The sequence below is a fragment of the Cupriavidus metallidurans CH34 genome (assembly GCF_000196015.1).
Taxonomy (GTDB): Bacteria; Pseudomonadota; Gammaproteobacteria; order Burkholderiales; family Burkholderiaceae; genus Cupriavidus; species Cupriavidus metallidurans.
Map to the genome: position 1 here is coordinate 397414 of NC_007973.1, position 461373 is coordinate 858786.

Sequence of the window (461373 nt, forward strand, 5' to 3'; positions counted from 1 at the left end):
AAATGTTTGCCGAGATCAAGATGGACCTGTCCGAGCGCGGCAGCGAGGTCAACAAGACCGACGTCGTGACGCTGGACGCCCAGTTGCTCGGTATCGAGTCGACCCCGGCCCAGCACATCGCCAGCGTGCGTTTCTCGGGCATGATCCGCGAGAAGGCAGGCGAACCGGCTCAGCCGTTCGGTGAGGTCTGGAACCTGGCAAAGGCGACGTCGGGCAACGGTGGCTGGCTGCTCGCCGGCATCCAGCAGGAATCCTGAGCGCCGCATGAATCCTCCGCCGCATCGGTGACATGATGCGGCGGGCGAGTAGCTTAGAATGGAGGCCCGCGCATTGCGTGGGCCTTTTTATTTGGGCTGTCTGCCCGAGCACCGGATGCCATGAACGCATTGCCGACCCCGCTGGCCGCACCGATCGTTGCCGCGCTGAATCACCTGATCGAACAGGAGCCGTGGGCTTGCAGCCTGCTCACGCCGTTTGCCGGACGCGTGATCCGGTTCGACGCGTCAGCGTTCGCGCTGTCGCTCAAGGTCACGGAGCAGGGCGGCATCGACCAGGCACCCGAGGCCGAGGCGGCCGCCGTCACGCTGATCGTGCCGTTGCAGCAGTGGCCGCTGGTCGTGGCCGATGTTGCCGAAGGCGGTCAGGCAGCCGCGATGCGTCACGTGCGCATCGACGGTGACGCGGAACTGGCCAATGTGGTGTCGACGCTCGCACGCAACCTGCGTTGGGATGCGGCCGAGGATCTGTCCCGCGCGCTGCGTGGCGTGATGGGCGGGCCGGTCAGCGACAGCGTGGCGCAGCGCGTGGTGGAAGGCGCGCGTCAGGTGCACGAAAGCGCGACGCGAGCCGGCCGCGCCCTGCTCGACAATGTCACCGAGTACCTGCTGGATGAACAGCCGACGCTGGTACGGCACGCAGCGCTGGAGGGCTTCGGCGACGACCTGGCGCGGCTGCGCGACGATCTGGCCCGCCTGGAAAAACGGCTCGAACGGCTGGAGCGTGCTCCGGGCGCGGGCTCCCCGGATGCCTTACCCTCGGCCCATCGCTGACCTGCCCTGACCCGCCACGTGTCGTTTCCTGAAGATTTCGCATGACCCGCCTGCTGCGTCTCTGCAAGATACTGTTTGTCATCCTGTACTACGGGCTCGATGAACTCGTGCTGTCCGGCTTCAAGAACCGGCGCATCAAGTTCCTCGTCCGAGTCATCACCATCGGCCGCAAGCTCGATCAGCCGCGCGGCGAACGCCTGCGTATGGCGCTGACTGCGCTGGGCCCGATCTTCGTCAAGTTCGGCCAGGTGCTGTCCACGCGCCGTGACCTGATGCCGCCCGATATCGCCGACGAACTGGCCAAGCTGCAGGACCAGGTGCCGCCGTTCGAGTCAGCGGTGGCGGTGAAGATCATCGAGAAATCGCTGGGCCGCCGGCTGACGGAACTGTTCGAGACATTCGAGCACGAGCCCGTGGCCAGCGCGTCGATCGCCCAGGTTCACTTCGCCACGCTGCGCGGCGGTCCGAGCCATGGCCGCGAGGTGGCCGTGAAGGTGCTGCGTCCGGGCATGTTGCCGGTAATCGATAGCGACCTGGCGCTGATGCGCGACATGGCCACGTGGCTCGAGCGCGTCTGGGTGGACGGTCGCCGGCTCAAGCCCCGCGAGGTGGTGGCGGAGTTCGACAAGTACCTGCACGACGAACTCGACCTGATGATCGAGGCCGCCAATGCCAGCCAGTTGCGCCGCAACTTTGCCGAAAGCGACCTGCTTTGCGTGCCCGAGGTGTTCTGGGACTGGTGCACGAGCAGCGTCTTCACGATGGAGCGGATGCATGGCATTCCGATCTCCCGCACCGAATCGCTGAAGGCGGCGGGCGTCGACATGCACAAGCTGGCCGAAGAGGGCGTCGAGATCTTCTTCACGCAGGTGTTCCGCGACGGGTTCTTCCACGCGGACATGCACCCCGGCAACATCCTGGTGTCGGTCAGACCCGAGACGTTCGGCCGGTATATCGCGCTGGACTTCGGCATCGTCGGCGCGCTGTCCGAGTTCGACAAAAACTACCTGGCGCAGAACTTCATCGCGTTTTTCCGCCGCGACTACCATCGTGTGGCGCTCCTGCACGTGGAGTCGGGCTGGGTGCCGCCGGAGACCCGGGTCGAGGAACTCGAATCCGCCGTGCGTGCCTGCTGCGAACCGTACTTCGACAAACCGCTGCGCGAGATTTCGCTCGGCATGGTGCTGATGCGGTTGTTCCAGACCTCGCGCCGCTTCAACGTCGAGATCCAGCCGCAACTTGTGCTGCTGCAGAAGACGCTGCTCAATATCGAAGGCCTGGGCCGCCAGCTTGACCCGGACCTCGACCTCTGGAAGACCGCCAAGCCCTTCCTGGAACGCTGGATGTACGAGCAGGTGGGCTGGCAGGGCGCCTGGGAGCGGATCAAGATCGAGGCGCCGCAATGGGCGAAGATGTTGCCCGACTTTCCCCGGCTGGCCCACCAGTTCCTGGAGCGCCGCGCGCTGCAGAACAACGAAGGGCAGGAGCGTCTGCTTACCCAACTGGTGGCCGAGCAGCGCCGCACGAACCGCCGGCTGTCCACGGCCCTGCTGCTGATGGGCGGGTTCCTGGCCGGCATCGTGATCGTCCAGGCACTGGCCTGGGCGGGATACTGGTAGTCACCGCGCCTGAAGCGTCGCTGGTTTCCCCTTTCTCCCGCAGGCGGTGGGAGGGGAGAACCACCATACAACACCCAAGTGAACCAAGATGGGGATTTGCCCGCCCTCGGGGGAATTTTTGCCCCCCGGATGGGGGCGCGTCGCTATAATCCGCGTTTTGATTCGGCTACGACCGCCAAATGCCCGCCCGGGCGCCCGCGGCCCCGACCGATGAATTGGACTCCGGCTGGCCCCAACCCTTGACCCGGTCAAGGGCGTCAGGTGCCCCGCCGGCATTCGGTTTTTCGCCGCCAGGGCACATCAATTCTGGCCATTCTGGGATAAGGGCAGCGGTATGCTGATCTGGTTCGTCATCATCTATTGGATCATCTCGGTCGGTATCGGCCTGTGGGCGGCGCTTCGCGTCAAGGGAACCGCCGACTTCGCCGTGGCCGGCCGCAGCCTGCCGTTCTATATCGTCACCGCCACGGTCTTTGCCACCTGGTTTGGCTCTGAAACCGTGCTCGGCATCCCGGCCGTGTTCCTCAAGGAAGGCCTGTCCGGGGTGGTTTCGGATCCCTTCGGTTCCTCGCTCTGCCTGATCCTGGTTGGCCTGTTCTTCGCCCGGCCGCTGTACCGGATGAACCTGCTGACGATCGGCGACTACTATCACAACCGCTATGGCCGGCTGGCCGAAGTGCTGACCACGCTATGTATCGTGGTCTCGTATCTGGGCTGGGTGGCTGCGCAGATCAAGGCGCTGGGGCTGGTGTTCTATACGGTGTCGGACGGCGCGCTGTCCCAGGATGCCGGGATGATGATCGGCGCGGCCAGCGTGCTGGTCTATACGCTGTTCGGCGGCATGTGGTCGGTGGCCGTGACCGACTTCATCCAGATGATCATCATCGTGATCGGCATGCTCTATATCGGTTACGAAGTCAGCGGCCAGGCGGGTGGCGTGACGGCCGTGGTGTCACACGCGGCGGCGGCCGGCAAGTTCGAGTTCCTGCCGTCGCTGGACCTGGTGCAGATCATCGGGTTTGCCGCGGCGCTGTTCACGATGATGCTCGGCTCGATTCCCCAGCAGGACGTGTTCCAGCGGGTCACCTCCTCGCGCACCGAGCAGATCGCCGGTCGTGCGTCGGTGCTGGGTGGTGTGCTGTATTTTTTCTTCGCCTTCATTCCGATGTTCCTGGCCTATTCGGCCACACTGATCGACCCGGCGATGGTCGAGAAGTACATCAACTCGGATTCGCAACTGATTCTTCCGCAGCTGATCCTGACGCACGCGCCGATGTTCGCCCAGGTGATGTTCTTCGGTGCGCTGCTTTCCGCCATCAAGAGCTGCGCCTCGGCCACGCTGCTGGCGCCGTCGGTAACCTTCGCCGAGAACATCCTGCGCCCGTACTTCCGCCATCTCGCGGACAAGCAGTTCCTGCGCGTGATGCAGGTGGTGGTGCTCGTCTTCACGTCGCTGGTCACGCTGTTCGCGCTGAACTCGCACCTGTCGATCTTCCACATGGTCGAGAACGCCTACAAGGTGACGCTGGTGTCGTCGTTCGTGCCGCTGGCCTTCGGCATGTTCTGGAAGCCGGCCACCCGCCAGGGCGGTCTGGCCGCGATCCTGCTTGGCCTGGCCTCGTGGCTGACCTGCGAGATCGCCTTTGCCGATGCCACGGTGCCACCGCAAATGGTAGGGTTGCTGTTCTCGATCAGCGGGATGGTATTCGGGTCGCTGCTGCCTCAATGGATCAGCGATCGGCCGCCCGTTCGTGAAGTGCATATTGCATAACTTTATGCCTTCAAGGCCTTATCCGGGCTGCTTGTGGACGTTTGCGGCCCCGAATGTCCCCTTTTCCGGTCGGTAGCCGGTCCGGCAACGGTTTATAATCAACGGCTTTGCATCGCCGAGCGCCCCCGATCTCGCGCAATTCGCCTTGATCGACGCCCTTGTCATTTGGCGTGGCGCTGCCATCTATCAGTTTTACGTTTCAGTTTTCCGCGAAAGAACCACCATGCCGATCTATGCCTACCGTTGCGACGCCTGCGGATACGGGCGCGATGTGCTGCAGAAGATGAGCGATGCCCCGCTCACGGACTGCCCATCCTGCGGCGCCGCCGGAACCTACAAGAAGCAGCTGACCGCCGCCGGCTTCCAGCTCAAGGGATCTGGCTGGTACGTCACGGACTTCCGCGGTGGCAGCGGCGGCACCAGTGCCCCGGCCACCTCGGGCAACGCCACCGCGCCTGCCGCCCCGGCAGCATCCGCCGAATCGTCTACCGCATCGACAACTTCCGCGGCTCCGGCCGCCGGTGGATGCGGCGATTCGTGCGCCTGCCACTGACGCCCAGGCAAGCCGTGGTCACCAAGAAAACCTCCGCCTTGAAGACCTGGTTCCTGACCGGGCTGCTCGTGCTGGTGCCGCTGGGCATCACCCTGTGGGTGCTCAACGCCGTCATCAGCACGATGGATCAGAGCATGGCGCTGCTGCCGCTGGCATGGCAGCCCGAAAATCTGTTCGGGCTCCGCATTCCGGGCTTGGGCGCCATCCTGACGCTGCTGTTCATCCTGGTGGTGGGCGTGCTGGCCCATAACTTCATCGGCCAGCGGCTGGTGAAGTGGTGGGAAGCGCTGCTCCGTCATATCCCCGTGGTCGGTCCGATCTATACCAGCGTCAAGCAGGTCTCGGACACGCTGCTGTCGTCGTCGGGCAACGCGTTCCGCAAGGCGCTGCTGGTGCAGTACCCGCGCGAGGGATCGTGGACCATCGCGTTCCTGACCGGCCGGCCCGGCGGTGACGTGCAGAATCACCTGCAGGGCGATTACGTCAGCGTCTACGTGCCGACCACGCCGAACCCGACCTCGGGCTTCTTCCTGATGATGCCCAGGGCCGATACGATCGAACTCGACATGACCGTCGACGCCGCGCTGAAGTACATCGTGTCGATGGGCGTCGTGGCCCCGGCGGACCTGCCGCGCAAGTCCGGTGCCGACACGCGCCCGGCGCATGGCGCAGTGGCCGATGCCGATGCCGACGACGCCGTAGCCGATACTCATACCAATTGATTGCGCGCGGCCGTTCATCGCGGCCGCGCATTACAGGGAATCTCTCCTATGTCCTCCATGCGTACTCACTACTGCGGTCTGGTGACCGAACAACTGATCGGCCAGGAAGTGGCCCTGACCGGCTGGGTGCAGCGCCGCCGCGATCACGGTGGCGTGATCTTCATCGACCTGCGCGATCGCGAGGGCCTGGTGCAGGTGGTGTGCGACCCGGATCGTCCGGAGATGTTCAAGGCCGCGGAAGAAATCCGCAACGAGTTCTGCATCCGCATCACCGGCAAGGTGCGCCCGCGTCCGGCCGGCACCGAGAACGCCAACCTGACCTCGGGCAAGATCGAGGTGCTGTGCCATGAGCTGACCGTGCTGAACCCGTCGGTCACGCCTCCGTTCCAGCTCGATGACGACAACCTGTCGGAAACCACCCGCCTGACGCACCGCGTGCTGGATCTGCGCCGTCCGCAGATGCAATACAACCTGCGCCTGCGCTACAAGGTGGCGATGGAAGTGCGCAAGTACCTGGACGCACAGGGCTTCATCGACATCGAGACGCCGATGCTCGGCAAGAGCACGCCCGAAGGCGCCCGCGACTATCTCGTGCCGTCGCGCGTGAACCCGGGTCACTTCTTCGCGCTGCCGCAGTCGCCGCAGATCTTCAAGCAGATGCTGATGGTCTCGGGCTTCGACCGTTACTACCAGATCACCAAGTGCTTCCGTGACGAGGACCTGCGCGCCGACCGCCAGCCCGAATTCACGCAGATCGACTGCGAAACGTCGTTCCTGACCGAACAGGAAATCCGTGACCTGTTCGAGGACATGATGCGCACCGTGTTCAAGAACGCGATCGACGTGGACCTGGACGCCAAGTTCCCGGTGATGGAGTTCCGCGAGGCGATGGCCCGCTTCGGCTCGGACAAGCCGGACCTGCGCGTCAAGCTCGAATTCACCGAACTGACCGAGGTGATGAAGGACGTCGACTTCAAGGTGTTCTCGGGCCCGGCCAACAGCGACAACGGTCGCGTGGTCGGCCTGCGCGTGCCGGGTGGCGGCGCGATCTCGCGTGGCGAAATCGATGCCTACACGCAGTTCGTGGCGATCTATGGCGCCAAGGGCCTGGCGTGGATCAAGGTCAATGAAGTGGCCAAGGGCCGCGACGGCCTGCAATCGCCGATCGTGAAGAACCTGCATGACGCCGCGATTGCCGAGATCCTGAAGCGCACTGGCGCCCAGGACGGCGACATCATCTTCTTCGGCGCCGACAAGGCCAAGATCGTCAACGACGCGATCGGCGCGCTGCGCCTGAAGGTCGGCCATTCGGAGTTCGGCAAGAGCACGGGCCTGTTCGAAGACACCTGGAAGCCGCTGTGGGTGATCGACTTCCCGATGTTCGAGTACGACGAGGAAGATGCCCGCTGGGTGGCCATGCACCACCCGTTCACGAGCCCGAAGGACGAGCACCTGCAGTACCTGGAAACCGATCCGGGCAAGTGCATCGCCAAGGCCTACGACATGGTGCTGAACGGCTGGGAAATGGGCGGCGGCTCGGTGCGTATCTACCGCGAGGACGTGCAGAGCAAGGTGTTCCGCGCCCTGAAGATCAACGACGAGGAAGCTCGCGCCAAGTTCGGTTACCTGCTCGACGCGCTGCAGTACGGCGCGCCGCCGCACGGTGGCCTGGCCTTCGGCCTGGACCGTATCGTGACGATGATGGCCGGCGCTGACTCGATCCGTGACGTGATCGCGTTCCCGAAGACGCAACGTGCGCAGGATCTGCTGACGCAGGCCCCGAGCACGGTCGACGAGAAGCAGTTGCGAGAACTGCACATTCGTCTGCGTGCCCAGGAGCCGAAGACCACGGCCTGATCGTTGTTCAGACCCGCAAAAAAGCCGCGCCGATGCGCGGCTTTTTTGTTCTTGGTGCAAGGATGCGTTTCCATTTGTTACTACCCGGAACGAAGCCGCCGGGGAGAATGTCTTTCTGCGTTGATACGCGTGATGCAGGCCCGCCTCGAAGGCCGCCGCGACGTGGGAGGACCAAGGCGTGAATCTAGATACCGAACTGATCCGTGCGTTCCTGCAAGTTCATGCGGAAACGATCTTGACCTGGCTGGCAGCCGGGTTGCTCATGATGCTGTTGGCCCGCTTCGAACTGCGCCGCGCGGTACGCAAGTCGGCGCAGGCGATGTCCCAATCGGTGGCCGCCACGGTGGCCGCTTGTGTACCGGATATCGCGCACGCCGCGCAGCAAGGACATACGGTGCCGGGCGAACTGGCTGCTACCGGCACCGAACCGGTGGCCACCCAGCGCGCGGACGCACTGCGCAAGCTCGCGCTCGATACCGTGGCTACCGTCATGACGCGTGGCCGCTGGCTCGAAGACGTTGGCAACCTGCGCCTGGGCGAGGATGCGCTGTTGTCCGGCCGGCGTGCCGGTGGCGCGGATCCGCTGCTCGTGGTGGCGCCGCAACCCGTGGTGCAGGCGTACCTGAACGCCCAGCGCACCTTCGACGATGAAGCGACCACACTGCAGAACCATCGGCGCGAGGCGCTTCGGCTTCAGGAGGCGTTGCAGGCACTTAATGCCGAGGCAGCGCATGTCGAGCAGGAAACGGCAAGCATTGTGATGCGCTTCGAGCAGGTCAATGCGCAGGTTGCCCAAGGCGTGGAAGCAGGCGACTATCAGCGGTTCCTGATCCAGAAATACAACCAACTCGGCGTGCGCGAGAAGGAAATCGGGCAGGAACGCGCGTCCATGGCAGCACAGGCACGCGAGGCCGCCGATGCACTGGCCAGCCTTGCGCATACGGCCTCGCAGCGCTATACGCAGGCGCTGGCGCCACTGATGCAGCAGCTTCGCTCAGCATGGGGGCATGGCGATTCGCCCGAGGTGTTCGATACTTGGCTCCGAGCCGCGCCGGCCGCGCAGCCGGGTGACCGTCAGGCGACGATCCGCCCCGGCGAACATACATTGGCCTGAGTAGGAGGGCAGCGGCCGGAGCGCGCCATTGGCGTCCGGCTGCGCTATGCTTTGGTTTGTCCCTGCCGCCCTTCCCATGCGCTACAAGATTCCCGAATCGGTACTGGTCGTGATCCACACACCAGACCTGCAAGTCCTCCTGATCGAGCGCGCCGACCGGCCCGGCTATTGGCAGTCGGTGACCGGCAGCCTCGATGCCGAGGACGAGCCGCTACCCATGACCGCCGCGCGCGAGGTGGCCGAGGAAACCGGACTTATCGCCAGCCGCTATTCGCTGACCGACTGGCAACACACCATCGACTACGAGATCTATCCGCAATGGCGCCACCGCTATGCGCCGGGCATCACTCGCAATACCGAGCACTGGTTCGGGTTGTGCGTACCCGCGCCGATGCCGGTGACGCTGGCGCCGCGTGAGCACCTGCGCTTCGAATGGCTGCCCTGGCAGGCGGCCGCGGCGCGTTGCTTCTCCAGCAGCAATGCCGAAGCAGTGCGCCAGCTTGCCTGGCGCGTGGCAGGCGGTCAGGGCGCCGGGCTCGACGTCACGAACGGAGCCGCCGCACCATGAAGTTGCGCGTTGTCACCTACAACATTCACAAGGGTGTAAAGGGATTCACCGGCAAGCCACGAATCCAGAGCGTGCGAACCGGCCTGCAGTCGATGGACGCGGATATTGTGTTCCTGCAGGAAGTGCAGGACCGCAATGATCGCCTGATCGCGGCCGAGTTGTTCGACCCCGATCACACCCAGCTCAACTACCTGGCGACGGATGCCTATCCGCATTCGGTCTATGGCCGCAATGCAGTGTATGACCATGGCCATCATGGCAATGCAATCCTGTCGCGCCATCCGATCCTGATGTCGGAAAACCTCGATATCTCCGATCACCGCTTCGAGCAGCGCGGGCTGTTGCACGCGGTGGCCGATATCAACGGCGTCGAGGCACACCTGATCTGCGTGCACTTCGGCCTGTTCGCGGGTAGCCGCGTGCGTCAGACCACCGCGCTGGTGGAGCGCGTGCGTAGCGTGGTGCCGGCCGATGCGCCGCTGGTGATCGCGGGCGACTTCAACGACTGGAACCACAAGCTCGACTCGAAGATCTGCAACACGCTCAATGCCGTGGAGTCGGCGAATGCGAAGAACGGACGCATCCATACGTTCCCGAGCCATATGCCATGGTGGCAGCTCGACCGTATCTACGCGCGGGGCTTCGAGTTCGAGCGCACGCAAGCGCTGACCGGCCGCGAATGGGCGCAGCGCTCGGACCATGTCCCGCTGATGGCGGAACTGGCCCGGCGGGTGGCAATTCCGGAGGTCTGATGTCTGGCGATCGGATTCAGCGATCGAGATAACCGCGGATCCACGCGTAGATCGCGTCGACATCCGAGAGGTTCAGAACGGGCAGGGTCGTCTGTCGGGAGACCTCTTCCGGGACGTCGGTCGCCACCGCGACCACACCCGGCACATCCGTCCATAGCGGCGCCTTGCCGTTGGCAGGGCGATAGATTTCCAGCTTCGGGAAATCGCTCCACTTGTAGCCTTCCACCATCACCAAGTCGGTGTCAGGCGGCAGTACCGACAATGCCTCGCCGATCTCGGGCGACGGCTTTTCTTCGGGGTAGTGCCGCATCAACGTCAGGTGACGGGCGCCCACAAGCACCACGTTCTGGCAGCCGCCCTCGCGCATCCGCCATGAATCCTTGCCCGGCGTGTCTGGGTCGAACCCGTGGTGAGTGTGCTTGATGCCCGCGACGCGTAGGCCATCGGCTACGAAACGGGGGATCAACTGGTCCAGTAGCGTGCTCTTGCCGCTGCCCGACGAGCCGGCGATACCGAATACCTTCACAATGCTTTCCCTGTTGGGCGTCACAATGCTCCGACAATATCAGACTTCGCCAGGGCCATGTGCAGGAGCCGCCCGTTCGCCGATAATCGAGCCATGTCACGGATCAACGATCGGGTATCGCCCCCAACGTCGAGTGCGCCAGGCACGCCGGAATCGCCATCGAGCGCATTGCATCAAGAGGTTGGCGATCCCGCTGCCACCACCGTTGCCAACGCCACTGCGCCATTGATGCGCTGGGTGCGCCGGCGCGGCAGCCCGGTCCAGGGCAACCTGGTCGATCTGCTGAGCAACGGCCAGGAGTATTTTCCCGCCCTGATCGAGGCGATTGATGCCGCGCGCGTGCACGTCGTGCTCGAGACCTATATTTATGCCGACGATGATGTCGGCGCCCTTGTTACTGATGCGTTGATCCGGGCGGCGCAACGCGGTGTGGATGTCAGGCTGGTCGTCGACGGATTCGGCGCGGGGGATCTGCCTGCGACGCTCGCCAGCCGGCTGCGCGATGGAGGTGTGCGCCTCGAGGTTTTTCGTCCGGTGCGTGGATTCAGGCTGGCGCGCCGGCATCTGCGGCGGTTGCATCGCAAGATGGCGGTGATCGACGACAGCGTGGCCTTCGTCGGTGGTATCAATATCATCGACGACCACAACTACGGCCCGCTGGAATTGCCCGAAGTCGGCCCACGCTACGACTTTGCCGTGCGCGTGCGCGGCCCGCTGGTGGCGCAGATCGCGCTCGCTTCGGCGCGGCTGTGGTTCCGGATGGCACAGCAACGCGGGCTGCGCGAAACCGCAACGGCTTTCACCGAAGTGGAAACGCTGACCACCGCCGCGCGGCAGGCCCGGCGCGAGCATCACGCGGGCGGCGTGGCTGCGGCATTGCTGCTGCGCGACAACCTGCGCAATCGCCGCACGATCGAGCGCGAATATCTCTACGCGCTGGGCGCCGCGCGTCATGACGTGATCATCGCCAACGCCTATTTTCTGCCTGGCACGAAGATGCGGCGCGCGTTGCTGGCGTGCCGTGAGCGCGGGGTGCGTGTGCGACTGCTGCTGCAGGGGATGGTCGAGTACCGGCTGCAACATTTCGCGACGCACGCGCTCTATGCGCGGCTGCTCGAGGCCGGCATCGAAATCTACGAATACGAGGCGAGCTTCCTGCACGCGAAGGTCGCCGTCATCGACAACTCGTGGGCGACGGTCGGCTCGAGCAACCTGGATCCGTTCAGCCTGCTGCTGGCACGAGAGGCCAATGTCGCGGTGTATGACCCGAGCTTTGCCGGCGTGCTGCGCGCGCGTCTGGAGCGGGCCATGGCGCAGCGCAGCGCGCGCGTGGTGCCCGAGGTTCACGCACGCCTGCCGCGACTGCGCCGGTTTGCCAATTGGGCGGCGTACTACGTGTTGCGTCTCGGCGTCGTGATCGCGGGTGTCACAGGCCGTTACTGACGCCGCGCAAGCCGGGCACGGTAACATGCTGCCCTGCCGCAAGCCGCGCCTTCCGCGCAAACGTGCCCCGGCCATTTCAAGCCGGTTTTAAGCCGATGCTGCATTGCGCCGCAAGTTACCAGCGCGATGCCGTCCGTTTAGAAACACGGGTCTAATTAAAAGCTTGATGCCAATCGGCCTCGCCAGAATAATCTGAACGACCGTTCTTTTTTGGCTTAGACTTCGTGCATTCGCGGCCGCCCCTATTGAAAATCAGCGACCGAAGTGCCTGCCGACCGCAACGTCAGGTCAAGAACAGTGCTCCTGAGAGCACTGCAAAGAACGGAGAAAAAACATGCGCCACCAGTCAGTTCGCCTTGAATCCGCCGCCGCGCCCGCGCCCTTGCGCAAGGGCGAGATGACGCGCGTGGCGATTCTCGATGCGGCACTGGAACTGTCGTCTCGCGACGGGCTCGAAGGGCTGACCATCGGCCTGCTCGCGGAACGTATGCAGATGAGCAAGAGCGGCGTCTTCGCGCATTTCGGTTCGCGCGAGGACCTGCAGGTTGAAGTGGTGCGCGAGTATCACCGGCGGTTCGAGCAGGAGGTGTTCTACCCCTCGCTGCAAGAGCCGCGTGGGTTGCCTCGCCTGTGGTCGATGGTGCGACGCTGGATGGAAAAGCGCATCCAGGAAGTGACCACGGGGTGCATCTACATCAGCGGTGCGGTCGAGTACGACGATCGCGCGGAAAGCCCGGTGCGTGACGAGCTCGTCAAGAGCGTCACGATCTGGCGTGCCGCGCTGATGCGTGCGATCGATCAGGCCAAGGAAGAGGGGCACCTGCGCGCGGATTGCGATCCGCGCCTGATGCTGTTCGAAATGTACAGTCTTGAACTAGGCTTGCATCACGACGCCCGTTTCCTTCGCCTGCCGGACAGCGCCGAGCTTGCCATGGTTGCGCTCAACAAACTGATTCAGTCTTACCGAACCTGAGCCGCCCCACGGGCAGCGCTCGCGCAATCCCACTTCAGGGTGCGCGGCTCGCGCGTGTGGTGGCACTAGCAAACCTCCAAGGAGTCTTTGATGGGCCAGTACACCGCACCGTTGCGCGACATGCAGTTCGTGCTCCATGAACTGCTCGGCGCCGAAGCCGAACTCAAGGCGATGCCGCAGCACGCGGACATCGACGTGGACACCATCAACCAGGTGCTTGAGGAAGCCGGCAAGTTCTGCTCCGACGTGGTCTTCCCGCTGAACCAGCCTGGTGACCGTGAAGGCTGCACCTACGTCGGCGACGGCGTGGTGCGCGCGCCCAAGGGCTTCAAGGAGGCCTATCAGCAGTTCGTGGAAGCCGGCTGGCCCGCACTGGCGTGCGATCCGGAGTTTGGCGGCCAGGGTTTGCCGATCATGATCAACAACGCGCTGTACGAGATGCTGAACTCGGCCGGCCAGGCATGGACGATGTATCCGGGCCTGTCGCACGGTGCCTATGAAGCGCTGCACGCGCACGGCACGCCGGAACTGAAGCAGACGTATCTGCCGAAGCTGGTGTCGGGTGTCTGGACGGGCACGATGTGCCTGACCGAGCCGCACTGCGGCACCGATCTCGGCATCCTGCGCAGCAAGGCCGAACCGCAGGCCGATGGCTCGTACTCGATCACCGGCACCAAGATCTTTATCTCGGCCGGCGAGCATGACATGGCCGAGAACATCATCCACCTCGTGCTGGCACGCCTGCCGGACGCACCTGGCGGTACCAAGGGCATTTCGCTGTTCGTCGTGCCGAAGTTCATCCCCGACGCCAACGGCAACCCGGGCGAGCGCAACGGCATCAAGTGCGGCTCGATCGAACACAAGATGGGCATTCACGGCAACGCCACCTGCGTGATGAACCTCGACGGCGCGCGCGGCTGGATGGTGGGCGAGCCCAACAAGGGCCTGAACGCGATGTTCGTGATGATGAACGCCGCGCGCCTCGGCGTTGGCGCCCAGGGTCTGGGCTTGACCGAGGTGGCCTATCAGAACTCGCTGGCCTACGCGAAGGACCGTCTGCAGATGCGCTCGCTGACTGGCCCGAAGGCACCGGACAAGCCCGCCGACCCGATCATCGTGCACCCGGACGTGCGTCGCATGTTGCTGACGCAAAAGGCCTACGCCGAAGGTGGCCGCGCGTTCGCCTACTGGACCGCGCTGCAGATCGACCGTGAACTGTCGCACCCCGACGAAAGCGTGCGCAAGGAAGCCGGCGACCTCGTGGCGCTGCTGACCCCGGTCATCAAGGCCTTCCTGACCGACAACGCCTTCACCTCGACCAACGAGGGCATGCAGGTGTTCGGCGGCCACGGCTACATCTCCGAGTGGGGCATGGAGCAATACGTGCGCGACGCGCGTATCAACATGATCTACGAAGGCACCAACACGGTTCAGTCGCTGGACCTGCTGGGCCGCAAGGTGCTGGGCGACATGGGCGCCAAGCTGAAGGCCTTCGGCAAGATCGTGCAGACGTTTGTCGAGGAAGAAGGCACGAGCGAGGCGATGCAGGAGTTCGTCAACCCGCTGGCCGACATCGGCGACAAGGTGCAGAAGCTGACGATGGAGATCGGCATGAAGGCGATGGGCAATGCCGACGAAGTGGGTGCTGCCGCCGTGCCGTACTTGCGCGTGGTGGGACACCTCGTGTTCTCGTACTTCTGGGCCCGCATGGCCAAGATCGCCCTGGACAAGCAGGATAGCGGCGACAAGTTCTACACGACCAAGCTGGCCACGGCGCGCTTCTACTTCGCCAAGCTGCTGCCGGAAACCGCGGGCGAGATTCGCAAGGCTCGCGCTGGCGCATCCACGCTGATGGCGCTGGACGCAGATCTGTTCTGATTGGGGTTGCTCCCCTGAGGGTTGTCTCCCTTCTCCCCTGATACGGGAGAAGGGGAGAATCCACCCGCAGCATATTCATCTCTCCTCAAACGCTCACTAGCCAAGGAGCGCGCATGTCCAATTTCATCGTCAAGAAGGTCGCTGTGCTCGGTGCCGGCGTCATGGGGGCGCAGATTGCCGCCCATCTGATCAACGCCCGCGTTCCCGTGATCCTGTTCGACCTGCCGGCCAAGGAAGGCCCGAAGAACGGTATCGCCGATCGCGCGATCGAGAACCTGAAGAAGCTCTCGCCCGCGCCGCTCGGCATCAAGGAAGAGGCCGGCCTGATTCGCGCCGCCAACTACGAGGACGACATCGCCCTGCTCAAGGAGTGCGACGTGGTGATCGAGGCGATCGCCGAGCGCATGGACTGGAAGCATGACCTCTACAAGAAGGTGTCGCCGCATCTCGCGCCGAACGCAATCTTCGCCACGAACACGTCTGGCCTGTCGATCACGGCGCTGTCCGATGGCTTCGATGCCGACCTGAAGTCGCGCTTCTGCGGTGTGCACTTCTTCAATCCGCCGCGCTACATGCACCTGGTGGAGCTGATCCCGACCGCGACGACCAAGCCGGAGATTCTCGACCGTCTGGAATCGTTCCTGACCACGTCGCTGGGCAAGGGTGTCGTGCGCGCCAAGGACACGTCGAACTTCATCGCCAACCGTGTCGGCATCTTCTCGATCCTGGCCGTGTTCGCCGAAGCCGAGAAGTTCGGCATTCCGTTCGATATCGTCGACGACCTGACCGGTACCAAGCTGGGCCGCGCCAAGTCGGCCACGTTCCGCACCGCCGACGTGGTAGGCCTGGACACGATGGCGCACGTCATCAAGACGATGCAGGACAACCTGACCGATGACCCGTTCGCGCCGGTGTACAAGACGCCGGCCGTGCTGAAGGGGCTGGTGGATGCCGGCGCGCTGGGCCAGAAGACCGGCGCCGGTTTCTACAAGAAGGAAGGCAAGGCGATCAAGGTGCTGGACGCCAAGTCTGGCCAGTACGTCGAGTCCGGCAAGAAGGCCGACGAGATCGTCGTGCGCATCCTGAAGAAGGAACCGGCCGAACGTATCAAGCTGCTGCGTGAATCGACCAATCCGCAGGCCCAGTTCCTGTGGGGCGTGTTCCGTGACGTGTTCCACTACATCGCCGTCTATCTGGAACAGATCGCTGGCTCGGCGGCCGATATCGACCTGGCCATTCGCTGGGGCTTCGGCTGGAACTCGGGTCCGTTCGAAGATTGGCAGGCCGCTGGCTGGAAGCAGGTGGCCGAGTGGGTCAAGGAAGATGTCGAGGCAGGCAAGGCGCTCTCGAACGCTCCGCTGCCGGCATGGGTGCTGAACGGCGCCGTGGCCGAGAACGGTGGCGTGCATGGCGCGCAGGGTTCGTGGTCGCCGGCGGCCAGTGCATTCGTCAAGCGTGCCGAATTGCCGGTGTACCAGCGCCAGGTGTTCCGTGCCGCGCTGAAGGGTACCGACTCGCCCGATCCGCGCCGTGCCGGCAAAACGATCGAGGAGAACGATGGCGCGCGCATCTGGACCACTGATGGTGCCGACGATGTGCTCGTGATCTCGTTCAAGAGCAAGATGAACACGGTTGGCCCAGATGTGCTCGATACCATCGTGCGCGCCGTGGAACTGGCCGAAGCCAGCTACAAGGGTCTGGTGGTGTGGCAACCGACGTCGCTGCAACTGGGCGCGCCGGGTGGTCCATTCTCGGCGGGCGCCAACCTGGAAGCCGCGATGCCGGCCTTCATGATGGGCGGTGCCAAGGGCATCGAGCCGTTCGTCAAGAAGTTCCAGGACACGATGATGCGCGTGAAGTACGCGGCGGTGCCGGTGGTGCCGGCCGTGTCGGGCATCGCGCTCGGCGGTGGCTGCGAACTGATGCTGCATTCCGCGAAGCGGGTGGTGGCGCTGGAAAGCTATGTCGGTCTCGTCGAGGTGGGCGTGGGTCTGGTGCCGGCCGGCGGTGGCCTCAAGGAAGCCGCGATCGCAGCAGCCAAGGCCGCGCAGGCAGCGGGCAGCACGAACTACCTGAACTTCATCACCAATCGCTTCCAGGCAGCGGCGATGGCCAAGGTGTCGTCGTCGGCGCTCGACGCGCAGAAGATCGGCTACGTCCAGCCGACCGACACGATCGTCTATAACGTCCATGAACTGCTGTACGTGGCGCAGAACGAAGTGCGCGCGCTGGCCAACGCCGGCTATCGCGCACCGCTGCCCGGCCAGCTGATTCCGGTGGCTGGCCGCTCGGGCATCGCCACGATCAAGGCATCGCTGGTCAACATGCGCGACGGCAACTTCATCTCGGCGCACGACTTCCTGATTGCCTCGCGCATCGCGGAAGTGGTTTGCGGCGGCGATGTGGAGGCCGGCTCGCTGGTCAGCGAAGACTGGCTGCTGGCGCTGGAGCGTCGCGCATTCATCGACCTGCTGGGCAACGGCAAGACCCAGGAGCGGATCATGGGAATGCTGCAGACGGGCAAGCCGGTGCGCAACTAATCAGGCCAACGAGGAACCGACATCATGAAACAACTGCAAGACGCATACATTGTCGCGGCTACCCGTTCGCCGATCGGCAAGGCCCCGAAGGGCGCTTTCAAGAACACCCGTCCCGATGACCTGCTGGCGACGATCCTGCAAGCGGCCGTGGCCCAGGTGCCGAGCCTGGACCCCGCGCTGATCGAGGACGCCATCGTCGGCTGCGCGATTCCCGAAGCGCAGCAGGGCCTGAACGTGGCGCGTATCGGCGCGCTGCTGGCAGGCCTGCCCAACACCGTGGGCGGCATCACCGTGAACCGCTTCTGCGCGTCGGGCCTGTCGGCCGTGGCAATGGCTGCGGACCGTATCCGCGTGGGCGAATCGGATGTAATGATCGCCGCCGGCGTGGAGTCGATGAGCATGGTGCCGATGATGGGCAACTCGCCGTCGATGTCGCCGTCGATCTTCGAACGCGACGAGAATATCGGCATTGCCTACGGCATGGGTCTGACGGCCGAGAAGGTGGCCACGCAGTGGAAGGTCAGCCGCGAGGACCAGGATGCGTTCTCGCTGGCATCGCACCAGAAGGCCATCGCCGCGCAGCAGGCTGGCGAATTCAAGGACGAAATTACCCCGATTGAGGTAGTTGAGCGGTTCCCGGATCTCGCGTCTGGTCAGATCAACGTCAAGACGCGTACTATTTCGCTGGACGAGGGACCGCGTCCCGATACGTCGGTGGAAGGGCTTGGCAAGCTGCGCGCGGTGTTCGCCAACAAGGGCAGCGTGACGGCCGGCAATAGCTCGCAGACGTCCGATGGCGCCGGCGCGCTGATCCTGGTTTCGGAGAAGATCCTCAAGCAGTTCAACCTGGTGCCGCGGGCCCGTTTCGTATCGTTCGCGGTGCGTGGCGTGCCGCCGGAGATCATGGGGATCGGTCCGAAGGCAGCGATTCCGGCTGCGCTGAAGGCCGCTGGCCTGACGCAGGACCAGATCGACTGGATCGAGCTGAACGAAGCGTTTGCCGCGCAATCGCTGGCGGTGATGCGTGACCTGGAACTTGATCCGGCCAAGGTCAACCGGATGGGCGGCGCCATCGCGCTGGGCCACCCGCTCGGTGCGACCGGAGCGATCCGTTCGGCCACTGTGGTGCACGCACTGCGTCGCCACAACATGAAGTACGGCATGGTGACCATGTGCGTGGGCACGGGCATGGGCGCAGCCGGAATCTTCGAGCGCGTATAAATAAAGCGCGCCAGGGACAGCCCGACGGGTGGGCTGTCCCGACCTTCGATCAGGTGAGGAAATGCATGGACACGGAGATGCCAACACACTGAAACCGAGGGGAGAACAACAATATGCAGGAGACCGCCATTCTGGCCGACGCGGCGTGTGACATGCCGCGCGCGATGATGGACGCGCTAGGCGTCCGCACGATTCCATTCCGCATCCGGGCCGGCGACCGCTTCGTGGTCGACACCCGCGACGAAGCCGAGCTTCCAAACCTGTACCAGAAGTATCTGGTCGGCAAGCAGGACCACTACGCGGAATCGATCCCGCTGCTCGAACGCGAGCTGGAAGACCATTTGCTCAAGAACGTGGTGGCCGGTTGTGACCGGGCCATTTTGCTGACCATCGCCAGCAGCCGTAGCAAGCTGTATTCGAATGCCACCGGCGCGGTGGTCGGTACTGTCGCGCGCAGTTTCAAGCTGCGCAAGGATGCCGGCCGCAGCGGGCTGTTCGACCTGACCGTGATCGACACCGGTGCCATTGGCCCGGGCCAGGCGCTGATCGTGCGCGAGGCTGCGCGAATGCTCGCCGACGGCGCCAGTGCGGCATCCGTGGTCGACGCGGTCGAGAACCGCCTGCGCGATGCGGCCCACATGTTCCTGATTCCCGACGAACTGCTCTACATGTACACGCGTGCCAAGCTCAAGGGCGAGAACAGCATCACGTGGAGCCGCTACATGCTTGGCAGCGCGTTCAACATCCGCCCGGTAATCCATATGCACCGGGGCGTCACCCAGGCCATTGCCAAGGCGCGTGGCAACGAAGAGGGCGTTCGCCGGCTGCTCTCCCACGTCGAAGCCTGCATTCGCGCCGACAGCCTGCTGACGCCGGCCGTGGCCGCGTGCTATGCGGGCGATATCGATGAGGTGGAATCGCTGCCGGCCTGGCAATCCTTGAAGCACATCGCCGCATCGCGCAACGTGGAGCTGATGCTGGCGCCGATGAGCCTGACCGTCGCGCTGAACGTGGGAGCGGGCGCGTTCGGCTTGAGTTATCTTTCCGAAGCGCCGCCACCGTTCGTGTGATCGGCTTCCTTCTCAAAACGGAGACGAGGTAGAAATGAGCATTGCAACCAGCATCGACCAGGGCGTACTGACCATTGGCTTCGATCGCATCGACAAGAAGAACGCGATCACCGCGGCGATGTACCAGACCATGGCCGACGCGCTGCGCGCCGCCGAGACCGACGCCGCGGTTCGCGTCATCGTGATCGAAGGCAAGCCGGAAGTCTTCACGGCGGGCAACGACATCGAGGACTTCCTGAAGCGCCCGCCGACCAACGGCGCCGATGGCGCGCCGGCACCGGTGTTCCAGTTCCTCCAGGCAATCAGCCGGGCGACCAAGCCCATCGTGGCATCGGTCAGCGGCGCAGCCGTTGGCATCGGCACCACGCTGCTGCTGCATTGCGATCTCGTCTACGCATCCGAGACGGCAAAGCTGGCGCTGCCGTTCGCCCAACTCGGCCTCTGCCCGGAGGCGGCGTCGAGCCTGCTGTTGCCGCGCATGGTCGGCTATCAGCGCGCCGCCGAAAAGCTGCTTCTTGGCGAGGCATTCAGCGCCCAGGAAGCCTTCGAAATCGGTCTGGTGACGAAGGTACTGTCGGTGGCGGAACTGCAGGGTTATGTGCGTCAGCAGGCGGCCAAGCTGGCGGTGCTGCCCGCGTCGTCGCTGCGCGAAACCAAGCGCCTGATGAAGGGCGATGACGCGGCGGCCGTGGAAAAGAAGATGCTTGAGGAGGGCGAGGTGTTCCGCCGCATGCTGGTCGCGCCGGAAGCGAAGGAGGCCTTTACGGCATTCTTCGAGAAGCGCAAGCCGGATTTCTCGAAGTTCAGCTAAGGCGAAGCAAGCTGTAGCTTGTTTGCGCCCCTCTCCCATGCGATGGGAGAGGGGCTGCGGAGAGGAGAGAACTCCCTGCGATCAAGCCGCCGGCAACACCCTTGGTTGCCGGCTCTCGTCGGTGGCCACGTACGTCAGCGTGGCCTCCGTCACTTTCACGATCTCGTTGGCGTGGCGCATCCGTTGCGCGTAGACCTCCACGGAGACCGTGATCGACGTGCGGCCCGTCTTGACGATGTCGGCATAGAAGCTGACCAGATCGCCGACGAACACCGGATTCTTGAACAGGAACGAATTCACCGCCACGGTGGCCACGCGGCCTTGGGCGCGCTCCACGGCGGGGATCGATCCGGCCATGTCCACCTGCGACATGATCCACCCGCCGAACACATCGCCGTGTACGTTGGCGTCGGCCGGCATCGGCACCACGCGCAGCGCGGGATTCTTGCCGGAGGGGAGTTCGGGAACAAAGCTGGAAGTGGTCATGGCGGGTCTTTCGGGGCGGATGAAGCGGAGGCCAGCCGGGTTGTCGGATCTCTGCGACAATCGCGGCATTGGCCCGAATTCTAACGTATGCGCCGCTATTCCACGACCGCCGAGCCCGCCCCCGCCGAGCCGGCAAATTCGCTGTTCCAGGGCGGCGGCGCGCGCCGCAGTGACTGGCAGACCGTTCGCAACCTGCTCCCCTACGTCTGGCACTACAAGTGGCGCGTGATGCTGGCGCTTACCTGCCTGGTCGCCGCCAAGGTGGCCAACCTGGGCGTGCCGGTGCTGATGAAGAAGCTGGTCGACAGCATGAACATCGCGCCTGGCGATCCGGCGGCGTTGCTGGCCGTGCCAGTGGGATTGATTGTTGGCTACGGCCTGTTGCGCCTATCGAGCACGCTGTTCACCGAGTTGCGTGAAATCCTCTTCTCGAAGGTCACGCAGAGCGCGGTGCGAGAGATCGCGCTGCAGGTGTTCCGCCATTTGCACGCGCTGTCGCTGCGCTTCCATCTGGATCGGCAGACCGGGGGGATGAGCCGGGACATCGAGCGCGGGACGCGCGGCATCCAGTCACTGATCTCGTACTCGTTGTACAGCATCCTGCCCACGCTGGTCGAGATGTCGCTAGTGATCGGCTTCTTCGTTGTGCGCTACGACATCTGGTTCGCCGCGATCACGATCTGCGCGCTGGCTGGCTACATCGTGTTCACGATCGTCGTGACCGAATGGCGCACGCATTTCCGGCGCAAGATGAACGAGCTCGACTCGCGCGCCAACCAGAAGGCAATCGACTCGCTGCTGAACTTCGAGACCGTGAAATATTTCGGGAACGAGGAGTACGAGGCACGCCGCTACGACGAGAACCTGCGTACCTATCGCACGGCGGCGATCCGCTCGCAGAACTCGCTGTCGTTCCTGAATTTCGGCCAGCAGGCGATCATCGCCCTGGGCCTGATCCTGATCCTGTGGCGTGCCACGGTGGGCGTTGCCGCCGGCAAGCTCACGCTTGGTGACCTCGTGCTGGTCAACACGCTGATGATCCAGCTCTATATCCCGCTCAACTTCCTGGGCGTGATCTATCGCGAGATCAAGCAGGCCACCACCGATATGGACCGCATGTTCGTGCTGCTCGGCACGCAACAGGAGGTGGCCGACACGCCCGGCGCGCCGGTGCTCGCCGTCAACGGCGCCGAGGTGCGCTTCCGCCATGTCGGCTTTGGCTACGAGAAGAACCGCGTGATTCTCGACGACGTCGATTTCACGATCGCGGCGGGGACGACAACGGCCGTGGTTGGCCACAGCGGCTCGGGCAAGTCCACGCTCGCGCGGCTGCTGTTCCGCTTCTACGACGTCACGCGGGGCAGCATCGAGGTCGATGGGCAGGACATCCGCAAGGTGCGGCAGGTCAGCCTGCGCGCGTCGATCGGCATCGTGCCGCAGGACACCGTGCTGTTTAACGACAGCATCTACTACAACATCGCCTATGGCCGCCCGGAGGCCACGCGCGAGGAAGTCATCGAGGCAGCGCGCGCCGCGCAGATCGACACCTTTATCAGCGAATTGCCGCAGGGCTACGACACGCCGGTGGGCGAGCGGGGCCTGAAGCTGTCCGGCGGCGAGAAGCAACGGGTGGCCATCGCGCGCACGCTGCTGAAGAACCCACCGATCCTGGTATTCGACGAAGCCACGTCGGCGCTCGACTCTCGCACCGAACAGGCGATCCAGTCGGAACTGATGCGGCTGGCGCAGAATCGCACCACGCTGCTGATCGCGCACCGGCTATCGACCGTGGTGCACGCCGACCAGATTCTTGTGATGGACCGTGGACGCATCATCGAGCGCGGCACCCATGCCGAGCTGATGCGGGCCAATGGCCACTACGCCGAGATGTGGCAGATCCAGGCGCGCAACGCGGCGGAGGGCTCGCCCGATGCCGACGCGCTGGCGATCGATGTGGGCGACGCCACGCAGGATGCATAGCGCAAGGCATCGATTGTCGACAATCGATGCCAGCAACCGCGGCTGAGAACTGTCCGCGCACAATCCTGGTTCGTCATTGCGCCACCGGCACGCCTTGCCCCGGTGCATGAGAGACGCCTGAAAAGCTGGCACGCCACTTGCGAAAAGCCCTCTCCAGAGAGATCAACTACTGGAGAAGGTCCATGCCGCAATCCCCTCTGCGCCGTCATCTGCTGAAGCTGTGCACCGCCATGGGCACCACCATGGTGCTGTCGACACTCTGCGCGGGCACCGCGCAGGCGCAGACCGCGACGAAGATCCGCTTTCAGCTCGACTGGCGCTTTGAAGGGCCATCCGCGCTGTTCCTGCTTGGCGAGCAGAAGGGCTACTACAAGGCCGAGAAGCTCGACGTGTCGATCGACGCCGGCAATGGATCGGGCAACGTGGTCAATCGCGTGGCCTCCGGCACGTACGACATGGGTTTTGCCGATCTGGCATCGGTAATGGAGTTCTACGGCAACAACCCGGACGCGAAGAACAAGCCGGTGGCCGTGATGATGGTCTACAACAACACGCCGGCCGCCGTGCTGGCGCTGAAGAAGTCCGGCATTCGCGCGCCGAAGGACCTGACCGGCAAGAAGCTCGGCGCCCCGGTATTCGATGCCGGCCGCCGCGCGTTCCCGATCTTCGCCAAGGCCAACGGCCTGCAGGCGGCGTCGTTCAACTGGCAGGCGATGGACCCGACGCTGCGCGAGACCATGCTGACGCGTGGCGATCTCGATGCGATCACCGGCTTCTCGTTCACGTCGATCCTGAATCTCAATGCGCGCGGCGTGAAGGATGAGGACATCGTCGTGCTCCCCTATCCGCAGTACGGCGTGAAGCTGTATGGCAACGCGATCATTGCGTCGGAGCAGTTTCTGAAGGCCCACCCTGAAGCGGTCAAGGCCTTCCTGCGGGCGTTCGCGAAATCGGCGAAGGACGTGATCGCGAACCCGGAAGAGGGGATCAAGGCCGTGAAGGCGCGCGACGGGATCATCGACGAGAAGCTTGAAGTTCGCCGGCTGAAGATGGCGCTCGACGCGGTGGTCAAGTCGCCCGACGCGAAGGCGGAGGGTTTCGGGCGCGTCAACAAGCCGCGACTGTCGCTGATGGCATCCCAGGTGGCCGACGCCTTCGCCACGAAGGGGCGCATCAATCCCGATGCGCTGTGGACCGATGCCTACCTGCCGTCGGCAGCCGAACTGGATGTCCTGCGATGATGGCCCGGCAAGCGCTTCACCCCGCCACTGGCGGAGCCTCCAACGCAACCCGGCCGTTCGTCGATTTCAATCGCGTCTGGCTGGCCTACGACGACGATCTGGCGCGGCGCGGGGAGTTCGCGGTCGAGGACATCTCGCTGCAGGCAGCCGAAGGCGAGTTCATCGCCATCGTCGGCCCCTCTGGATGCGGCAAGTCGACGTTCATGAAACTGGCTACCGGCCTGCGGCAGGCCACGCGTGGTGCGGTCAGCATCAACGGCGAGAAGGTCAGCGGGCCGCTCAAGCAGGTGGGCATGGCTTTCCAGGCGCCGACGCTGCTGCCATGGCGCACCACGCTCGACAACGTGATGCTGCCGCTCGAGATCGTCGAGCCGTACCGCTCGACCATGCGCGCGAAGCGCGACGAGTATGTGGCGCGTGCCCGCGATCTGCTGAAGACGGTCGGGCTTGCTGGTTACGAGGACAAGTATCCGTGGCAGCTTTCGGGCGGCATGCAGCAGCGGGCATCGATTTGCCGGGCGCTGATCCATCAGCCGCGAATGCTGCTGCTGGATGAGCCGTTCGGCGCGCTCGACGCGTTCACGCGCGAGGAACTCTGGTGCGTGCTGCGGGACCTCTGGCAGGCGCAGCGCTTCAACGTGATCCTCGTCACGCACGATCTGCGCGAGGCCGTGTTCCTGGCCGATACCGTGTACGTCATGAGCGCGCGGCCGGGGCGCATCCTGCTGCGCCGGGAGATCGACCTGCCGCGCCCGCGTCCGCTCGATGTCACCTATTCCGAACCCTTCGCCGAACGCGTGCACGAGTTGCGCGAGAAGATCGGCCACGTCAGGCAGCAATGATCATGAACACGATGTCTTCGATTCAGGCAAAGCGCGTGCAGCGCGTGGCCCCGTGGCTGTTGCTGGGTGCGTTCCTGTTGCTGTGGCAGGTGGCGTGTCTCGCGTTCAACGTGTCGGACTTCATCTTGCCGAGCCCGTCTTCGATTGTCGCTTCGATGGCCGAGTATGGCGATGTGATCGCCGCTCACGCGTGGCGCACCTTCTGGACCACGATGGTCGGCTTCGGCCTGGCCATCGCGGTGGGCGTGGTGCTCGGCATGCTGATGGGATCGTCGAAACTGGCGTACGCGGCGACCTATCCGCTGATGACGGCCTTCAACGCGCTGCCGAAGGCGGCGTTCGTGCCGATCCTGGTGGTGTGGTTTGGGCTTGGCGCCGGGCCGGCGATCCTGACCGCGTTCCTGATCTCGTTCTTCCCGATCATGGTCAATATCGCGACGGGGCTGGCGACACTCGAACCCGAACTCGAGGACGTACTGCGCGTGCTCGGCGCCAAGCGTCGCGACGTGCTGCTGAAGGTGGGCCTGCCCCGCGCGATGCCGTTCTTCTTCGCCTCGCTGAAGGTGGCGATCACGCTTGCGTTCGTCGGCACCACGGTGTCGGAGATGAACGCCGCCAACGAAGGAATCGGCTATCTGCTCGTGTCCGCAGGATCGGCCATGAAGATGCCGCTGGCGTTCGCCGGTCTCGTCGTCATCGCCATCATGGCGATGGGCATGTATGAGCTGTTCTCGGTGCTGGAGAAACGGATGACGGGCTGGGCGCATCGAGGGTGAGGCTTCGGTGTTTCTCCGCTTTCCCGCTCCGGGGGAGAGCGGACCGGCTTCTCTGAAGCCTGACCCGCTACGCGTAATCCAGCGGCAGCGCCGTCGTGTACTTGATCTGCTCCATCGCGAAGCTGGAACTGACGTCAGCAAGCTCGGTGCCCTGGATCAGCTTCTTGTACACGGCGTCATAGGCGGCGATATCGGGCACCACCACGCGCAGCAGGTAGTCGGTATCGCCCGCCATGCGATAGAACTCGGTGACTTCCGGGATCGACGCCACCAGCCCGTGGAAGGTCTTGAGCCATTTTTCGCTGTGCTGGTTGGTGCGGACCGAGACGAAGACGGTCACGCCGACGTTCAGCTTGGCGGGGTCGAGCAGCGCCACGCGCTTGCGGATGATGCCGGACTCTTCCAGCTTTTGGACTCGGCGCCAGCAGGGCGTCGATGTCAGGCCGACCTGTTCGCCGATCTCGGCGACGGGCACGGTGGCGTCCTCCTGCAAAATGCTGAGGATCTGGCGGTCATAACGGTCCATGGGGTCTCGCAATCAAGGGGGCGAAAGGGGTGCCGGGCACCCGCCGCCCTTGCGGTGCGAGTGTCAGCTGACGACGGTGTCTACCAGCAGGTTGACGCCGGTGGAGATGCGGCTCTGTTCCACGCCGTAGATGTGCAGCGAGACGGTGACGTCGTCGCTGGCATTGCCGAGGGCGTGGATGTGTTGCAGGCCGGCCGGCACGCTGAACGTATCGCCGGCTTCGCGCGTCACGGCGCCGACCTGCGACGCCGTGCGGCTTTCCGGATCCCAGCGGTAGTGCCGTTCGTACATGGTGCCGCGCAGCACGCGATAGGCGCACCACGTGCGATGGCCGTGCACCGGGCTGAACTGGCCAGGACGCCAGACCAGCAGCATCACGGAAAAGCGTTCGAAGGGGTCGGCGTGGACCAGATGGCGGGTGTAGGTGTCCGGGCTGCCTTCCCGCGCGCCCGGCGGCAGGCTGGCCAGCAGCGTTTCCGCATCGGGCAGGCTCGCGGCGACCTGTTCGGCGACCATGCGGGCGTTCTTGGCCAGGGTGGCTTCGATTCCGCTGGTGAACGGCGTCAGTGGCGACGGTTCTGGGGCGCCGGAGCTGGCGCAAGGGGCGGAGGTTTGCATGGCGAGCTCTTCTTGGTGGTGTTATGGCTTCCATCATAGGAGGACCCTCCGAGCACAATGATGCAAAATTCAGTCTGGAATGGATTGGAATTGTAATCCTGTTCTACTGGTTGCGCATTTTTGGGAATGATCTTGCGCGCCGTGCGTCCGGGCGGGCGCCGGGTGATAATCCGCGCCATGGAAATCAAATGGCTTGAAGACTTCGTCAGCCTGGCCGAGACGCACAGCTTCTCTCGCTCGGCGGAACTGCGGCATGTCACGCAGCCGGCATTCTCGCGTCGGATCCAGTCGCTCGAGGCGTGGGTCGGCACCGAACTGATCGACCGTTCGAGTTACCCCACCAGCCTGACTGCCGCCGGCAAGGTGTTCTATGAACAGGCGCTGGCGATGCTGGCGCAGGTCAGCGAGACGCGGGCGCTAATGCGCGGCCAGCGCTCGGCCAACGCGCAGGTGCTGGAATTCGCGGTGCCGCACACGCTGTCGCTGACGTTTTTCCCGGAGTGGCTCAAGGGGGTCGAGCGCAAGGTCGGCACGCTGCCATGCCGGCTGCGGGCGCTGAACGTGCACGACGCGGTGCTGATGCTCGTCGAAGGTGGGTGCGACCTCGTCATGGTCTATCACCACTCGCGCCAGGCCATCCAGCTCGACCCGGCGCACTACGACATGCTGGTGCTCGGCACCGAGCGCCTGTCTCCCTATAGCGTCCCCGATGCGTCCGGCCGCCCGCTGTTCCGGATGCCCGGCACCGACAAGAAGCCGGTGCCGTACCTGAGCTACACGCCCAATGCCTTCCTTGGCCGCATGGTGGACATGCTGCTGGCCGAATCGCCGGAAACGCTCAAGCTCGACAAATGCTACGAGACTGATATGGCCGAGGCGCTCAAGGTCATGGCGCTGGCCGGGCATGGCATGGCCTTCCTGCCCGAGAGCGCGGTACGCGAGGACGTTGCCGCCGGCCGGCTGGTGCGCGCCGATGCCGCGAAGGGCTTGCCCCAGTCGATCGACATGGAAATCCGGCTCTATCGCGAACGGCCGCCGGAACACGCCAACGAGCGGCGCGGCAGCCAGCAGCGCCGCAAGCGCCAGCTCGTGGACAAGATCTGGGCGGCGCTGACCTCGTAAAAAACCCATTTCGGGGAGGGGGTAATGATTATGCGTGTCTTGCATAACCCTGCATGGGCGGATAATCAAACGGCATTGGATTCGGGAGTGGGGCCGCCGATATGCTCCGTGTCACCTTTACTCGGGACCCAACGATGTCTTCCGCAGCACCGACGCAAAACGTCTCCAATGGTCATACCCTGCCTTCGTACCTGAACGCCGACAACCTCGGCCCGTGGGGGATCTACCTGCAGCAAGTCGACCGTGTCACGCCCTACCTGGGCTCGCTGGCACGCTGGGTGGAAACCCTGAAGCGCCCGAAGCGCGCGATGATCGTCGACGTACCCATCGAACTCGACAACGGCACGATCGCCCACTTCGAGGGCTATCGCGTGCAGCACAACCTGTCGCGCGGCCCGGGCAAGGGCGGCGTCCGCTTCCACCAGGACGTGACGTTGTCCGAGGTGATGGCGCTGTCGGCCTGGATGTCGGTCAAGAATGCGGCCGTGAACGTGCCGTACGGCGGCGCCAAGGGCGGTATCCGCGTTGATCCGCGCACCCTGTCGCACGGCGAACTGGAACGCCTGACCCGCCGGTACACGAGCGAAATCAACATCATCATCGGACCGAGCAAGGACATTCCCGCCCCGGACGTGAACACCAACGCCCAGGTCATGGCCTGGATGATGGATACCTACTCGATGAACTCGGGCAGCACGGCCACCGGCGTGGTGACCGGCAAGCCGATCTCGCTGGGCGGTTCGCTGGGTCGTCATGAAGCCACGGGCCGCGGTGTGTTCGTCGTCGGTTCCGAGGCGGCCCGCAACCTGGGCATGGACGTCAAGGGCGCGCGCGTGGCGGTGCAGGGCTTCGGCAACGTGGGTGCCGTGGCAGCCAAGCTGTTCCATGAGGCGGGCGCCACGGTGGTGGCGGTGCAGGACCATCGCACCACGCTGTTCGACCCGGCCGGTCTGGACGTGCCGAAGATGATGGAGTACGCGTCGCACAGCGGCACGATCGAAGGCTACCGCGCCGAGGTCATCTCCACCGAGCAGTTCTGGGAAGTCGATTGCGACATCCTGATCCCGGCCGCGCTGGAAGGGCAACTGACCGCCAGCAATGCGCCGAAGATCAAGGCGAAGCTGGTGATCGAGGGCGCCAACGGCCCGACCACGCCCGAGGCCGACGATATTCTTCGCGAGCGCAATATCCTGGTTTGCCCGGACGTGATCGCCAACGCCGGCGGCGTGACCGTGTCCTACTTTGAATGGGTGCAGGATTTCTCGAGCTTCTTCTGGACCGAAGAGGAGATCAACGAGCGCCTGGTACGGATCATGCAAGAGGCCTTCCGGGCAATCTGGCAGGTTGCCCAGGACAACAAGGTCACGTTGCGGACGGCTGCGTTTATCGTTGCCTGTACGCGTATTCTGCAGGCGCGCGAAATGCGCGGCCTGTATCCCTGATGAGGCAGGGTTCCCGGTGGGCGGCTGGTGCTGCGACGCAGCAAGGTTGCCCATTGCCTGGATGACACCGAAACGCGGCGACTGGTTTGTTCCAGTCGCCGCTTTTTTATTTCCGGGGCTTGCGGGGGAGCGAGGCCATGTGGGCAGTTGTGTCTCGATTTGGCGCATCGCCGCGAATCTGTGCTCTAACTTGCCCCAATTAGGGGAATACCCGTTGTGCTGGGTGGCGAGCTAAGCAATACTGTTTCGTCGGTGGGACATTTGATACAGTCCCGCCTTTCTCTTCATGGTCAAGGAGATGTTATGAATGTAGCCAAGCTGGCTGGCCTGATGATCGCCGCAGGCGTCCTGTGCGGTAACGCGCAGGCCGCAGAGCAGCTCACGGGCACGCTGCAGAAGATCAAGGATACGGGTGTCATCACGCTGGGCGTGCGCGATTCGTCGATTCCTTTCAATTACAACCTGGGCGGCGTGCGTCAGGTGGGCTATTCCTACGATATCAATATGAAGATCGTGGAAGCCATCAAGGACCAGCTCAAGCTGCCGAACCTGCAGGTCAAGGAAATCCCGATCACGTCGCAGAACCGCATCACGCTGCTGCAGAACGGCACGATCGACATCGAGTGCGGCTCCACGACCAATAATCTGGAACGCCAGAAGCAGGTCTCCTTCACCGACACCATCTTCATTATTGGCACGCGCATCATGGTGAAGAAGGACGGCGGCATCAAGGATTGGGCCGACCTGAAGGGCAAGAACGTGGTGACCACCGCCGGCACGACGTCCGAGCGCCTGCTGCGCAAGATGAACGATGACCAGAAGCTGGGCATGAACATTATCAGCACCAAGGATCATGGCCAGTCGTTCCTGACGCTGGAATCGGGCCGTGCCGTGGCATTCATGATGGACGACGCGCTGCTCTACGGCGAGCGCGCCAAGGCCAAGAACCCGAACGACTGGATCGTGGTGGGCAAGCCGCAATCGCGCGAAGCCTATGGTTGCATGATCCGCAAGGATGATGCACCGTTCAAGAAGGTGTCCGATCAGGTGATCGCCGGCCTGATGAAGGATGGCTCGATCAACACGATGTACACCAAGTGGTTCATGCAGCCGGTGCCGCCGAAGGGCCTGAACCTGGACTTCCCGCTGTCCGACGACATGAAGGCGCTCTTCAAGACTCCGAACGACAAGGCACTCGACTGATCCCCACGATTGGAGCAGTGCGAAACGGAAGGAGCAGTCCTTCCGTTTCTTTTTGAGGACGCATCATGGATTACGCTTTTCATTGGGGAGTCTTCCTCGAGCAGGCGGCGGCGAACGAGACCTACCTGGACTGGATGATTTCCGGTCTCAAGGTGACGATCGCGCTTGGCCTGTCCTCGTGGATCATCGCTCTCGCCATCGGATCGGTGCTGGGCGTGCTGCGCACCGTGCCGAACAAGTGGCTGTCGGGGATCGCCGCCACCTACGTCGAGATCTTCCGGAACATTCCGCTGCTGGTGCAGCTTTTCATCTGGTACTTCGTCGGCCCCGAACTGCTGCCCGGCGGCGAGGCGATCAAGCAGATGAATCCGTTCACCCAGCAGTTCCTGGCCGCCATGCTCTGTCTGGGCACCTTCACGGCCGCCCGGGTTTGCGAACAGGTGCGCTCGGGTATCAATTCGCTGCCGCGCGGCCAGAAGAACGCCGGCCTGGCGATGGGTTTCACGCTGCCGCAGACGTATCGCTACGTGCTGCTGCCGATGGCATTCCGCGTTATCGTGCCGCCGCTGACTTCCGAGTTTCTGAATATCTTCAAGAACTCGGCCGTGGCGTCGACGATCGGTCTGCTGGAACTGGCCGCGCAGGGGCGCCAGCTGGTGGACTACACCGCGCGCCCGTATGAGTCGTTCATCGCCGTCACGGTGCTGTACGCGCTCATCAACTTCACCGTGATGCTGATCATGCGCTGGGTGGAACGTCGCACCCGCGTGCCCGGCTTCATCGGTGGCAAGTAAGGAGCTGGAACATGGCATACGAATTTGATTTCAGCTCGATCAACCCCTCCACGCTGCATGTGCTGGGCGAAGGGATGCTCGTGTCGGCCAAGATCACCGTGACCGCGGTGATCGTCGGCATCGTCTGGGGCACGATTCTGGCGATGATGCGCCTGTCGTCGAACAAGCTGCTGAACTGGTTCGCGCAGGGGTATGTGACCCTCTTCCGCTCCATCCCGCTGGTGATGGTGCTGTTGTGGTTCTTCCTGATCATTCCGCAGTTGCTGCAGAAGACGTTCAACCTGTCGGCGGCATCGGACCTGCGCATGACTTCGGCGCTGATCGCGTTCTCGCTGTTCGAGGCCGCGTATTACTCGGAGATCATCCGCGCCGGTATCCAGAGCGTGTCGCGCGGGCAGATGTTCGCCGCGCAGGCGATGGGCATGACCTATGGCCAGAGCATGCGGCTGGTGATCCTGCCGCAGGCGTTCCGCAACATGGTGCCGCTGCTGCTGACGCAGGGCATCATCCTGTTCCAGGATACGTCGCTGGTCTACGTGAGCGCGCTGGCGGACTTCTTCGGCCAGGCGTACGGCATTGGCGAACGTGATGGCCGCATCGTCGAGATGCTGCTTTTCGCCGGCCTCATCTACTTCATCATTTGTTTCTCCGCTTCGCTGCTGGTCAAGCGTTACCAGAAAAAGGTGGCTGTATGATCGAAATCAATAACGTTTCCAAGTGGTACGGCGCCTTCCAGGTGCTGACCGACTGCACCACCAAGGTTGCCAAGGGTGAAGTGGTGGTGGTGTGCGGTCCGTCCGGTTCGGGCAAGTCCACGCTGATCAAGACCGTCAATGCGCTGGAGCCGTTCCAGAAGGGCGACATCCTCGTCGACGGCACGTCGGTGGGCAATCCGAAGACCAACCTGCCCAAACTGCGTTCGCGCGTGGGCATGGTGTTCCAGAACTTCGAACTGTTCCCGCACCTGTCGATCACCGAGAACCTGACCATCGCGCAGATGAAGGTGCTGGGCCGCTCGAAGGACGAGGCGATGGCAAAGGGCCTGAAGTATCTGGAGCGCGTGGGCCTGAAGAGCCAGGCGGAAAAGTACCCGGGCCAGCTTTCCGGTGGTCAGCAGCAGCGCGTGGCGATTGCCCGCGCGCTGTCGATGGACCCGATCTGCATGTTGTTCGACGAACCGACCTCGGCGCTCGACCCGGAAATGGTCAACGAGGTGCTGGACGTGATGGTGCAGCTCGCGCAGGAAGGCATGACCATGATGTGCGTGACCCACGAAATGGGCTTCGCGCGCAAGGTGGCCAACCGCGTGATCTTCATGGATGCCGGCAAGATCGTGGAAGACTGCGCGAAGGAAGAGTTCTTCGGCAACATCGACGCCCGCTCGGACCGCGCCAAGCAGTTCCTGTCGAAGATCCTGCACCACTGAGCGCAGGCAACCAGACGGACGCAAGCGCCGAGTGCCCCTTCCCGCCACGCCGGAAGGGGCATTTTCATTTGGTCAGGGTCGGACTCAGGGTCGGACTCAGTGGCGGGCTCAGGGTCGGACTCAGGTGCAGGCCGTATTTGCCGCGTTCTTCGCCTGGACTTCCGGTGGGATGGGCACGCTCCACGTCATGGTGGGCCGACCGTCCTCGAACATGATCAACTCGCCCGGCGCGAACTGGGTCCAGGTCTCGTTGTCCGTCAGCGGCGCGGTGGCGATCACGGCCACGCGGTCATCGGGCGTGGTCACCTGCGCGAAGTCGATCGACAGGTCGGCATCGATCAGATGCGCCTTCGAGAATGGCCACTGGCGCACGATGTAGTACAGGCGCGTGGAGCAGTGGGCGAACAGCGCCTGCCCGTTGCAGAGCAGGAAGTTGAACACCCCATGCAGCGTGATGTCGCGCGTGATGTCGGCCAGCGCATGGCCGAGTTCGTTGAGCGGCGGCTGAGATCCGGGAAAGCGCTTGCGCAGGCCCTGCATCAGCGCGCAGAACGCCAGCTCGCTGTCGGTGTCTCCCACCGGCTGGTAGACGCCGGACAGGAACGGCGCAAAGCCGTGCAAGTCGCCGTTGTGGGCAAAGATCCAGTGCCGTCCCCAGAGTTCTCGCATGAACGGATGGCAGTTCTCGAGCAGTACAGTGCCCTGCGTGGCCTTGCGGATATGCGAGATCACGTTCTTCGACTTGATCGGGTAGCGCTTGATCAGGTCGGCCACCGGCGAGGTACCCGCCGACTGGTTGTCGATGAACAGCCGGCAGGCCTTGTCCTCGAAGAATGCGACGCCGAATCCATCGGAATGATGGTCGGTCACACCGCCGCGGGCGGCGAAGCCGGTAAAGGAAAACGTCACGTCCGTGGGCGTGGCGCAATTCATGCCTAGAAGCTGGCACATGGCGAAGGCACCGTGCGGCAGGGGGCTGCCGCTTTGCAATAGAATGCAGGCATTATCCTGCGCGTGCCCGGCGCTGCCAAGCACGGCGGCGGTACGCGCCTCCCCCGCAGTCACCCCTCCTTCCCAGCCATGAGTCAATACAGGATCGCTGTCATTCCCGGAGACGGAATCGGAACGGAAGTGATGCCCGAAGGCATCCGCGTCATGGATGCCACCGCACGACGTTTCGGCATCGATTTTCAGTGGGACCACTTCGACTTTTCCAGTTACGCGTACTACGAGCGCCACGGCAAGATGCTGCCGGACGACTGGTTTGACACCCTGGTCAAGTACGACGCCATCTACTTTGGCGCGGTTGGCTGGCCGGCGAAGATTGCCGATCACGTGTCGCTGTGGGGCTCCCTGCTGCAGTTCCGGCGCTCGTTCGACCAGTATGTGAACCTGCGCCCGGTCCGGCTGATGCCCGGCATCAAGAGCCCGCTGGCCGACCGCAAGCCGGGCGACATCGATTTCTACGTGGTGCGCGAGAACACCGAGGGTGAGTATTCGAGTATCGGTGGGCGCATGTTCCCGGGTACCGAGCGCGAGATCGTGATGCAGGAGACGGTGATGAGCCGGCACGGCGTCGACCGCATCCTGAAATTCGCGTTCGAACTGGCGCAGAAACGCCCGAAGAAGCACCTGACGTCGGCCACCAAGTCCAACGGGATCTCGATCACGATGCCGTACTGGGACGAACGGGTGGAGGCGATGGCCGCCAACTATCCAGGCATGAAGGTCGACAAGTACCACATCGACATCCTGACCGCCCACTTCGTACAGCACCCGGACTGGTTCGACGTAGTGGTGGCCAGCAACCTGTTCGGCGACATCCTGTCCGATCTCGGCCCGGCCTGTACCGGCACGATCGGCGTGGCGCCATCGGGCAACATCAATCCTGATAAGGTCTATCCCAGCTTGTTCGAGCCCGTGCATGGCTCGGCGCCCGACATCGCTGGCCAGGGCATCGCCAATCCGATCGGCCAGATCTGGTGCGGTGCAATGATGCTCGAACACCTGGGCCACGCCGAGGCTGGCGCGGCCGTGCTGGCGGCCATCGAGCAGGTGCTGGCCGCGGGACCGGGTCATGCGCCGCTGACGCGTGATATTGGCGGTACCGCCTCCACGGCCGATCTCGGCCAGGCCATCGCGGAGGCGCTGTGAATCCACAGGTCGATCCCCGTACATTGCTGCTGGAGAGCTTCCGCGCCGCCGTGGCGGCAGCCGATCCGCTCGAAATCGTGGCCGCGCACCTGCCGCCACCGCACGCGGGCGGCCGCACGCTGGTCGTTGGGGCAGGCAAGGCCGCGGCGTCAATGGCGCTGGCCGTCGAACGCGCGTACCAGGGCAAGGCCAAACTGGAAGGCATCGTCGTCACGCGCTATGCGCACGGCCTGCCGACCGAACATATCCGCGTGATCGAAGCCGGCCATCCCGTGCCGGACGAGGCCGGCGAGCAGGCCGCCGCCGACATCCTTGCCCGCGTGCAGGCGCTGGGCCCGGATGACCGGCTGATCGTGCTGGTCTCCGGCGGCGGGTCGAGCCTGCTGTCGTTGCCGGCCGAAGGCATTCCCATGGCCGACCTCAAGGCCACCACGCGCGAGCTGCTGCGGTGCGGGGCGCCGATCACGGACATGAATATCGTGCGCAAGCACACCTCGCGCATCCAGGGCGGCCGTCTGGCGCAGGCCAGCCGCGCCCCAGTCACCACGCTGATCGTCTCGGACGTGGCCGGCGACGACCCGAGCGCGATTGCATCGGGTCCGACCGTGCCGGACGCAAGCACGTACGCCGATGCGCTGGCGATCCTCAAGCGCTATGGCGCGGCGGTGCCGGCAACCGTGCAGGCGCATCTGGAGCGCGGCGCGCGTGGCGAGGTCGAGGAAACGCCGAAGCCGGGCGATCCGCTGTTCATGAACGTGGACAATCGCATGATCGCCACGGCACACGACAGCCTGGAAGCCGCGGCGGCTGAGTTCCGTCGCCAGGGCGTCAATGCGGTAGTGCTCGGCGATACCGTGACTGGCGAGGCGCAGGAGGTGGCCCGCGTCTACGCGGCGCTGGTGCGCGAGATTCGAGCGTACAATGCGCCGTTCGCAGCGCCGGTTGCGCTGATTTCTGGCGGTGAATGCACGGTCACATTGCCAAGCGGCGCGTCCGAATCGGCGCGCGGCGGGCGGTGCTCTGAATTCCTGCTGTCTCTGGCGATCGAATTGGCAGGCACGCCGAATGTCCACGCGATCGCGGCCGATACCGACGGTATCGACGGGTCCGAAGACAATGCCGGCGCGTTGCTGGCGCCCGATTCGCTGGCCCGCGCGGAAGGCAGCGGCACTTCGGCCCGGCAGAAGCTCGACGCACACGACGCGTGGGGCTTTTTCGATGCGATCGGCGACCTGGTCGTGACCGGCCCGACGCGTACCAATGTGAATGACTACCGCGCCATTCTGATTCTCTAGATTTCCCCGTCTTACTCGTTTCGCTCGTCCCCATGACCCAGAAACTCACCATCACCCGCCCGGACGACTGGCACCTGCACCTGCGCGATGGCGCGGCGCTGGCGGCCGTACTGCCCGACACGGCACGCCAGTTCGCACGTGCCATCATCATGCCGAACCTGAAGCCGCCCGTGACCACGGTGGATCAGGCCAGTGCCTACCGCGCGCGCATTCTGGCCGCGCTGCCGGCCGGCATGGCGTTCGAGCCGCTGATGACGCTGTACCTGACCGACAACACGCCGCCGGAGGAAATCGTCGCGGCCCGTGCCAGCGGTTTCGTCCACGGCGTCAAGCTGTATCCGGCCGGCGCCACCACCAACAGCGATGCCGGCGTGACCGATATCCGCCGCTGCGCCGCCACGCTTGAGGCGATGCAGCGTGAAGGTGTGCCGCTGCTGGTCCACGGCGAGGTCACTGATGGCGACATCGACATCTTCGATCGCGAGGCCGTGTTCATCGACCGCGTGATGAAGCCGCTGCGCCGCGACTTCCCGGAGCTCAAGGTGGTGTTCGAACACATCACCACCCGCGATGCGGCCCAGTACGTGGCCGAGGCCGAAGGCCCGGTCGGCGCGACGATTACCGCGCACCACCTGCTGTACAACCGTAATGCGATCTTCACGGGCGGGATTCGTCCGCACTACTACTGCCTGCCGGTGCTCAAGCGCGAGATCCACCGCGAGGCGCTGGTCAAGGCCGCGACGTCGGGCAGCCCGCGTTTCTTCCTTGGCACTGACAGCGCACCCCACGCACGCGGCCTCAAGGAGCACGCATGCGGCTGCGCCGGCTGCTACACGGCGCTCCATGCGATGGAGCTCTATGCCGAAGCGTTCGACGCTGCCGGCGCGCTGGACAAGCTCGAGGCATTCTCCAGCTTCAACGGCCCGGCCTTCTACGGCCTGCCGCGCAATAGCGGCACGCTGACGCTGACGCGCGAAGACTGGGAACTGCCGGCCGAGCTGCCGTACGGTGATACCACGCTGGTGCCGCTGCGCGCCGGCGAAACGCTGCGCTGGAAGGCGAGCTGAGTCGGTTGCTGTCGACGATCGACTGGACGCGGCCGTGGTTCCTGCCATTCGCCGCGTCCGCATCCTGCCTCGATGGCAGTGACCTGCGCGAGGCTTTCAACGCGGCGGCATTGGGCAGCCTCAACGCCCAGGGTTTGCCGCTGCGCTTCGTGCCCCAGGACAGTCTGCCCGAAGGTGTGGCCTACGAGTCCCACATCTTCGCCACCGGGCAGGTGCCAACGCGCGACAACCTGCACGACACATTCAACGCGCTAATTTGGCTGCATTTCCCTGAGACCAAGCGACTGCTCAACCGGCTGCAAGCCGAGGCCATCGAGCGGGACGGCGTGCAAGCCGTGCGCGGGGGCCTGCGTGACGCGGCGACGTTGTTCGACGAGAACGCCGTGATTCTGGTCAGCGAAGATGCAACGATTGCCAATGCGCTGCGCGGATTTGCCTGGCGCAAACTGTTTGTCTCACGTCGTGATGCCTGGCGCGATACCTGCGCGGTAGTGCCGTTCGGTCATGCGCTGCTGGAAAAATTGGTACAGCCCTACAAGTCCGTGACCGCCCATGCATGGTGGATTCCGGCGTCGCCGACGACGCCGATCGCCAGGCTCGACGGCATGCTGGCGGCGTCACTGGCCGAGGCTGCGGAGCAGGGGCGTCTCAAGGGTGGCCGCAGTTTCGCGCCGCTGCCGGTGATGGGCATTCCGGGTTGGTGTGGCGAGAGCGCTGCCCCTGGTTTCTACGACGATGCCAGCGTGTTTCGGCCCGGACGCCGCGGCGCGGCCGCCAATGCCGAGGCGGGCTGACCGGCACCGCGCATCGGTGTTAGACTGCGGGCCGCAAAGCAGGCCAGACAATCGCTGCTTGCATCGCAAGGTGCAAGGGGAGGAAAGTCCGGACTCCACAGGGCAGGGTGTTGGCTAACAGCCATCCACGGTAACGTGCGGAATAGGGCCACAGAGACGAGTCTTGCCGCTGGCTTCGGCTGGCGGGAAGGGTGAAACGCGGTAACCTCCACCTGGAGCAATCCCAAATAGGCAGACGATGAAGCGGCCCGCCGAGTCTGCGGGTAGGGAGCTGGAGCCGGCCGGTAACGGTCGGCCTAGAGGAATGGTTGTCACGTTCCGGGCGCCGCAAGGCGTGCGGGGCGCACAGAATCCGGCTTATCGGCCTGCTTTGCTTCAGATACGCGAACGCCCGGCACAATGCCGGGCGTTTTTGTTTGGCCGGGACGGATGCTTCCGCCTGGCTTGGACGAAGACGGTCAGCCTTCGACGATTTCCGTCGTGTGCGTGATCTCGGCCGTCTTGGCCAGCATGATCGAGGCTGAGCAGTACTTCTCGTGCGACAGCTCGATCGCGCGTTCGACCTTGCCCGGATCCAGGTTGCGACCGGTCACGGTGAAGTGGAAATTGATCTTCGTGAACACCTTCGGGTCGGTCTCGGCGCGCTCGGCTTCCAGCTTGACGCTGCAACCGCGCACGTCCTGGCGGCCACGCTTGAGGATCAGCACCACGTCATATGCCGTGCAGCCGCCGGTGCCCAGCAACACCATTTCCATGGGCCGGGGCGCCAGATTGTTGCCGCCGCCGTCAGGCGCGCCATCCATCGCCACGATGTGACCGCTGCCGGTCTGGGCTACGAAGCTCATGCCCTCCGGGCCCATCCATGTCACTTTGCATTCCATTTTTTTCGTTCCTCGGTTCTAGTTTGTGTGTTTGCGCGCTTCGCCGCGCGATCACGCATCTTGCATTTCGTGAGTATATGACATGCGGGAATTGGCCTCCGGCCACGCCATTCCCCACGAAATTCTGAGGGTTTCTTCTAATGCGATGCCTGCGAGACCTCGCGGATTCTTGTCCAACTCATTGTTTAATAAGGAATGTGAGGCATTCGATATGATTTATTCGCAATTTCATATTGCGGTATCGCATTTCGCACTGCAAATTTTCTTGCAACGGCTGTGCCGATATGTATAATTCAATCCATCGAACGACGGCGCATGAGAGCGCGCCAGAGTGCGAAAGCGAAAGTCGGTAACGTACCCAAATCGCTCGTCGCACCGCCCGCCAAGACCGGCCCCGTCGATCGCCCGGTGTCTCCTCCACCCTCCTCCTTTGGTGGATTCGAACCCAAGTCCAACCGACTTGGGTTTTTTTTCGTCTTTTGCAAGGGCGGCCCAGCGAAATCGTGACGCGGGCTGCCCATCCAGTTCTATGGCCCTTTGCTGGCCACCGGCCATCTTGACGAAAAGCCACAACTTTGCTTGTGCGATCGACTCGACAGCCCGTATAATGGCCGACTTTTCCGGTCATTGCCCCCGGAAAGAAGTCAGGGAGAGCCTGCAGATACAAGCAGGAAGGTCAGGTCCAAAGGACCGGCCGATTGACAGGACGCTAAAACGGCGACCGTCACCTCGGGCAGTTTTCAAAATTCAGGAAAAATCATGAAGACCTTTTCCGCCAAGCCTGCAGAGGTAAAGCGCGACTGGTACGTGATTGACGCGACGGACAAAGTCCTCGGCCGTGTTGCCAGCGAAGTGGCACGCCGACTGCGCGGCAAGCACAAGCCGGAATTCACTCCTCACGTCGATACTGGTGATTTCATCATCATCGTCAATGCGGCCAAGCTGCGCGTGACGGGTACCAAGGAACAGGACAAGAAGTACTACCGTCACTCGGGTTACCCGGGCGGTATCTACGAAACCACGTTCGGCAAGATGCAGCAGCGTTTCCCGGGTCGCGCCCTGGAAAAGGCTGTTAAGGGCATGCTGCCTAAGGGTCCGCTGGGCTACGCGATGATCAAGAAGCTGAAGGTTTATGCCGAAGCCGAACATCCGCATAGCGCACAGCAGCCCAAGGTGCTGGAAATCTAAAGGGGCCAATATCCATGATCGGTAACTGGAATTACGGTACTGGCCGCCGCAAGAGCGCCGTGGCTCGTGTCTTCATCAAGTCGGGCAAGGGCGATATCATCGTCAATGGCAAGCCCATCAAAGAGTACTTCGCTCGCGAAACCTCGCTGATGATCGTGCGCCAGCCGCTGGAGCTGACCGCTCACGCCGAAACGTTCGACATCAAGGTCAATGTGACCGGTGGTGGCGAAACCGGCCAGGCCGGTGCTGTCCGTCACGGCATCACCCGTGCCCTGATCGACTACGATGCCACGCTGAAGCCGACCCTGTCGAAGGCAGGCTACGTTACGCGTGACGCCCGTGAAGTCGAGCGTAAGAAGGTCGGTCTGCACAAGGCACGTCGCCGCAAGCAGTTCTCGAAGCGCTAATGCGCATTTGCCAGGTTCCGCCAAGCGGAGCCGGCAAATCCAGAAAAACCGCACGCCCTGGCGTGCGGTTTTTTTTCGTCCAAAGCAAGCCCAGGTCAAATGCCGGCACGGCCCATGTATGCCGATTGCTACAATTTTCATTCGCGCGATGACCAGCCAGCGATACAATCACCGGCCTGCGGAATGAGGGGGCGAACAATGGGTCGAGGGATGGCACGATGGGCGTGACGTACCGGCCGCTGCGGCCGCGCCGCGGCTTGCGCTCGCATGCGGCGGTGATCCGCCAGCAACGGCCTTGGCGCGTCTGGGTACTTGTGGTCGCGCTGCTTCTGGTCGGGGGTGCGTTGGCGGCCTGGATGTATGAAATGGGCCGCCGCGCCGGCAAGCCGGCTGTCGAGTCGTTCACGGATGGCTCCGAAAAGATCGCGCAGCTGCAGCAGCAACTGGTCGATGTCACTGGAGAGCGTGATCGATTGCGGGCTACTGCGAATACTGCCGGAGCGGAGTTGCAGATGGCCCGTGCGGCACAGGAGCGGCTGGCCCAGCAGCTCAAGACCGCCGAAGCCGACGTCGGGCAGCTCAAGGAGGATCTTGGATTCTTCGAATCGTTGCTCCCGGCCACCGGGGACACCTCGGGCATCCACGTGCGGAGTTTCCGAGTCGCGTTGGACGAGGCCCAGCCGCGTGCCGTGCACTATCGGCTGCTTGCGATGCAAGGTGGGTCGAAGGCCTTCGTCGAGCAGCCGGATTTCATGGGTGAGCTACAGTTCACTATCTCGGCGGTTCGCGACGGCAAGCCGTTGACATTGACCTTGCCGCAGCCGGGAGATCCGCCGTTGCCAAAAGTGAGGCTTACGCATTACCAGCGCATCGAAGGCGATCTGATGGTTCCGCAGGGCGCTGAAGTACGTGCCGTCATGGTCCGCATCGTCCAGAACGGCCAAGTCCGTGCAACGCAGTCGGCTACGCCCTAGTCTGCGCGAAAAGGAGAGAAAGCATGCTGTTTTCGAAGAAGAAAGGCCTGTCCATCGACACCCTGATCGGGCTGGGTGCCACGATCGAGGGCGATGTTACGTTTTCCGGGGGGCTTCGTCTCGATGGTCGGGTGCGTGGCAACGTGATAGCTGCCGAAGGCAAGTCGAGCATGCTCGTGATCAGCGAGAAGGGGCTTGTCGAGGGCGAGATCCGTGTGGACCACCTGATCCTGAACGGCACCGTGACCGGTCCGGTGCATGCTGCGGAGTTGCTCGAACTGCAGCCGCACGCGCGGGTGTATGGAGAGGTGCGCTACGCAGCGCTCGAAATGCATCAGGGCGCAATCGTCGAAGGTCGTCTTGTGCCGCTGACGCAAACCGAGGTGAGGGCGCTGCCGAACCTCGCTCCGTCCGCGGAAGCCAAGACTGACGCGCCGGCCAATGATGGCGAGGCGACGGCGTCGGACCAGGCAGCCGATAACGACAAGGCGCCGGAAGGCGCGGGCGTGCCGGCCTGAGTGGAGCAAGCGGTACCCCGAGGGCCCAGAGCCCCTTGAAAACAAGGGGTTTCGGCACGATTTGCCAGTAACGCTTAGAATACGGGCGTATCTAACCAGGAGATTCCCATGAACGCAGTCGCAGAGGCACCCGCAACCGAGGACGTGCCGGCACCGTTCGTCTTTACCGACAGCGCAGCCGACAAGGTCAAGCAGTTGATCGAGGAAGAGGGCAATGCCGAACTGAAGCTGCGCGTGTTTGTGCAGGGTGGCGGCTGCTCGGGCTTCCAGTACGGCTTCACCTTCGATGAAGATGTGAACGAAGACGACACCACGATGGTCAAGAACGGCGTCACGCTGTTGATTGACTCGATGAGCTACCAGTATCTGGTGGGCGCCGAGATCGACTACAAGGAAGACATCAACGGTGCGCAGTTCGTGATCAAGAACCCGAACGCATCGACCACCTGCGGTTGCGGTTCGTCGTTCTCGGTCTGAGCCGGGTTCGTCCCCCAAAGAAAAAGCGCACCAGTCGGTGCGCTTTTTTTGTTTTCGGGCCGTCGAAAATCCGACCGGATCAGCGTGCAGCCTATCTCGGATAGATGGCGCCAAGCACGCGCGGCCCCGCCGCACCGGTGACGGTGGCCACGTTGCCAGGTGCGCGGCGCGTGCACTGCCGTGCCAGCCATGCGAACGCAATGGCTTCCACTTGCGACACTGGCACGCCGAAATCGCCCGTCGTCTGCACCAACACACCCGGTAACTGATTTGCCATCGTCGTCATGACGAAGTCGTTGTGCGCACCGCCGCCACATACGATCAACCGTCGCGCCTCGGGCGCATACCGTTGCACGTCCTGGGCGATCGCCGTGGCTGTCAGCGTGGCCAGTGTGGCCTGGATGTCTACCGGCTGCGGCTGGGCATTGCCATATGTGTCAAGCAGCGATTGCAGCCAGCCCGGATGAAACAGGTCGCGCCCGGTGCTCTTGGGCGGCAACGCGCGAAAGTAGGGCTCGGCGAGCATCTGGTCCAACAGGCTTTCGTCGACTTTGCCACTGGCCGCCCACGCGCCACCATCATCGTATGGCGTGCCACGGTGGCGATGAATCCAGTCGTCGAGCAGCGCATTGCCCGGGCCGCAGTCGAACCCCGTCACCGGGCGCCCGGTGCCAGCCGCAGGCAGGATGCTGATGTTCGAAATTCCGCCGATGTTGCAGACCACACGCGTTTCGTCGGCAGCGCCGAACAGCGCGGCGTGTACTGCGGGCACCAGCGGCGCGCCTTGCCCGCCGGCGGCGACATCGCGGCTGCGGAAGTCAGCCACCACGTCTATGCCCGTCAGTTCGGCCAGCAGCGCCGGGTGCTGGCTCTGCCGGGTATATCCAGTGCCATCGTACTGGCCCGGCCGGTGACGGATCGTCTGGCCGTGCGCGCCGATGGCCGCCACGCGGTCGGCCGTCACACTGGCCGTCCGGAGCAACGTTGCCACGCAATCGGCGTAGACGCGCGCCAGGCCGTTCGATGCCAGTGCTTCGCGATGGATCTCGTCGTCGCCGGGCTGCTGCAGGGCGCCAAACGCCTCGCGCAGCGGCGCGGGGAACGGTGTATGGGCGGCCGCCAGCACCGCCGGCTGTGCACCGGAGAAGTCGACGAGCACGCCGTCCGCGCCGTCCATGGAGGTGCCGGACATCAGGCCGATAAACATCTCGCTGGACTGCGGGGAGGCGGGCATGGTCAGTTACTGGCCGTCAGGACGTTGTAGGTGCGCAGCATGTTGATCCGGCTCAGCATGGCGCTCGTGTAGTTCAGGAACTCCGAGCGCGACTTGCCGGTCAGCGTGGGCGCTTCCATCAGTGTCGTCGTCAGCGGATTCTGAGGCACGTCGTTGTAGCGGAATTCGTAATGCAGGTGCGGCCCGGTAGCCCAGCCGGTGGACCCGACGTAGCCGATTACCTCGCCCTGGCCGACGTGCTGGCCGTCACGCAGGCCGGCAAAACCGGACAGGTGGGCGTAGTAAGTCGAATAGCCACCGGCATGTCGCAGGATGATCAAGTTGCCGTAGCCGTTTTGCTGGCCCACGAACTCTACCGTGCCTTCGCCCGAGGCGAACACCTTGGTGCCCGTGGGGGCGGCGAAGTCGACGCCCTTGTGCTGCGCCCACTTGTGATGCAACGGATGGTCGCGGCCGCCGAAGCCCGACGAGACGCGCGAGAACTCCACCGGCGAACGCAGGAACGGGCGCTTCATGCTGCGGCCGTCGAACGTGTAGTAGGCCCCGGGCTCGCCGTCCGTGGGCGAATACCAGAGCGCCTGGTACAGCGTGTTCCGGTTGATCAGTTCGATCGCCACCACGCGGCCGTTGCGCACGAAGGCGCCGTCGCGGAAGCCGGCTTCGTAGACGATGCGGAAACGGTCGCCACGGGTAATGTCATGGTGGAAGTCGATGACCCCCGAGAAGATCGAGATCATCTGGCTGACGATCTCGTCCGGTACGTTCGCCGCGTCCATCGACTTGAAGAAGCCGTTGTTCTCGATGGCGCCAGAGGCCATCTCGTAGTGCACGTCGTTGTCCACCGACGCGATACGCGCCCTGTACGTGTAGTCGCCGCCGTCTTTCTGCGGGGCCACGCGCTCGACCACGAGTTCGCGAGAGCTCGCGGCGTCGCCGCCCAGGTTGGCCTGTAGCGCGACCAGCAGATTGCTGTCGTCGATCTCGGCCTGCACCGTCTGGCCGGGATTCAGGCCGAACAGGCCACGAGCGGTCGGGTTCTTGAGGATGAACGATTGCGCATCAGGATCGTCGACGCCGAGCCGGCGCAGCAGCGTGGCGATGGTGTCGCCGCGCTGCATTCGTTCCTGACGCACGTAGACACTCTGCTCGTCCGTTTCGGTGAGCAGTTCGAGTTGCTGGCGCACATCCGGCATCCGCAGGGCCTGCTCGACGCGCGGGGCCAGCGGATCATCGAAGGCGTTGCGCGGGGCAACGCCCATGGCTGCAGCCATGCCAAGGGTGAAAACCGTGCCAACGGCGACGGTCAATTGTTTGCGGCGACGCGCGTGCTGGGGATTGGTAGGGTCGACGAGTACCACCAGCTCGCGCGCGAAAACTTCGCGGAGACTAGACCACATCACGTAGAATTCAAGCTTTCCGTATTACCTAGGGCCGCTGCCGCGACGATATGTGTCGTCTGCCTTCCTCCCCCGAGGTGCGGTGCGGGCGTTGTTTGTATGCCGCCTAGAATGACGGTTGGCCGACGGTTTATCCCGTCTGGCGCAAAGCGCGGATTATACCAGAACGAATCTGATTGTCCGTCGCAAATTCTTTATAGATTTCAAAGACTTACGTCATGAGTGAAGTGTCCCCGGCCGCCGCGGCCAACTATCCACTTACGCCGTCGGTGATGCGCGCACTGGAGATCACCAAGCGCGGCTGCGACGAGCTCCTGGTTGAATCCGAATGGTTGCAGAAGCTGGCCCGCAGCGAGGCCACTGGCGTGCCGCTGCGGATCAAGCTTGGCCTGGACCCGACCGCGCCCGACATCCATCTGGGCCACACCGTGGTCCTGAACAAGCTGCGCCAGCTCCAGGATCTGGGCCACCAGGTGATCTTCCTGATCGGCGATTTCACGTCGACGATCGGCGATCCCTCCGGCCGCAACTCCACTCGTCCGCCGCTGACCCGGGAGCAGATCGAGGCCAACGCCCAGACCTACTACCGCCAGGCCAGCCTGGTGCTCGATCCGGCACGTACCGAAATCCGCTACAACAGCGAGTGGTGTGACCCATTGGGCGCCCGCGGCATGATCCAGCTCGCGGCCAAGTACACCGTGGCCCGGATGATGGAGCGCGATGACTTCACCAAACGGTTTCGGTCTGGGATTCCGATTTCGGTCCATGAGTTCCTTTATCCGCTCATGCAGGGCTACGATTCCGTGGCGCTGAAGTCGGATCTGGAGCTGGGCGGCACCGACCAGAAGTTCAATCTGCTGGTGGGCCGCGAGCTGCAGAAGGAGTACGGCCAGGAATCGCAGTGCATCCTGACGATGCCGCTGCTGGTGGGTCTGGACGGCGTTGAGAAGATGTCAAAGTCCAAGAACAACTACATCGGCGTGACCGAGGCCCCGAACGACATGTTCGGCAAGCTGATGAGCATCTCGGACGAACTGATGTGGCAGTACTACACGCTGCTGTCGTTCCGCCCGATGAGCGAGATCGACCTGATGAAGAGTGAAGTGGCACTGGGCCGCAACCCGCGCGACTGCAAGGTGGCTCTGGCCCAGGAGATCGTCACGCGTTTCCACAGCCAGGCCGATGCCGAGAAGGCGCTCGAGGACTTCAATCACCGCGCTCGTGGCGGCGTGCCCGACGACATCCCGGCCGTGAGCCTCGAAGGCGCGCCGCTGGGCATTGCCCAATTGCTCAAGCAGGCCAATCTCGTGCCGTCGACGTCCGAGGCCAACCGCAATATCGAGCAGGGTGGCGTGAAGATCGATGGCGCCGTGGTCAGCGACAAGTCGACCAAGGTGGTCGCCGGCACGTACGTGGTGCAGGTGGGCAAGCGCCGCTTCGCGCGCGTGACGCTTTCCTGAGCCCGGGTCCGCGATGATCGCCCTGATCCAGCGCGTTTCGCAGGCGCGCGTGACCGTGGATGGCCGCACCACCGGCGAGATCGGTGCGGGCCTGCTGGCGCTGGTCTGTGCCGAGCGCGGCGACACCGAGGCGCAGGCCGAGCGATTGCTGGCCAAGCTGCTGTCGTACCGTGTGTTTTCCGACGCGGAAGGGCGGATGAACCTGCCGGTGCAGAACATGGACGGCCAGGGCAACGCAGGCGGGCTGCTCGTGGTGTCCCAGTTCACGCTGGCTGCCGATACCAACAGCGGCACCCGGCCGAGCTTCACCCCGGCTGCCGCGCCCGAGGACGGCCGCCGCCTTTACGATCATTTCGTGACCCGCGCCCGCGCCGCGCATCCGTCGGTGCAGACCGGCGAGTTCGGCGCGATGATGCAGGTCAGCCTGACCAACGATGGTCCCGTGACGTTCTGGCTGCGCGTGCCACCGGCAGCGAATGCCTGACGTCGCCCGAGATCGACACCCAAGGAGATCCCCATGAAACTCTGGAGCAAGGCCTTTGCCGACAATGCGCCGATTCCCGGCGAGTTTGCGTTTTGCGTGCCCGACTCGGCCAGTCATGTCGCGCTGTCGAGCAACCGCAACCCGGATCTGCATTGGGATGACGTGCCCGCCGCCACCCGTTCGTTCGTGCTGATCTGCCACGACCGCGATGTGCCGAGCAAGGGCGACGACGTCAATCAGGAGGGCCGCGAGGTTCCGGAATCGCTGCCGCGCGTGGACTTTTTCCACTGGGTGCTGATCGACGTTCCGCCCGGTCTGCACACGATCTCAGCCGGCTCGCACAGCGACGGCGTGATCGCGCGAGGCAAGCCGGGCCCCGAGGCGCTGGTGGGTACCGCCACGGCTGGCGGCCTGCGCCACGGCCTGAACGACTACACGGGCTGGTTCGCCGGTGACGCGGACATGAAGGGCGACTACTTCGGCTATGACGGCCCGTGCCCTCCGTGGAACGATTCGATCATTCACCACTACGTGTTCACCGTGTACGCGCTCGATATCGACCGCGTTCCGGTCGAAGGCAAGTTCACCGGTGCCGACGTGCGCCGCGCGATCCAGGGCCATGTTCTGGCCGAGGCCAGCCTGACCGGCACATACACCCTTAACCCGAGGCTCGTGAAGTAACCTCGTTCGCCCCGCCGGGCGTCAGATCCGGCCCGAACCGTCGCCCCCCGAGGAATCGGCAATGTCGCAAAGCACCGGCCCGCAATCGCTGGCCTACACCCACCTGATCGTGATTCGCCATGGCGAGACGGCCTGGAACCGCGAACGGCGGCTGCAGGGCCAGCTCGACATCCCACTGAATGACACGGGCCGCGCCCAGGCGCGCGCGCTGGCCGAGGCGCTGGCCGGCGAGCCGATCGACGCGGTCTATTCGAGTGACCTGGGCCGTGCCATGCAGACGGCGGCGCCGTTGGCCGAGACGCTGGGTTTGCAAGTGCGGCCCGAGCGTCGACTGCGGGAGCGTTGCTATGGCGATCTGGAGGGGATGACCTACGCTGAAGTGGCGGAGAAGCGCCCTGAGGATTTCGCGCGCTGGCAGGCGCGCGTGCCCGACTACGCGCCGCCCGAGGGCGAATCGCTGCGCGAGTTTCACGATCGGGCGGTCGAGGTGGCGCTGTATCTGTCGCGGCGCCATCCTGGCGAGCGGATCGCGCTGGTGGCACACGGAGGCGTCCTCGACTGCCTCTACCGCGAGGCTGCCGGCATGACCCTCGAAGCGCCGCGCGAGCACGAACTGCTCAATGCCAGCGTCAACCGCCTGCGGTGCGACACCGCCCACCTCACGCTGCTGCAGTGGGCCGACGTCAGCCACCTCGAGGCGCTGGCGCTGGACGAAGTCGATCGACGCGTCCCCTGATACTCCTGATCCCCCTGATCCGATTCTCCGGGTCACGCCCTGGCGTCCTGCCGCGAGCGTCGGTGCAATAAAAAACTCCCGGCCACGGCCGGGAGTTGTCCAATCGCAGAGGAGGAGAGACCCTGCGAATTACAGGTCCAGCTTGCTGATCTTGGACCCGTCCAGTGAAACGTCGAACATCAGGCCGGCATTGGTCTGGACGAAGCCGATCACCGGCTGCTGGCCAGTAACCGTATCCACCTTGCCGTTCGCGCCGACCTTGGCCAGTGCCACGCTGGCATCGACGCCAGCAGTCCAGCCCTTGGCCTGCAAGAACTTGTTGTAGGCTTCCGGCGTCATGAACATGATGATCACCGAGCGCGACTGGCCGCCAGCCGTCAGGCCGAACGACGCGGCGAGCGTGCGGTAGTAACCCACATTCGCGCCCTTGCTGCGCAGCACGCCGTCGCCGTACTCGCCGCCAATCACCAGGCCACCGGCCAGCACGCGCGGGAACACCAGAATGCCCTGTGCCTTGTCGGCTAGTTCGCGCGAGCCATTGACCGACGTGAACAGCCGGTTCAGCGCGCCGTCGGCGCCGGCATCGATTTCCTGGCGCCGCGCGGCCGCGTCTTTCGAATCGCTGGAGCCCGTGGTCGTGCAACCTGCAGCCATGGCGGTAGCGACGAGCAGGCCGGAACCTGCCATACGGGTGACAAAGTTGCGTCGATTCATTGTTGTTCTCCTGATTGGGATGGCAGGTGGATTCTCCGGCTGAAAATCAGCCGGCATTCGGCGACTTGACGGTGATGGCCACCACTTCGCGCACAACAATCTTGGCCATTTGGCCCTGCTTAATGCTCGCCAGGTCGATATTCGGGTCCTGCACCTTCACGGTACGCAGGGTTTCACGCGGGCCGCGGAAGGTCACCATACGTTTTGCCACGTCTACCTTGGTGATCTGAGCGGTGATCGTGGTCGTGATTTCACGCATCACGCCAGGCTTGCCGCCCTCGGCGGCGTGGGAAACGCGTTCCACCTGCTCCAGCAGCGGGGTGTCCTTGCTGTCCACCGGCTGGAGCGCTGCCACCACCGCCGCGCCGCGCGTGAGCGTCACGATATCGCCCTTGTGCACGTTGCCGATGTTCTTGGCTTCATCGCCAGCCACGAGTTCGACCAGATTGCCGCGCGGGCCCTGGACGAGTACGGCCTTCGACTGCGGATCGACATCGACCACCTTGCCACTGACCACGGCTTCCTCGGCCACGCCGATCGGCGCCGGCGTCTTTGCCTGCGGCTTTTGCGCGTGCGCCACGCCCGTCGCGCCGATCGCCAGGGCCGCCGCCGCGGCAAGTACGGAGATCAGGGAAGTTGGTTTGGCTCGCAAATTCATTTCTGATCCTTATGGCGCAAACGCGCACCTGTAATTAAAGGGGATGCAGCCATTGTGGACAAGCGGCCAGAGGCCAGCAATCCACTTCGAAAAAATTTGCGACGGGGTGCTAAAACGTTTAAATGGCGCGCCTGGCGGTCGCCGGGGCATCTGGAGGCGCAAAAAAAAGGCCGTGGAACGGCCTTGGGCGGGATGCGGAAAATCAGAGCCCTTCGGCGAGATCGGCGCCACCGTCGCGGGGCGATGCCAGCCCGAAATGGCGGTAGGCGGCGGCTGTCGCCATACGTCCTCGCGGCGTCCGCTGCAGGTAGCCCTGTTGGATCATGTAGGGCTCCAGCACGTCCTCGATCGTGTCGCGGGCTTCGCCGATCGCTGCGGCCAGATTGTCCACGCCGACCGGGCCACCGTCGAATTTATGCAACACGGCTTCCAGCAGCTTGCGGTCCATCAGGTCGAAGCCAACGCTATCCACGTCGAGCATCTCCAGTGCGGCATCGGCCAGCTCTCTAGTGATCGTTCCGTCGCTTTTCACTTCAGCAAAGTCACGCACGCGACGTAGCAGCCGATTGGCGATCCGGGGCGTGCCGCGCGCGCGGCGGGCAATTTCCAATGCGCCGGCCGGGTCAATGGCGGCATTCAGCAACAGCGCCGAGCGAGCGACGATGCGTGCGAGCTCGTCCGGGGTGTAGAACTCGAGCCGCGCCACGATGCCGAAACGGTCGCGCAGCGGATTGGTCAGCATCCCCGCGCGCGTGGTGGCGCCCACCAGCGTGAAGGGTTGCAGGTCGAGCTTGACCGAGCGGGCCGCCGGACCTTCGCCGATCATGATGTCGATCTGGTAGTCCTCCAGCGCCGGGTACAGGATTTCCTCGACCACCGGCGACAAACGGTGAATTTCGTCGATGAAGAGGACGTCGTGGGCTTCGAGGTTGGTCAGCAGGGCGGCCAGATCGCCCGGGCGCTCGAGCACCGGCCCCGATGTCTGGCGCAGATTGACGCCCATCTCGCGCGCGATGATGTGGGCCAGCGTGGTCTTGCCCAAGCCGGGCGGCCCGAACAGCAGCACGTGGTCCAGTGCCTCGCGGCGCTTGCGGGCCGCGTGCATGAAGATGTCGAGCTGGCCGCGCACCTTCTCCTGACCGACGTACTCGTCGAGCAGCTTGGGCCGTAGCGCCCGCTCGAACGCTTCTTCCTGCGTGGAAGCGGGCGTGGCCGAGATCACGCGGTCGGGCAGGCGGTCGGCGCCGGTCAGCTTGTCGGTTTCAATCATGGCAGTCAGAAGCAATTTGCCGCCATTCTACGCTGCGCCCCCCCGCCCCGAGCCGTTCGCGATGCGTCCTCAGCCTTTCGACAGCGCCTTCAGCGCAAGCTTGATACCGTCGGACACGCCAGTGCCGGCCGGCACCTGCTTGATGGCCTGCGCGGCCTCCTTCTCCGAGTAGCCGAGCGCGAGCAGCGCGTTGAGGATGTCGACGGCGCTATCGGCCAGCGGTGTGGCGCCGGGAGCATGGCCAAGATCCGCGCCGAGTTTGCCCTTGAGCTCCAGTAGCAGCCGCTCTGCTGTCTTTTTGCCGATGCCCGGGATCTTGGTCAGTCGGCCCGCTTCCTGCATCGTCACGGCCTGCGCCAGTTCCGGCACCGACAGCCCAGACAGCACGGCCAGCGCCATGCGCGCGCCGACGCCGGTGATCTTGATCAGCTCCCGGAATGTATTGCGTTCGGTGGCCGTGGCAAAGCCGAAGAGCAGGTGCGCGTCCTCCCGCACGATCTGCTGGGTCAGCAGCGTTACGGGATGGCCGATCGCCGGCAGGTTGTAGAACGTGCTCATCGGCACATCGATCTCGTAGCCGACGCCATGGCAGTCGACCAGCAGATGCGGGGGATTCTTTTCGAGCAGGGTGCCAGCGATACGTCCGATCATGGTGGGTGCGATGGAGAAGCGAAATTGGCCGCAAGTGTAGCGCGGCCAGCGTGCTTAATGGCCGCCGTTGGCGGGGGGATCCACGGCGCGGCGACCCAGCGCCGGGTCGTCGGTGAAGACGCCGTCGACACCCGCGGCTGCGAAGGTCTGGATCTCGCTGATCATGCCGGCCGGGTTGCGTGTGGCATCGTCACCGGGCGCACGCAGCGATTTCGGCAGGAACGCGTTCTCGGGCCGGAATGTGTAAGGGTGCACTACCAGGCCCGCCGCGTGGGCGTTGGCGAGTAGCGCGGTCGGCGAGGCGAGATTGCCGCTGGCGTCGCGCGGGATCACGCTGTTCTTCTCGGGGCCGATGCCGTTGGCGTAGGTGGCCACTTCGCGAAGGCCGATCGGCTTCAACATGTCGGCGTACGTGCGCGTATCACCTGCCAGTCGCCAGTCCGCGGGACGGCTGCGCGGATTGCCGATAAGCTGGACGATCATCACGTTGGGCATCGAGTTACCCAGCAATCGCTTGACGGTGCGCAACGGCGCGGCTTCGAACGACTGCACATACACCGGCACGGTCTTCGCATAGGCGCTGCCCTGCAGCGCAGTCACGAGTCGCTCCTCCAGCGGCAGACCGATACCGCGGAAGTAAGTGGGATGCTTGAGTTCGGGATAGATCCCAACCGGGCGTCCACGCTTCATGGCGGCCAGCTCGGCGAGCTTCAGGATTTCGTCGAATGTCGGGATCTCGAACTGGTCATTGAGCTTTGCATTGGCGGGACGCAGCTTCGGAATCCGCTCCCGGGCGCGCAGCGTCTTCAGTTCGGCCAGCGTGAAGTCCTCGGTGAACCAGCCGGTCAGCCGCTCGCCGTCGATGACCTTCACACGCTTGCGGTCGGCGAACTCCGGCATCTCGGCCACATTGGTGGTACCCGTGATGTCGTTTTCGTGCCGCGCCACCAGTACGCCGTCCTTCGTTGCCACGAGATCGGGCTCGATGATGTCGGCGCCGTCGTCGATCGCCTTCTGATAGGACGCCAGCGTGTGTTCTGGCCGCAGCGCGCTAGCGCCGCGATGGCCGATGATCAGCACGGGCTTCGGCGCAGCGCTGGTGGTAGCGTATGCCGTGGATGGCGCCTCCCGCGCAGCAGTGGACGTGGGCGCACGAGGCGGCGCCGCGCAGCCGGCAATGAGGCCAGCGGTCAGCGCGGCAAGCGTGAATCGGGTGATGAACGGATGATGCATCGGTGCAGTCCTGACGGTGTCACGAACGACGATTGTAAACGCCGGCTGTAGCGGGCATCCGTAGGCGCTGCTCTGAAAATGGCAATCGATCGGCATCGATTCGCCGGCGACGAATCAGCCGACCAGCCGGCCGCGCCGCACGCGCATTCCCTTGCGCGCCAGCTCAGGCGCCAGCCCGGCCAGCGTGCCGAGGGTGTCGCCGCCATTGGCATGGCAGATCGCCACGCCAAGCGCATCGGCCGCATCGGAACTCGGACGGCCGGACAGCGACAGCAGCCGCATCACCATTTCCTGAACCTGCTCCTTGTTGGCCCGGCCGTATCCGACCACGGCCACCTTGAGCTGCAGCGCGGTGTATTCGAATACAGGCAGCCCTTGTCCGACCAGCCCGCAGATCGCCGCGCCGCGTGCCTGGCCGAGCAACAGGGTCGATTGCGGATTGACGTTGACGAAGACCTTTTCAATTGCTGCGCAGTCTGGCGCGTAGGTCCGCGCGACTTCGGAGATGCCGTCGTAGAGCGTCTTCAGGCGTTCGGGAAGGCTGGTCTCGCCATTGCTGCGGATCGTGCCCGACGCGACATAGGCGAGCTTGTTGCCGTGCTTTTCGAGCACGCCAAAGCCAGTGGTTCGCAAACCGGGGTCGATGCCGAGAATACGCATGAAGCAAGGGCAGGGGGAGATGGGCGTAGTGTAGAGGATTACGCCGCAGGGGAGGGGGTTGCGCGCCTCTCCCGTAGCGCGGGAGAGGCGTCGGGGCGAGGGCAGCGATGTGCCCTCGCTACCGTTTTAGTGGCGGAAGTGGCGCGTGCCGGTCAACACCATGGCGATGCCGCGCTCGTCGGCGGCGGCGATCACTTCATCGTCGCGCATCGAGCCGCCCGGCTGGATCACGCAAGTCGCGCCAGCGTCGACCACCACGTCCAGACCATCGCGGAACGGGAAGAACGCGTCCGATGCCACGGCCGAACCCGCCAGCGTGAGGCCGGCGTTCTGGGCCTTGATGCTGGCGATGCGTGCCGAGTCCACGCGGCTCATCTGACCCGCGCCCACGCCCAGCGTCATGCCGTTGCCGCAGAACACGATGGCGTTCGACTTGACGAACTTGGCCACGCGCCAGGCAAACATCAGATCGTCCATTTCCTTCGGCGTCGGATGACGGCGCGTCACCACGCGCAGTTCGGACGGCTGCACGTTGCGCGCATCCGGGCCCTGCACCAGCAGGCCGCCGCCCACGCGCTTCAGGTCGTACTGATTCACGCCCTTGCCCAGCGGAATCTCCAGCAGACGCACGTTCTGCTTGGCGGCGAACACGTTGCGCGCGGCCGCGCTGAACGACGGGGCGATCAGCACTTCCACGAACTGCTTGGCCACGGCTTGCGCGGCGGCTTCATCCAGTTCGACGTTGAAGGCAATGATGCCGCCGAAGGCCGAGGTCGAGTCGGTCTTGAAGGCCTTGTCGTAGGCTTCCAGCGCGTTCGCGCCAACCGCCACGCCGCACGGATTGGCGTGCTTGATGATCACGCATGCGGCGCTGTTGGCGGCGTCGAACGACTTGACGCATTCCCACGCGGCGTCGGCATCGGCGATGTTGTTGTAGGACAGTTCCTTGCCCTGCAACTGCACGTAGTTGGCCAGCGCGCCGTCAAAGGCCTTGAGGTCGCGGTAGAACGCGGCCGACTGGTGCGGGTTTTCGCCGTAGCGCATTTCCTGGACCTTCTCGAAGGCCAGGTTCAGCGTCTGCGGGTAGGCGCTGCGGGCCTGGTGCGACTTGTCGGCGCCGAGGCTGGTCAGGTAGTTCGTGATTGCGCCGTCGTATTGGGCGGTGTGGGCGAACACCTTGGTAGCCAGCCGGAAGTTCGTGTCGTAGCCGACGCTGTTGCCATTGGCGCGCATCTCGCCGAGTACCACCGCGTAATCGGCCGGATCGACGATCACGGTCACGTCGCGGTGATTCTTGGCCGCCGAGCGCAGCATGGTCGGGCCGCCGATGTCGATGTTCTCGATGGCGTCCGGCAGCGTGCAGTCATCCTTGGCCACGGTCTGCTGGAACGGGTACAGGTTCACCACCAGCAGGTCGATCGTCGGAATGTTGTGCTCGGCCAGGGCTGCCATGTGCTCCGGCAGGTCGCGACGGGCCAGAATGCCGCCGTGAACCTTCGGGTGCAGCGTCTTCACGCGGCCGTCGAGCATCTCGGGGAAGCCCGTGTAATCGGCCACCTCCGTGACAGGCAGGCCGGCCTCGGCCAGCAATTTGGCGGTACCGCCGGTGGAAAGCAGCGTGACGCCAAGCGCATTGAGTTCGCGCGCGAAGTCGACGATGCCGGTTTTGTCTGAAACGGAGAGAAGAGCTTGCTTGATCATGGCTGTGGGGAACGCGTCAAATTCAAAGTAAACCGTGTTGCTGCAGCTTCTTGCGAAGGGTGTTGCGGTTGATGCCGAGATACGCGGCTGCCAGTGACTGGTTGCGCTCGGCGCGCGTCATCACGGCTTCCAGCAGGGGCCGCTCGACGGCCTCCAGCACCATGTTGTACATGTTGGACGGCACTTCGCCGTCCAGATCGCGAAAGTAAGTATCCAGGCTGTCCCGGATGCATTGGTCGATAGCGTTGCGGCTCATGCGGCAAGCAATTCCCGTTTCTTGTTGTTGTCGAGCGCGTCGTCGTCCGGCGCGGCATTCTCGTCGACATAGACCAGGCGGTCGGAAATTGCAGCCTGTTCGTCGAAGAATGCGTTGACGGCCGCGAGTTGCGCGTCGGTGGATTCCAGTGTGTTCATGCGATGCCGGAACAGGTTCGCGCCCTTGAGGCCGCGCGTGTACCAGGCAATATGCTTGCGGGCGGTGCGCACTCCGGTGAACTCGCCGTAGAACGCGTAGTGGTCCGCCAGGTGATGGTTCATGATCGCGCGGATCTCGGCCACTTCTGGCGAGGGCAGCAGCTCGCCCGTCTTCAGGTAGTGCTCGATCTCGCGGAACAGCCAGGGGCGGCCCTGCGCGGCCCGGCCGATCATGATCGCGTCGGCGCCGGTCACGGCCAGCACATGTCGGGCCTTCTGCGGCGTGGTGATGTCGCCGTTGGCTACCACGGGGATGCGGATCGACGACTTGACGGCGGCAATCGTCTCGTACTCGGCTTCGCCATGATAGAGATCGGCGCGCGTGCGGCCGTGGATCGTCAGCATGCTGATGCCGGCGTCTTCCACCATGCGCGCCACGCGCAGCGCATTCTTGTGCTCGCGGTCCCAGCCGGTGCGGATCTTCAGCGTGACGGGCACGCGGTCGCCCACGGCGGCCACCACGGCTTCGACGATGCGCACGACCAGCGGCTCGTTCTGCAGCAGCGCCGAACCGGCGGCCACGTTGCAGACCTTCTTGGCCGGGCAGCCCATGTTGATGTCGATGATCTGGGCGCCGCGGTCCACGTTGTAGCGGGCCGCCTCGGCCATCATCGACGGCTCCGCGCCTGCGATCTGCACCGAGATCGGTTCCACCTCGCCGGCGTGGTTGGCGCGGCGCATGGTCTTTTCGCTTTTCCAGAGCTGGGCGTTCGACGCAACCATCTCGGACACCGCGTAGCCCGCGCCAAGCTGCTTGCAGAGCTGGCGGAAGGGCCGGTCGGTCACCCCGGCCATGGGGGCGACGAACAGGTTGTTGCGAAGTTGGTGCGGACCGATCTGCACGATGGAACGGTGTTGGGTGCGTTCAGGCGAAGCTGGCGATATGCAAAAACATGCCCCTGCCAAGCCTTGGGGCCGGCGCAAGTCGGGTCATGTGCGAGGGCGGGATTTTACCGCCAATCCGGTACGGTTGCTCAAGAAATGAGCAAATATCATGAAGACGGCCCCGTAAGGGGGCCGTCGGGGAACTGCCTGGCAAATATCGACTAGCCGCGTGCGCCGTACATCATTTGCCGCGCCAGCGCGTGCTTGAGCGGCGCCACGCAGGCCAGTGCTGCGAGCGACGCGCCGCGTGCGTGGGCCGCCATCGGGCCGCCCACGGCGAACACACGCGGCAGCAGGTCGGTGATGCCGATTGTCATCGCGCGGTCGACCCGGTGCCGGCTCGCGAACGCCTCCAGCGCTTGTGGTGTGCAGCCTGCGCGCAGCGAATCGGCCAGCGCGAACGCGTCGCGAAGGCCCAGGTTCAGCCCCTGTCCGGCTACCGGATGTAGCGTCTGCGCGGCATTGCCGACCGCGGCAACGCGCCCGTCGACCGTGACCGGCGCGGCATTGAGCCCGAGCGGGAATGCGTGGCGCTTGCCAACCAGCGTGAACTGCCCCATTCGCGTACCGAACGCCTGGCCCAGTTCATATGCGAACTCGTCCTCGGTGAGCGCGAGCCGGCGCATGGCCTGCTCGGGCGGGCAGCACCAGACCAGCGCGTAGCCCTGCACGCCATGTTCCTCATGTGGCAGCAGCGCCAGCGGCCCTTCCTCGGTAAAGCGTTCCCACGCCCAGCCGGGCTGCGGTTGCGTGCACGTCACATGGCCGATGATCGCGGTCTGTTGATAGTCGCGCCGCCGCACGGCCTCGGTGCCATGCGACAGGCGCTGGATTTGCTGGTGGAACAGGCCGCCTTCGGCCTGCACAGCGATGCGGGCCGCAAACGCAACCGGTAATCCCTCGTGCTCTGCGTGCGAGGTGCCGGTCAGCCGGACCAGGGCGGCGTCGCTCCGGTCGCTCCGGTCGCCCTGGTCGATGTTGTCGATACGCGTCTCGAAGGCGCGTTCAAGCCGGCCCGGGGCGGCGTCGGCGGCGCGGGCGAGCGCGCGTTCGAGGGTCTGGCAAAGGTCGCCATACCTGACCACATAGCCCAGCGCGGGCACGCCATAGTCATCGCCATGGAGCTTCACATGGCCGAAGCGGCCGCGCTGCGATACATGGATATGCTCGATCGCCTGCGCCGGCACCGGCCATGCGCCGATCTGCTCGAGCAACTGGCGGCTGCCGTGCGACAGGGCAATGGCGCGCGGGTCACGCGCGGCGCGCGCCGGCGTGGCCGCGTCGATCAGCGTGATGCGCCACGAGGTGGTGCGTAGCAACTGCGCCGCCAGCGCCAGGCCGACCGGCCCGCCGCCGACAATGGCGATGTCGCGCGGCTCAACCGCGAGCGCGTCAGTGCTGGCTGGCAGCGTCATGGCTGGCTTCCTCGTCCTTGCGCGCTTGGGCTTCGGCTTCGGATCGCTTCCACAGATTCGCGTCGGTGCGTGACTTGCCAGAGGTGGCGTCGCGCATCGCGTTGTCGAGTTTCTGCTGATGGAAGCCGGGCAGCTCCTGCAGGCGTCGCACCAGCGCCTCGTGGTTGGCCGCGGTCATCGGCACCACGCAGCCTTGCTGACTTGCGGCGTCGCCGGCCAGGATCAGCCATGCCGTACCAGCCCACGGCGCGCGGTCGGACACGCGCACCACGACTTTCTCCAGCGCGTCCCAGGCCAGTTCTTCGCGCTGGCCGTCGGGGCGGTGCACCACGACGCGGTCGTCATAAATATTGATCACGAATGGTTCGTTCGGATCGACTGCTCGTGTCGTGTGGGTCTTCGTGACGCCGGTTCCGAACAGTTTGCTCAACAATGCCTTCATCGCGACATGCCTCCGTTGTCGCGCATCAGTGCCTCGATCTCGTCGGCCTTCACAGGCACGCCGCGCGTGATCAGTTCGCAATCTCCCGAAGTCACCACGGCGTCGTCCTCGATGCGGATGCCGATGTGCCAGTAGCGTTCGGGTACGTCTTCGGCCGGGCGCACGTAGATGCCCGGCTCGATGGTTACCACCATGCCCGCCTCAAGCGGACGCCATGCCCGCTCGCCCTCGTGGCCTGCCGGCAGCGGGCCGGGCACGCGGTATTCACCCACGTCGTGCACGTCCATGCCGAGCCAGTGGCCCGTGCGGTGCATGTAGAAGCGGCGATAGCTGCCGCTGGCCAGCACGTCGTCGAGCGTGCCTTCCTTGTTGCGGTCGAGCAGGCCGGTGTCCAGCATGCCTTGCGCCAGCACACGCACCGCCGCGTCGTGCGGGACGTTGTATGGCACGCCCGCGCGTGTCTCGGCGATGGCGGCGTCCTGCGCGGCCTGCACGAGGTCATAGAGCTCGCGCTGCGCCGGCGTGAATCGGCCGTTGACCGGGAATGTGCGCGTAATGTCCGACGCGTAGCCGTCGAGTTCGCAACCCGCGTCGATCAGGCACAGGTCGCCGTCGCGCAGTTCGGCCGGACCAGCCCGGTAGTGCAGCACGCAAGCGTTGGGGCCCGTGGCGACGATCGAGTTGTAGGCCACGCTCTGGGCGCCGTGGCGGCGGAATTCGTAGAGCAGTTCGGCTTCGAGGTGGTACTCGCGCAAGCCGTGGCGCGACGTGCGCATCGCACGAACATGCGCCTGGGCCGAGATCTCGGCGGCACGGCGCATCGTGACCAGTTCGCCCGCATCCTTGAACAGGCGCATCTCGTCGAGTAGTGCGCGAACGTCGAGCGCGGCCGACGGGGAGGACACCCCGGCGCGGCCCTGCATCCGTACCGCGTCCAGCCAGCCACGCACGCGGGCGTCGAAGTCTGCGGTGGCGGCCAGCGGGTAGGCCAGCGTGGCGCGATTGGCCAGCATCGGCGGCAGCAGCTTGTCGATGTCTTCGACCGAATGCGCCTCGTCGAAGCCGAACATCGCGCGCGCGCCTTCTGGGCCATAGCGGAAGCCATCCCAGATCTCGCGTTCTTCGTGCTTGGGTCGGCAGAACAGGATGCTGCTGTTGGTGTCGTCGCCCGGGCCGCCCGCCACCAGCACGAGCACTGCTTCTGGCTCGGTGAATCCGGTCAGGTAATAGAAATAGCTGTCGTGCCGGTACGGATAGTCGCTGTCGCGATTGCGCATGGCCTCCGGCGCGGTTGGCACGATGGCCACGCCGCCGCCGTTGGCGCGCAGATGTTTCAGCACACGGGCGCGGCGATCGCTGCACGCGCCGAGGAGGGCGGAGTCGGGTGCGGACATGGATGAAAGACGGTGAGGGGAATGCCCCGATTCTAAACCCGTCGGCGGGGAAAGCGGGCCGCGCGTGCGCACGATGCGGCGCAAAAGTGGGCGCGTCCGGGGCTTTGGTAACGTTCGGGAACGCGCCGCTATGCCCGCAGCGAGCGATCAAGCGCCGCCAGTTGCGCAGGAGTGCCAACGTTTTCCCAGCGGCCGTCGAAGCGCTCGCCCGTGGCCAGGCCTGCGGCGATGGACTCCCGATAGTAGGGCGACATCGCCACCTTCGCTCCGCGTTCGATTTCGCGGAACAGGCGGGTGTCGTACAGGCCGATATTGCCGAACGTCAGCGCGTGGGCGTCGGCGCTGGGCATCCGCAGCAGCCCGGCCGTATCCAGCACGAAATCGCCGCGCGGATGGAAGGGCGGGTTCGGCACCATCACCAGATGCATGTGCGGTCGCGGGGCCATGGCCATGGCGCGGGCGCGTGGCAACAGGGTGCGGTAGTCGAAGTCGCAGAAGATGTCGCCCGATACGGCCAGGAACACGTCGTCGGCGTCGGTCTTGCCGGTCAGCAGGGGCAGCGCGTGGGCGATGCCGCCGGCCGTTTCCAGCGCCGTGCCTTCGGCCGACCAATGGATGCGCGCGCCGAATTGCGAGCCATCGCCCAGTGCCGACTCGAGCTGCTCGCCGAGCCAGGCGTGATTGATGACGATATCGGTGAGGCCAGCGCGCACCAGCGCCTCGACCTGCCACACGATCAGCGGCTTGCCCCCCACGGCCAGCAACGGCTTTGGGCAGGCATCGGTCAACGGTCGCATACGATCGCCGCGGCCGGCGGCGAAGATCATCGCTTTCAAATCAGGGCCTCCAGGGCAATCAGGGCGGCCATGCCTCCGGCGATGGTCCAGCCAACGCTGCGCGTGCGCGCGGCGATGACGATGGCCACCACGCCGGCGATCAGGCGTGCATTGTGCGGGCTGACGAACACGGCGCCGTCGCGCATCAGCAGGTCCGGCGCGATCAGGGCCGACAGCATGGCCGCCGGCACGAACTGCAGCGCCGTGCGAAACCATGCCGGAAGGCGCACGCGGCCCTCGACGGCGATGAATGACAGCCGGATCAGGAACGTGGCCAGTCCCGCGCCGATGAATACCCACAGCAGGGTCATCTGGCTCATGCTGCGTGCTCCTTGCCATCGGTGCGGCCCGATGCGTCCGACGAGCGCCGCCCGGTACCGTCCCGGTCGCGCCCGCGCAGCAACATGCCTGCGGCAATGCCGCCCAGCGCCGCCACCATGATGCCGAGCTTGTGCGGCATGGCGAAGCACGCTACGGCCAGTACCGAGGCCACCAGCGCAGCGGCGGTCTGCGAGCGGTGCTTCAGGTTCGGGACGATGATCCCGATGAAGGTCAGCGGCAGGAAGAAATCGAGCGGCCAGTCACGCGGCACCTGCGCGCCAACCAGCACGCCGGCCAGCGTGGAGACCTGCCAGCTCGCCCAGAGCGCAAAGCCCGCGCCAAAGTAGAACCAGTGCCGGTAGCGCGCGCGGGGGCCGGTGTCTCCCAGACGGCGGGTCATGGCCGCGAACGCCTCGTCGGTCAGCAGATAGGCAATCAGCGCCTTCCAGCGGCGTGGCAGCGGCGCCAGGGATGCGGCAATCGTCGCGGAATAGAGCGCGTGTCGCAGATTGACCATCGCCACCGTGAACGCAACCACCAGCGCCGGCGTGCCGGCTGCCCAGAGTTGCGTCAGGATCATCTGCGATGCCCCGCCGAAGACGATCGCGCTCATCGCGCAGGCCAGCCAGGCCGGCATGCCGGCATTGACTGCCAGCACGCCGTAGATCAGGCCGAACGGCATCACGCCGAGCAGCATCGGCGCCAGCGCGCGGGCGCCAGCCCACCACTCGCCGCTGCGGGTGATGGCCTCGGGGGCCAGGGGGGTGTCAGGGGTGTCGGACGGGACCTCCACGTTGCATCCGCCTAGAACGTGAAGCCGGTGGGCCGCTCGGTGCCTTCGATCGCATCGAGCAGGCGCACGAGCTTGCGCATCTCGCTATACCGGCCTGCCACGTTGCGGGTGTATCGGAGCACGAGCGGCAGGTTGGCCAGATAGCCGTCCTTGCCGTCACGGTGATACAGGCGCGCGAAGATGCCGAGCACCTTGAGGTGACGTTGCAGGCCCATCCATTCGAAGTCGCGATAGAACTCGCCGAAATCGGCCGCCACGGGCAGCCCGGTCTTGCGGGCGCGTTCCCAGTAGCGGATCAGCCAGTCGAGCTGCTGCTCTTCTTCCCATTCGATATAAGCGTCGCGCCAGAGCGACACGGCGTCGTAGGTGATCGGGCCGATCACCGCATCCTGGAAGTCCAGGACACCGGGGTTGCCGGCTTCGGGCAGCACCATCAGGTTGCGCGAATGGTAGTCGCGATGCACGTAGACCTGCGGCTGCGCCAGGTTGTTGGTCAGGATGGTCTCGAACACCTCACGCAGGTCGGCCTGCTGACGGTCGTCGAGCGTCACGCCGAGGTGCTTGGCGATGTACCACTGCGGGAACAGGTCCAGTTCGCGCTGCAGCAGCGCGCGGTCGTACGCCGGCAGTTCGCCTGGGCGGGTGGCGGCCTGGATCTTGACCAGCGCGGCGGCCGCATCGGTATAGAGATTGTGCGCCGAGGTGTCGTCCAGGCGCGACAGGTACGTCTGGCTACCCAGATCGGCCAGCAGCAGGAACCCCTGATCGAGATCCTGGGCCAGCACCGTGGGCACCGTCACGCCGGCATCGCCGAACAGCTTTGCCACATGGATGAACGGGCGGCAATCCTCATGCGAGGGTGGCGCGTCCATCACGATCGCGGTGGGGTGTGCAGGGTGGCCGGTCCGCACGCGGAAGTAGCGGCGAAAGCTCGCGTCGGCCGACGCGGGGGCGCAGGAATCCGGGTCGATCGACCATGCCGCACCGAGTCTGGCTACCCACGTTTTGAGTTGTTCGATGCGCGGGTCCTGGCCCGGGGCGTGAAGAAGTGCAGACATGCCTGAAAGGGAGAATACGATGCCCCGTATAATACCCGACCAGACCCGGGCGCCGGGTGGCCTCCGGGAGGGGCCTTTGTCGCCCCGCAGCCCGCTCTGGCAATGGGCTGGCGTTGAAGCAGGGGCAAACTTTGCAGCCCCTTCGAAGCGCCGGCCCGCCGAGCTGACCGACCACCGTTTGCATGACCGAACAACGACGATCACCGCATCATCCGGCCACCCGACCGCCAGCGCCTCCGGGCACGTCCCGGCGCGTCCGCCTGCCCGCCAGCGCGCTGCGGCCGCTCGTGCTCGCCATGGCCGGGCTGACGGTGAGTGCCCATGCGCAGTACGGCGCGACGTCCGCCATTCCGAACATCGACCTTGTCGAGCCGGTGGTCACTCAGACCCCGGAGGCGCCGCCGCCGCCGGCTGAAGGCGGCGATCTCGTGCCGCGCCTGACCGAGCCCGCCACGCGGACCGCCCCCAGTGGCAACACGCTAAACCTCTCGCCGTCATCTACGCCCTCGAATCCGAACGCCCCGGCCTATGTGTCGGGCGATCGCGTAACGGGCTACAGCGAGAAGGGCGTGGAGATGGAAGGGCACGCCGAACTGCGCCGCGACGGTGGCGTGATCAAGGGCGACAGGCTCACCTACGACCAGGACACCGACGAAGCACATGCCACTGGCAACGTGCGGCTTTCCAAGAGCGGCACGCTGGCCGTGGGCCCGGAAGCACGGATGCGCGTGCAGGCCAATGAAGGCTACATGCTGTCCCCGGACTACTACTTCCAGCAGACTGGCGGCTCCGGCAGCGCCGAGCGCGTCGATTTCCTGGATCCGGACCGCAGCACGCTGAAGAAGGCGACCTACACGACCTGTTCGCCCGATAACGCGGACTGGTACTTCAGCGCCAGAAAGCTCGACCTGGACAGCGATCGTCAGGTCGGCACGGCCTATGGCGGTGTGCTTAATTTCTTTGGCGTGCCGATTGCCGGCGCGCCGGCGTTCAGTTTTCCGCTCAATGGCGAGCGTCGTAGCGGCGTGCTGCCGCCGTTGTTCGGCTATGGGTCGAACTCGGGTGCCGACCTGACGGTGCCCTACTACTTCAACCTGGCGCCAAACCGCGATCTGACGATCTACCCGCGTATCCTGACGTCGCGCGGCGTGCAGCTTGGCGAGGATTTCCGGTATGTGGGCGACGGCTACAGCGGACGTATCCGCGGCGAGTTCCTGCCCGACGACAAGAAGGCGGGCCGCAACCGTTGGGCCTACTCGATCCAGCACTACCAGAGCATCATTCCTGGTATGACGGCCTATGTGAACGTCAGCAAGGTTTCGGATGACAAGTATCCCGACGACCTGACGCGTTCCGTATCGCAGTCGACTCTGCGTCAGTACACGCAGGAAGGTGGCGTGATCTATGCGTGGCAGGACTGGGTGTTCATGGCACGGGTGCAGAAGTTCCAGACGCTGTTGCCCAGCGAGCCGTCCTACGAGCGCGAGCCGCAGTTGAACGCGAAGTACAACCGCTATGATTTCCACGGTTTCGATATTTCGCTCGAAACTGACTACACGCGGTTCCGCATCCCGCTGACCAGTACCGGCTTCCAGCAGCCCGAGGGCAATCGCGCATTCATCCAGCCGACGATCAGTTACCCGATCATCCACCCGGGCTGGTACGTGACGCCGAAGTTCATCTTCAACGCGGCGCAGTACAACATGGATGCCGGCACCAACACCACTGGCGCGTCGAATACGCTCAATCGCGCCATTCCGACCGTGAGCCTCGATTCGGGCATGACGTTCGAGCGTGACGCGCCGGGTGTGAGCAAGCTGTTTGGCGTGAAGTACACCCAGACACTCGAGCCGCGCCTGTTCTACGTCTACACGCCGTTCTACGACCAGAGTCAGTTCCCGCTGTTCGATACAGTGCAGTCGGACTTCGGCTACGGCCAGATCTTTACCGAGAACCCGTTTACCGGTAACGACCGCATCGCCGACAATAACAAGCTGACGCTGGGCCTGACCACGCGCCTGATCGAATCGGAGACCGGTGTCGAACGTTTCCGTGGCACGATTGCGCAGCGCGTCGACTTCACGGGCCAGCGTGTCCAGCTCAACGGCACGCTGCCGGATGCCAAGCCGAGCTACTCGGACCTGCTGGCAGCCACCACGATCCAGCTGTTCCGTGGCTACTATCTCGATGCCGGCATCCAGTGGAATCCGGACCAGGACAAGGTCAACTACTCGAACGTGGCACTCGCGTACCGCCCGGAATCGCGCAAGCTCATCAATTTTGGCTATCGCTACCGTCGCCCGACCTCGGTGACAGACAATACCGCGATCGACCAGATCGAAATGTCGGGACAGTGGCCGATCACGCAACGCACTTACGGTATCGGCCGCGTGGCGTTCGACAAGTCGGCCAACCAGCTCGTGGATGCGCTGGCCGGTTTCGAGTATGCCGCCGACTGCTGGGTCGGCCGGTTCGTGTACCAGCGTTTCCGCAATACCTCGAACGGTTACACCGGGCGGGTTTTCTTCCAGGTGGAGTTCCGTGGGCTGTCGAAGATCGGCTCCAACCCGCTGGACATGTTGCGCCTGAACGTGCCGGGCTACGAGCCCGTGACGGCACGGCCGGTGCCGACAACCCCGTACGATCACTATGAATGACGGACCAAGATGAAACGTCAAGCCTTCTCCCTGTTGTCCCGCCTGAACCCCTGGCAGCAGCTGCTGCTGTCGGCCGTGCTCGTGACGCTGGCCGCGCCGGCAGCTGCGCAACTGCGCGCGCCCGGCACGCGTACGCAGGGCATCTTCACGCAGCAGGGCAGCCAATCGGCCAGCCAGGGCAGCACCGTGGCGCCGAGCCAGCCGATGATGGGCGTGCCGCAGCCTTCGTCCCAGCCGCGCTCGCAGTTGGTGGACGAGGTGGTGGCTGTCGTCAACAACAGCGTGATCACGCGCCGGGAACTGCTTGACCGCGCCGACGAGATCGAAAGCCAGCTTCGCGCCGCCAAGCGTGAGGTGCCACCGCGGCCTGACTTGCTAGGCGAAGTGCTGGAACGCCTCGTGATGGAGCGCGTGCAGACGCAGGCCGCGCAGGAAGCCGGGATCAAGGTGACCGATCAGGAAGTCGATCGGGCGATCGAATCGGTGGCGCAACAGAACAAGATGTCTGCGACGGAGTTGCGCAGCCGCGTGGAAGCCAGCGGCATGTCGTGGACCAAGTACCGCGACGAACTGCGCAAGCAGGTCCAGGTGATCCGCCTGCGCGAACGCGAGGTGGACTCGAAGGTGCAGGTCTACGACGGCGAGATCGACAACTATCTGGCTGCGCGTAATGGTGGCCAGGCGGCAGCCTCGGGCCCGACTGAGTTCAATGTGGCGCAGATCCTCGTGCGCGTGCCCGAAGATGCGTCCGATGCACAGAAGGCCCAGCTCAAGACGAAAGCGGAAGGCCTGCTGAAGCAGGTGCAGGGCGGGGCGGACTTTGCCGAACTGGCCAAGGCCAACTCCGAGGCGCCGGAAGCCTCGCAAGGCGGCTCGCTGGGTTTCCGCGAGATTGGCCGGCTGCCTGCCGTGTTCGCCAATGCCGTGGTCGACCTGCAGCCGGGCGCGGTGGTGCCCGAGGTTCTGGAATCGGCCAATGGTTTCCACGTGGTCAAGCTTGTGTCCAAGCGCACGGCCGCCGCGCAGCCGGCAGCGAGCGACCGCATCGCGCAGACGCAGGTGCGCCATATCCTGATCCGCACCGGCCCGAACATGCCCGAGGCCGAAGCCAAGCGTCAGATGGCGACGATCCGCGACCGGATCACGCACGGCGTAGATTTCGCCGATGCCGCGCGTCGCTACTCGCAGGACGGCTCGGCGTCGCAAGGCGGCGAACTCGGCTGGGTGTCGCCGGGCGAACTAGTGCCCGAGTTCGAGCAGGCCATGAACCGCCTGCGCCCGGGCGAGATCTCCGACCCGGTAGTCACGCAGTTCGGTGTGCACCTGATCCAGGTGGAAAATCGCCGCGAGACCGAAGTGTCGCCCGAGAAGCAGCGTGACTTCGCACGTGCCGAAGTTCGCGAGCAGAAGCTGCGCGCCGCCTATGATGACTGGGTGCGCCAGCTCCGCAGCGCGGCGTATGTCGAATACCGGATCAACCGCCAGCGCTGATGCGCTGGCCCGAACCATGCCCGACCCCGCGCCACTCGACCTAGCGATCACGACCGGAGAACCGGCCGGCATCGGTCCCGATATCACGATCGGTGCCCTGCTGCAGTTCGCCGCCAATCACGGCGGCAACGTCGGCCATGGGGGGGCGGTCCGCTTCCATGTGATCGGCGATGCGCGTCTGCTCGATCAGCGTGCCGAGGCGCTCGGCGTGGCCCATGCGTGGGCACGTCGGATTGCCGACGGCGACGTGATCGTAGAAGACATCGCGCTGGGCGTGCACTGCGAACCGGGGCGGCTCGATGCCCGCAATGGCCACTACGTGCTGGCGCTGCTGGATGCCGCCGTCGATGGCCTGCGGACGGGCCGCTATGCGGCCATGATTACCGCGCCGGTGCAGAAGAGCACGATCAATGATGCTGGCGTGCCGTTTTCCGGGCATACCGAATATTTGGCCGAATGCGCCGGCGTGCCGCGTGTGGTAATGATGCTGGCCGGCCCGCAGCCGGCGCATGACAACGCCATGCTGCGCGTGGCGCTGGCCACCACGCATCTGCCGCTGCGCGCGGTGCCCGACGCGCTGAACATTCCGATGTTGGTCGAGACGCTGGCGATTGTCGATGCCGACCTGCGCCGGAATTTCGGCATCGCGCGTCCACGCATCCTGGTAACGGGACTGAACCCGCACGCGGGGGAGTCCGGTCATATGGGGCGCGAGGAAATCGACGTGATTTCTCCCGCGCTCGAGCAGGCGCGCGATGCCGATATCGACGCGCGCGGCCCGTATCCCGCCGACACGCTGTTCCAGCCGCGCCATCTGCGTGATGCCGACTGCGTGCTGGCGATGTACCATGACCAGGGCCTGGCACCCCTCAAGTACGGCACCTTTGGACACGGCGTGAATATCACGCTGGGGCTACCCTTCATCCGCACATCGGTGGACCATGGGACCGCGCTCGACCTGGCCGGCACTGGCCGCGCCGAGCACGGCAGCATGATCGAAGCCATCCGCTGTGCCATTACCATGGCCGGACATGCCAGCGGGCGCCACAGCAATGGGCGCGCCGATAACGGCATCTCCAACGGCCAGCACTGACTTATGCGTTCAAACGTGCACCAGGGCCATGTGGCCCGCAAACGGTTCGGACAGAACTTCCTCGTCGACGACGGCATCATTCACGGCATCGTCAGCGCGATTGACCCGCAGCCGAACGACATCGTGGTCGAGATCGGTCCGGGCCTCGGCGCGCTGACCGATCCGCTGCTGGAGCGGCTGCCAGGCATGCAGGTGGTCGAGCTCGACCGGGATCTCGTGGAGCGGTTGCGTCGGCGCTACGGCGACCGCCTCGTGGTCCACGCCGGCGATGCGCTGGCGTTCGATTTTGGCAAGCTGCGCGAGCCCGGCCGCGCGCTGCGCATCGTCGGTAACCTGCCGTACAACATTTCCAGCCCGCTGCTGTTCCATCTGGTGGATTTCGCCGATGACGTGCGCGACCAGCATTTCATGCTGCAGAAGGAAGTGGTCGAGCGCATGGTGGCCGACCCCGGCAGCAAATCGTATGGCCGCCTGTCGATCATGCTGCAGGTTCGCTACCACATGGAGCACGTGCTCGATGTGCCGCCCGCGTCGTTCAATCCGCCGCCGAAGGTCGATTCCGCCGTGGTGCGCATGATTCCGTGGCCACGCGCCGAGGATGGCACGCTGCGGTCGCCGTATGCCGCGTGCGATGCGGGCGTGTTGGGCGACGTGGTGACCGCCGCGTTCTCGCAGCGCCGCAAGGTGCTGCGCAATACGCTGTCGTTCCTCCGCGACCAGGTTGATTTCGACGCGCTAGGCTTCGATCTGACCCGCCGCGCCGAGGAAGTGCCCGTTGCCGAGTATGTCGAGCTCGCGCGAATCGTCGGTGGCGCGGAGCCGCCCGCCCGCGTGGCCTGAGCCCCTTTTTATCCTGAATACCCTGAAGTCCTTGCGACGCCCATGACTGACCAGACCAACCCTGATAAGCGTCCCGTCATCCTGACTGGCGACCGTCCTACCGGCCCGCTTCACCTTGGCCATTTCGTCGGCTCCCTGAAGAGCCGCGTCACCCTGCAGGAGACGCACAAGCAGTACGTGCTGCTGGCCGATACCCAGGCGATGACCGATAACGCCCATGACCCCGACAAGGTGCGCCGCAACGTGCTCGAAGTCGCGCTCGACTACCTCGCCGTGGGCATCGATCCGGCCAAGACCACGATCTCGGTGCAGTCGCACCTGCCGGCGCTGGCGGAACTGACGCTGATGTATCTGAACTTCGTCACGGTATCGCGCCTGGAGCGCAACCCGACGATCAAGGAGGAAATCCAGGCGCGTGGCTTCGGCCGCGACATCCCGGCTGGTTTCCTGTGCTACCCGGCTTCGCAGGCCGCCGACATCACCGGCTTCAAGGCCGTGCTGGTGCCCGTGGGCGAAGACCAGGCACCGCTGATCGAGCAGACCAACGAGATCGTGCGTCGGGTCAACAATCAGGTGGGCCGCGAGGTGCTGCCCGAAGCCGCCGCGCTTATCCCGAAGCATGGCCGTCTGCCGGGCGTGGATGGCAAGGCGAAGATGAGCAAGTCGCAGGGCAACGCGATTCCGCTCGGCGCGTCGCCGGACCAGATTCGCGAAGCCGTGCACAAGATGTACACCGATCCGAACCACCTCAAGGTGTCCGATCCGGGCCAGGTGGAAGGCAATGTCGTGTTCACGTACCTCGACGCATTCGATCCGAATCCGGCTGAGGTGGAAGCGCTCAAGGAGCACTACCGTCGTGGCGGACTGGGCGACATGGTGCTGAAGCGCCGCGTGGAAGGCGTCCTGCAGGAAATGCTGCGCCCGATCCGCGAACGCCGCGAGCAGCTTGCCCAGGACCCGGGCTATGTGTTCGATATCCTGAAGAAGGGCACCGCCGAAGCCCGCGAAATCACCCAGCAGACGCTGGACGAAGTGCGCGGCGCGCTGGGGATGTTCTCGTTCCCGCAGTGATTCGGCACTGATCGTTGTCGCCCTTGCCCGCTACGCGGGAGAGGGCGACAAACCGACGGCGTTCACTACGCCCGTCGATTCACCAGCACAATCCCCCCCAGCACCATCACCGCCGCCAAGGCGAACCGCACGCCGACGTGGTCGTGCATGAGCAGCACGCCGAATGCCACGCCGAACAGCGGCGTCAGGAACGAGAAGACCGATAGCCGTGACGCCAGATACTGGCGCAGAAGCCAGAACCAGATCAGGTAGCTCGCGAACGCGATCAGCACCGACTGGTAGAACAGGCTGGCCACGACGAAGCCTGTGATTTCCACCGTATGCGCCTGGCCTGCCGCCAGCGCCATCAACAGCAGCATCACCGCCGACACGCCCAACTGGTAGAGCAGCGTCTTGCTGGCAGGGGCACCAGACAGCTTGCTGCCGCGCACGACGACGGTTGTCGCCGCCCACAGGGCACCGGCCACCATGCCCAGGACATCGCCAATCACCGTGCTGCCTTGCGTGGAAGGCGAGGCAATGCCGTCGGCGAAGGCCAGCGCAATGCCGCAGAACGCGAGAACCACGCCGAGCCACTGGCCCCGGTGCAGATGCTCGCCCGGCACGAACAGGTGCAGGCCGAGTGCGGTGAAGATCGGGGCTGTATAGAGAAACACCGCCATGCGGGATGCGGTGGTGTGGCCGAGTCCAACGAAGATGCAGAAGAACTCGGCCCCGAACAGCAGTCCCGCTACCAGTCCCGCGCGCAATGTGCCATCGCGTTCCCAGAGCGGCGTGCCACGCCAGGCCGCGAAGCCGAACACCAGCAGCGCCGCGATGGCGGATCGCACGCCCGCCTGCAGCACGGCGCCCATCAGCGGCGCGGTGACCTTGATGATCACCTGCTGGAGCCCCCAGGCGGCGCACAGCAGCACCATCAACCCGATGGCCGTGCCGTCCAGCGGGCGCCGCGTCATTGCTTGCGCGCTCATTGCGCGTTACGGGCGGGCAGCGTCGCGCGTCGAGTGACGCTCGATCAGTTCGATCTTGTAGCCGTCCGGGTCCTCTACGAACGCGATCACCGTGGTGCCGCCCTTGACCGGACCGGCTTCGCGGGTGACCTTGCCGCCGGCCGACCGGATGCGCTCACAGGCTTCGGCCGCGCTGGGTACTTCCAGGGCGATATGGCCATAGGCGGTACCAAGATCGTACTTGTCGACGCCGTAGTTGTAGGTCAGTTCGATGACGGCGGTCTCGGTTTCGGGGCCGTATCCGACGAAGGCCAGGCGGTACTTGTATTCGGGATTGTCGCTTTCGCGCAGCAGCGTCATGCCCAGCACGCGCGTGTAGAAGTCGATCGAACGCTGGTAGTCGCCAACGCGCAGCATGGTGTGGAGGAGTCGCATGGGGGTCTCTTTTGCAAAACTGTAAAGACAGAGTTCGCCATTCTATTCCCATGCCGCGGAACGCGTCGGCGGCCGTCAATGTCGGTCCCTATGCCGATATCCGGTTTCGGTATGCGTGGTTCGACAACAGCGTGCGGGGCGACCAGTCGCCGGAGGCCGGCGATTACAGCCAGGAGTGGAACGTATCCGTCGAGGGCGCCTGGGCGCACGGTATGCGCGGTGAGCGACGAGGGCGTCGGAGCGTCTGAACGCCGGAACGTCAGAACGTCAGAACGTCAGAACGTCAGAACGTCAGAACGTCAGAACGTCAGAACGTCGGCAACAGTTCCGGTGGATGAGCGCGAAGCTGGGCGCGGGCGTCGCGGAACTCGGGGAAGATCGATTCCACTGTTTCCCAGAAACGCGGTCCGTGGTTCATCTCCTTGAGATGCGCCAGCTCGTGGGCGGCCACGTAGTCGATCATTGACAGCGGGAAATGCATGAGGCGCCAGTTCAGCCGGATCTTGCCGTCGGCCGTGCAGCTTCCCCAGCGCGTGGCTGCCGAGGTCAGGGCGAAGCCGGTATGACGCACGCCCAGTTTCGCGGCATAGATGTCCAGCCGCTCCGCCAGCAGGCGGCGCGCCTGGTTCTGCATCCAGCCCTGCACACGGTCCTTGATCTGCTGCTCGTCGGCGTGCGCGGGCAGGGCCAGATGCAGCATGCGCAATTCCGCATTGAACATCAGCACGCCGGCCGGCGATTCGAGTTGCAGGGTGATCGGCTGGCCCAGGAACGGTAGCGACGCGCCGTCGCGCCATTGCACCGTCGGCAGGATGCGGCGTGCTTCGCGATGGCGCCATTCGCCCAGCTTGTTGAAGATCCAGCGCTGCTTCTCGAGGATGGCTGCTTCGACGTCGGCCAGGGTCACCCAGCGGGGGGCGGTGATCGACAGGCCGCGATCGTCCACGGTGAAGCCGATGGTGCGCCGCGACGAGCGCTTGAGGGCGTAGTGCACCGTACGTTCGCCCACCTGCAGCCGCCGGCCGTTGGGCAGGGCCGGGGGCCAGGGCGACGCGGTTTCGGGTGTTTGCGGCGCGGATGTCGGCGACAGGTCCTGCTGCTCCGGCGTGACGGGCGGCAATGCCTCCGCCAGCGGCAGCTCGAGCTGCGCGCCGGGTGTCTCGGGAGCAGGGCGCAGCAGCTTCATGCGGTGGCCTGGTTTCCTGCGCGGCGATAGCTGTCCGGATCGATGCGGCGCATCTCTGCCTCGATCCACGCTTCGACTTCCTGATTCAGCATGTCTGCGGTCTTGTTGGCCGACGCAATCGGGGCGCCGATCGAAATCGTAATCATGCCCGGATATTTCAGGAAGGAGTTGCGGGGCCAGAGTCGTCCCGAATTGACAGCCATCGGGATAACCCATGCGCCGGTTTCCACCGCCAGACGGGCGCCGCCGCTCTTGTAGCGCGGCTTCTCCAGGCCCGAGGCGGTGCGCGTGCCCTCCGGGAACATGATGATCCAGGCGCCTTCTGCCAGGCGGTCGCGGCCCTGGCGGGCGGCCGACGCGAACGCGCGCGGGCCGTCCTTGCGATTGATATGGACCATCTTCAGCATCCCCAGGGCCCAGCCGAAGAACGGTACTAGCAGCAACTCGCGCTTGAAGACGAAACACAGCGGCTTGGGCATCAGGGCCACATAGGCCACGGTTTCCCATGCGGACTGGTGCTTGGACAGCAGCACCACGTGCTTGTCGAGCATCGACTGCGCCTGCTCCATGCCCTCGATGCGATAGTGGATGCCGCAGATCAGGCGGCCCGCCCAGATCACGAGCCTTGTCCAGCCGCGCACGAAGCGGAAGCGGTTCTCCGCATTCATGAACGGAAACACGATGAAGCAAAGGCACGCATAGGGGGGCGTGAGTGCCAGGAGGTACAGCGAGAACAGCAGGGAACGGAGGAAAGTCATCGATCGGGGGCGGTAATCGGGGACGGATATCAGGGCGCGGTTGGTTGCGGCTTGGGCGCCGCATCGTCGATCAGCCAGCGCGCAAACGCTGCCAGGTCGTCATGCACGCGCGTGCCATCGGGCAGGCCGCCTTTTTCCAGCGTTTTCATGCCCTTGCCAGTACGAACCAGATGCGGGATGCAGCCAACCGCCACGCCCGCCTGAAGGTCGCGCAGCGAATCTCCCACCGTGGGCACGGTGCGCAATTCGATGCCGAACCGCTCGCCAATCTGCTCGTACAGGCCGGATTTGGGTTTGCGGCAGTCGCAGTTGTCGGCTGCCGTGTGCGGGCAGAAGAAGATGGCTTCGACGCGGCCACCGAGGTTGGCCAGCGCCTTGTACATCTTCTCGTGCATCGCGTTGAGCGCGCTCATCTCGAACAGGCCGCGGCCGATGCCCGACTGGTTGCTGGCCACCACTACGCGGTAGCCGGCCTGGTTCAGCATGGCGATGGCTTCAAGGCTACCCTCGATGGGTATCCATTCGTCGGGTGTCTTGATGAACTGGTCGCTGTCGCGGTTGATGACTCCGTCGCGATCCAGGATGACGAACTTCAACTGGGACTGTGGCATGGCGCGCGTTCCGGTGATGCAGCGTATGAGACAGCTTAGGCCGCCAGCTTCGAAATGTCCGCGACGCGATTCGCCAGGCCGTGCAGCGTGGCCAACAGCGCCAGGCGGTTGGCGCGCAGCTTCGCGTCCTCGGCCATGACCATCACGTCGTTGAAGAAGCGGTCCACAGCATCGCGAAGCTGTGCCAGGTCGCGCAGCGCGGCGGTGAAATCACCACCCGCGAACGCGGCTTCCACGCCCGGGCGCACGCGCTCGATCGCCTCGTGCAACGCGCCTTCGGCAGCCTCCTGGAACAGCGATACATCGACGCTGCCGATTGCCTCGTCCGTCTTCTTCAGGATGTTCGTGATGCGTTTGTTCGCTGCGGCCAGGGCTTCGGCTTCAGGCAACGCCGCGAACGTGCGGACGGCTTCCATGCGCGCCAGGATGTCGTGCAGTTGCTGCGGGCGCAGGCTGACCACGGCTTCTACTTCGTTGGTCGTGTAGCCCTTGTCCTTCAGGTAGCCACGTACGCGGTCGAAGAGGAAGTCGGTGATCGCTTCGCGCGAAGGCTTGACCGCCGCGATGCCGGCGAAGGCTTGTTCGGTCAGACCCAGCACGTCGTTCAGGGGCAGCGCCAGCGGTTTCTCGATCAGCATCCGCAGGATGCCCAGCGCGTGGCGGCGCAGCGCGAACGGGTCCTTTTCGCCCGTCGGCTGCAGGCCGATGCCCCAGATGCCAATCAGCGTCTCAAGCTTGTCGGCCAGCGCCACGGCGGTGCTCACGTTGCCTGCCGGCAGCGCGTCGCCGGCAAAGCGCGGGCGATAGTGTTCGGAGCAGGCCAGGGCGACGTCCTCGGCTTCGTCGTCGTGGCGGGCGTAGTACGTGCCCATCGTGCCTTGCAGCTCGGGGAACTCGCCGACCATATCGGTCAGCAGGTCGGCCTTGGCCAGTTCGGCGCCGCGCATCGCGGCGGCCTTGTCGACCGGGGCGCCGGTGGCGTTCATCGCGTCGGCAAGATGGCCGGCGATCTGCTGCAGGCGCTGCACGCGGTCGAGCTGGTTGCCGATCTTGTTGTGGTAGACCACGTTGGCGAGTTGCGGCACGCGCGAGGCCAGCGTCTTTTTGCGGTCCTGGTCGAAGAAGAACTTCGCATCGGCCAGGCGTGGGCGCACCACACGCTCGTTGCCCGTGATGATCGATTGCGGGGTGTCGGTGGCCAGGTTCGATACGATCAGGAAGCGGTTGCGCAGGTGCCCTTCGGCATCGGTCAGTGCAAAGTACTTCTGGTTGGTCTGCATCGTCAGGATCAGGCACTCCTGCGGCACGGCCAGGAAGGCTTCCTCGAAGTGGCACGGGTAGATCACCGGCCATTCGACCAGCGAGTTCACCTCGTCAAGCAGCGAGTCCGGCATGATGACCTTGTCGGCGCCGGCTTCCTTGAGCAGCGCCGTGCGGATGCGCTCGCGCCGGTCGGCATAGCTGGCGACGACGCGGCCGCGCGATTCCAGCAGGCCGGCGTACTCGGCCGCGTGGGGAATCTCGATCGTGCCCTGCGACAGGAAGCGGTGACCTTGCGTGAGATTGCTGGCTTGCAGGCCGAGCGCCGAAACCGGCACGATCTCCGCGCCGTACAGCGCGATCAGGCTGTGTGCCGGACGCACGAAATGCACGGTGGTGCCGTCCGGACGCTGGTAGCTCATCACCTTCGGGATCGGCAGCTTGGTCAGCGTCTCGTCGAGCGCTGCCTGCAGGCCATCGGCCAGCGTCGCGCCGCGCGCGGTGTAGCGGTAGAAGAACGCATCGGCCTTGCCGTCGGAGGCGCGCTCGAGCGTCTGCCAGTCAATCTCGGCTACGCCGACCGATTTGGCCAGTGCCGCCAGCTTCTTGCCCAGCGGAGCCGTCGGGGCGCCGTTGGCATCGAGCGCCACGGTCAGCGGCAGTACCTTCTCGCGCTGCTCGCGGTCCGGCGCGGTGCGGCGCACGCCGGAGACCAGCGCGCCCAGGCGGCGCGGCGTGGCGAAAGGCGTAACGGTGGCGCCTGCTTCGAGCAGATCGCGCGCGCCGAGGCCGTCGAACAGGCCTTGGGCAAAGGCCTCGCCCAGGCGTGCCAGCGCCTTCGGCGGCAGTTCTTCAGTGAACAGTTCGATCAGCAGCGAATCGGTCATGGGTTGCGACATGAATCGTATCCAACAGGTATGGGCGCGCGCTTAGCAGCGCGGCGAGAGATTGGGTTCCACGCCAGACAGCAGCCACAGGCCATTCTGCTGGCGGAATTGCAGCGTGGTGTAGGCGCATTGCACCGCCACGCCGGAAGCGCCGCGGGTACCCGCGGCTGGAAAGCGTGCGTCGATCCGCTGCGTACGACGGTCATAACGGATCTCGTCGATGCGTCCGCCGATCCAGAATTCGATCTTGGCGGGAAGCTGCGCGGCCGAATAGTAAGTGCGCACGGTGCGGCGCGGCCGGCCGTTGTGGTCTTCCCACTCGGCCCACTGCAGCGGGTAGCGGATCGCGCTTTCATAGGCGCGCAGCGGCACCCGGTGCCAGCCGAGATCGCGCGAGCCCGACAGGTCGCACGAGAACGACCGCACGAGCTGCGTCCACTGGTCGATCGACTTGAGCGCCGGGCGCCAGTGCCGCGTGATGGCCAGTTGCAGGGCCTGCTGGTCGGCTTCGCAAATATTGCTCAAGTCCTCGGGCAGGTAGAGCGCCTGCGGACTTGGCGGGGATGCGGTGCGTGCCAGGGCGTCGGCGCTGCCGCCGAACACCGCCACGGCGGACACGGCCAACGCGACGATCGCACAGACGCCGCGCAGATGGGGTGTCATGCGCGGGCCTCGGTCTTGCACATCGGGAAGCCAAGTGCTTCCCGCGAGTCGTAGTAGGCCTGCGCCACCTGGCGCGACAGATTGCGGATTCGCCCGATATAGGCGGCACGCTCGGTCACGGAGATCGCGCCGCGCGCGTCCAGCAGGTTGAAGGTGTGGGCGGCCTTGAGCACTTGTTCATAGGCCGGCAGCGCCAGGCGTGTGCCAGCGGCCTTCTCCTGCGCGCCTTCGGCCTTTTCGCCGGTATCGCCCATCAGGCGCTTGGCTTCGCTCTCGTGCTCGGCAAAATGGCGGAACAGGATTTCCGTGTTGCTGTGCTCGAAGTTGTAGGTGGACTGTTCCACTTCGTTCTGGTGGTACACGTCACCGTAGGTCAGGCGGCGCGTCTCGCCGTTTTCCTGCCATTCGGTCCAGACCAGGTCGTAGATGTTCTCGACCTTCTGCAGGTACATCGCCAGACGCTCGATGCCGTAGGTGATTTCGCCGGTGATCGGCTTGCAGTCGATGCCGCCAACCTGCTGGAAGTAGGTGAACTGCGTCACTTCCATGCCGTTGAGCCAGACTTCCCAGCCCAGGCCCCATGCGCCGAGCGTCGGATTTTCCCAGTCGTCCTCGACGAAGCGGATGTCGTTCTGCTTGAGGTCAAGGCCCAGCGCCTCGAGCGAGCCGAGGTACAGCTCGAGAATGTTCTCGGGCGCCGGCTTGAGCACCACCTGGTACTGGTAGTAGTGCTGCAGGCGGTTGGGGTTCTCGCCATAGCGGCCGTCCTTGGGGCGGCGCGACGGTTGCACGTATGCGGCACGCCACGGTTCCGGGCCGATGGCGCGCAGGAAGGTGTGCACGTGCGACGTCCCGGCGCCGACCTCCAGATCGATCGGTTGCAACAGCGCGCAACCCTGCCGGTCCCAGTAGGCCTGCAGGGTCAGAATCATTTGTTGGAAGGTCAGCATAGGAAGACGAAAAGGAAATCTGGCGGGCAAGTGCACGAGCCGTCTCGCGCGGGGTTTGCCAAACCTTGAATTCTATCGGGTTTTTGGGTCGCCCCCCGCGCAAGCGACGTGGAAACAAGGGTGCCGGGGCACGAATCATGCTTGGCGACACTGTCGGGCTTTTGCAACGGGTCGGGTAAATCCCGACCGGGGTTTCAGAACCGACTTATAGGTGCCGATAACGTTTTTGTATACAGTTGAAGCACGCGGCTGAACACAAAACGAACAGGCTGCGGCTGGAACCGCCTCCCTTATCCGCGTGGGTCGATGCACGGGCCGGAAGGCGCTCCGGGAATCATCATCTTTACTTCTTGGGATTGGTCATGTCGCTGCTGTCTCGCAAACCGTACCTCGTCGCCATCGCTGTGATGGCCGCTGCTGCGGCCGTCTCGATCGCCACTTCGGTGATCGGCTGAGCCCCGAGGCTTCGCACCGTCGTTTCGCCTACCCGCGCGCGCGTCGCGCGCGGGCGGCCACCAACAGCACCAGCAGGCTGCCGATCAGCACCGGCACGTTACCCCAGCGGATGTAAGGCGTCAGGCCCTGCATGCCCTGCACGGTCGCGGTCAGCGTTCCCACCTGGAAAGTCGGCAGCTTTGCCTGCACTGTGCCATCCGGTGCCACCACGGCGGTCATGCCCGTATTCGTGGCACGCAGCATGGGCCTGCGCATTTCCAGCGCGCGCATCCGCGAGATCTGAAGGTGCTGGTCCAGTGCGATCGTGTCGCCAAACCAGGCCAGGTTCGTGACGTTGGCCAGCATGTTGGCCGGTGTTGCCTGCTGGCGCAGCGTGGCCGCGATCTCTTCCCCGAACAAATCCTCGTAGCAGATATTCGGTGCCACATGAATGCCGCGTACCGGAACCGCCGGCTGGTCCAGCGTGCCGCGCCGGAAATCGCCCAGCGGCATTTTCATCATGTCCACGAACCAGCGGAAGCCGAACGGGATGAACTCGCCGAATGGCACCAGATGGTGCTTGTTGTAGCGGTAGAGCTGATCCTGTTCCGGGCCGATCGCGAACACGCTGTTGGTGAAATCCACCGGCGAATCGGCGCCGGCGGCGCCGAAGATGATCGTGGTGCCGGTCTTTTCCATGAAGGTACGCACCGCACGGGCGATCTCGACCGGCAGTTCCTGCAGGATTACCGGGAATGCGGTCTCCGGCGTGACCACCAGATCGGCCGGCGCCTCGGTGATCAGGTCGCGGTAAAGCTCCAGCGATCGCTCGATGCCCACGGGTTCGAACTTGATGTCCTGGGCCACATTGCCTTGCAGCAGCCGGACATGGATCGGCTGTCCGATGGGCGAGGTGTACTGGATCGGCGCAAGCGCCGCGCCGCAGGCCAGCACGCCCACCGCGAGTCCGCCGGCGAGCACCGCCGATCGGGCTTTTCGCTGGCGGCCGATGGCGCCGACGACTGCCACCAGCAAGGCCGCGATGAACCCGGCCAGCGCGGAAATGCCATAGACGCCGATCAGCGGCGCGAAACCCGCCAGCGGGCCGTCCGTGTGGGGATAGCCACTGCCGAGCCACGGAAATCCGGTGAACACCACGCCGCGCAGCCACTCGGAGAGCGCCCACGTGGCGCCGAACGCCAGCGCGGGGAGCACGCCGTTGCGGCCGCGTTGTGTCAGCCAGTGCCAGGCCGCGCCGGCCAGGGCGGGCCAGATCGACAGGTAGCCGGCAAACAGCACCACGGCCAGACCGGCCATCCACGACGGCATCTCGCCGTAGACGTGCATGCTGATGAACAGCCACCAGATGCCGGACAGGAACCAGCCCAGCCCGAAGGCATAGGCCGTGGCCGCTGCGGCGCGCGGGCGTGGGGCGCCGGCGATCAGTGCGACGAGTCCGGCCAGCGACAGGATCTGCAGCCACCACCAGTTGTGCGGTGCGAAGGCTTGTGTATGGGCCACGCCCAGGACGGCCGCGATCAGCAGCCGGAACACGGTGCCGGAGCGGGACGTGACTTGCATAGTCTGAAAAGGGGAGGGCGGCGTGCCGCCCATTGGTGAGTCGGCCGAACCGGCCCGAGGGGTGCCCACGGCGCCGGGCGTGCCGACGCGCGTCATGCTTCGGCGACGAGAGCCGGTTCGGCGGGCGCCTCGCGGCGCACCAGCAGCAGGTGCACCTGGCGGGCATCCGCGCGCAGGACTTCAAACTGCATCGGCGGCAGCGTGATGATCTCGCCACGATGCGGCACATGCCCCACATGGTTCGTGAGCAGGCCGCCGACCGTATCGACGTCGTCATCGGGAAATGCCGTGCCGAAGGTCTCGTTGAACTGCTCGATCTCGGTCAGGCCATGCACGCGCCAGGCGCCGTCGGCGGTAGGCAGGATGTTGTCATGGTCCTCGTCGAGGTCGAACTCGTCCTCGATGTCACCCACGATCTGCTCGAGCACGTCCTCGATCGTGACCAGACCGGCCACGCCGCCGTACTCGTCGACGACGATCGCGATGTGATTGCGATTGATACGGAACTCGCGCAGCAGAATGTTCAGCCGCTTTGACTCGGGGATGAACACGGCCGGGCGCAGCGTTTCGCGCAGGTCGAAGTTCGGGTCCGTGTAATAGCGCAGCAGGTCCTTGGCCAGCAGGATACCGATGATGTTGTCACGGTTGCCTTCGTAGACCGGAAACCGCGAGTGCGCGGTCTGCTGCATGTACGGGATGAAGGTCTCCGGCGCGTCCGCGATGTTGACCGTGTCCATCTGCGCCCGGGGCACCATGATGTCGCGCGCGGTGAGTTCAGACACCTGGAACACGCCTTCGATCATCGACAACGAGTCGGCGTCAATCAGGTTACGCTCGTGCGCGTCCTGCAGCACTTCCAGTAATTCGGCGCGGGTATCGGGCTCAGGAGAGATGAAGTCCGAAAGGCGTTCGAGTAGGGATCGTGGGCGATCCGTCTGCTTGTGATTGGCAGGTTTCGAACTGGGATAGGGGTCGTTCATGTCGCGGCTAGCGCGTGGTGGAGATCGTCTGAAGCATACACTAAAAGCCTTGCGGGCCCGTGACAGGGCCGGGTGGGGTGGCTGTCCGGGTGGCTTTTCGTGCTCCCCGCTCACGCTTGCGGGAGTGGGGAGCCAGACTGTCTGTTACTCGCGGATCGGCTTGTACGGATCCTCGAAACCCAGGGCCTGCAGCGTTTCGGTCTCGATGGCTTCCATTTCCTCGGCCTCGGTGTCGTCATCGTGCTCATAGCCCTGGGCATGGAGCACCCCGTGCACGATCAGATGGGCGTAGTGGGCTTCGAGCGACTTCTTCTGCGCCTTGGCTTCGGACTCCACTACCGGGCAGCACAGCACGATGTCGCCGGCCACCGGATCGTCGTCGTTCTCGGCATAGGCGAACGTGAGCACGTTGGTGGCGTAGTCCTTGCCGCGATAGCTGCGGTTCAGCGTGCGACCTTCCGTCTCGTCGACGAAGCGCACTGTCAGCGCGGCGTCGGCATAGAGCGCGGACTTCACCCATTTCTCGATTTGCTTGCGGCTCGGCAGGCCGTTGCGCTTCGACACGCCGTCGCCATGCTGCACGTCAAGCTCGAGCGCGGGCGGGGTCGCCGGCGTGCCCGTGGTGGTGACGATCGGCGTGGCGGTCACGGCCACGGACAGCGCGTCGCTGTTGTCCGGGCGCACCAGCAGGCCAGCCTGCTGGCGGGTATCGGTGTGCTCGGCGAGCAGCGCCACCACGCCGTCGCCGGCCTGGGACAGGTCCAGCGTCAGGCTGCGGCCGTCGGCCAGCTGGATACGCAGCGCGTGCGCGTTTGCCTTGCGGGCGCGGCCATCGGCATCGAACAGCACGAGGCTGGTGGCATTGGGAGACTTCTTGGTCAAGATCAGGCGTCCTTGTGCTGGGCGTGATATTCGTCATAAGCCTCGACGATGCGCGCCACGAGCGGGTGGCGAACAACGTCGACGCTGGTAAAGCGCGTGAGCGACACCCCGCGCACGTCGCGCAGCACGTGCTGCGCCTCCACGAGGCCGCTTTTCTGGCCGCGCGGCAGGTCGATCTGGGTGGTGTCGCCGGTGATCACGGCCTTGGAGCCGAAGCCGATCCGCGTCAGGAACATCTTCATCTGTTCCGGCGTGGTGTTCTGTGCTTCGTCCAGGATGATGAACGCGTGATTGAGCGTGCGGCCGCGCATGTACGCGAGCGGCGCGATCTCGATCATCTGGCGTTCGAACATCTTCTGCGTGCGGTCAAAGCCGAGCAGGTCGTAGAGGGCGTCGTAGAGCGGGCGCAGGTACGGGTCGACCTTCTGCGCCAGGTCGCCGGGCAGGAAGCCGAGCCGTTCGCCCGCTTCCACGGCCGGGCGCGTCAGCACGATGCGCTTGACCACGTCACGCTCGAGCGCGTCGACGGCGCAGGCCACGGCGAGGTAGGTCTTGCCGGTACCCGCCGGGCCGACGCCGAGCGTCAGATCGTGCGACAGGATGTTGCGCAGATAGTCGCGCTGCATGGCCGTACGGCCCTGAAGCCCGGTGCGGCGCGTATGCAGCACCGGCGATTCGTCGTCGATGCTGGAACCGTCGTTGCCTTCCGTGCTCGGCAGGTAGGCGCCATGCGCGGCCACCTGACGCGATTCCACGAGCCCAAGCTGCACGTCGTCGATCGATAGCGCCACGCGGGCATTGTTGTAGAAGCGCTCCAGCGCCAGCGTCGCGTCCTGGGCGCGTTCGCCGCGCACCGTCATGCGGTGGCCGCGGCGCTGGATCGTCACGTCGAGCGCCTGCTCGATCTGGCGCAGGTTCTCGTCGAGCGGCCCGCACAGGTTCTGCAGGCGCGTGTTGTCGTCCCTGGGAGCGACGAATTCGGCGGTTGGAATCTTCATGGAGCCTTGTTGAACGGCGCTTACTGGCGCACGACGAACTCGCCGCGCAGCGAATGCGGGAATGCCTGCGTGACGTTCACGTCGACCATCTGGCCGATCATGCGGTCGCGCTGGGCCTGCGGCACGCCCGGCAGCGCGAAGTTGACCACGCGGTTGTTTTCGGTGCGGCCGTGCAGTTCGGTTGGGTCCTTGCGCGCCGGGCCTTCCACCAGGATGCGTTGAACCGTGCCGACCATACTCTGGCTGATGCGCTGCACGTTCTCCTCGATCGTGGCCTGCAGCAGTTGCAGGCGGCGCAGCTTGACCTCGTGCGGCGTGTCATCGTGCAGGTTCGCCGCCGGCGTGCCGGGGCGTGGGCTGAAGATGAACGAGAACGAGGTGTCGTAGCCGATCTCGTGAACCATGGCCATCAGCTTGTCGAAGTCGGCATCGGTCTCGCCGGGGAAGCCGACGATGAAGTCCGACGACATCGACATGTCCGGACGCAACGCGCGCAGCCGGCGGATGATGCTCTTGTACTCCAGCACGCTGTAACCGCGCTTCATGCCTGCCAGCACGCGATCGGACGCGTGCTGCACGGGCAGGTGCAGATGGTTCACCAGCTTGTCGCAACGGCCGTAGAGCTCGATCAGGCGCGACGTGAATTCCTTCGGGTGGCTGGTGGTGTAGCGGATGCGCTCGATGCCGGGGATATCGGCCACGTACTCGATCAGCAGCGCGAAGTCGGCGATCTCGCTTGTGCCGCCCATCGCGCCGCGATAGGCGTTGACGTTCTGGCCCAGCAGCGTCACTTCGCGCACGCCCTGTTCGGCCAGCCCGGCCACTTCGGCCAGCACATCCTCGAACGGGCGGGACACTTCCTCGCCGCGGGTGTACGGCACCACGCAATAGCTGCAGTACTTCGAGCAGCCTTCCATGATCGACACGAACGCGCTCGGGCCGTCCACACGCGCCGGCGGCAGGTGGTCGAACTTCTCGATCTCCGGGAACGAGATGTCGACCTGCGACAGGCCGGTCTGCTGGCGGCGGTTGATCAGGTCGGGCAGGCGGTGCAGTGTCTGCGGGCCGAACACGACGTCGACATACGGCGCGCGCGACACGATCGAGGCGCCTTCCTGGCTGGCCACGCAGCCACCCACGCCGATCACCAGATCGGGTTTGGCAGCCTTCAGCGCCTTCATGCGGCCCAGTTCGGAGAAGACTTTCTCCTGGGCCTTTTCGCGGATCGAGCAGGTGTTGAACAGGATCACGTCGGCGTCTTCGACGTTGTCCGTGGGCTCCATGCCCTGCGTCGCGTTCAGCACGTCTACCATCTTGTCCGAGTCGTACTCGTTCATCTGGCAGCCGTACGTTTTGACAAATACCTTCTTCATGGTGCCGGTCTCAGTGGTTTACCTGGGGGCATCAAGGGCACAACAGGTTGAATCGAAAATGCGTCAGTGCGCGGCCTTCCAGGCCTTCACTTCGGCGTCGGTCATGACCCAGGCGGTCAGCAGCTGACCGTACAGGTCGAGCTTGTAGCGCACCGGGAATTTCTTGCCGGCCACGGTGACCGGATTCATCAGCAGCGTTTCCGTGCTGAAGATGCGCAGGCCTGGCGCCAGGCCAAAGGCCTTGCCGTCGAGCTTGGCGCGCATCGGATCCGTATCGGTCGATCGCACGATTTCCATGCGGGCCATCATGGCATCCGCAGGGATCACGCGCACCGGCGCGCCGGGAATCGGCTGGGTTTCCTGCGCCATGGCGGGGGCCACGGACATCAGCAGCGTCGCGGCGCACGCGACCAGCGACAGACGCGAAAACAGCATGGGCATGAAGGCTCCGGCAAAAGTGGCGAGTGAGTGGAACTACAACGCCACCGGCGCCGGACGCGGTCACCGCGGTCCCGAAAACGGCCGGCATCGCGCTGGCAGGATAGGCCGCGATTCTACCCTTTTGTCCCCGGATCGGGGACGGTGGCCCGGCCCGGTGTGGCGTATTCAGAACAAGGAGGAGGCTTCCTGCAGCACCCGTTGCTTGGACACCGTGCCCATCAGTTCGCGGCTGGTGGTGTCGCGGACCAACGGAATCCGGTTGATGCCATGGACCGAGAAAATCTCCAGCGCGTCACGCAGGCGCGAATCCGGCGTCAGCGACGGAAAGCCGAGGTCGCCGAGGTCCAGCAGATTTGCCGAGGGTGCATCGCGTTGGGCGCGCTGGACGGCGTGGATCGAGATTGCCCCGATCAGCGCGCCGTCGGCATTGACCAGATAGAGGTAGCGCGTGCCGGTCTCGGCAAACTTGTCGGCGGCCTGGGCCACGCTGGCGCCGGGGTCGATGACTGTGTCGGTCGGGTCGCACAGGCCCGCCAGCTGGAGCCTGCGGGCGCGCTCGGCGGCCGCGGAAGCCTGCTCGCGCTCCACCACCACGCTGTAGAGCGACAGGGTTTGGCAGCGCGACGCCGTGTAGTAGGCCGCCACGGCGCCGATCATCGACGGCAGCAGCAGCGCCGGGGCCAGCGTCATCTCGAATACCATCAGCACCGACATTAGCGGCGCCTGGCTGGTAGCCGCCAGGAACGCGGTCATGCCGACCAGCGGCAGCACCGGGGCCATGCCGCCACCGGGCACGAGCATCGCCAGCAACTGGCCAAGGGCCGCGCCGACGAACAGCGATGGCGTGAAGACGCCACCCACCGCCCCCGAACCGATGCTGGCCACGGTGGCCACGAGCTTCGCCACCAGCACACCCCAGACAGGCACCGACAGCGGATGGCCCTGGAGGATCGTCTGGATCGTGAAGTAGCCGTTGCCGACCACCTCCGGCACCACGATCGCCAGCAGCCCGACCAGTGCGCCGCCGAGCGCCAGACGGGCGACCGGGCCACCGGGCACGTGACGGAAGCCGTTGCGTGCAATCGTGGTGGCGCGCATGAACAGGGCACCGGCCGCGCCGGCCAGCACGCCGAGCAAGACCGCTGCCATCAGCATCTGCGGGCGCAGGTCGGGTTCGATATGGAGGCCGGGATAGAGCGGTTGCAGGCCGCCATGCCACTGGCTGACCATCGCGCCCGCCACAGAGGCCAGGAACAGCGGCATCAGCCGCTGCACGGCCAGTGCGCCGAACACGACTTCGGCGACGAAGACGGCGGCCGAAAGCGGCGTGTGATAGACCGAGGCCAGGCCGGCTGCCGCGCCGCAGGCGGTCAGCATCCGGCGCATATTGGTGTCGCCCGAGGTGTGGTCGGCACGCGCCGACGGGAACAGCGAGCCGCATAGCGCCGCAAGCTGGATCATCGCGCCTTCCTTGCCGACCGAACTGCCGGAGATGATTGAGCAGAACGACGACAACGAGCGCAGCAGCGTGATCTTCAGCGGCAGCTGCCCCGTGCCGCGAGACACCGCGTCCATGTAATCGGCCGGGCCGGGCTCGGCGGCAGCCAGGCGGTTGGCCAGCACGAGCAACCCGCCGGCCAGCGCGCCGCCAAGTGCGGGGATCACCACGCGCCAGGCGACGGCGAGCCCGGCGAACACCATGACGATGTCCGCCTCGGTGCCGAACATGACCAGCCCGCTCGATTCGAGCGCGGCCTTGAACAGCGTCGTGACGATGCCGGCCAGGATCCCCACGGGGATGGCCGCGAAAAGCGTGACTTCTTGATCTTCGAGAAAACGGAGCCGCATGGCGATGAGCGGTGACGTGGGGCGCCGGGCCGGGTGGCCGCAATGATAGCGCAGCGCCACCTCGTTATCGTATCGCTCCGGGCCTCTCGCCAGACTGGTACACTACGGCCCTTTCCTGATCGGAGACGGGGGCAATCGACCTGTCCCACCGAACCTGACCCTCAGGTTACGGTTTTCTACCCGAGCCGCTCCACGATTGGCGCACTTTCTTGCGCGACGGGCGGCCGAAGCGTCATTTCATGTCTTTTTCCGAACTCGGCTTGTCCGACAAGCTGGTGCGTGCCGTGGCCGAACAGGGCTACACCACGCCGACCCCGATTCAGGCGCAAGCCATTCCCGCAATTCTCAAAGGTGGCGATCTTCTTGCCGGTGCGCAAACCGGCACCGGCAAGACGGCAGGTTTCACGCTGCCGATGCTGCAATTGCTCTCCGAAACCGCCGCGCGCGCCAATGGCGGCAATGCGCCCCGCGGCGCGCGCCCGAACGTGCGTGCGCTGGTGCTGACGCCCACGCGTGAACTGGCCGCGCAGGTCGAAGAGAGCGTGCGCAACTATGGCAAGTATCTGAAGCTGCGTTCGATGGTGATGTTCGGCGGCGTCGGCATCAATCCGCAGATCGAGGCGCTCAGGCGCGGTGTCGATATCGTGGTGGCCACGCCTGGCCGTCTGCTGGACCACGTGGCGCAGCGCACGATCGACCTCTCGCACGTTGAACTGCTGGTGCTCGATGAAGCCGACCGCATGCTCGACATGGGCTTCATCCACGATATCCGCAAGGTCCTGAACGTTCTGCCGCCCAAGCGCCAGAATCTACTTTTCTCGGCCACGTTCTCGGACGATATCCGCGCGCTGGCCGATCGCCTGCTGGACAACCCGGCGTCGATCGAAGTGGCACGCCGCAATACCACGGCGGAAACCGTGGCGCAGCGCGTGTTCCCGGTCGACCGGGAACGCAAGCGCGAACTGCTGGCCCATCTGGTGCGCCAGCACGACTGGCATCAGGTGCTGGTGTTCACGCGCACCAAGCATGGCGCCAACCGGCTGGCCGAACAATTGACCAAGGACGGCCTCTCAGCGCTGGCGATCCACGGCAACAAGAGCCAGTCGGCCCGCACGCGCGCGCTGACCGAGTTCAAGGCCGGCACGCTGCGCCTGCTGGTGGCCACCGACATCGCCGCACGTGGCATCGACATCGACCAGCTCCCGCACGTGGTCAACTTCGATCTGCCCAACGTGCCCGAGGACTACGTGCACCGTATCGGCCGTACTGGCCGTGCCGGCGCCGAAGGCGAGGCGATCTCGCTGGTTTGCGTGGACGAACATGGCCTGTTGCGCGATATCGAGCGCCTGATCAAGCGCCAGATCGAGCAGGTGCTGCTGCCCGGTTTCGAAGTCGATCCGAGCATCAAGGCCGAGCCGATCCAGAAGGGCCGGCAGCAGCAGCGTGGCGGTCAGCCGCGCGGCAACGGCCAGGGGAATGCCGGCAACGGTGGCGAGCGCCGCCAGCCGCGCGCCGCGCAAGGCGAGCGTCAGGAAGCGCCGCGCCAACCGCGTCCGGCACAGCCGGCGCGTGGCGAGGCCCGTAACGGCAACGCCGGAGGCAGTGGTAATGCGCCGCGTACCGGGCAGGGAGGTGGGCGCGGCAACGGCCACGCCAATAGCACCGCCAAGGGCACGGCCAAGGGCACGGCCAAGGGCAATGCGCAGGGCAATGCGCAGGGCAATGCGAACGCCAGGGGTGCGAACCCGCGTCCGCAGCAAGCGCGTCCGGCTCAGGACAACACTGCCGCGCCGCCCGCTCGCAATCGTCGGCCGGCCCCGCAGGCGGCCCTGCTCGGCGGTGGCCGCAAGCCCGCCCACTGATCGCATCCGTCATGAGCGAGCCGGATCGTCCCTCGTCGACCGATGAAGTCCCCTACGCGGGACTGACCCCCGAGTGCATCCTCGATGCGCTCGAGGCGGCGGGGTTCTATCCGGATGGGCGCTTGCTGGCGCTCAACAGCTACGAGAACCGCGTCTGGCAGGTGGGCATCGAGGATGCCGCGCCGGTCGTCGCCAAGTTTTATCGGCCGGGCCGCTGGACCGATGCGGCGATCCTTGAGGAACATGCATTCGTGCAGCAGCTGGCCGGTGCGGAAGTGCCTGCTGTGCCGGCCCTGGCGGCCAATAGCGGCGACCAGTCCGGCACCACGCTGTTCACACACGAGGGCTTCCGCTTCGCGGTGTTTCCACGTTGCGGGGGCCGCGAACCCGCGCTCGACAAGGCCGAAACCCGCACCTGGCTCGGGCGCTTCATCGGCCGTATTCACGCCATCGGCGCCACCGCGCCATACCAGGCGCGGCCCGCGCTGGATATCGATACTTTCGGCATTGCATCGCGCGACTATCTGCTCGCGCACGATTGCATTCCCGCCGACCTGCTGGCGCCCTGGCGTGCGGCGGCGGACCTCGCGCTGGACGGTGTGCGCCGCAGCTACGAGCGTGCCGGAGAGGTTCGCCTGTTGCGTCTGCATGGGGATTGCCATCGCGGCAATGTGTTGTGGATCGACGAAGAGGATGCACGCGGCCGGGGCACACCCGGGCCGCACTTCGTTGATTTCGATGACAGCCGCATGGGACCGGCCGTGCAGGATCTGTGGATGCTGCTGGAGGGAGACCGCGTGGCGATGCAGGACCAGTTGGCCGACATCGTGGCGGGTTACGAGGACTTCGCGGAATTCGATGCGAGGGAGCTCTGGCTGGTCGAGGCACTTCGCACGCTGCGCCTGTTGCACTACAGCGCGTGGCTGGCCAGCCGATGGCGCGATCCCGCCTTTCCGGCCGCGTTTCCGTGGTTCGGCACGGCGCGTTACTGGCAGGATCGCATTCTGGAGTTGCGCGAACAGATCGCGCTCATGGACGAGGCGCCGCTCTGGGCCTGACATCAGCCCGAAGCCGCGCCGTCATGGAACAGCTTGGCCCGAACGGGCCGGCCTTCAGCTTTTTTCCGGCTTGACCATGATTACCGGGCATCCGGCGTGCGCCAGCACGCGGCCCGCGACCGAACCAATCACCGCATCAAGGAACGAGCCACGTCCGTGGGTACCCATGACGATGGCGCCCGCATCGACCGACTTCGCGTAGGCCACGATCTTCTCCGGCGGGAATCCGTGCAGCGCGTGCTGCTCGAACGGTACCTTGGCCGCTGACAGGATTTCGCAGACCGATGCCATCGCCTTGCCGCTTTCTTCCTGGTGCCAGGCGTCGATGGTTTCCTTGCTGACGAATGCGCGTACCTGCCCGGTTACGTCGGGCGTGATATGGATGACGTGGACGGTGAAGCCGGTCTGCAGCAGTTTGCCGTCGGCAAGGAAGCGCGCTGCCGCGTCGCTGAAAGCGGAACCGTCGGTGGCAAGAACGATTTGGGGCATGTTTGGATCTCCTGAATTGAAGGGGGGCTGCAACTGCTAGCTTCCATCATGGCACGTGCCTGATGCGACACCTCTAACTTAGGTCAATTCCCGTTAAATTTTTTAAAGATTTCATGATTGTCATCTGCACTGGGAGCCTCTGCGGCCACAGATCTCCGGTGTCTGGTGTCGCGCGGAATTGGTGCAATCCGACGGAAACAAGTCTGCAACATCCGAAATGTCCGCATGATGGCCTGGAAGTTTCGAAGTGCATCGCTGGCGCCTTCCACATCCGGCGCATGACCGGACGACCTATGCTCTCCGCACGTTCGTTTCATCGGAGGAATCGTATGTCCAATGCGCTAGTAATCGACAATCATCCTGGTGTACGCGCGGCGGCCTCCGCCGCGCTGATGGAAAGCATGGGCTTCGAGGAAGTCCGCCTGGCCACAACTGCCACTGAAGCCTTGGAGGAACTGCGCACAAGACAGCGCCCCGACCTGGTAATGGTGGACCTGGATCTCGGCGATCTTCCGGGCGATGCCGTGGTGGAGGAGGTGGTGTCCCATCACCCGGCAACGCGCGTGCTGGTGCTGTCAGCCGCATCCGGCGCTGCCGAACGCGCGTTGCTCAGCGGCGCGCACGGGTATGTCGACAAGGGCAACGGCATCGGCGGTATCGAGCATGCCGTGCGCGCGGTCATGAGTGGCTATGCTGCATTTCCGCTGGCCCTGCTTACGACGATTCGCCGCGCGGCCAATGCGCCGGCCGATCCGATCTTGGTCTTGAGCCGACGCGAGCTGACCGTCATGCGCTTCCTCGCGGCCGGGCATTCCAATAAGGCGATCTCCGTGGTGCTCGGTATCAGCAACAAGACCGTGAGCTCGCACAAGGCCAGCATCATGACCAAGCTGGGGTTCCGTTCCCTGATCGATCTGGCCGAGTTTGCGCGGCGGCATCATCTGGCCTGCTGACGGGCGCCTGGGCGGTCGCGCGATCGGGTGGGCGTGCAGCGCCGGCCTCGGCTTATCCGGCATAATCCCAGCGATTCGCCGCCGCTGCAGCGGCGGCACCACACTGGACTGGGACTGGAATAGGCACATGAAGGCGCGCAAGGCGGGGAGGTCAGACAACGCTCGCGAGGCAACCGGCAACGACGCGGAAATGGGCGAGGGCTGTCCGCTGCACTGGTTCGATGCGGACCTTGGCGCGTTCGACGACCTGGAGCGGCGCGTTGCCGAGCATCCCGCGGACTTCTTTGCCGGCCAGGACTTCGATCCGGTTGGTGCCTGCGCGACGCGCGAGGCGTCCTTTGCCTCGGTCCAGATACCGGAAGATCCGACCGCGCCGCAGCAACACGCGGATCATCTGCTCAACGATGTGTTCCGGCATGTGATGCCCGTGGCGTCGCCAACGTTCGTCGGTCACATGACGTCGTCGCTGCCATCGTTCATGCCGTCGCTGGCCAAGATCGTGGCGGCGCTGAACCAGAACGTGGTCAAGCTTGAAACGTCGGGTGCATTGACGGGACTGGAGCGTCAGGTAATCGGGATGCTGCATCACCTGGTCTTTGCGCGGGACGACGCGTTCTACGCGCAATGGCTGCACAATGCCGAGCATTCTCTCGGAGCATTCTGCTCGGGCGGCACCACGGCCAATCTCACCGCGCTCTGGGCCAGCCGCAACAACACGCTGCGCGCGCGCGACGGCTTCGCGGGCATCAACCAGGCGGGGCTGGTAGCGGCGTTGCGGCACTACGGATACGCAGGGCTGGCGATCGTCGTGTCGGAGCGCGGCCATTATTCGCTGCGAAAGGCGGCGGATATCCTCGGTATCGGCCGCGAGAATCTGGTGCCGGTAGGCGTCGATGAAGACGGGCGGATGCGCGTCGACCTGTTGCGCGACACATTACGCGATCTTCAACAACGCAACATCCGGACAGTGGCGATTGTCGGTATCGCTGGCACCACTGAGACTGGTGCGGTGGACCCGCTCGATGCCATTGCCGATGTGGCGCAGGAGATCGGCTGCCACTTTCATGTGGACGCCGCGTGGGGGGGTGCCACACTGCTCTCCGCACGCGAGCGCGCGCGCTTTGCCGGGATCGAGCGCGCGGATTCGGTCGTCATCGACGCGCACAAGCAGTTCTATGTGCCGATGGGCGCCGGCATGGTGTTGTTCCGCGATCCGGCGTGGACGCAGGACATCATCCAGCACGCAAACTACATCGTGCGGAAGGGCTCGGTGGACCTGGGGCGCCATACGCTCGAAGGGTCCCGCGGTTCGGCGGCCGTCATGCTCTATGCGAACCTGCACCTGCTTGGCCGCAAGGGGCTGGCGAAGCTGATCGATACGGGCATCGACAACGCGAAGTACTTCGCGTCGTTGATCGAACAGCAGCCCGACTTCGAACTGGACAGCCGGCCGCAGCTTTGCATCCTCACCTATCGCTACGTGCCGGCGCCGGTGCGAGCGGCGTTGCTTTCGGCCTCGCCCGAACAGCGCGAACAACTGCTCGAGGCGCTCGACGCGCTGACCATCAACATCCAGGAAATGCAGCGCGACGCAGGCCGCTCGTTCGTGTCGCGGACGCAGTTGACGTCCTCCCAGTGGGGCGGGCGTCCGATCGCGGTGTTTCGTGTGGTGCTGGCGAATCCCGATACGACGCACGAGATCCTGCAGAGCCTTCTGGAAGAGCAGCGTGGGCTGGCAAAACAGAGTCCGATGCTGCCTGCGTTGATGGCGATGGTTGGCGGTTAAGAGGCGCGATCAACATGATTCTGGCGTCGTTGCGCAGCCTTGCCGTGCCACTTGTACTGTCTGCGGCCGCGCGTCTAGCCAGAACCGTTTCGCTTCATTTTGATAGCGCCTCCAAGGGAGTTCCGCCGTAGCCTGTGGCGGATGGGCGGCCGCCTTGCTGGTAATTCTCGTGGCCACCTGCTTGGCCTGACTGCCGCTGGTCAAGGGCGACCCGCGTGGCATTGCCCGCGCCCGCAAGTTGCCCAAGGCCACGATCCGGAACATGAAGCAGAACCTCGGCTTCGCCTTCGTCCGCCGCCCCGTTCCAACGAGCCAAAACAAAAAGCCGCAATCCCGTGAAGGATTGCGGCTTTTCAAATAGATGGTGGCGAATCAGGGACTCGAACCCCGGACCTGCGGATTATGATTCCGTCGCTCTAACCAACTGAGCTAATTCGCCAACGAAGACCGCAATTATACCTGTGCCTTTTAGGCTGTCAACACCTTTGTGACAACTTTCTGCAAGCCTCGGTGGCTGCCAAAAAAAACGGCAGGCGCAAGGCCTGCCTGGGAAGCGGAGACCAGCCTGCCGGCTGGCCATCCTGAGCGAAGGTTCACCGACTGGCGATCAGTCGTTCGCGTAGATATCCACGTCCTTGGTCTCGCGGACGAACAGCGCGCCCAGCACGAAGGTCATGGCCGCGATGATGATCGGGTACCAGAGGCCGTAGTAGATGTTGCCGTTCTGCGCCACCAGGGCGAAGGAGATCGTTGGCAGCAGGCCACCGAACCAGCCGTTGCCGATGTGATACGGCAGCGACATCGACGAATACCGGATGCGGGTCGGGAACATTTCCACCAGCATCGCGGCGATCGGGCCGTAGACCATGGTCACGTAGATCACCAGGATCACCAGGACCACCAGCACCATGATCGTGTTCATCTGCGCCGGGTCTGCCTTGGTCGGATAGCCGGCCGCGCTCATGGACTCGCTCACTTCCTTCTTGAACGCCGCGATCTGCTTCTTGCTGGCGTCGTCAAAGCTGTGGCCGCCGGTCACCGTGGCGTCGAAGGCCTTGATTTCCTTGTCGCCGATCTTCACCGAAGCCATCGTGCCGGCCGGGGCCTGCACCACTTCATAGCTGGCCGATGCCTGGGCCAACGTGCGCTTGACGATATCGCATGAGCTGCGGAAGTCGATTTCGCGAGCGATCGGGCTGCCCTGGAACGAGCAGGTCTTCGGATCGGCCGTGACCACGATCTGCGCGGTCTGCTGCGCACGTTCCAGCGCCGGGTTGGCGTAGTGGGTCATCGCCTTGAACAGCGGGAAGTAGGTCAGCACGGCCAGCGCGCAGCCCAGCATGATGATCCATTTGCGGCCGATCTTGTCCGACAGCGAGCCGAAGAAGATGAAGAACGGCGTACCAATCACCAGTGCGCCGGCGATCAGCAGGTTGGCCGTCTTGGCGTCCACCTTCAGCACTTGCGTCAGGAAGAACAGCGAGTAGAACTGGCCGGTGTACCAGACCACGGCCTGGCCGGCGGTCAGGCCTACCAGCGCCAGGATCACGATCTTCAGGTTGCGCCATTGACCGAATGCCTCGGTCAGCGGTGCCTTCGAGGTCTTGCCCTCGGCCTTCATCTTCTGGAAGGCCGGCGACTCGCTCATCGACAGGCGGATATACACGGACATGGCCAGCAGCAGGATCGAGACCAGGAACGGGATGCGCCAGCCCCACGTGTCGAACTGCGGGCCCGTGAGTTCACGGCACAGCAGAATGACGATCAGGGACAGGAACAGGCCCAGTGTGGCGGTGGTCTGGATCCAGGCGGTGTAGGCGCCGCGCTTGCCGTGCGGGGCGTGTTCAGCCACGTAGGTGGCCGCGCCGCCGTACTCGCCGCCGAGCGCCAGGCCCTGCAACATACGCAGTGCAATCAGGATGATCGGTGCTGCCCAGCCGATCGTGGCGTAGCCGGGCAATAGGCCGACGATGAATGTCGACAAGCCCATGATCAGGATTGTCACCAGGAAGGTGTACTTGCGGCCGATCATGTCGCCGAGACGGCCGAACACCAGTGCGCCGAACGGACGCACGATGAAGCCTGCCGCGAACGCCAGCAGGGCGAAGATAAATGCGGAAGTGGGGTCGAGGCCCGCGAAGAACTGCTTGGCGATCACCGCCGCCAGCGAACCGTATAGATAAAAGTCGTACCACTCGAACACCGTGCCGAGCGACGAGGCCAGAATGACCTTCTTTTCCTCGCGCGTCATCGGCGCATTGTGGGCTTTGCCGCCAGGCATTGCCACGTTTTGCGCGTTTGCCATTGTTGTCTCCTCCGTCTGTCGAAAGGGTCCCCGGTCTGGCCGTGTCTTGCGCTTGAGGTATCCGCGCGTGCCGGCCTCTGCACCGAAGCTGCAAAGGATTGTGGGAGGCGAAACTTACTGAGTTCTGACAGAGTTCCCGTAAAACGTGCCGGATTCGTCGGGGTATACGCTAGACGTTTCGAGGCTGTTTTCAGCGCGGTATTTGCTGCATTGCGTCGATCGGAAACCCGCAAACCGCCTGGCTTATGGGGCGCACGGGATTCTTGCTTTGCAGCATTGGCGCACGTCGCGCGGCATAGTCGTCGAATTGCCCCTTACGAGGGGTGCCGCGTGTTTGCGTCAGGATCGACCGGCTGCGTCAGGATCGACCGGCGGGATTGGTGGGTGGTGCGGGATGGGTCTCGGCGTCTGGCGTCTCGCTGTCGAGTTCGCGATCCACCCGATTCATGTGCCAGGCGTAGAGCGCGGCCATCGCTACATATACGATCAGCGCGCCCTGCGCGGCGGCCCAGAACGAGAAGGGCCAGCCGAAGAAGTCGAAACGCAGTTCGCGTGCGAACCAGCTGATGACGAACGTCACAACGAACCAGATCACCAGCAGCACGGCGATCCAGCGCAGATTGTGGCGCCAGGCAAGCCGCTCGCGCGGCGTCATGCGGTCGGGCGGGGCTTTCCTCATGTGTTGGTCTCTTCCGGCGGCGCGCGGCGCAGCGTCACGTGGAACCGGGCGCCGGCCAGGCGAGGCTCGGTCTGGTACACGTTGTCGTCGATGGATATTTCGCCGCCGTGCTGCTGCACGATCTCGCGCACGATGGCCAGCCCCAGTCCGCTGCCTTCGGTGTTGGTGCCGAGCACACGATAGAAACGCTCCATCACGCGTCCGCGCTCGCTCGGGGGGATGCCCGGCCCCGTGTCTTCCACATCGAGATACGCGAACGGTTCGAATGCATCGGCGATGACGCGTACCGTGGCATGCCCGCCGGGCGGCGTGTAGCGAATGGCGTTGTCGACGAGGTTGTTGAGCATCTCCGTCAGCATCACGCGATTGCCCGTGACCATCACGGGATGCTCGTCGCCTTCCAGGCCAAGGTCGATCTGCCGCGCCCATGCCTGGGGCAGCAGATCCTTGACCACGTCGCGCGCCAGGGCGGTCAGGTTCACCGGCGTCATGCCGCCTACCCCTGCCAGATTCTCCATGCGTGCCAGCGACAGCAACTGGGTGACCAGATGCGCGGTGCGCTTGGAGCTGCCGGCGATCTGCGCCAGCGACCGATGCAGTTCCTCCGGTGATTGCTCTCGCTGGGCCAGTTCCGCCTGCATACGCAGACCCGCGAGCGGTGTCTTCATCTGGTGTGCGGCATCGGCAATGAAGCGTTTCTGTGTCTGCACCGACTGCTCGAGTTGCGACAGCAAGTCGTTGAACGATGCTACCAGCGGCGTGATTTCCTGCGGCGCCGCGCGCTCGTCGATCGGGCTCGTGTCGCCGGGATTGCGCGCACGGATGCGCTGCTGGATCGCGGTCAGCGGTGCCAGCCCGCGCGTGAGGCCAAACCACACCAGCACCACCGCGAGCGGCAGGATCACGAACTGCGGCAGGATGACGCCCTTGATGATTTCATTGGCCAGCCGCGCGCGCTTGTCCAGCGTCTCGGCCACCTGCACCAGCACGGGCTGGGCGCCGCTGATGTTTTTCAGTTCAACGTAGGTATAGGCGACACGCACATCGTTGCCGGCCACGCGATCGTCGCGCAGCGATACCAGCCCGGCATGTCCCTCTTCGTCCTCGGACGGAAGCGGCAGGTCGTGATCGCCGGCCACGTACTCGCCGTGCTTGCCTACCACCTGGTAGTAGATATTGTCGGTCTCGTCGGCGCGCAGGATTTCCCGCGCGGACAGTGGAAGCTGCAGCGTGACGCGGCCGTTGACCTCGCGCACCTGCTGCGACAGCACGATGGCGCTTGCTTCGAGCGCGCGGTCGAACGGCCCGTTTGCAATCGACTTGGCGACGAGGTATGTGACGGCGATGCTCATCGGCCAGAGCAGCAGAAGCGGTGCCAGCATCCAGTCGAGAATCTCGCCAAACAGCGAGCGGGGCGCAGGGTGCGCCGAGGTTTCCTCGAGGTGTGGCAGGGCGTCGGCCAGCGCCTGGTCTTCGGCCGCGGCATCGGCCAGCGTGGGCCGGGTGGGGTCCGTCGCGCGTGCGGGGCCCGCGGCGGAACGGCGTCGCCACGGCAGTCGCAGCAGGCTCATGCGCGATCAGCCCCCGTGGTGTCAGCCATGCGCGGCCACGGCCGGCTGGTATTTCTCGAGGCAGTAGCCCAGCCCGCGCACCGTGGCGATGCGGATGCCGCCAACCTCGATCTTTTTGCGCAGGCGGTGTACATACACCTCGATTGCGTTATTGCTGACTTCCTCGCCCCATTCGCACAGGTGATCGACGAGCTGCTCCTTCGATACGAGCCGCCCGCTGCGCGTGAGCAGGATTTCGAGCAGACCGACCTCTCGCGCGGAGAGATCCAGCATCTGTTCATTGAGATAGGCGATGCGGCCGACCTGATCGAACGCGAGCGGCCCGTGGCGCATCAGCGTGGCGCCACCGCCCGCGCCACGGCGCACCAGCGCGCGCACCCGGGCCTCGAGTTCGGACAGCGCGAACGGCTTGGCCATGTAGTCGTCGGCGCCGAGGTCCAGCCCCTTCACGCGTTCGTCGACGCTGTCGGCTGCAGTCAGAATCAGCACGGGCACCATGGCGCTGCGCGCGCGCAGCCGCTTGAGTACCTCGAGCCCCGACATGCGGGGCAGGCCGAGATCGAGGATCAGCAGGTCGAACGACTGTGTGGACAGGGCCGAATCGGCTTCCACGCCATTCGCAACGTGATCGACGGCATAGCCGGACTGGCGCAGCGAGCGCGTCAGCCCGTCTGCCAGCACATCGTCATCTTCGGCGATAAGAATCCGCATGATTGTCTCCACCTCGTGGCCGGCCACAGCCGGCCGCCGGCCGCGGTGCCGGTGGGGCTTGCCAAGCATACTGTTTTTTTATACAGTACCCGACATTCCGGGCGAGCTACCATGAAAGGTGATCGCACCATGCCGGGTTGGGCGTCGTGGCCTGGAGAATCCATCCCGGAAAAGGGCTTTGGGTTCAGGGCGTCGCGCCGTATGCGGCCTATTTATACACCATTGACTGAAGGACGACCATGGACGACAAGAAGGCCGGCGCCGGCGTGAGCGCTGAGAAGCAGAAGGCGCTTGCCGCCGCGCTCTCCCAGATTGAGAAGCAGTTTGGCAAGGGCTCGATCATGCGCCTGGGCGATGGCGAAATCGAACAGGACATCCAGGTAGTGTCCACCGGCTCGCTGGGGCTGGACATCGCGCTGGGCGTGGGTGGCCTGCCGCGCGGCCGCGTGGTCGAGATCTACGGTCCGGAATCGTCCGGCAAGACCACGCTGACGCTGCAGGTGGTGGCCGAAATGCAGAAGCTGGGCGGCACCTGCGCGTTCATCGACGCCGAGCACGCCCTGGATGTCCAATATGCTGGCAAGCTCGGCGTGGACGTCGGCAATCTGCTGATCTCCCAGCCCGATACCGGCGAGCAGGCCCTGGAAATCACCGACGCGCTGGTGCGCTCGGGTTCGATCGACCTGATCGTGATCGACTCGGTGGCCGCTCTGGTGCCAAAGGCAGAAATCGAGGGCGAAATGGGCGATTCGCTGCCCGGCCTGCAGGCCCGCCTGATGAGCCAGGCGCTGCGCAAGCTGACCGGCACGATCAAGCGCACGAACTGCCTGGTGATCTTCATCAACCAGATCCGTATGAAGATCGGTGTGATGTTTGGTTCTCCCGAAACCACCACCGGCGGTAACGCGCTGAAGTTCTACGCCTCGGTGCGCCTGGACATCCGCCGTATCGGCTCGATCAAGAAGGGCGACGAAGTCGTCGGCAACGAGACCAAGGTCAAGGTGGTCAAGAACAAGGTGTCACCTCCGTTCCGCGAGGCGTTCTTCGACATCCTCTATGGCCAGGGCATCTCGCGCCAGGGTGAAATCATCGACCTGGGCGTGGACGCCAAGATCGTTGAGAAGGCCGGCGCCTGGTACAGCTACAACGGCGAGAAGATCGGCCAGGGCAAGGACAACGCACGCGAGTATCTGCGCGAGAACCCGGACATCGCCGACGAGATCGAGAACAAGGTGCGTCTGGCGCTGGGCGTGGCGCCGCTGAACACCGTGGCGGGCGCGCCAGCAGAGGTCGAAGGCTGAGCCTGACGTCGCTGCTTGACGAAAGCCGTCGCATACTTGTGCGGCGGCTTTTTTGTTTTCACCCCGGTTTCCCGTATCGCGCAGCGCCGACTGCCGGCTTCCTCGTTATCAGCCGAATGCCCCGTCCCCCCCTCTCACTGAAAGCCCGTGCCGTCGGCTACCTTTCCCGTCGGGAGCACAGCCGGGCCGAACTCGCGCGCAAGCTGGCGCCTCATGCCGAGTCGGCCGAGGAGGTGGAGGCTCTGCTCGATGTGCTCGAACGCGACAACTGGCTGTCCAATGAGCGGTTCGTCGATAGCCTTGTTCACCGCCGGGCCAGTCGTTACGGCGCGGCGCGTGTACTGCAGGAAGCCAAGACGCACCAACTCGGCAATGATCAGCTACGCGATCTGCAGGACCGCCTGCGCGATTCCGAGCTGGATCGCGCACGCGAAGTTTGGCGCAAGCGTTTCGGTGTTCCGCCGGACTCGCCGGAGGCCCGCGCCAAGCAAATCCGGTTCATGATGGCGCGCGGATTTTCCCGATCGGTGGTGGGCAAGATCATCCGCGGGGCCGAGGACGAAGGCATGGACGACTTGGGGGAATGACGAGGTATGCGGGCAGCCGCATACCTGTGTACGCATGAGGGGTATTCGTGAGAAGTCGGCGTAGTCGTCGTACCACTGATGCATCGCAGCGAGGGGTCACGCGGACACCGGCCAGGCGTTGCGCAGGTTGGGTTTGCCGGGATCGTCGCTGCAACAATTGCGTGCGGACAGTTCGTTGCGCAGGATGTATCCGGTCAAAGCAGCGCGGCATGTTAAACTCCACGAGTTCAGCGGCCCAAATGGCCGTCCATGGTGGTCTTACCCATGGACCAAGCCGTTTGCCGTGATGAATTGCCCCCGATCCGCCACTTTCAGTCTGCCGCGTCAGCCCCTGGTGTCATGCCGCTTTCCCCGCCAGCCAACCGAGTCCTGCGTCACCGTCGTGCCATCACGGCCGAGGCCTATTTGCGGGACGATGGCCTATGGGACATCGAAGCGCGCCTGACCGACACCAAGCCCCGCGACATCGAACTGGCGGGCGGCCGGATTCGCCCTGAAGGCCAGCCGCTGCACGATCTGTGGCTGCGCGTCACGATTGATCTGCGCATGAACGTCGTCGATGCGGAGGCATGCTCTGACTGGGTGCCTTATCCGACGCATTGCGATCTCATCGGTCCCGCCTACCGCAAGCTGATCGGTCTGAACCTGTCAAAGGGGTTCCGCAAGGCAGTTCGTGAGCGTCTGGGCAGCGTTGCCGGTTGCACCCATCTGACCGAACTGGCCGGCGTGCTGCCGACTGCGGCCATTCAAGCCTTCGCGGGCGATGTGTTCAATATCCGCGATGGCGTGCAAGACATCGATCCCGAACCCCCCATGCAGCTCCATGGATGCCACGCGCTCCATTTCGAGGGCGAGGTGGTTCGTCAGTTTTACCCGCGCTGGTATGGTCACCAGCCGAAACCGAAAGCCGGCGCTGCGGCGTCGTCCCCCCAGACCGCGTCACGCGCCGATGCCCCCGCATCAGGTGGCGAAGACACCCTGGCCCACCGGCCCAACGGTACGTCGGGCTGACTGTCACGGTCGGCCCCAGGAAAAGGCGAGAGCCCTTCGTCTCCTATCATTTTTCCCATCCCTTTACGCCTACCCGAAAGGAAACACGCATGAATATCCATGAGTATCAAGGCAAGGAAATCCTGCGCAAATACAATGTGCCGGTTCCGCGCGGCATCCCTGCTTTCTCGGTTGAAGAAGCCCTGAAGGCGGCTGAACAGCTCGGCGGCCCGGTGTGGGTCGTCAAGGCGCAGATCCACGCAGGCGGCCGCGGCAAGGGCGGCGGCGTGAAGGTGGCCAAGAGCATCGACGAGGTGAAGACCTACGCCACCAACATTCTCGGCATGACGCTGGTGACGCACCAGACCGGCCCGGAAGGCAAGAAGGTCAATCGCCTGCTGATCGAAGAAGGCGCTGACATCAAGAAGGAACTCTACGTTTCGCTGGTGGTGGACCGCGTGTCGCAGAAGGTGGCCCTGATGGCCTCGAGCGAAGGCGGCATGGACATCGAGGAAGTCGCTGCCCACACCCCGGAAAAGATCCACACGCTGATCATCGAACCGTCGGAAGGCCTGAAGGATTCGGACGCTGACGACATCGCCCGCAAGATCGGCGTGCCCGACGCCAGCGTTCCCCAGGCTCGCCAGGCCCTGCAAGGCCTGTACAAGGCATTCTGGGACACCGACGCCTCGCTGGCCGAAATCAACCCGCTGATCCTGACCGGCGACGGCAAGGTCGTTGCCCTGGACGCCAAGTTCAACTTCGACTCGAACGCGCTGTTCCGTCACCCGGAAATCGTCGCGTACCGTGACCTGGACGAAGAAGACGCCAACGAAATCGAGGCCTCGAAGTTCGATCTGGCCTACATCTCGCTGGACGGCAACATCGGCTGCCTGGTGAACGGCGCTGGCCTGGCCATGGCCACGATGGACACCATCAAGCTGTTCGGTGGCGAGCCGGCCAACTTCCTCGACGTGGGTGGCGGCGCCACCACCGAGAAGGTGACCGAAGCCTTCAAGCTGATGCTGAAGAACCCGAACGTGCAGGCCATCCTGGTCAACATCTTCGGCGGCATCATGCGTTGCGACGTGATCGCCGAAGGCGTGATCACCGCTTCGAAGGCCGTGCAGCTTGGCGTGCCGCTGGTCGTCCGCATGAAGGGCACGAACGAAGAGCTGGGCCGCAAGATGCTGGCTGATTCCGGTCTGCCGATCATCTCGGCCGACACGATGGAAGAAGCCGCCCAGAAGGTCGTGGCCGCCGTCGCTGGCAAGTAAGGACAACTTTCGTTGCCGCCTGGCCGCAGCCGGGCGGGGCGACTAAAAGGACTAGCAAATGAGCATTCTGATCAACAAGGACACCAAGGTCATCACCCAGGGCATCACCGGCAAGACGGGCCAGTTCCACACCCGCGGCTGCCGTGACTATGCCAATGGCAAGAACTGCTTCGTGGCAGGCGTGAACCCGAAGAAGGCCGGTGAAGATTTCGAAGGCATTCCCATCTACGCAAGCGTCAAGGATGCCAAGGAACAAACCGGCGCGACCGTGTCGGTGATCTACGTGCCGCCCGCAGGCGCCGCTGCCGCCATCTGGGAAGCCGTTGATGCCGATCTGGACCTGGTGGTCTGCATCACCGAAGGCATCCCCGTCCGCGACATGATGGAAGTCAAGGACAAGATGCGTCGCCAGAACAAGAAGACGCTGCTGCTCGGACCGAACTGCCCGGGCCTGATCACGCCGGACGAGATCAAGATCGGCATCATGCCGGGTCACATCCACCGCAAGGGCCGCATCGGCGTGGTGTCGCGCTCGGGCACGCTGACGTATGAAGCCGTGGGCCAGCTGACCGCGCTGGGCCTGGGCCAGTCGTCGGCCGTCGGTATCGGTGGCGATCCGATCAACGGTCTGAAGCACATCGACGTGATGAAGATGTTCAACGACGATCCGGAAACGGACGCCGTGGTCATGATCGGTGAGATCGGTGGTCCGGACGAAGCCAACGCGGCTTACTGGATCAAGGAAAACATGAAGAAGCCGGTGGTTGGCTTCATCGCTGGCGTGACCGCGCCTCCGGGCAAGCGCATGGGCCACGCTGGCGCGCTGATCTCGGGCGGTGCCGACACTGCCCAGGCCAAGCTGGAAATCATGGAAGCCTGCGGTATCAAGGTCACCAAGAACCCGTCGGAAATGGGCCGCCTGCTGAAGGCAATGCTGTAAGGCATTCCCACCGATGTCGCTTGTGTGTGCTCTTAATGGCACGTGCAGAGCGATTGCCGTACCTGCGGCGCATGCCGGCTCCTGCCGGAGCGCATCGCCGCAATCGTTGCCCCCGCCTCAGAAGCGGGGGCAATGTCATTCTTGCGACGCAAAATCCTAGGGTATATCCCGAGGCTGTTGCAGCGCGGATTGAAACCGAATCGAAAGGTTCGTACGATAAATCTCCATGTCTGGTAATTCAGACATCCAAAAGTTCGCAGTGGGAGCCCCTGCGGACCTGGAATAACTTAGAAATCGAGGAAGGAGTCTTGCCGTGGAATTGTTGTCCAGCAGCGCATTCTGGATTGCGCTGGGATCGATCATCCTGACCAACATCGTCCTGTCGGGCGACAACGCAGTCGTGATCGCGCTCGCATCCCGCAATCTGCCCCCTGCCCAGCAGAAGAAGGCCATTTTCTGGGGTAGTGCCGCCGCCATCATCATGCGGGTGGTTCTGACCGTGGCCGCAGTCAAGCTGCTGAGCCTGCCGTACCTGAAGATCGTGGGTGCCTTGCTGCTGGTCTATATCGGCGTGCAACTGCTGACCGGCGACGACGATGAAGAAGGCCATGACGCCAAGGACAATATCTGGGCTGCCATCCGCACCATCCTGATCGCCGACCTGGTGATGTCGCTGGACAACGTGGTGGCCGTGGCCGCAGCCGCGCAGAAGGGTCCCGAAGGCAGCCAGCTGATGCTGCTGGTGCTGGGTCTGGGCCTGTCGATTCCGCTGATCGTCTTCGGCAGCACGATCCTGCTTAAGGTGATGGAGCGCTTCCCGATCATCATCGTGCTGGGTGCCGCGCTGCTGGGCTATCTGGCTGGCGAAATGCTCGTCAGCGACCCGGTGGATGCCGAGTGGTTCCAGGTACACGTGCCGCATGCGCACCTGGTGTTCGGCGTCGTGGGCGCCGTGCTGGTGGTCATGCTCGGCAAGCTGCTGCGTCGCCGTTCCGCACAGACGGCCTGATCGCAAGCCATATCGCGAGCCTGACACGGGCGACCCTCACGGGGTCGCCCGTTTTGTTTTGTAGGGAGCGTACTGGCTCCAGCAGGCTTGTCTCGCGCTTTCGCCAGTGAAAGCGCGGTTGGAGCGGTTGAAGCGTTTGGACAAGGGGCGCCGCAAGTGTCCCCAGTGGCTACGACGCAACACCCGTCTTGCAGCATCCACACCACGCACTCCTGTGGTTTTCCAAACAATTCCCACAGCGCTGTCAGATTTGTCCGAGGTCATTGAGACCTCGCGGTTTCGCTCGCGATCATGGCCCCGTGCGCATCGCGGATTGCGGGCGCACCCGCACTTTTCCAATCGCACAACACAAATGAAAAGGGGTCAACATGACGCGTCAAATCAAGGTTGTTTTCCTGCGCGAACAACGCCGCGCATTGGAGCGAAAGAATCGTCGAGGCTTCACGCTGATCGAACTGATGATCGTTGTCGCGATCATCGGCATTCTTGCCGGCGTCGCCATCCCGCAGTACCAGGACTACATCGCGCGGTCCCAGTTTGCCGAAGGCATGAGCCTGGCCTCCGGGCAGAAAGCCGGCGTGATCGAATCGTTCGCGGCGGCTGGCGCCTGCCCGAACAATGCGAGCGCGGCCGTCGATGGCGTGCCCGTGGCCTCGGCGATCAAGGGGAGCTATGTACAGAGCGTCACCACGGGTGGCACGGCTTCCAATGCTGGCGGCTGCACGATCATCGCCAAGTTCAAGGACGAAGGTATTACCAGGGGCCTGCTCGGCAAGCAGGTGACGTTGACTATGGGTAATGCAGACGGCGGATCGGTGACGTGGCAGTGCGAGTCTTCGGCGGACAAGCGGTACGTGCCGCAGGCCTGCGCGAAAGCGAGTGAGTCGGGTAAGACAACTACGACGACCACGGGCTGAGGTAGCTAGCATTACGTCCCGCGCCGGGATGCCGATGGCATGGATCGGAGGCATCTGATCCGCGTATCGGCAACGGGCGAGGCATCGCACAATTGTGCCTTTTCGTCGCACATACCAGCGATTGCGACGTTCCTCCGCGACTTGTGCAACGTCAATTTCTACGCGACCAACTCCCTGGAAGATGCCTCGGGCCGGGCGGCACTCAAGCCGTCCCGGCCAGATGCCAACAACAACTTCCCAGGGGGTCATATGCAATACCGGGTCTCATCCCAACGTTCGCAAGCGCGTGCACGGCGCCAGGCAGGCTTCACACTGATCGAACTGATGATCGTCGTCGCGATCGTCGGCATTCTTGCGGTGATCGCGGTTCCGCAGTATCAGGACTACGTGGCCAGGGCGCAGTTTGCCGAGGGCCTCACGCTAGCTTCGGCGCAGAAGGCGGCGGTCGTCGAATCGTTTTCGCAGCGTGGTTTCTGCCCGAGCAATTCTTATAGTGAGTACGACGGTATTCCCGTGTCTGGGCACATATCCGGCTCATATGTTCAGTCTGTAATAGTAGGCGGATCTGCGACGGAGGGCGGGGTTGGTTGCACGATCACGGCAACCTTCCGGACTGAGAACGTCTCGCCGGGGCTCAGCGGAAAAACGCTAACACTGACGATGTTTGGCGGCAGTAGCGGCTCCATCGCGTGGCTTTGTAAGTCCGATGCCGAGAATCGATACATTCCTCGATCCTGTACTTAATTAATCCGGGGGCGGTCTAGGCCGACTGCCTGGGACGAATGTAGTGTTGGCCTGTAGTACGCGAGCGCGTGGCCCATCCGCTGGTTCGAAGAACACCTTGGTGCAGGCGCCTGGTCCTACCGCGCTGCGGGGGCTCATACCTCCAAGTCATCGCCGATCTACGTCACCGATCTTTCGGCACCCCCACTGTGCCGCGCTATCATGTCGCCTTTGCCCCTGATTGCGCGCGAATGCCGGCACCTCGAGCTACGCTTCCCGCGACGGCGATCGTCGTCGCATTTACCTTGCCCCTGCTGGTTTCGAAGCACACGCTGCCGCTTGCCACGTTCTATGGCGAGTGGACGGCCGGATTGCTTGGCGTATTCCTGATCATCGCCCTGGCGCTGAGGCCAAGCCAGTCGGGCTCGAGAGCGTCCAGGTCGTTCCCGTGGATCATGCTGCTGCCGATCTGGTTGATTGTCACGACTGTCGCGCAAGCCGTCACGGGTATGGTCGATGTCACCGGCAGCCGTCAACTCACGCAAATCGTGCTGGCGCTGGGCGCGGCGCTGATGTTGGCCGCATGGCGTGCCAGCCAGTCGATGTCGACCGACGAGCGCGCGAGTATTGTCGATTCGCTCGCGATCGCCTTCATGATTGCGGGGCTCCTCGGCACGCTGGCGCAATGGGTGCAAGTCTTCCATCTGGAAGACCAAGCGTTCAACCTCGTATCTGAATATTTCTACGACAACAACCGCCGCCTCTGGGGCAATCTGAACCAGCCGAATCATCAGGCCACGATTCAGGGCCTGGCACTGGTGGCTTCGGTGTGGCTCGCCACGCGTGGGTGGCTGCGGTTTCCGGGCTGGCTCGTCGCGGTGCTGCTGCTGGAAAGCGGCATCGTGTTGAGCGGGTCGCGCACGGGCGTGCTGCATATCGGATTGGCTGCGCTGTACGCGCTGATCGCCGCGCATCTGGCACGGGGCACACCTCGCGGCACGGATCCGATGCATCGCGCGCCGGGGCTGATTGTCGCGGCAGTGCTGATGGTCGTCGGCATCGTGGTGCTCCAGCCAGCCATCAAGCACGCTGGTCAGTTGTTCGACTGGCGGCTGTTCGACACCGTCGCGCAACTCCAGTCCGGTGATCAGGTTTCCGCCCGCGGCGCCTTGTGGGCACATGCCTGGGCGATGTTCCGCGCGCATCCACTGCTTGGGGTTGGCTATGGCGAGTTCGGCTGGGCCCAGTTCCAGCAGATGGCCGAGGTTGGCAAAACGGCCGAGATGTCGCTGCATGCGCATAACGCAGTACTCGATCTGCTGGCCAAGACGGGTCTGGTCGGTACGATCGGCGTGGCGCTGGTACTGGTAGGGTGGCTCTGGCGCGTGGTGCGCGATCGGATCTGGGCAGCTTCGTCGAGCGAGCGCGCCATGGCCGTGCCGATGCTGTTCTGGCTGGCGATGTATGGGGCGCACTCGATGCTCGAGTATCCGCTGCACTACCTGTACTTCTTCCTGCCGTTCTGTTTCCTGCTGGCGTGGCTGGAGCCGTCCGGCTTTGGCAAGCGCTTGCCGCGTGCCGTTCCGGCGATAGCGTGTGTGTTGTTCATCGTTGTGTCCGCCTTCTTGCTTGTGACGCTCTGGCAGGACTACAAGCGTGTCGAGGCACGCGAGTATGCGCATGAAGATAAGCGGGATAGCCTGCCGATGCCCAGGCTCTGGTTCCGCCAGCACGCGGCATCGGACACCGTCGAGCACGCCAGGATCACGCCGGACAATGCTGCCAGCTTGCTGCCGGCGCATATGGCCGCATTGCATCTGCTGCCAACGCCGAACCTCATCGGGCGCACCGCCTGGTTGCTCGCGTTGACCGGTGATCAGGCGAAAGCACGCCAGTGGGTGGAGCGCTTGCCGTACTACTTTCAGGGCGACGAGGCGACGATCTTAGAGATGCTCTCACGCGACTGCGACGCGTTAGGCGCCGACCGCAGGCCCCGCGAGTTCTGCGCCTGGGCGCGCCTGCGCGCCCGGCGCGGTTGAAGCGCGTTCGCGCCGGCAGTATTCAGCGAACGTAGCCAGGCGGCGGAGGCGGCGGATAGTAAGGCTGGTAGTTTGCCGGAGGCATCGGCTCGTGCGCGGGCCCGGGCGGCGGTGCTGACACCATCTGCCCGTACACCGGTACGCGATTGCCGGTCGCGTACATGCACTGGACGTATGCGGCGTCGTACTGGCGCTGCGTGCCGTAGGCGGAGTTATAGGCGGCACCAGTGCCAACGGCCGCGCCCGTCAACATGCCGGCGCCCGCACCCACGGCCGCGCCGCTGCCGCCACCGAATGCCGCGCCGGCTGCGGCGCCGAGCGCCGTACCGACCACCGTGCTCCCAACCGCTGCTGCGTTTGCGTTCTGCTGAGCCGTGGTTCCGCCGATCTGTTGGAAGGCGAATTGGCGGCAGTTGTAGTCGTCACCGCGGAACTGGTCGAACGTCTTGTTGGAGCCTGGCAACGCCATCACCGTAGGCCCGGATGGCATCACCGCGCAGGCTCCCAGGCCCAGCGAGGCTGTCGTGGCCAGGGTCAGCAAGCTCAGGGTACGCAAGTTCATGAAGACACTCCGGGGTTAGAGGGATTCGAAGATGACGGCTGCTGAGGCGGCACGCGTTGCCATCCTCCGGGGCAATCCTTGACGTAGGGGTAATAGCCCTCCGGCCGGCTGCAGTGGTACCACCACGCATTGGCGTCGCCGGGCGCGCCGTGGTTGCTCACGTTGCCCTGTTCGACGTATTGCGGAGGCTCGGAAGGGGCGACTGCTGCGGCGGGCGGATAGTAAGGCGGGTAGTAGCCGGGATAGTAGTAAGGACCATAGGGCGCATACCAGCCGGGGCCCCAGCCCCATCCAGGACCCCAGCCCCAGCCCCAACCCGGTCCGACGACGACGCCGACACCAACATGCGCGTGTCCGCCGCCACCGCCATGTCCACCGCCGTGCGCCTGCGCGGACGTGCTGACGAATGCCAATGCCGCCGCTGCCACCAGCGCTATCTGGCAAAGCTTGCGCCCGTTCATGATGTACCCCCTGCCTGGCCTGTCTCGCTGTTAACGCATCTTGTCCTGATCTCGCGTACCGAGGCCAGCGGCGCGCGTCAATCCAATTACATTGAATAGCAATTTGCCTCAGGCAGGGGTGGCCCGGGTCATTCCGAAATGTGGCGTTACCTTTATTACGGGCGGGATATGCGGTGACAGGTACGTGGCGGTTCGGTGTCGTGAATCACGATACGTCCACGGTACGTCATGGGTGCCGGCTAATGTGGACAAGAAAAAGCCAGGGACGTTGCCCTGGCCTGGTATTCCGGCGCCCATCTCGCCACCTGTGAAGACGCCTTTCAGGCGCCGTCGGTGAATGCGTCTCGCTTGTCAATAGTGCTCGAGCCATCGCTGAACACATCACGTGTGCCAAGCACGCTTGCCCCATCGGTATAGACGTCAAAGCGGGTGGCCTTGGCGCCATCGGTGTACGGATCTGGCGTCCTCGCGCCATCCAGGTACATATCTCTCGGACCATTACCGGCGTGGGCCATGCCGGCACCTAGCGCGGCACAAGCGGCCGCTAGCATCAGGAGTGTCTTCACTTTTCCACCTCCCCTCAGGTGGCTGTTGTCCCCGGCGTTAAAGCGTTCGTTCCAATATAGGCGCGACGGTAGTGGGGGTCGAATGCAGTTACGACATTAATGTCATATGCGATATTTCGGTGGGACATAAGCGGCGTCGGTGACCGGGAACGCGAAGCCCGGCTACGCAGCCGAGTCGTTACGCGCCTCCCGCCACCCAATCCCCCGATTTGCCGCCGTGCTTTTCCAGCAGCTTCACGTTGCCCATCACCATGCCCCGGTCCACCGCCTTGCACATGTCGTAGATGGTCAGCAGGGCCACCTGCACGTCTTTATAAATCAACGACTTAGGGTGGGTTGACGTGGCAACTTCACTCGGTTTTTCCAACGCCGGTTGGACAAAATTTGGACAAGCTGAAAGCGCCTCGTCCGGGGCGGACTGTAGCGAATTCTAGGAGCGAGTTCAAGGGAAGCTGAGGGTCAACATACGTGTTTCATGCGCTCCTCTGGGGGACGTGGAAGCTTGGGCATAATGTATAGCGCAGCGTACTCAAACCATCTAGAAGCCAAAAATGAAGACCGTCCAATTTCCCCCATCAACCAATCAGAGGCAGGACGCAAGCGCAGTTCAGTGTGAGTCGAGCATCGTGGTTGTAGGCGCGAACGGCGCAGGGAAGACGCGTCTCGGTACTTGGATAGAGTTCTCAGGCCCCGACCAACGGAGGGTCCATCGGGTTGCCGCACAGCGTGCATTGAGTTTTCCCCCAAACATCAGCCCGACCAATACGGCGAATGCAGCGTTAGATTTTACTTATGGGTTAAACGCTCACCAATCCGGCATCCCTCAGGATCAATTTGAACAGAATGGCGTAGGGGTCCGGAAAGGATATCGATGGAATAACTCGCCAGAGACGTTTCTCCTGAATGACTATGCAGCCCTCGCCGTCCTGCTTTTCTCAGAGAATTACGACCAGACGCTAGATTATGTTGCGCGAGTTCGTCAGTCGCCGGAGCGCCTTGACCCGCCAATCACCAAGTTGGACAAGGTGAAGGAAATCTGGGAGGAGGTTCTGCCACATAGAAAACTTGTGCTCAAAAGTAGTGGTGTCTCGGCAAAAGCTCCTGGTGATGCTGAGGAGTACGCCGCCAGCTTGATGAGCGATGGGGAGCGTGTCGTCTTCTACCTTATCGGTCAATGCGTTTGTGCTCGCCCCGGGTCTGTTGTTGTCATTGACGAGCCAGAGATTCACCTGCACAAAGCGATTCAGACTAGGCTGTGGGATGCTATCGAGGTGGCACGACCAGACTGCACTTTCGTATATCTCACGCATGATCTTACTTTCGCATCTGAACGGACCGGCTCAACGAAAGTCTGTCTCAAGGGGTACGATGGCGTTGCGTTTGACTGGTACGAAATACCCCAGACCGAAGGCATCCCAGAAGACATCTTGCTGGAAGTGCTCGGAAGCCGGAAGCCAGTCCTCTTCGTAGAGGGTGTGCAGGGGGGGTGTCAGAATTTCCGTGTTCAAGGCGGGTTGAGAATCACACGGATGGTCGAACGAATCGATCCTGGTAGAGGATAGCAAATTGGTTCATTGCGTCCTTCCAATCTTTTGCGGCACGACCCCAGTCAGAGGTGATATTGCGTAGCGCCAGCCAGATAAGCTTAGTCGCTGCCTCGTCGCTCGGGAAGTGGCCTCGGGTCTTGATGATCTTGCGTAGCTGCGAATTGATATTTTCTATGGCATTTGTCGTGTAGATCACCCTGCGCACCGCCGGCGGAAATGCGAAGAACGGGATCACGCGGTCCCAGGCGTTACGCCATGAAGCGCTGACCGTCGGGAATTTCTGCCCCCATGGTCCCGCGGCAAACGTATTGAGCTCAGCTTCGGCGGCTTCCGCACTCGGCGCGGTGTAGATCGGCCGGATCGCGGCGGCTAGCGCTTTGCGATCTTTCCAGCTAGCGTAATTCAGGCTGTTGCGGATCAGATGGACGATGCAGGTTTGCAGCGTGGTCGCCGGGAATACTGCGCTCAGCGCCTCCGGCATGCCCTTGAGGCCGTCGGTCACTGCGATCAGAATGTCGTTGACGCCGCGCGTCTTGAGATCGTTGAAAACCTTCATCCAGAACTTGGCGCCTTCGGTGTTCTCGATCCACAGCCCCAGAATCTCGCGCGTGCCGTCGGGCAGAACGCCCAGCGCCAGATAGACCGCCTTGTTGCGTACGACGGCATCCTCACGGATCTTCACTCGCAGTGCGTCGAAGAACACGACCGGATACATCTGCTCAAGCGGCCTGGCTTGCCAGGCGGTGACTTCGGCCATGACCTCGTCGGTAACCGAACTGATGAAATCGGGCGAGACCTCGGTGCCGTATTGCTCCTGCAGGAAACCCTGAATCTCGCGCACGGTCATGCCCCGAGCGTACATGGCGACGATCTTGTCATCGAAGCCCGTGAAGCGCCGTTCGTGCTTTGGAATCAGCAACGGCTCGAAGCTGCCGTCACGGTCGCGAGGCACCTCGATTCGGATTGGGCCATCTTCGGTCAGAACCGTCTTCGCACCTTTACCGTTGCGCTGGTTGGTGACGGCGGCTGGTTTGGCTGCGCCCGGTGAATAGCCGAGATGATGATTCATCTCGCCGCCCAGGGCTCGCTCGATCAGCGCTTTCTTGAGTGCCAGGGTCGCGGCATGGATGGCTTCGGCCGTCATCGGGCCATTGCCGAACTGCTCAAGCAGCTCGGCGGGGATCGCCGGCAGCTCTGCCAGCGGGGCTTTCGGTTTGCGAGGCATACATTCTCCTTGGGAGCATGTTATGCCTTAAACACGAAATCTCCGACAGTCCCTGTGCAGGGCTCGCATGATCTTGAGATTTACCAGATGGCGTATCCAGGCTATACGGTCAAACCGCTTGGTAGCTGCGAAAAGGTACTCGAAGCAGTAAAAGTCTTCTCTTCGCTTGAGAGTCTTCACCATCTCGCATGTTGCGGAATTGTGGACCGAGACTACCGGGGTGAAGATGAACTTGCCTCATATCGTCGGCATGGTGTCTTTGCCCCTCAAGTTGCGGAGGTAGAAAATCTCTTTCTGGTTGAAGGTGTTCTCCTGGCCGTGGCGCGGTGGATGCACGTTGTGGACCCCGAAGCCAAAGTCTGGGAGATTAAGGCATGGGTGATTGGGGAGTTTGACAAGTTCAAGGAGAAGTTTGCCTTGGAGTCAACTCGCTATCATGTGAACATGGCTCTGAACAGCTTCGGCGGTGGTGGAAACAACCTTGAAGGTTACCTAGAGGAGTTCCATCAATTTACTTCTAGCATTGATCCCGCGGCCATCTATGCGGAGAAATTGGCTGATGCCACAAAGGCTATTCAGGAGGAGGACTTCGATTGGGTGGTCCGCAACTTCAACCATAAGAGCCTTGTGAATCAGGTAGGTAAGTTCTTCGATCTAAAGCCGACTAGCTTCTCAGATAAAGTGAAGACGCTAGTTAGGTCTGGAGAGTTCGGATCACTGGAGGCTATTCTCCAGCATCTACCATCGCTCTAACCCGAACACCAGCGTGTGGACAGGAAAGAGCTGCCTCTGAGGCCATGTTAGAGGCTGCCTACGAGGTACAGCGAGCCGCATAGCATCACGAAACTCGGCGAGAGGCTTCGCGTTCCAGGCGCTTTGCGAAGTCCTCCATCTTTCGTCTCAGTTCTTCACGCGCTGCGCTGACGACCGGGGTTCCATCCTCACATGCTCGAATGACCAGTATTGCTTCGTGACGGGTCAGCTTGTGGAAATTTGCAGAGACGTTCTCAGCAATAGCCTGCGCTCTCTCAGTTGAACCCTTGAACGTATCGTGCACGGCATTTAGCCAGGCATCGAATTCCGCTCTGCTCGGCATGGGCAACAGTGAACGAACCTCACCAAGTTTCAACGCCTCAATATCATTTAGAACACACTGCCACTCCACCGCGCTGGCGCGGGCATGGGCGAGGGCTTCTCTGCGCAATTTCAGGAGGGAGTCACGCCTAGTGTGCAAAAAGGCGGCTGAGCTTAAGCTCCCAGAGATGACCAGTGAGGCCAGCGAAATCCAAATAGAGGTTTCCATCACCAGATGGTAAAGCATGGCGACTACGGGATGGCCTCAAATGTCTGGCAGAAATTTCTTTGGGATCATCTGATCAGACCGGAAGACGAGTTACCCCCCCGTGGCCCTCCTCGCGCCAGCAGACGCACCCCAGCGATAGTGAACACGCGCAGCCCATTAGTCGCACGTGCGCGTACCCAATAGCTAGGGCTGCATGAATCCCTCTCAGGGAGGGGCTGGGTGCAGAGTGCCATGTCCATAGTGTTGATTTGCACTGAATCCTGACCCACCCACGGCAGGTATTTGCATCGAATGTTGACCCACGTATAGAACACTTGCCCGCTTGGGAACGAGCGGGAGTTCGGAGTGATCGACGTGGCCATACTGAGCATCATTCGACGCTGGCATCTTCGCGACCAGATCCCGCTGCGCGAGATCGCCAGACGCCTGGGTATTTCCAGGAATACGGTCAGGCGCTATCTGCGCACTGACGTCACAGCACCCGCCTACCCCACACGGCAGAGCCCGAGCAAGCTCGACGGCCATGCCGCCAAGCTCGCCGCGTGGCTCAAGACCGAGGCCAACAAGCCGCGTAAGCAACGACGCACGCTCAAGCAGATCCATGCCGATCTGTGTGCTCTGGGCTTCACGGGTTCCTATGATCGAGTCGCGGCGTTCGCGCGTCGCTGGCGTCAGGAACAGCAAGAGCAAGCGCGATCGTCGGGCCGCGGCACCTACATCCCCTTGCGCTTCGCCGAGGGTGAGGCCTTCCAGTTCGACTGGAGCGAGGACTGGGCCGTCATCGCCGGCGAGCGCACCAAGCTGCAGGTGGCCCAGTTCAAGCTGAGCCACAGTCGGGCCTTCTTCCTGCGCGCCTACCTGTTGCAGACCCACGAGATGCTGTTCGATGCCCATCACCATGCCTTTGTGGCGTGGGGCGGGATCCCGCGCCGCGGCATCTACGACAACATGAAGACGGCCGTCGACCGGGTGCGCCAGGGCAAGCTGCGCGACGTCAACCTGCGCTTTGGCACCATGGTCAGCCATTACCTGTTCGATGCCGAGTTCTGCAATCCAGCCTCGGGCTGGGAGAAGGGCCAGATCGAGAAGAATGTCCAGGACAGCCGTCACCGGATCTGGCAACGTGTTCCTGCCTTCGGCTCTCTGGCCGCGCTTAATGATTGGTTGGCCGACCAATGCGTGCGCCTGTGGCAGCAGACCCGCCACCCGGAGCTGGATATGACCATCTGGGAAGCCTGGTCACTGGAGCGGCCGCACCTGATGCCGGTGGGGCAGGCGTTCGACGGCTTTGTCGAACACACCAAGCGCGTGTCGCCTACCTGCCTGGTGAACTTCGAGCGCAACCGCTACAGCGTGCCTGCCTCGTTTGCCAACCGGCCCATCAGTCTGCGTGTCTATGCCACGCGGCTCTTGTTTGTCGCCGAAGGCCAGGTGATTGCCGAGCACGTACGGCACATCAATCGCGGTCACCATCCCGGCCATACGGTCTATGACTGGCGCCACTACCTCGCGGTGCTGCAGCGCAAGCCTGGCGCGCTGCGCAACGGCGCACCGTTCGCCGAGTTGCCAGAGGGCTTCCGGCGCCTGCAGGCTACGCTGCTCAAGCGGCCCGGCGGCGATCGGGAGATGGTCGAGATCTTGGCGCTTGTCCTATTGCACGACGAACAGGCCGTGCTGACCGCGGTGGAGCTGGCGCTCGAGGCAGGTGCCGCCTCCAAGCAGACCGTCCTCAATATCCTCAGCCGCCTGCTCGAAGGTGGACCGGTAGCCCCCATCACCACGCCTCAGGCGCTGGCTTTGCAGGTCGAGCCGCAGGCCAACGTCGCGCGTTATGACAGTCTGCGTGACCGGGAGGTGCCGCATGCAGCATGAAGCCATGATGGAGATGCTCAAATCCTTGAAGCTGCACGGCATGGCTCACGCGCTTGGCGACCTGGCGGCGCAGGACTCGCCGGCCTATCAGTCCGCCGTCGCCATTCTGTCTCGCCTGCTCAAGGCAGAAACCACTGAGCGTGAAGTGCGCTCGCTGGCCTATCAGATGAAGGTGGCGCGCTTTCCGGCCTACCGGGATCTGACCGGCTTCGACTTCAGTTGCAGCGAGGCCAACGAGGCGCTGGTGCGGCAACTCCACCGCTGCGAGTTCCTAGAATCCGCCCACAACGTGGTGCTGGTCGGCGGCCCTGGCACGGGCAAGACGCATCTGGGTACCGCCATCGGTGTACAGGCCGTGGAGCATCACCACCGCCGGGTGCGCTTCTTCTCGACCGTCGAACTGGTCAACGCACTGGAACTGGAGAAGGTCTCTGGCAAGCCCGGCCATCTGGCCACGCGACTGATGTACGCAGACCTGGTGATCCTCGATGAGTTGGGCTATCTGCCCTTCAGCCAGGTCGGTGGCGCATTGCTGTTTCATCTGATCAGCAAGCTCTACGAGCGCACCAGCCTGATCATCACCACCAACCTCAGCTTCGGGGAATGGTCCAGTGTCTTTGGGGATGCCAAGATGACCACTGCGCTGCTCGACCGCCTTACCCATCACTGCCACATTGTGGAGACCGGAAACGATAGCTATCGTTTCAAGCACAGCACCACCCAACCAAAAAAGGAGAAACGCACCGCAAAACAGCCCGCACAAAGCGACACCTAACAGCTTTTGGGGTGGGTCAATTTTCGATGCAAATCGTGGGTCAGGATTCGGTGCAAATCAACAAACGGTGGACTTGGAGACCTCACCAAGCCGCTTATCTCGATGCTCAGCTACAACCTTGGGGCTGAGGGTGGACATGCTGTACTCAGCCAGCCGGGACCGCTGCAAGGCACGCAATCTGATTACTTCGGTGTCGTGCCCTTTGTGCAGCGGGGAGACCTCCTCGATGTACCGCCCAATGACCTCCGCTAAGGTGGCCCGCTCGGCCTCCTGGCGGCTGACATGCACGCCACGGTCCATCTCGGACTCTATGGTGCGAGCCCAGCGTTCTGCCGCTCCCTTGGTTTCAAACGTGCCGACTTCAGCAGGGAAACCTTTGCGGGAAACCCGAGCCTGCCACACGTTACCTCTACGCCTAATTGATGCCATCGTTTGACCTCACTTGGACAAACGTTGGACAAACCGAAGTGAATGTGTCTATTGAGGCCCTTGCAGGGTTGACCTTCCGGGCCTCACGTTACCTAGCAGGTTGGCAAGATTGGGCTGCATTTGGCTAAGATTTCCCTTTGAAATCAAGCGCCCGCCACCCAATCCCCCGACTTGCCGCCGTGCTTTTCCAGCAGCTTCACGTTCCCCATCACCATGCCCCGGTCCACGGCCTTGCACATGTCGTAGATGGTCAGCAGGGCCACCTGCACGCCGGTCAGCGCTTCCATTTCCACGCCGGTCTGGCCGTGGGTCTCGGTGCGGACGATGCAGGCGATTGTCGAACTCGGTTCGTCGAGTGCGAAGTCGACCGCCACCTTGGTCAGGCCAATCGGATGGCAGAGCGGGATCAGGTCGGCGGTTCGCTTGGTGGCCATGATCGCCGCCACGCGGGCGATGCCGAGCACGTCGCCTTTCTTGGCGCTGCCGTCGCGCACCAGCGCGAAGGTCGCGGGCAGCATCGTGATCGTGCCGGTTGCCACGGCGACGCGATGGGTGTTGGCCTTGTTGCCGACGTCGACCATATGGGCTTGTCCGGCGTTGTCGAAATGTGTGAGCTGGCTCATGGCGAAACAGGAGGAAATGTGTGCTGGGGCTTGCCCGATGGGAACGTCATCCGCAGGCCGCTATCATAGCAACATGCCCAAGACCCTCCGGCCTTTCCGCCTGTCAGCCCGGCCGAGTGCTCGCCCACTCGCAGCCGCCGCGCCAGCCTCGCGCGCATCACATATGACGCGTGCGCTGGCCGCCGTGCTGGTGCTGACAATGGCTGCTCCGGCGTGGCCTCAGGGCGTGCAGGGAACGGGCGCAAAGCCGGCAGGCACGACGAGTATTGCCCCAGCCGCGCCACCCCCTCCAAGCGACGCCAGCGATCAGGTCTACGACAACCTCAACCGGAGCGTGCGGGCCGGCCAGAAGTCCGAATTCGGGCTGCGCAGCGCCAACACGGTGGTGGAGAGTTCAGGCAATCAGTTGCCCGATCTTGGTGATCCGTCGACGGCTTCGCTGTCGCCGGATATGGAGAAGCGCCTCGGCGACCGGATCATGCGCGACATCCGCCGGGATCCCGACTATGTCTCCGACCCGCTTATGAACGACTACCTGAATGCGCTTGGTTACAGGCTCGTCCAGGCGGCCCGCCGGCAGAACATCTCGGGCTCGAACGGTTCGGGCACCTTTGCCACCGGCTTCGAGCTGTTTGGCGTGCGGGATCGCTCGATCAACGCCTTTGCCATGCCGGGCGGCTACATCGGCGTGCATACCGGGCTGCTGGTGCAGTCGGAGACCGAATCCGAACTGGCGTCGGTGCTGGGGCACGAAATCGGCCACGTGATGCAGCGGCACATTGCGCGCGGCATCACCAATCAGAACCAGTCGATGTGGATCGCGTTGGCCTCGATGGTGCTGGCCGGCCTGGCCGCCACCAAGAGCGGCGATGCCGCGGCGGCGCTGGCGATGGGCGGGCAGGGCGCGGCCGTCGCGAACCTGCTTTCGTTTTCGCGCGGCGCCGAGCGCGAGGCTGACCGCGTTGGCTTCCAGATCATGACGGCGGCGGGATTCGATCCCCAGGGGATGCCCGACTTCTTTCAGCGTCTGCAACGCGTGATGGGCATTTCGGACAATTCCGTGCCGGCCTATGTGCGTACCCACCCGCTGACTTCCGAACGTATCGCCGACATGCAGGACCGCGTGAGTCACGTGCCCCCGCACAAGATTCCGAACACGCCCGAGTACGAGTTCGCCCGCGCGCGGGCACGCGTGATTCAGGAGCCCACACCGAACGATGTGCGCAACGTGCTGGCCGTCTTCCAGGCCCAGGTGAACAGCAACACGTCCGCGGTGCGACTGCCGGCGGTCTACTACGGCATCGCCTTCGCCAATCAGCGGCTGGGCCGTTTTGCCGATGCCGAGAAGGCGCTTGCGGAGGCGCGTCGCCTCTACGGAAATATCCCGGGTGCGACGTCGGGCAGTCCGATGCTGGATGTGATGGCGGTGGAACTAGCGCGTGCCGAGGGGAGGACGCAGGATGCGCTGACGCAGGCGATGGCCACGATGCGCGCGTTTCCGCTGTCTCACGCGGCGGCGCTGGCCTATGCCGACACGCTTGTCGCAGCGAACAAGCTAGACGATGCCGTAGCGTTCCTGCGGTCCCGCACGCGCGAGGAAACCAGCCGATCCGAATGGTGGGAACTGCTCGCGCGTGCCTACGCGGCGCAAGGCAAGCGCCTGCAGCAGCATCAGGCGATGGCCGAGAAGTATGCGATGGATGGCTCGTACCAGGCAGCTATCGAACAACTCCAGATCGCGCGCAAGGCCGGTGATGGCGACTTCTACACGTTGTCCGAAGTCGATGCGCGTCTGCATCAGCTACAGCTTCAGTTCAAGGAAGAGAAGCAGGACAACAAGGGGATGCCGAACTGATCGGCCTGGGTGATTGGCCCAGGCGTGGGGAGAGGAGAAAAGCCTTACTCGGCTACCGGCGTTCGCACAAAGCCATAGCGCTTGGGTAATTCCGCTTCCGTCACCGGTTCGATGTCGATGTCGACGCCGTCGTGATGGAACACCCCCAATGTGGCGCCGCACGCTTCACCATGCCAGTCGCACGCCTCGCTGAACGCTTCGAGATCATGGTCGTGCAGCAGCGCGACTTGCACGGCATTGTCGACACCCTGCACCGTGCCGGCGAAGACCACGTTGCCTTGCTCATCCGTATAGCAGGCGGTCGGCGTGAACGGACGGTCCGACGTCGTGGTCAGCCGGCCGTTGTGCAGCCTCGCCACCCACGGCGTGTACATCAGTGATACGAACACGCGCTGCGGACCATTCTGGAAGTACCACGCGCCGCGTTCGTCGTGCGTGTAGTTGCGCTCGATGAAACCGATCAACGCCTCGTGCCGGATCGGATCGCCCGAGAGTCCATGCTGCTGCGCGAACTCGTTGCGCATCCGCCATTGTCCGCGCCGGTCCAGTGCTAGCCAGCCGTAGCAGTACGGCACATTGGGCCAGCGCGCCATGGCCTGCTTGACCACCTCATCCATGTTTGTCTCCTTCTTGTCTCTGCCAGTGTGGCGGTTCCGGCGTTGGGCCGGAGATGCGCCGCCTCAGGTGGCTGGTGTTGCTTGGGTCGCGCGCACGCTGTCGAAATAATCAAGGATGCGTGTGGGCAGCCATTCGATATGGCCCGCGAAGGGTAGCAGCGGCAACTGGCCCAGCAGACCCTCGCGTGGCGTCATGAAGCCGACGTGGCCGCCGTGCTCGGGCTGTTCCAGCAGCACGTCGGCGCTGACCTCGCGTGGGCCCGGCAGATGCCGGGCGGGCAGGAACGGATCGTTGCGGGCGTTGAGGACTAGCGTCGGGACGCGGATCTCGCCGAGGATCGGTTTGCTCGATGCGCGCGCCCAGTAATCGTCCGTGTCGCGAAAGCCGTGCAGAGGCGCGGTCACGACGTTGTCGAACGCATAGAGATCGCGGCTGCCGAGCATCGTTTCCCGATCGTACAGACCTGGAAACTGTTCCAGCTTCGCCAGCGACTTGCGCTTGAGCGTCTGCAGGAACATGCGCGTGTAGATCATGTTGAAGCCACTGGACAGCGCCGCGCCGCCGGCGGCCAGATCCAGCGGTGCCGAGACGGACGCGGCGGCGGAAAGGAAGTTCGCTCCGCTGCCTTCCTCGCCCAGATAACGCAGCAGCGCATTGCCGCCCAGCGAGATGCCCACGGCCAGCATCTGTCGTCCCGGTTGCACCGTGTGGACCTGATTCCGCACGCGTTCCAGCACCCAGCGGATCTCGGCCGAGTCGCCCGAATGGTAGAAGCGCGGCGCGATGTTCAGTTCACCCGAGCAGCCCCGGAAGTGCGGGATCACGCCTTGCCAGCCGCGCTCGCGCAGCGCGGCCATCAGCGTTTGCGCGTAGTGGCTGCGCGAATCGCCTTCGAGACCGTGGAACATCACCACCAGCGGCGCGCCCGGGGTGGTCGGGTGGGTGGTCCAGTCCAGGTCGATGAAGTCGCCGTCGGGGGTGTCCCAGCGTTCGCGCCGGAACACGATGCGCCGGTGGCGCGTGAAGCGTGCCGGCAGGATCGTCTGCGCGTGGCCACCGCGCAGCCACCATGGCGTTTGAAAGGCTTCGCCGAACAGCATGGCGTCTTGCGCGGGGATCAGTGCAGTGCCTGCCCCGGAGCCGCCGCCACGGCCGCTACCTGCACGGCATTCGCCGGGCTGCAGTGGATGTGGGCAAGGCGCCAGCCCTCGTGGTTCTGCATCAGCACGTAGGTGGTGTGCACGTAGAGGTCGGCCTCCACGCGGTCAGTGCCGAATCGCAGCGCTTCCGTCACGTCGAAGATCGACACGGCCAGCGACGCATGGCTGCTGGTCTCGATCGCATCGATCAGCACGGGCTGCTCCTCGAGCAACAGCGCGAATGCCTGGCGCAGTTGGTCGTGGCCGATCAGGCGCTGGCCGTCGGGCATCACGCACGTGACAGAGTCTTCATCCAGCCACAGCCGCAACGCGCCATCGGCGTCGCGCAACTTCATGGCTTCACGGAAGGCATCGACGATGTCTTCGGCGGAATCGAACAGGCGGGCGAAACGAGGCATGTTGGATGAGTCAGGGGCGGTGCAGGAGCTTGCGCAGCTCGACAAATACCATTTCGGGCTCGATCTCCTTCAGGCAGCGCAGGTGGCCGAGCGGGCACTCGCGCTTGAAGCAGGGACTGCACTCGAGTTGAAGCCACATGATACTCGCTGCCTGTGACAGCGGGGGCGTGTGGCGCGGATCGCTGGAGCCGAAAACGGCTACCTGCGGCCGGTTCAGGGCGGCGGTGACGTGCATCAGGCCCGAGTCGTTGCAGACCGCGGCCTCTGAGAGCGCCAGCAGGTCCACGGCATCGTCGAGCGATGTCTGACCGCACAGATTCCTGACGAACGGCGCGCCTTTGACGATCTCGTCGGCGATCTCGGCATCTTTGGCCGAGCCGAGCGCGATGATCTGCGCGTACGGGAACGAGCGACGCAGCATCTGCGCCAGCGCGGCGAAGTGCGCGGCCGGCCAGCGCTTGGCCGGGCCGAACTCCGCACCCGGGCAGAACGAGATCAGACGTGTGCCCGGCGCGATGCCGAAGCGCTCGGCCGTGGCGGCCATGCGCCTGGGATCGCTCTTGAGCTTCGGGTCGGGAATCGACTCGGGCAGGCGGGCGCCGGGCTTGAGCGCCAGACGCGCGTAGTGCTCCACCATCGGCGGCCGCTTGTCACGCGGCGGATTGGCGTGGCGCACGTTGAGCATGCCGAAGCGTGCTTCGCCACGATAGCCGATGCGCAGTGGAATGCCGGCCAGAAACGGAATCAGCGCGGATTTCAGCGAATTCGGCAGCACGTAGGCCATGTCGTAGCCTTCGTGCTTGAGCTGTTGCGCGAACAGCAGGCGCGCGCTCAATTGCAGCTTGCCGTGTGCCAGATCGGTCGGGAAGACCTTGCCGATCTCCGGCATGCGCGCCAGCACGGGCGCCACCCATTTGGGGGCGAGCGCGTCGATCACCAGTTGCGGGTGACGGGCCTTGAGCAGCGCGAACAGCGGCTGCGCCATCAGCGCGTCGCCGATCCAGTTCGGGGCAATGACGAGGGCTTTTCTCATATTGTGGGTATTGCGTGGCCCTGTGATGCGGTGCCCGGGCATGTCAACGCCCCGGGGCGCTGGGCGGCCCGGGGCGTCAGGTCGAAACGACAGGAATTGGCGAGGGCCGGGCGGGTCAGTGATGACCCTTCAGTACGGTGCCCGGCTTGAGCTTGTACACGGTGCCGCAGTACGGGCACCTGACCTCGCCAGTGTCTGCCACGTCCAGGAAGACGCGGGGATGGTAGTTCCATGCCGGGGTGTTGGCCGTGGGGCAATGCAGCGGCATGTCTTCTGCGCCGATTTCTACGACGGATGCGGTTTGAGTCATGGTGTTGCTTTTCTGTCTTGCAGGGATGTCGATTGGAAATGCAGGGTCGGCGCCGTCGATCAGACCAGCGTCAGCCACTTCTTGTACTTTTCGTCGGTGCCACCCACGGCCGCGAAGAACGCGTCCTGGATGCGCTTGGTAACGGGGCCGCGGCGGCCTTCGCCGATGACACGGTCGTCCAGCTCGCGGATCGGCGTCACTTCGGCGGCGGTGCCGGTGAAGAACGCTTCGTCAGCGCAGTACATCTCGTCACGCGTGATGCGTTTCTCGCGCACCTCGATGCCGAGGTCACGGGCGATTGTCAGCGTGGCGTCGCGCGTGATGCCGTCCAGGCACGAGGCCAGGTCCGGCGTGTAGATCACGCCGTTGCGCACGATGAACACATTCTCGCCAGAGCCTTCGCTCACGTAGCCTTCGGTATCCAGCAGCAGGGCTTCGTCGTAGCCCAGGCCGGTGGCTTCCTGGTTGGCCAGGATCGAGTTGATGTAGTAGCCCGATGCCTTGGCGCGCACCAGCGACACATTCACGTGATGGCGCGTGAACGACGAGGTCTTCACGCGGATGCCACGTTCCAGGCCTTCCTCGCCCAGATACGCGCCCCAGGGCCAGGCGGCGATCGCCACGTGAATCGTGTTGCCCTTGGCCGACACACCGAGCTTTTCGGAGCCGATCCACACCAGCGGACGGATATAGCACGACTCAAGGTTGTTGGCGCGCACAACTTCGCGCTGGGCGGCTTCGAGCGTGGCCTCGTCGAACGGCATGGCCATCTGGAAGATCTTGGCAGAGTTGAACAGGCGGCGCGTGTGCTCCTTGAGGCGGAAAATCGCGGTGCCTTCCGGCGTCTTGTAGGCGCGCACGCCTTCAAATACACCCATGCCGTAATGCAGCGTGTGCGTGAGTACGTGAATCTTTGCGTCACGCCACTCAATCAGCTTGCCATCCATCCAGATCTTGCCGTCGCGATCTGCCATCGACATGGTCGTCTCCCTCTGCAGCCCAGGTAAATGTCGCAAAGGCACCATTGTAAGCCGCGCGTCCTTGCGTGCCAACGAAGGGCGGCGGATAGAGCGTTCTACAATCGCACCTTCCGACCTTCCACCGTTCCGCAGCCGCGTGTCCCAACCCGAACTCCCCGTCGAGCGTGCCGATCATGATGCCGATTCCGTCGCGGATGGCGGCTGGCAGGCCACGCTTTGCGCACTTGAGGCATTGGCGGGGGGCGTGGATGAAGCCGCCGGCACCGGCGACGGACGCCGCCTGCTCTGGGCGCTGACCCTCGATGCAGACGGTGTGGTCGGGACGATCGAGCCGCTGGAGCAGACTCACGGGGCGCGTGGCTGGAGCAAGCCCAGGCCGGTGCCGCTGGCCCGTGTGGCCGAGGACGACACCCTGCCACAGTGGGATGTCCGCGTCGCCCGTGCCATCCGCCGGGACGCATCGCGCAACCGGCGTCACGTGCTGGACCGCGCCGCCGCCGTGGTGGCGCTGGTGGGGCATCCGGCCGTGGTGCTGTCCCATGCGCCGACGGTGCCGATGGAAGTGGTCGAGTCCGCGCCTTCGCTCGAGGCGGTGCGCGAGGGCGACCGCTACGTGCTGCGGATCGTGCCGCCACTGCGCGAGGCGCTGGCCATGGAGGACTTCCTGCCCGCCGCCGCGCGTCAGGAAGCCGAGTCGCTACGCCAGATCACCGTGCTGCAGGATGGTCCGCGCCGGCTGCGCGTGGTCCGCTTCACGCCGGCGCAGCAGGGCGCGGCCAAGCTCATCGCGGGCGGACTCTCCGTGCCGGCCGATGCCCAGGCGCGGCTCGACAGCACGTTGCGCGCGCTGGCGGGCCACTTCCAGATTCACGCCGACAGCTCGGGCGAGGCACGCGAGCGCGACCCGGAGTCGCGGCTGCGTGCCGAGGTGGCGCCGGTTGGGCGCGGCATCAGCCTGCGGCTGGTGGTGACGCCGCTTGGCGTGCTCGGGCCCAGGCTCGCGCCGGGCCACGGCCGCGCGCAACTGATGGCGACGATTGGCGGCGAGACGCACGTGACGTACCGCGATCTCGATGCCGAGCACGCGCACGTGGCCGAGGTATTCGAGGCGTTGCCGTTCCTCGTGCAGCAGGCCCCCGCAGGCGGCGAGCACACCTGGACGCTGGACGATCCCGAGGACGCGCTGACCGCCATCGAGGTGTTGCCCGGACTGGCCGGCGTGATCGATCTCGAATGGCCGCGTGGCCGTGAGTTGCGCGTCTTGCCGGCTGATATCGCGCAGCTTGCCGTCAGCGTGGAGACCGGCAGCGAATGGTTCAAGCTCGTGGGCGAACTGCGCGTGGCCGAGGGGCTGGTGATCTCGCTCGAAAAACTGGTCGCGTGGGCGCACGGCCATGCGGGCCGCTTCATGCCGATGGCGCACGGCGTCTACGTGGCGCTGACCCGCCAGTTGCGAGACCGGCTGCGCGATCTGGCCGGCGTGGGCGATGGCGTCCGGGACGGCATCCGTGTGCCGCTGGTGGCCGCGCCCTGGCTCGACGACGTGCTGGCTGGCGCCGGTATCGACCCCGACGCGCACTTCCGCACCCGCGTGAAGCAACTGCGTGCCGCGCGTGGTCACGATGCGCCGGTGCCGCCGACGCTGGTGGCGGAGTTGCGGCCGTATCAGCTCGAAGGCTTCCGCTGGATGATGTCGCTGGCAGAAGCCGGCTTTGGCGCATGCCTGGCCGATGACATGGGCCTGGGCAAGACGCTGCAGTCGCTGGCCGTGCTGCTGGCGCGGGCGGCGGGTGGCCCGGCCCTGGTTGTCGCGCCAACCTCGGTCTGCGGCAACTGGGCCACAGAGGCGCGTCGCTTCGCCCCGGCGTTGCGGGTCCACGTCTATGCCGATGGCGACCGCGAGGCGATCGTCGGGCAGGCCGCCGCGCACGATCTGGTGATCGTCTCGTACAACCTGCTGCAACAGGCCCGCAAGGCTTTCTGCGACCGTCACTGGCATACGGTCGTGGCTGACGAGGCGCAGTCGTTCAAGAATCCGTCTTCGCGCCGCGCACAGGCGATGTTCGCGCTGCCGGCCGATTGCCGCATCGCGCTTTCCGGTACACCAGTCGAAAACCGTCTTGCCGAACTCTGGGCCGTGATGCGTTTCTGCGTGCCGGGGTTGCTTGGCTCGCTGGCACGCTTCAACGAGCATTTCGCGAATCCGATCGAACGCAGCGGCGCACGCGATCCGCGTCAGCGGCTCCGGCGCATGATTGCCCCGTTCGTGTTGCGCCGGACCAAGGCGCAGGTCCTCGACGAATTGCCGCCGCGCACGGAACTGGTGATTCGCGTCACGCCCGAGCCCACGGAAGCCGCCCACTACGAGGCGCTGCGCCGGCAGGCGCTTTCCGAGGCGGAACGGGCGCTGCTGCGTCCGCGCAAGGACAAGAAGGCGCCCGCTGCCATGACCGAGCCCGAGGCGCGCATCCATGTGCTTGCCCAGTTGATGCGGATGCGCCGTGCCGCGTGCGATCCGCGACTGGTCACGCCCGATGTAGGGCAGCCCGGCGCCAAGGTGCGGGCATTCGCCGAACTGGCGGCCACGCTGGCCGCCAACGGGCATAAGACGCTGGTCTTCAGCCAGTTCGTCGATTTCCTGCAGATGCTGCGGCAGGCGCTCGTTGACGCGGGTCTGGCGTGGCAGTACCTCGACGGCGCGACACCGGCCGGCGAGCGCACGCGACGCGTGGCGGCATTTCAGGCGGGCGAGGGCGATGTGTTCCTGATCAGCCTGAAGGCAGGCGGGTTCGGCCTGAACCTGACCGCCGCCGACTACATCGTGATTGCCGATCCCTGGTGGAACCCGGCTGCCGAGGATCAGGCGATGGGCCGCGCGCACCGCATCGGCCAGCAGCGGCCGGTCACGGTCTACCGGCTGATCGCGGCCGGCACGATCGAGGAGCGCATCGTCGATCTGCACCAGGGCAAGCGGGCGCTGGCGGACGGCGTGCTCGACGCGATGGATGGCGAGGCGATCGGCCGCGATGTGCCGTTGCCCGATGTCGATGAACTGGTAGGGCTGCTGCGGCGATGAGCGATACGCCGCTCAGGCACCAAACGGTATACAAAACGGCTCCCATGCATGGTGCATCGCACCATCAATCCGCCACCTGATTTCCCCTCATTTCCCTTTTCCTGCCTTGTTGCGGTGCATCCACCCTGGCACAAATACTGCCTTGTGGTCTGTGGTGTTGTGAATATAGTATACCGATTGCTTCTCCAATCGCCCCCACAGACCGACCCACCGCCCCAAGCCTGATGGGCTCGGTCCAAGATGACAACGGAGCTACCGTGACCCTGCCAGACCTGTCTCCGGCTGACGCCGTTCAGCCCGAGGCGAGCTTTCATCCGGTTCACCAGGCGGCCGCGCAACTCGCGCGCGGCGAGACCACCGCGCAGGCGCTGGTCGATGCCTGTCACGCGGCCTGGGCCGCCCGCAATGGCGAAATCAATGCAATGGTGCTGGCGGATTTCGAGGCAGCCCGTCACGCCGCCAGGCAGAGCGATGCGCGCCGCCGGGCCGGGCAGGCGCTTGGACCGCTCGACGGCATTCCGTTCTCGATCAAGGAGTCCTTTGACGTGGCTGGCTGGCCGACTACCTGCGGCAGCCCTGCGCGGCGCGCGCATCGGGCCGGCAGCGATGCGGTGGTGGTCGAACGGCTGCGTGCCCAGGGCGCCGTGTTGCTCGGCAAGACCAATGTGCCGCTCGGGCTGCGCGACTGGCAGAGCTACAACGCGATCTATGGCACCACGCGCAATCCGCACGACCTGTCGCGCACGCCGGGCGGGTCTTCCGGCGGCAGCGCGGCGGCGGTCTGCGCCGGCATGAGCTACTTCGACATTGGCTCGGATATCGGTTCGTCGCTGCGCAACCCGGCGCACTACTGCGGGGTGTTCTCGCACAAGAGCAGCCACGGCATCGTGCCACTGCGCGGCCACGGCAACGCAGCGGCAGGGTTTGCCGGGCAGGACATCAACGTGGCCGGCCCCGTGGCCCGGAGCGCGTATGACCTCGAACTGATCCTGCGAGCCATCTCCGGCCCCGACGCGGCCGAACTTCCCGCCTGGAAACTCGATCTGCCGGCGTGCGATCACGCCCGGCTGGCCGATTTTCGCGTGGCCGTGCTGCCCACGCATCCGTTGGCGGAGGTCGATGCCACGGTGAGCGGCGCGATCGAGGGCCTTGGTCACTGGCTGACCGGGCAGGGCGCGCGCGTGGACTGGAACGTGCGTCCGGACTTCGATGCGGCGGCGCTTTGGCGCACCTATGTGCTGCTACTGCGTGCCACCACTTCGCTCTACATGGACGATGCGGCATTCGCCGACGCGCTCGCCAAGGCAGGCGATGCCGGCAACGACGAAGACTACGCCACGCTGCAGTTCTCTGGCGCCACGCTGAGTCATCGCGACTGGCTATTGCTGCAACACGCTCGCGCCCGGTTCGCGGACGCGTGGGAGCGATTCTTCGCCGACTACGACGTGCTGCTGTGCCCGGCGGCCTCGACCACGGCGTTCCCGCTCGACGAGGCCGGCGAACCGTGGCAGCGGACGATCGATGTGAACGGCACGGCATGGCCGCTGACGTCGCAGTTGTTCTGGGCCGGCCATTCGGGGCTGTGTGGATTGCCGTCCACGGTGGCGCCGATCGGTCCGGCCAGCGATGGGTTACCGGTTGGCGTGCAGATCGTGGCGCGCCGGTTTGGCGACCTGACATCGCTGCGGTTCGCGCAGCAGCTTGAGGCAGCCGGCCACGTGTTCCGCCAGCCGCGCGCCTGACACGCAAGTTCACAACGGTAAAAGGGGAGAAAGACCATGCTGGACTGGTTCAGAGAGTTGTCGCGCGCCGAGCGCAAGGGGTTCTACGGCGCCTTCCTGGGTCATGCGGTCGACGTGTTCGACTTCATGATCTATTCGTTCCTGATTTCCACGTTGCTGGCCCAGTGGGGCATGAGCAAGTCGATGGCGGGCGCCATCGTCACGTGGACGCTGGTGTCATCACTGGTCGGCGCGATCGGCGCGGGACTGCTGGCGGACCGCTTTGGCCGCGTGCGCGTGCTTCGCTGGACGATTCTGGTGTTCGCGGTGTCGTGCTTCCTGTGTGGTATCTCCACCTCGCCCGAACAGCTCATGATGTTCCGCATGCTGCAGGGGCTGGGTTTCGGCGGCGAGTCGTCGCTATGCATGGTGCTGGTGACCGAGCTGATCCGGAATCCCGCGCACCGCGGCAAGTACTCGGGCTTCACAGCCAGCAGCTATTCGTTCGGCTGGGGTGGCGCGGCCATTGCCTACGCGATCACGTTCAACCTGTTCGAGCCGGAAGTGGCGTGGCGCGTCTGTTTCTTCCTGGGCATCCTGCCGGCGCTGGTGGTGGTCTATCTGCGCCGTAACCTGCAGGAACCCGAGGTCTTTCTCAAGAGCCGCGCGGAACGCGGCAACGTATCTGCGGCGGCCGATCTCGCGCGCGTGTTCCGGGGCCCGCTGCTGCGCAAGACGGTGCTGTGCAGCCTGCTTTCGGGCGGGATGCTGGGCGCGTACTACGCCATCGCCACATGGCTGCCGACGTTCCTGAAGACCGAGCGCGGCCTGTCGGTGTTCGGCACGAGTTCCTATCTGGCGGTGACGATCCTTGGCTCGCTGGTGGGCTACGTGGCCGGCGCGTACGCAACGGACCGCTGGGGCCGACGCCTGACCTACATGGCATTCGCGGCGGGCGCGTTCGTGATGGCGATGATCTACATGGTCATCCCGGTATCGAACACGTCGATGCTGTTCCTCGGCTTCCCGCTCGGCGTGCTGATGCAGGGCGTGTTCTCGGGCATCGGCGCGACGATCTCCGAGTCGTATCCGAGCAGCATCCGCGCCACGGGCTATGGTGTGTCGTACAACCTCGGCCGCGTGATCGGCTCGTTCTTCCCGCTGGCTGTAGGCTGGCTCAACAGTGGCCGCACGACGCTGGCGCTGGCGATCGCGATGGTGGCGGGCGTTGGCTATGCGCTGGTGATGGTGTCCGCCGCGATGTTGCCGGAAACGTCCGGTATCGATCTGGGCCAGGCTGGTGGCGGCGATGACGGCGAGGCGAAACAGCAGGCTGCGGCCGAGCCCGTGACGGTGGCGCCGACCGCCGGACGCCCCGCCTGAAACCGGGATGCCGACGCCCGCGGATTGACCCCGAAACAACACTTTTAAGCCGCCACTTACCAGCGGCTGTCACACGCCTATAATGGCTCTTTCGCTGTCGGCCACGCACTGCGTGGCCGATGGTCCTTCAAGACGGCCAAGCCACGACAGACGGGCTGCCGTTGCGTCTCCTCTTCACATCCAAGTCATGACACCCCGACCATTGTCCCCGGTGTGGCAGCGCCTTTGGCACCGCTTCGCCGAGGTGGAGCGCGATGCCTTTCTCGAAGGCGCGCGTTTCTTCGCCCGTTTCCAGCCCGCGATTTTTTCCTGGGGGCTGGTCACAGGGGTGGCGATGAGCAAGTCGGCGCTGACCGTGCCGGAGGCGATCGGCATGTCGCTGCTGGTCTATGCGGGGTCCGCGCAACTGGCCGTACTGCCGCTGTTCGCCGCCGGCATGCCGATCTGGACCGTGCTGCTGACCAGCGCCGTGGTCAACCTGCGTTTCGTGATCTTCAGCGCGGCGCTACAGCCGCATTTCAGCTACCTGCCGCTATGGCGCCGGACCGTGCTCGGCTTCTTCAATGGCGATCTGCATTTCGTCTACTTCATGCAGCGCTACACCGAGCCGGGCTACGCGCCGGGCAAGGAAGGGTATTTCTGGGGCATGGCGCTCTTCAACTGCGTCACGTGGCAGGTATCGTCGATCATCGGCATCCTGCTGGCGAGCCTGTTCCCCGATAGCTGGGGGCTGGCGCTGGCCGGCATGATGGCGTTGATCCCGGTGATGGTTTCCACGATCAATTCGCGCTCGACGTTGCTGGCCGTGGCGGTGTCCTCGGTCCTGGCGCTGCTGTGTTTCGACCTGCCGTACCGGCTGGGGCTGGTGGTGGCGGTCATCGGGGCAATCGCGGCGGGCATGGCCAGCGATGAGATGGCCGCGCGCGCCACGCTGCGCGGCATTCGCGCGCGCAAGTCCGCGCAACCCCAGGCCGGAGACCAGACATGAGCCACCTCGAAATCTGGATCTCGATCATCGGCATGACGCTGGTCACGGTAGTGACGCGCGCGCTGTTCCTGATGGCGGGCGAGCACGTGACCGTTCCCGATCGTATCCAGCGCGCGCTGCGCTACGCGCCAGCCGCCGCGCTGGCAGCGATCATCCTGCCCGAGTTCCTGAGCTTCGAAGGGCATTTCTCGTTCTCGCCGACCAACGACAAGCTGATGGCCGGCATTGCGGCCACCGCCTGCTATCTGCTCACGAAGCGCATGGTCGGCATGATCGTCGTCGGCATGGGGGTCTACACGGCGCTGCGCCTGCTCGGCTGACCAGGCCGGCAGCGCCGGCCCCGAACCGGCTATTGGGCTGCTATCGGGCTGCTACCGCGCGGGTTCGGCCAGCACGCTGCCCAGTCGCGTGAGCAGGTGAGCAAGCTGCGCCTGCGTGCTCGTGTTGGTCTTGGTGAAGATCGACTTGAGCTGGGACCGGCCCGTCTCGCGCTTGATGCCGAGCTGGATGCTCGCCTCCGGCAGGCCGATGCCTGTGGTCAGCAGCGCGGCGAGCCGCGTTTCCGCTGGCGTCAGGCCGTAGAGGTCGCGCAGCACGGTGGGGACCGTCCGCGGCGTGCCGTGGCTTTCGTGAATCGCCACCAGCAGGGGCTGCCCGAGACATGCCGAGGACAGCGGCGTGCCCGGCGTCAGTCGCATCGCAACGATCTGGGCCTCGTGGCCGTCCGTGCTCACGGCGTGAATGGCGCCAGCCTCCAGCGGCGCGCCCGCATCGGTGAGCCCGCGCATGACTTCGTGGAACGGCTTCGAGAGCCGCCAGCCTTGTCCAGCCGGTACCAGCGTGCCGTCGGCGGCGCCGTCCGCGCGTATCGGCATCAGTCGGCCGATCCACGGCTCGCCTGCCGCATTCGCCAGCAGTGGCTCGCCGGCAGCCGTGAAGACGATCACGCCGAATGGCAACTGGTTCAGCAGATTGGCTGACACGCGGCCATGCGTGCTGGCGGCCTGCGCGCGGTCGCGCATGGCCACTGCTTCGCGCAGGTGCGGAATGATCCAGTCCAGGGCGCGGGCATCGGCTTCCAGGAAACCATCGGCGCCGGCCGGACGCTGCAGCGACAGGTAGATCTCGTGGCCGGGCTGCCTGTCGATCAGGCAGGTCATCATCGAAGCGGGTGCAACGCCGGCGATGTCCTCCTGCGGAAAGGCGCCGAGGGTTGCAGCGAATCCCGTGTCGCGTCGATGAATGAACCAACCGCCCACGTTCAGCCGTTCGTTGAAGGAAAGCGTTTGCGGCGAATCGTGGGGCGTTGCCTGCGAGGCAAGGGCAGCAAGCGCGGCCGTCTGCCGCACGCTCACACTGCCGCTCGCGGGGTCGAAAACCAGGAGCGAGGCGCGCTCGCTCTGGCTGAGGTCGCATAGCGCGGACAGGCTGCGCTGCCAGGCCTGCGGTTCCAGAACGCCTTGATAGAGACCACGAATGGTCTCGTGCATGTCCTCTGTCACCATCACTCGATCAACCTCCGTCGAGCGTGGTGGCGAGTCGCGTCAGCAAGTGCGTCAGCTGTGCCTAGCTGGTGCAGCCGGTCTTGAGGAAGATCGCCTTGAGCTGGGTGCGCGCGGTCTCGTGCCGGATGCGCATCTGCCGGCTGGCTTCGGGCAACCCTTCGCCCGTGGCCAGCCGCGCGACCAACCGGGTCTCGGCGGGTGTCAGGCCGTACAGGTTGCGCATGACCGAGTCGAGCAGCACCGACGGGGCGCCCGCCTCATGCACGACAACCAGCGCCGCGGGCGTCTGCCATGTCGAGGCAAAGGCGTGGCTGGCCGGCAGGGGCAGCACCAGCACTTCGGCCTGGCTGCCATTCGGGCCGGTGGCGCGGGCCGCCATGGCGGCCTGCGGTTTTGCGGGATCGCAGGCGCCGTGCAGCATCTCCATGAAGCTGCGCGAAAGCTGCCACTCGGTGGTCTTGCCCAACGGGTCGAGCCGGCGTGCCCAGCGTTCACCAGCCGTATTGGCCAGCAGCAGCCGCCGGTCGGGCGAATAGACGGCCACGGCGAATGCCAGTCGTTCGATCAGCCGCGTCGCCAGCGTGGTCATCGTCGACAGCGCCAGCGTGCGGTCGCGGATCGCGATCGCGCTGCGCATGTGCGGTACCACCCAATCGAGCCGCTGCGCGTCATCGCCGCTGAAGTTGCCCTGCGCCAGCGAGCGCTGCATCGAGAAGTAAACCTCGTAGTGCGGCTGGCGCTCTACCAGGCAGGCCATGTATGAACCCAATTCGAACTTGTGGAAGAACTCGCCATAGAACGGATGACGCGCCATGGCCTGATGGCCCAGGTCGCGCGCATCGACATACCAGGCGCCGGGCACCAGCCTGGGTGCGAACGCCTTGGCCGGGTCCATGGCCTGGAAATCGTTTTCATAGGCGAGAAACAATTCCTCGACCGGGTTGACCACCTCGTTGACGGTCACCTGGTCGCGGACCGTGTCCCATACCATCATGGAGGCGTGCGTCGTGCCGGCTATTGCCGTTAACGCACGCAGACTTTGCTGCCAGGCTGCCGGGTCCAGGATGCCCTCGTAAAGCCCCCGGATCGCGCCATGCATGGTCGCTTGATCCATTTCAGACTACCCCCTTGCATTCGCCGCGCTTATTCTTGGCCTCTTGGTAGCCGGGGTGTCCCGGGTCCGCGGGTCATATTTCTTATGGCCCGGTTGCGCCGGACCTGCAGTGATGTACTAAAACCACCAGAATTGACGTGAGTGTCTGGCCATGCATACGTTTAGTACATTAATGCGTACATTACTCCAACCCGGTTGTTGAGCGTGCAATCGGGTGCCCCCCCTTCGGTAGGGGATGTTCCGGGCTGGGCATGGCATGTGACGGATATGCCGCGAAACGGGCAGATCGCGTCGTACGGTAGTAACGATCAGGTAAAATGCCGGTTTTCCCGATTTCCACGGGCGGCGCATGTCGCCCACGTCCCGCTCTTATCGCCATGACCTCTGTCCTGCGTCTTACCGATCTCATTTCCCAAGGCAAAATCTCCGGCAAACGTGTGTTCATCCGTGCCGACCTGAACGTGCCGCAAGACGACGCAGGCAATATCACCGAAGACACCCGCATCCGCGCGTCGGTGCCGGCCATTCAGGCCTGCCTGGAAGCCGGCGCGACCGTCATGGTGACGTCGCACCTGGGCCGTCCGACCGAGGGCGAGTTCAAGCCGGAGGATTCGCTGGCACCGATTGCCACGCGCCTGTCCGAACTGCTCGGCAAGCCGGTGAAACTGGTCCAGAACTGGGTCGACGGTGTCGAGGTGGCGCCTGGCCAGATCGTGCTCCTGGAAAACTGCCGCGTGAACAAGGGCGAGAAGAAGAACAGCGACGAGCTGGCCCAGAAGATGGCCAAGCTCTGTGACGTCTACGTGAACGACGCGTTCGGCACCGCCCACCGCGCCGAGGCCACCACTCACGGTATCGCCAAGTTTGCCCCGATCGCCTGCGCCGGCCCGCTGCTGGCCGCCGAGATCGACGCGCTGGGCCGCGCGCTGGGCCAGCCGGCGCGTCCGCTGGTGGCCATCGTGGCCGGCTCGAAGGTTTCGACCAAGCTCACCATCCTGAAGGCACTGGCCGACAAGGTGGACAACCTGATCGTCGGCGGCGGCATCGCCAACACGTTCATGCTGGCCGCTGGCCTGAAGATCGGCAAGTCGCTCGCCGAGGCCGACCTCGTGGGTGACGCCAAGACGATCATCGACATCATGGCCGCGCGCGGCGCATCGGTGCCGATTCCCGTCGACGTGGTCTGCGCCAAGGAGTTCAGCGCCACGGCTGCGGCGACGGTCAAGGACGTCAAGGACGTTACCGACGACGACATGATCCTCGACATCGGCCCGAAGACCGCCGCGATGCTGGCCGACCAGCTCAAGGCTGCCGGCACGATCGTCTGGAACGGTCCGGTCGGCGTGTTCGAATTCGATCAGTTCGGCAACGGTACCAAGGTGCTGGCCGAAGCCATCGCCACGTCGAAGGCATTCTCGATTGCAGGTGGCGGCGACACGCTGGCCGCCATCGCCAAGTACGGCATCGCCGATCGCGTCGGGTATATCTCGACCGGTGGCGGCGCCTTCCTGGAATTCCTGGAAGGCAAGAAGCTGCCCGCATTCGAAGTGCTGGAACAGCGCGCCGCAGGCTGATGACCCGACAGGCCGGCGCGGGACACCCCCGTCCGGCCAGTTTCCAGAAAAACCAAGCGCCCCCCACCAAGGAAGCTGCCCGCATGACACGTTCCACCAAGATCGTCGCCACGATTGGCCCCGCATCCAGCACGCTGGAAGTGTTGACCCGCATGATCGGAGCAGGGGTTGACGTGGTGCGCCTGAACTTCTCGCATGGCACCGCGCAGGACCATATCGATCGCGCCGCCCTGGTGCGTGAGGCGGCGGCGGCCTGCGGGCGCGAGGTGGCCATCATGGCCGACCTGCAGGGCCCCAAGATCCGCGTGGGCAAGTTCGAGAACGGCAAGATCACGCTCAAGCCGGGCGACGCGTTCATCCTCGATTCGGCCTGCCAGATGGGCAATCAGGAGCGCGTGGGCCTGGATTACAAGGATCTGCCGCGCGATGTGGGCCCGGGCGACCTGCTCCTGCTCAACGACGGCCTGATCGTGCTGGTGGTGGACCGCGTGCTCGGCAACGAGATCTTCACCACGGTGCGTATCGGTGGCGAGCTGTCCAACAACAAGGGCATCAATCGTCAGGGTGGCGGCCTGTCGGCGCCGGCGCTGACCGCCAAGGACATGGAGGACATCAAGACCGCCATGGCGCTGGGCGCGGACTACGTGGCCGTGAGCTTCCCGAAGAACGCCACTGACATGGAAATGGCCCGCCAGCTCACCAACGTGGCAGGCCAGCCGCACAACCACAAGGCGCGCATGATCGCGAAGATCGAGCGGGCCGAGGCGATTCGTCCGGGCGTGCTCGAGGAAATCCTGCTGGCGTCGGACGGCATCATGGTGGCGCGCGGCGATCTGGCCGTCGAAGTTGGCAACGCCGCCGTGCCCGCGCTGCAGAAGCGCATGATCAAGCTGGCCCGCGAGGCCAACAAGCTGACGATCACCGCCACCCAGATGATGGAGAGCATGATCGTCAACCCGGTGCCGACGCGGGCCGAAGTGTCCGACGTGGCCAACGCCGTGCTCGATGGCACCGACGCCGTGATGACGTCGGCCGAGACCGCTGCCGGCCGCTATCCGGTGGAAACGGTCGAAGCCATGGCCGCGATCTGTCTGGAAGCCGAGAAGTCGGAGGTGGTGCAGCTCGACACCGACTTCCTGAACCAGACCTTCGCGCGGATCGACCAGTCGATCGCGATGGGTGCGCTGTTCACCGCCTATCATCTAGGTGTCAAGGCGATCGCGGCGCTGACCGATTCCGGCGCCACGGCGCTGTGGATGAGCCGTCACCGCATTCATGTGCCGATCTACGCGATGACGCCGAACCTGGCGTCGCAACGCAAGATGCAGCTCTATCGCAATGTGGTGCCGCTGCCGCTGCAGTCGAGCGCGGACCGCGACGTGGCGCTTGAGCAGGCCGAGGAACTGCTGCTGTCCCAGGGCGTGGTGCAGCGCGGCGATTTCATCGTGCTGACGATCGGCGAGCCGATGGGCCAGCCCGGCGGCACGAATACGCTCAAGATCGTGAGGGTGGGCACCCGGTAGGACGCGCGCCCCATGTGGCGCGCCAGACAGACATGACCGCGCCCGATGCGCGAGCCTGTTTGGCGCAGCAACGATAAGAATTCAGAAATACCCCAAGCTATTTACATTCAGGAGTTAGACATGCCACTCGTATCCATGCGCCAGTTGCTGGACCATGCCGCCGAGAACAACTACGGTCTGCCGGCTTTCAACGTGAACAACCTCGAGCAGGTTCAGGCCATCATGCAGGCCGCCGACGAGGTCAACGCCCCGGTGATCATGCAGGCATCGGCAGGCGCGCGCAAATACGCTGGCGAGCACTTCCTGCGTCACCTGATCGAAGCCGCCGTGGAAGCCTATCCGCACATCCCGGTGGTGATGCACCAGGATCACGGCCAGTCGCCGGCGATCTGCAAGGCCGCCATCGACCTGAACTTCTCGTCGGTGATGATGGATGGCTCGCTGAAGGAAGACGGCAAGACCCCGTCGGACTACGAGTACAACGTCGACGTGACCCGCAAGGTGGTGCAGATGGCCCACGCGCTGGGCGTGACCGTGGAAGGCGAACTGGGTTGCCTGGGCTCGCTGGAAACCGGTGAAGCCGGCGAGGAAGACGGCATTGGCGCCGAAGGCAAGCTCGATCACTCGATGCTGCTGACCGATCCGGAGCAGGCCGCCGACTTCGTCAAGGCCACCCAGCTCGACGCGCTGGCCATCGCCATCGGCACCTCGCACGGCGCGTACAAGTTCACGCGCAAGCCCACGGGCGACATCCTGGCCATCGGGCGCATCAAGGAAATCCACGCCCGCATTCCGAACACTCACCTGGTGATGCACGGTTCGTCGTCGGTGCCGCAGGAACTGCTGGCTGAAATCCGCCAGTTCGGTGGCGACATGAAGGAAACGTACGGCGTGCCCGTGGAGGAAATCCAGGAAGCGATCAAGTACGGCGTGCGCAAGATCAACATCGACACCGACATCCGTCTGGCGATGACCGGCGCGATCCGCCGCTTCTTCGTGGAGAACCCGAGCAAGTTCGACCCGCGCGAGTACCTGAAGCCGGCCCGCGAAGCCGCCAAGCTCGTGTGCAAGGCCCGCTACATCGCCTTCGGTTGTGAAGGCCAGGCCAGCAAGATCAAGGCCGTGTCGCTGACCGACGTTGCCCAGCAGTACAAGGCCGGCAAGCTCGCCCAGGTCGTGCAGTAAATTGTGTCGTTGCCCCGCCTGGTGCGGGGCTTTGCTTCTTCATGGGGCTTCGCATCGCGCTCGAAGCCCCGCTTGTTTTTCAGCCGCAGCCGTTTTCACACCATGTCCGACGCCCTCTACGAATCCTCCATCCAGTCCCTGCCGCTGCTCGGCAAAGGCAAGGTCCGCGATAACTACGCTGTCGGCGACGACAAGCTGCTGATCGTGACCACCGACCGTCTGTCGGCCTTCGACGTGATCCTGGGCGAGCCGATTCCGGCCAAGGGCCGCGTGCTGAACCAGATGGCCAACTTCTGGTTCAAGAAGCTCGCGCACATCGTGCCGAACCATGAGACCGACGTGACCGCTGAGTCCGTGGTGGCGCCGAACGAGGTGGAGCAGGTGAAGGGCCGTGCCGTGGTGGTCAAGCGCCTGAAGCCGATCCTGGTGGAAGCGGTGGTGCGCGGCTACCTCGCCGGCAGCGGCTGGAAGGACTACCAGGCCACGGGCAAGGTGTGCGGCATCGCCCTGCCGGCCGGCCTGCAGAACGCGCAGAAGCTGCCCGAGCCGATCTTCACGCCGGCGGCCAAGGCCGAGATGGGCGAGCACGACGAGAACATCTCGTTCGATGAAGTCGAGGCCCGCATCGGCAAGGAACTGGCCGCGAAGATGCGTGACATCTCGATCCGTCTGTACAAGGAAGCCGCCGACTACGCCGCCACGCGCGGCATCATCATCGCCGACACAAAGTTCGAGTTCGGTCTGGACGAAAACGGCACGCTGACGCTGATGGACGAAGTGCTGACGGCCGACTCGTCGCGCTTCTGGCCGGCCGATTCGTATCAGGTGGGCACCAACCCGCCGTCGTTCGACAAGCAGTTCGTGCGTGACTGGCTCGAAGCCGTACGCATCGACGGCAAGCCGTGGCCGAAGACCGCGCCGGCGCCGAAGCTGCCGGAAGACGTGGTGCAGAAGACCGCCGACAAGTACAAGGAAGCGCTGACCCGCCTGACCGGCGAAGCGCTGCAGTAAGGGCAGGAAAGGTAATTGACGATGAGCAACGAATCGAAGCCTGTGGTTGGCGTGGTAATGGGCAGCAGTTCCGATTGGGACGTGATGCAGCACGCCGTGGCCATGCTCAAGGATTTCAACGTGCCGTTCGAAGCGCAGGTGGTGTCGGCGCACCGGATGGCCGATGACATGTTCCGCTATGCCGAAGCGGCGCGCGGCCGTGGCATCCGCGCGATCATCGCCGGCGCCGGCGGTGCCGCGCACCTGCCGGGCATGATCGCCGCCAAGACCATCGTGCCGGTGTTCGGCGTGCCGGTGCCGTCGAAGTACCTGCGCGGCGAGGACTCGCTGCTGTCGATCGTGCAGATGCCGAAGGGTGTGCCCGTGGCCACCTTCGCCATCGGCGAGGCCGGCGCCGCCAACGCGGCGCTGCACGCGATCGCCACGCTGGCCACCACTGACGACGCGCTGGCCAGCGCGCTGGAAGCGTTCCGCGCAAAGCAGACCGAAGCCGCGCGCGCGATGACGCTGCCCGTATAACTTTCTGAAGTCTCACCGTAGCCTGAGCCATGCCGACCGATATCCATCCCCACCTGTCCGAAGCGCATACCCCCGAGTCGCGCGCCGAGTTCGGCGTGAACAGTCCGAACTCGCCGATCCTGCCGGGCGCCTGGCTCGGCATGCTCGGCGGCGGCCAGCTCGGCCGCATGTTCACGCACGCGGCGCAGTCGATGGGGTACCGCGTTTGCGTGCTCGATCCGGACCAGGACAGCCCGGCCGGCTCCGTGGCTGACCGGCACATCTGCGCGGCATACACCGACGATGCGGCGCTGGCCGAACTGTCCAGCCTGTGCGAGGCGGTGAGCACCGAGTTCGAGAACGTGCCGTCGATCTCGCTCGAGCGTCTGGAGGAAGCCGGCGTGTTCGTCGCGCCGCGCGGCTACTGCGTGTCGATCGCGCAGAACCGCATCGGCGAAAAGAAGTTCTTCGCCTCCTGTGCGGACCGTACCGGCGTGCCGCCGGCCCCGCACTGGGTGATCCAGCACGATGCCGATGTGGACCGGCTGCCTGACGAAGTGCTGCCGGGCATCCTGAAAACCGCGCGGATGGGCTACGACGGCAAGGGCCAGGCGCGCGTGAAGTCGCGCGACGACGTGCGCGCCGCATGGAAGGCCATGCAGCATGTACCGTGCGTGCTCGAGCGGATGCTGCCGCTGGCGTACGAGGTGTCGGTGCTGGCCGCGCGTGCCGCCGATGGCTCCACCGCCACGTGGCCGCTGGCCGAGAACGTGCACCGCGATGGCATCCTGTTTTCGACGACGATGCCTTCGACGAGCGTGTCGGACGATATTTCCCAACGCGCCCGCAACGCCGCGGCGACGATTGCTTCGGAAATGGGCTACGTCGGCGTGCTTTGCATCGAATTCTTCGTGCTGACCGATGGCACGCTGGTGGCCAATGAAATGGCGCCGCGCCCGCATAACTCGGGGCACATCACGATGGATGCCTGCGAGACCAGCCAGTTCGAGCAACAGGTCCGCGCGATGGCTCGCCTGCCGCTGGGCAGCACCCGCCAGCATTCGGCCGGCAAGATGCTGAACCTGCTTGGCGACTGCTGGTTCGAGTTCGGCCTGGAGCGTACGCCCGCGTGGGATGAGGTGCTGGCGCAGCCCGGCGCCAAGCTGCACCTCTACGGCAAGAACGATGCGCGCCCGTCGCGCAAGATGGGGCACGTGAACTGCGTTGGCGACCACGCCGAAGCGGCCGACCGCACGTTCGATGCCGCCGCCAAGGCGCTGCACATCCCCAGCTGAAACCGGTAGTTCGCGATGTCTTCACGTATGCCCACCGCCGCGGAGCTGGACGAAGCCGTCCGCCTGCTCGAAGCCGGCGAGCTGGTGGCCTTCCCGACCGAGACCGTCTACGGTCTCGGTGCCGATGCCGAGAATCCTGAAGCCGTGGCGCGTATCTTCGCCGCCAAGGGCCGTCCGTCGAACCATCCGGTGATCGTTCACGTGGTCGATGGCGCCGATGTCGGCTACTGGAGCGACGACGTACCCGAAGCCGCGCAGAAGCTGATCGATGCGTTCTGGCCCGGTCCGCTGACGATCATCCTGAAACGCGCCGCCCACATCCCGGCAGCGGTTGCCGGTGGGCAGGACAGCATCGGCTTGCGCTGCCCGTCGCATCCGGTGGCGCAGGCACTGCTGTCGCGCTTCCGCCGTGGCCGGGGTGGCATTGCTGCGCCATCGGCCAACAAGTTCGGCCAGGTCAGCCCGACCACGGCCGAGCATGTGCGCGACGAGTTCGGTGGATCGGTCTATGTGCTCGAAGGCGATGGCGTGGACGTTGGCATCGAATCGTCGATCGTCGATCTGTCCCGCCTGGATACGGCTGGCCCGGTGCTGCTGCGCCCGGGCGCGATCACGGCGGCGATGATGGCCGACGTGCTCGGCACCATGCCGCTACCGCCGGACGCCGCCGCGCCGCGCGCGTCGGGCACGCTCAAGGCCCATTACGCGCCCCGCACCACGCTGACGCTGGCCCAGGCCGATGCCTTGCCGCAGTACCTGCATGGGCTGTCCGCCGATGGCAGGCTGGCTTGGGTGGGTCGCGCGCCGGCAACCAGCGATCCGCGCTGCACGTTCGTTGAAGCACCGGCCACGCCGGATGCTTACGCGCAGGAGTTGTACCGGCTGTTGCGCCGGCTCGACAAGGAAGGATTCCAGCGGCTGGTGTTCGAACCCTTGCCGGAGAGTCTCGAATGGGACGGGGTGCGGGACCGGTTGGGTCGCGCCGCGGCTGCGTTCGAGGATTGCTGAGGTTGGGGGAAGGCGAGGGGAAGGCCAGGCGCTCCATCCCCCACCACGCCTGTCACAAGACCCTCACCTCAAGGCGTGCCCTTATACACCCACTGCATCAACGCATCGTGCGCCTCCTGCGCTCCCGATGCGTTCGGGTGATTGATATACGCCACCACCACATAACGCTGCCCGTCGAGCGCGTCGACGTAGCCCGCCAGCGCGCGTACGTCCTGCAGTGTGCCCGTCTTCAGGTAGGCATTGCCGGCCGCATTGGCCCGGGTCAGGCGATTGCGCAGGGTGCCATCCACGCCGAGGATCGGCAGGGAGTCCATCAGCACCGGCCCAACATTGCTGGCCAGTGCCTGTTGCAGCAGACGCGCCATGTCATAAGCGCTGATCCGTTCCTCGCGTGACAGTCCCGAGCCGTTTTCCAGTACCAGATCCGGCATGTCCAGTCCCTGGCGCGATAGCCAGCGCTTGATCACGCGCGTCGACTTCTCGGTGCTGGCTGGGCCGCTCCGGTCGATCTCCGCGCCAATCGTCAGGAAGAGCTGACGTGCCATCACGTTGTTCGAGAACTTGTTGATGTCGCGCACGATCTCGCCGAGCGGCTGGCCGTAGTGCCGCGCCAGCAGGAACGCGCCGCGCGGCACGGTGCCGCCACGCAGCCCGGGCGGACGCACGAAGCGGCCACCCGCCGCCTGCCATTCGGCCACGAAGCCGCCCCAGATGAAATCGCTGTGCGAGAGCGTGGCCAGGTTGACCACGTGTTCGCCACAATCGGCGGAGTAGTTGCCGTCGAACGCGGCGACGATGGTGCCGTCTGACTGCGGCGTGATGCTTGGGTTGGCACGTGCGCGCCAGTCACCGCAACGGCCGTTGACCAGCGTCAGGCGGTTATCCACACGCAATTGCGCCAGCGCCGGCGTGACGGCCACGTCGACGGCGCGGCCGGCGGCGTCGGGCGTGATCGTGAAGGTGAGCGTCTTGAAGGCATAAAGCAGCGCATCAGGATTGACGTTGTAGGCGCGTTGCGTCTCGCCATCGATCGTGTAGCTGTTGTCCTGGGTATCCGCGAAGAAGCTGCGGTCGAGCACGAGATCGCCGTTGATGGCCGTTGCGCCTGTCGATCGCGCCGTGTTGACCAGCTTGGCCATCTCCTCGGGCACCAGCTTCGGGTCTCCCCGGCCGCGCAGATAGACGTTGCCGTTGATCACCCCGTCCGGACCCGGCTGGCCATCGGCGTAGAGCGAAGTGAGCCAGCGATAGTCGGGCCCGAGCAATTGCAGGCCGGCGAACGTGGTGACCAGCTTCATCGTCGACGCCGGGTTCATCGGCGCCTCGGCGTTCCAGCTCACACGCGGGCGCGGCGCGCCGACCTTGATCACGTAGAAGCTTGCTGCCGACAGCGGCACATGCGCGCGGCGCAGCGCCGTGGTGACAGTAGCGGGCAGGCCGGTGCGCGCGGCGGCCGGGTCCGCGGCTTCTGCACTGACGCGCTGGACCGACGGTTTGGTGGCTTTGACGGATTTGACGGGTTTGGCCTGGGCTCCAGTCAGGCCGAAGGCGAGCAGCGCGGCCGTTGCGATAACGGGAGACAGGCTGCGGCGGAGCAGGGAGGGGCGGATTGGCATGGCGCTCATGTTAACGCATGGCCCATGCCCGATGGATGACGTGAATGCGGCCGTTTTCGACCGTTTCCGGCCGCATTTTGTTGCTGAGGTCGACCGCGCGTCGCACGGTCGGATTTCCACGGTTCCTAGTTGGCCGACGGGCAATCGGCAGGCTGGCTATCCTCCTTCGCCTTGAGGCCAGGGATCGGGAAGACCGCGTCATAGACCCAGTTGTAGACCAGCGCGTAGACCATGTAGAAGCCGGCCACGGCGATGTCCATGATGAACGCGTCGAGCAGGGTCATGTCGAGGTACCACGCCACCGACGGCAGGAAAACGAGCAGCAGGCCACCCTCGAACAGGATCGCGTGCAGCACGCGAATCGCCGGCGTCTTCCGGAGCTGGCCGGTGAAGCGCAGCATCCCGCGGTCGAAGAGGATGTTGTAGACGTAGTTCCAGACGGCAGCGATCAGTGACGCGACGGCGCCCACCAGACCCATCTGGTGCAGCGCGTAGCCAAATACCAGGCTGGCAAGCGGGGCGAAGATCAGCAACCCGATCAGCTCGAAACCGACGGTGTGACGGATCCGGTCTGCGGTGGTGCGCATGAAGCTCTCCTTTGTGAAACGATGGAGCGCATTCTATCGGCGGGACAGCTAATCGCAAGTTGGGTAGTATCGGTTATTCCGATAGAAGGGGATTCCCCTGCGACCGGCTTTCCCCCCCGTCTGTCCCCGCCTGCCCCCTCCTGCTTGTGCGAGAGGGGAGAAAGCCAACGAGAACGCACACCATGAGCCTGTCCCTCGAACAGTTGCAAGCCTTTGCCGCCGCGGCCGAAACCGGATCGTTCTCCGCGGCGGCCCGCCAACTTGGCAAGGCACAGTCCGTCGTCAGCGCCGCCGTCGCCAATCTGGAGATCGATCTCGGCAACGCGCTGTTCGACCGCACCGCCCGTTACCCGGTCCTGACGCCGGCCGGCGAGCGGTTGCTGGTTGAGGCGCGTGTGATTCTGGAGCGTTGCGAGCACTTTCGGGGCGTCGCCAAGAGCCTGGGCGAAGGTGTCGAGTCCCGTCTCACGCTGGCCGTCGACGAGTTATATCCGGAAGAGACCCTTGGCGTGCTGCTCGACGAGTTCTCGCAACGCTTCCCGTCGGTCGAACTCGAACTGCTGTTTCCGCTGATGGAGGACGTGAGCAGGCTGGTGCTGAGCCAGTGCGCGGACCTCGGCATCATGTGGCGCCAGGAGATCCTGCCGCCCGAACTCGGCTTCCATGCGCTGGGCTGGGTGCCGATGCCGATCATCTGCGCGCCCGACCATCCCCTTGCCGCGCAGCCGCGCGTGGACTTCGAAGAGTTGAAACGCTACCGGCAGTTGATGGTGGCCACGCGCAGCGACAGCGAGGAAAAGAAACGGCTGCGTGTGGCGGCCGAAGTCTGGTGGGTGGAAAGCCAGTGGGTGATCGTCGAACTGGTCAAGCGCAAGCTCGGCTGGGCGTTCGTGCCCTGGCACGTGGCGGCCAACTCGCCCGCCGCTGCCGGGCTGGTATCGCCGCAGCTGACCTTCCAGGACCAGGATTGGCCCGTGGCGATGGAAATCGTCTGGCACAAGCAGCGGCCGCTGGGCAAGGCGGCCACATGGCTGCGGGAGCGGGTCAGTCAGCAGCCGTTGCCGATGCCTGGGGGGCGGTAGCGCGCTGCAGCGCCGCTATTGAGTCTGCCACCGAGTCTGTTACTGCGCCGTCGATGCAGGCGCGGTAGCTGGCGCGGTGCTATCGACCTTCCCCACCTCCATAGCCTGCCCATGCCATCCGCCGCCAAGCGCCTTGATCAGCGTGATGGCCGCTGTGTACTGCCGCCCCATGATCGTCAATGTGGTGTTCTCCGCCGTATAGGCCGCGGTCTGTGCCGTCAGCACATCCAGCAACGCTGCGGTGCCGGCCTTGTAGCGGTTGTTGACCAGCGAAAGCGCTTCACGTGCCGAGCGCAGCGCGTCGTTCTGGACGATCGACTCCTGTTCGAGCACGCGGGCCGAGGCGAGGTTGTCCTCGACCTCCTGGAACGCGCCCAGCACGGTCTGCCGATAGTTCGCCACGGTCTGGTCGTATTGGGCCACGGCAATCGCTGTATTGGCACGGCGCAGGCCGCCGTCGAACACGGTGCCGGCCAGACCAGCACCGATTGACCAGACGCGGTCGGGCAGGGAGAGCCAGCGCGCCAGGGTGCTGGCCGTCAGCCCGCCTGTGGCCGATAGCGAGAGCGTTGGGTAGTAGGCCGCCTCCGCCACGCCAATATTGGCGTTCGCAGATGCCATGCGCCGTTCCGCAGCCGAGATATCGGGGCGGCGTTCCAGCAACTGCGACGGCACGGCCACCGGTACGCGCGGAATCGCGTCGCGGTTGTCGACGGTCGCCACGGTCAGGTCCGCCGGGGGTTTGCCGACCAGTACCGCGATGGCATGTTCAAGCTGCTGCCGCGTGATCTGGATATCGAGTTGCTGTGCTTGCGCGGACTTGAGCTGGGTTTCCGACTGCAGCACGTCCGAGCGTTGCGCGGTGCCCGCCTTGTACTGGTTCTGCACGAGCTGCAGCGACTTCGCGTAGTCGGCCACGGTGCGGTCCAGCAGCGCGTGCTGGGCGTCTGCCACGCGCAGCAGGAAGTAGCTCTGCGCCAGCGTTGCCTGCGTGGAGAGCAGGATCGAAGCCAGGTCGGCCTCGCTCGCCTGCGCGCCGGCCTGGGCGCTTTCCACCTGCCTGCGCACGCGGCCCCACACGTCGATTTCCCAGTTGGCGGACAGCGTCAGGTTCTGGCCGTTGATGATCTGGCCATTGCTGCTCGTGGCGCCGCGCGATACGCCGGCATTGGCGCCGACCGTCGGGAAGTAGCCCGCGCGTGCCGCAGACAGCGATGCCGTGGCTTGGCGATACTGTGCTTCCGCCGCCTTGATGTTCTGGTTCGAGATCTTGACCTGAGACATCAGCGCGTCGAGCACGGGATCGTCGAACACGCGCCACCAGTCGGGGCGCGCCATGATGTCCTGCGGCTCGGCGGTTTTCCAGTCGCCGGTCCATGCGGGCATGTCCTCGCTGGCTTCCTTGAAGGCCTTGGGCACGGGCGCATCGGGCCGCTGGTAATCAGGGCCGACCGCACAACCGGTCAGCAGCGCACAAGCCAGCGCGACGACGGTGAACGAGAATTGGCTTCGAGACATGGCAATTGCCTTCATCAGTGTTCGAGGTGCGGCGTGGTGCCGCTTGCCTGGGTGCGACGACGCTCGCGCCAGGCCTTGACCTTGAGGCGCCAGCGATCCAGCGTGAGGTAGACCACAGGCGTGGTGTACAGCGTCAGCAACTGGCTGACGAGCAGCCCGCCAACGATCGAGATACCGAGTGGCGCGCGCAGTTCGGCGCCATCGCCGTGGCCCAGTGCCAGCGGAATCGCGCCCAGCATCGCTGCCATCGTGGTCATCATGATCGGACGGAAACGGAGCAGGCAGGCACGGTAGATCGCGTCGCGCGGGCTCAGGCCATCACGCCGCTCGGCGTCGATCGCGAAGTCGATCATCATGATCGCGTTCTTCTTCACGATGCCGATCAGCAGGATCACGCCGATCAGCGCGATGATGCTGAACTCGGTCTTGAACAGCAGCAGGGCCAGCAGCGCGCCCACGCCCGCCGACGGCAGCGTCGACAGGATCGTCAGCGGATGCACGTAGCTTTCGTACAGGATGCCCAGCACGATGTAGATCGTGATGATCGCCGCCAGAATCAGGATCGGCTGGCTCTTGAGCGAATCCTGGAACGCCTTGGCGCCACCCGCGAAGTTGGCCTGCAACGTCTCCGGCGCGCCGATCCGCGCGAGCGCATCCTTGATCGCGTCGGTGGCCTGCGACAGCGAATAGCCTTCGGCCAGGTTGAACGAGATCGTCGACGCCGCGAACTGGCCCTGGTGGTTCACGCCGAGTGGCGTGCTGGTCGGCATCACACGCGTGAAGGCCGCGAGCGGCACGCGCTTGCCACCGCCGGTGACGACATAGACATCCTGCAGCGCGTGCGGCCCCTGCAGATACTCGGAACTGAGCTCCATCACCACGCGGTACTGGTTGAGCGGGTGGTAGATCGTCGAGACCAGGCGCTGCCCGAAGGCATCGTTGAGGATCGCGTCGATTTGCTGCGCGCTGACGCCGAGCTTCGACGCGGTGTCGCGGTCGATGATCACCGACGTTTGCAGGCCCTTGTCATTGGTATCGGTGTCGACGTCCTCGATGCCCTTGATGTTCGAAATCGCGGCGCGAACCTTTGGCTCCCAGTCGCGCAGCACGTTCAGGTCATCAGACTGCAGCGTGAACTGGTATTGCGAACTGCTCTGTCGCCCACCGACACGGATATCCTGCACCGACTGCAGGAACAGGCTGGCGCCAGGCTCCTTGGCCAGCTTGCCACGCAGCCGCGCGATGATCGCATCGGCGGATTCCTTGCGCTCGGACAGCGGCTTCAGCGTGACGAACATCTGTCCCGTGTTGCGCTGCGAGCCGCCCGTGAAGCCCACCACGTTGACCACGGCCGGATCGGTCTGGACGATCTGGATAAAGTTGTCGAGCTTGGTGCGCATCGCCTGGAACGACGTGGCCTGGTCCGCGCGGATGAAGCCGATCAGGCGGCCCGTGTCCTGCTGCGGGAAGAAGCCCTTCGGCACGATCACGTAGAGCCAGACGTTCAGTGCCACCGTGGCCAGCAGAACGATCCAGACCAACGTGCTATGGCGCAACGCCGCGCCCAGCGTGCGCGCGTAGGCCTGCTGCATCCATGTAAAGACGTGCTCGGTCGCGCGATGAAAACGGCCCTGGGATTCTTCGTGCACTGGGCGCAGCAGCCGCGCGCACATCATCGGCGTGGTGGTCAGCGACACGACCAGCGACACCAGGATGGCGACCGACAGCGTGATCGCGAACTCCTGGAACAGTCGGCCGACGATGCCACCCATCAGCAGCAGCGGGATGAACACGGCGATCAGCGAGAGACTCATCGACAGCACCGTGAAGCCGACCTCGCGCGCGCCGCGCAAGGCGGCGGCCAGCGGCTTCATGCCCTCCTCAATATGGCGCGAGATGTTCTCCAGCACCACAATCGCATCGTCGACCACAAAGCCCGTGGCGATGGTCAGCGCCATCAGCGAAAGGTTGTTCAGCGAGAACCCGGCCAGGTACATCACCGAGAATGTGCCGACCAGCGATACCGGTACCGCCACACTCGGAATCAGCGTGGCCCGCACGTTGCGCAGGAACAGGAACACGACCATGACCACCAGAGCCACCGAGATGATCAGCGTCTGTTCCACCTCGCGCAGCGAGGCGCGGATGGTGGGTGTGCGGTCCATCATCACGTCCATCGAGATCGCGGCCGGGATCATCTTGCCCAACTGCGGCAGGATGTCGTTGACGCGGTCCACGGTCTCGATGATGTTGGCGCCGGGCGAGCGGTTTAGCACCAGCAGCACCGATGGCTTGCCGTTGGCAGAGCCGGCATTGCGGATGTCCTGTACCGAGTCGACCACATTGGCCACGTCCTGCAGGCGGATCGGCACCGCGAAGCCGTTTGGCCCCTTCGCGCCGTTGCTGCCGCCGGTGGCTCCGGTGGTGATCGTCGTGGTGCCGCTGCTGGTGGTGATGGTGGTCGTGGTGACACCGTTGACGGTCTTCGTGCTGACATTGCCGCCGGCGGCGGCGTTGGCGGTGCTGGCGATCAGCGCGCCGGCCGACGCGGACGAGTACGTGCCCGGCGTGGCGTAGCGGATGATCAGCGGCATGTAGTCCTTGGCCGCCATCGCCTGGTCGTTGGCATAGACCTGCCACGCGTTGTTGCTGTTCTCCAGCACGCCGAGCGGCCGGTTGGCGTTGGTGGCGCTGATGGTGTTGCGGACGTCTTCCAGCGAGATGCCGTACTTGTTCAGCGACGTGGGATTCAGCTCCACGCGCACAGCCGGCAGCGAAGAGCCGCCGATGGTCACCTGCCCGACGCCTTCCACCTGCGAGAGCTTCTGCGCGAGGATCGTCGACGCCGCATCGTAGAGCTGGCCACGTGACATCGTCTGCGAGGTCAGGCCGATGATCATGATCGGCGCGTCGGCCGGGTTGACCTTGCGATAGGTCGGGTTGTTCGGCAGGCTCGTGGGCAGCGTGGCGCGCGATGCATTGATCGCGGCCTGCACGTCGCGGGCCGCGCCGTCGATGTTGCGCGACAGGTCGAACTGCAGCGTCACGCGTGTGGAGCCGAGCGAGCTGTTCGACGTGATTTCCGTGACACCGGCAATCGTCCCCAGCGCGCGTTCGAGCGGCGTGGCCACCGTGGCGGCCATCGTCTCGGGGCTGGCGCCGGGCAGCGACGCAGACACCGAGATGGTGGGGAAGTCCACCTGCGGCAGCGGCGAGACCGGCAGCAGCCGGAACGCCGCGATGCCCGCCAGCAGAATGCCGATGGTCAGCAGCGCGGTGGCAACCGGGCGATGGATGAAGGTGGCCGACAGGTTCATCAGACGTTCGGCTCCTGCGGACGGTGCGGCTGCTGGCCGCCATCCTCTCCGGTGCCGCCCTCATCGGGGTCACCGAAGCGGTTGCGGCGCCAGGCCTTCAGGCGGATCGCGACGCGGTCGAACGCCAGGTAGATCACCGGCGTGGTGAACAGCGTCAGCACCTGGCTGACCAGCAGGCCACCCACCATCGTGATACCCAGCGGACGGCGCAGTTCCGAGCCGATGCCCGTGCCGAGCATCATCGGCAACGCAGCCAGCAGTGCGGCCATCGTCGTCATCAGGATCGGGCGGAAGCGCAGCAGACAGGCCTGGAAAATCGCATCGCGCGGCTTCATGCCGCCTTCGCGCTCGGCCTCAAGCGCGAAGTCGATCATCATGATCGCGTTCTTCTTCACGATACCGATCAGCAGGATGATGCCGATGATCGCGATGATGCCGATATCCTGCCCCGACACCAGCAGCGCCAGCAGGGCGCCGACGGCGGCCGACGGCAGCGTCGAGAGGATGGTCACCGGATGGATCGTGCTTTCATACAGCACACCGAGCACGATGTACATCGTGACCACAGCGGCCAGGATCAGCCACAGGGTGTTGGAGAGCGACGCGCGGAAGGCCAGAGCGGCGCCCTGGAACTCGGTGGCCATCGAGATCGGCAGGCCAATCTCGCTCTCGACCTTGGTGATCTTGTCCACCGCCGCGCCAAGCGATTCACCCGGCGCGAGGTTGAACGAGATCGTCGCGGACGGGAACTGGCCCTGGTGATTGATCACGAGCGGGCCGGTGCGCTCCGAGATGTGCGCGATCGACCCGAGCGGCACCTGGCCGCCCGACGACGACGGCAGGCGCAGCGCGGACAGCGACTCCGGGCTCACCCGGAATTGCGGCATCGTTTCCAGCACCACGCGATACTGGCTCGACTGCGTGAAGATCGTCGAGACCAGCCGCTGGCCGAACGCGCTGTAGAGCGCGCTGTCGATGACCGCGGTGGTGATGCCGAAACGCGCGGCGGCGTCGCGGTCGATCTCCACGTAGGCGCGCAGGCCGTTGTTCTGCTGGTCGCTGGCCACGTCGCGCAGTTCCGGCTCCTGCTTCAGCCGCTCAATCAGCTTCGGTACCCATTCGGCCAGCACGGCTGGGTCCGGGTCCTCGACGGTGAACTGGTACTGCGTGCGGGCCACGCGGTCCTCGATTGTCAGGTCCTGCACCGGCTGCATGTACAGCGCCACGCCGCCAAGCTTCTGCACCGAGGCCTGCAGCCGGTCGGTCACGACTGCCATCGAGTCGCGTTCGTCCTTCGGCTTCAGATTGATGATCATGCGGCCCGCGTTGATCGTCGTGTTGGTGCCGTCGACACCAATGAACGACGACACGCTATCCACGGCGGGGTCCTCGAGAATCACCTTCTGCACCGCCTCCTGCTTGCGGCCCATCGACTGGAACGAACTGGTCTGCGCGGCTTCGGTGATCGCCTGGATCATGCCCGTGTCCTGCACCGGGAAGAAACCCTTCGGCACCACCACGTAGAGAAGGCCGGTCAGCACCAGTGTGCCCACGGCGACGAGCAGCGTGGCCGTCTGGCGCTCGAGCACCCAGTTCAGCGCGCGGCCATATTGTTCGATCACGCTGTCGAAGAAGCGGCCCGTGACCACGTGGAAGCGGGACATTTCGCTCTCGGGCACGTGACGCAGCAGACGCGCGCACATCATCGGCGTCAGCGTCAGGGAGACCACTGCGGAGATCAGGATCGACACGGCGAGCGTGATGGCGAACTCGCGGAACAGCCGGCCGACCACGTCGCCCATGAACAGCAGTGGAATCAGCACGGCCACCAGCGAGAACGTCAGCGAGATGATGGTGAAGCCGATCTGTTTCGAGCCCTTCAGCGCCGCTTCCATCGGCGGATCGCCTTCCTCGATGTAGCGCATGATGTTCTCGATCATCACGATGGCGTCGTCCACCACGAAGCCGGTGGCGATGGTCAGTGCCATCAGCGTGAGGTTGTTGATCGAGAAGCCGGCCATGTACATCACGCCGAACGTGCCCACCAGCGACAGCGGCACCGCCACCCCCGGGATGATCGTGGCGGACAGGTTGCGCAGGAAGATGAAGATCACCATCACCACCAGCGCGACGGCCAGCAGCAGTTCGAACTCGACGTCCTTGACCGAGGCGCGGATTGTGGTGGTGCGGTCGGTCAGCTGCTGCACCTGCACGGAGGCCGGCAGCGACGCCCGCAACTGGGGCATCAGCGTCTTGATGCGGTCGACCACCTCGATCACGTTGGCGCCGGGCTGGCGCTGGATGTTCAGCACGATGGCCGGCTTGGCGTTGGCCCATGCGGCCAGGCGGCTGTTCTCGGCCGCATCGACGATGTCGGCCACGTCGGTGATGCGGATCGGCGCGCCGTTCTGGTAGCCGATGATGATCTGCTTGTATTCGTCGGCCGACTTGAGCTGGTCATTGGCGTCGATTGTCGACGCGCGCGCGGGGCCGTCGAAACTGCCCTTGGCGCCGTTCACGTTCGCATTGCCGATGGCGGTGCGCAGGTCGTCGATCGACATGCCGAGGTTGGCCAGCGCCGTCGGATTGGCCTGGATGCGCACGGCGGGGCGCTGGCCCCCGCTGATCGTGACCAGGCCCACGCCCTGGATCTGCGAGATCTTGGCGGCCACGCGCGTGTCGACCATGTCCTGCAGCTTGGGCAGCGGCAGCGTGTCGGACGTCATCGCCAGCGTCATGATCGGCGCGTCGGCCGGGTTGACCTTGCTGTAGATCGGCGGCATTGGCAGGTCAGCCGGGAGCAGGTTGCTGCCCGCGTTAATGGCGGCCTGCACTTCCTGTTCGGCCACGTCGAGCGACAGTGTCAGCTCGAACTGCAGCGTGATCACCGATGCGCCGCCGGAGGAGGACGACGACATCTGCTTTAGGCCAGGCATCTGGCCGAACTGGCGTTCCAACGGCGCGGTGACCGACGAGGTCATCACGTCGGGGCTGGCGCCGGGGTAGAGCGTGGTGACCTGGATGGTCGGGTAGTCCACCTCGGGCAGGGCCGAGAGCGGCAGCAGCCGGAATGCGACCAGCCCCGACAGCAGGATGGCCACCATCAGCAGCGCTGTGGCGACTGGCCGCTCGATAAAGATGCGTGAGGGATTCATGCCGCTCCTCGACTCCTCGCCTTACGGCTGTGCCTGCTGCGGGCTCGCGCCCGAGCCATGGGCGCCGCTGGCTGCCCGCGCGCCGCTGGCACCGTGGACGCCGCTCGCGCCGCCGCCGCGACGGCCGCGGGCGCGTGGCGAACTCGCCGGCGTGAGCGCCGCGGCACGTGCCGCCGGGTCTACCGCCTCGACGGTCATGCCTTCCTTCAGGCGGTCCGCGCCATCCACAACCACGCGCTGCCCGGGCTCCAGGCCCTTGAGCACGGCGCTGTGGCTACCGTCGCCCGGCCCGAGCGTGACGACCTGCACCTTGACCGTGCTCTGGTCATCCACGACATACACGAACGTGCCCTGCTGGCCCCGCTGGATCGCCGCGATCGGGATCACGGTGGCGTCTTCCAGCGTGTCGATGCGCGTGCGCACGTTGACGAACTGGTTCGGGAACAACATGCCGTCGGTGTTCGCGAAGATTGCCTTGAGCTTGACGGTGCCCGTGGTGGTGTCGATCTGGTTGTCCGTGGTCAGCAGCGTGCCTTCACCGAGCTGGTTGCGCATCTGGCGGTCCCAGGCTTGCACCGCCAGCTTCTCGCCGGCGTTGAGCTTCTTCAGCACCGAGGGCAGGTTGTCTTCGGGGATCGTGTACAGCACCGCGATCGGCTGGATCTGGGTGATCAGGGCGATGCCGTTGGTGTCGCTTGGATTGACGATATTGCCCGGGTCGACCTGACGCAGGCCAATGCGGCCCGACGTCGGCGCGACGATGCGCGTGTAGCCAAGCTGGATGCGCGCGTTGTCGACGTTACCCTGATCGGTCTTGACCGTCCCCTCGTACTGGCGCACCAGCGCGTCCTGCGTATCTACCTGCTGGCTCGAGATCGAGTCCTGCGCCAGCAGCGTCTTGTAGCGTTTCTGGTCCAGGCGGGCGTTCTGGAGCAATGCCTGGTCGCGCGCGAGTTGGCCGACAGCCTGGTCGAGCGTGGCCTGGAACGGGCGCGGGTCGATTTCGGCGAGCACGTCGCCGGCCTTGACCATCTGGCCTTCCTTGAACAGCACTTTGAGCAGCGGGCCGGAGACCTGCGCGCGCACCGTGACGTTGGCCACCGGCGTCACGTTGCCCAGGCCGTTCAGCACCACGTCCATGTTGCGGCGCGTCACGCGGTTGACCACCACTGGCGAGCGCTGCTGCGCGCCCGGGCCGCCAGGGCCACCGGCGCCGCTAGCGCCTCCGGGGCCCCGCTTGCCCGCGCCCATCCCGGCAGCGCCACTGGCCGCGCCGGCACTCGTGGCGCCGGCTTGCTGCGCGGCCTTGCGATGGCCGTGCCAGTACCAGCCGGCACCGGCTAGCACGACGATGACTGCGCCGGCGATCCATGTGCGGCGACGCGACCGGGTATTACCGCCCGGTGTGGGCGGATTGGGAGGAGTGGGTTGACCTTGTTCTGGGTTGGACATGACCGGAATCCTGGGAGCGGCACGACGAAAAAGTGGGGCGTGCCAACGGTATTCGCACAAGCATTGTGACGTCGAAGTTGCAGCAGTATGCCGCATCGCACGGGCAGGGTGCCTCGCCGTCAGGGGGATGGCCTGAAGCATAATGTGCGGCTCCCATCCCACCTGTTTCGCCGCGCCCTGCTTTTATTACAGCGGATTACCAACGACGTGGGTGTAACCTCCGGAAACAAAACGGTCCGGGACATTTGCAAAGCCGCATGTCCGGCCTGACTATCATGTGCCTATGCGTACAAACCAGCCCACCCAGATTCTCGTCGTCGATGACGATCCCGAACTGCGCGACCTGCTGCGCGAGTACCTGACATCCCAGGGATTCGCGGTTTCCGTGCTCCATGATGGCGACGGCCTGCAGGCGCGACTCGAGCGCGAGCGCCCGGCGCTGATCGTGCTCGACCTGATGATGCCAAAGGTCGACGGCCTGACCGCCCTGCGCAATCTGCGCGCCAAGAACGACGATATCCCCGTGATCCTGCTGACCGCGCGCAGCGACGAGATCGACCGCATCGTCGGGCTGGAGATCGGCGCGGACGACTACCTCGGCAAGCCGTTCTCGCCACGCGAGTTGCTGGCGCGGATCAATGCCGTGCTGCGCCGCAAGCTGGCCCGCCCGGCTGCCGCACCCGAGGATCGGGAATCCGTGGTGTTCGGCCCGTTCCGGGTGAACTTCCGCCAGCGCTCGCTCGAACGCAGCGGCCAGTCCGTTTCCATCAGCGACACCGAATTCGCGCTGCTCAAGCTGCTGCTGTCGCATCCGCTTGAAGTGCTCTCCCGCGAGCGCATCGTCGAACTGATGTACGGCACCGCCAACGGCATCAGCGACCGGGGCATCGACGTGCAGATCTGGCGCCTGCGCCGCCTGCTCGACGAGGACGCCCAGCGCCCGCGCTATATCCAGACCGTACGTGGCCGCGGCTACACCTTTGTGCCGGACGAGGCCGAGGACAGCATTCCGCAATGAAGCTTCGCATCGATACCCTGTTTGGCCGCATCGCGCTGCTGATCGCGGCCGTGTTGGTGATCAGCCACTTTTCGTGGCTGGCCATCCTACGCATGGACCGGCGCCAGCAGCAGATCGACTATTCGGTCGAGCAGATGATCTTCCAGCTCGACAGTATCCAGCGGGCGCTCGATGCGACGCCGCCGTTGCCCCTGCCGAGCCTGGTGGAGGTGGCGGATGCCTCCACCGCCGACGAGCACGCCTCCGTTCCGCAGGCCGGCCGGGCGCGCCGGCTGGTGGAGCAGTTCACGCGGCGCCTGCCGCCGGGTACCGAGGTGCGGCTTGAGGACGAACTGTCCACGCCGCGGCTGTGGATCAAGCTTCCCAAGCGTAATCGATGGATCGCCATGCCGATCTTGTTCGTGCACAACCCGCCGCCGGACAATCGACTGTTGCCGGGCGTGGTGCTGGTGGTAGGGATAGCGATCATCTTCGCATTGCTGATCGCGTGGCAGATCCAGCGCCCTGTGCGGGATATGGCCGAGGCGGCGGAGAAGCTGTCGCGCCAGCAACTGGTGTCGCCGCTGCGCGAGCGCGGACCGCATGAACTGCGGCAACTGATCGAGCGTTTCAATCGCATGGTCGCAGACCTCGTGCGCATCGATCAGGAACGCAACACAATGCTGGCCGGCATCGCGCACGACCTGAAAACCCCGCTCGCGCGCCTACGATTGCGTGCGGAGATGCTGTCGGATCCGAAGGCCGCTGCCGGCGTGACGCGCGATGTGGAGTCGATGTCGGCGATCGTCGAGCAGTTCCTGACCTTCGCGCAAAGCAGCGAGCCTACCGCGCGGCCCGTGCCGGTGGACAAGCGTATCGGCGAACTGGCGGCATCCTTGCAGGAGCAGGACAGGAAGGTGGTGCTGGAACTGAACGCGGGCGATGGCTTCCGCATGATCGCCACTCAGCTCGACCGGATCATCGGCAATCTCGTCGACAACGCCTACGCCTACGGTGAGCCGCCGGTGTGTGTGGCCACGAGCCGCACGCAGGAAGGCTGGAAGCTGATTGTTGAGGATGAGGGACCGGGGATTCCGGATGACGCGATCGAACGCGTGACGATGCCGTTCGTGCGGCTCGATCCGGCACGTGGCGGCAATGCGCATTCGGGATTGGGCCTGGCGATCGTCGATCGCCTGGTGCGGCAGGCCGGCGGACGCCTGTCCATTGCCAACCGCGAGGAAGGCGGCCTGCGCGTGGAAATGGTGTTTCCGTTCGCGGCCATGGCGCAGGCGGCTTGATGCGATAAATCTGCCGATGGTTTTCCCCCTCTTCCACGAATGGGAGAGGGGAGCACAGCTTGTGCTTCAGACGTTCAAACCTTCTTCTTCTCCCCGATCCGGCTTTCCTTGCCCGCCAGCAGCTTTGCGATATTGGCGCGGTGGCGCGCGATCAGCAGCACGCTGATCACCAGGATCGCGCCGGCCATGATGTCCACGCCATTCATCAGTACATAGAAGAACGGCGCGAAGATCGCCGAGATCAGCGCGGCCAGCGACGAATAGCGGAAGAAGAACGCGATGATCAGCCACGTGGCCAGCGTGCCGGCGCCGAGAATCGGATCGATGGCGAACAGGATGCCGGCGGCCGTGGCCACGCCCTTGCCGCCCGCGAAGCGATGGTAGAGCGGGAACAGGTGGCCGAGGAACACGGCCAGCGCCACCAGCGCGATGCCGGTCTCGTCCACGCCGTATGCCGGGCCGAAGTGCTTGGCCAGCAGCACCGCCGCCAGGCCTTTCAGCGCGTCGCCGATCAGCGTGAAAATGGCCGCCTTCTTGTTGCCGGTGCGCAGCACGTTCGTGGCGCCGGGGTTGCCGGAGCCATAGCTGTGCGGATCGGGTAGGCCCATGACTTTGCTGACCACGACGGCGAATGACACCGATCCGATCAGGTAAGCGATGACGGCAAATAGCAGGTTGATCATTTCTGTGGGAATAAGGCTAGGAATTTCAGGCTGGCGCGATTGTAGCGCGGCGCCGGGTCATCCAACTCCGTGACTTTCCCCTATACGCGGACGCGGCGTTAGTCCGGCAGCGCGCATTCCACCGGCTTGGCGTCAACCAGCGCCTCCAGTACCGCCGGCGCGACGCTGACCAGGTATCCACGGCGGCCGCCATTGATGTAGATCTTGTCCAGCGTCAATATCGACGCCTCGACATAGACCGGCATTTTCTTCTTCGTGCCGAAGGGCGACGTGCCGCCAACCATATAGCCGCTGTGGCGCTGCGCCACGTCGGGCTTGCATGGCTGCACGCTCTTGGCGCCGATCTGCCGTGCGAGATTCTTGGTCGACACCGAGCAGTCGCCATGCATCAGCACGATCAGCGGCTTGGCCGCTTCGTCTTCCATTACCAGTGTCTTGACCACGTCGTGCTCGGGCACGCCGAGCTGACGTGACGATTCGCCCGTGCCGCCGTGGTCGACGTAGTCGTAGGTGTGCTCGCCGAACGTGACGCCGTGCTTGCGCAGCATTTGCGTGGCGGGGGTTTCGGAGACGTGCTTGCTCTTGCTCATATCGCGTGGTCGGTCGCGCGGGTCAGCCGCGCGGATGGTGATGCAGGTGCAGTTCGCGCAGGCGCTCGCGCGCGACGTGCGTGTAGATCTGCGTGGTGGAGATATCGGCGTGCCCCAGCAGCAGCTGCACCACGCGCAGGTCGGCGCCGTGATTAAGCAGGTGCGTGGCAAAGGCGTGCCGGAGCGTATGCGGGGAGAGCGGGGCGTGAATGCCCGCGTCACGCGCGTGTTTCTTGATCAGGTGCCAGAACGTCTGGCGCGTCATGCCCTCGCCGCGCTGCGTGACGAAGAGTTCGTCGCACGCGCGGCCCGCCAGCAACGTGGGGCGCGCATCGGACAGGTAGCGATGCAGCCAGTCGCCGGCCTGCGCGCCGAATGGCACCAGCCGCTCCTTGTTGCCCTTGCCGCCAACCACGCGCGCCACGCCTTCATTCAGGCCGACTTCGATGGTCTTCATGTTCGTGAGCTCGGACACGCGCAGCCCGCTCGCATACATCAGTTCGAGCATGGTGCGGTCCCGCAGGCCCAGCGGCGTTTCGATATCGGGGGCTTCCAGCAGCGCCACCACCTGTGCCTCGGACAGCGTCTTCGGGAACCGGGGTGGCTGCTTGGCGGGGCGCAGCAGCAGGCAGGGGTCGGCCTCGATCATGTGCTCGCGCAGGGCCCACTGATAGAAACGGCGGAACACAGTCAGGCGGCGATTGGCCGAGGAAGCGCGCGTCTCCAGGTGACGCGCGGCGAAGTATCCGGAAAGCGCGGTGTCGTCGACGCCCAGTAACGCCGTGGTGCCGGACTCGTGCAGCCAGCGCGCCAGCATGGCCAGGTCGCGCCGGTAGGCGTCGATCGTATTGCGTGCCAGGCCATCTTCGAGCCACAACGCATCGCAGAACCGGTCGACCAGCGACAGGTCGCCATCGAGTGCCGCCGTCATAGCAGCATCGCGCCTTCATGGCGCAGCAGCCAGCGCTTCACGCCCAGATGGAATCCTTCCTCGCCATGATGCGCGAAGCCGCCGAGTCCGTTGGCCGCCACCACGCGATGGCACGGCACCACGATCGGAAACCAGTTCTGTCCGCAGGCCTGGCCCACGGCGCGCGGCATGCTCTGCAGCGATTTCGCGATGGTGCCGTAGGTCGTCAGGCCGCCACGCGGCACCGCGCTGATGGCCGCCCAGACTTTGCGCTGGAAGTCCGTGCCACGCCGTGCCAGCGGCAGGTCGAACACGGTGTCTGCATTGGCGTAGTAGGCGTCGAGCTGTTCCGCCACGCGCTTTGTCAACGCGCTGGTTGGCGGGACCTCGGCAAAGCTGTCGGGCAGATAGACGATTTCGTGAACCTGCGTGCCATCGACACGTACGCCGACCTTGCCAAATGGCGCGGGCAGGACGGCATCGAAGTGATGTTGCATGGTGGATGGCGGGATAACGTGGCGATGAGCGATTTTATGCTGATTCCAGATGCATATCGAATGCAATGGGACTACCCGCCCGCTCGGCGGGGGCAGACAGGGGAAGAACGCTGGTGCCGCGTCTGTCAGGCGCAACAAAAAAGGACCTCCGTGGAGGTCCTTTCTCGCTACCTGCGGATACCCGCTTATTGCTCGAGCTTGATGTTCTGAACCTTCACCAGGTTCTTCATCTTGTCGAATTCCTTCTTGATTTCGGCAGCGTGCTGCGCCGGCGTATTGCCCGACGGTTCGGCGCCAGCCGCCTGCAGGCGCTGGACGAAGGCCTTGTCCTGCAGCGCCTTCACCACCGCGGCGTTGAGCTTGTTGATGACGTCGTCAGGCGTGCCGGCCGGGGCAACCAGACCGTACCAGGCCGGGTCGTTCGGCTCCTTCAGGCCCATTTCGCCGAAGGTCGGCACGTCAGGCAGCCCCTCGACGCGCTTGTTCCAGGCCACCACGATCGGGCGCAGCTTGCCGGCCTTGATGTACGGCATCGACGACGGCAGGTTGTCCACCATGATCGGCACCTGGCCAGCCAGTACGTCGTTCAGTGCAGGGCCCGCGCCACGGTACGGAATGTGCACCATGAACGTCTTGGTCGAGACTTTGAACTGCTCGCCGAGCATGTGGCCGAAGCCGCAGGTGCCCGACGACGCGTACGAGTACTTGCCCGGGTTGGCCTTCAGCACCGCCAGGAACTCCTTGTAATCCTTGGCCGGGAAGTTCGGGTTCACGGCGATCACATTGGCCACGTTGGCCACGTTGGCGATGGGCTTGAAGTCCTTGATCGGGTCGTAGGAGAGCTTCGGGTTGCACGCCGGGTTCACCGCCATCGTCGACACGGTGGAGATGCCGATCGTGTAGCCGTCCGGTGCTGCCTTGGCGATCGAGTCGGCGCCAATCGAGCCACCCCCGCCCGCGCGGTTTTCCACCACGACCGTCTGGCCCAGGATGCGGCTCATCTGATCCGCCACGCCACGGCCGACGATGTCGGTGGTGCCGCCCGGCGCGAACGGAATGATCAGGCGGATCGGCTTGGTCGGATAGTTGCTCTGCGCGTGAGCCACCGACGCCACGGAGGCAGCCGCCGCGACGGCAGCGATCAATGCGGTTTTGCGAGCTTGCATGAGGAAAGGATCTCCCGTACGTGAAAGCCGGGCGGATCACGCCCGGGGTTGGAATCGCCGGCGTGCCTCGCGCGGATTTGCGCGGCACGGCGGCGTGCGTGGGTCAGCCGCCCAGCAGGCCGCGCTTGAGGTTGCGGTCTACCGGGTGGTCGCCCAGGAAAATGCGCAGTACGGCCTGGTAGAAGTCTTCGCCGGCAATGGCCTGGCCGCGTGGGATGCCGTTCAGCGCCACCACGGTGCCGCCTTCGGGCGTGAAGTCGAAATTGATGATGTCGCCACGGTGCGCGGCGCCCATCTCGGTCATGGTCTGCTGGAGCTGCGCCAGGCGATCGGCCAGCATTCTCATCTGCAGCTCGGAATGGTTCTCGCGCAAGCCTTCGTTGAGCGCCTTGATGAACGATTCCGCCTCCACTTCCCGCAGCACGCGCAGTTGCAGCCGCTTGGGCCCGCGCGTGGCCAGCGCCACCGTTGCATTGCGCGCGCGTTCGGGCAGGTACAGGCCCGCTACATAGCCCTTGATCACGAATACCGAGCGCAAACCGGCGCCGTTGAGCGCCAGTTCCTTGCCGCCGAGCCGCGTCGCGTCGTCGAAGCGAACCCCCTCGATGACCATCGCCGATGCAGGTGGCATCAGCGTCCAAAGCGCCAGCGTCGCGCACAGCGTGGCGGCGAAACGGCGGGAAAGGGCGGTCGTACGGGAGGGAGACTTCAGGGACTTCATGGTGCGACGGGCGGCGGGCAAACCGCGGGCGAGACGAAATACAGCGTGCCATGCTGCCGGAATTCTGAAAAAATACCCATCCGTATCTGCCCTAGGCTGCACATTTCATGATGCAAGGCAAACGAGCAGATGTGATGAAAACGACAAAACAAACGAGACAATGTCTTCCGCACTCCTGCTGGTCCCGGATTTCAGCCTGATTTTGATTGGCTGGCTGCTGGTTCGATACACCCCATTCGACCGCGGTTTCTGGGCCGGAGTGGAGCGTCTGGTCTACTTCGTCCTGTTCCCGGCGCTGCTGCTGCAATCGACGAACAGCGCCAAATTCGACTTCTCGTCGACGTCCGCCATGCTCGGCCTGGCCCTGCTCACGATGGTCTTCGGCATGGCCACCGGCTATCTGGTCAAGTGGGTGTTGAGGCCGGCCCCGGCGGATTTCGCCTCGGGCCTGCAGACAGCCTTCCGTTTCAATTCCTACATTGGCCTGGCCTTGGCCGCGCGGCTTGGCAATGGCGAGGGCCTGGCGCTGATGGCGCTGGTCGTCGGGGTGACGGTGCCGCTGTGCAACGTCGTGGCGGTGTGGGCGCTGGCGAAACATGGCGAGGCGCGTGTGCTGCGCGAACTGGTCCGGAATCCGCTGATCCTGGCCACGGCCACCGGGCTGGTCACGAACCTGCTGGGCCTGCATCCGCCCGAGGTGGTGGCGATGACGCTGAACCGGCTTGGTTCAGCTTCCACCGCGCTCGGGCTGATGACCGTCGGCGCGGGGCTGCAGATGAGCGGGGCTACCGGCACGGCCGGCCCGATGGCGTGGTGGAGCGGCGTGAAGCTGCTTGCCATGCCCTGTTTCGCGTGGCTGGTGGGCAAGTATCTGCCGCTGACCCCATTGCAGTACCAGATCGTGGTGGTCTATGCGTCGCTGCCCACGGCATCGAGTTCGTACATCCTGGCCGTGCGCATGGGCGGCAATGGTCCGATGGTGGCGGCGACGATTTCCGCGATGACTGTCGTGGCGATCGTGACCACGCCGGTGTGGCTGTCGCTGGTGAGCTAGCGGCCTGGCCGCCTAGCCGCGCTCAGGGGCCCGGTCCTGCGCGAGCGCCCATTCGATATGCTCGCGCACCAATGGCGTGGCCGCATCGAGCCGCGCGCGGAGTGAGGCACGGATGCGTTCGGCCAGCGCCGGATCGTTCACCGCCGCGGCGCGCAGGCTGTTGCCGAGGCCCACGGCCAGGTTGCGCAGCCAGCGTTCATGACCGATCCGCCGGATCGGGCTGCCTTCGAGCCGCTGGTTGAATTCTGCTTCGCTCCAATCGAATAGTGTTGCCATGTCGGGCGCGTCGAAGCCATTGCGCACGTCGAAGTCCGGCAACGTGGCGCGATGAGCGAACTTGTTCCAAGGGCACGTCAGTTGGCAATCGTCGCAACCATAGACGCGATTGCCCATCGGCGCGCGCAGGTCTTCGGGAATAGCGCCCTTGTGTTCGATCGTCAGATAGGAAATGCAACGCCGCGCATCCACCAGATAGGGCTCCACGATGGCCTGGGTCGGACAGATGTCAATGCAGCGGCGGCAGTTGCCACAGTGCGGGGCCTCGGCCGAATCGGCGGGCAACGGGATATCGACGAGGATCTCGCCGAGAAAGAACATCGAACCACCATCGCGGTCGAGCAGCAGCGTGTGCTTGCCGCGCCAGCCCAGGCCACCCTGGCTGGCCAGCGCCACTTCCATGACCGGGGCCGAATCGGTGAAGACGCGGTAGCCAAACGCGCCGATCGCGGTCTCGATACGGGCCGCCAGCTGCTGCAGCCGGTTGCGGAGTACCTTGTGATAGTCGCGGCCACGTGCGTAAAGCGAGATCACGGCAGTCGAGGGGTCGTCGAGGCGGGCGAGTTCGTGTCGGCGCCAGCCGTCGTCACGCTGCATGGGCAGATAGGGCATGCGCGCGACGATGGCGCGCACGGTGCCGGGCACCAGTTCGGCCGGGCGGGCGCGCTTTGTGCCGTGGTTGGCCATATAATCCATGTCGCCGTGGTAGCCCGCCTGCAACCACGCCAACAGGCCCGCTTCGGCGTGCCGCAGATCGACATCGGCGATGCGGATCGCATCGAATCCGAGCTCCCCCCCCCAGGCACGAATCTGTGCCACCAGCGACGCCAGAGAGTCCCTGGCAGCTTGCGGGGACGACGTGGACGGCACCGGAACGGGGTCTTTCGCGGGGGAGGAGGCGGGAACTGCTCGGTCGATCATTCCTGAATTGTACGCAATGCCCCTGCTCGAAGAACGCATTCTGCCGCTACCGGACGAAGCCGCCACCGAACGGTTTGGCGCGGCGCTGGCCACCGCCGCGCGCGCGATGCCGCCGCGCACGATCCATCTGCAGTTGTCCGGAGACCTTGGCGCGGGCAAGACCACGCTGACGCGTGCCGTGCTGCGCGCGCTCGGACACGTCGGCAAGGTGCGTAGCCCCACCTACACGCTGTGCGAACCCTATGAAGTGCTGCGTGCCGATGGATCGCCGCTGACGGTCTACCACTTCGATCTCTATCGCTTCGCCGACCCCGAGGAGTGGATCGACGCAGGATTTCGCGACTGTTTTGCCGAACCGGCGCTCAATCTCGTGGAGTGGCCGGAAAAGGCGGGCCGCCTGCTGGGGGAACCTGACCTCCATGTGTTGCTCCAATCGGACAATCGTGTCTCACATTGGGCCGATAACGGGGCCGATGCGGGCGCGGATCGCCGCATGGCAACGCTGCGCGCCTATACTCCCACTGGACTTACCCTGCTGAACGCATGCTGATCAAGCGACTCGCAACCGACCGACCCGATGGACCCGACGGACTGCTGAAGGCCCGCCGCAAATGGATGGCGCAGGCGCTGAAAGTCAGTGCCGGTACGGTCGTATTGACCATCGCCGGGCCGCAGATCGCCTTTGGCGCCGGCATTGTCGCGGTGCGGGTGTGGCCGGCCGAGGACTACACGCGGGTAACCATCGAGTCCGACGAGCGCCTGGTGGCCGTGCACCAGATGATCCGCAACCCGGACCGTCTCGTGGTCGACATCGACGGGCTCGACCTGTCGCCGACGCTGCGCGAACTCGTGGCGAAGATCACGCCGAACGATCCGTATATCCAGTCCGTGCGCGTGGGACAGAACCGCCCGCGCGTGGTGCGGATGGTGTTCGACCTCAAGGAAGACGTCTCGCCGCAGGTGTTCACGCTTGCGCCGATCAGCGACTACCGCAATCGTCTCGTATTCGACCTGTATCCGGTCAATCCGCCCGATCCGCTCTGGAAGCTCGTGCGTGATACCGAGGACAAGCAGCGGCGATTCGCCGCCGCGCCGCCGCCTGCTGGTACCGATGGTGTGTCCGGCGCGCCCGCTGGTGCGGAAGAGGATGCAATCGGCGCGATTGTGCGCAAGTTCGAGGATCGGGACCAGCTTCCGTCGCCGACTACCGCTCCGCCACCCGCATTGGCCGGCGTCAAGCCCAGGCCCCCCCTGCCGTCTCCCGCGCCCGTGGCGCCGCCGCCGACGGCGCGGACCAATCTGCCGCCACCCAGCGAATTCAAGATGCGCCGCCTGCTGACCGTGGCCATCGATCCCGGCCATGGTGGTGAAGACCCGGGGGCGATAGGTGCCGCGGGATCGCGCGAGAAGGATGTCGTGCTGCAAATCGCCACGCGCCTGCGCGCGAAGATCGACGCGCAGCCCAATATGCGCGCGATGATGACGCGCGATTCGGACTTCTTCGTGCCGCTCAACGTGCGCGTGCAAAAGGCCCGCCGCGTGCAGGCGGACCTGTTCGTGTCGATTCACGCCGACGCTTTCCTGTCTCCCGAGGCGCGTGGGGCATCGGTGTTCGCGTTGTCCGAACGCGGCGCGTCAAGCTCGGCCGCGCGCTGGCTGGCCAACAAGGAAAACAATGCCGATCTGATCGGCGGTGCCAATATGGGCAACAAGGATGCCCAGGTGGCGCGCGTGCTGCTGGACTTGTCCACAACGGCACAGATCAACGACAGCATGCAGGTAGGCAGGTCCGTGCTGCAGGAGATCGGTGGGATCAACAAGCTGCACAAGGGCAGCGTGGAGCAAGCGGGATTTGCGGTGCTCAAGGCGCCGGATATTCCGTCGATCCTGATCGAGACCGCGTTCATCAGCAATCCCGAGGAAGAGCGCAAGCTCAACGACGACAGCCATCAGGAGCAACTGGCCAACGCCATCCTGCGAGGCATCAAGGCGTACTTCGCGCGCAATCCGCCGCTGTCGAAGAATCCATCGGTGTGATGGTCGAAGGTGGTCAATGCGGCAGCGGGCCACCCTTCACCATGCAAAAAGAAAACGGCGCCTGGGGCGCCGTTTTCATTTGATCAACGAGCCTGCCTCAGGCACGCATTAGGCACGTCTCAGGCACGCACCGCCTCACGCGTTTCCACGTCATCGCGGTTTGCGTACCGTGCGGCGATGACCGAGCAGACAATCAGTTGGAGCTGGTGATAGACCATCAGCGGCAGCACCAGCAGGCCCAGGGCCGGATGACCGGCGAACAGAATCTTGGCCATCGGGATACCGTTGGCAAGGCTCTTCTTCGAGCCGCAGAACACGGCCGTGATTTCATCTTCCACCGAAAAGCCCAGGCGACGCGCCGTGAACGTGGTGGTGCCCAGAATCACGAACAGCAGGACGGCCGCGATACCCATCACTGCGCCGATGGTCTGCCAGTGGTACTGGTGCCAGAGGCCAGCAGCGGTGGCGTCGCAGAACGACGAGTAGACGATCAGCACGATCACACCACGGTCGATCTTGTTGGTGATCTGCTTCTTCTTGGCCAGCCAGTTGCCAATCAACGGGCGCGCGGCCTGACCCAGCGCGAACGGCAGCAGCAGTTGCAGCGCCACGCCCATCAGCGCGCGACCCAGCGGCATCGACGCGCCGCTGGCGCTGATCACCAGGCCCATCAGCAACGGGGTCAGCGCCATGCCGATCAGGCCCGAGATCGTGGCGTTGAAGATGGCGCCGGGCACGTTGCCACGTGCCATCGACGTCATCGCCACCGACGACGATACCGTGGACGGCAGTGCGCACAGATAGAACACGCCCAGCAGCAACTCGGGCGGCAGCGTGTTGCGCAGCGACAGCATCAGCAGCACGCCGACGATCGGGAACACGATATACGTGAAAGACTGCACGAAGACATGCAGACGCCAATGCTTGGCACCCGCTACCAGCTTGTCGCGCGACAATGCGGCGCCGTGCAGGAAAAACACCAAGGCGACACCGAGATTGGTGACCACGCCAAGGCGCAGCGGGCCGTCACCGGTTCCGATTTCAGGGGCAATCAGCGCGATGCCGATAGCGGTCAGCATGATCAGCACGAACCCGTCGATCAGGTCGTAGATCTTTTTGAAGGGGGCGAGAATGGCGGACATTGATAGGGATAGTGCGTAAGGGTTTCCGCTTGGTATTGGACCCTCGTCCTGTCTAGAATGCAAATTCATTTATTTCATTCATTCATTTCAACGTTGCATGAATTACACACTGCGGCAGTTGCGGGTCTTTCTGGCGGTGGCGGGGCATGGCAGTTTCAGCCGGGCAGCGGATGCCGTCGGGCTGACGCAGCCGGCGGTCAGTCGGGGTGTTGCCGAGCTTGAAGAGGCACTTGGCGTACGTCTGCTGGATCGTACGACTCGGGAAGTCGTGCTGACGGAGGCTGGAACGGCACTGGTACCAGCGCTGGAGCGGCTGCTGGGCCAGCTTGACGACACCCTGGAAGAGACACGGCAGTCCGGCGAACGCTATCGCGGCCGGGTTGTGATAGCCAGTGCGCCGACGATCTCGGCGCGACTAATGCCGATGTATGTGGCGGCCTGCGCGAGCCAGTATCCCGATATCCGGTTGTTCGTGCGCGACAACGTCCAGGCCGACGGCCTCGAGCAGATCCGCGCCGGCGCGGTCGATTTCGGGGTGTTGATCGATCCGATGGCGCGCGAGGGGCTGACTATCGCGCCGCTCGCCACCGATCCGTTCTGTTTCGTATGTCGGCGCGACCATCCACTGGCCGAGGCGGATTCGGTGCCCTGGACCGCGTTGCACGGCGAGCGCCTGGTGCTGCTCGATTTTGCCTCCGGCAGCCGGCCGTTGATCGACCGGATCTTCGCTCGTCATGGCGCGGTGCCGCAGGTGGTGCAGGAACTCGGGCACTCCGCCAGCGTATTCGGCATGGTGGAGGCGGGGATCGGCGCGTCGGTCCTGCCGTCCTTCTCGTTGCCGTTGCCCGAGGCGTCCCCGCTGGTCTCGAAGCCGCTGACGCCGCGCGAGGAACGCAGCATCGTCATGGTCCGTCGCGAGGACCGGTCGCTGTCACCGGCGGCGGCTGCGGTCTGGAACATGGTCCAGACCATGCCGATCCCGGCCGAAACCGCGACCGGCTGACTGCGACGGGCGAGGGGAGGGCTGAGGGGAGGGCTGTTACGCGCGGGGAGAGGCGGCCAACATTGCCGCTTCCAGCGCAAAGCTGCCGTCGGGCTGCACGCGATAGCGATCACAAACTTCGGCTGGCGCCTTTTCCCACAGGTGGCGGATCGCGGCTGCCGCAACTTCTGGCGTGCGCATCCGGGCCACCCAGCTGGTGAATTCGATGTCGATGCGCCAGACCGGCGACACCTCTACCTGGAATCCGGCTGCCTCGAACATTTGCGTCCACACGGTCGGCGTGTAGTCGCGGATGTGCGATGGGTCGCGCAGCAATTCCACGGATTGCAGCCATGTATCGCAAAGCGGGTCCTCGGCGCCGACGATGTCGATCAGCACTACCTTGCCGTTCGGCTTCAGCACGCGCTGGATTTCACGCAGCGCGGCGGGGACGTCGCGCCAGTGGTGGGCACTCATGCGTGAGACCACGGCGCAGAAGCTGGCGTCGTCGAACGGCAGTTGCTCGGCGGCACCCTGCTGCGTCTTGACGTTGCCCAGGCCGCGATCGCGTGCCGCACCTGCCACGACTTCGAGCATTGCCGCCGACAGGTCGTAAGCCACCACTTCGTTGGCAACCGTTGCAGCAGCAAAGCTCGCGTGGCCTGCGCCGCAGCCCAGGTCGAGCACGCGGCTATGCGCCACGGGCTTCAGGTAAGCCAGCGCTTGCTTGAGTTGTTCGAGATCGGCGCCTTGAGCATGGACAGCACTGGTCAGGTAGGCATTGGCGGTGGCGCCGAACTGGGCGGCGACGAGTTCCTGTTGTTGCATGGGGTGCCTCGATTCTTGTCGGATTGGCGATGGGGATTGCCCGGGCCCGGGGGTTCACGTACTGTAGATGCGGTCTTTTCCCGGTACAAGTCACAGATTTATCCTGGTATAAGCACCACCAGCCATGTCTATCGAACCCACTCAAGTCAGTCGCGAGGCCGAACTCGGCGCATTTCTGCGCACCCACCGAGAGCGGCTGACGCCAAGCGACGTCGGCCTGCCGCCGGGCCGCAGGCGCCGCACACCGGGATTGCGGCGCGAGGAAGTTGCGCAGCTTTCGGGATTGAGTGCCACATGGATCACGTGGCTGGAGCAGGGGAGACCGGTGGCGATGTCCGTGCGCGCGCTGGGCAGTCTGGCCGAGGCCCTGCGACTGTCTCGCGCTGAACGCGCCTATCTGTTCGCGCTGGCTGGCAAGCCCGAACCGCGCCAGGATGCCGAGCCCGCCGTGCCCGTCGCACTGCTTGCGAGCGTTCAGGCAATCTCGGGGCCTGCCTATCTGCTGGATCGCCAATGGACCGCCCGGGCATGGAATGCAGCGGCCGCCGACCTGTTCGTCGGCTGGCTCGATGCTGCGTCCGGAGAGCGGAACCTGCTGCGAGCGATGTTCCTGCCGACGGCGTTGCAGGCGTTGGTGGAGGATTGGCCGCACCGCGCCGCACGGCTCGTGGCCGAGTTTCGTGTCCACAGCTTGCGTCATGCCGAAGATCCGCCGACACGCGCACTGATCGAGCGGCTCATGGAAGACAGCCCCGCGTTCGCGGCGGCCTGGCGTTCGCAGGACGTCGACGAGCGCCAAGGCGGCCGGCGCGGGTTTCATCACCCGATGCGCGGCCTGGTCTACTTCGAGCAACTCACGCTGGTACCCCCGGCTGCACCGGGGATGATGCTGGTGATGCTGCTGCCGGAAACACCCTGATTCGGCGCGATTCGCCGCGAGTCGCCCTGCATCGCGCGACGCGCGGGCTTACTTCGGCTGCATGCGGATTGCACCATCCAGGCGGATCACTTCGCCATTCAACATCGTATTGCCGATGATCGACTGGACCAGCTTGGCGTACTCCGCGGGGCGGCCCAGGCGCGGCGGGAACGGCACCATCTTGCCGAGCGCCTCTTGCACCTCTGGCGGCATCCCGAGCAGCATCGGTGTTTCGAACAACCCCGGGGCGATGGTCAGGCAGCGCACGCCGTCGCGGGAAAGATCGCGCGCGATGGCCAGCGTCATGCCCACCACGCCGCCCTTCGATGCCGCATACGCAGCCTGGCCGATCTGGCCATCGAACGCGGCCACCGAGGCCGTATTGATGATCACGCCGCGTTCGCCTTCGGCATCGGGAGTGTTCTGGACCATCTCCGCGGCGGCGAGGCGAATCATGTTGAAGGTGCCGATCAGGTTGACGCGGATGGTCTTCTCGAACGCATCGAGCGGATGCGGTCCGTTCTTGCCGACCGTCTTGGCGGCCACGGCGATACCCGCGCAGTTGACCAGCCCGGAGAGCCGGCCAAGCTTCCGCGCGGCATCCACGGCCGCCTGACCGTCGGCCTCCGACGCCACGTCGCATTTGACGAACTGCCCGCCGAGCTCCGTGGCCAGCGCCGTGCCCGCGGCTTCGTTGAGGTCGGCAATCACGACCTTGCCGCCCGCAGCCGCCAGCATGCGCGCCGTGCCCGCGCCGAGCCCGGATGCGCCGCCCGTGACAATGAATACGTTGCCCTGAATGTCCATGCGCCTGTCTCCTCGTTGTGAATGCCGTTTACGTTAACGTCAATTGGAGGCTATTGTACGAACCGCGCGAACCGATCGGCAAATAAAAAAGCGGCCCGGTTGCCCAGGGCCGCTTCTTCTTGATGCTGAAAGCGCTTCGCGACTTACTTCAGCGCGTCGAACACGCTTGCCGTGATCTTGTCGACTTCGCCAAGACCCGCGATCTTGCGGTACTTCGGCGGCGATACCTTCGCCGAGGCATCGCCGTTGGCGGCCCAGTTCGAGTAGTAGTCGACCAGCGGACGGGTTTGCTGCGAGTACACGTCCAGGCGCTTGCGCACCGTCTCTTCCTTGTCGTCGTCGCGCTGGATCAGTGCTTCGCCCGTTTCGTCGTCGACCATGTCGGCCTTCGGCGGGTTGAACTTGACGTGGTATGTCCGGCCCGACGCCACATGCACGCGGCGGCCGCTCATGCGCTCGATGATGGCGTCGAACGGCACGTCGATTTCCAGCACGTAGTCGATCGCCACGCCGGCTTCCTTCATTGCCTCGGCCTGCGGAATCGTGCGCGGGAAACCATCGAACAGGTAGCCCTTTTCGCAATCAGGCTGCTTAAGACGGTCTTTCACCAGGCCGATAATGATGTCATCCGACACCAGTCCGCCCGCGTCCATCACCTTCTTGGCTTCGATGCCCAGCGGCGTGCCCGCCTTCACCGCGGCGCGCAGCATGTCGCCCGTGGAGATTTGCGGAATGCCGAACTTCTCGCAGATGAACTTGGCTTGCGTGCCTTTGCCGGCGCCAGGTGCGCCCAACAGGATCAAACGCATTTACGGGTCCTCAAGGTATTTGAATTCGGTCTGGCGGGAGGGATGGAAGGAGGGTACCGCCGCAACTTGACGCAGGACTTACGCGGTCAGGCCAGACTGTGCGAGTCGAGCCATGTGCCGGAGTCAGGTCATGCTCGACGCGCCGGGCGCGCAGCAGGTGCCAGCGGGCACGCGCGCATCCGGTCGGGCTCGATCTCTATCTCCCCACCGAGTCTTTGTGAAGAGCGGCGAACGCGCCTCACGGACTCTGTTTCGGCAAGCATTATGCCATGGGCCGTACGGATTCGGCCCCCGCCGAAGTTGCAGCAGTGTGAACTTCAGCGGGCGAATGTTGTCACGGCCCTTCCTGAGCCATGCCCTGCACCCATAGCGCACGCACGCGTTCCAGGTCCGCCGGTGTGTCCACGCCCGGCGCCGGTGCAGCCGCCGTCACCATGACGCCGATCCGCTCGCCATGCCACATGGCACGCAGTTGCTCGAGCGCTTCGGTCTGTTCGACCGGCGCGACCGCCAACGTCGGGAAGCGGCGCAGGAAGCCCGCGCGATAGGCATAGATGCCGATGTGACGCAGCACCGGCATGGCCGGCAGCGGGACTTGCGCGGTGGCCGCGGGCTGGGCCGGCACGGCAGACCAGGCATCGCGTGCCCACGGAATCGGCGCGCGCGAGAAATAGAGCGCGCGGCCCGCGTTGTCGCAGACCACTTTCACCACGTTCGGGTTGAATACTTCGGCCACGTCGTCCAGCGGATGCGCTGCCGTGGCGATCGCGCAGTCAGTGTGAGCCGCCAGATGCAGCGCGACTTCGTCGATCAGCGTCGGCTCGATCAGCGGCTCGTCGCCCTGTACGTTGACGACGATCGCGTCATCGGCCAGCCCGAGCTGTGCCGCCACTTCCGACAGCCGGTCGGTGCCGGACTGATGGTCGGCACGCGTGAGCACGGCTTCGACGCCATGCGCGGCGCAGGCCTGCGCAACTTCCTGGGAGTCCGTTGCCACCACGGTGCGCTGGGCCGACGACGCGTGGGCGCGTTCAGCCACGCGCACGATCATCGGATGGCCGCCGATGTCGGCCAGCGGCTTGTTTGGCAGCCGCGTGGAGGCGAGGCGGGCAGGGATGACAACGGTAAAGGTCGGGATGCTCATCGTGCGACCTTTGCCCATCAATTGCCGGCCGGCGCCGAGGGTTCCACCGGTACCACACGGCCCGGCACGGTCTGGCGCGCTTCGTCCGCCAGCATGACCGGAATGCCATCACGGATCGGGTAGGCCAGCTTGTCGGCGTGGCAGATCAGTTCCTGGGCGGCGCGATCGTATTCCAGTTTGCCCTTGCACAGCGGGCAAACGAGGATTTCAAGCAGCCGGTTGTCCATCTTGGTGTTCCTTGTCGAGACCGTCGGCCATCCCGGTGGCGGTGGATTGCCCCACGGTGACGGGTGTGGCGATGGCCGGGTTGCGCGCCTGCACGACGCGGCGGATTTTATCGATCAGGCCCGCGTCGATCACGGGCGTGGTGGGGACGACCCAGATACGCGGGTCGTCGAAGCGCTCGCATTTTACGGCATCCTTCTCGGTGATCAGGATCACGTCGGCTTCGAGCGCGGCAGGATTGTCCGCGAACGGGTCCTGCACGAAATCGTAATGGTCCGGCAGCGGCAGCGTGGCGGGGGATAGCCCCGCCTGACGCAGGCTGGCGAAGAAGCGTTCCGGGTGGCCGATGCCGGCTGCCGCCAGCACCCGCTTGTCCGCGAACTTGGACACGTCGCACGACATCGTCGGATCGTTGAGTTGCCAGGCTTCGTCGAGCTCCAGGCGCATGCCGTAGACGTCGGGTTTGTCTGGCGTGGCGCGGAAATTCGGATCGTTGATCAGCGTGGCGTCGCGTGGCCGGGTCAGCGGTTCGCGTAGCGGGCCGGCCGGCAGCATCATGCCGTTGCCGCCCATGCGCGTGTCGAACATTACGATCTCGAAGTCCCGCTGGAGCTTGTAGTGCTGCAGGCCATCATCGAGCAGTAGTACGTTGACGCCGGGATGCGAGACGAGCATGGCCTGCGTGCACAGGGCGCGGTCCGGGAAGACCCACACCGGGACGTCCGCGGCGCGTGCGATCAGCAGCGGCTCGTCGCCGACGTCGGCGGCCTTCGAGGTCGGCTTGACGCGGCGCGGGTGGTTCAGCTTCACGCCGTAGCCACGCGAAACCACGCCCGGGCGCAGGCCGGCTTCCGCCAGCGCATGGGCCAGCGCGATCACGGCCGGGGTCTTGCCGGTGCCGCCCACGGTCACGTTGCCAACCACGATGACCGGCATCGGCAGACGGGTCGACTTGAACCATCCCTGTTGATAGCCGTACCGGCGAATGCGCGCGATCAGGCCGAACAGCAGCGACAGCGGCCACATGAGCCAGGTAAACCAGCTACGGCGCTGCCACTGGTCGGTGACGAAGTCGGCGAGGGTGTGTTGGGGAGCGGCCATGAAGATCGGGGACGGGAGCGGGCGGCGCCACCGCTAGGGTGGCGCCGGGCGAATGCAGACATTATGGGCATTGCCCGACGCTTGTCGCAAGCCTGCCGTTCGCCGCGCCGGGACTGCGGGCGTCCAGCGCCTTATCGCTTCTGACTGCTCTGGGTGGCGAACGTCAGCCGCGACAAACCTGCAAGGCGCGCGGCCTCCATCACATTGATCACGGCCTGGTGAGTGGCCTGGGCATCGGCGTTGACGATGACCACTGGCGGTTGCCCGTTGCTGGCCGGACCGGCTGCGCTACGCAACTGGTCGGCGAGGCTGGTGACATCCGTCTGCTCCAGCACCTGCTTGTTGACGGAATAGATCCCGCGCGCCGAAACGGACACGACGATCTCGGTCGGGCGCTGCTGCGCCCGCTCGGCATCGGCCGTCGGCAACTGAATCTGAAGTTCGGTGAAGCGCGAATACGTGGTCGTGATCATCAGGAAGATGAGGATCACGAGCAACACGTCGATGAGCGGGATCAGGTTGATCTCCGGCTCCTCGCGTCGCTGACGGGAACGGAAATGCATGGCGCGCTCCCGCGGTGTTACACCCGCCGCTGGGGCAGGATGGCGTCGAGGAACGAGGTCGCGCGGAATTCCAGCTCGGCCACGTAGTCGTCCACGCGGCGGCGGAAATAGCGCCAGAAAATCAGCGCCGGGATGGCGACGATCAGGCCGAACGCGGTGTTGTACAGCGCCACCGAGATCCCGTGCGCGAGCTGCTCCGGATTGGCACCGGTGCCGCCCTGGTTGCCGAAGATCTCGATCATGCCGATGACCGTGCCGAGCAGGCCCATCAGCGGGGCCACCGAGGCGATCGTGCCCAATGCGTTCAGGTAGCGCTCGAGTTCGTGCGCGACCACGCGGCCGGCTTCCTCGACCACGTCCTTGGCGGCGTCGCGCGACGTCTGCGGTTGCAGCACCACGTGGCGCAGGCCGGCGGCCAGCACGCGGCCAAGCGGCGAGTTCTGCTCAAGGTTGTTCACAACCTCGGGCGTCGCCCTGCGCTGCTGGGCGGCGGAGAGCGCCTCCTCGTACAGCTTGGGCGGCAGGATCTTGCTGCGCTTCAGGGAAATGAACCGCTCGACGATCAGCGCCAGTGCGATGACCGACGCGAGCAGCAACGGCCAGATCGGCCAGCCGGCCGCTTGAATGATGGAAAACACGTGGACCCCCGAATTCTACAAACCAACGACAGACCCGAAATCAGAACGATTGATGCGTGGCAGCCTTTGATGCGCCGGGACGCGCCCCGCGCAGCGGCAATGCTCGAAAAATTGCAGGCGCCACTCTACCCCGCGACTTGGCGCGGGGCAAGCCGCGCAAGTACGCGGTGTCTGCCGTGCGCATCGCCGCACGCCGGCGACTTTCCACATTTGTGCGGGACAGGACTGTGGACCGATTGTGGAAAGCACGCGGAAAAGCACGCTAACCCATTGATCGCAAAGGAAGGCGTGTGGTCTGCCTGTTTTTTGTGCAGGCTTCGGCGCAACGGTTGCCAGCACCTGTTCCGACCGCTTCCGACCGCATTGGATGGGCGTGGCGACGACTTTCCACACAGACGCGGGACAGGATTGTGGATCGGTTGTGGAAAGTTATCGGAAAAGCGTGCTAAGTCCTTGATCGGAAAGGGGGAAGCGAGGTCTGCCTAAAAAATGTGCAGTTTAGGTGTGACTCCGGTCCGGCAGTCGATCCGGTAACCCCGTCACTTTCCACATCTGTTCAGGACAGTACTGTGGACGCATTGTGGATAAGCACGGGAGAAGCAACGTAAACCGTTGATTCGATTGGCCCTGCTACTGGCTGCCCAAAAAATAGGCATTTGCGGTGCCACGGCCCCTCGTGACGTGGTGAGGACATTTCGCGGGGCCGACATTGCTGCAGCTTGAGTCGTGACGCTATCGCCGCGATTATCCACAGGATTGACGCTTGACAAATCATTTATCCAAAGCTTCTGTGGATAACTTTGTGAACAAGCCAAGGGGCCTTTCGGTAAGTCGTTGACGCGTAAGGTTTTCTCTTACATTGCCTGTTTTTTGCGCCGTCCAAAAAATCATAAGAATCAAAGGCTTGCACCAGAACATGCGGATTGCGGCCAGGCGCGCGTGAAGGGGGAGGTGCCCCTTGACATTGCCGGTATGCTGTGGACATGTCCATCCCAGGCCGCGTGCGCGGCTGCGAACCATGCCAGACAACGAGAACTTTCCGCGCGCGATGCCGTCTCAGCCGCCCACGCGCACCCGTGATGTGATCCAGGTCAGTGAACTGAATCACGCCATCGCCGGCGTGCTCGAACGCAGCTTTCCACTCGCCTGGGTCCGGGGAGAGATCTCGAATTTCACGCGGGCGGCCAGTGGGCATTGGTATTTCTCGCTCAAGGACGCACGCGCGCAGATTCGTTGTGTGATGTTTCGCGGGCGTAATCAGCATGTCGACTTTTCGCCACGCGAAGGGGAGGCTGTCGAGGTGCGCGCGCTGGTGTCGATGTATGAGGCGCGTGGTGAACTGCAACTCGGCGTCGAAGCCATGCGTCGTGCCGGGCTCGGGAATCTCTACGAGGCGTTCTTGCGGCTCAAGGAAAAACTGGCGCAGGCAGGTCTGTTCGATACTGAGCGGAAACGCCCCATTCCGGATCATCCGCGTGTGATCGGCGTGGTGACCTCGCTGCAGGCCGCTGCGATGCGCGACGTGTTGACCACGTTGCAACGCCGCGCCCCGCATGTGCCGGTGATCGTCTATCCGGTGCCAGTCCAGGGGGCGGGCGCTGCGGAAAAAATCGCCGCGATGCTCGACACCGCCAGCGCGAGGCGCGAATGCGACGTGCTGATCCTCTGCCGGGGCGGCGGCAGCATCGAAGACCTCTGGTCGTTCAATGAGGAAGTGGTGGCGCATGCCATCGCGCGGTGTGCCGTGCCCGTGGTCTCCGGTGTCGGTCACGAAACCGATTTCACGATTGCCGATTTCGTGGCCGACGTGCGCGCGCCGACGCCAACCGGCGCGGCGGAACTGGTGAGCCCCGACCGCGCGCATCTGCTTCAGGCCACGCGCCGTGCCCGTGATGCGCTGGCGCAGGCAATGGACCGGCAACTCGAGCGTCGCGCGCAGCATCTGGAATGGCTCGGACGCAGGTTGCGCAGCCCGCAGGCGCAGTTGCAGGAGCGTCGCGCCCAGGTCGACAATCTGGCCCGGCACATGCGCTCGGCACTGCGCGATACGGTGGCCGTACAGCGCCACCGCGTGGACGTGCTGGCAATGCGCTGGCGTGCCTGCAAGCCCGACATTGGTGCGGCGCAGGCGGAGCTGGGCCGCCTGGCGGCACGCATGGCAGCTGCGGCCGCACGGCGGCATGAGCGCGAGACGGCACGCTTGGCGCGTGCGTCGGGCGCGCTGGAACTGCTGGCGCCCCAACGAACGCTTGAGCGTGGCTATGCGGTGTTGCTTGACAATCGTGGCCGCGCCCTGCGGTCGCCGGTCGAGTTGCGTGCAGGCAGCATTGTCGAAGCACATCTGGCGGACGGGGTTGCCGACATCGAAATCGCCGGTGTGCAGGCCAAGCTGGCGAGCTTCTGACAACCTCCCCCGGCCCTGTGCCGGGGAAACTAACATGAGGGCAGGGGGCTTTCCGACGTCGTTTGCGCGGGTCTGGCAAGTCACCTACAATCGGCAGTTCTCCCCACCACAAACCGCAGAGACAGAACAATGGAACACAAGCTCCCTTCTCTCCCGTACGCGCATGATGCCCTCGCTCCGCATATCTCCAAGGAGACCCTGGAGTTCCATCATGACAAGCATCACCAGACCTACGTCACGAACCTGAACAACCTGATCAAGGGCACCGAGTTCGAGAGCGCATCGCTGGAAGAGATCGTCAAGAAGTCGTCCGGCGGCATCTTCAACAACGCCGCCCAAGTGTGGAACCACACGTTCTACTGGGAATCGATGAAGCCGAACGGCGGTGGCCAGCCGACCGGCGCCCTGGCTGACGCGATCAACGCCAAGTGGGGTTCGTTCGACAAGTTCAAGGAAGAATTCACGAAGGTGGCAGTGGGCACGTTCGGTTCGGGCTGGGCCTGGCTGGTCAAGAAGGCCGACGGCTCGCTGGACCTGGTGTCGACCTCCAACGCCGCCACCCCGCTGACCACCGACGCCAAGCCGCTGCTGACCTGCGACGTGTGGGAACACGCCTACTACATCGACTACCGCAATGCTCGTCCGAAGTACGTCGAGGCATTCTGGAACGTCGTGAGCTGGGACTTCGCGTCGAAGAACTTCGCCTGAGCGAATTCGGCAAGTCGAAGCTGAGTAACAAGGCCCTCCTTAGCGAGGGCCTTGTTTCTTTGGGGCGAGGGTGATGAACGGAGGCCAGTTCGTCGTGTTTGGTACAGGGTGAATTGCCGCATAATCCACTCTGTTCCCGAACGGTCTTCACCCACTGCCATGCCCACGCCTACCAAGCCCACGACCCGGTCCGCTACCGCATCCCGCGCCAGGTCGGCCAAGCGAGGCGCCGACGAGGTGGTACGTCCTCCGTTGCAGTCGCGTAGCGAAAAGAGCCTGGAGAAGATGGTGGCGGCCTGCCGCGCACTGGCCGAGGAGCGCGGCAATCTCGACGACATTTCGTTGAACGAGACCGTTGCCAGGGCGGGCACGTCGATTGGCGCGTTCTATGGGCGTTTCAAGGACAAGGAGGCCTTTCTCGGCTATGTGCTCGAAGTGGCGTTGCGCGAGGCGGAGGACGTCATGCAACGCTCGATCGACGAGGAGCCTGTCTGGCAGACGGGCCCCGCGCAGGCGATCGTCGAGCGCATCATCGGCAGCTACGTCAGCCAGTTTCGGCTGAATCGTGGTTTGTTCAGGGGATTCCTGCGGCACTACTCGGCGCGTGACGCGCGCGACAACCCGATGCGCGATGCCAACCGGCGGATCTACGGGCTGGTCGTGCCGTCGCTCGCGGCGCAGTTGGGCGATCGGCCCAAGGACACAGCGGAGTTCGAAGTCCGCGCCGCGCTGCAGTTCATGGTGGGCACGCTCGCCAACATCCTGCTCAACGATCCGGGGCCGCTGCATCTCGATGACGATGCTCTGGCGCTCCACCTGGATCGCATGATGGTCCGCTATCTCGGATTGCCTGAGGCAGTCGCGCCTGTCGCCTCCGCGACGCCTCGCCGCAGCAAGCGCTAGCCTCCGGTCATCGCGCGTCTCGCGTTAGGCGTTTCTCGAGCGAAACCCTATCAGTATTTGCCCTCTGCTGTCTGAACCGAAAAATAGCACTACCGTTCGTAATCCGGTCGGATGGCACATGCCTTCCGGCGCGCCCCCGGTGCGCGCGCGAGCACGCAAGGAGACCACGAATATGGCAGAAGCGTTGACATCGTCACGAGGCAATGTGTTGCCGCAAGAGGCTGAGGAAAGCGGCCCGTCCAATGTCTACCAGCCACGCAAGGCATGGACCATCGCCATCTGGCTGACTGCCTTCTCCGCCATCAACTTCCTCGACAAGGTCGTGCTGGGCATGTTGGCCGTGCCGATCATGGAGGATTTTCATCTGACGCCCACGAGCTTCGGCGTGATCGCCGGCAGCTTCTTCTGGCTGTTCTCGCTGTCAGCGGTCGTGGTCGGCTTTATCGGCAACCGGGTGGCTTCGCGATGGATCCTGCTGTGCATGGCGTTCATCTGGTCGGTGGTCCAGCTTCCGGTCGCCTTCGCGACGAAGTCATGGGTGCTGCTGGCCTCGCGGGTGGCGCTGGGCGCTGGCGAGGGACCGAGCTTTCCGGTTTCGGCACATGCCTTGTTCAAGTGGTTCCCGCATGACAAGCGCAATCTGCCGGTGACGCTGATCAACCAGGGCGCGGTCATTGGGCTGCTGCTGGCGGGCCTGCTTGTGCCCTATGTTTCGCACAACTGGGGATGGCGCACCAACTTCATCATGCTGGCGATTGCGTCGGCGGTGTGGGGGCTGGGCTGGCTTTGTTTCGGCCGCGAGGGCACGCTGAGCTCGGCCGCCGCCGATGACGGGGCCCCGCGCGCTGATACCTTGCCGCGACGTGTGCCTTACCGCAAGCTGCTGACCGACCCCACGATCCTGTCTGCCTGTTTCGTCGGCTTCACAGCGTACTGGAGCCTTGCGCTGGTGCTGACCTGGATTCCTTCATATCTGGAGCAGGCGCTCGGCTTCGATCGCATCAGCGCGGGCAAAGTGTTCGCCCTGCAGGTTGCCGCGGGCATCCCCATCAGCATGACGCTGAGCTGGCTCTCGCAGCGCATGTTGCAGCGTGGCGCATCCACGCGTGTGGCCCGCGTGCTGTTCGGCGCCGTTTGCGTCGGCGTGGGCGGGCTGGGCCTGCTGGTGCCTGCGTTCGTGCCGATGCCGACGCCTTATCGGCTGGTATTGCTCACCGCTGCCGCCACGCTGCCGAACATGGTGTTCTCGTTCGGCCCGGCGATCCTGGCCGAGATTACGCCCGACGCGCAGCGCAGCGCCATCGTCGCGCTCAATGTCGCGATTTCCACCTGTGCGGGCGCCATCGCGCCGATCACGATGGGATGGTTCGTGCAGGCGCATCCGGGTGACCTTGCCCATGGATACGAACTTGGCTTTGCACTGGGCGGCGCGGTGATGCTGACGGGATTCGTGATGAGCTGGCTGGGTCAGCATCCCGAGCGCTCGCTGCGACGGCTGCAAGGCTAACGAGCAGAGGCCGGCTTGCCGGCGAATCTCTGGCACGAAAAAAAACCCGGCAAATACTTGCCGGGTTTTTTCACTTGCACGGACTCAGTGCGCGCTGTCGCTGGCCTGCTTGATGGTGTCCATCACATGGCGGCGCGCGTCGAATTCCTCGGCCACCTTGTGATCGTTGGCGAACTGGGCCTCGACGTCGACGTTGGCGAACTCGATCGCTCCCATGGCGGCAAACGCGTCCTGCACGCGCTGGCTCCACAGGCCGATGTCCTTGACCGTCGGCACGATCCGGCTGAACAGGCGCTGGCGGAACAGCCGCATGGTTTCCGAATCGCGTACCGCCTGCGCGCATTCGTCCTCGGGCAGGCCCAGCCGGCCCCAGACTTCTTTCTGGTCGAAGCGCTCGCGCATCAACTGGCAGGCTTCGATCACGAAGTCCTCGCGTTCGCGTTGTTCGGCCTCCGTCAGTTGTGGATAGTAGCCGCGCAGCGCGGTGCGGCCGAAGGCGACGTGGCGCGACTCGTCCTGCATCACGTAGGCATTGATCGAAGCGGCCAGCGGGTTCTTCGCGAAGTCGCGAATGCGCTGGAAGGCGGCGAGCGCCAGCCCTTCCACCAGCACCTGCATCCCGAGGTAGCAGAAGTCCCAGCGCGAATCGGTCAGCGTGGTTTCCAGCAGCGACTTCAGGCCGGGCGTGATGGGGTAGAGCAGGCCGACCTTCTCGTGCAGCAGACGCGAATAGGCCTCGACGTGGCGGGCTTCGTCCATCGTCTGCGTGGCTGCGTAGAACTTGGCATCCATGCCAGGCACCATCTGCACGATGCGCGCGGAGACCATCAATGCGCCCTGTTCGCCATGCAGGAACTGCGACAGCGAATGTGCCTGCTGGTGGCGGCGTACCTCGATGCGGTCGTTATGGCCCAGTTTGTCCCACAGCTTGGTGCCGTAGATCGGGATCATGCGGTCATCGAGTTCCTGCGGGTTCTCCGGGTCCAGTTCCTGGGACCAGTCGATCCGGTCGCTCGCGTTCCACTGCTGTTTCTTGCTCGTCTCGTAGAGCTGCAGCAGCTTGGACGACCCATTGTCGTATTCCCAGTTGAACTCTGTCGCTACCTGGCTGCCGACGGACCAGCCGGTCTGGTCCACAGGCAGGGTGTAACGGTGCATCGATGTCATGACGTCTCCTTTGGCTTGCCTTGGGGTTTGGCCGATCATCGTGACCTGCTGCGCCGGAGCCGGGAAGATCGGCCTTGTTCTTGCGGGGGCTTCCGACTATAAACAGAAGAATAATTCTGTTTCTGATTAATGCAAGGACCCGATACAGGTTCCGCAGAACGAGGAGACGCGGATGCAGTTCCATCGCCTGACCGTTGCCGATGTGGTTGCGGAGACCGAAGACGCACGTTCGTTCGCGCTTGCGATACCCGAGCCGCTGCGCGGCGCGTTTCGATATCGTGCGGGGCAGCATTTGACCTTCCGGGTGGACGTCGGCGGGGAAACCCTGATGCGCAGCTACTCGCTGTCCAGTGCGCCGGAGTCCCTTGGGCTACCGGTGGTGACGGTAAAGCGGGTCGCGCAAGGCAGGGTGTCCAACTGGTTCCACGCGAACGTGGGCCCCGGCAGCGTGCTGGACGTGAGCGAGCCCACCGGGCGCTTCGTGTGTGACGATGGCGCGGCGCCGCTGGTGTTCTGCGCGGCGGGTAGTGGCATCACGCCAGTCCTGTCGATGATTCGCTCCGCACTAGCCACCACCGCGCGCCACATCACGCTCTTCTATGCGAATCGTGATGCCGCGAGCGTCATCTTTGGGCAGGCCATCGCCAGGCTGGTGGCGGATCATCCGGAACGGCTCACTGTCCGGTGGCACTACGATGACGAGCACGGCATCCCCGACGCGCAGACCCTCGGACAAATGCTGCGGCGCAATGCGGACTTCCACCTTTATCTTTGCGGTCCCGCGCCGTTCATGGCCATGATTCAGCAGGCCGCGGGCGAAGCCGGCGTGGCGGGTGGGCGTGTGCACCTGGAGCGTTTCGACGCCGCGCCCGTGGTCGCCAGCGCCGCGGTTACCGCCACGGCAGCGATGACCTCATGCGATGCGCGCGTGACGATGAAGGGCGAACAGCATACGGTGCGGGTGGAGGGCGGCCAGTCGCTGCTGCAGGCCATGCTGGAGGCCGGGCTCGATGTGCCATACGCGTGCGAGGAAGGCTACTGCGGATCGTGCGCCGCAAAATGCCTCGATGGCGAAGTCGCCCATGCGCACAACGACGTGTTCAGCCCTGACGAACTCGCCGCTGGTTGGATACTGGCGTGCCAGGCTCGTCCGCGTCACGATCGTCCATTGATCATCACCTACGACGTATGAATCCGACCATTCCGATGCAGACCGTGGAAGGTTTGCGCGCGCCGCGCCAGGAGCGCAGCGAGGCCTCCCTGCGAGCCATGCTTGCGGCGGGGCGAGGGTTGATCAACGCATCCGGCAGCCTGACCGGCTTCTCGCTGGCCGAACTGACCCAGGCGGCCTCCACGTCGGTGGGCGCGTTCTACACGCGCTTTCGCGACAAGGAGACCTTTTGTGCGCTGGTGCTCGAGGATATGCTGACAGAACTCCGGGCCGGGCTCGATGCGCAAATGGCGCAAGATCCGGTCTGGCATGACGGACCGGCTGATGCCATCTGCGCACGCATCATCGCGTTCTACGTTGCCACCTTTCGCTCATATGCCGGTGTGTTCGCAGCCTACCTGCGACATGCCGCCAGTGGTGGACCGTTATGGGGGCCTATTCGCGATGCCAACCAGCGCATTCTCGATGTCATGGTGCCCTGCCTGTCCGGCCATCTGAGCGCGGAAGGGCGCGACTGGGCCGAGGATGAGATCCGGATGGCGATCCGGTTGGTGGTCAGTACCCTTACGAGCATCGCGCTGGAAGTGCCGCATGGCATCGGCATGGAGGACGCGGCGCTCGAGCCTCGCCTTGCCGCGATGCTGCAACGCTATCTGGCCGGGCCGCCGCACGTCCCGGCTCCGTGAAGCAAGTTGATTCAACCAAGGAGACACAGAAGATGAAAGCCGCAGTGATGGAAAAAGCAGGCGCGCCGCTCGTGATCCATGACGTTGCCATTGCCGAACCGGGTCCGCGCGAGGTGCGGGTGCGAACGGCGGCCGTGGGGTTGTGCCATAGTGATCTTCACATGATGCAGGGCACCTATCCGCTACCACTGCCCGCCGTGCTTGGGCACGAGGTGTCGGGCGTGGTGGAGGCCGTTGGCACGCAGGTATCCGGACTGAAGGCGGGCGATCATGTGGTGGGCTGCCTGTCGGTCTATTGCGGCCACTGCTCGGTATGCGCGTCGGGCCATCAGGTGCTGTGCCAGAACCCGGAGGTGAAGCTTCCGCCCGGCAAGGCCAACCGTCTGCGCCTGGCGGGGAATCCGCTCAGCCAGGTGTTCAATCTCTCCGGTTTCGCCGAAGAGATCCTCGTGCACGAGAACGCGCTGGTGAAGATTCGCGACGATATGCCGCTCGATCGCGCGGCGCTGCTCGGCTGCGCGGTCATCACCGGCACTGGCGCGGTCTTCCATAGCGCGAAGGTGCCGCCGGGCAGCACCGTGGTGGTGGTCGGCTGCGGCGGTGTCGGGCTGTCCGTGATCAACGGCGCGGTGATTGCCGGCGCGTCGCGTGTGATCGCCGTGGACATGCTGCCTGCCAAGCTGGAACTGGCTCGCAAGTTCGGGGCGACCGACGTTGTCAATGCGGGCGATGGGGATCCGGTCGCGCAGGTGATGCAACTGACCGGCGGCGGTGCCGAATTCGCTTTCGAATGCATCGGCTTGAAGCAGACCGCCGAGCAGTGCTACGCGATGCTGGCCCCCGGTGGCACGGCGACGGTGATCGGCCTGTTCCGTCCGGATGCGAGGATCGAACTGCCCGCACTCGACTTCCTGAAAGAGAAGCGCATCCAGGGCTCGTTCATGGGTTCGAACCGCCTGAGTCTGGATATCCCTCGACTGGTCGAGTTGTACATGCAGGGCAAGCTGCTGCTCGACGATCTGATTTCGCAGCGGATCTCGCTGGAGGATATCAATGAGGGGTTCATCGCCATGCAGTCGGGAAGCGTGGCGCGAAGCGTGATCACATTCCCTGGGGTAGGCGGGTTGTAAGACGCCGCCAATCTGCCGCGCGCCATGCCGGATGCGGCGTGGCGCGCGGTGTCGCGACTGCTACAGCTATTGCGCGGTCCAGCCGCCGTCCATGGCCCAGGCCGCGCCGCGCACCTGATCGCCGAACGGCGAACAGAGCATCAGCACCAGATTGCCCAACTGCTCCGGCGTGACGAACTGCCCCGAGGGCTGCTTGTCCGACAGCAGCCGTGCCCGGGCCGCTTCCATCGAAATACCGTCTCGCTTCGCGATCGCATCGATTTGCGCCGCTACCAGCGGCGTCAGCACGAAGCCGGGACAGATCGCGTTGCAGGTGATGCCGGTACCGGCCGTTTCCAGCGCGGTGACCTTGGTCAGCCCGACGAGACCATGCTTGGCTGCCACGTAGGCGGACTTGCCGGCCGAGCCGACAAGCCCGTGCACCGACGCGATATTGACGATACGACCCCAGTTACGGGCCCGCATCGCGGGAATCACGTGCCGCGTCGTGTGGAAGCTCGACGTCAGGTTGATGGCCAGGATGTCGTCCCACTTCTGCGCGGGAAAGTCCTCCACCTGCGCCACATGCTGGATACCAGCGTTGTTGACCAGCACGTCCACGGTGCCAAAGCGTTCCCGTGCCATGGCGATCATCGCTTCGATCTCATCGGGCTTGCGCATGTCCGCCGGGTGATGGGCCGATTGCGCGCCAGTTGCCGCGATTGTGGCGAGCGCCGCGTCGACATCGCCGAAGCCGTTCAGCACGATGTTCGCGCCAGCGCGGCCCAACGCTTCGGCGATACCCAGTCCGATGCCGCTGGTGGAGCCGGTGACCAGCGCGGTCTTGCCTTGCAGATTGACCATTGCCGCTCCTTAGACCAGACCGGTGGCGTAGAACACGAAGATGACGAAGAACACCGCCATCGTCTTGATCATCGTGATCGCGAAGATGTCGCGATACGACTGGCGATGCGTCAGGCCGGTGACCGCCAGCAGTGTGATCACCGCGCCGTTATGCGGCAGCGTGTCCATGCCGCCGCTGGCCATCGACACCACGCGGTGCAGGACTTCCAGCGGAATCTGGGCGGCGTGCGCGCCCTGGATGAAGACGTCCGACATGGCGGCCAGCGCGATGCTCATGCCGCCCGACGCCGACCCCGTGATACCCGCCAGCGTGCTGACCGACACCGCCGCATTGACCAGCGGATTGGGAATGCTGCGCAGCGCATCGCTCACCACCAGGAAGCCAGGCAGCGCGGCGATCACGCCGCCGAAGCCGTATTCCGATGCGGTGTTCATCGAGGCCAGCAGCGCGCCCGACACGGCGCTCTTGGTACCTTCGGCAAAGCGCGAACGCACCGCGCCGAATGCCGTCACGAGCACCACTACGATGCCGAGCAGCAGCGCGGCTTCCACGGCCCAGATTGCGGTCACGCTGGCGATCTTGGTTTCCACCGGCTTGGCCAGGCCGGGCAGCGACACGCTGTTGGCCTCGCCATACCAGAGCGGAATCATGCGCGTGAGCCAGAAGTTGGACACACCCACCACGATCAGCGGCAGGATGGCCAGCAGCGGCGGCGGCAGCTTGCCGCCTTCCACACGTTGCGGTTCGTTCAGCAGGTTGGTGCCGTAGCCCTCGCCATTGGCGGCGGCCACGCGACGGCGCCACTCAAGGTACGACAGGCCAACGATGATGATGAACAGCGAGCCCGCCACGCCCAGCACGGGTGCGGCCCACGACGTGGTCTTGAAGAACGTGGTCGGGATGATGTTCTGGATCTGCGGCGTGCCCGGCAGCGAATCCATCGTGAACGAGAACGCGCCCAGTGCGATGGCGCCCGGCATCAGGCGCTTCGGGATATTGCTCTGGCGATAGAGTTCGGCGGCGAACGGGTAGACCGCGAACACCACCACGAACAGCGACACGCCGCCGTAGGTCAGCAGCGCGCAGACCGCCACGATCACGGCATTGGCGCGCGAGCGGCCGATATAGCGGATCGCCGCGGCGACGATCGACTCGGAGAAGCCAGAAAGCTCGATGACCTTGCCGAACACGGCGCCCAGCATGAACACCGGGAAGTAGAGCTTCACGAAGCCGACCATCTTCTCCATGAAGATGCCGGTAAATACGGGAGCGACGGCTGACGGGTCGGTCAGCAGCACTGCGCCTAGCGCGGCGATCGGTGCGAACAGGATGACGCTGTAGCCGCGATAGGCGGCGAACATCAGGAACGCCAGGGCGGCGAGCACGATGACGAAAGACATGAGGTCTCCGAAGACTTGTTATTGGATACCCCCTGGATGTGGCGCAAGGGGCAACTTTTGGGGGCCGCTTGTTCAGCACGTTCCATGCCCAGCAGATAAGTTATCTATACGTCATATATATGACGGTTTGATGGAAAATGTCTCCCGATGGAGATGTCGGGTTCTCCCGGGAGACCTTTGAGTCTCTGATATGAGACACTTCGCGTCTCCAAATCGAGAATCGAAAACGGGAACATGCACAAGATCGCCGAACCGGGCGGCGCGCTGCTGCTCGACTACGACGATGTCGCACGGCGGGCCATGGAGTCGCTTTTCCGCACCTTCGAGAATTTTAGCGAGGGGACTTTCGTCGTGGACGACCAGGCGCGCGTGGTGTGGATCAACAAGCGCTACGCGGCGCGTTTTGGCTTCAGCAATCCGCAGGATGCGATCGGGCTCGATTGCGAGCAGGTGATTCCGCACAGCCTGATGCGCGAGGTCGTAACAACCGGCAAGCCGATCCTGTTGGACATCCTGGAGACAGGGCGCGAGCCGATGATCGTCACGCGCCTGCCGATCAAGGACGACGAGGGTCGGACCATCGGCGGTGTGGGCTTCGCATTGTTCGACGAGCTCAAGGCTCTCACGCCGATCTATGCCCACTACGCGCGGGTGCAGGCCGAACTGGCTGCCGCGCGGCGATCGCTGGATCAGGCGCGCCGCGCCAAGTACACGTTCGCGAGCTTCGTTGGCACCAGCCGGGCGGCGCAGGAGGTCAAGCGTCAGGCGCGCCGGGCGGCCCAGGTGGAATCGCCGGTGCTGCTGCTCGGCGAGACCGGCACCGGCAAGGAACTGCTGGCGCACGGCATTCACGCTGGCTCGGCGCGTGCCGAAAAGCCGCTCGTGACCGTCAATGTCTCGGCGATTCCCGACACGTTGCTCGAAGTGGAGTTCTTTGGCGCCGCGCCGGGCGCCTATACCGGTGTCGACCGCAAGGGCCGCGTTGGCAAGTTCGAGCTGGCCGATGGCGGCACGCTGTTTCTCGATGAAATCGGCGACATGCCGCTCGCGCTGCAGAGCAAGTTGCTGCGCGCGCTCCAGGATCGCGAATTCGAACCGCTTGGCTCCAACCGGATCGTGCGATCCGATGTGCGCATCATTGCCGCCACGTCCGCCGACCTGCCGGGGCTGGTGGCGGCAGGCAGGTTCCGCCCGGACCTCTACTACCGGCTCAACGTGCTGACCATCGAACTGCCGCCGCTGCGGGAGCGACTGGGCGATCTGGTGCCGATGGCCTACGCAATGATCGAGGAACTCTGCATCAAGGCTGCCCGGCAGCCGATGGGGCTGGGCGCGGACGCATTGAAGCTCCTCGGCGAGTACGGCTGGCCGGGCAACGTACGCGAACTGCGCAATGTGCTGGAGCGTGTGGTGATGCTGTGCGACGAGGATGCGATCGACGCCGCGACACTGGCGCCGCTGCTTGGGCTGGGGCGCGTGCCGTCCGCCATCCATGCGGGCCCTCAATCGGCACCAGAATCCGCACCCCATCCGACGACAGTGATTCCGGAGACACCCGTGCCGCCGGAGGTGGCAGCAGACGTGGCCATCGCCCACGTCCCCGGCGTTCAGACCGCGGTGCCCGCGCAATCCTATGCCGACGCCATGGCGCAGTTCGAAGCGGCCTTCCTGCATCAGGCGCTGGACGCCTGCGGAGGCCGTGTAGCCGAGGCCGCCGCCCGCATCGGGCTCAGCCGCGCGGCGTTCTACAAGAAGCTGGCGGCCGGAAAGGCCAGGTAGTTCGGGGACGTCACGGCGCCATGCTAACGTCGCGCGTCACACAGTTATTTCGATCCACGGGAGTCTTCATGCAATCGGGCATTGTCGAGTCGGGCTACGGGTCAGATCCGGTCGGTCTGGTCAGCGGTTTCTTGTTCGAGCCGGGGCAGCCCTTGCGGGAGATCGACTCGACAGGCGCGGCGGCCTGGCTGCATCAGCACGGCAATGCCGCGCCGACCACGGCACGCCACGACCAGCCGTTTCTCTGGCTTCACTTCAACCTGTCCCACAGCGCCTGCGAGCGCTGGATGAAAGGCCAGCTCGGCCTGCCAGAAGACTTCTTCGAAGCGCTGCGGCAGGGCTCGCATTCGACACGTATCGAGCGTCAGGACGATGCGTTGCTGGCCGTGGTCAACGATGTGATCTACAACTTCGGCGTCGTCTCCACCGACATTTCCACGCTGTGGGCCCATGCCGATCACCGGCTGCTGGTGACGGCCCGCGCACGGCCGCTGCGTTCGGTGGACCGCCTGCGCGCCGCGGTGCGCAGGGGCGAGCCATTCCGCTCGCCGCTGGATCTGGTGGTGCACCTGCTGCGCGATCAGGCCGACGTGCTCGTGCAGATCGTGCGCGAGACCGGTATCAATGTCGACCAGATCGAGGACCAGTTGCTGTCCCAGCGGCTGCACTCGAACCGCGCGGACCTGGGCGCGATGCGTCGTGGTCTGGTGCGACTGCAGCGCCTGCTGGCGCCGGAGCCCGGCGCGTTGTTCCGTCTGCTGAACCGTCCGCCGGCGTGGCTGCTCGAAGGGGATTTACGCGAGTTGCGCGAGTCGACCGAAGAGTTCTCGCTGGTGCTGAACGACCTTGCCGCGCTGGTGGAGCGGATCAAGCTGCTGCAGGAAGAGATCGCCGCCAAGCTCAACGAACAGACCAACCGCACGCTGTTCACGCTGACGCTGGTTACCGTGCTGGCGCTGCCGATCAACATCGTGGCCGGCTTCTTCGGCATGAACGTGGGCGGGATTCCTCTGGCGGATCATCCGCACGGCTTCTGGGTGCTTGTGGTGCTGGTGGCCAGCTTCACGGTGCTGGCCGGGCGCTGGGCATTCCGCAAGCAGGCCGAGTAGGCTGGCAGTCGATTCATGCAAGTGCCACACTGAAAGCGTACGATTTCCGGCGCACAGCCGTACGTCAGTCCGGCGTACGTGATGGAGGAAAGCCATGGATTACAACGACGAGGCGCTGATCCGCCGCATCCACCAGGAAGTGGCGGATTACTATGACGAAGAGCTCGAACTCGAGCTCGAAGATCGTGACCCGGGACTGATCCAGCGTGTGCTGGATGGCGATATTGGTGGCCCGGGGGACAACAGCAACCTCAACGGCGACGATGTCGAGCGCGCCGAACGCCATCGCTATTTCCGCGAACTGTTCCGCCTGCAGGGCGAACTGGTCAAGCTGCAGAGCTGGGTGGTCGAAACCGGCCACAAGGTCGTCATCCTCTTCGAAGGGCGCGATGCGGCGGGCAAGGGTGGTGTGATCAAGCGGATCACGCAACGCCTCAATCCGCGTGTCTGCCGCGTGGCCGCGCTGCCGGCGCCGAACGATCGCGAGCGCACGCAGTGGTACTTCCAGCGTTACGTGTCGCATCTGCCGGCTGCCGGCGAAATGGTGCTGTTCGACCGTAGCTGGTACAACCGCGCGGGCGTCGAGCGCGTGATGGGTTTCTGCACCGACGAGCAGTATGAGGAGTTCTTCCGCTCGGTGCCTGAGTTCGAGCGCATGCTCGTGCGCTCTGGTATCCAGGTCATCAAGTACTGGTTCTCGATCACGGACGACGAGCAGCATCTGCGCTTCCTGAGCCGGATCCACGATCCGCTCAAGCAGTGGAAGCTGAGCCCGATGGATCTGGAGTCACGCCGTCGCTGGGAAGAGTACACGCGCGCCAAGGAAGTGATGCTCGAGCGCACGCACATCGACGAGGCGCCGTGGTGGGTGGTGCAGGCGGTCGACAAGAAGCGCGCGCGCCTGAACTGCATTCATCACTTGTTGCAGCAGATGCCGTACGTGGAGCCGCAACAGCAGAGCGTCCTCCTGCCGGAGCGGGAGCGTCATGCCGATTACGTGCGGCATCCCGTGCCGGGCAACATGATCGTGCCGGAAATCTACTGACACCGGACGCCGCGCCCGGACTCCCGGCCGCGGCGCTCCCGAGATGACCGATACCCTGCGTTATCGCAAATCTTGCGCTGCACCGGGGTGATTCGGGTCTCAAGCGCAGCCATGGGCGCGTCGATATCCAAGGGTGACCCCGGGGACGACGCGCAAGGGCGCGTCGGCATCACTGGGGACCGTCTACTTTTCCTCGGGAGTCCCCTTGATGCGTCAAAACCTGGCACGCGCGTCCGCGTGCGTACGACCCTTTCCGCGTGTTTCTGGCTGGGCCGGGTTGGCAGCGATGAGTGTGCTGGCGCTGGCAGCCTGTGGCGGCGGTGGCGATGGTGGGTCTGGCACCACCGCCACGCCCTCTACCGCCACTACCACCACCACCACCACCACCACCACACCCCCCGCTGCGCCTGCGCCGTTGCTGGTCACCGGCCTTGACCCGTCGTGCAGCGGCTGCGGCGCAGCCTCCGCCAGCAGCTATGCGGGAGCCGGCACCGGTATCTGGGGTCGCGCTCCGGGTAGCAGTGACATGGACGTCCAGTACGCCATCTCCGGCGTGGCCGGACGGTCAATCTCGCTGATGCTGACCAATCTGTCGAACACGCTGGTCGCCATGCCGGCCTCGGTCTCGTCGAGTGTGGCGGCGGACATGCTATCGCCCCAGGCGTTGAGCGCGGTCTCGGACGCCGAAGCCACACAGCGCGCCATCGGCGAGTACAACCGCGCGGGCTGGGTGGACACCCTGCAGAACGGGCCGGAGCCACGGCTGAGCACAATGGGAGTGTCGGCGCCGCTATCCGCGACGGTCGGTCTGGCTGTGGGGGCGCAGAAGAGCTGGTATCACACTGACAAGACCACGCGTCCGGCCACGTTGCGCACGCAGGTGACGGCCCCGGGCAATGTGCGAGTCAACTTCTGGGTCGAGGACGCCGAGTTCACTGCCGGAAACATCACGCAGGCGATGGTCGACGGTCTGGCCGCCGCGTTCGCGAACAGCGGTGGCATCTACGACAAGCTCGTCAATATCGGCGGCCCGGTCTGGGGACCCAACAGCTACGGCGGCACCATGTTGCCCGACGGCCAGCCGCTGGACATCGTCATTCTCAATTTCAACCGCGACGGCCAGCCGTTCGGTACGGTCGGCTACTTCTGGAGCATGCACAACTTCCTGAAGAGCAGCGCACAGAACAGCAACGAGGCGATCTCGCTCTACCTGGACAGCGAGACCCTGTCTCTCGGCGGCGCGTCCGGTCTGCAATCGGTCAAGACGGTCATGGCGCACGAAGGCACGCACATGCAGAACTTCTATCGCCGCCAGGTCAGCATGGGGGCTGCGTACGCCTACGATACCTGGCTCGAGGAAATGACGGCGATGCAGATGGAGGACTTCCAGAGTCACGATATCGATCCGACGTACAACCCCATCCGCGATCTGCGCCTGCCGGACTTCTATCGCTATGGCGCCTATAACTGCAACGTGCTGCAGTTCACGGGATTTGGCGCGTCGTGCGAAAGCTATTCGGTGTCCGGCAGCCTTGGAGGCTTCCTCAATCGCCAGCTAGGCCTGGCGTTCTACAAGGATCTGCTGACGCGCGCCACGACGGGTTCTAAGACCGTGCTCGATCAGGCGATTCGCGCGGCACAACCGGGCTGGACGTTTGAACAGGCCCTGCTGAACTGGAAGGTGACCACGACCGCTGCGCTGCCGGCTGCGTCGGCGCCCGCCGGCTTTGGCTACCCGGGCCGGACGGATGGCGTGTATGTGCTGCCACAGATCGATCCGTCGCTGCCGGCGTATGCGGCGCTGCGAAAACTGCCGGCCATCGCCCCGATCTTCCTGCAGGGCTATGGCACTTACGCGGCTGCGCGTAGCGACAGCAACGGCGTGTACAGCGACAAGGTGCGCGTGCCGGCGGGTGCGGCGCTGTCGGTCGTGGTGTATTGATTCGGGAGTCAGGCGCGTCAGGCGCGTGGATGGGATTTCCCCGCCACGCGCCTACGGCAGCATTCCCGGGAACGCTTCCTCGAATGACTGCACCAGTCCGGTCATCTCGCCATCGTAGCCGGGCAGCGCATTGACGCGCTCCCGGAAACTCCCGCTCTTCATCGCGTTCACCGCTCCCGTCAGCGCCGGGTTCTGCAGCGCCTTCGTCTCGATGGCGAAGAAGTAGCGCTCCTTGAGCACCGGCACGAACTCCAGCCCGAAGCGGCGCGCGGCCGTCTCCACGCCGAAACCCACATCGGCCATGCCGCTGCCGATATATGCGGCCACCGCGGCGTGGGTGAACTCGCCGTTGTTGAAGCCTTCGATGCGGCTGCTGTCGATGCCGCGCCTTGCGAGCATCAGGTCCAGCAGCAACCGGGTGCCAGAGCCCATCTGGCGATTGACGAAGCGCACGTCGGGGCGCACCAGGTCTTCCAGCGTCAACACATTGAGCGGGTTGCCCGGCCGCACGAACAACCCCTGCGCGCGCGTGGCCAGGTGAATCAGGCAGTGGGTTTGCGGATGCAGCAGGCGCGTGAATCGCCGCAGTGTCTCTTCCTCGAACTCGCCGATCGGCACGTGGAAGCCGGCGATGTCACAGGCGCCTTCGGCCAGCGCGGCGGCGGCTTCCAGGCTGCCGCAGTACTTCAGGTCGTGCCGCACCTTCTGTTCATCGAGAAAATCGCGTAGCGCGGCCACCGCGAATCCGTGGCTGGCATGGATGCGCACGGCCGGGTCGGACTCGGCCATCAGCTTCTTGAGTTCGATCTCGAGTTCCGAGGCCAGGCTTTCCAGTGTGGGCGACAGCCGCGCGGCAATGCGCTTGCTGGCCCAGACGAGTTGCTGCGCCAGCGGCGTCAGCACCGATCCGCGCCCGCGTGTCTTGGCGATCAGCGCGCCGCCGAACAGGGTCTCCGCATCGCGCAGGATTCCCCAGGCGTAGCGATATGACAACGACACCGCTTCCGCCGACTGGGCGATATTGCCGGTGGCTTCGATATGGCCGAGCAACGCCACGAGTCGCGATACGTCGAGCGCTGGCGCCGGTGTCCGGGCCGTGTCGTCGCGAATCTGCAGGTGGGGGTGGATCGAAATGCGGAGCATATGCGGAAAATAGCATATTGAACGGGGCAAACCACGGTCCTATAGTCGCACAAAGCGGCAAAAAAGCCAGCCTCGGTACCACCAAATATGTAGAAAAAAGCCGATATCGGTGGGTGCCGCAAAACGGTACGGAGACACAGTTCATGCCAGATACCATCCCCACCGGCGGTGACGCCGCGGGCGTTGCCGACGCCGTCGCACGCATCGTGGCCGCCCGGCGCGATATGCCAGGCGCGCTGCTGCCGATCCTGCACGACATCCAGGACAGCCAGGGTTTCATTCCGGCCGATGCGGTATCGGTCGTCGCACGCGCGCTCAATCTGTCGCGCGCCGAGGTCCATGGCGTGATCACGTTCTATCACCACTTCCGCGAGCGGCCGGCTGGCCGTACCGTGGTGCAGGTCTGTCGCGCAGAGGCTTGCCAGTCCGTCGGCGCCGACGCGCTTGCCGCCCATGCGCGCAAGGCACTCGGGTGCGACTTCCACGAGACCACCGCGGATGGCCAGTTCACGCTCGAGCCGGTCTACTGCCTCGGCCAGTGCGCCTGCGGCCCGGCAATGACGATCGGCGATCGTTTGCATGGGCGCGTCGACATGCAGCGATTCGACAAGCTGATCGACGCAGTCCGCGAGCGCGAGGAGGCCCAGGCATGAGCACGACGATCTTTGTACCCCGCGACTCCACCGCATTGGCGCTGGGCGCCGATGAAGTGGCGCAGGCCATCGCGCGCGAGGCGGAAAAGCGCGGCGCGGATGTGCGCATCGTGCGCAACGGCTCGCGTGGGATGTTCTGGCTGGAACCGCTCGTCGAGGTGCAGACCGATGCGGGCCGGGTGGCGTATGGCCCGGTCACCGAGGACGATGTGTCCGCGCTGTTCGACGCGGGATTCCTGCACGGCGGCAGCCATGCGCTAAGCCACGGCGCGACTGCCGAGATTCCGTTCCTGAAGAAGCAGGAGCGGCTGACGTTCATGCGCGTTGGCATTACCGACCCCTTGTCGCTTGACGACTACATCGCGCACGAGGGCTTCGTCGGGCTGACCCGCGCGCTGTCGATGGCGCCCGCGGAGATCGTGCAGGAGGTCGTCGATTCGGGCCTGCGCGGCCGTGGCGGCGCGGCGTTCCCTACCGGCATCAAATGGAAGACCGTGCTCGGCGCCCGGTCCGACGTCAAGTACGTGGTGTGCAATGCCGACGAGGGCGACTCGGGCACATTCTCCGACCGCATGGTGATGGAGGACGACCCGTTCATGCTGATCGAGGGCATGGTGATCGCGGGTCTGGCCGTCGGGGCGGAGCAGGGCTACATCTACACGCGATCCGAGTATCCGCACGCGATTGCCGCGACCGAGGCAGCGATCGAGATCGCCACGCGTGCCGGCTGGCTTGGCGACGACATTCGCGGCAGCGGCCGCTGCTTCCAGCTGGAAGTGCGCAAGGGCGCCGGCGCCTACGTCTGCGGCGAGGAAACCGCGCTGCTCGAAAGCCTGGAAGGCAAGCGCGGCGTGGTGCGCGCCAAGCCTCCACTGCCTGCGCTGGAGGGGCTGTTCGGCAAGCCTACTGTTATCAACAATGTGATCTCCCTGGCCACCGTGCCAGTGATTCTCGCGCGCGGCGCGAAGTTCTATCAGGACTTCGGCATGGGCCGGTCGCGCGGCACGCTGCCGTTCCAGTTGGCCGGCAACATCCGCCAGGGTGGTCTGGTCGAAAAGGCGTTCGGCGTGACGCTGCGCGAGCTGATGCTCGACTATGGCGGCGGCACGCGCAGCGGACGTGCAATCCGCGCGGTGCAGGTGGGCGGGCCGCTCGGCGCGTACCTGCCCGAGTCACGATTCGACACACCGATCGACTACGAGGCGTACGCGGCGTTCGGCGCGGTAGTGGGGCACGGCGGTATCGTGGTGTTCGACGAGACCGTGGACATGGCGAAGATGGCGCGCTACGCAATGGAGTTCTGCGCGATCGAGTCGTGCGGCAAGTGCACACCATGCCGGATCGGGTCCACGCGCGGCGTCGAGGTGATGGACCGCATCATCGCCGGCGACCAGCCCGTGAAGCACGTGGCGCTGGTGCGCGATCTTTGCGACACGATGGTCAACGGCTCGCTTTGCGCGATGGGCAGCATGACGCCGTACCCGGTGCTGTCTGCACTGGACGAGTTTCCGGAAGACTTCGGCCTGTCGGGCAAGGCTGCGAAGGCAGCCTGAACGCGGCCTGAGCGCGGCAATCAAAAAAAGCACGACGCGCTCCTCAGGAGCGCGCGACCTCACAGCAGTGAAAGACGGGAGACATCCCTTGAACGCTCGAGACGATTTCGACTACGGTACCCCGGCCAGCGACGCCGAAACGCAGGTTACGCTGGAAATCGACGGGGTATCCGTCACCGTGCCAGCCGGCACCTCCGTGATGCGCGCCGCCGCCGAGGCGGGCGTGGGCGTGCCGAAGCTCTGCGCCACCGATTCGCTGAAGGCATTCGGATCGTGCCGCCTGTGCCTGGTGGAGATCGAAGGCCGGCGCGGCTACCCGGCTTCTTGCACCACGCCCGTTGAAGCGGGTATGAAGGTGCGCACGCAAAGCGAAAAGCTCGGCGATCTGCGCCGTGGCGTGATGGAGCTCTATATCTCCGATCACCCGCTCGATTGCCTGACCTGCCCGACCAACGGCAACTGCGAGTTGCAGGACATGGCCGGCGTGGTGGGCCTGCGCGAAGTGCGATACAACGATGGCGCCGGCACTGCCCCGCCGATCGCCACGCACACGCATCTGGCCAAGGATGAATCGAATCCGTACTTCACGTATGACCCATCCAAGTGCATCGTCTGCAATCGCTGCGTGCGTGCCTGCGAGGAGACGCAAGGCACGTTCGCGCTGACGATCAGCGGCCGGGGCTTTGATTCGCGTGTGGCGGCCGGCACCAGCCAGCCGTTCATGGAATCGGACTGCGTGTCGTGTGGCGCCTGCGTCCAGGCGTGTCCCACCGCCACGCTGACGGAAACGTCGGTGATCCAGCTGGGCCAGGCGTCCCACAGCAAGATCACCACGTGCGCGTACTGCGGCGTGGGATGCTCGTTCAAGGCCGAGATGAAGGGCAACGAGGTCGTGCGGATGGTGCCGTACAAGGACGGCGCCGCCAACGAGGGTCATGCCTGCGTGAAGGGCCGCTTCGCGTGGGGCTATGCCACGCACAAGGACCGCATCCTGAAGCCGATGATTCGCGCCAGGATCACCGACCCGTGGAGGGAAGTGTCGTGGGAGGAGGCGATCGGATACGCGGCGTCGCAGTTCCGACGCATCCAGGCCGAGCACGGCAAGGATTCGATTGGCGGTATCGTTTCGTCGCGCTGCACCAACGAGGAAGGCTATCTGGTGCAGAAGCTCGTGCGAGCCGCATTCGGCAACAACAACGTCGACACCTGCGCGCGTGTCTGCCATTCCCCCACCGGCTACGGCCTGAAGACGACCATCGGTGAATCCGCCGGCACGCAGACGTTCCGCTCGGTGGCCAAGGCCGACGTGATCATGGTCATCGGCGCCAATCCGACCGACGGGCACCCGGTGTTCGCCTCGCGCATGAAGCGACGCCTGCGCGCCGGGGCCCGGCTGATCGTGGTCGATCCGCGCCGCATCGATCTGGTGGAATCGCCGCATATCCGCGCCGACTATCACCTGCAATTGCGTCCGGGCACCAATGTGGCGGTGGTGACGTCGATCGCGCACGTGATCGTCACGGAGGGGCTGCTGGCCGAGCAATTCATCGCCGAGCGTTGCGAGGACCGCGCGTTCCAGCAATGGCGAGATTTCGTCGCGCTGCCCGAGAACTCGCCCGAGGCACTCGAAGCGGAGACCGGTGTGCCGGCCGAACAACTGCGTGGCGCAGCCCGCCTCTACGCCACCGGCGGCAACGCTGCGATCTACTACGGTCTGGGCGTGACCGAACATGCGCAGGGTTCGACCACGGTAATGGCCATCGCCAATCTGGCCATGGCCACCGGCAATATCGGTCGCGAAGGCGTGGGCGTCAATCCGCTGCGCGGCCAGAACAACGTGCAGGGGTCGTGCGATATCGGCTCGTTCCCGCATGAGCTTCCGGGCTACCGTCATGTGTCGGACTCGACGGTGCGTGGCAGCTTCGAGGCCGCGTGGAATGTCGAGATCAACCCCGAGCCCGGTCTGCGTATTCCGAACATGTTCGAAGCGGCGATTACCGGATCGTTCCGGGGTCTGTACTGTCAGGGCGAGGACATTGTCCAGTCCGACCCAAATACGCAGCACGTGGCCGAAGCGCTGTCGTCGATGGAGTGCATCGTCGTGCAGGATATCTTCCTGAACGAAACCGCCAAGTACGCACACGTGTTCCTGCCGGGTTCGTCGTTCCTGGAGAAGGACGGCACGTTCACCAACGCGGAGCGCCGGATCTCGCGCGTGCGCAAGGTGATGCCGCCGAAGGCCGGATACTCGGACTGGGAGGCAACGATCCTGCTGTCGAACGCGCTCGGTTATCCGATGCACTACAACCATCCGTCCGAGATCATGGACGAGATTGCGCGCCTCACACCCACGTTTGCGGGTGTCAGCTACAAGAAGCTTGAGGAACTTGGCAGCATCCAGTGGCCGTGTAATGCCGAGGCCCCGGAGGGCACGCCGACCATGCACGTGGACACTTTCGTGCGCGGCAAGGGCAAGTTCATCATCACGAAGTACGTGCCGACCAGCGAAAAGGTCAACCGAAAGTACCCGCTGATCCTGACCACGGGGCGCATCCTGTCCCAATACAACGTTGGCGCGCAGACACGGCGCACGCACAACGTGCATTGGCACGATGAGGACCGCCTCGAGATCCATCCGCACGATGCGGAGGAACGCGGGATCAAGGACGGCGACTGGGTCGGGATTCAGAGCCGTGCCGGTGAAACGGTGCTGCGAGCGATCGTCAGCGAGCGGATGCAGCCCGGCGTGGTCTATACGACGTTCCACTTCCCCGAGTCCGGCGCCAACGTGATCACGACCGACAACTCGGACTGGGCCACTAATTGCCCGGAGTACAAGGTGACGGCCGTGCAGGTGATGCCGGTGGCGCAGCCCTCCACGTGGCAGCGCAACTACCATGCCTTCAACGAGGAACAGCTGGCACATCTGCGCGCGGCCGGCGAACCCACACCGACGCGATGAGCCAGGGAGCACGGCGATGAAGCGAGACATGCCTGACGAGAACGGCCTGGGTGAAGCTGGAGTATTGCCAGTGCAGCACACGCGTGCGGTCACGCGCTGGCGGCAGGGTGCCGCCTCCGCCGAGATCGATCATCTGGCCGAGGAAATGCCGGTGGCGTTCGAGTACAACGGCATCTCCCACGCGGTGATGCTGGCCACGCCGGCGGACCTGGAGGATTTTGCGATCGGCTTCAGCCTGACCGAGGGCGTGGTCGACAGCGCGCGCGACATCTACGGTATCGAGGTGGAAGCCGCCGAGAATGGCGTGACGGTGAAGCTGGAGATCGCCAGCGCTGCGTTCGTCACGCTCAAGAGCCGGCGCAGGGCGTTGGCGGGACGTACCGGTTGCGGTCTCTGCGGCACGGAATCGCTCGAGGAGGTCATGCGCGCGCCGCGGAAGGTGCATAGCACTGCGGTGTTCGATCCCGTGGTGTTCGATGATGCCTTCGCCGCGCTGCACAAGCGGCAGGCGCTGCTGCGCGATACCGGTGCCACGCACGCGGCAGCGTGGTTGCGCGCGGATGGCGACGTATCGCTGGTGCGCGAGGACGTGGGCCGCCACAACGCACTCGACAAACTGGCCGGCGCGCTGGCGCGGGGCGGCGAGGACGTGAGTCATGGCGCAGTGATCGTCACCAGCCGCGCCAGCTACGAGATGGTGCTCAAGACGGCCTCGATTGGCGCGGGTATCCTGGCGGCGGTGTCCGGATCAACGGGGCTGGCTGCGCGTCTGGCCGAATCGGCGGGCGTCACGCTGGCCGGTTTCGTGCGCGGCGGCACCCTGGTCGCCTACTCTCACCCCCAACGACTCAAGCTTGCGTAGGGTCCTTCATGCATATCGACAATCTGGTCAAGATGGCCAATCAGATCGGCACGTTCTTCGAAGCGATGCCAGATCGAGATGAAGCGCTGGGGGATATCGCCAGCCATCTGAAGCGGTTCTGGGAGCCACGGATGCGGCGCGCGCTGCTGGCCCATATCGACACGACAGGCGGGGAAGGGCTCGATCCGATCGTGCAGGCTGCCGTGGCGCGTCATCGCGACAAGGTGGCGGTGGCGCAGGTGGCCGCGTGACGCGCGAGCCTACTTGAGCCGCAGCGGTTCGAGCAGTGCGGCATCGTACTGGGCGCGCGTGATGCGGCCCAGTTCCAGCATCCGCAGCAGGATGTAGGCCTGGCGCTGGCGAGCGCGGCGCGGATTGACCACCGGGTTGTTGGCGGATGGCGCCTTGGGCAGCCCGGCCAGCATCGCGCATTCGGCCAGCGTGAGCCGGTCGACCGGTTTGCCGAAATAGGTTTCGGCAGCCTCGCCGAAGCCATACGCGCCCTGTCCTAGGTAGATCTTGTTCAGGTAGATCTCCAGGATTTCATCCTTGCTCAGTGCGTTCTCGATCCGGTACGCCAGCAGGATTTCGTAGAGCTTGCGCGTGTAGGTCTTCTGGCGCGACAGATAGAAGTTACGCGCCACCTGCATCGTGATCGTCGACGCGCCTTGCGAGAGATCGTCGGAGAGATTGGCAATGCCGGCGCGCATTGCGCCCACATAGTCCACGCCGTCATGCAGGTAGAAGCGGTCGTCTTCGATGGCGACCACGGCCTCGGGCAAGTTGTGCGGGAAATCCGCGATCTTCACGTAGCCGGGCGAATCGCGAAATGCCGTCAGCGCGTCGAGGGACGGCAACTGCCGATTCGCCATCACGATGGCGAAGGCTAGCAGCAGGGCGCTCCCGATGATGGCGAGCAGAACGAATTTGACGAGGGCGGACCAGAGACGTTGCATGGCGCGTATTGTGCCATTGGCGGCTATCGCGTCTGGGAAATCTCTGATGCTCTCCTGTCACCGGTCCGTGCGAAGCGTGCGTCAATGGCCTACGCCGCCGGCATATCCACCCCGAGATCCCCCGCCAACGCTGCCAGATGGCTCCAGATCTTCGGATTGATCTCCAGATGCGTTGCCGCCGCGGCGCGATGCATGGCTTCGTACTCGCCCGGATACTGCACCTGGTCGAAGCCTGGCGCAGGCGGCGTGTCGTGGAGGTAGCGCACGAAGGCCTCTACCTCCTCCCGTTCCCAGTTGATGCCGAGATCGAGTTCGGGATTCAGCAGCACCGCGAACAGGTTGTTCGTGGCCACGCCGCCGCGCGGGTTGTCCGGCTGGATCGTGCCACCGCCGGACAACACCCCGGCCAGCAGTTCCGCCACCACGCCGAGACCGTAGCCCTTGTGGGCGCCAAACGGCAGCAGCGATCCCGGTTGATCGTCGAACATGACCCCCGCATCGGTAGTCGGGTTGCCTTCGGCGTCGATGATGCTGTTCTCCGGCGCGGGCTCGCCTTTCTCCGCCAGCACGCGTGCCTTGTTGATGGCGATGGCGCTGGTGGCGATATCGACGACGAGCGGCGGTCGCCCGTTCGGCATCGGCCCGGCAAAGCAAAGCGGATTGGTGGTGAGCCGTGGCACGCGGCCGCCGAAGGGCGCGACCACGGGCGGCCGGTTGATCACGTTGGTGAAGCTCAACAGCACGAAGCCTGCGCTGGCCACCATCTCGCCATAGTGGCCCATGCGGCCAAGGTGGTGCGATTTGCGCAGTGTCACGATGCAATGGCCGTGCTGACGCACGCGTTCGATGGCACGCGTCATCACGGTCTTGCCGACGTGCTGGCCAAAGCCGCCGTTACCGTCGAACACCATCAGCATGTCGCGGTCGAGCACGCACGCAGCGCGTCCGGTGGGATTCACGTTGCCACTCTCGATGGCACGGCGGTAGTTCGGCAGGATCGACAGGCCGTGGCTGACGTAGCCGCTGCGATCGGCTTCCACCAGGTGCTCGGCCACGTCATCGGCGATATCGGCGGGCACACCCTGCGCCGCCAGGATGCTGCGCGCGAACTGCCGCGCGCTGTCTAGGGTAATTTTCATCATCGTTGGGGGCGAAGGTTTGGGGGCGCTTGTGTCAGCGGCGAGGTTGCATGTTTGCCGGTCAGATCCAGCCAAGCCAGCGCCAGTACGTCGACGCGAACAGCAGCATCAGCAGATACCCGATGATCGTGGTCGGGATGCCGATGCGCGCGAACTGTCGCCCGTTGAAGGTATCGGTGCCGAGGCAGACCATGTTCTGCGGTGCGTTGATGGGCAGGATGAAGCCGAAGCTGACCGTGAAGCCGAGCAGCATCGTCATGCCGACCTTGTTCATGTCACCGGGTATGGTTTGCAGTACCGAGATCAGGATCGGCAGCATCGCGGAGGTCAGTGCCGTGGCGCTGGCAAAGCCGAGGTGGATCAGGATCAGGAATGCCGCCAGCACGGCAAAGACCAGCAGCGTGCCGTGATTGGCCAGGCCGGAATGCGTGACGACGAATTTCCCGAGCCATTGGCCGGCCTGCGTGGTCAGCAGCGCGGTGCCCAGGCTGATACCAACGCCGAACACGATCAGCGTGCCCCATGGCGTGCGTTGCTGCATCGTCTTCCAGTCCATCACGCCGATGCGCGGCAGCATCAGGATCACCAGGCCCACGAACGTGATCGACGCCGTATCGAACTTGTGCAGCTTGCCCTCGGTGGCCCAGAACAGCAGCAGGCCGATGGCGACGGCAGCCAGGCGCTTCTGCGGGCCCGTCATCGGACCCAGCGCGGCCAGCTCACGCTGCACGGCTTCCTTGCCGCCCGCAATTGCGTCGGTTTCAGGCGGAAGCAGCCAGCGCACGAGGAAGTACAGCACGATCGACATCACGATGGCCCAGGGAGCGCCGGCAATCAGCCATTGCAGCCAGGTCACGCGTTCGCCGAGCAGCTTGTCCATGAAGCCCGCGGTCAGCAGGTTCTGTGCGGCGGCGGTCTGGATACCGACGTTCCAGACGCTGGTGGCTTGCGCGACCATGATCATGATGCCGGCTGCGATGTTCGACTTCTTGTCGACGCCGAATGCGGCGATCACGCCCATCATGATCGGCACGGTACATGCGCTGCGCGCGGTGGCGCTCGGCACCACCAGGCTGAGCAGGATCGTGACGGCGATCGTGCCGATCAGGATGCGTCGGGTACTGGTGCCGATGGCCGACAAGGTGACCAGCGCGATGCGCCGGTCCAGTCCGGTCACGGTCATGGCCGCCGAGATGAACAGCGCGGCGGCGACGAGGGCCAGCGCGGTGTTCGAGAAGCCCGCCAGGGCCATGCCAAGCGCGCGCGATGTGCCATATAGCGTGTTGGGGTCATTGACCATCGGCGCGAAGCCGATCAGGCCGGCCATCAGCGACGTGATCATGATGGCGCTGGTCTCGTAGGTCACCGCTTCGGTAATCCACACCACGACCGCGAATGCCAGGATGGCCAGCATGCGCTGACCGGCCACAGGCAGGTCAGCCGGCATCGGTATCAGGAGCACCGCGATCAGCACGACCACGGCCGCATACAGACCCCAGTGGATATTGAGCTTGGGCGCGGCCGCGACGGCCGTCGCGGCGGTGGGGGCGCCGGAGGCGGCAGGAGGTACTTGTGATTCAGGCATCGTGGAATCCCTATGTTGGATCAGCCTGCCAGTCGCGTCGTATCGCAGGATCGCCGCGGCCGACATGGGCTCATTATGTGAAGCCAAGGCCGATGTGCCAAGGTGCTGGTGACGGCGCAATTGCTGGATATCAACTCACTGTGATGTCAGGCTTCGATGCCAGCAATGGGGCCTTGTGCGGATCGAGTGAGTGTGATTGCGCGTGGATGGGTGTATGAGCGGCACGGAAGCATGAAGCCGTACGTGGCACCTGTCCTTCGATGCGGCGATCTGAAATAATTGAAGCCGATGCTGAACGTTTTTGGAAGGCGTGCTTGACCGCACGCTTATGCGAAATGACCAATAATATGAATCACGACACACGCCCCTCGCTGGGGCTGGAGACGATCCCCAACGCGCGTGACCTTGGCGGACTGGCCGGTTTATCCGGCCGTCGCGTCAGGTCGGGCAAGCTCTATCGCAGCGCGAATCCCGCGCTGGCCTCGGCCGCCGATCTCGATCGCCTGCATTCGCTCGATCTGGATATCGTTGTCGATTTCCGGTCTCCCGGCGAGAAGTCGCCTGCCGAGGCCGCTTTCGGCGAGCGCTTTCACTGGCTCGCGGTGCCGGTGCTGGAGGGCAGCATGGCGATGGATGTGCTGGTGCCGCGCCTGCGTGCAAGCACGCCCACACAGATGCGAGACTTCATGCTCGATGTGTACCGCGATTTTCCGGTGCGCTACCGCGAGGCGTTCGGCGCGTTCCTGCGTCATGCCGAGGCCGGCCGCACGCTGTTCTATCACTGCACCGCAGGCAAGGACCGCACAGGCTTTGCGTCGTTGCTGTTGCTATCGGCGCTTGGCGTGTCGCAGGACGAAATCGTTGCCAATTACCTCGAATCCAATCACTGGAATCGCCGCCTCAACGAAGATGTGCTGGCGCGCGTGGCCCCGATCGGGGTCGACGCGGACGTCATCATGCCGTTGCTCGAAGTGCGGCCCGAATACCTGGAAGCATCGATGGATGCGATTGCGCGGGCCTACGGCAGTGTGGAGCAATTTCTTGCCGATGACCTGCGCATCGATGTGGGGCAACTACGCGGGCACTACCTCGAAGATTAGCCGCCGTTTAGCAGGATCTTCGCGGTCGAGAGGGCGATCATGCCTTCCTCGTCCGTCTGCAGCGCCAGCACCGGCACGCGGCTTGTGTCGCTGCTGATGCGCTGGCAGTTGTCGCCATTGGCCGCGGCATCCAGCGAGATGCCGAAGAGATCGGTGAGGTGCGCGCAGACGCGTGCGCGCACGTCCGGCGAGTTGGCGCCGATACCAGCCGTGAAGACCAGTCCATCCAGGCCACCCAGCGTGACCGCGAGCTTGCCGATTTCCTGTGCGGCGCGATAGGCGTAGAAGTCCACGGCCAGCTTCGCGCGCGGCGTATCGCTGGCCAGCAGTGCGCGCATGTCGCTGCTGACGCCGGAGATACCCTTCAGGCCAGATTGCCCATAGAGCATCGCCTGGATTGCGTCGGGCGTCATCCCTTGCGCCGCCAGCCACAGCACCGCGCCGGGGTCGATCGTGCCGCAGCGCGTGCCCATCGGCATGCCGTCCAGCGCCGTGAGGCCCATGGTCGATTCCACGCTCTTGCCGCCGCGCATCGCGCACAGGCTCGCGCCATTGCCGAAGTGGGCAACGATCACGCGGCCCTCGGCCAAGTCGGGCGCCACCTGCTTGAGCCGGCGCGCGATATACGCGTAGGACAGCCCATGAAAGCCGAAACGCCGGATGCCCTGCTCGTAGTACTCGTAGGGCAGCGCCATCAACTGGGCCATCGGATCGTGCCCGGCGTGGAACGCGGTGTCGAAGCACGCCACCTGCAACAGGTCGGGCGCGGCGGCCCGCACCGCGCGGATCGCCGTCAGGTTGTGTGGCTGGTGCAGCGGTGCCAGCGGTACCAGCGCATCGAGCCTGGCGATCACGTTGTCGTCGATGCGCACGGCGTCGGCAAAGTCCATGCCGCCATGCACCACGCGATGGCCGATCGCTACCGGCGGCGTGTCGCGCAGGCCTTCCTGCAGCCTGGCCTGGATCAGGCGGAACGCCGCATCGTGATCGGGCACCAGCTCCACGGGAAAGCGCTCGTCGGCGACGACGGTTCCATCGGCCAGGCGCCCCTCGATATGCGGCGCCACGCCGATACCTTCGATCTGACCGTGCGCAAGCTGCGCGGGCAGGACTTCGACGTCCTCGTGAGCAGCCTCCGGCACGGAGAAGATGGAAATCTTGACGCTCGACGAGCCAGCGTTGACGACGAGGATGACGGGATGAGCAGTGGTCACGCGGCGAATCTCCGTAAGTGGCTTCAGACCTTGACGGCTGCCTCGGTGGCAACACGGCGTGCATGGGCGATGAGCACGGCGATCGCGCAACTACCAATGCGCGCGCGCACGCTGTCGGCGCGGCTGGTCAGGATGATCGGCACGCGCGCGCCAAGCACGATGCCAGCCGCTTCCGCACCGGCCAGGAACGTGAGCTGCTTGGCGAGCATGTTGCCGGCTTCGAGGTCCGGCACGAGCAGGATATCGGGGTCGCCGGCCACTTCGGAATGGATGCCCTTGGTTTCGGCCGCGGCCTTGCTGATGGCGTTGTCGAACGCCAGCGGACCATCGAGCAGGCCGCCTTCGATCTGCCCGCGCAGGCTCATCATGCACAGCGCGGCGGCGTCGATCGTCGACGGGATCTTGTCCGTCACTGTTTCCACGGCCGAGAGAATCGCCACCTTGGGGCGCTCGACGCCGAGAATGCGCACGAGGTCGATGGCGTTGCGCACGATGTCGGCCTTCTCGTTCAGCGTGGGGAAGATGTTGACCGCGGCGTCCGTGATGAACAGCGGCTTGTGATAGGTCGGCACGTCCATCGCGAAGACATGCGAAAGGCGCCGTTCCGTGCGCAAACCGCTGGTGCTGCGCGTCACGGCGTGCAGCAACTCATCGGTATGGAGGCTGCCCTTCATCAGCAGTTCGGCGCGGCCCGAGCGCACGGCTTCCACGGCGGCTTCGGCCGAAGCATGGCTGTGAGGCGTGTCGATGATCGGGGTATCGCCGAGGGTCAGGCCGTGCTCCTCCGCCACTTGCCGGATGCGCCACTCGGGACCAACCAGCAGCGGAGTAATCAGGCCAAGTCGTGCAGCTTCCAGTGCGCCATCGAGCGATGACTGGTCGCACGGATGCGCGACGGCGGTGGGGATGGGGGGCAGCCCCTCGCAACGCGCGAGCAGCTGGGCGTACTTGTCGGTGGACGGTGTGGTCGGCATAGGCAGCGTTCCCAGGAACCAAACGGTTTTGGAGGGCAGGCATCCTGGGGGCCACGGATGCTGCATTGCGCAAACGTCTTGCGGCAAAGTATATGCCAATGTTCCAACTGCTACGATGACACGCATATGTCATGGGTGACCGATATGTTCGGAGTGGCGCTTCGGCCAATTGCCATGTCGCCGCGACACTGGTAGATTTTCGGTGTTGCATCGCAGCAAGCGCACCGGCGCTGATCTATCGGTCATCCGGGCGACACCTCTTGCCGCGACACCCTGACTCCGCCTATCCAGACTGGGAGAAACGGAATGACCGCACGTCAACCGACCGCTGTCACATCGACAGCGGAGGCACCCTCACCGGCCGCGACCGCGCTCGCCGGGTTTCTTCCACCAGTTCCGCCTACCGCCATTGCGCACGCCGCATGGGAGTACGGCCTCGATGCGTGGCAACGCTCGATCCTGTTCCTCGACATCCTTCGGCAGCGCGGCAATGAAACCGCGGAGCACGAGCGCGGTGGTATGCCGCCAGTGCTGGTTTTCGACTACGAGGTACTGATCGACGGTCGCGATTTGCCGACGCCGGTCAACTACGCGCTGGTTCGCATCGTGCCACCTGAAGGGCAACCGACGGACCCGGCCAAGCGGCCGTTCGTGGTGATGGACCCCCGCGCGGGGCACGGTCCCGGCATCGGCGGGTTCAAGTCCGACAGCGAGATTGGCAACGCGCTGCGCAGTGGGCATCCGTGTTACTTCATCACGTTCTTCCGCGATCCTTGCCCGGGGCAGACGATCGAGGACGTCGCGCGTACGGAAGGCCTGTTTCTGCAGGCGGTCGCCGAGCGCCACCCCGATGCGCCCGGCAAGCCATTCGTCGTCGGCAACTGTCAGGCAGGCTGGGCCCTGCTGATGCTGGCGGCTGCCGCGCCGGAAGTCACCGGCCCGATCCTGCTGGCTGGCGCGCCTGTGGCGTACTGGTCCGGAGTGCGTGGCAAGAATCCGATGCGGTACTCGGGTGGCCTGCTTGGCGGCACCTGGCTGGCATCGCTGGCTGCGGATCTGGGCAATGGCCGCTTCGACGGCGCCTGGCTCGTCCAGAACTTCGAGAAGCTCGATCCCGCGAACACGTTCTGGTCGAAGCTCTACAACGTTTATGCCAAGGCCGATACCGAGGGTCCGCGTTTCCTGGAGTTCGAGCGCTGGTGGGGCGGCCACTTCCTGATGAACCGGGGAGAGATCGACTGGATCGTGCAGAACCTGTTCGTCGGCAACCATCTCACAGCGGGTGAGGTGCGCAGCAACGACGGCAAGACGGTGATCGACCTGCGGAACGTGCGCTCGCCGGTGATCGTGTTTGCCTCCTGGGGCGACAACATCACGCCGCCGCAGCAGGCGCTGAACTGGATTCCCGATCTCTACGCGAACGTTGACGAGATCGTCGCCAACGACCAGACCATCGTCTATTGCCTGCATCCTTCGATCGGCCACCTCGGCATCTTCGTATCGGGCAGCGTGGCCAACAAGGAACACTCGGAACTCTTCTGCGCGCTGGACCTGATCGACGTGCTGCCGCCGGGCCTGTACGAAGCGAAGATCGATGACATCGCGCCGGGCACGTCGCACAAGGATCTGATCGAAGGCCGCTACATGGTGCGCTTCGAACGGCGCACGATCGACGACATCCTGGCGCTCGACGACGGCCGGGACGACGAACTGCCGTTCCAGGTGGTGCGCCGCGTGGCCGAGATCAACCAGCATCTCTACGATACGTTTGCCTCGCCGTTCCTGCGCGCGATGTCGAACGAGTCGATGGCGGAGGTGATTCGGGCGGTGCATCCGACGCGGCTTGAACGCTCGCTGGAAGGTGACACCAATCCGTGGATGCAATGGGTGAGCGCGATGGCGCCGGCCGTGCGCGAAGCGCGCCAGCCCGTGTCACCCGACAACCCGTTCCTGGCCATGCAGACCGCGATTTCCGACCAGATCGTGCGCTCGCTCGACCTGTACCGCGATATGCGCGATGCCTGGCAGGAACAGGCGTTCTCGTCGATCTACGCCACGCCGTGGCTGCCGGCCCTGTTCGGCATGAAGGTGGATACCGAGCGCGCCGAGTCGCCCGCCGTTAGCGCGCTGCGCACGGAGGTGGCGGAACTTCGCCGTCGCGAGGCGCTGTCCCGGATCGGCGAGGGCACGCTGGTCGATGGATTCCTGCGTATCCTGGCCTACGTGACGGCGGGCAAGTCCGCCATCGAGGAACGTCCATTCAACCTGCTACGCAAGCTGGCGGTGGAAAACCCGCCCGACGAGCGTTTCACGCTGGCCGAGTTCAAGGACGCGGTACGGCGTCAGAGCTATGTAGTCAGTCTCGACCCCGAGGCCGCGCTGCGCACGCTGCCACAACTCGTGCCGGACATGAAGGAGCGCCGCCGGGTGATGGTGCTGGCGCATCGCGTGCTGACTGTCGGTGGCCCGCTCGAGGGCGAGTGGATGGAGCGTTATCGCAAGGTCGCTGACGTGATGGGTACCGATCACGGCAAGGCCACGCGCGAGGCGGACGCCGACGCCAAGACCTGATTCACGATTACCGTTTTGCTCCGCCTCTGCGTGCCGGAGGCGGGGCGGTGGTCGTGTATCGCTCATCACGTAGCTTCGCCGGAGAATCCGATGGTGCAAGTACCGAATCCACCCCTTGCAGGGGCGCGCGTGCTCGTCGTGGGCGTGGCGAACGAGGACTCGATTGCCTGGGGCTGCGCCCGGGCGTTCCGGGAAATGGGCGCCGAGATCGCGCTGACCTATCTCAACGACAAGGCGCTACCGTACGTGGAGCCACTGGCGCGCCAGGTGGAGGCGCCGATCCTGATGCCGCTCAATGTCGAGGACGATACACAGATGGACGCGCTATTCGCGCGTATCGCAGCAGAATGGGGGCAGCTGGATTCCCTGGTCCATTCCGTGGCTTTCGCGCCGAAGGCCGACCTGCAGGGCGGACTGCTCAATTCATCGGCCGCCGGATTCGCACGGGCGATGGATGTCTCCTGCCACTCGTTCATTCGCATGGCGCGCCGCGCAGTGCCGCTGATGCCGCACGGCGGCACGATGTTCGCGATGAGCTACGACGGTGCCAACCGCGTGGTGCCGAACTATGACTTGATGGGGCCGGTAAAGGCCGCGCTGGAAGCCAGTTGCCGCTATCTGGCCTATGAGCTCGGGCCACGCAACATCCGCGTGCACGCGATCTCGCCCGGGCCGCTGAAGACGCGCGCGGCGTCGGGGCTCAAGGACTTCGACGCTCTGCTGGCCGAGGCGGCGGGGCGCGCGCCGTTGGGCGAACTGGTCGACATCATGGATGTTGGCTTCGCCACCGCCTACCTGGCTACGCCGTACGCGCGACGGCTGTCGGGCAACACCGTGTACGTCGATGGCGGTGTGCACGTGATGGCCTGACAGGATGGGGCGACGCTGTGTGCGATCAGCGCATAAGGCACACGACGTGACGCGGAGCGCGGCCTACAATACACCCAATGCCAACGCACCGAGAGAGAGGCCGCCATGCAGGTACTGATCCGCGGGCTGCATCGAGATGTGACGGCGGATATGCTGCGCGAGAAGCTCAAGATTTACGCCCGCGTCATCTCGATCGAGATCATGCGCGAGGGTGACGCCGATCATCCATGGGCATGGGTGGATCTGGACGTCGACGCCTTCACGGCCTGGCGGCTGTTGCGCCAGCTCGACAAACAGTACTTCGCCGGCAGCATCATGCGCTGGTACATCCCGGCGCACCAGAACTAGTGGATGCCGCGTGAATGCCGCGCCGATACGGCACTGGTGTCAGTGCCGTATCGGCGCGGTGTCGGCTGGCGGTACCATACGCTATCTTTCACTTCCCACACCGTTAGCACATGCTCGAACTCCAGGGAGCGATCTGGTTTCGCGCCGGCACGCATGATTGGGGCGGCAAGGACCGCATCGCGCTGCTGGCTGCCATTGGCGAACATGGCTCGATCACGGCCGCGGCGCGCGCCGTCGGCATCAGCTACAAGGCTGCCTGGGACGCCATCGACGCCATGAACAACAGCGCCGGCGAGCCGCTGGTTTCGCGCGCGGCTGGCGGCAAGGGCGGGGGCGGTACCCGACTGACCGAACGCGCCGAGCGCCTGATCCGCACCTACCATGCGATGGAGGCCGAGCACGCCCGCTTCGTCGCCTACCTTGACAAGGTCGGGAGCGCATTGAGCGATGCGGATGCCGACGACCTTCACCTGATGAGGCGATTCATGGTCCAGACCAGTGCGCGCAACAAGCTGTTCGGCCGCGTGGAAGCGGTTCGCGGCGGGGCCGTCAACGATGAAGTCACGCTGGCGCTGCCGGGTGGTCAGCGCGTTGTTTCCACTATCACGCATGAGAGCGTGGAGACCCTGGGCCTGGCGGCCGGCGCCGAGGCGTTCGCGCTCGTCAAGGCATCGTCGGTGATGATCGGCCTGCCCGACCCCAACGTGCGGCTGTCGGCGCGTAACCAGTTGCCGGGCGTGGTCTCGCGCGTGCAGCCGGGCGCGGTCAATGCCGAGGTAGTGCTCGATCTCGATGGCGGCGGCACGGTCGCGGCCATCATCACCAATGCAGCGGTGACGGAACTCGATCTGAAGGTGGGCACGCGTGCGGTGGCCATTTTCAAGGCGTCGAGCGTGATCCTCGGGACGGTGGGCTAGAGCAGCATGGCACGCAATATCGAAATCAAGGCACGCATCGCCTGCGTCGAGGCGTTGATCCCGCGCGCCGCCGCTGTCGCGGATCATGGCCCGGAACTGATCGAGCAGGATGACACATTCTTCCCGTGCCCGAACGGCAGGCTCAAGCTGCGCGCGTTCAGTGCCGATCAAGGGCAACTGATCTTCTATTCGCGGCCTGACCAGACGGGGCCGAAGGAAAGTTTCTACATCCTGTCCCCGACGGCGTCGCCCGACACGTTGCGAGCCGCATTGGTCTCGGCCCACGGCGAGCGTGGACGCGTGCGCAAGGTGCGGACACTGTTCCTCGTCGGTCGCACGCGCGTGCATCTCGATCGCGTGGAAGGATTGGGCGACTTTCTGGAACTGGAAGTGGTGCTGCGCGAAGGTGAGCCAGCGGAAGCCGGCGTCGCCGAGGCGCATGGACTGATGGCGCGGCTGGGCGTGAACCATGACGCCCTGATCGAAGGCGCCTACGTCGATCTGCTGACTTCGGATCAGGCCACGCGTGCGGGCAGGGGCGCGTAGACCGGCGGATGCCGCTTGCCGGTGCCGCTGCCAAAGATGCGGCCCTCGCGAATCTCGAGCACGTGGTCGCCCAGGATCTCGACGTCTTGCGGATCGTGCGAAATCACAACCATTGGCACATCGAGGTTCGCCTGCAGCGACAGCAGCTCTTCGCGCATACGCGACCGTAGCGCCGGGTCCAGCGCCGAGAACGGTTCGTCGAGCAGAACGATATCCGGCTTGGGCGCCAGCGCGCGGGCCAGCGCCACGCGCTGCTTCTGACCGCCCGAGATCTCGGCCGGATATTGATTCACGATCTCGCGCAAGCCGAAGGCATCGACCCAGTGCGCGGCCTCTGGCGGCAACTCGCGCCGCCGGGGATTGCGCCAGCCGTGGTTCAGACCGAACGCGATGTTCTGCGCCACGGTCAGATGCGGAAACAGCGCGTAGTCCTGGAACAGGTACGCCACGCGGCGCTCCTGGGGCGGCAGGTCGATGCCGGATTCGCTGTCGAACAGCGTGCGTCCGTTGAGTACGATGCGCCCGCTTTCCGGCGCCAGCAACCCGGCGATGGCGCGCAGTGTCAGGGTCTTGCCAGAGCCGGAGGGGCCGAACATCGCAATGCGGTGACTGTCCGACTCAAATCCGATGTCGAGCGCGAACTGGCGATCTCGCGACACCAGGCGCTTGCGGATGGTGATCTGCATACTCATGGCGGGCCTCACTTGCCCACGGCTTCGCGCCGGAAGGCGCGTCGCTCGTAGACCTCGCCAACGCCACGCGCGGCGGGCGGCACAAGCCGGCCGGCCACCACCAGCAGCACGATGCATGTGACCGACGTCACCAGCACCAGCAGGTTGGCAGTGTTGTCGTCACCAGCCTGCACGGCTTCATAAATGGCCACCGAGAGCGTCTGGGTGCGGCCCGGCAGGTTGCCGGCCACCATCAGTGTGGCGCCGAATTCGCCCAGTGCCCGCGCAAACGCCAGCACCACGCCAGCGGAGATGCCGCGCAGCGCCATCGGCAGCGTGACGCGAAAGAAGATGCCGGTCTCCGATACGCCCAGCACCCGGGCGGCATTCTCAAGCTGGTGATCGACGCCTTCGAACGCGGCGCGCGCGGACTTCAGCACGAGCGGAAATGCCACCACGGTCGACGCCAGCACCGCGCCCTGCCATGTGAATACAAGCTCGATCCCGATCCGGTCCAGCCATGCGCCAAACACGCCGCGCCGACCCACCAGCACAAGCAGGTAGTAGCCGAGCACGGTGGGTGGGAGAACCAGCGGCAGTGTCAGGATGGCATCCACCACATCTCGCGCGGACGAGCGCCAGCGCGATATCGCATAGGCGGCCGCCACGCCAAGAATGGCGTTCAGCAGCGTGGCCCAGCCCGCTACCTTGAGCGACAGCAACAGCGGTACCCAGACGGCATCCATGACAGCAATCAGACCTTGTTACGGTTTCTGGAATCCAAATTTGGCCAGCACGGCCTGGCCCTCGGACGACAGTACGTACTGGACGAAGCTGGTGGCCTGCTGGGCCTGCTTCGTCTGCGTGGTGACGGCGATGGGGTAGGTGACCGGCGTGCGATTTGGCACGCGCACCGCCACCTTGACCTTCTCCGGCATGATCGCCGCATCGGTGGCGAACACGAAGCCGGCGTCGACTTCGCCGCGCGCCACGTAGTCCAGGCTCTGGCGAACGTTCTGGGCCGGCACGCCCTTGGCCGCCACGGCATCCCAAAGGCCCTCGGCCTCGAGCGCGCCCTTGGTATAGCGGCCCACCGGCACTGACGACGGATTGCCGTATGCCACGCGCTTGACGTCGGCGCGGGTCAGGTCCTTGAGCGAGCCGATGCCGAGCTTGCTGTCCTGCGGCACGATCAGCACTACCTGGTTGGCGGCAAAGTCCTTGCGGCTGGCCGGTTGCACGACCTTCTCGGCCTCGGCCTTGTCCATGGCGGTCTGGTCGGCGGACGCGAACACATCGGCCGGCGCGCCCTTGATGATCTGCTGCATCAGCACGTCCGAAGCGCCGAAATTCAGCACCACCTTGGTATCCGGGTGGGCGTGCTCGTACTGCTCGGCCAGCGTCTTGAACGCGTTGGTCAGGCTGGCGGCGGCGGAGACCACGAGATCGGCGGCAAAGGCCGACGGTGCGGCGACGGTCAGGGCCAGGGCGGCGCCGACGCAGGCGGCGCGGCGCAGGAAGGGCAGGGTGCGGAAGGTCATGGCGTGAAGGGGTGCGGTGTGCGCGATCGTTACCTCGCGCAATATAAGCGGGTATATAGCGCACCGTCAATTGCCCGGATGGATAAGGGTCTTCAGCCATTTGGAATAGTCTGGCGCGCGATTTGTGCATTCCCTGACTTCGCAGACATCCGTGGCGTTTGTCACGCGAATGACGCGATTTCGCCACTTTCCTGCCATCGCGGTTGCCGACAATTCCGTGGCTGCACCAAAACCAAAACAAATCAATCAGGGAACCCGAAACATGCAACTCCATCGCATCCAGGCCGCGACGCTCGCGGCCTTGCTGGTGGGGGTGACCGCGCTGGCCGCCTGCGGCTCAGACGACCCCTCGTCCTCCACCTCCGGCAACAACGGCGGCAATAGCGGAAACAGTGGCAACGGCGGTAACAACGGTGGCGACACCCCGGCGGCGATCGTCGCAGGTACCAAGTCCACGCTGGCGCTGCTCGAGACCACCGACCTCCACACCAACGTCCTGAGCTATGACTACTTCAAGCTGGCCGAGGACAAGTCGCTGGGCTTCGAGCGCGTCTCGACGCTGATCAAGTCCGCGCGGCAGGAGTTTCCGAACAGCCTGTTGCTCGACAACGGCGACACGATCCAGGGCACCGCGCTCTCGGACTATCAGGCACTGGTGAAGCCGGTCTCGTGCACCGAGACCCTGGCGATGTACAAGGTGATGAACGCCGCTGGCTTTGACGGCGGTGGCATCGGCAATCACGAATTCAATTATGGGTTGCAGTACCTGAGCCAGGTCACCGGCAGCAAGTTCAACGTGGACGGCCTGCCCGATCCTGCCACCCAGACCGCATGCGCGGGCCCGAAGTTTCCGCAGGTGCTGGCCAACGTCTACAGCGTCAAGACGCGCGCGCCGCTGTTCCAGCCGTACGCGATCCTGAGCAAGACGCTGACGGCTACCGGCCCGGACGGCAAGACGGTCACCGCGCCGATCAAGGTTGGCATCATCGGCTTCGCGCCGCCGGCCATCATGAGCTGGGACAAGCGCTGGCTCGACGGCAAGGTCTACACCGAAGGTCTGGTGGAGACGGCCCAGAAATACATTCCCGAGATGCGCGCCAAGGGCGCCGACCTCGTCGTCGTGATTTCGCATGGTGGCCTGGATAACTCGACCTACTCGCCGACGATGGAGAACGGCAGCTATCACCTGTCGAAGGTGGCTGGCGTGGACGCGATGCTGATCGGCCACTCGCACCAGATCTTCCCGGATGCCAACAGCACGGTCGGCCAGTTCAACCTGCCGGGCGTGGACAAGGTCAAGGGCACGGTCAACGGCGTGCCGACCGTGATGGCCAACTACTGGGGCAAGCACCTGGGCGTGATCAACCTGTCGCTGAACCACGACGGCAAGAGCTGGAGCGTCGATCGCACCAAGACCACTGTGGAGGCGCGCTCGACCCAGAACGCCGACAAGACCTATGTGACGGCCGACGCCAGCGTGGCGCCGATGATCGACACCGAGCACCAGGCAACTATCCAATACGTGAAGACGCCGATCGGCAGTACCAATTACCGCATGTCGAGCTACTTCGCCGACGTGGGTGATCCGGGTGCGATTCAGATCGTCAACATGGCACAGGCTGCCTACGTGAAGGACTACGTCACCGCGAACCTGCCAGCGCTGGCCTCGCTGCCCGTGCTGTCGGTTTCGGCCCCGTTCAAGAGCGGCTTTGGCGGTGGCAGCGACTATACCGACGTGGCGTCCGGCAACCTGGCCATCAACAACGCGGCCGATCTCTACCTGTACCCGAACACGGTGTACGCGGTGAAGGTCAACGGCGACGATGTGAAGGCATGGCTGGAAACCGCGGCCAAGCGCTTCAACCAGATCGACCCGGCCAAGACGACCGACCAGCAGTTGATCAGCACCTTCCCGGGCTACAACTTCGACATGTTCACCGATCCGGACATGCAGTATGAGATCGACGTGACGCAGCCGGTTGGCAGCCGTATCAAGAACCTGACGTACAAGGGCGCGCCGGTGACCGCGGCGATGAACTTCATCGTGGCTACCAACAACTATCGTGCCAGCGGGGGCGGCAACTTCCCGGGCCTCGATGGCACCAAGACGATCTATGCCTCGCCAGATGCCAACCGCGATGTGCTGATCAGCTACATCAAGAAGGTGGCCAATGTCACACGCATGGTCAACGGCAGCGCGCGTAGCTGGAAGTTCACCAAGGTGACCACCACGGGCAAGGTGGTGTTCAGCTCGGGTATCGGGATGCTGCAGCAGGCAACCGACGCTGGGTTGACCAATATCTCGCTCGACAAGGCAGACGATGGGTCCGGCAAGAACCTGTCGCAGTACAAGCTCGATCTCAGCTTGTGATTGACTGATTGACCATGCACGCCATGCCAACAACTATGGCCGCACCGCGGCGCTTTCCTCGCATCCACCCGCTGTTTGTGGCGGCCACGCTGGCTGTAACCGTTGCGGCCGCTGGAGTCGCTGGCGCCGCCATGTGGCGACAGCAATCGGACGTGCGTCAAAGCGAGATCGCGCGATGGCAGTTGATGGCGACCTCGGCGAATGATGCCGCCGCACTGTCGCGGCTGCAGCGCGCAGCCGCGGCGGGCGAGATTGCGGCATGTGCGGCTCTCGGTGAAACACTACTGTCCCGGACGGACACCGAGAGCCGCGCGCAAGCGGAGCACTGGCTTAGCCTGGCGGCAGCGAGCGGCCACACCCGCGCGCAGTTCCTGCTTGGCAAAGCCGCGATGCTAGGTGAGTTGGCGTCCGGTCGTACGGACTTGCCTGTCGCATGGCGCGAACTCGGCGCGGCGGCAAGGGTGGGCGATGTTGGCGCGGCGTATTACCTGGGGCTGCTCTATCGTGGTGGCTATGGCCACACAGCGGACCCGGCTGCCGCCGCGCACTGGTTCAGAGTGGCTGCCGACGGTGGAGTTGCGCAGGCCATGTTCTTGCTGGCCAATGCCTACCGAGAGGGCGATGGCGTGCCGCGTAATGATGCTACTGCGGTGTCCTGGTACGAGGCTGCCGCCGAGCGGGAGCATCCGGCCTCGATCCAGGCGCTGGCGATGGCCTATCGCAGCGGAGAACTTGGCCTCTCGCGAGACGAGAGCAACTACCGCCAGCATCTGGCCGAGGCTGCGCATGCACTGAAGCATCCGGCGATCAATCCGTAAGCCCCGCCGCTATTGATAGCTCATGATGAACGATTGCCTGGCGAGGTGATGTCCGTCAGCGTGGTAATGACAACGGGCCGGAGAGTTGCTGCGTGCAATAGTTCGCGTGCGAGGCGTTGACATTGCGCCGATAGTGATCAGGCCAAGCCTAGTCACGGCGATGGTTGGCAACATTTGGCGCGATCTGATAGCAGTATCGGCATTCACGATTCCCCCTTTGCGTCGGGCTGGCATACCGATCGGATCTGCGTGAATGATGTCGCATTGCGGACCTTCTCCGGCAGCCGATATTCGATCGTGCAGCGTTGCGCTGAGTGTGTGCCCCAGGACACCTGCAAGCGTCCGGTGTCTTCGATGCCACGCGCGAAAATGATGCCGCTTTGGCCAACCACGCCGATTTCGGCATTGTCCCTATCGCGCACTGATGCGCCAAAGGGCAAAGGCGCTCCATCGGGCTGGCTGGCTGAAATGATGACGGCGCGTCCGCTGAGCGCGGCGAACTTGATTTTTACCGCTGCGTTCGCGCGCGGCGCTACCTGGGCGCTGGTCGCGTCCAGCGATACATCCAGCGGTATCCCGCGTGGATCTATCTCGATCGTGTTCATGTTGTAAGGCTGGAGGTACGGCACAATGGCGTAGCCGAATGCGTCGATCCTGACGCCCGTCGCATTGGCGACGCGCGCGCCGGTAGCGCCCTTTGCTTCGACGATGCCGATGGTGTCGCCAAGGAAGTTGGCAAGTGTGATGCCTCCTTGGTGGGCGACCAGGGCGCCTTGCAGGCCACCCGAGTATTGCGTGTAACCGCCGCCGCCGCTGACAGAAGCGGAAACGGTGGTGTAAGGCGTCCGGTACTGTACGTTGCCACCGCCGGTGGTTGTGTTCGGCGAACGGTCGACGTTCAGGCCATAGGTGAAGGCGTTGTCCTCGAGTGCAGTGCCGCTCAGCCGCATCTGTTGCGAGGATTGGCTGTCACTATGCGTGGCGCCGAACGACAGCATCGGGGCGTGGCTGCTCTTGCCCAGCGGTACGGTGAGGCTGGCGAAAACCTGGGTGGTGAACCGGCCGGTCATCGCCTCGCGTTGGCGTGAGGCCGCGATGTTGTAGGTCATCGGCAGTCCCAGCACACGCAGCGAGTTGCTGTAGCCCACCTGGAACATCAGCGCAGTACCGCCCCGATTCCAGTATTCCGCGGAAGTGCCTGTGAGATAGAAGTTGCCCCAGCGATCTCCGAGACTCTGATTCAGCGTGAGTTGGACCTGGCTGCGCTGGCGGTCCACGGCGCGGGCATTGCCACCGCTGGCGCGAGCCGTGAATGCGTCGCTCATCGTCCAGAAGCCACGGGTCGCATAGCGATAGGCGGCGAGTGACATACTCGTGCTAGTTGACGGCACGAACTTGCTGTAGCTGAGGCGCACGCTTTGTCCGCTGGTGTTGTCAACCTGGTCGATCGAGGCGTGGGCATGGGTCGCATCCAGCGCGAATGCGCCAATGGGCAGATTCAAGGCCGCGCCGATCAGGCCCGCCCGGTAGCCCTCCGAGAGGACTAGCCCGGCATAGCCCGTTACGAAGTTGTTGAACCCGTGCTGCACCGTACCCTGGACCAGTTTCTCGCGGCGGGAAGACGTGCGCGAGCCATCGCGGTACTCCCCAACCGTGGCCGAGTACCGCGTGATACCGGGCCGTAGAAGCTGAGCCACAGATGCATAGGGCACGGTAAAGCTGCTTTGGCTGCCGTCGGCTTCTGTCACCGTGACGAGCAGATTGCCGCCATAACCGGTGGCGTAGAGATCCTTGATCTCGAACGGTCCTGGCGCCACGGTCGTTTCATAGAGCTTGTTGCCATTCTGCGTGACCGTGACACGCGCATTGGAGCGGGCGACGCCTCGCACCAGTGGCGCATAGCCGCGTGCGGAGTCAGGAAGCATCCGGTCATCGCTGGCCAGATTCACGCCGCGCACGGAAAAGCTGTCGAAGACGGCTCCATCCGTGTAGGCATCGCCAACGGTGAGCTGACTACGCAGGCGCGATATATCCCGCTGCAAATAGGTCGCGATGTTCTGGTAGTCGTAGGTGCTTTGGCCCATGGACTGCCAACTCATCGAGGAGCGCTGCCGCAGGTGCCAGGCACCGATGTTTAATCCGGAATCGATGCCAAGGTAGGTAGAAGTGACAGATGAGCTACCAGTAGTGTGGAACGTGTTGAAATTGTAGGCGACCGTCGCGGACGGGACGCCATCATCCAGGAGCTCTGGGCTGACGCTGCCGCGCGGCGTGCGGCGTAACAATGCCTGCGCCACGCCGATGTCGAGACGCAGGTCATTGAGGTTGAACGACCAGGTGAGGTCTTCCGAGATGTCCGATGGGCGAGTGCATTCGCCACTGACGGCCTGCGCTATCGCATTGCGGCTGGCGGGTGGCAGCGCCTGTTCGTCGAGATTCAACCGGGTAATGAGCGATCGGTCCATGCATGGGCCGACAACCTCGTCCCGGGACCGGAATCGCACTGTCTCTCGACCAACCCACGATCCGTTCAGGTAGATGTCGACCGCATGGTCGCCAGGTGAGATGGGGTTGCCAAACGCAAACCGGCTGACATCGACGCTGGTGCCATCGGAACGTTTCAGAAAATCTGAATTGAACTTGACGGCTGCGATGGTGGCCGTCTTGCCGGGTTCATTAGCAAATACCGCGGTGGGCAGAGCGGTGGCCAGGATCCAACGCGCAGCCAGAGCGCGCGAGGCGCGCGGCTTCCGAGTGCGCATCGTCATTGCCCTTTCGCTTCCTGTGTTGGCTTCGCATTGTGGACGCCAGATACACCGGCGCCATAGTCCGAGATAAACGTGTAACTGACCTGCGCGGGTTCGCCGGACACGGGCGACGCGTCATCGATGGCAAACTCGACTGTGCCGCCGGGATTTACCATTGCTCCGGCATCATTGCTGTACACATGCCCGCCAGAGGTTGCCTCGACCTTTGTGTAGGTGATGTGGTACGGCGTTGGATTTGTTGCAGTCAGTACATGATGGCCGTCATCCTTGCGTACGAAGCGCCAGGTAACCTTGGTGGGCGCGCTGTCCGCGTCGCCAGGCAATCCCGTTGGACGGAAGAACAGCTTGATGCGTGACCGAAAGGCAAACTGAAGCGAATTCTGCGGATCCTTGCTGCTGGATGCGATTGGCGGGACTTCGAGAACGTTGAGCCAGAACAGCGATTCCTGATCGCGAGACAGCGCTTGCTGGAGTTGAATGATGCGTAGCGTCTGACCTTTCTTTGCGTCCAGTCTAAACAGCGGCGGCGTGAGTACGAATAGTGATTTCGCGTTCTCCGGCGTCGCATTGGGGTCGCCGTCGTCGATCCATGCCTGTACCAGGGAGGGTGCGTCTCCTTCGTTGGTGAGTTTGAGGCTGACTTCCCGCTCCGACTCCGGGTAGATGACGCGGGTACCGGTCAAAACCACGGACGCAAGGGTTCCAGGCGCAGTCATTGCCAGGAGGACGGCAGCAATGGCTGCGCGGCAGATTGAAGTCTTGAACATGATGAACGACTACTGGAGGGGCACGGCTGGAGGTGCCGGCATGTATGCGCATGCCGGCAGGTATAGGCTGGTTAGATGATCCGACTTACGGGTACACGACGGAGTACCTCAATGTAGTGCTGATTAGGCCGGCTGAGGCTGTGCCAGTTGCCACGTACTGGGCCTGGTACCGCAGTGTTGCATTGCCGCCTGCAATGTCCACGGTTTTCGAGTTCTGCGCGTGGTACGCGGCCCCTAGTTTGATGGGGCTCCCATCGTTGTTCGACAGGGCGATCTGGACGTTCTTTGCGCCGTTGGTGGCAGCGTTGTTATTCAGGTTGCCGGTGACGGCATCCACGTTTCCGCCGGCTTCGAAGTAAACCGCCGCTTTCTTGAGGGATGCTGTGCAGTTAGAGAGCGTAATAGCGAAAGGCGTGTTACCTGCGATGTTGCCGCCGGTGTTCAGCAGCGAGGATGGAACGTTGGGCAGCACAACGGTGAAGTCGCCGGCGGGCCTGCCTTCGCCCGCGACGGAGCAGGTTTGACCCTTGATTTCGCCAGTAAAGACGATGGTGCCATCCGCGGCAAATGCAGTCGGACTCAACGCGGCAAGGAGCAGGGATGTGGCAAGGATCTTTGTTCGAATATGTTTCACATTGACCTCGAATATTGATGTGATTGGTGGCTGTCAAGGCGAATCGCGGAGATCCGCATAGCGAGCGAAGGCAGCTGTATCCGGAATAAGAAGCCGCACATTCCGTGCGGATATCCCCGGTATTTCGCTAGTGAAGTCGCTATGCATCGCGTCTTCCTGACAAGGTCAAAGACTATTGGCTTTGGGAAATTCTTTTAATCGTATTTATCTTGAATTTTTGATTTTCTTGGGAGAGTTCCGATTGAATGTGTCGGCGAGAGCGGTTGTGTAGGCTAAATGCGACGCATGGGAGGCAAGAAATTTCCTTGCGCCTTCACGGACAATCAATATTGGATTTACAAGTAAATCGTAATTTCACTAAATTTGTTTCTGGCGGGGATCAGAAATGAAAGGCGCGCACCTCTGCGCTATTCTTGCGTCGTTCCATATGGAGGAAATGCCATGAAGATGGTCTATCTCGCCGGCTTTGATGTGTTCCGCGAGGACGCGCGCGACTGGGGTGAACAGCTGAAGGCGCTGTGTATGCGGTATGGCTATGAAGGCTTGTATCCGCTGGACAAGGCGGCGCCGTCGGGGCTGTCGGGGTCAGCCACGGCACAATGGATCTACGAGGCCAACATCGCGTTGATTCGTCGCGCCGATGTCGTGATGGCGAATCTCGACGACTTCCGCGGGTCGGGGGAGCCAGACAGCGGTACTGCGTTCGAGGTTGGGTTTGCCGTGGCGCTGGAGAAGCCCGTCTGGGGCTATGCGGCCGATGCCGGCACGTTGCTGGATCGTGTGCGTGTCAGGACCGATGCCGACGGGAACGCGCGCGATGCGCGCGGTTATGTGGTGGAGGACTTCGGCTTGTCGATGAACCTGATGCTGGCTTGCAGCGTGCGGCGGGTGACGGGGGATGCCGAAGCGTGCCTGGCCGCGATGGCCGAAGCGGACCGCCAACTGGCGGTCCGGAGGGATTGACGCCTCAGCGGCGCAGGGATAGCACGCCGGCGGCGATGTCGGCCGCGGTTGCCGCGACGATCTGGCGATAGGCGTTCACCACGCCATCCACCTGACCGGGCGCGGGCAGCTCGGCTTCCGTGCGGCCGCCCAGGACCTTGCCATCGGGCAGCCGGCGTACGGTCCAGGCGATCGAAGCGCTGGCGCGCTGGCCAGGGTCCGCATCCAGCCGCACTACTTCCGTGGTCACGCGATAGACCGGTTCCACTTCGGACAGGCCCTGCTGATAGATATCCACGGCACCGAGTTTCGCCTGAAGCTGCTGTGACAGCGCATCGCGCAACTCGTCCGGCAACGGCGCGGACCAGCGCGACAGGTCCAGCATCTTCACGACGCCAGCGTTGCCGTCGGCTACCACGAGCTGGGTGCGGTTCAGGCGCTCCGGCACCCTGACCGGCGACACCTCGATCCAGATGGGCTGCGTGCCGGGTGTCGGGGGCGTGGCGGCCGGTGCGGCTGTGGATGCGAGCGTGTAGTAGCGGGGCTCCGGCGATGCACAGCCGTTGAGCAGCGCGGCGGCCAGCGCCAGAAGCATCAGCGAGCGTTTCATCATTCCTTCTCCGTCTTCCCACGCAACAGCGCCTCGGGATGGCGCTCGAGATAGTCGGTCAGCGCACGCAGGGACACGGCCGTGCGCGTCAGTTCCTGCATCATGCGGCGCGTATCCTGCTGCAGCGGCGCGTCCGATGCAAGCGTGCCATTGGCGGCGTTCAGCGTACGTCGTGCATCCTGCAGCGCGGCGAGTACCTGGGGCGCTACATCGCCGTGCAGTTGGGTCACGAGCTTGTCGGCGTTATCGAGCATCTTGTTCATCGACACCACGCTGGTACGCAGATCCTGGCCGATCTGATCGAACGGCACCTTGTCGATCTTGTTGACGATGTCGCCGAGCTTGGCCTGCAACTCATCGAAGGTACCCGGCGTGGTCGGCAGTTCCGGCATTGTCGCGTTGAGGTCGAGGTCCTTCGGCGGTGGCGCCTTCGGGAAGAAGTCGAGCGCCACGTAGAGCTGACCGGTCAGCAGGTTGCCAGTGCGCAGTTGCGCGCGCATGCCGCGCTTGACCAGGCCCTGCACGATGCTGCGCTTCTTGGCCTCGTCGGACACATCGCGCTCCCGGAATCCCATGCGCGACGGGTAGAACTCCACCACTACGGGCATTCGGAATGCCTTTTTGTCGCGCTGGTATTCGATGCCGATCGAGCGCACCTGGCCCACGATCACACCGCGGAAGTCGACCGGCGCGCCCGGCGACAGGCCGCGCACCGACTGGTCGAAGTTCAGCACTGCCAGCGCTGGCGCCAGTTCTTCAGGCTCCTTCATCGCCTCTGACTGGTCCGATGCCAGCAGGAATTGCGTATTCTCGGACGCCGGTTGCGTTGCGGTGGAGTTGTCCGGCGCCTGGAAGGCCACGCCGCCCAACAGCACCGTGACCAGCGATTGCGTGGAAAGCTTCAGGCCGTTCGCATCGAGTTTGAGGTCGACGCCGCTGGCGTGCCAGAAGCGGGTGTCGCCATTGACGAGCTTGTCGTACGGCTTGTTGACGAACACGCGCAGCGAGATGTCACGCCCGTTCGGGTCGAGCTGGTACGCCACCACCTGGCCTACCTGCACGCGGCGATAGTAGACCGGCGAGCCGATATCGAGCGAGCCCAAGTCCTGGGCGCGCAGCACGAACTGGCGGCCGGACGCGTCGGCGGTGACCACGGGTGGCACTTCGAGACCGATGAAGTTGCGCGTGCTTTCCCGTGACTTGCCGGCATCCACGCCGATGTAGGCGCCCGAGAGCAGCGTTTCCAGGCCGGATACGCCACTGATCGCAAAGCGCGGGCGCACCACCCAGAAACGCGTGTCCTTGACGGCGAAGCTCTCGGCGTCCTTTGTCAGCTCGATCGACGCGATCACGTGCGAGCGATCGGACGCGAGCCGCACTGACTTGACCAGGCCGATGTCGACGTCCTTGTAGCGCACGGCGGTCTTGCCCGGTGTCAGCCCGTCGGCGGAGCGGAAGGTGACGTTGATCTCTGGCCCGCGTGAGGCGAGCGTGTTGATCAGCAGCGAGACGCCGACCACGGCGGCGACAATCGGGATCAGCCACACCAGCGATGGCAGCCAGCGGGCGCGACGCTTGCGCGCGGGCTGGGGCACGCCACCGGAGGTCGGCGGCGGGGAGGGACTATCGTGATCGGGCATTGTCGGATTCCGGCAATTCGATGGAAGAGGGGTTCGGGGTCTCGAGCGAGTCCCAAAGTAGGCGCGGGTCGAAGCTCAGCGATGCCAGCATGGTCATCACGACCACCGAGGCAAATGCCAGCGCGCCGGCGCCGGGGATGATCGTGGCTAGCGCGCCCGCGCGCACCAGCGAGGCCAGCAGCGCCACCACGAAGATATCAAGCATCGACCAGCGGCCGATGACTTCGACCAGCCCGTACAGCTTGGTCTGCTGGCGGATGCGCCATGTAGATTTCATGTGCACCGAGATCAGCAGCAGCGTCAGGATCATCATCTTCAGCAGCGGCACGACGATACTCGCGATCAGCACCACGCCAGCCAGCATGTGCGATCCGGATAGCCACAGATAGAGCACACCGGACAGGATGGTGTCGCGCTGCACGCCCAGGATCGACTCGGTGACCATCACCGGTAGCAGGTTGGCCGGGATGTAGAGGATGTACGCGGCCAGCAGGAAGGCCCAGGTGCGCGCCAGGCTGGCCGGCTTGCGGCGGTGTAGCGTGGCGCCGCAGCGTGGGCACGGTTCGCCTTCGAGCGTGATGGGGCTCACCAGGTCGCATGCATGGCACGACAGCAACCCGCGTGAGGATGCGGTGGGTACCTCTGCCAGCGGGGTGCGTTCGTCGTCGTCGGTCAGCTCCGCCATCACATCGGCGGCCACGCGCCGTGACCGCGCGATCTGGTCGCGTGCCATGGCCGTGCGTGATGGGCGCGATGGGCGTGATGGCTGGCTCATGGCGTGGGCTCCTGCGCGCCGGGCGGGGTGTCATCTCCATCCGGCGTTTCCAGGTAATGCCACAGGTCGCGGGGATCGAACGACAGCATCGCGGCCAGCACCACCACCAGCGCGCCGAACGACCACAGCGCCACGCCGGGCAGCACTTCCGCCATGGTCGACAGCTTCACCAGCGTGACCAGCACGCCGATCATGAATACCTCGATCATGCCCCAGGGCCGGGTCTGACGGATGCCACGCACGATGGCGTCGAACCCGTGCGGCATCTTCCGCTGTGCCATCGGCACCAGCAGGTAGCACATCATCAGCATCTCGGAGAGCGGGAACAGGATCGTCGTGGCGAACACCAGCATGGCCACCAGCGTCATCTGGTCCGAGTAGAGCGCCTGCACCGCGCCCCAGAGCGTGGTCTCGGTGCGTACGCCCTTCAGGTCCATTTCGACGATCGGATACGTGTTCGAGATCACGAACAGGATCAGTGCGGTGAACACGAGCGGCAGCAGGCGGCGATAGGCGCGGGTGCTTTCGCGATAGAGCTCGCTGCCGCAACGCAGGCAGTTGGCGCGTTCGCCGGGCGCGAGCGACGCACGCTCGTAGAGCGCGTCGCAGTACTCGCAGGCCACGAGGTGGCGCAGGTCCGGCGCCGGCGCGGACGCCGACGCCGCAGGGCCGTGGTGCTCAGGCATCCGGGGTCAGTTGGGACGGCGGCGGCGCCGTGACGGCGGTCACGCTCGCGCGTTCCTGGTTGCCGATGGTCCAGTCGCGCAGCAGCGCGTACGCCACGGCCAGCACGGTCGGTCCGATGAAGACGCCCAGGAAGCCGAAGGCCAGCGCGCCGCCCAGCACGCCCATCATGATCCAGATGAGCGGCAGGCCGGTGCCCTTGCTGATGAGCAGCGGCTTGATGACGTTGTCGGCCATGCCGACCACTGCGGCGCCCCAGACCACCATGAAGATCGCCCAGCCCGTCTCGCCGGTGTGATAGAGCCACAACGCGGCGGGAATCCAGGCCAGCGGCGGGCCCATCGGCACGACGGAAAGGAAGAACGTGATGAAGCCGAGAATCGCCGCGCCGGGCACGCCAGCGATCCAGAACCCGATGCCGGCCAGCACGGCTTGCACAAAAGCGGTGCCGAGCACGCCGTAGACCACGCCCTTGACCGTACTGCCGGCCAGTGACAGCAAGTGGTCGGCCCGGTCGCCGGACACACGGCGCATGCCGCCGCGTACCCAGTCCACGGCCAATTCGCCACCGGTATAGAAGAAAAACGCCAGTACGATCGACAGCGCGAGCTGGCCGAGACCGGCACCGATCGACAGGCCGGCGCCGAGCAGCGCGTGTCCCACCGGCGCAATCAGCTTGCGCAGGCTGGCCACGGTCTCGGAGTCGGCAGTGATGACCTTGTTCCAGGCCGATTCGATCTGCGGGCCAACGAACGGCAGGCTGCTGAGCCAGTCCGGCAGTTGCGGGATACCGTGTTCGGTATAGCGATTGACCAGCGCGGTCAGTTCGTCGATGTGCGCCGAGAAGCTGGCGCCAGCGTAGACGAACGGCCCGAGCACGATCACGGTGGCGATCAGCACGCAAATCAGCGCGGCCAGGCCGCGGCGGTTGCCGAGCCAGCGCGTCAGCACGGTATAGGGGTGCCAGGAGCTGTAGGCGAGGATCGCGCCCCACAGCAGGGCCGTGGCGAATGGCGCGAGTACGAGCAGCGAGCCGCCGATCAGGACGATCAGCGCGAATACGGCAGCCAGCTTCTCAATCAGTTGTCCGGAACTCATCTTTGGCGGGCCAGGGGCGTCCACTTTATAAGAACGCCGATAGCATAGCGGAATTCGATGAGCCGTCCGGGTTTCCCCTCGATCACTCAGTTTGCGGTGGTGTCCCGGCGCAGCAGGGCAGCTACCAGATCCGACTGGGTCACCATGCCCACGACGTGCCGGTCTCCATCGACCACGGGCACATGGTGCAGCCCGCCATCGGAGAACGCGTGCGCCAGTTCCACCATCGGCTGGTCGACATGCGCGGTCACCACCACGCGCGTCATCAGATCGCGCACGGTGCCGTTGACACGGCGCGAGTTCGAACGATGCGCGCGGAAGAAATCGCTCTGCGTCACGATACCGAGCAGGCGGCGATTGCCGTCCACCACAGGTAGCGCCTTGATGTGGTGGCGCGCCAGCAGCGCGGCGGCATCGGCCGCGCGCTGGCCGGGGCGCACGGCCACCACGTCGCGCGACATGATGTCGCTGCAACGCACGTCGCCGAAGCGGCGCGAGTAGGCGCGCAGTTCGGCGGCCACCAGGATCGCCTCGAGATCGTCTTCCTCGATGTCCAGGAATTCACCGCGTGCAGCCAGCACCGCATCCAGGTCCGCGCGTGTGAAGCCCACGCGCCGGCTGGGCGGCACATCCTTGGTCAGGTGCTGCGAGGGCGGCTCGGGCGGCCGGTGCGGATAGCGGCGCTGCATGAGGTTGTTGAACGCCAGCGCCGTCAGAAGCAGCAGCGCCGAGTTGATCGCGACCGGCGCCACCACGAAGCCGAAACCGAGCGCCTGCACGGCAGGTCCGCCAAACACGGCGGTGATCGCCACCGCGCCGCTGGGCGGGTGCACGCAGCGAAGCTGGAACATCAGCGCGATGGCCACCGCGACGGCCACGCCGGCGGCCAGCCCCGGCTCCGGAATCCAGCGCACGCAGGCCACGCCGACCGTGGCGGCCACGAGGTTGCCGCCGATGATCGACCACGGCTGTGCCAGCGGACTGGCCGGCACGGCGAACAGCAGCACTGCCGACGCGCCCATCGGCGCCACGAACCACGGGTTGAAGCCCTGCAGGAAGTGGCGGCAGATCCATTCCGTGAGGAACAGGCCGATCAGTGCGCCGATGCAGCTCTTGATGCGCTCGCGGCGGCTCGCCGCGATGGGCATGGGGACGAAAGTGCGTAACCACGCACGTGTTCCGGCAACGGAAGTGGATAAGTCGAATGCTGCTGGCATCGAAAGCGGGGGCGGTTGGGGGCGTTGGGGGCGCAACGGGGGCGTCTTTGCTGTGCGCGAGGCGCGCCGCAGCGTACCACGCTACAGGAGCGAGGCCCGCCAATATATCATGGCGTGATATATTCCGCCGACCGGCAATCCTGCCGGAAAAGAAGCCGCCCCCGCTCATGCATACGGAAGTTCACACCGTTGAAAAACGCGACTACGCCGTCAATGGCCGCCTGCCCATGCTGGCTGCCATCGCGCTAGGCATCGGTGCCATCAGCACCGGCGCCGCCTATGTGCTGGTCAACCTGATCCACTTCTTCACCAACCTGTTCTTCTTCCAGACGCTGTCGTTTGCCGATCGCTCGCCGGCTGGACACACGCTGGGCCCCTGGGTGATCGTGGTGCCTGCGATCGGCGGGTTGATCGTCGGCCTGATGGCACGCTATGGCAGCGACAAGATCCGCGGCCACGGCATTCCAGAGGCGATCGAGGCGGTGCTGTTCGGCAAGAGCAAGATGTCGCCGAAGGTGGCGGTGCTCAAGCCGCTGTCGTCGGGCATCGTGATCGGCAGCGGTGGCCCGTTCGGGGCGGAAGGGCCGATCATCATGACCGGCGGCTCGATCGCCTCGCTGCTGGCGCAGTACCTGCATCTGACGGCGGCCGAGCGCAAGACGCTGCTCGTATCTGGCGCCTGCGCAGGTATGACCGCGATCTTCGGCACGCCTGTGGCGGCCGTCCTGCTGGCCATCGAACTGCTGCTGTTCGAACTGCGCCCGCGCAGCCTGCTGCCCGTGGCGCTGGCCTGCGCCGTGGCCGGGTTCCTGCGGCCGTTCGTGTTCGAAGCGGGTCCGCTGTTTCCGCTGCAGACCGCGCCGGCCAGCACACTGGCGCTCGGTTCGTGCGTGCTGGCAGGGCTGCTGTGCGGCGCGCTTGGCGCGGGGCTCACGCTCGCGCTGTATCGCACCGAGGATGCATTCGACCATCTGCGCCTGCACTGGATGTGGTGGCCGGCCATCGGTGGCCTGGTGGTCGGGATCGGCGGCTATTTCGAGCCGCGCGCGCTCGGCGTGGGCTACGACGTAATCGGCGACCTGCTCAACAACCGGCTGCTCGTGGAAGCGGCGGTGGCGCTGCTGGCCGTGAAGGCGGTGATCTGGATCGCGGCGCTCGGCTCGGGCACTTCGGGCGGGGTACTGGCCCCGTTGCTGATGCTTGGCGCGGGGCTTGGCGTGGTGCTGGCCCCGATGCTGCCGGGCGGATCGCCGGGCCTGTGGGCGCTGGTCTGCATGGCCGGTGTGCTTGGCAGTGTACTCGGCGCGCCGCTGACGGCCATCGTGTTCGCCTTCGGCCTGACGCACGATAGCGAGGCACTGTTGCCGCTGCTGCTGACGACGGCCGTGGCCTACGGTTTCTCGGTGCTGACGATGAAGCGCTCGATCATGACCGAGAAGATCGCGCGCCGCGGGCTGCACATCTATCGCGAGTACGGCGTCGATCCGCTGGAGCGCGCGCATGTGGGCGAACTGATGACGCGGGACGTGGTGTGGATCGACGCCAGCCTGCCGGTCACCGAGGCGCTGCCGCGATACTTCGGCGACCATGCTGCGCATCGCGCCTATCCGGTGCTCCGGGACGGCAGGGTGATCGGTATGCTCCAGCGCGCGGCAATTGTCGCGGCACATGCCGGCGACGATGCCGGACTGACCTGTGGCGATCTGCTTGCCGATGGCGCAAATCCGAACGCCGGTCCGGCCGTGCTGTTGCCCGCACAGACCGGTCGCGCCGCTGCCGGACGCATGGCCGAACTCAGCGTGGCCAGGCTGCCAGTGGTCGAGGACGAGATCACGATGCGGCTGGTGGGCATTGTCTCGCTGCGCGACCTGATGGCGCCCAGCAGCCACGTGCTGCACGAGGAAACCCAGCGTGAGCGGTTGCGCGGGATGGCGATAAAGGCGCTTGGCCGCACCGTGTAGCAGGATCCGGCTGTCCTGCTGGCATTTTGTGCATGGATGCTTGACATATCGGATACGAAGGATAGCAATTTGGTCAGTTTGTTAGCTGTTTTTTGACGTGCGAGGGCACCAGAATTCACTCACCGAACACGAGAGTGAAATCAAGGAGCCTCCACCGTGACAGACCGCCCAACCATCCTCCTGGTAGCCCCCACCTTCTACGACGTTTCCTACAGCATCAATCCCTGGATGGACCCCGGGGCGTGGGCTCGCGACCCGCGTGGCATGCATCGGCGCGCGATGGCGTCGTTCGACGCCCTGCGGGAAGCGCTCGGCACGGCCGGATTTCAGGTTGAAGTCATGGAAGGCGCGCCGGGTCAACCTGACATGGTGTTCCCGGCCAACGCGGCTGTCGTGCTCGATGGCAAGGCCGTGCTGGCGCGTTTTCGCTATCCGCAGCGGCGTGGCGAGGAAGCGCCGTTCGCTGCGATATTCGAAGACCTGCGCGCGCGCGGCCTGCTCGATAGCGTCGAGACGCTGCCGGAGGGTTGCTATCAGGAAGGCGCGGGCGACTGCATCTGGGATGCGTCGCGCGGCCACTTCTGGGCCGGCTTCGGACCACGTTCCTCCCGTGAAGCCGCCGATGCGATGGCGCGCCACTTCGGTCAGGAAGTCGTGGCGCTAGAGCTTGCCACCGAACAGAGCTATCACCTCGACGTCTGCTTCTGCCCCCTGGCCGGCGGCGAAGTCCTGTACTACCCACCCGCCTTCAGTCCTGCCGCGCTGCGAGAGATTCGCGCGCGCGTTCCGGCCGCGCAGCGCATCGAGGCCACCGAGGACGACCTGCGGCACTTCAGCGTGAACGCGGTCAATCGCGGCGACACCGTCGTGATGACGCACACCACGCCGCATCTGCGTACCGAACTGGGCAGTCGCGGCTATCGGGTGCTCGAGGTGGATCTGTCGCCGTACATGATGTCGGGCGGTGGCGCGTATTGCATGACGTTGCGTCTGGACCGCGTCAGCACGTCCGTGCGGCGTGCGGCCGCGGCATGAAAGGAGCCGAGCATGAAGCACGCACTGAAAGAAACCGGGATGACGCGATTCCTGGATGCGGGTGACGTTGCGACGCTGGTGCGGCGCATCGGTGTTCCGGTGGCCATCATGCAGATGGCGGACTGTGTGCGACAGGATTTCCTGCGCTGGGATGCGTTCGAGAAGTCGGCACGGCTGGCCAGCCATTCACCGGTGGGCGTGATAGAACTGATGCCTGTCAGCGATGGTGTCCAGTTCGCGTTCAAGTACGTCAACGGACATCCGCGCAACGCGCGACACGCGCTGCCAACGGTGATGGCGTGCGGCATGCTGGCCGAAGTGGAGACCGGATTTCCGTTGCTGCTGGCCGATCTCACGCTGGCCACGGCCTTGCGCACCGCGGCGACGTCGGTGCTGGCTGCGCGTGCCATGGCGCGGCCCGGCGCGCGGACCATGGCGTTGATCGGCAATGGCGCCCAGGCCGAATTCCAGTCGCTGGCCTTCCATGCCGGTCTCGGTATCGAAACAGTGCGCGCCTTTGACATCGACGCGCATGCCACCGCACGGCTGATGCGCAACTTCGCGGCAGTGCCGGGGCTGAACATCGTGCCGACACGTTCGGTGCGAGAGGCGCTCGACAGTGCCGATATCGTCACCACGGTAACGGCGGACAAGACCCGCGCTACGATTCTGACACCGGACATGATCCGGCCGGGGATGCATCTCAATGCCGTGGGTGGTGATTGCCCGGGCAAAACCGAGCTGCACGTCGACATCCTGCATCGCGCGCGGATCATGGTGGAGTACGCGCCGCAGTCGCGTATCGAAGGCGAAATCCAGCAGTGGCCGGAGGCGCCGGTCAGTGAGCTGTGGCAAGTGTTGTCGGGCGCGGTGCCGGGGCGTGTCAGTGCGGATGACGTGACGATCTTCGATTCCGTTGGTTTCGCGCTGGAAGACTACTCGGCGTTGCGTTGGCTCCATGCGGCGGCCATCGCGCATCACGCGGGCCAGTTCATCGAGCTCGTGGCCTTGCCGCCAGATCCGCGTGATCTCTATGGATGGATGATGAAGCCGGATATCGCCATGCCCGGTGCGATGAGCGATGTTCCCGGGAAGGCAGTCGCCCTGGCCTGAGGCATCGTCAACGCCAGGCGCATGCCGTGACAATTGGTGCGCCCAATGGCACAACGGCCCGGACTTGCGTCGGGGCCGTTGTCGTATCGGGAATCAGGCGGGTCAGGCGCCCACGCGTCCCATCATCAGCTGGGCGCGCAGAAATCCCTTGATCTCTTCCAGCGAAGGTGTCTTGAGGAACACCATGATGCCCCATTGCTGGAGCGCGTCAGCCACGCCGTCGTAGGCCTGGCGGTTCGTGATTACCGCGAAGACCACGTGCTGGCGCGAGAAGAAATTCTGCAGCTTCTCGATCGTTGCCGATTGCGCGTCATTGAGTTCTTCAACGTAGTAAAGCACCACGCGCGGACGTGAATCGACCGACGTGATCACCGTGTCCACCACGTCCTCGAGCACCTGGCTTTTGAGCGGCAACGACCATTTGCCAAGCTGCGCGCTGATGCGCTGTGCTTCCACATGGTTCGGATGGAAGACCAGCAGATCGAGGTCGTGCTCCATCGCCGCGTCGGGCGCGGACCGGCTGGCGAGCAACCGGTGCACCGTTTCCTTGTGGATACGGCGGTGGCCGCCGTTGGTTTTCCAGGCGCCAAGCTCACCCCGTTCGACCATCTTCTGGACGGTGCCCAACGAGACGTTCAGGAGTTTTGCTGCGGTGCGCGTGCTGTAGTATGGCTTTTCAGCCAGTTCTGGATCCAGTTTCATCCAATCACCCGTAGTATCGATCAGCAGCTCGGCGCGCAACGCGCACGCCGTGGCGCCTTCGGACACGCCACGCCGGTTTAATACCGGGCTGTCGAATTTTTACTGACCCTGATGCGTGCGACCCGCTCCCCGGCTGGTCTTTGTTGCTTTTGCATTTGCTACCTGACATGCCACGGCAACAGGATGCCGTGCACGTTTTCGGTGCCTGCAGTCTTGCGCTGCCTGGTACCTGACTACACCCTCAAATCGCATCTCTGCAAAAACGTCACTAGTATGGCCCCTTGATACGCACACGTCACAGCCAGAGTCATGACTGGGGTCACACTTTTGTCGTTTAACGTACGCTGCGCGGATCGCGTGGACAGGTGAGTGCAATGATCATGTTGCGATATGTATCAGACGTTCTTCACATGACGATTGCAGAGACTCCCCGCGTGGTCGCCAGTTCCCATCAAAACGACATTTTGTAAATTGCCACATTCTCATGACGAAAGTCCGTACTTGCGGACCTTGTCGAAAAGAGTGGTCTTGGCAATACCGAGCGACTCGCCGGCGCGTGTCAGATTGCCATCATGGCGGCGCAGTGCGTCTGCTATCAGTGCACGTTCGAACTGTTCTACCGCCTGCGCCAGCGGCAAGGCCGCAGGTGGCGCCATATCGTGTCCGCCTTCGCCTGGCCGGCATCCCAGCCCCAGTACATGGCGCTCGGCGAGGTTGCGCAACTCGCGCACGTTGCCGGGCCACGGGTAGGCCATCAATCCGGCCATCTCGGCTGGCGTGGGCGGAATCGCCTCGCGTTCGAATCGCAGCGCGGCCTGCGCGACGAAGTGCTCGAACAGCAGCGGGATGTCCTCCCGGCGCTCTCGCAACGGCGGAAGCTCCAGCGTGACGACATTGAGACGGTAATAGAGATCGGCGCGGAACTGGCCCACATCGGCCGCCGCGCGCAGATCGGCCTTGGTGGCCGCCACCACGCGCGCGTTGACCTGCACCGCCTGATTCGAGCCCAGCCGCTCCACCACGCGCTCCTGCAACACGCGTAGCAGCTTGATCTGCATCTGCATCGGCATGCTCTCGATTTCGTCGAGAAACAGTGTGCCGCCTTCAGCGTGTTCGATCTTGCCGATGCGGCGTTTGGCCGCACCCGTGAACGCGCCGGCCTCATGGCCGAAGATCTCGGATTCGAACAGTTGCTCGGGCAGCCCGCCGCAATTGATCGGCACGAAATGCCGCGCCCGGCGCGCGCTGGCTTCGTGCAGGCAGCGTGCCACAAGTTCCTTGCCGGTGCCGGTCTCGCCATGAATCAGCACGCTCGCGGTCGTGTTGCCGAGGCCGGTGATCATCTGGCGCAGGCGCTCGATGGCGGGCGAATGACCGATCAGGCGCGCGGAGAGCGATTCCTGCCCCGCCAGCCGGGCTCGCAGGTCTGCCACCTCGAGCGCCAGGCGACGCTTCTCCAGCGCGCGCCGGCAGGTGGCCACGAGCCGTTCTGGCGAGAACGGCTTCTCGATGAAATCGTAGGCGCCCTGTTTCATGGCTTGCACGGCCAGCGTGATATCGCCGTGGCCGGTGATCATGATGACGGGCAGTGCAGCATCGCGCGACGCGAGTTCGCGCAGCAGCGCCATGCCGTCCGATCCCGGCAGATTGATATCGCTGACGACGATGCCCGCGTAGCCCGCATCGACCTCACGCAGCGCAGCTTCGGCGCTGCCGACCGCGCGTGTGGCAATGCCTTCGAGGCGCAGCGCCTGTTCGCAGCCGAGCCGCACGTCGGCGTCGTCCTCGACGATGAGCACGGTCAGCACGGGGCTTGTTGCCTCGGCGTCCAGGGGCGCTTCGATCGGGTTAGCCGACATGGCGAAGTGTCTCGCGCGCCTGCGGCAGCGCCAGCGTGAAGCAGGCGCCGCCATCGGGGTGATTGATCGCGGTCAGGGTGCCGCCGTTCTCGTTGAGGATGCCGGCCGACAGGGTGAGCCCAAGGCCGAGCCCTTCGCCCGCGGGTTTGGTGGTGAAGAACGGTTCGAACAGCTTCGCGAACGCGGCTTCGGAGAGGCCGGGGCCGTTGTCCCGCACCGTCAGATGCACCATGCCGCCGTTTTCGCCGGTTTCGTAGGCGTGCAACGACAGCAGGGGATCGGGGCGGTCGCGCAGCGCGTCGAGCGCATTGCCGATCAGGTTGACCAGCACCTGTTCGAGGCGGTTCGGATCGCAGGCCACGGCCAGGCGCGCGTCGATCTGGCGCTCGATGCGCGGCGCCACGGCCGCCACACGCGTTTCCAGCAGGAACAGCGCATTTTCAACGGCGTCGCCCAGATACGCCACACTGCGCTGGCTGGCCGATGGATTGCGGGCAAACGACTTGAGCGCGCCCGTGATGCGACCCATCCGCTCCACCAGTCCGACGATCTTGTCCAGGTTGTGCTGCACCGTCGCGTAGTCGCCGCGTTCCAGGAACTTGCCCGTGTTGCCGGACAGCGTGCGCAGCGCGGTCAGGGGCTGGTTCAGTTCGTGTGCGATGCCGGCCGACATCTGGCCTACGGCGGCGAGCTTGCCGGCCTGCATCAGGCCGTCCTGGGCCTGGCGCAACACTGTCTCGGTGCGGATCCGTTCGGCCACTTCGGCATGAAGCTGCTGGTTGGTGGCGGACAGGTCGGCGGTGCGCTCGGCCACCTTGCGCTCGAGTTCGCTGTTGGCTGCTTCCAGCGCGGCGCTGTTGAGCGCTGCCACGCGTGCCTGCGAGGTGTTGGTGAGCAGAGTGAGATTCCAGTCCGTGCCGGCCAGCGCCAGATGCTGGGCCAGCATTGGCGGGCCCTGGCGCAGACGCATCAGGGCGTCGCCGCCCTCGGCCGGGCCGGTGCCGAGCGCGCGGACCTTGGACAGTTCCAGTTGCGCCAACGGCGCGCGGTTGTACTGCAGGCTGCGGTCCAGCTTCGCGCGTTGGTCGGCGGAGAGCGGCCGCAAGGCGGCCAGCTTCCATGATGGATCGGAGGCCAGGATCACGACGCCATTCTCGTCGGCCAGCAGCATCTGGCTGTCGTTGCCCTGCCAGCGGTTCTCCAGCGGTTCGAGGCCGATCTTGACCACGGCCACGCCCTGAGGCCGGTCACGGTCGCCGAGCGGCGCGGACAGGTAGTAGCCGGATTCGCTGCGCGTGGTGCCCACGCCGTAGAAGCGCCCGAGCTGGCCGTCGATGGCCGTGCGGAAATAGGGGCGGAAGCTCAGGTCTTCGCCCAGGTAGCTGTCGGGGCGCTGGTAGTTGCTCGTTGCCAGCACCTTGCCGCGGGCGTCGAGCACATAGACCACGCGCGTGCCGGCGCGGATGTTCAGCGATGCCAGATAGGCATTGGCTTGCGCCACGTGCGCGGGATCGCCCGGCTCGCGCAGCAGCCCTTCGATCCGCGCGTCCAGCGACAGCAGGCTCGGCACGTAGTCGTAGCGCGCCAGCTCGCTTTCCAGCGCCTGGGCGTAGAGGCGCAGTTGCACCTGGCCGCGCTCGGCCTGGCGGGCCAGCGCGGTGTCGTACGTATAGCGATAGCCGAGCCACCCGGCCAGCGTGACCAGGGCGGCCAGCGCGAGCAGGGCGACGAACGGCGCGACGCGACGCCATGGCGAGGGCATACCGCCGCCCTCGGACTGGCCGGGAACGGGGATGGATTCAAGGGGGGCAATCATGCGGAATCGGTGATACGGGCGCCAATGAGTGCTGTATAAGGCATTTATCGAATGCTTTCACGCATTCGGGTGATGCGAGCCATCGGCAAGGCGACGTTTTACCACACCCGGCGTTACAGCCGCCAAAAAGCAAAAAAGGCCCGGTTACCTGATCGGCAACCGGGCCCTGGCACGCCTGGGAGCAATGTCTTACTTGCTCGCCAGGACCTGAGCGGGTGTCAGGCCGGTATTGCTGTCCTCGGAGGTGTCTGCCTCCTCGGAGAGTTCCGGCGCGCCGATCGCGCCTTCGCTTTTGGCGACGACGGTCGTGGCAATGGCATTGCCAAGCACATTGGTCACGGTCCGGCCCATATCGAGGATATGGTCGATACCGAGGACGAGCAGGATGCCGGCTTCGGGCAGACCGAACATCGGCAGAACGGCGGCTACCACCACCAGCGAGGCGCGCGGCACGCCGGCGATGCCCTTGCTGGTGACCAGCAGCACCAGCAGCATGGTGATCTGCTGGGTCAGCGAAAGCTGGATCCCGTACACCTGCGCCACGAACAGGGCGGCAAAGGAGGTGTACATGATCGAGCCGTCAAGGTTGAACGAGTAGCCCAGCGGCAGCACGAAGTTCGTGATGCGCGGCTTGACGCCGAAGCGCGTGAGTTGGTCGATCACCTTCGGGTAGGCCGATTCGCTGCTGGCCGTGGCGAAGCCGATCATCAGCGGCGTGCGCAGCGTGCGCATCAGGCGGAAGACGTCACGACCCAGGAAGAAGTAGCCACCCGCGATCAGTGCCAGCCACAGCAGTGCCAGCGCCGCGTACACGCTGCCCAGCAGCTTGGCGTAGACCACCAGCACGCCCAGGCCCTGCGCCGAGATCACGGCGGAGACGGCGCCGAACACGCCCAGCGGCGCGAAGGCCATCACGTAGTTGGTGACCTTGAGCATGATGTGGCCCAGGCCATCGATACCGGCCAGCACGGGCTTGCCCACGCCGTCCTTGAGGGTACCCAGCGCGAAGCCGAAGAACAGCGAGAACACCACGATCTGCAGCACTTCGTTGGTGGCCATCGCTTCCACGAAGCTCTTCGGGAACATGTGGGCGATGAAGTCGCGCAGGTTCAGCGCACCGGTCTTCAGGTTCGACGCGGCGTCGGCGGCCGGCAGCGGCAGGTTCATGCCGTGGCCCGGGGCCAGCAGGTTGGCCATCAGCAAGCCCAGCAGCAGCGACGTGATCGACGCGGCCATGAACCAGGCCATCGCCTTCAGGCCGATGCGGCCGACGGTCTTGCCGTCGCCCATGCTGGCAATGCCGGAAACCAGTGTGGCGAACACCAGCGGGCCGATGATCATCTTGATCATCCGCAGGAACACGTCGGTCAGGATCGACAGGTGATCGGCGATCGACTTCGCGGTTGCGGCGTCCGGCGACATGTTGTGCACGGCAGCGCCGACGAGCACGCCTAGCAGCATCGCGACGAAGATCAGGGTTGGCAGTCGTTTTGTCATCGTGGGTACATCCTCCTTTGTACTGTGGCGGCCCGCGTGTTTCCTCTTGGGGATGGTGCGGCCGCGCTTGTGTGCCCTACGGCGGCGCCTAAATCGCACGAGCCGTGCCAGCCCGGTTGCATCTGGATACAGATGTACGTGGATGAATACAAAGGGATTTTCTGAGTGATGCGTACGCGCCGTTCGGAAATCCGGATGCGGAAGCAAAAACGCCGTTCGGATTTCCGAACGGCGCAGGGGGAGAGGAAGTGCTGGGTGTGCCGCCGAGGGCACCCGAGGACGGGGCAGGCCCGTCAGGTCTCCGCGTTCTCGCAGATCTCCAGGAAAATCTCTATCGGCATGGGGCGGCCGATAGCGTAGCCCTGCGCATAGTCGACGCCAATCGCGCGCAGCACGCACAGCGTGGCTTCGTCCTCGACCCATTCGGCCACCGTGCGCACCCCGAGCCGGTGGCCGATGTCGTTGATCGAGCTGACGATCTCGCGATCCACTACGTTATCGGCCAGGTTGCGGATGAAGCTGCCGTCGATCTTCAGGTAGTCCACCGGGAACTGCTTCAGGTACGCGAACGACGACAGCCCCGAGCCGAAGTCGTCCAGCGCCACGGTGCAGCCGGCGTGGCGCATCTCCTTCAGCAGGCGGCTGGCGGCGGTCATGTTGTGGATCAGCGCGGTTTCGGTGATTTCCAGCAGCAGGCGCTCCGCGGGCAGCATCGAATCTTCCAGCGTGGTGTGCAGGAATGGCAGCAGGAACGGTTCACCGAGCGAGTTGGCAGACAGGTTGATCGACACCACCAGATCCGGCACCCGCGCCAGCCGTTCGCCGAACTGGTGAAGCACGTTGCGGATCACCCAGCGGTCGACATGGCCCATCAGGTCGTAGCGTTCGGCCGCGGGGATAAACGCGCCGGGCATGATCAGCGTGCCCTGTTCATCGACCATCCGCACCAGCACTTCCACGTGGCGCGCGTGCTCCGTCTCGGGCTGCAGCGGTTGGATTTCCTGCACGTACAGGCGGAAGCGGTTGGCCTCCAGCGCCGAGTGAATGCCCGCCGCCACCTCGAGTTCGCGATGGTGGCGCCTGGCATCGCTTTCGTCGCGGCGATAGACCGATACGCGGTTGCGGCCTGCTGCCTTGGCGGCGTAGCAGGCCACGTCGGCACGGCTCATCAACTCGCTGACCGGTGGCGCGTCGGCGTCGATCGCGGCAATGCCGATGCTGGCGCCCACGTCATAGACGCGCCCTTCCCACGGAAAGCGGCGCTCGCGGATCGCGTTGATAACTTTCTGGCAGACCTGTTCGGCGTGGTCGATGCTGCAATCCTTGAGCAGCAGCGCGAACTCGTCGCCCCCGAGGCGCGCCAGCAGATCGTCGGGGCGTACATGGTGGCGGATCACGTAGCCAAGCTCGCGCAGCAGCACGTCCCCGGCCCCGTGGCCGGCCGTGTCGTTGACGATCTTGAAGCGGTCCAGATCGATGAAGCAGAGCGCGGTGCGGTGTCCGAGCAGGCGCGCCTGCTCGCACGCCTCGCGCAGGCGCTTTTCGAACCAGGCCCGGTTGGGCAGCCCGGTCAGGGCGTCGTGGGTGGCCGAGTGGGCCAGTTCGCGCTGCATCGCGCGCGACGAGGTGATGTCCTGGAACACGAGCACCGCGCCCAGCACGCCGCCATCGTTGGTCAGCACTGGCGCGGCGGAGTCCTGCACGTCGTGCCGCTCGCCGGTCAGGCTCTGCAGCACCGCACCTTCCTGCAGGTAGGCGGGGCGCAGCGTTTCCAGGCATTGCTCGACCGGGCTCGGGATCGTGAGTCCGGTGATCTCGTCGACGATGCGGAACACCTGGTCGAGCGGCTGGCCCATCGCGGCATCCAGACTCCAGCCCGTAAGCTGTTCGGCGATCGGGTTCATGAACGTAACGCGCATCACGCGGTCCGTGCAGATCACGGCGTCGCCGATCGAGCGCAGCGTGATCTGCAGCCGTTCCTTCTCCTCGAACAGCGCGCGTGTCAGCGTGCGTTGCTCGGTGATGTCCCAGTTCGTGCCGACCAGCGAGTGGGCGGTGCCGTCCTCGTGGCGCGAGATCATGGCCATGGCGCGCACATGCCGGGTCTCGCCGGCGGGGCGAACGATGCGGTATTCGGTATCGAACCGGCGCGCGCCGCGGATGGCCTGGCGCATCTCCGAACTGACTCGGCTGACATCCTCGGGATGGATCTTCGCGATCCACTCGGCCAGCGAAGGCGGCCCGAGCTCCATATCCGTGCCGTGCAGCGCATACATGCGCGCGTCCCACGTGATGGCCGCCGTATTGAAGTCCCATTCCCAGATGCCGACGCCACCGGCCTCGACGGCAAGCTGTGTGCGGCGGGTCTGTGCCTCGAGTTGTTCCTGGGCCAGCTTGCGCGTGTGAATGTCCTCGATCTGGGCGATGAAATGCCGGGGCTCGCCCGAGTGCTCGTCGCGCACCAGCGAGACCGCCAGCAGCGCCCACAGGTAGTGGCCCTGTTTGTGCCGGTAACGTTTCTCGAGCCGGTATGCGTCGATCTCGCCCGTCAGGAGCCGGTCGAGCTGGCTCAGGTCGGCGGCGAGGTCCTCGGGGTGGGTCATGACCTGGAACGGCAGGTCGCGCAGTTCCTCGGCGCTGTAGCCGAGCAGGTCCATCATCGCGCGATTGACCAGTTGCCACTTGCCATCGAGCCCGACCAATGCCATGCCGATGGCCGAATGTTCGAGCGCCTGCCGGAAGCGGCGTTCGCTACTGCGCAGCTCGGCCCGGCCATTGCGGTTCTGCTCGGTCATGAACGCGATGCAGATCGGGAAGACCAGGATCAGCGCGCCTGACAGCGGCGTGGCACGCGAGGCCAGGAACTGCATGCCGCCCAGATGCGCGATGCCCTCCAGAGCCAGCGCCGACACAAGTGTCAGCAGCGCCGTGGCGAACGGATTGCTGGCCAGCGCCACAATGACCAACGGCAGCGACATCACGACGAACGGCTCATGGCCGGCCACGATCGCGCCCGTGCCGATCGCCATGCACAGCACGAACAGTGCAATCAGGCGGAGCAGCATCGGGCGGCGGAGCGCAGCCTGCACGCGCTCGCGCGAGATCGACACCATAAGCGGCAACAGCATCACCATGCCGATGGCGCCGGCGTTCCACCACGCCCACCACACGCGCGGGAACTGGGTGCCGTATGCGGTGGCCAGCACGGCGGCGCCGGGCACGCCGCTGATGGCCGGCCCGAGCGTGGCCGCCACGCCGATCGTGAGCGCGAAGGTGGCCAGCGGGCCGGTGCGTGCGAGGGTGCCACTGCCGGACATCAGCCGCAGCAGCATGGCCATGCCGCCGATCTCGAGCAGGTTCGCCCCGGCCAGCAGCAGCGCCACGCCAGCCGTGTGGTCGGCCAGCAGGTTGGCGAGGACGTCTGCTGCCAGCATCGACGCGAGCAGTGCCGGCGCTTCCTGTCGGGGGCGGTGCAGCAGCAGGCCCAGCCCGAAGGCGTTGCCCATCCACAGCATGGCGCCGGTGCCGGGCTGCCGGCCCAGCCAGATCCCCGCTGTCGCCAGCGCGAAGTAGCCCACGGCGGCCAGCAGCAGGCCCCAGCGGGCAGCCGGCACAGGTATTGGGAGGGTGGAACGGGTCGCGGCCGTCTCAGGCGTCATCTTTCTCGCTATCCGGGGGCGCAGGCGCCGGGCATTGCCGGTATGGGTGCGATGGTCGGACCCTGCCCAGCGTATGGCGCACTTTATTCCCGCCGGGTGGAATCCAAGCGGAAATAAAGAGGGTTTGCCGAGGCTTTGTTTGGGGTGGCGTCCGCGGCGGAAGTTTGGTATGGGCGCGAATTGCGGCGATTACCTCATGCGTAATCGCATCGCTTCGGGCGGGCGACGATCATGCAGACATACCGCATCACAACCCGCAGACATCAAGGAGCGCAACATGACCGAAATCGCCGCCAACATCGCCAACGTCGCCCTGACCGATCTGGCCGACCGCTATCTCGCCGCCTGGAACGAAACCGACGCAGCCCGTCGCCGCGACCTGATTGGCCGCGCCTGGACCGAGTCAGCGGTCTACGTCGATCCGCTGATGCGCGGCGAGGGCCACGCGGGCATCGACGCGATGATCGCCGGAGTGCAAGCCCGCTTCCCCGGCTTCCAGTTCCGCCGCGTCACGCCGGTGGACGCGCATGGCGAGCACATGCGTTTCACCTGGGAACTGGGCCCAGCCGGCGAAGCCGCGCTGGTGGTCGGCACCGACTTTGCGACGGTTTCGGCCGACGGGCGGCTCAAGGGCATGACCGGCTTCATCGACCGGGCGCCGGCCGGGCTGGCCGGGTGAGCGAGTCATCCCGCTGACGCGCTTCCCTTTCCCATCCTTTCCATCATTGGGAGAGGGGAGCAACTTCCCCCACTCGCCACCATCCCGCTTCGTCTGTACCATCGCGCACGGAACATCCGGCACGCAGCCGCTCCAATCAGCCCGGCGGCTTCAGAGGGGGGTACCGATGGACGTCAAACGTTTCTACCGGATTGCCAGTTCGGCGGCGGTCGCATTCATCGTATTCGTGGTGATCGCGGTGGGCAGCACGTACTGGTGGGGCGGGCGCAAGCTCGTGCGCAAGATCGACGTGGCGGTGCAGCCGGTGACCTTCCCGACGGATGCCGGGGCGGTTGAGCACGGCAAGTACCTCTACGAATCGCGCGGATGCATGGATTGCCACGGTGCCAACGGCGCGGGCAAACAGGTGTTTGACGAAGCCAATGGCCTGCGCGTGCGTGCTCCCGACATCACGCGGGGCAACTCCGACATCGAAAAATATCAGCTGCGTGACTGGGATCTGGCGATCCGTCACGGCGTGGCGCCTTCCGGGCGTCCGCTGCTGATCATGCCGAGTGAGGACTACAACCGGCTTTCCGATAGCGACTTCGGGGCGCTCGTTGCCTACGTCCGCAGCCTTCCTGCCGGGGGCGGCCAGCCGGCCGACATCCGTCTGCCGTGGTTCATCCAGGGCCTGTACGGCGCCGGGGTGGTCAAGGATGCGGCCGAGAAGATCGACCACAGCCTGCCACCGTCGCCACCGATCGCGGCTGCCGTGAATGCGCAGTACGGCGCCTACGTCGCCAATTCCTGCAAGGGGTGCCACGGCGCCACGCTGCGTGGCGGTAACATCCCCGGGGCGCCGCCCGACTGGCCGGCCGCCGCCGACCTGCGCCCGTCCGGCGCGATGAAGACGTATCCGCAGGCGGACCAGTTCGTCGCCATGATGCGCAGCGGCAAACGGCCCGATGGCAGCGAGGTGAGCCGCGTGATGCCGTTCGGCGCGTTCGCGAAGATGAACGATACCGATCTCAATGCGCTGTATCTGTTCCTCGCCGGGAAATAATCCCGCTTTCGGTGCGCGCTGCCCGGTGTGAGCGGCGCTGCGCAAGTTTTTTCCGTTTGCACTATGCTCCTCGGGTCTGCCGGCCTGGCCAGCCCCCGTGTCGCCAGGCCCGGCGGTAGATCGAACAACCGACTGGGCAATGCACCCAAGGAGTTTCCCCCGATGACTTCCCTCACCATCAACGGCAAGACCGTGGAGGTGGACGCCGATCCGTCCACGCCGCTGCTGTGGGCCCTGCGCGATAACCTCGGCATGACTGGCACCAAGTTCGGCTGCGGCATGGCCTCGTGCGGCGCCTGCACGGTCCATATCAACGGCACGGCCACGCGTAGCTGCGTGATGCCGATTTCCGGCACCGCCGGCAGCAAGATCACCACGATCGAGGCGATGGGCGACGACAAGGTCGGCCGCGCAGTGCTGGCCGCCTGGCTCAAGCACGACGTCGCGCAATGCGGCTACTGCCAGAACGGCCAGGTCATGAGCGCGGTGGGTCTGCTGCGCAGCAAACCACGGCCGACTGACGCCGACATCGACCAGGCCATGGCCGGCAACGTCTGCCGCTGTGGCACCTATCAACGGATTCGCGCGGCCATCAAGGACGCAGCGCACGCCATCGCCTGAGGAGCCAACATGCGAATTCGTGGGATTGAAGCACTGGCCGGCGGCAGCGGCGCAGCGGTGAAAACTGGCGATGCCGTGGCGCCGCTGACGCGCCGTGGCTTCCTCAAACTGACCGGCATGGCCGGTGGCGGGCTGGCGCTCGGCATCGGTAGCGTCGTGGAATCGGCCCATGCGCAGGGTGCGGCCAAGCCGGCTTCCTCGCCGCAGGCCTTTCTGCAGATCGCGCCGGACAACACCGTGACGGTTGCCGTGAACCGGCTCGAATTCGGCCAGGGCGTGCACACCGCGCTGCCGATGGCGCTGGCCGAGGAGCTCGACGTCGACTGGAAGAACGTGCGCGCGATCCTGGCGCCGGCAGGCGATCCTTACAAGGACCCGATGTTCGGCATCCAGATGACCGGCGGCTCCACGGCGGTCAATCATTCGTTCGAACAGTACCGCGAGCTGGGCGCGCGGGCGCGCGCGATGCTGATCGCCGCGGCGGCCCAGCAGTGGAAGGTGGACCCGGCAAGCTGCGCGACGTCGCTCGGCGTGGTGACTTCGGGCGCCAACCGCGCCACGTATGGCGAATTGGCGCAGGCCGCCATGGCGCAGCCGGTGCCGGCGCAGGTCAAGCTCAAGGACCCGGCGCAGTTCCGCATCGTCGGCAAGCCGACGCCGCGCCTGGATGCCGCTTCCAAGCTGCATGGCGATGGCGTGTTCGGGCTGGACGTGAAGCTCAAGGATATGAAGGTGGCCGTGGTGGCCCATCCGCCGCGCTTCGGTGGCAAGGTCAAGTCGTTCAATGCGGACAAGGCGCGCAAGATCAAGGGCGTGGCCGATGTCTTCCTGGTGCCCGTCGATCGTGGTGGCACCGGCGTGGCGGTGGTGGCCGATGGCTACTGGCCGGCGAAGACCGCGCGCGAGGCACTGGAAATCGTCTGGGAAGACGCAGGCTCGAAGGTCAGTTCGGCGGCGCTGTTCGATGAGTACAGCAAGCTGGCCGCGCAGCCGGGCACCGTGGCCAGGGCGCTGGAAGGCGGCAACATCGACACGGCGCTGTCCGGCGCCGCGAAGGTGATCGAGGCCGAGTACCGCGTGCCGTACCTGGCCCATGCGCCGATGGAACCGTTGAACTGCACGATGCAGGCCGAGATCGCCGCGAACAAGGCCACGGCCGTCAAGGTGTGGGTGGGCTCGCAGTTCCAGACCATCGACCAGGCCGCGATCGCCCGCACGCTGGGGCTCACGCCGGACAAGGTCACGCTCAACACGATGATGGCGGGCGGCGGCTTCGGACGCCGTGCCGTACCGACTTCCGACTATCTGGTGGAATCGGCCAACGTGATGCGTAGCTGGATCGCCGCTGGCCACACCGAACCGCTCAAGGTGATGTGGAGCCGTGAGGACGACATCAAGGGTGGCTACTACCGTCCGCTGCACGTGCACCGCGCGCGCGTCGGTGTGGACGCGCAAGGCAAGGTGGTGGGTTGGCAGCATACGATCGTCGGCCAGTCGATCATCACCGGCACGCCGTTCGAGCCGATGATGGTCAAGAACGGCGTCGATGCGACCATGGTCGAGGGCATCATCGAAAACGACTACGGCCTGCCGCTGCAGCTGAACGTGCATCACCCGAAGACCGATGTGCCCGTACTCTGGTGGCGCTCCGTGGGCAACACGCACACGGCGTTCGTCAAGGAAACGCTGGCCGACGAGATGGCCACTGCCGCCAAGCAGGACCCCGTGGCATGGCGCATGGCGCGGCTCGACGAGAAGGCGCACGCACGTCATCGCGCGGCGCTCCAGCTTGCCGTGGACAAGTCGGGCTACGGCAAGAAGAAATTGCCCAAGGGACACGCCTGGGGCGTGGCCGTGCATGAATCGTTCGGCTCGGTGGTGGCGTACGTGGTCGACGTGTCGATCGAGAAGGGCCAGCCGAAGGTGCACCGCGTCACGGCGGGTGTGCATGCCAACCGCGTGGTCAACCCGCTGACCGCGGAAGCCCAGGTCCAGGGCGGCTGCGTGTTCGGCATATCGATGACCAAGCCCGGGTTTGCGATCGAGATCGAGAACGGCGTGGTGAAGAACAGCAACTTCCCCGACTATCCGCCTCCCCGCATTACCGATGCGCCAGTGGTGGACGTGTTCTTCGTGCCGTCGAACGACAACCCGACCGGGCTCGGCGAGCCGGGCGTTCCGGCGATCTCGCCGGCGATCGCCAACGCGCTGTTCCGGCTGACGGGCAAGCGTCAGCGTCAGATGCCGTTTGTGCTGACCTGAGCGTTTGCGCGTTTGCGTGTTTGCGTTAAGGTGGGTTTGCGCCCCCGCTCCTACAAATGGGAGCGGGGGCGCACAACACGAGCAATCCCACGGCTCCTAGCGTTCCACTCCCCCTTCCGCATTCCTCCACGCCTGCACGAACGCGCGCAGGTCGCCGGCCGAGGCATCGGTCACGGCCCAGTAGCGCATGCCGTGCGCGCTCCAGGTTTCGATCTGGTAGCCCTGGCGTTCCCGTTCCCCCAGTGCCCCCGAGTTGTTGCCCGGTATGACGAACACGTCGATCGGATGCTGGTTGCGCCGGTAGACGATGACCGCCACACGCTGACCGTCGACGTAATCGAGCCGTCCGCCTACCAGCGGAAATCCTGCCGCGCCCAGGTCGCGCACGTCGGGCGCGTAGTCGATGCGGCCGTTGAACCAGGGTTTGACCGTGTGCTGGTCCGACGACACGACGTCGATCGCGCGATTCGAGATCAGGCCACGCACGTGGCTGGCGACGATCGCGTTCGCGGTCAGGTCACCCTCCGACGGCTGCTGATTGAACTGGAACAGGCTCAGTCCTACGGCCGCAGCCGTGATCGTGGCCAGTGCGGCGTTGACGGCGGGCGACCATGTGAACCAACTGCGCCAGCCCGCGGGCTCGGCAGCGCCAGAGTCGACAAATCCGGGCTCGGCGGGGGCGGGTAGCGATGCCAGGATGCGCGCGCGCAGATCGGCTGGCGCGCGATGGTATGCCGCGCCATGACGGGTGGCCGCGCGCAGTGCCTGCAGGTTGCGCAGGCTGTCGACGCACGACTCGCAATCCTCGAGGTGGCGTTCCAGACGCACGCTGTCGGCCGCGCCGACTTCGCCATCGGCGCAGGCCTGCAGCAGGTTGCGGGCGTCATTGCAGTCCATGGCGGGTGCCTCCTGCGGGTTGAACGATATCGGCCGGGGCGTTGGCGGTGTTGGGGGCGTCGGGATGTGCCAGCCGTACCGCGCCTTCGTCGCGCACGGCCACGACGGCGGCGGCCAGCATTCGCCTGCCACGTGCCAGCCGCGACATCACGGTGCCGACCGGAATATCGGCGATGCGTGCGATGTCGCGGTAATGCAGTTCCTCCAGTTCGCGCAGCACCAGTACCTCCCGAAACACGACCGGCAGTCGCTCCAGCGCGGCATGCACCAGTCGCACATCCTCGTCGCGCACCAGCCATTGCTCCGGGTCGCCGGGCCCGCCATGCCAGTCGGGTAGTTCACCCGGCGGCGCGGCTTCGTCGTACTCCACCTCGGCCGCCGCCTTGCGCTTCTGCCACGTGGTGAACCACGTGTTGCGCACGATGGCCAGCAGCCAGGGCCGGGGCTGGTCGCCGCGGAAGCTGCCGAACAGCCGGAACGCGCGCAGGAATGCTTCCTGCACCACGTCATCGGCATCGCCCGGATTGCCGCATAACCAGCGGGCGAGGTTGTAGGCGGCGTCCAGATGCGGCAGCACCAGGTCGTCGAAGCGGCGGCGCGTGTTGGCGGCGTCCAAGTCAGTCCTTGCGTGTCGGCTGGTCGAAATGGCATAGCGGCATGAGTGCGTCTCCCCCGTTATACCGGCGCTGGGCCGATTCTATTCCCGGCGCTTGTCCGGCGCCAATGGTGTTCTCACCACTCCCGTGTGGCGGCGCGGTGGTGGTGTGGTGGTGGTGCATCAGAATTCCACGGCCCCGGGAATAAACCCCGAGCACCTCCGGTATGACAGTCACCACCCACAGAACGAAGGAGGCTGTCATGCACGGAAACTGGAGTCGGCGCGACATATTGCGCCTGGCGGGCGCGGCAGGCGGTGCCGTGGTCGCATCGGCGCTGCCCGGCTGGGCGGCGGGGCGTGACGAGGACTTTGTGTTCGTGCAATTGTCCGATTCGCACTGGGGGTTCGAAGGGCCGCCGAATCCGGACGCGCGCGGCACGTTGCCGAAGGCCGTGGCGGCCGTCAACGCATTGCCGAGCCAGCCCGATTTCATCATGTTCACGGGCGACCTGACGCATTCCACCGACGATCCGGCCGAGCGCCGCCGCCGCATGACGGAGGTACGCGACATCATCGCGCCGCTGCGTGCGGGCGCGGTGCACCTGATGCCGGGCGAGCACGATGCCAGCCTGGACGCGGGCGAGGCATTCCGCGAGCTGTTCGGGCCCACGCACTACACCTTCGATCACAAGGGCCTGCACGCCATCGTGCTCGACAACGTGTCCGATCCGGCCGGCATGGTGGGCGAGGCGCAGCGCAAGTGGCTGGCCGACGACCTGGCGAAGCAGTCGCGCGACGCGCGCATCGTCGTGTTCACGCACCGGCCGCTGTTCGATCTCTATCCACAGTGGGATTGGGCCACGCGCGATGGCGCGCAGGTCATCGACATCCTGATGCCGTACCGCAACGTCACGGTGTTCTACGGCCATATCCACCAGGAGCATCACCATATGACCGGCCACATCGCGCACCATGCGGCGCGCTCGCTGATGTTTCCGCTGCCGGCCGCCGGGTCGCAGCCGAAGCGCTTGCCCATTCCATGGGATGCCGCGCATCCGTATCAGGGTCTGGGTTGGCGTCAGGTGACGGCTACACCGTCGCCTGACGGATTCCGGCTGGGTGAGGTCTCCGTCAACGGGAGCAAGGCATGAACACCGCCAACGCAAGCCGTCGCACGCTGCTGGGCTGGATGCTGGCCGCCGCGGTGGTGCCCGTGGTGTCGGTGGTGAGTCGGAGTGATGCCGCGGCGCCGCGCGTGATCCCGATGCGCGCGCGGCGCTTCGTGTTCATCCCAGATCGCGTGAAGCTCAAGGCGGGTGAGACCGTGGTGCTGTCGATCACGGCGGAAGACGTGGTGATGGGATTCTCCGCGCCCGACTTCGACGTCCGTGCGGACCTGCCGCCCGGCCAGGCGATCAAGGTGACGCTGACGGCGGGCAAGCCCGGCAGCTATGGCTTTCTGTGCGACATCTTCTGCGGGTCGGGGCACGAGAACATGAGCGGCCTCATCGAGGTGACGTAGAGACGCCATCAAAATGGTTCTGGCGTCTCTCCGGCCGAAAGGCCGTCACTCGCCCTCTCCACCCATGTACTCGTGCGACTTGCCGTGCGGTGTTTGTTGCGTGGGTGGCGGCTTGCCGCCGCCGCGCGCGGCCTTGCGGCGCATGTACCAATAGTGCGCGCGATCCAGGTAGAGATAGACCACCGGCGTGCTGAACAGCGTGAGCATCTGCGACACCACCAGCCCGCCGACCATCGCGTAGCCCAGCGGCCGACGCAGTTCGGACCCCGCGCCGTGCCCGAGCATAAGCGGCAGCCCCGCCAGCAGCGCGCACATCGTGGTCATCATGATCGGGCGGAAGCGCAGCAGACACGCCTCGTAGATCGCGTCGCGCGGAGACATGCCGCGCTCGCGCTCGGCCACCAGCGCGAAGTCGACCATCATGATGCCGTTCTTCTTGACGATGCCGATCAGCAGGATGATCCCGATCAGCGCGATCACGGTGAAGTCGTAGCCACCCAGCATCAGCACCAGCAGCGCGCCGACGCCGGCGGACGGCAGCGTCGAAAGAATCGTCAGCGGGTGGATATAGCTCTCGTAGAGCAGCCCCAGCACGATGTACACCGCGATCAGCGCGGCGGCGATCAGGTAGGGCTGCGAAGCGAGCGACGCGCCGAATGCCTGCGCGGTACCCTGGAACGCGCCGCCGAGCGTGCGTGGCCGCCCCATGCCGGCCAGGGCCTTGTTGATGGCCTCCACGGCGTCACCCAGCGACGCGCCCTGCGCCAGGTTGAACGAGATGGTCACCGCCGGGAACTGCCCCTGGTGGCCGATCGCCAGGTAGGCCGTGCGGTTCGTGTCGATCTTCACGAACGACGATAGCGGCACCTGCTCGCCGGTGATCGGGGACGTCAGGTAGAGCTTGTCGAACAGGCGCGGGTCGTCCTGCAATTGTGGCGTGGCTTCGAGGACCACGTGGTAGCTGTTGATCTGCGTGAAGTACTGTGCCACCTGGCGCTGGCCGATCGCGTCGTAGATCGTGGCGTCGATCAGCGCCGGTGTGATGCCGAAGCTCGACGCCCGCGCGCGGTCGATCGTCAGCATGGCCGCGGCCGCGGAGTTCTGCTGGTCGGACGCTACGTCGGCCAGTTGCGGCAACTGGCGGAACCGCTCCAGGACGCGCGGCGCCCAGTCGTTGAGTTCGGCGAGGTTGGCGTCGGTGAGCGTGTACTGGTACTGCGTGCGCGACAGCCGCCCGCCAACGTTGATGTCCTGTCCGGCTTGCAGGAACAGGTTGGCGCCCTCCACCTTGGCCAGCTTCGGTCGCAGCCGCGCGATGATCTCGTCAGCCGTGGCCGTGCGGCCTTCCTCCTTCGGGCGCAGCGCGATGAAGAAGTTGCCAGTGTTGACCGTGTTCTGCCCGCCGGTCATGCCGACGGCCGAGATGTCGGGGTCGCTGCGGACCACGTCCGCCAGCGCCACCATGCGCGCGTTCATCGACTTGAATGATGCGTCCTGCGCGGACTCCGCGGTGCCGAACACGAAGCCGGTGTCCTGCTGGGGAAAGAAGCCCTTCGGGATGATCACGAACAGCACTACCGTGGTGGCCACGGTCAGCAGGAACACGCACAACGTCAGGAACTGGTGATCGAGCACGTGATCGAGCCCGCGCCGGTACGCACCGAGCATCGCATCGAAGCCGCGCTCGAACATCAGGTAGAGCCGTCCGTGATGGCGGGCGTGGGCCGGGTCGTGCGGCTGCAGGAATTTTGCGCACATCATCGGCGTCAGCGTCAGCGAGACGATCACCGATACCGCGATCGTCAGCGTCACCGTGACCGCGAATTCGCGGAACAGCCGGCCGACGATGCCGCCCATCAGCAGCAGCGGGATGAACACGGCCACCAGCGACACAGAGATCGACACGATCGTGAACGCGATCTCGCCGGCACCCTGCAGCGCAGCCTCCAGCGGCGACATGCCCGCTTCCACGTGGCGATAGATGTTCTCAAGCATCACGATCGCATCATCGACGACGAAGCCCACGGCAATCGTCAGCGCCATCAGCGACAGGTTGTCGCGGCTGTAGCCCAGCAGGTACATGCCTCCGGCCGTGCCCAGCAGCGCCAGCGGCACGGTGATGCTCGGGATCACCGTGGCCCATACGTCGCGCAGGAACACGAAGATGATGCCGACCACCAGCACGATGGTCAGGATCAGCGTGAACTCGACATCGGCTTCCGAGGCGCGGATGTTCTGCGTGCGGTCTGCCAGCACGTTGACGTTGACCGCGGCCGGAATCGAAAGCTGCAGGCGGGGTAGGGCGGCCTTGATGCGGTCCACCGTGGCGATCACGTTGGCGCCCGGCTGCTTGGTCACGGCCAGGATGATCGCGCGGCCGTTGTGGAACGTGTTGTCAGCGGGGGCGGCGGCGCCGGCGAACGCCCAGCCCGCGAGCCGGTTGTTCTCCGGGCCATCCACCGCCACGCCGACATCGCGCACGCGCACCGGGGCGCCGTTGCGCCACGCCAGCACCATGTCGTTCCACGGCGCCGCGCGGGTGATCTGGTCGTTGGTGTAGACGTTGAAGGCCTTGGTCGCGCCATCGGTGGCGCCGGTTGGCTGGTTGACCGTGGTCGCCGCGATCACGCCACGGATGTCTTCCATGCTCAGGCCCATCGACGCGAGCTTGGCCGGGTCTACCTGGATGCGCACGGCCGGCTTCTGCTGGCCGCCAATGTTGACCAGGCCGACGCCTTCGATCTGCGAGATCTGCTGCGCCAGGATGTTGTCGGCGAAGTCGTTGACGGTGGTCAGCGGCAGCGCGTCGGACTGCACCGCCAGCACCAGGATCGGCGCGTCGGCGGGGTTGATCTTGCGGAACGTCGGGGGTGTCGGCAGGTTGGACGGAAGCTGGCCGCCCGCGGCGTTGATGGCGGCCTGCACGTCCACGGCGGCGGCGTCGATGCTGCGGTTCAGGTCGAACTGCAGCGTGATCTGCGTGGTGCCTTGCGCGCTGGTCGACGTCATCTGCGACAGCCCCGCGATCAGCGAGAACTGCCGTTCGAGCGGCTGCGCCACGTTCGACGCCATCGTCTCGGGATTGGCGCCCGGCAGGTTGACTGTGACCTGGATGGTCGGAAAGTCCACTTGCGGCAGCGGGGCGATCGGCAGCAGTGGCCACGCGGCCAGGCCAACGAGCAGCAACGCGAGCGCCAGCAGCGATGTGCCGATCGGCCGCTTGATGAAGGTGGCCGAAATACTCATGGGTGGCTCATCGGAAGGCTCACTGGCGTACGGCGGCCGTGGCGCTGGCGGCGACAGCAGGGGAGGTGGCGGCAGTGGACTCGGCGGCCGCCCCGCCAGTCGGTGCGGTGCCTGGCCGCGCGGGCGCCTCGGCAATCAGCGAGCCGGGCTTGAGCTTGTACTGGCCATCGGCCACCACGCGCTCCCCGGCCTGGACGCCCTTGGCGATCACGGCCCGCGCGCCCTGGAGTTCCGCTACCTCCACCGGCTGCAGCTTCACGGTCTGGTCCGCCTGCACCGCATAGACATAGGTACCGGCATCGTTACGTTGCACCGCGGACGCCGGAATGACCACCGCGCGGTCACGCTGGCCCAGCACGAGCCGGGCGTTGACGTACTGGCCCGGCCACAGCAGGTGCTTCGGATTCGGAAAGCGCGCCTTGAGCTGGATGGTGCCGCTGGTGGTGTCGATCGTGTTGTTCAGCAGGATCAGGCCGCCGTGCCCGAGGTCGGCGTCGGTGCCGCGCTCGTGGGCGAACACCACCAGTGGCGACTGGCTGGCTTGCATCGCGCGGTTGATGCGGCCGAAGGCGTCGTCGGGCAGCGTGAAGACGACGTCGATCGGGTCGATCTGGCGGATCACGACGAGGCCGGTGGTGTCGGTGGCATGGACGATATTGCCGGGGTCGACCAGCCGGGCGCCGACGCGGCCGGAGAGCGGCGCCGTGATGGTCGTGAAATCGAGCTGCACCTTGTCCAGCGCGATCTGCGCTTCGTCATTGCGCACGGCGGCGGCAAGCTGGTCGACCAGCGCGCGTTGGGTGTCGAGTGTCTGGCGCGTGGTCGAGTCGACCTTGATCAGTTCTTCGTAGCGTTTCAGGTCCAGGCGAGCGTTGGCAAGCTGCGCCTCGTCGCGCGCCTTGGTGGCCTGCGCCTGCTGCAGTTGCGCCTGGAACGTGCGTGGGTCGATCTGCGCCAGCACCTGGCCTTCCTTGACGTCCTGGCCTTCGACGAAGCCAACGCGCTCGAGCTGCCCGTCCACGCGTGGCTTGACCGTCACAGTCTGCATGGCCTGGACTGTGCCGACGCCGGTCAGGCCAATGTCCACGTCCTCGCCTTGCGCCGCGGCCGTGGTAACCACGATGGCCGGGTTCGCCTGCGGGGCCTTGGGCGGGAACAGCCATCGTCCCAGTGGCCTGGCAACCAGCCAGACCACCACGATGGCGATGACGACGTACAGGGCTATGGCCAATGGCCGCCGGCGGGGGGGAGGCGAAGCAGACATGCGTGACATTGGTCGCTTGACTCGACAAGCATAGTCCGTGGCTGTCATGTGAGATATGACCGCCTTATTACTGATTATTTCAGGCTCACGATGTGACTCGCGCGTCAAGCCTCGGGCCCTTGCGTGGGCCTCCATCCATTCTCCTATTGCGCTGCCACGATGTGCAGCGTAGAAGATAGGCGGGAGGCCGCAATTCGTGGCCCGCGGCCTGACACAACAACGAAAGGGTTAGAGGAAAGGGGTAGACCATGGAGACTCAGGAAAGCGCCCTCGTCTTGGCACTGCTGACGGCTCCCGTCCGCGTCACGATCTGCCGGGCCCTGCTCGAGGCGGGCGAGGAAGGCATGTCCGCGGCGGAGCTGGCCGAACTGGCCGGCCTGACGCTGCGCCACGCCGCGCACCACTTCCAGGAAATGACTCAGGGCGAGATTCTGGCCCTGGCGATTCGCGACCGCCGTGTCTGTTATACGCTCAAGGCACGCGTGGCTGTGCGCGAGGCGCTCGGCTACGTCGACGCCAGCGGCATGAATTGACGCCACAGCGCGGTCTTGCCTGACCCTGCTGTGTACAATCCGCCACACTTCTGGCGGCCCAGGTCAACGGCGGGCCTCGTCTTGCCGTTCAGATCATGGTGATAGTCAGTCATACTGAATCGGGAACATCACAGTGAATCTCACCAACCGGGCCGTCACATTGCCGCTCTGGGCAATCCTGTATTTCGTCCTCGGATACTTTTCGCACAAATTCAATGGGCCGTTCACGGCCGCCGGCTACATCTGGCTGCCGGCCGGCGTGACCGTGGCCGCTTTCATGCTGGCGCCGATGCGCCGCTGGCTCGGGCTCGGCCTGGCGTTCCTGGTGGCGCAGATGCTGCTGGGCATGGTGGAAGGGCGCGATGCGTTCCGGATGCTGCTGTTCTCCCTCGATGAGATTGGCTTCGCGGCGCTGGCCGTGGCCGTGATCCACCTGACCAAGTTCTCGCTGGAAGGGCTGGCGTTCCTGCGCGGACTGCTGCTGGCTGGCGTAATCGCCAGTGTCGGCGGGGCGGTCATCGGCGCGGGCTGGTTCTGGCTATTCCTTGATGTGCCGTTCTGGGCTACCGCCAAGGTGTGGGCCGCGGCGGACTTCGTCGGGGTGCTGATCGTCACGCCGGTCTTCGCCGGATGGGCGCGTTTTCGCGCCGCACGTTCGGGCGGCCGCCAGCCCGGCGAGTTCTTCTTCGGCCTGGCCGCGCTGGCATGTGTGCTGGCCACCGCTGCACTGGTGTTCGACGGCACGCGGATCGCGCAGCTCTCGCTCGGCGTGGCCTATGCGCTGACCTATATCCCGTTGTTCTTCGTGGCCATCGTGGCGTTGCTGCTCGGTGGGCGTGGCGGATCGGTCGCCGTGGCGTTGCTGACCGTGCTCGTGCTGGTCAATACGGCGCAGGGCGACGGCCCGTTTGCCGAAACCGCGCTGTACCACGGCGACTCCCTGTTGATCGCGCAGCTTTACCTGGCCGTAGCCGCGCTGCTGACGCTGCTGATCAATACGCTGCGAACGGCGCGCGAGCAGACGAACGCGCAGGCCGCCGCACGCCAGAATGACGTGGAACTGGCGCTGGCTGCCAGTGGGCAACTCGTCTACCGCCTTGATCCGCATAGCGGGCGGCTGCGCTGGAGCGGCAGCGTCGAACGCGCGCTGGGCCTGCACGACTCGGCGTTGTCCACGCTCGACGATGTCCTGGCCCGCGTGCATCCGGACGACCGTGCCGAGGTGCGCCGCCGCTGGCTGCGTGAGTGCGATGGCGAGACGCGCGGTGACCTGACGTTCCGGCTCTTGCTGCCGGCGGGCGCCACCACGACGATCGTCGACATGAGTGGCCCGCTGCTCGACGGCGACGATTCCGTCGCGTTGATTGCCGGCGCATGGCGCGTGATCGCCTCCCACGACACGGAAGGGCGGCGCGCGGCATGACAACGCAACAGGCTCCACGCATCGGAGCCCTGCTGATTCACGGCTTGGGCGGTACCCAGTACGACCTCGGGCCGATGCACAAGGTGCTGCGCCGCGCGGGCGTGGAGACGCACGCCGTCACGCTGCCCGGTCATGGCGGCGTGCCCGAGGACCTGTTGCCCGTGGTGGCGGAGCAGTGGATTGACGTGGTGACCCAGGCCTACGACGAACTGGTCGGCCAGTACGACACGTTTCATGTCATCGGCATGTGCATGGGAGCGCTGCTCGCGCTGGAACTGGTCGCGCGGCGCCAGCATCGCAAGGGCCAACTGGTGGCGCTGGCCGCCCCGGTCTATATCGACGGCTGGTCCACGCCGTCCTACCGCTGGCTGCGGCACGTGGTCTATCACCTGCCGGGGCTGCCCACGCGTATCAAGGTGGAGGAGAACGAGCCGTTCGGCATCAAGAACGACCTGGTGCGCGCCATCGTCAAGGCCAAGTTCGAGCGCGGCGACAACTTCCACTATCGCTGGGTGCCGTTGACCTGCATCCGGCAGGTGGACCGTCTGCGCCGCTGGGTGCTGGACAGCGCGCACCGCGTGCCTTGCCCGACGCTGGTCGTCAACGCGCGCGAGGACGAGCTGACCACGTTGCGCTCGTACGATTTCCTGCTCGGCGCGGTGCCGCAGGTGCGGGGTGTGGTGCTCGAGAACAGCTATCACATGATCTGTGTGGATAACGATCGCGAGCAGGTCATCGCCAGCGTGCTCGAGTTCCTGGGGCTGGAGGCGTCCGCCGGCAGACCCCGCGCGCGTCGGTCGGTGGAGATGCCGATGGCTGCGGAAGCCGTCGCCACGCTGGTGGGCGAGTATCTCTCCGCGCTGACCACGCGGCATTTCGAGACCGTCTATCCGCTGCTCGATCCGGCCATTGAATGGCGCCATCTGGGTGAGCATCCGCTGGCAGGGGTCTATGCAGACCGGGATGCCGTGATCGGTCTGTTCCAGCGCGTGGAGCAACTGGCTGGCGATAGCGTACGGATCGAGGTGGCCGGCGCGCCGCGCATCGACGGCCAGACGGTGGAAATCGACATCGCGGCGTCGTACCGGTTCGACGGTCAGCCGATGGATGGCCGTGGCACGCAGACGCTACGACTAGCCAACGGCCGCATCCGCGCGGTCGAGTACCGTCCCGAATCGGCGGCGGACAGCGATGCGCCGCTGGTCCGCCAGGCGGGCTAGAACACGCGGCCCAGTTGCAGGTAGATATTCCACACACCCTGCGGCGCCGCCGCGACGCCAAAGTAGAGCGGGCCGATCACGCTGTTGCCGCCGATGAACAGACTGGCGCTGGACTTGTAGGGCCCGCTGCCGAAGTTGCGGCGCCTGAGCCAGACGTCGCCCACTTCGAGGCTGGAGCCGAACACCGTTGTGCGCAGCCCCGGCAGCACGAATTCACGCAGTTCGTTCAGGTACGTGATGCGGCCGTAGAGCAGGTAGTTGCCCGAGAACTGGTCCGGCGCATAGGCTGACAGGCGCTGGAATCCACCCAGCGTGAATCCCAGGCCGCCACTGACGCTGCCGGAGGTGCGGTGGTCGTTGTAGGTCATCGCCCCCTCGGCCGCCAGGTTCAGCGTATGGCGCCCGTAGCTGCCCGCCCACAGGGCCTTGCCGTGGACGTCGTCGAAGCTGTTGTCCGTGCCGCCGAACGATAGCTGGTTCACCGCATTGAAGTAGTAGCCCTTGCGCGGAAAGAGCGGGTCATCGAGCTGGTCGATCGTCAGTTCCGCCCGTACCACCGGCTGCTGCACCGAGGCACTGAATTTGCCGTTGCTTGACGCGCCAATCAGATAGTCAGAGTAATAGCGGACCTGCTGATAGTTCGCGCCGACGCGGAACTCGCCCAGCCTGCCGATCGGCAACCCGAGGTCGACGCCTGCCAGCGCCGTGTCCACGCGCACGGCAGTGAGCGGCGTGGTGCTGCGGGTGGGGCTGCTGTCGGGGTAGATATCGACGTGCTTGCGGCCGTATTCGAGGTATGGCGCGATATAGAACCCCAGCCGGTCCAGCACCGGTTGGCGAAGCTCCGTGTGCCACTTGGCCTGGGTGCTGCCCAGCACGATGTCGTTGCGCCACTCCAGACCGCTTTGCGTTAGCCACGGATAGCGGTGACCCAGTTGCAGGTTGAACGCGCCCTTGCCGTCGAACGTTGTGGACATGCCGAAGCCGAAGAGCAGGAACTGCGGCCCCCACGATTTCTCCTGCGCGTCGATCTTGAGCACGGACCGGCCGTTCTCGGTAACCACATCCTGCGTCACGCTTTCGAAATTGCCGGTGGTGGAGAGCTGCGAGAGGTCGCGGTTGATCGCTTCGGCGTCATAGGTGTCGCCTTCGCGCGTGCGCAGATACTGCTTGATGTAGGTGGGCGGAATGCGCCCCGAGGCATGGATCTCGATGGCGTCGATGCGCTTGGGCTCGAATCGCGCGCTATGCGTTTCCCGGGCGGCGATGTACTGGTCCCACGCGTCGGGCGGCAACGCGAGCGCGGCCAGCCGTGGCGCGATGCCTTCAGCCGCCGTGTAGCCAAGCTGCACGCCACGGCGCGCATTGGAGAAGTCGGTGAACGACAGATCGCCGAGATCGGGTTCCAGCAGCACATCCCGCTGACCCAGCAATGCCTTCTGCGCGGCGAGATTCTGGTTCATCAGGATCGTCACCATTTGCTGGGTGACGGCCGCTGGCGAATCGAGGTTGGAGGGGTCGTCGAGTGGCGAGGCCACATTGACCGCGATGACGATATCGGCGCCCATGTCGCGCGCCATCTGCACAGGCAGGTTGCTGACCAGGCCACCGTCCACCAGCGTGCGCCCATCCACCTTGAACGGCGCGAACAGGCCCGGCACGGCCGCGCTGGCGCGGATTGCGCGCGGCAAGGACCCTTTCTCGAGCACTACGGGCGCACCCGAGCTGAGGTCCGTGGCGATGGTGCGGAATGGAATGGGCAGTTTGTCGAAATCGATGTCGCCGGGCCACGGGGCCGTCCAGTCCTGCAGCAGTGCCAGCAGCCGGTTGCCCTGCACCAGCCCGCCGGGCAGCTTGACCTTGCCGTCGCCATAGCCGACCGAGAGGCCGATCGGGTATTCGAAACTGTCCTCGCGCAGCGTCTGCGGCAGGTGCGCGCGTTCGTTACGGTCGAAGACGATGTCGCTCAGGTTGATCTGCGATAGCCGGGTGTCGAGTTCGTTTGCCGGAATCCCGCTCGCATACAGTCCGCCGACCACCGCCCCCATGCTGGTCGCCGCAATGCAATCGATTGGCACGTGCATCTGTTCCAGTGCCTTGAGCACGCCAATGTGGGCATAACCGCGTGCGCCGCCGCCGGACAGCACCAGGCCAATGCGCGGTCGTGCGGCATCGGCGGCGGAGGTGTGGCTGGCGCTGCACTCGGCGTAGGCCTGCTGGAACAGGCCCGCAATGAGCAGGCAAAACAAGGGCAGCCAGCGCAGCGGTGCGCGGCGCGGCCCGGAAACGAGTCTCGACATGATGGCGGTGCCGGGAGGGGAACGATCGACAGCGCCGGGCGGAGGCAGGCCGCGAATACGTCGCGATGCCTCCGTCTGGCGCCGACAGGGCGGACGGGGAAATCCACCAGGCAGGAGTTTAACCGGGTGGGCGGGACTCGGGCGGCGGCGTGTCTGGCGGCGTGCCTGGCTGTGTCATGGGCCCCCACACGGCATCGGCGTGTTCCGTCTGGAACCGGACCGCGGCCAGGTCCATCGTGAAGAACATCCGCTCATGCGTCAGGGTCTGGCCCAGCGCCGAGCGCCGGACCATGTCGAGCACGTCGGGATTCATCCCGACCAGCCAGAGCATGACGCCATCCTCCTCGCGCAGCACGCGTTCGGCATCGGTCAGCATGTGCAGCGCCGTGTATTCCATGTCAGAGACGGCGGTCAGGTCGAGCGCGACCACCTTCGGCTTGTCGTGCAGGATCATTGGCCGAAGTTTGTGACCGATACGCCGCGCGTTGACGAAGTAGACGCGCCCCTCGGGCCGTAGCATCAGCAGGCCGGGCACGGTCTCGTCGTGTGGGTGCGCGTCTGATTGCGGACGGAATACGTTGGTGCCGGGCTTGCGCGCCAGCTTGTAGACCGGCGGATCGGAGGTCTGATAGGCCAGGGCCAGCATCGATACGACGATCGCCACGACGATGCCCTGCAGCGTGCCCAGGGCCACCACGCCAGCCAGGGCGACCAGCGCCCAGATGAATTCGGTGCGGCGGATGCCAAGGATCGCCAGAAATTCGGCCGGCTTGATCAGAGAGACGGAGTAGACGATGACCACCGCGGCCAGCGTGGCTTCCGGCAAACGGCCGACCAGCGGAGCGAGCAGCAGCATCGTGCCAAGCGCGGCCAGCGCCGTGACCAGGCCGGCCAGTTGCGAGCGCGCCCCCGACAGCCGGTTGACGGCGGTCTGCGTCGTACCTCCGCCTGCGGCCATCGCGCCGAGGAACGCGCCGCCGAGGTTGGCCAGTCCGGTGGCCGTCAACTCGCGGTTCGCGGCGGGCGCGTGCTCGCCAACCTGGGTGAACGCTCGCCCGGCGGCGATGGTCTCCGTGAAGCTCATCAGCGCGATACCCAGCGCTTCGGGCCACAGCCGTTCCATCATCGTAGGGTCAGGCAGGGTGACCGGTGGCAGGCCGGTCGGCACCGCGCCGACGATGGCCACCCCATGCGCGGTCAGGTTCAGCAACCACACGCCGATGATGCCGACGGCCACCGCGATCAATGGCGCCGGTGCACGTGGAAACCGGTGCTCCATGCCCAACAGCAGCAGGACCATAAGGATGCCGACCGCGGCCGTGGCGACGGATGCGTGAGGAATGTTCTGGATGATCGCCAGCACATTGTGGAAAAACGGGCCTTTCGGGAAATGCATCCCGAGCAGTTTCGGGATCTGGTCCACCACGATGACCAGCCCGATGCCCGCCTTGAAGCCAATCAGCACTGGCTCGGAGATAAAGTCGGCCACGAAGCCCAGCCTCAGCAGCCGGGCCACCAGCAGCACGGCGCCGACCAGGAAGGTCAGCGTGGCTGAGGCCGTGATCAGCGTTTCGGCGCTGGGCGATGGGCCCACATGCCGGAACGCGGCGGCCACGAGGATTGCCAGTGTCGTGGTGGTGCTGACGCTAAGCGTGCGCGAACTGCCGAGCAGCGCGTAGATCAGCATCGGGGCGAACACGGTGTACAGGCCGACCTCGACAGGCAGGCCCGCGATGGTGGCGTAGGCCAGGGCCTTGGGGATGACCACGGCGGCGGCGGTCAGCCCGGCAATGACGTCGGGCGCCAGCCATTCCTTCCGGTACGTCAGAAGCCACCCGGGGATGGGCAGCGTTGCGGCGCCAGATGACTGACGCCTGGACAGCAGGGGGCAGGGGTGCGACCGCCGTTGTCGTCTCATGGTTCTGTTTCCGAGCGGACTTCACAGAACCTGAGTCTAGGCGCGATCACGGCCGCCGCAAGGACGGCGTGTCAGTGGTCTGGTTACGCGCAGCTCGCCTCGCCCGCCTGGGAGGCCCACTTTGTCAGCAACGCCCGGCCAACGCGCGAGCTGTTGGCGCGGCCGATGGCCTGCGAGATGAAATCGCCGGCACGCACTACGTCATCGAGTTCGATGCCGGTGTGCAAGCCCATGCCGTGCAGCATGTACAGCACGTCTTCGGTCGCCACGTTGCCGGTGGCGCCTTTCGCGTAGGGGCAGCCACCCAGGCCGGCCACCGACGCGTGGAAGATGGCGATGCCGACCTCGAGGCTGGCCAGGATGTTCGACAGCGCCTGCCCATAGGTGTCGTGGAAATGGCCGGACAGGCGGTCGATCGAAAACTCGGCCGCCGCGGCGCGCATGACTTCCTGCACCCGGGTAGGCGTGCCCACGCCGATCGTGTCGGCGATGTCGATCTCGTCGCAGCCGAGTTCGCGCAGGCGGCGCACGACGTCCACCACGGCATGCACCGACACCTCGCCCTGATACGGGCAGCCGAGCGCGCACGAAATGCTGCCGCGCAGCCGCACGCCAGCTTCCTTCGCGGCAGCGGCCACCGGTTCGAAGCGGGCGATCGACTCGGCGATCGAGCAGTTGATGTTCTTCTGCGAGAAGGCCTCGCTGGCCGCGCCGAAGATCACCACCTCGTCGGCACCGGCGGCAACGGCGCCCTCGAAGCCCTTCATGTTCGGCGTCAGCACCGAGTACAGCGTGCCGGGGCGTCGCGTGATGCGGGCCATCACGTCGGCGCCGTCAGCCATCTGCGGCACCCACTTCGGCGAGACGAACGATGCGGCCTCGATGTTGACGAAGCCCGCGTCGGTCAGCCGGTTGATCAGCGCCACCTTGACGTCGGTGGGCACCATCGCCTTTTCATTCTGCAGCCCGTCGCGCGGGCCGACTTCGACGATCTTTACGTACTGGGGGATTGTCATGGGGGTCTCCAGAGCCTGTTTGTCACGCCAGGCCGATGTTATGCGCTGCCCCTCTCCCGCACAGCGGGGGAGGGGAGCCAAAACAGTTAGAAGCCATTTCGAAACGATTCTGGCGTCGTTGCAGGGCCTTGCCGTACTACTTGTACTGTCTGCGGCCCCGCGTCTAGCCAGAACCGCTTCGCTTCATTTTGAAACAGCGTCTTAGGCCGCTGCCTCCGCCAAGGCGAATGCCAGCAGTTGCGCGCCCTCGCTCACCTGTTCGCCCACGCCGTAGAGCACCTCGCTCACCACGCCATCGGCCGGCGCGGCGATCGTGTGTTCCATCTTCATCGCTTCCATCACCAGCAGCGGCGTGCCGCGCGTGACCTTGCTGCCGGCCTCGACCATCACGGCGATCACCTTGCCCGGCATCGGCGCGGTCAGCTTGCCGCCTTCGCCTTCACTCTCGCTGGCGTGCGCAAGCGGGTCGAGCCACTCCAGCACCGTATGGCGGCCGTCGTGGAAGACGTGGAACGTGTCGCCTTCCACGTGCACCTGGCCGTGCGTGCGGCGCGTGCCAAGGTCGACGCGGATATCGTCGGCATTGAACGTGTACGCGAACGGCGCGGCCTGGTCGGCGTAGATCAGCGTGTTCTTGCTGGTGTCGCTGGCGTTGCCCTTCAGCACGGCCTCGAGCTTGTGGCCGCCGCCTTGGAAGTGCAACGTGCGCACGTCGCGGCCGTTCAGTCGCCAGCCGCCCGCGTGGGTCCACGGCGAGTGGCGGTCCGCCTCGTCGATGCGGCGTGTGCGCGTCTCGCGTTCGAGCAGTGCCGCCATCGCCAGCGCGATCGCTTCGATGCCAGCCGTCTTCTGCGGCGGGAACAGTACTGTCTGGTTGCGTTCGATCAGGCCGGTGTCGAGGTCGGCGGTACGGAAAGCCTCCGATTTCACCAGCCGCTGCAGGAAGGCGACGTTGGTCGACAGCCCCACCACGTGATACCCGGCCAGTGCCTGGGCCATGCGCGCCAGTGCCTGGTCGCGATCGCGGCCCCAGACGATCAGCTTGGCGATCATCGGGTCGTAGTACGGGCTGATCGTATCGCCTTCGCGCACGCCCGCGTCAATGCGGACCGCAGCCGGCGCGTTGGCATCGCCGCCGCGCATGAACTGCACCGCGGGCGGCGTGCGCAGGAAGCGCAGCGTGCCCGTTGACGGCAGGAACTGCTTGTCTGGGTTCTCGGCGTAGATGCGCGCTTCCAGCGAATGGCCGTGGATGGCCAGTTGCTCCTGCGCCAGCGGCAGCGCCTCGCCGGCCGCGACGCGCAGTTGCCATTCCACCAGGTCCTGGCCAGTGATCATCTCGGTGACCGGATGCTCCACCTGCAGGCGCGTGTTCATCTCCATGAAGTAGAACGAGCCATCCTGGTTGGCGATGAACTCGACCGTGCCCGCGCCGACGTAACCCACTGCGCGCGCCGCGGCCACCGCCGCCTCGCCCATCGCGCGGCGGCGTTCCTCGGTCATGCCCGGCGCCGGCGCTTCTTCCAGCACCTTCTGGTGGCGACGTTGCACCGAGCAGTCACGCTCGAACAGGTAGACGCAGTTGCCGTGCGAATCGGCAAAGACCTGGATCTCGATATGGCGCGGCCGGGTCAGGTATTTCTCCACCAGCACCTTGTCGTCGCCGAAGCTGGCCGACGCCTCGCGCTTCACCGAGGCCAGCGCGGCGTCGAAGCCATCCCCAGCTTCCACCACGCGCATGCCCTTGCCGCCACCGCCCGCGCTGGCCTTGAGCAGCACCGGATAGCCGATACGGTCGGCCTCGCGCCGCAGCAGGGTGGCGTCCTGGTCTTCGCCGTGATAGCCGGGCACCAGCGGTACCGCGGCCTTTTCCATCAGTTGCTTGGCCGCGCTCTTGCTGCCCATTGCGTGGATTGCAGAGGCAGGCGGGCCGATGAACACGAGGCCGGCTTCGGCGCAGGCGCGCGCGAAGTCCTCGTTCTCGGACAGGAAGCCGTAGCCAGGGTGGATCGCCTGGGCGCCGGTCTCCTTCGCCATTTCGATGATGTGGTCCGCGCGCAGGTAGCTGTCTCGCGCGGCGGCGCCACCAATATGCACGGCCTCGTCGCAGAAGGCGACGTGTCGCGCGTTGGCGTCGGCGTCGGAGTAGACGGCCACGGTGCGGATGCCGAGGCGGCGGCAGGTGGCCGCCACACGGCAGGCGATCTCGCCACGGTTCGCAATCAGGATCTTCGTGAACATTATTGTTTTCCCCTTACATGCGGAACACGCCGAACTTCATGTCGCCGATCGGGGCGTTGAGGCTGGCGGACAGGCCCAGGCCGAGCACGGTGCGCGTCTGCGCGGGATCGATGACGCCATCGTCCCAGAGCCGCGCGCTGGCGTAGTACGGATGTCCCTGCAGTTCGTACTGGTCGCGGATCGGTGCCTTGAAGGCTTCTTCCTCCTGCGGGCTCCACTCGCCGCCCTTGGCCTCGATGCCATCGCGGCGGACCGTTGCCAGCACGCTGGCGGCCTGCTCGCCGCCCATCACGGAGATCCGCGCGTTCGGCCACATCCACAGGAAGCGCGGCGAGTACGCGCGTCCGCACATGCCGTAGTTGCCCGCGCCGAACGAGCCGCCGATGATCACCGTGAACTTCGGCACCTGTGCCGTGGCCACCGCCGTCACCATCTTGGCGCCATTGCGCGCGATGCCCTCGTTCTCGTACTTGCGGCCGACCATGAAGCCGGTGATGTTCTGCAGGAACACCAGCGGGATCTTGCGCTGGCAGCACAGCTCGATGAAGTGTGAACCCTTCAGCGCCGACTCCGAGAACAGGATGCCGTTGTTGGCGACGATACCGACCGGGTAGCCCCAGATCCGCGCGAAGCCGCAGACCAGCGTGGTGCCGTAGCGGGCCTTGAATTCGTCGAACTCGGAGCCGTCGACGATGCGGGCGATGACCTCGCGCACGTCGTACGGCTTGCGCGTGTCGGTCGGGATCACGCCGTACAGTTCTTCGGGCGGATACAGCGGCTCGGCCGGCTCGTGCAGGCGGATCTGATCCGGCTTGCGGCGGTTCAGGTGCTGCACGATATTGCGCGCCAGCGAGAGCGCGTGATGATCGTTCTGCGCGAAGTAGTCCGCCACGCCCGAGAGGCGCGTGTGCACGTCGGCGCCGCCCAGGTCCTCGGCGGTCACTTCCTCGCCGGTGGCTGCCTTCACCAGCGGCGGGCCGCCCAGGAAGATCGTGCCCTGGTTCTTGACGATGATCGACTCGTCGCTCATCGCCGGCACATACGCGCCGCCGGCCGTGCACGAGCCCATCACCACGGCGATCTGCGGAATGCCTTGCGCCGACAGGTTGGCCTGGTTGTAGAAGATGCGGCCAAAGTGGTCGCGGTCAGGGAACACCTCGTCCTGGTTCGGCAGGTTCGCGCCGCCGGAATCCACCAGATAGATGCATGGCAGGTTGTTCTGCTCGGCGATCTCCTGCGCGCGCACGTGTTTCTTGACCGTCATCGGGTAGTACGTGCCGCCCTTGACCGTGGCGTCGTTGCAGACGATCACGCATTCCTGGCCGGCCACGCGACCGATGCCGGTGATGATGCCCGCGCCGGGCGCCGCATCGTCGTACATGCCGTACGCAGCCAGTTGCGACAGTTCCAGGAACGGCGTACCCGGGTCGAGCAGTTGCTGCACGCGGTCGCGCGGCAGCAGCTTGCCGCGCGACAGGTGCTTGTCGCGCGCGGCCTCGCCACCGCCTTCGGCCAGCTTTGTGATCTTCTGCCGGAGATCGGCCACGAGCGCCTGCATCGTCTCCGCATTGGCCTTGAACGACTCGGAGCGGGCGTTGAGTTTGGTTTCTATGGTTGGCATGGCTTCACTTGGCCTTGGGGCTGATTCCGAGTTCCTGGGTCATCTGGTCCCGCATGACGAACTTCTGCACCTTGCCGGTGATCGTCATGGGCATCTCGTCTACAAAGCGAATGTAACGGGGGATCTTGTAGTGGGCAATCTGGTCGCGGCAGTAATTCCGGATTTCCTCGTCGGTGGCGCTCTGGCCCGGCTTCAGGACGATCCAGGCGCAGACTTCCTCGCCGTACTTCTCGTCGGGCACGCCGAAGACCTGCACGGACTGGACTTTCGGGTGCCGGAACAGGAATTCCTCGATCTCGCGCGGGTAGACGTTCTCGCCGCCGCGGATCAGCATGTCCTTCACGCGGCCGACGATGTTGCAGTAGCCCTCTTCGTCGATCGTGGCCAGGTCGCCGGTGTGCATCCAGCCGTCGCGGATTGCCTCGCGCGTGCGTTCCTCGTCGTCCCAGTAGCCAAGCATCACCGAGTAGCCGCGCGTGCAGAGTTCACCGGTGGCGCCGATGGGCAGCGTCTGGCCATCCACGTCGACCACCTTGCATTCCAGATGCGGCTGCACGCGGCCGACCGTCGACACCCGCTTGTCGATCGGATCGTCGGTGGCGCTCTGGAACGACACCGGGCTGGTTTCGGTCATGCCATAGGCAATGGTGATCTCGGCCAGGTGCATGTCCGCCATGACGCGCTTCATGACTTCCACCGGGCAGGGCGCGCCGGCCATGATGCCGGTGCGCAGGCTGGAAAAGTCGTACTTCGAGAAGTCGGGGTCGTCGAGTTGCGCGATGAACATGGTCGGCACGCCATGCAGGGCCGTGCAGCGTTCCTCGCTGACGGCGGCCATCGTGGCGCCGGGGTGGAATGCCTCACCCGGGAACACCATGCTGGCCCCGGTGGACACGCAGGCCAGCACGCCCAGCACCATGCCGAAGCAGTGGTAGAACGGCACCGGGATGCAGAGCTTGTCCTGTTCGGAAAACCGCATCGCGCCCGCGATCGAACGGCCGTTGTTGACGATGTTGCGGTGCGTGAGCGTGGCGCCCTTGGGCGCGCCGGTGGTGCCGCTGGTGAACTGGATATTGATGGGGTCGCGCGCGTCGAGTCCGGCGGTGATCTCGTCGAGCTCAGTCTTTGGCACGTTTGCGCCGCGCGCCAGCAACTCGCGGAAGGTCAGCATGCCGGGCGTCGGCACGTCTTCCATGCGGATAACCCAGCGCAGCAGCGGCAGCCGGGCGGCGTTCAGCGCGCCCGGTTCGGCTTTGGCCAACTCGGGGGCCAGTGTTGCCAGCATGTCCAGGTAGCGCGAGGTCTTGAATGCTTCCGGCGCGATGATCGCCTTGCAGCCAACCTTGTTCAGCGCGTATTCGAGTTCCGCAAGGCGGTACGCCGGGTTGATGTTGACCATGACCAGGCCAACCCGGGCCGTAGCAAACTGCGTCAGCAGCCACTCGAAGCGGTTAGGGGACCAGATGCCGACCCGGTCGCCCTTGCGCAGGCCCAGCGCGTGGAGGCCGGAGGCCATCCTGTCCACTTCGGCGCTGAATTCATTCCAGGTCCAGCGGATGTTCTGCTCCCGGAATACCACCGCCGGCCGGCTGCCGTGGAGCGCGGCAGTGTTCGCCAGCAGCGCAGGCACCGTCAGTTCGCTGAGTGGTGGGGTGTCGGCCCCTTTCACGTAAGACAGCCCCCCAATGGGCAGGGAGGTTCCCGGTTGCATCGCCATACCTGTCTCCTGTCGCGGCCGGATCGCCGTGAATTGAGTAATACTCAATCTCAGGAAATCAAGCCTATTGAGCGTTATGTTAGGAATACGATGCGAAGACTGTATACTCTGCTGGATCAAAGGGCAAACGAAATTTGAGTAACATTCAACTTTCGGGCGCGCGCGGTCGGACAGGCGTGCCGAGCGCCGCTCGCGCCCTATAATTCCGGGCCATCACCGTTCAGGTTACGCAACAGGGACCGCAAATGCAGCAGATCGTGAATCAGCGTCGTATCCCGGCAGGCGCCAAGGCGGAGCAGCGTATTCGCGACATCCTGCGCGTGGGCCGCGAAGTGTTCTCGGAGCTTGGCTACGAGCGGGCGACCACGACCGAGATCGCGCAGCGCCTGGGGATTTCCGAGGGCACGATCTTCACGTACTTCCACAGCAAGCGGGACCTGTGTGTCCGCGTGATCCAGGACTGGTACGACGAGATCATCGCGGCGATGGAGGGCGGCATGCCGCGCGAGGGCACCGCCCGGGCGCAACTGGAGTTTTTTATCGGCACGCACCTCCGGCTGTTCCTGATCCATGGCACCGGCCTGTGCGCGCTGGTGCTGTCGGAGGGGCGCGCCAAGGGGCAGGGGCTCGACGAGGTGTTCGTGCCGTTGCAACGGCGCTACACGGCGCCGCTGATGGCGCTGCTGGCCGCCGCCCAGGCGGGCGGGGAGATCCGGGCCGACATGCCGTTGCGGCTGATGCGTTCGGCCATTCTGGGGCCGATGGAGCATATTCTCTGGGATGCCATCGTGAGCGGCCGCCCGGTCGACATCGACCGCACCACGCAGGACATGATCGCGCTGCTGTGGCCCGCGCTGCAGCCGCAGAACCTGCAGGCCGCCGCGCTGGGGCAGTTCTATGGCGAGGTCAGCGCGGCGCTGGCCCGGGTGCAGGCGGCGGGAGGGACGGCGGGCTCCGCTGAAGGCTCCGCCGAGGGTTCCGAAGCTTCCTGACGCCGCTTCGCCGGCATCCCCGGCTACCTGTATTCGGGGATGCCACATCCGGCCCGTTTCTGGCAGGCTGCCATGACCTCGTCCGGAATCGTCCGGACGTTCGCCAAGCCCGGCGGCAGTACGGCTACACTCAGGCCGCGCCCCCACCACTGTCACTCCATGATCCAACCCTTGCCCGACACGGCTGAATCGGTGTTGCCAGCGCCCCTGCTGGTCGTTGAAGACGAGCCGCCGATGCAGTCCAGGCTACGCACGATCCTGGCCGCACTGGGTTATGGCGACGACGCCATATGGTTTGCCGGCAGTCTCGAGGCTGCCAACACGCTGCTGGCCACGCAGCCGTTCGCCATGGCGCTGGTTGATGTGGGGCTGCCCGACGGCAACGGCATCGACCTCATTCGGGTGATGCACGAGCAAGACCCGGCCCTGCCAATTTTGGTAATCTCCACGTGGAATACGGAACGGGTCATCGTAAGCGCGCTGCAGGCCGGTGCCACCGGCTACCTGCTCAAGGAGCGCGACGACGTCGAGATCATTCTGTCGATTCGCAGCGCGCTGCGGGGTGGCGCACCGATCGACCCCTTCGTGGCCAGGCGCATTCTCGATCTGGCTGGAAAGATGGCGCCGCTGGCTGGCGGCGCGGAAGTCCAGGCCGGGCCGACGGTCGGTGCGCCGCCACTGAGCGCGCGAGAAATAGAAATCCTCTCGCTGGTAAGCAAGGGTCTGACCAATCGGGAAATTGCGGAGGTGCTGTCCTTATCAAAGTTGACGGTCGAATGCCATATCAGAAACTCATACAAGAAACTGGCAGTTCACTCCCGCACCCAGGCCGTCTTCGAGGCGCGTGCCTCTGGCTTGTTGCGCTGATCTGCGGCGTCGTGCTGCTTGCCGGCGCAGCTAGCGCCCGGGCGCAATCGGAGGCCGTCGCCTTTACCCGAATCGAAGCCGCACAGTCGACCTGGCAGGACGATGGCCCGCCCGTCACTGGCTGGGTGCCCGTGTCGCTGCCGGACATCTGGTCCACACGCTGGCCCGGCTTCGACGGCGTGGTCTGGTATCGCCTGAGCTGGCAGGGCGCTGACCCGCGCCAGCCCGTGGCGCTGTTGCTCGACTACCTGAATATGGCCGGCGCGGTTTATCTCAACGGCAGCCTGCTGATGCGCGACACGAGCCTGGTCGAACCGCTCACGCGTGCCTGGAATACCCCGCGCTACCAGTTGCTGCCCGCCTCGCTGCTGCGAGAGGGCGTCAACACGCTGCTGGTTCGCGTCTCAGGATTGTCGGCCTACCAGCCCGGCCTCGGGCCCGTATCGATCGCCGCCCCTGAACACCTGCGGCCCGCATACGATCGCGCGTACTGGCTGCGGCACGATCTGCAACTGATCAGCCTTGCCGTCACCGTCGCGCTCGGCTGCCTCTTTTTCTCGCTCTGGGTGATGCGTCGGCAGGAAGCGGCTTACGGATGGTTCAGCCTGATGTCGCTGGCCTGGTGGTGCGTGGCGCTGAACCAGGTCGCGACTACCACCTGGCCGTTCGCGAGTACCGATGCCTGGGAGCGTGCGAACACCGTCGCGCTGCTGGTCTACAGCGTCGCGTACATGTTATCCATGGCGCGATTCTGCGAGCGGCGTCTGCCGCGTGTCGAAGGCGGACTTTGGTTGCTTGCTGCGGTGGGTGCGGCGGTGATGATCTGGGCGCCGACCGAATCCCTGACCATGGTGCGCAACGTGCTCACGCTGTGGGCAGCGTGCGTCTTCTTCGCAACGTGCATCGTGTTCCTGGGCTTCGCCTGGCGTCATGGCCGCACCGATCATCGCATCCTGTCGGTTTGCATCGCCATCTTTCTCGTCGCGGCGGTGCACGACCTGCTGTCCTTTCTCGGCATCCTGACGGACAACGCCTACTACGCGGCGCTGACTTCGCAGGTCCAGATGATCGCTATGGCGCTGGTGCTGGCATGGCGCTTCGTGGCCAACCTGCGGCGGATCGAACGGTTCAACGACGAGTTGCACGGCAAGGTTTCCGAAGCCAAGGCCGAACTCGTCGTCAACCTGGGGCGCCAACGCGAGTACGAGGTTGCCAACGCGCGGCTCAACGAGCGGCTCAATCTGGCGCACGACCTCCACGACGGGCTCGGCGGCACACTTGTCAGCGGCATCGCCACGCTGGAGCGCAGTCCGCATGACATCCCGCCAGACGAAGTGCTGTCGATGCTCCGGGCGTTGCGCGACGACCTGCGCATCATCGTCGATACGACTGCCAGCCAGCAGTTCGGCGAGCCGGCGCTGGCGGGGCAGATCGTGCCGCTGCGCCATCGCCTGAGCCGGTTGCTGGAGAGCCATGACATCGCGTGCCATTGGCAGCTCGATGGCCTTGAGCATTGCCATCTGCCGACTTCGCGGATTCTCGATGTCATGCGGACCTTGCAGGAAGCGCTGACCAACGTGATGAAGCACAGCAAGGCCAGCCGCGCGGACGTCGCGGTACGCGTCGGCGCGCGCGGGCTGGAGCTGTTGGTCAGCGATAACGGCGTCGGCTTCGATCCGGCCGCCGCAGGGCGGCACGCCGGTGCCGGCATGCGCAGCATGCGCGCGCGTACCGAGCGCCTTGGCGGCACGTTCAGCGTGCGATCAACGGGAGAGGGGACCGTGCTCGCCGTTCATATTCCGCTCGATGCCAGTGGCGCTGGCCTACCACTTGACCTGCAACCCGGCGGAGCCAAGGATCGAGTTTCTGACCTTGGCATTGCCGCCGGCGGCCCAGATCCTGCCCACCTCGCCGTACAGGCTGAAGCGTCGGTTCAGGGCCGCGGTTAGGCCCGCGGCCACTTCGATGCTCGTGCCGCCGGTCGCTGCCACGATGTCGGTGGTGGCGGCCGGGTTCGTGAAGCGGGCGACGTCGCTACCGTTCGACGCCATGTAGAGGTTGACGCGGCCATATGGCCGCAACGCGGCGGAGCCTGCCTCCATTTCACCCTTCACCCGTGCGCCGACGCGCGCGAGCCAGCTGCTGTTCACGTCGTTCTGGACCGTTGCTCCGGGGATCTGCGCGTTGTCGAGATGAATGCGTTGGTGAACTACCTGTAACTGGGGCTCGATGCTCCAGGCGCTGCCGCCAAGCGGAAAGGCGCGTCCCAATTCCAGCGATGCCAGCAGGCTGTCTCCCTTGGTCTCGACCCCGGAGCTGGACGCTGGCGTCACCGTGTAGCGGTGACGGCCCAACTGCAGCACGGCGTCGGCGTAGAAGCCGCTGTTCCCGGCATACGTGCCGTAGAAGCCCAGATACTGGTTGTGCAGATCGTTGCGGCCGGCGCCAGTATTGGCGATGCCGCCGACGAAGCCATTGACGCTTACGTTGCCATCCAGTTGGCCGACGTAGAGGCCGGCGCGCCAGTCTTGCGTGGCCAGCAAATCCGTGCCGGCCTGGAAGCCGGTCAACCGGCCCTTGCTCTTGGGCGACACCGTGCCGTCCTGGCTGACGTCGACATCGGTGGTCAGCACGCGGGCCCATGCCCGACGATCGCGACCGGCAGGGGTGCCCGATGGGGTGCCGGATAGGGTGCCCGATGTAGCGGACCTCGGGTCGTCATCGCCCACGCGCTGGTGCAGGTTGCCGATCATGGCAAGGTTGCTCTGGCGCAGTTGACTCGGCAGCGCCGCGTACAGCGCGGCTTCGGCACGGTAGGTCGTGACGGGCGGGTCCGCAGGTTCGGTGGTCGGGGTGGTTTCGGTAGGCTCGCCGGTCTCGCCGGTCTCGCCGGTTTCGCCATTGGAGCGCAGATACCAGTTCTCGCCCGATCCCTTGGCGTCGGCAGCGTACAGGCGGTACTGGTAGGCGCCGGCATCCACATGGCCACCGGCGAGCACGAACGCGTTCTTGCTGGTCTGCGCCGTGGTGCTGGCGCCATTGACGGCGCTGATCACCTCGATGCCGTTGCCCGCGGTCAGCGCGCCAAGCCCATTCAGGTTGGTGATCTGCAGCGTGGTCTGACCGCTGGCGATGGCGGCGGGGCCGCTGAGGATCAGCCGGTCACTTACGCCGGTGCTGTCGCCGAGCGCAGTGCCCATGCGCAGCGAGCCGTTGTTGCCCGTGTAGGGGCCCGTCACCGTCAAGGTCGCGCCCGGTGTCGTGCCCATCAGCGAGACCACGCCCCCGTTGTTCAGTCCCGCGACACGCTGGCTGAAACCGGCGAGATCCAGCGTGGCGCCGCTGGCCACCGTGTGAACGGATGCCGCGCTGAAGGTGTTGGCCGCCCCCGCCCGCAGCGTGCCGGCCGCAACGTTGGTGGCGCCGGTGTAGTCGTTGGCGCCGGCAAGCGTCAAGGCGCCACTGCCGTTCTTGGTGAGAAAGCCCGAACCACTGATGGCCCCGGCGAGCGTGGCATTGAAGGCGCCGGTGTCGATCACAGGATCATTGCTGCCCGTCAGGCGGATCGCATTGGCGATGCGAAGCCCATCGGTGGCAATGCCGAGCGTGGTGCCGTCATCCATCGAGAGTGTGCCGGTCCCCAGCGCGCCGTTGCTGCCAAGGTCAATGCGTCCTTGCTTGAGCGCGGTGCCGCCACTGAAGCTGTTGTCGCCGCCAAGCGTCAGCGTGCCGCTGCCGGTCTTGAGCAAACCACCCGTGCCGGAGATCGCGCCAGACAAGGTGCCACTGCTATTGTCACCGCCCGTTGCCAGCGTCCGGGTGCCCAGCTTGATCTGGCCAGCGCCACTCAGGCTGCCGAAGCTGGCTTGCGCCGCAGTGATGCCAGAGATGTCGAGGATGCCCGCGGCATCGACTTGCACACCGCTGGAGTTTGCGATGCTGCCCGCGCCGGACAGGGCAAGCGTGCCGCCGGCGACCTGTGTCGCGCCGGTGTAGGTGTTGACGCCAGTCAGGGTCAAGGTGCCGGTGCCTTGCTGGACGAGATTCCCGGTGCCGCTGATGACGTCGGCGTAGCCGATGCTGTCGGTCCGGTTGAACATCAGTGTGCCGTTGTTGACCACGTTACCGCCAATGCTGCCGGTGGTGGTGGCGTTGCCGATGCGCAGTGTGCCGCTGCTGAGTTGTGTGGTGGCGGCCCGCACGTCCCCCAGCGCGAAGATCCACTGGCCGGCGCTTGTACTGAGCGCGAGTTGTCCGCTGGCCGTCACTGGCCCGTACAGCGCGATGCCGTCGCGGGCGGAGATCGTGACATTGCTGCCGCTCAACGCGGCATTGGCCAGCAACGTGCCGCCGTTGGCCGCGAGTTGCAGATTGCTCGTGCCGGTGTTGATTGCCGATACCGGTAGCGTCAACGCCCCGCCAGCGGTCAGGCTGACCGCGCCGTTCGTGCTGTTGTTTAGCGCCGAGACGCGCAGATCGCCAGCCGCGCGCAAGGCCACGCTGGAGCCCGTTGCAGCGATCGGGCCCTGAAAGCTGTTGCCCGCGTCGGTCAATGTGATGGCGCCAGTGCCGGCGCTGATGGTGGTGCTACCGGCAACGCTGAGTGCGCCGCTTTGGGTGATGGCCTTGTCGATGGTGGATGCCGACAGGTTGCCACGCACCGTGCCGGTGCCAAGATTCATTGGACCCAGGCTCGTGGCAAGCAACGTATCCGTATTGACGTTACCGAAGGTCAGCGCCGAGGCGCTGCTGATTATCGTGGTGCCACCGGTCAGGCTTACCGCGCCAGCGAACGAATTGCTGGCGTTGGTCAGCGAGATGGCGTTCGTTCCCGCATTGATCGTGGTATCGCCTCCGACCGACAGCGCGCCGGATTGTCCAAGCGAACGGGTCGTGGTCAACGCGAAGTCGCCGCCCGTGCTGATCGGCCCGAGCGCGGCGATGCTGTTGCTGCTCTGGTTGAGCGTCATGTTGCCGATGGCGCTGCCTGTCAGGGTTCCCGCCGTCAGGCTGCCCCCGGTCTGGCGGACGTCCCCCAACGATTGCAGGCTGATCTGGCCTGTCCCGGCGGCCAGCGTGCCACCGATCTGGACACTACCGCCCGAGATGGCGATCGGGCCCTGAAAGCTATTGCCCGCGTCGGTCAATGTGATGGCGCCAGTGCCGGCACTGATGGTGGTGCTACCGGCAACGCTAAGCGCGCCGCTTTGGGTGATGGCCTTGTCGATGGTGGATGCCGACAGGTTGCCACGCACCGTGCCGGTGCCAAGGTTCATTGGACCCAGACTCGTGGCAAGCAATGTATCCGTATTGACGTTACCGAAGGTCAGCGCCGAGGCGCTGCTGATGGTCGTGGCGCCACCGGTCAGGTTCACGGTGCCACCGAACCAGTTTCCGACGTTGGTTAGCGAGATAGCGCCCGTGCCGGCATTGAAGGTGCTGTTGCCCGCAATGGTGAGCGCACCGTTTTGCATGATGAAGCCGCGGTTGCTCGTTGCCGACAGGCTACCGTTCACGGCGGTGGTGCCGAAGACCAACGCACCCGTGCTTGTGGCGGTCAATGTGCCGGCGTTGACGGTGCCCAAGTTCAGTCCCGAGCTACTGGTGATCTGCGTGGCGCCACCGGTCAGATTTACCGCGCCAGCGAACGCATTGCTGGCGTTGGTCAGCGTAATGGCGTTCGTGCCCGCGTTGATCGTGGTATCGCCACCGACCATCAGCATGCCGGATTGTCCAAGCGAACGGGTCGTGGTCAACGCGAAGTCGCCGCCAGTGCTGATCGGCCCGAGCGCGGCAATGTTGTTGCTGCTCTGGTCGAGCTTCATGCTGCCGATGGCGCTGCCTGTCAGGGTTCCCGCTGTCAGGCTGCCCCAGGTCTGGAGGACGTCCCCCAACGATTGCAGGTTGATCTGGCCTGTCCCGGCGGTCAGCGTGCCACCGAGCTGGACACTACCACCCGAGATGGCAATCGAGCCGCCCGTCGTCGTGCCCGACGCGTCGATGTTGCCCCCCAGGCTCACGGCGGCGTCCGACGTGATCTGAACCTGCCCAGCTTGGGACTGGCCACCCTGCGAGACGTCGATGCTGCCGTTGTTGACTACGGCGCCCCCTGTTCCGCTAAGCCTGACGTTTCCACCATTCGCGTTGATGACGCCGCTGTTGTTGACCAGCGTGCCGTACAACCCCGGCTGGGCTGCTGCCGCCATGACGATCGTGCCTCCGGTTGCCAGGAGGGTTCCCGTATTGACGACCGCGGTGCTGCCCTGCGTGGTGCTCAGTGCGCCGGAAATGGCAACATTCATTAGGCCACTGTCGTCGAACGTCATCGTTGCGTGGTCTGCGGCCACCAGGCTGATTCGCCCGCCATTGGCCATCAGCAAGCCATTGTTCGATACGCCGGCGCCGACGAGTGCCGCCGAGTTGCCATTGAACGTTGCACCGCCAGCAAACGCTACGGTGCCGCGCGTGGCCGCTGCATCGAGGCTGTAGCTGCCGCCCGTCGTGGCAGGGGCGGAAACACCGAGCGAGGTGGCGAGAAGTCCGCCGGTTGATGTCGTGCCACCGAAAACCAGGCCGTTTGCATTGGCAAGGATCGTCTGCCCGGCTGCCGACACGGATCCGTAGATCTGGCTGGCTGTAGTGCCAGAAATGTTGTTGAGGGTGACGGCGTTGGAACCCGTCGTGAAATTGACCGTACTGTACGCAGCAACATCGAACGAGGACCAGTTGATCGTGCCCGATGACGAATATTGATTGACCGTCGTGGTGGTCCCTATCGAGTTGACAGTCCCGCTCCCGCTGATCCAGACCGGGCCGGTTGGCAGCGTTCCGGCAATCGGTGTGGCAGCCATCGCAATGGCGGGGAGCAGGCCCGCGGAAAGCGCCGACAGTGCCGGCAAGCCGACGCTCCAGCCGGTACGCCGCCGGGAAGCCGTTGGGGCGATAGTTGCGGTGCCCGTGCCTCCCGAGCCCTGGCTTCCGGCCGTTTCCGGCGCCACCTTCAATGCGCACAGCGTGCGATTCCAGACAAGTCGATAGATATGGTTCAAGGTGCGGCCTCCCCGGTGGCTGCGAATGCCCCAGAGGGCGGCAAAGCCCAGAAGTTACAAATTGCAACAACTACAGGGAATCCCAAGAACTAGGGAATTCGGGGTGGGAGGACCAGATTTTTGTGTGATCTATGGGGCGTATTCACCGACTGGGACTGTTTTCCTCGGCGCATTCTTGTGGTCCGTACGGGAAAACCCCCATTCAGCCCGCGTCTTGAAAACGAAATACCCCGTCCCTATAATTAGCACTCGCTGGGGGAGAGTGCTAACAGTCGCCCCCGCGGTACCCGAAACCCGATGGTCGTCGCTATCAGACGACCATTTGTGATTTAACACTCACTTTTGTATCTAGGAGTCCGTATGAACCTGCGTCCTCTGCACGACCGCGTGATCGTGAAGCGTCTGGACAATGAAACCAAGACCGCATCCGGCATCGTGATTCCCGACAATGCTGCCGAGAAGCCCGATCAAGGCGAAGTGCTGGCGATTGGCCCTGGCAAGAAGGATGACAAGGGCAACAACATCGCCCTCGACGTCAAGGTGGGTGACCGCGTGCTGTTCGGCAAGTACGCCGGCCAGGGCGTGAAGGTGGATGGCCAGGAACTGCTGGTCATGCGCGAAGAAGACATCATGGCTGTCGTCAACAAGTAATCGACGCCCACAAGCCACCCAATTCCCGATCGTCCCCCTGACAATCCAGCGGGACGCATCCATCCAGATTCGGAGATTCAGAACATGGCAGCAAAAGACGTAGTGTTCGGCGACGCCGCCCGTGCCAAGATGGTCGAAGGCGTGAACATCCTCGCCAACGCAGTGAAGGTGACCCTGGGCCCGAAGGGCCGCAACGTGGTGCTGGAGCGCAGCTTCGGCGGCCCGACCGTGACCAAGGACGGCGTGTCCGTGGCCAAGGAAATCGAACTGAAGGACAAGCTGCAGAACATGGGCGCGCAGATGGTCAAGGAAGTGGCTTCCAAGACCAGCGACAACGCCGGTGACGGTACCACCACCGCAACCGTGCTGGCCCAGTCGATCGTGCGCGAAGGCATGAAGTTCGTTGCCGCTGGCATGAACCCGATGGACCTGAAGCGCGGCATCGACAAGGCCGTTGGCGCCGCCGTCGAAGAGCTGAAGAAGCTGAGCAAGCCGACGACCACCAGCAAGGAAATCGCCCAGGTTGGCGCGATCTCGGCCAACAGCGACGCCTCGATCGGCGAGCGCATTGCCGAAGCCATGGACAAGGTTGGCAAGGAAGGCGTGATCACCGTCGAAGACGGCAAGTCGCTGGCCGACGAGCTGGAAGTCGTGGAAGGTATGCAGTTCGACCGTGGCTACCTGTCGCCGTACTTCATCAACAACCCGGAGAAGCAGGTTGTTCAGCTGGACAGCCCGTTCGTTCTGCTGTTCGACAAGAAGGTCTCGAACATTCGTGACCTGCTGCCGGTGCTGGAGCAAGTGGCCAAGGCTGGCCGCCCGCTGCTGATCATCGCTGAAGACGTGGAAGGCGAAGCCCTGGCCACGCTGGTGGTGAACAACATCCGTGGCATCCTGAAGACCGCCGCCGTGAAGGCTCCGGGCTTCGGCGACCGCCGCAAGGCCATGCTGGAAGACATCGCCATCCTGACCGGCGGTACCGTGATCGCCGAGGAAATCGGTCTGACGCTGGAAAAGGCCACGCTGCAGGACCTGGGCCAAGCCAAGCGCATCGAGATCGGCAAGGAAAACACTATCATCATCGACGGCGCCGGCGACGCATCGGCGATCGAAGGCCGCGTGAAGCAAATCCGCGCCCAGATCGAAGAAGCGACCTCGGACTACGACCGTGAGAAGCTGCAAGAGCGCGTGGCCAAGCTGGCCGGCGGTGTTGCCGTGATCAAGGTTGGCGCTGCCACCGAAGTCGAAATGAAGGAAAAGAAGGCACGCGTGGAAGATGCACTGCACGCTACCCGTGCTGCCGTGGAAGAAGGCATCGTCCCGGGCGGTGGTGTGGCGCTGCTGCGTGCTCGTGCTGCGATCGCTGGCCTGCACGGCGAGAACCCCGACCAGAACGCCGGTATCAAGATCGTGCTGCGCGCCATGGAAGAGCCGCTGCGCCAGATCGTGCTGAACGCTGGTGAAGAAGCTTCGGTTGTGGTGGCCAAGGTCATCGAAGGTAAGGGTAACTACGGTTACAACGCGGCTTCGGGCGAGTACGGCGACCTGGTGGAAATGGGCGTGCTGGATCCGACCAAGGTGACCCGCACCGCGCTGCAGAACGCCGCTTCGGTGGCTTCGCTGATGCTGACCACCGACTGCGCCGTGGCCGAATCGCCGAAGGAAGAGTCGGCTCCGGCAATGCCGGGCGGCATGGGCGGCATGGGCGGCATGGAAGGCATGATGTAATTCATGCCGGACTGCTGAGCCAATCAGCCTGTCTGAGAAAAACCCCCGATGGCGCGAGCCCTCGGGGGTTTTTCATTGGCCGGGTCAGATCGCGGACAACTTCTTTCCAGGCGCTTCCGCAGGGGCGGTCAGCCTATCCAGAATGCACTCGGGGATGCGAATCACCGCGGGCAGCAGTTTAAGTTTGGCCAGTTGTTCGGCAATGTCGTTGGCGCCACCGTCGGCGCGTTCGGCGCTTTAGTAGTGTGCAGCGGCATGTGCCGCTGAGATCCCTGGCAGCGCTCAGCGCGGATTGGTGGTTAGTCATGATCGTGCGCCGACCGCAGCAGCTTGAGCCGTGTCTTGCCGTCCGGCATGAAATGCGTGCCGAATTGCACCAGTCCAGATTGGTGCAAATGGCAGGTCATCGTGAAGCTCAACAGCATGCCCGGTTCGGGTTCCTCGATCTCGAGGTCGAGGGCCTTCAATCTCGGCTCGTAGCGCAGGAGTGTCGTCTCAATTTCCCGCTTGAGCGTGTGCGCCGAGGCAGGCAGGTGGCGGTAGATGCGGGACAGATCTCCCAGTCCGTAGTCAGGCAGATGCGCAAGGCCACCGCGCCGACTGTTAAGGATGCGCTGGATGTTGTCCTGGACCGACAGGAAGGTCTGGGTCGACGCATCTAACTCGTCAACGGCAACGCCATTCGCAAAGAACCCGGTGACGGCTTCGAAGAGACCCGGCCCGCCGCGCGTCACGCGTATTCCTCCGCGGTGGTTGCCGCATCATCGAAGTCCAGCCCAATGCCGTCCTCCTCGGAGAACGAGAGCCGGATAGACGCAGGTACCTGCCTGTTGGCCATGCGTATCAGCAATTCACGCGACAGCACGGGCAAGATCTGCTGGTCGAGCAGGCTGTCGATATTGCGTGCGCCAGAGTCAGGCAGCAGGCAGGCGCGCACCAGTTCGGCCACCAGGGCGTCGTCGCAGCGCAGCGGCACGTCGAACCGGCGTTCGATGCGCTCGGCCACCTTGGCCAGCTTCATCCCTACGATCGTGGCCATGGCCTCCGCGGCGAGCGGCCGGTACACAATGGTCTGGAAGCGCGCCAGCAGCGCGGGTTGGAAGCGGTCGATCAGGAGCGGCCGGATGGTCTCCATCAGCGCGCTGGCGGGGATTTCCACACCAGCTTCCGTTGTGGCGTCGGTGGCCGCCAGGATTTGCTCGCTGCCGAGATTCGATGTCATCAGGATGACGGTGTTGCGGAAATCAATGACCCGGCCTTCGCCATCGCGCATGAAGCCGCGATCGAAGACCTGGTAGAACAGGTTGAGCACGTCCCGATGGGCCTTTTCCACCTCATCCAGGAGGACCACGCTGTAGGGGCGCTGACGGACAGCCTCAGTCAGGATGCCGCCCTCGCCATAGCCGACATAGCCCGGCGGCGATCCCTTCAATTGCGATACGGTGTGGGCTTCCTGATACTCCGACAGGTTGATCGTGATGAGCGAGCGTTCACCGCCGAACATGAGATCGGCCAGTGCCCGTGCCGTTTCGGTCTTGCCGACCCCGGAAGGGCCCACGAGGAGAAAGACGCCCAGCGGTGCCTCCTCGGATTTCAAGCCCGCCTTGGAGGCGCGCAGGCTTTTGCCGAGCGCGGCCAGCGCCTCGTCCTGCCCGACCACGACCCGTCCGAGGCGTGCCTCCAGCTCCAGCAGGGTGGCCAGTTCATTCGACAACAGGTTGTCAACCGGCACGCCGGTCCAGTCGGCAATTACCTGCGCCACGACGGTCTCAGCAACTTCTGCATGTAGAAGTGTCGCCTGACCGTGCGCGGCCAGGACCTGGTGGGCAGCCTGAATGGAGGACGCGAGATCGTGGCGCTCGGAAGCGTCGGTAGCGGCCTGCCATTGGGCACGCAGCACCATCAGCTTGTCGGCAGCGTCCTTCTGCGCCGCTAATTCGAACTCAAGCTGTCCGAGTTCGATGGCAAGTTCGCGTAGGCGCGTCTCGATCGCCGACAGACGATTGCGCTTGTCCTCGCCGGTGGCACCCTGATCCTGCTGCAGCGCCAAGTACTCGACCCCCAGCGCCGCGCGTTCGGCTTCAAGGGTGCAGATCGCCACGGGCCTGGCCTCCTGACTCATGCGCACCCGCGCAGCCGCCGTGTCGATCAGGTCGACAGCCTTGTCGGGCAGTTGGCGCCCAGTCAGATAGCGACGTGAAAGACGGACGGCGGCTGCGACGGCGGCATCGGTGATGTGGACGTTGTGGTGCTGTGCATACCGATCCTTGAGCCCGCGCAACATCAGGCAGGCGTTCTCATCATCGGGCTCATCGACCTTGACCATCTGGAAGCGGCGCTCCAGCGCCGCGTCGCGCTCGAAGTACTGCTTGTATTCGGACCAGGTGGTTGCCGCGATCGTGCGTAGTTCGCCCCGTGCCAGTGCAGGCTTGAGCAGGTTGGCGGCATCGGCGCCACCGGCCGTGTTGCCGGCGCCAATCAGGGTGTGCGCCTCGTCGATGAAGAGCAGGATGGGCGTCGGCGACTGCTGGACGGCTTCAATGACATTCTTGAGGCGCTGCTCGAACTCGCCCTTGACGCCCGCACCGGCTTGCAGGAGGCCCATATCCAAGGTGAGTACGGTCACGTCCCGGATGGCCGTGGGCACATCCTCTTCGGCGATCTTGAGCGCCAGCCCTTCGACGAGCGCAGTTTTGCCGACCCCCGGTTCGCCGACCAGAATCGGATTGTTCTTACGGCGCCGGGCGAGGATATCGACCATCTGCCGGATCTCGACGTCGCGGCCAAACACAGGGTCGATCTTGCCATCGCGCGCCTTTTGCGTGACGTCCGTGGTGAAACGAGAGAGGGCAGAGTTGTCGGGCTGGCCGGCAGGGCGCCTTGTAGCGATGGTCGCCGGTCCCTGGCTAGGCGTGATCGGCGATGTTGCCTCGACAGATATCTCGTCCAGTTCAGGCATCAGCCGCTCAATCTGCGCGGCAGACACGCTCAGCAGCGGCCAGGCATCCGGGGCGCGCAACAGGTGCGGCGTCTCCGCCAGTGCCGCCAGCAAGTGGGCCGAACGAATCGATCTGTCTACGCCCGGGGCCGTGGATTCGAGCGAGGCGCGCATCCACGCTGCCTCCAGCCACTGGCCCAGGCGCTGCGATAGCCCCGGCCTGCCCCGGAGGTCATGCGGCAGGTGGTCGACCGCAGCCAGCAGTCCGTTCCAGATCCCATCGACATCCAGCTCGTAGCGACGCAGGATGGCAAGCAGGTCGCCGTCACCCTGTTCCATCAGTTTGATCAGCCAGTGCTCCACCTCGATGTCACGGTGCGCGCGGGTTTCGCAAAGACTGGCTGCATCCGCCAGAGCACGGGCGCAGTGGTCGTTCAGGCGTCGCAGAAAGGGAGAGTAATCGCGGGTGGTCATGGTGGCGTATCGCTGCGGTGCCGCAGTGGAGAAGACGAGAGCGCTGGTTCGCTAGCCGACGCCAGGCACCGGCTGCGATGGCGCTTACGAGCGCTCGTTCCAGCTGTCGGCGTGGATGATGTTGCCGTCCTTGTACGACCAGGTAATCCTCTCGTAGCGCAACTCGACGTCTTCGAGGTGATTGTGTTTTTCGTAAGCCGGGTTCTTGATGTCCAGCATCTTGGCCGTCACGCCAACCACCTTCACGTTCTCCAGCTTGGTGTTGAAGTACTCCTTCTCCTTGCCGGCGTCGTCAATTTTGTACCACTTGATCTCGATCGACTTGAGCGTCTGGCCGCTGGTGACCGCCTTGTATAGATACGGGGTCGAAGCGTCGGTTTCCTTGGTGAACAGGATCGGCTTGTGCACGCGCGTGCCGGTCAGCTTGCCCGTGTTGGAGTCGGTCGGGATGTTGACCGAGTGATCGAATGCCACGACTTCGACGCTGCCCTCGCGCTCCGTGACGGTGACCGAGCCTTTGATATCGGCGCCACCGTCGTCCTTGATCCACATATATGCGGGAATTGCCATTTCTCTTGCTCCTTCTACTGCGATGTACAGGCCGGATGGCCCAGGGATTCCCGAATGTCGTGCTGCTCATCGCGACAATCGGGGACTAGCGTGATCTCGACGCGGCGGTTGGCCGCACGGCCGGCTTCCGGCTCGTTGGGTGCCTTGGGACGGGTCTCGCCGTAGCCCTGGATGGCAAAGCGGGTGACCGGCAAGTCGGCGGCGTCCGCCAGCCAATCCCGCACGGACGCGGCGCGTGCTTCGGAAAGCTTCAGGTTGGCCCGCGAATCTCCCACCGAGTCTGTGTGCCCAGCCACGAGCACGCGCTTGTCGGGATGGGCCTTGATCATCTCCAGCGCACCGATCAGCACGCGATTGGAGCCGAGGTTGAGCAGCGCGCTACCGCTCTTGAAGAGCGACAGGCTGTCGAGTTCGATGGTCGCGGGCAGCGGCGCCGGGGGTTGATAGGCGGCGATCAGGGTATTGAGCGGCGCGAGGAGTCCGGCACCGCGGTAGAAGCCCAACCCGAGGCGAGGCGGCACGCCGGACCGGCTGTAATGATCGAGCTCATCGCGGTCCCGCTTGAGTGCCTGCAGTGCATCCACGCGCGCAACATCATGCTCCGGGCCGATCACTCGATAACGAGCCATGTCGGTCATGACACGTGCGACCAGGGTACGGTTCTGCCACGCGGATGCCGTAGCCGCTGCGCAGAAGGCGAGCGCGAGCCAGGCGAACGCATGCGCCATTGCACGCGGCATAGCCCGCTGCACGGGCTGCAAGGCGATGCCGCGCAGTAGCGGCTCCGGCAAGGGATAAGACGCGTTGCGTACCGCTCCCGGGCCGCGTGCCAACCCGGTTACTTGCGTCACGAAACGCGCATAGAGAGAATCCGGGACCGGCACACCGTCGATGGCGGTCACCCCAAACGCGGTGATATCGACGGGAGGGCCGCTGCGCAAGCCATCACGACCCTCGTCACGCAACGGCGGCAACAAGGCGCCGGATGCCCACCTGACCAGCGCGTCGAGGCGGGCCGCGCGGTGCATGTGTGCATCGCGGTCTGCCGGGACGGCTGCCTGTGGATAGCTCACGAGACGATCCGAAAGCTGCGCGCACAGCGTTCCGGCTGCAGGGACGGTGGCGCCGGACACGCCGAACCATGCGCAATCGTCGGCCGGTCCTCCGGCTTCTTCGGCATAGACGGCAACGCAGACGGGCAAGGAATAGCCAACGGCCCGGCTGGCTTCGCCAATGGCGACACGCCAGCGCTTGAGTGCGGCGGTCAGCACGGCGGCGTCGCGAGCGTGATCCGCAGCAATCAGGCAGGCAACGGCGTCCGGGCCTTGTCCTTCGCGCCAGCGCTTGAGTGCATCGGCTACGTGCGCTAGCCGCGTTGAATCGTCGACGCGCACCCAGATCGCTGTATCGGTGATCTGGACCAGCGCTTCGCCGAATGCCCGCGCTGGCGCTCCGGCGCGATCTCCCACCACCAGTGCCAACGGCGTGTTGCGGCGAATGTTGCCCGGCAGCGCATCCAGCGACGCGTTGATGGCCTCAAGCACGTCTCGGGAGGCACGTTGGCGCGCACGAACACGCCGTGTGGCTACCACGATGGCGGTACCTACCACCGCGATGACGAACGTCCCGAGTAATAGGTTCCACGCAGGCTGCCAGGGAGAGCTGAACGCCAGCCAGGCTAGCGCGAGCGCGGCGATCCAGCCGAACAGGCCGCGGTAGGGGTAGCCGGTCACGACGTCCCTTTTAGCTGGCCAGCCGGGCGATAGAGACGGCCAGCCATCGATCCAGCGCAAAATACACCAAACCAGCGCCGACAAGTGCAATGGCCACCCAGGCCAGCGGCGACAGCGACAGGCCGCGCCATCCCCGCGCCTTGCCGGCAGTGACGATGACCGGCCCGGTGGCCTTCTGCACGCCTGCGCGCTGAAGGCGTTCATCGATGGCATGCATTAGCGCCTCTCGGGCGGCGTTGCCCTCCAACGCAAACTTGCCTTGGAAGCCCAGGCCCAGTACCGCATGAAAGACAACCAGCAGGGGAATGACCGGCTGCGCTTCCGCCAGCCTGCGTTCGATGCGCGCAATCAACTCTTCGCCCGCGTTATGGCTATGGAACTCTTGGACCTGCAATGGTTCGCGCTCCCAGGCGCTACGCTCGTCGCCCGTGAGCCGACGCAATGCGTACTCATCCAGCAAGGCACACTGCGCATAGGCGGCATCCTCGACCACGGCCGGGGCGTGGCCCGCGGCCAGGAACTCCTCCCGCAGGCGGGTCACCTGCTCGAGACACTTTTTCCGAAACATTGCGAAGGAGTCGTCAGGCGCAGCCTCATCGGCTAGCTCTGTCACGGTGAGCGCGGTGTCGCGCAGGGCGAGGGGCAGAATGGTGGTAAGCGTTGTCATGCTGGCAATACCGCAAAGAGCTCAAGGGAGACGTCTGGTACCGAGGCAGGGACATAGAACTGGCAGGCCCGCGCAGCCAGCATGCGTTGGAATGCTGGATGGCCACTGTCGAGCGCGAAATACTGGTTCTCGATCCGAACCGGAATGGCCGCGGGCAGACGTGACATGGTTCGCAACGGAATTCCCGGCAAGGCTGAATTGAGGATTTGTTCGACCTCGTCGGGCGCCCCCGCCTTGCACAGACGGGGCAGTTGCTCGATCAGCATCTGGGCGGGCAGTCCCGCCTGGACCGACAGGTAGTATTCGGCGCCTTCGACAAGCCGCTCGTCGAGGATCTTGCCCATCCAGACCGTGGGCCGGATTTGCTCGAGCGCCACGGGAACGACCCGCGACGGAATTACCGTATCCAGCAGCGTACGGATCAGCGATTCCAGTTCCGCGAACATTGGTTCGGGCGTCTGGTGGTCATAGGCCGGGATGGCCTGCAGCGTTTCTGTGGTGGAGAAGGTCAGGAGCGACCCGGCCAGACGGGAGAGAACAGCATAGAGCCGTTCCGGATGCTGCTGCGGTGCTGCGCACAGGCGGGCCAACTCCGGCCAGGTTCCGTTCACGCTGTGCAATAGCCAAAAGAGCGCGACGTCGGCGACTGCAAAATCGGCAATCTGGTCGGAACGCTCACGCCTGCGCACAGCAAGGCTCGCGCTCTTGGCAGCCAGGATTTCCGAGAGTCGGCGCATGCGCTCGGTGAGCCGGTCGTTCGCTGACAGGAAGAGGCACGGTGGCACGAACACCGGATCGAGTTCGAATCGCCCTTGCGGCGTGCGCATCAGCCGGGCGATCGGGCAGGTCACGTAGTCGCCGTGTGTCTCGAATTCGAAGAGCAGGGCCAGTGCGTGCAGTTCGACACTTATCTCTTCCTTGCCTTCCCCATGCGCAGTTGCCGCCTTGCGTATCGATCAGAGGCAGGCCAATCAGCACCACGACGCTGTCGACGTTGGACGGCACGTCGGCGAGATCGCGTGCGGGTGGGGTATGGTCCGCAGTGTCTGTGTCGATCACCGTGCCATCTGGCAGGCGGATCGCCAGCGCATTGACCATCAATCGATGGATGGACAGCGCCTGCGAATCGATCCCCACCCGCACCGTACCCCACGGCTCGGGGCTGGCGATGCGCGCAGTGTGCTCGTTGGTGTGCTGTTCCCACAGCGCTTGCTGCTGGAAATGCTGCGGGGTCATGAAAATGCCCTGCGTCCACAGCGGTCTTGTTATCTTCATCGTGATCGGTTCATCGTGATCGGCTGGTACGCGGAAACAACCCTTTTCGCTTGGGAGACGCCGCACGGTGATTCATAGCTACCGTGCGGCAAGACCTACGACATGTCTGCGATCTGTCTAAATCGCCGTCGAAGCCGACAGCAGTCGATCAGTTTTCGCCTTGGGCATCTGCGAGACCAGCGACAGATTGATGTCCATCCCTTCGATCTGAAAGTGCGGCACGATGAAGAGCTTGACGCGGAAGAAGCCCGGGTTGTCTTCGATGTCCTCGACGATTACCTTGGCTTCGCGCAGCGGGTGCGAGGCCTGAAGTTCATCACCCGGATCTGTCATCTCGGTGACGAGCGTCTTGATCCAGGTGTTCAGCTCCAACTCCAGCACGCGCCGATCCTTGGTGGTACCGATGTTCTCGCGCTGAATCAGCTTCAGGTAGTGGGCGATGCGTGACAGCAGGAAAATGTACGGCAGGCGTGCATTGACGCGGCTATTGGCCGTGGCCTCCTTGGTGTCGTAGAGCGCTGGCTTCTGGGCCGAGTGGGCCGAGAAGAAGCACGCGAAGTCGTGGTTCTTGTAGTACGACAGCGGGATGAAGCCGAGATTGGCAAACTCGAACTCGCGCGTCTCCGGGATCAGCACCTCGGTCGGGATCTTGGCCTGGTTGCCGGTGCCCAGGTCATACAGGTGGATCGGCAGATCCTCGACGAGACCACCGGCCTGCGGGCCACGGATCTGCACGCACCAGCCGTTCTTGATGAAGCTCTGCACCATGTTCACGGCAAAGGCGAACGAGGCGTTGCCCCACAGATAGCGGCTGTGATCCGGCCCCTTGACGGCTTCGGTGTAGTTGAAGGCGCGTACCGGTACCGTATCCGGGCCATAGGGCAAGCGCGCGAGGAAGCGCGGTAGGGTCAGGCCGATATAGCGGGCGTCATCCGAATCGCGGAAGCTCTTCCACTTCAGATACTCGGCGCGATCGAAGTAATTGCCGATATCGCGGATGCTGGCTACCTCGTCCATCGAGTCCTTGCCAAAGAACTTTGGCGACACCGAGCCGATAAACGGCATATGGGCGGCGGCGGACACCTTGGAGATATTGCGCAGCAAGACAATATCCTGCTGGCTGCGGTCGAACTCGTAGTTGGAGATGATCGAGCCGACGGGTTCACCGCCCGGTGTGTCGTACTCCTGAATGTAGGTGTGCAGGTACAACCCGCTCTGGATGAGCTCTGGGGTGTCCTCGAAATCCTGGCGCAGCGCGTCCTTGGACACATCCAGCACTTCGATCTTGACGTTCTTGCGGAAGTCCGTCCGGTCAACCAGGAACTTCAGGCCACGCCACGCTGATTCGATCTGCTGGAACGTCTCATGGTGCATGATCGCGTCCAGCTGCTGGCTGATCTGCTGGTCCAGATGCGCGATATGGAAGTCGAGCAGGCTCTTGTCGAGACGATCGACCTGTTGCGATGAGTCCTGGATCATTTTCAGGAACACGGTCATCGCCTGGGCGACACGCTCATCCAGCGACGATTCGGATAGTGCATCGGCGCTCTGGAACGACTCCATCGGGCGCGTCGCCTTGACCGGGGTCAGGTTGATTTTCTCGCACAGGGACTCGTAGACGCTCTTGCCCGGCGCGTCCAGGACGACGGTGTCGGTTTCGCTGTTGGCGCGGGGGGACATTTCATGCTGGGCCATGGGGCTCAATCCTCAAGAAGTCGGGTTACTGGGCAGACTGGGAGGCCGGTGCAGCCTCGCTGATCTTCTGCAGATCGGCCCGCAGGCGCTCGGACAGACCAGGGTCCTTAAGGATCTTTTCGAGCTCGCGACGAAACATGGCGTTGTCGAGCAGATTCGACTTGAGGTCGCGCAGCAGGTTGCGTGCGGCCATCAGGGCCCGCAGCTCGGGCACGCGGCTCGCGACCACTTCCGGCTTGAAGTCATCCATGGACTTGAAGTCGAGATCGACCGGCAGCTCCGATCCATCCCGTGCGAGGGTGCTCTCGACCGCGATCCGAGCCTTCGGGTTGAAGTCGGCGAGGACGGAATTGAAGTTGTTCTTGTTGATCGACACCTTCTCGCGCTCAGCGAGGGCTCGTGTTTCCTGGCCGTTGCTGTAGTCGCCCATCACCAGCAGCTTCAGGGGTAGCTCGACTTTCTTCTGCGCGCCGCCCGTATGCAGGTCGAGCTTGATGTTGACCCGTGCCTTGGGCACTTCATTCTGAAAACTTTCGGCCATATGCAATCCTGTTTAATTCGCAAAAACTCGCAATTAAGCGATCTTTAACTCTGAAGGTTGGTGCAACCAGGGAATGACGATCCGGCGGGCAGGGTAGTGGAATCCAGTCGGCAGGGAAATCGCATTTATCCGGTTTTGCACTGGACCTTGCTTTGCGCTCAACTGAGGCTGGAATCGCATTCCCGGTACCGCAATTTGTCGGTAGCGTTCGATGCGCGGGAGCGCACATCGGCGCTAGATGTTGGCTCCTTGCAGTTGGTTCGATCACGCTGACAACGGAGCAGGAAGCATGGCGGGTGAGTTGGATGGACTGAAGGCGTACGGAGCGGAGGCGCTGCGTAATGCGGTGGCCGTGACGGTTACCGGGCGGCAGGCGTACTTCCTCGAGGTGCCAGGGTCCGCCAGCGCCGCTGGGTTGTCAGTGGTGTCTTTCGAGGCAGTGGAGCGCCTGGGCGAGCCCTATGAAGTCCGGGTACGCCTGACACATCCGCTGGAGTTGGGCCGGGCTGAGTACCTGAACCGGGACGCCACCTTCGTCATCGATGCGGGCGAGGACAGTGAGCCGCGCAAGTTCGCGGGCTGGGTTTCAGGGTTCTCGAAGACCCGCCAGACCCGTGACTTCTGCGCGTACGAGATGGTCGTGGTGCCGCAGGTCGCGCGGCTGAGGCTGACGAAGCGCAGCCGCATTTACCAGCAGAAGACTGCCCCACAGATTATCGAGGCCATCCTGCGTGGCCATGAGTTGAAGGGGCATCAGTTCGCTTTCAAGACCCGGCGCACCTATCCGCAGCTCGCCTTTCGCATGCAGTACGAGATGTCCGATTGGGACTACATCCGGCTGCTGATGGAACAGGAAGGGTTGTACTGCTATTTCACGCCGGGCAAGTTCGGCGAGATGGTGGTGTTCGGGGACGACATCGATCACTACATCTACCAGCCCGAGCTGCGTGTGCCCTACCGCGAAACAGCAGGCCTTGAGTCGGGCCTGGAAGCGGTCTACGAAATCCAGACGCACGCAATAACGGTGCCGGCGTCGGTCAAGGTGGCGGACTACAACTCGGCTGATTCGTGGGAACGAAAAGTGGCCGAGGCCAACATCGCCTACAAGGACAAGACGACCTACGGCCAGCCCTACGTCTACGGCACGCATCACCTGGACCAGGCCGGCGCGAAATGGCAAGCGCAACTGCGGCACGAAGCGGCTATCGCTTGGCAGCTGACCTACGCGGGTCAAAGTAACGTGCTGGCATTGCGTCCGGCGCGCATTTTGCGCATCGACACGACCTTGCCGGACGCGCCCAATGGGCAGGTCATCACTGAAGTCATCCACACCGGCGCCCGCGATCAAGCGTACCGCAATACCTACAAGGCCATTCCTTGCGACCGGCGCTTCCGCCTGCCGATGGACGAGTCAAAATGGCCGCGCATTGCCGGAGCGCTCAGTGGCCGGATCACGTCGCCAGGCCAGTACAAGTATGCGTACCTGACGCAGGACGGGCACTACATCGTCCGGTTCGACTTCGACTTTGACGAGTGGCCCAAGGGCGGCGAGAGCGTGCCGCTGCGCCTCGCCAAGCCGTTTGCCGGGGCATTGCAGACAGGATTTCACTTTCCGCTGATTGACGGTACCGAGGTGGCGATTGCCTTCCATGACGGGAATCCCAACAAGCCCTTTATTAGTGCCGCATTACACGCAAGCCTGCAGCCCGATCACATCACCAATCAGGACCGGTGGATGTCACGCAACGTCTTCCGCACGCAGGCCAATAACAAGCTGCGCTTCGAGGATTGGCAGGGGCAGGAGAGCGTCAAGCTATCCACGGAGTACGGTGGCAAGACCCAGTTGAACCTCGGCTACTTGGTCGATCACAAGAAGAAAAAGCGTGGGGAAGGGTTCGAGTTGCGAACCTCAGGTTGGGGCGCGATCCGGGGTGGCAAGGGGCTGTTCCTGTCGGCGGATGATCAGCCGGGCGCGAACGGGCAGCACCTGGACATGCAGTCTGCATTGTGGTTGCTGGAGCAGGCGCTGCAGCAAAGTGAAGCGTTGGCGGACACTGCCAAGGCAGCCCAGGCGATGGCGGCGGACTGCGAGCGGCAGAAGACACTGCTCAATGCCTCGCTGAAGCAACTGAAAGCGGCAAGCCTGCTTGCAAGTGCGCCCGCTGGCATGGCGCTGGTGTCCGGTACAGACCTGCAACTCAGTGCTGCCAACAACATGATCGCGACGGCAGGCGGCAATGCCGACATCAGCGTTCTGCGTCAATTTGCGGTGGCCGCAGGCAATGGGATATCTCTTTTTGTGCAGAAGCTCGGGATAAAGCTCTTTGCGGCCAAAGGCAAGGTCGAAATCCAGGCGCAGAGCGACGAGTTGAACCTGACGGCGCTGAAGGACCTGAAAGTCATCAGTGTCGATGGCAAGCTGATTCTTTCGGCCAAGACAGAAGTATGGATTGGCGTAGGGGGCTCCTACATTCGCATCACGCCGGAGCGCATCGAGAACGGTACGCCGGGCGATATCTACGAGAAGTGCGCAGCGTGGGATAAGAAAGGCGCGGCATCCATGCAGGTTTCGACGGCGCTCAACAGCGGGCTACCAAAGCAGCTTCTGATGCTCAATACCGCAGCCTCACCGGCGTCCAGCAATACGCTGCCGGCCGGGATGCCGTACAAGCTGCTGGCGGGGGGCGCGGTGGTCAAGCAAGGCGTGATGGATGGAACTGGCTTCATCCCCGTGGATCACCTGCCCACCACTCAGGCGTACCAACTGGAGCTTGCCAACGGTGCCAAGTACACGTTGCCGGTTGCGGACGATTATCGGGGCGATGCCGCGAACGGCGAGCTGGCGAATCAAGGCATTCATTTTCACGAGGCCGCGCACGGCAGCGACGGTGCTGCAGCTGACCGGGCAGCCCATCGGCGGGCTTACCACGAGACGTTCAATCCGGAATCGGAAGCATGACACAACCCTTCATTACCGTACCTATTGCCTTGTCATGCACGCGCAGTGCAACGATCACCCTGCCGTGGTTCGTCCAGTGCACCGAGTACAACCCAGCGCCCGCCACCTTCAAGCCGCTGGTGAACGGCGAGACGGCATTTCGTGACATTTACGACGCGATTTTCCTTGCCGTGAAAAGCGTGGACATCATCTGCTGGGGTTTCCAGCCGTCCATGTTCTTCAAGCGTGGCGCAGGCGGACAGGGAACAAAATGCATTGGCGAATTGCTGGAGGACGTAGGCAAGCGCGGCGTTAAGGTGCGCTTGCTGTGTTGGGGTGGGCAGGTGCTTGGCCTACCGGAAATCAACAACAGATTCGGCCCCGAGCCAAACATGCCACACCGGCCCGCCGCTCACATGAGGCCAAGACCGCACCCGAGCAGGCATGCCGAGGACTTCGATCGCTGGTGGTACTGGTCGGTCGCGCAGAAAGATCCGAGAAGGCTGACGTTTCGCAATGTGGTCATGGACCCATCGGTCATTGCCAGACACATCCCCTCGGTCTGGCAATTGGCGGCGCTGAAGAATGTCGAGTTCATGACGCGGGACTTCGATTTGCCGAGCCGGCTGGAGATTGCCTTCAGGACCAGCCTGTTCGGTGCGGACAAGCAGCGCGGCGCGGGCAACAAGGCTGCCGGAGGGGCGGCCATGGGCCTTGCCGCGCCGACGCATCACCAGAAAATGGTGTTGGTCGATTACGAGGTCCCGAACAAGGCGGTTGGATACGTGATGGGACACAACATGCTGGACCCGTACTGGGACACCGATGACCACAGTGCGGCCAAGATGCCGTGGGGGTATCTTGGTCGCAATGGCGCGACACCGAGGCACGACATCTCAAGCCGGGTGACCGGCCCAATTCTCCAATACCTCAACGACAATTTTTGCGAAGCGTGGGATCGGGAAACTGGCGCCGGTCTGGGTAAGGCGCGCAAGCCAGCCGCAGCCGGTCTCAGAATGCTACCGTCGCTAGGCGACAAGGTGATGGCCCAGGTGCTGCGCACACACTCTCAGAACGGCAAGCAGGACATCGAAGAAATGTATCTCCAGGCGGTGAACAATGCGACGCAGTTCATCTATATCGAGAATCAGTACTTTCGGTTCAAGCCCCTGGCGGACAAGATCAATGAAGCGGTAAAGAAGCAAATCCAGTGGGGGCGCGACCCCGGTCAACACGGGGCCATCCATCTCTTTGTGATCACGAACTCCAGCGACGAGGGTATGGGCGATGGGACGGTCAACACCTACCGCATGCTCAACGCGCTGGGACGGGCCGAAGTCATTCCGGGCGTGGCGAAGCTGGAGCAGGAAGATGTTCGCCAGGCCGATCTGCAGCGCCAGTATGACGCGGCCAGAGCACAAGCGAGGGAAGCCCAGGGAGCGGTTGCCAGGGTGTATCAGTTCACCCATCTCGGCGATGCATATGTGCAGAAGTTGCTGGCTCGAGCCGAAGAGAAGCTTCAGCAGGCCCGCGCGAAACAAGCGGAGGTAAAGGCGCAGATGAAGGCGCCACCCAATGCTGTCCTGCCTGCACCGATTGACGGCTTGAAGGTCCACATCTGCACCCTCGTAGCACCCGACTCGCCGCCGGACAAGTGGCAGGACGTGTATATCCACGCCAAGCTGATGATCGTGGACGATGTCTTCATGACGCTGGGATCGGCCAATATCAACACGCGCAGCATGGAGGGCGACAGCGAACTGAACATCTGCCATGAGAACGAGGCAGTGACGCGGCCATTGCGCCGGAAACTTTGGCATGACCATACGAAGGGGATGGGCGATCACGATGATCCGGCGGAAGCATTCAAGCAGTGGGGGAAGATCATCAGACGGAATGCAGATAATCGGAACAATGGGAACGCCCCAGAATCGTCGCTGATTGAGTTCAGCCGCAAAGATCCGAAGCGGACCTACAAGGACTGACCGATGCGCATCGCACTGGCCGTACTGCTGGCGGCCTTCACGCTCACCGCGTGTTCCAAGGAAACCTCTATGCCGACCGTCCCCGATCTGGCCACCGTTCGCGCCAATCTGGCCTTTACCTGCGTCCGCGAGGCGGACCATCTGCCGCCGCTTGATCCGGAGGCCGATGTGTTGTTCAAGTACGCCCGCTATCTGCAGAAGCTTGAGGGACCCAAGGACTTCGATGACGTAGCGCGCTACTACCGGATCGCGGCGGCTCATGGGCATTACAAGGCCAACAGCAACCTGCAGAAACTGGTCTCGGAAGGCATGGCGTCATCGCCGCTCCCACAGAGGGAGAGCGTCGCGCTGGCCAGTCAGTTGATCGACGCGGGCGTGCCGTCGGGCTACTACGACATCGGCTATTACCTGAACCTGGGATATGGACTCAAACAGGACAAGGAGATGGCGCTGCGTTATTTCCGCAAAGCTGCCGATCTGGGCAACGCCGACGCCCAGTTTTACGTTGGCGATCTGCTGGCGCCCCGGGATAATGCGCCGGAAATCGCCAGGCAGATGCGGCAGTGCGCGACGGAGCAGGGACACGGCGAGGCAGCTGGTACGCTGGGCGTCAATCTAAGTGGTAAGAAGCATTTCCCCGAAGCGGTGGCTGCATTTCAGAAGGGCGTGATAGCGGGTGATTCAATGTCTGCGTCATTTCTGGAAGATGGCTTTAAAGCCCCCCCTCCCTCGGACGGATTGAATTACCTCGCCCTTCCAAACGACCCCGAACGCTCGCGGCGCTACGAGTTGATCTGGCGGTTCCTGATACGCAACGACGGCCGTAACCCCAAAGTGCCGGACATTGACCAGATCGTGCCACTGCCGCCGGCGAAGCTGCCGCCCTGGGATGGCACCTTCCAGTGGCAGAAGGAACAGGATGCCGCGGTCCCACTGGAAAAGCCATCGGTCGAACTCATCAACCGCCTGAGCGAGGCCAAGAACCTCGACCCGGCCACCGGCCTGCCGCTGACCACTTCAGCAAAGACCGCGCAGACGACGACCTCTGCGGCGGAGCAGAAGGCGCTGCCACTCGGTACTAAGGCGAGCACGGGCGAGCAGTGTCCGCAACGTGGACTGTGGTGCGTCAGAGGTGCCGCAAGCATCTCGGGCTCCAGGCGCGAGTTCGAGAAGGGGGACATTCTGCCTCCATTGACGGCCTACGATCCGCGCCCCTTTGCGTGGATGGATTCCCTGCTGGGAATGCGTGAGCAATCCGCTGACGTGACCTGGGAACTCATTGCCTACAGAGCCACGAGAACGACGTGGTGACGCGGCCATTGCGCCGGAAACTTTGGCATGACCATACGAAGGGGATGGGCGATCACGATGATCCGGCGAAGGCATTTATGCAGTGGGGGAAGATCATCGGAGAGAACGCGAGACGCAAGAAGACCGGGAAAGAAGCGCCCCATGCCTCTCTGATCGAATTCCACCGCGACGACCCGAAGCGGACCTACAAGGACTGACCGATGCGCATCGCACTGGCCGTACTGCTGGCGGCCTTCACGCTCACCGCGTGTTCCAAGGAAACCTCTATGCCGACCGTCCCCGATCTGGCCACCGTTCGCGCCAATCTGGCCTTTACCTGCGTCCGCGAGGCGGACCATCTGCCGCCGCTTGATCCGGAGGCCGATGCGTTGTTCAAGTATGCCCGCCATCTGCAGAAGCGCGAGGGACCCAAGGACTTCGATGACGTGGCACGTTACTACCGGATCGCGGCGGCTCATGGGCATTACAAGGCCAACAGCAACCTGCAGAAGCTGGTCTCGGAAGGCATGGCGTCATCGCCGCTCCCGCAGCGGGAGAGCGTCGCGTTGGCCAGCCGGTTGATCGATGCGGGCGTGCCGTCGGGCTACTACGACATCGGCTACTACTTGAACCTGGGATATGGACTGAAGCAGGACAAGGAGATGGCGCTGCGCTACTTCCGCAAGGCTGCCGATCTGGGCAATGCGGATGCGCAGTTCTACGTCGGGAAGCTGCTAGCTCCCCGGGATAAGGCGCCGGAAATCGCCAGGCAAATGCGACAGTGTGCGACCGATCAAGGACATGGAGGTGCGGCTCATACCTTAGGTATTGATTTGCAGATTGATGGCGTCTATTCCGACGCGGTGAAGGCATTCCAAGAGGGCGTGATAGCGGGTGATTCAATGTCTGCGTCATTTCTGGAACATGGCTTCAAAGCCCCCCCTCCCTCGGACGGATTGAATTACCTCGCCCTTCCAAACGATCCTGAACGGTCGCGGCGCTACAAGCTGATCTGGCGGTTCCTGATACGCAACGACGGCCGTAACCCCAAAGTGCCGGACATCGATCAGATCGTCCCACTGCCCCCTGCGAAGCTGCCGCCCTGGGACGGCACCTTCCAGTGGCAGAAGGAACAGGATGCCGCGGTCCCGCCCGACAAGCCATCGGACGAACTCATCAACCGCCTGAGCAAGGCCAGGAATCTTGATCCGGCCACCGGTCTGCCGCTGACCACTTCAGCAAAGACCGCGCAGACGGCGACCTCGGCGCCGGAGCAGAAGTCGCTGCCGCTCGGTACTGAGGCGAGTACGGGCGAGCAGTGTCCGCAACGCGGACTGTGGTGCGTCAGAGGCGCCGCCAGCATCTCGGGCTCCAGGCGCGAGTTCGAGAAGGGGGACATTCTGCCTCCACTGACGGCCTACGATCCGCGCCCCTTTGCGTGGATGGATTCCCTGCTGGGAATGCGTGAGCAATCCGCTGACGTGACCTGGGAACTGATTGCCTACAGCAATCAGGCCTGACGAACACTGCAATGCCAGATGGCATGCCGCTCGGTGTGCTGGATCAGCCCATGCCTGCGCCGTGGGCCTTGATTTCTACGACTTAGGAGAAATGACTTGCCCGATTTCGTTCGCCTGGGTGACAGCACCGACCACGGGGGGAAGGTCATCACGGCTTCGTCCACGATGAACTATGACGGCCGGCCATTGGCCCGTAAGGGCGACCGGGTGTCGTGCCCCAAGCACCCCAACGTGCTTCCTAATCTGATCATTGACGGTGATGAATCCATGAAGGATGAAAGTGGCAGGCCACTCGCGCGCCATGGCTATCGCGCCACGTGTGGCTGCAAGCTGATATCGAGCCTTATCTGAGCGCCACGATGCCCATTGAGTTGCCTGAACCGCCCTCAGGTGAGGGGGCACCAAAGCCGCCCAATCTATGGGTCTGGCTAGTGCTGCTGGTCGTCTGTCTTGCTGCAGGCATTGTCTGGACGCTACTGACATGGCCCAAGGGGCAGTCTACGGGCACTTCGCGTTTCTGGATGCAGCTTCTCGGTTATCCAACCTTGGCATGTGCGGTTGCGTTCGGACTTCGCCTGCACTTCTACGAGGAGGCTTGTAATTACTTGATGGCCCAAGAGGAAGTCCTACAAGCTGATCGTGAAGAAGCCATTGCCTTCGGCAGCGAGCCGCTGGTCGTGATCGGGATCGCGTACCTGTGTGGGATGGGCTCGAGTGGGGTGTCAGGACGAGTTGCTCAGAAAGAGTCGGCCCTTGAGGCACGCGCGCCGAAGCGAGACATGGCGCCGATTCGTCATACTCGACTGGCATTACCTGAAGAGTATCAGGGCACTGACCGGTACCGGCAGGTATTCCGGGCGCTTCTGGCAAAACTCGACCATGCATTGTGCGCCTTGCCATCCGGGGTGCCTTTCGACGTGCAATTGCAGTTGCCGGGTGATGCGGATTCAGAACCACTCCTGACGATTTGGTCTACATGCTGGGATGACTGTGGCCTTCGCCCGACCAAGGCCAGGTTGCTGCCTGACGGGGCAGGTCTGATGGCGCTGGATACCTGGCTGGATGAGTACGGCGGACCTGCCTTGGAAAAATTCACGCTATTTGTGGCGCTCCAACTGAATGACGAGCCGCCAGCAAATAGCGCCGAGGTCGCCGTCGCATTGTTGCTCGGGTGGCCGCCGATGGCGCAGCGGCGTGACGTTTTGCCCATTGCGATGCTGCATCGCCCAGTGGCATGTGAAACCGACGGTTTCGCCGAATCCTTGAGGACTGTCGCTCTATTAGGCAGAACGCCACCCAACGAGCTTCATCAGCTTTGGCAATCCAGCCTGTCGAAGGTGGACAAGGCTGCACTGCTCAAGAGCGCATCGGAGGTTTCGCTCGAAGCGGCAGAAGCTGATGATTTGAGCGGCATCCATGACATTGATGCCGCGCTTGGTAACCCTGGCGTTGCGGCGTCATGGTTCGCTACGGCACTCGCGGTGGAGTACGCACAGCAAAATAATGCGTCGCAGTTGATTGCCTGCCAGGAAGACACACTGCGATTGGCGGTGGTACGTCCCACCGACAGCCAAGCCGAATTGGAAACGACTTGATGGAAAACTCGAAGAGTTGGGGGTACAGGATCGTGGTCCTTGCCGTTGCGGCGGCATTGGTCTCCATGGCGTATTTCCATGGCACTGGAAGCGAGCCAGCCTGGAAGCAAATGGAACTCGTGGCACTGATTGGCCTGGCGGCAGTGTTACTGCGTGGCCCGATCGCCGCCGCCTGGAAAACTGTCGCGAGTCGCTCGAATGAACGGAAGCGGCATCAGCGCGACCCGGCCGCGCGTGTCGGCAAGGGCGCTGGGTCGAAGATAAATCTCGCGGCATTGCAGTATGCGAACCTTAAGCTGGCGTTGCGGGAGCACCGCTGCCGCCGGCTACCGCGTCTGTTGGTGACGGGCAACGATGCCGCTGTTAGTCGGCTACTGCCGGAACTGGAGGAGGCGGGCTGGTTCGACACATGCGACGCGCTGCTGCTTTCGAGCAAGACCAGCAACGAGGGCCAGCCAGATACTGCCTGGCTTAAGCGACTCTACAAGCTACGCCGCCGCCGACCGGTGGACGCGGTGATTGTCGTCACCGATGGCGCGGCGGATCTCCCGATGCCACGCCGTGGCACGCATCCTTACAGTATTCGCCTAGCACGGATCATCGAGATACTGCGCTATGCAGCGCCGGTCTATGTGGTCGATGTGGCGGGAATGGATCCTACCGTCAGCAGCGACGCGCCGATTATCGTTTGTGCACTGCCGAATCAGGCAGATGCGTCTGCCATCGAAGAAGCGCTGCTATTGCTGCGCAACCAGCTGGCGCGGCGCGGATTGGACCAGCTCACCCAGGAAGATCGTTATCCCTATCAGGCTCGACTGTCCCAGCGATTCGACACCCGTAGCAAGGCGCTGGCCAAATGGACTGCCGGTCTGATTGCTGGCCAAATTGCCGTCCGTGGCATCGCCTTTGCCCCATACCCTTCGGGGACAAGCACTAAGCCCGAGATGCCAGGCAGTGCCGACCTGCCGCACTGGCGCTACCTAAGTGAGGCGGCTCGCCGTCAGCCCGGCAAGCGAATCGGCTGGCACCCGATGACGGTGTGCGTTGGATTCGCGCTGGTGGCAGTCGGCTTGTGGTTCGCAGGCATGCTGGCATCAGGCTGGTTCAACAGCCGGGATGTTTATGCTGCGCAGCAAGCTGTCACGGAAATCGGTTCGGCACGGAACCCCGCCACCCGCCTGCATGCACTGCTGGCCCTGCAGCAGCAGATCGAGCGCTACGAATACCGCACGCAGCAGCACGCGCCGCTGCTGACCCGCTTCGGCCTGAACCGCGACGCCGATGTGCTGGCCGCACTGTGGCAGCCCTACGTGAAGGCCAGCCGTGAGCTGCTTGTCACGCCGGTGCAGCAGAATCTGGAGGCGACGCTGGTGGACCTCGGCCAGTTGCAGACTACGACGCTGGATGACAAGACCAGTCAGTGGGCGCTGAGCGGTCGCGATGACCTCAAAGCCTACCTGATGCTGGCCTATCCGGAGCGCACCGAGGCCGATTTCCTTGCCGGGCGTCTCCCGCACGACTGGTCCACCGAAGCCCGCATCACACCGGGAGAAAAACAGGCTCTGGCCGAGCGCCTGTTCAAGTTCTACGCGCAGCACCTGAAGGCCAACCCGGACTGGAAGATCGAGCCGCGCCCCGAACTGGTGGCCGGTGCGCGACAGACGCTGCTGGCGGTCATCGGCGCGCGCAGTGCCCAGGAGACGCTGTACCGGGGCATCCTGAATGGCGCCGGCAACAAGTATCCGGACCTGACGCTGCCGTCGCTGACCGCTGGTACGGATGCGCGCGGCCTGCTGCGATCCGCCGCCGCTGTACCGGGTGTTTTTACGCGCCAGGCGTACGAAGGTTATGTGGCCGATGCGATTGACGCCGCCGCCACGCGTCGCGATGTCGCCGCAGATTGGGTACTGACCGGCAGCCAGGTGGCTGCCGTCACGGCTACCAAATCCGCTGACGAACTGCGCGCGGCCCTGACCGAGCAGTACTTCGCCGAGTATGCCGCGCACTGGCAGGACTTCATGAACAGCCTGCAGTGGGAGTCAGCGGCCACCTTGCCCGCCGCCATCGATCAACTCAAGCTACTGGCCGATGCGCGCCAATCCCCGGCGATCGCGCTGATGAAGTCGCTTGCCTACCAGGGTGGTGCGGGTGTGCAGAAGACTTCCCTGTCGGACACACTGGTGAACAAGGCCAAGGACATCCTCGGCAAGAAGGACGATGCGCCCAACAGCGCCAAGGCGGCCCCGGCTGGCCCGCTGGACGCCGCGTTTGGCCCGGTACTGCGCCTGGCGGGACAGCCCGGTCAAGCAGGGCAAGGCGGCAACAACGACCTGAGTCTGCAGCGGTATCTGGACCGGATCACGGCTTTGCGCCTGCGCCTGCAACAGGTCAGTATCGGCGCCGACGCGGATGACCAGGCCCGCCAGATGGCGCAGGCGATGTTCCAGGGCAAGAGTTCGGATCTGGCCGATACGCAGGCGTACGCGCAACTGGTAGCGGCGAGCCTCGGCGCGGAATGGGCGGGCATGGGCGAAACGCTGTTTGTGCGTCCGGTTGCGCAGGCGACGCAGGCCATCGTGCTGCCGGCACAGGCCAGTCTGAACGACGTCTGGCAGCGGTTCATTATGGCGGAGTGGAATCGGATCTTCGCCGGGCGTTATCCATTCGCCAACACGACCAACGACGCCTCGCTGCCAGAACTCGCGCAGTTCCTGCGTCCGCAGGGCGGCACGATCCAGACGTTCCTGGCCACCCAGCTCGCGGGGGTGCTGGAGTTGCAAGGCGATCAATGGATGCCTGCCGCTGGCGCGCGTGGCATCACGTTTGACCCGGAATTCCTCAAGACCATCAACATCCTGCAGCGCATCGGCGCCCACATGCTGGTTCAAGGGGACCCGCAGTACCGCTTCGAACTCAAGCCGATCGCGACGCCGGGACTCACCGATACGAAGCTCACCATCGACGGGCAGAAGCTGCACTACTACAACCAGCGTGAAACCTGGAACCGGATGACCTGGCCTGCGAGCAACCTCCAAGACCCGGGCACGCTTCTGCAATGGCAAACCGAGAAGGCAGGCACCAACAAGAACTATGAATATGGCGGACGCTTTGCGCTGCTGCGCATGATCGGACACGGCCACATTGTCCCGATCGATAGCGCCACGGTGCAGATCACGTGGCCTGCTGTGCCGGATACACGTGGCCCCTTGGAAGAATCCACCGACGCGCAGTCTGGCAAGGCGCCTTACGAGATTCGCTTCCTGATGCGTAGCGAGGCTGGCCAAGGGGTATTGGAGTTGCTGCCCCTGAGGGGTCTCAAGCTGCCGCAGCGCGTGTTCCTGGTTGGCAAAGGCGGCGCAGCAGTGGATGTGCCTTCGCCCGCAGCACGGAATGCTAAACGCGGAGGCGTGTGATGACCACGAGGATGATCGGGGTCATCACACTTCGCCCATGTCCGTTCTCCGCAGGGGCACCTGACGCCGGCCATGGAAGCTTCGGCCTATGCCTCGACCTTTTGACCGTGCGAGTCAACGCGCACGTAAAGCACGTGAAGGAAGCGCATGTTCAATAACCTGTTCAACGCGCTGTTCGGCGCGCGCGCCCCCGCCGATCTGGCCCGCTCCACGCTGGCCCGGTGGGAGCCATTGTTGCAGCCGATCCGTCAGGAGGCACTGGTCGGAGACGACCCGGGTTACGAGGATGACTTCCTCGCCATTAAGGAGGAAGTGGCCAAGCGCTCGGATATCAATGATGCCTTGATCGTGGAGTCGGCCGAGCGCTTGCTCAAGACCAGCGCCAAGGATGTCCGCCTGGCGGTTTACTACATCTATGGCCGTATGAGACGCGACGGTGCGGAAGGGATCGCCGACGGCTTCGAACTACTGGCGGCACTGATCGATCGCTTCGGCCCCAAGTTGCTACCAGCCCGCGCGGAAAGCCAAAAGGCCGCACTCGAATGGCTGGCCGGTGCCACCTTCACCGATCGGCTTGACCGGGTGCAGGGATTCGCCGGTGGCCCGCTGGAGCGCACGCTGTCGGCGATGGCGCTGATTCTGGAGGGCATCGGAAAGTGGCCCGAGCCGGCCCGTCCGGCGCTCGAAGCGCTGTTTCGCTGGTTCGAGGAACGGGTCGAAACGCCGTCGTCAGCGGAAGGTAAGGGGAACATCGCTGCTCCGAAAGCCCTTGCCACGGCGTCGCTCTTGGGCGGAGAGGTGACCTCCACGCGCGACCTGCTGGATCGGGCGCGCCAGATGGCATTGTTCCTGCGCCAGCAGCCTGACGGCTATCTCGCCGCCTATCGGCTGATGCGCTGCGTGCGTTGGGACACCCTTACCGAGGCGCCGCCGCATGAAGCCAGCGGCAGGACCCGCCTGGTAGCCCCGCGCGCCGAACTACGCGCGCAAATCAAGCGGCTGATGCTGCAAAAACAGTGGCCGGAGTTGCTCGACCGAATCGAACCGGCCTTCGCCGAGGGCGCCAATCATTTCTGGCTGGACCTGCAGTACTACGCGTTCATGGCGCAGGACCATGCCGGTGGCGCCTACGCGCGCGTGCGCGACCTGTTGGCCACCGACTGCGCCCTGATGCTGGAACGTCTGCCGGGCCTGGACCAGCTTGCCTTCTCGGACGGCACGCCGTTTGCGGACGACGCCACGCTCGAATGGATTGCGCGCTACGCCACCGTGCGGGATATCGAGCGCGGCGAATCCGTGTCGCCGGTTGCGGTTGCCTCCGTGAGTGCCGACTTGGCGGAAACGGAAGCGCAGGCGATCGACCTCGCCGCACAGCAGAGTCTGGAGGCTGCCTTTGCCTGGCTGCAGGGGTTGCCGGCACCGGCTGGCGAGCGCGATCGCTTCGTGCGGCAACTGGTGATGGCGCGTGTGGCCGAGCGCGTCGACCGGGCCGATACCGCCTTGCACTTGCTGTCCGCGCTCGAAACCGGCACCCAGCGCTATCAACTGGCCAACTGGGAGCCCTCCCTCGCGTTCGAGGTCAAGCAGCATCTGCTGCGCCTGCTGAGGGTGCGCCTCACCCGCAAGGACGCGGACAAGGCAGCCCTGAGCGGGCGCATCGAGGCGCTGGTCGGCGACCTGACCGCCATCGATCCTGCCCGCGCCGTGGCCATCACCTAAAGCGTATCCATCCTGTATTGCATGAACCATCCCGCCCAAGACAACGAGATCCTGCGTTACTACGAAGCCGAGATGCGCTACCTGCGCGAAGCCGGCAAGGAGTTCGCACAGGCGTTCCCTGACCGCGCCCGTATGCTCAACATCGACCGTATCGGCGAGCGGGACCCTCACGTCGAACGGCTGTTCGAGGGCTTCGCATTCCTGATGGGGCGGCTGCGCCATAAGCTGGACGATGAGTTGCCGGAACTGACCGAGGGCCTGGTCAGCATGCTGTGGCCGCATTACCTGCGCATGATCCCGTCATTGTCGATCCTGGAACTGTCCCCGAACGTTGGAGCGCTGCAGCGCCATGAAACGCTGCCGGCCGGACTGGAGGTGGTCTCCGATCCCATTGCGCTCGCCACACAAGACGGGATTGAAGGGAGTGTCGAATGCATTTACCGGACCACGCAACCAGTCGATCTATACCCGTTGCGCCTTACTGAAGCCAATGCCTATGCGCGCGAGGATGGCCGCTCGGTCATCCGGCTGCGGCTGGCACTACAAACTCAGGGGCGCCGCGAGCAGTTGGCGGTGCCGCGCCTGCGGCTCTACCTGCATGCCGATCGCCCGCTGGCGTTGGCGCTTTACTCAGCGCTCACCGCTAAGCCATTGGCCATGCAAGTGCGGGTACCGGGCTATCCGGCCGACCGGCCCGGCGCACCCCAGCCGATGGCAGGGATACGGTTGGAGCCAGCCGGATTCGCTGCCGAGGAACGCCTGTGGCCGAAGGCTGACAACGCCTTCGGCGGCTACCAACTGTTGCTGGAGTACTTCACCTTCCCCGAGAAGTTCATGTTCGTGGATCTCGTGGGGCTCGATCTGGACGCCATCCCGGAAGGCGTCGAGCACTTTGATGTGGAGGTGGTACTCAATCGGCCGTTCCCGGATGACATGCGCTTCTCGGCCGATAACGTGCGCCTCTTTTGCACGCCGATCATCAACCTGTTCGAGCTGGAAGCCGACCCGATCACCATCACCCACTTCGAGACCGAGTACCGCGTGCGGGCCATGGAGCAGCATGGACAACATGTGGAACCCTATTCGGTGGAAACCGTACGGGGATTCGAGACGGGCAGTGGCAAGCGCTTCGAGTACGCGCCTTTCGCCGCGTTCCGCCATCGGGGCGGCATGCTGCGTCATGAGATGCCGGAGCGCTATTTCCACACCCGCGTGCGCCGCGGTCCTTCGGGGAGGTTCGACACTTGGGTTGTGCTGGGAGGGCACGCCTGGGATCATCAGCAGTTCCTGCCCGAGGAGACGTTGTCGCTGTCGGTCACCGGCACCAACGGCATGCTGCCGCGCAAGGGCTTGCGCGAGGCAGGCATCACCCGCACGAGCGGGGGATTCACGCACATTGGCACCGTACGCAATTTGACCGCGCCGACGATGCCCGTGTATCCGCCCTCCGGCGATCGCTTCCATTGGCGCGTGCTATCGCACCTGGCGCCCAACTACCTGTCGCTGCTCGACGCCGAAGTTCTGCGCGGCAGCCTGGCGCTGTACGACTGGACCGATGGGGAACTGAACCGTCGGCGTATCGAGGCCATCACAGACGTGCGGCACCGCCCGCTCCAGAAGCTCGTCAAAGGCGGCCTGTTGCGCGGCGTGGAGATCGAAGTGGTGCTGGATAGCACGCGCTTCGCCGGCGAAGGCGATGTGGAACTCTTTGGCGAGATGCTCAACCGCTTCCTGTCGCTGTACGCTACCGTCAATCTCTATACGCGCCTGGTGATCGTGTCGCAGCCTAGCGGCAAGCACCAGGTGTGGCCCGACAGCAAAGGGGAGGGGGCTCCGTTTTGAGCGCACCGAGTCAGACCATGTCACCCCCGAAGGAAGGTCCCTTGTTGCGAGCGTTGCTCGCCAATGCACCTCAGATGAATTTCTTCCGACTGTGTGAACTGATCGAGCTGTCCGTGCCGCAGCGCCCGCCGCTGGGCACCACGGATTCCCTGGCCGACGACCCAGTGCGCTTCCGTTCCAATGGGGGGCTTGGGTTCCCGGGGCGGGAGATCGATTTGGTCGACTACGACGATGACTACCCAGACCGGCCACCAGTCATTCGCACAGCCTTCCTTGGCCTGTATGGCGTCGACGCGCGTATGCCGTCCTACTTCGTGGACGAGATTGCTCAGCGTCGTGATGGCGCAGAGTCGCTGGCGGCCTTCCTGGACCTGTTTCACCACCGCGTTGTCACGCAGTTCTACCGGGTCGCGCGCAAGTATCGCTATCCGATGGGTTTCCTGTCGGGCGGACCGGACGAGGTTTCACGCTACCTGCTCAGTCTGCTCGGGCTGGGGCTGCGCGAGCCGGGAGCCGGGCGGCCCGGTGTCGAACACGTCGAACACGTCGAAGGCGCCGTCAGCCCGCGCAAACTGTTGTCGATGCTGGGACTGGCCAGCCAGCGCACACGGACTGCTGAGGGTCTTGCCGGCGTGTTGCAGCATGCCGTGCCGGATGCGCAGATCCTGGTGGAGGAGTTCTACCCCGTGTGGGTGCGCCTCGATGCCACCGAGCGCATGCCACTCGGCGAGAACTGTGTGTTGGGGCGAGGCTTCTACGACCGTGCCAATGCGGTACGCGTGGTGATCACGCCCCAGACGCCCGAATCGGTGCTTGGGCTGATGCCGGGTCGGGCCATGCACCGGGAGGTGATGGTGCTGTTGCGCTTCTACCTCGGCCATGCCGCGCACGCGCATCTGGAGATGCAGGTGCGGCCAGCGCTGATGCCGGCTCCGGCCCTGAACTCGAATGCGGTGAGTCTTGGGTATAGCACGCAACTCCAGTGCTCCGTGGCCACCACCAACGCCAACGCGACCCGGGGAGCCGCGATCACGCGCGTGCAGTTGGGAACATGGAATGGATTCAATGCCGGAGCATCCGCGCCTCTAAGCCATCGCAGTCAATGAGATCAAGCAGCACACTAGAACGAAGGGATGAACACGATGAAGCAAGCGCTGCGAAACGGGGGCATAGCCTTAGTCGCCACCCTTACCGTTGCCGGCTGCGGGGTCGGACAAGCCGTGAAGAACAGCACAGTGGAAGCAGCGAAGTGGGCTTTCACGACGCAGGTCAAGACCATGAACCTCGATCTCATCAGCAGGTCGTCGTTAAATACAAACAGCGCAGGCGAATCGTTGTCGACAGTGGTGCGGATCTATCAGCTGAAAACGCCGCAGGCCTTCGAACAACTGAGCTACGCGCAGTTGCAGACGCATGACCTGGCGTCGCTGAAGGCGGATCTGCTCGCAAGCAAGGATGTGGTGCTGCGCCCGGCGGCGAGCGTGAGTCTCGCAGAACCGATGCAGGAAGACTGCGAGTACGTCGGCGTCGCGGCGTTGTTCCGCGACGCGGGCAACAACGCGGTGTGGAAGCTGGTCATCCCGAAGAAGCAGTGGAAGAAGACCGACCCCGTGAAGATCGAGGCGCGTGGGAATGTGCTCGAACGTGTCGGAGCGACGCCAGAGGCGCTCAGGCCCCAGGCGTCACAGCTTGGCGCAACGAGCGATACGTGACGACCGCCGGCGCCTGTCGCCTTGCCACGGCCAGATGCCGGGCGGCAATGAGATCGGCCCGCGCTTGTCGGCGTACGGTGTAAGCAGTAAGTCTCTTACGAACGCAAATCGAGATTTGTATTCGTAAGCCGCCTCAAAGCGCCACAGCCTTGCTCCAGTCGAACGCAGGGTTCTCCGGCTCGCCACTGCGCCGGGAGATGTAGCCGCGCGGGTTGCACACCACGCGTGAACTGTCGATCCAGTAGTCGAAGCTCGTATGGGTATGGCCATGGATCCAGAGGTCGGCCTGGGCCACCAGATCCGGTCGGCGGGAGATGAAGCCGGCCGAGACGATGTCGTGCGCATAGCGTGCGTCGAGGCTGCCGAGGTCGGGGCCGTGATGGGTGACCACCACGGTCTTGCCGTCGAACGGTTGCGCCAGCGCATCGGCCAGCCAGGCCGTGGCCGCGCGATGGCGAGCCAGTGCATCGGCGGGCGTGAAAGGGCGATGCTGGCCGTCGGCATCTGCGGTAGCGATAAGGCGATGATCCAGCATCACGCGCGAGCACGCCTGCATGGCTTCGTCGACACGATCGACGCCATAGAGGCAGTAGTCGGTCCACCACGTGGTGCCGATCACGCGCACGCGCTGGCCGTCGGCGTCCTCGAACTCGGCGATGCCCTCGCTGAGCAGCGTGACGTTGCCGGATTCTCCGGCCGCGTCGGTCATCTGCCGGCTCACCGCATCGAAGGTGCTCTCGTAGTACTCGTGATTGCCCGGCACGTAGAGCACGGGTCCGTCGAACACGCGCGCCGCCCAGTCGATGCCGTCGCGGCCGTTGGCGATGTCTCCGGCCAGGATCGTGAGGTCCGCGCCACAGGCGGGGACATCCTCGGGCATGTTGTGTTCGATGTGCAGATCGCTCAGGATGCGGATCTTCATGCGGCGGCTCCCGGATGTCCGTACGGACAGGGGTGGGGGATGGGTTTGCCCCGTATTTTTCAGAAGACTGGCGCGCGGGTCAAGCCGCCTGCCGCCGCAGAATGCAGAAAAGCCCGGACACTGTCCGGGCAAGACTGTCCACCTGGTGTTGCACCAGGGCGAGACAGCCGGGGGAACCGCTATGGCAAGGCGCCGCTAGAGCGAACGTCAGTTGGTGCCGGTCATGGTTGGCAGCAATACGCGGTAGATCTGGATGAATGCGGGTCCTAGCAACACCAGCAGGAGCGTGGGGAAGATCGTGAAAATCAGCGGGAACAGCAGCTTCAGCGCGATCTTCGCCGCCTGCTCTTCCGCGCGCATCCGGCGCTTGGTGCGAAGCATGTCGGACAGCACCCGCAAGGATTCGCCAAGGCTGGTGCCGAAGCGGTCCGCCTGGATCAGCATGGACGCGAACTTGTCGACGTCCTCGACGCCGGTGCGCAGCGACAGATTGCTCAACGCTTTCTCCTTCGAGAAGCCGGAGCGGAGCTCCAGCAGCATCAGTTGCAGTTCATCGGCCAGCACCGGGCAGCGCAGCGCAAGTTCGTCGGCCACGCGCATCAGCGCGGCATCGAGGCCGAGGCCGGCTTCCACGCAGACGGTCAGCAGGTCGATGACGTCGGGGAACTCCTCGAACACCGTTCTCTGGCGTGCCGTCACTTTCCGGGACAGCACGATGTTCGGAATGTAGTAACCAATCGCGGCCAGCACCGCCAGCACCGCGAACGTCGTGCTCTGTTCCTGGAATGCCGGGACGCTGCTTGTCGCGATCAGTCCGATCATCGGGAGCGCCACCGCCAGCAGCGTCTTGGCGGCGAAGTACAGCGGGGCGGCGCTCGCATCGCGCCATCCGGCGTTCATGAAGCGCACGCGCAGCTGCGAATTCTCCCAACCCTCCTTGGGCAACGAGAGCCGCGAGACCGGCTGCGCCCATTTCACGAGCTTCTCGACCCAGGCCTGCTGCTGCCCGGCGTTGCCCGGGACAGTGCCAGTCTCGCTGGCGATCTGCTCCATCCTGCCGCGCATGCGGTCTGGCGAGAACACATAGAGCACGCCAAGTACCGTGCCGAACGCCGCAACGAAGACCAGCGCCAGCACAATCAACTGGTCTGCCCGAAACCCCTGCATGATGTCTTGCATGATCGACTCCCCCTCAGGATGCGCGCTCAAGCCTGCCTGTTGCTATCTGACTCATACCCGGATGCGGATGATCTTGCGCATCCACAGCACGCCGAAGATCATCGACGTCATGGCGGCACCTACCATTCGCCAGCCAATCGGGTCTTCCCACAACACCCGCATGAAGCCCGGATTGACCACCATGATCAGGCCCGCCGTGCCGAATGGCAGCAGGCCGAGAATCCACGCGGAGAGTCGCCCTTCGGCCGAGAGCACGCGGATCTTGTCGAAGAGCTTCAACCGCTCGCGCACCATCGTGCCGATCGTGTCGAGGATCTCCGCGAGGTTGCCGCCACTCTCGCGCTGGATCAGCACGGCGATGACGAAGTAGCGGAGGTCGCCCACTGGCACACGCATGGCGAGGTTCGTCATGGCCTCGTCGAGCGCCACGCCGTAGTTGATCTCTTCGAACGTGGTGCGGAACTCGGGACCCAGCGGCGCCTTGATTTCCTGGCCGACCATGCCGAGCGCTCCGGCGAACGAGTGGCCAGCACGCAGCGCGCGGCTGATCATGTCGACGGCGTCTGGCAGCTGCACTTCCATTTGCTTGAGCCGCTTGGTGCGCAGCCGCATGACATGCAGGAACGGCAACAACCAGACGAACGCCATGCAGCCCAGTATGATCGGCAGCGGCACAGGCACCAGCGGAATCAGCGCCACCGCGCACAGCACCACCAGGCCGCAGTAGCCGAACAGCTGTGCCACGGACCATGTGCTGCCGGACTGCTCGAGCCAGCGGTCCAGCGCGCCGATACGCGGCACGCTCATGAGCCAGCGCTGCATCCGCGGCGAATCGCTGAGCAGGCGCTTCTTGAGAATGGACAGGCGTTCGGCGCTGACGTGTCCGCCGGCAGAAAGCGCTCTCAGCCGCGCTTCGATGCGTTTGGCCGCGGGGCCGTGGGCATTGTTCCACCACAGATAGATGGCTTCGACACTGAGCACCACGGCGACGAACAGCAAGATGCCGAAGGCATAGAAGATCGTGCTCATGTGTTACCCCCCGGATATGTTGTCGTTGATCAGTGCGTGGGCTCAGACTTCGTAGCGCCGCGCGGGATCGTAGGTCTCGTCCGGCAGCCCGACGCCAAAGACGCGCAGCCGCTCCGCAAACTTCGGATACACGCCCGTGGCCTTGAAGTGGCCGCGGACCGTGCCATCCTCGGCCACACCCGTGCGCTGGAACGTGAAGATCTCCTGCGTGTTGATGATGTCGCCTTCCATGCCAGTGATTTCCTGGATGCTGATGATCTTGCGCCGCCCGTCGGTCAGACGCGCCGCCTGCACGATCACCGTGATCGCCGAGGCGATCTGCTGGCGCATGGCCTTGGCCGGCATGGTCAGGCCTGCCATGCTGACCATGTTCTCGAGCCGCGTCAGCGCATCACGCGGGGTGTTGGCGTGGATCGTCGTGAGCGAGCCCTCGTGGCCGGTGTTCATGGCGTTGAGCATGTCCAGTGCCTCGCCACCACGGATTTCGCCGAGGATGATGCGGTCCGGGCGCATCCGCAGCGCGTTGCGCACCAGCGCGCGCTGGGTGATTTCTCCCTTGCCTTCGATATTGGGCGGCCGCGTTTCCAGGCGCAGGACATGAGGCTGGCGCAGTTGGAGTTCGGCGGCATCCTCGATGGTCACCACGCGTTCGTCTTCCGGGATGAATCCGGACAGGATGTTCAGCAGCGTGGTCTTCCCGCTGCCCGTACCGCCCGAGACCAACACGTTGATCTTGGCATGCGCCAGCGCCTGCAGCATTTGCGCCATCGGCTGCGTGAGGCTCTTCAGCTCGACCAGGTCGGACACCTGCAGCGGGTTCACGGAGAAGCGACGAATCGACAGCAGTGGACCATCGATGGCAGATGGCGGGATGATGGCGTTAACGCGAGAGCCGTCCGGCAGGCGCGCATCCACCATGGGGCTGGTTTCGTCGATGCGGCGGCCGACGCGCGACACGATCTTCTCGATGACTTTCATCAAATGGGCGTCGTCATAGAACACCACATTCGTCAGTTCGAGCTTGCCGCGCCGCTCCACGTAGGTTTGTCGTGCCGTGTTGACCAGGATGTCCGAGACCGTGGGGTCCTTCAACAGTGGTTCCAGCGGCCCGAAGCCGAACATCTCGTCATAGATCTCTACGGTGAGTTGTCGCCGCTCGTTGTCATTGAGCAGCACCTTATGTTCCTCGATGATCAGGCTCACCAGCGAGGCGATCTCCTGACGTACCTGTTCCTGCGGGAAGTGCGCCAGGCGCTCCAGCTCCACGCGGTCCAGCACGGTCTCGTGCACGTCGCGCTTCAGCGCGTGGTACCCGGGCGATGTCGTGTTGGTGGCCATCGAGAAATGGATCGCGGCGTGACCATTTGCCGTGTGGGGTGTCCCGGCGCTGGCGAGCTGTTCGCGGATTGACATGATGGACTCCTTGCTAAGCGTATTCGGTTCGGGTGGCTCTGACGGATCGGTGGCCTGCGGATTCAGGTGCTACGGGCGCGCAGCATCAGCTTGCGTAACGGCGACACGCCCTCCTGCCGGCCGCGGCGCTCGGCTTCATGCGAGGGCGCCAGTTGCATGGCCATCGCCTGCAGCGCCCGGGCGATGCTGCTGCGCTTGCTCAGCTTCGCAACCGGCTCCCCGTGGCTGACGGCTTCGTCCACGGCCGCCGGATCGTCTGGCAGGGTAAAGGCCACCTTCATGCCGAAGATCTCTTCCATCGTGGTTCGGGGCACTTCGTTCTTGCGACCTACGCGGTTCAGCACCACGCGAATCTTGTCGTCGGGGTAGTGCAGCGCGCGCAGGATGTCGAGCAACCGGCGGCTGGGGCGGCCGAATGCGATGCTCGGCTCGGTCACCACGCAAATGCGGTCGCTGTGGTCGAGCATGCTGATCGACAGCGGGTCGATGCTCTGCCCGACGTCGAAGATCACGTAGTCGTAGTTCGGCTGCATGACCGACAGGATCCACTCGAGCTTTTCCTTCTGGATCTGGCTGGCACGCACCGGGTCGGCCGCGCCCGCCAGCATGTCGAATCCGTTGTCCACGTGAACGAGACAGGCTTCCAGGAACGCCGCGTCCATGCGATCGATCTGGCTGCAGATTTCCGACAATGTGCTGGGCGGCGCCTTGTCGGTCACGATGTACGTCAGATCCCCGAAGTACCGGTTCAGGTCGACGACGAGCACACGCTTGCCGAAGTGGCGGGCGAGGGCGTCGCCAAGGTTTGCGGCCACGAAGCTGGTACCAGCGCCGCCCTTGCAGGAGATCATCGATATGACCTGCGCTACCTCCTGCATGCGCGGCACGTGCGTGGCTTCCACGCGCTTCAGCGCCTCGACAAGCTGGCCTTTGTCCAGCGGCCATGGCAGCACATCGCGCACGCCGGCACGCATCGCCTGGATCAGCACGCTGGAATCCTGCGATTGTGTGATCAGGATGCAGGGCAGTTCGGGGTGCTGCTGGCGCAGGGTTTCCACCCCGAACATCTGCGCGGGTCCGATTTCGGACAGATCGAGCACCAGCAGATCGGCCATGCGCAGCCGGCTCGCCTGGAATGGCAGACGCGCTAGACCTTCCTGCAGCGACGTGGTCTGGAAGTTTCCGGCGATGGTAGCGAGCCGATTGATCTCCGCCAGCCGTGCGGTGTCATCGGATGCAATCAGGATCTTCAGCATGGTGTCCTCGCGATGTTCGGGTCGGATGGGTGGAATGGATGGAAATGGGTGGATTGGGTCTCAGCTACACACCGACCCGCCGGTCGATGTCTGCATGCTCTCGCGTGTCATGGTGGTCGTGAACGGCGGCATGCCGATGCGCAACCGCATCACGGGGATCATGGTGGCGATGGTCACGTTGGACACGCTCACGGTTACTGTCTGGCAGGTGGAGCGCGCCGTGGCGGGATCGCTGTCGCAGCCCGTCGGCGAGTAGGCCACGCTGATATTCGAGTCCTGCAGTAGCGGCAGCATGTTTTCCATCCTGGTCTTGATGATGCTGGCGCCGGAATCGCAGACCACGGCCGACCGCGCGGCCATGCGCGTGACTTCAGCGGCGGTGTTCCAGTAGAACAGCACGCGCGAGAACTCCATGATGCCGATCAGCAGCGTGAAGAACATGCCGGCGATAAGGGCGAACTCCACGGCGGCCAGGCCGCGCTGGCGTGCGAAGCGGAGCGGATGGGCGCGATGTTTCATAGCACTTGCCTCATGACGGTGGTGATGTCGCCGAAGGTCAGGCCGGACACGTTGATGAACGACTGCAGCGGCGTGTAGGTATAGCCGCTGATCCTGACGGCGATCAGGTTCACGGTGCCGGCCTGCGTGCCGCTGCCGCCACCGGTACTGTCGTAGGTCGCGACGTTGCTGAAGGTTTGGGTGGCGCCGGGGCAGCCGGACGAATCGACGCGATCGCAGATGATCACCATGGCGGTGGTCAACCCGGGTGCCAGAGGCTGGCCCGAGCAGCCGGTGTTACCGTAGGCCGCCAGGCACTTGGTGGCCGCCGTCGGATAGGCGACGTCATCGGGCGAATACTGCGACAGGTAACGTGCTGCCGAGCGGGTGGCCTTGGTCAGCGTGTCGTACTGGTAGATCGCGCGGCCGAACTCGGCCACGCCGCACGCCATCAGCAGCATCGGCACGAGCATGATGCCGAACTCGACTGCGGCGACGCCGCGCTGGCGCGTGCGGGATTGCCTGTGTGCGTTGGTCAGTCGTTTCATGATCGACTCCTATTGCACCAGCACCGGGACGAGCGGGCCGACGCCGGTACTCGCGCCCGGCATGCCCTGCGTGGCGCAGGGGCTGCCCGGCAGGCTCGAGTCGCCGCGATACTCGAGATGCACCGTGTCGATGTTGCCGCCCTGCTGCATGGGGTCGACCATCAACACGCAGGCCCAGCCCGTGACGTTGGCCTGATGGGTGCCCGGCGTGCTGAACGTTGAGCAGTCGACGATCGGCGCCAGCACCAGGCGCCGGTCAGCGCCAGCCTGATAGGTGGCCTGCGACGCGGCTGAGCCTTTCGTGCTCAGGCCCGTAACGGAGTCACTCTGATAGGGCTGGTATGTCTTGCGGGCAGCCAGGAAATTCGGCTGGGAGGCCCCCTTGCTGTCGGTCGATGTGCCGTTGTAAGCGTTGTTCTGCGCCGTCCACGTTGTGCTCGTATAGGCGAAACCCGTAAAGTCGGTCACACCGGTGGTCTTGTTCGTGGTGATGCCGAAGCGGCTGTTCCACGCGTCCGAGAGCGAGGCCTTGTTGCCGGTTGTCCCGATCTGGGTGTTCAAGGCGGGCAGATTGCATTGGCCCGCTCCCTGAAGCTGGGTGTCCAGAGCAGGTGTGTTGCCCTTGCCACCGCTCAGGTCGGCCCAGCCGAAGTTCCCACCTCCGTAGACGCCCCCGCCCGAGGTCCCAATCTTGGCTGTCAGCCATTGACCGATCGTGTATCCGCCGGGCACCGCCGGCGTGGCAGTGTCGGGTCTGCAGATGTACACAGGAATCGCGCAGGTGGTCTGCGCCGAAGTCGTCGTTGCGACAGCGAAGGCCCCAACCGTGTTCGCTCCGATGTGGATGCCAGGAATCGCATTCAGTACCTGCGCGAACCAGTTCGCGATGTTGCCACGCGAGACGTCGCATTTGACGTACTTGATCGTGTTCAGCGCGTAGGTGACCGAGTTCTTGTCCAGAAAGGGATTCGCCAACGAATCGCTGTAGGTCACGGATTCGGCCGATGTGATGTTCGGCTGCTGTTCCAGGTTGCCCTGGAACAGCACCAGGTTGCGGGCCGCCGCGGTCAGGCCGGCGGCTTCGGAAACCGTTAGCGGGGTAGCACCGGTCAGGTCGCGCGCTGCGGCCAGCGCGCACGAATCCGCGCGGTTCTGCAACTCGCTCTTGCTCACATACAGTTTGCCGAGATCGAGTGCCAGGCCGATGAAGCCGACCAGCACCACGATCATGAGGCCGACGATGATGGCAACGGCGCCGCGCTGCCTCTCGTGAATGCGAGGCAGTGACATGCCGCGAGACCTGGTTGTGGACATGATGGTGCTCCCCGCGGTTTGCTTAGCGTTGGCTGCCGCCGCCCATACCCACGCCGCCATACCCGCCCGCGCCGAAGTCGATGCCGAAACCACCGACGGGGCTGCCCGTTCCGGTCTGGACGCGGATCAGCGAGCGGTCGAAGTTACGCATGGCGGCTACGGCGGTCTTGCCGTCGGTGCCGTCCATGGTCGGCAATCCGGCCGGCGCATCCGGGTTGATGATCTGCTGCTGCTTGACCGCGGCGAGGGCCTCGCCGCGATGCTGGTCCCACGACGGCGTCGAGGTCATGCAGCCGGACAGTCCGATGCAGGCCAGGGTGCCAACCGCCAGCACTGTGGCGCCACGCGAAAGCTTGAGTGTCTTGTTCATGATCGTTCTCCTTAGTTTCCCTTGCGCGTGGCGGATCAGTTGCTGCCCGTGGTGCCGGGGGTGGTCGCGGCCGCGGCCCTTGCCTGGGCCAGGCGGAGCGCAGTGGCCTCGATGCGCGCGACACGCGCGCTGTTGTCCTCGGGCGGAGTGGCGGCTACGAGGTCACGTGCGGGCCCCTGGGGCGGCCGTGGCCCCACGGTTGCCACTGGTGCTGGCGAAGCCGCGGGGGCCGACGGCGCCGGCTCGTCCAGGAGCTTGCCGATCGGAGTGGGGCTGGTGGGAACCGACGTGGTCGGGCCGGCTTCGCTGCGCGGGGTCGAAGGCACGGGAGCAGGTGCCGTGGCGGGCGCGGCGGGTTGCGAAGGCGCCGGTGCCGGCTGCGGAGCAGGCCTGCCCTTGCCTTCCATGTTGCCCATGAAGTAGAGCGACAGCGGGTCAGGCGTAGTGAAGCCGTCGGTCGGCAGCGGATAGTTCTGCGTCTGCATTGGCTTGACCAGGTGCGGCGTGATGATGAACACCAGCTCGGTCAGGTCTTGCTGGAACTGCGTGCTGCGGAACAGCGTGCCAAGCACCGGAACCTCACCAGCGCCAGGCAGTGCCTTCAGCGAGCCACGTGCGCTGTCCTGCAGCAGGCCACCGATCGCGAAGCTCTCGCCATCGCGCATCTGCACGGTGGTGGAGGCGCGGCGAGTCGTGATGAGCGGCAGGATCGTCTGTCCGGTCAGCGTGCTGCCGCTGACCGTTGCCCCAGTTGGCGACAGTTCCGAGACTTCCGGCGACACCTTCAGGTGGATCCGTCCATTGGCCAGCACGGTCGGGGTGAACTTCAGCCCCACGCCGAACTCTTCTTCCTGCAGCGTGATGGTGGAGGCGCCACCGAGCGCGTTGCTCTGCGCGACCGGGATGTAGATCTTGCCGCCTGCGAGGAAGCTGGCTTCTTGACCGCTGATGGTGACCAGATTCGGTTCGGCAAGAACCTTTACCAGGCTGTCGTTCTTCTGCGCGTCGATCGCGAGATTGAACGGCTTGTTGTTGGCCTTGCTACCGAAGATGCCGGCCGCCGCACCCGTGAGCAGGTTCGAGATCACGCCACCGGTCCACGATCCGAAGCCGCCCTGGATATTGACTGCCGAACCGAGCTGGTTGAGCAGCGTCTTGGAGACTTCGGCAACCTTCACCTCCAACATCACCTGCTGCGGGGTGTCGACGGACATCATGTTGAGCACGCCGCCCTTCTTGCCGTTGGCGCCGTCGCCCTGTGCCGCGTTGGCGTACGCCTGGGCGATATCCATGGCCTGCAGTGCAGCCTGTGAACTGGAGACGCTGCCGGTCAGTACCAGATTGTCCGCGGCGGTCATCACGCGGATGCCCGATTCACCCGGCAGCAACTGGGCCAGCGAGGTCTGCAGTCCGTTCGAGTCCGCGTTGACCACCACGTTGATGATGCTGCAACCGCCACTGCGGCCCTGCACGATCATGTTGGTGGTGCCCACGCTGCGGCCGAGGACATAGAGCGTCTGCGGCGACACCATCGTGGCCTGCACGACGTTCGGGTTGCCCAGCGTGCGGTTGCGTACTGGCTCGGGCAGCGGAATCAGCTGCGACTTGCCGATCGGCACGATCACGCTCGATTCGTTGCGGATCGCGCCGGAGCAGTTCGGGCCCCGGGCGTCAGCGGCGATCGAGGGGGCGGCGGGCACGGGCGCCATGCTGATGGTCATCTGCACGGGTCCTCCCGGGACCTTGACCGCTGGCGAGGCCGCCGCCGGCGTGGTCGACCTGGCGACGTTGCCGGCTTCTACCGCGACCTGTGCCGCGGCGGCGAGCGGTGTGCAGAGGATGGCGGCCAGGACGAAGTGGCGTGTGCCGCGTGCTGCTTCAGTTGTCTTCTGGTTCATTTTTGATCTCCCCCCGGAGAGTGAAGCGGATCTGGATGCGCTAAGCGTCTAGGTGTCTCGGTGCTTCGGCTGTTTCACCCTTTACGGTCAGAAGCACTCCAGGCTGCCCTGGATGCCTGCGAGCACGCCGACGCAGTTGCCAGCGCGCGGTGCGGCGGCGACCGTGCGGGTCTTGACCACCGTGCGCGTAACGGGAGCCGGCGCAGCGAGCGGAGCCGGCGCGGGCAGTTCGGCCTTGCCGAGCAGCGTGTGCTTGGTGGCGCCGCCCGTGTTGATGTCGGCCACGTCCATCTGATTGCGCAGCACCAGCGACAGCGTTCCCACGCTGCGCGCCACGTCGAGCTTCTCGGCCTGATCCGGCGAGACTTCCAGCGTCACGGCGTTGACCACCTTCGGCTGCGTGTCATCGCGGCTGACCTGTTGCGCCACGGCCAGCACCAGAATCTTCTCGAGCACGATCTTCGAGATGCTGCCGTTCTGCGCGCTCTTGGTGTCCTCGTTGGTGTTGACGATCACATCGACGTAGTTGCCTGGCAGCGCGAAGCCAGCCACGCCCACCACATCGTTGACACGAACCGTGATGGCGCGCTTGCCGTCGTTGATGACGGCGGAGAGGCCGCCCTTGGTGCCCACCGGCGCCAGCTTCGCGTCGATAATGGGCTCGCCGCGTTGCAAGCTGGTGCGGACCACGCGCCCGTCCAGCGTCTTGGGATCTTCGAACGCACCGGGCGGCACGCTGCCGGCGGGCCAGCTGACGAGCTTGAGCTGGCTGCCATTGAGCGGCTGGCCGAGATCGAGATCGTTCGCGGCCACCACCACCTGCTTGACCGAGCTGGACGACTGCTGCAGCAGCCAGCGGGATGCGGAAACCACCGCCGCCGCGCCGGCCACCAGCGCAATCAGCAGCATCAGGATTGCTCGCGTGTTCTTCATGATGACTCTCCCCTCGTATGTACTTGCTTCCTGGTTGGGCTGACTCAGCCCGCTGCACGATGGCCGGCGGGCCAGCGGTGTTCGTTGTCCGGCGGTGGTGCTTCCGGTTTGCCCTGCAATCCGTAGTAGCTCTGCCAGGCGCGGCACAGGCTCTCTTCCGTGACTTGCGGTGCGTGGCCGTGGTAGCGCACGTGCGATGCCACAAGCCGCAACAGGTCGCGCGGGATGCACGCGAGCAGGGGTGTGTCGCTGGAGAAATGCAGGCTCTCCAGCAGGAAATCGAAGGCGGGCTCCGGCCACGTCAGACCGAGTTCGGTGGCCGTGCGCAGGCAGACTTCGCGGTAGTCGTCGATCGGCAGCGGCCCCACGTAGAGCTTGCTGCCAAGCCGGCGCAGGAACGCATCGTCGCTGAGGTCCGTGGGCGAAAGGTTGGTCGAGAACACCGGCCATACGTCGAAGGGCACCGAGAACCGCACGCCGCTATGAAGCGTGAACATGTCGATGCCGCGGTCCAGCGGCACGATCCAGCGATTCAGTAACTGTTCGACACCGACCATCTGCCGGCCAAGGTCATCCACGATGTAGATGCCGTTGTTGGCCTTCATGTGCGGGGGTGCCTGATAGAAGCCCGAGTTGCTGTCGTAGCGCAGGTCGAGCATCGACAGCGTCAGTTCGCCGCCGGTCAGCACGACGGGACGATGGCAGACGACCCAGCGGCGGTCTATTGACCGGCGGGCGGACGAAGCCTCGCTGTCGTCGATGGGGGTGTGCACGAGCGGGTCCATGATCTGGATGATCTCGCCCGCCACGGTGATCGCATGGGGCACGGGCACCGCGCCGGGCAACAGCGCACCGAGTCGCTGCGCCAGGTAGGTCTTGCCGCTGCCCGGCGGGCCGTAGATCATCAGCGCGCGGGCGGTGTTCAGCGCCATGCCGATGCTGTCGAGCAGATGGACCGGCGCCACCAGGTTGTGGAATGCCGCGGTGACATCCGCCTTCGTGACCGATGTGTGATGAATCGAGTGATGCTGAATCGCATCGAGGTAAGCCTGAAGCGTGACCGGCGCGGCACCGGAGTAGCTGCAGCGGGCCGAGGTCTCCGCGGCGCGGGCGTAACCTGCGTCGGTCAGGCGGAATCGCACGTCGATGTCGCTGGCGCCGCGATGGGCCACTTCCAGCAGCCGTTCGCGAACGGCGACGGTCGCGATCTCGTTCACCACCGAAGCGGGCAGCTTGAGCGTGTCCGTCAGAATCGTCAGGGAGACGCTGCGGTGCAGGTAGGCGGCCTTCAGCAACAAGCCCAGCAGCAACGCGATCTCCAGACCGGTATCCGCGATGGATCGCGGCGGAACGTGCCAGGCCGGCAGCGCGTCGTGATCAGCCTGGGCATGCCGCACCATCGAGGCGACTGCCTCGGGGAGTCTTGTTGCCTGGCCTGCTTCGTGGTGCTCTAACATTGCCGTTCCCCTTGTGTTTGTCCCTTGCGGTCCTGTTGGTCCATCACGTGCTGGCGAACAGCATGGTCAGCGTGCCGGCCGCGATCGCCACCCCATAGGGCAGGGAGCCGACGGATGCGCCACCTTGTCCAGTGAGCGCGATCCCGCCGAGGTTGCGCACGACCTGGCGGCCCTTGCCGGATGCCAGCACAAGCGTCAGGGCCCACACGCCTCCGATGACGAACGACGCCAGCGCGATCGATGCGGCAAGACTTGCGCCGAGCCACGCGCCCACGGCGGCCATCAGCTTGACGTCGCCGGCGGCCATGCCGCGCAGCAGGTAAATGGGCAGGAAGATGCCAAGGCCCGTCAGCCAGCCCAGCGCCCAGGTGGACGCGCCGGCGGCCAGGCCGTGGATCGTCATCTGGACGGGCAACGCCACCAGCCACGCGCCAAACGTCAGCCAGTTCGGAATGCGGCGCCGCTGCAGATCCGTGGCGGCGGCGGTCAGCACCACCGCGATAACGATGGGGCCGATATAGGGTGAGAGCGTCGGGATGGTGGTCATGGCGTGCTCGGCTCGTTTTGGTTGGGTGCGGCCCGTTTCAGGGCACCTCCGCGGCGACCATGTCGTAGAGCGCCTTGAGATTGGTGCCGAGGAGGCTCACCGCGCCGATGATGACCATGGCAATCAGCGCCCCCAGCAACGCGTACTCGATGGACGTCACGCCGCGCGTGTCACGTCGGAAGGTGTCGCACATGATCTTGAGACTGGACATGGTGGTCTCCTCGATGGCGTGTCGTGTCGGGTGACTAGGCTCAGGACAGTTCCGAGGCGATCGTGTTGAAGATGCTGCTCAGGTTCGTACCGACGAGCTGCACCGAGGCGATGATCACGACCGCGATCAAGGCGGCGATCAGGCCGTACTCGATGGCGGTGACGCCGTCGTCGTCGCGGAGAAATGCCTTCAGGCTGACGAAGTGGTTAGACATGTGGCTCTCCTTGGGAGGGGTCCGTGATGGCTGGTATCGAAGGCTGCGACGTGGCCCATGTACCGGCCACGTCGCAAACCGTCGAGCTGTTAGCCGAGTTCGCCGGCAATGAGGCTGAAGACCTTGCTCAGGTTCTGGCCGACGAGTTGCACCGAGGCGATGATCACGACGGCGATGAGCGCGGCGATCAGGCCGTATTCGATGGCGGTGACGCCGTCTTCATCACGGACGAAACGCTTCAGGTTTTGGGTCAGACGTTGCATGGTGGACTCCTTGGGTTGAAAAGCACGCTTGCGACTACGGACAGAAACTTCGAACAGACAACTGTGATTTCAGAGCGGGAGGAAGCGGCAGGACGGCGGCGCGCAGATCGCGCAGCAATGAAATGGCCAACGGCCAGCGCCGACGCTTGCGCCGTGAGGGCAACGCGCCTGCAGCCGTCGCTCGGCGGAGGCGTGGATGCACCGTGCCGCGTGTTGGGCGTGGCTTGCGCGAACCATGCAACGGTAGGGCACGCTGCCGCCGCTGCGAGCGGCGGCAATGCGACCCATAGTCCGATGCATTCTCACGAGCTGACCGATAGCTGGCATGGTGTTGCTCCCCGAATCTTTGTTTTCCTGCCGGCGGCGAACAGCTTGCTGGCAGTTGCGGCTTACCGTGAGTGACGGTGCCGCAGGCTGGCATAGGCAATCCGTGGGCCAGCCCTGATGAATTCGTTGTCCCACAAGGCTTTGCGGGGAGGTCCGCCTGGCGGGTGCTGCGGCGATGCGGGCGGAATGCCGCGTTTCGGGCCCGCGTCGTTGCCAGCTGGAAACGCTGGGCCCTGATTTATTTTGGATGAGCCCACCGGTGGGTCAGCCCCGGCATGAATGGATCGCCAACATCACTAGGGCGGGCGGATGTGTCGCTCATCCAAAAGAACTAGTCAGGTGCGGCGCCTGACGCAGCCGGTTCGCCCTGGAGGATGACAACCGTGGGTGCATGGCCGTGCGATGCCTGCACCGGCCCGACTGATGGATGAAGCAGACCCCGCCGAGGGCAATGTTTCCGAATGGAAACGCGCGTGGTTGCCTGCGTTGCGGGGCGGCACGCGCGCTGGCTTTGCGCGTCGCCCGCAATCGCTTGTGCGACGCCATTCTCCATCTCCAATCCGCGCGTGATTCAGGAAGGAAACGTTGCGGGCACGGATCGCGTTTTCCGGGGCGCCGGCTCGTTCTCGACCCCTTGGGGTGCCTTGCGCTAACGCGTTCGCGTGACAAGACTTAGGCAACACCAGGCGTTGCCGACGTTCGGACAAGACCGCGGCATGGCACCTGCAAGAACATAAGGCAAGAACACAAGCCAAGAACACAAGCCAAGAACACAAGGGAACGGGGTGAGTCATGAGTCAGGAAGCAGTGCGGGCGGACACGGGGAGGCAAGGCGGGGCGTGGCTGGATCTGGATCGCGCCCGCGTCTACAGCGCGGCCGTGCTGTTCCTGTTCACGGTGTTGATGGTGACGTGGGCCTGGTACACCGAGGGCTTCACCGATAGCCACGTCAGTCGTCCGGGTGCCGATTTTGCCGTGTTCTGGAGCGCATCGTATCTGGCACTGAGCGAGGGGGCAGTGCGGGCCTACGACGTGGCCAGGCACCTGGAGGTGATGGCGACCTACGGGCCGCTCGACATCGGCAACACTGCCGTCCTGCCGTGGCTATATCCGCCAACGTTCCTGCTGGTGGTCCTGCCGCTGGCCACATTGCCGTTCGCGTTCAGCTACGTGCTGTTCATCGCCGCAAGTGTCTATGCCTACCTGTGCGCGATTGGCGGGCTGGTCGGAGCCGGCTCCATGCTGCGGCGCGGCCTGTGGCTGCCGGTGCTGGCGTCGCCGGCTGTCCTGGTCTCGGTCATCCTCGGGCAGAACTCGCTGCTGACGGCGTCGCTGGTCGGTGGCGCGATCTGCCTGCTGGGCAAGCGGCCGATTCTGGCCGGGGTCCTGATCGGGCTGCTGGCCATCAAGCCGCAGCTGGCATTGCTGATTCCGGTGGCGCTGATCGCGGGTCGCCATTTTCGTACATTGGCGAGCGCCGCCACCACGGCGGCGGTCTTCGCGGCGGTCAGCGTCGTGATCTGTGGCTGGGAGACGATTCCGGCATTCCTGAACAGTGTTGCGTGGGCCCGCGCAAATCTTGTGGAAGGTACGCCGGAAGGGTGGTACGGCATGCCATCGGTGCTGGCCGCCGCGCAACTGTCAGGGTTGAGCCGCGATTCGGCTTACGCCGTGCAAGGGCTGGCAGCGCTCGCCGCCGCGGCGGCCGTCGTCTACGTGTGGTCTCGCACGCGCGAGGCGCCACTGTGCGCCGCCGTGCTCGCCGCCGCCGCGTTGCTGGCCACGCCGTATGTCCGGCACTACGAACTGACGTGGATGGGGATCGCGGTCGCGGGTCTCGTCGGCGATGGCATTCGTCATGGCCTGTCCAACCGCGAGCGCCTGCTGTTCCTGGTGGCGTGGTGGTTGCCGATCTTCGAACAGATGAACCCCAAGTTCGGAATGCCGCAGATCGGCCCCGTTCTCTCGGCACTGCTCGTGATCGTGGCCGTTCGTCGGACCATGGCCCGCACTGCGTCCGCGTCGGTACCGGCGCCGGTGGGAACCTGACATGGCCACGCTGCAGGCTGCCGCGCGCCGGATACGGGACGATGCGTCACGCTCGCATTGGCTCGATGCCAGCCGGTTGCGGCTCTATTCGTGCGTGGCGCTTGCCTGTTACGCGCTGTACTTCGGGATCTGGCTGTTCCGCGCCTGCGTGTTGAAGGTGCCGGGCGTATTCGCGCCGGGTGGCGATTTCGTCGTGTTCTGGAGCACGGCGAAGCTGGCGCTATCCAGTGGGGCGGCTGCGCCCTACGATCTGGGCGCGCTGCGGCACGTGGAACTCTCCGCGGTGCCCGGGCTTGCCATCGGCGATGGTGTGCTGCCCTGGCTGTATCCGCCCATGTCGTTGTGGTTCGTACTGCCGTTCGGGCTGTTGCCCTATGGACTGGCCACGTTCGTGTTTCTGGTGGGTGGCGTTGCCTGGTTTGCGTGGGCGCTATGTCGCACGTTGTCATGGCGCGATGCCCGGCTGGCGGCGGTTGCGTTTCCCGGCATCGTAGTAGTGCTGGCCACCGGACAGAACTCGCTGTGGCTTGCGGGCTGCGCCGGTCTGGCACTGACGTGCCTGCGCTCGCGTCCGTTGCTTGCGGGCGTGCTGCTGGGCGTGGTGGCGATGAAGCCACAGCTCGCGCTGATGGTCCCGGTGGCGCTGCTTTGCGCGCGCGCGTGGCGTGCGCTGGGTGCCATGGTTTTCACGACGCTGGTGCTGACGGTGGCGTCGCTGCTGGTGTTCGGCTCGGAGCCTTTCGCCGCATTTCTGCGTAACGCCGCCATGGCGCGCGAGTCGGTGGAGCAGGGCTCCGCACTGATGGCGCGGATGCCAACGGTGTTTGCCTCAATAAAGCTGATCAGTGGCGGCTTGCTGTTGCCTTACGCGATACACGGTCTGGTGGCAGCAGCAGCGCTGGCGTCGGTGGTGTATGCGTGGTCCCGGCCCTGCAGCTTCGCGCTGCGTGCCGCCGTGCTTGTGGTGGCCGGGTTGCTGGTGCCGGCCTACCTGTATGACTACGACCTCGTGTTCCTCGGGCTGGCAATTGCCTGGCTCGGCGCGCACGGCCATCGCGCCGGCTGGTTGCGGGGCGAGCGGGAGTTGCTGGTGCTGCTGTGGCTGATGCCGCTGTGGAGCCATGTGACAGGTCCGGAGATCGGATTCCAGCCGTTGCCGCTCGGGCTGATGCTCGCGTTGGCGCTGGGCGTCTGGCGAATCCGGCTGGAAAGGATGGACAAGGCATCGTTCAATGCCTGATGACGGAGCGCGCGGCAACGCGTGCCGGGAGGAAATAGATCATGGCCGACTATGACGACATCCAGCTCCTGTCGCTGGTGGTGCCGTTCTACAACGAAGGCACCGCGCTGCAGACGTTCTTTGACCGCGTGGTGCCGATCCTCGAATCGGTGCCAGCCACGCGTTTCGAGATCGTCTGCGTCAACGATGGCAGTGCCGACGATACGCTCGCGCGGCTCGTCGACATCTCGCGGCGCGATGGCCGCATCCGTGTGATCGACCTTACGCGCAACTTCGGCAAGGAGGCGGCATTGACCGCGGGCATCGACGAAGCTTTCGGCGACGCGGTAATCCCGATCGACGCCGATTTGCAGGACCCGCCGGAGCTGATTCCCACCCTCGTCGAGAAATGGCGGCAGGGCGCCGAAGTGGTGCTGGCGCAGCGTGCCAGCCGCGCCAGCGATTCGTTCCTGAAGCGTGTGACCGCGACTGCCTACTATCGCGTGCATAACTGGCTGTCGGACCTGAAGATTCCGGAGAACGTCGGGGATTTCCGGCTGATGGATCGCGCCGTGGTCAACGCGCTGAAGCAGTTGCCCGAGCGGCACCGCTTCATGAAAGGGCTGTTTGCCTGGGTTGGCTTCAATACGGTAGTAGTCCAGTACGAGCGCGCGCCGCGCTGCGCCGGGGAATCGAAGTTCTCAGGCTGGCGGCTCTGGAACCTGGCGCTCGAAGGCATCACCAGCTTCAGCACGCTGCCGTTGCGAAGCTGGACGTACGTCGGGTCGTTCATCGCCATGATCGCCTTCTGCTACGGCACGTTCATCGTGGCGCGCACGCTGATCCTGGGGGTCGACGTGCCGGGTTATGCCTCCGTGCTGTCGCTGCTGCTGTTCTTCGGCGGCATCCAGCTTATCGGGCTGGGCGTGCTGGGCGAATATATCGGCCGCATCTACGACGAATCGAAGGGCCGCCCGATCTATCTGGTCAAGCGCCGCTACCAGGAGCGCCGTCCGCAAGGCCGCGCCGTGGGCAATGGCCGCGTCATTCCGATCGCGGCCGCCGCCAAGCGGCACTGAGATTTTTTGAAGCCGCCCTTCTGTTCAGGATTGGGCGGCGCTTCTCGCGGCTTGATGACGCAGCACGATCAGGCCAAGGAGGCACACCAGCACGAGGGGCGCGAGTTGCGGGACGTGGTCGATGAAGAACGGGCTGAGGCCCTGCATCGGCGCGAACCAGGTGACGATCAGCAGCAGGCGCTCCCATCCACGGCTGCCAAACCGGATCATGTCGACGCAGAGCAAGGCCACGGGAATGGCCAGCCACGCAAGGTCGTAGTAGATCAGGTAGGGCTGCGTGAGCAGGGTACCAACCACTAGCGCGGAAGCGCTCAGCGCGAGCCGAGGCTTGGTGCACCATACCCATACGCACGTCGCGATCGCGCAGAGCGCCACGGCGGCATGCACGCCGTTAGCCAGCGGAATGCTGGCACCGGCCACGTACAGCACACCGAAGACCGTCGGCGCGCCGCGCAACGTGTCGATGTTCACGGCCACCGTTTCGCGGAACATCGCCAGGCTGTGCAGGAATGCCGGGTAGATGTCGACGCCGAAGGCCATGACAGTCAGGCCGACGAACAACGCAGAGCATCCCGCTGCCGCAGCCATTGCGGTCCAGCGCCGCTCGCAGAGGAGCATCAGGGGAAACAGCACGCCGAGCTGCGGCTTGACACAAAGCAGCGCGATGCAGGCTCCCGCAGCCACCGGGTGACGGCGCATGAGCCAAAGCGCGCCACCCGCGGCTGCCAGGGTGTACAGCGAGTTCTGACCCGAAATCAGCGTGGTCCAGACTCCCGGGAATGCGAGCGCGGGAACGATCCAGTAACGGTGCAGATTGCCGACCACGGCGCGCAGATAGCCCAGATACAGCGCGATGCCCGTCAGCGCGAACAGGACAAGCGCCATGCTGAAAGGCAGCGCGGCAAGCGGGTAGATCATCAGCAGGAACGTGGGTGGATAGGCGAACGGACCGAATGTGTTCGGCAGTAGCGGTGTCTTCGCCACGCGCAGCAGTTCCCAGTCGTAGGCAGCGACCGCGCCATGCATCTGCGCGAGTCCCGAGGCGCACCAGTAGACGACGAAATCCCAACCCAGACGCGGCACACTCGGATTGGCAATGACCGAGTGTCCGTACCACCACGCCGCGACCACGACGCATTCGAGCACCAGCAAGGTGGCGGCATAGAGGCAGATGCGTCCCGGCGTGAGCCAGCGGGCCGGGGTGGCGCTGTCGAGCGAAGCCGTCTTGGGCGTGTCGGTGGCGGCTGGCATGGGGGCTCCTCGAGGTGAAGCGGATGGCCGGCCGGGCAAGGCACGCCCGCCCGGTGGCATGGTGAGGCTGCGCGGTCAGCGATACGTCCAGGTCCGGTGCAGCACGAACGTGACCGCCGGCACCACCGACAGGATCGCGGCGAGACCGGCCCAGTAGCCAAGGCCAAGCGCCTGCGCGCCGGCAGAGATGCCGAGCGTCAGGCCCAGGCCCAGCAGCGATACGATCAGAAAGCGCACGTAGCTGTCACGCGTGGGGGTAGCGCCGAAGCTCCACAGCGTATTGAGCAGATACGACGCGATATTGGCGACGACGAACGCCACGCCGTTGGCGCCTACCTGCGATGCATGGAGCAGGTAGATCAACGGAGTGGCCACGGCCACGTGGATGCCGGTGGCGATGACGCCGGATACACCGAATCGAAAGAGCCGGACCAGTGTGTCCCGCGCGGGCAGGCAATGCCAGATGGCATGGCCGGCTGGCTCGCCCGGCACGTCTCGGGAGCGGGACTGGACTTGCAGCATGTTCGAACTCCGCGTCGTGGATCGACACCCGCCTTCAGTTCTGCACGCAGACCAGTCCCACGTTGCCTTTCCGCACCTGCAGCTTGTAGTCGCGCATGAGTCGGAACAACGTGACTCGCGAGATGCCAAGCTCGGCCGCCACGTCGATCAAACGTTCGTGGTGGCGTTGCAGGGCTTCGAGGATCGCGGCCTGCTCGGCCGCTTCGCGAATCGCGGCCAGCGTCGGCGGCTTGCTTTCCACGGGCGTGTCGAGTTCGAGGTCGGAGGGCTGGATGACCCCGTTCTCGCACATCGCCGCGGCAAGGCGGATCCGGTTGAGCAGTTCGCGCACGTTGCCTGGCCAGGCATGAGTGGTGATGGCACGCAGGGCCATGGGCGAAAAGCCGCGGATATGCTCGGGCGAGTCCTTGCGGACGGAATCCAGGATGTGTTCGGCCAGCAGCAGCACATCGGAGCCGCGTTCGCGCAGGGGGGGCTGCTTGACGCGCAGCACGCACAGGCGGTGAAAGAGGTCGCCACGGAACCGCTCGGTCGCCACGGCGGCTTCGAGGTCGACGTGCGTGGCCGAGATGACCCGGACATCGACGGCGACGGATTCGGTACCACCCAGCCGTTCGATCCGGCCTGTTTCCAGGAAGCGCAGCAGACTGGTCTGGCTCTCGAGCGGCATGTCGCCGATTTCATCCAGGAACAGCGTGCCGCCTTGCGCGATCTCGATCCGGCCCGGCTTGCGCTTGGTCGCGCCCGTGAAGGCGCCACGCTCGTAGCCGAACAGTTCGGACATCAGCAGGGTGGGCGGGATGGCCGCACAGTTGACCGCGACGAACGGCTGGTTGGCCCGGCGCGAGGCGCGATGGATGGCCTGCGCGGCGAGTTCCTTGCCGGTGCCGGATTCACCGGAGATCAGTACCGGCGTGTCCCACCGCGACACCTTCTCGATGCTGCGGAACAGCGCCTGCATGGCATTGCATTCGCCGATGATCCCGTGCGGGCGCGTCAGCGGCACGGCTGGTTGCTCGCGGCCCGGCCGCAGGGCTGCCATGCCAACCGCGTGTCCGAGCGTCCGGCTTAGCTCGGCCATGTCGAATGGCGCTGTGTAGTAGTCAATGAAGTACAGGCCGAGCAGCTTGCGCGCGGTGTCTGTCAGCTCGTCGGCGCAGCTGATCGCACCGATCCAGCCGATCTGGCGCGTCGCCAGCCATGGCTCCATCAACTCGAGATCGGTATCGCTGAAGCCGCTCTGGAAATCGAGCAGGCCCGCCGAGAATGGTCCATCGAGCGGCAGCGCGGCCAGGTCCTCGAGGCTGTTCGCGAACACCAGCTTCCAGCCGTGCTGCGACAGATAACGGCACAACGACGCGTCGTGATGCCTGGAGACATACAGCAACGGGCGGTTGACATAGTGACTCATTTTTTCCCCCAGCTTTTTTTGTTTTTCCCGCTGCGCGGCGAGGCGCCATGGACGCCTTTGGCCACGTTGCTCGAGGGAGAAGGGGGATGCTGGAACGCTGGAGGCAAGCCTGCCCGGCGCGGCTGCGCCCGGCCGAACGTCACGACACCAAAGCGCAACCCATGCCGCTTGGTAGTGATCGTGACTAACCCCCGGATTCCGGCTGTTGGATTCGCCGATTCCCGTTTTCCCGCAAGCTTGTTCCCGGCCGGCCTTCCGGACTCACTGCTTACCCCAATAGGCCGCAAACTACGAAAAGAAACCCCGGGACTATGACGTCGTGGTGGCACCCGGCTGTTGCGCCAGATGCCACCACGCGGATTGGATCCGCGCATCACTGCGTCGGTCCATCGCTTATTTGCGGATCGAATTGCCTGGGAGCACTCCGGCGCCGCACGACTGACCCGTCCCTGGAATCAGCCCTTTGACGGGAATATAGTCGTGGATCTCTCAATCTCGCTAAACACCTGATTTTTAAGGATTTTCATTTTGGCGCGTGGAAATTGCGGGATAGAGTCGCAAAAAGTGTTTCGTTGATGAAACCTTGGCGCGATTGATGATCGGCAGGCGCACGGCGTTCGTCCAAGGGCTAGTCCCCATAATTGATTAGCCCATATGCTCGCCATTGCATGTTTTTACCCCCTAACGGGGGCATTCAATACGATCAATGGGTTTCTATGGAATCTTTTCGGCAAAGAAATTTCATAAGACTGATGTCTCTCTTTTGATACTTTGCCGGACGGCTTGTCTTGAGATAAGTCCTGGCCTGTAACCTGCGTCAGGGAGAATCCCGCAGTTGCTGAAACTCATTCTCGATGCCGAACCCATTCCATCGGGAAAATATCGGCTCCAGTCCGTCATTTGGTCTATTTTTCTCACTTGCCCTCGCCTTTACGGATGAGTTCGGAGGGGTAAGGGACGCATTTGCCAGTTTCGGAGTCAAATGGTTGCAATTCTGAAACTGGCTATGCAACCAAATGCGCAACCTGTTTCACAATTGAGCGTCATTTTCCGGCGCAATGCCGGCAATCTGGTCCTTGAGCCAGGTATGAAAACGCAGGATCGCCTTTTCGCGCGGATTGCCTTCGCGCCAGGTCACCCAGTAATGCAGGCTCGATGGAATCCGCGTGGTGCCGATCTGCACGAGTTGTCCGCTGGCGATGTAGTCGTGCGCAAGCTGCGCGCGAGCGGTGGCCACGCCCAGGCCGGCCACGGCCGATTGCAGCATCAGGCCGGCATCCTGGAAGATCGGCCCCCGCACGGGTTCGTCGGGCGGCAGTCCGGCCAGCAGCAGCCAGTCGCGCCACGGCCGGAGCGCGAAACGCAGCATCGGCAGCCTGGGCAGGTCCGCCACGGTGAAGCCCGGATATCGCGCCAGCAGCGCAGGGCTGGCCACGGCGATCACGTAGTCCTCGATGAGGTTGTGGCATTCGAAGCCGGGCAGGTCCACGCGCTGGTGCCAGATGCCGACGTCCACCGCGTAGGGGTCGGGCGGCGAAATCTCCGCATGCAGCCGCAGATGCAGATCGAGCTCGGGCGCCTGTGCGTGCAGGCTCGGCAGCCGGCGGATCAGCCAGGCGTTGGCAAGGTCTGCCATCACACTGACCTGCAGTTGCACCACGGGTGGGCCTGACACACTGCCGGCTTCCCGCAGGGCCGATTCAAGCTGGTCAAGCGCGCCGCGCACCTGTTCGGCCAGGCGCGTGCCGGCGCTGGTCGGCGTCATGCTGAGGCCGGTGCGCTGGAACAGCTTGGTGCCAAGGTTGTTTTCGAGCGCGCGGATGTGGTGGCTGATGGCGCTATGCGTCAGGGCCAGCTCTTCGGCTGCGCGTGTGAAGCTGCGGTGGCGCGTGGCTGCCTCCAGTGCGCGAAGCGCCTGAAGCGGGGGCAGATGGGGGGAGCGCGAGTGACGCGGGGGGCGCGAATCGGTCATGGTCGTCAAATTCTACTCACAATTGCCGCAGGTATCTTTCGCTGGTCTTGCACCATGCCGGTGACGACAATGCATGCATGACTGCATCCACCACCCATCCGGCCACTGACATGGCCTCCCAGCCCAACCATGCGTCTGGCGCGCGCTGGCGCGTGCTGGCGTTCTTCTCGCTCGGCTTCCTGGTCTCTTATGTGTTCCGGGGTGTCAATCTCGGCTTCGCGCCTTACCTGACGCGTGAGCTGGGACTTACCGCGGGCGATCTCGGCTTGCTCACGAGCTTCTATTTCCTCGGGTTTGCTTGCGCCCAGTTGCCGGCTGGCATCCTGCTCGACCGCTTCGGCCCGCGCCGTACCGAGGCCGTGATGCTGATGCTCGCCGTGGCGGGCTCGCTCGTGTTCGCCTGGGCGCCGGGGATGGTCGGGCTTGCTGCCGGGCGGGCGATGATTGGCGTGGGCGTATCGGTCTGCCTGGGCGCCGCGATCCAGGCGCTGTCGATGTGGTTTCCGCTGTCGCGCATGCCATTGCTGAACGGGCTTGTCATGGCCATCGGCGGACTGGGCGCGGTGGTCGTGGGTGCGCCGCTGTCGTGGCTGCTGTCATGGACCGACTGGCGCACCATCAGCGCCGGCATGGCCGTCATATCGTTCGGCATGGCCGCGCTGCTCTGGTTTGGCGTGCCCGACGTGAAGCGCCAGGGCAAGGAGAGCTTTGCCGAACAGTTGCGCGGCACGCGGCAGATCCTGAGTAGCGAACGCTTCTGGCGCGTGGTGCCGCTGACGCTGCTGAACCAGGGCATTTTCCTGGCGGTGCAGACGCTTTGGGTCACCGCGTTCATGCGCGATGTGCAGGATCTGGGGCCCGGCGAGAGCGCGCGTCTGGTGTCGGTGATCGGGTTTGCGATGATGGCCGGTTGCATCGGCGCGGGCTGGGCTGCGCGTCACCTGGAGCGCCGTGGCATCAGCCTGTATGCGCTGGCCGGCACCGGCATGATCGGCTTCATCGTGATCCAGTTGCTGCTGATGGCCCGGCTGCCGTTCATGCCGCTGGGGCTGCTGTGGGCGCTGTACGGTGTGTTCGGGTCTACCGGCATCCTGACGTACGCGCTGCTGGCGCGACGCTTTCCCGACGCGCTGATTGGCCGGGCCACCACCGCCATGACGCTCACCGTGTTCCTGGCCACGTTCGTGTTCCAGGTGGGCATCGGCTTTGTGCTCGATTTCTTCCCATTGAGTGGCGACCATTACCCGGTGTCGGCGCACCTGATGGTGTGGGCCGGGCTGGTGGTGATCCAGGTGCTCGCTGCCATCTGGTACTTGATGGAAAAACGCTCCTGAGCGTTCTCCGGGAGGCGCCGATCTTAACGCCCCTTTGGCGCCTCGAAACTCTTGGGCGCAGCGGCTTTTCCGGCGTCCGGAATTACTCGAAATGGGTTATTGGCGTGCTCCGGCACGCCCGCCATACTCCCCCGCACGGAGCGTCCGTGCGGGGGCATCCGCAGCAAGAAATCATCAAGAAAGGGCCACTGCAGTCCTCATCCTCGCGCGCATCCGCCGCATCACCTGCTGTCGACGCATTGCATTCCCAAGATGTATTTGCCGTAACAACGACGCCTTCGCCCGAAGGCGGAAAACAGTCGGTGTCCTACGAGGGGTCTACATGTTTAGCGGATTTGCAGCCGTCCCCGGCGCAGTCGTGCCGTATTCGTACAACTGGCTCATGGTGGGCCTGTCCTTCCTGATCTCCGCGTGTGGGGCCTACGTGGCGCTGCGATGGTGCCGGGGTATCCGAAAACCGAACGGCCGCCTGGATGTGGATCGCCTGATGTGCGCGAGCGTCGCGCTCGGCGGTGGCGCGGTCTGGGCGATGCACTTCATCGGCATGGTCGCGTATCAGACGCCGACCCATATGGAATTCAGCCTGCTGGTCACGCTGGCTTCGCTTTTGGCCGTGATGGTGTTTGCCGCCGCCGGTCTGGCGAAGGCATCGAGTCCCACGGGTAATCCCCTGAGCAATACGATCAAGGGCGGCGTGCTGACGGGCACTGGCGTGGTAGTGATGCACTACACCGGCATGGCCGCGATTCACACCAACAGCGTGTTCGAGTGGGATCTGTTCATCGTGGCGCTGTCCGCGTTGATCGCCATTGTCGTGTCCGCGGTCGGCCTGTGGCTGGCCACCAACGTGAAGACCGTGGCGCAGCAGATCGGCGCCGCGCTGGTGATGGCCGTGGCGGTCTGCGGGATGCACTACACGGGCATGACGGCGGGCACCATGATCTGCACCGGCCGCACCTACTCGCCGACGCTGCTCGCGCTGGAAGGCGACAACATGGGTTATGCGGTCTTCGCGCTGACAGCCGTGGTGCTGATCTTCATTCTGGTGATCGAGGCGACGCGCAGCGGGTCGCAATCGGTTTCGGTGGCGTCGGCCAGCGGCCGCCATTGATGCGCAACGCGGGCGGGGCATGGCTCCGCTCGGTTGCGCGACTGGTCAGAGCACGATCGGTCGATCGTCGAGTTCGTTGGGGTTGTTGCCGCCACTGGCCGGGAAATGGCGTGTCAGCAGTGTGTGAATCTGCGCGATGGCTTCGAGCACCGGTTCCACCGACACGTTTCGCGCCAAGCCTTGTGCCAGATGGGCGCAGATGTCATGCCAGGCCTCGGGCTTCACGCGTGCGTCGATGCCGCGATCGGCCAGTAGTTCCACCGCATGGTCGGCCAGGTTGATGTACAGCAGCACGCCGGTATGGTCCTCGGTGTTCCACACTTCGAGTGCGCCGAACAGCGTGCGGGCGCGGGCGCGCGGCGTCACGCCGCGCCAGGCCAGCGAGAGGGGCAGATTTGCCTCGATGACGACGCGCACCTCGCCGCGATGATGCTGCTCGCCCGTGTGCACGGCCACCTGGAGCTGGTGCCGTGCCTCGTCGGGAAAGGCCCTGCGCGCGACGCTGTGGCCCGTACCGATATGCCGCAGCGCGCGTTTGAGCGACTGATGAAACGGCGGACGCGGATGGCTGGCCTTTTTCATGATGGTCTCTCCGTTACCAGTTGCCGGATGAGCCGCCGCCGTCGAAGCCGCCGCCGCCACCGCCACTGAAGCCACCGCCGGAGTCGCCTCCGCCGAAGCCCCCTCCACCTCCACCGCCCCAACGGCGGCCGATTTCGTACCCGGTCATGCCGCCGAGCCCCCCGGCGGTGACGTCGGGCCAGCCGCGCCGGCCGGTGACGACATGCGGGCCGCGGCTGTTGCGCAGGATGGCGGACAGGAAGAAGAACACGATGATCGCCAGCGGAAAGAGCACCGGGAGCCAGTCGGCCACGTTCTCGGTGGGCGTCTGGCGCGCGCGGTTGGGCGCGGCCAGTCCTTCCTTGTCGACCAATGCCTGGATGGCGGAAATGCCGGCGGAGAGTCCGCCGTAGAAATCGTTCTGCCGGAAATGGGGAGCCATCACGTCCTGAAGGACGCGATTCGACATGGCATCGGTCAGCGACCCCTGCACGCCACGGCCCACTTCGATGCGCATCCGCCGTAGTCCGGGCGGATTGTCCTTGGCGATCAGCACGATCACGCCATCGTCGATGCCCTTGCGGCCCGCGCGCCAGGCGTCCGCCACGCGGATGCTGTAGGCGTCGATCGTCTCCGGCGCGGTGGTTGGCACCATCAGCACGAAGATCTGGCTGCCGCGCTGCTGCTCGTACTCGGCCAGCACGTTTTCGAGCGAGCTGCGCTGGTCGGCGCTCAGCGTCCCGGTCAGATCGGTCACGCGTTGCGTGAGCGCGGGGACGGCGACGAAGCCGTCCGCCGCCCATGCCGGCAGCGCCAGCATCAGCGCCAGGAACCAGAAGACGACGGCCTTGCGCATCATGATGGTCGCGGTATCAGAACTTCACGGCGGGAGGCGTGGAGATGGACTTCTCGTTCTCCACGGTGAACGACGGCTTGACCGGGTACTTGAAGATCATCGCCGTGAGGTTGGTCGGGAAGCTGCGTGCCAGCACGTTGTAATCCTGCACGGCTGCGATGTAGCGCTGGCGTGCCACCGTGATACGGTTCTCGGTGCCTTCGAGTTGCGATTGCAGGTCGCGGAACGAGGCGTCGGCCTTCAGTTGCGGGTAGTTCTCGGAAACGGCCAGCAGGCGCGACAGCGCGCTGGTCAGTTGCCCCTGGGCCTGCTGGAACCGCGCGAAAGCCTCGGGATCGTTGAGGGTCTCGGGCGTGACCTTGATGCTGGTGGCCTCGGCACGTGCCTTGGTGACGGCCTCGAGCGTCTCGCGTTCGTGTGTGGCGTAGCCTTTGACCGTGGCGACCAGGTTCGGAATCAGATCGGCGCGGCGCTGGTACTGGTTGATGACCTCGCCCCATGCCGCCTTGACGGCTTCGTCCTTGGCCTGGAAGTCGTTGTAGCCGCAGGCGGAGAGCAGGCTTGCCAGCATGGCGATCGCCAGCCAGCGGAACAGGGCGGTGGAAGTGGCAGCGCGCATCTAGGGCTCCGGCAGATGTCAGGGGTCGATAACGTTGAAGTGTAGCGCAGGGTGGTTGCCGTACATCGTCAAAAGCTGTCAAGGCGCCACCCTCCGGCGAGCGGGCAGGGCGCTGGATCGGTATCCGGGCACTTGACCACGCCCGCCGTGCCAGCTAGATTCTCCCCCATGCCGCGCGTATCCAATGCCTCCACGACTCGCATCGCCCTCCAGGGCGCGGGTCAGGCCGCGCGCGCCAAAGCCAAAAAACAGTCGCTCGTCTGACCGGAGCGCACTGTTCCGTCAGATGGGCGACGGAACAGTACCGGTCGAAGGGGCGATCTGCCCGCGTTTGCATTCCCCGTGTCCTGCCGCGTCGCGCTCTGACGGTTTCCGAATCGGTCGATCCGGAGTCCTTTCATGCAGAACACGCAGTCCCATCCTGGTTTTCGCGGCATCTGGCTGCCGCTCGTGACCCCTTTTCACCGTGGCGAAGTCGATTTCGATGCCTTGCAGCGTCTGGTTGGCCACTTCAGCGTCACCGGCATCGCCGGTTTCGTCGTATGTGGCAGCACCGGCGAAGCGGCCGCGCTGGAGGAGCCCGAGCAACTGGCCGTGCTCGATACGGTGCTCGAATGCGCAAACGGGCTACCGGTGATCATGGGTCTGGCCGGCAACCATCTGGGTCATGTGCTGGCACGCCTGGGCCGCTGCAACGAACGGCCGCTGGCGGGCGTGCTGGCCCCGGCGCCGTACTACATCCGTCCGTCGCAGGACGGATTGCGCGACTACTTCCGGCGCCTGGCAGATGCCTCGCGGGCCCCGCTCGTGCTCTATGACATTCCGTACCGAACCGGCACGACGCTGATGCTGGAGACGCTGCTATCGCTGGCTGATCACGGCAATATCGGCGCGATCAAGGATTGCGGCGGCAATGCCCTTAACACGCAGGCGCTGATCGCCGATGGCAGGCTGGCGGTGTTGGCGGGAGAGGATCACCAGCTTCTCGGCACGCTGGCGTTGGGCGGGCAGGGCGCGATCATCGCTTGCGCGCACTTCCATCCGGAGCGGTTCGTGGCGATCTGGCGTGCTGTGTCCGAGGGGCGGCTGGACGAGGCGCGCCGCTTGTTCTACGCATTGATGCCGCTGATCCAGACGCTGTTCGCGGAGCCGAACCCGGGGCCGATCAAGGCGCTGCTGGCGCGTCATGGCTGGTTGCGCGACGAACTGCGCGCGCCGATGACCTGCGCATCGCCGGAACTGGCGAACCAGCTCGCGGCGATGTTCGATGCGATGGATATCGTGAGCGGGGCGGTCAGCCAGCCTTGAAGGCCTTGGCGGCGGCAGCCACCGTCGCCTCGATGATCGCATCGTCATGCTTGGCCGACACGAAGCCGGCCTCGAAGGCCGACGGCGCCAGGTAGACGCCTTCGGCCAGCATTGCATGGAAGAAGCGGTTGAAGCGGCCCACGTCGGCCTTGGTCACCTCGGCAAAGCTGCCGGGCACTTCGTTGGTGAAGTAGATGCCGAACATGCCGCCGATCGCGTCCGCGCAGAACGGTACGCCAGCCTCACGGGCGGCCTTGGTCAGGCCGTCGGCCAGCTTGCGCGTCTGCGTGGCCAGTCGGTCGTAGAAGCCCGGGGCCTGGATCAGGCGCAGCGTGGTCAGGCCGGCGGCCACGGCCAGCGGGTTGCCGGAGAGCGTGCCTGCCTGATAGACGCCACCGAGCGGCGCAAGCTTGGCCATGATGTCGCGCCGGCCGCCGAACGCCGCCGCCGGCATTCCGCCGCCGATCACCTTGCCCAGGCAGGTCATGTCCGGCTTGATGCCGTAGTGCGCCTGCGCGCCGCCAAGCGCCACGCGGAAGCCCGTCATCACCTCGTCGAAGATCAGCACGCTGCCGTGCTCGCTGCACAGGTTGCGCATGGCGGTCAGGAATGCCTCGCTGGCGCGCACCAGGTTCATGTTGCCGGCCACCGGCTCCACGATCACGGCGGCGATCTCGCCCTTGTGGCGCGCGAACGCTTCCTCGAGCTGGGTGACGTTGTTGTACTCCAGCACCATCGTGTGCCGCGTGACATCCGCCGGCACGCCCGCCGACGACGGCGCGTTCTGCGTGGTGTCGGCAAACGTCAGCAGGCCCGAGCCGGCCTTGACCAGCAGGCTGTCGGCATGGCCGTGGTAGCAGCCCTCGAACTTGATGATCAGGTCGCGGCCAGTGAAGCCGCGTGCCAGGCGCAGCGCGCTCATGGTGGCTTCGGTGCCCGACGACACCAGGCGCACCTGCTCGATCGATGGCACGAGCTTGCAGATTTCCTCGGCCATGTCGATTTCGGCCTCGGTCGGCGCGCCGAACGAGAAACTCTGGGTGGCGGTCTCCTGCACGGCGCGCACCACGTCCGGATGCGCGTGGCCGACAATCATCGGGCCCCAGGAGCCGATGTAGTCGATATAGCGCTGGCCGTCGGCATCCCACATATAGGCACCCTCGGCGCGGGTGATAAAGCGCGGCGTGCCGCCCACCGAACGGAAGGCGCGGACGGGCGAGTTGACGCCGCCGGGAATGGTCTGCTGGGCGCGATCGAAAAGCTGCTGGTTACGGGACATGGGAATCTGGCTGAAAAGGATTCAGGAGGAAAAACATGCGTCCGGCCGGGGGCCGCGTCGGCTTCGAAATGCTCAAAATATGAGCAAATCGGGTGAATCGCGTGCCGTTCTGGCGGCATCTGCACGCTAACATGCGCGAACGCAAACGAAACTGGTGTGAACGCGCCGGGGCATGGGTGGCGTCATCGGCGCTGATTCGGTACCATCTGCGCTTGATTTTAATGGAGACTGGCAAGAGCCTGCATATGGAATACAAGACTTGGATGTGCCTGATCTGCGGCTGGATTTACGACGAAGCCGCTGGCGCGCCGGAAGACGGCATCGCCCCGGGTACCAAATGGGAAGACGTGCCCATCAACTGGACCTGTCCGGAATGCGGTGCGCGCAAGGAAGATTTCGAGATGGTGGCGATCTGAAGCGATTCGCCGTAACCGTTTCCCGTCGCGGGAAAGAGACAGTTCGACAGGCCGGGCCGGAAGCCCCGGATTGACGGCCTAACTATGAATTGTCACACTTTGCGGCAAAACTGCACCCCGGTCCGGCCTGCGCACGCAGGCTGAGCGCGGTGGTATGCAGTGACAAGAATAAAAGGGGCCGCCAGGTCAAGGCGGCTTCCAGCAAGGCAGGTGCGAGCAGTCAGAACGCGCCGCCGGACCGGCCGGGTAGCCGGGTTTGTTGATTGGGAAAGTTGAAATCGGGGGCCGCCGGCACGCCATGGGTGATGCCGTGCGGGAGTTCTCAAGTGAATGCCGGCGTCCGTGCTTCTCTGCGGGCAGTCGGTCGCGGGAACAACATGCGGGTCACGCAAACAGAAATAGACAGCAAGTCTGTCGACGGGGTCAGAATCGGTGCCGATGCCGGCGCCGACGAGGCATCTGCGGTGTCGGGCCGCGGGGTGTCGGGCAAGATCCTTGTCATCGACGACTCCAGCACCATCCGCCGCACGGCGGAAATCTTCCTGACGAACGCTGGCTATCAGGTCATGCTGGCCGAGGATGGATTCGAGGCGCTCGCCAAGGTTGGCGACCTGCGCCCGGACGTCATCTTCTGCGACATCTTGATGCCCCGTCTGGACGGCTACCAGACCTGCTCTCTCATCAAGAAGAGCCCACGCTTCCACGCCATTCCCGTGATCATGCTGTCGTCTCGCGACGGCGTGTTCGACCGTTCGCGCGGCAAGCTCGTCGGCGCGCATAACCATCTCGCCAAGCCCTTTTCCCGCGAAGCCCTGCTGCAGGCCGTTCAGTCCTGCCTGACGGGTTGCGTGGCCGACGAGGGTGCGGCCGTGGCGGCCTGAGAACCGACCGCCAGAAGCATCCAGGAACAAGACAATGACCATCAGCAAAATCCTTATCGTCGACGATTCGCCCACCGAAGCCCTGTTCATGTCCGACCTGCTCGGCAAGAAGGGCTTCAAGGTTTCCGTGGCCGGCAACAGCGACCAGGCCATGGCCCGGCTCGAGGCGGACGCTTTCGACCTGATCCTGATGGACGTGGTGATGCCGGGCCAGAACGGCTACCAGGCCACGCGCGCGATCAAGCGCGACGACCGCTTCAAGGACATCCCAGTGATCATGTGCACCAGCAAGGGCCTGGAAACCGACCGGATCTGGGGCATGCGCCAGGGCGCGTCGGACTACGTCGTCAAGCCGGTGGACAGCGAAGAACTGCTGTCGAAGATCGCCGCGCTGGCGAACTGAGCCAGCCAGCCCATCAGCAAGCGGGCAGCGCGCTCCGGCACCACTGCCCCAAGGTTTCACCAACTGGTATCCCCATCATGAACGCGCCGCGCCAAGACCTTCGTGCCCGCCAGACCCGCCTGCAGGATTACCAGGCCATGCTGGCCCGGCGTCTGCGCGACGCGCGCAACCTGCCGGCCGTCGATAGCTACCTGGGTGTGGTGGTGGGCCAGCGCAACTGGCTGCTGCCGTTGCTGGAAACCGGCGAGGTGATCGAGATGCGCCAGCCCGCCGGCGTGCCGCTGACGCAGCCCTGGTATCGCGGTCTCGTCAACGCGCGCGGCAACCTGCTGGGCGTGATCGATTTCGCCATGTTCTGCGGCGACGGCCCCACGCCGGTACAGCCGGGCAGCAAGATCGTAGTCCTGTCGCGTCACGTCGAACGTGCGTGCGGCATCATCGCGACGCGCGTGCTGGGCCTGCGCCATGCGGTGGATCTGACGCCGGCTCAGGGTGACGAACCCGAAGGCTGGCAGGGCTTGCGCTTCGCGGACAAGGAGGGGCGTGGCTGGCAGGTGCTCGATATCGGGCAGTTGCTGGCGTCGCCCGCGTTTCTGCAGGCCGGCCGTACCGTGGCTTGAACAGCGGAATCTGGAAATGAAGCCGTTTCGGAATGAAGCGCAGCGGTTCTGGCCAGGCGCGGGGCCGCAGACCGTACAAGTGGTATGGCAAGGCCCCGCAACGACGCCGGAATCATTCTGAAGCGGTTTCATAATAACGAACGAACAGAGGGTTGCTATGGGTATCAAGAAGATCGGCCTGGGTCGCCGCACCGCAGCCGCGGGCGCTGCCGCAGAAGTGGCGGCGCCGGGTGGCGCCGCGTTTGCGGCGGCCGGCGCGGCCAGACAGCAGGGCGGCCTTGGCCAGACCCCTGTCGAGATGATGTCGGGCTGGCTGACGCGGATGCCGTTCTCGGCGCAGCAGCGCGCGCTGACCGTGGGCGTGGTGGTGTCGCTGTCGGCGCTGCTCGCCTCCGTGTACCTTGATAACCGGCAGGCCAGCAACGGCGCGGCGCAGATCGAGGTGACCGGCGACATGCTGATGCACTCGCAGCGTCTCGGTAAGGCGGTGCCCGTGGCGCTGCTCGGCAACGCCCAGGCGTTCAAGCAGCTGCGCGAGTCGAAAGAGCAGCTGACCACCGACATGCTGGCGCTGCAGAACGGCAGCGACGAGAAGCATGTGCGGGCCACGAGCGGGCCGGGCGAGCCGCTGCTGGAAAAGGCGATGGGCTCGTGGAAGCGTTCCGAGAAGAGCGCCGCCGACGTGCTCGCCCAGCAGGCCATTCTGACGACGATCGGCCAGACGCTGCAGATCTTCAACGCGTCCAACCCCGAACTGCTCGAAGCCGCTGAACAGGTGGCGGCCATCAAGCTGCAGTCGGGCGCCAACACCCGTGAGGTGGCGGCTTCCGCTCAGTTGGTGATGCTGACGCAGCGTCTGGGCAAGAACCTCAACGAGTTCCTCTCGGGCGAAGGCGTCAACCCTGAAACCGCGTTCCTGCTTGGCAAGGACACCAACACCTTCCGCGAAACACTCGACGGCCTGATCAACGGCTCCGAAGCGCTGCGCCTGACCGCCGCGCACGATGCCGAGACGCGCAGCTACCTGCAGCAACTTTCGCAGCGCTTCGACGCGGTGCAGAAGACCACGCAGACGATTCTGCAGAACCTGCCTGGTCTGATCGCCGCCAAGCGCGCCCAGCAGCAGATCTTCAATGACAACGAAGCCCTGCGCGGCGAGTTGTCGGCGTTGCAGTCGGCCTATGCGCAAGATGCGCGCTTCCGCCCCTGGACACTGGGCGCGATGGTTATCTCCGCGCTAGCCACGCTGCTGTGCCTGGCCGGTCTCGCGGCCCTCTACCTGCGCGACTCGCGCGTCCGGGCGCTCGAAGCCGAGGCGCGCGAGCACGAAGCCGAAGCGCGCCGACTCGATGAAAAGCGCAATAACGACGCCACCCAGAAGGCCATTCTGCAGCTGATGAACGAGCTGCAGGACATTGCTGACGGTGACTTGACGCGTCAGGCCACTGTGACCGAGGACATCACCGGCGCCATTGCCGACTCGGTGAACTACACGGTGGAAGAACTGAAGGAACTGGTGGGCCGCGTGCAGCAGACCGCCGGGGACGTGCAGCACGCCTCGACGCAGGTGCAGGAAACCTCGGTGCAACTGGCCACCACGACCGAGCAGCAGTCGCGCCAGATTCGTCAGACCGGCGAATCCGTGGTGGAGATGGCGGACCGCATCACGCAGGTATCACGCGGTGCGGCCGAATCGGCCAACGTGGCACGCGCATCGCTGGCTGCGGCCGAGCAGGGCCAGCACGCCGTGCAGAACGCGATCGCGGGCATGAACGGCATTCGCGAGCAGATCCAGGAAACGTCCAAGCGGATCAAGCGTCTCGGCGAATCGTCGCAGGAGATCGGTGAAATCGTCGAGCTGATCTCGGACATTACCGAACAGACCAACGTGCTGGCACTGAACGCCGCCATCCAGGCGGCTTCCGCAGGCGAAGCCGGCCGCGGCTTCTCGGTGGTGGCGGAAGAAGTGCAGCGTCTGGCCGAACGTTCGGGCGAGGCAACCAAGCAGATCGGCGCGCTGATTCGCACGATTCAGACCGACACTCAGGACGCCGTGCACGCGATGGAGCAGAGCACGCAGGGCGTGGTCGAGGGCGCGCGCCTGTCCGATAACGCGGGTGCCGCACTGGTCGAGATCGGTCGCGTGTCGCGCCAGCTCGCCGAGCTGATCGAACAGATCTCGCAGACCACATCGCACGAAGCAGGCCTGGCCACCAACGTGGCCCGCCACATCGACGGCATCCTGCAGGTGACCGCGCAGACCACCGCCGGCACGCGCCAGACCGCCGCGTCGGTGCGCCAGCTGACCGCACTGACCGAAGAGCTGCGTAACTCGGTATCGCGGTTCAAGATCGCCTGACGGCCGCCCGCAAGGGCGCAACGGAACTGGTCATGTCTTTCAATACCATCCTGTCGAGCGAAGTGGCCGAGACGGCCGCGGCGCAACTGTCATCCACGCCGGAGCCTGCTCCCATTCCGGCGGCGGAGGCACCCGCCGCGCCGCAGCGCGACCTGTCGGTGCTGGCCTGGCTCGCGCCAAGCCTGCGTACCGCGCTCGACGATGCCGCCACCGAACTCGGCCACTACGTGGACGAGATCCAGCAGACGCCGGAGGCGCTGGGCGCGCGCGATACCACTTCGCTGCGGCTGGCCGGCCAGCAACTGCATCAGGCCGCAGGCGCGGTGCATATCGTCGGGCTGCGCGGCGTGGATGCCTATTGCCAGGCGTTGCGCCGCCTGCTCGAGGCCATCGACGCTGGCACGGTGCCCGCCAGCCAGGAAACGCTCGCGGTGTTCCGCACCGGCGTGCAGGCGCTGGCCGAGTACGTCGACGACCTGATGGGCGGCGACGCTGAAGACCCGCTGCGCCTGTACCAGCCCTATGCCACCGCGCTGAACCTGATGAAGGAAGAGCGCGTGCATCCGGCAGACCTGTGGCTCGACGAACTGCAGATGCTGCCGGGTATCGTGCTGCCTACGCTTTCGGCATCGGCTGTCACCCGGGCGCGCCAGCGCTTCGAGGCTGCCTTGCTGCGCGCGCTGCGCCTGCCCGCGCCGTGCCCGGACACGTCCATGCTGCGCGAGGCCTGGTTGCCGCTGCAACTGGCGCTCGACGATGTGCGCAACCAGGAGCAGGAGGCGCGCCGCGCCACCGACACGCCTGATCGCGGTATCTGGCATACGCTGGCCATGGTGTTCCGCGGCCTCGCTCATGGTCTGCTGCCGTCCGACCTGCTGGCCAAGCGTTTCGCCGCACGCACGCACCTGCTGGTGCGCCAGTACCTGCAAGGACAGGTGCGCGTGCCGCAGGCGCTGTTGAACGATGCGATTTTCTTCCTGGTCAGCACCGGGCTGGCCGTCGATGAGTCCGACGACATCGCGACGCCCGCCGTGCAAGTTGCCGTGCAGGTGCTGCGTGCCGATATCGCCCGCAGCCTGCAGGCATATCGTGTCGACCCGGCGCATGTGGTGGCGCGTGCCGACTTCCGCCAGCGCTACTACGGCTGGCTCGATGCCATCGACACCCGCAATCTGCAGCAGGCCGCGCGGTCGATCGAGCGTGCGGCAGGCGAGGATCAGTCCGGCTGGGAACTGGCGCTGGCCTCGCTCGCCGAAGCGGCGCTGCCGCTTGCTCAACCGGCTCTGGAGCAATGCCTGACAGCGGTGGCCGCTCATGCGGGCCGCCGTCCGCCGAACGACGCGCTGGGCCGTGCTGGCGTGGCGCTGTTTCTGTCGCAGGCGCTGGCGATGCCGTGGCGTGTGCATGGCAAGTCAGGTCACGCATCGGCACAGGAATTCGCGCAGCGCTGCGACGCGATGGCTGCCTGCCTGGCCGATCCCGATGCCCAGGCACCGGCCTGGCTCGCCGGGATGGTCGAGGCCGCCAGTGCCCAGGCGCTGCGTGCGGAAGCGGTTGCTCAGTTGCGCGCGCAGCTCGATAGCGGCGAATCATGGCTCGATACGTACGATCGCAACGCGGCGCGTCCTGACGCCAGCGAAGCGCTGGCCGATGCCAGACAGGCATTCGAATCCCTGCTTGCCACGCTCGAGCGCGTGTACGTCAGCGCGGCGATGCGGGATGGCATCGACGAAGCGGCGGAGACAGCGCTGGCAGCGGTGCGGACCGTACTGCGGTGGCTGGAAGTTCTGCCCGGAACCGTCGAGGAAGCGTCGCGCATCGCGATGCTGTCCGATATCGCCGCCGAGCTTGGCGCGGTACATGCCTTTGCCGATCTGCTGGAGTTCGGACGGGCCAAGGCAGAAGTCACTGAAGACGACATCTATGCGGACCTGCAGCATCGCGATCCGGCGCCGCAGGGCGTGCTGGCGGTGGCGCGTGGCGCGGCCATGGATGCGATCCGCGTGGCGGCAGGCGCCGACTCGCCAGAGATCCAGCGCCTGCGTGGCGCGTTGCAGGCAGTCTCCGATCAGGCCGCCATCGACGACGATGCGGCGCTGCGGCGTCAGTCCAGCGAAGCCACCACGCAACTCCATGCATGGCTGGCCGGCAGCGATTCGGCGGCCGAACGGATGATCGTGGCGCTGGCCGATCCGTTGCCGGCGACGGCTGCCGCACCGGCGGCCACCGCGGCGCCGGCCGCCGCGCCGATGCCGGTTGACGCCGATGCGATCGACGCCGAGTTGCTTGAGATTTTCCTCTCCGAGGCCGAAGAGGTGCTCGGGAGTATCGCCGCCGACGTGCAGGGCGGGCTCGATGGACTGCGCGATGCCGATGTGCTGAGCCGCGTGCGTCGCGGCTTCCATACGCTCAAGGGTTCCAGCCGCATGGTTGGCCTGAGCCGCTACGGCGAAGCCGCATGGGCCGTCGAACAGGTCATGAACCTGTGGATCGCCGAAGCACGCGAGCCGCAGCCCGAACTACTCGCGCTGCTGCACCAGGCGCACGATCTGCTGCGCGAATGGGCGCAGGCGTTGCAGCAGGACCCGTCGACCGCACGTGACATCGCCGGACTCGTTGCCGCCGCGCAGCGCGTGCGCGATCCAGGCTCGGCGCCGGCCCACGCTCCCGCTGCCGCTGCCGTTGACGCAACCGCGCTGCTGGACCCGCTCGATGCGCTGCTGGCGCTGTCTGCGGCGCAGCCCGACGCGGCTGCGGAGGAGACCCCGGCCGAGGACAACGTGCTGCAGTTCCGTCTGTCCAGCGGACTCGCCAGCGACGACGACAACTACAAGGTGATTGGCCCAGTCCGGATCGGACTGCCGCTCTACAACGTCTACCTGCAGGAAGCCGACGATCTGCTGCGCCAGTTCGCGACCGATCTGTCCGAGTGGAAGCACGAGGAACATCCTTGTCCGAGCGAGCTTGCGCTGCGCGTGGCTCACACGCTGCAGGGCAGTGCGTCGACGGTGGGCCTGGAGCCGGTGCGCGAGATTGCCGAGGCGCTGGAGCAGCTTCTGCTGCTGCTGGGCCGGCATCCGGTTGCAATGCACCCGGGCGATTTCCGCTTGCTGGAGCAGGCTGTCGAACGGTTGCGCGGCATGCTGCACCAGTTTGCCGCGGGCATCTGGCCTGATGCCGATGCCGCGGTCGTCCGCGACCTGAACGACTTTGGCGAGCGAGCGCTGATGCGCCCGCGCGCAGCGGTGCCGGAGGCCGATGTGTCGGGACAGGAGGGCTCGGTCGCACGATTGTTCGGTCAGTCGCAGCCTGCTGAAGATGCCGATGATGCCGATCTGCCGGAGTTGCCCGAGCCGCACGCGGTGACGAACCTGCCGCCGGTCAAGCTGACGCCGATCACATCGCTCCCGCCGGTCTCGGCGCCAACGCTGACGCCAGTCGGTCCGGCCGACGCCGAGACGCCGGTGCATGATGCGGTGGTGATTTCGTTGCCGGCGCCGCGACATGAGTCGGCAGCCATCGCGCACGTATCGCCGGGTGTTACTGACGCGCAGCAGGTCGATTTGTCGACCGACGCCTCGTCACTCGATCCCGCGCTGGTGGAAATCTTCCTCGAGGAAGCACAAGGCAGCCTGCCCGACCTCGGCAAGATGTTGCGCACCTGGGAATCCACACCTGCCGATGCCCAGCACGGCGGGCTGATCCTGCGCGGGCTGCACACGCTGAAGGGTAGCGCGCGCATGGCTGGCGCGATGGCCCTGGGTCAGGCAGCGCACGAAATGGAAACGCTGCTCGAAGCGAGCGTGCGTGGCCAGCGCATGGCGCCGGAGTTATTCGGCCGCCTCTATGCCTGGTACGACCGCATCCTCGCGCACGTGGACGCGTTGCAGAGTGGCCGTCTGCTGCCGGTGGACGATGCCGATGTGGTCAACGGTCTGATCGCGGCGGAGCCCGAATCCACCGTGCCGGCTGTGCCGGTTACATCGGTGGTGTCGGTGGACGTGACACAGCAGCCCACGCAGGATCTGCTGCCGGCCGCGCCGCAGGCGATGCCGGTGCCGGCAAACCTGCCGACCGATGCCGATCGCCAGCGCGCGCTGGTGCGGGTGCAGGCCCGCGCGCTCGATACGCTGATCAACGATGCGGGTGAAGTGGGTGCGACGCGCGCGCGTCTGGATAGCGAACTGCTGGCGCTGCGCAGCTACCTCGGCGAACTGAACGATAACGTCGCGCGTCTGCGGATGCAGCTTCGCGAGATCGAAATCCAGGCCGAGACGCAGATGGCGTCGCGCATCGCCGACGCGCAGCACAACCAGGAGTTCGACCCGCTCGAGTTCGACCGCTTCACGCGCTTCCAGGAACTGACGCGGATGATGGCCGAGTCGGTGAACGACGTGGCGACCGTGGAGCAGAACTTGCAGCGCGGCTTCGACCGCGCCTCGGGCGACCTGGCCGCACAGGCGCGACTCACGCGTGGCTTGCAGCGTGGGCTGATGCAGGCTCGCATGGTGCAGTTCGATGCGCTGGCCGAGCGCCTCTACCGCGTGGCGCGGCAGTCCGCGACCGAGACTGGCAAGGAAGTGCGCCTGCTGATCAAGGGCGGCACGGTGGAAATCGACCGCTCGGTGCTGGACCGCATGGCTGGCCCGATCGAACACTTGATCCGCAACGCCGTGGTGCACGGCATCGAGCCGGCCGACGCGCGCCGTGCCGCCGGCAAGTCGGCCACGGGCGCGCTGACGCTGGAAGTGCAGCAGGAAGGCAACGAGGTCGTGCTGACGTTCTTCGACGACGGTGGCGGCCTTGACCTTGCTCGCATTCGTCAACGGGCGGTAGCGCGGCACCTGCTGGCGCATGACGAAGATGCCAGCGACGCACGTCTGACCGAGATGATCTTCGCGCCGGGCTTCACGACGGCCGATGCGGTGTCCGAGCTCGCGGGCCGGGGCGTTGGCATGGACGTGGTGCGATCGGAGACGGTGGCGCTGGGTGGCCGTATCACGCTCTCGACGGAAGTCGGGCGGGGCACCAGTTTCACGGTGCATCTGCCGCTGACCACGGCTATCACGCAGGTGCTGCTGGTCTCGCTGGGTGGACGTCTGTACGCCATCCCGAGCGGCATGATCGACCAAGTGCACCAGCTGCGCGAAAAGCCGCTGCTCGACGCCTACAACGCCCGCCGCTTTGGTCCTGCGGGCGCGGATGCGCCGTTCTACTACTTCGGCGCGCTGCTGGAGGAAACCGCGGCGATGGCGTCGGGCCGCAAGTACTCGCCGGTGGTGGTGGTGCGGTCGGGCGCCGAGCGCGTGGCCGTGCACGTGGACGAAGTGATCGGTAACCGCGAAGTGGTGGTGAAGCACATTGGCCCGCATCTGGCTCGCCTGGAAGGCATTGCAGGCGCAACCACGCTGGGCGATGGCGAGATCGTGCTGATCTACAACCCCGTGGTGCTGGCACAGCGGTGGATGCGCGAGCGTGGCGGCGTGGCGCCGTCCGCGCCGGTACACCTGCGGGCGCCGGAGACGATGGGCGCGGTGGCCGAATTTGCAGGCAATGGCGAAGCGGTGCCGGTGGCGGGTCTGATCACGCAGCCGACCGTCATGGTGGTGGACGACTCGCTGACCGTGCGCAAGGCCAGCCAGCGGTTGCTGACGCGTGCCGGCTACCAGGTGGTGCTGGCTCGCGACGGCGTTGACGCATTGCGTCAGCTGCAGGAAGTGATGCCCGATGCGATGCTTGTCGACATCGAGATGCCGAACATGGACGGTTTCGACCTGACGCGCAATGTTCGCGCCGACAGCCGCACGAGCCAGATGCCGCTGGTGATGATCACGTCGCGCACCGCGGAGAAGCACCGTCGCTATGCCGCGGAGATTGGCGTGAACGTGTACCTGGGCAAGCCGTTCAACGAGGATGAATTGCTGCGCACGCTGCGGCAGCTGATCGGCGAGAAGGCCGCTGGAGCAGCCGGGTCGGTGGCGCAGATGCTGGGCGAGTCCTAAGCCGTTCGCTTCGGCCGGTGCCGCTCTCCCGTTCTACGGGAGAGCGGCGCTTCAACCCAAACCTTCGATCTCTCAATCCTTCTTCTGATTCACCATCCGCGCCGGCACCGACAGCGTCAGCGCAGCGCCCACCACCATGCAGACCGCCAGCAGGTACATGCCTGAGTCGGTACTTTGCGTCATGTCCTTGAGCCAGCCCACTGCGTAGGGGCTCAGGAAGCCAGCCAGGTTCCCAAGGGAATTGATCAGCGCGATGCCCGCGGCGGCGCCGGTTCCGGCCAGGAAGGACGTCGGCAGGCTCCAGAACAGCGGCAGCGTGGTCAGGATGCCGATCGTGGCGATCGTCAGGGCCACCATCGCCATGGTCGTGTCGCTGTGCCATTGCACCGACAGCACCAGACCCACCGCGCCGGCCAGCGCCGGAATCGCGATATGCCAGCGCCGCTCGCCGCGACGGTCGGCGCTGCGCGCGAACAGGATCATCCCGACCACCGCGCACCCGTAGGGGATCGCGGTCAGCAGGCCCACATCGAGCGCGCCTTTCACGCCGGTCTGCTTGATGATCGTCGGCAGCCAGAAGCTCACGCCATACAGGCCCATCACGAAGCTGAAGTAGATCGCGCTCATCAGCCACACGCGCGGGCTCGACAGCACCTGGGCCACGGGCGGGTCTTCCTTGTGCTGGTCCTCGTTGGCGATATTCCGCTGGAGCAGCGCCTTCTCGTCATCGGTCAGCCACTTGGCGTGGGTGATGCGGTCGTCGAGATACGCCAGCACCCACAGGCCCACCAGGATCGACGGGATGCCTTCGACCAGGAACATCCATTGCCATCCCGACCAGCCGTTGTGGCCGTCGAACGATTGCATCAGCCAACCGGACAGCGGGCCGCCAATCACGCCGGACAGCGCAATGGCCGTCATGAAGTACGTGGTCGTGCGTCCGCGACGGCTGGCCGGGTACCAGTAGGTCAGGTACAGGATGATGCCCGGGAAGAAGCCCGCTTCCGCCACGCCCAGCAGAAAGCGCAGCACGTAGAACATCATCGGCGTAGTGACGAACATCATCGCCGCCGAGATCAGGCCCCAGGTGATCATGATCCGCGCGATCCAGATGCGCGCCCCCACCTTGTGCAGGATCACGTTGCTCGGCACTTCGAAGATGAAGTAGCCGATGAAGAAGATGCCCGCGCCGAGGCCGTAGATCGTCTCGCTGAACTTGAGGTCGTTGAGCATCTGCAGCTTCGCGAAGCCCACGTTGACGCGGTCCAGATAGGCCACCACGTAACAGAGCAACAGGAAGGGCACCAGGCGCCAGCTCACCTTGCGGTAGGTGGCGTCCTCGAAGCCGGCGTCTTGCGCGCCGGAACTGACTGCGGTCGTTGTCATTGCTGTCTCCTCTTTCGGGTTTTGCTTTGGGATACGACGTTACCGCTGGGTTGGAAAAACGGATCTGGGGCGACTCGGATTCACATCGGATGTGAATCGGGGGCGTGGATCAGACGCAGCGCCCTCCATCGACTTCGATGCAGGTGCCGGTGATGAACGCGGCTTCGTCTGATGCCAGGTACAGGCAGGCGTTGGCCACGTCCTGCGGTGTGGACATGCGACCCATCGGGATCGTGGCCAGGAACTTCGCGCGGTTCTCGGGGGTGTCAGGCAGGCCCATGAACTGTTCGAGCAGGCCGGTGGCGCCAATGACGGGGTTGACGCAGTTGACGCGGATATTGTCGGGGCCAAGTTCGGCGGCCATGGCCTTGCTGGCGACGATGACCGCGCCCTTGCTGCCGTTGTACCAGACCAGCCCGGGGCGGGGGCGAATGCCGGCGGTGGAGGCCACGTTGACGAAATTGCCGCCGCCGCGCTTGCGGAAATGCGGGATGAAGTGATGCGCGGACCAGTAGATGCTCTTGACGTTGACCGCGTAGACGCGATCGAACTCGGCTTCGGTGACTTCCAGGATCGGCTTGTTGCGATGGGTCGTGCCGGCGTTGTTGACCACGCAGTGGACGTCGCCGAACGCGGCCAGCGTCGCATCGCGCATCGCGGCCACGTCATCGCCTTGCGACACGTCGGCACGCACCGCGCGCGCCTGGCCGCCTGCCTCGCGGATGGCCACCGCCACACGTTCGGCGGCTTCCAGGTTCAGGTCGGCCACCATCACGCTGGCGCCTTCGCGCGCGAACGTGTGCGCGATGCCCTCGCCAAAGCCCGAACCACCACCCGTGACTACCGCTACCTTTCCAGACAGTCTGGCCATCGTTTGTCTCCTGTGATTGTGGTCCGGACGCGGTGCATGCCGCGTCTGGTAACCGTCCAGCTATGGATGCTCAGTGGAAGGGGCCTTTGCCCCGCAATGCATTGCCGACCATCATGATGGCCAGCAGGAAGGGCAGGGCGACGTAAAGGCACCAGTGGATGCGATCCCCCAGCGACTCGCCCCATTTGCGTTTGAAGACTTGCAGGCGCGGCATGCCGGACGGGTTCGTGGCGCGCTTGTTTCTCACGTGCCAGGCCATCCAGAAAAAGAAGATGGCGAACGCGACCGACAGGAAATTGATGTTACCCATGTTGAATGGCAATGGTTTTCAGAGTGGTGAATCCGTACAGGGCCTCGAAGCCCTTCTCGCGGCCGTAGCCTGACTGACCGGTGCCGCCGAACGGCAGCTCGACGCCGCCGCCGGCGCCATAGTTGTTGATGAAAACCTGGCCCGCCCGCAGCTTGCGCGCCAGGCGCAACTGCCGACCGCCGTCGCGCGTCCAGACCCCGGCCACGAGGCCGTACGCGGTGCCGTTGGCCAGTTGCAGCGCTTCGTCCTCGGTATCGAACGGCATGGCCGCCAGCAGCGGGCCGAAGACTTCCTCCTGCGCCAGCCGGTGCGTGGCCGGCACGTCGCGGAACAGCATCGGCACCTGGTAGTAGCCGGATTCAGGCGCCTCCGCCACGATCTGGCCCTGCGCCATCACGGAGATGCCGGCGTGCTGCGCGTCGGAGACGAAGTCCCAGACACGCTGCTGCTGCTTGCGGCTGATCAGCGGGCCGCATTCGAGATCGAGTTCCGAGGGGCCCACGCGCAGCGATTCGAAGACGCTGGCGACGCGGTCGAGCAACTCCTCGTAGACCGGCCGTTCCACCAGCAGGCGGCTGCCCGCCGAGCAGGTCTGGCCCGCATTCTGCACGATGCCGTTGACCACCACGGGCAGCAGCGCGTCGAGGTCGGCATCGGCAAAGACGATCTGCGGCGACTTGCCGCCGAGTTCCAGTGTCACCGGCACGTGGTTTTCGGCCGCCAGCTGGGATACGAGCTTGCCGGTTTCGGGCGATCCCGTGAACGAAATATGGTTGATGTCGGGGTGGCGGGCCAGTGCCGCGCCCGCCTCGTGGCCGTAACCGGTGACGATGTTCAGGGCGCCTTCGGGCAGGCCGGCCTCGGCGGCCAGTTCGGCCACGCGCAGCAGCGACAGGCAGGCATCCTCGGCCGGCTTGACCACGCACGCGTTGCCGGCGGCCAGGGCCGCGCCCACGCTGCGGCCGAAGATCTGCAGCGGGTAGTTCCACGGGATGATGTGGCCGGTTACGCCATGCGGTTCGCGCACGGTCAGGACGGTATAGCCGGCCTGATAGGGGATCGTCTGACCATGCAGCTTGTCCGCGGCGCCCGCGTAGAACTCGAAGTAGCGTGCCACCGCCCGTGCGTCGGCACGGGCCTGGCGCAGCGGCTTGCCGGTGTCGCGTGCTTCCAGCGCGGCCAGTTCGTCCTCATGCTCGATCAAGGTGAGCGCCACGCGGTTCAGCAGACGCACGCGATCGGCGGGGGACATCGCGCCCCAGGCGCCGTCGAACGCCCGGCGGGCCGCGTGGACGGCCACGTTGATGTCCGTGGCGTTGCCGCGGGCGATCTCGGCGAAGGGTTGGCCGCTGGACGGGTCGAACACCTTGATGCGCAGGCCGGAGTCCGGGGCGATCAGGCGGTTGGCGACAAAATGCTGGGCGTGCATGCGGGGTCTCCACGGGCTCCTTTATGGAGCCATTGCTGAATTCGGGAATGCCGCATTATCGCGCACCGCGCGGGGCGTGCAAGGCACCCGGATGTCAGCCAGAGGTAAGAAGCAAACCGCTATAATGCCGGCCATCCCAACACACAGGCATTCGGAGAACTCTCATGAGCTTCAACCTCGTCTCCCCGGGCAAGGACCTTCCCAACGATTTCAACGTCATCATCGAGATCTCGGCCCAGAGCGATCCCGTGAAGTACGAGGCCGACAAGGAGACCGGCCTGCTGTTCGTGGACCGCTTCATTGGTACCGGCATGCGCTACCCGGCCAACTACGGCTTCATCCCGCAAACGCTGTCGGGCGACGGCGATCCGGTGGATGTGCTGGTCATCACCCCGTTCCCGATCCTGGCCGGCGCCGTTGTGCGCTGCCGTGCACTGGGCATGCTGAAGATGACCGACGAGTCGGGCGTGGACGCCAAGCTCGTGGCCATCCCCGTGGACAAGCTGTGCCCGGCTACCGCCCACATGAAGGGCCTGTCGGATGTGCCGCAAAATACGCTCGACCAGATCAAGCACTTCTTCGAGAACTACAAGGCACTCGAAGCCGGCAAGTGGGTCAAGGTGGAAGGCTGGGCTGGCATCGAAGAAGCCCACAAGGAAATCAGCGACGGCGTGGCGAACTTCAAGAAGTAATTCGCTGCCTGCCGCGTTATCGAAAAAACCCGCCATCTGGCGGGTTTTTTTGTTGCCGGGGGATGACTCGCTACTCGCGCTACTCGCGCGCGCCCGCGAACGGATTCCGCTCGTTCAACTCGTCCATATAGGCATCGATCCCCTGACGCTCCCGCTCCAGGAAGCGCTCGACCGCGTCGGCGAACGACGGGTGCGCCAGCCAGTGCGCGGAGCGCGTGGCCACTGGCAGGAAGCCGCGCGCCATCTTGTGTTCGCCCTGCGCGCCGCCTTCGAACGTGCCGATGCCTTCGCGGATGCAGAACTCCAGTGGCTGGTAGTAGGCAGTCTCGAAATGCAGGCAGGGATGGTGTTCCAGCGCGCCCCAGTAGCGGCCGTACAGCGTGCTGACCGCCGGATCGGCATCGTAGACCAGCAGTGAGCTGGCGATGTCGCGGCCTTCGCGCTCGGCTATCACCAGCAGCAGGTGCTCGGGCATCGCCGCGCCGATGCGGCGGAAGAAATCGAGGTTCAGGTAGGGCGTGGAGTGGTGATCGCGGTACGTTTGGCGATAGCAGCGGTTGAACAGCTTCCACGCATCGTCGTCGATGTCGGCCCCGCGCAGATGGCGGAACGTGATGCCGGCCTCCGTCACGCGACGGCGCTCGGCGCGGATGTTCTTGCGCTTCTTCTGCGATAGCGTGGCCAGGAACGCGTCAAAGTTCTCGTAGCCCGGATTGGTCCAGTGGAACTGCACGCCGTGGCGCATCATCATCCCGGCCTCGTCCATCAGGTCGGCTTCATGGTCCGACGGAAACAGCACGTGGAGCGACGAGAGCTCGCTCTCCTGGGCCAGCGCCAGCGCGAAGCGCAGCAGCACCCGGCGCGACAGTTCATCCTCGGCCAGCAGCCGCGCGCCACGCACCGGTGTGAACGGAATTGCGGCCAGCCATTTCGGGTAGTAGGGGATGCCGTGCTGGCGGTAGGCATCGGCCCAGGCCCAGTCGAATACGTACTCGCCGTAGGAATGGGATTTGGCGTAGAGCGGCATTGCCGCGGCCAGCCGGTCCCGGCCCGGCTCCTTGCCGTCGGGCACCCACAGCGCCAGGAAGCGCGGCGACCACCCGGTATCGTCCGTGGCGCTGCCGCTGCCGCTGGCGTGCAGCGCCTGCAGGAACGCGTGGCGCAGGAACGGCGTGGGCTCGGCCTGCGCGGCGAGCAGCGCATCCCAGTCGTTGGCGTCGATGTTGGTAAGGTCCTGCACGATTTCCGTGCGGTAGTTGGGGCTGAGGCGCGATTCGCTCATGAATACTGGGGAGGGCGGGGGAGGGCAGGTTGTCCACGGCCAGATGCTGATCGAGTCTACCGGAAACGATGCTGCGGCGCAGGATGCGGGGCAGCACGCGCCGCGTGTGCGTCGTAGAATGCAGGCATCCTCAGCCCCCCAATCCTGGGCCATCCATGACTCACCCGTTCTTCAACCTCTATTCCCACGGCTTCGCGCGCGTGGCCGTGGGCGTGCCCGAGTGCCGCGTGGCCGATCCGGCCTTCAATGCCGAGCAGACGATCCTGCTGGCGCGCCAGGCGGCCGACGGCGGCGCCGTGCTGGTGGCGTTTCCGGAACTGGGCCTGTCGGCTTACACGTGCGATGACCTGTTTCACCAGCGGGCGCTGCTGCGTGAATGCGAACTGGCGCTGCAACGGATCGTGGAGGCGTCGGCCGGGATCAACGCGGCGCTGATCGTCGGCCTGCCGGTACTGGTGGAGCACCAGCTGTTCAACTGCGCAGTGGTTGTGGCGGGCGGCAAGATTCAGGGCGTGGTGCCCAAGACCTATCTGCCCAACTACTGGGAATTCTATGAGGCACGCCAGTTCAGCTCCGCTGACTGCGCGGCCACGCCGCTGGTCTCGCTGCTTGGCGCGGAGGTGCCGTTCGGCGCCGATCTGCTGTTCGAGATCGAGAGCATTCCTTTCTTCCGCTTCCACGCGGAGATCTGCGAGGACGTCTGGGTGCCGATTCCCCCGTCGTCGTTTGCCGCGCTGGCCGGCGCCACCGTGCTCGTGAACCTGTCGGCATCGAATATCGTGATTGGCAAGTCGGGGTATCGCCATCAACTCGTGTCGCAGCAGTCGGCACGCTGCCTGGCCGCGTACCTGTACACGTCCGCCGGCAAGGGCGAATCGACGACCGATCTGGCCTGGGATGGCCAGGCGTTGATCTATGAAAACGGTGAACTGCTGGGCGAATCGGAACGGTTTGCCGACAGTTCCCACCTGCTGTTCGCCGATGTCGACCTCGAGCGGTTGTCGCGCGAGCGGATGCACCAGACGTCGTTTGGTCAGTCCGTGCGCCGCCACCACGAGGAAGTGGAACGCTTCGACACCGTGTCGTTCCACATCGACGTGCCGTCCACGCAGGCCCTGCCGCTGCAGCGCAAGGTGGCGCGCTTCCCGTATGTGCCGTCGGACCCGCGCCAGCGCGATGAGCGCTGCATGGAGGTCTACAACATCCAGGTGCAGGCGCTGGTGCAGCGGCTGTCGTCGAGCAAGATCTCGAAGGTGGTGATCGGCGTCTCGGGCGGGCTCGATTCCACCCATGCCCTGCTGGTGTGCGCCAAGGCGATGGATCGGCTCGGCCTGCCTCGCTCGAACATCCTGGCCTATACGATGCCAGGCTTTGCCACGAGCGACCGCACGCTGCAGCAGGCGCGCGAATTGATGAAACTGGTGGGCTGCACGGCGCGCGAGATCGATATCCGGCCGAGTTGCCTGGCAATGCTCGCGGATCTGGATCATCCGTATTCGCGCGGCGAACCGGTCTACGACGTCACGTTCGAAAACGTGCAGGCCGGTGAGCGCACCAACCATCTGTTCCGGCTGGCGAATCACAACCATGCGATCGTGATCGGCACCGGCGATCTCAGCGAGCTGGCGCTGGGCTGGTGTACCTACGGCGTGGGCGACCACATGTCGCACTACAACGTGAACGCCAGTGTGCCCAAGACGCTGATCAGCCACCTGGTGCGCTGGGTGGCCGAGACCGGGCAGGTGGCCGAGGGCGGCCAGGATGTGCTGCTGGCGGTGCTGGCCACCGACATCAGCCCGGAACTGGTGCCCAGCGGGGCAACCGCCGCCGGGCAGGACAAGGCACCCGAGCAGAAGACCGAGCAGATTATCGGGCCGTACGAGTTGCAGGATTTCAACCTGTATTACACGCTGCGCTTCGGGTTCACGCCGTCGAAGGTGGCATTCCTGGCACTTCATGCCTGGGGTGACGCGGCGCGTGGAACGTGGCCGAACGGACCTCATGTGGCCCGCAACGTCTATCAACTGCCCGAAATCAAGCGCGTCCTCGGTATCTTTGTCGACCGCTTCTTCCGCACCAGCCAGTTCAAGCGCTCCTGTATTCCTAACGCGCCCAAGGTCGGCTCGGGCGGCTCGCTCTCCCCGCGCGGCGACTGGCGCGCGCCGAGCGATGGCGAGTCGGTCGTGTGGATGCGGGATCTCGCGCGGATCCCGGATTGAACCGGCAGAAATCGGGTGCGATTGCGGGCAATGTGGGTCTGCACGCAATCTTCATGTGGTGTTTCGGGCTAGAATCCTTCATCTTTCGACATATTTAGAGACAGAGGCCAGCCATGAAGCAGATTACCGCCATCATCAAACCGTTCAAGCTCGACGAAGTGCGTGAGGCAATGGCCGACGTCGGCGTGACGGGGTTGACGGTGACCGAAGTCAAGGGTTTTGGCCGTCAGAAGGGCCACACCGAGCTCTATCGCGGAGCCGAGTATGTGGTCGACTTCCTTCCGAAGATCAAGATCGAAGTGGTCGTGGCTGAGAACCAGCTCGACACGGTGCTCGACGCCATCGTCAAGGCCGCCCACACCGGCAAGATCGGTGACGGCAAGATCTTCGTGACCGAGATCGAACGCGTGATCCGCATTCGTACCGGCGAGCAGGACGAAGCGGCAGTCTGATCGAGATTGAGATGGCAAAAAGGCCGGCAGATGCCGGCCTTTTGCTTTTGGTCGTGTCGCAGGCTTGCGCTAGCTCGGCAGCTTCCAGCCAAACTGCACCGACACCAGCCGCATTCCCATCGTGACCAGCGCGCCGGCCAGCAGCGCCACCTCCTGGTCGGCACGCAGCCAGGTCAGCCCCACGTAGATCCAGCAGCCGACGAACGAACAGGTGGCATACGGCGAGCGATCGCGCAGGATCATCGGCACCTCGTTGCAGAGCACGTCACGCACCACGCCGCCGAACACCGCCGAGATGATGCCCATCATCACCGCTACGGTCGGCGTCATCTGCGCTACCAGCGCCAGCGACGTGCCAGTGACCGAGAACAATCCGAGCCCGATCGCGTCGGCCACCAGCATGGTGCGGTCCGACGCCACCCGGCTAGCCACGCGCAGAACGAAAGACGCGCCCAACGACATCACGAAGATCAGCAGGACGTAGTACTCGTGATCCACCCAGTAGAAGGGCCGGCGGTCGAGCAACACGTCGCGCAAGGTGCCGCCGCCAAATGCCGTGGCGAACGCGACGACGAAGGTGCCGACCACATCCAGCCGCTGCTTGCGGGCATCGACCACGCCGGAGACGGCGAACGCCAGCACGCCGATCACTTCCATCACGTGCAGGATCAGGGGCAGTCGCCCCATCAGCAAATCGAACGGCAGGTGATATTGCATCCGGTTCTCAGGTCTTGGGCTGGCGCAGCAGGACCATCAGCGCGCCGGCGCCGCCCTGCGATTCGCGTGCCTGGACGAAGGCGATCACTTCTTCCTTCTGGACCAGCCAGCTACGTACCTTGCCCTTGAGCACCGGCAGCTTGTCCGGCGACCCAATGCCTTTGCCGTGAATCACGCGCACGCATCGCACGCCATTGCGCACCGATCGGCGGAGAAAGTTGGCCAGCGCCTCGCGGGCCTCGTCGGAGCGCAGGCCGTGCAGGTCGACCTTGTCCTGCGGCACCCATTCGCCGCGACGCAGCTTCTTGATGACGTCCTCGCCGATGCCGGGACGCCGGAACGACATCGTCTCGTCGACATCGAGCAGGTTCTCGACATCGAATTCATCGGACAGCGACGCCTCGAGCACGGCCTTGTCGTTGAGACGGGTTTGCACCGGCTCCGGGTTCGGCTTCTTCACGGGATGCTCGACGCGGTTGCGGTCGCGCAGGTTGCTGACCTGCCCGATGCTGGTGCGGAACACGTTGGCTTCTTCCTCGGCGCGCCTGGCGGCGGCCTCGGCGGCTTGCCGTTCGGCTTCGCGGCGCTCGGCGTCGGCCTTGAGGCCGTCGCGGACCGTGGCCAGATCGTGCAGGCCCATGCGGTGGGGGGGCTTGGAGGTGGGTTTGGCGCCGTGCGACATGGAGCGATTCTCTAAGGGGGCAGGGGGCTCGGCGTCGATTATAAGGAATCCAATAAGGAATCGGGCCGGTAAAAACCGGCCCGAATCGGTGACGCTAGTGCCTGGTACCCGGGAGCGATTACTTCAGCGCTTCCACATAGCGTTGCGCGTCGAGTGCGGCCATGCAGCCCGTGCCGGCGCTGGTAATGGCCTGGCGGTAGACGTGGTCCTGCACGTCGCCGGCGGCGAACACGCCCGGGATGTTGGTGGCCGTGGCGTCGCCCGACAGGCCGCTCTTGGTCACGATGTAGCCGTTCTTCATCTCGAGCTGGCCTTCGAACAGGTCGGTGTTCGGCTTGTGGCCGATGGCCACGAACACGCCGGCGAGCTTCAGATCCTCGGTCTTGGCGGCGTCCTTGGTGTCGCGGATGCGCAGGCCGGTCACGCCCGACTCATCGCCCAGCACTTCGTCCAGCGTGCTGTCGTAGCGCAGGTCGATCCGGCCTTCCTCCACGCGCTGCATCAGGCGGTCCACCAGGATCGGCTCGGCGCGGAACTTGTCGCGGCGGTGGATCAGCGTGACCTTGCTGGCGATATGGGACAGATAGAGCGCTTCTTCCACGGCCGTGTTGCCGCCACCGATCACGGCCACTTCCTGGTTCTTGTAGAAGAAACCGTCGCAGGTGGCGCAGGCCGAGACGCCGCGGCCCATGAAGGCTTCTTCCGACGGCAGGCCCAGGTACTGGGCGGACGCGCCGGTGGCGATGATCAGGGCGTCGCAGGTGTACTCGCCCGAATCGCCGATCAGGCGGATCGGCTTTTCCGTCAGCTTGGCCGTATGGATGTGATCGAAGATGATTTCCGTGTTGAAGCGTTCGGCGTGCGCCAGGAAGCGCTGCATCAAGTCCGGGCCCTGCACGCCGTTAGGATCGGCGGGCCAGTTTTCCACGTCGGTCGTGGTCATGAGCTGGCCGCCCTGGGCCAGGCCGGTGATCAGCACCGGGTTCAGGTTGGCGCGGGCAGCGTAGACGGCGGCGGTGTAGCCGGCCGGACCAGACCCGAGAATCAGCACTTTTGCGTGTTTTGCGGACATGATGCGTTCCTGTAGGCAGCGCGTGCACCGGCACGGTGGTTGCGCCGGTGTCACTCGAAACCGCCATTATAAGTGGCATGGCGTTTTGCCGACTGTTGCAAATTCCAATGAGGGCGATAGCCCGGCCAAGGTTAAAATGGCCGCCATCGTTCACTTCGTACTCTCGAACCGACCCTGACGCATGGCGCGCGCTACCACGACTACCCGGACCGACCCGTCGGCACTTCCATCGCGTATTGGCAAGCTGCTGGGCGAGGTGCGCTGGTTCCTGCTGCTGGCCGTCACGCTCGGCTTTCTCTGCGTGCTGGCCAGCTACAGCAAGGCCGATCCCGGCTGGTCTCATGCGAGCCAGGTGGCCGACATCCATAACCTTGGCGGCCGTGTGGGCGCCTGGGTGGCCGACGTCCTGTTCTTCATCTTCGGATTCTCGGCCTACTGGTGGAGCGTGTTGCTGATCCGCCGCTGCTGGCGTGGCTGGCGCGATCTGACCGCCGAACTACCCGAGCGCGTGCAGGAGCCGCAGCACAGCACGGTCATCAGCTGGATTGGCTTCGGGCTGACGCTGGTGTCCAGCATGGGCCTGGAGGCGATCCGCATGTATCCGCTGCGCTCGGCCCTGCCGCGCGCGCCCGGTGGCGTGCTGGGTGACCTGCTGGGCGGCTGGCTGCAGCTTGCGCTCGGCTTCTCCGGCGCCACGCTGCTGTTGCTGCTGCTGTTCGCGATCGGCCTGTCCCTGTTCTTCCATTTCTCGTGGCTGTCGGTGGCAGAGCACGTCGGCGCCTTCGTCGAAACCCTGTTCATGGGCATCAAGGCTCGCCGCGAGAACAAGCAAGACCGCATTATCGGCGCTGCTGCCAAGGTGGAGCGCACCGAGACCGTGGAAGTGCAGCGCGTCCGGCAGGAAGAGGCGCCGCCGATTCAGATCGTGCGCCCGCAGGCGGTGCCCAAGCACGAGCGTGTCGAGCGCGAGAAGCAACAACCGCTGTTCGCCGATATCCAGGATTCGGACCTGCCGCCGCTGTCGCTGCTCGACCCGATCCCTGTGCATCAGGAAACGGTCAGCGCCGAAACGCTCGAATACACCTCGCGCCTGATTGAAAAGAAGCTCAAGGACTTCGGCGTGGAGGTCAAGGTCGTGGCCGCCTATCCGGGCCCCGTCATCACGCGCTACGAAATCGAGCCGGCCACCGGCGTCAAGGGCAGCCAGGTGGTCAATCTGGCACGCGATCTGGCGCGTAGCCTGTCGCTGGTGTCGATCCGGGTGGTCGAGACGATACCGGGCAAGAACTACATGGGTCTGGAGCTTCCGAACCCGAAGCGCCAGACCGTGCGCCTGTCGGAGATCCTGGGCTCACAGGTCTACAACGAGAGCGTGTCGCACCTGACCATGGCGCTCGGCAAGGACATCGCCGGCAAGCCGATGGTGGCCGATCTGGCCAGGATGCCGCACTGCATGGTGGCGGGTACCACGGGCTCGGGCAAGTCGGTGGGTATCAACGCGATGATCCTGTCGCTGCTCTACAAGGCCAAGGCAGATCAGGTCCGCCTGATCCTGATCGACCCGAAGATGCTCGAAATGAGTGTCTACGAAGGCATTCCGCATCTGCTCTGCCCGGTGGTCACCGATATGCGCCAGGCCGGCAACGCGCTGAACTGGGCGGTCGGCGAGATGGAGCGCCGCTACAAGCTCATGAGCAAGCTCGGCGTGCGCAATCTGGCCGGCTACAACAAGAAGATCGACGAAGCCGCCGCCAGGGAAGAGAAGATTCCGAACCCGTTCAGCCTGACGCCGGACGCGCCGGAGCCGCTCGACAGGCTGCCGACGATCGTGATCGTGATCGACGAACTGGCCGACCTGATGATGGTGGTCGGCAAGAAGGTCGAGGAATTGATCGCCCGGATCGCCCAGAAGGCGCGCGCGGCTGGCCTGCATCTGGTGCTGGCAACGCAGCGGCCGTCGGTGGACGTGATTACCGGCCTGATCAAGGCCAACGTGCCAACGCGTATCGCATTCCAGGTGAGCAGCAAGATCGACTCGCGCACGATCCTGGACCAGCAGGGCGCCGAGGCACTGCTCGGCATGGGCGACATGCTTTACCTCGCGCCGGGCACCGGTTTGCCGGTGCGTGTCCACGGGGCGTTCGTATCCGATGACGAGGTGCATCGCGTGGTCGAAAAGCTCAAGGAAAGCGGCGAAGCCAACTACATCGAGGGCATTCTCGAAGGCGGTCTGGTCGACGGCGATGGCGCGGGCGACAGCCTGGGCGGCGGCGCCGGGATTGGCGGTGGCGGCGGTGAGGCCGATCCGCTCTACGATCAGGCCGTGGAGGTGGTGATCAAGAATCGCCGCGCATCGATCTCGCTGGTGCAGCGCCATCTGCGCATCGGCTACAACCGCGCGGCGCGCTTGCTCGAGGACATGGAAAAGGCCGGTCTGGTCTCGGCCATGTCGGGCAACGGCAACCGCGACATCCTCGTGCCGGCCGGCGCGGGCGCGCACGACGAATAAGAGGCGCTATCAAAAAGAAGCGAAGCGGTTCTGGCTAGGCGCGCAACGACGCCAGAATCATTTTGACAGCGCTTCTAAGGCGTGAGGAGGATGAAACGCGCCATGGCGCGTTTCACACGGCTTCGGGCCCCTTGCAAGTGACGGTTAATATACCGTTACGCCGCTCACATGCCGCTGCGGAATTCAGGGCGCCGAATCCGGCTCTAACCCGACATCCCGGCCAGCGCCGGGCATCAGCCACTCAAGAAAGGAATCGGATACATGCGATATCGCATTCTTGCTCCCCTGGTTTCCCTGGGCGCCGCACTGGCACTGCTGGCGGCTGCGCCAGTCGCGCAGGCGGCGGCAACCGACCAGTTGCAAAGCTTCGTGACCAGCGTGAAGACGGCTCGCGGCGAGTTCACGCAGCAGCAAATGAAGGGGAAGGGCGCCGATCTCAAGGTAGCCAGCACGTCGAGCGGGACGTTTGTGTTCTCGCGCCCCGGCAAGTTCGCGTGGCGCTATACCAAGCCATACGAGCAACTGCTGCAGGCCGACGGCCAGGTCCTCTACATCTACGACAAGGACCTGAACCAGGTGACCGAGCGCAAGCTCGATGGCGCGCTCGGGTCGAGCCCGGCGGCCATCCTGTTCGGCAGCAATGACCTGTCGAAGAACTTCGACGTGAAGAATGGGGCCACGCGGGATGGCGTGGAATGGCTGGAACTGACGCCGAAGGAAAAGGACACGCAGTTCGAGCGGATCGGCATCGGTTTCAAGGGCGGCAATCTCGAGGCGATGGAGTTGCGTGACGCCTTCGGCAACACGACCATCCTGACTTTCTCGGCGATCCAGAAGAATCCGTCGCTGCCCGCAGATGCATTCCGCTTCACGGTGCCCAAGGGTGCCGATGTGATGAAGCAGTGAGGAGCGCCATGACACACGCCCAAGCATTCCTTTCGTTGCGTCGCCTGGCCGTGCCGGGCGCCACGCTGGCCGCGGCGCTGGTGCTGTCCGCCTGCGCAAGCTCGCAGGCAAGCCGTTTCGACGTCGATGCGTTCCTGCGCGGCTCCGATACGGCGCTGCCCGAAGTGCTCGGTAATCCGGACTTCCTCAAGGCCACGCGCATTCCGCAGACCGATTGCGCAACGATGCTGCAATCGCCTCACAACGGCACCCTGGAAGACCTGCCGGCCAGCAATACGGCGCGGGGTCCTGCATGGCTGCTGCATCCCGCCGACACGCCGGACAAGGTCTGGCTCGTGGTGGGAGAGGCTGGCGGCGAGCGTAGCTGCCACGGTCCGCTGCCTGCCGATGCCATGAAAAAGCTGACCGAGCGCGCCAAGGGCTGACCCGGCGACGCCCCGCCAGCCTTTGGCGCTAGGCCTGTGCCTCACGCGCGTAGCGCAGACGTGGCTTGGGCATGGCCTGCAGTTGTTCGCGGCGGATGCGGATCGCCTCCGCGTCGCCGCGCTTGATCGCCGCGCGCAACTTCAACACGGCTTTGCGGTACTGCTTTTTCTTGCGGATGCGGGTCGTGATGGCCATGGCTACGGTTTCCTCCTGAGGCCGGCACCAGCGCCGGGTGTCCGTCATGGTAGGCCGCACTGGCCGTCCCGATCCCGTCTATCGAAAGAATTCAGATCAGATTGCCATCGCACATAATGCGGCGACGCAGCATCGGCCGCGCCGCCGCGAGCCAGGCGAAGTTCAGAGCAGAAAGCGCCGGTTGTCGTTTTCCGCGTATCGCGGCTCAACCTTGCGGAACTTCAGTTTCGTGCTGCTGCGCAACTTGCGCGCCGCCATCTTGCGCTGCAATTGCCGATGGGCGGAGTGGATCTGGCCAATCGAGCCTTGCGCGTAGGGCTTGCCATCGTTGGCGCCTGCCAGTGCGCCACCCGCCGCCAGCGCGGCATTGTGCGCCGCAGCCGACTTCTTGATCAGTGCGTCAAGCACATGCCGCGCACGGACGGCAGCATGGAGCAGGCCGTCGGCAGGATTGTCGCGCGCCCGCACCGCATCCTGCGGCAGCCGGACATTGCCAGCCACCCGCCGCAGCGCTGCCCGCAGTTCGGCGCCATCGAGCTGGCCTTCCTGCGCGATCCAGACCGCATCGTGGCGCAGCCAGCCTTCCACGTCGGCCAGCCTGCGCAAGAGCGCCTGCATCAGCGTCTGGCCGCCAAAGCGGTGCGAACGACGGATCGCGGCCAGGCCAATACGACGCACCTGCGGATTCTCGTGATCGACCAGATCCGCGATGATGCGGTCTACCTCCTCCTGTGACGTGATCATCTCGGCAAACTGGCCCGCCAGTGAGATCTCTTCCGCGCCGGTGAGCCTGTTCTTGCCCACCAGCCGATTCAACTTGAACATCAGCATTCGGTAACGCAACATACAAATCCCCGATTTTCGCTAGGCCGACCAAGGGTCGGCCGATATCCGCCTGGCCGGCGGCCGCATCGGCGCGATGCGGGCCGCATCCGTCGAAACGCAGGCCATTAGGAAATATCGGCAGATTCGGAGCGAGCTGTAGGGAAGCGGCGCAGTGTCCGCTGCCGCGCGGCAAAGATAGGGTTCGCCCCGAGATCGAATCGGAAGCGTCACAAATAGACTATGTTTCTGCTGCACCCCACAAGACCTTCTTCAACCGAGGAGAGAATATGCAAGCAGACTTCAGGCGGAAACTCCGCCAGATCGCCGGCGTGGCAACGCTGTCCGCGCTTGCACTGAGCGCAGCACCGGCCAGTGCCGACCAAATCGCGGATATCAAGGCCAAGGGCCAACTCGTGTGCGGGGTACTTGGCACGGACGAGCCGTTCAGCTTCGTCGATCCGGCCACCCGCGAGATCGTGGGATACGACGTCGACATGTGCAATGCGGTGGCCAAGAGCCTGGGCGTGAAGCCGGTGCTCAAGCAGATCTCCGTGGCGGCCCGTCTGCCGGAGCTTCAGCAGGGTCACGTGGACCTGCTGGCGGCGTCGCTGACGCACAACAAGGAGCGCGAGTCGCAGATCGATTTCTCGCTGTCGACCTTCATCACCGGACAGAAGGCGATGGTGCGCAAGGAGAGCGGCATCACGACGCTGGGCCAGCTCGACGGCAAGAAGATCCTGACCGTCAAGGGTTCCACCATGGAATCCAACATCGCCGCCAAGATCAAGAATGCCACCGTGGTGTCGTTCGACAACAGCCCGCAGGCGCTGCTGGCGCTGGAGCAGGGCAAGGGTGTGGCGTACGTGAATGACGAGACGTCGCTGGTGAGCAACCTCGTGAAGCTCGGCCCCGCGGCCAAGGACTACACGCTGGTGCCGCAGTACCTGTCGAGCGAGCACCTCGCGCTGGGCATCAGGAAGGGCGAGACCGGGTTCCGCAACCAGGTCAACCAGGTGCTGAGCAAGATGGAAACCGATGGCGACGCGCAAAAGCTCTACGACAAGTGGTTCGGGCCCAACACCAAGATGAAGTTCCCGCCGCGTGCGTTCAAGATCTCTACCGACAAGATCGACTGAGGCTCCAACCCCAGGCCCGGGCCAGGCCAGATGAGTCCGGCTTGATCAACCCGGTCCGATAAACCTCCCCCGGCTGTCCGGCATCGCGCCGGACAGCCACATTCCATGCCCACCTTCAACCTGTCGATGTTGCTGTCGGGGCAGTATCACGAATGGCTGGTCAGCGGGTTCGTGATGTCCCTCAAGCTGTCGGTCATCGCGTTTGCCATATCGTTGCCGCTGGCTATCGTGATCGCCCTGCTGCGGCTTGCGCCGCTGGCGCCCCTGCGGGGATTGGGCCAGGCCTATGTCGAGGCCATCCGCAACGTTCCGCTGCTGGCCCATATGCTGTTCTGGTATTTCGGCGCGCCGCAGCTGCTGCCGTTCGCGATCAAGAGCTGGCTGTACGAGCACAACTACGAGGCCGTCAGCGCGCTGATCGCGCTGGTCCTGTACACCACGGCCTATATGGCGGAGGACATCCGCAGCGGCATTCGCTCCATCCCGAAGGAACAACTGGAAGCCAGTCGCGCGCTTGGTTTCAGCTTTCTGGCGTCGATGCGGCTGGTGGTGTTGCCGCAATCGCTGCGCATCACGGTGCCGCCGCTGGTGAACCAGATCCTGAATCTCTGGAAGAACTCGAGCATCGCGATGGTGATCGGCGTGGCCGAGCTGATGTACCAGGCGCAGCAGGTGGAGAGCGCCACCTTCCGGGGCTTCGAGTCCTTCGCGTTCGCCACGCTGGCGTACCTGACCATATCGATGACGATCACGCTGTTCTCGCTCTGGTATCAACACCGGTTTCCGGTACGGAGCATGTAGCCATGCTCGACGTTCTGCAGAACTACGGACTTTATTTCCTGATCGGGCAGTATCCGAATGGCCCGCTGGGCGGGCTGGCGTTGACCGTGCTGCTGGCGGCATCCGGGCTGGTGCTGGCGTTGCCGGTCGGCATCGTGCTGGGGCTGTGCCGCGTGAGCCCGTTCCGCACGCTGCGCTGGCCCGCCACCGTCCTGATCTACGTCGTGCGCGGCACGCCGCTGCTGATGGTGGTGTTCTGGGCGTACTTTCTGCTGCCTTCGGTGACCGGGCACCGCACGCCGCAGTTCGCGACGATGCTGGTCGCGCTGGTGGTCTTCGACGGGGCCTATCTGGCGGAGATCGTGCGCGCCGGCATCCAGGGGCTGCCGCGCGGGCAGATGGAAAGCGCGCGCTCGCTCGGCTTGTCGTATGCGCAGGCGATGGCGCTGGTCATCCTGCCGCAGGCACTGCGCAATATGCTGCCGTCGCTCGTGAACCAGCTTGTGTCGACGATCAAGGAGACATCGCTCGGCTACATCATCAGCTTGCCGGAGGTCTCGTTCATCGCCGGGCAGATCAGCACGCAGATGCTGACCCAGGCCGCGCAGGTCTACCTGCTGTTGGCATTGAGCTATTTTGTGATGTGCTTCGGATTGACCCGTTGCGCCTATCTGCTCGAGCGCCGGCTCGCGGCACGCAACGCTGTGAAGGTGTAACCATGATCAGCATCGAACATGTCAGCAAGTGGTACGGCGATTATCAGGCGCTGGTCGATATCAACGAATCGGTGGCGAAGGCGGAGGTGGTCGTCGTGTGCGGGCCGTCGGGCTCGGGCAAGTCGACGCTGATCCGCACGCTGAACCGGCTCGAGGCCATCCAGAAGGGGCGGATCGTCGTGAACGGGCAGGACGTGCACGCGCGCAACGTGGACGTCAACGCACTGCGTAGCGGCATCGGCTTCGTCTTCCAGCAGTTCAACCTGTTTCCGCACCTGACGGTGCTGGAGAACTGCACGCTGGCGCCAGTGCGGCTCAAGCGGATGTCGACACAGGAAGCGAAAGATTTTGCGATGAGCCTGCTGGAACGGGTGGGGCTGCCGCACAAGGCGTCGGCCTATCCGGGGCAGTTGTCCGGCGGCCAGCAGCAGCGCGTGGCGATTGCCCGCGCGCTGGCAATGAAGCCACCGGTCATGCTGTTCGACGAACCGACGTCGGCGCTTGACCCCGAAATGGTCAACGAGGTGCTCCAGGTGATGAAGGGGCTCGCGCGCGACGGCATGACGATGGTCTGTGTCACCCACGAAATGGGCTTCGCGCGCGAGGTGGCGGACCGCGTGATCTTCATGGATCAGGGCGAGGTGCTTGAGCGCGCCACGCCGGAGCGCTTCTTCCAGAAGCCCGAGCATCCACGCGCGCAACGCTTCCTGGCCGATATCCGATCGCCTTGGGAGTCGGTTATCGCACCCTGATACCGGCACGCCGGATGGCGTGGGGCGGGCCGCGGCAAGCGGCGCCGATGGTCTACACTGTGGCGTTCGCAAGCCGCTTCCGGCGGCCGCACCAGATTGAGAGGCCCAAGTACCGTGGCGGATTCGCTGTTCTCCGACCCCCCCGACCGTTCCCGAATGCCGCTGGCCGAGCGCCTGCGCCCGCGCAATATCGACGAAGTCATCGGCCAGCAGCACCTGCTCGGCCCAGGCAAGCCGCTGCGCGTGGCGTTCGAGTCGGGTGAGCCGCATTCGATGATCCTCTGGGGCCCGCCCGGCGTGGGCAAGACCACGCTGGCCCGGCTGATGGCCAATGCGTTCGATGCCGAGTTCATTGCGCTGTCGGCCGTGCTGTCGGGAGTCAAGGATATTCGCGAGGCGGTGGAGCGGGCCGAGCAGTTCCGCGCGCATGGCCGGCGCACGCTGGTGTTCGTCGACGAGGTGCATCGCTTCAACAAGAGCCAGCAGGACGCGTTCCTGCCGCACGTGGAAAGCGGGCTGTTCACGTTTATCGGCGCCACCACTGAGAATCCGTCGTTCGAGGTCAATGGCGCCTTGCTGTCTCGGGCGGCCGTCTACGTGCTCAAGAGCCTGAACGAAGACGAACTCAAGCAGCTCGTGCTGCGTGCCAGCGAGGAACTCGGTGGCATTCGCTGGGACGACGAGGCAATGGGGCTGATTGTCGCCTCGGCCGACGGCGATGGCCGCAAGCTGCTCAACAATATCGAGATCGTGGCGCGCGCGGCTCGCAATGCCGGTGTGGATGCGGTGGATACGGCGCTGTTGGGCAGCGCGCTATCGGAAAACCTGCGTCGTTTCGACAAGGGTGGCGACGCGTTCTACGACCAGATCAGCGCCTTGCACAAGTCCGTGCGCGGTTCCGACCCGGATGGCGCGCTGTACTGGTTCTGCCGGATGCTCGATGGTGGCGCCGACCCGCGTTACCTGGCGCGCCGGATCGTGCGGATGGCGTGGGAGGACATCGGCCTGGCCGATCCGCGCGCGGCACGGATCACGCTCGATGCCGCGGAGACCTACGAGCGGCTGGGGTCGCCGGAGGGCGAGCTGGCATTGGCGCAGGCGCTGCTGTACCTGGCCGTGGCGCCAAAGTCGAACGCGGGCTACAACGCGTACAACGCGGCGCGTGCCTTTGTCGCCAAGGACAAGTCGCGGCCCGTGCCCGTGCATCTGCGCAACGCGCCGACAAAACTGATGAAGGAGCTTGGCTACGGCCATGCGTATCGCTATGCGCATGACGAGCCGGAAGCCTACGCGGCGGGCGAGCACTACCTGCCCGACGATCTGCGCAGCCAGGACTGGTACCAGCCCACGCCGCGCGGGCTGGAAGGCAAGATCGGCGACAAGCTGCGGCATCTGCGCGATCTGGACGACGCCTGGCATCGCGAGCAGCGCGGCAAGTCCGGCAAGGACTGAGCTGGGGTCGAAGGGGGTGAACGGGGCGGCGAGCAGGGGCCCGGATAACTCTCAAAGTGTGGAGCAGAAGGCAAAATCCAGCCGGATTTGCTCCCGGCGGGTCGTGCCAGTGCAGTAAAATGTTCCGTTCGCCGGCATGTTGCCGGCACTGCACATGACCAAGCAACATGCTCGACATCCAGCTGCTCCGCAAAGACATCGACGCCGTGGCCCAGCGCCTCGCCACGCGCGGTTTTCAACTCGATGTGGCCCTGTTCCAGGCCCTTGAGGCCGAACGCAAGCAACTGCAGACCCAGACCGAGGATCTGCAGGCGCGCCGCAACAGCCTCTCCAAGCAGATCGGGATGCTCAAGGGCAAGGGCGAAGACGCCTCGGGCCCGATGGCCGAAGTGGCCGGTATCGGCGACACGCTGAAGGCATCCGCCCAGCGCCTGGCCGAGATCCAGGACCAGATCAGCGACGCGATGCTCTCGATCCCGAACCTGCCACACGAAAGCGTGCCGACGGGCAAGGACGAAACCGAGAACGTCGAAGTGCGCCGCGTGGGCACGCCGCGCACGTTCGATTTCGAGATCAAGGATCACGTGGATGTCGGCGCCCGTCTCGGCCTGGATTTCGAGACGGCCACGAAGGTCACTGGCTCGCGCTTCGCCTTCCTGCGGGGTGGCGTGGCACGCATGCATCGCGCGCTGGTCCAGCTCATGGTGGACACGCACACGCTTGAACATGGCTACACCGAGATGTACGTGCCGTACATCGTCAATGCCGCGTCGATGCGTGGTACCGGCCAGCTACCGAAGTTCGAGGACGACCTGTTCAAGGTGCCGCGCAAGGTCGGCGGTGAGGATGGCCAGGACGCTATCGAGAACTTCTACCTGATCCCGACCGCTGAAGTGCCGCTGACCAACGTGGTCCGCGACGCGATCGTTGCCGCGGAAAAACTGCCGCTGCGCTTCGTGGCCCACACACCATGCTTCCGTTCGGAAGCCGGCTCGTACGGCAAGGACACGCGCGGCATGATCCGCCAGCATCAGTTCGACAAGGTCGAGATGGTGCAGGTGGTGCCGTCCGAGCAGTCGATGGACGCGCTCGAGCAGATGACTGGTCACGCCGAGACGATTCTGAAGAAGCTTGAGTTGCCGTTCCGTACCGTCGTGCTGTGCACGGGCGACATGGGCTTCGGCAGCACCAAGACCTACGACATCGAAGTGTGGATTCCGGCGCAGAACACGTACCGCGAAATCAGCTCGTGTTCGAGCATGGGCGACTTCCAGGCGCGCCGCATGCAGGCACGTATGCGCGCCGGACAGGGCAAGCCGGAACTGGTGCACACGCTGAACGGCTCCGGCCTGGCCGTGGGCCGCACGCTGGTGGCGATCCTGGAGAACTACCAGAACGCGGACGGTTCGGTGACGGTGCCGAAGGCGCTGCAACCGTACATGGGCGGCATCACGCGCCTGGAACCGGAAGCGTAAAAATAGTTACAGAAGGGGCTTGCGCTCCGGATATGGATATCCCTATAATCTTGGTTTCGCCGCTAACGCAGCGACGACCAAGTTACCGGAGAGGTGGCAGAGTGGTCGAATGTACCTGACTCGAAATCAGGCGTACCGGCGACGGTACCGTGGGTTCGAATCCCACCCTCTCCGCCATAACAAAAACCTGCTGACGGATTCGACCACCAGCAGACAAAAACAGCGTAGTAAAACTAAGAACCGACGTTTGCGAAAGCAGCGTCGGTTTTGTTTTTTCGCCATGCCCGTTCTCAGCGGCGTGGGCGAACTTCTCACAGAAGTCCGACCAAGATTGTTTCATGCAGAGCTACATATGAAGCAGTCGCATGCTTGTCGGATTCGCGCGAGTTAGCGCACAGGAACAGGAAACACACGCACAAACCGACGCACTGCGAGAAGCGGGCGTCGGTTTTATTTTTGCCGAGAAGAGATCGGGAGGCAGTGCATCAAAGCGCCCTGTTCTCGAGGACATGCTTAAACGATTCGGCCAGGTGATACGGTCGTCGTCTACAAGCTCGACCGCATTGCACGATCGCTTAAGGATCTACTCATCATCATTGAGCGGATCGAAGCAGCAGGCGCTCAGTTCCGCAGCTTGACGGAGCAAATCGACACGCGCTCAACCGCTCACCCAGCAGATCCATCAACTCATCATCCAACGCTGCGGCGAGTTCGGCGATAGTTGGCATTGGCACAGCAGATACTCCAAATGAAAGAAGGCGCCCGCAGGCGCCTCGTTCTTTAGCGATGACTAAAGATCAACCTGCGACGCAACCCGTCGGAATGAAGCTCGTATTCGTGATGCCCGTCGTAGTGCAAGTGTACAGACCGGTTGCCAAACGATTGAACTGGATAGAAACCGGTGCAGTTCCAAGACGACCCGGGGCGGCGATCGTGCACTGAATTGCATTTGTCGCGGCACCCGTATTGTCCGGAGCAGCCACCGCAATCGCGGAGCAGTTGCCAGTCGCGATCTGCAGACCAATTCCAGCAGGCGTAAAGGTAGGCGTACCGTTATCCGGGTTCACTACCATCAGTTCATACGCCGTCTTACCGGCAGCGATATCGGCGTAGGCGGAAGCTGCCTTCGACTTCGCCACATAATCCTGATACGCCGGAATAGCGATAGCCGCCAAGATACCGATGATCGCGACCACGATCATCAGTTCGATCAGCGTAAAGCCCTTCTGTACCCGTCGGATTCCCATCCGTGCTTTTTTCATGAGTGACCCCAGTATGAATTGTTAGGCAGCCAGAGTGCTGCTGGGTCAACAAAGAGCAACTCGCGTGCCAGGGGCAAAAACAGCCTCGCAGCCCGGAAATTGACAAATTTTGTCAGTCAAAGGTAATCAATTTGAGGTACTGGTGACAGAATTTGTCAGTGTCAGGTGCCGTAATTTGTCCATGTAGCCGTCTGGGAGTGACAAAATTTGTCACAATTTGTGACAAAGCCTGCGCGCTGCAGGCCGCCTTCACTCACCATCACTCACCAGCAGCCACAGGTTGCGAAGCACTCGCCGGTAGCCTTGAAACCAGCAACTGGTCGATCTTGTGATGGTCGATGTCGACCACCTCGAACCGGAAGCCCGCGACGGTGATCGCTTCCGACTTCTTCGGGATCCGCTTCAGCGAGTAGATCACCAGGCCGGCTGCTGTATCCACATAGTCTTCGCCAGGCAGCGCGTCGATATCCAGTGCCTTCTTCAGGTCGACCAGCGGCGTCAGGCCGTCGACCAGCCACGAAGATTCATCGCGGCGCACGATCTGTTCGTCTTCGTTCGAGTAGAGGATGTCACCCATCAGCGCGCCGACGATGTCGTCCAGCGTGACGATGCCCACCACCAGCCCGTACTCGTTCATCACCACCGCAAAATTCTCATGCATCTCGCGGAAGCGGGTCAGTGACTCCGAGAGTGTCAACGTGTCCGGGATCACCAGCACGTTCTTGTCATAGTGCTTGCCGATGCTGTCCAATGCTGCGCCGCTTTCATCGGCCAGTAGCAGTTGCAGGATGACCTTCGACTCCATATAGCCCAGCACGTCGTCGATATTCTTGCCGCACACCGGGTATTGGGCGTGCGGTTGCTTGACCAGCTTGCGGCGCAGGCCGTCGGCGGTGTCGTCGAGGGTCAGGAACACCACGTCGTCGCGCTGGGTCATGATGGCCGTGATCGGTTTCGAATCGAGTTCGAACACGTTTTCGATCAGATGCAGTTCGTGCTTGTGCAGCACCCCGGCCTCGGCGCCGGCATCGACCATGGCGGCGATGTCCTCGGTGGTGATCTGGTCGACCGGCTTGGTGGGAATGCCGAACAGCTTGAGCGTGGCATCGGCCGCTGCATTGAACACCCAGACCACGGGCTTGAACAGCTTGAGCAGCGTCAGCATCGGGCCGATCACCTGAACCGCGCACGCCTCAGGGAAGGTCATGGCGATGCGTTTGGGGATCAGGTCCGCGAACTGGATAAACAGCAGCGTGACGATCAGGAACGAGCTGACATTGGCGATGCGCTGTGCCATGCCGGCATCGAGGTACGCACTCAGGAATCCGTAGACGAGATCCGAGACATGCTTCTCACCGAGGATACCGGCCAGGATCGCCACGCTGTTGACGCCGATCTGTACCACGGTGAAGAAGTTGCCGGGCTCCTCCTTGAGCAGCAATACCTTGGTCGCGCGGTGGTCGCCGCGTTCAGACAGGACTTGGAGCTTGGTGCGGCGGGCGGCGGTCAAGGCGATCTCGGAGATCGAAAAGAACGCGCTTACCACCACGAGAAGGGTCAGGATCAGTACGAACATAAGTTATTCACGCGCCGATCTGGGCGTGTTGATATTGGTGCACAGGCGGGGGCCTGTCAATTGTCTGGTAAATGTCTGCCAGTCAGCGCGGGGCAGGATCAAACTGGACGACGGGCGAATCCAGACGATCGTCGAGCGTCGCGGCCAGCGCCGAGGCGGCGGCCGCGAACTGTGTCCGCATATCATCGACCAGGCTCGATTTGCCACGATGGGTGGCGCGCAGCATCTGGATTTCGAACGGCAATTCGGGTTGCACGTCGTGCAGCGCGACATTGGCCGGATTGGCGCTCAACGCGGTGTACTGGTCGAGCAGCGTGACGCCCAGGCCCGCATCCACCAGGGCCAGCGCGAGGGAATAGGTTTGGACCTCGAGCGTCGAATGTGGTTCCAGCGCGTGCCGGGCCAGCGTTTGCCGGACCAGCAGCCCTAGCGAGCTGTCGTCGTCATAGCCGATGAACGGCCGCTCCATCAGCTTGCGGATCGACACGATGCCGCGCCGGCCGCCCGAGGGCAGTGCCTGCGGGCGTGGCACGGCCAGCAGCATTCGCCCGGCGGCCACGGGCTCGCTGGTGATTGCCTCGTGCCTGGGCGGCGAAAAGGCGAAGCCCACGTCGATCTGGTTGGCCAGCAGCGCCTCGACGATCTCGCTCGTATGGTGCGTCAGCACCTGAACCTGGGTTTCCGGATGCCGCGCGCAGAAGCGGCGCACCGCCGGCACCAGCAGCGGGTTGGCCAGGCTTGGCGTGGCGGCCACGCGCAGGCGTCCCGTGCCCTTGTGGCGCAGGCTTTCCGATACGCGCCGCACACGCTCGATCTCACCATATAGCCTTTCGACATCGCCATAGAGCGCAAGCGCTTCCGGCGTCGGCTGCAGCCTGCCGCGCTGGCGATCGAACAGGCGGAAGCCCAGCGACGATTCCGCATGCTGCAGTACGCGGCTGACCACGGGCTGGGACACATGGAGCAGGCGCGCCGCCTCGCTGACGGTACCGGTCAGCATTACGGCACGGAACACTTCAATCTGGCGCAGGCGCATGGTTCTGGTGCGGGGGAATGTTCGCGCTGGTGTTCGTGTTGGTGCGGGAAATGGTGCTCCGCACTACGGGTAGACCCGGGTGGCGGGCCCCTATAGCTTGAGGACATATTCTGGCACGTATTGGCATTGGGCAAGCCGCGCCGGGTGCTCTACGCTCTGGCCCATCGTTTGAACAGGACGCAAGGCAAGCGGATGCGCATAGCGATCGTGGGTGCCGGTGTGGTCGGCATGACCTCCGCGTGGCGGTTGGCCAACGATGGTCACGAAGTCACCGTGGTCGAGCGCCATGATGGTCCGGGCGAGGAAACCAGCTTCGCCAACGGCGGCCAGCTCAGCTACAGCTATGTGGCGCCGCTGGCCGGACCGGGCGTGTTGTCGAAGGTGCCGGGCTGGCTGCTGGATCGCGATTCACCGATGCGCTTCCGGCCATCCATGGACCCGTCGCAATGGCGCTGGCTGCTGGCTTTCGCTCGGGCGTGCAATGCATCGGCAAGCGAGGCCGCCACGCGCAAGCTGCTGCGCCTGTCGTTCTACTCGCGCGATCTGATGCAGGCTTTCGTCGATCGTCCGGACGCGCGGCAGGAGGGCGGTGGTTTCGATTTCGCGCGTAGCGGCAAGCTGATCGTGCACCGTGATGCGGCGGCCTACGAATCGGCCTGCCGCCTGCTCGACTATCAGGCCAGCCTTGGTTGCGAACAGCAGGCATTGGATCGCGATGCCACGGTTGCGCTGGAGCCGGCGTTGGCCGGCATTCGGCAGGGCATCGTCGGTGCGATCCACACGCCGAGCGAGGAAGTGGGCGATTGCCATCGCTTCTGCGTGTCACTGGCCCATCTGTTGCAAGGCAGGCCGGGTGTCACGCTGCGCTTCGGCACGCGTGTGACCGGACTGGTGCGCGCGGGGGATCGCGTGACGGGCCTGCGCACCGATGCGGGTGATATCCGCGCCGATGCGGTGATTGTGTCGGGCGGCATCGGCAGCGTGCCGTTGCTCAAGCCGCTCGGTGTGCGGCCGATGCTGTGGCCGCTGAAGGGGTACAGCATCACGGTGCCGATCAGGCAGGGCGTGCTGGCGCCACGTATCAGCGTGACGGACTTCGCCAACAAGATCGTCTATGCGCGCATCGGCGATACGCTGCGCGTGGCGGGGATGGCGGATATCGTGCGCGGCGGCGTGGTGATCGACCGCGAGCGCGCGCAGACGCTGGTCACGCAGACGCGTGCGGTGTTTGGCGACGTGAGCCATGGCGCGGACCTTGATGCATTGCAGCCGTGGGCCGGCCTGCGTCCGGCCACGCCCACGGGTTTGCCGATGATCGGCGAATCACGCATTCGCGGTCTGTGGCTGAACCTTGGCCACGGCGCGCTGGGTTTCACGCTGGCCATGGGCAGCGCGGGTGTGCTGGCCGATCGGATGGCTGGCCGCAAGCCGGTGGTGGATGCCGAAGATTTCAGTGCAGCGCTCGCATAGTCATTCTCGCGGGCGCACACGGGTTGTGCTGGAAGTCGCAGTTTGAGAGTCGTGCCATTAAATCAAGCCCCAACCAAGGAGCCGAACCATGAAGTCACTGTCTGTCCGTCCGACCCCCGTCACCCGCCTGCTGGCCGCCGCTGCGCTGCTCTGCGCCGCTGCCGGCGCACATGCCGCCGATGGCGATACGCTCAAGAAGATCAAGGACAGCGGTGTGATCTCGCTCGGTTACCGCGAGTCGTCGATTCCGTTCTCGTACTCGGACGGCAAGGAGGTGATGGGTTACTCCCATGACTACCTGCTGGCGATCGTCGACAAGGTGAAGTCGACACTGAACATGCCGAACCTGCAGGTCAAGCTGACGCCGATCACGTCGCAGAACCGCATCCCGCTGATGCAGAACGGCACCATCGACATCGAGTGCGGCAGCACCACGAACAACCTTGAGCGCCAGAAGCAGGTGGCGTTTTCGAACAGCCTGTTCATCTACGGCATCCGGATGCTGACGAAGAAGGATTCGGGCGTCACGGACTTCCCGCAGCTCAAGGACAAGAACGTGGTGACCACGGCTGGCACCACCGGCGAGCGTCTGCTGGTCAAGATGAACGGCGAAGGCATGAACATGAACCTGACCAGCGCCAAGGATCACGGCCAGGCGTTCCTGATTCTCGAGTCCGGTCGCGCTGCTGCGTTCGTGATGGACGAGCCGCTGCTGTACGGCGAGCGCACCAAGGCCAAGAATGCCGCTGAGTGGGTGGTCGCTGGCAAGCCGCTGCAGACCGAGAACTACGCCTGCATGTTCCGCAAGGACGATCCGTCGTTCAAGAAACTGGTGGATGGCGTGGTGGCGGACATCATGACCAGCGGCCGCGGCGAGAAGCTTTACGCGAAGTGGTTCCAGTCGCCGATCCCGCCGCGCAACATCAATATGAATTACCCGCTGTCGCCGGACATGAAGCAACTGTTTGCCGAGCCGAACGACAAGGCATTCCAGTAAGACCGATCAGCAGCTTGTATCGCGATTTGCGCGGGGTGTTCCTTCCGTCTGGTCAATGTTGACATGTTGACGTGGAAGGAGAGGAGAGGGCCGATGCATCCAGAACAACAGCGTGCCGTACAACGGCACATCAGCATCGCGTCCTCTTCTCATTTTTTTCCCGCACGCCGATGACACATCATTGATCCGGCGCGGGCGGCGGCTGTGGCGTCTCGAGCTTGAGCCGGCGTCCCGTCTCAAGCCATGTTTTCAGGCCCGCCACGATCATCGGCCAGCCATTGCGGCCGCCCTGCAGGATCTGTTCGTCAACCGGCTCCCGATGGGTCTCGCTGACGGTCAGGCGTACGGCCTCGTCACCGAGCGCGTCGATTTGCCAGGTGACGATCACTTCCGGTAGTTGCCGAAATGCCTCGAGCCATTCCACGCGCCATGTGACGGACAACCGGTAAGGCGCGTCGGCGGTCAGTACCACGCCCTGCGAATCGACTTGACCATCTTCCATGCGTAGCACGAACGGGCTGTCGACCTTCCAGTCGGATTCGACGCGGCGGCCGAAGAAGTATTGCGTGCTTTGCGTGGGGTCGGTTAGCGCACCCCAGACTTGCTCCGGCGTGGCGGCGATGTAGGTGACGACGATGGTCTGCGGGATAGCCATGTGGAATCTCCTCGATGACGGGTGGAGCAGGGGCCGTCACGGTAACGATGGGGAGAAGGGACACTGTCGCACCGAATGACGGTGGACGGCAAGCAGGTGAGAGTCGGCGGGAGGGCTTGTGGTTCCGGCAACGTTACGTCGTTGTCGAGCCGGAAAGCCTGCTTCCCCGGCCCCTCTCCCGCCTGGCGGAAGAGGGGTGCAAGCCACGTAGCGACTGATTCGGCCGAATCGGCGGAATCAGTTGCCCGCGACGCGCTTTGCGATGTGGTCGAGCGCTTCTTCCACCTGGTCGATCAGGATCAGGCACAGATCGCCGGGCTGCAGATGGCTCAGTGCCGTGTCGATGGCGACGAACTCGCCGCGGATCTCCTCGACATGGCTCGTGCGCTGGGCGCCTTGCAGGCCCTCGCGCAGCAGCGCCAGTACCTCGCCATCCTCGCGGCCGCGCTGGCACTGGTCCTGATACAGCACCACCTCGTCGAACACGCCACCCAGGATCTGCGTCTGCTTGCGGATGTCCTCGTCGCGTCGGTCGCCCGCGCCGCTGATCACCACCACGCGTCGCTTCGACGGCATCGTCTCCACGGCATTGCACAGCGCCTGGATGGCGTCGGGGTTGTGGCCGTAGTCGGCGATCAGCGTGGCACCCTTGAAGTCGAACACGTTGAAGCGGCCCGGGGCCGTCGCGGCGTCGTTGACGAAGGTGGCCAGCGCGCGGCGGATCACCGCCCAGTCGATGCCAAGCGCCCAGGCGGCGGCAATCGACGACATCGCGTTTTCCACCTGGAAGCCGATCGAGCCGTTGCGCGTGAGCGGGATGTCCGCCAGCGGGATGCGCACTTCGGTGTCGCCTTCAGTCGCCACGATCTGGTCGCCCTCGACGAACACCACGCGCCTGCCTTGCGCGCGATGCAGCGCCATCGTCGGCAGACCGGCATCGTGCGCGAAGAACGTCACGGTACCCGGGCAGGCATCGGCCATGCGCGCCACCATCTCATCCGCGGCGTTGAGCACGGCCATCCCGTGCGGTGCCACGTTCTGCACGATCACGCTCTTCAGCACGGCCAGGTCCTCGACGGTGCTGATGTACGACAGGCCCAGGTGATCACCTTCGCCAACGTTGGTCACCACGGCCACGTCGCAGCGGTCGAATGCCAGGCCTTCGCGCAGCAGGCCACCGCGCGCGGTTTCGAACACGGCGGCGTCCACGTCCGGGTGCAGCAGCACGTTGCGCGCGCTGCGCGGGCCGCTGCAGTCACCGGTATCGATGCGTTCGCCCTGGATGTACACGCCGTCGGTACCCGTCATGCCCATACGCAGGCCGTTGGAGGCCAGGATATGGGTGATCAGGCGCACCGTGGTGGTCTTGCCGTTGGTGCCCGAGACCGCAACCACCGGGATGCGGCCATCGTCGCCATCGGCGAACATGGTCGAGATGATGGCTTCGCCGACCGCGCGACCTTTACCGTACGACGGCTGCAGGTGCATGCGCAGGCCCGGCGCGGCATTGACTTCGACGATGCCGCCAGCCTGCTCCTCGAACGGCTTGAGCATCGTTTCACAGACCGCGTCGACGCCGCAGATGTCCAGGCCGACCATTTGCGCGGCCGCCACGGCGCGCGCGGCGATGTCCGGATGCACGTCGTCGGTGACGTCGGTGGCGCTGCCACCGGTCGACAGGTTCGCGTTGTTGCGCAGGACCACGCGGGTGCCCTTGGCCGGCACGGCGTCGGCGCTCAGGCCCTGCTTGGCCAGCGTGGCCAGCGCGATATCGTCGAAGCGGATCTTCGTCAGCGACGTGGCATGACCCTCGCCACGGCGCGGGTCGCGGTTCACTTCTTCCACGAGCTGGCGCACGGTGTGCACGCCGTCGCCAATCACCTGCGGCGGATCGCGGCGGGCGGCGGCCACCAGGTGCTTGCCCACCACGAGCAGGCGGAAGTCATGGCCGGGGATGTAGCGCTCCACGAGCACGTCTGACGAAATATCGGCGGCCACTTCATAGGCCGTCATCACTTCTTCGCGCGTGCGGATGCGCACGGCCACGCCCTTGCCCTGGTTGCCGTCGCGCGGCTTGACCACCACCGGACCGTTGATTTCCTGCGCGGCGGCCCATGCCTCTTCGGCGCTGGAGACCGAGCGGCCCATCGGCACCGGCACGCCTGCCGCGTGCAGCAGGCTCTTGGTGAGTTCCTTGTCTTGCGCGATGGATTCGGACACCGCGCTGGTCATGTCGGTCTCGGCGGCCTGGATGCGGCGCTGCTTGCTGCCCCAGCCAAACTGGACCATCGAGCCCTGCGTCAGACGGCGATACGGAATGCCACGCGCCACGGCGGCGTAGACGATCGAGCCGGTGCTCGGACCCAGGCGCACATCCTCGTCGAGTTCACGCAGGCGATGCAGGGCATCGTCCAGGTCGAAGGGCAGGTCGTCGCGCGCGGCGATGCAAAGCTGCTCGGCCAGATTGAATGCCAGTCGGCCCACTTCCTCTTCGCTGTACTGCACCACCACCTGATAGGTGCCGGGTTCGAGCGTCGGCGCGGTGTTGCTGAACGTCACCGGGCAGCCGGCCGCGGCTTGCAGGCCCAGGGCTGCCACTTCGAGCACATGCGCCATCGAGGGCGATCCTGCCTCATCGTCCGGGCGCAGCGGGCCGATGCCCGGAAAACGCCCGCGCAGGCGGTCTTCGAAACCGGGCAGCTCGGCCAGCCGAAGGGACTTGTCCGAGCACGCCACGATGGCTTCGATGGCTGTGTGACGACACCAGAGGTTCGGGCCACGCAGGGCCCGGATGCGAGAAACTTCCATAGAATCAGTTTTCCGTTTTTCTTTCCGGCTCGCGCATCACGCGCGGCGTCCGGCGCGGCCCATCCACTGGTGTACCTGTTCCACCGTGCTGTCCGTCGAGCCCTCGTCGCACTGCAGTACCAGCAGATCACCCGCCACGAGTTGGGCCAGCGCGGCTTCCACCGCCGCGCGGCGCGCGCCTTCGTCGATGATCTTGGTCACGCGGCGGCCTTCGTACAGGCCCTTCTTGAGCAGCGCGCGCGCCTCGGTCTCGGGGAGTTCGCGCTTGACGCTCTGGTCCTCGCACAGGAACACGCGGTCGAATGTGGCCCCAATCACCTTGCCCTGTTCGATCAGGTCCTCGTCGCGACGCTGCACGCCCGCGCCGAACACGAGCATCCGGCGCTCGGACGGAAAGCGGTCGAGCGCGGCCGCCAGCGCCTCGAGCGCCGGGGCGTTGTGTGCATCGTCCACCACCACGGTGGCGCCATGGTGCTCGAACAGCGTGAAGCGGCCCGGAACATCCACCTGGCCGACGTCGAACGTGACAATGCCGGCACGGATCAGGTCGTTCGAAATACCGAGCGCCCAACCCGTGGCCACGGCGGCCAGCACGTTCTCGATCTGGAATGCCACGCGTCCGGCGTAGGTCAGCGGAATCGCCGACACATCGGTCAGCGCGGTCTCGCTGTTGCCGGTGGCCAGCACCACCTTGCCGTCGCGCACGAACACCGCGCGCTTGCCTGCCGCGCGATGCGTGGCAATGGCCGGCAGGTCGGCGGACAGGCCGAAGAAGATGACATCGCCATCGCACAGCTCGGCCATTTCGACCAGACGCGCGTCGGCGGCGTTGATGACGGCCACACCGGTCTTGAGCACCACATCCACCTGCGTGCGCAGCACGTTGTACATGCGGTCTTCATCTTCGACGTAGAAGTCGCCGATGTGGTCGGGCTTGCCGAAGTTCGTGACCACACCCACCTGGCAGCGGTCATAGGGCAGGCCCTGCGACAGGATCATGCCGCTGTCGTTCTCGAACACGGCGGCTTCCACCGCGCGATTCATCAGAATGCGATGACCGGCATCCCAGCTCGCGCGGTCGCCCCGGCCGCCTTTCTCCACCTGGCGGCGGTCCAGGAACAGGCCGTCGCTGCAGGCCAGACCCGTGTGTTTGCCCGACAGTTGCAGCAGTCGCGCCACGAGCTTGGCCACCACGGTCTTGCCGTTGGTGCCCGTAATGCCCACCACGGGGATGCGGCCGTCGTCCTCCACGTCGTTCCGGCTCGGGAACAGGTGATCGACGATGGCACGGCCCACCGGGCGCGGCTCGCCTTCGGCGGGCTTGATATGCATCAGCAGGCCCGGGCCGGCGTTGACTTCGACAATGGCGCCACGTTGTTCGGCCAGCGGGCGCGAGATGTCCTGCGCGACGAGGTCCACGCCGGCGATGTCGAGACCCACCACGCGCGCGGCCAGCGAGGCATGGGCGGCCACGCTCGGATGCACGCGGTCGGTCACGTCGAACGCGACATTGCCGTTGCGCTGGATAAGCACGGTGCGGCCTTCCGGCGGCACGGCGCTGCCGTCGGCATAGCCCTGGCGCTTCAGTTCCAGGCGTGCGGCCGAATCCAGACGCACGCGGTTCAGCGGATGGTCTTCGGTGCTGCCCCGACGTGGGTCGGAGTTGATCTGCGATTCGATCAGCTCGTCGATCGTCGACTTGCCGTCGCCGACCACCGAGGCGGTTTCGCCCATCGCGACGGCGACAACGCGGCCGCCCACGACCAGCAGGCGGTGCTCGTTGCCGGGTACGAAACGCTCGACGATCACGCCGCTGCCTTCCTCGATGGCCACGGCATAGGCCGTTTCCACCTCCTCGCGGGTCATCAGGTTCGTGAACACGCCACGGCCGTGGTTGCCGTCGTACGGCTTGACCACCACGGGCACGCCGATGTCCTCGGCGGCATCCCAGGCGTCTTCGGCACTTTCGACCATGCGGCCTTCCGGCACAGGCACGCCGCAAGATTCCAGCAGGCTCTTGGTCAGGTCCTTGTCGCGCGAGATCGATTCGCCGATGGCGCTGGTCCGGTCGGTCTCGGCCGTCCAGATGCGACGCTGGCGGGCGCCATAGCCGAGCTGGACGAGGTTGCCGTCCGACAGGCGGATCGACGGAATGTCGCGGTCATCCGCGGCATCGACGATGCAGGCCGTGCTCGGGCCCAGGCAGTGTTCGTCGACCAGGCGGCGCAGGTTGTCCACCGCGGCGGGCACGTCGAAAGGACGGTCCTCGATGGCGGCCATGACCAGGTCACGGGCCGTGAACAGCGCTGCGCGCGTCACTTCCTCGTGCCAGGCGCGGACGATGACCTTGTACACGCCGCGGATCGGGGTCTCGCGGGCCTTGCCGAAGCCGCCCGGCATCCCTGCCAGGTTCTGCAGCTCAAGCGTGACGTGTTCCAGAATGTGGCCCGGCCAGGTGCCTTCCTTCAGACGCATCAGAAAGCCGCCGCGCACCCCCGGGCTGCAGCGGTGTTCGATCAGCGTAGGCAGCCATGCCGACAGGCGCTCATAGAACCCCGGAATCGTGTTGGAGGGGAAATCCTCCAGTTCGCCGATATCGACCCATGCCTCCAGCACCGGCCGATATGTCCACATATTCGGGCCGCGCAGCGACATGACATCGAAAATCTCAATGTCCTTCTTTTTCATTGACTTAGCTTGAGGCAGTGGGCTGAATGCCCGAGAAATGGAAGCCTAACCTTTCGTTAACGTTACGGCGGCTTCAGGGTTGACCCTTGGCTGCCCCGATCTGGCCGGAACGTGTTGTGCAGTGCACCAGGCTCCTCCGCTTGTTTGCGTTATGTATACTTGCGGGCAAAATTGCGGGCCGCCACATGGCGCTCCGCTTAAATTGTTTCAAGTTATGTCCGTCGCTGATCCCTTCGGGACCCATTGCGGACGCGCTTTTCATTCGCTTTTCGCTTCTTGTCTGACGCGCCAACAATGACCCAGTCTTCCCCGTCCGTCCCTCCCAGCCCCGGTTTGCAAGGACCTTGGAGCGCCGAAATCGGCGCCACCCTGCAGCCTGGGGAAAACGTCCTGGCCGGACTGACGCTGGACCTGGACGCAAGGTTGCATTTTACCCAAGGGTGGCTGGTTGTGACGGACCGTCGCCTGATTGCGCGCGCGCCCGGTGAAAAAACCCTCCAGGACTGGGAAATCACGGCCGGCCAGACGCTGGCCCATGGGGACCACGCCGGGGTGGGCACGCTGGAACTGTCGGATGGCCAGCGCCGCCTGGCAAGCTGGCGCTATACGCTTGGTTACAATCCCGACGCATTGAGACTGGCCGACCAGTTCGATACGCGTCGCGACGCCCTGGCAACGGGCCGCGCCCCGGAGCCAGCCGATACCGAGATCTGCCCCACCTGCAAGGCGCCGTTGCCGCCGGGCGAGGAACAGTGCCCGCAATGCAGCCGGGAACTGGAAACGCCCCCGTCGACATGGGCGCTCCTGCGCCTGTGGCGCTTCGCGCGGCCCTACCGCTGGGAACTGCTGGGCGGCTTCGTCCTGCTACTGCTGGGTACCGCCGCCACGCTCGTACCGCCGTACCTGACCATGCCGCTGATGGACAAGGTGCTGATTCCCTACCAGAACGGTGTGCCGATCGATATCGGCCTTGTCAAACTCTACCTGGCCGGCCTGCTGGGCGCCGCCCTGGTCGCCTGGGTGCTGGGCTGGGCACGTACCTACCTGCTGGCCCGGGTGTCGGAGCGGATCAGCGCCGACCTGCGCACCACCACCTACGAACATCTGCTCAAGCTGTCGCTCGAGTATTTCGGCGGCAAGCGCACCGGCGACCTGATGGCGCGCATCGGCTCGGAGAGCGACCGCATCAGCGTATTCCTGTCCTTGCACCTGCTGGACTTCGCCACCGACGTGCTGATGATCGCGATGACGTCCATCATCCTCGTGTCGATCAATCCGTGGCTGGCGCTGGTTACGCTGGTGCCCCTGCCGTTCATCGCGTGGATGATCCATCTGGTGCGCGACCGCCTGCGCCATGGCTTCGAGAAGATCGACCGGATCTGGTCGGAGATCACCAACGTGCTGGCCGATACGATTCCAGGTATCCGGGTGGTGAAGGCCTTCGCGCAGGAAAAGCGCGAAGTGACGCGCTTTCGCGAGGCGAACAAGCACAACCTGGCCATCAATGACCGGGTCAACGCGGTGTGGTCGCTGTTCACGCCGACGGTCACATTCCTGACCGAGGTGGGTCTGCTGGTGGTCTGGATCTTCGGCATCTGGCAGGTCAGCCACGATGCGATCACCGTGGGTGTGCTGGTGGCGTTCCTGACCTATATCAGCCGCTTCTACACGCGTCTGGATTCGATGAGCCGCATCGTCTCGGTGACGCAGAAGGCTGCCGCCGGCGCCAAGCGGATCTTCGATATTCTCGATCACGTGTCGAGCGTGCCGGAGCCGCAGAAGCCGGTGCACATCGACAACGTCCAGGGCGCCATCGAATTGCGCGACCTCGGGTTCCGCTACGGGAACCGTGCCGTGATCCGCGGGTTGAACCTGTCGATCCAGCCGGGCGAGATGATCGGCCTGGTGGGGCATAGCGGCTCGGGCAAGAGCACGCTGGTCAACCTGATCTGCCGTTTCTATGACGTGTCCGAAGGTGCGATCCGCGTGGACGGTGTCGATATCCGCTCGCTGCCGGTTTCGGAGTTCCGCCGCCATATCGGCCTGGTCCTGCAGGAGCCGTTCCTGTTCTTTGGCACGATCGCCGACAATATCGCCTACGGCAAGCCCGACGCGACCCGAGAGGAGATCATCGCGGCCGCCCGTGCCGCCCACGCCCACGAGTTCATTCTGCGCCTGCCGCACGGCTACGATTCGCTGGTGGGAGAACGTGGTCAGGCGTTGTCCGGCGGCGAGCGCCAGCGCATCTCGATCGCCCGCGCGCTGCTGATCAATCCGCGCATCCTGATTCTGGACGAAGCCACCTCGTCGGTGGATACGACGACGGAGAAGGAAATTCAGAAGGCGCTGGACAATCTCGTGCAGGGCCGTACCACGATCGCCATCGCGCACCGCCTCTCCACGCTGCGCAAGGCCGACCGTCTGGTGGTGATGGATCGTGGCCAGATCGTCGAAGTGGGGAATCACGACGAACTGATGGCGCGTGAAGGCGCGTACTACAAGCTGTACCAGGCACAGGCGCGCAACGTGGATACCGACGCCGATACGATCAGCGACGGCGAAGTCGCGGAAGCGAAGGAGGCCGTCGGTGCGCAGTAATCAAACTTCCGAACAGACTCAAGAACAACCGGCCATGCAGACGCCTGACTTCAATCTGAGCCGCAACAGCTTCGGCAAGCTGGTGCTGACGCTGGCCGATGGCCTGTCACACGACGGGGTAGTGCCAGTGCGAGCCTTCCCGATCTCCGCTCCCGACGGCGGCGTTGGCATGATGAGTACGGATGGCCGGGAACTGGCCTGGATTCCGAGCCTCGACGGCCTGCCGGCGCCGATCCGCGAACTGATCGAGGCGGAGCTGGCCGCGCGCGAGTTCATGCCCGAAATCCGGAAGATCGTGGGCGTCTCCACGTATGCCACGCCGAGCGTGTGGACCGTGCAGACCGATCGTGGCCAGACTGACCTGGTGCTGCGTGGCGAGGAGGATATCCGCCGGCTCGTTGGCAATACGCTGCTGATATCCGACAGCCACGGCATCCACTATCTGATTCGAGACCTGATGGCGCTCGACAAGCCCAGCCGCAAGATCATGGACCGGTTCCTCTGACGCTGCCAAGGCCATCGCCCGGCACGGCATGAAAAACGGCACGCAATTGCGTGCCGTTTTCGTTTCCTCATCTGACCGTCGCGCAGTCGCGAAGCGACTCAGTGCAGCAACGTCGATACCTGGTCGTCCTCGTCATCCCAGTCTTCGAGTTCGATCGGCGAGTCCGGCGCCATGTCCCACACCATCGAGTGAAAACGAGGGGTGAACCACTGGCGGAACATCTCCAGCGAGATCTGCTGGGGCCATAGCGAGTCGTCAAACCATTCCCCGAGCATGAACTCGAAGAACGTACGCCAGCGCTTTTCGACCCAGCGCAGCGCGTTCTCAGGTGTATCTGCTACCTCGGGCAACAGGAACACGCTGGCGTCGTCGCGGATGGCCTCGAGCGTCAGCGTGGGCACAGGTTCGGGATCCACCGCCTTGACCCAGTCAAGGAAGGGCTGCTCCGGCACAAGCAGGCAGACGGAGCGATTCACGGTGAAGCGGGGGTGGTCAGACATGGAGGCGATGCGGGGAAGGGGAAACTGCGATGGCCTATTGTAGCGTTCCCCGTCAGCGTGCTGGCACAGACGTTGATCGGTCGTTCTCTTGATGGCCGGCAGAGTGTCCGATGATTGATGGAAATTACGATCTCCTTGGTGTTGGCGGACAGATCAAATCAAGACGTATTCAGCTATCGCTATGAAGTCGACAAGGACGCACCCAGCGCAAGCGCACGTTTTGGTGGCAACGGCAGTTCCAGTGGTAGATCGACAGGGCAGTCCAATGGCAGCAGCCTGGACACTTGGTGCGAGAGCTCCACGTATGGACCACGTATGAAATTGGTCAGGCCGTCATTTATCAGGGCACGCGCTACGTTTGCCTCCAAAGGCATGCGGCGTGGCGCAGTGCTGGATGGGCCCCAGCGGTGACGCGGGCCTTGTGGCGTGTGGTTCGCTAAGTGTTGTTTTTTCGCTGGATCTTGCGTGAATCGGTTCCGATTTTTTAAGTTTTCTGCGAAGAATGCCGTCATCGTTCAGATACGGGGACTGGAGTCGTTTGATGAGTTTTACCTTTCTCCCGCCGGGTGACGCCTTCATGCCGACCATGACAGAGCGTTTCGCCGAAGCGGAAAAAATTGAAGATCGCACAGCGCGTTGGACTGCCCAGGCAGAGATCGCGCTGAACACTGGCGACATGTACCTGGTCGGTCTCGTGCTGTTCAAAGCCATTCAGGAGTTCGGTCCCGAGGCGTTTGCCGCGCACTCGGGCGAACCCCTGGCGCGGCTGCAGCGGCTATGGATGCCTGGCGTGCTTACTTCGCCTGATCAGGCGGAGCGGCTGTACACGCACCTCGGCGTGACGGTCGGCGTGGAACCGTTTCATGCGGCGCGGCTGGCTGGCATGCCTCTGGATGGCGCGTCGATGCACTGACGGCGGGCGCGCCACATCGGCGCGTGATGAATCGTGCAGGCATAAAAAAACCCAACCGGTGACGGTTGGGTTTCATGTTTGGTGGAGCCGGCGGGAATCGAACCCGCGTCCGCAAGCCCTCCACAGAGAGTTCTACATACTTAGTTCTGTCATTTGATTTAACCGGCGCATCGCGGACGAACACGCTCTACGACGGCGAGTCACTAGGTTTTCGTCCTCGGGCCCGTGACACTCCCGAAGCTTATCTGACGTAAATGACCTCGCTGGTTCTTGCGAACCCTAGCCCGTCAGCGAGCCAGTGCGAGGACGGCGGCCCTTAGGCTGCCAGTGCGTAACGTTCGTCGTTAGCAGTTATTGCATTCCCATTGATTAACGAGGTGACGGGTCCTCGGTATGCCCTCCACTGCTTTGTAACCCACGTCGAAACCAGGTCGGCCCCAATGTGCGTCAAAACGCGAAAGAAAACGGATTGTACTCGCTTTCGACGCACCCTGTGTGGTTCGGTTCCTTGGTCAGGAGAATAGTGGTAGCAGCTCCGCGGGATGGCGGATCAGGTAGTCGGCGCCCCAGGTTTCCGGAGGTTCGGCTTCGCCGCAGTAGCCGTATGCCGCGGCGACCGTGGTCATGCCGGCGGCCTGGCCAGCCTGAATGTCGCGCAGGTCGTCGCCGACGTATATGCACCGGCCGGGCGCCACGCCGCTCAATTCTGCCGCTCGCAGCAGCGGTGCGGGGTGTGGCTTGGCGTAAGGGGTGGTGTCACCGCTGACCACGGCCGAGGCGCGTGGCGTCAGGCCGATCGCATTGACCAGTGGCACGGTGAAGCGGGCAATCTTGTTGGTCACGATGCCCCAGCGAATGCCCGTGGACTCCAGTTGTGCCAGCACCTGGTCCATGCCCTCGAACAGGCGCGTATGGACGGCGATATCGGCCTCGTAGTAGTCAAGGAACGCGTCGCGCAAGGCCGGGAATTCGGGATCCTCCGGGCGCTTGCCGAACGCCACGCCGAGCAGGCCACGCGCGCCGTGCGAAGCTACCGGACGAAGCCGTTCGTACGCGACCGGCAACATGCCATGTTTGATGACCAGCCGGTTCGCGGCTGCGGCGAGGTCAGGAGCGGTATCGGCAAGTGTGCCGTCAAGATCGAAGAAAACTGCGTCGAACGTCATCATGGTTCAAGGCTTGCGGAAAGCCATCATGTAATTGACGTCGGTGTCGCGGCCAAGCGAGTAGATCTGCGTCAACGGGTTGTAGGTCATGCCGCGCATCTCGATCATGTCCAGTCCGACATTTCGCGCGAAGCGGGCGAGTTCGGATGGTGTGATGAATTTCTCGTAGTCGTGCGTGCCGCGCGGCAGCATGTTCAATACGTACTCGGCGCCGACGACGGCAAGCAGGTACGCTTTGAGGTTGCGGTTGATGGTCGAGAAGAAGACGTAGCCGCCCGGCTTTGTGAGCATCATGCAGGCGCGCACGATCGACTGGGGGTCAGGCACATGCTCCAGCATTTCCATGCATGTCACCACGTCGACGCTGGCTGGCGCGCGGGCCGCCAGGTCCTCGACGGCGATCTCCTCGTAGGTCACCGCCACGCCCGATTCCAGGCTGTGCAGGTCGGCAACCTTGAGCGCCTTCGTCGACAGGTCGATGCCACGCACGGTAGCGCCCGCGCGGGCCATGCTTTCGGAAAGGATGCCGCCTCCGCAGCCGACGTCGATGACCTGCTTGCCCGACAGGTGCGCAATGTCGTCGATCCAGCCCAGGCGCAGCGGGTTGAGGTCATGCAGCGGCTTGAACTCGCTGTTGGGGTCCCACCAGCGGTGGGCCAGCTCGCTGAACTTGTCGATCTCTTTCGGATCGGCGTTGCGGCTGCTTGGCGTATCGGGAGTGGAATGCAGGGTGGTCGATTGCGACATCATGGGTGCCGGCGAGCGGCAAATCAGGTGAGAAGTCTGCGGCAACTTTACCAAAAAAAAAGCCCAGCTTGCGCTGGGCTTTTTTTCATCGGAGAGGATCCGATTAACGTGCGCTGCGGGTGCCGACCACTTCGACTTCCACGCGACGGTTCGGCTGCTGGCAGGCGATCTGAGCAGTGCGGTTGCCCTTGCACGACTTCGGATCAACCTTCAGCTGACGCTTGCCCTTGCCTTCGGTGTACACGCGGTTGGCTTCAACGCCCTTGCTCACCAGGTAGGCCTTGACCGACTCAGCACGACGGATCGACAGGCGATCGTTGTACTTGTCCGAACCGAACGAATCGGTGTGACCAACAGCGATGATCACTTCCAGGGTGATGCCTTGCAGCTTCGAAACCAGGTCGTCCAGCTTGGCCTTGCCTTCGGGCTTCAGAACAGCCTTGTCGAAGTCGAACAGGGTGTCAGCAGCGAAAGTGACCTTCTCGCTCGACACTACCGGCGGTGCCACCGGGGTCGGGGCCGGAGCCGCAGCAGCCGGAGCCAGCGCGCCATCGCACTGTGCATTGGCCGTTGCCGGGGTCCAGGAGCTGTCGCGCCAGCAGAGCTCGTTCGTGCCATTCTTCCACACGTACTCGCTCGTACCGTTGCCCCAGTTGTCGTTCACTGCCTTCTTTTCATAGGGGACGGACTGGGCTTGAGCGGATGCAGCCATTACTGCGGTAGCTGCAACGAGCGCGAGCTTGGCAAATTTTTTCATATTTCTCCTCTCAGGATGAGATCACCGCAGGGTTACTGCGAGCAAATGGACGAAAACAAGTCATACATTCTTCGGAGTATAACATTCTCGACGTGGAGCATGATCCACTTCGAACAACGTCTGGCTCTTCGCTGGGGAATTGTGCCACAAGGCTCGTTTCCTAAGAAGTAAATATATTCGATTCAACCAAGCGGTTTTGGGCCTGTGGTGTTTGTGCAACATCCGCCTTGCGGTGCCCGCAAAGCCTTGTCCCATATGGGGTTGCCGGGTGAGGGGGTGGTCGCTGAAAGCGCCGTCAAGGGGCAGGAGTGAGGGGTTCCCGCGGGGTCGGGAAGGGGGGTGCGTGCATGATAGAATGCCATGTTCGCCCGATGCCGTATGCCGGTCTCCGTCATGCGGGAATCGGAGTCCCATTTGCCTAAACCCGCCGCATAAACCACGTCGCAATGGATCAATTCGCCAAAGAAACCCTTCCGGTCTCACTGGAAGAGGAAATGCGCCGCTCATACCTGGATTACGCAATGAGCGTAATCGTGGGGCGCGCGCTTCCCGACGTTCGGGACGGCCTGAAACCGGTACACCGGCGCGTGCTGTTTGCGATGCATGAGCTCAACAACGACTGGAACCGGCCGTACAAGAAGTCGGCCCGTATCGTCGGCGATGTGATTGGTAAATATCACCCGCACGGCGATACCGCGGTGTACGACACGATCGTGCGCATGGCGCAGAATTTCTCCCTGCGTTACATGCTGGTCGACGGTCAGGGCAACTTCGGTTCGGTGGACGGAGATAACGCGGCGGCAATGCGTTATACCGAAATCCGCCTGTCGAAGATTGCCCATGAAATGCTTCAGGATATCGACAAGGAAACTGTCGATTTCGAACCGAACTATGACGGTTCGGAGAAAGAGCCTGGCATTTTGCCGGCACGTATTCCGAATCTTCTGATCAATGGTTCGTCGGGTATTGCGGTCGGCATGGCCACCAATATTCCGCCGCATAACCTCAATGAGGTTGTCGATGCCTGTCTGCATCTGCTGCGTAATCCCGATGCCACCGTCGATGAACTGATCGAATTGGTGCCGGCGCCCGATTTTCCGACCGCCGGCATTATCTATGGCATCCAGGGCGTGCGCGAAGGCTACCGCACCGGCCGTGGCCGTGTGGTCATGCGCGCCCGCACGCACTTCGAGGACATCGACCGGGGCCAGCGCCAGGCGATCATCGTTGACGAGCTGCCGTACCAGGTGAACAAGCGGACACTGCTCGAGCGCATTGCCGAGTTGGTGACCGAGAAGAAGGTCGAAGGTATTTCGGACATCCGCGACGAATCTGACAAGTCAGGTATGCGCGTGGTGATCGAACTCAAGCGCAATGAGGTGCCCGAGGTTGTTCTGAACAACCTATATAAGAACACCCAGCTCCAGGACACCTTCGGCATGAACATGGTGGCCCTGGTCGATGGTCAGCCGCGCCTGCTGAACCTGCGCCAGATGCTGGATGCGTTCCTGTCGCACCGGCGCGAGGTGGTCACCCGCCGTACCGTGTTCGAGCTGCGCAAGGCGCGCGAGCGCGGTCATGTGCTGGAAGGCCTGGCCGTGGCGCTGGCCAACATCGACGAGTTCATCGCGATCATCAAGGCTGCGCCGACGCCGCCGATCGCGAAGCAGGAGCTGATGTCGAAGCCCTGGGATTCGGGTCTGGTGCGCGAAATGCTGGCACGTGCCGAAAGCGACACTGCGGGCGGCCGCGCATCGTACCGCCCGGATGGTCTGCCGGCTGTGTTCGGCATGCAGCCGGATGGCCTGTATCGACTGTCCGACGGTCAGGCTCAGGAAATCCTGCAAATGCGCCTGCAACGCCTCACGGGGCTTGAGCAGGACAAGATTGTCCAGGAGTACCGCGAGGTCATGGGCCTGATCGCCGATCTGCTCGACATCCTGGCCCGCCCGGAGCGCATCACGACGATCATCACCGAAGAGCTTGGAGCGATCCGGGCCGAATTCGGTGACGAGCGCCGTTCGCAGATCGAGCTGAACGCGACCGAACTCGATACCGAGGACCTGATCACGCCGCAGGACATGGTCGTGACGCTGTCGCACTCCGGCTATATGAAGAGCCAGCCGATTTCCGAGTACCGCGCGCAGAAGCGTGGTGGGCGCGGCAAGCTGGCGACGGCGACGAAGGAAGACGACTGGATCGACACGCTGTTCGTCGCAAACACGCACGACTACATCCTGTGCTTCTCGAACCGTGGCCGGCTGTACTGGCTGAAGGTCTATGAGGTGCCACAGGGCTCGCGCAATTCGCGTGGACGGCCGATCGTGAACATGTTCCCGCTGGCCGACGGCGAGAAGATCAACGTCATCCTGCCGGTGCGCCAGTTCGATGCCGAGCACTTCATCTTCATGGCCACGGCGCGTGGCACGGTGAAGAAGACCGTGCTGACTGATTTCTCGAATCCGCGCAAGGCGGGCATCATCGCCGTGGATCTCGATGAGGGCGACTTCCTGATCGGCGCCGCCGTGACCGACGGCCAGCACGACGTCATGCTGTTCTCCGACGCCGGCAAGGCCGTGCGATTCGATGAGAACGACGTGCGTCCGATGGGCCGGCAGGCACGCGGTGTCCGCGGCATGAACCTCGATGAAGGTCAGGCCGTGATCGCCATGCTGGTTGCGCCGGCCGAATCCGCGGAAACGGAATCGTCGGTGGCAGAGGGAGACGTGTCTCCAGTGGGCAGCGTCCTGACCGCAACCGAGAATGGTTACGGCAAGCGCACTCCGATCTCCGAATACACTCGACACGGACGTGGCACCAAGGGCATGATTGCGATCCAGACGAGCGAGCGCAATGGCCGCGTGGTGGCTGCGGCGCTGGTTTCGCCCGAAGATGAAATCATGCTGATCACGACCGGCGGCGTGCTGATTCGCACCCGCGTGGCCGAAATCCGCGAGATGGGTCGTGCCACGCAGGGTGTGACGTTGATCAACGTCGACGAGGGCACCAAGCTGTCGGGTCTGCAGCGCATCGTGGAAAGCGACGCGGACAACGGTTCGGGGGCAGAGGAAGGCGAAGCAGCCGATGATGCCGCGGGCGCCACCGATGCCGGAGCCACTGACGCGGGTGCGAATTCGTAATTTGTTGCAACATTGGAACCACGGCCGGAACTCGCCAGACGGCCGTGCGGACTAATCCGGACGTATTTTCCAGGGAGTCATAATGCTCAAAACCTATCGACGTATCGCTGTTCTGGCTGCAGTTGCTCCGATGATGATGCTGGCGCAAGCCGCGCATGCACAGGCGGACGACAAGGATAAGACCGCGGCCATCAAGGAACTGCTGACCGTCATGCAGGCCGACCAGGCTGTGAAGGGTCAGGCCGACAACTGGCAACAGGGCGCGAAGCAGGAAGCGCCGCTGGTGCTGGAGCAGGTGCTGGTTGAGAACAAGACGCTGAACGACAAGCAGAAGCAGGCTGCTGTCGAGAAGCTCAAGAAGAACGGCGCTGTACAGCGCATGGTCGATGGCGCCGGCACGGCCTTCTCGACCGATGCGTTCAAGCAGGACGCCCTCAAGGCTCACTACGACGCCTTCGGCAAGTACTACTCCACGCAGGAAATCAAGGACCTGACCACGTTCCTGAAGTCGCCGACCGGCCAGAAGTTCATGGCTAACCAGGGCAAGGCCACTCAGGAAATCTGGGGTTCGATGATGCAGAAGTACGGCCCGCAGGTTGGCAAGTCGATGCGTGACGCCGCGGAGAAGGAAATCGCCGCCGCTGCGAAGTGATCCGCAAGTGATCGGCGGCTGGCCTGTGGGGCATTCTCCCGGGCTGGTCTGCCGCTCACACCGCCCTTGGCCGGCACCCATGGTGTCCAAGGGGCGTGGGTTTGAGGGATAATGGCTGCTTGGTTCAAACCGGCAGCCATTTTTCCATCTTCCCTCCATGAACGATCCCCAGAATCCCGCCCTCGTCGGCCTGCAACGTTCCCTGGCCGAGCGCGTGTTCAATTTCTCGCCTGGTCCGGCCGCACTGCCGACTGAAGTCCTGCATCAGGCCGCCGAGGAAATGCTGTCGTGGCGCGGCACGGGTGTATCTGTGATGGAGATGAGCCACCGCAGCCGTGAGTTCGAAGGAATTCACAACGAGGCGCTGGCTGACCTGCGCGAACTGCTGCAGGTGCCCAAGAATTTCCGCATCCTGTTCCTGCAAGGTGGTGCGATCGGCGAGAACGGCATCGTACCGCTGAATCTTGCCAGCCGCATCAACGCAGCAAAGCCGAAGACCGATTTCGTCGTCACCGGCACGTGGTCCGTCAAGACCGAGCAGGAAGCGCGTCGCTACAGCGAAGTCAACATCGTGGCTTCGAGCCAGGACCAAAAGTGGCACAAGATCCCGGATGTGGCATCGTGGAAGCTGTCGGACGATGCCGCGTACGTGCACCTGTGCACCAATGAGACGATCGTTGGCACGGAGTTCCAGGAAATCCCCGACATTGGCCAGACCGGCACGCACGACAAGGGCCGCATCGTCGTGGCCGATGCGTCGAGCCACATCCTTTCGCGCCCGATCGACTGGTCGCGCGTGCAGGTGGTCTATGGTGGCGCCCAGAAGAACATCGGCCCGGCCGGTGTGACGATCGTCATCGTGCGCGAAGACCTGATCGGTTTCGCGCATCCGCTGTGCCCGTCGGCGTTCAACTGGCGCCTCGTGGCCGAATATGATTCGATGTACAACACGCCGCCCACCTATGCGATCTACATCGCCGGGCTCGTGTTCAAGTGGCTCAAGGCTCAGGGTGGTGTGCCCGCGATCGAGCAGCGCAATATCGCCAAGGCGCGCGCGCTGTACGACTTCCTGGACCAGAGCGACTTCTACCGTAACGAAATCGACCCCAGCTGCCGCTCGCGCATGAACGTACCGTTCTTCCTGCGCGACGAATCGCGCAACGAAGCGTTCCTGACCCAGGCGCGTGCGAACGGCCTGGTACAGCTCAAGGGCCACAAGTCCGTGGGCGGAATGCGTGCAAGCATCTACAACGCGATGCCGCTCGAGGGTGTTACCGCGCTGATCGAATTCATGCGCGAATTCGAGCGTACCGCCGCCTGACGGCGGTCAAAGCGTCGCGCCGCGCACAGCCATGCGCGCGGCGTGGCTTCGCCCCAGACTTTCCGAGGCCGCCTTTTCGCGCGGCCCGCCAGGCCTTGATATGACAGAGCAAGACAAGTCCCCCGCCGCCGATGCCCCCGCACAGGAAGCCGGGCGCCAGGACGCTCCTGGACCCAGCGCGCAGGAGCAGGCGTTGTCGGCCGATCTGGCGCCGTTGCGCACCCAGATCGACACCGTCGACCGTGAACTGCTGGCGCTGCTCAATCGTCGCGCCCAGCTCGCCCTCGACGTGGGCGAGGTCAAGAAGAAGTACGGCGCCCCGGTATTTCGTCCCGAACGCGAGTTGCAGGTGATCCGCAAGGTGCAGGGCGCCAATCCCGGACCGCTGCTCGACGAAAGCGTGGCATCGATTTGGCGCGAGGTGATGTCCGCGTGCCGCGGCCTGGAAAAGCCGCTCGAGATCGCCTTCCTGGGCCCGGCCGGAACGTTCTCCGAGCAGGCGCTCTACGCGCACTTCGGCCACGAGGTGACGGGCGTGCCGTGCCCCAGCATTGACGAGGTGTTCCGTGCCGTGGAGGCTGGTACCGTCGAGTACGGCGTGGTGCCGGTAGAGAACTCGACTGAGGGCGCGGTGTCGCGCACGCTCGATCTGTTCCTGCAGACGTCGCTCAAGATCAGCGGCGAGATCGCGCTGAAGGTCCACCACAATCTCATGGCTTCCACGCCGGACATGAAGGGTGTGACCGTCGTGCGTGCCCATGCGCAGGCGCTGGCGCAGTGCCAGAACTGGCTGTCCGCGAACTATCCGCATCTGGAGCGCCAGGCCGTGTCCAGCAATGCCGAAGCCGCACGCATGGCCAGTGAGGACCCTACCGTTGCGGCGATTGCCGGTGAAACGGCGGCCAATCGCTATCACCTGCACATTATCCGTTCGCACATCCAGGACGATCCGCACAATCGCACCCGTTTCGCGGTGATCGGCCGCTATGAGACGGAGCCTTCTGGCAGCGATCAGACCTCGTTGATCCTGTCGGTGCCGAACAAGGCGGGCGCCGTGTATCAACTGCTGGCACCACTGGCCGAGAACGGCGTATCGATGTGCAGGTTTGAATCGCGCCCGGCGCGCAGTGGCGCGTGGGAATACTACTTCTACGTGGATGTGGAAGGCCATCAGCATGAACCGGCCGTGACGCGCGCGATCGAGATGCTGCGTCGCAATGCCGCGTACCTGAAGGTCCTGGGTTCGTATCCATCCAGCAAATAACGGCAGCGAGGAGACAGACATGGCAGGGCAGGACAACGCGGCTGACTACTTTGGTCCGTCCTATGTGCGCAAGATCTCGCCGTATATCGCGGGCAAGCCGATCTCGGAAGTGGCTCGCGAGTTCGGACTCGACGAGGCAAGAATCGTCAAGCTGGCGTCGAACGAGAACCCGCTCGGCATGCCCGCCTCGGCAAAAGCGGCTATCGCCGCCGCGACGGAGGATCTGGGGCGCTATCCGGACAGCAACGGCTTCGAACTGAAGGCGAAACTGTCAGAAAAATACGATGTGCCGGCCGAGTGGCTGACGCTTGGCAACGGTAGCAACGACATTCTGGAACTGGCCGCGCATGCATTGGTGCGCAATGGCGAGTCGATCGTCTACGCCGAGTACTCGTTTGCGGTCTACGCGCTGGCTACGCAGGAAGTTGGCGCGCGCGCCATCGAGGTCAAGTCGCGCGCGTATGGTCATGATCTCGATGCGATGGCTGCGGCGATTGCGCCCGACACCAAGCTCGTCTTCATCGCCAACCCGAACAATCCGACTGGCACATTCGTGTCCGCCGCCGAGATCGAGGCTTTCTTGGCCAAGGTGCCGCCGCATGTGGTGGTTGTGCTGGACGAGGCCTACAACGAGTATCTCGATGCGGGCCAGCAGTACGAATCGGTTGCCTGGGTGCGCAAGTATCCGAACCTGATGGTGTCGCGGACGTTCTCGAAGGCCTATGGGCTGGCGGGGCTGCGGGTCGGCTATGGCGTGGCACAGCCCCAGCTTACCGATTTGCTGAATCGCGTGCGCCAGCCGTTCAACGTCAACAGCCTGGCGCAGGCTGCAGCCGTGGCAGCGCTCGACGATACGGCATTTCTGCAACGCAGCGCCGAACTGAATCGTCAGGGCAAGGCGCGGCTGGTGGAAGCGTTCGAGCGAAGTGGGCTCGAATACGTGAAGTCGTCCGGCAACTTTGTCATGGTTCGCGTGGGTGGCGACGATGGCGCTGGCGCGCGGGTCAATCTGGCGCTGCTGAAGCAAGGTGTGATCGTGCGCCCCGTGGCCAACTACGGCCTGCCGCAGTGGCTGCGCGTGACGATCGGCCTGCCAGAAGAGAACGACGCGTTCATCGCGGCGCTGGAACAGGCCCTGAAGTGAAACTCAAGCATGTCTGAAACCGTGAGCGCATTGCATTTTTCGAAAGTCGTGATTGTCGGCGTTGGCCTGATTGGCGGATCGCTGGCGCTGTCGCTCAAGCGCGCGGGCGTGGTGGGGACGGTCGTGGGCGTAGGCCGTTCTGCGGCGTCGCTGGACAAGGCCAAGGCGCTTGGCGTCATCGACGAGGCCGCCTCGCTCGAGGTCGCGATGCAAGGCGCAAGTCTGGTGGTGCTGTGCGCGCCCGTGGCGCAGAATTTCGCGCTGCTCCATGCGCTGGAACCACATCTGCAGCCGGGCACGATCGTGACCGACGCAGGCAGCACCAAGTCCGACGTCATCATGGCGGCCAAGACCGCGCTCGGCGACAAGGTCGCCCAGTTCGTGCCCGCCCATCCGATCGCGGGCCGTGAGTTGAACGGCGTGGAGGCTGCGCTCGACGATCTCTACGTAGGCAAGAAGGTGGTGCTTTGCCCGTTGCAGGAGAACTCGCGGGCGGACGTGGCCGCCGTGCGCGCCATGTGGGAAGCCACCGGCGCTGATTGCCATGTGATGTCGGCCGTGCAGCACGATGCCGTGTTCGCGTCGGTCAGCCATCTACCGCATCTGCTGTCGTACGCGCTCGTGGCCCAGGTGGCCAACGCGGAGGACGCGGCGCTGAAGCTGGACTTTGCGGGCGGTGGTTTCCGCGATTTCACGCGCATCGCGGCGTCGTCGCCAGAGATGTGGCGCGATATCTGCATCGCCAACAAGGATGCGTTGCTGCGCGAGATCAGTATCTACGAGTCCGTGCTGGCGCATCTGAAGACCAAGATCAAGGAAGGCGATGGCGCGGCGCTCGAACGGCTGTTCGCGCGTGCCAGCGACACACGCCTGAAATGGGGCGCCGCACGGACGGCTGCCAACAACGTCGAACCCTGATGCCGCCAGCGCGCGCGGCGCGCAACGGCCATGCTGCAGAAAACATGGAACAACTGACCCTCGGCCCCCTGACCCGTGCTTCCGGCACGGTGCGCCTGCCCGGCTCCAAGAGCATCTCCAACCGCGTGCTGCTGCTGTCCGCGCTCGCCACCGGCGAAACGCGCGTCCGCGACCTGCTCGATTCCGACGACACGCGTGTCATGCTCGAAGCGCTCAAGGTGCTCGGCGTGGCATGGCGGCGCGAGGGCAACGACTGCATCGTGTCCGGCGTGGGCGGAAATTTCCCGAGCAAGGCGGCAGACCTGTTCATGGGTAATGCCGGCACGGCAATCCGGCCATTGACCGCGGCACTGGCGCTGCAAGGCGGTACGTACAAGCTGAGCGGCGTGCAGCGGATGCATGAACGGCCGATCGGCGATCTGGTCGATGGCCTGCGGCAGGTCGGCGCATCGGTGGATTACCTGGGCACGCCCGGCTACCCGCCTTTGCAGATCAACCCAGCGCAGATTCGCATTGATGCACCGATCCGTGTGCGCGGCGATGTATCGAGCCAGTTCCTGACCGCGCTGTTGATGACGTTGCCAATGGCCCAGGCACAATCGGGTCGCATTGAGATCGAAGTGGTCGGCGAATTGATTTCGAAGCCGTATATCGAGATCACGCTGAACTTGCTGTCGCGCTTCGGTATTGCCGTCGAGAGACAGGGCTGGGAGCGCTTTATCCTGCCGGCCGGCGCGCGGTACCGTTCGCCGGGCGAGATCTACGTCGAAGGCGATGCGTCCACGGCATCGTACTTCCTGGCGGCGGGCGCCATCGGTGGTGGCCCGGTACGCGTGGAGGGTGTGGGCATGGCGAGTATCCAGGGCGATGTTCGGTTTGCCGATGCGCTGAACCGGATGGGCGCCAACGTGATGGCTGGTGACAACTGGATTGAAGTGCGCGGCACAGAGCGTGACGACGGCCGACTCAACGGCATCGAGCTCGACTGCAATCACATTCCTGATGCGGCGATGACGCTGGCCGTGGCCGCGCTGTTCGCGGAGGGCACCACCACGCTGACCAACATCGCCAGCTGGCGGGTCAAGGAAACGGACCGCATCTCAGCGATGGCGACGGAGCTGCGCAAGCTCGGCGCGGAGGTGGAGGAGGGGGCTGATTACCTGAAAGTGACGCCGCCGACCTCCCCGGCAACGTGGCAGACCCCGGATGCTGGAATTGGCACCTATGATGACCATCGGATGGCCATGTGTTTCTCGTTGGCCGCATTCGGCCCGTTGCCCGTGAAGATCAACGACCCCGGCTGCGTGGCAAAGACGTTCCCCGAGTACTTCGAGGTATTTGCCGGAGTGGCGCGGTAAACGGTCACTCAGCCCGGGAGGCCATGATCAGGCGGCGGCGTAACGGGCCGCCGTCGTTGCTTCGGGGGGTGCAGCAAGGGTTTTGGCCTGGCGTTCGCGGCGCTCCCAGAATTTGTCGAAGAAGTAGTGAGCCACCGTGTTCACGGCGGGCTCGATGAATGTGATCGCGCCGCTGATGGCCAGGCTGCCCGTCAGGGCGTAGGTCACGCTGAAAGCGATGCCCAGATGCATGATGCCGAAGGTCAGGGTCTTGGCCATGGTAGATTGCCTCGCGTTTGGGAATTCAGGGCGGTTGCGCGACCGCTTTTGTGGGGGGGGGCCGGGAGAGGGAAGGCCGGTGGCCGCGCAACCATGGATCAAATGATAATGAGTATCAATTGATTCTAGAAATTAATAGTTTTTACGTTGGTAATAATCAATGACTATCGTTGATGTCATCACCATTGATGGTCCTACGGCATCCGGCAAGGGTACCGTAGCGCACAAAGTGGCGGATGCTCTCGGCTTTCATCTGCTCGACAGCGGCGCGCTCTACCGTCTCGTGGCGCTGGCGAGCGACCGTGCCGGCGTTGGCGTGCAGGACGTCGACACCCTTGCAAAAATGGCCGCGCGTCTCGATGTCAAGTTCGGCCCGGACCGGGTATGGCTGTCCGGCGAGGAAGTCAGCCAGACGATCCGCCTGGAAGCCATCGGTAACCGCGCGTCCGCGATCGCCGTGCACCAGCCCGTGCGTGATGCGTTGACCGCACTCCAGCGTGGCTTCCGCAAGCTCCCGGGCCTGGTAGCCGACGGCCGCGACATGGGCACGGTGATCTTCCCGGATGCCCCGCTCAAGGTGTTCCTGACCGCGAGTGTGGAGGCCCGCGCTCGCAGGCGCTATAAACAATTGATTGATAAGGGAATTTCTGCTAATATCGAAGACCTTTTGCGTGACCTTGAGGAACGCGACGCGCGGGATCGCACCCGTGCCGCCGCACCGCTGCGTCCCGCGGAAGGCGCTTATCGTCTCGATACGTCCGAAATGACGGTGGAAGAGGCGGTGGCGCAGGTGCTGGAGTGGTTCGCCGCAGTGCGGTGATTAAAACCACTAGGCACCAACCTGGACCTGTATCGGAACCCAACCCGTCCGGTACCGGTTGTTCAACTTGACCCCGCTGCGCAAGGCAGACTGAGCGCGATAGTCGCGCCGGCCCGCGTACTGCGGATTGCTAAATTACGTTTATGTCCGACCTGCAAACTAACGAATCCTTTGCCGCACTGTTCGAGGAATCGATCGCCCGCTCCAATATGAAGGCTGGCGAAGTGATTTCCGCTGAAGTCGTGCGCATCGACCACAACTTCGTGGTCGTCAACGCCGGCCTCAAGTCCGAGGCATTTGTGCCGGTGGAGGAGTTCCTGAACGACCAGGGCGAACTCGAAGTGCAGGCCGGCGACTACGTGTCCGTGGCCATCGACGCGCTCGAGAACGGCTATGGCGACACCATCCTTTCCCGCGACAAGGCCAAGCGCCTGGCATCGTGGCTGAACCTCGAGAAGGCGCTGGAAGACGGCGAGATCATCTCGGGTACCGTGACCGGCAAGGTCAAGGGCGGCCTGACCGTCATGGTCAATGGCATCCGTGCCTTCCTGCCGGGTTCGCTCGTCGACGTGCGTCCGATCAAGGACACCACGCCGTACGAAGGCAAGACCCTGGAATTCAAGGTCATCAAGCTCGACCGCAAGCGTAACAACGTCGTGCTGTCGCGCCGCGCCGTGGTGGAAGCCACGCTGGGCGAAGAGCGTCAGAAGCTGATGGAAACGCTGAAGGAAGGCGCGATCGTCAACGGTATCGTCAAGAACATCACCGACTACGGCGCGTTCGTGGACCTCGGCGGTATCGACGGCCTGCTGCACATCACCGACCTGGCATGGCGTCGTGTGCGTCACCCGAGCGAAGTGCTGTCGGTTGGCCAGGAAATCACCGCCAAGATCCTCAAGTTCGACCAGGAAAAGAACCGCGTCTCGCTGGGCGTGAAGCAACTGGGCGAAGATCCGTGGGTGGGCATCTCGCGCCGCTACCCGCAAGGTACCCGCCTGTTCGGCAAGGTGACCAACCTGACCGACTACGGCGCGTTCGTCGAGATCGAAGCCGGTATCGAAGGTCTGGTGCACGTGTCCGAAATGGACTGGACCAACAAGAACGTGGCTCCGTCGAAGGTTGTCCAACTGGGCGACGAAGTGGAAGTCATGGTTCTGGATATCGACGAAGACAAGCGTCGTATCAGCCTGGGCATGAAGCAGTGCAAGGCCAATCCGTGGGACGATTTCAGCCGCAACCACAAGAAGGGCGACAAGCTGACGGGCCAGATCAAGTCGATCACCGACTTCGGCGTGTTCATCGGTCTGCCTGGTGGTATCGACGGCCTGGTGCACCTGTCCGACCTGTCGTGGCAAGAGTCGGGCGAAGAAGCCGTGCGCAAGTACAAGAAGGGCGACGAAGTGGAAGCTGTCGTTCTGGGCATCGACGTCGACAAGGAACGCATCTCGCTGGGCATCAAGCAACTGTCGGGCGATCCGTTCAACAACTTCATCTCGGCCAACGACAAGGGCTCGCTCGTGAATGGCACGATCAAGGCCGTTGACGCCAAGGGCGCCGTGGTGCAGCTGGCTGACGACGTGGAAGGCTACCTGCGCGCTTCGGAAATCTCCGCCGATCGCGTGGAAGACGCCCGCAACGTGCTGAAGGAAGGCGAGCAGATCACCGCCCTGGTGGTGAACGTCGACCGCAAGTCGCGCAACATCAACCTGTCGATCAAGGCCAAGGATTCCGCAGAGCAGCAAGAAGCGATGCAGAAGTTCCAGGCTGACACCGGCACGGCTGGCACGACCAACCTCGGCGCACTGCTGAAGGCCAAGCTCGGCCAGGACAACCAGTAATATCGAGCCGCGCCGCGCGCAGCGAGACCGCCCATGACCAAGTCAGAGCTCGTCGAAAAACTGGCTGCCCGCTTTCCGCAGTTGCTGCTGCGGGATGCGGACATCTCGGTGAAAACGATTCTCGACGCGATGTCCGAGGCGCTGGCCGATGGCCATCGCATCGAAATCCGAGGTTTCGGCAGTTTTGGTTTGAACAAGCGGCCGCCCCGCGTGGGCCGCAACCCCAAGTCCGGCGAACGAGTGCTGGTACCCGAGAAACGGGTGCCGCACTTCAAGGCTGGCAAGGAGTTGCGCGAACGCGTCGATCGTACGGTGACGCAGGGCGGAGGCATGAACGGCAACGGTCATGCCCCGCACGGCAAAACCGGGCAATCGCAGCTTGGCTCGCAATCGCCGGCGTCGTTGCACGATGATGGTCAGCTCAATCTGGTCCGGTCCTGATCGGACTGGAAGGCTTGCTGGCCTGACTGGAAGTCTGTTGGAAAGCGCTCCCTCGGGGGCGCTTTTTTGTTGCGCATCTGTTGATCCCGTCTAGTCGCGATGCGACCAATGGTTACCGTTTGTCATAAGTGATTCCGTTACAATGCCGGGAATCCGTCGCCGGAGATGTCCGGATGCGTTTCCTGCATATCCTGACGATTCCGATCCAATTTCGATGGCTCTGACCGCATGAAACTCGTCGCCTGGATTTTCCGCATTGTCCTGTTCGTCCTGTTGTTCGTGCTGGCCCTGCGAAACACTGGCGATGCATCCCTGCAACTGTTCTTCGGTGCGGTCTGGCATGCGCCGCTGATCCTGATCCTGCTGGCAGCGTTCGCCCTGGGCATCGTTGCGGCATTGGCTGCCGTGGCGCCGGGACTGATGCGACAGCGCATGGAGGCAGGGCGCTTGCGACGGGCGCTTGGCGAAGCGCGGGCCACGTCGCCCGCCGAGGCAGTGCCGCCCGAGGCCAAGCCCGGCGTTCCTTATAACGTAGTCGGTCCGAAAGTCTGACCCATGATGTTTGAAACCTGGTGGCTGCTGGCGTTGCCACTTGTCTTTGGCCTTGGCTGGATGGCGGCGCGCTTTGATCTGCGCCAGCTCATCAGCGAGCAGGGCGCCTTGCCTCGCTCGTACTTCAAGGGCCTCAATTTCCTGCTGAACGAACAACCTGATCAGGCAATCGACGCTTTTGTTGAAGTGGCGCGCCTCGATCCGGAAACCACCGAGCTTCACTTCGCGCTCGGCGCGCTGTTTCGCCGCCGTGGCGAAACCGAACGCGCGATTCGCGTGCACCAGAACCTTGCCACGCGTCCCGATTTGCCAGAGCCCGAACGCGAGCACGCGCTATATGAGTTGGGGCAGGACTTCCTGCGCGCCGGCCTGCTAGACCGTGCGGAAGAGTCGCTGCGCCGGCTGATGTCCGGTCCCTACGCGGCCTCGGCCAAGCGCGTGCTGCTCGAACTGTATGAAGTCGAGAAGGAGTGGCAGAAAGCCATCGAAGCGGCGCGCGAACTGCAAGCACTCGACCAGCAGGACTATCGTGTGCAGATCGCCCAGTTCTGCTGCGAACTGGCCCAAGACGCGCTGCTGAAGAAGCGTCCCGAGGATGCGGTGGAATGGTTGCGCCGTGCCACGCAGGAGAATCCCGCCAACGTGCGCGCGCCGATCCTGCTTGGCGACGTCTCCGCCGCAGGCGGTGACACTGAGGGCGCGCTCAAGCAATGGCTGGCGATCGAAGCGCAGGATGCCGCCTATGTGCCGCTCGTCGCCGACAAGGTCGTGAAGGCGTATGCGGCGCTCGGTGAACAGGGCAAGGCACTGGAGTGGTTGCACGGCCTGCTGAAGGGCAACCTGGCCCCCGAACTGCTCGATACGGCGTATCGCACCGAACTTGAAGTGAACGGCCCCGTCGCCGCGGCTACTTTGATGCGCGAGCAACTGCGTCGTCAGCCGACGCTGCTCGCCTTGACCAAGTATTTCGAGGCGCAGGCCGCCGAGAACCAGGCGGCGCAGAAGCAGTCGGCCGAATCCGCCGAACCCGCCGAAGGCGGTGGGGATGCCGTGATTGACCCGCAGGCGCAGGAAACGGCCGCCATCCGCGATCTGCTGCAACTGCGCACTCGCAATCTGGCGCGTTATACCTGCCGCGAATGTGGCTTCCGCGCCCGCCTTTTCTACTGGCAATGCCCCGGCTGCAACCGCTGGGAAACGTATGCGCCACGCCGCTCCGAAGCGCTGGGCTAAGCCGCTACACGCAACGCCCCGGGCGATCAAGATCATTACTATTCTGGAGCTTCCGCAATGAAAGTCACGATTATCGGTAGCGGCTATGTCGGTCTGGTGACCGGCGCCTGTCTGGCCGAACTCGGCAACTCCGTGTTCTGCCTCGATGTCGACGAAAAGAAGATCGCGCTGCTGAATGCCGGCGGCGTGCCGATCTACGAACCAGGCCTGAAAGAGCTGATTGACCGCAACCGTGCGGCCGGCCGCCTGACGTTCTCGACCGATGTTGCCGCCAGCGTCGAACATGCCGACGTACAGTTCATCGCCGTGGGTACCCCGCCGGACGAAGACGGCTCGGCGGATCTGAAGTACGTGCTGGCAGCGGCCCGCAATATCGGCCGGCATATGACCGGCTTCAAGGTGGTGGTGGACAAGTCGACCGTGCCGGTTGGCACGGGCGATCGCGTCAGCGCCGTGATTCGCGAGGAACTGGCCGCGCGCGGTCTGGAAGACCTGCAGTTCTCGGTGGTATCGAACCCCGAGTTCCTGAAGGAAGGCGCGGCCGTGGAAGACTTCATGCGTCCGGACCGTATCGTGCTGGGCTGCGCGCCCGACGTTGCGGGCCGCCATGCGCAGGCGATCATGCGTCAGCTCTACTCGCCGTTCAATCGTAACCACGAGCGCACGTTCTATATGGATGTCCGTTCGGCCGAGTTCACCAAGTACGCCGCGAACTCGATGCTGGCCACGCGTATCTCCTTTATGAACGAGCTGGCCAATTTGGCCGACGAGGTCGGTGCGGACATCGAACTCGTGCGCCTCGGCATCGGTTCGGATCCGCGTATTGGCTATAGCTTCCTGTACGCCGGCGCAGGCTATGGCGGTTCGTGCTTCCCGAAGGACGTGCAGGCGCTGATGCGCACGGCTAGCGCCCATGGCAAGCCGATGCGCGTGCTGGAGGCCGTGGAGGCCGTCAACGATTCCCAGAAGCAGGTGCTTGGCGACAAGATCATCAAGCGATTTGGCGAGGATCTGACAGGCAAGACGTTTGGCGTCTGGGGTCTGGCATTCAAGCCGAATACCGACGATATGCGCGAGGCGCCGTCCCGTGTGCTGGCGCGTGAGATGATTTCGCGCGGCGCGTCGTTGCGCGTACACGATCCGGTGGCGATGGACGAGGCGCGTCGCGTGCTCGAGCTCGATCTGGCCGATATTCCGGACGCCATGGCGCGCATCCAGTTCTGCAACGCCCAGATGGACGTGCTCAAGGATGCCGACGCACTCGTGATCGTGACCGAATGGAAGGTGTTCCGCAGCCCGGATTTCTCGCAAATTCGCAACATGCTCAAAACGCCTGTCATTATTGATGGTCGTAATCTCTACGAACCCGATGCCATGGCCGAGGCCGGCATCGAGTACCACGCGATCGGGCGCTCGAGCTCGGCGCACTGACCCGTTCAATCCGCGTATCCGTGAGAGCCCGATCGAGCCGCGTCCCAGTTGGGCGCGGCCAGGGCGCAAAGGGAAGTTCATGAGCAAGAACCCGATTTCGCTGGATCAGATCCGACAAGCGCAAGTGCTGGTAGTGGGCGACATGATGTTGGACCGCTACTGGTTCGGCGATGTCGAACGCATTTCTCCCGAAGCCCCCGTGCCGGTGGTGCAGATCAAACGCAGCGACGAGCGCCTGGGTGGCGCCGCCAACGTGGCGCGCAACGCCGCCGCGCTGGGCGCGAAGGTTGGCATGTTGGGGGTGGTCGGTGACGACGAACCCGGCCGCACGCTTGAGGCGCTGCTCAATGCCAGCCACGTGCAGCCGTACCTGCATCGCGATGCCAGCCTGAACACGACGATCAAGCTGCGAGTGGTGGCCCACCAGCAGCAACTGCTGCGTGTCGATTTCGAAAATGCGCCGGCCAGCGAAGTGCTGGCGTCGGTGCAGGACCGCTTCGGCACGCTGATCAGCGACTACAAGGTGCTGGTGCTGTCCGACTACGGCAAGGGCGGCCTGACGCATGTCGGCCGCATGGTCGAGGCAGGCCGCGCCGCAGGCCGGGCCGTGCTGGTCGATCCCAAGGGTGATGACTACTCGCGCTATCGCGGCGCCACGCTGATCACGCCGAACCGCGCGGAAATGCGGGCCGTGGTGGGTGCCTGGAAGACCGAGGCGGACCTGACGATCCGCGCCCAGAACCTGCGGCGCGAACTGCAACTCGAGGCGCTGCTGCTGACACGCTCGGAAGAGGGCATGACGCTCTATACCGAGGCCGAAGTCCTGCATGTCTCGGCGCAGGCGCGCGAGGTCTATGATGTATCGGGGGCCGGCGACACTGTCATCGCCACGCTGGCCACCATGCTCGGCGCGGGCGTGCCGCTCAAGGAAGCGGTTCAGCACGCCAATCGGGCCGGCGCCATTGTTGTTGGCAAGCTGGGTACCGCCGTTGTTACTTATTCCGAATTGTTCGGCGCTGCCTGAGCGGCGCCACCGAGCCTGAATCCGCCATGACCATCATCGTGACCGGCGCTGCCGGCTTTATCGGCAGCAACATCGTCAAGGGCCTGAACGAGCGCGGCGAGACGAACATCATCGCCGTGGACAACCTGACCCGCGCCGAGAAGTTCAACAATCTCGTCGACTGCGAGATTGCCGACTACCTGGACAAGACCGACTTCGTCGCCCGCTTCGCGCGCGGCGATTTCGGCAATGTCCGCGCGGTATTCCATGAGGGCGCCTGCTCCGACACGATGGAGACCGACGGTCGCTACATGATGGAGAACAACTACCGCTACACGCTTGCCTTGCTGGAGGCGTGCCTGGAGCAGGGTGCCCAGTTCCTGTACGCGTCGTCGGCGGCCACTTATGGCGCTTCGACGATGTTTCGCGAGGACCGTGACTACGAAAAGCCGCTGAACGTCTACGGCTACTCCAAGTTCCTGTTTGACCAGGTGGTGCGCCGTCGCCTGCCTTCCGCCCATTCGCAGATCGTGGGCTTCCGCTACTTCAACGTCTACGGGCCGCGCGAATTCCACAAGGGCCGCATGGCGTCGGTGGCGTTCCATCACTTCAACCAGTTCCGCGCCGAAGGTACGGTCAAGCTGTTTGGCGAGTACAACGGCTATGCGCCGGGCACGCAGAGCCGGGACTTCGTGTCCGTGGAGGACGTGGTCAAGGTTAATCTGTACTTCCTGGACCATCCCGAGAAGTCCGGCATCTTCAACCTCGGTACTGGGCGGTCGCAGCCGTTCAACGACATCGCCGTCTCGGTGGTCAATGCGCTGCGCGAGTCGGAAGGCAAGCCGGCGCTCTCGCTCGATGAAATGGTGCAGGAAGGGCTGGTCGAGTACGTCAAGTTCCCTGATGCCCTGCGTGGCAAGTATCAATGCTTCACGCAGTCGGATGTATCGCGCCTGCGTGGGGCTGGCTACAGCGACCAGTTCCTGACCGTGCAGGAAGGCGTCAGCCGGTACTGCAAGTGGCTGCTGGAGCGAAGCGCCTAAGGTTCGTTTGCAGGGTGCGTTCATCGTCCCCTGTTGCGTGAAAGCCGCGGTCTGCAACGCGGTTATTTCGATTCGACACACAATGGCGCGAAGGTTGTGAACCTTCGTGTCCAGACGCTTCCGACGCCTGCTCGGACTCCTATCCTGCGTTTGCCCGTCGCCACCCGGCGGCCGGGCATCAACCAGACCAATGAACAGGAGTCTTTCTGATGCGCAGGACGTTCGATCTTTCCCTCCCTGAAATCTCGCTGCATCGCTGCATGCGCGCCGCGCGCCGCGTGGGTGCCGCAATCGGGCTTTCGATGTCGATCCTGGCCATGAGCCCGGCTTATGCTGATGTCGATGTCAACAGTGCCGACGAAGTGGCGCTTGCCACGGTCAAGGGCATCGGGCCGGCCACCGCCAAGCGTATTGCCGATGAGCGCGGCAAGAACGGTGCATTCAAGGATGCCAACGACCTGGTGGATCGGGTCCCCGGCATCGGGCCGAAATCGGTGGCCAACTTGCAGGCAGCGGGGCTGAGCTTCGGCAAGACGCCGGACGTCGCGCGCAAGGATGCCCGGCCAGCGCCCAAGGCCGCCACCCGCTGACGCCAGCGGATCCGCACCCGGGTCAACAATCGCAGGCTGGTATGCGTTGTGCTTGCGGCACGAGGTGCCGTTTGCACGGCCCGGGGTGCGGAGTATCATGCGCAACGCCACTGCCGACAGCGGTCGCCGGGCCGTGCAATCCGACAAAACCATCGAACAAGACCAACCAACTGGCGTGCCTGGTGTGAACCGGGCCGCCGCTGAAAAGGGAGAGAACAACATGGCGAATGGCCAGGGCAATGCGGGGGGGGAAGGTTTTTTTCCGAAGTGGCGGCTCAAGACCGAGGGCGTGATCGGCCCCGACGAGCGCCTGCCCGCTGGACAGACGCTGCTGGCGGGTATCCAGCACGTGGTGGCGATGTTCGGGTCGACCGCAATCGCGCCGATCCTGATGGGTTTCCATCCTAATATCGCCATCCTGTTCTCGGGCATCGGCACCCTGCTGTTCTTCCTTTTCGTTCGCGGTCGCGTGCCGAGCTATCTCGGCTCGAGCTTTGCCTTCATCGCCGTTGTCATCGCGGCCACTGGCTATGCGGGCAGTGGTCCCAATCCCAATATTCCCCTGGCGCTGGGCGGCATCATCGCGGCGGGCGCGTTATATACGGTCATCGGCCTCATCGTGCAGGCAGTTGGCTACGGTTGGGTGGAAAAGCTGATGCCGCCGGTCGTGACTGGCGCGATCGTCGCGGCAATCGGCCTGAACCTGGCGCCGGTGGCGGTCAAGGCGGTCAGCGCCGCGCCGCTCGATACCTGGGTGGGTTTGCTGACGGTGCTGGCTGTCGGCCTGATCGCCGTGCGCGCGCCAGGTATGCTTGGCCGCTTGCCGGTGCTGCTGGGCGGACTGGCCGGCTATCTCGCCTACTACATTGCCACCAACCTGATGGGGCTGGGCAAGGCCATCGACTTTTCGGGAGTGGCGGCGGCGAACTGGTTCGGCATGCCGGAGTTCACGGCGCCGGTATTCCAGGCCAATGCCATGCTGCTGATCGCGCCTGTGGCCATCGTGCTCGTGGCGGAGAATCTCGGGCATATCAAGGCGATCGGCGTTATGACCGGCCGCAACCTCGATCCGTACATCGGCCGCGCCTTCATCGGTGACGGCGTGGCAACGATGTTGTCGGCGGCGGGTGGTGGCACCGGCGTGACCACCTACGCCGAGAATATGGGCGTGATGGCGGTGACCAAGATCTATTCGACGCTGATCTTCGTGGTGGCGGCCGCCGTGGCTATCCTGCTCGGCTTCTCACCGAAATTCGGTGCACTGATCCTGACGATCCCGGGGCCGGTGATCGGGGGCCTGACCATCGTCGTGTTCGGCCTGATTTCGGCGACGGCCGGCCGCATCTGGGTGCAGAACCACGTCGATTTCTCCAGCTCGCGCAATCTGATTACCGTGGGCGCCACTCTGACGGTGGCTGCTGGCGATTTGACCCTGAAGCTGGGCGGCCTGACGCTTGGCGGCATCGGTACCGCCACGTTTGGCGCCATCCTGCTGTACCACCTGCTCGGCAAGGGCCGGACGCAGGAGCAGGGCCTGACGCATTGATCCACCAAAGGGAATCCCGCCGGCTGGCCGCCTGGAAATGGCCCGGCCGCCGGTGCGGATAAGTTGGGTGCATTACAATGGCCTGCGAAAAACCGACCGACTCCGCACCCATGGCATATAAAACGATTGAAGACACCATTGGCAACACGCCGTTGGTCAGACTCCAACGCATTCCCGGCACCGCGATCGAGGCACGCGGCAATGTGATTCTCGGCAAGCTTGAAGGCAATAACCCGGCAGGTTCGGTCAAGGACCGTCCGGCGGTGTCGATGATCCGCCATGCCGAGGCCCGTGGCCGCATCAAGCCCGGCGATACGCTGATCGAAGCAACTTCCGGCAATACCGGCATCGCGCTGGCCATGGCCGCGGCTATCCGCGGCTATCGCATGGTCCTGATCATGCCCGAGGATCTGAGTCTCGAGCGTCGCCAGAGCATGGCGGCGTATGGCGCCGAGATCATCCTGACGCCGGTCAAGGGTGGAATGGAATACGCCCGCGATCTGGCCGATGCCATGGAGCGTGACGGCAAGGGCGTGATCCTCGACCAGTTCGCCAATCCGGACAATCCGCTGGCGCACTACGAGACGACTGGCCCGGAGATCTGGAAGGACACCGACGGTCGCGTGACCCACTTCGTTTCGGCGATGGGCACCACGGGCACGATCACCGGCGTGTCACGCTATCTGAAGGAAAAGAATCCGCTGATCCAGATCATTGGCGCGCAGCCGGCGGAAGGTTCGCGTATCCCGGGTATCCGCAAATGGCCGGAAGCGTATCTGCCGAAGATCTACGATCCGAAGTTCATTGATCGCCAGGAGCCCGTAACGCAGGCCGATGCGGAGCATATGGCTCGCCGCATGGCGCGTGAGGAAGGTATCTTTGCAGGTATCTCTGCCGCAGGCGCCCTGTGCGTGGCGCTGAGGATTGCCGAAGAAGTCGAGAATGCGACGATCGTGTTCGTCGTGTGCGATCGCGGCGACCGCTATCTGTCGACGGGCGTGTTCCCGGCCTGATCGCCCGGACTTGCCCTGAAAGAAAGGCCCCGCAGGCTTGCGCCGCGGGGCCTTTTTCTTTGCTCTTGCCGCTTGGCGTTCAGGCCATGGCGGCCTTCACGGCTTCCCCAAGCTGATACACCGTCAGCGCATAGAAGAAGCTTCGGTTGTACCGCGTCAGCACGTAGAAATTGCGCAGGCCGATCACGTACTCGGTCGGCTGGTCGGGCGTCGGGAGATCGGCAATCAACACGCCTGTTTCGCCTTCGCGGGTGACGTCGATCGGTTCGTCTACGCGAAGTCCGGCGCGCGTGAGCTGGTTGAGTGTGCGTGTCGGCCACGGTTCGCCGTCGGCCGCAGCCGCGGCAACGCCTCGGCTGCCATCGTCGTTGGCGATCTGCCAGACCACCGGACGTCCCTGTTCCCAGCCATGCAGTTGCAGGAATCGGCCGACGCTGCCAATGGCATCGGTCGGGCTGTTGCGCAGGTCGATATGCCCGTCGCCGTCGTAGTCGACCGCGTACTCGCGCAGGCTCGTGGGCATGAACTGCGGAATGCCGATTGCGCCGGCATAGGAGCCCAGCACCGAAAATACGTCGGTCTTGGTGTCGCGGCACCAGAGCAGGTAGTCGGCGAGCTGATTCCGGAAGAGCTTGGTGCGCGCCTCACGGTTCGGGGTGTCGGGGTAGTCGAACGCCAGCGTCGAGAGCGAGTCCAGGACGCGGAAGTTGCCCATGTCGCGCCCGTAGATCGTCTCCACCCCGATGATGCCGACGATGACCGATGCCGGCACGCCGAACTCGGCCTCGGCGCGACGCAGCGTCTCGCGGTTCTGCTGCCAGAAGCGCACGCCGGCGTTGATGCGGATCGGTTCGATGAAGCGTGACCGATACGCCCGCCAGCTTTTCTTGCCCGGGGTGGTCGGCGGCATGATCAGTCGTGCGACCGTCGTGGAATAGACCGCCTGGCTGAACCATCCCTCGAGTTCGGCCCGCTGGAAGCCGTTGTTGGCCACCATCTCGTCGATGAATGCGCGGGTTTGCGGATGATTCTGATAGCGGCCCGGTTCGATCTCTTCTTCCCGGACGCTCACGCGGCGCTTGCCGGCGGCGAGAAGCCGAGGAGAAATGCCGCACAGGCCCAATGCGGCAGCGGTGAGTGCGGCGCCCAGCAGCGGGCGGCGCAGGGTGCGCTGGTGGTCGGTCATGTTGTCCTTTGCAAGTCGCACCGAGTATAGCGGATGCGATGTACGCGACGCCTCGTCGAGGGCGTACTTCGGTGCGCCGTACACGACAGCCAACAGGCGTAGAAGCGCGGGGCACGTCATGTGCTAACGTAGCGTCTGGAGACGAACTTGACCCATAACGAATAATGTCAACGGGCTACTACACGCATCCGTCGTTCCTGATGCATGAGATGGGGCATTTCCATCCTGAATGCCCGGAACGCCTGCAGGCTATCGAGGACCATCTGATTTCGCACGGGATGGATGGCCTGCTGGACCGGCGGGAGGCGCCGGCTGCCACCGACGCGCAGATCGAGCGCGTGCATCGGCCCGAATATGTGGCCAGCCTTGTCGCGATGAGTCCCGCCACCGGCTACCACCCGATCGATCCCGATACCCTGATGAACCCGCACACGCTCACCGCTGCCAGGCATGCGGCTGGTGCGGCGGTGGCTGCCACGGACGCCGTCATTGCCGGCGAACTGGAGAACGCGTTCTGCTGCGCGCGTCCGCCGGGCCATCATGCCGAGCCCGATCGCGCGATGGGATTCTGTTTCTTCGATAACGTGGCGATTGCGGCACGACATGCGCTCACGGCGCACGGCCTGTCGCGCGTGGCGATCGTCGATTTCGATGTGCACCACGGCAACGGCACCGAGGCGGCCTTCCGCGACGACCCGCAGGTGCTGATGTGCAGCTTTTTCCAGCACCCGTTCTACCCGTACAGCGGCACGGAGCACTTTGCGCCGAACATGTCGAACATCCCGCTGCCCGCGTACTCCAACGGCCTGGCTGTGCGCGAGGTCGTGGAAACGATCTGGCTGCCGCGGCTCAACGAATTCAAGCCCGAGATGCTGTTTATCTCCGCCGGCTTCGATGCGCATCGCGAGGATGACCTCGGACAGATGGGACTGGTCGAGCAGGACTATGCGTGGATCACGCAGCAGCTCGTCGATGTGGCGCGGGCTCATGCGAAGGGCCGCATCGTGAGTTGTCTGGAGGGGGGGTACAACCTTAGTGCCCTGGCGCGAAGCGTATTTGCCCACCTGAAGGTGCTGGTCGAGACCTGAAAGTGACAAAAACGCCGCTTATAAGGGCGTCTATATGACGCCAGCGCATAAAGCCATCGAAAAAATCTCGTTTGAGGTATGAAGCGGATCGCATAAAATGCTCGCTTCACAAAAATAAAGTGCGGCAACAACGCAGGAGACCCCGCGATGTTGCCGTTTTCTTTTTACTTTCCATGATTGAACTGCAAGGACTCTCGCAGCGGTTCCCCGGCGGGTCGGGGGAAGTCCATGCGCTGCGAGACGTCAGCCTCTCCATCGCCTCCGGTGAGATCTTCGGCATCATCGGCCGAAGCGGCGCCGGCAAGAGCACGCTGGTGCGCGCCATCAACCTGCTGAACCGGCCCACCAGCGGCCGCGTGATCGTCGCCGGCCAGGATCTGACCGCGCTCGACAAGGGCGCGCTGCGCGAGGCCCGCCGCGAGATCGGGATGATCTTCCAGCACTTCAACCTGCTGTCGTCGCGCACGGTCTATGACAACGTGGCGCTGCCGCTCGAGCTGGCCGGCAAGTCGAAGCAGGAGATCGCATCGACCGTGGAACCGCTGCTCGAACTGGTCGGACTGTCGAAGCTGCGTGACCGCTATCCCGCCCAGATCAGTGGCGGGCAGAAGCAGCGCGTCGGCATTGCGCGGGCCCTGGCCAGCAAGCCGAAGGTGCTGCTGTCGGACGAGGCAACCTCGGCGCTGGATCCTGAAACGACGCGCGCGATTCTCGACCTGCTCAAGCAGATCAATCGCGAGCTCGGCCTGACCATCGTGATGATCACGCACCAGATGGAAGTGATCAAACAGGTTTGCGACCGCGTGGCCGTGCTCGAGGCCGGTCAGGTGGTGGAATCGGGCCGCGTGATCGACGTGTTCCTGCGTCCGCAGCACGAAGTCACGCGCGCCATGATCGGCGACGTCATTGCCCAGGAACTGCCGGTGAGCGTGCTCAAGCGCGTGGAAAGCCGTCTTGGCAATGGGCGCGATCACGTCTATCGCCTTGCTTTCACGGGCGAGAACGTCGATCAGCCGGTGCTGGCCCAGGCAATCCGCCAGCACGGGCTCGATTTCAACATCCTGCATGGCCATATCGATGAGATCCAGGGCCAGGCATTTGGCTCGCTGGCAATCATGGCCACGGGCGAACTGGCCGACGTGCGCGCGGCCATGGACTATCTGCAGTCGCAAGGCGTAGTGGTGGAGGAGATCGAACATGTGGTCTGAGATGTTTGACCTGTTCCTGTCGTCGTTCGGCGAGACCCTGCTGATGGTGGCGATTTCCGGCGTGGTTGGCGCGCTGCTGGGCGTGCCGCTGGGCGTGCTGCTGCATCTGACGAATCGTGGTGGTGTGCTGTCGCACCCGCTGTTCAACCGCACGATCGGCGTGGTCGTCAACGCCGTGCGTTCGATCCCGTTCATCATCCTGCTCGTGGTGGTGATCCCGTTCACGCGTTTCATCGTCGGTTCCTCGATCGGCACCACGGCTGCGGTCGTGCCGCTGACGATCGCGGCCATCCCGTTTATCGCCCGTCTGGTGGAAGCCTCGCTGCGCGAGGTCGACAAGGGGCTGGTGGAGGCCGCGCAGTCGATGGGTGCCACCACGGGCCAGATCGTCTGGAAGGTGCTGCTGCCAGAAGCCATGCCCGGTATCGTGGCCGGTCTGACCATCACGTTTGTCAGCCTGGTTGGCTATTCCGCCATGGCCGGCGCGATCGGCGGTGGTGGTCTGGGTGACCTCGGCATCCGCTACGGCTACCAGCGCTACATCACGGAAGTCATGGTTGCCGTGGTGGTGATCCTGATCGTGTTCGTGCAAGCCGTGCAGAGTTTCGGCGACTGGCTGGTCCGCCGCATCAGCCATCGCTGATACAACGGCCGCTCAAATCAATCAAAGCAACGCAAAGCAATTCACAGGGAAACCTTGGGGTAAAACATGCAACGTCGTAACGTGCTGAAGGGCGCCATCGTCGCGCTGGGTGTGGTGGTGTCGGCTGGCGCATTCGCGCAGGAAAAGCCGATCAAGGTCGGCGTGACGGGTGGCCCGCACGCCCAGATCATGGAGCAGGTGAAGAAGGTGGCAGCCAAGGATGGCCTGACCATCCAGGTGGTGGAGTTCAGTGACTACATCCAGCCGAACGCCGCGCTGGCTGCCGGCGATCTGGATGCCAACAGCTACCAGCACCTGCCGTACCTCGAGGCACAGATCAAGGACCGTGGCTACAAGTTCACGAACGTGGCCTTCACGGTGACGTTCCCGATGGGGGTCTACTCGAAGAAGATCAAGTCGCTTGACCAGCTCAAGCAGGGTGCCCGCGTCGGCGTGCCGAACGATCCGACGAATGGTGGCCGTGGCTTGCTGCTGCTGCAAAGCAAGGGCCTGATCAAGCTGCGTCCCGACGCCGGCCTGAAGGCGACGCCGCTCGACGTGGTCGAGAATCCGAAGAAGATCAAGCTTGTGGAGCTCGACGCCGCCCAGCTGCCGCGCTCGCTCGACGACCTCGACGCTGCCGCGATCAATGGCAACTACGCGGAATCGGCTGGCCTGTCGCCCACCCGCGACGCGATTGCGATGGAAGGTCCGAAGGGCCCGTACGCCAACCTGATCGCGATCCGCGAGGCGGACAAGAACAAGCCGTGGGTGGCCAAGCTCGTGAAGGCGTACCACTCGCCGGAAATCAAGCAGTACATCCAGGCCACGTTCAAGGATTCTGTGATCACTGCTTGGTGATCTTTTCGAGGTTTTCATCCAAACTCTGTGCGCGCAGGGCATCCTGCGGCACAATGGCGTGAAAATTTTCTGAGTTGCCGGCTATGCCCGGCAATTCTTTGCCTATAAAATAGTACGATCGTTCGAAAATCAAAAGCGCCGCCACCCCGGTGGTTATAATGGCGAGCGATTCAAAAAAATTTTGGACTATCAGCTATCAGTGGAGTGAGCGCATGAAAGTACTCGTCGCAGTCAAGCGGGTGGTGGACTACAACGTCAAGGTCCGCGTGAAGTCGGATGGCACGGGCGTCGACCTGGCCAACGTGAAGATGAGCATGAACCCGTTCGACGAAATCGCCGTGGAAGAGGCCGTGCGCCTGAAGGAAGCCGGCGTCGTCACCGAGGTGATTGCCGTGTCGTGCGGCGTGGCGCAATGCCAGGAGACCCTGCGTACCGCGATGGCCATCGGCGCCGATCGTGGCATCCTGGTCGAGTCGAACGAAGACCTGCAGCCGCTGGCCGTGGCCAAGCTGCTCAAGGCCCTGATCGACAAGGAGCAGCCGCAACTGGTGATCCTGGGCAAGCAGGCCATCGACGATGACTCGAACCAGACCGGCCAGATGGTGGCCGCGCTGGCCGGCATGCCGCAAGCTACCTTCGCCTCGAAGGTCGTGCTGGCTGACGGCAAGGCATCGGTGACCCGTGAAGTGGACGGCGGTCTGGAGACCGTGTCGATCAAGCTGCCGGCCGTGGTGACCACCGACCTGCGCCTGAACGAGCCGCGCTACGTCACGCTGCCGAACATCATGAAGGCCAAGAAGAAGCCGCTGGAAACCGTCAAGCCGGAAGATCTCGGCGTCGACGTGAAGCCGCGTCTGTCGACCGTGAAGGTCGTCGAGCCCGCGAAGCGCAGTGCTGGCGTGATGGTCCCGGATGTGGCCACGCTGGTGCAGAAGCTGAAGACGGAAGCCAAGGTTATCTGAGCGCGGGGGAGATAGAACATGACTGCACTCGTCATTGCTGAACACGACAATCAATCGATCAAGGCCGCCACGCTGAACACCGTGACGGCAGCTGCCCAATGCGGCGGCGATGTCCACGTGCTGGTGGCTGGCTCGAACGCCAAGGCTGCCGCCGATGCCGCCGCGAAGATCGCCGGCGTGTCGAAGGTCCTGCTGGCCGACGCACCGTACTTTGGTGACGGCCTGGCCGAGAACCTCGCCGAGCAGATTCTGGCCGTGGCCAGCGACTACTCGCACATCCTGGCTCCGGCTACCGCCTCGGGCAAGAACGTCCTGCCGCGCGTTGCCGCCAAGCTGGATGTGGCACAACTGTCGGACATCACCAAGGTCGACTCGCCCGACACGTTCGAGCGCCCGATCTACGCTGGCAACGCCATCGCCATCGTGAAGTCGTCGGACAAGATCAAGGTCATCACCGTGCGCGGTACCGGCTTCGACGCCGCCGCAGCCGAAGGTGGCTCGGCTTCCGTGGACACGATCCCGGTCGTAGCCGACGCTGGCATCTCGCAATTCGTGTCGCGTGAAGTGACCAAGAGCGATCGTCCGGAACTGACCGCCGCCAAGATCATCGTCTCGGGTGGCCGTGGCGTGGGTTCGGGTGAGAACTACACCAAGGTGCTGACGCCGCTGGCCGACAAGCTGGGCGCCGCGCTGGGCGCATCGCGCGCGGCAGTCGATGCCGGCTTCGTGCCGAACGACTACCAGGTTGGTCAGACCGGCAAGATCGTTGCCCCGCAGCTGTACATCGCCGTCGGTATCTCCGGCGCGATCCAGCATCTGGCCGGCATGAAGGACTCCAAGGTGATCGTCGCGATCAACAAGGATGCCGAAGCCCCGATCTTCTCGGTGGCCGACTATGGTCTGGTGGGCGACCTGAACACCGTGGTGCCGGAGCTGGTGGCCGCACTGGGCTGATAGGTAACACTGGGCTTATGGCCTGATCGGCCGGCGGAAAGCCGGTCGATCGAACAAGAAGAATGAAGCCGTTCCGGGTATCGCCCGCGAGCGGCTTTTTTGCAAACGCTGGAGACATTAATGACCTATCGTGCACCGCTCAAGGACATGCAGTTCGTCATGAACGAGCTGGCGGGCCTGGAAAGCATCAGCCAGTTGCCTGGCTACGAAGACGCCACGCCCGATACGGCACAGGCCGTGCTGGAAGAGGCCGCGAAGTTCAACGAACAGGTCGTGGCACCGCTGAACCGCGCGGGCGATCTGAACCCGAGCAGCTGGAAGGACGGCGTGGTGACCACGACGCCGGGTTTCAGCGACGCATTTCGCCAGTTTGGTGAAGGCGGCTGGCAGGGCGTGCTGCATCCGTCCGATTTCGGCGGCCAGGGTCTGCCGAAGCTGGTGGCCACGCCGTGCAACGAGATGCTGAATGCGGCGAACCTGTCGTTCGCGCTCTGCCCGTTGCTGACCGACGGCGCGATCGAGGCGCTGCTGACCGCCGGATCGGATGCCCAGAAGGAAACCTTCCTGCCGAAGCTGATCTCGGGAGAGTGGACCGGCACGATGAACCTGACTGAGCCGCAGGCCGGTTCGGATCTGGCCGCCGTGCGGACCCGCGCGGAGCCGCAGGGCGATGGCACGTTCAAGGTCTTCGGCACCAAGATCTTCATCACGTATGGCGAGCACGACATGGCGGAGAACATCGTCCATCTCGTGCTGGCACGCACCCCGAACGCGCCCGAAGGCGTCAAGGGCATTTCGCTGTTCATCGTGCCGAAGTTCCTGCTCAATGCGGACGGTTCGCTGGGCGAGCGCAACGATGTGCATTGCGTGTCGATCGAACACAAGCTCGGTATCAAGGCCAGCCCCACCGCCGTGCTGCAGTTCGGCGATCACGGTGGCGCCATTGGCACGCTGGTTGGCGAGGAGAACCGCGGGCTTGAGTACATGTTCATCATGATGAACTCGGCACGCTTCTCGGTGGGCATGCAAGGCATCGCCGTGTCCGAGCGTGCTTACCAGCAGGCCGTGGCGTTCGCGAAGGAGCGCGTGCAAAGCCGTCCGGTCGATGGCTCGGCCCGCGAGGCCGTGACGATCATCCATCATCCGGACGTCAAGCGGATGCTGATGACGATGCGCGCGCTGATCGAAGGCGCACGCTCGGTGGCCTATGTGGCCGCCGCCGCGAGCGACATCGCGCACCAGCATCCGGATGAGGGCGTGCGTCGTCAGAACATGGCGCTGTACGAGTTCCTGGTGCCGGTGGTGAAGGGGTGGAGCACCGAGCTGTCGATCGACGTGACCAGCCTGGGCGTGCAAGTTCACGGTGGCATGGGATTCATCGAGGAAACCGGCGCGGCACAACATTATCGCGACGCGCGCATCCTGCCGATCTATGAAGGCACGACCGCGATCCAGGCGAACGATCTGATTGGCCGCAAGACCGTGCGCGATGGCGGTGCCATGGCACGCGCGATCTGTGCACAGATCGCCGAGACCGAAGCGGCGCTGGGCAAACACGGCGGTGACGCGTTCACGGCGGTGCAGGCGCAACTGAAGCAGGGCCGTGAAGCGCTGGAGGCCGTGGTGGAGTTCGTCATCGGCAGCGCGAAGGCGGACCCGAATGCCGTGTTCGCCGGTAGCGTGCCGTACCTGAAGCTGTGCGGCATCGTGTTCTCGGGCTGGCAGTTCGGCCGTGCCATGCTGGTTGCCGATGCGAAGCGCGCGGAAGATCCAGCCTTCTACGACGCAAAGATCGCGACGGCGCATTTCTTCGGCCAGCACATCCTGTCCCAGGCATCCGCATTCCGTGCCGCGATTGTGGGTGGTGGCGCTCCGGCCAACGCGCTGACGGCGGATCAGTTCTGATCCGGCGTACCGGGCATCAAGGCAATGAAAAGGGCGACCCCTCGGGGTCGCCCTTTTTTTCGTCACGGTGCCGAAGGATCAGGCCGGTAGCGGCCGTGGCAAGTGGTGCGTGCGCGGCTGCTTGCGGTAGCGATCCACCGAGAGGTCGTCGGCACGGATTGCCGGGCGCGTGCCCGAGACCAGGTCGGACAGCAACTGGCCCGAGCCGCAGGCCATCGTCCACCCAAGCGTGCCGTGACCCGTGTTGAGCCAGAGGCCGCGGATGCCAGCGGGGCCGACCACCGGAGTGCTATCGGGTGTCATCGGGCGCAGGCCGGTCCAGAACGTGGCGCGGCTCACATCGCCCGCGCCCGGGAACAGATCGTTCACCACGTGTTCCAGCGTGCGGCGCTTATTCGGATCGAGCGAGCGGTCATAGCCGACGATCTGCGCCATGCCGCCCACGCGGATGCGGTCGTCGAAGCGCGTGATCGCCACCTTGTATGTCTCGTCGAGCACCGTCGACACCGGGCTCTTCGATGCATCGGTGAGCGGCACCGTGATCGAGAAGCCCTTGAGCGGATAGACGGGCAGGTTCGACAGGCCCGGCAGCACGTGCTTCACGAACGGCGTGGACCAGCTGCCCAGCGCCACTACGACGGCATCGGCCATCATCGGTTGCCCTTCGACGATTGCGCCGGTCACGGCGTCGCCCTGCGTCAGCAGGCCGTCGATCGAGCGGTTGTAGATGAACTGCACGCCGATCGATTCAGCCATGGCTGCCAGCCGTTCCGTAAACAGCTGGCAGTCCCCGGTTTCATCGTTCGGCAGGCGCAGGCCACCGGCCAGCTTGTGGCCGACGGCGGCGAGCGCCGGTTCGCTCGCGGCGAGTTCTTCGCGCGAAAGCAATTCGTATGGCACGCCGGCTTCCTCGAGTACGGCGATGTCGCGCGACGCGGCTTCCAATTGCGCGTCGGTGCGGAACACCTGGAGCGTGCCTTGCTGGCGGCCTTCATAGCTGATGCCGGTATCCGCGCGCAGCGCGCGGATACAGTCCCGGCTGTACTCGGCCAGACGCACCATGCGCTCCTTGTTCACCGCGTAGCGGTCGGCTGTGCAGTTCTGCAGCATCTGCCACATCCACTGAAGCTGGAACAGCGTGCCGTCGGGTTTGATCGTGAGCGGCGCGTGCTCCTGGAACATCCACTTGATCGCCTTGAGCGGAACGCCGGGTGCTGCCCACGGCGACGCATAGCCCGGAGAGATCTGGCCGGCGTTGGCAAAGCTGGTGCCAAGAGCGGGGCCGCCTTCGCGGTCTACCACGATCACTTCGTGACCGGCGCGGGCCAGATACCACGCACTGGTGACGCCAATAACGCCACTGCCAAGAATTAGAACGCGCATGTTGGGGGCTCTCTACTGCGGAATGGATGTGTGGGAGAATTCGCTTCTATACTATTGACTTCAAGGCAGTCATAGTTACCGAATTTCTCTGCAAAACAGGAAAAAATCATGAGAACGAGTCGTCAGCCGGTACGTGCGCTGGATCGGCTGGACCGGAAGATTCTGGGGGTCCTGCAGGCCGATGGCCGGATTTCGATGAAGGAGCTGGCGGAGGCCGTCGGGCTGACCATCACGCCGTGCATCGAGCGCGTGAAGCGGCTCGAACGCGACGGGGTCATCATGGGGTACTACGCGCGGCTGAACCCGACGCTGCTCGGCAGCGCGCTGCTGGTCTTCGTAGAGATCTCTCTTGGGAATAAGTCGGGCAACATGTTCGAGCAGTTCCGGCGCGAGGTGCTGCGGATCCCCGAGGTGCTCGAGTGCCACCTGGTATCGGGCGATTTCGATTACCTGATCAAGGCGCGCATCCGCGAGATCGGCGAGTATCGCCGGCTGCTCGGCGACATCCTGCTGCAACTGCCGGGCGCGGCGCAGTCGAAAAGCTACGTGGTAATGGAAGAGATCAAGGAGACGCTGGCGATCGCGGTGGACGAGAAGGAGCGCAGCCAACCAGGCTGACGGCTCCTGGCCTGCTGGCTCAGAAAAGGCTGCCCTGCGGCGAATCCTCGGGCGGCACGCGGAACAGATCGGTGCGCAGCGGGTGGCGCTCTTGATTGAGCCCAAGCCTCCGGCATGCGATCTCGAAACGCTTGCGGACCAGCTCGGCAAAAATGCCCGTCCCGCGCATCCGGCTCGTGAATGTCGCGTCGTTGTGCTTCCCGTTGCGCATGTTCTCGATGATGCTCAGCACATGCTGCTTGCGGCCGGGGAAATGCTCCTCCAGCCATTCGATGAAGATGCCGTGAACCTCTAGCGGCAGGCGCAGCATGACGAAGCCGGCCGACGTTGCCCCAACTTCGCTGCAGGCCTTCAGCACGTTTTCCAGGTCGTAGTCGGTCAGCGCCGGTATCACCGGGGCAAAGAGCACCCCGGCCGGCACGCCGGCTTCGGCCAGCAACCGGATGCCTTCGATCCGTTTGGCTGGTGTGCTGGCGCGCGGCTCCATCTTTCTGGCGATATCGGCATCGAGCGTCGTGACGGACATGAATACGCGCGCCAGCCCATTCCGGGCCATACGGGCAAGGATGTCGATATCTCGCGACACCAGAAACGATTTGGTCGTGATGGCCACCGGGTGCTGGAAGCGTTCCAGCACCTCCAGAATGCCGCGCGTGAGCTGGAATTTCCGCTCGATCGGCTGGTACGGATCGGTGTTGGTGCCGAGCGCGATGACGCTCGGCTTGTAGTGTTTCTTGCGGAGTTCCTGCTCGAGCAGCGTAGCGGCATTTGGCTTGGCGAACAGCTTTGTCTCGAAGTCGAGACCAGGCGACAGGCCCAGGTAGGCATGATTCGGTCGCGCAAAACAGTACGAGCATCCGTGCTCGCAACCCCGGTACATGTTGATCGACTGGTCGAACGGAACATCGGGCGACTGGTTGCGCGAGATGATCGTCCTTGCCGGCTCGATCGCGATCGTCGTCCGTGGCGCGGGAGACTCGCCGTGCAAGGCCTCCAGATCGGCAAGCATGGCCGCATCCGCCTCTCGGGACAGGCTGTCGAAACGCGATTCCGTGTTCGACAGCGCGCCTCTTCCCTTGCGGAAGCCATCGGGTAGTGACGTCATGGGGGCTCTTGACTCGTACAATCTCCAATACTGTATAAATATACAGTATTGCTGGCGAGATACCAGTGCCCTGATCAGCGCCCTGATGGAATGCGCGCCCTGGGGATTGAACCTCCGGTGGGCTTCAGATCTGGTCAGACGGTACGTGTGGCCAAGGGAGGCGCGTCGTCGCGATCCCAGTAGGGCGGGGAGCCGAACCAGTTGGCAAAGAAGTCGACAAAGGCGTGTGTCTTGGCGGGAACCAGATGCCGGCTCGGATAGACCGCCCAGATCGAGACGACCGGCAATACCGGGTATTCATCGAGCACGGTGACCAACTCGCCGCGGCGCAGGTATGGCGCCACATCCCAGGTCGACTTCAGCGCGATGCCCACGCCCGCGACGATCGCGTCGCGAATCACCTCGCCGTTATCGGCGCGTAGCGTGCCCCGCACGCTCACCGCGCTTTCGCCGACCGGGGTATCAAAACGCCAGGTCGATTGATCGCCAAGGACCAGGCAGTTGTGATTGCGCAGGTCTTCCGGGTGCCGTGGGGAGCCGTGCCGCGCGAGGTATTCCGGCGATGCGCAGATCACACGATGACTGGGCGCGAGTGGCCTGGCGACCAGCGAGGAATCGGGGAGCGCGCCCATGCGGAGCGCGACATCAATGCCACTATCGACGAGGCCGACGATCTGGTCGCTCAGGCGCAGATCCAGTGTGATGCCGGGGTAGGTGGCCAGGAAGGCGGGGATCGCCGGCGAGACATGCTGGCGTCCGAACGAGGCAGGCGCCGTGACACGCAACGGACCGTGCGGCACCTCCGCGCCTCGGCCCACGGATTGCGCGGCCACTTCCGATGCGGCCAGCAATGGCTCGGCGTGGGTCAGGAACCGCTCACCATCTCCGGTGAGCGAAAGGCGGCGCGTTGTGCGATGTAGCAGGCGGGTGCCTAGCCGATCCTCCAGTCGCTGGAGCCGGGCGCTGGCGGTCGATGTCGACAGTCCCAGATCGCGTGCGGCAGCCGACAGATTGCCGAGCGCCGCCGCGCGCACGAAGACCGCGATATCGGTCAGGTCGAAAGGCATCGTCGGCGCGTAAAGTGGGGCCAGGCCTTCGGCTATTCCTGCGAGAGCGCCTTGGCTGCCTCGACTTGCGATTCGAAGAACGTCTGGAAGCTGATGGCAAGTCCTGCCATCAGCAGGCCGGTGCCGATCATCAGCGAAAAAATGATCAGGATGACCACGGGCCAGCCCGAGCGCGTGGGCTGGCCATGAGGGTTGTATTGCGCATCCCACTTGTCGTCGGGGCGCAGCCCGAACACGATGGCCGTCAGGAAGGCGCTGATAAGGGACGCGCCGCCGGCCACCGCGAAGACCCAGTTCAGTGCGGTATTGCCGGTGCCGAGGGTCAGCGAGGCGATGCCGAGCACGCCGGCTACGGTGCAAAGCAGGTGGACCCAGCCGAACTTGTCGCCCAGTCCTTTCAGATAGAAACGATGCGCCCCAAGGCTGCCGAGCAGGAAGGCCAGCGCAACGGTGGCCAGTTTCGATTTGCCGCGTGTGTTGCGGGCTTCAGTGGCAATGGCGGAGGCTTGGCTGGCTGCTGGCATCGGTATGGGGACGAAGACGGTATGGGCGTCATGGCGGGCAGTGGTCGCACATTGTACGCCGGGCCCGGACCGATACCCCGGCGGTCAGAACGGCCAGACGGAGGTCAGGGCGCCGGATACCAGCACGGAGATATGTGTTTCGCTGTACAACACGAGCGTCAGCAGCAGCATGAACAGCACTGACAATGACAAATGGCCCGCGTGCCGGGCCAGGTCCGAAAAAAGCGGGGACATGATGAACCTCGACAAGGATGTCTTGTGGAGGCTGCGCCCGACCTTGGTGTCGATCAGTGGGTACCGGGCAGAGGCAGGTCAGGTCGGTTGCCGTCTGCGCAACGACGGCACGCTGTGCGACTCCGGACAGCGCCGGGCGGCAGCCTGTGCGGCGTTAATCAGCACGCACAAATGTAGAGACAAAGGGGAGCGCGTGGAAGTTCCGGCTACGTGACAAGCCCTCGGCGTGCCTAGCGTCCGCCGTCGCGCCCGCGCGCCTGCCATCCCGGGCCAACATTGCCGGGGTGTGCTTCGGAATTTCGGAGCGTGGCTTCGCCGGGGCTGTTGCGATCGCCGCCACCGGGCTGGCGTGCGCGTTGTTCGTCGTCGCGCCCGCCAGGGCTGGCGGGGCGTCCGCTCAGACGGTCGTCGTTACGGGCCCTTGCTTCCATGCGATCAATCTGTGCCTGCACATGATCGCGGTTTTCCGCCCGCACGCTGGCGATTTCCCATCCGTTGGCAGCATGCACCGCCTGCACCGTGCGATCGGTGCGGCTGTGATGCCAGAAGGCGACTTGCGCGTGGCTGACTGCAATGCTGCCGCCAAGGCCGGCAACAGCCACGCTACCAGCCACCATAAGGCGCAGGAGGGGGCGGGTAAACATGCGGAATCCCAAGGTCCTGTTGCTGAGAGAAGTCAGGAGTTGGGTTCATGTTACGCAGGGGCCGTGTGACCGCCTATGCCAATCCCGTTACCGGTGTAACGGATTGTTTCGTCAAATTTGTCAGCTTTGGAGCGTCTGCTGCGATGCCGCGCCAGGCCAGCATTGGCGCGGTATCGAAGCGGTTTCAGGGCGCGTAGCGGATGCGATAAATCGCATTGGCTTTGTCGTCGCTAACCAACAGCGAACCGTCGCTTGCCACCTGGACGTCGACCGGGCGACCCCACGCCTTGCCGTCGCGCAGCCATCCTTCGGCAAAGATCTCCTGACGAATCACGCGCCCATCGTCATCGAGCACGATCCGTGCAATCCGGTAGCCGATGGCAGTGGAGCGGTTCCAGCTACCGTGCTCGGCGATGAAGATGTTGTTCTTGCGATATTCCGGTGGAAACTGCGTGCCGGTGTAGAAGCGCATCCCGAGCGCGGCCACATGTGGCCCCAGCTTGGCGACAGGCGGCGTGAACGCTGAACACGGGCGCTGTTTCCCGAACTCCGGGTCGGCAATCGTGCCGGCGTGGCAATACGGAAAGCCGAAGTGCTCGCCTTCACGCGTCAATCGGTTCAGTTCATCGTCGGGCTGGTCGTCGCCTAGCCAGTCGCGCCCATTGTCCGTGAACCACAGTTCGTGCGTGGCGGGGTGCCAGTCGAAGCCAACCGTGTTGCGCACGCCCCGGGCCACTACGCGCAGGTCGGAACCGTCAGGCTTCATTTTCATGATGTTCGCGTAACGGTTCTCGTCCGGCGCGCAGATATTGCATGGCGCGCCGACAGGCACGTAGAGATAGCCGTCAGGTCCAAACGCAATGAATTTCCAGCCGTGATGGGTTTCGGTCGGAAATCTGTCGCTGATAGTGACCGGGCGCGGCGGATCGCCGAGGCGGCCCTCGATGTTGTCGAGCCGCACGATGCGCGACGTCGATGACGCATACAATGCGCCATCGTGAAAGGCGACGCCCACGGGCATCGTGAGTCCGGATGCGATGACGCGCATCTTCGGATGCGGGCCGAGCGGCGACTCCAGCGCATATACCTTGCCCTCCGCGCGGCTGCCCACGAACAGCGTGCCCTTCGGCGACAGCGTCATGGCCCGCGCGCCGGGCACGTCGTCGCTGAGCACTTCGATCTTGAAGCCTGGCGGCAGCCGGATCTGGTCGATCGGCAGGGCGGCCTGCGCCGTCGCTGCAGACCAGGCGGCACCCAGCAGTGCCAGCCTGCAGAGGGATTTCGCGAGGTATTGCGCAGTGTGCCGATTTGGCCGCATGTCATGCCTCCAGTTCGCGGTTTTCGCCACGGTTCGGCTGGCCGCGTGTTGCGTCAGAAGCGCACCGATGGGGCCGAACAGCGCGGGAAAGTCCTAAGTGTTTGTTTGGGCTCGGGAAGTGGGCTATACTCTTGCGTTTCGTGTTCGCACGCTCCCGTTTTTTCGAGGAATTAACATGGTCGTAATCCGTCTGGCTCGCGGCGGCAGCAAGAAGCGCCCGTTCTTCAATATCGTTGCTACCGATTCGCGCAACCGTCGCGATGGCCGTTTCATCGAGCGTATTGGCTTCTACAACCCGCTGGCTTCCGAAAAGGAAGAGGGCCTGCGCGTTGTGCAGGACCGTCTGGCCTACTGGCAAGGCGTTGGCGCTCAACTGTCGCCGACCGTTGCCCGCCTGGTCAAGCAAGCCGGCAAGGCTGCAGCCTGATAGGTCTTGCGCGGCGTGCCTGTATGGCGCGCCGATGCAGAACTGACGCACCGCTGAAGTGACTGGCAATGCCTCCGGCCGCAAGCCGTTGAATCTGGCCGCTACGCAAGGCGGTGCCTCCGGCCGGCAGAAAAAACTGCCCGCCGCGCTGTTGTTCACGGACACCCTGCCCGACGATCTGGTCGAGGTTGGCTACGTGGGCGCGGCATATGGTATCCGGGGCTGGATCAAAGTCCAGCCACATGCGGACGACGCCTCCGCATTGCTCCACGCCCGCCGTTGGTGGCTGCTTCGCGCGCCGCCGGCCGGCGTGGTGTCGGCGCCGGCGCAGTCGGCCGAGGCTGTCAGCATCAAGATCTCCCAGTCGCGTGAACACAGCGGTACCGTGGTTGCGCAGCCGGCCGGCGTTTCGGACCGCAGTGTGGCCGAAATGCTCAAGGGGCGTCGTGTCTGGGTCCGGCGCGCGGATTTTCCCGCGGCGGAAGAGGGTGAGTTTTACTGGGTCGACCTGATCGGTTGTGCCGTGGTCAACGAGCAGGGCGAAGCGCTCGGCGAGGTGACCGGCCTGATCGACAATGGCGCCCATCAGATCCTTCAGGTGGCCTACGAGCTGCCGGACGGTAAGGCCGCTGAGCGGCTGATCCCGTTTGTCGACGCGTTCCTGCGGACGGTGGATACACCGGCCAGGCGGATCGTGGTGGACTGGGGGCTCGACTACTGAAGTGTCAGGGGAGGCGCGGATGCAGTTCGATGTAATCACGCTGTTTCCCGAGATGTTTCGCGCGCTGACCGATTGGGGTATCACCAGCCGGGCAGCCAAGCAGCAGCGCTACGCGTTGCGTACTTGGAATCCGCGGGATTTCACCGTGGACAACTACCGGACGATTGACGATCGGCCCTATGGTGGCGGCCCCGGCATGGTGATGCTGGCCAAGCCGCTCGAGGATGCGATCGACGCCGCCGCGGCGGCGCAGTCGGATGCTGGTGTCGGCAGGCCGCATGTGGTGCTGATGTCGCCGCAAGGCGCGACGCTGACGCACGAGAAGGTCATGGCGTTGTCGCAACGGCCCGGCCTGGTGCTGTTGTGCGGCCGGTATGAAGCGATCGACCAGCGTCTGATCGATCGTCGCGTGGACGAGGAAATCAGCCTCGGCGATTTTGTACTGTCGGGCGGCGAACTGCCGGCGATGGCGCTGATCGACGCGGTGGTGCGGCATCTGCCCGGCGTGCTGGGCGATGCGCAGTCGGCGGTCCAGGACAGTTTCGTCAATGGCCTGCTTGATTGTCCGCATTACACGCGGCCGGAAGAATATGAAGGTGTGCGGGTGCCCGATGTATTGCTCGGGGGCCATCATGCCGAGATCGAGAAGTGGCGGCGCCGGCAGGCGTTGGCCAATACCGCGCGCAAGCGTCCCGACCTGATCGTGGCCGCGCGCGAGCAAGGATTGTTGTCCAAGGCCGACGAGAAATTCTTGTCGGAACTGGCGGCGAAAGCAGGGCAGGAGTTCGCTCCCGCCAAGTGAAAACCCCATCCTCTGCCGGGGCCCAGCAAGTGTCTGGGGCATCCAACGCTGGCACGATGGTTATGGAGAAAACGATGAACATCATCGAGCAAATCGAGAAGGAAGAGATCGCGCGTCTGACCGCGAATAAGACCATCCCCGCATTCGCGCCTGGCGATACCGTTATCGTCAACGTGAACGTGGTTGAAGGTAATCGCAAGCGCGTGCAGGCTTACGAAGGCGTGGTGATCGCCAAGCGTAACCGTGGTCTGAACTCGTCCTTCATCGTGCGCAAGATCTCGTCGGGTGAAGGCGTGGAACGTACGTTCCAGCTGTACTCGCCGCTGATCGCCGGCATCGAAGTGAAGCGTCGCGGTGACGTACGTCGCGCGAAGCTGTACTACCTGCGCGAGCGCTCGGGCAAGTCGGCACGTATCAAGGAAAAGCTGGTGATGAAGGCCAAGCCGGCCGCCGTTGCCGCGGAATAAGCTTTCCCTGTCAGGCGCCGGGTAACTGGCGCTGTGCCGGATTGCGAAGGACACCCTCGGGTGTCCTTTTTGTTTGGCGGCGGCGCAACGCAATGCGTTCTTGCTGCCATGCAACATTACGCGCTTCTGTCATACTTGAAAGCGCTATGCGTCCAACATTCGATCCTGAAACGCTACCGATCATCGAGACCGATAGCCGCCACGCCCCCCTCTCCACGCCGCGCATGAGACCGGATTTCATCCGGCATCGTCTGCTTGCGCCACCGGCGTGGGAACCCGAACTGACCGATGAATCCCGTGTGTACGACCGGACCCGCGGCTTGCGTGAGGCGGCGGTACTGGTGCCCCTGGTTGAGCGTTCGGATGGTCTGACGGTGCTGCTTACTCAGCGCAATGCGAATCTGAATGCCCATGCCGGGCAGATCAGTTTTCCGGGAGGCGGGCAGGAAACCTACGATGCCAATCGCATCGCCACGGCGTTGCGCGAAACCGAGGAAGAGATCGGGCTGACCCGTAATTACGTCGAAGTGCTGGGATCGCTACCGGACTACATCACCGGTACCGGCTATCACGTCAGCCCCGTTGTCGGACTGGTGCATTCAGGGTTCACGCTCCGTGCCGATGAACGCGAAGTGGCCGATATCTTTGAGGTGCCGCTGGCATTCCTGATGGACCCCGCGCGGCATGAGCGCCGGTTATTCCGCTGGGAAGGCGGCGAGCGCATGTTCTACGCCATGCCTTATCCGCGCGAAGGCGGCGGTCAGCGCTTTATCTGGGGCGCGACGGCGGGCATGCTGCGCAATCTCTACCACCTGCTCGCGGCCTGAGCCGCGCCGCCGCCCGCGACGCCGGTCTTCGTCAGGCTGCGGCCTGAGTAGCGGTGTCGACGCAGTGGGGGCAGCTCTTGCCCACCACGTACTTCGGGTGCTGCTGCTCCTCGGGCGTCACCACTGCGCGGCACGCGAAGCACTGAACCGGGCCTGCGGGTTCCAGGTTCGGATTCAGCGCGGTCCGGTAGTCGAACACGAAGCAGTCGCCGTTGTAGTGGCTCCCACCGACTTCCTCGAAGTACTTCAGAATGCCGCCCTCGAGCTGGTAGACGTGGTCGATCCCCACTTCCTGCATGTGGATGGCGGCCTTCTCGCAGCGGATGCCGCCGGTGCAGAACGACACGATGGTCTTGCCTTCGAACTCGGCCTTGTTCTCCGCCACGGCCGGCGGGAATTCGCTGAACTTGTCGATACCGTACTCCACCGCCTTGTCGAAGGTGCCAACCGCCACCTCGAACGCGTTACGCGTATCGAGCATCACTACCGGGCGTCCGTCGTCGTCATGGCCCTGGTCGAGCCAGCGCTTCAGATCCACGGGGCGCACCGAAGGCGCGCGTCCGGCCTCGGGGCGGATCAGCGGCATCTTCATCGTGATGATTTCCTTCTTGGCGCGCACCAACATGCGCTTGAAGGGCTGATTTTCTGACAGGCTTTCCTTCGGCGCGATGTCCGCGAACCGGGCATCGGCGTGGAGCCATGCCATGAACTCGTCGATTTGCTCACGCGTGCCGGCCAGGAACATGTTGATGCCTTCTGGCGCGAGCAGGATCGTGCCCTTCAGGCCAGCCGCGTCACAGCGCTCACGCATGACGGGGCGCAGGGTCTCGATGTCTTCGAGCGTGACGAACTTGTAAGCGGAAATATTGACGATCTGCATGGGTGACGCTGCCAGGGCCGGGCACCCGAAACGAGGGTGCTCGATAACTGCCTGATTGGAAAGGCGAAATTATAGCCCCTCAGGCCGCATCCCGACACCTCTTCGGGGGCGCCTCGCATTGCGCCTGCGCAAAAACCCCCAAGTGCGGCGATGGGGGAGCCGGTACAATGGCGCCCTATGTCCGCACCCCGCTTCGTACACCTCCGCCTGCACTCCGAGTATTCGATCGTGGACGGCATCGTCCGCCTCGACGACGCCGTCAAGGCCGCCGCCCGCGATGGGATGGGCGCGCTTGCACTGACCGACCTCGCCAACGCCTTCGGCCTGATCCGCTTCTACAAGGAGGCCCGTGGTGGGGGCGTCAAGCCGGTAGTGGGCGCTGACGTCTGGCTGACCAATGCCGAAGATCGCGACAAGCCCGCGCGCATGTTGCTGCTCGTGCAGGATCGCATCGGCTATCTGAACCTGTGCACGCTGCTGTCGCGTGCATGGCTTGGCAACCAGCATCGTGGCCGTGCCGAGTTCGAGCCCGGCTGGCTCGGGGAGCCGGGTGAGGAGGGCTTGCCGCTGGCCACCGGCTTGATCGCGCTGTCAGGCGCGATGGGTGGTGATGTCGGCCAGGCGTTGGCCAATGGGAATGTCGAGGCGGCACGCCGTGCTGCCGAGCATTGGGCCCGGGTGTTCCCGCAACGCTATTACATCGAACTGCAACGTGCCGGTCAGCCTGGCACCGACGCCTACGTGCCGCAGGCTGTGCAACTGGCCGCGTCGATGCAGCTTCCGGTGGTCGCCACGCATCCGGTGCAATTCATGACGCCGGACGATTTCACGGCGCACGAGGCGCGCGTCTGTATCGCGGAGGGCGAACTGCTCGCCAATCCGCGCCGCACGCGCAAGTTCACCACCGACCAGTACTTCAAGACCCAGGACGAGATGACCGCGCTGTTCGCGGATATCCCGTCGGCGCTGCAGAACTCCGTCGAGATCGCCAAGCGCTGCAACCTGACGCTGGAGCTGGGCAAGCCACGCCTGCCGCTGTTCCCGACGCCTGATGGCATGTCGCTCGACGACTACCTTGTGTTCATGGCCAAGGAAGGTCTCGAGAAGCGGATGCTGGTGCTGTTCCCGGACGAAGCCGAGCGCGAGAGCAAGCGTGCCGAGTACTACGCGCGTCTGGAGTTTGAAACCGGCACCATCATCAAGATGGGGTTCCCGGGCTACTTCCTGATCGTGGCGGACTTTATCAACTGGGCCAAGAACAATGGCGTGCCGGTGGGGCCGGGCCGGGGTTCCGGCGCGGGTTCGCTGGTGGCCTACGCACTTGGCATTACCGATCTCGATCCGCTCAAGTACGCGTTGCTGTTCGAGCGATTCCTGAATCCGGAGCGGGTCTCGATGCCCGACTTCGACATCGACTTCTGCCAGCACGGCCGCGATCGTGTGATCACGTACGTGAAGGAGAAATACGGCAAGGACGCCGTGTCGCAGATCGCCACGTTCGGCACTATGGCCGCCAAGGCGGCCGTGCGCGATGTGGGCCGGGTGCTGGATCTCGGTTACGGCTTTGTCGATGGCGTGGCCAAGCTGATTCCGTTCAAGCCCGGCAAGCTGGTCACGCTGGAGGAAGCGAAGAAGGAAGAACCGGCGCTGGCCGAACGCGAGCGCACGGAAGAGGAAGTACGCCAGTTGCTGGAACTGGCGCAGCGCGTGGAAGGCATGACGCGTAACGTCGGCATGCACGCTGGTGGCGTGCTGATCGCCCCCGGCCGCCTGACCGATTTCTGCCCGCTCTACACGCAGGGCACGGACGGCATGAGCGGCGTGGTCAGCCAGTACGACAAGGACGACGTGGAAGCGGCCGGACTGGTCAAGTTCGACTTCTTGGGCCTGACCACGCTGACGATCCTCGACTGGGCCGAGCGGTACATCCGCCGGCTCGACCCGAGCAAGGCCGACTGGAACTGCAGCCAGATTCCGCTCGACGACAGTCCCGCATTCGACATCCTCAAGAGCGCCAACACGGTGGCGGTGTTCCAGCTGGAAAGCCGCGGCATGCAGGGGATGCTCAAGGACGCGAAGCCTGACCGCTTCGAGGACATCATCGCGCTCGTGGCGCTGTATCGTCCCGGCCCGATGGACCTGATACCGAGCTTCTGTGCCCGAAAGCACGGCCGCGAGAAGGTCGAGTATCCCGATCCGCGCGTCGAACCCGTGCTCAAGGAGACCTACGGCATCATGGTCTACCAGGAGCAGGTGATGCAGATGGCGCAGATCATCGGCGGCTACTCGCTGGGTGGCGCCGACTTGCTGCGCCGTGCCATGGGCAAGAAGAAGCCCGAGGAAATGGCCAAGCACCGTGACATGTTCCGCGAGGGCGCTGACAAGAACGGGCTGACCGCCCAGCAGGCCGACGACATCTTCGACCTGATGGAGAAGTTCGCGGGCTACGGCTTCAACAAGTCGCACGCGGCTGCGTACGCGCTGCTAGCCTACTACACGGCCTGGCTCAAGGCGCATCATCCGGCCGAATTCATGGCAGCCAACATGTCGCTGGCCATGGACGACACCGATAAGGTCAAGATCCTCTACGAGGACTGCCGCCTGAACAAGATCGAAGTGCTGCCGCCGGACGTCAACGCCAGCGAGTACCGTTTCGCGCCGACCGATGCGAAGACCATCCGCTACGGCCTGGGTGGCATCAAGGGTTCGGGCCAGGGGGCGATCGAGGACATCCTGCGTGCGCGGGAAGAGCGGCCATTCGACGACCTGTTTGATTTCTGCGAGCGCGTGGACCGCCGCCAGGTCAATCGCCGCACGATCGAGGCGCTGATTCGCGCCGGCGCGTTCGACAGTCTCAACGACAATCGTGCCCAGTTGCTGGCCTCGGTATCGATCGCGATGGAGGCGGCCGACCAGAAGGCCGAGTCGGCCAACCAGGTGTCGCTGTTCGACCTGATGGATGACGCCGGCGCGTCGCATCGCCCCGAACTGGTGGATGAGCCGCGCTGGACGCCCAAGCGCACGCTGCAGGAAGAGAAGCAGGCGCTCGGCTACTACTTCTCGGGTCACCTGTTCGATGCGTCGCGCGACGAGGTGCGCCGGTTCGTCAAGGGCACGCTTGCCGCGCTCGAAAAGGAAGTGCAGGGCAATGGCGGTGGCTACGGCCGCGACGTGCGTGGCAAGGTGATTGCCGGTGTGATCACCGGCATCCGTACCCAGATGACCCAGCGCGGCAAGCTGATCATCGTGCTGCTTGACGATGGCACCGCGCAGATCGAAATGACGGTGTTCAACGAGTTGTACGACGCCAATCGTCACATGTTCCGCGAGGACGAACTGCTGATCGCGCAGGGCAATGCGCGCCACGACACCTTCACGGGCGGCGTGCGCTTTACGGCGGATTCGGTGCAGGACCTGGTTGCCGCGCGCGCCCGCTACGCCGATGCCGTCTGCCTCGGCTTCAATGGCAACGCCTCGACGGAGCGCCTGCGCGAGCTGCTGACGCCGTACCTGGCCCACGTGTCGCAGACCCCCGGCGTGCCGGTTCGCATCAGCTATGTCAACAAGACCGCGCAGTGCGAGGCGATGCTGGGTGACCAATGGCAGATCACGCCTTCGGAGGAAGCGTTGACGAGCCTGCGTACCGCCCTGGGCGATACCGTGCGCGTGTTGTATGGCTGACCCGACGAAGGCGCTGGCCGCGCAGGGCGAGCGCAAGCCGCGCGTCCTGTTTCACGTCACGCACTTCCTGCACGGCGGGATCGAAACGTCGCTGGTGTCGCTGATCACCGCGCTGGATCGGGAAGGGTTCGAGATCGGCCTGACGGTGACGTATCCGTCCGAGGCGCTCGAGACCCATTTCCGCGCGCGGCTGCCGGCCGGCGTGAAGCTTCAGGTGCTGGCGCCCGAACGCTGGCTCTCGCATTGCCGCCAGCTCAAGAAGGCGCGCAAGCTCGGGCCGCTTGGCAAGATCTACGAGGAAGTGCTGCTGCCGCCCGTACGCAAGCCGCTGATGAATCGCCGCTTCCGGCAGGTGCTGGCGCAGGGCTACGACGTGGTGGTCGACTACGACATGTCGCTGTCGCGCATCACCGGTCCGCTGCCGGTCCCGATGATGGGATACCAGCACTTCAGCGTGGCGCACCTCGAGCGGGGTCATCGGCGCAAGCTGCGCAAGCTTCGGCACCAGTGCCGAACCGACTACGCAGCCGTGGTGATGCTGACCGACAGCATGTTGAACGATGCGCGGGCGCTGATTCCCGATGTGGCGGACAAGCTCGTGCGGCTCTACAACACCATTGACCTCGACAGCATCCGTGCAAGGGCGAACGCGCCGCTCGATCCTTCCGCGCAGCCGGCGGGACCGTACATCGTGTCCGTCGGTCGGCTCGAGGAAAGTCAAAAGGATTTCACGACGCTGCTGCACGCTTATGCGCAGCTTGCGAAGGAAGGTATCGACGAGGATCTGGTGCTGGTCGGCGATGGTGCATCGCGGCAGCAACTCGAGGCGCTGGCCGCATCGCTCGGTATCGCCGATCGCGTGACCTTTGCTGGCTTCCAGTCGAACCCCCATGCCTGGATTCGCAAGTCGCGGCTCCTGGCGTTCAGTTCGAAGATGGAAGGTTTGCCCAATGTGCTGCTCGAAGGGCTGGCGGTAGGGCAAGTGGTGGTCAGCACCGATTGTCCGACGGGGCCGCGCGAGATCCTCGACGATGGCCGCGCCGGGCTGTTGGTGCCGGTGGGCGATGCCGCGCAGCTTGCGGCGGCGATCAGGCGTGGCCTGCAGGACGCCGCGCTGCGCGAGTCACTGCTGGCCCACGCAGCGACCCATATCGAGCAGATGGGCTTCAGGCCGACGGCCCAGGCGTTCAGTGTGCTTGCGGATCGCCTGATGCGGCGGGCTGGCGTGCCGACTGTTGCAGCAGCCACAGCTTGATGTACTTGTAGTAGCTGGCCTGACCGTTCATCAGCGCGATGGCCAAGCCCTGCGGGCCGTCCAGAAATCCGCGGCGCAGCAGGTAGGTGCGCAGGAATGCCCAACTGCCATGCAGCCACGCGCTGGCCGGCGTGGCGGTCTTGCCACGCTGGAATGCCTGCGTGGCGCCCAGCGTCGAATACTGGTCGACCTTCCGCAGCACCTGCGAGAAGTCGTCGTAGGTGTAGTGCAGCAGCGGATTCCGGAGGTGCGCGATCGGGCCGTCGGTGACGACGTTCTCGTGCACGAGGTCGTCGGTGAACCTGGCCTTTCCCACGCGGAACAGGCGGGTCAGGCGGTCGGGGTACCAGCCGCTGTGCCGGATGAAGCGGCCGCAGAAGCGTGACAGGCGGGGCATGTCGTAGGCGTCGGCCTGACCCGATGCGATGGCTGCCAGGATCTCGTCGCGCAGTTCTGGCGTGACGCGCTCATCGGCGTCGATGGAGAGTACCCACTCGCTTTGTGCCTTGGACAGGGCGAGGTTTTTTTGTGGACCGAAGCCGGGCCACGTCGCGGTCTGGTGGACCTCCGCGCCCATGGCGCGGGCAGTTTCCACCGTGCCGTCCGTGCTGCCGGAGTCCACTATAATCGCGCGGTCGCACCAGGAGACGCTCTCGAGGCACTCCCGGATATTGTGTGCCTCGTTTTTAGTGATCAGTACGACAGAGATTTTCATAGAGATGCTTGCAATGGGATTCCGCACGCCGACGCTGCCCGCCATTCTAGCGGCAGTCGCCCCGGCGTCCCTTTCCCGTTGGCAAGTGGAGCGAACGTGACCGACAACAAACAACAAACGCCCCAGGAATCCGATACCCTCAAGCGCGTCTGGGCCTATCTGAAGCCCGAGAAGCGCAACTTCGTGCTCGCCATCATCGCCATGGGCCTGGTGGCGGCCAGCGAAGGGATTATTCCGAAGGTCGTCAACGACCTGCTCGACAAGGGCTTCGGCGGCAGCTACGCGGGCAAGCTCTGGCATGTGCCCGCGCTGCTGGTGGGCGTGGCGCTGGTGCGCGGCCTGGCGCAGTTTGCCTCGGGCTACCTGCTTTCGCAGATATCGAACGGCGTGTTGCTGAAGATGCGTATGCAGATGTTCGACCGGATGCTGCACGCGCCGGCGCTGTTCTTCCACCGCAATACCGCTGCCTCGCTGATCAATGCCGTGATCTTCGAGGTGAACCAGGTGATGCAGATCCTCACTGGCGTGCTGATCACACTGGTGCGTGACTCGCTGACCGTGGTGGCGCTGCTGATCTACCTGTTCTACACGAACTGGAAGCTGACCCTGGTGGTGGCAGTGCTGCTGCCGGCGATCGGCTTCGTGATGTCGAAGGTCAACCGCCGCCTGCGTCGCCTGAACCGTGAGCATCAGGCGCTGACCAACACCGCCGCCTATGTGGTGGAGGAATCCGTGGGCGGGTTCAAGGTGGTCAAGCTGCACGGTGGCGAAGCGTACGAAATGTCGCGTTTCGAGGCGATGGCCGAGCGGCTGCGCGGCTACTCGATGCGCATGGCTGTGGCCGGTGGCCTGAATCAGCCCGTGACGGCGTTCCTGGCATCGCTGGCGCTGTCCGTGATCCTGACGATCGCGATGATTCAGGCGCAGGGCAACCAGACCACGATCGGTGGCTTCACCGGCTTCGTGATGGCGATGCTGCTGCTGATCTCGCCGCTCAAGCATCTGGCCGACCTGAACCAGCCGCTGCAACGCGGCCTGACCGCGGCCGAGATGATCTTCGGCCTGATCGACGAGCCGATCGAGCCGCAGAACGGTGGCCTGCCGCTGGAGCGGGCCCGTGGCGATCTGGTGTTCGACAACGTCGGCTTCCGCTATGGCGATGCCGCGCGCGCGGCGCTGAACCATGTCAGCCTGCGTGCCGCACCGGGCGAGGTCGTGGCGCTGGTGGGGCCGTCGGGTAGCGGCAAGACCACGCTTGTGAACCTGGTGCCGCGCTTTTTCGATCCGACCGAGGGTCACATCTTGCTCGACGGTCAGCCGATCGACCGTTTCGCGCTGGCCGACCTGCGTCGCCAGATCGCCTTCGTCAGCCAGGATGTGGTGCTGTTCAACGACACCGTGGCCGCCAATGTGGCCTATGGCGTGCATCCGCGCGAGAAAATCGATATGGCCCGCGTGGAACGCGCGCTGGCGGCTGCCTACCTGACCGACGTGGTCAAGGGGCTGCCGGAAGGGCTCGAAACGAACATCGGCGACAACGGCATGAAGCTGTCTGGCGGCCAGCGCCAGCGTCTGGCCATCGCGCGCGCGATCTACAAGGATGCGCCGATCCTGATCCTCGATGAGGCGACTTCGGCGCTTGACTCAGAGTCGGAGCGTCAGGTGCAGGCCGCGCTGGAATCGCTGATGGTCGGTCGCACCACGCTGGTGATCGCGCACCGCCTGTCGACGATCGAGAACGCCGACAGGATCGTGGTGCTGGAGCAGGGTCGTGTAGCCGAACAGGGCAGCCACGCCGAGCTGATCGGCAAGAACGGCCTGTACGCGGGCCTGCATCGCATCCAGTTCGCGTCACAGGCATAAGTTGTTCGTGATTCGACGGCCGTGACGAGGGGTCACGGCCGGGCATGTACCAACAGGGGAACATACCCCGCTGAGGAGACAGACATGACCCAACCCATCAGCCGTTATCCGGTTCCCGCCATCGAGAACCTGCCGGACGACATCCGCCAGCGCGTGCTCGAAGTCCAGGAGAAGGCCGGCTTCGTTCCCAACGTCTTCCTGGCCCTGGCCCATCGTCCCGACGAGTGCCGCGCGTTCTTCGCCTATCACGACGCGCTGATGCTCAAGGAGACCGGCAGCCTGACCAAGGGCGACCGCGAGATGATCGTGGTGGCCACGTCGGGCGTGAACCAGTGTCTCTACTGCGTGGTGGCCCACGGTGCCATCCTGCGCATCTACGAGAAAAAGCCGCTCGTGGCCGATCAGGTCGCGGTGAACTACCTCAAGGCAGATATCACGCCGCGCCAGCGTGCCATGCTCGACTTCGCGATGAAGGTCTGCACGGACTCGCATACGATCGGCGAAGCCGATTTCGAGGCACTGCGCGCCCATGGGTTTGACGACGAGGACGCGTGGGACATCGCCGGCATCACGGCGTTCTTCGGGCTCTCCAACCGCATGGCCAACACGATCGGGATGCGTCCGAACGAGCAGTTCTTCCTGATGGGGCGCGTGCCGAAGGCCAAGTAGGGCGATTCGGCGGCTCAGCGGCTCAGCGGATCTGCGCGCAGCCGCCGTTCTTCGGGTCGAACAGCACGGGCCACGCCTGGTCGTAGATGCCCGGCGTGCAGTGCTTCTCGCATCGGGCATGGGCCAGCGTGATACGGCGCGGGTCCTGCCACACCATCAGCGTGCAGCCGCTGCCATCTATCGCATGCAGTTCGATGTGTGGCGTCTGCTGTACCTGCTTGAATTCCGACAGGTCGAAGTGGCACCAGCCACGGCGCGATACCCACAGCTTCCAGGTCAGCGTTTCCACGGCATTGTGCGAGACACGCACTGTCGCGTCCTCGCGGAAACCATCTTCCTCGGTGCGTCGGCAGATGCCAGAGATGTCGATCTCGTGCGCCGCGATCGGTGTGGCGCGCACGGCGATTTCGGGGGTCTTCGAGGGGTAGGGTGCGGGCAGCTGGCCGGTGTAGGTGGGCGGCCCTTTCGGAGCGAACGGTTCGACGCAGGCGGCGCACAAAAAAACAGCCAGCATGGCTGGCATTGCATTTCTTAACGTCATATCGGCCCCCTTCACGCGACCCGTTCATCTACTGTAGGGGATGCCGCTGCAAAGACCAGCAGGATATGTTCCGTGGAAGTCCTAGCGCATGGGCGGTGGAGCGGAACCTATACTCAACAGATGTGCCCGCGTCGGGGGCACCCGCCATCGCCCCCGGCCTCTCTCCCGCCTGCGGGAGCGAGGCCGGAGGAGAGGTCGGGAGAGAGGGCGAGGCCTCGCATTGGCCGATCACATTTCAAGCCACCGCTCGCATCTCGGCGGCACGCGGCGCAGCAGGCTGCACCATCGGATATCCCGCCGCGAACACCAGACGCCCGGCCGACCACGTATGGGTGACCAGCGGCTGCCCGGCAACGCTGCCCACGGCGATGACGTCGGCACGCTTGCCCGGCGCCAGCCGGCCGCGATCGTCCAGCAGGCAGGCATCTGCCGGATTGGACGTGACCAGTGCCAGCGCCCGGTCGAGCGGAAGGTCGGCGAGGCGTGAGGCGGCGAATGCCGCCGCGATCAGTGTGGACGGCTGGTAGTCCGAGCAGAGGATGTGGCCGACGCCGGCGTGAATCGCATCGATCGCACGCATCGAACCGCTCTGGCTCTTGCCGCGCAGCACGTTCGGCGCGCCGAGGATCGTCGGGAGCGCGTGGGCCGAGGCGGCCTGCGCCGTCTCCACGTTGATCGGAAACTCGCTCATGCGAACCCCCAGCGCGTGCATTGCGGCGATGCGTTGCGGAGAGTCGTCGTCGTGGCTGGCGGTGGGGATGCCGAGTTCGTGCGCCTTCGAGACCAGACGGTTGACGCGCTCGGTTGCGCCGGCCAACTCAGCCGATTTCTTCGCAGCCGCGTCGGCGGCTTCCTCGCGGCTCATGCCGTGATTGCCCATCATGTACGACAGGTAAGCATCGAGCGTTTTGAACTGACCCTGGCCCGGCGAGTGGTCCATGACCGACAGCAGGTCGACCACGCCTTCGGCCATCAGCATCTCGAGCACTGGCACGGCGGCGTTATCGGTGACTTCATAGCGGCAGTGGATGCGATTGTCGACGAGGCTGTGCGCGCGATACGCGGCCACGGTACGCACCAGCGTCGCGGCGGTCTCGTTGTTGCGTACGCCGAACTGGTTGCTGGCGAACGACAACGCGTGGTACGGCGTGGTGATGCCAGCTGCGGCATTGCGGCGGTCAACCTGCGCCACCGCGAAGTCGAGCGGAAACAGCACATTGGCGCGGGGCTCGGCTTCCTTTTCGATCGCGTCGCAGTGGACGTCGATAAGCCCGGGCATCACGGTGTGGCCGCGCAGGTTGATGACCTCGGCGTCGGCTGGGGCGGAGGCTGGCTCGATGGCGGCGATCTGGCCGTCGGCGATCAGCATCGCGCTGTCGTGCAGGACGCGATCCGGCAGTACCAGCGTCGCGTGCGTGAGGTAGGTGGTAGACATGTCCGGTTCCAGTTCAGGTTCAGGCAAGCGCCGTGGCCGGCTGCAGCGGCAGCATGCGCGTGGCCACCGCATCGCGCACAGCCTCGTCGTGGAAGATGCCGATCAGCGAGCGGCCTTCGGCCAGCGCTTCGCGGATCAGTTCGATCACCACCGCCCGGTTGTCGGCGTCGAGCGACGCGGTGGGCTCGTCGAGCAACAGGATCGGGTGGCCACCGATCAGGCCGCGCGCGATATTCACGCGTTGCTGCTCGCCGCCGGAGAACGTGGCGGGTGGCAAGTCCCAAAGTCGGCGTGGCAGGTTCAGCCGTTCGAGCAGCGTCGCGGCGCGGGCGCGGGCTTCCTCGTGGCTGGCGCCGCGTTGCTGCAGCGGATCGGCCACCACGTCGAGCGCGGAGACGCGTGGGATGGCACGCAGGAACTGCGAGACATAGCCGATCACATCGCGGCGCAACTTGAGCACGCGTTGTTCCGGGGCGTTGGTCAGTTCCACCCATGGCTCGCTGGCCTCGCTCGTGTCGCGCAGGCGGATCGTGCCTTCGGTTGCGAGGTAGTTGCCATAGAGGCAGCGCAGAAGCGTGCTCTTGCCGGTGCCGGAACGGCCGGACAGCACGAGGCATTCGCCACGCGAGGCGTCAAAGTCGATAGCGCGCAGCACGGGCAGGCGAATGCCGCCCTGGTTGTGCAACGTGAACATCTTGCCGAGGCCGCGGACCTCAATCAGTTTCTGGTTGTTGGCTTGCATCATGATCATCCCTGCAGGATGGAGGAGACCAGCAACTGCGTGTACGGATGCTGCGGGTCATCGAGGATCTGATCGGTCAGGCCCTGTTCGACCACGCGGCCGCCCTGCATGACCAGCGTGCGGTGCGCGAGCAGGCGCGCCACGGCCAGGTCGTGCGTGACAAGGATCGCGGCCAGGCCCAGGTCGGTGACCAGGCGGCGCATCAGGTCGAGCAGCCGGGCCTGCACGGAGACATCGAGCGATGCGGTCGGCTCGTCCATGAACACCAGGCGTGGATGGGTGACCAGGTTGCGTGCGATCTGCAGACGCTGCTGCATCCCGCCCGAGAACGTGGTCGGCACATCGTCCAGCCGGGAGAGGTCGATCTCCATTTTCTCGAGCCAGGCGCCGGCGATCTCGCGCAGGTCACCGTAGTGGCGATTGCCGACGGCCATCAGGCGCTCGGCGATATTGGCGCCGGCGCTCACCTGCATCCGCAGGCCATCGCGGGCGTGCTGCCGCACGAAGCCCCAGTCCGTGCGGGCCAGCAGACGCATCCGCGCGCTCGACAGTCCAGCCAGATCGGTCAGCCCCGATTCGCGCATGTCGTAGCTGACGCTGCCGCGCTGCGCCTTGACCTGCATCGACAGGGCTTGCAGCAGCGTGCTCTTGCCCGAGCCCGATTCACCGACCACGCAGAGCACTTCGCCCGGATAGAGATCGAAGTTGACATCGTGGCAACCATGCACGCCGTCCCAGGTGTGCGTCAGGTTGCGTACGGAGAGCAGAGGCGTCGCGTTCATTGGGCACCTCCTGCGGCCTGCTTCATAGCCTGCGCGGCCTGGCGGTCGGCGCAGTACTCGGTGTCCGAGCACACGAACATGCGCGTGCCGGCATCGTCGGTGATGATCTCGTCGAGATAGCTGTCGGTGGCGCCGCATTGCGCACAGCAGCTCGACCACTTTTCCACGGTGAACGGATGATCGACGAAGTCGAGGCTCTTGACCGTGGTGTACGGCGGCACGGCATAGACGCGCTTCTCGCGCCCGGCGCCAAACAGCATCAACGCGGGGCTACGGTCGAGCTTCGGGTTGTCGAACTTGGGGATCGGCGAAGGCCGCATCATGTACCGCTGGTTGACGATCACGGGGTAGTCGTAAGTGGTGGCGATATGGCCGTGATGGGCGATGTCTTCGTAGAGCTTCACGTGCATCGAGCCATATTCGGCCAGCGCGTGCATCGTGCGCGTTTCGGTTTCGCTCGGCTCCAGCCAGCGCAGCGGCTCGGGAATAGGTACCTGGTAGACCATCGTCTGGCCCGCGCTCAGCTTCGTTTCCGGAATACGGTGACGGGTCTGGATGATGGTGGCGTCGGTGGTGCGCTCGGTCGTCTGCACGCCGGTCACGCGGCCAAAGAAGCGGCGGATGTTGATCGCGTTCGTGGTGTCGTCCGATCCCTGGTCGATGACCTTGAGCACGTCCTGGCGGCCGATGATCGCGGCGGTCACCTGGATGCCGCCCGTGCCCCAGCCATACGGCAGTGGCATTTCACGGCTGCCGAACGGCACCTGGTAGCCGGGTATCGCAACGGCCTTGAGCAGCGCCCGGCGCAGCATCCGCTTGGTCGATTCGTCCAGATAGGCGAAGTTGTAGTGTTCGTCGCGTGCGACGGTAGCGGTGGCGTTCATGCCAGCGACTCCTCCTGGGGTTGGTCTTCGGCCGGCGCATCGGTGGCCGCGCCCTGTTGCTCGGCGCGCAGCCGCCGCAGCAGTTCGAGGTTGGCCTGGAAGTCCACGTAGTGCGGCAGCTTCAGGTGCTGCACGAAGCCGGACGCTTCGACGTTGTCGCTGTGGTACAGCATGAATTCGATATTGTTGGCCGGTGCGTCACCTGCCTCGCCGAGTTCTTCCGCGCGCATCGCGCGATCGGCCAGCGCCATCGACATCGCCTTGCGCTCGTTGTAGCCGAACACGAGACCGTAGCCACGCGTGAGTCGCGGCGCTTCGTCGGCGTTGCCCGCAAACTGGCTCACCATCTGGCATTCAGTCACTTCCACTTCACCGATGGTGATGGCGAAGCCGAGTTCCTCGATGAACATCTCGACTTCGGTGCTGCCATAGCGGATCTCGCCGGCGAACGGGTGCGAATTGCCATAGCCGCGCTGCGTGGAGTAGCCCATCGACAGCAGAAAGCCTTCATCGGCGCGCGCCAGGTTCTGCAGGCGTGCGGGACGCTCGGCGGGGAACGTCAGCGGTTCGCGTGTCAGGTCCGGCGGGGCGGGGTCGCCCGGAGGAATCGCGTCGGCTTCCACCAGCGATTCGGCTTCCAGCAGGCTGGTGACGCGCGGCATGTTCGGAGCAAGCGGTTCTGGCGAGGGCGGTAGCGGCGCGGGGTCGCGGCCCGCTTCGAGCGTGAAGTCGAGCAGCCGCTGCGTGTAGTCGTAGGTCGGTCCGAGGACTTGTCCGCCGGGCACGTCCTTGAACGTTGACGAGATTCGGCGCTGCAGGCACATCTTGCCGGTATCCAGCGCCTGGGTATAACCGAAGCGCGCGAGCGTGGTGCGATAGGCACGCAGCAGGAAGATCGCTTCGATTTGATCGCCGGCAGCCTGCTTGAGCGCGAGCGCGGCCAGGTGTGGGTCATAGAGCGAACCCTCGGCCATCACGCGCGATACCGCCAGCGGCATCTGTTCGCGGATTTGTTCGAGTGTGATCTCCGGTACCGACGTGTCCCCTCGACGATAGGCGTCGAGCATCTGGTAGGAGTTCAGGATGGCGCGTTCGCCCCCTTTGACGGCTACGTACATCTCAGTCCTCCACGTGCGTGGTGCGCGTCATCGCGCAGAATTCGTCGCCGCTGGCCAGCAGCAGGTCCACGCCGAGCGGAAAGCCCGCGTTGTTGGCGCGCCAGCTTGCGCGGAAGTCCGCGGGCAGGCCGGTCACACACAGCGATTGCGTGGTTTCGATGCCGGGGCCGCGCAGCGTGAGCGTGTCGCCCGCGTGCAGCGAGGCGACTTCCACGAGCAGCGTGGCGGAGCGGTCCGGGTAGGCGGGCAAGCCCTGCGCGCAATCGGCGAGCGCGGGCATCGCATGGCCGGCGGGGACGCAGACGAAGGTGGCTTCGCCCAGGTTATCCACGAGCGGGCAGCCGCAATGGAAGCGCAGGAACGCGCGCGCGGCCGCGGGCACATCGGCGGGCAGCCAGACCGGGGTGTCGGGGTCCGCCAGCGTCAGCAGCAGGGCGGTCAGCGCGGGGGACAGGCCCTCGGGCTGGCCGCTCGTCACAGGCAGCGTTTCCAGGCGGCCCGGATGGGCGAATGCTTCGAGCGCCGCTCGGAACACCTGTTGCGCGTCGTCCACGGGATTATCGAAACCCGGCAGCAGCGATGTGGCGGGGGCGGTGGTCATTGACTGGGTGGATGGCATCTCAATCCTCTCCGCGGGCCATCGTGAAGAATTCGACGCGCGTTTGCGCGGCGGTGGCGGCCTGGTGGGCCGCGCGCTCGGTCAGGGTCTGTGCAAGTGGCGCGATGACCACGTCATGCACGCGCTGGTGCCAGGCCGGGCGCTGCAGCAGTGCGTCGAGCACGGCGGCCTGTTCGGCGTGGCGCGTGCCGCGTCCCTGTATGTAGGCCACGCCAGCCGTGGCGGCTTGGCCTTCGGTCTCGTCGAGCACCACGGCGCAGCGCGTGACGGACATCTCACCCAGATTGAACTGGGCACCGGTGCCACCCGCGCGGGCCCGGACCATCGCCATGCCCGATTCGGGCTTGCGCAGCAGTCGGTAGCCGGGCAGTGCCGCCACGTCGCCGAGCCGCGAGTAGGCCGCATCGAGCGCATCCGTTTGGGCCAGCGCCAGAATCCTCAGCCACGCGGCCCGTGCCGCGTTGGCCTGGTTGGCGGTTTCGCTTTGCATGATCACCCCTATACGTCTATACGTTTAGATGTACACTAACACAACACGGCGATACTAGAACACAGGCACATGAACGTTTCGTGACGGGTCGGGCCTTTCCTCGGACACGCAACATCGGCGCCAAGGCATGAGGCACAATCGCACGCTATTGGTGAATGCTTGATGACAACAGGGCAAGGCAAGATGTCTGATCGGGAAGTCGAACGGGGTTCCGGCGTCGCCGTATGGCGGCAGATTGGCGAGGCGCTTGCGGAGGACATCCGCAACAAACTCTATGGGCCGGGCGAGCAGTTGCCGCCGGAACCGGAACTGGCCTCGCGCTTCGCTGTGAACCGCCATACGATCCGGCGCGCGATGGGTGAGCTCGAACTGAGCGGCCTGGTGCGGATCGAGCAGGGCCGAGGCACCTTCGTGCAGGAGCACGCCATTGATTACGCCATCGGGCGTCGCACGCGCTTCTCGCAGAACCTGGCCGCGCAGGGGATGCGCGGGCACGCGGAACTCGTCAATAGCCAGATCCTGCGCGCGCCGGAAATCGCCAAACATCTTGGTCTGTCCCGTACGGCGGAGATTCTGCATGTGCAGATGCTCGGCAAGGCCGAAGGGCGCACGGTCGACGTGGCCGAGCATTACTTCGATCCTAAGCGTTTTCCCGGTTTTGAAGACAAGGTGAACGAGACACAATCGATCTCGCGCACGCTGGCGAAGTACGGCATTGCCGATTACACCCGCAAGTGGTCGCGCATCACGGCGGCCATGCCGAGCGCCCCGGTGGCGCGATTGCTGAATCAGCCGAAGACGCGGCCTATCCTGCAAGTGGAGGCACTGAACATCGATATTGACGGCGCCCCCGTCCAATACAGCATGACGCGCTTTGCCGGCGACTGGGTGCAACTCACGGTCTCCGATCAGGATTGAAATGACGCATCACCCCGCGGTTGCACGCGGGGTGATGCGTACGTATTGGTCTAGACATCCGTCTGTCATCTACCAAAGCTAACGTATTGCCCATGCATACGATCTCTCAAGCATCATCGACCCCGCTCGCGGGGATCACCGGCCGCCGCGTGATGGGCGCCGACGGCATCGGCCTGGCAATGTTGGGCATTCATAACGGCAGCGTGATGGCGCAGCCACCCGCAAGTGGCCCCTGCATCGACGCGGGCGACCTGCTGGTGCTGCCGGGCATTGTCGACATTCATGGTGATGCGTTCGAGCGTTCCGTGATGCCGCGTCCCGGCGTGAGCTTCCCATACGGAGCCGCGCTGCTCGACGTCGACCGCCAGTTGCTCGCGCACGGCATCACGACCGAGTTTCATGGCGTGACCCTGTCGTGGGAGGGCGGCTTGCGTGGCGAGGCCTACGCGCTGCGCATGTTCGATGCGCTGGCCCAGTTGCGGCCCGTGCTGGGCGCGGAGCACAAGGTGCATCTGCGCTTCGAGGCCTATCACCTCGCTGGCGTGGAGACGGCCTTGTCGTGGATGGCGGATGGCCGTGTGGCCCTGCTGGCGATCAACGATCACCTGCCGACCATGGCTCGCCGCATGAGTGACGAACGCAAGCTCGTGCAGTACGCGGAACGCGCCGAGTGCGATACCGAGACATTCCGCAACCGTCTGCGCGCAGCCAGCCGAAATGCGCAGGAAGTGCCTGCCGCGATGTCGTGCCTGATCGCCGCGGCGCTGGCCGCGAACCTGCCGGTTGCATCGCATGATGATCCCGACGTGGCGACGCGCCAGCACTATCATGCCCAGGGCTGCCGGATCGCGGAGTTCCCGCTGACGGTGGAGGCCGCGACGCTGGCACGCCAGATCGGCGACGAGACCGTTTTCGGCGCACCCAATGTGCTGCGCGGCAAGAGCCATACGGGCGCGCCTAACGCCACGGAAATGGTGGCCGCCGGCCTGTGTTCGGTTCTGGCTTCCGATTACTACTATCCCGCGCTGCTGCAGGCCGCATTCAAGCTCGCGCAGCTTGGCGTGTGCTCGCTGCCCGAGGCGTGGCACCTGGTGTCGCGTAATCCGGCACGTGCGACGGGTCTGCGCGACCGTGGCGTGCTCGCGCCGGGAATGCGCGCCGATGCGATTCTCGTCGATGACAGCCAGCTGGGATTGCCGCGTGTCTGCGCCACCATCGTGAATGGTGAGGTGCGCCATGCGTCCGGCGCGCTGTCGATGACTGACCTGGCGGATCTCGCCGACGTAGCCGGCGCTCGCGGCAGCCTGGCGGCATGACGATGCAGGCGCACCGCTACGCGATCTATCTCGCGCCCGCCGAGCCATTTCGCACGTTCGGCGCGCAATGGCTCGGCCGCGATGCCGACACCGGAAATCCAACGCCGTTGCCGGCGGGCATCGCATCGCGTCCCGCCGAGTGGGTCAAGGCCCCGGCGCACTATGCGCTGCACGCCACGCTGAAGCCGCCATTCCGGCTGGCCGATGGTACCGATGCGCCCATGCTCGACGCCGCCGCCCGCGCGTTCGCACGGGAGCGCGCCGCGTTTGACGCGCCGCTGACACTGTGTGCCTTGCGCGGGTTCCTGGCTTGGTGCCTTGACGATGCGCGGGCGCAGGGCGGCAAGCGGATGCATGAGCTTGCCGACGACTGCATGCGTGCCTTCGACCATTTCCGCGCGCCGGCCACGCCGGAGGAAGTGAGTCGGCGACGGCCCGACCAACTCACGGCCGCGCAGCGCGAGATGCTCGACGCCTGGGGCTATCCGTACGCGTTCGATACGTTCACGTTCCATATCACGCTGAGCGGCATGCTAGATGCCGACAACGAGGCCGCCGCGTTCGCGCAGCTATCGGCCAGCAGCGGCAGGTTGCTTGAGGGCCCGCTGCATGTCGATGCCCTCAGTCTCTTCGTCCAACCCGAGCCCGGCGCGGATTTCATCGTCGCACGTCACTACGGCTTCGATGGCACCACTGTCGACGGCGCGGGTGTCGGCTATCTTTCGGCATGACCACACGATTCCACTCCGGCTCCGCGCCTGATGGCAGCGGGCTGTTCTATGTGATGGGCCCGTCCGGCAGCGGCAAGGATTCGCTGCTGCGGACCTTGCGCGAACGGCTGCAGCGCGATGATCGTATCGTGGTGGCGCATCGCTATATCACGCGTGCCGCCGACGAAAACGAGGCATCGGTCGCGCTGTCGGCGGACGAGTTTCACCGCCGCGCGGATCTTGGCTGCCTGGCGCTGCACTGGAATAGCCACGGCTTGCACTATGGCATTGGCGTGGAGATCGAGCAGTGGCTGGCGCAGGGCATCAAGGTTGTCGTCAATGGCTCCCGAGAGTACCTGCCGCAGGCCGTGGCACGCTATCCGCATCTATGCGCGGTGCATGTGCGCGTGACACCCGAAGTGCTGGCCGCGCGTTTGCGCCAGCGCGGGCGTGAGTCGGCAGAGGGAATTGCCCGGAGGCTGGCACGCGCGGCGCAGCCGTTCGATGTGCCGCCTGGCTGCCGGGTGGTCGAGATCGACAATAGTGGCGAACTGGCCGATTCGGCCGATGCATTCGCGCGGTTGGTTGGCGCTGTGGGGGATTGAGCACAGCCTGTGTCCCCCGGCTTCTCGCCACTACGCGGGAGAGGGGGAACATCAACGGTGCTTCGAATCCTGGTGGCTTGCACCCTTTCCGCACATGTGGGAGCGTGCCCGGAGGAGAGGGCACGCGTTTGAGCGATGCCCCCGGGTACGACTCAAAGCGCCGTACTGAAACTGATCCCGTGCTCGGTGAACCCGAGCTGCCGATAGAACTGATGCGCCTGCAGGCGCCGCGCATTCGATGACAGCATGAGTTTGGCCGCGCCGGCTTCACGCGCCAGTCGCATGGCTTCCTGCATCATCTGCCTGCCGATTCCACGGCCTCGCGCAGCCGGTGCGACGACCACGGCTTCGAGTATCGCCTCGGGCCGTCCGTCGTGCACCATCACCGGAAACACCAGCAGGCTGAACGTGCCGAGCGGCACCCCGTCCGCATCGAACATCAGATAGACGCGGTAGTCCGGGTAGCGACGCATCGCGGCAAAGCGCTCGCGCATGGTCGCGAGCGGCAGCGGTGTCTCGTTATCCATCGTCGCCAGCAGGGCGGACAGGTGCAGCAGCTCTGCGTCGACGCATTGCACTTCGCGGAGCATCAGCGCTGTGGAGAAATCGGCTTCGCTCATGCAACGCGGACACAGCGTGCCGCCATGTCGAGATAGTGGGACAGGGTAGGGGTCTGCAGATCCACCACCTTGGCCAGGTCGTCGTAGCGGCGCAGACGCACAGCGGCGTCGGCGTGCGCCTGCGCGGCGAACACGCTGGCCTGTTCGCCGTCGTACGGCCCGCCCTGCAGCGAGAGGCTGTGCACGGATACCGGCGAGAGCGTGTCGAAGTACGCGGGATCGACTGCGCACAGATAGCGCTTGGCCGCCACGTGCATTCGCACCGGCTCAGTGACGTCTTCGCCGAACAGGCTGGCCAGCGCGTCGGCACCGGTTTCCTGGTGGCGCATGTCGGTGGTCAGGCTTTCGGCCAGCATCAGGTGGCCGATGTCGTGCAGTAGCGCAGCGACGATCAGCGGTTCCGGATCGCCAGCCTGCTCGGCAAGCAGCGCACACTGCAGCGCGTGGGCGGTCTGGCTGATGGCCTCGCCGCCGTAGTACGCGGTGCCATGGTTTTCAAACAGCGCGGCGATGCTGGACAGGGTCAGCGTGGTCATACGAGCACCTTGCGGATCTGGGCGGAGACGATGTCGAGGCCGGTCACGAACACGATGATGATGATCATCACCGCACAGGTTTGCGCATATTGGAAGCTGCGGATGATCTCCCACAGCACGGTGCCGATGCCGCCTGCGCCGACAATGCCGACCACCGAAGCGGAGCGCACGTTCGACTCGAAGCGATACAGTGCGAACGACAGCCACAGCGGCAACACTTGCGGAATCACGCCGTAGACGATTTCTTCGATCGGGCCGGCGCCCGTGGCGCGCACGCCTTCGACGGGGCGCGGATCGATCGCTTCCACGGCTTCGGCGAACAGCTTGGCCAGCACGCCCATGGTGTGGATCCAGAGTGCCAGCACGCCGGCGAACGGTCCCAGACCCACGGCGACGATGAACAGCATCGCGAAGACCATTTCATTGATCGCGCGGCAGGCATCCATCAGACGGCGGGCGGGTTGATAGATCCAGGGCGGCACGATGTTGGCCGAGCAAAGCAGGCCGAACGGCACGGCCATGACGACGGCCAGCGCGGTGCCCCACAGCGCGATTTGCACGGTGACGAGCATCTCGTCGAGATAGGTGTGCCAGTCGCGGAAGTCAGGCGGGAAGAAATCGGCGGCGAACTTGGCCATGTTGCCGGAGTCGCGAAACAGGTCCATCGGACGCATGTCGGCACCTTGCCAGGACATGGCGAGCGTGGCCAGTACGATTGCCCAGATCAGCATCACGGAAAGGGAATTGCGCGGCGGCCGGACGGTACTCTGGGGTGTGGGCGGCAGGCCGGGCTTGGCGGTGGCGGTCATGGGCAGTCGGAAGAGGTAAAGCTGAAGCGGAAAATGCAAAGCCGATGGCGACCCGAGTGGCGCCATCGGCTTCAGGCGAGGCTTACTGCGTGCTGCTGGCGCGGTCGAGTTCGGCCAGACGGCGCGAGACGTCGGCCAGCTTCTTTTCCTTGTCGGCAGCGGCCAGCGTGCTGTCGGATTCGATCTTGGCCTTTTCCTTGGCCAGTTCGATCTGACGGATCGGCACGAGCTGGGCATCGGTCGAGACGCGGAAGCCCTGGTAGGTCAGCGTGGCCAGCGCCTGCTTTTCGCGTGCGGCATCGGCGCCCTTGCCATAGTTGACGAAGAAGTCCTGGATCTTCTTCTTCAGCTCGGGCGGCAGGTCCTTGCGGTAGACCAGCGGATCGGCCGGGATCAGCGGCGACTTCCACAGCACGCGCACGTCGTCATAGGCGTTCTTGCCCGTGTTGATGCGATAGCGCTCGAAGTTCTCGGTGTTGTTCACGGCCACGTCCACCTGCTTGTTCAGCACCGACAGCAGGTTGGTTTCGTGGTTGCTGATGCGCACGGCCTTGAACAGCGTCTTCGGATCGACCTTGTTGGCGGCCCACAGGTAGTAGCCCGGCACGGCGGTGCCCGAGGTGGAATTCGGATCGCCGGCGCCGTAGGTCAGGTCCTTGCCGCGCTTGATGACGTCCTCGACCGACTTCAGGTCGCTATCCTTGCGCGCGATCAGCAGCGACCAGTAGCCCGGGTTGCCGTCCTTGTCGATCACCGATGCGAACACTTCGCCGTTGGCGCGGTCCACGGCTTCCATGGCCGACTTGTTGCCGTACCAGGCGATCTGCACTTTGTTGAAGCGCATCCCTTCGATGATGCCGGCGTAGTCCGAGGCGAAGAACGGCTTGACCTGCACGCCGAGTGCGCGGCTCAGGTCGTCGATCACGGGCTGCCAGGCGGACTTCAGGTTCGACGACGTTTCCGTCGAGATGATGCCCATGTTCAGGGTCTTGACGTCCTGGGCGAAGGCGGGCAGCGCGACGACACCCGAAGCGACCACGGCGAGGAAAGTTCTGCGAAGCATCGATGACTCCGTTTGGAAAGGCTGAAGGTAAATACGGGTTGGGTGAATCGGGTATTCGGGGCTGACAGTGCGAGGCCGGCGATGCGATGGGCTGGCGTGGTGAGGCGTGCGAGGCAAGCCTCAGGCCGCGGCCAGATCCATCCTGACCATCACCGGCGCGGGCACGCCTTCGGCGCAAGAGGGGGCCTCTGGCACGCTGTCGTGCAGTAGCTCGTCGGCCTCGCTGCCGTACAGGTCGCGCAGCATCTGCTGCGTCAGCGCGGCGGAGGGCCCGTCATAGACCACCTTGCCGTGACGCAATGCCACCACGCGCGGGCAATAGCGCATCGCCACGTCCACCTGATGCAGCGACACCACCACGGCGACTTTGCGCGTGCGGTTAATCTGCGCCAGTTGCGACATCACGCGACGCGACGATTCCGGATCGAGCGAGGCGATCGGCTCGTCGGCCAGGATCACTTGCGCGTTCTGCACCAGCGTGCGGGCGATCGCAGCACGTTGCTGCTGCCCGCCCGACAGGGTCGAGGCACGCTGAAACGCATAGTCGTCTATACCAACCTGAGCAAGCGCATCGAGTCCGGCTTGCACTTCGCTGGCCTTGAAGATGCGGAGCAGGCTGCGCCATTTCGGCACGCGCGTCAGCATTCCCACGAGCACATTGGTGATCACAGGCAGGCGGCCGACCAGGTTGAACTGCTGGAATACGAATCCGATGTCCGCACGTACACGGCGCACATCGCGGGCCAGACGTCCGTTACGCTGCACCGTGCGGCCGTTGACGAGGATCTCGCCCGAACCGGCATCGCCCGTGACGAAACCGGCCACATGGCGCAGTAGCGTCGATTTGCCCGAGCCCGATGCGCCCAGCAGCGCAACCATTTCACCCGGGGCGATTTGCAGCGTGACATCGTCAAGCGCCTTGCGGTCCGCGCGGAACGACTTGCTCAGTCCGCGGACTTCAATTGCATGCGTCATGTCGACTCCTTCCTTGAATGACAGGCGCATTCTGGCGGCCGACAGTGACAGAACGATGACGCCGGTCGGCGTCATTCTCAATGGCCGATCACGGATAGAACATTCCCTTAGTGTCCCGGCATGTCAAATTGATGTCCCGAGCAGTCAAATCGACATTCGGTGAGCCCCCATACTGCTTGACGCACCGCCGGATTCTGGAGGGAAAAACGGCGGGCTTCCGATAGAAAACCAGGCAGTTGTGACAGGGCCCGACAGCCGGCCTGCACAGGAGACACCGCTCATGCACCATCTTTCCGCCGACACGCAGCAGGCCAACAACAACGACTATCTGGTCAGCAAATCACGCGCATGGTTTGCGTTTGCCATGACCTTCGCGCTGATGCTCTTCGACTACATCGATCGTCAGGTGATCGTGTCCTTGTTTCCGCACCTGAAGGCCGAGTGGAACCTTTCCGACAAGCAACTGGGCGCGCTGGTGTCGATCATCTCGGTGGTGGTCGCGCTGGGCGGCATCCCCGTTGCGCTGTTGGCGGACCGCGTCAGCCGCGTCAAGAGCGTGGTGGTCATGGGCGTGGTCTGGAGCCTGGCCACGATTTCCTGCATGTTTACCCGCAACTACTCGCAGTTGTTCATGGCGCGCGCGATGGTGGGTGTGGGTGAGTCCGGCTACGGCTCCGTCGGTGCGGCGCTGATCGCCAGCCTGTTCCCGGCAAGGTTGCGTTCGATGCTGCTCGGCGCGTTCTTCGCGGCCGGATCGATTGGCGCGGTGCTCGGCGTGGTGCTGGGTGGCGTGATTACCGCACGCTGGGGCTGGCAGGCCGCGTTCGGCGTGGTGGGTGTGCCCGGCCTGCTGCTGGCGCTGCTCTACATGTTCGTGCCGGACTACAAGACTGCGGCGCTGGACACGCGGCCGGCCCATGAGCAAGGGCAAGCAAAGGGCCTGCTCGCGCACATGGTGTCGGCGCTGACGAGCTCGCGCACGCTGTGGTGGACCTGCCTGGGTGCGGCGCTGCAGCTTGTCGTGGTATCGACGATCTGGGCCTGGCTGCCGAGCTACTTCAATCGCCTCCACGGCACGCCGGTGGATCAGGCTGCCATGCAGTCGGCGTTGATCGTGCTGTGCGGCGCGGTGGGTTGCTTCGTCTGGGGCATTGTTGCGGATGTCGCCGGCACCAAGCAGCCGCGCAACAAGCTCAAGACGGTGTCGTTCCTGTGCATGGTGACCGCGCCGATCCTGGTGGTTGCATTCAGCGCCGCGGAGTCCATGAACCAGCAGTTCCTGCTGATCGCGCTGGGTGGCTTCCTGATGACATGCACGGTTGGGCCGGCTTCGAGCGTGGTGCTCGACGTGGTGCATCCGGGGCTGCGCTCCACCGGCGCTGCGCTGCTGTCGCTGTTCCAGAACCTGTTCGGACTCGCCATCGGTCCGTTCGTAGGCGGTGCGCTCTCCGACGCATTCGGCCTGCAAGCGGCATTGACGGCAATGCCGGTCTTTGGCCTGCTCGCGGCGCTGTGCCTGCTGCGCGCATCGCGCACCTATGAGCGCGATCTGCAGGAGGTGGCGCAGATCCAGTCCGCCATCGCCGAACAACCCGCCGGGGCCGCGGCTTCGATGACAGCGTGATGAGTGAAGTGGATGTGCCTGGGGCAGTCGTAGCAGCGGGCGCGGAAGCGGGCCCCAGGCGCCCCAGCGTCGGCAGCATGGCGGCACTGACCGCTGGCTTGTCGATGCTGGGGCAGTTTGCTATTGCGACGTACCTGCCAGCGTTCGCGGCAATTGCGAACGCGCTTCATGCGAGCACTGCCGAGGTCCAGCAATCGCTGACGGCCTACCTGTTGCCGTTTGCATTGCTGCTGCCCTGGCACGGTGCGATCTCGGACGCGATTGGCCGCCGCCGCATGATTCTTGCGGGCTGCGTGTTCTTTGTAGCCGGATCGTTGGTCTGCGCCGGAGCGACCGGCATCGACATGTTCTACGTCGGGCGGGCACTGCAAGGCGTGGGGGCAGGGATCGGCGTCATCGTCGGGCGCGCGATGGTGCGCGATACGTTCGACGGCATGCAGGCCCAGAAAGTCATGGCCCTGATCGCGATGATCTTCGCGCTGGCGCCGGCCCTGGCGCCGATCTGCGGCGGCTGGCTGCTGGTCTGGATGGGCTGGCGCAGCATCTTCGTGTTCCTTGCGCTGATCTCGGGGAGCCTGCTGGTTTCCTGCTGGATCTGGGTGCCGGAGACATTGCCGCCAGCGTGTCGGCATCCGATGCACCCAAAGGTGCTCGCGCGGGGCTACTTCGCCATGCTGTCGAGCCGAAGATTCATGTCGCTCGCGCTGGCCAATGCCGGTGTCAACCTGGCGATCTACATCTACGTCTTCGCGGCGCCACGCTTTGTCTATCAGCATCTGGGGCTCGGCGCGCAGTCGTTTGGCTGGCTGTTCATTCCGATCGTGGCGGGCATCATCGCGGGTGCGCTGGTGGCGCATCGCATTGCCGGCCGCACGACTCCGGAGTCCAGCGTGAATCGGGGCCATGTCGTGATGATGGCGGCCGGCGTCTTCAATCTCGCGGTGGCCGCGCTGCACCTGCCGCCGATGCCTTGGGCGCTGGTCGCATTGCCGGTCTTCGCGGCAGGAATGATGATGACGCAGCCCAGCCTGCAGCTGCTGGCGCTGGATTGCTTTCCGGAGCGGAGGGGTCTGGCCTCCAGCGGCTACGTCACGGCGCAGCAGATCGGCAATTTGCTGTCTTCCGCGTTGCTGGTGCCGCTGCTGCTGGACTCCACGATGAAGATGGCGCTCGGCATGGCCGGCTTGCAGATCGCAGGGCTCGTGGCGTTCCACGTGGCCCTGCGTGGCCGGCGGGTGGGGGTTACATCAGAATGATGTCGTATTGCTCCTGGTGGAACGTCGATTCCACCTGGAGAGAGATCGGCTTGCCGATGAAGTCCCCGAGCATCGCCAGATGCTGGCTTTCTTCCTCGAGGAACAGGTCGATGACTTCCTGCGAGGCCAGGATCCGGAACTCGCGCGGATTGAACTGGCGCGACTCGCGCATGATTTCGCGGAAGATGTCGTAGCAGACCGTTCGCGGCGTCTTGACCTGGCCCTTGCCGGTGCAGACCGGGCACTGCTCGCACAGCACATGCGCGAGCGATTCGCGCGTGCGCTTGCGCGTCATCTCCACCAGACCGAGTTGCGAGAAGCCGTTGACCGTGATGCGCGTGCGGTCGCGTGACAGCGCGCGCTTCAGTTCGGAGAGCACCGCGTCGCGATGCTCCACGTTCTCCATGTCAATGAAGTCGATGATGATGATGCCGCCCAGGTTGCGCAGCCGGAGCTGGCGCGCGATGGTGTGCGCGGCTTCGAGATTCGTCTTGAAGATCGTATCGTCGAAGTTGCGCGCACCGACATAGCCGCCCGTGTTGACGTCGATCGTTGTCATCGCCTCGGTCTGATCGATCATCAGGTAGCCGCCGGACTTCAGGTCTACCCGGCGCGACAGCGCCTTTTCGATTTCCGCGTCGATGTTGAACAGGTCGAAGATTGGGCGCTCGCCGGTGTAGTGCGACAGACGCGGCAGCACGGCGGGCGTGTATTCCTGCGCGAACTCCACCAGTTTCTGGTAGTTCTCGCGCGAATCGATCTGGATCACGCCAGTGGCATCGTTGATGAAGTCGCGCAGCACGCGCTGGGCCAGGTTCAGGTCCTGATAGAGCAGGCTCGGCGCGGGCAGCGTGGTGGCGTTGGAGCGGATCGTCGCCCAGATCTTGCGCAGGTAGGCGATGTCGTTGCCCAGTTCCTCGTCGCTGGCTTCCTCGGCGATCGTGCGCACGATGAAGCCGCCGCGCTCGTCGGTGGGCACCAGGCCCTGCACGCGGGCACGGAGCGCCTCGCGGTCGATTTCACCCTCGATACGCTGCGAGATGCCGATATGCGGATCCTGCGGCAGATAGACGAGTGTGCGGCCTGCGATGCTGACCTGTGTGGACAACCGCGCGCCCTTGGTGCCGATCGGGTCCTTGATGACCTGAACCATCAGTGCCTGGCCCTCGAACAGCGTTTTCTCGATGGCGAGGTGGCCGTTCTTGTCGCCGTCACGCGGATGCCAGATGTCGGCCACGTGCAGGAACGCGGCGCGCTCCAGGCCGACGTCGATGAATGCCGATTGCATCCCCGGCAGCACGCGCACGACCTTGCCCAGATAGATGTTGCCGACCAGCCCGCGCGTTAGCGTGCGTTCGACATGGAGTTCCTGAACGGCCGCCTGCTGCACGATGGCGACGCGTGTTTCCTGCGGCGTGATGTTGACGAGGATGTCTTCGGTCATAGCGATGGATACGCTTAATCTCGCGTCGCCGATCCGTTGGCGCTTGTTGTTGTGGCCCGGCTCGTGGCCGGGCATTTGACCCCAGTGGCCTTGTCGGAGAGGTTGGGTCGGAAGGCCGGGCTGGAAGCGCCGGTCAGAAGTGCAAACCGGCCTCGCGCAGCAGTGCCGCCGTCTCGAACAAGGGCAGGCCCATGATACCCGAATAGCTACCGTCGATCCGCTCGACAAACTCCGCCGCGCGGCCCTGGATGCCGTATGCGCCTGCCTTGCCGAGCGGCTCGCCGCTGGCCACGTAGCGCTCGATCTCGGGGGCGAGTATCGGGCGGAAAGTGACGTGGGAGATCGACAGCGCATGGCGCTGACCGGCGGACGTCGCGACCGTCACGGCAGTCAATACGCGATGGGTGGTGCCGGAAAGCGACGCCAGCATGGCAGCGGCGTCGCGCGCGTCGGCGGGCTTGCCGAGAATGTCGCCGCCACGGCAGACCGTGGTGTCGGAAGTCAGGATCGGCGCGTCGGGTAACCCGCGACGCGCGCGGCGTTGAAGTGCCGCGTCGGCCTTCAGCGCGCAGACTCGCTGGACGTAGTCATCGGGGGACTCGCCGGGCCGGACGGCCTCGAGCGCTTCGGCATCCTCGCCGGCATCGGCCAGCAGCAGTTCATAGGTCACGCCGAGCTGCGTCAGCAACTCGCGGCGGCGCGGGCTCTGGGAAGCCAGATAGAGGATGGAGGTCATGGGAAATCGAGGCGAGAGAAACGGTTGCCCCGATTGTACTGGCTTGCCTTTTCGCTATCACGGAGAGCGGGCCAACCGCCGCCGGTGTTCAGGCCCGATGATCCAGGCCCAATGACTCAGGCGCGATGATACGGATGATTCTGCGTGACCGACCAGGCACGATAAAGCTGTTCGGCCAGCAGCACGCGCACCATGCCGTGTGGCAGCGTCAGGCTCGATATACGCAACAGTGTGTGTGCGCGTGCCTTGAGCGCCGGATCGAGGCCGTCCGCACCGCCGATCAGGAAGGCGACGTCGCCGCCTTCGCGCTGCCAGCCGGTCAGTTGCTCGGCCAGTTGCACGGTGGTCCAGTCCTTGCCGCGTTCGTCGAGCGCCACGATCCGGCACTGCTTCGACAGCGAGCCGAGCACGGCCTCGATGCGCGCGGCTTCGCGTTGCATCACCGTGGCGGCATTATTGCTCGATGAACGGGTTTCCGGCTTGACCTCGCGAAGCTCGATGCGCAACTCGGGCGGCATCCGCTTGGTGTACTCGTTGAAACCGGTTTCGATCCACGCGGGCATCTTGTGGCCGACAGCCACGATAGCAAGTTGCATGAGAGATGCCCGGTGGTCGGTACGTCAGGAAGGGTCAGGCCGAACGCGTTGCGCGCTTGCGCGGTGCGGCGGTCTTGGCAGCAGCCGTCTTGGTCGCGGTGGTCTTGCGAGCCGTCGTTTTCGTGGCGGTGCCTGTTGCCGACTTGCGGGCCGGCGTCTTGGCGGCCGTGCCGGTCGTCGTCTTGCGAGCCGTCGTGGTCTTGCGTGCCGGTGCCTTGGCTGCGGTGCCCGTGCTGCTGGTCTTGCGCGCCGGCTTGCGGATCGTGGCGATCGCGTCCGGATCGGTGTCCTCGTGACCCATCGGCGGCGACGGCTCCTTCATGCCTTCCGGCAAACGGGCCAGCGCCGGGCGCAGGTTCGATGCGCGACGCACGCGCGGGGCCGGCTCGGCATCCTCGTCGTCCATCGGCTCGCTGGCCTTGGCCAGGCCCTTGCCAGCAGCCAGCTTCACGCGCACCGGCTTGTCGCCCCAGATCTCTTCCAGGTTGTAGTACAGGCGCAGTTGCGGCTGCAGGATGTGCACCACGGCATCGCCGCAGTCCACCAGCACCCACTCGCCGGTCTCCAGGCCCTCGACCGCCACGATGTGGCCGCCGGCATCCTTGACCGTATCCCGTACCGACGCCGCCAGCGCCTTGGTCTGACGGTTCGAATTACCGCTGGCGATCACCACCCGGTCGAACAGTTCGGTCAGGTGAGTGGTGTCGAACACCTTGATGTCCTGCGCCTTCACATCCTCGAGCCCGTCGACGATCGCGCGCTGCAGTTTACGAATATCCATGGTGTCTTTCTTGTTCAGCTTCATTCGGTAGGGGGGCGCGTCGGCTCAGGCCTGCTGGTACAGGCCGTGACGCGCGATGTAGTGTGCCACGCCGGCGGGCAACTGGTCATCCGCCGGATCATTCGCGATCGGGCCATCGGCCAGGCGCTGGCGCAGGCCGGTGGAGGACAGGTCGACGGCAAGCGTCTGGTCGATCCACATATGGCCGGAGGGCGTGCATTGTATCAGGTGCGTGTCCGCGAGCCGTTGCTGCATCGCGTCGAGCACCGGGCCGTCCAGTGCCGCGAGGTCGAAACCCGGGCGGGTGGCGATGCATAGGTGCACCTGCTCGAACAGGGCCTCCCAGCCGTGCCAGGTGTGCAGGCGCAGCAATTGGTCGGCGCCCATCAGCCAGGACATCGACGTGTCGGCGCCGTATTCGGCACGCAGCTGCCGCACCGTGTCGATCGTGTAGCTCGGGCCCTCGCGCTCCACTTCCATGCGGCTCACGCGGACCTTGGCGCGGCCCGGATCCAGCGTGCCGGCGG

Annotated in this window: 404 protein-coding genes, 2 tRNA genes, 2 other RNA genes and 4 pseudogenes (2 of these 412 cut by a window edge); 211 read left to right on the top strand and 201 right to left on the bottom strand. The window is 64.5% G+C overall.

The genetic code is table 11. The annotated features are described in order from the left end of the window. The 10 genes from RMET_RS01885 to RMET_RS01930 all read left to right on the top strand — a co-directional run. On the top strand, positions 1–257 hold the 3' end of the coding sequence (locus RMET_RS01885) for a Tim44 domain-containing protein (RefSeq protein WP_011515249.1). It extends 733 nt beyond the left edge of the window; 257 of the gene's 990 nt are visible here — the last part of the coding sequence; the start codon falls outside the window, past its left edge; its stop codon occupies positions 255–257. A 120-nt stretch (positions 258–377) separates the two neighbouring features. Further along, positions 378–1049: a ubiquinone biosynthesis accessory factor UbiJ gene (locus RMET_RS01890; protein ID WP_011515250.1), complete on the top strand. Its 672-nt coding sequence runs from the start codon at positions 378–380 to the stop codon at positions 1047–1049. A gap of 41 nt (positions 1050–1090) precedes the next feature. After that, positions 1091–2668: a ubiquinone biosynthesis regulatory protein kinase UbiB gene (ubiB, locus tag RMET_RS01895; RefSeq protein WP_011515251.1), complete on the top strand. Its 1578-nt coding sequence runs from the start codon at positions 1091–1093 to the stop codon at positions 2666–2668. A gap of 334 nt (positions 2669–3002) precedes the next feature. After that, positions 3003–4439: a high affinity choline transporter 1 gene (locus tag RMET_RS01900; protein WP_011515253.1), complete on the top strand. Its 1437-nt coding sequence runs from the start codon at positions 3003–3005 to the stop codon at positions 4437–4439. 223 nt (positions 4440–4662) lie between these two features. After that, positions 4663–4992 carry an FmdB family zinc ribbon protein gene (locus RMET_RS01905; RefSeq protein ID WP_011515254.1) on the top strand — a complete coding sequence of 110 codons (330 nt, stop codon included), beginning with the start codon at positions 4663–4665 and terminating at the stop codon, positions 4990–4992. Positions 4993–5006: 14 nt separating this feature from the next. After that, positions 5007–5714 (top strand): DUF502 domain-containing protein, encoded by a 708-nt coding sequence (locus RMET_RS01910; protein ID WP_011515255.1) that lies wholly within the window; start codon positions 5007–5009, stop codon positions 5712–5714. A gap of 48 nt (positions 5715–5762) precedes the next feature. Beyond that, positions 5763–7571, top strand: a complete 1809-nt coding sequence (gene aspS / locus RMET_RS01915; protein WP_011515256.1) for an aspartate--tRNA ligase — start codon at positions 5763–5765, stop codon at positions 7569–7571. Between the two features lie 178 nt (positions 7572–7749). Beyond that, entirely contained in the window at positions 7750–8685 is a 936-nt protein-coding gene (locus RMET_RS01920) for a hypothetical protein (RefSeq protein WP_011515257.1), read from the top strand. A 76-nt stretch (positions 8686–8761) separates the two neighbouring features. Further along, a complete protein-coding gene (gene nudB / locus RMET_RS01925) occupies positions 8762–9253 on the top strand; it encodes a dihydroneopterin triphosphate diphosphatase (RefSeq protein WP_008645954.1) in 492 nt (163 codons plus the stop codon). Beyond that, entirely contained in the window at positions 9250–10005 is a 756-nt protein-coding gene (locus RMET_RS01930) for an endonuclease/exonuclease/phosphatase family protein (RefSeq protein ID WP_011515259.1), read from the top strand. Before nudB ends, RMET_RS01930 begins: the two co-directional genes overlap by 4 nt. Before the next feature lie 16 nt (positions 10006–10021). On the opposite strand, the gene mobB is transcribed toward RMET_RS01930, so the two are convergent. Further along, entirely contained in the window at positions 10022–10531 is a 510-nt protein-coding gene (mobB, locus tag RMET_RS01935) for a molybdopterin-guanine dinucleotide biosynthesis protein B (RefSeq protein ID WP_011515260.1), read from the bottom strand. Between the two features lie 93 nt (positions 10532–10624). Here mobB and clsB point away from each other — a divergent pair, with 93 nt between their 5' ends. The 7 genes from clsB to RMET_RS01970 all read left to right on the top strand — a co-directional run bounded on the left by clsB (position 10625) and on the right by RMET_RS01970 (position 20467). Further along, positions 10625–11974, top strand: coding sequence for a cardiolipin synthase ClsB (clsB, locus tag RMET_RS01940; protein WP_063834255.1), 1350 nt, complete (start codon positions 10625–10627; stop codon positions 11972–11974). Between the two features lie 382 nt (positions 11975–12356). Continuing rightward, entirely contained in the window at positions 12357–12947 is a 591-nt protein-coding gene (locus RMET_RS01945) for a TetR/AcrR family transcriptional regulator (protein ID WP_008645958.1), read from the top strand. A 90-nt stretch (positions 12948–13037) separates the two neighbouring features. Further along, positions 13038–14825, top strand: coding sequence for an acyl-CoA dehydrogenase C-terminal domain-containing protein (locus tag RMET_RS01950; RefSeq protein WP_011515263.1), 1788 nt, complete (start codon positions 13038–13040; stop codon positions 14823–14825). A gap of 113 nt (positions 14826–14938) precedes the next feature. Continuing rightward, the gene (locus tag RMET_RS01955; protein ID WP_011515264.1) at positions 14939–17365 is read left to right on the top strand and encodes a 3-hydroxyacyl-CoA dehydrogenase/enoyl-CoA hydratase family protein; all 2427 of its coding nucleotides are present in this window, start codon (positions 14939–14941) and stop codon (positions 17363–17365) included. A gap of 21 nt (positions 17366–17386) precedes the next feature. Continuing rightward, positions 17387–18586 carry an acetyl-CoA C-acyltransferase gene (locus RMET_RS01960; RefSeq protein ID WP_029308421.1) on the top strand — a complete coding sequence of 400 codons (1200 nt, stop codon included), beginning with the start codon at positions 17387–17389 and terminating at the stop codon, positions 18584–18586. A gap of 113 nt (positions 18587–18699) precedes the next feature. Next, positions 18700–19656, top strand: a complete 957-nt coding sequence (locus tag RMET_RS01965; RefSeq protein ID WP_008645964.1) for a DegV family protein — start codon at positions 18700–18702, stop codon at positions 19654–19656. A 34-nt stretch (positions 19657–19690) separates the two neighbouring features. Then, positions 19691–20467: an enoyl-CoA hydratase gene (locus RMET_RS01970; protein WP_011515266.1), complete on the top strand. Its 777-nt coding sequence runs from the start codon at positions 19691–19693 to the stop codon at positions 20465–20467. A gap of 81 nt (positions 20468–20548) precedes the next feature. On the opposite strand, the gene RMET_RS01975 is transcribed toward RMET_RS01970, so the two are convergent. Beyond that, positions 20549–20953 (bottom strand): acyl-CoA thioesterase, encoded by a 405-nt coding sequence (locus RMET_RS01975; RefSeq protein ID WP_008645967.1) that lies wholly within the window; start codon positions 20951–20953, stop codon positions 20549–20551. A gap of 87 nt (positions 20954–21040) precedes the next feature. Between RMET_RS01975 and RMET_RS01980 the strand changes: the two genes are divergently transcribed. The 4 genes from RMET_RS01980 (at position 21041) to RMET_RS01995 (ending at position 25792) form a co-directional block, all read left to right on the top strand. Then, positions 21041–22933 carry an ABCB family ABC transporter ATP-binding protein/permease gene (locus RMET_RS01980; protein WP_011515268.1) on the top strand — a complete coding sequence of 631 codons (1893 nt, stop codon included), beginning with the start codon at positions 21041–21043 and terminating at the stop codon, positions 22931–22933. A gap of 182 nt (positions 22934–23115) precedes the next feature. Further along, positions 23116–24174, top strand: a complete 1059-nt coding sequence (locus RMET_RS01985) for an ABC transporter substrate-binding protein (RefSeq protein ID WP_011515269.1) — start codon at positions 23116–23118, stop codon at positions 24172–24174. Continuing rightward, a complete protein-coding gene (locus tag RMET_RS01990; protein WP_011515270.1) occupies positions 24171–25016 on the top strand; it encodes an ABC transporter ATP-binding protein in 846 nt (281 codons plus the stop codon). Before RMET_RS01985 ends, RMET_RS01990 begins: the two co-directional genes overlap by 4 nt. Then, the gene (locus RMET_RS01995) at positions 25013–25792 is read left to right on the top strand and encodes an ABC transporter permease (protein WP_011515271.1); all 780 of its coding nucleotides are present in this window, start codon (positions 25013–25015) and stop codon (positions 25790–25792) included. Before RMET_RS01990 ends, RMET_RS01995 begins: the two co-directional genes overlap by 4 nt. 67 nt (positions 25793–25859) lie before the next feature. On the opposite strand, the gene RMET_RS02000 is transcribed toward RMET_RS01995, so the two are convergent. Both RMET_RS02000 and RMET_RS02005 read right to left on the bottom strand, forming a co-directional pair. Then, entirely contained in the window at positions 25860–26318 is a 459-nt protein-coding gene (locus RMET_RS02000; protein WP_011515272.1) for an Lrp/AsnC family transcriptional regulator, read from the bottom strand. Between the two features lie 63 nt (positions 26319–26381). After that, positions 26382–26936, bottom strand: a complete 555-nt coding sequence (locus RMET_RS02005; RefSeq protein WP_011515273.1) for a cysteine dioxygenase family protein — start codon at positions 26934–26936, stop codon at positions 26382–26384. A gap of 177 nt (positions 26937–27113) precedes the next feature. Between RMET_RS02005 and RMET_RS02010 the strand changes: the two genes are divergently transcribed. From RMET_RS02010 to RMET_RS02035, 6 genes are all read left to right on the top strand, one after another. After that, positions 27114–28058, top strand: coding sequence for a LysR family transcriptional regulator (locus RMET_RS02010; protein WP_024569482.1), 945 nt, complete (start codon positions 27114–27116; stop codon positions 28056–28058). Between the two features lie 134 nt (positions 28059–28192). After that, positions 28193–29500 carry a Glu/Leu/Phe/Val family dehydrogenase gene (locus tag RMET_RS02015; RefSeq protein ID WP_011515276.1) on the top strand — a complete coding sequence of 436 codons (1308 nt, stop codon included), beginning with the start codon at positions 28193–28195 and terminating at the stop codon, positions 29498–29500. Between the two features lie 303 nt (positions 29501–29803). Continuing rightward, the gene (locus RMET_RS02020; protein ID WP_011515277.1) at positions 29804–30703 is read left to right on the top strand and encodes a glutamate/aspartate ABC transporter substrate-binding protein; all 900 of its coding nucleotides are present in this window, start codon (positions 29804–29806) and stop codon (positions 30701–30703) included. Between the two features lie 65 nt (positions 30704–30768). Next, entirely contained in the window at positions 30769–31497 is a 729-nt protein-coding gene (locus RMET_RS02025) for an amino acid ABC transporter permease (protein WP_011515278.1), read from the top strand. Positions 31498–31508: 11 nt separating this feature from the next. After that, entirely contained in the window at positions 31509–32192 is a 684-nt protein-coding gene (gene gltK / locus RMET_RS02030) for a glutamate/aspartate ABC transporter permease GltK (protein ID WP_008645994.1), read from the top strand. Beyond that, positions 32189–32923, top strand: coding sequence for an amino acid ABC transporter ATP-binding protein (locus RMET_RS02035; RefSeq protein WP_008645995.1), 735 nt, complete (start codon positions 32189–32191; stop codon positions 32921–32923). Before gltK ends, RMET_RS02035 begins: the two co-directional genes overlap by 4 nt. Positions 32924–33043: 120 nt before the next feature. Here the strand turns inward: RMET_RS02035 and RMET_RS02040 are convergent, their stop codons facing one another. Beyond that, complete coding sequence (locus RMET_RS02040; protein ID WP_011515279.1) at positions 33044–33874, bottom strand: class II glutamine amidotransferase; 831 nt, start codon at positions 33872–33874, stop codon at positions 33044–33046. A 129-nt stretch (positions 33875–34003) separates the two neighbouring features. On the opposite strand from RMET_RS02040, the gene RMET_RS02045 reads away from it, so the two are divergent. From RMET_RS02045 to rnpB, 5 genes are all read left to right on the top strand, one after another. Further along, positions 34004–35077, top strand: coding sequence for a tartrate dehydrogenase (locus RMET_RS02045; protein ID WP_029309699.1), 1074 nt, complete (start codon positions 34004–34006; stop codon positions 35075–35077). Further along, positions 35074–36372 carry a glycerate kinase type-2 family protein gene (locus tag RMET_RS02050; RefSeq protein ID WP_011515281.1) on the top strand — a complete coding sequence of 433 codons (1299 nt, stop codon included), beginning with the start codon at positions 35074–35076 and terminating at the stop codon, positions 36370–36372. Before RMET_RS02045 ends, RMET_RS02050 begins: the two co-directional genes overlap by 4 nt. 32 nt (positions 36373–36404) lie before the next feature. After that, positions 36405–37439: a dihydroorotase gene (gene pyrC / locus RMET_RS02055; RefSeq protein ID WP_011515282.1), complete on the top strand. Its 1035-nt coding sequence runs from the start codon at positions 36405–36407 to the stop codon at positions 37437–37439. Between the two features lie 5 nt (positions 37440–37444). Then, positions 37445–38233: a DUF3025 domain-containing protein gene (locus RMET_RS02060; RefSeq protein ID WP_011515283.1), complete on the top strand. Its 789-nt coding sequence runs from the start codon at positions 37445–37447 to the stop codon at positions 38231–38233. A 35-nt stretch (positions 38234–38268) separates the two neighbouring features. Beyond that, positions 38269–38609, top strand: an RNA gene (rnpB, locus tag RMET_RS31805) — RNase P RNA component class A. An 82-nt stretch (positions 38610–38691) separates the two neighbouring features. Here rnpB and RMET_RS02065 read toward each other — a convergent pair. Beyond that, positions 38692–39114: an OsmC family protein gene (locus tag RMET_RS02065; protein WP_011515284.1), complete on the bottom strand. Its 423-nt coding sequence runs from the start codon at positions 39112–39114 to the stop codon at positions 38692–38694. A gap of 759 nt (positions 39115–39873) precedes the next feature. On the opposite strand from RMET_RS02065, the gene rplM reads away from it, so the two are divergent. The 5 genes from rplM to erpA all read left to right on the top strand — a co-directional run bounded on the left by rplM (position 39874) and on the right by erpA (position 42678). Further along, complete coding sequence (gene rplM, locus RMET_RS02070) at positions 39874–40302, top strand: 50S ribosomal protein L13 (RefSeq protein ID WP_008646003.1); 429 nt, start codon at positions 39874–39876, stop codon at positions 40300–40302. A 14-nt stretch (positions 40303–40316) separates the two neighbouring features. Beyond that, entirely contained in the window at positions 40317–40709 is a 393-nt protein-coding gene (gene rpsI, locus RMET_RS02075; RefSeq protein WP_008646004.1) for a 30S ribosomal protein S9, read from the top strand. Positions 40710–40927: 218 nt separating this feature from the next. Then, on the top strand, positions 40928–41683 hold the full coding sequence (locus tag RMET_RS02080) for a DUF6776 family protein (protein WP_011515288.1): 756 nt from the start codon (positions 40928–40930) through the stop codon (positions 41681–41683). Between the two features lie 23 nt (positions 41684–41706). Next, a complete protein-coding gene (locus RMET_RS02085) occupies positions 41707–42201 on the top strand; it encodes a bactofilin family protein (protein ID WP_011515289.1) in 495 nt (164 codons plus the stop codon). Positions 42202–42309: 108 nt separating this feature from the next. Beyond that, on the top strand, positions 42310–42678 hold the full coding sequence (gene erpA, locus RMET_RS02090; RefSeq protein ID WP_008646009.1) for an iron-sulfur cluster insertion protein ErpA: 369 nt from the start codon (positions 42310–42312) through the stop codon (positions 42676–42678). A gap of 91 nt (positions 42679–42769) precedes the next feature. On the opposite strand, the gene RMET_RS02095 is transcribed toward erpA, so the two are convergent. Both RMET_RS02095 and RMET_RS02100 read right to left on the bottom strand, forming a co-directional pair. After that, positions 42770–43912, bottom strand: coding sequence for an anhydro-N-acetylmuramic acid kinase (locus RMET_RS02095; RefSeq protein ID WP_011515290.1), 1143 nt, complete (start codon positions 43910–43912; stop codon positions 42770–42772). A 2-nt stretch (positions 43913–43914) separates the two neighbouring features. Then, positions 43915–45309, bottom strand: coding sequence for a M23 family metallopeptidase (locus tag RMET_RS02100; protein ID WP_011515291.1), 1395 nt, complete (start codon positions 45307–45309; stop codon positions 43915–43917). 218 nt (positions 45310–45527) lie between these two features. On the opposite strand from RMET_RS02100, the gene tyrS reads away from it, so the two are divergent. The 4 genes from tyrS to RMET_RS02120 all read left to right on the top strand — a co-directional run bounded on the left by tyrS (position 45528) and on the right by RMET_RS02120 (position 48670). Continuing rightward, the gene (gene tyrS, locus RMET_RS02105; protein ID WP_011515292.1) at positions 45528–46769 is read left to right on the top strand and encodes a tyrosine--tRNA ligase; all 1242 of its coding nucleotides are present in this window, start codon (positions 45528–45530) and stop codon (positions 46767–46769) included. A gap of 13 nt (positions 46770–46782) precedes the next feature. Next, positions 46783–47253, top strand: coding sequence for a D-aminoacyl-tRNA deacylase (gene dtd, locus RMET_RS02110; RefSeq protein WP_011515293.1), 471 nt, complete (start codon positions 46783–46785; stop codon positions 47251–47253). Between the two features lie 33 nt (positions 47254–47286). After that, positions 47287–47934, top strand: coding sequence for a YbhB/YbcL family Raf kinase inhibitor-like protein (locus RMET_RS02115; RefSeq protein ID WP_011515294.1), 648 nt, complete (start codon positions 47287–47289; stop codon positions 47932–47934). Between the two features lie 61 nt (positions 47935–47995). After that, a complete protein-coding gene (locus RMET_RS02120; protein ID WP_011515295.1) occupies positions 47996–48670 on the top strand; it encodes a histidine phosphatase family protein in 675 nt (224 codons plus the stop codon). Positions 48671–48799: 129 nt separating this feature from the next. Here the strand turns inward: RMET_RS02120 and RMET_RS02125 are convergent, their stop codons facing one another. From RMET_RS02125 to RMET_RS02200, 16 genes are all read right to left on the bottom strand, one after another. Beyond that, on the bottom strand, positions 48800–49384 hold the full coding sequence (locus tag RMET_RS02125) for a BPSL1445 family SYLF domain-containing lipoprotein (protein WP_011515296.1): 585 nt from the start codon (positions 49382–49384) through the stop codon (positions 48800–48802). Between the two features lie 46 nt (positions 49385–49430). Next, a complete protein-coding gene (locus RMET_RS02130; RefSeq protein ID WP_011515297.1) occupies positions 49431–50042 on the bottom strand; it encodes a hypothetical protein in 612 nt (203 codons plus the stop codon). A 202-nt stretch (positions 50043–50244) separates the two neighbouring features. Next, on the bottom strand, positions 50245–51312 hold the full coding sequence (ruvB, locus tag RMET_RS02135) for a Holliday junction branch migration DNA helicase RuvB (RefSeq protein ID WP_011515298.1): 1068 nt from the start codon (positions 51310–51312) through the stop codon (positions 50245–50247). A 69-nt stretch (positions 51313–51381) separates the two neighbouring features. Beyond that, on the bottom strand, positions 51382–51963 hold the full coding sequence (ruvA, locus tag RMET_RS02140; RefSeq protein ID WP_011515299.1) for a Holliday junction branch migration protein RuvA: 582 nt from the start codon (positions 51961–51963) through the stop codon (positions 51382–51384). A 54-nt stretch (positions 51964–52017) separates the two neighbouring features. Further along, positions 52018–53196, bottom strand: coding sequence for a glycerophosphodiester phosphodiesterase (locus RMET_RS02145; protein WP_011515300.1), 1179 nt, complete (start codon positions 53194–53196; stop codon positions 52018–52020). A 114-nt stretch (positions 53197–53310) separates the two neighbouring features. Then, positions 53311–53856, bottom strand: coding sequence for a crossover junction endodeoxyribonuclease RuvC (gene ruvC / locus RMET_RS02150; RefSeq protein WP_008646027.1), 546 nt, complete (start codon positions 53854–53856; stop codon positions 53311–53313). Positions 53857–53982: 126 nt separating this feature from the next. Continuing rightward, a complete protein-coding gene (gene purH, locus RMET_RS02155; RefSeq protein ID WP_011515301.1) occupies positions 53983–55557 on the bottom strand; it encodes a bifunctional phosphoribosylaminoimidazolecarboxamide formyltransferase/IMP cyclohydrolase in 1575 nt (524 codons plus the stop codon). Positions 55558–55579: 22 nt separating this feature from the next. Beyond that, entirely contained in the window at positions 55580–55813 is a 234-nt protein-coding gene (locus tag RMET_RS02160; RefSeq protein WP_008646031.1) for a Fis family transcriptional regulator, read from the bottom strand. Further along, complete coding sequence (gene dusB / locus RMET_RS02165) at positions 55810–56874, bottom strand: tRNA dihydrouridine synthase DusB (RefSeq protein WP_017513201.1); 1065 nt, start codon at positions 56872–56874, stop codon at positions 55810–55812. The genes RMET_RS02160 and dusB overlap by 4 nt, the downstream gene beginning before the upstream one ends. A gap of 203 nt (positions 56875–57077) precedes the next feature. Continuing rightward, positions 57078–58331 (bottom strand): UbiH/UbiF/VisC/COQ6 family ubiquinone biosynthesis hydroxylase, encoded by a 1254-nt coding sequence (locus RMET_RS02170; RefSeq protein WP_011515303.1) that lies wholly within the window; start codon positions 58329–58331, stop codon positions 57078–57080. Beyond that, on the bottom strand, positions 58309–58773 hold the full coding sequence (locus RMET_RS02175) for a hypothetical protein (RefSeq protein ID WP_011515304.1): 465 nt from the start codon (positions 58771–58773) through the stop codon (positions 58309–58311). Before RMET_RS02175 ends, RMET_RS02170 begins: the two co-directional genes overlap by 23 nt. Beyond that, the gene (locus RMET_RS02180) at positions 58770–60167 is read right to left on the bottom strand and encodes an aminopeptidase P N-terminal domain-containing protein (protein WP_011515305.1); all 1398 of its coding nucleotides are present in this window, start codon (positions 60165–60167) and stop codon (positions 58770–58772) included. Before RMET_RS02180 ends, RMET_RS02175 begins: the two co-directional genes overlap by 4 nt. Positions 60168–60295: 128 nt before the next feature. Further along, positions 60296–61003 carry an N-acetylmuramate alpha-1-phosphate uridylyltransferase MurU gene (murU, locus tag RMET_RS02185; protein ID WP_029308416.1) on the bottom strand — a complete coding sequence of 236 codons (708 nt, stop codon included), beginning with the start codon at positions 61001–61003 and terminating at the stop codon, positions 60296–60298. Further along, positions 61000–61323, bottom strand: coding sequence for an AzlD domain-containing protein (locus tag RMET_RS02190; RefSeq protein WP_011515307.1), 324 nt, complete (start codon positions 61321–61323; stop codon positions 61000–61002). Before RMET_RS02190 ends, murU begins: the two co-directional genes overlap by 4 nt. Then, entirely contained in the window at positions 61320–62117 is a 798-nt protein-coding gene (locus RMET_RS02195) for an AzlC family ABC transporter permease (protein ID WP_011515308.1), read from the bottom strand. Before RMET_RS02195 ends, RMET_RS02190 begins: the two co-directional genes overlap by 4 nt. Positions 62118–62128: 11 nt before the next feature. Beyond that, positions 62129–63175 (bottom strand): aminoglycoside phosphotransferase family protein, encoded by a 1047-nt coding sequence (locus tag RMET_RS02200; RefSeq protein ID WP_011515309.1) that lies wholly within the window; start codon positions 63173–63175, stop codon positions 62129–62131. Between the two features lie 182 nt (positions 63176–63357). Between RMET_RS02200 and RMET_RS02205 the strand changes: the two genes are divergently transcribed. The 5 genes from RMET_RS02205 to trpS are packed head-to-tail and all read left to right on the top strand — an operon-like array spanning position 63358 to position 70327. Further along, positions 63358–65832: an LPS-assembly protein LptD gene (locus tag RMET_RS02205; RefSeq protein WP_011515310.1), complete on the top strand. Its 2475-nt coding sequence runs from the start codon at positions 63358–63360 to the stop codon at positions 65830–65832. A 9-nt stretch (positions 65833–65841) separates the two neighbouring features. After that, the gene (locus RMET_RS02210) at positions 65842–67323 is read left to right on the top strand and encodes a peptidylprolyl isomerase (protein WP_011515311.1); all 1482 of its coding nucleotides are present in this window, start codon (positions 65842–65844) and stop codon (positions 67321–67323) included. A gap of 16 nt (positions 67324–67339) precedes the next feature. Beyond that, positions 67340–68416 carry a 4-hydroxythreonine-4-phosphate dehydrogenase PdxA gene (gene pdxA / locus RMET_RS02215; RefSeq protein WP_011515312.1) on the top strand — a complete coding sequence of 359 codons (1077 nt, stop codon included), beginning with the start codon at positions 67340–67342 and terminating at the stop codon, positions 68414–68416. 3 nt (positions 68417–68419) lie between these two features. Then, on the top strand, positions 68420–69256 hold the full coding sequence (gene rsmA, locus RMET_RS02220; protein ID WP_011515313.1) for a 16S rRNA (adenine(1518)-N(6)/adenine(1519)-N(6))-dimethyltransferase RsmA: 837 nt from the start codon (positions 68420–68422) through the stop codon (positions 69254–69256). Positions 69257–69298: 42 nt separating this feature from the next. Continuing rightward, positions 69299–70327: a tryptophan--tRNA ligase gene (trpS, locus tag RMET_RS02225; RefSeq protein ID WP_011515314.1), complete on the top strand. Its 1029-nt coding sequence runs from the start codon at positions 69299–69301 to the stop codon at positions 70325–70327. 65 nt (positions 70328–70392) lie between these two features. Here the strand turns inward: trpS and RMET_RS02230 are convergent, their stop codons facing one another. The 15 genes from RMET_RS02230 to RMET_RS02305 form a co-directional block, all read right to left on the bottom strand. Continuing rightward, positions 70393–71298, bottom strand: a complete 906-nt coding sequence (locus RMET_RS02230) for a DMT family transporter (RefSeq protein ID WP_011515315.1) — start codon at positions 71296–71298, stop codon at positions 70393–70395. A 6-nt stretch (positions 71299–71304) separates the two neighbouring features. Continuing rightward, the gene (gloA, locus tag RMET_RS02235) at positions 71305–71712 is read right to left on the bottom strand and encodes a lactoylglutathione lyase (RefSeq protein ID WP_008644047.1); all 408 of its coding nucleotides are present in this window, start codon (positions 71710–71712) and stop codon (positions 71305–71307) included. A 307-nt stretch (positions 71713–72019) separates the two neighbouring features. After that, positions 72020–72898, bottom strand: coding sequence for a M48 family metallopeptidase (locus RMET_RS02245; RefSeq protein ID WP_011515317.1), 879 nt, complete (start codon positions 72896–72898; stop codon positions 72020–72022). Then, positions 72895–73656 (bottom strand): lysophospholipid acyltransferase family protein, encoded by a 762-nt coding sequence (locus RMET_RS02250; protein WP_011515318.1) that lies wholly within the window; start codon positions 73654–73656, stop codon positions 72895–72897. The genes RMET_RS02245 and RMET_RS02250 overlap by 4 nt, the downstream gene beginning before the upstream one ends. 29 nt (positions 73657–73685) lie before the next feature. Beyond that, positions 73686–74267 (bottom strand): D-glycero-beta-D-manno-heptose 1,7-bisphosphate 7-phosphatase, encoded by a 582-nt coding sequence (gene gmhB, locus RMET_RS02255; protein WP_011515319.1) that lies wholly within the window; start codon positions 74265–74267, stop codon positions 73686–73688. A 35-nt stretch (positions 74268–74302) separates the two neighbouring features. Beyond that, positions 74303–76426 carry a glycine--tRNA ligase subunit beta gene (gene glyS, locus RMET_RS02260; protein ID WP_011515320.1) on the bottom strand — a complete coding sequence of 708 codons (2124 nt, stop codon included), beginning with the start codon at positions 76424–76426 and terminating at the stop codon, positions 74303–74305. A gap of 30 nt (positions 76427–76456) precedes the next feature. Further along, positions 76457–77077: a hypothetical protein gene (locus RMET_RS02265; RefSeq protein ID WP_011515321.1), complete on the bottom strand. Its 621-nt coding sequence runs from the start codon at positions 77075–77077 to the stop codon at positions 76457–76459. Next, positions 77074–78027 (bottom strand): glycine--tRNA ligase subunit alpha, encoded by a 954-nt coding sequence (glyQ, locus tag RMET_RS02270; protein ID WP_011515322.1) that lies wholly within the window; start codon positions 78025–78027, stop codon positions 77074–77076. Before glyQ ends, RMET_RS02265 begins: the two co-directional genes overlap by 4 nt. Before the next feature lie 483 nt (positions 78028–78510). Beyond that, positions 78511–80043: an apolipoprotein N-acyltransferase gene (gene lnt, locus RMET_RS02275; RefSeq protein ID WP_011515323.1), complete on the bottom strand. Its 1533-nt coding sequence runs from the start codon at positions 80041–80043 to the stop codon at positions 78511–78513. A 92-nt stretch (positions 80044–80135) separates the two neighbouring features. Then, a complete protein-coding gene (locus RMET_RS02280) occupies positions 80136–81023 on the bottom strand; it encodes an HlyC/CorC family transporter (protein WP_011515324.1) in 888 nt (295 codons plus the stop codon). A 144-nt stretch (positions 81024–81167) separates the two neighbouring features. Then, on the bottom strand, positions 81168–81905 hold the full coding sequence (ybeY, locus tag RMET_RS02285) for an rRNA maturation RNase YbeY (RefSeq protein WP_011515325.1): 738 nt from the start codon (positions 81903–81905) through the stop codon (positions 81168–81170). A gap of 2 nt (positions 81906–81907) precedes the next feature. Continuing rightward, positions 81908–82903: a PhoH family protein gene (locus tag RMET_RS02290; protein WP_011515326.1), complete on the bottom strand. Its 996-nt coding sequence runs from the start codon at positions 82901–82903 to the stop codon at positions 81908–81910. A 20-nt stretch (positions 82904–82923) separates the two neighbouring features. Then, a complete protein-coding gene (gene miaB / locus RMET_RS02295; RefSeq protein WP_011515327.1) occupies positions 82924–84276 on the bottom strand; it encodes a tRNA (N6-isopentenyl adenosine(37)-C2)-methylthiotransferase MiaB in 1353 nt (450 codons plus the stop codon). A 63-nt stretch (positions 84277–84339) separates the two neighbouring features. Then, positions 84340–84717, bottom strand: a complete 378-nt coding sequence (locus RMET_RS02300) for a hypothetical protein (RefSeq protein ID WP_011515328.1) — start codon at positions 84715–84717, stop codon at positions 84340–84342. Positions 84718–84882: 165 nt separating this feature from the next. Continuing rightward, a complete protein-coding gene (locus RMET_RS02305; RefSeq protein WP_011515329.1) occupies positions 84883–86565 on the bottom strand; it encodes a ClcB-like voltage-gated chloride channel protein in 1683 nt (560 codons plus the stop codon). A 239-nt stretch (positions 86566–86804) separates the two neighbouring features. Here RMET_RS02305 and RMET_RS02310 point away from each other — a divergent pair, with 239 nt between their 5' ends. Both RMET_RS02310 and RMET_RS02315 read left to right on the top strand, forming a co-directional pair. Beyond that, on the top strand, positions 86805–88427 hold the full coding sequence (locus RMET_RS02310; RefSeq protein ID WP_011515330.1) for a DEAD/DEAH box helicase: 1623 nt from the start codon (positions 86805–86807) through the stop codon (positions 88425–88427). 11 nt (positions 88428–88438) lie between these two features. Further along, positions 88439–89485: a serine/threonine protein kinase gene (locus RMET_RS02315; protein ID WP_011515331.1), complete on the top strand. Its 1047-nt coding sequence runs from the start codon at positions 88439–88441 to the stop codon at positions 89483–89485. A 54-nt stretch (positions 89486–89539) separates the two neighbouring features. On the opposite strand, the gene RMET_RS02320 is transcribed toward RMET_RS02315, so the two are convergent. Beyond that, positions 89540–89974 (bottom strand): universal stress protein, encoded by a 435-nt coding sequence (locus RMET_RS02320; RefSeq protein ID WP_011515332.1) that lies wholly within the window; start codon positions 89972–89974, stop codon positions 89540–89542. Positions 89975–90303: 329 nt separating this feature from the next. Between RMET_RS02320 and RMET_RS02325 the strand changes: the two genes are divergently transcribed. Both RMET_RS02325 and panP read left to right on the top strand, forming a co-directional pair. Then, a complete protein-coding gene (locus RMET_RS02325; protein ID WP_011515333.1) occupies positions 90304–90927 on the top strand; it encodes a response regulator transcription factor in 624 nt (207 codons plus the stop codon). A 127-nt stretch (positions 90928–91054) separates the two neighbouring features. Next, complete coding sequence (panP, locus tag RMET_RS02330; RefSeq protein ID WP_011515334.1) at positions 91055–92713, top strand: pyridoxal-dependent aspartate 1-decarboxylase PanP; 1659 nt, start codon at positions 91055–91057, stop codon at positions 92711–92713. 362 nt (positions 92714–93075) lie between these two features. Here panP and RMET_RS02335 read toward each other — a convergent pair. The 5 genes from RMET_RS02335 to RMET_RS02355 all read right to left on the bottom strand — a co-directional run bounded on the left by RMET_RS02335 (position 93076) and on the right by RMET_RS02355 (position 97979). After that, positions 93076–93152, bottom strand: a tRNA-Met gene (locus RMET_RS02335). A gap of 168 nt (positions 93153–93320) precedes the next feature. Then, positions 93321–95018 (bottom strand): MFS transporter, encoded by a 1698-nt coding sequence (locus RMET_RS02340; protein ID WP_011515337.1) that lies wholly within the window; start codon positions 95016–95018, stop codon positions 93321–93323. Positions 95019–95376: 358 nt separating this feature from the next. Beyond that, positions 95377–95697, bottom strand: coding sequence for a DUF4212 domain-containing protein (locus tag RMET_RS02345; RefSeq protein ID WP_011515338.1), 321 nt, complete (start codon positions 95695–95697; stop codon positions 95377–95379). Next, the gene (locus RMET_RS02350) at positions 95694–97268 is read right to left on the bottom strand and encodes a sensor histidine kinase (RefSeq protein WP_011515339.1); all 1575 of its coding nucleotides are present in this window, start codon (positions 97266–97268) and stop codon (positions 95694–95696) included. The genes RMET_RS02345 and RMET_RS02350 overlap by 4 nt, the downstream gene beginning before the upstream one ends. Positions 97269–97289: 21 nt before the next feature. Next, the gene (locus tag RMET_RS02355) at positions 97290–97979 is read right to left on the bottom strand and encodes a response regulator (RefSeq protein WP_011515340.1); all 690 of its coding nucleotides are present in this window, start codon (positions 97977–97979) and stop codon (positions 97290–97292) included. A gap of 239 nt (positions 97980–98218) precedes the next feature. Between RMET_RS02355 and recA the strand changes: the two genes are divergently transcribed. The 9 genes from recA (at position 98219) to RMET_RS02400 (ending at position 107762) form a co-directional block, all read left to right on the top strand. After that, a complete protein-coding gene (gene recA, locus RMET_RS02360) occupies positions 98219–99280 on the top strand; it encodes a recombinase RecA (RefSeq protein ID WP_008646499.1) in 1062 nt (353 codons plus the stop codon). A 116-nt stretch (positions 99281–99396) separates the two neighbouring features. Continuing rightward, positions 99397–99867, top strand: coding sequence for a recombination regulator RecX (gene recX / locus RMET_RS02365; RefSeq protein ID WP_029308413.1), 471 nt, complete (start codon positions 99397–99399; stop codon positions 99865–99867). Between the two features lie 339 nt (positions 99868–100206). After that, positions 100207–100878 carry a DUF2889 domain-containing protein gene (locus RMET_RS02370; RefSeq protein ID WP_029310252.1) on the top strand — a complete coding sequence of 224 codons (672 nt, stop codon included), beginning with the start codon at positions 100207–100209 and terminating at the stop codon, positions 100876–100878. 89 nt (positions 100879–100967) lie between these two features. After that, on the top strand, positions 100968–102134 hold the full coding sequence (gene sucC, locus RMET_RS02375; RefSeq protein WP_008646502.1) for an ADP-forming succinate--CoA ligase subunit beta: 1167 nt from the start codon (positions 100968–100970) through the stop codon (positions 102132–102134). 58 nt (positions 102135–102192) lie between these two features. Next, on the top strand, positions 102193–103074 hold the full coding sequence (sucD, locus tag RMET_RS02380) for a succinate--CoA ligase subunit alpha (RefSeq protein WP_008646503.1): 882 nt from the start codon (positions 102193–102195) through the stop codon (positions 103072–103074). Positions 103075–103387: 313 nt separating this feature from the next. Next, positions 103388–104083 carry a TerC family protein gene (locus RMET_RS02385; RefSeq protein ID WP_011515344.1) on the top strand — a complete coding sequence of 232 codons (696 nt, stop codon included), beginning with the start codon at positions 103388–103390 and terminating at the stop codon, positions 104081–104083. 368 nt (positions 104084–104451) lie between these two features. After that, on the top strand, positions 104452–105000 hold the full coding sequence (locus RMET_RS02390; protein WP_011515345.1) for a pilin: 549 nt from the start codon (positions 104452–104454) through the stop codon (positions 104998–105000). Positions 105001–105039: 39 nt separating this feature from the next. Next, complete coding sequence (locus tag RMET_RS34360; protein WP_269750006.1) at positions 105040–105744, top strand: pilin; 705 nt, start codon at positions 105040–105042, stop codon at positions 105742–105744. A gap of 230 nt (positions 105745–105974) precedes the next feature. After that, entirely contained in the window at positions 105975–107762 is a 1788-nt protein-coding gene (locus RMET_RS02400) for a PglL family O-oligosaccharyltransferase (protein ID WP_011515347.1), read from the top strand. Between the two features lie 22 nt (positions 107763–107784). Here the strand turns inward: RMET_RS02400 and RMET_RS02405 are convergent, their stop codons facing one another. The 4 genes and pseudogenes from RMET_RS02405 to RMET_RS02420 form a co-directional block, all read right to left on the bottom strand. Next, positions 107785–108324, bottom strand: coding sequence for a glycine zipper family protein (locus tag RMET_RS02405; protein ID WP_011515348.1), 540 nt, complete (start codon positions 108322–108324; stop codon positions 107785–107787). Next, positions 108321–108785 carry a hypothetical protein gene (locus tag RMET_RS31995; protein WP_011515349.1) on the bottom strand — a complete coding sequence of 155 codons (465 nt, stop codon included), beginning with the start codon at positions 108783–108785 and terminating at the stop codon, positions 108321–108323. The genes RMET_RS02405 and RMET_RS31995 overlap by 4 nt, the downstream gene beginning before the upstream one ends. Positions 108786–109105: 320 nt before the next feature. After that, a complete protein-coding gene (locus RMET_RS02415; RefSeq protein ID WP_011515350.1) occupies positions 109106–109351 on the bottom strand; it encodes a hypothetical protein in 246 nt (81 codons plus the stop codon). Positions 109352–109529: 178 nt separating this feature from the next. Further along, positions 109530–109658 (bottom strand): annotated as a pseudogene (locus tag RMET_RS02420) (cyclic pyranopterin monophosphate synthase MoaC); the annotation flags it as partial. Between the two features lie 244 nt (positions 109659–109902). On the opposite strand from RMET_RS02420, the gene RMET_RS32000 reads away from it, so the two are divergent. Next, positions 109903–110913 (top strand): AAA family ATPase, encoded by a 1011-nt coding sequence (locus RMET_RS32000; protein WP_082219892.1) that lies wholly within the window; start codon positions 109903–109905, stop codon positions 110911–110913. Here the strand turns inward: RMET_RS32000 and RMET_RS02430 are convergent. Then, positions 110873–112123, bottom strand: a complete 1251-nt coding sequence (locus RMET_RS02430; protein WP_011515352.1) for an IS256-like element IS1090 family transposase — start codon at positions 112121–112123, stop codon at positions 110873–110875. The two genes, RMET_RS32000 and RMET_RS02430, sit on opposite strands and share 41 nt — an antisense overlap. 87 nt (positions 112124–112210) lie before the next feature. On the opposite strand from RMET_RS02430, the gene RMET_RS32005 reads away from it, so the two are divergent. Next, complete coding sequence (locus tag RMET_RS32005) at positions 112211–112876, top strand: DUF4435 domain-containing protein (RefSeq protein ID WP_080710404.1); 666 nt, start codon at positions 112211–112213, stop codon at positions 112874–112876. 85 nt (positions 112877–112961) lie between these two features. On the opposite strand, the gene RMET_RS02440 is transcribed toward RMET_RS32005, so the two are convergent. Beyond that, a complete protein-coding gene (locus RMET_RS02440; protein ID WP_011515353.1) occupies positions 112962–113444 on the bottom strand; it encodes a hypothetical protein in 483 nt (160 codons plus the stop codon). A gap of 327 nt (positions 113445–113771) precedes the next feature. Between RMET_RS02440 and istA the strand changes: the two genes are divergently transcribed. Together istA and istB are read left to right on the top strand one after the other, a co-directional pair. Beyond that, complete coding sequence (istA, locus tag RMET_RS02445; RefSeq protein WP_011515355.1) at positions 113772–115298, top strand: IS21 family transposase; 1527 nt, start codon at positions 113772–113774, stop codon at positions 115296–115298. Beyond that, on the top strand, positions 115288–116073 hold the full coding sequence (gene istB / locus RMET_RS02450) for an IS21-like element ISRme4 family helper ATPase IstB (protein WP_011515356.1): 786 nt from the start codon (positions 115288–115290) through the stop codon (positions 116071–116073). Before istA ends, istB begins: the two co-directional genes overlap by 11 nt. Positions 116074–116645: 572 nt before the next feature. Here the strand turns inward: istB and moaC are convergent. Next, positions 116646–117125 carry a cyclic pyranopterin monophosphate synthase MoaC gene (moaC, locus tag RMET_RS02460; RefSeq protein ID WP_011515357.1) on the bottom strand — a complete coding sequence of 160 codons (480 nt, stop codon included), beginning with the start codon at positions 117123–117125 and terminating at the stop codon, positions 116646–116648. Between the two features lie 163 nt (positions 117126–117288). On the opposite strand from moaC, the gene RMET_RS02465 reads away from it, so the two are divergent. Then, on the top strand, positions 117289–118980 hold the full coding sequence (locus RMET_RS02465; RefSeq protein WP_029310060.1) for a beta-barrel assembly-enhancing protease: 1692 nt from the start codon (positions 117289–117291) through the stop codon (positions 118978–118980). A gap of 44 nt (positions 118981–119024) precedes the next feature. Here RMET_RS02465 and RMET_RS02470 read toward each other — a convergent pair whose 3' ends face one another. The 6 genes from RMET_RS02470 to RMET_RS02495 form a co-directional block, all read right to left on the bottom strand. Next, positions 119025–119597: a DUF2946 family protein gene (locus RMET_RS02470; RefSeq protein WP_011515359.1), complete on the bottom strand. Its 573-nt coding sequence runs from the start codon at positions 119595–119597 to the stop codon at positions 119025–119027. 63 nt (positions 119598–119660) lie between these two features. Continuing rightward, positions 119661–120698, bottom strand: coding sequence for a YheT family hydrolase (locus RMET_RS02475; protein WP_011515360.1), 1038 nt, complete (start codon positions 120696–120698; stop codon positions 119661–119663). A 17-nt stretch (positions 120699–120715) separates the two neighbouring features. After that, a complete protein-coding gene (locus tag RMET_RS02480; RefSeq protein ID WP_011515361.1) occupies positions 120716–121156 on the bottom strand; it encodes a YybH family protein in 441 nt (146 codons plus the stop codon). A 10-nt stretch (positions 121157–121166) separates the two neighbouring features. Further along, on the bottom strand, positions 121167–122189 hold the full coding sequence (gene waaF / locus RMET_RS02485; protein ID WP_008652635.1) for a lipopolysaccharide heptosyltransferase II: 1023 nt from the start codon (positions 122187–122189) through the stop codon (positions 121167–121169). A 115-nt stretch (positions 122190–122304) separates the two neighbouring features. Continuing rightward, positions 122305–122499 (bottom strand): zinc-finger domain-containing protein, encoded by a 195-nt coding sequence (locus RMET_RS02490; RefSeq protein WP_008652632.1) that lies wholly within the window; start codon positions 122497–122499, stop codon positions 122305–122307. Between the two features lie 59 nt (positions 122500–122558). Further along, positions 122559–123479, bottom strand: coding sequence for a branched-chain amino acid transaminase (locus RMET_RS02495; RefSeq protein WP_011515363.1), 921 nt, complete (start codon positions 123477–123479; stop codon positions 122559–122561). Between the two features lie 136 nt (positions 123480–123615). On the opposite strand from RMET_RS02495, the gene RMET_RS02500 reads away from it, so the two are divergent. The 5 genes from RMET_RS02500 to RMET_RS02520 all read left to right on the top strand — a co-directional run bounded on the left by RMET_RS02500 (position 123616) and on the right by RMET_RS02520 (position 130967). Further along, the gene (locus RMET_RS02500) at positions 123616–126555 is read left to right on the top strand and encodes a DEAD/DEAH box helicase (protein ID WP_035822026.1); all 2940 of its coding nucleotides are present in this window, start codon (positions 123616–123618) and stop codon (positions 126553–126555) included. A 224-nt stretch (positions 126556–126779) separates the two neighbouring features. Beyond that, a complete protein-coding gene (locus RMET_RS02505) occupies positions 126780–128297 on the top strand; it encodes an amidase (protein ID WP_011515365.1) in 1518 nt (505 codons plus the stop codon). 36 nt (positions 128298–128333) lie between these two features. Beyond that, the gene (locus tag RMET_RS02510) at positions 128334–129659 is read left to right on the top strand and encodes an MFS transporter (protein WP_008652156.1); all 1326 of its coding nucleotides are present in this window, start codon (positions 128334–128336) and stop codon (positions 129657–129659) included. Positions 129660–129846: 187 nt separating this feature from the next. Then, the gene (locus tag RMET_RS02515) at positions 129847–130647 is read left to right on the top strand and encodes an AzlC family ABC transporter permease (RefSeq protein ID WP_011515366.1); all 801 of its coding nucleotides are present in this window, start codon (positions 129847–129849) and stop codon (positions 130645–130647) included. Further along, positions 130644–130967 (top strand): AzlD domain-containing protein, encoded by a 324-nt coding sequence (locus RMET_RS02520; protein ID WP_011515367.1) that lies wholly within the window; start codon positions 130644–130646, stop codon positions 130965–130967. The genes RMET_RS02515 and RMET_RS02520 overlap by 4 nt, the downstream gene beginning before the upstream one ends. 51 nt (positions 130968–131018) lie before the next feature. On the opposite strand, the gene RMET_RS02525 is transcribed toward RMET_RS02520, so the two are convergent. Then, positions 131019–132137, bottom strand: a complete 1119-nt coding sequence (locus tag RMET_RS02525; RefSeq protein WP_375198920.1) for a helix-turn-helix transcriptional regulator — start codon at positions 132135–132137, stop codon at positions 131019–131021. A 76-nt stretch (positions 132138–132213) separates the two neighbouring features. After that, complete coding sequence (locus RMET_RS02530) at positions 132214–133266, bottom strand: helix-turn-helix transcriptional regulator (protein ID WP_011515369.1); 1053 nt, start codon at positions 133264–133266, stop codon at positions 132214–132216. Between the two features lie 377 nt (positions 133267–133643). Between RMET_RS02530 and RMET_RS02535 the strand changes: the two genes are divergently transcribed. From RMET_RS02535 to RMET_RS02565, 7 genes are all read left to right on the top strand, one after another. Further along, positions 133644–134840 carry a phosphoglycerate kinase gene (locus RMET_RS02535; protein WP_029308405.1) on the top strand — a complete coding sequence of 399 codons (1197 nt, stop codon included), beginning with the start codon at positions 133644–133646 and terminating at the stop codon, positions 134838–134840. Positions 134841–134923: 83 nt separating this feature from the next. Next, positions 134924–136363: a pyruvate kinase gene (gene pyk, locus RMET_RS02540; RefSeq protein WP_008652150.1), complete on the top strand. Its 1440-nt coding sequence runs from the start codon at positions 134924–134926 to the stop codon at positions 136361–136363. Between the two features lie 120 nt (positions 136364–136483). Continuing rightward, complete coding sequence (gene fba, locus RMET_RS02545) at positions 136484–137548, top strand: class II fructose-bisphosphate aldolase (protein ID WP_008652148.1); 1065 nt, start codon at positions 136484–136486, stop codon at positions 137546–137548. Positions 137549–137650: 102 nt separating this feature from the next. Beyond that, positions 137651–138559, top strand: a complete 909-nt coding sequence (locus tag RMET_RS02550; protein WP_008652147.1) for a phosphoribosylaminoimidazolesuccinocarboxamide synthase — start codon at positions 137651–137653, stop codon at positions 138557–138559. Between the two features lie 21 nt (positions 138560–138580). After that, a complete protein-coding gene (gene purE, locus RMET_RS02555; RefSeq protein WP_008652146.1) occupies positions 138581–139078 on the top strand; it encodes a 5-(carboxyamino)imidazole ribonucleotide mutase in 498 nt (165 codons plus the stop codon). A gap of 29 nt (positions 139079–139107) precedes the next feature. Further along, positions 139108–140352, top strand: a complete 1245-nt coding sequence (locus tag RMET_RS02560; RefSeq protein ID WP_011515371.1) for a 5-(carboxyamino)imidazole ribonucleotide synthase — start codon at positions 139108–139110, stop codon at positions 140350–140352. A 15-nt stretch (positions 140353–140367) separates the two neighbouring features. Further along, entirely contained in the window at positions 140368–141360 is a 993-nt protein-coding gene (locus RMET_RS02565; protein ID WP_011515372.1) for an L-threonylcarbamoyladenylate synthase, read from the top strand. A 68-nt stretch (positions 141361–141428) separates the two neighbouring features. Here the strand turns inward: RMET_RS02565 and RMET_RS02570 are convergent, their stop codons facing one another. Beyond that, entirely contained in the window at positions 141429–142985 is a 1557-nt protein-coding gene (locus RMET_RS02570) for a D-alanyl-D-alanine carboxypeptidase/D-alanyl-D-alanine-endopeptidase (protein ID WP_011515373.1), read from the bottom strand. 116 nt (positions 142986–143101) lie between these two features. Further along, positions 143102–143563: a PACE efflux transporter gene (locus tag RMET_RS02575; RefSeq protein ID WP_011515375.1), complete on the bottom strand. Its 462-nt coding sequence runs from the start codon at positions 143561–143563 to the stop codon at positions 143102–143104. A 182-nt stretch (positions 143564–143745) separates the two neighbouring features. On the opposite strand from RMET_RS02575, the gene RMET_RS02580 reads away from it, so the two are divergent. After that, a complete protein-coding gene (locus RMET_RS02580) occupies positions 143746–144645 on the top strand; it encodes a LysR family transcriptional regulator (RefSeq protein WP_029308404.1) in 900 nt (299 codons plus the stop codon). Between the two features lie 39 nt (positions 144646–144684). Here RMET_RS02580 and RMET_RS02585 read toward each other — a convergent pair whose 3' ends face one another. From RMET_RS02585 to RMET_RS02600, 4 genes are read right to left on the bottom strand one after another with little or no spacing between them, the layout of a single operon-like run. Beyond that, positions 144685–146178 carry an efflux transporter outer membrane subunit gene (locus RMET_RS02585; protein WP_011515377.1) on the bottom strand — a complete coding sequence of 498 codons (1494 nt, stop codon included), beginning with the start codon at positions 146176–146178 and terminating at the stop codon, positions 144685–144687. Further along, complete coding sequence (locus RMET_RS02590; RefSeq protein ID WP_011515378.1) at positions 146178–149480, bottom strand: efflux RND transporter permease subunit; 3303 nt, start codon at positions 149478–149480, stop codon at positions 146178–146180. Before RMET_RS02590 ends, RMET_RS02585 begins: the two co-directional genes overlap by 1 nt. Then, positions 149480–152635, bottom strand: coding sequence for an MdtB/MuxB family multidrug efflux RND transporter permease subunit (locus RMET_RS02595; RefSeq protein WP_011515379.1), 3156 nt, complete (start codon positions 152633–152635; stop codon positions 149480–149482). The genes RMET_RS02590 and RMET_RS02595 overlap by 1 nt, the downstream gene beginning before the upstream one ends. A gap of 21 nt (positions 152636–152656) precedes the next feature. Continuing rightward, a complete protein-coding gene (locus tag RMET_RS02600) occupies positions 152657–154087 on the bottom strand; it encodes an MdtA/MuxA family multidrug efflux RND transporter periplasmic adaptor subunit (RefSeq protein ID WP_035833015.1) in 1431 nt (476 codons plus the stop codon). Positions 154088–154370: 283 nt separating this feature from the next. Between RMET_RS02600 and RMET_RS02605 the strand changes: the two genes are divergently transcribed. Both RMET_RS02605 and RMET_RS02610 read left to right on the top strand, forming a co-directional pair. After that, positions 154371–155105 (top strand): response regulator, encoded by a 735-nt coding sequence (locus tag RMET_RS02605; RefSeq protein WP_008645039.1) that lies wholly within the window; start codon positions 154371–154373, stop codon positions 155103–155105. After that, on the top strand, positions 155102–156385 hold the full coding sequence (locus RMET_RS02610) for an ATP-binding protein (RefSeq protein WP_011515381.1): 1284 nt from the start codon (positions 155102–155104) through the stop codon (positions 156383–156385). The genes RMET_RS02605 and RMET_RS02610 overlap by 4 nt, the downstream gene beginning before the upstream one ends. Before the next feature lie 74 nt (positions 156386–156459). On the opposite strand, the gene plsY is transcribed toward RMET_RS02610, so the two are convergent. The 6 genes from plsY to RMET_RS02640 all read right to left on the bottom strand — a co-directional run bounded on the left by plsY (position 156460) and on the right by RMET_RS02640 (position 160952). Further along, positions 156460–157068 carry a glycerol-3-phosphate 1-O-acyltransferase PlsY gene (gene plsY, locus RMET_RS02615; protein ID WP_008645034.1) on the bottom strand — a complete coding sequence of 203 codons (609 nt, stop codon included), beginning with the start codon at positions 157066–157068 and terminating at the stop codon, positions 156460–156462. A gap of 98 nt (positions 157069–157166) precedes the next feature. Next, positions 157167–157658: a Cys-tRNA(Pro) deacylase gene (ybaK, locus tag RMET_RS02620; RefSeq protein WP_011515382.1), complete on the bottom strand. Its 492-nt coding sequence runs from the start codon at positions 157656–157658 to the stop codon at positions 157167–157169. A gap of 22 nt (positions 157659–157680) precedes the next feature. Continuing rightward, the gene (gene xerD / locus RMET_RS02625) at positions 157681–158589 is read right to left on the bottom strand and encodes a site-specific tyrosine recombinase XerD (protein ID WP_011515383.1); all 909 of its coding nucleotides are present in this window, start codon (positions 158587–158589) and stop codon (positions 157681–157683) included. Then, positions 158586–159065: a methylated-DNA--[protein]-cysteine S-methyltransferase gene (locus tag RMET_RS02630; protein ID WP_008645026.1), complete on the bottom strand. Its 480-nt coding sequence runs from the start codon at positions 159063–159065 to the stop codon at positions 158586–158588. The genes xerD and RMET_RS02630 overlap by 4 nt, the downstream gene beginning before the upstream one ends. A 185-nt stretch (positions 159066–159250) precedes the next feature. Beyond that, positions 159251–160231, bottom strand: coding sequence for a tripartite tricarboxylate transporter substrate binding protein BugE (locus tag RMET_RS02635; protein WP_008645024.1), 981 nt, complete (start codon positions 160229–160231; stop codon positions 159251–159253). A gap of 103 nt (positions 160232–160334) precedes the next feature. After that, positions 160335–160952 (bottom strand): chalcone isomerase family protein, encoded by a 618-nt coding sequence (locus RMET_RS02640; RefSeq protein ID WP_011515384.1) that lies wholly within the window; start codon positions 160950–160952, stop codon positions 160335–160337. Between the two features lie 160 nt (positions 160953–161112). On the opposite strand from RMET_RS02640, the gene RMET_RS02645 reads away from it, so the two are divergent. Beyond that, complete coding sequence (locus RMET_RS02645; RefSeq protein ID WP_008645019.1) at positions 161113–162006, top strand: AEC family transporter; 894 nt, start codon at positions 161113–161115, stop codon at positions 162004–162006. 12 nt (positions 162007–162018) lie between these two features. Here RMET_RS02645 and queG read toward each other — a convergent pair whose 3' ends face one another. Next, complete coding sequence (queG, locus tag RMET_RS02650; RefSeq protein WP_029308401.1) at positions 162019–163203, bottom strand: tRNA epoxyqueuosine(34) reductase QueG; 1185 nt, start codon at positions 163201–163203, stop codon at positions 162019–162021. 16 nt (positions 163204–163219) lie between these two features. On the opposite strand from queG, the gene tsaE reads away from it, so the two are divergent. Continuing rightward, complete coding sequence (gene tsaE / locus RMET_RS02655) at positions 163220–163753, top strand: tRNA (adenosine(37)-N6)-threonylcarbamoyltransferase complex ATPase subunit type 1 TsaE (RefSeq protein WP_011515387.1); 534 nt, start codon at positions 163220–163222, stop codon at positions 163751–163753. Next, complete coding sequence (locus tag RMET_RS02660) at positions 163747–165240, top strand: N-acetylmuramoyl-L-alanine amidase (RefSeq protein ID WP_011515388.1); 1494 nt, start codon at positions 163747–163749, stop codon at positions 165238–165240. The genes tsaE and RMET_RS02660 overlap by 7 nt, the downstream gene beginning before the upstream one ends. Positions 165241–165359: 119 nt before the next feature. Here RMET_RS02660 and RMET_RS02665 read toward each other — a convergent pair whose 3' ends face one another. Beyond that, positions 165360–166382, bottom strand: coding sequence for a bile acid:sodium symporter family protein (locus RMET_RS02665; RefSeq protein WP_008645010.1), 1023 nt, complete (start codon positions 166380–166382; stop codon positions 165360–165362). 97 nt (positions 166383–166479) lie between these two features. Here RMET_RS02665 and RMET_RS02670 point away from each other — a divergent pair, with 97 nt between their 5' ends. Next, positions 166480–167385: a LysR family transcriptional regulator gene (locus tag RMET_RS02670; protein ID WP_011515390.1), complete on the top strand. Its 906-nt coding sequence runs from the start codon at positions 166480–166482 to the stop codon at positions 167383–167385. A gap of 36 nt (positions 167386–167421) precedes the next feature. On the opposite strand, the gene RMET_RS02675 is transcribed toward RMET_RS02670, so the two are convergent. Continuing rightward, the gene (locus RMET_RS02675; protein WP_011515391.1) at positions 167422–168192 is read right to left on the bottom strand and encodes a class I SAM-dependent methyltransferase; all 771 of its coding nucleotides are present in this window, start codon (positions 168190–168192) and stop codon (positions 167422–167424) included. Positions 168193–168316: 124 nt separating this feature from the next. Between RMET_RS02675 and RMET_RS02680 the strand changes: the two genes are divergently transcribed. Further along, the gene (locus RMET_RS02680; RefSeq protein ID WP_011515392.1) at positions 168317–169111 is read left to right on the top strand and encodes a helix-turn-helix transcriptional regulator; all 795 of its coding nucleotides are present in this window, start codon (positions 168317–168319) and stop codon (positions 169109–169111) included. 48 nt (positions 169112–169159) lie between these two features. Here RMET_RS02680 and RMET_RS02685 read toward each other — a convergent pair whose 3' ends face one another. The 7 genes from RMET_RS02685 to RMET_RS02715 all read right to left on the bottom strand — a co-directional run bounded on the left by RMET_RS02685 (position 169160) and on the right by RMET_RS02715 (position 174398). Next, positions 169160–169918, bottom strand: coding sequence for a 3-hydroxyacyl-CoA dehydrogenase (locus RMET_RS02685; RefSeq protein WP_011515393.1), 759 nt, complete (start codon positions 169916–169918; stop codon positions 169160–169162). A gap of 143 nt (positions 169919–170061) precedes the next feature. Beyond that, on the bottom strand, positions 170062–170727 hold the full coding sequence (gene adk, locus RMET_RS02690; RefSeq protein WP_011515394.1) for an adenylate kinase: 666 nt from the start codon (positions 170725–170727) through the stop codon (positions 170062–170064). 334 nt (positions 170728–171061) lie between these two features. Next, positions 171062–171871, bottom strand: coding sequence for a 3-deoxy-manno-octulosonate cytidylyltransferase (kdsB, locus tag RMET_RS02695; protein ID WP_011515395.1), 810 nt, complete (start codon positions 171869–171871; stop codon positions 171062–171064). 17 nt (positions 171872–171888) lie between these two features. Beyond that, complete coding sequence (locus RMET_RS02700) at positions 171889–172098, bottom strand: Trm112 family protein (RefSeq protein ID WP_008644998.1); 210 nt, start codon at positions 172096–172098, stop codon at positions 171889–171891. Then, positions 172079–173197 (bottom strand): tetraacyldisaccharide 4'-kinase, encoded by a 1119-nt coding sequence (gene lpxK, locus RMET_RS02705; protein ID WP_011515396.1) that lies wholly within the window; start codon positions 173195–173197, stop codon positions 172079–172081. Before lpxK ends, RMET_RS02700 begins: the two co-directional genes overlap by 20 nt. A 131-nt stretch (positions 173198–173328) precedes the next feature. Further along, positions 173329–173760, bottom strand: coding sequence for an ExbD/TolR family protein (locus RMET_RS02710; protein ID WP_011515397.1), 432 nt, complete (start codon positions 173758–173760; stop codon positions 173329–173331). Positions 173761–173777: 17 nt separating this feature from the next. After that, positions 173778–174398, bottom strand: coding sequence for a MotA/TolQ/ExbB proton channel family protein (locus tag RMET_RS02715; protein ID WP_011515398.1), 621 nt, complete (start codon positions 174396–174398; stop codon positions 173778–173780). Positions 174399–175416: 1018 nt separating this feature from the next. Here RMET_RS02715 and xseA point away from each other — a divergent pair. The 4 genes from xseA (at position 175417) to RMET_RS02735 (ending at position 179920) form a co-directional block, all read left to right on the top strand. Further along, positions 175417–176802 (top strand): exodeoxyribonuclease VII large subunit, encoded by a 1386-nt coding sequence (gene xseA, locus RMET_RS02720; RefSeq protein ID WP_049799652.1) that lies wholly within the window; start codon positions 175417–175419, stop codon positions 176800–176802. Between the two features lie 129 nt (positions 176803–176931). Then, entirely contained in the window at positions 176932–177510 is a 579-nt protein-coding gene (gene sodB / locus RMET_RS02725) for a superoxide dismutase [Fe] (protein ID WP_008640957.1), read from the top strand. A gap of 159 nt (positions 177511–177669) precedes the next feature. After that, positions 177670–178413, top strand: a complete 744-nt coding sequence (locus tag RMET_RS02730; RefSeq protein ID WP_011515402.1) for a TetR/AcrR family transcriptional regulator — start codon at positions 177670–177672, stop codon at positions 178411–178413. 172 nt (positions 178414–178585) lie between these two features. Beyond that, positions 178586–179920: an MFS transporter gene (locus tag RMET_RS02735; RefSeq protein WP_011515403.1), complete on the top strand. Its 1335-nt coding sequence runs from the start codon at positions 178586–178588 to the stop codon at positions 179918–179920. Positions 179921–180004: 84 nt separating this feature from the next. Here RMET_RS02735 and RMET_RS02740 read toward each other — a convergent pair whose 3' ends face one another. Then, positions 180005–181087: a ferritin-like domain-containing protein gene (locus RMET_RS02740; protein WP_011515404.1), complete on the bottom strand. Its 1083-nt coding sequence runs from the start codon at positions 181085–181087 to the stop codon at positions 180005–180007. A gap of 172 nt (positions 181088–181259) precedes the next feature. Between RMET_RS02740 and RMET_RS02745 the strand changes: the two genes are divergently transcribed. From RMET_RS02745 to RMET_RS02755, 3 genes are read left to right on the top strand one after another with little or no spacing between them, the layout of a single operon-like run. Beyond that, entirely contained in the window at positions 181260–182279 is a 1020-nt protein-coding gene (locus tag RMET_RS02745) for a ferredoxin--NADP reductase (protein ID WP_011515405.1), read from the top strand. Then, a complete protein-coding gene (locus RMET_RS02750) occupies positions 182276–182944 on the top strand; it encodes a TetR/AcrR family transcriptional regulator (RefSeq protein WP_011515406.1) in 669 nt (222 codons plus the stop codon). The genes RMET_RS02745 and RMET_RS02750 overlap by 4 nt, the downstream gene beginning before the upstream one ends. A 32-nt stretch (positions 182945–182976) precedes the next feature. After that, entirely contained in the window at positions 182977–184074 is a 1098-nt protein-coding gene (locus tag RMET_RS02755) for a Zn-dependent alcohol dehydrogenase (RefSeq protein ID WP_011515407.1), read from the top strand. Between the two features lie 66 nt (positions 184075–184140). Here RMET_RS02755 and RMET_RS02760 read toward each other — a convergent pair whose 3' ends face one another. Together RMET_RS02760 and RMET_RS02765 are read right to left on the bottom strand one after the other, a co-directional pair. Continuing rightward, entirely contained in the window at positions 184141–184917 is a 777-nt protein-coding gene (locus RMET_RS02760; RefSeq protein WP_011515408.1) for a 3-hydroxybutyrate dehydrogenase, read from the bottom strand. Positions 184918–184926: 9 nt separating this feature from the next. After that, positions 184927–186318 (bottom strand): GntP family permease, encoded by a 1392-nt coding sequence (locus tag RMET_RS02765; protein ID WP_011515409.1) that lies wholly within the window; start codon positions 186316–186318, stop codon positions 184927–184929. 234 nt (positions 186319–186552) lie between these two features. Between RMET_RS02765 and RMET_RS02770 the strand changes: the two genes are divergently transcribed. The 4 genes from RMET_RS02770 to RMET_RS02785 all read left to right on the top strand — a co-directional run bounded on the left by RMET_RS02770 (position 186553) and on the right by RMET_RS02785 (position 192193). Continuing rightward, positions 186553–188097, top strand: a complete 1545-nt coding sequence (locus RMET_RS02770; RefSeq protein WP_011515410.1) for a sigma-54 interaction domain-containing protein — start codon at positions 186553–186555, stop codon at positions 188095–188097. 68 nt (positions 188098–188165) lie between these two features. Continuing rightward, positions 188166–189206 carry a transporter gene (locus RMET_RS02775; RefSeq protein WP_029308396.1) on the top strand — a complete coding sequence of 347 codons (1041 nt, stop codon included), beginning with the start codon at positions 188166–188168 and terminating at the stop codon, positions 189204–189206. 94 nt (positions 189207–189300) lie between these two features. Continuing rightward, positions 189301–190251 (top strand): polyphosphate kinase 2, encoded by a 951-nt coding sequence (gene ppk2, locus RMET_RS02780; RefSeq protein WP_011515412.1) that lies wholly within the window; start codon positions 189301–189303, stop codon positions 190249–190251. 208 nt (positions 190252–190459) lie between these two features. Next, complete coding sequence (locus RMET_RS02785; RefSeq protein WP_011515413.1) at positions 190460–192193, top strand: M30 family zinc metallopeptidase; 1734 nt, start codon at positions 190460–190462, stop codon at positions 192191–192193. A 51-nt stretch (positions 192194–192244) separates the two neighbouring features. On the opposite strand, the gene RMET_RS02790 is transcribed toward RMET_RS02785, so the two are convergent. After that, positions 192245–193336, bottom strand: coding sequence for a substrate-binding domain-containing protein (locus tag RMET_RS02790; protein WP_029308395.1), 1092 nt, complete (start codon positions 193334–193336; stop codon positions 192245–192247). A 143-nt stretch (positions 193337–193479) separates the two neighbouring features. On the opposite strand from RMET_RS02790, the gene RMET_RS02795 reads away from it, so the two are divergent. The 5 genes from RMET_RS02795 (at position 193480) to RMET_RS02815 (ending at position 199617) form a co-directional block, all read left to right on the top strand. Beyond that, positions 193480–193989, top strand: a complete 510-nt coding sequence (locus RMET_RS02795) for a formate dehydrogenase subunit gamma (protein ID WP_011515415.1) — start codon at positions 193480–193482, stop codon at positions 193987–193989. Continuing rightward, positions 193986–195542: a formate dehydrogenase beta subunit gene (locus tag RMET_RS02800; protein WP_011515416.1), complete on the top strand. Its 1557-nt coding sequence runs from the start codon at positions 193986–193988 to the stop codon at positions 195540–195542. Before RMET_RS02795 ends, RMET_RS02800 begins: the two co-directional genes overlap by 4 nt. 88 nt (positions 195543–195630) lie before the next feature. Then, positions 195631–198504 carry a formate dehydrogenase subunit alpha gene (fdhF, locus tag RMET_RS02805; protein WP_011515417.1) on the top strand — a complete coding sequence of 958 codons (2874 nt, stop codon included), beginning with the start codon at positions 195631–195633 and terminating at the stop codon, positions 198502–198504. Positions 198505–198520: 16 nt separating this feature from the next. After that, on the top strand, positions 198521–199366 hold the full coding sequence (fdhD, locus tag RMET_RS02810) for a formate dehydrogenase accessory sulfurtransferase FdhD (protein WP_011515418.1): 846 nt from the start codon (positions 198521–198523) through the stop codon (positions 199364–199366). A gap of 8 nt (positions 199367–199374) precedes the next feature. Next, positions 199375–199617, top strand: a complete 243-nt coding sequence (locus RMET_RS02815) for a formate dehydrogenase subunit delta (protein ID WP_011515419.1) — start codon at positions 199375–199377, stop codon at positions 199615–199617. Positions 199618–199626: 9 nt separating this feature from the next. Here the strand turns inward: RMET_RS02815 and RMET_RS02820 are convergent, their stop codons facing one another. The 3 genes from RMET_RS02820 to RMET_RS02830 form a co-directional block, all read right to left on the bottom strand. Further along, positions 199627–200322, bottom strand: coding sequence for a transglycosylase domain-containing protein (locus RMET_RS02820; RefSeq protein WP_011515420.1), 696 nt, complete (start codon positions 200320–200322; stop codon positions 199627–199629). An 89-nt stretch (positions 200323–200411) separates the two neighbouring features. Beyond that, positions 200412–201461: an Ldh family oxidoreductase gene (locus tag RMET_RS02825; protein ID WP_029308394.1), complete on the bottom strand. Its 1050-nt coding sequence runs from the start codon at positions 201459–201461 to the stop codon at positions 200412–200414. 61 nt (positions 201462–201522) lie between these two features. Further along, on the bottom strand, positions 201523–203046 hold the full coding sequence (locus tag RMET_RS02830; RefSeq protein ID WP_011515422.1) for a DASS family sodium-coupled anion symporter: 1524 nt from the start codon (positions 203044–203046) through the stop codon (positions 201523–201525). 347 nt (positions 203047–203393) lie between these two features. Here RMET_RS02830 and RMET_RS02835 point away from each other — a divergent pair, with 347 nt between their 5' ends. Then, on the top strand, positions 203394–204146 hold the full coding sequence (locus RMET_RS02835; RefSeq protein WP_227874060.1) for a tyrosine-protein phosphatase: 753 nt from the start codon (positions 203394–203396) through the stop codon (positions 204144–204146). On the opposite strand, the gene RMET_RS02840 is transcribed toward RMET_RS02835, so the two are convergent. Next, on the bottom strand, positions 204143–205360 hold the full coding sequence (locus tag RMET_RS02840) for an acetate/propionate family kinase (protein ID WP_011515424.1): 1218 nt from the start codon (positions 205358–205360) through the stop codon (positions 204143–204145). The two genes, RMET_RS02835 and RMET_RS02840, sit on opposite strands and share 4 nt — an antisense overlap. A 23-nt stretch (positions 205361–205383) precedes the next feature. Then, entirely contained in the window at positions 205384–206334 is a 951-nt protein-coding gene (locus RMET_RS02845; RefSeq protein ID WP_011515425.1) for a phosphate acetyltransferase, read from the bottom strand. A gap of 306 nt (positions 206335–206640) precedes the next feature. Here RMET_RS02845 and RMET_RS02850 point away from each other — a divergent pair, with 306 nt between their 5' ends. The 5 genes from RMET_RS02850 to RMET_RS02870 all read left to right on the top strand — a co-directional run bounded on the left by RMET_RS02850 (position 206641) and on the right by RMET_RS02870 (position 211586). Then, positions 206641–208905, top strand: coding sequence for a DUF3141 domain-containing protein (locus RMET_RS02850; RefSeq protein WP_011515426.1), 2265 nt, complete (start codon positions 206641–206643; stop codon positions 208903–208905). A 90-nt stretch (positions 208906–208995) separates the two neighbouring features. Beyond that, positions 208996–209775, top strand: coding sequence for an enoyl-ACP reductase FabI (gene fabI / locus RMET_RS02855; RefSeq protein WP_011515427.1), 780 nt, complete (start codon positions 208996–208998; stop codon positions 209773–209775). 105 nt (positions 209776–209880) lie between these two features. Further along, positions 209881–210123: an RNA recognition motif domain-containing protein gene (locus RMET_RS02860; protein WP_011515428.1), complete on the top strand. Its 243-nt coding sequence runs from the start codon at positions 209881–209883 to the stop codon at positions 210121–210123. Positions 210124–210233: 110 nt separating this feature from the next. Beyond that, complete coding sequence (locus RMET_RS02865) at positions 210234–211040, top strand: TOBE domain-containing protein (protein ID WP_011515429.1); 807 nt, start codon at positions 210234–210236, stop codon at positions 211038–211040. A gap of 6 nt (positions 211041–211046) precedes the next feature. Next, a complete protein-coding gene (locus RMET_RS02870) occupies positions 211047–211586 on the top strand; it encodes a class IV adenylate cyclase (protein WP_011515430.1) in 540 nt (179 codons plus the stop codon). Here the strand turns inward: RMET_RS02870 and RMET_RS02875 are convergent. Genes RMET_RS02875 through modA form a run of 3 tightly spaced genes read right to left on the bottom strand, consistent with a single transcriptional unit; the run spans position 211556 to position 213798 of the window. Continuing rightward, a complete protein-coding gene (locus tag RMET_RS02875) occupies positions 211556–212278 on the bottom strand; it encodes an ATP-binding cassette domain-containing protein (RefSeq protein WP_029308392.1) in 723 nt (240 codons plus the stop codon). The genes RMET_RS02870 and RMET_RS02875 overlap by 31 nt on opposite strands. A gap of 8 nt (positions 212279–212286) precedes the next feature. Further along, positions 212287–213003: a molybdate ABC transporter permease subunit gene (gene modB / locus RMET_RS02880; protein WP_008640894.1), complete on the bottom strand. Its 717-nt coding sequence runs from the start codon at positions 213001–213003 to the stop codon at positions 212287–212289. Positions 213004–213021: 18 nt separating this feature from the next. Then, positions 213022–213798 carry a molybdate ABC transporter substrate-binding protein gene (gene modA / locus RMET_RS02885; protein WP_011515432.1) on the bottom strand — a complete coding sequence of 259 codons (777 nt, stop codon included), beginning with the start codon at positions 213796–213798 and terminating at the stop codon, positions 213022–213024. A 262-nt stretch (positions 213799–214060) separates the two neighbouring features. Between modA and RMET_RS02890 the strand changes: the two genes are divergently transcribed. Together RMET_RS02890 and RMET_RS02895 are read left to right on the top strand one after the other, a co-directional pair. Beyond that, complete coding sequence (locus RMET_RS02890) at positions 214061–216169, top strand: bifunctional 2',3'-cyclic-nucleotide 2'-phosphodiesterase/3'-nucleotidase (RefSeq protein WP_011515433.1); 2109 nt, start codon at positions 214061–214063, stop codon at positions 216167–216169. Positions 216170–216192: 23 nt separating this feature from the next. Continuing rightward, positions 216193–216987 carry a tetratricopeptide repeat protein gene (locus RMET_RS02895; RefSeq protein WP_227874061.1) on the top strand — a complete coding sequence of 265 codons (795 nt, stop codon included), beginning with the start codon at positions 216193–216195 and terminating at the stop codon, positions 216985–216987. A 203-nt stretch (positions 216988–217190) separates the two neighbouring features. On the opposite strand, the gene RMET_RS02900 is transcribed toward RMET_RS02895, so the two are convergent. The 3 genes from RMET_RS02900 to RMET_RS02910 form a co-directional block, all read right to left on the bottom strand. Further along, positions 217191–219755: a fimbria/pilus outer membrane usher protein gene (locus tag RMET_RS02900; RefSeq protein ID WP_029308391.1), complete on the bottom strand. Its 2565-nt coding sequence runs from the start codon at positions 219753–219755 to the stop codon at positions 217191–217193. After that, positions 219752–220522 (bottom strand): fimbrial biogenesis chaperone, encoded by a 771-nt coding sequence (locus RMET_RS02905; RefSeq protein WP_011515436.1) that lies wholly within the window; start codon positions 220520–220522, stop codon positions 219752–219754. Before RMET_RS02905 ends, RMET_RS02900 begins: the two co-directional genes overlap by 4 nt. A gap of 85 nt (positions 220523–220607) precedes the next feature. Continuing rightward, the gene (locus tag RMET_RS02910; protein WP_011515437.1) at positions 220608–221156 is read right to left on the bottom strand and encodes a fimbrial protein; all 549 of its coding nucleotides are present in this window, start codon (positions 221154–221156) and stop codon (positions 220608–220610) included. A gap of 441 nt (positions 221157–221597) precedes the next feature. On the opposite strand from RMET_RS02910, the gene RMET_RS02915 reads away from it, so the two are divergent. After that, positions 221598–222119, top strand: a complete 522-nt coding sequence (locus RMET_RS02915) for a nucleoside 2-deoxyribosyltransferase (protein WP_011515438.1) — start codon at positions 221598–221600, stop codon at positions 222117–222119. A gap of 4 nt (positions 222120–222123) precedes the next feature. Here RMET_RS02915 and RMET_RS02920 read toward each other — a convergent pair whose 3' ends face one another. The 6 genes from RMET_RS02920 to RMET_RS02945 form a co-directional block, all read right to left on the bottom strand. Beyond that, positions 222124–222711 (bottom strand): PqiC family protein, encoded by a 588-nt coding sequence (locus tag RMET_RS02920; protein WP_011515439.1) that lies wholly within the window; start codon positions 222709–222711, stop codon positions 222124–222126. Further along, the gene (locus RMET_RS02925) at positions 222708–224348 is read right to left on the bottom strand and encodes a PqiB family protein (RefSeq protein WP_011515440.1); all 1641 of its coding nucleotides are present in this window, start codon (positions 224346–224348) and stop codon (positions 222708–222710) included. The genes RMET_RS02920 and RMET_RS02925 overlap by 4 nt, the downstream gene beginning before the upstream one ends. Beyond that, positions 224332–225123, bottom strand: coding sequence for a paraquat-inducible protein A (locus RMET_RS02930; RefSeq protein ID WP_008640879.1), 792 nt, complete (start codon positions 225121–225123; stop codon positions 224332–224334). Before RMET_RS02930 ends, RMET_RS02925 begins: the two co-directional genes overlap by 17 nt. Beyond that, a complete protein-coding gene (locus tag RMET_RS02935) occupies positions 225120–225809 on the bottom strand; it encodes a paraquat-inducible protein A (protein ID WP_011515442.1) in 690 nt (229 codons plus the stop codon). The genes RMET_RS02930 and RMET_RS02935 overlap by 4 nt, the downstream gene beginning before the upstream one ends. Then, entirely contained in the window at positions 225802–226905 is a 1104-nt protein-coding gene (locus RMET_RS02940; protein WP_008643578.1) for an AI-2E family transporter, read from the bottom strand. Before RMET_RS02940 ends, RMET_RS02935 begins: the two co-directional genes overlap by 8 nt. 86 nt (positions 226906–226991) lie before the next feature. Then, positions 226992–228122, bottom strand: coding sequence for an HPP family protein (locus RMET_RS02945; protein WP_011515443.1), 1131 nt, complete (start codon positions 228120–228122; stop codon positions 226992–226994). Between the two features lie 167 nt (positions 228123–228289). Between RMET_RS02945 and RMET_RS02950 the strand changes: the two genes are divergently transcribed. The 3 genes from RMET_RS02950 to RMET_RS02960 all read left to right on the top strand — a co-directional run bounded on the left by RMET_RS02950 (position 228290) and on the right by RMET_RS02960 (position 232231). Beyond that, positions 228290–230083: a chloride channel protein gene (locus RMET_RS02950; RefSeq protein WP_029308389.1), complete on the top strand. Its 1794-nt coding sequence runs from the start codon at positions 228290–228292 to the stop codon at positions 230081–230083. 156 nt (positions 230084–230239) lie between these two features. Further along, complete coding sequence (locus tag RMET_RS02955) at positions 230240–231118, top strand: dimethylarginine dimethylaminohydrolase family protein (protein WP_011515445.1); 879 nt, start codon at positions 230240–230242, stop codon at positions 231116–231118. A gap of 39 nt (positions 231119–231157) precedes the next feature. Then, positions 231158–232231 carry an ornithine cyclodeaminase gene (locus RMET_RS02960; RefSeq protein ID WP_227874136.1) on the top strand — a complete coding sequence of 358 codons (1074 nt, stop codon included), beginning with the start codon at positions 231158–231160 and terminating at the stop codon, positions 232229–232231. A gap of 102 nt (positions 232232–232333) precedes the next feature. Here RMET_RS02960 and RMET_RS02965 read toward each other — a convergent pair whose 3' ends face one another. The 5 genes from RMET_RS02965 to RMET_RS02985 form a co-directional block, all read right to left on the bottom strand. Beyond that, complete coding sequence (locus RMET_RS02965) at positions 232334–232933, bottom strand: helix-turn-helix domain-containing protein (protein WP_011515447.1); 600 nt, start codon at positions 232931–232933, stop codon at positions 232334–232336. A gap of 482 nt (positions 232934–233415) precedes the next feature. Further along, a complete protein-coding gene (locus RMET_RS02970; RefSeq protein WP_011515448.1) occupies positions 233416–234792 on the bottom strand; it encodes a sigma-54-dependent transcriptional regulator in 1377 nt (458 codons plus the stop codon). Continuing rightward, positions 234782–236554 carry a sensor histidine kinase gene (locus tag RMET_RS02975; RefSeq protein WP_011515449.1) on the bottom strand — a complete coding sequence of 591 codons (1773 nt, stop codon included), beginning with the start codon at positions 236552–236554 and terminating at the stop codon, positions 234782–234784. The genes RMET_RS02970 and RMET_RS02975 overlap by 11 nt, the downstream gene beginning before the upstream one ends. A gap of 243 nt (positions 236555–236797) precedes the next feature. Continuing rightward, complete coding sequence (locus RMET_RS02980; RefSeq protein ID WP_011515450.1) at positions 236798–238105, bottom strand: dicarboxylate/amino acid:cation symporter; 1308 nt, start codon at positions 238103–238105, stop codon at positions 236798–236800. 293 nt (positions 238106–238398) lie between these two features. After that, a complete protein-coding gene (locus RMET_RS02985; protein WP_011515451.1) occupies positions 238399–241764 on the bottom strand; it encodes a diguanylate cyclase in 3366 nt (1121 codons plus the stop codon). A 277-nt stretch (positions 241765–242041) separates the two neighbouring features. Between RMET_RS02985 and RMET_RS02990 the strand changes: the two genes are divergently transcribed. The 4 genes from RMET_RS02990 to RMET_RS03005 all read left to right on the top strand — a co-directional run bounded on the left by RMET_RS02990 (position 242042) and on the right by RMET_RS03005 (position 246371). Next, the gene (locus RMET_RS02990; RefSeq protein ID WP_011515452.1) at positions 242042–242443 is read left to right on the top strand and encodes a nuclear transport factor 2 family protein; all 402 of its coding nucleotides are present in this window, start codon (positions 242042–242044) and stop codon (positions 242441–242443) included. A 166-nt stretch (positions 242444–242609) separates the two neighbouring features. Further along, entirely contained in the window at positions 242610–243488 is an 879-nt protein-coding gene (locus RMET_RS02995) for a c-type cytochrome (RefSeq protein WP_011515453.1), read from the top strand. A gap of 162 nt (positions 243489–243650) precedes the next feature. After that, entirely contained in the window at positions 243651–244109 is a 459-nt protein-coding gene (locus RMET_RS03000; protein WP_008643561.1) for a (2Fe-2S)-binding protein, read from the top strand. A gap of 9 nt (positions 244110–244118) precedes the next feature. Next, entirely contained in the window at positions 244119–246371 is a 2253-nt protein-coding gene (locus RMET_RS03005; RefSeq protein WP_011515454.1) for a xanthine dehydrogenase family protein molybdopterin-binding subunit, read from the top strand. A 96-nt stretch (positions 246372–246467) separates the two neighbouring features. Here RMET_RS03005 and RMET_RS03010 read toward each other — a convergent pair whose 3' ends face one another. Together RMET_RS03010 and RMET_RS03015 are read right to left on the bottom strand one after the other, a co-directional pair. After that, positions 246468–247268, bottom strand: a complete 801-nt coding sequence (locus RMET_RS03010; protein ID WP_011515455.1) for an anti-sigma factor family protein — start codon at positions 247266–247268, stop codon at positions 246468–246470. Continuing rightward, on the bottom strand, positions 247255–247884 hold the full coding sequence (locus tag RMET_RS03015) for an RNA polymerase sigma factor (RefSeq protein WP_011515456.1): 630 nt from the start codon (positions 247882–247884) through the stop codon (positions 247255–247257). The genes RMET_RS03010 and RMET_RS03015 overlap by 14 nt, the downstream gene beginning before the upstream one ends. Positions 247885–248126: 242 nt before the next feature. Between RMET_RS03015 and RMET_RS03025 the strand changes: the two genes are divergently transcribed. Next, complete coding sequence (locus tag RMET_RS03025; protein WP_011515457.1) at positions 248127–249017, top strand: metallophosphoesterase family protein; 891 nt, start codon at positions 248127–248129, stop codon at positions 249015–249017. Next, positions 249014–249388, top strand: coding sequence for a cupredoxin domain-containing protein (locus RMET_RS03030; RefSeq protein WP_011515458.1), 375 nt, complete (start codon positions 249014–249016; stop codon positions 249386–249388). The genes RMET_RS03025 and RMET_RS03030 overlap by 4 nt, the downstream gene beginning before the upstream one ends. A 45-nt stretch (positions 249389–249433) precedes the next feature. Here the strand turns inward: RMET_RS03030 and RMET_RS03035 are convergent, their stop codons facing one another. Both RMET_RS03035 and RMET_RS03040 read right to left on the bottom strand, forming a co-directional pair. Continuing rightward, the gene (locus RMET_RS03035) at positions 249434–252634 is read right to left on the bottom strand and encodes an efflux RND transporter permease subunit (RefSeq protein ID WP_011515459.1); all 3201 of its coding nucleotides are present in this window, start codon (positions 252632–252634) and stop codon (positions 249434–249436) included. A gap of 19 nt (positions 252635–252653) precedes the next feature. Next, positions 252654–253898, bottom strand: a complete 1245-nt coding sequence (locus RMET_RS03040) for an efflux RND transporter periplasmic adaptor subunit (protein ID WP_104670182.1) — start codon at positions 253896–253898, stop codon at positions 252654–252656. A 248-nt stretch (positions 253899–254146) separates the two neighbouring features. Here RMET_RS03040 and RMET_RS03045 point away from each other — a divergent pair, with 248 nt between their 5' ends. From RMET_RS03045 to RMET_RS03055, 3 genes are all read left to right on the top strand, one after another. Beyond that, positions 254147–254431, top strand: coding sequence for a helix-turn-helix domain-containing protein (locus tag RMET_RS03045; RefSeq protein ID WP_011515461.1), 285 nt, complete (start codon positions 254147–254149; stop codon positions 254429–254431). A gap of 133 nt (positions 254432–254564) precedes the next feature. Beyond that, positions 254565–255854 carry an MASE1 domain-containing protein gene (locus tag RMET_RS03050; RefSeq protein ID WP_011515462.1) on the top strand — a complete coding sequence of 430 codons (1290 nt, stop codon included), beginning with the start codon at positions 254565–254567 and terminating at the stop codon, positions 255852–255854. Further along, the gene (locus RMET_RS03055; RefSeq protein ID WP_011515463.1) at positions 255851–257074 is read left to right on the top strand and encodes an alpha/beta fold hydrolase; all 1224 of its coding nucleotides are present in this window, start codon (positions 255851–255853) and stop codon (positions 257072–257074) included. Before RMET_RS03050 ends, RMET_RS03055 begins: the two co-directional genes overlap by 4 nt. Here RMET_RS03055 and RMET_RS03060 read toward each other — a convergent pair. From RMET_RS03060 to RMET_RS03085, 6 genes are all read right to left on the bottom strand, one after another. Then, a complete protein-coding gene (locus tag RMET_RS03060) occupies positions 257071–259374 on the bottom strand; it encodes a patatin-like phospholipase family protein (protein ID WP_011515464.1) in 2304 nt (767 codons plus the stop codon). The two genes, RMET_RS03055 and RMET_RS03060, sit on opposite strands and share 4 nt — an antisense overlap. A 118-nt stretch (positions 259375–259492) precedes the next feature. Then, the gene (locus tag RMET_RS03065) at positions 259493–261292 is read right to left on the bottom strand and encodes a SulP family inorganic anion transporter (protein WP_011515465.1); all 1800 of its coding nucleotides are present in this window, start codon (positions 261290–261292) and stop codon (positions 259493–259495) included. A gap of 83 nt (positions 261293–261375) precedes the next feature. Then, positions 261376–262308: a hydroxymethylglutaryl-CoA lyase gene (locus RMET_RS03070; RefSeq protein WP_011515466.1), complete on the bottom strand. Its 933-nt coding sequence runs from the start codon at positions 262306–262308 to the stop codon at positions 261376–261378. A gap of 201 nt (positions 262309–262509) precedes the next feature. Further along, complete coding sequence (locus tag RMET_RS03075) at positions 262510–264549, bottom strand: acetyl/propionyl/methylcrotonyl-CoA carboxylase subunit alpha (protein WP_011515467.1); 2040 nt, start codon at positions 264547–264549, stop codon at positions 262510–262512. 13 nt (positions 264550–264562) lie between these two features. After that, positions 264563–266170 carry a carboxyl transferase domain-containing protein gene (locus RMET_RS03080; RefSeq protein WP_011515468.1) on the bottom strand — a complete coding sequence of 536 codons (1608 nt, stop codon included), beginning with the start codon at positions 266168–266170 and terminating at the stop codon, positions 264563–264565. 4 nt (positions 266171–266174) lie between these two features. After that, entirely contained in the window at positions 266175–267887 is a 1713-nt protein-coding gene (locus RMET_RS03085) for an AMP-binding protein (RefSeq protein WP_011515469.1), read from the bottom strand. Between the two features lie 245 nt (positions 267888–268132). Here RMET_RS03085 and RMET_RS03090 point away from each other — a divergent pair, with 245 nt between their 5' ends. The 3 genes and pseudogenes from RMET_RS03090 to RMET_RS32010 form a co-directional block, all read left to right on the top strand. Next, on the top strand, positions 268133–268879 hold the full coding sequence (locus RMET_RS03090) for a TetR/AcrR family transcriptional regulator (protein ID WP_011515470.1): 747 nt from the start codon (positions 268133–268135) through the stop codon (positions 268877–268879). Positions 268880–269038: 159 nt separating this feature from the next. Then, positions 269039–269746: a response regulator gene (locus RMET_RS03095; protein WP_029308383.1), complete on the top strand. Its 708-nt coding sequence runs from the start codon at positions 269039–269041 to the stop codon at positions 269744–269746. A gap of 290 nt (positions 269747–270036) precedes the next feature. Continuing rightward, positions 270037–271542, top strand: a pseudogene (locus RMET_RS32010) (sensor histidine kinase); the annotation flags it as partial. A 27-nt stretch (positions 271543–271569) separates the two neighbouring features. Here the strand turns inward: RMET_RS32010 and RMET_RS03100 are convergent. Then, positions 271570–276795, bottom strand: coding sequence for an autotransporter outer membrane beta-barrel domain-containing protein (locus RMET_RS03100; RefSeq protein ID WP_011515473.1), 5226 nt, complete (start codon positions 276793–276795; stop codon positions 271570–271572). A 360-nt stretch (positions 276796–277155) separates the two neighbouring features. On the opposite strand from RMET_RS03100, the gene groES reads away from it, so the two are divergent. After that, positions 277156–277446: a co-chaperone GroES gene (gene groES, locus RMET_RS03105; protein WP_008644494.1), complete on the top strand. Its 291-nt coding sequence runs from the start codon at positions 277156–277158 to the stop codon at positions 277444–277446. Between the two features lie 84 nt (positions 277447–277530). Next, a complete protein-coding gene (gene groL, locus RMET_RS03110) occupies positions 277531–279174 on the top strand; it encodes a chaperonin GroEL (RefSeq protein ID WP_008644493.1) in 1644 nt (547 codons plus the stop codon). A gap of 299 nt (positions 279175–279473) precedes the next feature. Here groL and tssE read toward each other — a convergent pair whose 3' ends face one another. The 8 genes and pseudogenes from tssE to tssB form a co-directional block, all read right to left on the bottom strand. Beyond that, positions 279474–279908, bottom strand: a complete 435-nt coding sequence (tssE, locus tag RMET_RS03120; protein ID WP_011515474.1) for a type VI secretion system baseplate subunit TssE — start codon at positions 279906–279908, stop codon at positions 279474–279476. Beyond that, positions 279905–282586, bottom strand: a complete 2682-nt coding sequence (tssH, locus tag RMET_RS03125; RefSeq protein WP_011515475.1) for a type VI secretion system ATPase TssH — start codon at positions 282584–282586, stop codon at positions 279905–279907. The genes tssE and tssH overlap by 4 nt, the downstream gene beginning before the upstream one ends. An 84-nt stretch (positions 282587–282670) precedes the next feature. Continuing rightward, a complete protein-coding gene (locus RMET_RS03130) occupies positions 282671–283156 on the bottom strand; it encodes an Hcp family type VI secretion system effector (protein ID WP_011515476.1) in 486 nt (161 codons plus the stop codon). Between the two features lie 14 nt (positions 283157–283170). Further along, positions 283171–284889, bottom strand: coding sequence for an OmpA family protein (locus tag RMET_RS03135; protein ID WP_011515477.1), 1719 nt, complete (start codon positions 284887–284889; stop codon positions 283171–283173). Between the two features lie 10 nt (positions 284890–284899). Further along, the gene (locus RMET_RS03140; protein WP_011515478.1) at positions 284900–285556 is read right to left on the bottom strand and encodes a DotU family type IV/VI secretion system protein; all 657 of its coding nucleotides are present in this window, start codon (positions 285554–285556) and stop codon (positions 284900–284902) included. Beyond that, positions 285553–286831: pseudogene (tssK, locus tag RMET_RS03145) on the bottom strand (type VI secretion system baseplate subunit TssK). Before tssK ends, RMET_RS03140 begins: the two are co-directional and overlap by 4 nt. 117 nt (positions 286832–286948) lie before the next feature. Further along, positions 286949–288526, bottom strand: a complete 1578-nt coding sequence (gene tssC / locus RMET_RS03150; RefSeq protein ID WP_011515481.1) for a type VI secretion system contractile sheath large subunit — start codon at positions 288524–288526, stop codon at positions 286949–286951. 25 nt (positions 288527–288551) lie between these two features. After that, positions 288552–289067 (bottom strand): type VI secretion system contractile sheath small subunit, encoded by a 516-nt coding sequence (gene tssB / locus RMET_RS03155; RefSeq protein WP_011515482.1) that lies wholly within the window; start codon positions 289065–289067, stop codon positions 288552–288554. A 289-nt stretch (positions 289068–289356) separates the two neighbouring features. Between tssB and RMET_RS03160 the strand changes: the two genes are divergently transcribed. The 12 genes from RMET_RS03160 to tssJ all read left to right on the top strand — a co-directional run bounded on the left by RMET_RS03160 (position 289357) and on the right by tssJ (position 307081). After that, on the top strand, positions 289357–292026 hold the full coding sequence (locus tag RMET_RS03160) for a type VI secretion system Vgr family protein (protein WP_011515483.1): 2670 nt from the start codon (positions 289357–289359) through the stop codon (positions 292024–292026). After that, positions 292023–293990, top strand: coding sequence for a phospholipase D-like domain-containing protein (locus tag RMET_RS03165; RefSeq protein ID WP_011515484.1), 1968 nt, complete (start codon positions 292023–292025; stop codon positions 293988–293990). Before RMET_RS03160 ends, RMET_RS03165 begins: the two co-directional genes overlap by 4 nt. Before the next feature lie 3 nt (positions 293991–293993). Further along, positions 293994–295301, top strand: a complete 1308-nt coding sequence (locus RMET_RS03170) for an SEL1-like repeat protein (RefSeq protein WP_011515485.1) — start codon at positions 293994–293996, stop codon at positions 295299–295301. Continuing rightward, positions 295295–295498 carry a hypothetical protein gene (locus tag RMET_RS32015; RefSeq protein ID WP_227874062.1) on the top strand — a complete coding sequence of 68 codons (204 nt, stop codon included), beginning with the start codon at positions 295295–295297 and terminating at the stop codon, positions 295496–295498. The genes RMET_RS03170 and RMET_RS32015 overlap by 7 nt, the downstream gene beginning before the upstream one ends. Positions 295499–295501: 3 nt before the next feature. Next, positions 295502–296800: an SEL1-like repeat protein gene (locus RMET_RS03180; RefSeq protein ID WP_011515487.1), complete on the top strand. Its 1299-nt coding sequence runs from the start codon at positions 295502–295504 to the stop codon at positions 296798–296800. 96 nt (positions 296801–296896) lie between these two features. Next, complete coding sequence (locus tag RMET_RS03185) at positions 296897–297151, top strand: PAAR domain-containing protein (RefSeq protein WP_011515488.1); 255 nt, start codon at positions 296897–296899, stop codon at positions 297149–297151. After that, positions 297118–298395 (top strand): hypothetical protein, encoded by a 1278-nt coding sequence (locus tag RMET_RS03190; RefSeq protein WP_011515489.1) that lies wholly within the window; start codon positions 297118–297120, stop codon positions 298393–298395. The genes RMET_RS03185 and RMET_RS03190 overlap by 34 nt, the downstream gene beginning before the upstream one ends. A 65-nt stretch (positions 298396–298460) precedes the next feature. Next, positions 298461–301808: an ImcF-related family protein gene (locus RMET_RS03195; RefSeq protein ID WP_011515490.1), complete on the top strand. Its 3348-nt coding sequence runs from the start codon at positions 298461–298463 to the stop codon at positions 301806–301808. Positions 301809–301955: 147 nt separating this feature from the next. Beyond that, positions 301956–303527, top strand: a complete 1572-nt coding sequence (gene tssA / locus RMET_RS03200) for a type VI secretion system protein TssA (protein WP_011515491.1) — start codon at positions 301956–301958, stop codon at positions 303525–303527. Between the two features lie 21 nt (positions 303528–303548). Then, a complete protein-coding gene (gene tssF / locus RMET_RS03205; RefSeq protein WP_011515492.1) occupies positions 303549–305369 on the top strand; it encodes a type VI secretion system baseplate subunit TssF in 1821 nt (606 codons plus the stop codon). Positions 305370–305386: 17 nt separating this feature from the next. Further along, positions 305387–306475: a type VI secretion system baseplate subunit TssG gene (tssG, locus tag RMET_RS03210; RefSeq protein WP_011515493.1), complete on the top strand. Its 1089-nt coding sequence runs from the start codon at positions 305387–305389 to the stop codon at positions 306473–306475. Between the two features lie 36 nt (positions 306476–306511). Continuing rightward, on the top strand, positions 306512–307081 hold the full coding sequence (gene tssJ / locus RMET_RS03215; RefSeq protein WP_011515494.1) for a type VI secretion system lipoprotein TssJ: 570 nt from the start codon (positions 306512–306514) through the stop codon (positions 307079–307081). A gap of 133 nt (positions 307082–307214) precedes the next feature. Here tssJ and RMET_RS03220 read toward each other — a convergent pair whose 3' ends face one another. The 16 genes from RMET_RS03220 to RMET_RS03295 all read right to left on the bottom strand — a co-directional run bounded on the left by RMET_RS03220 (position 307215) and on the right by RMET_RS03295 (position 321133). Next, positions 307215–308003, bottom strand: coding sequence for a metallophosphoesterase (locus RMET_RS03220; RefSeq protein ID WP_011515495.1), 789 nt, complete (start codon positions 308001–308003; stop codon positions 307215–307217). Positions 308004–308210: 207 nt separating this feature from the next. Next, a complete protein-coding gene (locus RMET_RS03225; RefSeq protein WP_011515496.1) occupies positions 308211–309182 on the bottom strand; it encodes a type II secretion system F family protein in 972 nt (323 codons plus the stop codon). 51 nt (positions 309183–309233) lie between these two features. After that, positions 309234–310211, bottom strand: coding sequence for a type II secretion system F family protein (locus tag RMET_RS03230; RefSeq protein WP_011515497.1), 978 nt, complete (start codon positions 310209–310211; stop codon positions 309234–309236). 42 nt (positions 310212–310253) lie between these two features. After that, positions 310254–311624 (bottom strand): CpaF family protein, encoded by a 1371-nt coding sequence (locus RMET_RS03235; protein WP_011515498.1) that lies wholly within the window; start codon positions 311622–311624, stop codon positions 310254–310256. A gap of 62 nt (positions 311625–311686) precedes the next feature. Beyond that, a complete protein-coding gene (locus RMET_RS03240; RefSeq protein WP_011515499.1) occupies positions 311687–312880 on the bottom strand; it encodes an AAA family ATPase in 1194 nt (397 codons plus the stop codon). Positions 312881–312940: 60 nt separating this feature from the next. Further along, entirely contained in the window at positions 312941–313399 is a 459-nt protein-coding gene (locus tag RMET_RS03245; RefSeq protein ID WP_011515500.1) for a TadE/TadG family type IV pilus assembly protein, read from the bottom strand. Next, on the bottom strand, positions 313396–313926 hold the full coding sequence (locus tag RMET_RS03250) for a TadE/TadG family type IV pilus assembly protein (protein ID WP_011515501.1): 531 nt from the start codon (positions 313924–313926) through the stop codon (positions 313396–313398). The genes RMET_RS03245 and RMET_RS03250 overlap by 4 nt, the downstream gene beginning before the upstream one ends. A 9-nt stretch (positions 313927–313935) precedes the next feature. After that, positions 313936–315240 carry a pilus assembly protein TadG-related protein gene (locus tag RMET_RS03255; RefSeq protein ID WP_011515502.1) on the bottom strand — a complete coding sequence of 435 codons (1305 nt, stop codon included), beginning with the start codon at positions 315238–315240 and terminating at the stop codon, positions 313936–313938. Positions 315241–315262: 22 nt separating this feature from the next. Further along, on the bottom strand, positions 315263–315610 hold the full coding sequence (locus tag RMET_RS03260) for a hypothetical protein (RefSeq protein WP_011515503.1): 348 nt from the start codon (positions 315608–315610) through the stop codon (positions 315263–315265). A gap of 35 nt (positions 315611–315645) precedes the next feature. Continuing rightward, on the bottom strand, positions 315646–317508 hold the full coding sequence (locus tag RMET_RS03265) for a type II and III secretion system protein family protein (protein ID WP_011515504.1): 1863 nt from the start codon (positions 317506–317508) through the stop codon (positions 315646–315648). Positions 317509–317595: 87 nt separating this feature from the next. Further along, positions 317596–318441: a Flp pilus assembly protein CpaB gene (gene cpaB / locus RMET_RS03270; RefSeq protein WP_011515505.1), complete on the bottom strand. Its 846-nt coding sequence runs from the start codon at positions 318439–318441 to the stop codon at positions 317596–317598. Positions 318442–318485: 44 nt separating this feature from the next. Beyond that, entirely contained in the window at positions 318486–319898 is a 1413-nt protein-coding gene (locus RMET_RS03275; RefSeq protein ID WP_011515506.1) for an ATP-binding protein, read from the bottom strand. 43 nt (positions 319899–319941) lie between these two features. Further along, positions 319942–320445 (bottom strand): A24 family peptidase, encoded by a 504-nt coding sequence (locus RMET_RS03280; RefSeq protein ID WP_011515507.1) that lies wholly within the window; start codon positions 320443–320445, stop codon positions 319942–319944. Positions 320446–320482: 37 nt separating this feature from the next. Beyond that, positions 320483–320656, bottom strand: coding sequence for a Flp family type IVb pilin (locus tag RMET_RS03285; protein ID WP_011515508.1), 174 nt, complete (start codon positions 320654–320656; stop codon positions 320483–320485). A gap of 40 nt (positions 320657–320696) precedes the next feature. After that, the gene (locus tag RMET_RS03290; protein ID WP_011515509.1) at positions 320697–320870 is read right to left on the bottom strand and encodes a Flp family type IVb pilin; all 174 of its coding nucleotides are present in this window, start codon (positions 320868–320870) and stop codon (positions 320697–320699) included. Positions 320871–320959: 89 nt separating this feature from the next. Beyond that, the gene (locus tag RMET_RS03295; protein ID WP_011515510.1) at positions 320960–321133 is read right to left on the bottom strand and encodes a Flp family type IVb pilin; all 174 of its coding nucleotides are present in this window, start codon (positions 321131–321133) and stop codon (positions 320960–320962) included. A gap of 1119 nt (positions 321134–322252) precedes the next feature. Between RMET_RS03295 and RMET_RS03300 the strand changes: the two genes are divergently transcribed. The 3 genes from RMET_RS03300 to RMET_RS03310 are packed head-to-tail and all read left to right on the top strand — an operon-like array spanning position 322253 to position 325807. Beyond that, a complete protein-coding gene (locus RMET_RS03300) occupies positions 322253–323509 on the top strand; it encodes a glycosyltransferase family 87 protein (protein WP_011515511.1) in 1257 nt (418 codons plus the stop codon). 1 nt (position 323510) lies between these two features. After that, on the top strand, positions 323511–324749 hold the full coding sequence (locus tag RMET_RS03305) for a glycosyltransferase family 87 protein (protein WP_011515512.1): 1239 nt from the start codon (positions 323511–323513) through the stop codon (positions 324747–324749). Between the two features lie 41 nt (positions 324750–324790). Next, entirely contained in the window at positions 324791–325807 is a 1017-nt protein-coding gene (locus RMET_RS03310; protein ID WP_011515513.1) for a glycosyltransferase family 2 protein, read from the top strand. Positions 325808–325831: 24 nt separating this feature from the next. On the opposite strand, the gene RMET_RS03315 is transcribed toward RMET_RS03310, so the two are convergent. The 4 genes from RMET_RS03315 to RMET_RS03330 all read right to left on the bottom strand — a co-directional run bounded on the left by RMET_RS03315 (position 325832) and on the right by RMET_RS03330 (position 330963). After that, positions 325832–327058 (bottom strand): glycosyltransferase family 87 protein, encoded by a 1227-nt coding sequence (locus RMET_RS03315; protein WP_011515514.1) that lies wholly within the window; start codon positions 327056–327058, stop codon positions 325832–325834. A gap of 75 nt (positions 327059–327133) precedes the next feature. After that, on the bottom strand, positions 327134–327580 hold the full coding sequence (locus RMET_RS03320) for a GtrA family protein (protein WP_011515515.1): 447 nt from the start codon (positions 327578–327580) through the stop codon (positions 327134–327136). Between the two features lie 34 nt (positions 327581–327614). After that, positions 327615–328991 carry a sigma-54 dependent transcriptional regulator gene (locus RMET_RS03325; protein ID WP_011515516.1) on the bottom strand — a complete coding sequence of 459 codons (1377 nt, stop codon included), beginning with the start codon at positions 328989–328991 and terminating at the stop codon, positions 327615–327617. A 1030-nt stretch (positions 328992–330021) separates the two neighbouring features. Beyond that, the gene (locus RMET_RS03330; protein WP_011515517.1) at positions 330022–330963 is read right to left on the bottom strand and encodes a LysR substrate-binding domain-containing protein; all 942 of its coding nucleotides are present in this window, start codon (positions 330961–330963) and stop codon (positions 330022–330024) included. Between the two features lie 77 nt (positions 330964–331040). On the opposite strand from RMET_RS03330, the gene RMET_RS03335 reads away from it, so the two are divergent. Next, positions 331041–332297: an MFS transporter gene (locus RMET_RS03335; protein ID WP_011515518.1), complete on the top strand. Its 1257-nt coding sequence runs from the start codon at positions 331041–331043 to the stop codon at positions 332295–332297. Positions 332298–332619: 322 nt separating this feature from the next. Next, positions 332620–333408, top strand: a complete 789-nt coding sequence (locus RMET_RS03340; RefSeq protein WP_011515519.1) for an MHYT domain-containing protein — start codon at positions 332620–332622, stop codon at positions 333406–333408. A 45-nt stretch (positions 333409–333453) separates the two neighbouring features. Here the strand turns inward: RMET_RS03340 and RMET_RS03345 are convergent, their stop codons facing one another. The 3 genes from RMET_RS03345 to RMET_RS03355 are packed head-to-tail and all read right to left on the bottom strand — an operon-like array spanning position 333454 to position 335444. Continuing rightward, entirely contained in the window at positions 333454–333990 is a 537-nt protein-coding gene (locus RMET_RS03345; protein WP_011515520.1) for a TPM domain-containing protein, read from the bottom strand. A gap of 13 nt (positions 333991–334003) precedes the next feature. Further along, positions 334004–334828: a TPM domain-containing protein gene (locus RMET_RS03350; protein ID WP_011515521.1), complete on the bottom strand. Its 825-nt coding sequence runs from the start codon at positions 334826–334828 to the stop codon at positions 334004–334006. Positions 334829–334841: 13 nt separating this feature from the next. After that, positions 334842–335444, bottom strand: a complete 603-nt coding sequence (locus RMET_RS03355; RefSeq protein ID WP_011515522.1) for a LemA family protein — start codon at positions 335442–335444, stop codon at positions 334842–334844. A gap of 399 nt (positions 335445–335843) precedes the next feature. Here RMET_RS03355 and dapA point away from each other — a divergent pair, with 399 nt between their 5' ends. Then, positions 335844–336752: a 4-hydroxy-tetrahydrodipicolinate synthase gene (dapA, locus tag RMET_RS03360; protein ID WP_011515523.1), complete on the top strand. Its 909-nt coding sequence runs from the start codon at positions 335844–335846 to the stop codon at positions 336750–336752. On the opposite strand, the gene hemL is transcribed toward dapA, so the two are convergent. Further along, positions 336739–338031 (bottom strand): glutamate-1-semialdehyde 2,1-aminomutase, encoded by a 1293-nt coding sequence (gene hemL, locus RMET_RS03365; RefSeq protein WP_011515524.1) that lies wholly within the window; start codon positions 338029–338031, stop codon positions 336739–336741. The two genes, dapA and hemL, sit on opposite strands and share 14 nt — an antisense overlap. Positions 338032–338276: 245 nt before the next feature. Between hemL and RMET_RS03370 the strand changes: the two genes are divergently transcribed. The 6 genes from RMET_RS03370 (at position 338277) to RMET_RS03395 (ending at position 348712) form a co-directional block, all read left to right on the top strand. After that, a complete protein-coding gene (locus RMET_RS03370) occupies positions 338277–338447 on the top strand; it encodes a rubredoxin (RefSeq protein WP_008644874.1) in 171 nt (56 codons plus the stop codon). 377 nt (positions 338448–338824) lie between these two features. Further along, entirely contained in the window at positions 338825–339328 is a 504-nt protein-coding gene (locus tag RMET_RS03375; RefSeq protein ID WP_011515526.1) for a response regulator, read from the top strand. Positions 339329–339362: 34 nt separating this feature from the next. Then, entirely contained in the window at positions 339363–339731 is a 369-nt protein-coding gene (locus tag RMET_RS03380; protein ID WP_008644878.1) for a response regulator, read from the top strand. Between the two features lie 77 nt (positions 339732–339808). Beyond that, positions 339809–340351: a chemotaxis protein CheW gene (locus RMET_RS03385; RefSeq protein WP_011515527.1), complete on the top strand. Its 543-nt coding sequence runs from the start codon at positions 339809–339811 to the stop codon at positions 340349–340351. A 157-nt stretch (positions 340352–340508) separates the two neighbouring features. After that, positions 340509–342710: a methyl-accepting chemotaxis protein gene (locus RMET_RS03390; RefSeq protein WP_011515528.1), complete on the top strand. Its 2202-nt coding sequence runs from the start codon at positions 340509–340511 to the stop codon at positions 342708–342710. A 32-nt stretch (positions 342711–342742) separates the two neighbouring features. Next, entirely contained in the window at positions 342743–348712 is a 5970-nt protein-coding gene (locus tag RMET_RS03395; RefSeq protein WP_011515529.1) for a hybrid sensor histidine kinase/response regulator, read from the top strand. Between the two features lie 72 nt (positions 348713–348784). Here the strand turns inward: RMET_RS03395 and RMET_RS03400 are convergent, their stop codons facing one another. From RMET_RS03400 to RMET_RS03415, 4 genes are all read right to left on the bottom strand, one after another. Then, on the bottom strand, positions 348785–350098 hold the full coding sequence (locus tag RMET_RS03400) for an MFS transporter (RefSeq protein ID WP_011515530.1): 1314 nt from the start codon (positions 350096–350098) through the stop codon (positions 348785–348787). Positions 350099–350207: 109 nt separating this feature from the next. Beyond that, positions 350208–350969: an SDR family oxidoreductase gene (locus RMET_RS03405; protein ID WP_011515531.1), complete on the bottom strand. Its 762-nt coding sequence runs from the start codon at positions 350967–350969 to the stop codon at positions 350208–350210. Positions 350970–351039: 70 nt separating this feature from the next. Further along, positions 351040–351279 (bottom strand): hypothetical protein, encoded by a 240-nt coding sequence (locus tag RMET_RS03410; protein ID WP_008643588.1) that lies wholly within the window; start codon positions 351277–351279, stop codon positions 351040–351042. Beyond that, on the bottom strand, positions 351272–352708 hold the full coding sequence (locus tag RMET_RS03415) for an aldehyde dehydrogenase family protein (RefSeq protein ID WP_011515532.1): 1437 nt from the start codon (positions 352706–352708) through the stop codon (positions 351272–351274). Before RMET_RS03415 ends, RMET_RS03410 begins: the two co-directional genes overlap by 8 nt. Before the next feature lie 164 nt (positions 352709–352872). Here RMET_RS03415 and ppa point away from each other — a divergent pair, with 164 nt between their 5' ends. Next, positions 352873–353400, top strand: a complete 528-nt coding sequence (gene ppa / locus RMET_RS03420; RefSeq protein ID WP_011515533.1) for an inorganic diphosphatase — start codon at positions 352873–352875, stop codon at positions 353398–353400. Between the two features lie 79 nt (positions 353401–353479). Here the strand turns inward: ppa and RMET_RS03425 are convergent, their stop codons facing one another. Beyond that, positions 353480–354682: a GNAT family N-acetyltransferase gene (locus RMET_RS03425; protein ID WP_011515534.1), complete on the bottom strand. Its 1203-nt coding sequence runs from the start codon at positions 354680–354682 to the stop codon at positions 353480–353482. A gap of 155 nt (positions 354683–354837) precedes the next feature. Here RMET_RS03425 and RMET_RS03430 point away from each other — a divergent pair, with 155 nt between their 5' ends. Together RMET_RS03430 and glnK are read left to right on the top strand one after the other, a co-directional pair. Next, positions 354838–356901 (top strand): NAD(+) synthase, encoded by a 2064-nt coding sequence (locus RMET_RS03430; protein ID WP_029308370.1) that lies wholly within the window; start codon positions 354838–354840, stop codon positions 356899–356901. Positions 356902–357014: 113 nt separating this feature from the next. Further along, positions 357015–357353, top strand: coding sequence for a P-II family nitrogen regulator (gene glnK / locus RMET_RS03435; RefSeq protein WP_008643594.1), 339 nt, complete (start codon positions 357015–357017; stop codon positions 357351–357353). 69 nt (positions 357354–357422) lie between these two features. Here the strand turns inward: glnK and RMET_RS03440 are convergent, their stop codons facing one another. The 3 genes from RMET_RS03440 to trxB all read right to left on the bottom strand — a co-directional run bounded on the left by RMET_RS03440 (position 357423) and on the right by trxB (position 359824). Beyond that, positions 357423–358070, bottom strand: a complete 648-nt coding sequence (locus RMET_RS03440) for a trimeric intracellular cation channel family protein (RefSeq protein WP_008643595.1) — start codon at positions 358068–358070, stop codon at positions 357423–357425. A 7-nt stretch (positions 358071–358077) separates the two neighbouring features. Continuing rightward, on the bottom strand, positions 358078–358752 hold the full coding sequence (locus RMET_RS03445; protein WP_011515536.1) for a Smr/MutS family protein: 675 nt from the start codon (positions 358750–358752) through the stop codon (positions 358078–358080). Between the two features lie 118 nt (positions 358753–358870). Then, a complete protein-coding gene (trxB, locus tag RMET_RS03450) occupies positions 358871–359824 on the bottom strand; it encodes a thioredoxin-disulfide reductase (protein WP_011515537.1) in 954 nt (317 codons plus the stop codon). A 181-nt stretch (positions 359825–360005) separates the two neighbouring features. Here trxB and RMET_RS03455 point away from each other — a divergent pair, with 181 nt between their 5' ends. The 3 genes from RMET_RS03455 (at position 360006) to RMET_RS03465 (ending at position 363664) form a co-directional block, all read left to right on the top strand. Next, a complete protein-coding gene (locus RMET_RS03455) occupies positions 360006–362333 on the top strand; it encodes a DNA translocase FtsK (RefSeq protein ID WP_011515538.1) in 2328 nt (775 codons plus the stop codon). Between the two features lie 261 nt (positions 362334–362594). After that, positions 362595–363239: an outer membrane lipoprotein chaperone LolA gene (lolA, locus tag RMET_RS03460; RefSeq protein ID WP_011515539.1), complete on the top strand. Its 645-nt coding sequence runs from the start codon at positions 362595–362597 to the stop codon at positions 363237–363239. An 8-nt stretch (positions 363240–363247) separates the two neighbouring features. Next, positions 363248–363664 (top strand): hypothetical protein, encoded by a 417-nt coding sequence (locus tag RMET_RS03465; protein WP_011515540.1) that lies wholly within the window; start codon positions 363248–363250, stop codon positions 363662–363664. 28 nt (positions 363665–363692) lie between these two features. Here the strand turns inward: RMET_RS03465 and RMET_RS33920 are convergent, their stop codons facing one another. Beyond that, the gene (locus RMET_RS33920; RefSeq protein ID WP_008643601.1) at positions 363693–363860 is read right to left on the bottom strand and encodes a hypothetical protein; all 168 of its coding nucleotides are present in this window, start codon (positions 363858–363860) and stop codon (positions 363693–363695) included. 162 nt (positions 363861–364022) lie between these two features. Next, positions 364023–364685, bottom strand: a complete 663-nt coding sequence (locus tag RMET_RS03470) for a hypothetical protein (protein WP_224445751.1) — start codon at positions 364683–364685, stop codon at positions 364023–364025. 287 nt (positions 364686–364972) lie between these two features. Here RMET_RS03470 and RMET_RS03475 point away from each other — a divergent pair, with 287 nt between their 5' ends. From RMET_RS03475 to RMET_RS32020, 8 genes and pseudogenes are all read left to right on the top strand, one after another. Then, a complete protein-coding gene (locus RMET_RS03475) occupies positions 364973–365821 on the top strand; it encodes an ABC transporter substrate-binding protein (RefSeq protein WP_008643603.1) in 849 nt (282 codons plus the stop codon). 105 nt (positions 365822–365926) lie between these two features. Next, positions 365927–366622, top strand: a complete 696-nt coding sequence (locus RMET_RS03480) for an amino acid ABC transporter permease (RefSeq protein ID WP_011515543.1) — start codon at positions 365927–365929, stop codon at positions 366620–366622. A 2-nt stretch (positions 366623–366624) separates the two neighbouring features. Beyond that, positions 366625–367317: an amino acid ABC transporter permease gene (locus tag RMET_RS03485; protein WP_008643607.1), complete on the top strand. Its 693-nt coding sequence runs from the start codon at positions 366625–366627 to the stop codon at positions 367315–367317. 2 nt (positions 367318–367319) lie between these two features. Beyond that, positions 367320–368069 (top strand): amino acid ABC transporter ATP-binding protein, encoded by a 750-nt coding sequence (locus tag RMET_RS03490; protein WP_011515544.1) that lies wholly within the window; start codon positions 367320–367322, stop codon positions 368067–368069. Between the two features lie 114 nt (positions 368070–368183). Beyond that, the gene (locus RMET_RS03495; protein ID WP_011515545.1) at positions 368184–369521 is read left to right on the top strand and encodes a replication-associated recombination protein A; all 1338 of its coding nucleotides are present in this window, start codon (positions 368184–368186) and stop codon (positions 369519–369521) included. Positions 369522–369688: 167 nt separating this feature from the next. Beyond that, entirely contained in the window at positions 369689–370996 is a 1308-nt protein-coding gene (gene serS / locus RMET_RS03500) for a serine--tRNA ligase (protein ID WP_011515546.1), read from the top strand. A gap of 87 nt (positions 370997–371083) precedes the next feature. After that, a tRNA-Ser gene (locus RMET_RS03505) sits at positions 371084–371173 on the top strand. Between the two features lie 188 nt (positions 371174–371361). Next, positions 371362–371663: pseudogene (locus RMET_RS32020) on the top strand (recombinase family protein); the annotation flags it as partial. A gap of 130 nt (positions 371664–371793) precedes the next feature. On the opposite strand, the gene RMET_RS03510 reads toward RMET_RS32020, so the two are convergent. The 3 genes from RMET_RS03510 to RMET_RS03520 form a co-directional block, all read right to left on the bottom strand. Continuing rightward, on the bottom strand, positions 371794–372258 hold the full coding sequence (locus RMET_RS03510; protein WP_011515548.1) for a pilin: 465 nt from the start codon (positions 372256–372258) through the stop codon (positions 371794–371796). Between the two features lie 259 nt (positions 372259–372517). Further along, positions 372518–373834, bottom strand: coding sequence for a polyamine export protein PaeA (locus RMET_RS03515; RefSeq protein WP_011515549.1), 1317 nt, complete (start codon positions 373832–373834; stop codon positions 372518–372520). A gap of 82 nt (positions 373835–373916) precedes the next feature. Then, positions 373917–374870 carry a LysR substrate-binding domain-containing protein gene (locus RMET_RS03520; protein ID WP_008643631.1) on the bottom strand — a complete coding sequence of 318 codons (954 nt, stop codon included), beginning with the start codon at positions 374868–374870 and terminating at the stop codon, positions 373917–373919. A 192-nt stretch (positions 374871–375062) separates the two neighbouring features. On the opposite strand from RMET_RS03520, the gene RMET_RS03525 reads away from it, so the two are divergent. Continuing rightward, positions 375063–376340, top strand: a complete 1278-nt coding sequence (locus RMET_RS03525) for a D-amino acid dehydrogenase (protein WP_011515550.1) — start codon at positions 375063–375065, stop codon at positions 376338–376340. Positions 376341–376428: 88 nt separating this feature from the next. Beyond that, the gene (locus tag RMET_RS03530; RefSeq protein WP_011515551.1) at positions 376429–377337 is read left to right on the top strand and encodes a glutamate/aspartate ABC transporter substrate-binding protein; all 909 of its coding nucleotides are present in this window, start codon (positions 376429–376431) and stop codon (positions 377335–377337) included. 178 nt (positions 377338–377515) lie between these two features. On the opposite strand, the gene RMET_RS03535 is transcribed toward RMET_RS03530, so the two are convergent. From RMET_RS03535 to cphA (RMET_RS03545), 3 genes are all read right to left on the bottom strand, one after another. Then, positions 377516–377992: an SRPBCC family protein gene (locus RMET_RS03535; RefSeq protein WP_011515552.1), complete on the bottom strand. Its 477-nt coding sequence runs from the start codon at positions 377990–377992 to the stop codon at positions 377516–377518. Positions 377993–378229: 237 nt separating this feature from the next. Beyond that, positions 378230–380800 carry a cyanophycin synthetase gene (cphA, locus tag RMET_RS03540; RefSeq protein ID WP_011515553.1) on the bottom strand — a complete coding sequence of 857 codons (2571 nt, stop codon included), beginning with the start codon at positions 380798–380800 and terminating at the stop codon, positions 378230–378232. Positions 380801–380836: 36 nt separating this feature from the next. Then, positions 380837–383488 carry a cyanophycin synthetase gene (gene cphA / locus RMET_RS03545; RefSeq protein ID WP_011515554.1) on the bottom strand — a complete coding sequence of 884 codons (2652 nt, stop codon included), beginning with the start codon at positions 383486–383488 and terminating at the stop codon, positions 380837–380839. Positions 383489–383782: 294 nt separating this feature from the next. On the opposite strand from cphA (RMET_RS03545), the gene RMET_RS03550 reads away from it, so the two are divergent. Further along, complete coding sequence (locus RMET_RS03550) at positions 383783–386086, top strand: cyanophycin metabolism-associated ABC transporter (RefSeq protein ID WP_029309855.1); 2304 nt, start codon at positions 383783–383785, stop codon at positions 386084–386086. A 34-nt stretch (positions 386087–386120) separates the two neighbouring features. Next, on the top strand, positions 386121–386591 hold the full coding sequence (locus RMET_RS03555; RefSeq protein WP_029309854.1) for a cyanophycin metabolism-associated DUF1854 family protein: 471 nt from the start codon (positions 386121–386123) through the stop codon (positions 386589–386591). A gap of 98 nt (positions 386592–386689) precedes the next feature. On the opposite strand, the gene RMET_RS03560 is transcribed toward RMET_RS03555, so the two are convergent. Further along, positions 386690–387091 carry a hypothetical protein gene (locus RMET_RS03560; RefSeq protein ID WP_008643644.1) on the bottom strand — a complete coding sequence of 134 codons (402 nt, stop codon included), beginning with the start codon at positions 387089–387091 and terminating at the stop codon, positions 386690–386692. 287 nt (positions 387092–387378) lie between these two features. On the opposite strand from RMET_RS03560, the gene RMET_RS34490 reads away from it, so the two are divergent. Further along, entirely contained in the window at positions 387379–387531 is a 153-nt protein-coding gene (locus RMET_RS34490; protein WP_409365159.1) for a carbohydrate-binding protein, read from the top strand. A 101-nt stretch (positions 387532–387632) separates the two neighbouring features. Continuing rightward, positions 387633–388004, top strand: coding sequence for a hypothetical protein (locus RMET_RS03565; RefSeq protein ID WP_024570693.1), 372 nt, complete (start codon positions 387633–387635; stop codon positions 388002–388004). Between the two features lie 79 nt (positions 388005–388083). On the opposite strand, the gene ssrA is transcribed toward RMET_RS03565, so the two are convergent. The 4 genes from ssrA to ompA all read right to left on the bottom strand — a co-directional run bounded on the left by ssrA (position 388084) and on the right by ompA (position 390674). Then, positions 388084–388443: a transfer-messenger RNA gene (ssrA, locus tag RMET_RS31795) on the bottom strand. A 73-nt stretch (positions 388444–388516) separates the two neighbouring features. Further along, positions 388517–389173: a phosphoglycolate phosphatase gene (gene gph / locus RMET_RS03570; RefSeq protein ID WP_011515560.1), complete on the bottom strand. Its 657-nt coding sequence runs from the start codon at positions 389171–389173 to the stop codon at positions 388517–388519. Between the two features lie 3 nt (positions 389174–389176). Further along, the gene (gene ubiG, locus RMET_RS03575) at positions 389177–389920 is read right to left on the bottom strand and encodes a bifunctional 2-polyprenyl-6-hydroxyphenol methylase/3-demethylubiquinol 3-O-methyltransferase UbiG (RefSeq protein ID WP_011515561.1); all 744 of its coding nucleotides are present in this window, start codon (positions 389918–389920) and stop codon (positions 389177–389179) included. A gap of 100 nt (positions 389921–390020) precedes the next feature. Next, entirely contained in the window at positions 390021–390674 is a 654-nt protein-coding gene (gene ompA, locus RMET_RS03580; RefSeq protein ID WP_008643648.1) for an outer membrane protein OmpA, read from the bottom strand. 446 nt (positions 390675–391120) lie between these two features. Here ompA and gyrA point away from each other — a divergent pair, with 446 nt between their 5' ends. From gyrA to aroA, 7 genes are all read left to right on the top strand, one after another. After that, positions 391121–393814, top strand: coding sequence for a DNA gyrase subunit A (gene gyrA, locus RMET_RS03585; protein ID WP_011515563.1), 2694 nt, complete (start codon positions 391121–391123; stop codon positions 393812–393814). Between the two features lie 82 nt (positions 393815–393896). Continuing rightward, positions 393897–394466: a DUF2059 domain-containing protein gene (locus RMET_RS03590; protein WP_011515564.1), complete on the top strand. Its 570-nt coding sequence runs from the start codon at positions 393897–393899 to the stop codon at positions 394464–394466. Positions 394467–394623: 157 nt separating this feature from the next. After that, a complete protein-coding gene (serC, locus tag RMET_RS03595; protein ID WP_008643651.1) occupies positions 394624–395787 on the top strand; it encodes a 3-phosphoserine/phosphohydroxythreonine transaminase in 1164 nt (387 codons plus the stop codon). A gap of 100 nt (positions 395788–395887) precedes the next feature. After that, positions 395888–397051: a prephenate dehydratase gene (gene pheA, locus RMET_RS03600; protein WP_011515565.1), complete on the top strand. Its 1164-nt coding sequence runs from the start codon at positions 395888–395890 to the stop codon at positions 397049–397051. 19 nt (positions 397052–397070) lie between these two features. Next, positions 397071–398195, top strand: coding sequence for a histidinol-phosphate transaminase (gene hisC / locus RMET_RS03605; RefSeq protein WP_011515566.1), 1125 nt, complete (start codon positions 397071–397073; stop codon positions 398193–398195). A 9-nt stretch (positions 398196–398204) separates the two neighbouring features. Next, positions 398205–399113, top strand: a complete 909-nt coding sequence (locus tag RMET_RS03610) for a prephenate dehydrogenase (RefSeq protein ID WP_011515567.1) — start codon at positions 398205–398207, stop codon at positions 399111–399113. Between the two features lie 44 nt (positions 399114–399157). Then, on the top strand, positions 399158–400471 hold the full coding sequence (gene aroA, locus RMET_RS03615) for a 3-phosphoshikimate 1-carboxyvinyltransferase (RefSeq protein WP_029308335.1): 1314 nt from the start codon (positions 399158–399160) through the stop codon (positions 400469–400471). A 27-nt stretch (positions 400472–400498) separates the two neighbouring features. On the opposite strand, the gene RMET_RS03620 is transcribed toward aroA, so the two are convergent. Next, a complete protein-coding gene (locus RMET_RS03620; protein WP_011515569.1) occupies positions 400499–400729 on the bottom strand; it encodes a DUF2061 domain-containing protein in 231 nt (76 codons plus the stop codon). Positions 400730–400889: 160 nt separating this feature from the next. Here RMET_RS03620 and cmk point away from each other — a divergent pair, with 160 nt between their 5' ends. The 11 genes from cmk to cysM all read left to right on the top strand — a co-directional run bounded on the left by cmk (position 400890) and on the right by cysM (position 412239). Beyond that, positions 400890–401549, top strand: coding sequence for a (d)CMP kinase (gene cmk / locus RMET_RS03625; RefSeq protein WP_011515570.1), 660 nt, complete (start codon positions 400890–400892; stop codon positions 401547–401549). Between the two features lie 143 nt (positions 401550–401692). Continuing rightward, on the top strand, positions 401693–403387 hold the full coding sequence (gene rpsA / locus RMET_RS03630; protein ID WP_008643658.1) for a 30S ribosomal protein S1: 1695 nt from the start codon (positions 401693–401695) through the stop codon (positions 403385–403387). Between the two features lie 33 nt (positions 403388–403420). Beyond that, entirely contained in the window at positions 403421–403828 is a 408-nt protein-coding gene (locus RMET_RS03635; protein ID WP_011515571.1) for an integration host factor subunit beta, read from the top strand. Between the two features lie 228 nt (positions 403829–404056). Further along, positions 404057–404380 carry a LapA family protein gene (locus RMET_RS03640; protein WP_008643660.1) on the top strand — a complete coding sequence of 108 codons (324 nt, stop codon included), beginning with the start codon at positions 404057–404059 and terminating at the stop codon, positions 404378–404380. A gap of 3 nt (positions 404381–404383) precedes the next feature. Next, on the top strand, positions 404384–405613 hold the full coding sequence (gene lapB, locus RMET_RS03645) for a lipopolysaccharide assembly protein LapB (protein ID WP_011515572.1): 1230 nt from the start codon (positions 404384–404386) through the stop codon (positions 405611–405613). A 57-nt stretch (positions 405614–405670) separates the two neighbouring features. Continuing rightward, positions 405671–407044, top strand: coding sequence for a UDP-glucose dehydrogenase family protein (locus tag RMET_RS03650; protein ID WP_011515573.1), 1374 nt, complete (start codon positions 405671–405673; stop codon positions 407042–407044). 79 nt (positions 407045–407123) lie between these two features. Beyond that, entirely contained in the window at positions 407124–408068 is a 945-nt protein-coding gene (gene rfaE1 / locus RMET_RS03655; protein ID WP_011515574.1) for a D-glycero-beta-D-manno-heptose-7-phosphate kinase, read from the top strand. 26 nt (positions 408069–408094) lie between these two features. Beyond that, on the top strand, positions 408095–409090 hold the full coding sequence (gene rfaD, locus RMET_RS03660) for an ADP-glyceromanno-heptose 6-epimerase (protein ID WP_011515575.1): 996 nt from the start codon (positions 408095–408097) through the stop codon (positions 409088–409090). A 209-nt stretch (positions 409091–409299) separates the two neighbouring features. Then, the gene (locus RMET_RS03665) at positions 409300–409680 is read left to right on the top strand and encodes a ComEA family DNA-binding protein (protein WP_011515576.1); all 381 of its coding nucleotides are present in this window, start codon (positions 409300–409302) and stop codon (positions 409678–409680) included. Positions 409681–409900: 220 nt separating this feature from the next. Continuing rightward, complete coding sequence (locus tag RMET_RS03670) at positions 409901–411226, top strand: solute carrier family 23 protein (RefSeq protein WP_029308330.1); 1326 nt, start codon at positions 409901–409903, stop codon at positions 411224–411226. A gap of 110 nt (positions 411227–411336) precedes the next feature. Further along, a complete protein-coding gene (gene cysM / locus RMET_RS03675; RefSeq protein ID WP_029309853.1) occupies positions 411337–412239 on the top strand; it encodes a cysteine synthase CysM in 903 nt (300 codons plus the stop codon). Positions 412240–412318: 79 nt separating this feature from the next. On the opposite strand, the gene mltB is transcribed toward cysM, so the two are convergent. Continuing rightward, the gene (gene mltB / locus RMET_RS03680) at positions 412319–413425 is read right to left on the bottom strand and encodes a lytic murein transglycosylase B (protein ID WP_029308328.1); all 1107 of its coding nucleotides are present in this window, start codon (positions 413423–413425) and stop codon (positions 412319–412321) included. Between the two features lie 164 nt (positions 413426–413589). On the opposite strand from mltB, the gene RMET_RS03685 reads away from it, so the two are divergent. From RMET_RS03685 to RMET_RS03715, 7 genes are all read left to right on the top strand, one after another. Further along, positions 413590–414513, top strand: a complete 924-nt coding sequence (locus RMET_RS03685; RefSeq protein WP_008643671.1) for a histone deacetylase family protein — start codon at positions 413590–413592, stop codon at positions 414511–414513. A 173-nt stretch (positions 414514–414686) separates the two neighbouring features. Then, positions 414687–415721: a methionine ABC transporter ATP-binding protein gene (locus RMET_RS03690; RefSeq protein ID WP_008643673.1), complete on the top strand. Its 1035-nt coding sequence runs from the start codon at positions 414687–414689 to the stop codon at positions 415719–415721. Further along, entirely contained in the window at positions 415711–416364 is a 654-nt protein-coding gene (locus tag RMET_RS03695) for a methionine ABC transporter permease (RefSeq protein ID WP_011515580.1), read from the top strand. Before RMET_RS03690 ends, RMET_RS03695 begins: the two co-directional genes overlap by 11 nt. Positions 416365–416430: 66 nt before the next feature. After that, positions 416431–417225: a MetQ/NlpA family ABC transporter substrate-binding protein gene (locus RMET_RS03700; protein ID WP_008643677.1), complete on the top strand. Its 795-nt coding sequence runs from the start codon at positions 416431–416433 to the stop codon at positions 417223–417225. Positions 417226–417437: 212 nt separating this feature from the next. Beyond that, positions 417438–418187: an electron transfer flavoprotein subunit beta/FixA family protein gene (locus tag RMET_RS03705; protein ID WP_008643682.1), complete on the top strand. Its 750-nt coding sequence runs from the start codon at positions 417438–417440 to the stop codon at positions 418185–418187. An 18-nt stretch (positions 418188–418205) separates the two neighbouring features. Then, complete coding sequence (locus RMET_RS03710) at positions 418206–419141, top strand: electron transfer flavoprotein subunit alpha/FixB family protein (protein ID WP_008643684.1); 936 nt, start codon at positions 418206–418208, stop codon at positions 419139–419141. A 120-nt stretch (positions 419142–419261) separates the two neighbouring features. Beyond that, positions 419262–421046 (top strand): acyl-CoA dehydrogenase, encoded by a 1785-nt coding sequence (locus tag RMET_RS03715; protein WP_011515582.1) that lies wholly within the window; start codon positions 419262–419264, stop codon positions 421044–421046. Between the two features lie 78 nt (positions 421047–421124). Here RMET_RS03715 and RMET_RS03720 read toward each other — a convergent pair whose 3' ends face one another. Next, complete coding sequence (locus tag RMET_RS03720; RefSeq protein ID WP_008643686.1) at positions 421125–422429, bottom strand: D-amino acid dehydrogenase; 1305 nt, start codon at positions 422427–422429, stop codon at positions 421125–421127. Positions 422430–422537: 108 nt separating this feature from the next. Between RMET_RS03720 and RMET_RS03725 the strand changes: the two genes are divergently transcribed. Beyond that, a complete protein-coding gene (locus RMET_RS03725) occupies positions 422538–423047 on the top strand; it encodes a winged helix-turn-helix transcriptional regulator (protein ID WP_008643687.1) in 510 nt (169 codons plus the stop codon). Between the two features lie 19 nt (positions 423048–423066). Here RMET_RS03725 and RMET_RS03730 read toward each other — a convergent pair whose 3' ends face one another. The 6 genes from RMET_RS03730 to RMET_RS03750 form a co-directional block, all read right to left on the bottom strand. Beyond that, a complete protein-coding gene (locus tag RMET_RS03730) occupies positions 423067–424152 on the bottom strand; it encodes a PA0069 family radical SAM protein (RefSeq protein ID WP_011515583.1) in 1086 nt (361 codons plus the stop codon). Between the two features lie 134 nt (positions 424153–424286). Continuing rightward, complete coding sequence (locus RMET_RS03735; protein WP_011515584.1) at positions 424287–425219, bottom strand: LysR family transcriptional regulator; 933 nt, start codon at positions 425217–425219, stop codon at positions 424287–424289. A 32-nt stretch (positions 425220–425251) separates the two neighbouring features. Beyond that, positions 425252–425743 (bottom strand): NINE protein, encoded by a 492-nt coding sequence (locus RMET_RS03740; RefSeq protein ID WP_011515585.1) that lies wholly within the window; start codon positions 425741–425743, stop codon positions 425252–425254. Positions 425744–425827: 84 nt separating this feature from the next. Continuing rightward, positions 425828–425977 carry a hypothetical protein gene (locus tag RMET_RS33925; RefSeq protein ID WP_196776407.1) on the bottom strand — a complete coding sequence of 50 codons (150 nt, stop codon included), beginning with the start codon at positions 425975–425977 and terminating at the stop codon, positions 425828–425830. Between the two features lie 230 nt (positions 425978–426207). Then, complete coding sequence (locus tag RMET_RS03745) at positions 426208–426621, bottom strand: hypothetical protein (RefSeq protein ID WP_011515588.1); 414 nt, start codon at positions 426619–426621, stop codon at positions 426208–426210. Between the two features lie 184 nt (positions 426622–426805). After that, a complete protein-coding gene (locus RMET_RS03750) occupies positions 426806–427939 on the bottom strand; it encodes a PQQ-dependent sugar dehydrogenase (RefSeq protein ID WP_011515589.1) in 1134 nt (377 codons plus the stop codon). A gap of 175 nt (positions 427940–428114) precedes the next feature. Here RMET_RS03750 and rpsP point away from each other — a divergent pair, with 175 nt between their 5' ends. From rpsP to RMET_RS03775, 5 genes are all read left to right on the top strand, one after another. Continuing rightward, positions 428115–428366, top strand: a complete 252-nt coding sequence (gene rpsP, locus RMET_RS03755; RefSeq protein ID WP_029308323.1) for a 30S ribosomal protein S16 — start codon at positions 428115–428117, stop codon at positions 428364–428366. Positions 428367–428424: 58 nt separating this feature from the next. Further along, a complete protein-coding gene (gene rimM / locus RMET_RS03760) occupies positions 428425–429087 on the top strand; it encodes a ribosome maturation factor RimM (RefSeq protein ID WP_011515591.1) in 663 nt (220 codons plus the stop codon). Positions 429088–429106: 19 nt separating this feature from the next. Next, positions 429107–429889, top strand: a complete 783-nt coding sequence (trmD, locus tag RMET_RS03765) for a tRNA (guanosine(37)-N1)-methyltransferase TrmD (RefSeq protein ID WP_011515592.1) — start codon at positions 429107–429109, stop codon at positions 429887–429889. A 74-nt stretch (positions 429890–429963) separates the two neighbouring features. Further along, positions 429964–430356, top strand: coding sequence for a 50S ribosomal protein L19 (gene rplS / locus RMET_RS03770; protein WP_008643705.1), 393 nt, complete (start codon positions 429964–429966; stop codon positions 430354–430356). Positions 430357–430502: 146 nt separating this feature from the next. After that, positions 430503–431183 (top strand): CoA pyrophosphatase, encoded by a 681-nt coding sequence (locus RMET_RS03775; RefSeq protein WP_008643707.1) that lies wholly within the window; start codon positions 430503–430505, stop codon positions 431181–431183. 31 nt (positions 431184–431214) lie between these two features. On the opposite strand, the gene RMET_RS03780 is transcribed toward RMET_RS03775, so the two are convergent. Beyond that, the gene (locus tag RMET_RS03780; protein ID WP_011515594.1) at positions 431215–432063 is read right to left on the bottom strand and encodes a sulfurtransferase; all 849 of its coding nucleotides are present in this window, start codon (positions 432061–432063) and stop codon (positions 431215–431217) included. 177 nt (positions 432064–432240) lie between these two features. Between RMET_RS03780 and dnaE the strand changes: the two genes are divergently transcribed. Together dnaE and RMET_RS03790 are read left to right on the top strand one after the other, a co-directional pair. Further along, positions 432241–435744 carry a DNA polymerase III subunit alpha gene (dnaE, locus tag RMET_RS03785; RefSeq protein ID WP_029309702.1) on the top strand — a complete coding sequence of 1168 codons (3504 nt, stop codon included), beginning with the start codon at positions 432241–432243 and terminating at the stop codon, positions 435742–435744. Beyond that, positions 435737–436999: a glycosyltransferase gene (locus RMET_RS03790; RefSeq protein ID WP_011515596.1), complete on the top strand. Its 1263-nt coding sequence runs from the start codon at positions 435737–435739 to the stop codon at positions 436997–436999. The genes dnaE and RMET_RS03790 overlap by 8 nt, the downstream gene beginning before the upstream one ends. Here RMET_RS03790 and RMET_RS03795 read toward each other — a convergent pair. Beyond that, positions 436932–437714 carry a glycosyltransferase family 2 protein gene (locus RMET_RS03795; protein ID WP_011515597.1) on the bottom strand — a complete coding sequence of 261 codons (783 nt, stop codon included), beginning with the start codon at positions 437712–437714 and terminating at the stop codon, positions 436932–436934. The genes RMET_RS03790 and RMET_RS03795 overlap by 68 nt on opposite strands. A 96-nt stretch (positions 437715–437810) precedes the next feature. On the opposite strand from RMET_RS03795, the gene msbA reads away from it, so the two are divergent. Both msbA and RMET_RS03805 read left to right on the top strand, forming a co-directional pair. Next, positions 437811–439577, top strand: coding sequence for a lipid A export permease/ATP-binding protein MsbA (gene msbA, locus RMET_RS03800; RefSeq protein ID WP_035820263.1), 1767 nt, complete (start codon positions 437811–437813; stop codon positions 439575–439577). An 84-nt stretch (positions 439578–439661) separates the two neighbouring features. Beyond that, positions 439662–440246: a peroxidase-related enzyme gene (locus RMET_RS03805; RefSeq protein WP_011515599.1), complete on the top strand. Its 585-nt coding sequence runs from the start codon at positions 439662–439664 to the stop codon at positions 440244–440246. A gap of 22 nt (positions 440247–440268) precedes the next feature. On the opposite strand, the gene RMET_RS03810 is transcribed toward RMET_RS03805, so the two are convergent. The 8 genes from RMET_RS03810 to phnG form a co-directional block, all read right to left on the bottom strand. Then, entirely contained in the window at positions 440269–440787 is a 519-nt protein-coding gene (locus RMET_RS03810) for a hypothetical protein (protein WP_011515600.1), read from the bottom strand. 235 nt (positions 440788–441022) lie between these two features. After that, positions 441023–442222 carry an alpha-D-ribose 1-methylphosphonate 5-triphosphate diphosphatase gene (locus RMET_RS03815; protein WP_029309700.1) on the bottom strand — a complete coding sequence of 400 codons (1200 nt, stop codon included), beginning with the start codon at positions 442220–442222 and terminating at the stop codon, positions 441023–441025. Positions 442223–442241: 19 nt separating this feature from the next. Further along, complete coding sequence (gene phnL / locus RMET_RS03820; RefSeq protein ID WP_011515602.1) at positions 442242–442967, bottom strand: phosphonate C-P lyase system protein PhnL; 726 nt, start codon at positions 442965–442967, stop codon at positions 442242–442244. 2 nt (positions 442968–442969) lie between these two features. Next, positions 442970–443746, bottom strand: a complete 777-nt coding sequence (gene phnK / locus RMET_RS03825; RefSeq protein ID WP_011515603.1) for a phosphonate C-P lyase system protein PhnK — start codon at positions 443744–443746, stop codon at positions 442970–442972. Continuing rightward, positions 443743–444630 carry an alpha-D-ribose 1-methylphosphonate 5-phosphate C-P-lyase PhnJ gene (locus RMET_RS03830; protein WP_011515604.1) on the bottom strand — a complete coding sequence of 296 codons (888 nt, stop codon included), beginning with the start codon at positions 444628–444630 and terminating at the stop codon, positions 443743–443745. Before RMET_RS03830 ends, phnK begins: the two co-directional genes overlap by 4 nt. After that, positions 444627–445748 carry a carbon-phosphorus lyase complex subunit PhnI gene (locus RMET_RS03835; protein ID WP_011515605.1) on the bottom strand — a complete coding sequence of 374 codons (1122 nt, stop codon included), beginning with the start codon at positions 445746–445748 and terminating at the stop codon, positions 444627–444629. The genes RMET_RS03830 and RMET_RS03835 overlap by 4 nt, the downstream gene beginning before the upstream one ends. Before the next feature lies 1 nt (position 445749). Continuing rightward, positions 445750–446367 (bottom strand): phosphonate C-P lyase system protein PhnH, encoded by a 618-nt coding sequence (phnH, locus tag RMET_RS03840; protein ID WP_011515606.1) that lies wholly within the window; start codon positions 446365–446367, stop codon positions 445750–445752. Between the two features lies 1 nt (position 446368). Then, entirely contained in the window at positions 446369–446857 is a 489-nt protein-coding gene (gene phnG / locus RMET_RS03845; protein WP_011515607.1) for a phosphonate C-P lyase system protein PhnG, read from the bottom strand. A 183-nt stretch (positions 446858–447040) separates the two neighbouring features. On the opposite strand from phnG, the gene phnF reads away from it, so the two are divergent. The 4 genes from phnF to phnN all read left to right on the top strand — a co-directional run bounded on the left by phnF (position 447041) and on the right by phnN (position 450406). After that, positions 447041–447775: a phosphonate metabolism transcriptional regulator PhnF gene (gene phnF, locus RMET_RS03850; protein ID WP_029308316.1), complete on the top strand. Its 735-nt coding sequence runs from the start codon at positions 447041–447043 to the stop codon at positions 447773–447775. A gap of 92 nt (positions 447776–447867) precedes the next feature. Continuing rightward, a complete protein-coding gene (locus tag RMET_RS03855) occupies positions 447868–449091 on the top strand; it encodes an alpha-D-ribose 1-methylphosphonate 5-triphosphate diphosphatase (protein ID WP_011515609.1) in 1224 nt (407 codons plus the stop codon). Next, complete coding sequence (locus RMET_RS03860) at positions 449088–449822, top strand: DUF1045 domain-containing protein (RefSeq protein ID WP_011515610.1); 735 nt, start codon at positions 449088–449090, stop codon at positions 449820–449822. Before RMET_RS03855 ends, RMET_RS03860 begins: the two co-directional genes overlap by 4 nt. Beyond that, a complete protein-coding gene (gene phnN, locus RMET_RS03865; protein ID WP_011515611.1) occupies positions 449819–450406 on the top strand; it encodes a phosphonate metabolism protein/1,5-bisphosphokinase (PRPP-forming) PhnN in 588 nt (195 codons plus the stop codon). The genes RMET_RS03860 and phnN overlap by 4 nt, the downstream gene beginning before the upstream one ends. A 152-nt stretch (positions 450407–450558) precedes the next feature. Here phnN and RMET_RS03870 read toward each other — a convergent pair whose 3' ends face one another. The 5 genes from RMET_RS03870 to phnC form a co-directional block, all read right to left on the bottom strand. Then, entirely contained in the window at positions 450559–451026 is a 468-nt protein-coding gene (locus RMET_RS03870) for a GNAT family N-acetyltransferase (protein WP_011515612.1), read from the bottom strand. Beyond that, positions 451023–451562 (bottom strand): phosphonate degradation HD-domain oxygenase, encoded by a 540-nt coding sequence (locus tag RMET_RS03875; RefSeq protein ID WP_011515613.1) that lies wholly within the window; start codon positions 451560–451562, stop codon positions 451023–451025. Before RMET_RS03875 ends, RMET_RS03870 begins: the two co-directional genes overlap by 4 nt. After that, the gene (gene phnE, locus RMET_RS03880) at positions 451559–452371 is read right to left on the bottom strand and encodes a phosphonate ABC transporter, permease protein PhnE (protein WP_029308312.1); all 813 of its coding nucleotides are present in this window, start codon (positions 452369–452371) and stop codon (positions 451559–451561) included. The genes RMET_RS03875 and phnE overlap by 4 nt, the downstream gene beginning before the upstream one ends. Positions 452372–452453: 82 nt before the next feature. Next, positions 452454–453434 (bottom strand): phosphonate ABC transporter substrate-binding protein, encoded by a 981-nt coding sequence (gene phnD / locus RMET_RS03885; protein ID WP_008645163.1) that lies wholly within the window; start codon positions 453432–453434, stop codon positions 452454–452456. 120 nt (positions 453435–453554) lie between these two features. Further along, a complete protein-coding gene (gene phnC, locus RMET_RS03890; protein WP_024570712.1) occupies positions 453555–454409 on the bottom strand; it encodes a phosphonate ABC transporter ATP-binding protein in 855 nt (284 codons plus the stop codon). Positions 454410–454689: 280 nt separating this feature from the next. Here phnC and RMET_RS03895 point away from each other — a divergent pair, with 280 nt between their 5' ends. Then, complete coding sequence (locus RMET_RS03895) at positions 454690–456033, top strand: MFS transporter (RefSeq protein ID WP_011515616.1); 1344 nt, start codon at positions 454690–454692, stop codon at positions 456031–456033. Then, positions 456033–457289, top strand: a complete 1257-nt coding sequence (locus tag RMET_RS03900; RefSeq protein ID WP_011515617.1) for a multidrug effflux MFS transporter — start codon at positions 456033–456035, stop codon at positions 457287–457289. Before RMET_RS03895 ends, RMET_RS03900 begins: the two co-directional genes overlap by 1 nt. Here RMET_RS03900 and rng read toward each other — a convergent pair. From rng to RMET_RS03925, 5 genes are all read right to left on the bottom strand, one after another. Next, positions 457276–458733, bottom strand: coding sequence for a ribonuclease G (gene rng, locus RMET_RS03905; RefSeq protein ID WP_029308310.1), 1458 nt, complete (start codon positions 458731–458733; stop codon positions 457276–457278). The genes RMET_RS03900 and rng overlap by 14 nt on opposite strands. A gap of 133 nt (positions 458734–458866) precedes the next feature. Continuing rightward, positions 458867–459469, bottom strand: coding sequence for a Maf family protein (locus RMET_RS03910; RefSeq protein ID WP_011515619.1), 603 nt, complete (start codon positions 459467–459469; stop codon positions 458867–458869). 116 nt (positions 459470–459585) lie between these two features. Then, complete coding sequence (gene rlmH, locus RMET_RS03915) at positions 459586–460065, bottom strand: 23S rRNA (pseudouridine(1915)-N(3))-methyltransferase RlmH (protein WP_011515620.1); 480 nt, start codon at positions 460063–460065, stop codon at positions 459586–459588. A gap of 34 nt (positions 460066–460099) precedes the next feature. Further along, entirely contained in the window at positions 460100–460846 is a 747-nt protein-coding gene (rsfS, locus tag RMET_RS03920) for a ribosome silencing factor (protein ID WP_029308308.1), read from the bottom strand. A 45-nt stretch (positions 460847–460891) separates the two neighbouring features. After that, positions 460892–461373: the 3' portion of a nicotinate-nucleotide adenylyltransferase gene (locus RMET_RS03925; protein ID WP_011515622.1), read on the bottom strand. It continues 226 nt past the right edge of the window; the window shows 482 of its 708 coding nt (coding positions 227–708); the start codon falls outside the window, past its right edge; its stop codon occupies positions 460892–460894.

Coding starts and splice junctions, on each gene's coding strand:
- RMET_RS03060 (WP_011515464.1), bottom strand. CDS start 259,374: ATGTCGAGACTCGTTTCCGGGCCGCGCCGCGCACCGCTGCGCTGGCTG.
- RMET_RS03170 (WP_011515485.1), top strand. CDS start 293,994: ATGCGCATCGCACTGGCCGTACTGCTGGCGGCCTTCACGCTCACCGCG.
- RMET_RS02925 (WP_011515440.1), bottom strand. CDS start 224,348: ATGCCCGATCACGATAGTCCCTCCCCGCCGCCGACCTCCGGTGGCGTG.
- gyrA (WP_011515563.1), top strand. CDS start 391,121: ATGGATCAATTCGCCAAAGAAACCCTTCCGGTCTCACTGGAAGAGGAA.
- pyk (WP_008652150.1), top strand. CDS start 134,924: ATGACACGTTCCACCAAGATCGTCGCCACGATTGGCCCCGCATCCAGC.
- RMET_RS03080 (WP_011515468.1), bottom strand. CDS start 266,170: ATGCCAACCATAGAAACCAAACTCAACGCCCGCTCCGAGTCGTTCAAG.
- RMET_RS03160 (WP_011515483.1), top strand. CDS start 289,357: ATGGCGGGTGAGTTGGATGGACTGAAGGCGTACGGAGCGGAGGCGCTG.
- erpA (WP_008646009.1), top strand. CDS start 42,310: ATGAACGCAGTCGCAGAGGCACCCGCAACCGAGGACGTGCCGGCACCG.
- RMET_RS03260 (WP_011515503.1), bottom strand. CDS start 315,610: ATGAACAAGACACTCAAGCTTTCGCGTGGCGCCACAGTGCTGGCGGTT.
- RMET_RS01990 (WP_011515270.1), top strand. CDS start 24,171: ATGATGGCCCGGCAAGCGCTTCACCCCGCCACTGGCGGAGCCTCCAAC.
- gltK (WP_008645994.1), top strand. CDS start 31,509: ATGGCATACGAATTTGATTTCAGCTCGATCAACCCCTCCACGCTGCAT.
- RMET_RS03440 (WP_008643595.1), bottom strand. CDS start 358,070: ATGCAATATCACCTGCCGTTCGATTTGCTGATGGGGCGACTGCCCCTG.
- tssA (WP_011515491.1), top strand. CDS start 301,956: ATGTTCAATAACCTGTTCAACGCGCTGTTCGGCGCGCGCGCCCCCGCC.
- RMET_RS02305 (WP_011515329.1), bottom strand. CDS start 86,565: ATGCGGCTCCGTTTTCTCGAAGATCAAGAAGTCACGCTTTTCGCGGCC.
- rpsP (WP_029308323.1), top strand. CDS start 428,115: ATGGTCGTAATCCGTCTGGCTCGCGGCGGCAGCAAGAAGCGCCCGTTC.
- RMET_RS02685 (WP_011515393.1), bottom strand. CDS start 169,918: ATGGACATTCAGGGCAACGTATTCATTGTCACGGGCGGCGCATCCGGG.
- RMET_RS01975 (WP_008645967.1), bottom strand. CDS start 20,953: ATGACCACTTCCAGCTTTGTTCCCGAACTCCCCTCCGGCAAGAATCCC.
- RMET_RS03405 (WP_011515531.1), bottom strand. CDS start 350,969: ATGGCCAGACTGTCTGGAAAGGTAGCGGTAGTCACGGGTGGTGGTTCG.
- RMET_RS02065 (WP_011515284.1), bottom strand. CDS start 39,114: ATGGAATGCAAAGTGACATGGATGGGCCCGGAGGGCATGAGCTTCGTA.
- RMET_RS02505 (WP_011515365.1), top strand. CDS start 126,780: ATGGGCTCGGTCCAAGATGACAACGGAGCTACCGTGACCCTGCCAGAC.
- RMET_RS03475 (WP_008643603.1), top strand. CDS start 364,973: ATGCAAGCAGACTTCAGGCGGAAACTCCGCCAGATCGCCGGCGTGGCA.
- rfaE1 (WP_011515574.1), top strand. CDS start 407,124: ATGAGCAAGAACCCGATTTCGCTGGATCAGATCCGACAAGCGCAAGTG.
- phnC (WP_024570712.1), bottom strand. CDS start 454,409: ATGACGCATGCAATTGAAGTCCGCGGACTGAGCAAGTCGTTCCGCGCG.
- RMET_RS02080 (WP_011515288.1), top strand. CDS start 40,928: ATGGGCGTGACGTACCGGCCGCTGCGGCCGCGCCGCGGCTTGCGCTCG.
- tyrS (WP_011515292.1), top strand. CDS start 45,528: ATGAGTGAAGTGTCCCCGGCCGCCGCGGCCAACTATCCACTTACGCCG.
- RMET_RS03230 (WP_011515497.1), bottom strand. CDS start 310,211: ATGAGCACGATCTTCTATGCCTTCGGCATCTTGCTGTTCGTCGCCGTG.
- RMET_RS03385 (WP_011515527.1), top strand. CDS start 339,809: ATGAACGCGCCGCGCCAAGACCTTCGTGCCCGCCAGACCCGCCTGCAG.
- RMET_RS03480 (WP_011515543.1), top strand. CDS start 365,927: ATGCCCACCTTCAACCTGTCGATGTTGCTGTCGGGGCAGTATCACGAA.
- RMET_RS02350 (WP_011515339.1), bottom strand. CDS start 97,268: ATGAGCCTGCTGCGACTGCCGTGGCGACGCCGTTCCGCCGCGGGCCCC.
- rng (WP_029308310.1), bottom strand. CDS start 458,733: ATGACCGAAGACATCCTCGTCAACATCACGCCGCAGGAAACACGCGTC.
- gloA (WP_008644047.1), bottom strand. CDS start 71,712: ATGCGACTCCTCCACACCATGCTGCGCGTTGGCGACTACCAGCGTTCG.
- RMET_RS01995 (WP_011515271.1), top strand. CDS start 25,013: ATGATCATGAACACGATGTCTTCGATTCAGGCAAAGCGCGTGCAGCGC.
- ybaK (WP_011515382.1), bottom strand. CDS start 157,658: ATGAGCAAGAGCAAGCACGTCTCCGAAACCCCCGCCACGCAAATGCTG.
- tssB (WP_011515482.1), bottom strand. CDS start 289,067: ATGGCCGAAAGTTTTCAGAATGAAGTGCCCAAGGCACGGGTCAACATC.
- RMET_RS02190 (WP_011515307.1), bottom strand. CDS start 61,323: ATGAGCCAGATGACCCTGCTGTGGGTATTCATCGGCGCGGGACTGGCC.
- RMET_RS03490 (WP_011515544.1), top strand. CDS start 367,320: ATGATCAGCATCGAACATGTCAGCAAGTGGTACGGCGATTATCAGGCG.
- RMET_RS02975 (WP_011515449.1), bottom strand. CDS start 236,554: ATGCCCTCGCCATGGCGTCGCGTCGCGCCGTTCGTCGCCCTGCTCGCG.
- ppa (WP_011515533.1), top strand. CDS start 352,873: ATGAGCTTCAACCTCGTCTCCCCGGGCAAGGACCTTCCCAACGATTTC.
- RMET_RS03650 (WP_011515573.1), top strand. CDS start 405,671: ATGAAAGTCACGATTATCGGTAGCGGCTATGTCGGTCTGGTGACCGGC.
- RMET_RS02745 (WP_011515405.1), top strand. CDS start 181,260: ATGCAGTTCCATCGCCTGACCGTTGCCGATGTGGTTGCGGAGACCGAA.
- RMET_RS03640 (WP_008643660.1), top strand. CDS start 404,057: ATGAAACTCGTCGCCTGGATTTTCCGCATTGTCCTGTTCGTCCTGTTG.
- RMET_RS02740 (WP_011515404.1), bottom strand. CDS start 181,087: ATGACATCGATGCACCGTTACACCCTGCCTGTGGACCAGACCGGCTGG.
- RMET_RS02570 (WP_011515373.1), bottom strand. CDS start 142,985: ATGAGCGCCATGCCAATCCGCCCCTCCCTGCTCCGCCGCAGCCTGTCT.
- RMET_RS03045 (WP_011515461.1), top strand. CDS start 254,147: ATGGAGACTCAGGAAAGCGCCCTCGTCTTGGCACTGCTGACGGCTCCC.
- RMET_RS03695 (WP_011515580.1), top strand. CDS start 415,711: ATGTGGTCTGAGATGTTTGACCTGTTCCTGTCGTCGTTCGGCGAGACC.
- RMET_RS01985 (WP_011515269.1), top strand. CDS start 23,116: ATGCCGCAATCCCCTCTGCGCCGTCATCTGCTGAAGCTGTGCACCGCC.
- RMET_RS02795 (WP_011515415.1), top strand. CDS start 193,480: ATGCCAGATACCATCCCCACCGGCGGTGACGCCGCGGGCGTTGCCGAC.
- tssJ (WP_011515494.1), top strand. CDS start 306,512: ATGAAGCAAGCGCTGCGAAACGGGGGCATAGCCTTAGTCGCCACCCTT.
- RMET_RS03535 (WP_011515552.1), bottom strand. CDS start 377,992: ATGGCTATCCCGCAGACCATCGTCGTCACCTACATCGCCGCCACGCCG.
- trxB (WP_011515537.1), bottom strand. CDS start 359,824: ATGTCCGCAAAACACGCAAAAGTGCTGATTCTCGGGTCTGGTCCGGCC.
- fdhD (WP_011515418.1), top strand. CDS start 198,521: ATGAAGCGAGACATGCCTGACGAGAACGGCCTGGGTGAAGCTGGAGTA.
- RMET_RS03255 (WP_011515502.1), bottom strand. CDS start 315,240: ATGTCCACAACCAGGTCTCGCGGCATGTCACTGCCTCGCATTCACGAG.
- istB (WP_011515356.1), top strand. CDS start 115,288: ATGCAGCATGAAGCCATGATGGAGATGCTCAAATCCTTGAAGCTGCAC.
- RMET_RS03725 (WP_008643687.1), top strand. CDS start 422,538: ATGAGAACGAGTCGTCAGCCGGTACGTGCGCTGGATCGGCTGGACCGG.
- RMET_RS02400 (WP_011515347.1), top strand. CDS start 105,975: ATGCCGGCACCTCGAGCTACGCTTCCCGCGACGGCGATCGTCGTCGCA.
- RMET_RS03235 (WP_011515498.1), bottom strand. CDS start 311,624: ATGTCAATCCGCGAACAGCTCGCCAGCGCCGGGACACCCCACACGGCA.
- phnK (WP_011515603.1), bottom strand. CDS start 443,746: ATGAACGCGACGCCTCTGCTCTCCGTACGCAACCTGACGCACACCTGG.
- RMET_RS01890 (WP_011515250.1), top strand. CDS start 378: ATGAACGCATTGCCGACCCCGCTGGCCGCACCGATCGTTGCCGCGCTG.
- RMET_RS03815 (WP_029309700.1), bottom strand. CDS start 442,222: ATGTCTACCACCTACCTCACGCACGCGACGCTGGTACTGCCGGATCGC.
- RMET_RS02850 (WP_011515426.1), top strand. CDS start 206,641: ATGACCGCACGTCAACCGACCGCTGTCACATCGACAGCGGAGGCACCC.
- RMET_RS02600 (WP_035833015.1), bottom strand. CDS start 154,087: ATGTCCAACCCAGAACAAGGTCAACCCACTCCTCCCAATCCGCCCACA.
- trpS (WP_011515314.1), top strand. CDS start 69,299: ATGACTGACCAGACCAACCCTGATAAGCGTCCCGTCATCCTGACTGGC.
- RMET_RS02390 (WP_011515345.1), top strand. CDS start 104,452: ATGACGCGTCAAATCAAGGTTGTTTTCCTGCGCGAACAACGCCGCGCA.
- RMET_RS03700 (WP_008643677.1), top strand. CDS start 416,431: ATGCAACGTCGTAACGTGCTGAAGGGCGCCATCGTCGCGCTGGGTGTG.
- phnE (WP_029308312.1), bottom strand. CDS start 452,371: ATGACCGCCACCGCCAAGCCCGGCCTGCCGCCCACACCCCAGAGTACC.
- RMET_RS02520 (WP_011515367.1), top strand. CDS start 130,644: ATGAGCCACCTCGAAATCTGGATCTCGATCATCGGCATGACGCTGGTC.
- miaB (WP_011515327.1), bottom strand. CDS start 84,276: ATGAAGAAGGTATTTGTCAAAACGTACGGCTGCCAGATGAACGAGTAC.
- RMET_RS02470 (WP_011515359.1), bottom strand. CDS start 119,597: ATGGATGAGGTGGTCAAGCAGGCCATGGCGCGCTGGCCCAATGTGCCG.
- RMET_RS01965 (WP_008645964.1), top strand. CDS start 18,700: ATGCAGGAGACCGCCATTCTGGCCGACGCGGCGTGTGACATGCCGCGC.
- RMET_RS01900 (WP_011515253.1), top strand. CDS start 3,003: ATGCTGATCTGGTTCGTCATCATCTATTGGATCATCTCGGTCGGTATC.
- RMET_RS03370 (WP_008644874.1), top strand. CDS start 338,277: ATGGAATACAAGACTTGGATGTGCCTGATCTGCGGCTGGATTTACGAC.
- RMET_RS32000 (WP_082219892.1), top strand. CDS start 109,903: ATGAAGACCGTCCAATTTCCCCCATCAACCAATCAGAGGCAGGACGCA.
- RMET_RS03895 (WP_011515616.1), top strand. CDS start 454,690: ATGCACCATCTTTCCGCCGACACGCAGCAGGCCAACAACAACGACTAT.
- RMET_RS03265 (WP_011515504.1), bottom strand. CDS start 317,508: ATGAACCAGAAGACAACTGAAGCAGCACGCGGCACACGCCACTTCGTC.
- RMET_RS33925 (WP_196776407.1), bottom strand. CDS start 425,977: ATGTCCCCGCTTTTTTCGGACCTGGCCCGGCACGCGGGCCATTTGTCA.
- RMET_RS02580 (WP_029308404.1), top strand. CDS start 143,746: ATGAGCCTGTCCCTCGAACAGTTGCAAGCCTTTGCCGCCGCGGCCGAA.
- RMET_RS03350 (WP_011515521.1), bottom strand. CDS start 334,828: ATGATGCGCAAGGCCGTCGTCTTCTGGTTCCTGGCGCTGATGCTGGCG.
- RMET_RS02640 (WP_011515384.1), bottom strand. CDS start 160,952: ATGAAGTCCCTGAAGTCTCCCTCCCGTACGACCGCCCTTTCCCGCCGT.
- RMET_RS02170 (WP_011515303.1), bottom strand. CDS start 58,331: ATGACGCTGCCAGCCAGCACTGACGCGCTCGCGGTTGAGCCGCGCGAC.
- RMET_RS02405 (WP_011515348.1), bottom strand. CDS start 108,324: ATGAACTTGCGTACCCTGAGCTTGCTGACCCTGGCCACGACAGCCTCG.
- RMET_RS02310 (WP_011515330.1), top strand. CDS start 86,805: ATGTCTTTTTCCGAACTCGGCTTGTCCGACAAGCTGGTGCGTGCCGTG.
- RMET_RS03775 (WP_008643707.1), top strand. CDS start 430,503: ATGCGTCCAACATTCGATCCTGAAACGCTACCGATCATCGAGACCGAT.
- RMET_RS02905 (WP_011515436.1), bottom strand. CDS start 220,522: ATGTTCAAGACTTCAATCTGCCGCGCAGCCATTGCTGCCGTCCTCCTG.
- RMET_RS03445 (WP_011515536.1), bottom strand. CDS start 358,752: ATGTCGCACGGCGCCAAACCCACCTCCAAGCCCCCCCACCGCATGGGC.
- RMET_RS03030 (WP_011515458.1), top strand. CDS start 249,014: ATGAACACCGCCAACGCAAGCCGTCGCACGCTGCTGGGCTGGATGCTG.
- RMET_RS03220 (WP_011515495.1), bottom strand. CDS start 308,003: ATGAAGATCCGCATCCTGAGCGATCTGCACATCGAACACAACATGCCC.
- RMET_RS03390 (WP_011515528.1), top strand. CDS start 340,509: ATGGGTATCAAGAAGATCGGCCTGGGTCGCCGCACCGCAGCCGCGGGC.
- RMET_RS02120 (WP_011515295.1), top strand. CDS start 47,996: ATGTCGCAAAGCACCGGCCCGCAATCGCTGGCCTACACCCACCTGATC.
- RMET_RS03095 (WP_029308383.1), top strand. CDS start 269,039: ATGATCCAACCCTTGCCCGACACGGCTGAATCGGTGTTGCCAGCGCCC.
- RMET_RS02010 (WP_024569482.1), top strand. CDS start 27,114: ATGGAAATCAAATGGCTTGAAGACTTCGTCAGCCTGGCCGAGACGCAC.
- ubiG (WP_011515561.1), bottom strand. CDS start 389,920: ATGATGTCGCAATCGACCACCCTGCATTCCACTCCCGATACGCCAAGC.
- RMET_RS03830 (WP_011515604.1), bottom strand. CDS start 444,630: ATGAACGCCACCGCTACCGTCGCACGCGACGAACACTACAACTTCGCC.
- RMET_RS02115 (WP_011515294.1), top strand. CDS start 47,287: ATGAAACTCTGGAGCAAGGCCTTTGCCGACAATGCGCCGATTCCCGGC.
- RMET_RS02230 (WP_011515315.1), bottom strand. CDS start 71,298: ATGAGCGCGCAAGCAATGACGCGGCGCCCGCTGGACGGCACGGCCATC.
- RMET_RS02250 (WP_011515318.1), bottom strand. CDS start 73,656: ATGACTTTCCTCCGTTCCCTGCTGTTCTCGCTGTACCTCCTGGCACTC.
- ppk2 (WP_011515412.1), top strand. CDS start 189,301: ATGGATTACAACGACGAGGCGCTGATCCGCCGCATCCACCAGGAAGTG.
- RMET_RS02865 (WP_011515429.1), top strand. CDS start 210,234: ATGCTCGAACTCCAGGGAGCGATCTGGTTTCGCGCCGGCACGCATGAT.
- RMET_RS03330 (WP_011515517.1), bottom strand. CDS start 330,963: ATGACCGATTCGCGCCCCCCGCGTCACTCGCGCTCCCCCCATCTGCCC.
- tssG (WP_011515493.1), top strand. CDS start 305,387: ATGTCACCCCCGAAGGAAGGTCCCTTGTTGCGAGCGTTGCTCGCCAAT.
- RMET_RS03430 (WP_029308370.1), top strand. CDS start 354,838: ATGACTCACCCGTTCTTCAACCTCTATTCCCACGGCTTCGCGCGCGTG.
- RMET_RS03275 (WP_011515506.1), bottom strand. CDS start 319,898: ATGTTAGAGCACCACGAAGCAGGCCAGGCAACAAGACTCCCCGAGGCA.
- hisC (WP_011515566.1), top strand. CDS start 397,071: ATGGCAGGGCAGGACAACGCGGCTGACTACTTTGGTCCGTCCTATGTG.
- ompA (WP_008643648.1), bottom strand. CDS start 390,674: ATGAAAAAATTTGCCAAGCTCGCGCTCGTTGCAGCTACCGCAGTAATG.
- RMET_RS02315 (WP_011515331.1), top strand. CDS start 88,439: ATGAGCGAGCCGGATCGTCCCTCGTCGACCGATGAAGTCCCCTACGCG.
- RMET_RS03900 (WP_011515617.1), top strand. CDS start 456,033: ATGAGTGAAGTGGATGTGCCTGGGGCAGTCGTAGCAGCGGGCGCGGAA.
- ruvB (WP_011515298.1), bottom strand. CDS start 51,312: ATGATTGAAACCGACAAGCTGACCGGCGCCGACCGCCTGCCCGACCGC.
- RMET_RS02990 (WP_011515452.1), top strand. CDS start 242,042: ATGACCGAAATCGCCGCCAACATCGCCAACGTCGCCCTGACCGATCTG.
- RMET_RS03470 (WP_224445751.1), bottom strand. CDS start 364,685: ATGTTCAAGTTGAATCGGCTGGTGGGCAAGAACAGGCTCACCGGCGCG.
- rpsI (WP_008646004.1), top strand. CDS start 40,317: ATGATCGGTAACTGGAATTACGGTACTGGCCGCCGCAAGAGCGCCGTG.
- RMET_RS03735 (WP_011515584.1), bottom strand. CDS start 425,219: ATGCCTTTCGACCTGACCGATATCGCGGTCTTCGTGCGCGCGGCGGCG.
- RMET_RS02535 (WP_029308405.1), top strand. CDS start 133,644: ATGACCTCTGTCCTGCGTCTTACCGATCTCATTTCCCAAGGCAAAATC.
- RMET_RS03025 (WP_011515457.1), top strand. CDS start 248,127: ATGCACGGAAACTGGAGTCGGCGCGACATATTGCGCCTGGCGGGCGCG.
- RMET_RS03835 (WP_011515605.1), bottom strand. CDS start 445,748: ATGTACGTAGCCGTCAAAGGGGGCGAACGCGCCATCCTGAACTCCTAC.
- cphA (WP_011515553.1), bottom strand. CDS start 380,800: ATGGAAGTTTCTCGCATCCGGGCCCTGCGTGGCCCGAACCTCTGGTGT.
- mltB (WP_029308328.1), bottom strand. CDS start 413,425: ATGACCGACCACCAGCGCACCCTGCGCCGCCCGCTGCTGGGCGCCGCA.
- phnH (WP_011515606.1), bottom strand. CDS start 446,367: ATGCCATCCACCCAGTCAATGACCACCGCCCCCGCCACATCGCTGCTG.
- RMET_RS32005 (WP_080710404.1), top strand. CDS start 112,211: ATGGCGTATCCAGGCTATACGGTCAAACCGCTTGGTAGCTGCGAAAAG.
- RMET_RS02735 (WP_011515403.1), top strand. CDS start 178,586: ATGGCAGAAGCGTTGACATCGTCACGAGGCAATGTGTTGCCGCAAGAG.
- RMET_RS02465 (WP_029310060.1), top strand. CDS start 117,289: ATGACGCGTGCGCTGGCCGCCGTGCTGGTGCTGACAATGGCTGCTCCG.
- RMET_RS02985 (WP_011515451.1), bottom strand. CDS start 241,764: ATGACGCCTGAGACGGCCGCGACCCGTTCCACCCTCCCAATACCTGTG.
- RMET_RS03525 (WP_011515550.1), top strand. CDS start 375,063: ATGCGCATAGCGATCGTGGGTGCCGGTGTGGTCGGCATGACCTCCGCG.
- pdxA (WP_011515312.1), top strand. CDS start 67,340: ATGCCCGACCCCGCGCCACTCGACCTAGCGATCACGACCGGAGAACCG.
- RMET_RS03855 (WP_011515609.1), top strand. CDS start 447,868: ATGCATACGATCTCTCAAGCATCATCGACCCCGCTCGCGGGGATCACC.
- RMET_RS02015 (WP_011515276.1), top strand. CDS start 28,193: ATGTCTTCCGCAGCACCGACGCAAAACGTCTCCAATGGTCATACCCTG.
- RMET_RS03355 (WP_011515522.1), bottom strand. CDS start 335,444: ATGCGCGCTGCCACTTCCACCGCCCTGTTCCGCTGGCTGGCGATCGCC.
- RMET_RS02835 (WP_227874060.1), top strand. CDS start 203,394: ATGAATCACGACACACGCCCCTCGCTGGGGCTGGAGACGATCCCCAAC.
- RMET_RS03550 (WP_029309855.1), top strand. CDS start 383,783: ATGACCCAGTCTTCCCCGTCCGTCCCTCCCAGCCCCGGTTTGCAAGGA.
- RMET_RS03070 (WP_011515466.1), bottom strand. CDS start 262,308: ATGACAATCCCCCAGTACGTAAAGATCGTCGAAGTCGGCCCGCGCGAC.
- RMET_RS02495 (WP_011515363.1), bottom strand. CDS start 123,479: ATGTCGATGGCAGATCGCGACGGCAAGATCTGGATGGATGGCAAGCTG.
- phnG (WP_011515607.1), bottom strand. CDS start 446,857: ATGCAAAGCGAAACCGCCAACCAGGCCAACGCGGCACGGGCCGCGTGG.
- RMET_RS02970 (WP_011515448.1), bottom strand. CDS start 234,792: ATGTCGGCTAACCCGATCGAAGCGCCCCTGGACGCCGAGGCAACAAGC.
- sodB (WP_008640957.1), top strand. CDS start 176,932: ATGGAACACAAGCTCCCTTCTCTCCCGTACGCGCATGATGCCCTCGCT.
- RMET_RS02095 (WP_011515290.1), bottom strand. CDS start 43,912: ATGCCCGCCTCCCCGCAGTCCAGCGAGATGTTTATCGGCCTGATGTCC.
- RMET_RS03780 (WP_011515594.1), bottom strand. CDS start 432,063: ATGCAGATCGTCAATATTTCCGCTTACAAGTTCGTCACGCTCGAAGAC.
- aroA (WP_029308335.1), top strand. CDS start 399,158: ATGGAACAACTGACCCTCGGCCCCCTGACCCGTGCTTCCGGCACGGTG.
- glyS (WP_011515320.1), bottom strand. CDS start 76,426: ATGTCGCAACCCATGACCGATTCGCTGCTGATCGAACTGTTCACTGAA.
- RMET_RS03040 (WP_104670182.1), bottom strand. CDS start 253,898: ATGTCTGCTTCGCCTCCCCCCCGCCGGCGGCCATTGGCCATAGCCCTG.
- cpaB (WP_011515505.1), bottom strand. CDS start 318,441: ATGAAGAACACGCGAGCAATCCTGATGCTGCTGATTGCGCTGGTGGCC.
- RMET_RS02940 (WP_008643578.1), bottom strand. CDS start 226,905: ATGAGTTCCGGACAACTGATTGAGAAGCTGGCTGCCGTATTCGCGCTG.
- hemL (WP_011515524.1), bottom strand. CDS start 338,031: ATGTCCCGTAACCAGCAGCTTTTCGATCGCGCCCAGCAGACCATTCCC.
- RMET_RS02980 (WP_011515450.1), bottom strand. CDS start 238,105: ATGACAAAACGACTGCCAACCCTGATCTTCGTCGCGATGCTGCTAGGC.
- RMET_RS03705 (WP_008643682.1), top strand. CDS start 417,438: ATGAAAGTACTCGTCGCAGTCAAGCGGGTGGTGGACTACAACGTCAAG.
- RMET_RS02660 (WP_011515388.1), top strand. CDS start 163,747: ATGCTGATCAAGCGACTCGCAACCGACCGACCCGATGGACCCGACGGA.
- RMET_RS03140 (WP_011515478.1), bottom strand. CDS start 285,556: ATGACAACGCTTACCACCATTCTGCCCCTCGCCCTGCGCGACACCGCG.
- lpxK (WP_011515396.1), bottom strand. CDS start 173,197: ATGGCCGCTCCCCAACACACCCTCGCCGACTTCGTCACCGACCAGTGG.
- RMET_RS03685 (WP_008643671.1), top strand. CDS start 413,590: ATGTCAACGGGCTACTACACGCATCCGTCGTTCCTGATGCATGAGATG.
- fabI (WP_011515427.1), top strand. CDS start 208,996: ATGGTGCAAGTACCGAATCCACCCCTTGCAGGGGCGCGCGTGCTCGTC.
- RMET_RS02205 (WP_011515310.1), top strand. CDS start 63,358: ATGACCGAACAACGACGATCACCGCATCATCCGGCCACCCGACCGCCA.
- RMET_RS03005 (WP_011515454.1), top strand. CDS start 244,119: ATGCGAATTCGTGGGATTGAAGCACTGGCCGGCGGCAGCGGCGCAGCG.
- tssH (WP_011515475.1), bottom strand. CDS start 282,586: ATGACCACCCGCGATTACTCTCCCTTTCTGCGACGCCTGAACGACCAC.
- RMET_RS02085 (WP_011515289.1), top strand. CDS start 41,707: ATGCTGTTTTCGAAGAAGAAAGGCCTGTCCATCGACACCCTGATCGGG.
- RMET_RS34360 (WP_269750006.1), top strand. CDS start 105,040: ATGGATCGGAGGCATCTGATCCGCGTATCGGCAACGGGCGAGGCATCG.
- RMET_RS03870 (WP_011515612.1), bottom strand. CDS start 451,026: ATGAGCGAAGCCGATTTCTCCACAGCGCTGATGCTCCGCGAAGTGCAA.
- RMET_RS02730 (WP_011515402.1), top strand. CDS start 177,670: ATGCCCACGCCTACCAAGCCCACGACCCGGTCCGCTACCGCATCCCGC.
- phnF (WP_029308316.1), top strand. CDS start 447,041: ATGTCTGATCGGGAAGTCGAACGGGGTTCCGGCGTCGCCGTATGGCGG.
- pheA (WP_011515565.1), top strand. CDS start 395,888: ATGACAGAGCAAGACAAGTCCCCCGCCGCCGATGCCCCCGCACAGGAA.
- RMET_RS02875 (WP_029308392.1), bottom strand. CDS start 212,278: ATGAGTATGCAGATCACCATCCGCAAGCGCCTGGTGTCGCGAGATCGC.
- lnt (WP_011515323.1), bottom strand. CDS start 80,043: ATGCAAGTCACGTCCCGCTCCGGCACCGTGTTCCGGCTGCTGATCGCG.
- RMET_RS03670 (WP_029308330.1), top strand. CDS start 409,901: ATGGCGAATGGCCAGGGCAATGCGGGGGGGGAAGGTTTTTTTCCGAAG.
- RMET_RS02710 (WP_011515397.1), bottom strand. CDS start 173,760: ATGCATTTCCGTTCCCGTCAGCGACGCGAGGAGCCGGAGATCAACCTG.
- RMET_RS02960 (WP_227874136.1), top strand. CDS start 231,158: ATGACGCGATTCCTGGATGCGGGTGACGTTGCGACGCTGGTGCGGCGC.
- RMET_RS02920 (WP_011515439.1), bottom strand. CDS start 222,711: ATGATGAAACGCTCGCTGATGCTTCTGGCGCTGGCCGCCGCGCTGCTC.
- rpsA (WP_008643658.1), top strand. CDS start 401,693: ATGTCCGACCTGCAAACTAACGAATCCTTTGCCGCACTGTTCGAGGAA.
- RMET_RS03085 (WP_011515469.1), bottom strand. CDS start 267,887: ATGGCGATGCAACCGGGAACCTCCCTGCCCATTGGGGGGCTGTCTTAC.
- RMET_RS03130 (WP_011515476.1), bottom strand. CDS start 283,156: ATGGCAATTCCCGCATATATGTGGATCAAGGACGACGGTGGCGCCGAT.
- nudB (WP_008645954.1), top strand. CDS start 8,762: ATGCGCTACAAGATTCCCGAATCGGTACTGGTCGTGATCCACACACCA.
- RMET_RS03730 (WP_011515583.1), bottom strand. CDS start 424,152: ATGACGTCACTACCCGATGGCTTCCGCAAGGGAAGAGGCGCGCTGTCG.
- queG (WP_029308401.1), bottom strand. CDS start 163,203: ATGATCGACCGAGCAGTTCCCGCCTCCTCCCCCGCGAAAGACCCCGTT.
- RMET_RS02175 (WP_011515304.1), bottom strand. CDS start 58,773: ATGAAGGCATTGTTGAGCAAACTGTTCGGAACCGGCGTCACGAAGACC.
- RMET_RS02870 (WP_011515430.1), top strand. CDS start 211,047: ATGGCACGCAATATCGAAATCAAGGCACGCATCGCCTGCGTCGAGGCG.
- RMET_RS02610 (WP_011515381.1), top strand. CDS start 155,102: ATGAAGCTTCGCATCGATACCCTGTTTGGCCGCATCGCGCTGCTGATC.
- RMET_RS02045 (WP_029309699.1), top strand. CDS start 34,004: ATGAGTCAATACAGGATCGCTGTCATTCCCGGAGACGGAATCGGAACG.
- RMET_RS02815 (WP_011515419.1), top strand. CDS start 199,375: ATGCATATCGACAATCTGGTCAAGATGGCCAATCAGATCGGCACGTTC.
- RMET_RS02765 (WP_011515409.1), bottom strand. CDS start 186,318: ATGTCTTTCGTCATCGTGCTCGCCGCCCTGGCGTTCCTGATGTTCGCC.
- purH (WP_011515301.1), bottom strand. CDS start 55,557: ATGATCAAGCAAGCTCTTCTCTCCGTTTCAGACAAAACCGGCATCGTC.
- sucD (WP_008646503.1), top strand. CDS start 102,193: ATGAGCATTCTGATCAACAAGGACACCAAGGTCATCACCCAGGGCATC.
- recX (WP_029308413.1), top strand. CDS start 99,397: ATGCCCCGTCCCCCCCTCTCACTGAAAGCCCGTGCCGTCGGCTACCTT.
- RMET_RS03315 (WP_011515514.1), bottom strand. CDS start 327,058: ATGCCAGCCGCCACCGACACGCCCAAGACGGCTTCGCTCGACAGCGCC.
- RMET_RS02440 (WP_011515353.1), bottom strand. CDS start 113,444: ATGCTTTACCATCTGGTGATGGAAACCTCTATTTGGATTTCGCTGGCC.
- RMET_RS02800 (WP_011515416.1), top strand. CDS start 193,986: ATGAGCACGACGATCTTTGTACCCCGCGACTCCACCGCATTGGCGCTG.
- RMET_RS02475 (WP_011515360.1), bottom strand. CDS start 120,698: ATGCTGTTCGGCGAAGCCTTTCAAACGCCATGGTGGCTGCGCGGTGGC.
- RMET_RS03745 (WP_011515588.1), bottom strand. CDS start 426,621: ATGTTTACCCGCCCCCTCCTGCGCCTTATGGTGGCTGGTAGCGTGGCT.
- RMET_RS03740 (WP_011515585.1), bottom strand. CDS start 425,743: ATGCCAGCAGCCAGCCAAGCCTCCGCCATTGCCACTGAAGCCCGCAAC.
- RMET_RS02430 (WP_011515352.1), bottom strand. CDS start 112,123: ATGCCTCGCAAACCGAAAGCCCCGCTGGCAGAGCTGCCGGCGATCCCC.
- RMET_RS02290 (WP_011515326.1), bottom strand. CDS start 82,903: ATGAAGATTCCAACCGCCGAATTCGTCGCTCCCAGGGACGACAACACG.
- phnD (WP_008645163.1), bottom strand. CDS start 453,434: ATGCTTCGCAGAACTTTCCTCGCCGTGGTCGCTTCGGGTGTCGTCGCG.
- RMET_RS02900 (WP_029308391.1), bottom strand. CDS start 219,755: ATGACGATGCGCACTCGGAAGCCGCGCGCCTCGCGCGCTCTGGCTGCG.
- RMET_RS03720 (WP_008643686.1), bottom strand. CDS start 422,429: ATGCGCGTTCTAATTCTTGGCAGTGGCGTTATTGGCGTCACCAGTGCG.
- RMET_RS03795 (WP_011515597.1), bottom strand. CDS start 437,714: ATGAAAATCTCTGTCGTACTGATCACTAAAAACGAGGCACACAATATC.
- ruvA (WP_011515299.1), bottom strand. CDS start 51,963: ATGATCGGACGTATCGCTGGCACCCTGCTCGAAAAGAATCCCCCGCAT.
- RMET_RS03320 (WP_011515515.1), bottom strand. CDS start 327,580: ATGCTGCAAGTCCAGTCCCGCTCCCGAGACGTGCCGGGCGAGCCAGCC.
- RMET_RS02860 (WP_011515428.1), top strand. CDS start 209,881: ATGCAGGTACTGATCCGCGGGCTGCATCGAGATGTGACGGCGGATATG.
- RMET_RS03000 (WP_008643561.1), top strand. CDS start 243,651: ATGACTTCCCTCACCATCAACGGCAAGACCGTGGAGGTGGACGCCGAT.
- RMET_RS03555 (WP_029309854.1), top strand. CDS start 386,121: ATGCAGACGCCTGACTTCAATCTGAGCCGCAACAGCTTCGGCAAGCTG.
- trmD (WP_011515592.1), top strand. CDS start 429,107: ATGCAGTTCGATGTAATCACGCTGTTTCCCGAGATGTTTCGCGCGCTG.
- RMET_RS03510 (WP_011515548.1), bottom strand. CDS start 372,258: ATGAAAAAAGCACGGATGGGAATCCGACGGGTACAGAAGGGCTTTACG.
- tssF (WP_011515492.1), top strand. CDS start 303,549: ATGAACCATCCCGCCCAAGACAACGAGATCCTGCGTTACTACGAAGCC.
- RMET_RS03065 (WP_011515465.1), bottom strand. CDS start 261,292: ATGAGACGACAACGGCGGTCGCACCCCTGCCCCCTGCTGTCCAGGCGT.
- RMET_RS03225 (WP_011515496.1), bottom strand. CDS start 309,182: ATGCAAGACATCATGCAGGGGTTTCGGGCAGACCAGTTGATTGTGCTG.
- phnL (WP_011515602.1), bottom strand. CDS start 442,967: ATGATGCAAGCCAACAACCAGAAACTGATTGAGGTCCGCGGCCTCGGC.
- RMET_RS03300 (WP_011515511.1), top strand. CDS start 322,253: ATGAGTCAGGAAGCAGTGCGGGCGGACACGGGGAGGCAAGGCGGGGCG.
- rsmA (WP_011515313.1), top strand. CDS start 68,420: ATGCGTTCAAACGTGCACCAGGGCCATGTGGCCCGCAAACGGTTCGGA.
- RMET_RS03590 (WP_011515564.1), top strand. CDS start 393,897: ATGCTCAAAACCTATCGACGTATCGCTGTTCTGGCTGCAGTTGCTCCG.
- RMET_RS02515 (WP_011515366.1), top strand. CDS start 129,847: ATGACACCCCGACCATTGTCCCCGGTGTGGCAGCGCCTTTGGCACCGC.
- RMET_RS02575 (WP_011515375.1), bottom strand. CDS start 143,563: ATGCGCACCACCGCAGACCGGATCCGTCACACCGTCGGTTTCGAGCTG.
- RMET_RS02670 (WP_011515390.1), top strand. CDS start 166,480: ATGAATTACACACTGCGGCAGTTGCGGGTCTTTCTGGCGGTGGCGGGG.
- RMET_RS02040 (WP_011515279.1), bottom strand. CDS start 33,874: ATGTGCCAGCTTCTAGGCATGAATTGCGCCACGCCCACGGACGTGACG.
- RMET_RS03515 (WP_011515549.1), bottom strand. CDS start 373,834: ATGTTCGTACTGATCCTGACCCTTCTCGTGGTGGTAAGCGCGTTCTTT.
- RMET_RS02595 (WP_011515379.1), bottom strand. CDS start 152,635: ATGAATCCCTCACGCATCTTTATCGAGCGGCCAGTCGCCACAGCGCTG.
- gph (WP_011515560.1), bottom strand. CDS start 389,173: ATGATGACGTTCGACGCAGTTTTCTTCGATCTTGACGGCACACTTGCC.
- cysM (WP_029309853.1), top strand. CDS start 411,337: ATGGCATATAAAACGATTGAAGACACCATTGGCAACACGCCGTTGGTC.
- panP (WP_011515334.1), top strand. CDS start 91,055: ATGAAGGCGCGCAAGGCGGGGAGGTCAGACAACGCTCGCGAGGCAACC.
- RMET_RS02950 (WP_029308389.1), top strand. CDS start 228,290: ATGCATACGGAAGTTCACACCGTTGAAAAACGCGACTACGCCGTCAAT.
- RMET_RS02130 (WP_011515297.1), bottom strand. CDS start 50,042: ATGAATTTGCGAGCCAAACCAACTTCCCTGATCTCCGTACTTGCCGCG.
- RMET_RS03690 (WP_008643673.1), top strand. CDS start 414,687: ATGATTGAACTGCAAGGACTCTCGCAGCGGTTCCCCGGCGGGTCGGGG.
- cmk (WP_011515570.1), top strand. CDS start 400,890: ATGACTATCGTTGATGTCATCACCATTGATGGTCCTACGGCATCCGGC.
- waaF (WP_008652635.1), bottom strand. CDS start 122,189: ATGAGAAAAGCCCTCGTCATTGCCCCGAACTGGATCGGCGACGCGCTG.
- RMET_RS02890 (WP_011515433.1), top strand. CDS start 214,061: ATGCAACTCCATCGCATCCAGGCCGCGACGCTCGCGGCCTTGCTGGTG.
- RMET_RS01955 (WP_011515264.1), top strand. CDS start 14,939: ATGTCCAATTTCATCGTCAAGAAGGTCGCTGTGCTCGGTGCCGGCGTC.
- RMET_RS03425 (WP_011515534.1), bottom strand. CDS start 354,682: ATGAGCGAATCGCGCCTCAGCCCCAACTACCGCACGGAAATCGTGCAG.
- RMET_RS02845 (WP_011515425.1), bottom strand. CDS start 206,334: ATGCCGACCACACCGTCCACCGACAAGTACGCCCAGCTGCTCGCGCGT.
- RMET_RS03810 (WP_011515600.1), bottom strand. CDS start 440,787: ATGACGTTAAGAAATGCAATGCCAGCCATGCTGGCTGTTTTTTTGTGC.
- RMET_RS02995 (WP_011515453.1), top strand. CDS start 242,610: ATGGACGTCAAACGTTTCTACCGGATTGCCAGTTCGGCGGCGGTCGCA.
- cphA (WP_011515554.1), bottom strand. CDS start 383,488: ATGAAAAAGAAGGACATTGAGATTTTCGATGTCATGTCGCTGCGCGGC.
- RMET_RS03410 (WP_008643588.1), bottom strand. CDS start 351,279: ATGGGTAACATCAATTTCCTGTCGGTCGCGTTCGCCATCTTCTTTTTC.
- RMET_RS02775 (WP_029308396.1), top strand. CDS start 188,166: ATGCAATCGGGCATTGTCGAGTCGGGCTACGGGTCAGATCCGGTCGGT.
- RMET_RS03345 (WP_011515520.1), bottom strand. CDS start 333,990: ATGAAAAAGGCCAGCCATCCGCGTCCGCCGTTTCATCAGTCGCTCAAA.
- RMET_RS02700 (WP_008644998.1), bottom strand. CDS start 172,098: ATGGACAACCGGCTGCTTGAAATCCTCGTTTGCCCGCTGTGCAAGGGC.
- RMET_RS03335 (WP_011515518.1), top strand. CDS start 331,041: ATGACTGCATCCACCACCCATCCGGCCACTGACATGGCCTCCCAGCCC.
- RMET_RS03310 (WP_011515513.1), top strand. CDS start 324,791: ATGGCCGACTATGACGACATCCAGCTCCTGTCGCTGGTGGTGCCGTTC.
- RMET_RS03075 (WP_011515467.1), bottom strand. CDS start 264,549: ATGTTCACGAAGATCCTGATTGCGAACCGTGGCGAGATCGCCTGCCGT.
- serC (WP_008643651.1), top strand. CDS start 394,624: ATGAACGATCCCCAGAATCCCGCCCTCGTCGGCCTGCAACGTTCCCTG.
- RMET_RS03285 (WP_011515508.1), bottom strand. CDS start 320,656: ATGTCCAGTCTCAAGATCATGTGCGACACCTTCCGACGTGACACGCGC.
- RMET_RS02785 (WP_011515413.1), top strand. CDS start 190,460: ATGCGTCAAAACCTGGCACGCGCGTCCGCGTGCGTACGACCCTTTCCG.
- RMET_RS02830 (WP_011515422.1), bottom strand. CDS start 203,046: ATGCCTGAATCACAAGTACCTCCTGCCGCCTCCGGCGCCCCCACCGCC.
- RMET_RS02755 (WP_011515407.1), top strand. CDS start 182,977: ATGAAAGCCGCAGTGATGGAAAAAGCAGGCGCGCCGCTCGTGATCCAT.
- RMET_RS02180 (WP_011515305.1), bottom strand. CDS start 60,167: ATGTCCGCACCCGACTCCGCCCTCCTCGGCGCGTGCAGCGATCGCCGC.
- RMET_RS03295 (WP_011515510.1), bottom strand. CDS start 321,133: ATGCAACGTCTGACCCAAAACCTGAAGCGTTTCGTCCGTGATGAAGAC.
- RMET_RS02210 (WP_011515311.1), top strand. CDS start 65,842: ATGAAACGTCAAGCCTTCTCCCTGTTGTCCCGCCTGAACCCCTGGCAG.
- RMET_RS02680 (WP_011515392.1), top strand. CDS start 168,317: ATGTCTATCGAACCCACTCAAGTCAGTCGCGAGGCCGAACTCGGCGCA.
- RMET_RS02770 (WP_011515410.1), top strand. CDS start 186,553: ATGCACAAGATCGCCGAACCGGGCGGCGCGCTGCTGCTCGACTACGAC.
- RMET_RS02675 (WP_011515391.1), bottom strand. CDS start 168,192: ATGCAACAACAGGAACTCGTCGCCGCCCAGTTCGGCGCCACCGCCAAT.
- RMET_RS02525 (WP_375198920.1), bottom strand. CDS start 132,137: ATGCACGAGACCATTCGTGGTCTCTATCAAGGCGTTCTGGAACCGCAG.
- rfaD (WP_011515575.1), top strand. CDS start 408,095: ATGACCATCATCGTGACCGGCGCTGCCGGCTTTATCGGCAGCAACATC.
- RMET_RS03395 (WP_011515529.1), top strand. CDS start 342,743: ATGTCTTTCAATACCATCCTGTCGAGCGAAGTGGCCGAGACGGCCGCG.
- RMET_RS02345 (WP_011515338.1), bottom strand. CDS start 95,697: ATGAGGAAAGCCCCGCCCGACCGCATGACGCCGCGCGAGCGGCTTGCC.
- RMET_RS03620 (WP_011515569.1), bottom strand. CDS start 400,729: ATGGCCAAGACCCTGACCTTCGGCATCATGCATCTGGGCATCGCTTTC.
- RMET_RS02820 (WP_011515420.1), bottom strand. CDS start 200,322: ATGCAACGTCTCTGGTCCGCCCTCGTCAAATTCGTTCTGCTCGCCATC.
- RMET_RS02020 (WP_011515277.1), top strand. CDS start 29,804: ATGAATGTAGCCAAGCTGGCTGGCCTGATGATCGCCGCAGGCGTCCTG.
- RMET_RS03560 (WP_008643644.1), bottom strand. CDS start 387,091: ATGTCTGACCACCCCCGCTTCACCGTGAATCGCTCCGTCTGCCTGCTT.
- tssC (WP_011515481.1), bottom strand. CDS start 288,526: ATGGCCCAGCATGAAATGTCCCCCCGCGCCAACAGCGAAACCGACACC.
- RMET_RS02645 (WP_008645019.1), top strand. CDS start 161,113: ATGTCTTCCGCACTCCTGCTGGTCCCGGATTTCAGCCTGATTTTGATT.
- RMET_RS02145 (WP_011515300.1), bottom strand. CDS start 53,196: ATGCATCATCCGTTCATCACCCGATTCACGCTTGCCGCGCTGACCGCT.
- RMET_RS02635 (WP_008645024.1), bottom strand. CDS start 160,231: ATGCAAGCTCGCAAAACCGCATTGATCGCTGCCGTCGCGGCGGCTGCC.
- RMET_RS02340 (WP_011515337.1), bottom strand. CDS start 95,018: ATGGCAAACGCGCAAAACGTGGCAATGCCTGGCGGCAAAGCCCACAAT.
- RMET_RS02895 (WP_227874061.1), top strand. CDS start 216,193: ATGCCAACAACTATGGCCGCACCGCGGCGCTTTCCTCGCATCCACCCG.
- pyrC (WP_011515282.1), top strand. CDS start 36,405: ATGACCCAGAAACTCACCATCACCCGCCCGGACGACTGGCACCTGCAC.
- RMET_RS01950 (WP_011515263.1), top strand. CDS start 13,038: ATGGGCCAGTACACCGCACCGTTGCGCGACATGCAGTTCGTGCTCCAT.
- gmhB (WP_011515319.1), bottom strand. CDS start 74,267: ATGCCACAGTCCCAGTTGAAGTTCGTCATCCTGGATCGCGACGGAGTC.
- RMET_RS03090 (WP_011515470.1), top strand. CDS start 268,133: ATGCAGCAGATCGTGAATCAGCGTCGTATCCCGGCAGGCGCCAAGGCG.
- RMET_RS02915 (WP_011515438.1), top strand. CDS start 221,598: ATGAAGATGGTCTATCTCGCCGGCTTTGATGTGTTCCGCGAGGACGCG.
- glyQ (WP_011515322.1), bottom strand. CDS start 78,027: ATGCTGACCTTCCAACAAATGATTCTGACCCTGCAGGCCTACTGGGAC.
- RMET_RS03520 (WP_008643631.1), bottom strand. CDS start 374,870: ATGCGCCTGCGCCAGATTGAAGTGTTCCGTGCCGTAATGCTGACCGGT.
- RMET_RS02510 (WP_008652156.1), top strand. CDS start 128,334: ATGCTGGACTGGTTCAGAGAGTTGTCGCGCGCCGAGCGCAAGGGGTTC.
- RMET_RS03290 (WP_011515509.1), bottom strand. CDS start 320,870: ATGTCTAACCACTTCGTCAGCCTGAAGGCATTTCTCCGCGACGACGAC.
- clsB (WP_063834255.1), top strand. CDS start 10,625: ATGTCACGGATCAACGATCGGGTATCGCCCCCAACGTCGAGTGCGCCA.
- RMET_RS02565 (WP_011515372.1), top strand. CDS start 140,368: ATGTCTTCACGTATGCCCACCGCCGCGGAGCTGGACGAAGCCGTCCGC.
- RMET_RS03860 (WP_011515610.1), top strand. CDS start 449,088: ATGACGATGCAGGCGCACCGCTACGCGATCTATCTCGCGCCCGCCGAG.
- kdsB (WP_011515395.1), bottom strand. CDS start 171,871: ATGAGCATCCCGACCTTTACCGTTGTCATCCCTGCCCGCCTCGCCTCC.
- RMET_RS02930 (WP_008640879.1), bottom strand. CDS start 225,123: ATGAGCCAGCCATCACGCCCATCGCGCCCATCACGCACGGCCATGGCA.
- RMET_RS02035 (WP_008645995.1), top strand. CDS start 32,189: ATGATCGAAATCAATAACGTTTCCAAGTGGTACGGCGCCTTCCAGGTG.
- RMET_RS02760 (WP_011515408.1), bottom strand. CDS start 184,917: ATGGTCAATCTGCAAGGCAAGACCGCGCTGGTCACCGGCTCCACCAGC.
- RMET_RS03530 (WP_011515551.1), top strand. CDS start 376,429: ATGAAGTCACTGTCTGTCCGTCCGACCCCCGTCACCCGCCTGCTGGCC.
- RMET_RS03610 (WP_011515567.1), top strand. CDS start 398,205: ATGTCTGAAACCGTGAGCGCATTGCATTTTTCGAAAGTCGTGATTGTC.
- xseA (WP_049799652.1), top strand. CDS start 175,417: ATGCCAGACAACGAGAACTTTCCGCGCGCGATGCCGTCTCAGCCGCCC.
- RMET_RS03340 (WP_011515519.1), top strand. CDS start 332,620: ATGTTTAGCGGATTTGCAGCCGTCCCCGGCGCAGTCGTGCCGTATTCG.
- moaC (WP_011515357.1), bottom strand. CDS start 117,125: ATGAGCCAGCTCACACATTTCGACAACGCCGGACAAGCCCATATGGTC.
- rplM (WP_008646003.1), top strand. CDS start 39,874: ATGAAGACCTTTTCCGCCAAGCCTGCAGAGGTAAAGCGCGACTGGTAC.
- groL (WP_008644493.1), top strand. CDS start 277,531: ATGGCAGCAAAAGACGTAGTGTTCGGCGACGCCGCCCGTGCCAAGATG.
- RMET_RS02025 (WP_011515278.1), top strand. CDS start 30,769: ATGGATTACGCTTTTCATTGGGGAGTCTTCCTCGAGCAGGCGGCGGCG.
- RMET_RS03325 (WP_011515516.1), bottom strand. CDS start 328,991: ATGAGTCACTATGTCAACCGCCCGTTGCTGTATGTCTCCAGGCATCAC.
- RMET_RS02300 (WP_011515328.1), bottom strand. CDS start 84,717: ATGCCCATGCTGTTTTCGCGTCTGTCGCTGGTCGCGTGCGCCGCGACG.
- purE (WP_008652146.1), top strand. CDS start 138,581: ATGAGCAACGAATCGAAGCCTGTGGTTGGCGTGGTAATGGGCAGCAGT.
- rplS (WP_008643705.1), top strand. CDS start 429,964: ATGAACATCATCGAGCAAATCGAGAAGGAAGAGATCGCGCGTCTGACC.
- RMET_RS01980 (WP_011515268.1), top strand. CDS start 21,041: ATGCGCCGCTATTCCACGACCGCCGAGCCCGCCCCCGCCGAGCCGGCA.
- RMET_RS03165 (WP_011515484.1), top strand. CDS start 292,023: ATGACACAACCCTTCATTACCGTACCTATTGCCTTGTCATGCACGCGC.
- RMET_RS03375 (WP_011515526.1), top strand. CDS start 338,825: ATGCGGGTCACGCAAACAGAAATAGACAGCAAGTCTGTCGACGGGGTC.
- RMET_RS03710 (WP_008643684.1), top strand. CDS start 418,206: ATGACTGCACTCGTCATTGCTGAACACGACAATCAATCGATCAAGGCC.
- RMET_RS02965 (WP_011515447.1), bottom strand. CDS start 232,933: ATGAAACTGGATCCAGAACTGGCTGAAAAGCCATACTACAGCACGCGC.
- RMET_RS02605 (WP_008645039.1), top strand. CDS start 154,371: ATGCGTACAAACCAGCCCACCCAGATTCTCGTCGTCGATGACGATCCC.
- RMET_RS02480 (WP_011515361.1), bottom strand. CDS start 121,156: ATGCCTCGTTTCGCCCGCCTGTTCGATTCCGCCGAAGACATCGTCGAT.
- RMET_RS03400 (WP_011515530.1), bottom strand. CDS start 350,098: ATGACAACGACCGCAGTCAGTTCCGGCGCGCAAGACGCCGGCTTCGAG.
- RMET_RS02750 (WP_011515406.1), top strand. CDS start 182,276: ATGAATCCGACCATTCCGATGCAGACCGTGGAAGGTTTGCGCGCGCCG.
- aspS (WP_011515256.1), top strand. CDS start 5,763: ATGTCCTCCATGCGTACTCACTACTGCGGTCTGGTGACCGAACAACTG.
- RMET_RS02355 (WP_011515340.1), bottom strand. CDS start 97,979: ATGCGGATTCTTATCGCCGAAGATGACGATGTGCTGGCAGACGGGCTG.
- RMET_RS03875 (WP_011515613.1), bottom strand. CDS start 451,562: ATGACCACGCTGACCCTGTCCAGCATCGCCGCGCTGTTTGAAAACCAT.
- phnN (WP_011515611.1), top strand. CDS start 449,819: ATGACCACACGATTCCACTCCGGCTCCGCGCCTGATGGCAGCGGGCTG.
- RMET_RS02280 (WP_011515324.1), bottom strand. CDS start 81,023: ATGAACGACCCCTATCCCAGTTCGAAACCTGCCAATCACAAGCAGACG.
- RMET_RS02325 (WP_011515333.1), top strand. CDS start 90,304: ATGTCCAATGCGCTAGTAATCGACAATCATCCTGGTGTACGCGCGGCG.
- RMET_RS03485 (WP_008643607.1), top strand. CDS start 366,625: ATGCTCGACGTTCTGCAGAACTACGGACTTTATTTCCTGATCGGGCAG.
- RMET_RS02530 (WP_011515369.1), bottom strand. CDS start 133,266: ATGGATCAAGCGACCATGCATGGCGCGATCCGGGGGCTTTACGAGGGC.
- RMET_RS03380 (WP_008644878.1), top strand. CDS start 339,363: ATGACCATCAGCAAAATCCTTATCGTCGACGATTCGCCCACCGAAGCC.
- recA (WP_008646499.1), top strand. CDS start 98,219: ATGGACGACAAGAAGGCCGGCGCCGGCGTGAGCGCTGAGAAGCAGAAG.
- RMET_RS31995 (WP_011515349.1), bottom strand. CDS start 108,785: ATGAACGGGCGCAAGCTTTGCCAGATAGCGCTGGTGGCAGCGGCGGCA.
- RMET_RS03280 (WP_011515507.1), bottom strand. CDS start 320,445: ATGACCACCATCCCGACGCTCTCACCCTATATCGGCCCCATCGTTATC.
- RMET_RS02245 (WP_011515317.1), bottom strand. CDS start 72,898: ATGAAGCTGCTGCGCCCTGCTCCCGAGACACCCGGCGCGCAGCTCGAG.
- RMET_RS01905 (WP_011515254.1), top strand. CDS start 4,663: ATGCCGATCTATGCCTACCGTTGCGACGCCTGCGGATACGGGCGCGAT.
- RMET_RS02200 (WP_011515309.1), bottom strand. CDS start 63,175: ATGTCTGCACTTCTTCACGCCCCGGGCCAGGACCCGCGCATCGAACAA.
- RMET_RS03195 (WP_011515490.1), top strand. CDS start 298,461: ATGGCGTATTTCCATGGCACTGGAAGCGAGCCAGCCTGGAAGCAAATG.
- RMET_RS02100 (WP_011515291.1), bottom strand. CDS start 45,309: ATGTGGTCTAGTCTCCGCGAAGTTTTCGCGCGCGAGCTGGTGGTACTC.
- serS (WP_011515546.1), top strand. CDS start 369,689: ATGCTCGACATCCAGCTGCTCCGCAAAGACATCGACGCCGTGGCCCAG.
- RMET_RS03790 (WP_011515596.1), top strand. CDS start 435,737: ATGGCTGACCCGACGAAGGCGCTGGCCGCGCAGGGCGAGCGCAAGCCG.
- plsY (WP_008645034.1), bottom strand. CDS start 157,068: ATGATCAACCTGCTATTTGCCGTCATCGCTTACCTGATCGGATCGGTG.
- ruvC (WP_008646027.1), bottom strand. CDS start 53,856: ATGCGTATTCTCGGCATCGACCCCGGTTTGCGAACCACTGGCTTTGGC.
- xerD (WP_011515383.1), bottom strand. CDS start 158,589: ATGACGGCGGCACTCGATGGCGACCTGTCGCTGGTCGACCGGTTCTGC.
- dnaE (WP_029309702.1), top strand. CDS start 432,241: ATGTCCGCACCCCGCTTCGTACACCTCCGCCTGCACTCCGAGTATTCG.
- RMET_RS02370 (WP_029310252.1), top strand. CDS start 100,207: ATGCCGCTTTCCCCGCCAGCCAACCGAGTCCTGCGTCACCGTCGTGCC.
- RMET_RS02935 (WP_011515442.1), bottom strand. CDS start 225,809: ATGCCTGAGCACCACGGCCCTGCGGCGTCGGCGTCCGCGCCGGCGCCG.
- RMET_RS33920 (WP_008643601.1), bottom strand. CDS start 363,860: ATGGCCATCACGACCCGCATCCGCAAGAAAAAGCAGTACCGCAAAGCC.
- RMET_RS03565 (WP_024570693.1), top strand. CDS start 387,633: ATGAGTTTTACCTTTCTCCCGCCGGGTGACGCCTTCATGCCGACCATG.
- lapB (WP_011515572.1), top strand. CDS start 404,384: ATGATGTTTGAAACCTGGTGGCTGCTGGCGTTGCCACTTGTCTTTGGC.
- RMET_RS02665 (WP_008645010.1), bottom strand. CDS start 166,382: ATGTCCGCCATTCTCGCCCCCTTCAAAAAGATCTACGACCTGATCGAC.
- rlmH (WP_011515620.1), bottom strand. CDS start 460,065: ATGCAACTTGCTATCGTGGCTGTCGGCCACAAGATGCCCGCGTGGATC.
- RMET_RS02590 (WP_011515378.1), bottom strand. CDS start 149,480: ATGAACCTGTCGGCCACCTTCATCCATCGCCCGGTTGCCACCGCGCTG.
- adk (WP_011515394.1), bottom strand. CDS start 170,727: ATGCGTTTGATCCTGTTGGGCGCACCTGGCGCCGGCAAAGGCACGCAA.
- RMET_RS03180 (WP_011515487.1), top strand. CDS start 295,502: ATGCGCATCGCACTGGCCGTACTGCTGGCGGCCTTCACGCTCACCGCG.
- modB (WP_008640894.1), bottom strand. CDS start 213,003: ATGGATGCCGTCTGGGTACCGCTGTTGCTGTCGCTCAAGGTAGCGGGC.
- RMET_RS03240 (WP_011515499.1), bottom strand. CDS start 312,880: ATGCTGAAGATCCTGATTGCATCCGATGACACCGCACGGCTGGCGGAG.
- lolA (WP_011515539.1), top strand. CDS start 362,595: ATGCGATATCGCATTCTTGCTCCCCTGGTTTCCCTGGGCGCCGCACTG.
- glnK (WP_008643594.1), top strand. CDS start 357,015: ATGAAGCAGATTACCGCCATCATCAAACCGTTCAAGCTCGACGAAGTG.
- RMET_RS02560 (WP_011515371.1), top strand. CDS start 139,108: ATGCCGACCGATATCCATCCCCACCTGTCCGAAGCGCATACCCCCGAG.
- RMET_RS02630 (WP_008645026.1), bottom strand. CDS start 159,065: ATGCAACATCACTTCGATGCCGTCCTGCCCGCGCCATTTGGCAAGGTC.
- RMET_RS02790 (WP_029308395.1), bottom strand. CDS start 193,336: ATGCTCCGCATTTCGATCCACCCCCACCTGCAGATTCGCGACGACACG.
- RMET_RS03055 (WP_011515463.1), top strand. CDS start 255,851: ATGACAACGCAACAGGCTCCACGCATCGGAGCCCTGCTGATTCACGGC.
- RMET_RS03910 (WP_011515619.1), bottom strand. CDS start 459,469: ATGACCTCCATCCTCTATCTGGCTTCCCAGAGCCCGCGCCGCCGCGAG.
- RMET_RS02265 (WP_011515321.1), bottom strand. CDS start 77,077: ATGACACCCCATCTGCGCGGCGTCTGTGCGATCGTCGCGTTGGCCGTG.
- RMET_RS01970 (WP_011515266.1), top strand. CDS start 19,691: ATGAGCATTGCAACCAGCATCGACCAGGGCGTACTGACCATTGGCTTC.
- fba (WP_008652148.1), top strand. CDS start 136,484: ATGCCACTCGTATCCATGCGCCAGTTGCTGGACCATGCCGCCGAGAAC.
- RMET_RS03245 (WP_011515500.1), bottom strand. CDS start 313,399: ATGAAACATCGCGCCCATCCGCTCCGCTTCGCACGCCAGCGCGGCCTG.
- RMET_RS03305 (WP_011515512.1), top strand. CDS start 323,511: ATGGCCACGCTGCAGGCTGCCGCGCGCCGGATACGGGACGATGCGTCA.
- RMET_RS02825 (WP_029308394.1), bottom strand. CDS start 201,461: ATGAAAATTACCCTAGACAGCGCGCGGCAGTTCGCGCGCAGCATCCTG.
- RMET_RS02125 (WP_011515296.1), bottom strand. CDS start 49,384: ATGAATCGACGCAACTTTGTCACCCGTATGGCAGGTTCCGGCCTGCTC.
- ubiB (WP_011515251.1), top strand. CDS start 1,091: ATGACCCGCCTGCTGCGTCTCTGCAAGATACTGTTTGTCATCCTGTAC.
- RMET_RS02550 (WP_008652147.1), top strand. CDS start 137,651: ATGTCCGACGCCCTCTACGAATCCTCCATCCAGTCCCTGCCGCTGCTC.
- RMET_RS01930 (WP_011515259.1), top strand. CDS start 9,250: ATGAAGTTGCGCGTTGTCACCTACAACATTCACAAGGGTGTAAAGGGA.
- RMET_RS03035 (WP_011515459.1), bottom strand. CDS start 252,634: ATGAGTATTTCGGCCACCTTCATCAAGCGGCCGATCGGCACATCGCTG.
- RMET_RS03805 (WP_011515599.1), top strand. CDS start 439,662: ATGACCCAACCCATCAGCCGTTATCCGGTTCCCGCCATCGAGAACCTG.
- RMET_RS02945 (WP_011515443.1), bottom strand. CDS start 228,122: ATGCCAGCAGCATTCGACTTATCCACTTCCGTTGCCGGAACACGTGCG.
- modA (WP_011515432.1), bottom strand. CDS start 213,798: ATGACCTTCCGCACCCTGCCCTTCCTGCGCCGCGCCGCCTGCGTCGGC.
- RMET_RS02160 (WP_008646031.1), bottom strand. CDS start 55,813: ATGAGCCGCAACGCTATCGACCAATGCATCCGGGACAGCCTGGATACT.
- dtd (WP_011515293.1), top strand. CDS start 46,783: ATGATCGCCCTGATCCAGCGCGTTTCGCAGGCGCGCGTGACCGTGGAT.
- RMET_RS03665 (WP_011515576.1), top strand. CDS start 409,300: ATGCGCAGGACGTTCGATCTTTCCCTCCCTGAAATCTCGCTGCATCGC.
- RMET_RS02490 (WP_008652632.1), bottom strand. CDS start 122,499: ATGACTCAAACCGCATCCGTCGTAGAAATCGGCGCAGAAGACATGCCG.
- dapA (WP_011515523.1), top strand. CDS start 335,844: ATGCAGAACACGCAGTCCCATCCTGGTTTTCGCGGCATCTGGCTGCCG.
- RMET_RS02005 (WP_011515273.1), bottom strand. CDS start 26,936: ATGCAAACCTCCGCCCCTTGCGCCAGCTCCGGCGCCCCAGAACCGTCG.
- RMET_RS03415 (WP_011515532.1), bottom strand. CDS start 352,708: ATGCACGCCCAGCATTTTGTCGCCAACCGCCTGATCGCCCCGGACTCC.
- RMET_RS03010 (WP_011515455.1), bottom strand. CDS start 247,268: ATGGACTGCAATGACGCCCGCAACCTGCTGCAGGCCTGCGCCGATGGC.
- RMET_RS03715 (WP_011515582.1), top strand. CDS start 419,262: ATGACCTATCGTGCACCGCTCAAGGACATGCAGTTCGTCATGAACGAG.
- tsaE (WP_011515387.1), top strand. CDS start 163,220: ATGCCCCTGCTCGAAGAACGCATTCTGCCGCTACCGGACGAAGCCGCC.
- RMET_RS03635 (WP_011515571.1), top strand. CDS start 403,421: ATGACCAAGTCAGAGCTCGTCGAAAAACTGGCTGCCCGCTTTCCGCAG.
- RMET_RS02320 (WP_011515332.1), bottom strand. CDS start 89,974: ATGCCCCAAATCGTTCTTGCCACCGACGGTTCCGCTTTCAGCGACGCG.
- rsfS (WP_029308308.1), bottom strand. CDS start 460,846: ATGGATATTCGTAAACTGCAGCGCGCGATCGTCGACGGGCTCGAGGAT.
- RMET_RS02000 (WP_011515272.1), bottom strand. CDS start 26,318: ATGGACCGTTATGACCGCCAGATCCTCAGCATTTTGCAGGAGGACGCC.
- RMET_RS03455 (WP_011515538.1), top strand. CDS start 360,006: ATGGCGCGCGCTACCACGACTACCCGGACCGACCCGTCGGCACTTCCA.
- RMET_RS03465 (WP_011515540.1), top strand. CDS start 363,248: ATGACACACGCCCAAGCATTCCTTTCGTTGCGTCGCCTGGCCGTGCCG.
- sucC (WP_008646502.1), top strand. CDS start 100,968: ATGAATATCCATGAGTATCAAGGCAAGGAAATCCTGCGCAAATACAAT.
- RMET_RS03750 (WP_011515589.1), bottom strand. CDS start 427,939: ATGCGGCCAAATCGGCACACTGCGCAATACCTCGCGAAATCCCTCTGC.
- groES (WP_008644494.1), top strand. CDS start 277,156: ATGAACCTGCGTCCTCTGCACGACCGCGTGATCGTGAAGCGTCTGGAC.
- RMET_RS02585 (WP_011515377.1), bottom strand. CDS start 146,178: ATGAAGGCAATTGCCATGTCTCGAAGCCAATTCTCGTTCACCGTCGTC.
- RMET_RS03250 (WP_011515501.1), bottom strand. CDS start 313,926: ATGAAACGACTGACCAACGCACACAGGCAATCCCGCACGCGCCAGCGC.